This is a genomic window from Rhizobium sp. TRM96647, assembly GCF_025780115.1.
Lineage (GTDB): Bacteria > Pseudomonadota > Alphaproteobacteria > Rhizobiales > Rhizobiaceae > Mycoplana.
Genome location: NZ_JAOXHF010000002.1, coordinates 1 through 451,381, shown reverse-complemented (window position 1 = coordinate 451,381; position 451,381 = coordinate 1). Strand labels below are relative to the sequence as shown.

Here is a 451,381-nt window from a genome sequence, read left to right as displayed (position 1 = left end):
CTCGGGCGCCGACAGCCTCGAATTCTTCGGCGGGATCGCGGCGGCCGGGTTGAACGGCGATTATATTCCGCTGGGCCAGGATTTCGCCATCACCAAGCGTGTGCCGCTCGGTGTCTGCGTCGGCATCGGCGCCTGGAACTATCCGCAGCAGATCGCCTGCTGGAAGGCGGCTCCGGCGCTCGTCTGCGGCAACGCCATGGTGTTCAAGCCGTCGGAGAATACGCCGCTCGGCGCACTGGCCATCGCCGAGATCCTGATCGAGGCCGGCCTGCCGAAGGGGCTGTTCAACGTCATCCAGGGGGACCGGACGACGGGGCCCCTGCTGGTCGAGCACCCTGACGTCGCCAAGGTGTCGCTGACGGGATCGGTACCGACCGGCAAGAAGGTGGCGGGGGCGGCAGCGTCGTCGCTGAAGCACGTGACGATGGAGCTCGGCGGCAAGTCGCCGCTGATCGTCTTCGACGACGCCGATCTCGAAAGCGCCATCGGGGGCGCGATGCTCGGCAATTTCTATTCGACCGGGCAGGTCTGCTCGAACGGCACCCGCGTTTTCGTGCAGAAGGGCATCAAGGAGAAATTCCTGGCGCGGCTGAAGGAGCGGACGGAGAAGATCGTCATCGGCGAGCCGCTGGACGAGGCGACGCAACTCGGCCCGATGGTGTCGAAGGCGCAGCGCGACAAGGTGCTGGACTATATCGAAAAGGGCAAGGCCGAGGGCGCGACGCTCCTCACCGGCGGCGGCATTCCGAACCACGTTTCCGGCGAGGGCACCTACATCCAGCCGACCGTCTTTTCCGACGTCACCGACGAGATGACGATCGCGCGCGAAGAGATCTTCGGGCCGGTCATGTGCGTGCTCGACTTCGACCACGAGGACGAGGTGATCGCCCGCGGCAACGCCACCGAATTCGGCCTCTCCGGCGGCGTCTTCACATCCGACATCACCCGCGCCCACCGCGTGGTCGACAGGCTGGAGGCGGGGACGCTGTGGATCAACACCTACAACCTCTGCCCGGTCGAGATCCCCTTCGGCGGCTCGAAGCAGTCGGGCTTCGGCCGCGAGAATTCGCTGGCGGCGTTGCAGCACTATTCGGAGCTGAAGACGGTGTACGTGGCGATGGGGCCTGTCGAGGCGCCGTATTGAGATGATGTGCGCCTGCGGGCGACGCCCCTCACCCTAACCCTCTCCCCGCAAGCGGGGAGAGGGGACGTAGCCCCAGGCGGCGTTCGCGAGGGACGGATACGGCGCGGCGTCTCCCTTCTCCCCGTTTACGGGGTGAAGGTGGCGGCAGCCGGATGAGGGGCAATTGAACTTTTAGGATCAGACCATGCAGCAGGCAGACTTCATCATCATCGGCTCCGGTTCGGCCGGTTCCGCCCTCGCCTACCGCCTCTCCGAGGACGGCAAGCATAGCGTCATGGTGCTGGAATATGGCGGTTCCGACATCGGGCCGTTCATCCAGATGCCGGCAGCGCTTGCCTGGCCGATGAGCATGAAGCGCTACAACTGGGGCTATCTGTCCGAACCGGAGCCGAACCTGAACAATCGCAGGATCACCGCACCGCGCGGCAAGGTGATCGGCGGGTCGTCGTCGATCAACGGACTGGTCTATGTGCGCGGCCATGCGGAGGACTTCAACCGCTGGGAAGCGCTCGGCGCGCGCGGCTGGGCCTATGCCGACGTGCTGCCCTACTACAAGCGGATGGAACACAGCCATGGCGGCGAAGAGGGCTGGCGCGGCACCGACGGGCCGCTGCATGTCCGGCGCGGGCCGGTGAGGAACCCGCTGTTCCGCGCCTTCGTCGAGGCCGGCAAGGAGGCCGGCTTCGAGCTCACCGACGACTATAACGGCTCCAAGCAGGAAGGCTTCGGGCTGATGGAGCAGACCGTCTGGCAGGGACGGCGCTGGTCGGCGGCGAATGCCTATCTCAGGCCGGCGATGAAGCGACCGAACGTCGAACTGGTGCGCTGCTTTGCCCGGAAGATCGTGATCGAGAACGGCCGGGCCGTCGGCGTGGAGATCGAGCGCGGCGGCAGGATCGAGGTGGTGCGGGCAAACCGCGAGGTGATCGTCTCTGCCTCCTCGTTCAACTCGCCGAAGCTGCTGATGCTGTCGGGCATCGGCCCGGCGCAGCACCTGAAGGACATGGGCATCGAGGTGAAGGTCGACCGGCCGGGCGTCGGCGCCAACCTGCAGGACCACATGGAGTTCTATTTCCAGCAGGTCTCGACCAAGCCGGTGTCGCTTTATTCCTGGCTGCCCTGGTTCTGGCAGGGGGTGGCGGGCGCGCAATGGCTTCTGTCCAAGGGCGGGCTCGGCGCCTCCAACCAGTTCGAGGCCTGCGCCTTCCTGCGCTCGGCCCCGGGCGTCAGGCAGCCGGATATCCAGTACCACTTCCTGCCCGTCGCCATCTCCTATGACGGCAAGGCGGCGGCGAAGAGCCACGGCTTCCAGGTGCATGTCGGCTACAACCTGTCGAAGTCGCGCGGCAACGTGACCTTGCGGTCGGCTGATCCGATGGCCGATCCCGTCATCCGCTTCAACTACATGAGCCATCCGGAGGACTGGGAGAAGTTCCGCCACTGCGTGCGGCTGACGCGCGAAATCTTCGGCCAGAAGGCCTTCGATCCCTATCGCGGCCCGGAGATCCAGCCGGGCGAGAGCGTCCAGAGCGACGAAGAGATCGATACCTTCCTGCGCGAGCACCTGGAGAGCGCCTATCACCCCTGCGGCACCTGCCGGATGGGCGACAGGAACGACCCGCTCGCCGTGGTCGACCCGGAGACGAAGGTGATCGGTGTCGAGGCCCTGCGGGTGGCGGACTCGTCGATCTTCCCGCATGTGACCTACGGCAACCTCAACGGCCCCTCGATCATGACCGGCGAGAAGGCTGCCGATCACATCCTCGGCAAGCAGCCCCTGCCCCGCTCCAACCAGGAGCCGTGGATCAATCCGCGCTGGGAGACGAGCGACAGGTAAGGCAAGGGATGGCGAGGGCGATCAGTGGTAGTCGTCCTCGCGCTGGTGGCGGACGGCGGCGATCGTCACCGTCCTGGCGTCTTCGATCCTGAAGAGGACGACGTAACCCGAAGACCCGAAGGGTACCAGGAGCTCGCGCAGCAGCGGATCGCCTTGCGCCTTGCGGCAACTGAACGGGAATTCGGTAAGCATTGCGAGGGCGGACTGGATTGCCGAGGAAGCCCTCTCGGCGAGAGCGACGTCATAGGCGATCAGGAAGTCATACAGTCTGTCGAAATCCTCCAAGGCTTCTTCGGTATAGCGAAGCCGGTACTTCATTTCCGCTTCGCGGCCTTCGCCGCTTCAAGCTTCCTCCTCATCATCGAAAGGACATCGTCGGTCGTGTAATACACGCCTGTCCGCTCGGCCTCGGCCAGCGAGGCCAGCCCGCGGGCGATGAACTCCGCCTGCGTCTTGCGGTACTCGACCTGCCGCCGCAGCGAGCTCTCCACGAAGGAGGACAGCGTCTCGCCCTCCTTCAGCACGCTCTCGGCGGCCGCGCGCAGCTCGGGTTCGACGCGCAGCGATGGAATGGTGGCGGTCTTCGCGGACCCGGTCGGCATGGCGGCACCTCTTGCGTTGCAATTGCGATGCAGTATGGCCGAGGGCGGGGTTGCGATCAAGCCGGTCAGAGAAAGCCGATCCAGCGGCCGGCGACGACGGCGGCAATCCAGACAAGGAGCGAGGCGGTGGCGCCGAGGCGGAGCATGGGGCCCGGCGCGCCGCCTTCCAGCACGGTCTTCCAGCCAGAGCCGAGATGGACGGCTGCGACGTTGACGAGACCGAGCGCGATCAGGCCGAGCTTGGCGAGGAAGGCGGGGTTGGCCGCGTATTCGGCCGGCCGGACCGAGAACAGGCAGAGGCCGGTCGCGATGGCGAGCGCGAGGCCGGTGGCGGCGATCCGCGACAGGTAGGGCGCCACGGCCGCAAGCGGGACCGGCCGCGCCAGCCCGAGCAGCCGCAGGTCCAGCGCCAGGATCGCCCCGAACAGCATGCCGATCGACAGGATGTGCGCCGCGTTGACGAAGAGGTACAGCGTCGCCGATCCCTTCAGGGCCGTCGCGAGTGCGGATCCCGCGATCCAGCCCGGGAGCCAGTCCAGCGCCTGCATGCGCGCCGCCTAGTTCGTCCGGATCCGGTCGGGATAGATGTCGAAGACCTTGCCGTTGACGGTGATACGAACGGCCTTCATCCGCTTCTCGCCCTGGTCGAGCGAACGGTTGCCGAGCACGACGACCTCGTCGCCCGGCTTGGCCGAGCCCTCGACGAAGCCCGCCCGCTGCGTCTGGCGCGGATTGCCAAGCTCGATCTTCCACAGACCGTCGCTCGTCGTCTCCACCTCCAGCGAAGGATGCGGCGGGGCGATGGTGACCGTGCGGATCGTGCCGGTCAGTTCGGTCTGCTCTTCCTCGGCCCAGCCCCACCCGTGATGGGCGAGCGCTGCGGTGGCGGCGAAGACGACGGCGGCGGCGCCCGCCGTGAACACGGCGTTCCTCAGGTGCATGGCGCGTTCCTTTCCTTCCGATGGCTGGGACCATAGGTAGCGTACCTCCACTGGAAGGCGAACGGGATCACCATTGCTTGATCGGTTGCCCCCGGGCACGTGAACGGTGCCGGCCGGGGACTGACGGCGGAGGCGGAAGTCCTTGCGGGCCGCCGCCTCCGGCGGCCGGCAAGGCCGTCAGTAGAACAGCTTCCAGCGGGTCGGGCGGAAGGACAGGATCGAACCGTTCGAGGCGGCCGCTTCCAGCGGCACCTCGATCTCGACGTGACAGGGCTCCTGGGAAGAGCCGAGTTCGATCTCGGCGATGCGGGTGCCGGCGAGGCGGCGGCTGGAGGTGACAGGTCCGGTCATGCCCGGCCCCTCCTCGATCAGCGCGACGTCCTGCGGGCGGAAGAACAGGCGCGCCTCGCCGTCGCGCTGCGCCGTCAGCCCGGTCGGGGCGCCATGGAAATGCACCACGCCGCCCTCGACCCTGACCGGCAGGTTGGCGCTTTCGCCGATGAAGGAAAAGACGAAGGGCGAATTCGGGCGGTCGTAGACGTCGTCCGACGAGCCGACCTGCTCGATCTTGCCCTGGCTCATGACGACGACGCGGTCGGCGAGTTCCAGCGCTTCTTCCTGGTCGTGGGTGACGAAGACGGTGGTGTGACCAGTGCGGTCGTGGAACTCGCGCAGCCAGCGGCGCAGTTCCTTGCGCACCTTGGCATCGAGCGCGCCGAACGGCTCGTCGAGGAGGAGCACCTTCGGCTCGATCGCCATGGCGCGGGCGAGCGCCACGCGCTGGCGCTGGCCGCCGGAGAGCTGGTTGGGGAAGCGCTTCTCCAGGCCGGTCAGCTGCACCATATCGAGCAGCTCCAGCGCGCGGCGGCGGATCTCGGCCTTGGGCGGGCGCTGCCCCTTGGGGCGGACCTTGAGGCCGAAGGCAACGTTGTCGAGCACGCTCATGTGGCGGAACAGGGCATAGTGCTGGAACACGAAGCCGACGTTCCGTTCCTGCACCGACCGGTAGGAGGCGTCCTCGTTGCCGAAGAAGATGCGGCCCTGGGTCGGCTGTTCGAGGCCGGCGATCAGGCGCAAAAGCGTCGTCTTGCCCGACCCGGAGGGGCCGAGCAAGGCGATCAGTTCGCCCGATTCGATCTTCAGCGAGACGTCGTGCAGAGCGGGGTAGAGGTCGAATTCCTTGCGGATCTTTTCAACGCGAATTTCCATGTGCGATCTGTTCTTCTCAGTGTTTCTGGCCGGCCGACAGTTCGGAACCGTAGCGGGTTTCAAGGACTGTGCGAAGCACGAGCGTCAGCAGCGCCAGGAGCGCCAGAAGCGATGCGACGGCGAAGGCGCCGACCACGTTGTAGTCGTTGTAGAGGATCTCGACATGCAGCGGCATGGTGTTTGTCAGGCCGCGGATATGGCCAGAAACGACCGAGACGGCCCCGAATTCGCCCATGGCGCGGGCGTTGCAGAGCAGCACGCCGTAGAGAAGCGCCCATTTGACGTTCGGCAGGGTGACGTACCAGAAGGTCTGCCAGCCGTTGGCGCCGAGCGAGATCGCCGCCTCCTCGTCGCCGGTGCCCTGGTCCTGCATCAGCGGGATCAGTTCGCGGGCGACGAAGGGAAAGGTGACGAAGATCGTCGCCAGCACGATGCCGGGCACGGCGAAGACGATCTGCATGCCATACGACTTCAGGATCGGCCCCAGGAAGGAATTGGCGCCGAACAGCAGCACGTAGACCAGGCCGGAGATGACCGGGGAAACCGAGAACGGCAGGTCGATCAGCGTGATCAGGAACGACTTTCCGCGAAACTCGAACTTGGCGATCGCCCAGGAAGCGGCGAGGCCGAAGAGAAGGTTTGCGGGAACGGCGATGGCGGCGACCAGCAGCGTCAGCCTGATCGCCTTCACGGCGTCTGGCTCCTGCAGGGCCAGAATATATTCCTCCCAGCCCTTGCTGAAGGCCTCGGTGAAGACGATCACCAGCGGCGTGAGGACGAAGAGAGAGAGGAAGGCGAGAACGGCTGCGATCAGCATCCAGCGGACGGGCGCGCTTTCGGTGATCGGGTTCTTGAAGCGCTCATTGCTCATAGCCGAACCTCCGCCTGCTCCAGGCCTGGATGAAATTGATGAGGAACAGCATCAGAAACGAGATGATCAGCATGACGGTCGCGATCACCGTCGCCGCGCCATAGTCGAACTCCTCCAGCCGGATGACGATCAGAAGCGGCGCGATCTCCGAGACGAAGGGAATGTTGCCGGCGATGAAGATGACGGAGCCGTATTCGCCGATGCCGCGGGCGAGTGCCAGCGCGAAGCCGGTGAGGATCGCCGGTGTCAGGCCGGGCAGGATGACGCGGAAGATCGTCTGGAAGCGGCTGGCGCCGAGCGAGGCCGCGGCTTCCTCCACCTCCTGGCTGATCTCCTGCATGACTGGCTGCACCGTGCGCACGACGAAGGGCAGGCCGATCGCGATCAGCGCCACGACGATGCCGAGCGGCGAATAGGCCACCTTGATGCCGAGCGGTGCGAGCAGGCTGCCGATCAGGCCGTTCGGCGCATAGATCGCCGTCAGCGCGATGCCGGCGACGGCGGTCGGGATCGCGAACGGCAGGTCGACGACCGCGTCGACGATGCGGCGGCCGGGGAAATTGTAGCGCACCAGTACCCAGGCGGCGACGACGCCGAAGACGACGTTGACGACGGCGGCGATCAGCGCGGTCGAAAACGAGATCCTGAGTGCCGCCAGCGTGCGGGGATCGAGGACGAGGCGGAGAAAATCGGTCCACCCGAGAGAAGCCGAACGCCAGGCGAGAGCGGCCAGCGGAATGAGGATGATGAGCGTCAGGTAGGCCAGAGTAAACCCGAGCGTCAGTCCGAATCCCGGAATGACGCTCGGGTTTTTCCAGTGCCACCGCGCAGCGCTGCGGGCGGATGTCATGTGTTAATCGGTTCCCCTCGGTCTCAGTTGCCGGGCTTGTAGACCTGGTCGAAGATGCCGCCGTCACCGAAGAATTCGGGCTGCGCCTTCTTCCATCCGCCGAAGGCCTCGATCGTCACGAGTTCCAGCTTCGGAAACTTCTCCAGCAGCGCCGGATCGACGATGGACGGATCCGACGGGCGGTAGAAGTTCTTGGCCGCGAGATTCTGGCCGTCCTTGCTATAAAGATACTCGAGATAGGCGTTGGCAAGCTTTTCCGTGCCCTTGGCCTCGGCATTGCCCTTGACCACGGCCACCGGCGGCTCGGCGTAGACGGAGATCGACGGGGCGACAATCTCGAATTCCTCAGGGCCGAGTTCCTCGAGCGCCAGCCAGGCCTCGTTCTCCCAGGCCAGCAGCACGTCGCCGATGCCGCGCTCGACGAAGGTGGTGGTGGAGCCGCGCGCGCCGGTGTCGAGAACCGGAACGTGCTTGAACAGCGTGGTGACGTATTCGGTCACCTTGGCCTTGTCGCCGCCGAATTCCTTCTCGGCCCAGGCCCAGGCGGCAAGGAAGTTCCAGCGCGCGCCGCCGGACGTCTTCGGGTTCGGCGTGATCACCTGGATGTCGTCCTTGATCAGGTCGCCCCAGTCCTTGATGCCCTTCGGATTGCCCTTGCGGACGAGGAAGACGATCGTCGACGAATAGGGCGTCGACTTGTTCGGAAGCAGCGTGCGCCAGTTTTCCGGGATCTTCTTGGAGTGCTCGGCAATGGCGTCGATGTCGGCCTCGAGCGCCAGCGTCACGACGTCGGCCTCCAGACCGTCGATGACGGAGCGGGCCTGCTTGCCGGAACCGCCATGCGACTGCTGGATCGAGACGTCTTCGCCGGTCTCGGCCTTCCAGTGGGCGATGAAGGCGGTGTTGTACTGCTTGTAGAGTTCACGGGTCGGATCGTAGGACACATTCAGCAGTGTCGTTTGCGCCCAGGCGGCGGTGAGGCTGCCGGCAGCCAGGCCGAGGCCCAGGACGACTGCGCTCAAGCGTTTGGAAATTATGGACATTTTCCACTCCCTCTTCGGTTTGTGAACAAACTCTATCTAGTCAGTAGAGTAAGTCAACATTGAAGGCGGACTTCGCAAAAGTGGTTCCCTGCGGCGCTTCGGACTGCAAAATCGTTCCCGTGGCCGGGGGGCCCGGCGACATGCTTCTGCCGCAAAAACGCCGCGACGCGAAACGCGACCGGCACCGAATTGGCCGGGCAGAAGCGGGTTTTCCACCGCCTCCCGGCCCGCAGAACGCGCATTGCCGCGGCACGGACCCCGCCACCTTAGGCCAGAAACCACGCCTGCGGAAGCCGCCGCATCGGGCGGCCATGGTCCCGTGACGATCCGATCGCCGCCCGGAAGCTGGCCCGGCGGCACTCCTGCGAGGCCTTGGGGAAGCCCCTCCGCCGAAGGGACGGCCGCGACTGCGGGGCGGCAGGATTTCTGTCATCGGCGCGAGATAGAGAGATATTTGCTCTAAGCCAGAACGAATGGAAATCCGTTTTTCTGTCCGCCCCGGAGCCCGCCTGCGATAATCCGGCCAACTTTGGACAGGGTCTTTTCCATGACTGCAATGACGGAACACAGCGCCGCCAGGACGCTCAACGAACAACTGGCCGAACTCGACCTCGCCGGGCGGCTCGCGCTCGTCGCAGGCCTCGGCGGCCGCACCGTCTTCACCACCAGCCTCGGCATCGAGGACCAGGTGATCACCGCCGAGATCGGCCTGAACCGCCTGCCGATCGACGTCGCCACGCTCGAGACCGGCCGCCTCTTCAAGGAGACGTCGGATCTGATCGGCGAGACCGAGGAGCGCTTCGGCATCGAGATCACCCGCTTCCACCCGCAGAAGGACGACCTGGACGCCTACATCGCCCAGTACGGCCTGAACGGCTTCTATGAAAGCGTCGAAGCCAGGCACGCCTGTTGTGGCGCGCGCAAGCTGAAGCCGCTTGCGCGTGCGCTCGAAGGGGCATCCTTCTGGATCACCGGCCTGCGCCGCGGCCAGTCCGGCAACCGGGCGGAGACGCCCTTTGCCGAGTACGACGCCGAGCGCAACCTGATCAAGGTGAACCCCCTTGCCGACTGGGACCTCGACACGATCAAGGCCTACGTCGCCGACAACGCCGTGCCGGTGAACCCCCTGCATGCGCGCGGCTATCCCTCGATCGGCTGCGAGCCGTGCACCCGTGCCATCAAGCCGGGCGAGCCCGAGCGCGCCGGCCGCTGGTGGTGGGAAAACGACGAGAAGCGCGAATGCGGTCTCCACGTTCCCGAAGCCGCCATCCCTTCGCTCAATTCCAGTTCGCTCTAAGGCCCCTTCCCCGGCCGAACAGATTTCCGGAGACCGTCAGAGAATGTCCGATATCCGCAACGAGGCGGAAGCCAAGGGTGCCGCCGCATCCAAGCCGCCGCTCGATCCCCATCTCAAGGCGCTCGAAAACGAGGCCATCCACATCTTCCGCGAGGTTGCCGCCGAGTTCGAACGGCCGGTGATGCTCTATTCGATCGGCAAGGATTCGTCGGTCCTTCTGCATCTCGCCCGCAAGGCCTTCCATCCCGGCCGCGTCCCCTTCCCGCTGCTGCACGTCAACACGGGCTGGAAGTTCGCCGAGATGATCGCCTTCCGCGACGAGATCGTGAAGCGCTACGACCTCGACCTGATCGAGCACGTCAACCCGCGCGGCGCTGCCGAGAACGTCACGCCGTTCACCCACGGCTCGGCCCGTTACACCGACATCATGAAGACCGAGGCGCTGCGCCAGGCGCTCGACGCCGGCAAATACGACGCGGCCTTCGGCGGCGCGCGGCGCGACGAGGAGGCCTCGCGCGCCAAGGAGCGCATCTATTCGTTCCGCACCCCCGACCACCGCTGGGACCCGCGCAACCAGCGCCCGGAACTGTGGAACATCTATAACGGCATGATCAACCGCGGCGAGAGCGTGCGCGCCTTCCCGCTGTCGAACTGGACCGAGGTCGACATCTGGCGCTACATCCAGGCCGAGAACATCCCGATCGTGCCGCTCTACTTCGCCGAAAAGCGCCCCTTCGTGGAGCGCGACGGCATGATGATCCTCGCCGAGGACCCGCGGCTGGAGCTTCTGCCCGGCGAAACGAAGCAGGAGGGCGTCATCCGCTTCCGCACGCTCGGCTGCTTCCCGCTGACGGGCGCGATCCGCTCGACTGCGACGACGCTCGACGACATCATCACCGAGCTGGAAACCGCAACCGTCTCCGAACGCCAGGGCCGCGCGATCGACCGCGACCAGTCCGGCTCCATGGAAAAGAAGAAGCGCGAAGGGTATTTCTGAAATGACCGCATCGGCAACTGCAACCGTCAGCGCCTTCCCGGCCGTCGAGACCGAGCGCGTCACGCGCGATTCGCGCCCGCTGCGGCTCATCACCTGCGGCAGCGTGGATGACGGCAAGTCGACGCTGATCGGCCGCCTGCTCTGGGATACCAAGGCGGTCAAGGAAGACCAGGCCGCCACGCTCGCGCGCGATTCCTCCGGCAAGCAGAACGATCTCGGCCTGCCCGATTTCGCGCTTCTGCTCGACGGCCTGCAGGCCGAGCGCGAACAGGGCATCACCATTGACGTCGCCTACCGCTATTTCTCGACCGACCGGCGCTCCTTCATCGTCGCCGACACGCCCGGCCACGAGCAGTATACCCGCAACATGGCGACCGGAGCCTCGACCGCCGATCTCGCCGTGCTGCTCGTCGATGCCCGCACCGGCATCCTGGAGCAGACGCGCCGGCACGCTACGATCGCGACGCTGATGGGCATCCGCCAGTTCGTGCTCGCCGTCAACAAGATCGACCTGACCGGCTACGACCGCGCCCGCTTCGAGGAGATCAGCCACGAATTCAGGGAATTGGCGCTGTCGCTCGGCGTCAAGCAGATCACCGCGATCCCGGTCTCGGCGCTGAAGGGCGAGAACGTCGTCTATGACGGCCGCGCCTCCATGCCGTGGTACGAGGGTCCGACGCTGGTCGAGACGCTGGAGAAGGCAACCGCCCGCTCCAACCAGACGGTCGGCTTCCGCCTGCCCGTCCAGCGCGTCTCGCGCCCGGGCGAAAGCTTCCGCGGCTACCAGGGCACGGTTGCCGGCGGCGCGGTCAAGCCCGGCGACAGCGTCGTCGTCGTTCCCTCCGGCATGGTCGCCAACGTCAAGCAGATCGTCACCTTCGACCTCGTGCGCAATGCCGCGGTCGGCGGCGACGCCATCACCCTCGTCCTCGACCGGCAGGTCGACGTCTCGCGCGGCGACATGATCGTCTCGATCGACAGCCAGCCGATGACCGGCCGCAGCTTCGATGCCCAGATCGTCGCCCTGCAGCCGGAAGGCATCGAGCCGGGCAAGCGCTACTGGCTGAAGAGCGGCAGCCGCCGCCAGCGCGTCAGCGTCGCGCCGGCAAGCCAGCTCGACCTGAAGAACGGCCACTGGACCGCGACCGACAGGCTTGCGATGAACGCCATCGGCAAGGTGGCGCTGTCCTTCGACGAGCAGGCGATCTTCGACACCTACGAGCAGAACCGCACGACCGGCGCCTTCATCCTGATCGATCCCGACACGCACAACACCGTCGCCGGCGGGATGATCACCGGCCGGCATTCCGAGCTAGGCGGCATCCACAAGGACGACGAGCGGGTGATCCTGTCGCTGCCGGCCGATCTCGCCGACAGACTGATGGCGACCGAGATCTTCGCCAATCGCCGCCACGACGCGGACGTGCGCCACACCAGCGCCGGCCGCGCCGCCGAGATCCTCGCCGACCTCGACGAGTAGGCGGACGTTCCGGAACGCTTTGGCCGGGCCGCAGGTGCGGCCCCTCGCCTGAAGATCGACAAGAAACCGCCTGCAGCGCCGACGTTGCAGGCGGCATTTCTTTGGCCGGACCACCGGGCAGGCTTCATCCTGCGAACGCGCCTCGCGTGCAGCAAGTGCTTGTGCTCGCATCAAGCATCGTGGCATTAGGACGTCTTCCTTCCGGAGACCGAGACATGATGAAAACCCGCATGGCCGGACGAGCGTTAAAAGGGCTTGTATTGACCGCATCCCTCCTTGCGTGGATGCCGGCAAATGCGACGCCCGTGCTCGTCGTGGACGCCGACAGCCGCCAGGTGCTCCATCAGGAGGATGCCGACGTGCAGTGGTATCCGGCCTCGACGGCCAAGCTGATGACGGCTCTCGTGGTGTTCGAGGCCCTTCGATCCGGCGAGGTGAGCCTGACGACGCCGGTCACCATGTCGCGCAATGCGATGAAACAGGCGTTTCTGGAGTCGGGCCTGACCGTCGGTCGCGCGATGACGCTCGAAGATGCGCTCTACGCCCTGATCACCGCTTCGGCGAACGACGTCGCGGTCGCGCTTGCGGAGGCGGTGTCCACCGACGAGGCGTCCTTCGTCCGGCGCATGAACGACACGGCAGCGCGCCTCCGTCTTACCGGCACCCATTTCGCCAATCCGAACGGCCTGTTCGACCGGAACACCTATTCGACGGCACGCGATCTGGCGATCCTCGGACTGGAGGTGGACCGGACGTTTCCCGAATACCGGCGCTTCTTCCTGGCCTCGGCCGTCACGATCGACGGCAAGGAAATCAAGTCCAACAACCTGCTTCTGACCCGCTTCAGCGGCACCATCGGGATGAAGACCGGATTCCTGTGCGCCTCCGGACGAAACTTCGTCGGGCTTGCCACGCGCAACGGAAAGCGCGTCATGGTGGTCATCCTGGGCGCGACCACGGAACGCGAACGCAACGAACGCTCCGCGCAATATCTGACGCAGGCCTTCGAAGGCCGCCTGTCTTCCGCTGCCGGACCCGTGGACAAGCTGCGAAACCGCACCGACGTCGCCCCGCAGGACATGCGCATCCGCCTCTGCACCGACAAGAGCGCGGCCTACGAGGCGAGCCGGGACGCCCTCTACCCGATGGGCCTTCCGGGCCATGAAACCTATCTGCGCGATCAGATCCCCGCACAGGTGCACGCGATCAGGACCTGGGCCGACGACAAGGCCGCGGACGTTCCGCTCCCCAAGCCACGTCCGTCCTGACCGCTGCAGCCTCTTTTTCGTCCCCTCATACCACTTCACGTTGCGCGACCCTTGAACTCTACCTGCCAGATGTGGCAGAGGCGTAGTGTGGGAGCCTTCTGGTTTCCCTGCATATTGAAGTGGTGCCGCTGACCGAGGGAGGCACCTGACGGGGACCGGGACGCTAGGGAAGGTCGGGAATGGAACTTGTTCTTCACATCGGGGGAGCCAAGACCGGCACATCCTCGATCCAGAAAGCTCTGCATCTGAACCGCAAGCACCTGCTGGACAACGGCATCCTATACCCGCGCTGCCTTGGTTTCGACCGGCACTCCCTGCTGGCGATACCCTATTCGAACGGCCGCGTTCCCAGGGAGTTCTGGCAGAAGCTGGGCAGGGGGGACAAGGCGCTGGCAAAGGCGCGCAAGGCCTGGCGCGATTTCGGCCGACAGGTTGAAAAGCACAAGCCCCGCAAGATCATCCTTTCGGGAGAGCAATTGCTCAACACCCGCGACCACGAGGGATTTCGACAGGCGATCTTGGACGCGGCCGGGACGCCAAAGACCACCGTCGTATGCTATCTGAGGAATCCGTACGATCTCTACCCTTCCTTGCTGCAACAGGCGATCAAGGCTTCGCACCGGCTGCCCCAGACCGTCTATGTGCCGTATTCACCGAGGATCGAAGCCTTCGCGCCCTTCGGCGAAGTCGTGCTCCGCGAATTTGACCGCGACCTCCTGGCGGAAGGAGATGCGGTGACGGACTTCGTGCGTTCCTATGTCGGCGTGGAGCTCGACGACGTTCCCAGTTCCACCAATATCGGACTTTCGCCCGAGGGCACGGCGATCCTGCAGGCGTTCCGGAAGGACTTCTTTCCGGAGGTGAACAACGTCTCCAACCGGGAAACCAAAGACTTCATCAAGGCCATCAGGAAGGCGGAAGCGGACCTCGGCGGCAAGAACTACTTCGGCAAGCCGAAGCTGAAGCCGGGCGTTCGTGCGGCAATCGCCGCTGCGGCCGCGCCCGACATCGCCATGTTGAAGGATGCCTTCGGATTTCAGTTTTCCAGGAACGATCGTCTGCACGCCGGGGAGATCCGGCCCTTCAAGTACCATGGCGCCTTGCGGGTACAGGACGTCCTCGAAATCGACCAGGATCGCCTGCAGATGCTCTATCGCCGAATCCTGCTCGACATCATGCGTCCGCCGAGCGAGGCCGGACAGGCGGATACTTAGGCTCGCGAGACCTTCAGGCCGAAGGTCTCGCGAGGACAGGCCTCGGACAGAGCCTCAGACGAAGCTGAAGTCGTCGGCGGTCACGGTTGTGCGTGGGGTCAGCATCGTAAACGACACCGCATCCGCATCGCCGGTCCCGTCCGCGTCGAACATCAGCCGGCCGGAGGCCTTGTGGTAGATGATGCGGTCGTCGGCATCGAGCGCCGCCTTGCCCCTGACGAAAGCATCCGGATCGAGGGCGCCGGTGGCGGTGCCCGCAAAGACGGCGCCGTCCAGCCGGATCTCGTCGGTGCCGGAGGAGAAGTCGATGATCCAGTCGACATTACCGCGGCCGGGCTTCGTGTCGAAGACGAAGGCATCGCTGCCCTTGCCGCCGATCAGAACGTCGCGGCCGGTTCCGCCGTCAAGCACATCGTCCCCCTTGCCGCCGCTCATGACATCGTTGCCCTTGCCTCCGTCGAGGAAATCGTCGCCGGCGGCGCCGCGCAGGCGATCGTTGCCAGCTCCGCCTTCCAGCGTATCGCCGAAATCGCTGCCCGTGATGCGGTCGTTGCCGCCCAGCGCTGCGACCAGCACGGCATGGTCGTAGGCCTTATAGCTGACGACGTCCTTCGCTCCGCTCAGGGTGATCGTCTCTGCCGGCGGCGCGACCGTGATGGTGATGGTGGCGTAGCCGCTATTGGCCTGGCCGTCGGTGGCGTAGACGGTGAAGGTGTCGGTGCCGGTGAAGCCTGCTTCGGCAGCATAGTCGAAGAGATTGCCGTTCAGGAAGGGGTGATAGTGGAGGCTGTCGAAGTAGTGGCCCTGCGGAAAGGGATAGTGCCCCTCCTGAAACCGCGTCTCCTGCGACAGCGTCCCATGGTCCGGGCCGTCGACGACGACGAAGGACAAAAGGTCGTAGTCGGCATCCGACGCGGCAAAGGCGACGTCGTCGAGCGTCTGCCCCGACACAAGGGTGAAGCTCATGTCGGTGGTGACCGGCGCGTGGTTGACGAAGGGATCGGGCTTGAGAACGCCGTCCTCCAGGATGATCTCATGCCTGCCGTACTGGGTGTTCTGGCCGCCGAAATATTCGGTGGCGCCCTGCCAGGCCACGGTGATGTCGTCGGGGCTTTCGGCGGTCACTGACAGGATCTCGGTCGAGCGGTAGGCCGCCCGCGCGGACAGGGTGCGGATATAGTTGCCGTCGTTGTCGAAGACGATCGTGTCCACCGTCGTATATGTCTGGGTGCGGCCTTCATTGGTGAAGGTGGTGAGGGTGAAGAAGCCGTCGAAGACGTCGATGGAGGCGATGTCGATCGAGCCGAACGGGAAGTCGGCGACGGCGCCGACCGGCCCGTGGACCTCGCCGTCGCTCCCGGTGATGCGAAACAGGATCGCATCGGGGCTCTCGTTGTCGACGTCGTTCCAGACATCAAGCTCGCTGCCATTGCTCAAGGTGGGCATCGTGATTTCCTTCGCTCTTGGGAATCGGAGGGTGCGTGTCCTTGGACGGGCGCAGACTAACGGCGCGCGTCAGGCGATCAACCTGCCAGATCGGGCGGGGCGGCCGGTTACCGGGCTTGGGCAAAACTGTGCGGCGGCGGGACAGGGAGAGGAGCTGGGAGAGACGATGCGACGGGCGGGGACGCCGCCCGTCAGAGAAGTCCTGCTGCGCCAAGGCGCTCCGTCAGCCAGTCGCGGTAGCCCTCCGCGCGGGCCAGGAGGAGGCGCTGGAGGTATCGGCCATCGAGGGACGGCGTCGCCTGGCGGACATGGTCGACGTCCGCCCTCGCCCGCTCCGTCTCCCCCAGGGCGTCGTGCGCCGCCGCCCGCAGAAGGCGGGCCCAGTGATATTCCGGCAGGACCGCGAGGAAATGGTCGAGCCCGGCGACCGCCCGCTCGAACTCGCCGGACGACAGATGGGCGTCGGCACGGAAGAGAAACACCGGGTGATAGCCGGGGTTGATCTGGTCGGCCTGGTCGAAGGCCGCGTGCGCCTCCTCGATCCGGCCGGCGCAGGTCAGCCCCGTGCCGAGCCAGGTGTGGAATTCGGCGTCGTTGGGATTGAGGTCGGTGGCGCGGCGGAGCGCATCGAGACCGGCGCGGACGTCGCCCAGATAGGTCTGCGCGAGGCCGAGGGCGCTCAGCAGATAGGGCTCGCGATCGTTCAGCCGGAGGCCGGCGAGCACGCGGTCGCGCGCCTGCCGGAACGCCTCCTGCGGGTCTTCGGTCCAGCCGTTGAAGGCGCAGTGGAAATCGGCCCAGGCCAGGCTCTCGCGGACGAGCACATGGCGCGGATCGGCCTCGAGCAACCGGTCGCACAGCCGGCGCGCCAGCACCATCCCCGCCCTCGTCGGCCGCTGGATGTGATAAAACACCTGCAAATAGAGCTGCTCGGCGCCGGCATTCTCCTGCGGCTCGGCATCGGCGTCGCCGGCGGCGTGCCACATCAGGATCTGGTACAGGCTGCCGACAATGGCGCGGATCAGCCTGTCCTGCCCGTCGGCGGCATCGAGCGCTGTCGCCGGATATCGGCGGCTCCAGATCTGCGTGCCGCTGTGCACGGAGACCAGTTGCACCAGCACCGCCCCGCCCTCCTGCGCGGCTTCGCAGGACAGTTCCACCACATAGGCCGCATTCACGCGGCGACCGATCTCCTCCATCGTGAGATCCTTCGTCCTCAGCGCCAGCATCGTCGCCGCCGCGACCACCGAGACGGGCGAGAACCGCCCCAGTTCGGCGATCATCCGCCGCGTCAGCGTCTCCGTGACGCCGTCGAGGGCGTCGTTGCGGGAGAGATTGACCATCGGCAGGACGGCGACCCGCGGCCGGTTCTGCGCTGTGGGACTGTAGGCCGGCGGGCCGTCCGGGGCCGGGATGCCGCCGGCCTCGCCACGGATGTGGTCCACGAGCTTCCGCGTCTCGGGGTCCATCGGGACGCCGAGGCCGCTCTCCAGCAGCGCCTGCAGCGTGTCGCAATGGCGCAGGGCGCGGGCGCGCTCGCCGCGTTCGAGGTGGCCGCGCAGGATGACGCGGTGGGCGGGCTCGTGATAGGGATCGTGCAGCAGGGTGCAGCGCGCCGCAGCCAGCGCCTGCCCGGCATCGCCGGCCTTCTCCATCGCCACGGCAAAGGCCGTCAGGCAGTCGATCAGGCGGTCGCGGTGACGGTCGCGTTCGATGTGCAGCCACGTATCGAGCGTCTCATCCTGGAAGCTCAGCCCCTCCAGCAACTCGCCGTCATAGCTGTCGCCGGACAGGTCCAGCCATCCGGTCGCGGTCGCTTCCGCAAGGGCATCGACATCGCAGGCGAGCGCGCCCTTCTCGATCCAGCCGGCGGCATGGTCGATCACGACGGGCGACGGGCCGTGGCCCTCGACGGCGTGGCGGATGGCGAAGAGGGCCTGCCTGAGGCTGTTTCGCGCATGCTCCTCGTTCTGCTCGGGCCACAGGAGGCCCGCGAGCTTCGAGCGCGGGACGGGCTTGCCGCCGGCCAATGCCAGCATGGCGATCAGGACACGGTGCTTGCGTGACGGAATGGCGATGCTTTCGCCATTCGGGGCGAGCAATTGGAACCGGCCGTACAAGCGCAGCGAAAAGCGCATCGGATCCTCGCAGAAAGCCCGAATCCCATTCTTCATGTAACGCTAATTTAACGGCGCAAAAGCGGCAAGCTGGCATAGTCGGACCCATACCAGGCTGAACGCGGGGGCGGAGGTTCGGGTATGATCAGGACATTTCTGGGGATGATGGTCGTATTGGGGATGATGGTCGCATTGGGGGTGACGGCCGCACCGGCTGCCGGTGCGGCCCCTTGCGTCGATCTGGCGCTGGTGCTGGCCATCGACGGATCCGGCAGCATCACGGATGACGAATTCACCTTCCAGACGAGCGGGATCGCGACCGCGCTCCGCACCGGCGAGGTCCGCCATGCGCTGGAAACGGCGGGCACGGTGGCGCTTTCGGCGATCTTCTGGGGCGACGGAGAATTCGCGGTGCAGAAGGTGCGCTGGCACGTCGTTCAGGGGGGCATCGGGCTGGAGGCGTTCGCCAGCGAGATCGAGCGGGCACCGCGCACGGTCTACGGCAATACCGATATCGGCAGCGGGATCTGGAACGCGCTGGACATGCTGGCCGATCCGAAATTCTGCGCTGCCCGGACGCTGATCAACATCTCAGGCGACGGCCGGGAGACGATCGCGCCCAAACGGCGGCAGGTCGCGTCGCTGCCCTCGGCGCGCCAGCGGGCGCGGGAGATGGGCGTCACCATCAACGCCCTGACGGTATCGGAGGACGTGCCGGACCTCGCGGCCTATTTCGAAAAGTCCGTGATCGTCGGCGCCGGGGCTTTCGTGATGGATGTCAGGCGCGGCAGCGATTTCACCGCGGCATTCAGGAGGAAGCTGGTGCGGGAACTGTCGCCGCAGGCGGTAGCCGCCCTTGAGGGGCACGGCGCCGGACGCTCTGGCGATCCGGCGCCGTGGTCGGCTCAGAAATAGAAATACCAGATCAGAAGCACGACGAAGAGCGGAACGCCCATCAACCACAGAAGCAATGCCCGAAGCATGTTGTTCTCCCTTTGCAAAAACGCTGGGGAGAGAACGAGCGACCGGGCCCTTTGTTCCTTGGCGTCCCCACTGATCCCTGGGCTCCGCTTTCGCGCCGCCGGCATAAACGGAACGGCCCCGCGCCTTCTTGTGCGCGGGGCCGCTTGTCATGTCCTGAGCGGGGTCAGCGCCGTCAGCGCGTGGCCAGAGCCTCGTCGGCGGTCTCCTCGTTCGGCACGCGCGCGAAGTAGTTGGCGATCAGGGCGCCCGAGATGTTGTGCCAAACGCTGAAGATGGCGCTCGGGACGGCTGCGACCGGAGAGAAATGCGCGTTCGCCAGGGCCGCTCCCAGGCCGCTGTTCTGCATGCCGACCTCGATCGCGATCGCCTTGCGCTTGGCAATCGAAAGTCCGCTGACCTTCGCGGCGAGATACCCCAGGAGGTAGCCGATGCCGTTGTGCAGGACGACGACGAGGAAGATCAGGAAGCCGGTGCTGGCGATGGCGGCCTTGCTGGCGCCGACGACGGCGGCGACGATCAGGACGATGCCGACGACGCTGACGAGCGGCAGCGCCGGGACCGCGCGGGTGACGATGCCGGGCACCAGCTTCTGCAGGGCGAAACCCAGCGCCAGCGGCAGCAGCACGACCTTGATGATGCTGATCAGCATCGCCATGGCGTCCACCGGCAGATACTGGCTGGCAAACAGCCAGACGAGGAACGGCGTTACGACAGGGGCCGCCAGCGTGGTGACGCTGGTGCAGGCGACGCTGAGTGCTACGTCGCCCTTCGAAAGATAGGTCATGACGTTGCTGGACGTGCCGCCGGGGCAGCAGCCGACGAGGATGACGCCGGCAGCCACCTCGGGCGACATCGGGATCAGCATCGTCAGGATCACGGCGATGGCCGGCATGATGATGAACTGCGAGGCGACGCCGATGCCGACGTCCACGGGACGGCGCGCGACCTCGCGGAAATCGTCGAGCGACAGCGTCAGGCCCATGCCGAACATGATGATGCCGAGCAGCGTGACGATGTAGGGCGTCAGTTGCTTGAACGTGTCGGGGAGGACGAAACCGAGGACGGCGAAGAGGATGACCCAGAGGGCGAATGTCTTTCCGACAAAGGCGGAAAGGGATGCGATGGCTTTCACGACAGTCTCCAAAACGAAAAATCCGCCCCGCAGTACGCCCGCGGGACGGAGGTTTCAATCGCGAATCTCACAAACTTGCTTCCAGCCGCCTTCCGGCGACAGAAACTATCGCTCGCGGAAGGCCTTGGCGAAATAATCGGCAAGCGGCTTGACCAGATACTCCAGCGGCGAGCGCTCGGAGGTCTGGATGAAGGTCTCCACCGGCATGCCGGGCATGACGTGCTTGTCCTCGCCGAGCTTCAGCATCTCGCCGGCATCCGGCTTGATTTCCGCCTGGTAGTAGGTCGCGCCGGTGCGCTGGTCCTGCAGCACATCGGCGGCCACCTTGGTCACATGGCCGAAGATCTCCGGCGTCGAGCGGTGGTCGAAGGCGCCGAAGCGGATGTGGGCCACCTGTCCGACATGGACCTGGTCGATCTGGGTCGGCGAGATCTGCGTCTTGATGACGAGGTCGTTTTCCTGCGGGATGATGAACATCAGCGCATCGGCCGGCTTGATGACCGAGCGCAGCGCATGCACCTGCATGCCGAGCACCACGCCCGGGACCGGGGCGGTGATGTCCATGCGGCTCAGCGTCTCGTGCTTGGCGGTGCGGTTTTCCTTCAGTTCGGCGATCTTGGCCTCGATCTCGCGCAGCGACGTCGTCGCCTCCTCGCGCATGTCGGAATCGATGTTGAGGACCGCAAGCTCGATCTCGGCGACCTTGCCGGCGTTCTCGGCAATGCTCGACTTGGCCTGGCTGATCGTGCCGGAGATCTCGGCCTCCTCGCGCTGCAGTTGCAGAACGCGGCTGGCATTCGTCAGCGACTGCTTCAGGAGCTTGTTCTGCGCCTCCAGTTCCTGGCTGATCAGCCCGAGCTGTGTTTCGAGGGCTGCGATACGGCTGTCGAGACCCTCGTTCTGCTTGGCGATCTGGTTCTTGCGCTCGGTCAGCTGGCCGATCTGCTTGTCGCGGGTCTCGCGACGGGCCTTCATCAGCCGGGTCTGGCCGTCGATGATCTCGGCCACTTCCGGATCGGTCTTGGCACGCTCGACCATTTCCGGATCGAAGCGGATCTCGTCCTTCTCGTCCTGCTCGGCGATCAGGCGGGCGGCGGTGCCCATCAGGCTGTAGAGCTGGCTCTCGATGACCGCGAGTTCCGACTGGTCGAAGGTGTCGTCGAGGCGCATCAGCACGTCGCCGGCATTGACCCGGTCGCCTTCGTGCACGTTGATCTTGCCGACGACGCCACCGGTGAGGTGCTGCACGACCTGGCGGTTGCTCGCCACCTCGATGATGCCGCTGGCCACGACCGCGCCGTTGATCCGGGTGAAGGCCGCCCATGCCGCCATGCCGCCCAGCAGTACGAAGACGGTGGTGTAGCCGATGAGAGCGTAGTTGCGCCCGCTCCAGGTCTTGTTCATGGTACTCATATCCTGTTCCGTCTGGTGCCGTCAGGCGTCCTACTTGTTGCTGCCGCCGGTGCCGGTGCCCGGGACGACCTGGGCATGGTTGCGCAGGTGCGCGCGCAGCACTTCGTCGCGCGGGCCGAAGGCGAGGCGCTGGCCGTTCTCGAGGATGAGAATGAGATCGCATTCCTCGATCGCAGCCGGCCGGTGCGCCATGATGACGACGGACTTGCCCTCGGCCTTGAGATTGCGGATGGCGAGGTTCAGCGCCATCGAGCCCTCGGCGTCGAGGTTGGAGTTCGGTTCGTCGAGCACGACCAGCACGGGATCGCCGAAGAGCGCGCGGGCGAGGCCGACGCGCTGCTTCTGGCCGCCCGAGAGGCGTCCGCCATTGGGCGGCAGGCGGGTGTCGTAGCCGTCCGGCAGGCGCAGGATCATGTCATGGGCGCCGGCCTTCTTGGCCGCCGTCACGACCTTCTCGGCATCCGGATTGACCTGCATGCGGGCGATGTTCTCGGCGACCGTGCCTTCGAAGAGCACGACGTCCTGCGGCAGGTAGCCGACGTGGTCGGCCAGCCCGTCGAAGCCGTACTGCTCGAGCGAGGCGCCGTCGAGGCGGGCATTGCCGCCGGCCGGCGGCCAGATGCCGGTGAGGATGCGGGCCAGCGTCGACTTGCCCGAGGCGCTCTGGCCGATGACGCCGAGCGCCTGGCCGGGGGCGAGCTCGAAGCTCAGCATGCGCAGGGTGGCGACCTTCTCGCCCGGCGGGATGGCGGTGACCTGGTTGACCTCGAGGATCGCGCGCGGCTTGGGCAGGGCCGTGCGGCTCTCCTCTTCCGGCACCTTGGACAGGAGCTCCGACAGCTGCCGCCAGCCCTGGAAGGCGCGCTGGACCAGCGACCACTGGCCGATGGCGCCCTCGATCGGGGCGAGCGCGCGACCGATGATGATCGAGCTTGCGATCATGGCGCCGGCCGAGATCTCGTTCTGCAGCACGAGATAGGCGCCGAGCGCCAGGATCGCCGACTGCAGGAAGACGCGGAAGGTCTTGGACGAGATGGCGTAGAAGCCGTTGCTGTCGCTGTAGCGGATATTCGCCTCGAGCGCGCGGTCGCGCAGCACCTGCCAGCGGGCGGCGACCGAGCGGCGCATGCCGAGCGCGCGAACGGTGTCGCTCTCCTTCTGCAGCGTCTGGGTCATCTCGTCGCTCTGGCGGCCGGCCACCATGGCGCGTTCCTGGTCGCCCTTGGTGCCGTTCTGGTTCAGCCAGGTGAGCGCCACCAGGACCAGGCCGCCGGCAATGCCGAGGATGCCCATCCAGGGATGGAACATGAAGATGACGAAGAGGAAGAACGGCGTCCAGGGAATGTCGAATACGGTGAAGACCGCCGGCGACGACAGCACCTTCTGGATGGCGTCGAGGTCGCGCATGCCGGTCAGCGTGGAAATGCCGCGGGCGTTCAGCCCGGTGCGGTCGAGCACGGCGTTGAACACGCGCTTGTCGAACTTCGCCTGGAACTTCGCGCCGACGCGGGCTGCAAGGCGGGCGCGGATATGGTCGAGCACACCCATGATGGCAAAAAGGCCGACGATCAGGCCGGTCAGCGCCACCAGCGTCGCCTCGGACCGCGAGGCGAGCACGCGATCGTAGATCTGGAGCATGAACAGCGGCCCGGTCAGGACCAGAAGATTGACGAAGAAGCTGAACAGCCCCATCGCGAGAAACGCCTGGGCGCTCTCCTTCAGTGCGGCGCGAAGTTCGTCCGCACCGGCAGTGTCAGCATGAATTGCCACGTTTTGCCCTCTTTCCACCGATGGTCGGCATCGACATCAAAACACGAAAAACCTGCCACGCCGGTCCGTCAGGGCGGCCCGCGACAAAGGCAGGTGTGTCGTCTCAGAGTAAAGACGATATACGATCGGTATTATTCACAAATCAATAGTACAAAATGGCGGTAAAAGGGCATTTTAGAGACATCTAAAGCAAAATTCTACCATGTCGTTCAATTCGGCACGGCTAAACCCGTTTTGCCTCGTCCGCCCCGGAAATGGACTCCCCTGCCGCCGGTTGCGTGCCGGCTTCGTCCCCTGCCCCTTCCTGCGCCCCCGCGCTGTCCGTTACCAACCGCCCAAGTATATTGAGAACCACGAGACAGGCAAGGGTTGAGAAGGCGGCGATCGCCCAGTATCCGAGCCCGACCGACAGACCGACGCCGCCGGAAAGCCACATTCCGGCCCCGGTGGTCAGGTTCCTGACCTTGCCTTGCGAGAAGATGATCATGCCGGCGGCAAGAAAAGCGACCCCCGAGGTCACCGCCTCGACGACCCGCAAGGGGTCAATGCGCACCTGTTGGTCGTCGAGATGATGCAGGTGCACCATCTCGACGGAGATGACGGCGATGACCGCGGCGGCGAGGCTGACGAGGATGTGCGTGCGCAGGCCGGCGGGGTGGTTGCGCGTCTCGCGCTCGAAGCCGATCAGGGCGCCGAGCAGGACGGCGCCGGTCAGCCGGGCGAAGATCACCGCCAGCGGCAGCTCGGTCGTCGCGAAGATGTCATCGAGGATCGCCTGCATCCCCCACGAACGCACACGCCCGGCGGAAGTTCCGCCCCGCCCGCATCGCATCCGCACCCGGCAGCGCGGATTGCCTCCGGGCCAGCCCGGGCACCGGCCTGCCCGGCGGGCGGCATGCGTGAATTTTTTTTGATTTTTTCCGCTTGTCGAAACCGAAACCCTGTTCTATACGGACGCCGCTGGTCACGGAGTGTAGCGCAGCCTGGTAGCGCACCTCGTTCGGGACGAGGGGGTCGAGTGTTCGAATCACTCCACTCCGACCAGCTCGAAAAGCCCGCTTCCGCGGGCTTTTTTCGTTTTCGGCATGGCCAGACCGACGCGCTAGTCGCCGGCCCCGCGGATGCAGAAGGCGCCTGCGAGCAGGAGCAGGGCGGCGCATTGCATGAGAAACATCGGCAGTTCAGGTGACATGACGTGATCCTCTTTGTCCAGAAGAGGTGGGGCAGTCGCGCGGTCCGTCAATCGCCGGTCGCCGATCATTGGCCGAAATCCGGCACATAAAGACACTGCGTCCGGCCCTTGGGCCCGAAATTGCCGAGGCCGGCGCAGCGATGGAAGCGGCCGTCGGGAGAATGCTTGATCGGCCAGCTGTCATAGCCGATGACCTCGCCGGTGGTACGCACCAGCCAGCCCTCCTTGGTCGCCAGGATCTCCTCGTCGGGAACGGGCATGCAATCGCGGTTGGAACAGCATTCCAGATCGTAGAAGCTGTGCGCCCGGGCGAGCCGCGGGCCACCGGACGCCATGGTGCCGCCCACCACCACGACGAACACGAGAACAGGGCGTACCAGTCGCATGCGTCCCTCCTCCTCCGGCCCGGCCTGCGGTCGGTTGCGGCACGCCTGAGCGGCCAGCCCGCGCCGGTCGCTCCCTGGCAGCGGCCCCGAATCCGGATCCCGAATTCGGGCGACCTTCCGCAGAATGCGTGCGGATCTTGGCAAGATCGCGCCCGGTCGCGGCGGCGGACGCCTTTTTTCGCGGCAGGGTGAGCGGACGGGCGCGTGGCGCGGCGTGCTTCAGGCGGCGCTGGCGCCCGGGCGCATCGCGCTCTTCAGCCGGCTTGCGGCAAGCGCATAGCCGCCGGCCGCACCGTCGATGAAATGGACATGGTCGCGCGCGAGCGGGGTGGGCACGACGCAGGTCATCAGCGCGGACGCCTGCCGGTGCAGGCCGAAATGGCAAAGGCCGGCGAGACGTGCCTCCTCCAGCCGCGCCTCGATGGCCTCGATCCGCTGCGGCTCGAGATCGAGCGTCATCTTCAGACCGTCGTCGAACTTGCGGAAATCGGAATTGGCGACGATGTCGTCGCGGTAGCGGCGCGGGTCGAAGCGGCCGAGGGTGAGACCGAACAGGGTCAGCACCCGCATCAGCACATATTGCAGGGCGATGAAGAGCTTGCGCCGCCAGCGTCGTCCCGGCGGCACGGCCGCCCGCGCCTCCATGTCCAGCGAGGCGCGGCTGATGCCGAGCTCGAGGCCCTCGACGTCCAGCGGCCGGCCGCCGCGCGTCTGGCTGGCGGCGAGTGCGACGACGTCGGCGATCAGGGCCCGGAAGGCCTCCTCGGAGGCCCCTTCGGCGGGAACGGCGATGATCGAGACGATCTCGCCGTTGCGGGCGGAAATCGGGTTCCAGCGGCAGGAAAGGCCGACGAGTTCGGGGCGGGTTCCGGGCGGCGCCATCGGATTGGTTTCCAGCCCCGCCTTCATGCGCCGTTCCGCCCAGGCCGCGCCGCCGCCGGCGAACATGGCGTAGGAAACGAGGTCGCTCGCCGCGTAGCGCGCCACCAGCACGTCCTGTCCCGCATCCCGGATCGCGGCGACCGGCACGACCGCACCGCGCATGACGAAGCCGAGTTCTTCCAGCGACCAGCGCTGGACGGCCGACAGCCCGCTCCTTGCGGCGCCGGCCAGCGAAGGCGGAACCGCGACCATCGCCCCGTCGCCGCCGAAGGCATAGGGCAGGTCGTGGCGGCCGGTCGCGTTCAGGACGCCGGAAATGACGCTGGCGCCGGCCATGTTGACGGCCTTGTAGCGGCCGGCCTCGATCGCGCCGGTGGAATCGACGATGTCGGCCAGCACCAGCACCCAGCCATCCGGCAGCGGATGATAGTTGCGCGCGTTCGCCACGTCCTCGAAATCCGAGAAACTCGGGAGATTGCGGAAGAAGTCGTCGCTGCTGCCGTCGGCCATGGGATCAGCCTAACATGGAAGAGTGCGGGGTCGTTGCGCCGAAGTCGCCTATGGATGGGATATAGCAAGTCTCGACGATGCGTCCCATAGAACCGAAGGGTACCTGTCATCGCGATCCGGCATTACATCACCTGTCGTTTCGGATGATTGCTTCCGGCCGATCGCCTCACTGGCAGACGTCGACCCAGGTGCCGCCGACAAGCTGGACCATCTTCTCGGTGGGGATGCGGACGGCGGCATTGGTGGCGCCGGCGGCGGGCACGACCTCGTCGAACGGCTTCAGCGAGACGTCGCAATAGATCGGGATCTCGGAGGGAAGGCCGAAGGGGCAGACGCCGCCTACGGGATGGCTGGTGACGTCCACCACCTGCTCGGCATCGAGCATGCGCGCCTTGCCGCCGAAGCGATCCTTGAACTTGCGATTGTCGAGGCGGGCGGTACCGCTGGCAACGATCAGCATCGTCTCCTCGCCGACGCGCAGGCAGATGGTCTTGGCGATCTGCTCGGGCGCGACGCCATGCGCGGCGGCGGCGAGCGCCACGGTGGCCGAACTCTCCTCGGTCTGGAGGATTTCGATCTCGGGCGCATGCGCCTGAAAGAACTTGCGGACGGATTCGAGTGTCATGGCGTCATGGATACCGGGGCCGCGCCGCCGAGGCAAGCGCCGGCAACCTGCGCGGGCGGCCGCCTGCCGTCTTGCCCCCCCTCGCAACCCATCGCGAAAGTGTTGCAATTCGGCCGAACTTCAAGGCGCGGTGAGGTGGACAAGCGGCGGCGGCGCAAGAAGCGATTCCCCTGGAGCCGTCCCCTGCGCTAGAGCACGGATCGCGCTCCCAAGAGCTTCGCCCGCACAACGCCCGCACAACGCCAAAGGATTTGGCCATGACCTTCCGCTTCGCCCTCCTGGCAGGCCTCGCGCTTGCCGTCACCGGTTGCACCTCCGTTGCGCCGTCAGCGCCGACCACGCCGCTCGAGAGCCGCTGGGTCGGCCGCACCGCCGGCGAGTTCTTCGCCGCCTACGGCCCGCCGATCAACGACATCGCCGGCGCGAACGGCATGACCCTCTATGCCTGGCGCGGCGGCTACATCAACCGCAGGGCCTGCCAGGTTGAACTCGCCGTCAGCGAGGATTACCGGATCCGCAAGATCCGCACCGTGATCGACCGCAAGGACCCGAAGGGCGGCCCCTCGCACTGCGAACGGGTGCTGGACGCCGCCCCCAAGGCCTGAACGAAGGCCGGGCGCTGACGAGAGATCGGAGAAGAGGAGACATCGCATGCCCGCCTTCGATCGCCTCTTCGACGACGCCGACCTTGCCGGCTTCTACGACTTGGAGAACGGCTGGGGCTCAGATCTCGACACCTGCCGCGCCCTTGCGGCCGATGCCGGGTCGGTGCTGGACCTCGGCTGCGGCACCGGCGAACTGGCGGTCTCGCTTGCCGGCGGGCGCCGCGTGGCCGGCGTCGATCCGGCCGCGGCCATGCTCGACATCGCCCGCGCCAAGCCGGGCGCTGCGGCCGTGCGCTTCATCGAGGGCGACGCGCGCACGATCCGCCTCGGCGAGACCTTTGACCTGATCGTCATGACCGGCCATGCCTTCCAGGTTTTCCTGACGGAGGCGGAGCGCGCCGTGCTCGCCACCATCGCAGCCCACCTGTCGCCTTCCGGCCGCTTCGTCTTCGACAGCCGCAACCCCGCCGTCCGCGAATGGGAGGAATGGGTGCCGCAGGCTTCTGAGCGCGACCTCGTCCACGACCGGCTCGGACCGGTGACGGCGTGGAACGACGCGGCGCACGATCCCGCGACCGGCATCGTCACCTACGAGACGCACTATCTGGTCGCAGCCGACGGGCGGCAGCTTTCGGCGACATCGCAGATCCTGTTTTCAGACAGGGACCTAATCGAGGCCCTCCTTGCCGAAAGCGGGCTGACGGTCCAGCGCTGGGCGGGCGACTGGCAGGGCGGGGACTGGCATCCGGGCGCGCCCGAGATCATTCCGATCGGCGGCCTTGCCGCGGCTTGAGGACAAGGCTGCAAAAGGCCCGCAATCCCGGCCCGCGCTAACCGATCGTTAAAATTTTAGAATATCCTTTCATTCTGCAATAAGAGCGTTTCTTAAGCCGGCGGCAATAGGCGGGGGGCGATCATGGCGCCATGCTGGAGGGCGTATGATGCACCCGAAATTTGCCGAGCATAGGCAGGGCGACCAACGTCGCGGCCTGCCGCTTGTGTCAGCCATTCCGGGCCTGATCTGTGTCGGGCTCGTGTTCTTCATCTTCGACATGCTGAGCGGCGCCGGGCTGGTCGCCGCCTTCGGCGCGGCCGTGGCCGATTGCCAGATCAAGGGCAATATCGACCTGGTCGACGGCACCCGCGCCTACTACCTGCCCGGACAGGATCGCTACGGCGCGATCCGCATCCACCCGGCCGACGGCGAGCGCTGGTTCTGCAGCGAGGAGCAGGCGGTGGCAGCGGGCTGGCACCGGGCGCTGCGCTGAAGCAGGCCGGGGACCGCCGCCGGTTCCCCTGCCCCATCGACGCGCAAGACCGTATCATCCGGATCCACAGCGTCACCGTGCGTGGCTGGCTGCGGCCCTCCCCGCTGCGGCATCACGGGTCGAAGGGGTAGATCTTCTTCCAGTCGTCCTTCATGTCGACCACCTGCCAGCCGCGTTCGCCGGCCTCGTCCAGCGCCTTGTCCAGCCTGCCGAAATGCGATTTCCGGTCATAGGCATATTCGCGGACGGCGTCGGTGTGGTGGACGATGATGCCGAGCGAAGGGTGATTGCCACTCGTCACCCAGCGCAGCATCTCGTAGTCGCCGTCCGAATTGCCGGCGGCGAAGATCGGGCGCCGACCGATGAAGGTGTTGATGCCGACCGGCTTGCCCGGGCCGTCGTCTATGAAGTCGATCTTCGGCAGCCGCTCCAGCACCGGCTTGTCGTCGACGACCCTGTATTCGGTCACGATCGAACTGCCGACCACCTGTTCGGGCGGAACCCCGTAGGCGCCCTCCGTCATCGGCCGCATGAACTCGATGCCGCCGCCGGAGACGATATAGGTCTTGAAGCCGTTTGCGCGCAGGTATTCGAGCAGTTCGATCATCGGCACGAAGGTCATCTCGTCATAGAGCTTGCCGGTCTTCGGATGGCGGGCGGTGGCAAACCAGTTGGTGACGATCGTCTCGAAGGCCTCTGTCGTCATGCCGGCATGGGTCACCATCGCAAGCTCGACGAGGCCCTTCTGACCGCTGTCGGCGATGGCTGCGAGGTCGCCGGCGAGGATCGAGCGGAACGGCTCCTTCTCCTGCCATTCGGGATGCTCCGGCGCCAGCGCCTTGACGCGGTCGATGATGAAGCCGAGCTGGAAATAGAACGGCTGCTCCGACCACAACGTGCCGTCATTGTCGAACACCGCGATGCGCTCGGCCTGCGCCACGTAGTCGGGACCGCCCTCGGTGGTGACGCGTGTCACGAAATCGACGATCGCCTGCCGCCGGGCACCGTCGTTCCAGGACGGCAGGTCCTGCGCCAGCGCGGTTGCGGGAAGAACGAGGATGATGAAAAGCACGCGCAGGGCACGGGACACGACACAGGACATGGCTCTCCTCCAGCGGTCACGGGCAACACGGTGCAACGCCGGCCCCACGCCGAGACGGCCACTCTATCAGTCCAGCGACAGTAATGCATGCTGCACCGCAATCTGCGGTGCCGAGGCCGGGGCAGCTCGAAAGCCCGCCCCGCACCGGTCCTACCGGTCCGGAAAATGCTCGACATGGGTCTCGGCCGTCCGGCCGAAATAGACGACGCGGCGGCCGGAGAAGGAGACGATGTAGCCGGCGCAGCCGTGTGCCTTCGCGTTCTGGCAGAAGCCCCTGTAGGTGTAGTCGGGCCCGTTCGCCTGCGCCCGCCGCACCTCCGCCTCGATGCCGGCTGCGTTGAATCTGGCGGCGACCTTGCCGTCGGAGGGCTCGTTGTCGAGGACGACGCTGCCGCCATCGGGGAGATAGTAGGTGGTGGTGGCGCACCGGTAGTCGACGAGGTATCCCTCGAAGCCGGCGGCCATCAGCGTGTCGACGATCCCGGGAAAGGCCATCGTGCCGGCATAGGAGGCCGAGAGGCAATTTTGGGCAATCGTGTCCAGATGCGCGTCCATGGCGCACTCCTTTGTCGGTGTGTGTTGTTGTTACTTCGTGCGGCGGCGCGATCCAGGGTCAGGACCTAGTCGGTCGTAACTACCGCCAGCCCCCGCCCGGCGACGATCTTCCTCAGGAGCCTGTCGAGTTCGCCGCGCTCCTCCTCGTCGAGCACGCCGAAGAATTCCGTGTCGTTGCGGTCGGCGAGTGCTGCCAGCATCGGCACCCGCGCGCGGCCCGCAGGCTTCAGGGCGAGCGTCTGGGCGCGCTTGTCCGCAAGGCTCGCGCCGCGCTCGACCAGTTCCTTGGCGACGAGCCGGTCGGCAAGCTTCGAGATCGCCCCCCTCGTCATCCCCATCGCTTCGGCAAGCGCGGATGGCGAGACCGTCTCGAAGTCGAAGAGCATCCGCAAGAACACCCACTCCGCCACCGTCACCCCCTCGTCCTCGAGCTTGCGCGCAAAACCCTGCGAGACATTGTTCGACACCGCCCGGAGCCAATAGCCCAGGTGGGATTCGAGGGAGGATACGGATGCTGCTTCGTTCATAGTCGGACCAATTTGTTGACTAGGAAAGTATATGAGTTTTGTTTCCTAGTCAACTATAAAGACCGACGGGAGCCGGGAACGGGATATGTGGCGGATCGGAGGCAGGGCATTAATGATGGCTGGGGCGCCAGGATTCGAACCTGGGAATGCCGGTACCAAAAACCGGTGCCTTACCGCTTGGCGACGCCCCAGCATGCGGGCCGAAGGCCCTGCAGGCCGGAGCCTGATAGCAAAGGCAAAAGCGGCGGACAATCCATAATGTCGGTCGGGCGCAAGTTTCTTTGGCGGCTGCCGGAGCGGGATGCCGGCAGGGAGCGACCGGCCGGGGGCAATCGGTCCCGGCCGGTCCCCGGGGCCGGTTTTTTGGGACCGCGGCTCGGCGGCGGCGCTGGATGCTCGTCGGCGGCGGAGTAGCTGAGCAGTCGCCGGCGGCGGTGCGGGCGGGTGTTTGTCCGCTGCGGGGAGCGGCCGGCCGCGGGGCGGTGCCTTCCGCCGGCGGCGGCCGAAAGCCACGAATTTCGATTCTTCAATGTGCCGGGCTTATCGGCTAGTGTCGGGCATGCGGCCAGACCGTTGTCCTTCCCCTGGCCGGCCATGGCGCCGGCGTCCTTTTCGGAGATCCGCATGAGCCCGTTCCGCGCCCGGCCGCCGGCCACCTCGACGCTTCTTCTCGATGACGCGATGGTCCGGGTGACGCGCTGGGACTTCGAGCCCGGTGCGGATACCGGCCATCACGTGCACGGGCTCGGCTATGTGGTCGTGCCGATGACGGACTGCGACTTCCTGATCGAGGAGGACGGCGGCGCGCGGCGGGTGCGGCAGGCGGCAGGCGCCGTCTACCGGCGCGAGGCGGGCGTGGCGCACAACGTCGTCAACGGCGGCGACCAGCCGATGAGTTTCATCGAGATCGAATACAAGTGACGTGGCAATGCAGTTGGCCAGTGCCGTTCTGGCCAGAGCGGTTTTGGCCAGTGCGGTCGGCCGGCGAGACGGGCCAGCGAGGTGGCCCAATGATGCGGGCCGGCAAACGGACCAGAGATCAAACGGCCAGCGATTCGGACCGGCGAAACAGGCCGATGGCGCGTGCCGACGGATCGAGCAGGAACCGGCCGAAAAACGGACCCATTGGTGTGGGTTGAGAAACCGGGCCGGTGCGGGCTGACGGACGGCCCGGCGAACCGGCCAGCGAGGATGAGACAGACGTGACAGACGCAGACAAGGACGCAGGCAAGGAAACGGCCCCCGCCTTCGACCTGGCCTTCCGGCCGGCGCATGGCGAGGCGGTGCCGGTGGCGGACAAGGTCCAGCGCATCACCGTCAACAATCCCGGCCCCTTCACCTTCCACGGCACCAACAGCTATATCGTCGGCGACCGGTCCGTGGCGGTGATCGATCCCGGCCCGGAGGACGAGGCGCATTTTGCAGCGCTGATGGCGGCGCTGAAGGGGCGCGAGGTGACGCATATCGCCGTCAGCCACACCCACCGCGACCACTCGCCGCTCTCCCGGCGGCTGAAGGCGGAGACGGGCGCAGTCGTCGTCGCCGAGGGGCCGCACCGCTCGGCGAGGCCCCTGCACGCGGGCGAAGCCAACCCCTTTGCCGAGAGCTCGGACACCGACTTCGTGCCGGACATCGCGCTCGGCCACGGCGAGCGCGTCGAGGGGGACGGCTGGTCGCTGACGGCGCTCCTGACGCCCGGCCATACCGCAAACCATGCGGCCTTCGCCCTGGACGGCACCGGCATCCTCTTTTCGGCCGACCACGTGATGGCCTGGGCGACGACGATCGTGGCGCCGCCGGACGGCTCCATGGCCGACTACATGGCCTCGCTCGACACGCTGATGCAGCGCGACGACCGGCTCTACCTGCCCGGCCACGGCGGGCCGGTGACCGATCCGGCCTCATTCCTGCGGGGGCTCAGGATCCATCGCAAGATGCGCGAATATGCGGTGAAGGAACGCATCCGCAAGGGCGACCGGCTGATCGCCGACATGGTCCGGGTGATCTACAAGGATACCGACCCGCGCCTGCATGGCGCCGCAGCCCTGTCGGTGCTGGCGCATCTGGAGGACCTGGTCGAGCGCGGCGAGATCGTCACCGACGGTCCACCGCTCCTGAAGGGGATCTACCTGCCGGCGTAAGGGTTGCACGGCCCTGCCCCAGCGCCTGTCATGGCGCCCTAACCGGCAGCGTCAGTTGCCCGCGATCCCCAGCAGTTCGGCGTCCAGCGCCTTCAGGTAGCGGTCGGCGAAGGCGGCGCCGAGGCCGAGGTCGTGCGGGCCGTAGCGCGAGGCGACGCGCATGTCGACCAGGGCCGTCTCCTCCTCCTCGCGCAGGCGGATGGAGACGTCGAAGCGGAAGCCGAAGACCAGCGAGCGCCATTCGCCCTGCAGCAGCACGTCGTTCGGTCCGCCGATCCGCGGCAGGAAGCCTTCCTCCAGCGGCCGGGCGGAGGGAACCGGGACGACGGTGATCGCGCTCTCGCCGCCAGTATCCCCGTCCGGCTTGACGGCGAGGTCCTCGAGGTCGGAGATGACGTTTTCCAGCCCTGCCTCCCCGGTAAAGACGATGCCCTGCTCGTCGGCGACCTTGCGCACGCCCTCGAGCACGCGGTCGAGCGCGCCCTCGTAGCGCCGGCCGGTCAGCTCAGGATAGGCGGCCGCCTGGATCTCGCGGTCCTGCAGCGTCACCGGCGGGCGGGCCAGAAAATCCTGACGGGCGACGGGCACCTTCAGCCATGGCGGCGAGGCGAAGGGATCCGTCGTCACGTCGTAGATCATCGGCCGGGTGACATAGGCATAGGCCGCATAGCCAGCGATCGCAAGCGGCGGGGCGGCGAGAAGAAGGGCCAGGAAGGCCGCCTTGCCGCCGCGCGCGCCGACCCGCCAGAGGCGGATGAAGCCGACGCCGGCAAGGACGACCGCCAGCGCCGAAAGGGTAGCGCCGCCTCCCGCCAGCACCAGGAAATGCGGTGTCGTCAGCGGCCCGAAGCGGTGGGACAGAGCAGCGGCGAGGCAGACGACCAGCCCGATCCAGGCGAGGCGCCGCGCCCAATGGGCGGAATGGGAATAGGGCCGTTCATATCGAATGACCATTGCCATCGGGCCGATCCTCGCTGCCAGTCTCGCGCCAGTCCGGGGAAGCCGGAGCGCACCTTCGATTGCTTCTCAAGGATACGCGTTCGGCACGCATCCTCAAATCCCGAATATCTGCAAGGAACCTTCCGGCTCCGCCGGCGTTCTCTTGTCGGTCGCCGGGTCGAACCGGCGCCCGGCGCAGTATTGCCGCGCATACTGATGGCAGGGATGGTCGCGTTTCGTCAATGCGGCCGCTACACTTATAAGTGGAACATGACGCAAGGGCCCCGTTTGTGCTTGTGTGCCGCAAAATTGCCACGCTCCTTAACGATTTTTTCCTGGGGACAGGTCAGACGGGCAAGCAACAGGGAGAGGTTTACCGATGCTGCAGACACCGACGAGCGTTCAGGCACAGCCCCTGGCGCTGCCGCCGCCATCCGAAAATCCGGCCAGTGATCCGGCCGACGACGCGGTCCCGGCCCTCGAACTGGTGGAACTGGAACTGTCGCTCGACGGTCTCACGGTGGACGAAGAGGGCGGCTTCTCCGAAGCGGTCCGTCGCGCCGCCGGCACGCTCGGCGGCGAATTCCTGTTCGACCTGCCGGCTTCCGGCCTTGCCGAGGACTGCCAGCGCATCGCCGCCCTTCGCATTCCCGAGGCGAACGGCAAGGGGATGAAGATCGTCTTCGCCCTGCTCGACGGCAGCGCGATCCGGGTCGAGGATCCGGGCGAGGAAACGAGCGACCTGAAGAACTTCGCCCATTCCTTCGTCGGCGTTCTGGAGCGCATGCGGCGATCGCTGCAGTAATACCAACCTGCAGCCGCCTTGCAGCGGCCAGTGCGGCCCCTATATTTCCTTCATGACGAGGGCGGTTTCCGCCGCCATGGAGGTCCGAATGCGCGCGCCCATCCTGTTCTCGGTGGCTGCGGCAGCCGCATTGCTCGCGGGCTGCCAGACGATCACGCCCGAGCAGCGTCGCGCCGCCGACGAGAGGCAATGCCTCGACTACGGCTTCAAGCGCGGCACCAGCGCCTTTGCCACCTGCCTCCAGCGCATCGACCTCAATCGCGACGCCGACCGTCGCGCCTTCCTCTATGGCGATGCCGGCTGGTACGGCCCCCGCCCCTACCGCCGCTGGTACGGGCCCGGCTGGTAGAGGCCGGCTTCCCGACAATCCCCGATCGCTGCGGTCAGCGGCCGTTGCGGCGCCCGGCAAAGGCCGCCTGGGCGGCGGCGAGGCGGGCGATCGGCACGCGGAAGGGCGAGCAGGAGACGTAGTCGAGCCCGGCGTCCTCGCAGAAGTGGATCGAGGCCGGATCACCGCCGTGCTCGCCGCAGATGCCGAGCTTGAGGTCGTTGCGGGTGCGGCGGCCGCGCTCGGCGGCGAGCTGGATCAGTTCGCCCACGCCGTCGAAATCGAGCTGGACGAAGGGATCGCGCTCGACGATGCCCTTCTGCAGGTAGGTATTGAGAAATTGCGAGGCGTCATCGCGCGAAATGCCGAAGGTGGTCTGCGTCAGGTCGTTGGTGCCGAAGGAGAAGAACTCGGCCGATTCGGCGATCACATGGGCGCGAAGGGCCGCGCGCGGCAGCTCGATCATGGTGCCGACCAGATATTCGATGTCGACGCCGGCCTCGGCGATGACCTCCTTCGCCACCGCCTCGATGCGGGCCTTGACGTAGTCGAGCTCGCTCTTCAGGCCGACGAGCGGCACCATGATCTCGGGCACGACGGCGGCACCGGTGTCCCTTGCCGCCTGGCAGGCGGCCTCGAAGATGGCGCGGGCCTGCATTTCGGCGATCTCCGGATGGGAGATGGCGAGGCGGCAGCCGCGGTGGCCGAGCATGGGATTGAACTCGTGCAGCGCATCGACGCGCTGGCGCAACTCGGCCGGATCGAAGGAGAGGCTGGCTGCGACCTCGGCGATCTCCTCGTCGGTCTTGGGCAAAAATTCGTGCAGCGGCGGATCGAGCAGGCGGATCGTCACCGGAAGCCCGTGCATGATCTCGAACAGCTCGACGAAGTCCGAGCGCTGCATCGGCAGGAGTTTCGCAAGGGCCGCGCGCCGGCCGGTCTCGTCCTCGGCGAGGATCATCTCGCGCATGACGTTGATGCGCCCGTCCTCGAAGAACATATGCTCGGTGCGGCAGAGCCCGATGCCTTCGGCGCCGAAGGAGCGCGCGGCGCGGGCGTCGGCGGGCGTCTCGGCATTGGTGCGCACCTTCATCCGGCGGGTCGCATCGGCCCATTCCATGATGCGGCCGAAATCGCCGGACAGTTCCGGCTGCAGCATGGGGATCGCACCTTTCAGCACCTGCCCCGAGCCGCCGTCGATGGTGATGACGTCACCCTTCCTGAGGGTCACGCCCTGCGCGATCAGGAGCTCGTTGCGCAGGTCGACGCGAAGCGTTCCGGCACCCGAGACGCAAGGGGTGCCCATGCCGCGGGCAACGACGGCGGCGTGACTGGTCATGCCGCCGCGGGTGGTGAGGATGCCTTCGGCGGCATGCATGCCGTGGATGTCCTCCGGGCTGGTCTCGACCCGCACCAGGATCACCTTGCGGCCTTCCTCCTGCGCGTGGACGGCTTCTTCGGAGGTGAAGACGATCTCGCCGGTGGCGGCCCCCGGCGATGCCGGCAGGCCGGCGCCGATCACCTCGCGGCGCGCGCGCGGATCGATCGTCGGGTGCAGGAGCTGATCGAGCGATGCCGGATCGATGCGGGCGACGGCCTGCTCCTTGCTGATCAGCCCCTCCTCGGCCATGTCGACGGCCATCTTCAGGGCCGCCTTGGCCGTGCGCTTGCCGGAGCGTGTCTGAAGCATCCACAGCTTGCCGCGCTCGATGGTGAACTCGAGGTCCTGCATATCGCGATAGTGGCGCTCGAGCCTCGTGCAGATGTCGGTGAACTCGGCGAAGGCTTCGGGCATCAGCTTTTCCAGCGAGGGCCGGTCGGATCCGGACGCGATGCGGGCGCCTTCGGTGATGTTCTGCGGCGTGCGGATGCCGGCGACGACGTCCTCGCCCTGCGCGTTGACCAGGAACTCGCCATAAAGCGCATTCTCGCCGGTGGACGGATTGCGGGTGAAGGCGACGCCGGTGGCCGACGAATTGCCGAGGTTTCCGAACACCATGGCCTGCACGTTGACGGCGGTGCCCCATTCGGCGGGGATGTTGTGCAGGGTGCGATAGGTGACGGCGCGCGCGTTCATCCAGCTGGAGAAAACCGCGCCGACCGCGCCCCACAGCTGGATCTCGGGGTCCTGCGGGAAGCTTTCGCCTAGTTCTTCCTCGATCGTCTCCTTGTAGCGGGCGATGACATGCTGCCATTCCACGGCGGAAAGCTCGGTATCCTGCTCGTGGCCGAAGCGGGCCTTCTCGTCCTCCAGGATCTCCTCGAAGACCTCGTGGTCCAGCCCCATGACGACATCGCCATACATCTGGATGAAGCGGCGGTAGCTGTCCCAGGCGAAACGGGCATCGCCGGCGTCGTGACCGAGCGCCTGGACGGTCTCGTCGTTGAGGCCGAGATTGAGGACGGTGTCCATCATGCCCGGCATCGAGGCGCGGGCGCCGGAACGGACCGAGAGAAGCAGCGGCCGCTCGTTGTGGCCGAAGGTGCGCCCGGTGATCTCCTCCATCCGGCGAAGGCCGTCGCGAACCTCGTTCTTCAGGCTGTCGGGAACGGTCCGGCCGTTTGCGTAGTAGTGGGCGCAGGCATCGGTGACGATGGTGAGGCCGGGCGGCACCGGCAGGCCGAGATTGCACATCTCGGCAAGATTGGCGCCCTTCCCTCCCAGGAGATCGCGATCGGCCGCAGCCCCCTCGGCGCTTCCCCCGCCGAAGGTATAGACCCACTTCTGCATTGCTGTTCTCCACCCGAAACAGTCTATTGTGACAGATTTACAGCATATGGCACGGATTGGGAACGGATCGGAAGGCAGAAAATGCTGCGCCGCAACATTAGCCGACGAAGGTCGAGGCCAAGGGCCGCTCAGACAGGCGGAAAGGCACCGGGCCGGCCATCGCAGGGCCGGCTACGGCGCCCGGATCTCCGTCAGTTCTCCTGGACCGACAGGCCGTCTTTGCCGATCTGGATCTCGACCCCGTCGGGCTTCTTCTCTTCCTGGTAGGCATAGTAGGAAAAGCCGGCGACGACGACGATGAGCGCGCCGATGATCATGTAGAGTGCGTTTCTTGACATCAATGTCCCCTTCCTGCCCGGCCCTGACGGCCGGCGCGAGAGAGAATGCGGGAGCCGGGGATTGGTTCCGCTCAGGTGTCGAAAAAGGCCGGGAGGGTGTTCTGGCGGGCGTGAAGAACGCGGATCACGAGGATGGCGTCGCGGAACACCGTGTAGAAGACGATATGCTCGCGATAAGGAAAGGAGCGCAGACTGCCTGGCAGTTCCTGCCGCAGCCGACCGCTTTCCGGCCTGGCACTCAAGCGTCCGAGAAGATCGAACAGGCCGCCGACATAGGCTTCCGCCTGAGCATCACCCCAGGTTTCCAGCGTATAGGCGAGAATGGCATTGACATCCGCCTCCGCGCTGGCGGTAAACTGGTAGGCCGGAGCGCTCAGGAGAGAGCAGACCGCGCGCGAGAGAGAAACTCCGCCGCCGTGACGGCCCTGTGCCGACCGCTTTCGATGTCGTCCAGGCCTTCGCCCACCTTCTCCCGGAGCCGACCGATATAGGCCTCATGCAGGCGAAGCGCATCGTTGACGACGGCGCTGGCGTCATCGAAACGGCCGCTTTCGACCTCCTCGTCGATATACTTCTGTAGTTCCTTGCTGATCGAAACGTTCATCTGGCGCCTCCGGGACGACCGCAACTATAGCATGAAGGCCGCCTGGTCGAAAGCAGCTCCCCCCTACACCGCCTCGCGCAGTTGCTCTGCGGTCTGCAGGTCGACGGAGACGAGCTGGGAGACGCCCTGCTCGGCCATGGTGACGCCGAACAGGCGGTTCATGCGGGCCATGGTGATCGGGTTGTGGGTGATGATGACGAAGCGGGTCTCGGTCGAGGCCGCCATCTCGTCCATCAGGTTGCAGTAGCGCTCGACATTGTGGTCGTCGAGGGGCGCGTCGACCTCGTCGAGCACGCAGATCGGTGCGGGATTGGTGAGGAAGACGGCGAAGATCAGCGCCATCGCCGTCAGCGCCTGCTCGCCGCCCGAAAGCAGCGTCATCGTCTGCGGCTTCTTGCCCGGCGGGCGGGCGAGGATCTCGAGGCCGGCATCGAGCGGGTCCTCGCTCTCGATCAGTTGCAGTTCCGCAGTCCCCCCGCCGAAGAGATGGGTGAACAGCCGCTGGAACTGGGCGTTGACCACGTCGAAGGCGGCGAGCAGCCGCTCGCGGCCCTCGCGGTTCAGGCTCTGGATCGCCGAGCGCAGCTTGCGGATCGCCTCGATGATATCCTCGCGCTCGGTGACGATTGTCTGCAGCCTCTCCGACAGTTCCTTCTGCTCTTCTTCGGCGCGCAGGTTGACCGCGCCCAGCCGCTCGCGCTCGACCTTCAGCCGGTCGAGCTCCAGCTCGGTGTCGCGCGGGTCGGGCAGCGGCCGGTCGGGGGCATGCTCGGCGAGCTTCAACGCCTCGTGCGGGGCGCAATGAAGGGCCGCGCGGATGCGGGCCTCGCCGTCGAGGCGGCGCTCTCGGGCCGACACCAGCCGCTCCTCCGTGCGGCCGCGCTGCTCGCGGCATTCGGCCAGCTGCGACAGCGCCGTCGCCGCCGTGCGGTCGGCCTCGCGCTGGACGTTCTCGGCATCCTGCAGATGGTCGGCGGCGGCGCGCCGGGCCTCCTCGGCGCGGGCGAGCTCGCTCATCAGCGCGCGGCGGCGGTCCTCGATCTCTTCCGGCGCCTCGGCGATACGCTCCGCCTCGTCCTGCGCTTCGGCCTCGCGCTCGCGCAGCGAGGCGATGTGGCGCTCGGCATTGGCGGCGCGGTTGCGCCAGGTCTCGCGCTCGCTTGCGATCGCCGCCAGCCGGCGCTGCCGCTCGGCCATCTCGCGGGCGAGCCCGTCATGGAAGGCGCGCGCCTCGGCAAGGCCGGCGCGATCGGTGGCGACGGTCGCGGACTGGCCGGAAAGCCTGAGGTCGAGCCCGGCGATGTCGGGCGCATCCTCCAGCGCCGCGCGCGCCTCCTCCAACTGGTCGCCCGCCTCCTCGATCTGGGCCTGAAGCTGGGCGCCGGTCTCGTCGAGCACGGCGCGGCGGCGGATCAGTTCGCCGGACGCCCGCTCGGCGGCGTCGAGGGCGTCGCGCGCCTCGGCCAGCGCGCGGACCGCAAGCCGCTGCGCCTCGCGGCCGTCCTGCTGGACCTGGGCGGCGACGCGGATCGCAGCACTGGCGTCGGCGAGGCGGGCCTCGGCAGCTGAAAGGGCGGCGCGCGCCTCGTCCAGTTCGCCCTCCAGTTCGCGCAAGCGGTTCTTCTGCGCCAGCCGCAGGGCGGCGGCACTCGGCGCATCGGCGCCGGCGACGTGCCCGTCCCAGCGGAACACGGCGCCTTCGCGGGTAACCAGCCGCTGGCCGGGCCTAAGGCCTGCGAGAAGGGAAAGCGCCGTCGCCTCGTCCGCGACGACGCCGATCTGGCGCAGGCGGCGGGTCAGCACGTCCGGCGCGCGGACATGGGCCAGAAGCGGCACCGTGCCATCGGGCAGCGGCGCATCGGCCGCGCCGTCGCCGACAAGGCGCCAATGGGCGGCGGCGGCGGTATCGGCGGGCGAATCCAGGTCGTCGCCCAGCGCCGCGCCGAGCGCCGTCTCGAAGCCCTTGTCGACCTGCACGTCTTCCACGACCGGCGAAAACGAGCCGCCGGCGGCGCCCGCCTCCAGCATGCGGCGGATCGTGCGCGTCTCGGTCTCGATCGCATTGACCCCGCCGCGGGCGGTCTCGACCGGACCGCGGGCCTCGACCTCGGCGGCGCGCGCCTCCTCCAGCGCCTCCTCGGCCTCGGCCAGCCGCTCGCCGGCCTCTTCCAGCGCCGCCTCGGCCGACTGCACGTCCTGGCGCTTCTGCTCGGGATCCGGCAGGGCGGCGATGCGCTCGGCAATGGCGGAAATCTCGGCCTCGAGGTTCGAAAACTGCTGGGCGAGCCGCGCCTGCCGGTCGGAAAGGTCGCGAATGGTCTTTTCCAGCTGGTTGCGGACGGCCTGCGCCTCGGCGCGCTCGGCGGTGATCTCGCCCAGCACCTGCTCGCTCGCAGACAGGCGATGGGCCGCCTCGTCCATCGCCTCGCGGGCGGCGGCGGCGCGGTCGTCGGCCTCGCCCAAAATGTCGCCGATCTCCTGCTCCTCTTCGGCGAGCCGCTCCAGTGCCTGCGCGTTGTCTGCGACCATCGCCTCCTCGCGGGCGATGTCCTCGGAAAGCTGCGCGAGCCTGCGGGCCAGTTCGTCGCGGCGGCGCAGAAGGCGTCCGGCGTCCTCTTCCAGTTGCGCGCGGGCGATCTGCAGGCGTTGCAGCGCGGCTGCGAGCTTCGCCTCGTTCTCGCGCAGCTCCGGCAGCTTAAGGCTGGCGACCGCCTGGGCCTTGGCCGCCTCCATCTGCGCCTGCGCCCGCTCGGCCACGAGCGAGGTCGCCTGGTTCAACTGGCTCTCGGCCTCGCCCTCGGCCTCCTTCGCCTGCGCCCAGCGGATGTGCAGCAGCATCGCCTCATGGCGGCGGATATCGGCGGACAGCATCTTGAAGCGGTTCGCCTGGCGCGACTGGCGCTTGAGGCTGTCGATCTGGCTTTCGAGCTGCGAGGTGACGTCGTCGAGGCGCTCGAGATTGGTTTCGGCGGCGCGCAGGCGAAGCTCGGCCTCGTGGCGGCGCGAATGCAGGCCCGAGATGCCGGCCGCCTCTTCCAGCAGTTGTCGGCGCGCCTGGGGTTTGGCCTGGATCAGTTCGCCTATCCGCCCCTGCCCGACCATGGAGGGCGAGCGCGCGCCGGTGGAGGCATCGGCGAAGAGAAGCTGCACGTCCTTGGCGCGCGCCTCCTTGCCGTTGATGCGGTAGACCGAGCCCTGCTCGCGCTCGATGCGGCGGGAGACCTGGATCTCGTCAGCATCGTTGAAGGCGGCGGGCGCGGTGCGGTCGAAATTCTCAAGATAGAGGCCGACCTCGGCAGTATTGCGGGCCGGGCGGTTGCCGGAGCCGGAGAAGATCACGTCGTCCATGCCGGACGCGCGCATGTTCTTGTAGGAATTCTCCCCCATCACCCAGCGCAGCGCCTCGACGAGGTTCGACTTGCCGCAGCCGTTGGGCCCGACAACGCCGGTGAGCCCCCGCTCGATGACGAATTCGGTCGGCTCGACGAAGGACTTGAAACCCTGCAGGCGGAGCTTGGTGAATTTCATGGGGCCACCCTCCCCTTGAGGGGGAGGGTCGGAGCGAAGCGCCGGGGTGGGGTGATCGCCGCGGATGTCACCCCCACCCGCGTTATCGCGCGACCTCCCCCCTCAAGGGGGAGGTAGGATCGGCACACACCCAAGCCCCCGGCGCCCGCAAGGATTGCGGGACCAGTCTCAGAGCTTGCTGTCGATGAGGGCCGACATGACGTCAACCGACATATCTCCGGAATAGCGCTGTCCGTTGACGAGGAAGGTCGGCGTCGCCGCGACACCGAATTCCTTGGCACCGCGCTCGCGTACCGCGTTCACATCATCGAGAAGTTTCTGGTTCGTCAAGCAGGCTTCGAAGCTCTGCTGTGTAAAACCGGCCAGCTTCGACATCTGCAGCAGCGCATCGCGGCCGTTTTCGGCCGCAGCCCACTGTTCCTGCTGCTTGAACAGCATGGAGACCATCGGGAAATACTGCTCCGGCGGGGCGCAGCGGGCGAGCATGAAGGCGGCTGCGGCGCGCGGGTCGAAGGGGAACTCGCGCAGGATGAAGCGCACCTTGCCGCTGTCGACATACTTGGCCTTGATCGCGTCGAAGGTCTCGTTGTGGAACTTGGCGCAGTGCGGGCAGGTCATCGACATGTATTCGACGATCGTCACCGGTGCGTTGGCCTCGCCGATCGCCATTTCCGGAAGCGGGCCGGGCTCCAGCACCTTGGCCATGTCGACGTCGCCGTCGGAGGCCGGAAGCTCGACGCTTGCCGCCGGCGCAGCCTGCGTGGTCGCTGTCTGGGCGGTTTCGGTCTGGGCGGCCTCTGTCTGGGTTGCCTCTGTGGTCGCGGCCGGGGCTGCGGCAGGGGCCGAAGCGGTATCGGCGCCTGCGGCCGGAGCGGGCTGCGTCGCAGCGCTCTCGGTGGTCGCCTGGCTCTCCGGAGCCGCCGAGGTCTCCTTCTTCTCCTCGCTGCAGGCGGCGAGCGTAACCGCCAGCGCAGCCACGGCGACGCCACCCATAAGACGCTTGAACGGGCTCATTGCGGAAAGGGACATGGTCTCTCCTGTAGGGACAAGTAAAAATGCTTCGATCGCCGGGATATACCGGCTTCATGTTGCGAACAAGCTGTGCCCACACCATGACCTTCAAAGAATTGTGACCTTGTGATGTTGTGCCGCAGCCCTCACCGCCGCGGTTCGCCCTTGCGGCCGAGGACTGCGGTGCCGAGCCGCTTCAGCGCCGCCTTCAGCGCGTCGCCCTCGATCCCCTCGACCAGTTCGTCCAGGTGACGCGCCGCCGCGCCGGTGAGCGGCCGCGGGGGGCGGCGGCGCCTTGCCGGCGGCGTCACCGGCTTCTGCACGATGCGGATCTGCCGGATCGCCGGATAGCCGAAGAAGCCGTTGATGCGCTGGATAAGCTCGCCCTGCTGATGCGACAGAAACAGCGCGCGCGAGCCCTCGCAGGCGATCGTCAGCGTGCCGGGCTGGTGGCCACCGTCCTCGCCGGCCATCTCCGACACCCGGCGCGGCCAGGCGATCTTCTCCGGCCGGCTGCATTCCGCGAACGCACTGCCGGCGATCTCGTCCCAGGACCCGAGCAGCATCGTGCTAATGCCGGCGCGCCTGGCGAGCACGGGATCGATCAGGCCGTTGGCGACCTCGCTGATCTGCTGGGCACCCTTGCGGGCGGGTCGGGAATTCACGTCAGGCACTCCACAGGCATTCCAGCGGAAAATATTCCTCGACAGGCGAGATTTGCCTTGAAGAAACGGCGCTGCTTCGCCAGTTATACGCTTCCTTATCGCGTCCAGGCAAACTGATGACGAATTCACCCGCCGCAGACCAGACCGGAAAGATCGTCGCCTGGTACGACCGGCACCACCGCGACCTGCCCTGGCGCATCTCGCCGCCGATGGCGGCCCGCGGCATCCGGCCGGATCCCTACAGGGTCTGGCTTTCGGAGGTGATGCTGCAGCAGACCACCGTGCAGGCGGTGAAATCCTACTTCGCGCTGTTCACAGCCAAATGGCCGACCGTCACCGACCTCGCCGAGGCAGAGACAGAGGAGGTGATGAAGGCCTGGGCCGGGCTCGGCTATTATGCGCGGGCCCGCAACCTGAAGAAATGCGCCGAAGCCGTGGCGTTTTCGCATGACGGGCGCTTCCCCGATACCGAGGAGGGCCTGAAGGCCTTGCCCGGCATCGGCGACTATACCGCAGCCGCCATCGCCGCGATCGCCTTCGACAGGCCGGCGGCCGTGCTCGACGGCAATGTCGAACGCGTCATCTCGCGGCTGCACGCCGTCGACGCCCCCCTGCCCGGCTCCAAGCCGCTGATGCGCGCCCTTGTGGCGAAGATGACGCCCGGCGAGCGGCCGGGGGACTTCGCCCAGGCGATGATGGACCTCGGCGCCACGATCTGCACGCCGCGACGGCCGGCCTGCGCACTCTGTCCGGTGAACGGCTCCTGCACGGCCCTTGCGAGCGACGACCCGGAGCGCTTTCCGGTGAAGGCGGGGAAAAAGGAAAAGCCGGTGCGTCTCGGCGCCGCTTTCGTCGCCGTCGACGAGACGGGGGCAGTATTTTTGCGCAAGCGGCCCGGCCACGGGCTGCTCGGCGGCATGACCGAGGTGCCGAACACCGACTGGACGGCAAGGCAGGACGGCGCAACCGGCGCAGACGCCGCTCCCTTCGATGCGGCGTGGCACGATTGCGGGACTGTCGTCCACGTGTTCACGCATTTCGAGTTGCGCCTGACGGTGTTCCGCTCCAGGGTCGGCCGCGCGACCGCCGCAGAGCAGGTCGCGGGACCGGGATGGTGGGAGCCGGAGGAGAACCTTGCAGGAGAGGCGCTGCCGAGCGTCATGAAGAAAGCAATCGCAAAGGCTATTCCGGACGCGTTCCAGCCGCGGCCCCGCGCAATAGAGCCGATGCAATCGAGAGGGTAAGCATCCCATGACCATCGAAATCCATCACATCGTCTTCGACATCGGCCGGGTGCTGATCCATTACGACCCTCACATCCCGTTCAGCCGGCTGATCCCCGACGATGCGGAGCGCAACTGGTTCTTCGCCAATGTCTGCACGCACGACTGGAACCTGGAGCAGGACCGCGGCCGGGCCTGGGAGGACGCCGAAGCACTGCTGATCAGGGACTATCCCGACCACGAGGAAAACATCCGCGCGTTCCGCAGGCACTGGCAGGAGATGGTCTCGCACGCCTATGTCGAGAGCGTCGCGATCATGGAGACGCTGGTGGCCGACGGTCGCGACGTCACCATGCTGACCAATTTCGCCGCCGACACCTTCCGGGAGGCGCGCAAGCTCTACCCCTTCCTCGACCTGCCGCGCGGGGTGACGGTTTCGGGTGAGATCGGCCTGATCAAGCCGGACGCCGCCATCTACGAGCGGCATGCGCGCGACTTCGACCTCGTACCGGCGCACACGCTCTTCATCGACGATGCGGAGAAGAACGTCGAAGGTGCACGCGCCGCCGGCTGGAACGCCGTGCACTTCACGGATGCCGAGAAGTTGAAGAGCGATCTCGCCGCGCACGGCATCACGCTCTGACCGCTTCGCCTGACAAGCCGGGCCAGTTGACGAACCATGACGAAAAACGCCCGGGGCCGTTGCCGGTCCCGGGCGTTTTCGTCTCTCCGGGACTGAAGGTACGAAACCGGAAAGACGGAAGCTCTGTCTGTCTGCCGCCGACCTTAGGCCCGGATGGTTAACCGCCGCTGAACGCCGGCCGCCAAAGCGGGTATTCTCCGAACATTCGCAATGACTTGCATTCCCACACCCAAGGAAAGGGCGTTGAGCTACGTACCGCAGCAGAGACAGGATGTGATGTCTGGAGAGAAGACGCGCGAGCGGCGCCTCGAGGAAGGCTTTCCGGCCGGATTTCAGCAGCGGGAGCGATTGTTGGGACGAACGATGTTCATCTGCAGTTCGTGGGCGGAAGCATAGCGGCCGAGTATCTTGATCAGCCTTTGCTCTTCCCTCCGGCTGACGCCGGCCTTTCGGCAGTATTCGGAAACCTCCCAGACACGCTTTGCCTGTTCCGGATCGAGGTTGCCGATTTCGATATGCCTCATGATCGCCTCCCGCTTGACACGTTAAGAATGCAATCCGACGCCCCAGGTTCCACCGGTTTTCTGATTGTTGTCGGTGGCCGTCATTTCCTCCCGCTATGGACCAGGGCATTGTGCCCACACAGTCGCGGCTTTGTCCATGTCTACCTGCGGGCGAATTGCCGCGAGCCTCGTGCGCGCAGCCGAAACTGCCGCGACCTCCGGCGCAGGGAACGCCGAAGGCCGCGACAGGAGGTATGCTTGGCAGTCCGTTTCGCGGCCGGCTCAGCCTTCGAGCTTCGCCATGTCGCTGCGGATGACGGAACGGAGTGCGTCGATCGGCTTCAGCTCGCTGCCCTCGGCATAGTGCCAGAAGGTCCAGCCGTTGCAGGCATCCAGCCCCTGCACCTTCGCGCCGACGCGGTGGATCGAGCCGGCATCGGCACCCGAGGCAATGGTGCCGTCGGCGCGCACGATGGCGCTGTGGCGGCGGCGCGCGTCCGTCAGCACCGTGCCGGGGGCGATCAGGCCGCTTTCGACCAGCGTGTTGAAGGCGACGCGCGGCTCGGCCTTTTTGCCGGTCATGACCGTCAGCGTCTGGTTGCCGAGCGGCTGGACCGCGTTGATGCGGGCAAGGGCCGCATCGATATAGTCCTGCTCGCGCTCGATGCCGACGAAGTGGCGGCCGAGACGCTTGGCGACCGCGCCTGTCGTGCCGGAGCCGAAGAAGGGATCGAGCACGACGTCGCCGGGCTTCGAAGACGCCATGATGACGCGGGCAAGCAGCGCCTCCGGCTTCTGCGTCGGATGGACCTTCTTGCCGTTCTCGTCCTTCAGCCGCTCGCCTCCCGAGCAGATCGGAAACAGCCAGTCGGAGCGCATCTGCACGTCGTCGTTGGCCGCCTTCATGGCGTCGTAGTTGAAGGTGTAGCCCTTGGCCTTGGGATCGCGGCTCGCCCAGATCATCGTCTCGTGCGCGTTCTGGAAGCGGCGGCCCTTGAAGTTGGGCATCGGATTGGTCTTGCGCCAGACGACGTCGTTGAGGATCCAGAAGCTGAGGTCCTGCAGCGTGGCGCCGACGCGGAAGATGTTGTGGTAGGAGCCGATCACCCAGATGGTGCCGTTCGGCTTGAGCACGCGGCGGCAGGCAAGCAGCCAGGCACGGGTGAAGGCGTCGTAGGCCTCGAAGGAGGCGAACTGGTCCCATTCGTCGTCGACGGCATCGACGAGGCTCTGGTCGGGCCGGTGCAGAGCTCCGCCGAGCTGGAGATTGTAGGGCGGATCGGCGAAGATGACGTCCACCGACTGGTCCGGCAGGGCGTCGAGCGCTGCGACGCAGTCGCCGCGGATGATCGTGTCCAGCCAGCCATTGGGGCGGACCGAACGGGCTTCTGCAAGCGAAAGAACATGGGACATCGGATACTCGCTGATACGCTTACTCGGATACGGACTTCTTGGCCCTTATGGTTACCGAAGATGGTTACCGAAGGGTGAAGGCAGAGCGCGCCGCCAGCGAAATATTCGCCGCATGGAAAACAGGCCCCGATGCGGTAGAACTGCGGGCATGAGAAAGAGCGAGGCGATAGAACGGCTGTTGAAGAACGAGGACGCCATCCGCGCCCTTGGCGCCACCTCGCTCTATCTGTTCGGCTCGGTCGCCCGCGACGAGGCCGGACAGGAGAGCGACGTCGACCTTTTCATCGACTATGATCTCGAAAGCCGCTTCAACGCCTTCGACCTCATCGGGATCAAGCTGTTTCTCGAACAGGAGCTCGACACGACAGTGGACCTCACGACCAGGGACGGCCTTCACCCTCGGTTAAGATCGCGAATTCTGGACGCAGCGACGCAGGTCTTTTGATGGCCCGACAGATCCGCCACGTGCTCGAGGACATGCTTGAGGCGATCGAAGGAATCTCGACGGCCTCCCAAGGCAAATCGTTTTCCGACTACCAGAGCGACTGGCTGCTGCGCCATGGCCTCGAGCGGGGAACGAAATCATATCCGAAGCGAGCCGCTCGCTGCCTGAGACAATGAAAGCCCTGCATCCGCAAGTGCCGTGGCCGCAGGTCAAGACGATCGGCAATGTCCTGCGGCACGAATATCACGGACTGTCCGACAAGATCTTGCGGGGCGTCATCGTCGATGAGATGCCGAAGCTTCGTGCGGCGATCGACGATCTCCGCCGGCGCCTTCCTGAGGAGTAGCCCCGCCCCTCTCAGGCCGCATCGTGCGCCGTCCGGCTATCTTCCGGCGCTCCGTCGCGCTCGAACATGCCGTAGTCGCGCAGCACCTTGACCACCCGCAGGCGGTAATCGGCGAAGACGCCGTTGCGGCCGGCCTTCTGGGCCGTGCGGTGATCGGCGCGGTTGCGCCAGGCCGCAACCGCGGCCTCGTCGCGCCAGAAGGACAGGGACAGGATCTTGCCCGGCACCGACAGGCTCTCGAAGCGCTCGATTGCGACGAAGCCGTCGATCTCCTGCAATTGCGCCACGAGGCTTGCGGCGAGGTTCAGATAGACGTCGCGGCGACCGGGCGCGGGCGCGACCTCGAAGATGACGGCGATCATCGCTGCACCCGATCGGCATGCGGCATCGAGACGTTCTTCAGGAAGATGCGGTCCTCCTTGAGGATGAAGCGCTCGCGGCGGGCGAAGGCGTAGTTCTCCGCCCCCAGCGGATCGGCGGCGAGCCGGGCGCGATAGGCCTCGTAGGCGGCGAGGCTTTCGATGGTGTAGACGCCGTAGGCGGTCGTCGCCGAGCCCTCGTGCGGGGCGAAATAGCCGATCAGGCCGGCGCCGTTCCTCGGGATCGCCTCGCCCCAGTTCCTGGCATAGGCGGCAAACTCCTCCTTCTTGAACGGGTCGATCTCGTAGCGGATGAAGCAGGTGATCATCGTTGCGTCCTTCTCTGTTTCGATGACTGCAGGATGGCATGTTGCGCAGCGGCAATGCTTCGGTTACGATCGAAGTATGAAAGAAGGACCCGACATTGCCCAGATCGGCGCGCTGATCGGCGATCCCGCCCGCGCCAACATGCTGGCCGTGCTGATGGGCGGCCGGGCGCTGACGGCGACGGAGCTTGCAGGCGCAGCCGGCATCACCCTTTCGACGGCGAGCTCGCATCTAGCGAAGCTGGAAGCGGGCGGCCTCGTCAGCCAGCGCAAGCAGGGACGGCATCGCTATTTCGCGCTCGCCGACGACGAGGTGGGGCTGATGCTGGAGGGGCTGATGGGCTTTGCCGCCCATCGCGGCTTCCTGCGCGCCCGGCCCGGCCCGAAGGACCCGGCGCTGCGCAAGGCGCGCGTCTGCTACAACCACCTTGCCGGCGACTTCGGCGTGCGCATGCTCGACCGGCTGGTCGCCGACGGGCATGTCGCAATCGACGGCGACGACGCGGCGCTGACTGCCGAGGGCGAAGCGAAGATGGCCGGGATCGGCATCGACGTCACCGGGCTCAGGAGCCAGCGGCGGCCGGTCTGCCGCACCTGCCTCGACTGGAGCGAACGGCGCTCGCATCTTGCAGGCTCGCTCGGCGAGGCGCTGCTTTCGCGCTTCATCGAGATGGGCTGGGCACGGCGCAGCGACGACAGCCGCGCGATCGGCTTCACGCCGAAAGGCGAGCGGCAGTTCCTCGACCTGTTCCCGCAGCCGGAACGCCGCTGAGCAAAGGCGGCATTTGCGAAAGCCGAATCGAATTCGGGGCTTGGCGGGCGACCCTCACAGTTCGATTCGCCCTGTTGCGGCGGCGCGTGAAGCGGCTGCGGCGACACTTCAACTGCCTTCGCCGGTGGCCGGCGCCCTGCCCACGAGGACGCCGGGAAAGCCGTGGGCTGAGACACGCGAACAGAGATCGCCCCACTCGCAACCGCCGCAGGCTGTGCGCAGATCCCCGCCGGCGAAGGCGGAGCGCAGGCGCTCCAGCAGCGCCTCGTCCGGCAAAATGGTCGTGCCTGCGGCCACGGCCCTCCCGGTGAGGACGGATACGGCCTCCGCCGCCTGCCGGTCGCGCCCGGCAACGCTTTCGTCGCGGCAGTGGGTGTCGCCGTCCATGAGCGGCGCGCAGATGTCGTCCGGCCCCTCGACGACGAGGATGGTCTCGCCCGCCGAAAGCCGGCGGGCGATCGCCCTGTAGTTGTCGACGAAGGCGGGGCTGTAGCCCTTGCCGACGAAGGTCAACATGCAGAGCAGGTGATGGGCGCGGAGCCGGACGGTCACGGTGCTGCGGCGGTCAGGACAGGTCGTGCACGAGCCGGGGTGCCACGGCCTTCAGCACGGCGGCGGCGAGCGCGGACTTCAGCACGGCGCCGAGCACGAAGGGGACGACGCCCAGCATCAGCGCCTTCTCCAGGCCAATCAGCGTCGCGAGCCATGCGCCGCCGAGCGCCAGGCAGAAGATGTTGGCGGCAAAATGCGCCGCGAAGCTCGCAACGATCCGGCTGCCGGTCCAGCCGCGTTCGGCCAGCCAGCCGACCATGGCCGCCATCAGCGGGAAGGAGACGAGGTAGCCCGCGGTCGGCCCGACGAAATGGGCGATGCCGCCTGCCCCGCCGGCAAGCACCGGCAGGCCGGCCATGCCCTCGCCGAGCCAGGCCAGCACGGTCAGCGTGCCGAGCCGCCAGCCGTAGAGCGCGCCGATCATGGTGACGGCGAAGGTCTGCATCGTGATCGGCACCGGCACCATCGGCACGCTGATGCGCGAAGCGAGCGCCAGCGCCAGCGTGCCGGCCAGCACGAAGGCGATGCGCATCGGCACTGAGCGCGCATTGAGGCGCAAGGGATCGAAACCGGACGGGCCGGCGGCAGCAAGTTGGAACATCAATATCCTCCTGAAGGGACTTATAGATAACCGGAATAATTATCTATAATTTTGAAGCTAGATCGAAATTCGCCAAACCGTCAAGCAGGAGAACGGCGGCGTGGGCGCGACACCGGCAGGCAATATACGCGCCGACGTGCCGGAAATGCGGGCTTTCGGCACGAGAAAAAATTATAGATAATTCACAGATTGCGCGCCCGACGACCCGGACAGCCGCCCGTCAACCGACGATCGAGAAGATCTCGCGGGTCTCGCCGGTGGCGTTGCGCACGGGGGTGCGGCCGATCCACTGCACGTGGCGGCCGAGGATCGAGACGGCCTCCTCGCCGTTGCCGCCCCTGAGTGCTGCGAGGATGGCGCGATGATCGTGGTCAGTGCGCGGCTGCCAGCTCGACTGCCAGGCGGAAAAGAGGAAGCGGGCGCTGGCAGCATGCAGGTCGTCGATCGAGGCCATGAGGCGCGGCATGGCGCAGGGTTCCAGGATCAGGCGATGGAAGGCCCGGTTGGCCGCCTCCCAGGCGCGCACGTCGCGCGCGGCATCGGCCGCCGCGGTCGCCTCGGCCGCCCGATCGAGGATGGCCGACGTCAGGTTGGCAATGGCGTGGCGCAAGGCCAGCACCTCGAGCGCCGCGCGCATCTCGGCCACTTCACGCACCTCGGCCAGATCGAAGGCTGCGACGCGCACGCCGCGGCGCGGCTCGCTGACGGCCAGCCCCTGCGCCTCCAGCCGCCGGAACGCCTCGCGGACCGGGACATGACTGGCGCCGAATTCCTCGGCCAGATGGTCCTGCCGCAGGCGCGCGCCGGGCGGCAGCGCGCCGGAGATGATCCGCTCGGCGAGAACGCGGCTGATGCGGCTTGCGATCGTATCGTCTTGGCTGTTCGTCATACGCTACTGATAGAAGGCCCGGCCGGGCCTGTCGAGCGCGCCGAGGCCCGCAGCCGATGTTGAGCTTTGCGGCCGCATCGTATACATGCCTCCGCATATCCATCTTGCGCCGCACCGCGGTCGCGCCGGCGTCACGCCCCTCCCGATAGGACAGTTTCCATGGAAGGTTTCGACCTCATCATTTTCGATTGCGACGGCGTTCTCGTCGATTCCGAAATCATCGCGGCGGAGGTCGAATCCCGCCTCCTGACCGAGGCCGGCTATCCGATCGGCGTCGAGGAAATGGGCGAGCGCTTCGCCGGCATGACCTGGCACAACATCCTGCTCACCATCGAGCGCGAGGCCTCCATCCCGCTTTCGGCAACGCTGCTCGACAAGTCGGAGAAGCTGCTCGACGCGCGGCTGGCCAACGAGGTCAAGGTGATCGACGGCGTCAAGTTCGCCCTGTCGCGGCTGCGCCGTCCCTATTGCATCTGCTCCAACTCGGCATCGCACCGGCTGGACCTGATGCTGACGCGGGTCGGGCTGAAGGAGATCTTCGCGCCGCACATCTATTCGGCCAAGGACCTCGGCCCCGACCGGGTCAAGCCGAAGCCGGACATCTTCCTGCACGGTGCGGCCCAGTTCGGCGCCGATCCGGCCCGCACGCTGGTGGTCGAGGATTCCGTGCACGGCATCCACGGGGCACGGGCCGCCGGCATGCGCGTCGTCGGCTTCACCGGCGCCTCGCACACCTACCCCTCGCATGCCGACCGGCTGACCGACGCCGGCGCCGAGACGGTGATCTCGCGCATGAGCGACCTGCCGGGCGTGATCGCGGCACTGGCGGAGTGGCAGGAGGCGATGTGAGGGTGAGGCAATAGGCAGTAGGCGGTGGGCATGTATCCCCCGGGGCGACGGGACTACCCCGCTGCAAGAGGGGCCTCCATGAAAATGAGATGGTTGTGCAGTTCGGGAGGCGCGTCGTAGTAGGGCGCGATCTCTTCGAAACCGAGAGAGCGGTAGAGGCCAAGCGCCTCATCGTGGTTGCGCCCGGTATCCAGCCGCATGATGGCGTAGCCCCGCTCGGCCGCGACGCGCACGATGCTTTCGGCGAGGCGACGGCCGAGCCCCAAGCCCCGCCCCTCCGGGCTGATGAACATGCGCTTCATCTCGCAGGTGCGATCATCGATCCGCTGCATCATCACGCAGCCGACCACCTTTCCGTTCAGGCGGGCAACAAGGATATCTCCATCCGGAGCCGCATGAATCCTCGGCAGGCTGTCCAGAAGCGCGGCCCATTGTTCCGGCGTGTAGTAGCGGTCGACGAACCAGGCGTTCTCGCCATAGCGCCACCGGCACCAGTCGAGAAAGTCGTTGCACAAGGCTCGAATGGCAGGGAAGTCGTCAGGTACGGCTGGACCGATCTGTGAGTTCTGTTCCACCTCTGCACCTCGCTCACGAGTTCTGCATCGGCAAGCGAACACTCCTTCCCGCGTTGCATAGACGCCGAAAAGAAGGCCGCGGTCGTGCTGGGCCCGAGCAATCCTGCACCGGGAGCTTGGAAATTCTCCCGCCCGGCGCCAAGTGCCCAAGCCATCATCAACTCTAGTCGAAACGCGTCTTGCGGACAATCTGCAGCAGCCTCGCCCGGCAAGCGCCGGAAGGCGCCCCAGCTATTGGCTACTGCCTACTGCCTCGCTTCACTGCGTATTGTACGGCCCTTCGTCGAAGCCGACGTAGATCTTCGAGAAGCTGCCGGCGCCGCCGGGGAGGACGACCTGTGCGTCGGTGAAGACGTATTGCGCCGTGCCTTCCGGCGGGATCGTCACGCTGAACTTGCTGAGGTTGGAATAGAGCGTCTTGCTGCCGTCGGTGGCGGCGACGCGGATGGGCAGCGTGACGGCGCCGGAGGCGCCTGCGGGACCGGAAACGACGCGGCCCTGCGCCATGACGGTGACCGTCAGGTTGCTCTCGTTCTGCACGCACTGGCGCGTGGTGGCGGACAGCGTCGCCTGGTAGAGCAGCTTTTGCGGATCGTCCTTCGCGCCGCGGGCATAGGCCCGGTGCACGGCGGTGCCTTCGCGCAGGTAGACCTGCGGGCAGGCGCCCTGGATGACCGACGGCTGCGAGGCCTGCTGTCCGATGCCGCCGGCGACGCCCATTTCGCCCGGCTTGTCGGTCTGGCTGCACCCTGCGGCGATGGCGAGTAGAGAGATGCCGAGAAGGCGGCGTGTCTTACCAATCACGTGTGTCTCACCCCTGCATTCGGACTTCTGGCGCCCGCTACAACTTATAAAAAACGGGCCTTTCTCGACCCTCGCGGATGCTCTATAGCAGCGGTGCGGCAAAAAATCGATTGTCCAAAACCGGCCTTCCACTTTTTGCTGCATCGGTCCGCATGGCAGGATTCCCCTTGGAGAAACATGCGACGGAGAAGGCTTCGGGCGAGCTGCTTTGCCATCGTCCGCCGCAACGGGAACCGCGCATGCCGCCCGGTTCGGATATGTCCAGAGGGCGCGGCAGGGACCGCGGCCGAACAGAAGGATGTTTCGTGACCACCGTCCTGCACAGACCGGCTCCGCCGCCCGCCATGCCCGCCCGCCATGCCCGCCCTCCAGAAGCCTGCCCACCGCAGGCCTGTCGTTCACTTTCAGGGATGATCACGTGAAGTACATTTCGACGCGGGGCGAGGCCCCTACCCTCGGCTTCTGCGATGCGCTGCTGGCGGGGCTTGCCAGCGACGGCGGGCTCTACGTGCCGAAGGAATGGCCCTCGTTCTCGAAGAAGGAGATCAGGGCGATGCGCGGCATGAGCTACCAGGAGGTCGCCTTCGCCGTGCTTTCGCCCTTCGTCGGCGGCGAGATCGAAGACGAGACGCTCAAGGCGATGATCGCCGAGGCCTATGCCACCTTCCGCCATCCGGCCGTGGCGCCGCTGGTGCAGACCGGGTCGAACGACTTCATCCTCGAACTCTTCCACGGCACCACGCTCGCCTTCAAGGACGTGGCGATGCAGTTGCTGGCGCGGCTGATGGACCATGTGCTGGCCGAGCGCGGCGAGCGCGCCACGATCGTCGGCGCCACCTCGGGCGATACCGGCGGGGCCGCCATCGACGCCTTTGCCGGACGCGAGCGCACCGACATCTTCATCCTCTTCCCGCACGGAAAGGTCTCGCCGGTGCAGCAGCGGCAGATGACCACCTCGAGTGCCGGCAACGTGCATGCGATTGCGGTCAACGGCAACTTCGACGACTGCCAGGACCTCGTCAAGGCGATGTTCAACGACCGGGCTTTCCGCGAGAAGATGCAGCTTTCCGGCGTCAACTCGATCAACTGGGCGCGCATCATGGCCCAGATCGTCTACTATTTCACGAGTGCGGTGGCGCTCGGCGCGCCGGACCGAAAGATCTCCTTCACCGTTCCCACGGGCAATTTCGGCGACATCTTCGCCGGCTTCGTCGCCAAGCGCATGGGCCTTCCCGTCGACCGGCTGGTGATCGCCACCAACGACAACGACATCCTGGCGCGCACGCTCAAGACCGGGCGCTACGAGATGCGCGGCGTCGTCGCCACCACCTCGCCGTCGATGGACATCCAGATCTCGTCGAATTTCGAGCGGCTTTTGTTCGAGGCCCATGGCCGCGATCCGCAGGCGGTCCGCTCCGCGATGGACAGGCTCAAGCAATCGGGCGCCTTCGAGATCGGCGAGAAGGCGCTGAAGACGATCCGCAAGGAATTCCGCGCCGGCCGCGCGACGCAGAAGCAGGTCGCAGCGACGATCGCCGAAACGCTTGAAAAGACCGGCTACCTGCTCGATCCGCACACGGCGACCGGCGTCTTCGTGGCGGCGAAGAACGCCCGCGCGGCGAGCCCGATGGTCACGCTTTCGACCGCCCATCCGGCCAAATTCCCCGCCGCGGTAAAATCGGCCAGCGGTATTGACCCGGCGCTTCCGTCGTGGCTTGCTGGCATGATGCAAAGGGAGGAGCGGTTCGAAATCCTGGATCCGGAACTGGATACCGTTGAAGCCTTCATCGGCAGACACTCCCGAATTCGGGCTTAGCGATCGCGGAAAGTCGGAACATGAAAGTTGAGTGCACCAGGCTGCCGTCAGGTCTGACGGTCGTCACCGAGACCATGCCGCATCTGGAGAGCGTCGCCCTCGGCGTGTGGATCAAGTCCGGCTCCCGAAACGAGACCACCGACGAGCACGGCATCGCCCACCTGCTCGAGCACATGGCCTTCAAGGGCACGGCGCGCCGCACTGCCCGCGAGATCGCCGAGGAGATCGAGAACGTCGGCGGCGAGGTCAATGCCGCCACCTCCACCGAGACCACCTCCTACTACGCCCGCGTGCTCAAGGACCACGTGCCGCTCGCCACCGACATCCTCGCCGACATCCTGACGGAATCGGAATTCGACGAGGAGGAACTGTCGCGGGAAAAGCACGTCATCCTGCAGGAGATCGGGGCGGCCAACGACACGCCTGATGACGTGATCTTCGACAAGTTCTCCGAGGTCGCCTATCGCGACCAGACGATCGGCCGGGCGATCCTCGGCACGCCGGAGACGGTGCTCTCCTTCCAGCCGGCGCAGATCCGCAACTATCTCGGCCGCAACTACACGACCGACCGCATGTTCGTGGTCGCCGCCGGCGCGGTCGAGCACGACAGCTTCGTCAAGGACGTCGAGAAACGCTTCGCGGCGCTGCCGCAGACCCCGTCCGCGCCGCCGGTGCTCGAGGAAGCCCACTATACCGGTGGCGACGTGCGCGAGACGCGCGACCTGATGGACGCGCAGGTGCTGCTCGGCTTCGAGGGCAAGGCCTATCATGCGCGCGACTTCTACTGTTCGCAGATCCTCGCCAACATCCTCGGCGGCGGCATGTCATCGCGGCTGTTCCAGGAAGTGCGCGAGCATCGCGGGCTTTGCTATTCCGTCTATGCCTTCCACTGGGGCTTTTCCGACACCGGCATCTTCGGCATCCATGCGGCGACCGGCGGCGAGAACCTGCCGGAACTGGTGCCGGTGATCGTCGAGGAACTGCGCAAGTCGGCCGACCGGATCGACCAGCAGGAGATCGACCGGGCCCGCGCACAGATCCGCGCGCAGCTTTTGATGGGCCAGGAAAGCCCGGCGGCCCGCGCCGGCCAGATCGCGCGCCAGATGATGCTCTACGGCCGGCCGATCCCGAACGACGAGCTGATGGAGCGCCTCGAAGGCATCACCGTCGACCGGCTGACCGACCTCGCCGGCCGGCTGTTCTTCGACACCCGCCCCACCCTTTCCGCCATCGGCCCGCTGGAGCAGCTCGCTTCCGCGAGCGACATCATCGGCTCGCTGACCCGCAGCGCCCTGCCGCAGCGCGCTGCAGGCTGAGGTGCTGCCTCCGGGCCGGCCTCGCGGGCCGGCAGTCGTCACGACAGGACCTGAAAGGACCGTCGCGGATCGCCCCGCGACGGTCCTTTGACGTCATGCGCCGGCGACCGCCGACGGGAGGCCGTGCCAAAACGAACGACGGCGAGGGCGCAGGGCAACATCCGGTTTGACGGGATCGCCGGCATTGTCCTAGTGTTGGACACAAGGCGGCGCGGTCGGCGCAACGGAGAGAATGCATGGCACGATCGGTCTTTCGGTTCCTGTCGCGGCAGTCCGACACCGTGACGCTCGAAAGCGAAACGCATTTCCTGCGCCTTCCGCGATTTGCCGATTATCGCCAGTGGTATCCGCTTCGCTCCGAAAGCAGGCGCTTCCTCGAGCCCTGGGAGCCGACCTGGCGCAACGACGAGCTTTCCGAGAGTTCCTTCCGTGCCCGCGTCGTGCGCAACGAGCAGGAGTTCGCCAGCGGCCAGGCGCTGCCGCTGTTTCTCTTCCTCAAGGCCGAGGAGCAGCAACTGCTTCTGGGCGGCCTGACGATCGGCTACATCCGCCGCGGCGCCTCGCAATGCTGCATGGTGGGTTACTGGATGGGCGAGCGCCATGCCGGCTGCGGCCACATGCTTTCCGCCCTGAAACTGGCCATCCCCTATATCTTTGGGGAGCTTCAGTTGCACCGTATCGAGGCAGCCTGTATTCCTGACAACGAGCGGAGCATCCGCCTCCTTGAAAAGGCCGGCTTTCAGCGCGAAGGCTACCTGAGGGAATATTTGAAGATAAACGGGGAGTGGCGCGACCACGTGATGTATTCGCTGCTGGCAGGGGACAGGGCCCAGCCGCGAATTCTGGCCGCGCCGGAGAGAGGGCTGCTGGACCCGCAGACGACAGGAAATTAGCGTTCCAATGACAATCCGTTTCGTGCCGACACTGCTGTTCGTCAGCCGGGTGCTCGCCCTTACCCTTCTGGCGGCGCTCTCGCTGGTCGGCCTGCTTGCGTCGACCGCGCAGGCGGTCGAGCCGGTGCAGATCTCCCGCGACGACACGGCACTCGACCTGACGGCGACGACGGAGATCTATACCGGGCGCGGCGACGCCTTCCAGGTCTCCACGGCGCCCGGCACCGACGGCATCGTGCGCCGCATCGAGGTGCGGGCGAGCAACCCCTCGCACGAGGGCGACTGGGCGGTATTCGCGCTCGCCAACATCTCCGAGGAGCAGATCGACCGCGTGATCGTGGCGCCGCATTTCCGGCTGGTGCGCTCCAAGCTGTTCTGGCCCGACCTCGGCTCGCAGCGCATCCTGTCCATCACGCCTAGCGAAGGCTTCGCCCTCGACCGCCAGCAGAGCGAGGAGGCGGACGTGTTTCGCATCACGCTGAACCCGGGCACGGTCGTCACCTTCGTGGCGGAACTGGCAACGCCGGACCTGCCGCAGATCTACCTGTGGGAACCGGACGCCTACAAGGACACGGTCAACGCCTTCACGCTCTATCGCGGCATCGTGCTCGGGATCGCCGGCCTGCTCGCGGTGTTTCTCACCATCCTGTTCGTCGTCAAGGGCACCTCGATGCTGCCGGCGACGGCCGCCCTCGCCTGGGCCGTGCTCGGCTATATCTGCGTCGATTTCGGCTTCCTGTCGAAGCTCATCAGCATCACCGCCGGCGACGAGCGGATATGGCGGGCGGGGACGGAGGTTTCGCTCGCCGTCGGCCTCGTCGTGTTCCTGTTCACCTACCTGAACCTGAACCGTTGGCACGCCCACCTCTCCTACGCCACGCTCGCCTGGATCCTCGGCCTCGGGCTGCTGTTCGGCGTCGCCGTCTACGACCCGCCGATCGCCGCCGGCATCGCCCGGCTCTCGTTCGCGCTGACGGCCTCGGCCGGCATCATCCTGATCGCCTATCTCGGCTTCAACCGCTACGACCGGGCGATCCTGCTCGTGCCTGCCTGGGCGCTGATCCTCGTCTGGCTGTTCGGCGCCTGGATGACGGTGACCGGGCGGCTCGACAACGACATCATCCAGCCCGCGCTCGGCGGCGGCCTGGTGCTGATCGTGCTTCTGATGGGGTTCACGGTGATGCAGCACGCCTTTGCCGGCGGCGCCTACCAGCAGGGCCTGTTCTCCGACCTCGAGCGCCAGTCGCTGGCGCTGACCGGCTCCGGCGACACGGTGTGGGACTGGGACGTGGCGCGCGACCGCGTCGTCACCATTCCCGACATTTCCGCCCAGCTCGGCCTTTCGCCCGGCGTCATGCACGGGGCCGCCCGCAACTGGCTGCCGCGGCTGCATCCCGACGACCGCGACCGCTTCCGCGCCACGCTCGACGTGCTCCTGGAACATCGCCGCGGCCGCCTGAACCACCAGTTCCGCGTCCGCGCCGAGGACGGCCACTACCACTGGCTGGCGATCCGCGCCCGGCCGGTGCTGGGCGCCAATGGCGAGATCATCCGCTGCGTCGGCACCATCGTCGACATCACCGAGCAACGCAATTCCGTCGACCGGCTGCTGCAGGACGCGCTGCACGACAACCTGACCGGCCTGCCCAACCGCCAGGTCTTCCTCGACCGGCTGCAATCGGTTCTGTCGATCGCGGGCTCCGGCGAGGCGGTGCGCCCGACGGTGCTGGCGATCGACATCGACCGCTACAAGCAGGTGAACGACGCACTCGGGATCGCCGCCGGCGACAATATCCTGGTGGCGCTGTCGCGGCGCCTGCGCCGGCTGCTGAAGCCGCAGGACACGCTGTCGCGGCTTTCCGGCGACCAGTTCGGCCTGATCCTGCTTTCGGAGCGCGATCCGGCCAAGGTCGCCGATTTCGCCGATGCGGTGTCGAAGGCGATCACCGTGCCGATCAACTTCGCCAACCGCGAGATCATCCTGACCGCCTCGATCGGGCTCGTCTCCTGGCTCGATCAGCAGCAGGACGCGGCAAGCCTGCTCAACGATGCCGAGCTTGCCATGTACCGGGCGAAGAAGGCCGGCGGCAACCGTGTCGAGCCGTTCCGCCCGGCCTTCCGCACCATGGGCACGGACCGACTGCAGATGGAGACGGACCTGCGCCGGGCGATCGAGCGCAAGGAACTCTCCCTCGTCTACCAGCCGATCGTGCGGCTGTCGGATGCCGAGGTCGCCGGCTTCGAGGCGCTGATGCGCTGGGAGCACCCCAAGCGCGGCAGCATCTCGCCGGAGGAGTTCATCCCCGTCGCCGAGCAGTCCGACCTGATCAGCCAGCTCGGCGCATTCGCCTTCGACAAGGCGGCGAGCGACCTGATGGACTGGCAGTTGCAGACGGGCGACCTGCCGATCTTCGTCTCGGTCAATCTTTCGAGCGCGCAGCTCCTGAACAACGAGCTCTACAACGACGTCCGCGCCGTGCTGTCCAAGACGCGCTGCGAGCCGCACAAGCTGAAGTTCGAGCTGACGGAATCGGTCGTCATGGAGAACGCCGAGCAGGCGCGGCTCGTGCTCAACAAGCTGCGCGAGGCCGGGCTCGGGCTGGCGCTCGACGACTTCGGCACCGGCTATTCCTCGCTCGCCTATCTCACCCGCTTCCCCTTCGACACGATCAAGATCGACAAGGCGCTGGTGCGCGACAGCTCCGACAAGCGGACGGTCCTGCTGCGCTCGGTGATCTCGATGGCGCGGGAGATGGAGATGCAGGTCGTCGCCGAGGGGATCGAGACGGAGGAGGACGCGATCGAACTCGGGCGGATGGGCTGCGAATACGGCCAGAGCTACCTGTTCGGCCCGCCGATCAACTACGATTCGGTGCTGCGGCTTTTGAAGGAACGATTTCCCCTGATGAAGCGCGCCTGAGCACGCTCGCGCCCTGCCCCGGCGGGGCCGCGTCTTGCGCGGCAGCGCTGCCGTCAGCGGTGCGCCTTTGCGACGATGCCGCGGATGAATTCCAGCTTCTCGACCACCGGCTGGGAGAGAACGAAGGGATAGCTGTCCGGCTGTCCCATGGAGCGCTGGATCTCGTTGACGGCGACGCTGAGCGGGATCCAGGCATCGACCAGCCGGTCGGCGCTGACGACGCGATAGGGGTCGAAATCGACCGTCGCCTCCAGTTCGTCGTGCCCTCCCCGCGGATCCGTATTGAGCCCGAAGGCGCGGGCCGTCTCCAGCGTATCGACAATGTGCAGGTAGTGCGCCCAGCATTCGGCGAAGTCTTCCGCCGCATGTGCGCTGGCATAGGTGCTGATGAAGCGCTGCTGCCAGTCGGGCGGCGGGCCGCCCTGGTAATGACGCTCGAGTGCTGCGCCATAGTCCTCGCGCTCGTCGCCGAAGAGTTCGCGGGCGCGCTGCAGATCGGCCTCGTCGCCAAGAAGCTGGCCCCAGTAGAAATGGCCGATCTCGTGGCGCAGATGGCCGAGCAGCGAACGGTAGCGCTCGTCCATGGCGACGCGCACGGCTTCGCGCACGTCGTCGTCGGCCTCCGCCGCCCTGAGGCTGATCAGCCCGTCCTCGTGGCCGGTCATCGCCGGCACGACATTGCCGTTCGCATCGACCTCGTCGGCGAGGAAGTCGAAGACCAGCCCGCCGTCGGGCTGCTGCTCGCGGGTCGGATGCGGCAGGTTCCAGCGCAGCAACGAATAGAACAGGTGGTGCTGCGCGGCAGAGATCCGCCGCCAGCGCTCCAGCCCCACCGGATCGGTGGTCGGCACGACGCGGTTATGGATGCAGACGGCGCAGAAGGCATCCCCGCTCTCGACCGGCACCAGCCAGTTGCAGACGTCGATTGCGGCATTGTCGCAGAAGCGGAAGCCCTGGCCCGCGCGGCCCTCGATCTCCCATGTCCCCTCCTCCGCCATCGGCGCCAGCGCATGGAGACGCATGTCGCCGATATCGAAGCCGAGCCGGGAGCCGCAGCGCACGCAGGCGCGATTGCCGAAATGCAGGGTCTGCCCGCAGGATTCACATTGGAAGAGACGCATGGCGACCTCCGGGCACGATTGCTTTCGGAAAGGGTCCGCGCACAACGCCCATCGACCGAACAGGTTCCGCCGCGGCGAACCGGGACCGCCTTGGGTGCCCGGAGGCGCGCAAGACGCTCAGGCGTGCCCGGCTTCCATGGACAGCATGGCCGGGGTGACGCCCATCAGCGCGAGCGCACGGTCGTACTTCGCCTCGACCGGCGTGTCGAAGATCAGGTCTTCCGATGCCGGGCAGGTCAGCCAGCCGTTGGAGACGATCTCGTTCTCCAGTTGCCCGGCGCCCCAGCCGGCATAGCCGAGCATCAGCAGCCCGCGTTTCGGCCCTTCGCCGCGCGAAATGGCGCGGACGATGTCGAGGGTGGCCGTCAGGCTCATATCGTCGCTGACCGGGATGCTGGATTCGGACGAATAATCGTCTGAGTGGAGCACGAAGCCCCTGCCGCTCTCGACCGGGCCGCCGGAGCGGATCGGGAAATCGATGGTGCGCGACGGCAGGCGGATCACCTCGTCCTCCTCGACCAGTTGGAGGTGCAGCAGGACGTCGGTGAAGCTCATCTGCTGCGGGCGGTTGATGACGAAGCCCATGGCCCCGTCGTCGGAATGGGCGCAGATATAGACGACGGTGCGCTCGAAATTCTTGTCGAGCATACCCGGCATGGCGATCAGGAATTGACCGTCAAGAAAGCCCCGTTCTCGTCTGTTTTTCAGGACCGACATCGCCATAATGCAAACAGCCTATCAATTCGCACCGAAATGAAAAGCGCCTTCTGGTCGCTCCGACGCTTTTGTTCGACGCTGCGGGAGGAACATTGTAAAGAACTGGGACAGCGGCTTCACCATTCAAGTGAACATCTTCGAAAAGGCCGGCCGGAGCCACGCAATCGCCGCCGTGAACGCATAGATCGTGATCCCATGACAGGTTTTCAGACAGGCTTTCACTTCCCTCTCCTTGCCCTCGCGCTGCTGGCGATCTCGCCGGGGGCGGGCTCTGCGGCAACCTCGCCCTGGGCGGAGACGGAGGGCGGCCGCGTCCGCCTGATCGTGCTGCCGGAGGAGGTGGACGGGCGCATTCCCGCCCTCCTCGACATCGAGCTGCAGCCGGGCTGGAAGACCTACTGGCGCGATCCGGGCGAGAGCGGGATCTCGCCCACGGTCACGATGGCGCCGGAGAGCGGGCTGGTCGTGGAGGCGATCCGCTTTCCCCTGCCCAAGCGCTTTTCCGACGGCTTCACCGCCTATACCGGCTACGACCGCTCGCTCGCCCTGCCGCTGACGCTGAAGCGGCAGCAGGCGACGCAGGGCGATCGCATCACGGCCTCGGTCTTCCTCGGCGTCTGCGAGAACATCTGCATCCCGCTGCAGGCGGAGCTTTCGGTGGACATGGCCAAGGTGTCCGTCGCCAACCCGATCGAGGCCGCGATGGCGGCGGCGGCCGAGGCTGCCCTGCCGGCGGCGGCCTCGCCCGACTTCGCCGTCACAGAGGCCCGCTGGAACACCGAGGGCAGCGCCCTTTCCGTCATCTTCACCGCGCCGGAGCCTTCGGCGGGGAAGCCGTTGCAGGTGTTCGTTTCCGGGCCGGAGGGCTTCCAGTTCGATACCGGGGCGGCACCGGTGCGCAGCGGCGATTCCTACCGCGTCAACGTCCCGCTGCGGCACAAGCCGAAGGCGGCCAGCCTCGAAGACGCCGCCCTTCTCTTCACCGCCGAGAGCGGCGGCCGGGCGATGGAAATGCCGCTTGTCATCGACTGACCAGCGCCTATTATCCGCGGCCGACCGCCGGCGCAATTCGCGCGGCGAAGACAAGCCAAGGAGAACGATCGTGACGATTGCCGTAGGAGAGAAACTGCCCGACCTGAAGCTCAAGGAACCGACCGCGGACGGCCCGGCGGAGGTCTCGACCGGCGATCTGTTCAAGGGCAAGCGCGTCGTGCTCTTCGCCGTTCCCGGCGCGTTTACGCCGACCTGCTCGCTGAACCACCTGCCCGGCTATCTGGAGAACCGCGACGCGATCCTCGCCAAGGGCGTCGACGAGATCGCCGTCATCGCCGTCAACGACCCGTTCGTCATGACCGCATGGGCCAAGGAGACCGGCGGCCTCGGCAAGATCCGCTTCCTCGCCGACGGCAGCGCCCAGTTCGCCAAGGCTGTCGGCCTCGACATCGACCTCACCCCCAACGGCCTCGGCGTGCGCTCCAAGCGCTATTCGATGCTGGTCGAGGACGGCGTGGTCAAGACGCTCAACATCGAGGAAAGCCCCGGCCAGGCGACCGTCTCGGCGGCGGCGGCGATGATCGGGCAGCTCTGAAGGCCGAGCTCATCTGGCGATAAAATTCCTCCTGCCGCGAAAGGCGCAAGATGCGTCCCGCGGCGGGAGCGACCTGCCCCCCCATTCTCGTTTCGACCGTTAGGCAATATGCGAAAGCGCCGCCCGGTAGTCTTCTTCGCGATTGCACCAGATGACGGCGAAACAGGACGTCCAGCCCTTCAACTTCATCGCGGCATGGCGGTGGTTTCCGTCGCGGACAAGAAGACGCCCCCCTTGCCATTCGACGATCAGGGGCGGCAAGCTTTCCGCATCGACGAGGCCGTCGGAAATGACGTCGATCCGCTCGCTCCACACATCGCCGGGGACACGATAGGCCATTCCGGCCTCCGGTCCGCAACAGCGCTCCAGCCGCGAAAGCTCCAGGGAGACGGGACCGATCCAATGGCGCTCCTGAAGCAGGAGCCCGTCGCGAAGCCCATGATTCGCCCAGTAGCCGCTTGCAAGATAGTCCAGCACCCAACACTGCAGCCGGCCTGACCGGGCACTCTCCGCGCATGTTTCGAGGTCAAACATCGTGCGCTCTCACCGCTTCTTGAACGGCTCCATGCCCATGCGCGCGAGTTCGTCGGCCCGTTCGTTTTCCGGGTGGCCGGCGTGGCCCTTGACCCAGTGCAGCGTCACCTTGTGGCGGCGACGGGCTTCGTCGAGGGCCTGCCAGAGCTCGCCGTTCTTGACCGGCTTCTTGTCGGCGGTCTTCCAGCCGTTCTTCTTCCAGCCATGGATCCACTTCTCGATGCCGTCCATGACGTATTTGGAGTCGGTGTAGAGATCGACCTCGCAGGGCGCCTTGAGCGCGTCGAGCGCGGAGATCGCGGCCAGAAGCTCCATGCGGTTGTTGGTCGTCTGCGGTTCGCCGCCGGAGAGCTCCTTCTCGACCTCGCCATAGCGCAGCACCGCCCCCCAGCCGCCCGGGCCCGGATTGCCCGAGCAGGCTCCGTCGGTGAAAATATCGACATGCTTCATCTGTGCACCAGGCCGTATTCTTCCGCCGACTTCACCTGGCGATGGAAGCGCAGCTTCCTCAGGTATTCGAGCGGATCCTTCTTCACGACGAGCGCGCCCGGCGGCGTCGTCAGCCAGTCGTAGAGGCGCGTGAGGAAGAATCGCAGCGCCGAGCCGCGGGCGAGCAGCGGCAGCGAGCGCAGTTCCGCGCCGTTCAGCGGCCGCACCTGCTCGTAGCCGTCCAGCAGCGCCATGCCCTTGGTCAGGTTGAACGAGCCGTCCTTCTCGAAGCACCAGGCGTTGAGGCAGATGGAGACATCATAGGCAAAGGTGTCGTTGCAGGCGAAGTAGAAATCGATCAGGCCGGAGAGCTGGTCGCCGATGAAGAAGACGTTGTCGGGGAAGAGATCGGCATGGATGACGCCGTGCGGCAGCGTCTTCGGCCAGTGGCTTTCGAGGAAGGCCAGTTCCTCGGCGATTTCGCCCTGCAGGCCGGGCTCGACTTCGTCGGCGCGGGCGGCGGACTTGTCCCAGAGCGGCCGCCAGCCGTCGACGGAGAGCGCATTCCTGCGGGTGAGCTGGAAGCCCGCGCCTGCGACATGCATCTCCGCCAGCGCCCGGCCGACCTCGCGGCAGTGCTTCGCCGCCGGCTTGCGCAGCCACATGCCCTCGAGAAAGGTGATCATGGCGGCGGGCCGGCCGGAAAGCTCGCCCAGCAACGCGCCGTCCTTGCGCGACAGCGGCAGCGGGCAGCTCAGGCCGCGATCGGCCAGATGATGCATCAGGCCGAGGAAGAACGGCAGGTCCTTCGGCTCGACGCGCTTTTCGTAGAGCGTCAGGATGAAGGCGCCCTTGGTCGTGTGCAGCAGGAAATTGGAATTCTCGACGCCCTCGGCGATGCCCTTGTACGAGAGCAGCGTCCCCACCTCGTAGTCGGTCAGAAAGCGGGCGAGGTCGTCCTCGGTGATATCGGTGTAGACTGCCAAATCTCTAGCTCACGCTCCGGGCCCGGCGGCCCCCATCCTATTCGCCGTTGACGAAGGCCATGTCGGCCGGCGTCAGTTCGACGTTGCGCAGTTCGCGGTTCACGAGGAAATTCTCCGTCTCCTCCACCGTGTCGGCCAGTTCGACCGTGGTGTCGTAGCGGGCGCGGAAGGCCTCGATGATCTCGTCGACGATGACTTCGGGGGCCGAAGCACCCGCCGACAGGCCGACGGTACTGACATCGCCGAGGCCGTTCCAGTCGATTTCGGACGCGCGCTGGACAAGCAACGACTTTTTGGCCCCTGCCCTGAGTGCGACCTCGACGAGGCGCTTGGAATTAGACGAATTCGGTGCGCCGACGATGAGGAAGAGGTCGCAGCCGGGGGCTGCCTGCTTGACCGCCTCCTGCCGGTTGGTGGTGGCGTAGCAGATCGAATCGGCCGCCGGCGCCGTCAGGTTGGGAAAGCGCTCCTTCAGCCGCGCGATCACGCCGGCCGTGTCGTCCACCGACAGGGTGGTCTGGGTGACGAAGCCGAGATTGTCGGGATCGGCCGGCTGATAGACGTCGGCATCCTCGATCGTCTCGACGAGCGAGACGGTCCCCTCCGGCAGTTGCCCCATCGTGCCGATCACCTCGGGATGGCCGGCATGGCCGATCAGGATGACATGGCGGCCGAGACGCTGGTGGCGTATGGCCTGCTTGTGCACCTTCGAGACCAGCGGGCAGGTGGCGTCGAGGTAGAAAAGATTGCGGGAGACGGCATCCTCGGGCACCGACTTCGGCACGCCATGGGCGGAGAAGACGACCGGCTGGGCGCGGTGCTCCTCGGGGATCTCGTCCAGTTCCTCGACGAAGATCGCGCCCTTCGCTTCCAGTCCCTCGACGACGTAGCGGTTGTGCACGATCTCGTGGCGCACATAGACCGGCGCCCCATAGGCCTTCAGCGCCAGCACGACGATCTGGATCGCCCGGTCGACGCCGGCGCAGAAGCCGCGCGGGCCGCACAGGCGGATCGTCAGGGGAGAGAGGGCAGTCGAAGAAGCCATGTCAGGATGTCACCGGTGTCCGATTGATGTAGGTGCCCGCGGGCCTTGCCGCCAGCCGTCATTCGCATCTTTGCGAAGCCACTGGCATTTATCACAAATTGACGTCGATGAAAGCGCCAAGCCGCCACCCGGCCCCTCAGCGCCGCGACCGCCAGGCATAGAGCCCCGCGACCCCCACCAGCGCCAATGCCAGTCCGTACCACGTCAATGCGTATTGCAGATGATTGTTGGGCAGCTCGAACTGGGTCACCCCGCCCACGGGAAAGCCGCCCGGATTGGGCGTGGCGTCGGCATCGACGAAGAAGGGCACGAGGGTTCCGGGCGCGACACCCGCGCTCGCCGCCATGGCGTCGAGGTCCTTCCAGTAGAACACGTTCTTGGCAAGATCGTTGTCGGGGACGAGCGAGGACGGCTTGCCGGCCAGCCTGTCGCGGGCAAGCCCGGTGACGGTCCGCTCGCCCGCCGCCTGCCCGTCCGGCCGCGTCGCGGGCTCCTTCAGGTCATAGGGAACGAAGCCGCGGTTGACGAAGACGGCGCGGCCGTCGGCAAGGCGCAGCGGCGTATAGACGTGATAGCCGGACCGGCCCGCATAGGTCGCCAGGAAATGGCGTTCCCGGTCGTTCTCGAAGGTGCCGGTCACGGTCACGGGGCGGTATTCGATATCGGCGCCGCCTGCCTTCATCGCCTCGATGGCAGAGAGCGGAACGGCGGCCTCGGTGCGCCGCTCGGCGATGTCGGCGAGCAGTTTCTCCTTCCAGGCGAGCCGCTGCATCTGCCAGGTGCCGAGCGACAGGAGCACGGCGAGCGCGGCCAGAAGGACGAGGCCGGAAAGGACCGCCCGGAGCGGGCGGCGGCCGGGCTGCCGCACCGGTTCAGCCACGATCACCCTCGTGATCGGTCCGGCGGTCGATCTCGCCGGGGCGGGCGTTGTTCCTGTACTGCAGCGCGATCAGCACGCCCTTGAGCATGCGCGTCAGCGCCAGGCCGAAGGCGATGGCGAACGGGATCCACAGGATGAAATGCAGCCAGAGCGGCGGGCTGTAGCTGACCTCCATCCACAGTGCCGTGCCGACGACGACGAAGCCGACGATCAAAAGCACGAACACGACGGGCCCGTCGCCGGCATCGATGAAGGAATAGTCCAGCCCGCAGGCGGCGCACTCCGGCTTCAGCTTCAGGTAGCCGTCGAAGAGCTTGCCGTGCCCGCACCGGGGGCAATGGCCGCGCAGTCCGGTCGAAACCGGATCGACCGGCGGATAGAGGGCCTTGTCTTCATTCATGTCACGCTCCATTGCGGTCGTCTGTCAACGGTCCGCGAATACGAAAACGGCCGCATTGCTGCGGCCGCCACGTTCGATCGCATCACGCCCTCACATATGGGCGACCGGTGCGCCCCATCCGCCCCAGATGTAGATGGCGAAGAAGAGGAAGAGCCAGACCACGTCGACGAAATGCCAGTACCAGGCGGCGGCTTCGAGGCCAAAATGCTGCTTGGGCGTAAACGCACCGTTGATGGCGCGAAGCAGGCAGACCAGCAGGAAGACCGTGCCGACGAAGACGTGGAAGCCGTGGAAGCCGGTCGCCATGAAGAACGTCGCGCCGTAGATCGAATCCTTGAAGGCGAACGGCGCGTGCATGTATTCGTAGATCTGCACGAAGGAGAAGAGCACGCCGAGCAGCACGGTCAGCGTCAGGCCGTTGACCAGGCCCTTGCGGTCGTTGTGCAGGATCGCGTGGTGCGCCCAGGTCACGCAGGTGCCCGAGAGCAGCAGGATGACGGTGTTGTAGAGCGGCAGGTGCCAGGGGTCGAGGACCTCGATGCCCTGCGGCGGCCAGACGCCGCCGGTGTGCTCCACGCGGGTCGCCTGGATGGCTTCGCCGGGGAACAGGCTGGCGTCGAAGAAGGCCCAGAACCAGGCCACGAAGAACATCACCTCCGAGGCGATGAACATGATCATGCCATAGCGCAGGTGCAGGGAGACGACGCGGGTGTGGTGACCCTCGTTGCCTTCCTTGATCGTGTCCGCCCACCAGCCGAACATGGCATAGAGCGTGATCGCCAGCCCGATGATCATGATCCAGGGGTTGGCCATCTCGATGCCGAACAGCTTCAGCGAACCGCCGGCGTGATAGCGCATGTAGACGATGCCGCCGAGCGCAAGCACGAAGGCGCCGATCGACGACAGGAGCGGCCACGGGCTCGGATCTATGATGTGGTAGTCGTGATTCTTCTGATGCGCATCCGCCATGTCAGTCATCCCCGAATGTCTCCATTGTCGCTTCCGGCGTTGCCGTCGGAAACGCTTGTCTCCTAGAGCTTGTCCGTATCCTTGCCGCCCGCATCCGTCACCGAAGCCACGGGCTTCGTCCTCTCATGCGGGAAGAAGGTATAGGAAAGCGTTATCGTGTGGACGTTCTTCGTCTCCACCGGCTCGATGATCGCCGGATCGACGAAGAAGAGGACCGGCATTTCCATCTCCTCGCCGGGCTCCAGCGTCGTCTCGGTGAAGCAGAAGCACTGCACCTTGTTGAAATAGGCGCCGGTCGCCTCGGGCGTGACGTTGAAGGTCGCCTGCCCGGTCGTCGCGACCGTCGAATTGTTGCGGGCACGGTAGTTCACCATGACCGTCTCGCCGATCTTCAGCTCGATCTCGCGCTGCACCGGCTCGAAGGCCCAAGGCAGGCCCGGGCCGGTATTGGCGTCGAAGCGGACCTTGATCGTCTTGTTCAGGATGACGGAGGAGGCCTGCTCGACGCGCTGCGTCGTGCCGCCATAGCCCGTCACCTTGCAGAACATCTCGTAGAGCGGCACGGCGGCATAAGCCATGCCGAGCATGCCGACGACGAAGGTCAGGCACACCGCGACGACCGTCCCGTTGCCCGACTTCTTCGTCCCGCCCGTCTCGTTGCTTGCCATGTCTCAGCCCACCATTCCGCCGGCGATCTTGACCAGCGTGATGACGTAGAAGAGCGCAACCAGGGCCGCGAGCACGACGGCAAGCGCGATGTTGCGGCCGCGTCGCGACTTCTTCTGCTTGTCGCTCAGGGTGACCATTTCCATCAGAGGCTCCATCCTGCGGCCATCAGGGCGCGATCGATCATCAGGCCGGCGAAGATGGCGAAGAGGTAGAAGATCGAATAGGCGAAGAGCTTCTTCGCCGGGACCATGGCGCGGTCGCCCTCGGGCATGCGCAGCACGCCGACCGAGTACCAGACGAAGACGGCGCCCATGGCGGCGGCGAAGATCCCGTAGCCGAGGCTGGCAAAGCCAAGACAGCTCGGCACGACGGAGATGATCGCCGTGAGCACGGCATAGATCATGATCTGGTGCTTCGTCGTCTTCTCGCCGGCGACGTTGGGCAGCATCGGCACGCCGACGTCGGCATAGTCCTTCATCTTGAACAGCGCCAGCGCCCAGAAATGGGCCGGCGTCCAGAGGAAGGTGATCAGGAAGAGGACGATGCTCTCGACCGAGACGCCGCCGGTGACGCAGGCCCAGCCGATCATCGGCGGGAAGGCGCCGGCGGCTCCGCCGATGACGATGTTCTGCGGCGTCGAGCGCTTCAGCCACATCGTGTAGATAACGGCGTAGAAGAAGATGGTGAAGGCGAGAAGGCCGGCCGACAGCCAGTTCACCGCAAGCCCGAGGATCGCGACCGAGAAGGCCGACAGCGTCAGCCCGAAGGCGAGCGCCTCGCGCGGACGGATCCGGCCGGAGGGAATGGGGCGCTTGGCGGTGCGCGACATGACCGCGTCGATGTCGGCGTCGTACCACATGTTCAGCGCACCGGAAGCACCGGCGCCGACGGCGATGCAGAGCAGGGCAATCACCCCGATGACCGGGTTGATGTGGCCGGGCGCCAGCACCAGGCCGGCAAGGGCGGTGAAGACGACGAGCGACATGACGCGCGGCTTCAGAAGCTCGAAATAATCGCGCGCAGTCGCCTCGGAGAGGACAAGGTCCCCGCCGTCGACAGCCGCTTCGTGATGATCGATGATTGCCATTTGCCTGTCGCTTTTCCTGGCCGGGTCATCCGGCCCCCAAGGTGCGAGGCCGCCGCGGGACGGCGGCCTCCATGTTCGATCCGGATCCTACTTGATCTTCGGAAGCTGTTCCCACTGGTGGAACGGCGGCGGCGAGGACAGCTGCCATTCCAGCGTGTTCGCACCTTCGCCCCAGGGGTTGTCACCGGCGAGACGCTTCCTGGCGAAGGCGTCGAAGACGCCGTAGAGGAAGATCAGGACGCCGATGCCCGAGATGTAGGAGCCGTAGGACGATACCATGTTCCAGCCGGCGAAGGCATCCGGATAGTCGATGTAGCGGCGCGGCATGCCGGCGAGGCCGAGGAAATGCTGCGGGAAGAACACCAGGTTCACGCCGATGAACATGACCCAGAAGTGCAGCTTGCCGAGGAACTCGGAATACATGTAGCCGGTCATCTTCGGGAACCAGTAGTACCAGGCTGCGAAGATGGCGAAGACGGCGCCGAGCGACAGCACGTAGTGGAAGTGGGCGACCACGTAGTAGGTGTCGTGCAGCGAACGGTCGAGGCCGGCATTGGCGAGCTGGACGCCGGTGACGCCGCCGACGGTGAACAGGAAGATGAAGCCAATCGCCCAGACCATCGGCGTGGTGAAGCGGATCGAGCCGCCCCACATCGTCGCAATCCACGAGAAGATCTTGATGCCGGTCGGAATGGCGATGACCATCGTGGCGAAGACGAAGTAGCGCTGCGTGTCGAGCGACAGGCCGACCGTGTACATGTGGTGCGCCCACACGATGAAGCCGACGGCGCCGATCGCCACCATGGCGTAGGCCATGCCGAGATAGCCGAAGATCGGCTTGCGCGAGAAGGTCGAGACGATGTGGCTGACGATGCCGAAGCCCGGCAGGATCAGGATGTAGACTTCCGGGTGGCCGAAGAACCAGAACAGGTGCTGGAACAGGATCGGGTCGCCGCCGCCTTCAGGCGCGAAGAATGCCGTGCCGAAGTTGCGGTCGGTGAGCAGCATGGTGATGCCGCCTGCCAGGACCGGCAGCGAGAGCAGAAGCAGGAAGGCGGTGATCAGAACCGACCAGGCAAACAGCGGCATCTTGTGCAGCGTCATGCCGGGAGCGCGCATGTTCAGGATCGTGGTGATGAAGTTGATCGCGCCGAGGATCGACGAGGCGCCGGCGATGTGCAGGCCGAGGATGACGAAGTCCATCGCGGGACCGGGCATGCCTGATGTCGAGAACGGCGGATAGATCGTCCAGCCGCCACCCGCACCGTAGGCGCCCGCGGGGCCTTCGACGAACATCGACAGGAACACCAGCAGGAAGGCCGGCGGCAGCAGCCAGAAGGAGATGTTGTTCATGCGCGGGAAGGCCATGTCCGGCGCGCCGATCATGATCGGCACCATCCAGTTGGCAAAGCCGCCGATCAGCGCCGGCATGACCATGAAGAAGATCATGATGAGGGCGTGCGCGGTGGTGAACACGTTGAACATGTGCTTGCCGCCGTCGATGGCGGCATCGCCTTCGAAGCCGTAGACCATCTGGGCCAGACCGTGGAAGATCTGGATTCCCGGCTCCTGCAGCTCGGCGCGCATGGCGATCGAGAGCGCGCCGCCGATGATGCCGGCGATGATCGCGAAGATCAGATAGAGCGTCCCGATGTCCTTGTGGTTCGTGGAGAGGAACCAGCGGACGAAGAACGAGGGCTTGTGGTCGTGATGACCGTGGTGGTCATCGTGGGCAGCGGTTGTTCCGGCCATGGAAGGCTCTCCCTTGAATTACTGCGCGGCGTTCTGGGCGACGTCGACGGACTTCTTTTCTCCGTCGATGGACGCCATCAGAGCCTTGTTGGCCTCGCCGACATTGGTGGCCGCCGCAGCGAGCCAGGTGTCGAACTTCTCCTGCGAGACGACGCGGATCGCGATCGGCATGTAGGCATGGTCCTTGCCGCACAGCTCGGAACACTGGCCGTAGAACAGGCCTTCGCGGTCGGCCTTGAACCAGGTCTCGTTCATGCGGCCCGGGATGGCGTCGATCTTGACGCCGAAGGACGGCATGGCGAAGGCGTGGATCACGTCGGCGCCGGTGACGAGAAGACGAACGTGCTTGCCAACGGGAACGACGACTTCGTTGTCGACGGCGAGCAGCCGCGGATAGGTGGCGCGGTCTTCCTTGCCGAGCGCGGCGCGGTCGCCGTCCTGCAGCAGCAGGCTGTCGAACGAGACCGGAGCTTCGCCGACCTGGTACTCGTAACCCCAGTACCACTGGTAGCCGGTGGCCTTGACGGTCAGCTCCGGTTCACCGGTCGGGGCGAGCTGCCGGGTCAGGAGCTGGAACGAGGGAACGGCCAGAAGCAGCAGGATGATGACCGGGCCGATGGTCCAGATCACCTCGATTGTTGTGTTATGGCTGGTGCGCGAGGGAACCGGATTGGCGCGCTCGCGGAACTTGACCACGATAATGATAAGGAGAACCAGGACGAAGAGCGTGATCGGAACGATGAACCACAGGGTATACTGCTCGAACCAGCGAATTTCCTCCATGATGGAGGTGGCTGCGGGCTGCAGTCCCCTCTGCCAGTCGACCGGCTGGTCGGCGAGGGCGCCCGAGCCAAACAGCAGACAGCTCAAAGCCGCCAGCGCTGCAAAAACCTTGTTTATCACGTCATATCTCCCCAAAGCGTTTGATAGGGATCAAACGATTGCCGCAGAATCCCCGCTATGCTGACTGCTTAAAATCATAGTTTCCGGTTTGCCGCAACAGCGACAGGACTTTGTGCATGCGGCATTTTTGCGCAAAATCAAGTCTGCGGCGCAGCCATCCAGATTTTTGCCGGATTGTCTCTTAAAACGCGCGCGACCGATGCGGGAACACCCCTGCACAGGCGACCGCGCGGTGCGGACGGGCGGAACCGATGGCAAAGGCGCCGGAAAGCATGCGGGCGTCCAATTTCCGCCGTATAGACTGGAAAAGACGGCGGAGGGCTTTTCATTTTCGCCGGCGCTATTCAAGAATGGCGCGTGTGATTCGAGATTTCGAGGTATTCATGGGTTCCCGCTCCCCTTCGCGTCTGGCACGGGCGGTCCGCGCAATCGCCGCACTCGCCATCCTGGCGACCGGCACGCCGGCCCTGTCGCAGGCGCCCCAGCAGCCGGGCACGGTGAAGGCCAACCATGGCGCGTGGTCGATCGTCTGCGACCAGCCGGCCGGTGCTTCGGGCGAGCAGTGCGCGCTGATGCAGAACGTCATCGCCGAGGACCGTCCCGAGGTCGGGCTCTCCGTCGTCATCCTCAAGACGGCCGACCGCAAGGCGAAGATCCTGCGCGTGCTGGCCCCGCTCGGCGTGCTCTTGCCTAACGGGCTCGGCCTGAACGTCGACGGCAAGGACATCGGCCGCGCCTACTTTGTGCGCTGCTTCTCCGACGGCTGCTATGCCGAGGTGGTGCTCGAGGACGAACTCCTGAAGACCTTCCGCTCCGGCGCCACCGCCACCTTCATCGTCTTCCAGACGCCGGAGGAAGGCATCGGCATCCCCGTCGACCTCAAGGGCTTCGGCGAAGGCTACGACGCGCTGCCGTAGGATCATGGCTTCCTAGACAAGGGCCGTAGCCGGCCTCCGTCACGCCGGTGTCCGAGCCGGCCTGATGGCAGGTGGCGGTGTCGCGAGCCTGGCACGGTGAGCCCCCTCATCCGGCCCTTCGGGCCACCTTCTCCCCGAGGGGAGAAGAGGGAGATCGGGGCGGCGCCTCGTTCATCGGGGGCAGGTCCTCGCGATCCGTGTTTCGCCCCTGCCCTGCCTCGCTTCCTCTCCCCCACCTCACTCGCCTCCCTCTGCTTGCCCTGCCGGGGGTGAGCCTCTACATAAGCTGCCAATTGCCAATCCAGGAGCAGCCCATGAACACCGACCTGACCTCCCTGTTCGATGCCGACGAGGCGGCAGTGCGGGCGGTGCTCGCGCAAACGGTGAAGAATGCGGACGACGGCGAACTCTATCTGGAGCATGCGCAGGCGGAATCGCTGACTTTCGACAACGGGCGCCTGAAGGGCGGCAGCTTCAACACCGACCAGGGTTTCGGCCTGCGCGCCGTCGCCGGCGAGGCGGTCGGATACGCCCATTCCGGCGAGATGTCGCTTGCGGCGCTGAAGCGCGCCTCGGACGCTGCGGGCGCGGTCACCCGCGGCTATGCCGGCAGCTATGCGGCCGCGCCGCAGGGCACGAACCGCAGGCTCTACGGCCCGGAGAACCCGATCGGCAGCCCCGGCTTCGAGGAAAAGGTCGCGCTGCTGCAGGACATCGACGCCTATCTGCGCGGCAAGGACGCCAAGGTCCGGCAGGTGACGGCATCAATCTCCGCCAGCTGGCAGGTGGTCAACATCCTGCGCGCCGACGGTCACCGGGTTACCGACGTCCGGCCAATGACGCGCGTCAGCATCTCCGTCGTGGTCGGCGAAGGCGACCGGCAGGAAAGCGGTTCCTTCGGCATGGGCGGGCGGCGCGGCTTCGGCGAGTTCCTGACGACCGAGAGCTGGCAGCAGGGCGCCGACGAGGCGCTGCGCCAGGCGCTCGTCAACCTCGAGGCGATCGAGGCGCCGGCAGGCACCATGGACGTGGTGCTGTCCTCCGGCTGGCCGGGCGTGATGCTGCACGAGGCGGTCGGGCACGGGCTGGAGGGCGACTTCAACCGGAAGAAGACCTCGGCCTTTTCGGGCCTTCTCGGCGAGCAGGTGGCGGCCAGGGGCGTCACCGTGGTCGACGACGGCACGATCGAGAGCCGGCGCGGCTCGCTGACCGTCGACGACGAGGGCACGCCGTCCGGCTACAACGTGCTGATCGAGGACGGCAAGCTGGTCGGCTACATGCAGGACCGGCAGAACGCCCGGCTGATGGGCATGGAAGCGACCGGCAACGGCCGCCGCCAGTCCTATGCCCACACGCCGATGCCGCGCATGACCAACACCTACATGCTCTCCGGCGACAAGACGCCGGACGAGATCATCGCCTCGGTGAAGAACGGCATCTACGCCGTGTCCTTCGGCGGCGGCCAGGTGGACATCACCTCCGGCAAGTTCGTGTTCGGCTGCACCGAGGCCTACCTGATCGAGAACGGCAAGGTCGGCGCGCCGGTGAAGGGCGCGATGATCATCGGCAACGGGCCCGACGCGATGCGCCGGGTGACCATGGTCGGCAACGACACGAAGCTCGACACCGGCATCGGCATGTGCGGCAAGGCCGGCCAGAGCGTCCCCGTCGGCGTCGGCCAACCGCACCTGCGCATGGACCAGATCACGGTGGGCGGCACCAAGGCGTGAGCGGGGCCGCATGAGGCGCCGGAGGCCGCAACGAAGCGTTAACGGTCCGGATACCATGATGCTCCATAAAGGCGGCTGGGAGATCTGCCTACGGGAGCGCCGATGCCGACATTGAAAAATGTTATGCGCCGCAGCCTCAAGCATGCGGCCATAGCCGGTGGACTGGAACTGTCGAGCCTGGCGGGCCGGGCCGGGCTGATGTCGTCGGCGCGCGGGCGCGGCGCGATCTTCACGTTGCACCACGTCCGCCCGAAGACCGCGCACGCCTTCGATCCGAACGCCCACCTCGAAATCACCCCCGAATTCCTCGACGAGACGCTGACGCTGCTGGCCGCCGAAGGCTACCAGTTCGTGCCGCTGCACCACATGGAAGCGCGGATGGCGATCGCCCGGCCGGAGGAGCGCTTCGCCGCCTTCACGCTCGACGACGGCTACCGCAACAACGCCGTCCATGCCCAGCCGGTCTTCACCGAGCACCGCGTTCCCTTCACCGTCTTCGTCACCGGCGGCTTCTGCTGCCGCACGCACAGCATCTGGTGGGAGACGCTGACCGATCTGCTACGGGCGCTGCCGCATATCGAATTCGACTTCGGCTCCGGGCCGGTGACGCTGCCGCTGGCGACGACCTGGCAGAAGGACGCGGCCTTCAACCGCTTTGCCGCCTTCATCCAGTCCGGCGACGAGACGAGCCGCGTGGCGAGCCTCGACAGGGCGGCCAGGGCGCACGGGATCGATCCGCTGCTGATTACCGAACGGCTGATCATGCGCGAACCGGAACTGAAGAGCCTGGTGCTGAACCCGCTCGCCACGCTCGGCGCGCACACGATCAGTCACCGGGCGCTTGCAAGGCTGGAGGAGCACGAGGCGCTGGAGGAGATGCAGGCCTCGGCCGAGCGTATCGAGTGCATCACCGGCGTGCGTCCCCTCACCTTCGCCTTCCCCTATGGCTTCGGCGGCACGGTGACGCCGCGCGAATACAAGCTGGCGGCCGAGGCGGGCTTCAAACTGGCGGTGACCACCATGCCCGGAACGCTGGAGCATCGCAGCTTCGACACGCCGACGGCGCTGCCGCGCATCTCGGTGAACGGGCTCTACCAGAAGCGCAAGTATGTCGCAGCGCTGGCGTCGGGCATCCCCTTCCGGCTGATGGGCCGCTAATACCAACCTGCACTGATATTGACCGATTGCGCCGGAGCGATTTTGGTCTGCGGCCAGGAGAAAACCGCAGTCGGACCTGTCGGTCCGGCGAAGATTTTCGACGCCGTCCGCAGTCCAAAAGCGCCCGGCCCTCCGGGTGGGCCGCCTGTCGGCCACCGGCGGCGTCGCAATCCTCGACCGATGCTAAGGCATCGCTCTGCGGTATGCTCCTTGCCGGATGACCGCAGGCGGTCCCACGCAATCGGTCAATATCAGTGCAGGTTGGTATGAGGCGGGCGGGCGCCGGCCCGCGCGCCTGCATCCGCCCGGTCGTCGTCAGGCGACCTTGAGGGCACCGGATATCTCGGCCACGGTCGCCTTTTCGGCATCGCTCACCGGCGTGCCGCCGAAGCCCATGAACCCGCCTTCCTTGGCGGCTTCCGCCACGCTCTGGCTGATCTGCAGCAGCCAACTCTTGAAGCCTGCCGCATCGGCCGGCGCCTTGGCGTCGACGATCGCGGCCGCCTGCCGCACCGCCTCGATGCAGCGCGTCTTGATCTCGTCGGGCTTGGCGCCCTTCAAGGTCGCCGAAAGCCCGTCGCGGGCGGCATTGCGGTCCTCCGAGCGCTCGAAGGCTTCCACGATCGCCGTCGAAAGCGGCGTCGCGCCCGTCCCTTCCTTGGCGCCGAGCAGGGCGCGGCTGCTGGCCATTCCCTCCTTCAGCATGCCCCAGAGCCCGCTCGGATCGGCTGCGGTCACCGCGATCCCGGCCGCCATCACGCCCTGCATCAGCTGGTTCCATTCCTCGGCACTGAACGTCGACTTGTCAGCCATGGCTGAGCCTCCTTCTGTGGTGTCCTGGTCTCGGGAACGGCGCAGGGAAGGACCGCCGGCCGGGGGCCGGCGGTCATCCGTCATCGCCTCAGGGCGCCAAAGCTGCGAGCTTCGGCTTCAGCGCATCGATCGCGGGCTTGAGGATGTCCGAGACGCCGGGGATCGCCAGCACCTTCTCGAACAGCGCGTCGAGTTGCGTCATCGCCGGCTTGACGATGCCGGAGAGGGCCGTCTTCTGCTCGGCCGTCATCTGGCCCAGCATGCCGTTGATCCTGTCGAAGGTCGAGGACGCGGTCTGGATCTGCGTCGCCGCGGCCTGCGCAGTCGTCGCGTCGGTCACGCCGTTCAGGGTCGTCTGCAGGCCCGACAGCGTATCGGTGACCTCCTTGCCGACATCGACCCCGCCGATCATGAGGCCGCCGGCCGGCGCCGGCATGGCCGGGGCTTCGGTCTGGGTCGGAGCAGTCGGGGCGGGTTCGGCCGGCGCAGGCTCAGCCGCAGGCTCCGGCGCGGGCGCGGGTTCGGGCGCCGGCTGGGTCTCGGTCTGGGCCGGTGGGGTGGGTTCCGGCGCGGTCTCCGCCACCCGTTCCGCCGGACGGCCGAACAGATAGTAGAGGATCGCCAGCAGCGCGAGGGCCGCGATGAGCCAGTAGAGCCAGTTGCTGCCGCTGCGGGTGGCCGTGGCCGCCGCCGTCGAGGTCTGCCGGGCGGCCGCGGACGCGGCTGCCGCCGAACGGGCGGCGGCATCGCCTGTCGCAGCCGCTGCCGTGCGCGCCGATCCGCCGAGCGAATCGAGCAGGCCGGTGCCGCCCAGCAGGTCCTTCAGGCCGGAGGGCATCGCGGCGGCGATATTGTCCTTCTCGCCGGCAAGCAGGCCGGCAATCCCGTTGGCGCTGAGATCGCCGCCGACCTTCTTGGCGATGCCGCTCATGACGAGGGGGGCGACCATGCCGAGCAGCGAACCGCCGGCGTTCGGCCCGAGGCCGGAATAGTTGCCGACCGCGTTTGCCAGCGTGCCGCTGGTGCTTCCGCCGAACAGCGACGAAAGCAGCTGTACGCCGCTCTGCGTGAGCGAACCGGGGCTGCCGCCGCCCGAAAGGAGGCCGCCGAGATTGTCGAGCACACCGCTCTGCTGCCTGGCCGCATCGGCGAGCTTCTGCGCTCCGCCCGGCTGTGCCGCGACACCCGCGAGCCCCGCCAGCACCGCCGGCACGGCGGCCGCCACGCCCCGCTGCACCTTGTCCGTATCGAGGCCCAGCGCGGCCGCAATCCGGGCGATCGTGTCGGGGGTCAGAAACTGCATGAGATAGGAAACGAGATTGCTGGCCATTGAACTCTCCTCCGCGCCACGTCTTGGGCCCATGCCTTGGGTCCATGTCTTGGATTGAGTCTCGCCCTTCGATGCGTGCGCCCGCTTCACGACGGGAAACGCGCGCACGGTCCTCCCGACCGCGGGCCTGTATCGCCTTGCTGCTGCACGAAAATATAGCACACCAATGGGAGTTGTATACCTGCCGCCCGCAGGCGCGGCGCGGCCGGCTCGAGGCACGGGCGTCACGGGAGAAGGACGCCACCGGTCGACGGCCGCCCCCCGATCGTCAGGCGAGCGGGGAGGCTTTCGCCGCCGTCACGGGTACATCCGCACCTTTTCCCAGCCCTCGCCCTCGGCCGCGGTGCGGCGGAATTCCACCCGGTCGTGCAGGCGGAAGGGGCGGTCGTGCCAGAACTCGATCGACACCGGCCTTATGCGGAAACCGGACCAGTAGGCCGGGCGGGGAATGTCGCCGATGGCATAGCGGGCGGTATATTCCGCCACCGCCTTTTCCAGCGCGAAACGGCCCTCCAGCGGCCGCGACTGCTTCGACGCCCAGGCGCCGATGCGGCTGCCGCGCGGGCGGGAGGCGTAGTATTCGTCGGCCTCGGCGTCGGAGACGACCTCGACGGGGCCGCGCAGGCGCACCTGCCGGCGCAGCGACTTCCAGTGGAAACACATGGCCGCCTTGCCTGCACCCACGATTTCCTGGCCTTTCTGGCTTTCGAAATTCGTGTAAAAAACGAATCCGCGTTCATCGAATCCCTTCAGGAGAACCATGCGGACATTCGGCAAGCCTGAGGCGTCCACGGTCGCAAGCGCCACGGCGTTCGGATCGTTCGGCTCGCTTTTTCCGGCATCGGCAAGCCACTTCGCAAACAGGGAAAAGGGCTCGCTTTCCTCGGTGAAGTCACCGGTTGTTAACTCAATATCGCTCATATTTGAATCCAATGCCGACTTTCCGGTCCGTTGGGCTTGCGGGAGTTGAAGTCATAGCAAAGTCGCGACGGGAGACAATGACATTGTGGACGATGCGGTCACGGCTGCCGATACTGGCACTCTGTGCCCTGCCGCTTGCGGGCTGCATGGCGGGGGGACTAGACCTCGCTTCCGACATGAAAGTGGACAAGGCCGTCAAGACCAGCGCCGTTCCGGGGCAGAAGAGCGACAACACCTCCGATGCCGCGACGGTGCGCAACGCCGTCTCCTCTGCGGATCTCGCCCGCAATGACGGCGGCCCGATCCCCTGGGCGAACACGGTTTCCGGCAGCGCCGGCGTGGTGACCGGGCTCGCCGAACTCAACGACGATGCCGGCCGGACCTGCCGGGACTTCACGACGACGCTTCATTCCTATGCCGGGATCGCCAACTACGACGGCCGCGCCTGCGTCGGCGGCGACGGCATCTGGACGCTGACGCGCTTCGACCGGCAGGGATAGCGCCGCCCTGCCCATGCCCCTGACGCCGGCATGCATAGGCCGCCCCTGGCGCGCTAACGACTTGTACACCATATGCGATATGCGCCCCTGTCCCGTAACCAACGGTTAGGGCGTTGCCCGCATCATCGATCCCCGCGGGTGGAACGGGAGCCCGGACAACGGGCTGGAAGGCTCCGAAGGATTGAGGCAGGGACGGGTATATGTTGATGCGTGATCCGTATGCGGTGCTGGGCGTCAAGCGCGACGCGGGGCAGGAGGAGATCAGGGCCGCCTGGCGGGTCCTCGCCAAGTCCGTCCATCCCGACCAGAACCAGGACGACCCCTTCGCCACCGTCCGCTTCACCGAAGCCGGCAGGGCCTACGACCTGTTGCGCGACCCGGAAAGGCGCAGCCGCTACGACCGCGCCCATCGCGACGCGGAAGTCCGCCGCGAGATGGAACTGCGCCGGATGGAGCAGATGCGCCGCCAGCAGACCGCCCGCAAGGCGCAGCCGGAGCCGGCGGCAGCGGCCACCGAGAGCGCGGAGGACATGGTCTCGCGCATCTTCGGCGTCGACGCACGGCAGCAGCCATCCGGCAAGGCGGCCAATCCCTCCCCTTCCGCGCAGCCCGCAGCCGCAGCCCCCGCCCCGCGGCAAGCCGCCGCCAAGGCACAGCCGGAACCTGCGGCCGACGAGCCCGAGGCAAAGCCGGTCGCCCCGCGGCGCACCGTCGCCGCCGCCGACATCTTCACCGGCATCATCCGCCGCATCCGCGGTTCGCGGGCAGCGGTCGAGAAGGCGCCGGACCTCGCCTGCGACATCACCGTCACGGTTTCCGACCTCCTGAAGCAGGCGCGCATGCCGCTGGAGGTCAACGGCGAGACGCTGCGGGTCCATCTCGCCCCGGGCACCACCGAGGGTACCGCCGTCCGCCTGCGCGAGCAGGGCCACCGCATCAACGACCTCAAGCGCGGCGACGCCGTCGTCACCGTGCGCCTCGCCCCCGGCCCGTTCCGGGTCGACGGTTTCGACCTTCGCACGGCACTGCCGGTGACGATCGAGGACGCCGTGCTCGGCTGCGAGACCAGTATCGAGGGGCCGGACGGGGAGACGCTCGCGGTCACCGTTCCCGCCTGGACCAGTTCCGACCAGGTGATCCGCCTGGAGGGCCTCGGCCTGTTCGACGCGGAGGGGGGGCGCGGCCATATCCTGGTCGAAACGCGGCTCCAGCTCTGGGACAAGCCGGACGCTAAGATGATCGACCTGATGCGCAGCCTGCGCGAAGGCCTCTATCTGTGACGTTTCGATGAAATCGCACCCATTGTTACGGGCGCTAACAGTTCCTGAACCGGGCCAGCTTGAACCACAATGCGGCGTGTGCCATAGGCTCAAATCGAATTAAATGAGCAAGGGACATTCCATGGTTCAGGTATCCGGTCTGATGAGCGGGAAGCGCGGCGTCATCATGGGCGTGGCAAATAACCGCTCCATCGCGTGGGGTATCGCCAAGGCCGTTCGCGCGCAGGGTGCAGACGTTGCCCTCACCTATCAGGGCGACGCGCTGAAGAAGCGCGTCGAACCGCTCGCAGCGGAACTGGGCGGCGTGCTCGCCGGCCACTGCGACGTCAGCGACGAGGCATCGATCGACGCGGTCTTCGACAACCTTGAGAAGATGTGGGGCAAGATCGACTTCCTCGTGCACGCGATCGGCTTTTCCGACAAGGACGAACTGACCGGCCGCTACGTCGACACGACGCCCGAGAACTTCGCCAAGACGATGCAGATCTCCGTCTATTCCTTCACCGCGGTCGCGCGCCGCGCCGAGAAGCTGATGACGGACGGTGGCTCGATGCTGACGCTGACCTATTACGGCGCCGAGAAGGTCATGCCGAACTACAACGTCATGGGCGTCGCCAAGGCGGCCCTCGAGGCGAGCGTGAAGTATCTGGCCGTCGACCTCGGCCCGAAGAACATTCGCGTCAACGCGATCTCGGCCGGCCCGATCAAGACGCTGGCTGCCTCCGGCATCGGCGACTTCCGCTACATCCTGAAGTGGAACGAGTACAATGCGCCGCTGCGCCGGACCGTGACCATCGAGGAAGTGGGCGACGTCGGCCTCTACATGCTGTCGGACCTCGCGCGCTCCGTCACCGGCGAAGTGCACCATGCCGACAGCGGCTACCACGTCGTCGGCATGAAGGCGGTCGACGCGCCCGACATCTCGGTCATCAAGGACTGAGGCAGACCCTCGGAGCGCCATCGTGCTTGTCTACATGATCCGCCACGGCCAGACTGACTGGAACGCAGAGGGCCGTCTGCAGGGTCAGAAGGACATTCCGCTGAACGATACCGGGCGCCGCCAGGCGTCCGGCAACGGGCTTGCGCTGAAGGAAATCCTCGGCGACGCGGCCTCCGGCTTCGATTATGTCGCAAGCCCGCTCGGGCGCACGCGCGAAACGATGGAGCTGGTCCGGGCGGCGATGGGCCTCGACCCCCTCGCCTACCGCACCGACGATCGGCTGGTCGAGGTCTGCTTCGGCGACTGGGAAGGCTTCACCATCTCCGAGCTCAAGCAGACCGTGCGCGACAAGGTCAAGGCGCGGGCGCGCTCGAAATGGGACTTCATCCCGCCCGGCGAGAACGCCGAGAGCTACGAGATCCTGTCCTGGCGGGTGGGTTCGTGGTTCAACAACATCGAACGGCCGACGGTCTGCGTCAGCCACGGCGGCGTGTTCCGGGCCCTGTTCAAGTTCGCCGGCATGCCGCTCGTCGATGCCGCCAATGCGGCGATCCACCAGGACCGCATCCTCAGGGTCGACGACAGCGGCGCGGCCTGGCTCTAGACGGGCCTATCAGCGGAACCGAGACCCATACTTCCGGCGAAACGGCCTTCGGCGGCTACTGGATGATCTCCAGGTCGTCGATGACGCGCTTGCCTTCGACCTCGGTGTAGAACACCAGCACCTTCACGCCCGGCTGCAGACCTTCGAAATTGAACTCCTCCGGCGCCTGGTACTTCTTGCCGTCGTCGAGCGACAGGCTGAGCCCGTTGGTATCGACGCCGGTGATGACGGCCTCGACGTCTGCGCTTTCGGCATACACGGCCGTCAGCGGCGCAAGGATGCCGGCCGCTGCGAGCAGCACGGCCACTACATAACGCATCTTGTGACTCCTCTTTCCGGAATCGTTGTTCCTGTCAGGCACGCTTGATGCCCCTCGAATATGGCGAAATTCGCCCCCCGTGGCCCCCGATGCCTGATGGATGCCCGCAAACGGGCCGGACCACAACCCCTCGCGGCGACGATCCACGTCCGAATTTCAATGGCTTGCGATGCCAGAAGCCGGGTCGTGCATCAATGCAATCTTAATCGACGCTTGCCTACTGTGCTGCAACGCAAGGGGAACCGGGCTTGACGCAGCCGACAACCACAAGACGCAGACTGAAGACCGTCGCCGATTGGGCCAGACCGTCGCTGCTGCCGGCGGCGATCGCCGCGACCGTCATCTTCGTTGCCGGCCACGCCTACGAGAAACAGGACGAACGGCTCTACCGCAACGAACTGCACGCGCGCGTCGCCAACGAGCTGACGCTGATCAGCGCAAGGCTCGAAGGCGAGATCGACAAAAGCGTGTCGGCCCTTCGCGGGCTTGCCAACATGTTCGCCGTCTCGCCGCACCAGGCCGCGTCGCAGTTCGACGTGGTGGCGCGCAAGCTGATGGTGCAGAACGTGCAGCTCCGACGGGTTGCGGCGGCGCCGGACGGCGTGATCGCGCAGACCTTCCCGGAGGCTGGCAACGAGCGCTACCGGGGTACGGACCTCAACCGGTTCCGCTCCTTCCGCGTGGCGGCCGAGACCAACCGCGCCTTCGGCCGGCCGCTGATGCTGGGCCCGGTGCAATTGCCGGACGGCAGCCGGGCCTTCAACCTGTTCATTCCCGTCTTCGGCACCGACAGGGGCGCCTTCAACTTCTGGGGCTATATCGAGGGCGTCATCGACGAGCGCCGGATCTATACCGACGCCGGCCTCGTCACGCCCTCGGACGGGCGCAAGAGCGAGCAGTGGCGGGGCGGCGCCGCCATCAGCCTTTCCATCCGCGACGTCAGCGTCGCCGGCAACGTCCAGGACCCGTTCTTCGGCGATCCCGAGATCTTCAACGGCGAATCGGTGCGCCGCACCGTCGATTTTCCGGGCGGCAACTGGGAACTGGCCGCGGTTCCGGCCGCGGGCTGGGAGACGCCGCCGGGCAATACCAGCTACGTGCGCACGCTCACCGCCGGCGCCGCCCTCGTCATCATCCTGCCGATCTTCATCACCGGCGGCCTCGTCAGCGAGCGGCAGCGCCACCTTGCCGGCATGAGGGCGCGCGAGACGGAGATCCGCGCGCTGTCGCAGCGGCTCGACCTCGCGCTGGCGGCGTCGAAGACGGGCATCTGGGAAATCTCGCTGGACGAACAGCGCCGCACCTGGGACCGCCAGATGTTCTGTCTGCACGGGCTTGCCGAAGGGGAGCCGCCGAGCGACAAACTCTGGCGCTCGGTCGTCCATCCCGACGACCTTGCGGCAGCGGATGCGGCGGCCGTGTCAGCCATTCACGGCCAGTCGGGATACTTCTCGCAGTACCGGGTGTGGCTGCCGGACGGCGGTATCCGACATATCCGCAACGTCGGTTCGCTCCTGACGATCGACGGCCAGGCGAAGCTGCTCGGCATCAGCTGGGACGTGACCGAGGACGTGCTTCTCAACGACCGGCTGAAGGCGGCGAAGGAAGAGTCCGAGCGCGCCAAGGCGCTGGCCGATGCGAAGAACACCGAGCTGGAACTGGCCAAGAACCGCATCGAGCACAACGCCCTGCACGATCCCCTCACCGGCCTCGGCAACCGCCGCAAGCTCGACGAGCATCTCGGCGCGATCGCGATCCGCAGCGTCGCCGGGGACGTCGGCATCGGAATCCTGCACATCGACCTGGACCGGTTCAAGCAGATCAACGACACGCTCGGCCATGCCGCCGGCGACGCGCTGCTGGTGCATGTCGCCAGGATCCTGAGCGAGGCGGTGGCGCCGGGCGACCTGGTCGCCCGCATCGGCGGCGACGAGTTCGTGGTCGTCGTCGGCGACCGCAACAGCCGCACCGACCTCTCCACCCTGTCCATGCGCGTGATCGAGCTGATGCGCCAGCCGGTCGAATATAACGGCCACATGTGCCGCTTCGGCGTCAGCATCGGGATCGCGGTCGGCAGCGGCAGACGGATCGACACGCGCAAGCTGCTCGTCAACGCCGATATCGCCCTCTACCGGGCCAAGGCCCAGGGACGCAACCGCCACGAGTTCTTCGATGCCGTCATCGAGGCGGAGATCGTGCGCAACAAGCGCACCGCCGACGACATCCTCAGCGGGATCGAGAACAACGAGTTCATCCCCTACTACCAGCCGCAGATCTGCGCCCGCACGCTCGAGCTCGTCGGCGCCGAGGCGCTGATCCGCTGGCGTCATCCCGAGAGCGGCATCCTGGCGCCGGCCCGGTTCCTGGCGATCGCCGAGGACCTGAACGTCACGGCGACGCTCGACCGCATCATGCTGGAAAAGGCGCTGATCGACCGCAGCCGCTGGCTGGCGAAAGGCGTGCCGCTGCCGAAGATCTCCGTCAACGTCTCCGCCCGCCGGCTCCGCGACGAGACGCTGGCCGACAGCCTCTCGGGGCTCTCGATCCTTCCCGGCCAGATCTCCTTCGAACTCGTGGAGGCGATCTTCCTGGACGAGACCGACGACATCGTGCTGAAGAACCTCGAGCGCATCAAGGAACTCGGCATCGACATCGAGATCGACGACTTCGGCACCGGGCACACCTCCATCGTCAGCCTGCTGAAACTGAGGCCGAAGCGGCTGAAGATCGACCGGCAACTGGTCGCGCCGATCCTGAGCTCGCGCCACGAGCAGGCGCTGGTGCGCTCGATCATCGAGATCGGCCGCTCGCTCGGCATCGAGATCGTCGCCGAGGGCGTGGAGACGATGGCGCATGCCGAAATGCTGAGCGCGCTCGGCTGCGACCTCCTGCAGGGCTACGCCTTCGCCAGCCCGCTGTCGCGGGAGGAATTCCAGTCCTACGCGCTGGAGGAGCGCTGGAGAGCGGCCTCCTGAGCGGGTCCGCCCGGGTCTTTGCGGGGGATCGCCGCCTTGCCGTCAAGAAACGCTTCAACTTTGCCGCAATCGGCACTATGAGTGCCGCCGGAAGGTCGGCTGCCGGCGGCGGCCGCGCAAGACCGCTTGCATCGGGCAGGAATTCATGTCGCACAATACTTTCGGCCAATTTTTCCGCGTCACCACCTGGGGTGAAAGCCACGGACCGGCGCTCGGCTGCGTCGTCGACGGCTGCCCGCCCGGCCTGCGCTTCACGCTTGCGGAGATCCAGGCCTGGCTCGACAAGCGCAAGCCCGGCCAGTCGCGCTTCGTCACCCAGCGCCGCGAGGACGACCTGGTGCGGGTGCTCTCGGGCGTGATGGCGGACGAGGACGGCGAGACGCTCGTCACCACGGGCACGCCGATCTCGATGATGATCGAGAACACCGACCAGCGCTCCAAGGACTATTCGGAGATCGCCAAGCGCTATCGCCCCGGCCATGCCGACTATACCTACGACGTGAAGTACGGCATCCGCGACTACCGCGGCGGCGGGCGCTCGTCCGCGCGCGAGACCGCGGCACGGGTGGCGGCCGGCGGCATCGCCCGTAAGGTCGTGCCGGGCGTGACGGTGCGTGCCGCGCTGGTGCAGATCGGCAAGCACAGGATCAACCGCGACAACTGGGACTGGAGCGTGGTCGACACCAATCCGTTCTTCGCGCCGGACCCGGCGATCGTCCCGGTCTGGGAGGAATATCTCGACGGCATCCGCAAGGCCGGCTCCTCGGTCGGGGCCGTCGTCGAGGTGGTGGCGGACGGCGTTCCGGCCGGGATCGGCGCGCCGATCTACGCCAAGCTCGACCAGGACATCGCCGCCAACCTGATGTCGATCAACGCGGTCAAGGGCGTGGAGATCGGCAACGGCTTCGGCGCTGCCGAAATCACCGGCGAGGAAAACGCCGACGAGATGCGCATCGGCGCCGACGGCAAGCCGGTGTTCCTGTCCAACCATGCCGGCGGCATCCTCGGCGGCATCGCCACCGGCCAGCCGGTGGTGGCGCGGTTCGCGATCAAGCCGACCTCGTCGATCCTGACCGAGCGCCGCTCGATCGACAGTGACGGCAACGAGGTCGACGTGCGCACCAAGGGGCGGCACGACCCCTGCGTCGGCATCCGCGCGGTGCCGATCGGCGAGGCCATGGTTGCCTGCGCGATCGCCGACCACTATCTGCGCGACCGCGGCCAGACCGGCCGGCTGAAATAGACACGACACGATCAGGAGAGACCAGGATGTCCTTTGACCAGAAGCGCGTAGTCGATGCCATCCGGGCGTTCGAGGCGGGCGAGATCGTCGTCGTCACCGATGATGGCGGCCGGGAGAACGAGGGCGACCTGATCGTCGCCGCCGTCCACTGCACGCCCGAGAAGATGGCCTTCATCGTCCGGCACACCTCCGGCATCGTCTGCACGCCGATGCCGCGCGAGGAGGCCAAGCGGCTGAACCTTGCGGCCATGGTCGCCGACAACGATTCGGCACACACGACGGCGTTCACGGTCTCGGTCGACTTCAAGCACGGCACGACCACCGGCATTTCCGCCGACGACCGGACGCTGACGGTGCGCAACCTCGCCAACCCGAACGTCGGCGCGGCCGACTTCGTCCGCCCCGGCCACATCTTCCCGCTGGTCGCCCGCGAGGGCGGGGTGCTGATGCGGTCCGGGCATACCGAGGCCGCCGTCGACCTGTGCAAGCTCGCGAGCCTGCCGCCGATCGGCGTGATCTGCGAACTCATCAACGACGACGGCACCGTGATGCGCGGGCCGCAGGTCGAGGCGTTCGCCGACACGCACGGCCTGAAGCAGATCTCCGTCGCCGACCTGATCGCCTACCGCCAGCGCAAGGAGACGCTGATCGAGAAGGGCACCACCTTCGAGATCGACACCCCGTTCGGCAAGGCCAAGGCCACCACCTACTCGCTGCCCTGGGACCCGATGCAGCACATGGCCGTCGTCTTCGGCGACATCCGCGACGGGATCGACATCCCGGTGCGGCTGCATCTGGAGAATGTCGGCGAGGACGTCTTCGGTGCCGGCCGGGCCATCGAGGCCATCATGAAGCGGATCGCCGAGCACGGCCGCGGCGTGGTCGTCTATCTGCGCGAAGGCTCCGTCGGCGTCGGCGTGTCGCGGACGGCCCGCAAGGGCCATGCCGACCGCGAGGGGCATAGCGAGGCTGCGGCGCGCGAGCACGAATGGCTGGAGATCGGCCTCGGTGCGCAGATCCTGAAGGATCTCGGCATCGGCTCGATCCGGCTGATGGCGTCGCGCGAGCGTCACTATGTCGGGCTGGAAGGGTTCGGCATCCGGATCGCCGCCACGGACATCTGCTGACCGAATACCCCCTCGCTCGATCGCTCCAGAGTCTGCATGAAGCACGACCGCCCCCTTCGTCTGGTTATGCACATCGGTCCTCACAAGACCGCGACCACCTATATGCAGGCGAACTTCCACGACAATGCCGAGGCGCTCCTGAAGCGCGGCTGGCTCTATCCGGTGATCGGCGAGCGGGTGGGCATCGCCCATCACGACCTCTCCGACCACGAGACCCAGTTCGTGAAGCGGGAAGGCCCCGCCTATGCCGACTTCATGAAGGTGCTGCAGCGGGCGGACCGCGAGGGGCTCGACATCCTGCTCTCCTCCGAAGGGTTCCGGCGGTGGAAGAAGGAGCACTTCCAGGCGATCGGCGACATCATTGGCAGCCGCAGGCTCTCGGTCGTCTATACGCTGCGCGACCCGCTCGACACGATCTATTCGTTCTGGGCGCAGAAGGCGAGCATGGGCTCGGCGCCAAGCCTGCCGAAATGGATGGAGAAGCCGCTGCGCTCCCCCCTGCGCGCGACCTTCATGAACCCGCTCAGGGAGATCCACCCCGTCGCCTCGCTGCCCGGCGTGGACTACAAGGTCCTGCTCTACGAGGAGATCCGCCGGGACAAGCTGGACATCTATTCCTACTTCCTGCAGACGGCGCTCGATATCCACGACATGCAGCCGACCCGACCCTCGACGAACGAGCGGCTGCCGATCGAACTGACCGAGTTCATCCGGCTCCTGGCCAAGGAGAGCAACTTTCCCACCGGAAAGGCGAACAGCCGCAGGGCGGTCCATATCGGCGTGGTCATGCGCTTCCTGTTCACGCCGGAGGAAAAGGCGCGGATCATCGAGACCATGGCAAAAGCCGGGGCGCCGGCACGGCGCACGCTGTCCCTGCCGCGCAAGTCGCGCAGCTTCCGGACGGTCGAGCGGCGGCTGATGACGGTGCTGCGCGGGCGGATGCATCCGCGCCCCTCCGGCAAATCGCTGTTCGGCAGGGGAACGGCCACCTTCACCTATTATGACGACGAGGCGCTGCGCGCCATTCCGGACGTACAGGAACTCCTCCAGGCGGCGTTGAAGAAGACGAAGAAGAGCTATCCGCCGCTTGCCGCGCTCAATATGGGAAAGCGCCTGCTCGTGCGCTGGCGCAAGATCCGCAAACGGGTGCGGTTCTGAAGATGAGGCCCGGGGCCGGCGTTGAATCTATCGCCAGCCGTCTAGGTAGCGCACCCCTTCCACCCCGGTGAAACGGGCGAGGCGCGCGAGTTCCGCCTCCAGCCGCTCCAGCCGGCCTGCCGAGGCCCTGACACCGGGCTCCAGCCAGAGTTTCCGGACGGTCAGTTCACCCGCCTTGCGATCCGCCTTCATGTCGACGCGGCCGATCAGGCGATCGCCTTCCAGGAGCGGGAAGACGTAGTAGCCGTATTGACGCTTCGGCTCCGGGACGAAGACCTCGATGCGGTAGACGAAGCCGAACAGCCGTTCCGTGCGGTTGCGGTCCCGGATCAGCGGATCGAAGGGGGAGAGCACGCGCAGCCGGCCCGGCGGCTCCGGCGCGGTCTCCAGCAGCCCGGCGAAATCGGCAAAGGCGTGCGACAGGCGCGGCTTGCCGCCGTCGACAGGCTCGACCAGGATCGGCCGCAATTCGTCGGCATGGGCTGTGACCCAGTCCTTCGCCTCGTCCGGCGTGACAAGGTCCCAGAAGGCGGCGATCTCGCCATGGGTGGCAAAGCCGAGCCGCGTCAGCGCGCTGCGGCAGGCCCAGTCGACGAACGCCTCGTGATCCACCTCATGCTCATGATGGTGCTTCGGCAGCACGCGCTCGGCGAGATCGTAGACCTTCTGGAAATTCTCCCGCCTTGCGATCGCCACCCTGCCGGTGCGCCAGAGATATTCCAGCGCGGTCTTGCTCGGGTGCCAGTTCCACCAGCCGCCGGATTCGTGCTCGGCCGCCTTCAGTTCGCGCGAGAGCACCGCACCGCGCTCGGCAATGTGGCGATAGGTCTCCTCGAAACTGGAATCGAACCCCTCCCCCTGCCAGCGGCGCCAGCGCTCCAGGATGGCGTCGTTCTCGCGGCGGAACTTGTGCTTCCAGTAGGGATAGAAGGCGCTCGGGATGATCGAGGCGTCGTGCGTCCAGTTCTCGAAGAGTTCGCCGTCCTTCTCGAGCAGGTCGGCGAGATGTTCACGCCGGTAGGTCTGGTTGCGCGAAAACAGGATCTGGTGATGGGCGCGCTCGACGGTGGCGATGCTGTCGACCTGCACGAAGCCGATGTCGTGGATGAGCTGCAGCAGCCCGGGCTTGCTCAGCATGCGGCCCGGCGCCGCACAGAGCCCCTGCTTGGCCAGGAAGATCCGCCGCGCGTCGCTGTTCTTCACCAGAATCGTCATGCCCGCATGATAGGCTTATTTTCCCACGCCTTCCAACCCGGTTTCCTTCGCCCGGCGAAGTGGCTATAGCTCCGTCACCTCAGCGGCGCGGGAGTGGCTCTTGGACATCGTATTCAGCGAGGCTTCGGTCAGCTTTGCCGGGCGGCCGGCGCTGCATCCGCTCTCGCTCCGGCTCTGCGAACGGCGCATCGGCATCATCGGCCTGAACGGCTCCGGCAAGACCACGTTCGCCCGGCTGATCAACGGGCTCCTGCGCCCCACCGCCGGCCAGGTCACCGTCGGCGGGCTCGACACGGTGAAGGACGAGGCGGCGGTGCGCGGCCGGGCCGGCTTCATCTTCCAGAACCCGCAGCACCAGATGATCCTGCCGGTGCTGTCCGAGGACATCGCCTTCGGGCTGAAGAACCGCGGGCTGTCGAAGGCGGAGATCGCGGTGCGGACGGAGGCGGTGCTCGAGCGCTTCCGGATCACGCATCTGGCCGGGCGCCGCATCCATGAGCTTTCCGGCGGGGAGACGCAGCTTGCGGCCATCGCCAGCGTGCTCGTCACCGGCCCCGACGTGCTCATCCTCGACGAGCCGACCAACCAGCTCGACCTGAAGAACCGCCGCCTGATCGAGAAGACCATCGCGGACCTTCCCGAACAGGCGATCGTGATCACCCACGACCTGCCGCTTCTCGACGGCTTCGACCGCGTGCTCCTGTTCCACGAGGGTCGGCTCGAAGCGGACGCCTCGCCGCAGGAGGCGGTGCGCGCCTATCGCGGGATCGTCGGATGCTGACGGGCCTCGACATTGCCGGCGACACACCGCTTCACCGCGCCTCGGCCCGGCTGAAACTGATCCTGCTGTTCCTTACGGCGGTGGCGTTGTTCCTCGTCGATAGCCCCTGGGTGCTGGCCGCGGCCGCGATCATCGCCGGCGGTCTCTACGCCTCGACCGGCATCGCGCTTTTCGAAGCCTTCCGCCGCGTGCGGTTCGTGCTCTTCACCGTCCTTCTCGTCGCCGTCGCCAATTACGTCTTCCACAGCCTTGCCGAAGCGCTCGCCGTGCTGTTCCGGCTCGGGGCACTGGTGCTGCTGGCCGCGGCGGTGACCGCGACGACGACGATCTCCGCCTTCATGGACGAGATCACCCGCCTGCTGCGCCCGCTCGAGCGCTTCGGCTTCGTTCGCGCCGCCGACGTCAGCCTTGCGGTCGGACTGGTGCTGCGCTTCGTGCCGGAGATCCTGGCGCGCTACGGCGACATCCGCGAGGCCCATCGCGCCCGCGGCCTGCGCGTGCGCCCGCTCGGCGTCCTGGTGCCGCTGATCATCCTGACGCTGAAGGACGCCGACACGATCGCGATGGCGATTGACGCTCGCGGCTTTCGGCGGCAATAGACGCAGAGCAACAGCGAAGGGATTTTCACCATGAGCACCAGGGATCTCGTCCTCGTCGCGCTGTTCGCCGCGATCATCGTGGCGCTCGGCCTCGTGCCGCCCTTCACGCTCGGCTTCATCCCTGTGCCGATCACCGCGCAGTCGCTGGGCGTCATGCTGGCCGGGTGCATCCTCGGCGCCAGGCGCGGGGCGGCCGCGGTGCTGCTGGTGCTGCTGCTGGTCGCGATCGGCCTGCCGGTGCTTTCAGGCGGACGCGGCGGGCTTGCGGTCTTCGTCGGGCCGACCGCCGGCTATCTCGCCGGCTGGGTCGCCGGCGCCTTCGTCACCGGGCTGATCGCCGAGCGGCTCGTGCGCGAGGCGCAGCCGGAACTGACGCAACTGCTCTCCTTCCTCACCGCCGCCATCGTCGGCGGCATCGGCGTCGTCTATCTCCTCGGCATCGCCTGGTTGGCCCATTCGAGCGGCAAGGCCTTCATGGAGATCACCGCGGCCTCGCTCATCTTCATCCCCGGCGACCTGATCAAGGCCTTCGTGGCGATGCTGGCGGGACGCGCCGTCCTTGCCGGCTATCCGCTGCTGCCGGCGCGCACCTGAGTGCGGGCGCTGCGGGAGGAACAGGCACGGGCTATTGTTGAAAAGCACGTGCCGCTGCGCCATTTCCCGTGGACCGGTCCCGGGACAAAGGGTAGCGTCTGACGATGACGACGATCCTCTTCGAGAACCCGATCTTCCTCCAGCACGAGACGCCGGAAGGGCATCCGGAGCGGCCCGACCGCCTGCGGGCGCTCAACCTCGCGCTCGAGCACGACCGATTCCAGCCGCTGGTGCGGAGGAAGGCCGAGCAGGCGAACGAGGATTTCGTGCTGCTCGCCCATCCGGAAGTGCACCTGCGCTCCGTCATGGACGTGATCCCGGAGGAAGGCATCAACCATTTCGAGGCCGACACCTATGCGAGTCCGGCGAGCCTGCAGGCGGCACTGAGCGGCGTCGGCGGCGCGATCGCGGCGGTCGATGCGGTCTTTTCCGGCGAGGCCGACAACGTCTTCGTCGCCGCACGGCCGCCCGGCCACCACGCCGAGAAGAACAGGGCGATGGGCTTCTGCTTCTTCAACAACGCCGCCATCGCCGCCCGCCACGCCCAGAAGGCGCACGGCGCCGAGCGCGTCGCCATCGTCGACTGGGACGTGCACCACGGCAACGGCACGCAGGACATCTTCTTCGACGATCCCTCGGTGCTGTTCTGCTCCACCCACCAGATGCCGCTCTATCCCGGCACCGGCGCGAAGGACGAGACGGGAGCCGGCAACATCGTCAACGCGCCGCTTTCGCCCGAGACCGGCAGCGACCATTTTCGCGAGGCGTTCAGGAGCCGCGTGCTGCCGCGGGTCGCGGACTTCCGGCCGGACCTGATCGTGATCTCCGCCGGCTTCGACGCCCACCACCGCGACCCCCTCGCCCAGCTCCATCTCGTCGCCGACGACTTCGACTGGGCGACCGCGAAGCTGATGGAGATCGCGGAGCGTTCCGCGTCGAACCGGGTGGTCAGCGTGCTGGAGGGCGGCTACGACCTGCAGGGACTGGCCGAATCGGCGGCCACCCACATTTTCCGGTTGATGAGAGGCTGACCATGACATCGTCCATCCCCGCAGCGGAGGTTTCCGCACTGTCGTTCGAGCAGGCCGTGGAAGAGCTGGAGAAGATCGTGGCGGCGCTGGAGCGCGGCGACGTGCCGCTCGACAAGTCGATCGAGATCTACGAGCGCGGCGAAGCGCTCAAGAAGCACTGCGAGACGCTCCTGAACGCAGCCGAGAACCGGATCGAGAAGATCCGGATCGACCGCGCCGGAAACCCGCAAGGCGTCGAGCCCCTCGACAACGGCTGACGCGCTTCGGGCGCAGAACGCCCGAAGTCACAGAATCGTGACCCTGTGTCATTCGTACGCCGAAGTCTCCGTTTCGACGCCTGGGCACTCCTGATCGAAGGCCAGATTTTCGAGCGTTCCGCGCGATCCCGCGGCCGTGATCGCACCCCTGCCCGGCCGACTTCCGTCTACGCTAAATTTGCCTCTCGCCATTTCGGGGGCTTGCAAAACCTGTTCGGAAATCTCATGTAGTACCCACATATGGAGTCCCCTCATTAAATGGGTATGCTCTAATGGATTGCATCCGGGAAACCGGTGCACGCAATAAACGCAATGTTTCGGGGAACTAAACGACGGCTGGAAAGGATGGATGCATTCAGCAGAAAATCCGGCGACCTCCCGAGCTGGACCGACAGCAAGGCATACCGTTCCGATCCGACCGTCACGCCTATTTCAAACCGCCCAATTCGTCTCAAGCCATTCACAAGGCCACAGCATGCTTTCTCATCACCCCTCTTCCGAACGTCGCAATGTCGTCGCCGCCCGCAGCGGCAGCCGTGAAATTCTGGACCGCGTGGGCGACAAGTGGTCGCTCTCGGTCATCGAGACGCTCAGCGATGGCGCCCTCCGCTTCAACGAACTCAAGAAGCTGGTGAACGGCATTTCCCAGCGGATGCTGACGCTGACCCTGCGCCACCTGGAGCGCGACGGCCTGGTGACGCGGACGATGTTCGCGACCATTCCGCCGCGTGTCGACTATGCGCTGACCCCTCTCGGGTTCAAGCTCCTGAAGCCGGTCAGCGAACTCGTCGACTGGGTGCGCGAGAACAGCGACGAGATCGAGAAGGCACAGCAGAGCTTCGACCAGCAATCGGTGCCGCAGCCCTCTGCCTGACGTAAAGGCGAAGGGCAATCGCCGGCAAGTCCCTTGCAACGGTCGGCAGGGTCCTGTTGACTGCAGGCAGACCGTGGCAAGGGAGCAAACATCATGAGCTTTTTCCCGGGGCCGGACCCCGTCGCTGGCGACGCAGCCGCCTGCAACGCGCTGGAACACCTGATCATTCCGCGTACGAGCGATCTCGGCGGCTTCGAAGTGCGCCGGGCGCTGCCCACCGCCAAGCGGCGGCTCGTCGGCCCCTTCATCTTCTTCGACCGCATGGGGCCGGCGCTCTTCAAGGCAGGCGACGCGATCGACGTGCGTCCGCATCCCCATATCGGCCTTTCCACCGTCACCTATCTCTTCGACGGCGAAATCAAGCACCGGGACAGCCTGGGGACCGAGATGGTCATCCGGCCGGGCGACCTGAACCTGATGACCGCCGGCCGCGGCATCGTGCATTCCGAGCGTTCGCCCGAAAACGTGCGCGGCCATCCGCACGGGCTTTCCGGCCTGCAGACCTGGCTGGCGCTTCCCGACGGCCAGGAGGAAATCGATCCCGCCTTCGTCCACTCGACCCGCGACGAACTGCCGGTCTTCGACACCGACGGCATGCAGGGACGCGTCATCATCGGCCACTACGAGGGCTACCGCTCTCCGGTGAAGGTGCCCTCCGACACGCTCTATACCGACCTTATGCTGGCCCCCGGTGCGAGCGCGCCGCTTGCTGCCGACTGGGAGGAGCGCGCGGTCTACGTGCTGTCGGGCGAACTCGACGTCGCCGGCGACGTCTTCGGCGCCGACAGGCTCCTGGTCTTCAGGCCGGGCGATGCGATTACGCTGAAGGCGGGCCCGGCGGGCTGTCACCTGTCGCTGTTCGGCGGTGCCGCGCTCGGCTCCCGGCGCCACATCTGGTGGAACTTCGTGTCCTCTTCCAAGGAACGGATCGAACAGGCGAAGGAGGAGTGGCGGACGGGCCGCTTCGACATCGTGCCGGGCGACGACGAGGAATTCATCCCGCTGCCGCAGAGCTAGCATCTGCCTCAAGGAAGCGCCCGAGCGCCCTGCCCTTAAAATCCGGGGCTGGCGCTTTGCCCCGACAATGCCTACTTGTGGCTCCAGGAAGCATCCGCCGCCGCGACGCGCTGTCATGTTTCCTTGGCCGCCATAAGCATCTATTCTGGCTCCAAGGTTGCAAACCCCGCCGCATTCGGCAATGACAGACAAGAGAGAATTCCAGGTGGTGCGGCCCGTGCCGGGCGCAGGATACCGCCGCCCCGCAACAGCGCATCAAGAGTGAGACAATTGCCAGCCACCCCACTGCTCGATCAGGTACACATCCCGGCAGATCTGAAGAAGGTGGACGATCGCGACCTGCCCCAGCTCGCCGCCGAGCTGCGCAGCGAGATGATCGACGCCGTCTCGGTGACCGGCGGCCATCTCGGCGCGGGCCTCGGCGTCGTCGAACTGACGATCGCGATCCACAAGGTCTTCAACACACCGCATGACCGGCTGATCTTCGACGTCGGCCACCAGTGCTATCCGCACAAGATCCTCACCGGACGTCGCGACCGGATCCGCACGCTGCGCCAGGAAGACGGGCTTTCCGGCTTCACCCGCCGCGCCGAGAGCGAATACGACCCCTTCGGCGCCGCGCACTCATCGACCTCCATCTCCGCCGGTCTCGGCATGGCGGTGGCCTCCGACCTCTCCGGTGCCGACCGCAACGTGATTGCAGTGATCGGCGACGGGGCGCTGTCGGCCGGCATGGCCTACGAGGCGCTGAACAATGCCGGTGCGCTCGATGCCCGCCTGATCGTGATCCTGAACGACAACGACATGTCGATCGCCCCGCCGACCGGCGCCATGAGCGCCTATCTGGCAAGGCTGGCCTCGGGCCGCACCTACATGGGCTTCCGCGAACTCGGCAAGAAGATGACCGCCTATCTCGGCAAGTCGGTCGACCGGGCGATCACGCGCGCGGTCGAACACGCCCGCGGCTATGTCACCGGCGGCACGCTGTTCGAGGAGATGGGCTTCTACCATATCGGCCCGATCGACGGCCATTCCTTCGAGCACCTGCTGCCTGTCCTGCGCAATGTCCGCGAGAACGCCCGGGGGCCGGTGCTGATCCACGTGGTGACGCAGAAGGGCAAGGGCTATGCGCCCGCCGAGGCCGCCGCCGACAAGTATCACGGCGTCAACAAGTTCGACGTGATCACCGGCGCCCAGGCCAAGGTCAAGCCGAACGCCCCCTCCTACACCTCGGTCTTCGCCGAAGCGCTGATCGGGGAAGCGGCGCAGGACGACAGGATCGTCGCCATCACCGCGGCGATGCCGAACGGCACCGGGCTCGACAAGTTCGGGGACATCTATCCCTCCCGGCTGTTCGACGTAGGGATTGCCGAGCAGCACGCGGTGACCTTTGCGGCGGGGCTCGCGGCGGAAGGCTACAAGCCGTTCGCAGCGCTCTACTCGACCTTCCTGCAGCGCGCCTACGACCAGGTGGTGCACGACGTGGCGATCCAGGGCCTGCCTGTCCGCTTCCCGATCGACCGCGCCGGCTTCGTCGGGGCCGACGGGCCGACCCATGCGGGCTCGTTCGACACGACCTACCTCGCCTCGCTGCCCGGCTTCGTTGTGATGGCGGCCGCCGACGAGGCGGAACTGAAGCACATGGTGCGCACGGCTGCGGCCTATGACGAAGGCCCGATCTCCTTCCGCTATCCGCGCGGCGAGGGCGTCGGCGTCGACATGCCGGTGCGCGGCGAAATCCTTCAGATCGGCAAGGGCCGCGTCGTCAAGCAGGGCTCCAAGGTGGCGCTGCTGTCGTTCGGCACGCGCCTTGCGGATTGCCTCCTGGCGGCCGAGGACCTCGACGCCGCCGGGCTGCCGACGACCGTCGCCGACGCCCGCTTCGCCAAGCCGCTCGACCACGACCTCATCCGCCAGCTCGCCCGCCATCACGAGGTGCTGATCACCATCGAGGAAGGCTCCGTCGGCGGCTTCGGCAGCCACGTGCTGCAGTTCCTCGCCCCCGAGGGCCTGCTGGAGACCGGGCTGAAGGTGCGGCCGATGGTGCTGCCCGACCTCTGGATGGAGCAGGCCAAGCCGGAAGCGATGTATGCGAGGGCGGGCCTCGACCGCGCCGGCATCGTCTCGACGGTGTTCAGGGCGCTCGGCCAGAAGGGCATCGACGTCGGCGTCGCCGGCTGAACGGCGGCCTCACCGCATTCAACCGGGATCCCGTCATCCCCACGGAAATGAAAACGGAAAAGAAAAAAGGGGCGGTGCCATCGGCACCGCCCCTTTCCGTTGTTCGATCGGTGAAGCGACCTCAGAACTCGGTCCACTCCTCCTTGACTGCGACCGCCGCAGCGGATTGGCCGCCGCCGAAGGCGCGTCCTACCTTGCCTGCCAGCGCGCGCGCCGGCGAGGCGACGGGGCGCGACGCCGGGGTCGCCACCGCTGCCTTCTGCATCGGAGCTGCCTGGCCGCCGCCGAGCTTGAACTGCGTCAGGAGCTCGTTGAGGGCTGCGGCCTCCTGGGCGAGGCTGTGGCTGGCGGCCGTCTGCTCCTCGACCATGGCGGCATTCTGCTGGGTGCCCTGGTCCATCGTGTTGACGGCGGTGCTGATCTCCTGGAGGCCGGTCGCCTGCTCGCGCGTGGCGACCACGATCGAGGCGACGTGACGGTTGATCTCCTGGACCTCGCCGACGATCGTCTCCAGCGCCTTGCCGGTATCGCCGACCAGCGAGACGCCGGACTGGACCTGTTCGCCCGAGGTGGTGATCAGCGCCTTGATCTCCTTGGCGGCCTTGCCGGAGCGCTGCGCCAGTTCGCGGACTTCCTGGGCGACGACGGCGAAGCCCTTGCCGGCTTCACCGGCGCGCGCCGCCTCGACGCCGGCATTCAGCGCCAGCAGGTTGGTCTGGAAGGCAATGTCCTCGATGACGCCGATGATGTTGGAGATCTCGCCGGAAGACTTCTCGATCGCCTGCATGGCGGCAACCGCGTTGCGGACGATCTCGCCGGAATGCTCGGCGCCCTTGCGGGTCCGCTCGACGAGGCGACCGGCCTCCTCGGCGCCCTTGGCGCTGTCGCGGACGGTGGAGGTGACTTCCTCGAGCGCTGCGGCGGTCTCCTCGACGGAGGCGGCCTGCTGCTCGGTGCGGCGGGCCAGGTCGTCGGCGGCCGACAGGATCTCGGAGGCGCCGGCGTGGATGGCGGCGGCATTGCTGCCGACCGACTGCAGCGCGCCGCGCAGCTTGTCGAGCGAGGCGTTGAAGTCGAGCCGCAGGCGATCGAGATGCGGGGAGAACGGCGTCTCGATGCGGTAGGCGACGTCGCCATCGGCAAGGCCTGCGAGGCCGGCGGCGAGCGCTTCGACCGCCTGGTTGATCTCCTGCGCCTCCCGCTTCTTCTGCTCGTCGGTGTCGCGGCGCTGTCGCTCCGCATCGTCGCGCATCCGCTCGGTCTCGCCGGACAGGCGCAGCTTTTCGACCGCCGCCTCCTTGAAGACCAGGACGGCATTGGCCATGCGGCCGACCTCGTCGCTGCGGTCGAGCGCCGGAACGTCGATGTCGCTGTCGCCGCCGGCGAGCTTGTCCATGGCGGCGGTCATGCCGACGATCGGCCGGACGATCGCCTTCGACAGGGTCCAGGCGAGGAGCACGGCGATGGCGATGGCGGTGAGCGCGCCGACGACGAGGGCGAGCACGAGGCCGGAATTGGCAGCCTTCTGCGCGGCCACCTGCGCGGCCGCCCATTCGCCGGCCTGGGCCTTGATCGTGGCCGCCGAGACACGGAACACGTCGAGCTGCCCCTTGGACTGGTTGCGGCCGATCTCGATGACCTCGGAGATCGGCGCCTCGGTCGTCTTGCGCGCCTCGAGTTGCGGCACGGTCAACTGTTCGTGGAAGACGTTGGCGGCCGCCAGCATGGCGTCGATCGACGTCAGCATCTCCGGCTGGCCGGCCGCGAGCACCTTGGCTTCGTCGATGAAGGTCAGCATCTTGTCGCGGTTGGCGAAGACGTCGCCATAGGTGCTGTCGCTGCGAAACAGCAGGAAGCCGCGCTGGTTGACGGCCTGTTCGAGCATCGCATGCAGGGCGTTGTCGATGGTGTTGACCAGCCGCTCGGAGCGAAGCTGGACCTCAGAGGCCAGCATCGATTCACGCGCCTTGACATAGACGACGCCGGAGACGGCGAGAAAGACGAGGATCAGACCGGCGAACGTGATGCTGAGCTTCCCGCTCAGCGAGATATTCTTGAACTTCATGATGGAACTCCTACTGAGCGGCCGCATGCGGGCAGTCGCAGGGGACCGCAGCCGCGCGCTCCGTCATGGCGCTGGAAGACATGATTGGGGACACAACGATGGGCGCCGATCATGGCACGCGGGAGGAAGTCGTCAGCCTCGAAAATCAATATCGGCTATAACCATTCTCCATAAAAAATTGGTGAATCCGGTCCTTCACCAACGGGGGCTTCGGCAAGGAACTCGCGCGACGCTAGGCCCTGGCAGGAAAGGCATTTCGGGCGAAATCGATGAAGGCGCGCAGCCCGGCCGGGACGAGGCGATGGCCGGGATAGAAGATCGCAAGGCCGGGAAACGGCGCGGTCCAATCGTCGAGCACGCGCACGAGCGCGCCATCGGCGATGGCGGCTTCGGTGTCGCGTTCCGTCAGATAGGCCAGGCCGACGCCGGCCAGGGCCGCTTCCAGCCTCAGGTTCTGGTTGTCGAGCGTGAGCCTGCCGGACACGTCGAGCATCACCTGTTCCCCATGCTTCTCGAATTCCCAGCGGAAGACTGCACCGCTCGGCAGGCGGCTGCGGATGCAGTCGTGGCGCAACAGGTCGGCCGGAGTCTCCGGGCGGGGATGGCGGGCGAAATAGCCGGGCGCGCCGACCACGACGAAGCGCTGCATCGGACCGATCGGCACGGCGATCATGTCCTTCGGCACCGCCTCGATCAGCCGCACGCCGGCATCGAAGCCGTCGGCGACGATGTCGACCAGCCTGCCTTCGGCGACGAGGTCGATGCGCATGTCCGGATAGCGCTCGAGGAAGCCTATGATGACGGGTGTCAGGAACTGGCGCGCGGCCCCTTCGGAGGTGTTGATCCGCAGCAACCCGGCGGGCCGGTCGCGGAACGCGTTCACCGCCTCGACCGCCGCCCCGAGCTCCCGCAGCGCCGGGCGAACGCGCGCGACGAACGCCTCGCCTGCTTCCGACAACGAGACGCTGCGGGTGGTGCGGTTGAACAGGCGCACGCCGATCCGCCGCTCCAGCGTGGTGATCGCATGGCTCAGCGCCGAGGCGGACATGTCGAGCTCGCGGGCGGCACGGCGGAAGCTGCCATGGTCGGCGACCGCGACGACGGCATTGAATTCCGCAAGTCCGGCCCTGGTCATTGTTCGATCCACCTCATCAGTTCACGCCAGAATAGCCGGATTATCAGAACAGTCCAACCACCCTATCTCCCGGTCGCAGACAGACAAACGATCCGGAGACATCGACCATGACCTCGACCATTCTCATCACAGGCACTTCGTCCGGCATCGGCAGGGCGGCAGCGCGGCTCTTTGCCGAAAAGGGCTGGAACGTGATCGCAACGATGCGTGACCTGTCGAACGCCGACAGCCTGCCGAAAGGCGACAACGTGCTCGCCACGCGGCTGGACGTGCAGGATGCGGACAGCATCCGCGCGGCGATCGACGCGGGCATCGCCCGTTTCGGCCGCATCGACGCCCTCGTCAACAATGCCGGCTACGGTCAATGGGGACTTTTCGAGGCGCTGACGCCCACGCAGATCCAGGCGCAGTTCGACGTCAACCTGTTCGGGGTGATGAACGTCACCCGCGCGCTGCTGCCGCACTTCCGAGCGAACGGTGGCGGCGCGGTTCTCAACGTCAGTTCCGGCGCAGGCCTCTTCACCTTGCCGATGATCTCGCTCTACTGCGCCAGCAAATTCGCCCTCGAAGGCTTCACCGAGGCGCTCTCCTACGAACTCGCCTCGCAGCACATCAAGGTGAAGCTCGTGATCCCGCACGGTGGCGTCACCGCGACCCGCTTCGGGGAGAACCAGGCGGCGCGCGGCGCGGACGCCTCGTCGCTCTCCGACTACCAGCCCTTCGTCGAGCGCACGCTCGCAACCTTCGGCCGCATGGCTTCGGAAAGCAACATCGCGGCAGACGACGTCGCAGCGCTGATCCACGAAGCGCTGACCGACGGCACCGACCGGCTGCGCTACCTGATCGGCGACGACGCCCGCGGCTTCGTCAAGGCGCGACGCACCCTGCCCGACCAGGACTATGTCGACACCATGCGCGGGTTCTTTTCCGCCTGAACGGCAAAGGGCCGGAGGTCGGGACGGAAGCGTCACCCGCGGCATGATCCGGCACTTCGGTCTTCCGATACCGGTGAGCATCTGCCCCCGCCCGGATTGCCGTCGCGGCGGCGCAAACGGGCAATTGCTGCGGCGTGCCCTTGCCAGCGGCCGCGGCAGGCGTCATTGAGGGGCGATGTCCGACCACGCCCCTTCGACCCGCCTCGACCAGTTGCTCGTCTCGCGCGGGCTTTTCGACAGCCGTTCGCGCGCCCGCGACGCGATCGCGCGCGGCACCGTGACCGTGGACGGCAGGACGGTGACCAAGGCCGGCGCCGGCGTCGGGGAGAATGCCGAAATCGCGATCGACGATCCGGCGCAGGCCTATGTCTCCCGCGCGGCGTTGAAACTAGCGGCCGCACTCGACCGGTTCGGGCTCGATCCCGAAGGCCGGAACTGTCTCGACATCGGCGCCTCGACCGGCGGGTTCACCGAGGTGCTGCTCTCGCGCGGGGCGGCGCATGTCATAGCCGTCGACGTCGGCCACGGGCAGTTGCATCCCCGTATCGGCGGCGATCCGCGCGTCACCAGCCTCGAAGGCCTGAACGCCCGCGAACTCTCCGAGGGTCACCTCGCCGGACGGACGATCGGCTGCGTCGTCTCCGACGTCTCCTTCATCTCGCTGAAACTGGCGCTGCCGCCGGCCCTTTCGCTCGCCGCTGCCGGCGCGGTCTGCGTGCTTCTGGTGAAGCCGCAATTCGAGGCGGGGCGCACAGCGATCGGCAAGGGCGGGCTGCTGAAGGATCCTTCGGCAGGTCCGGAGATTGCCGCCGAACTTGAACGCTGGCTCACCGCGGAGATGGGCTGGGAAAGCCTCGGCGTCATCCCCGCCCCGATCGCCGGCGGCGACGGCAACCAGGAATATCTTCTTTCAGGACGCAAGCCATGAGCACGGAAACGGTGACGATCAGCAGGCTCGGCAGCGGCGGGGACGGGATTGCGAGCGGCCCGGAGGGGCCACTCTACGTTCCCTTCACGCTGCCGGGGGAAACGGTGGCGATCGCCAGGGTGAAGAACCACGGCACGGTGATCTCCACGTCTGCGGCCTCGCCCGACAGGATCGCGCCCGCCTGTCCGCATTTCGGTCCCGACGGAAGGAACGGCACCTGCGGCGGCTGTTCGCTGCAGCATGCCTCGGACGGGCTCTATCACGCCTTCAAGCGCGGGCTCGTGGCCGATGCGCTGAAGTCCAAGGGGATCGCCGCGGAGGTGGCGCCGCTCGTCATCGCCCGTCCCGGCGAGCGCCGGCGGGTGGTCTTCACCGCGCGCCGGACCGAGAAGGGCCTGCTGCTCGGCTTCAACCAGGCGGGCAGCCACCATATCGTCGACATCGACCAGTGTCCGATCAGCCGGCCGGGCATCGTCGGGAAGCTGGATGCGATCCGCGCGGTCGCCACGGCGCTTTCGACCGACAGCCAGGGTTTCCGGCTCACCGTGCTCGAGACGCTCTCCGGCCTCGACCTCGCCTTCGAGGGGGTGCGCAAGGTCGGCGACCGGCAACGGCGGGCGGTGACGGAATGCGTCCTAGGCCTCAGCGGCATCACCCGCGTGTCCCATGACGGCGAGATCCTGATCGAGCCGCAGAAGCCGCAGATCGATTTCGGCGGTGTTCTCGTCTCGCCGCCGCCGGGCGGCTTCACCCAGGCGACGAAGGAGGCAGAGGACGCGATGGCAGCCCTGGTGCTCGGCCACATCGGCAAGGCCAAGCGGGTGGCCGACCTCTTCGCCGGTTCCGGCACCTTCGCGCTCCGGATGGCCCGTTCCGCCCGCGTCCATGCGGTCGAGGGCGACGAGAAGGCGCTGAAGGCGCTCGACCATGCCGCCCGCCACGCCCAGGGGCTCAAAGGCGTCACCGTCGAGAAACGGGACCTGTTCCGCCGGCCGCTGATGGCTTCGGAACTGAAGGTGTTCGACGCCGTCGTGTTCGATCCGCCGCGGGCCGGCGCCGAGGACCAGTGTCGCGAACTGGCGCGCTCGGGCGTCAAGAAGATTGCCGCCGTCTCCTGCAACCCGGTCACGCTCGCCCGCGATCTCGCGATCCTGACCGCCGGCGGCTACCGTGTCACCGGCGTCACCCCGATCGACCAGTTCCTCTGGTCGTCGCATGTGGAGGCGGTGGCGACGCTGGAGAAGTGATCCGGCGGATGCGGGCGCGTTACCGGCCCGCATCGGACCGCAGCGCCTCCGGGGGGAGAAGAGCCGGCTACTTCCTCGCCATGAAGGCCTCGAAGGCGGCGCGGGCTTCGGCGCTGCGCAGCCTGACGGAGAACTGGTGCGCCTCCTCGTCGATGCGGCCGGCGACCTCTTCGCGGTCGCCGCGCATCAGGTCGCGCGCCGCCCGGAGCGCCTCCGGCGGCTTGGCGGCAAGGCGGGTCGCAATTTCAAGCGCTTCGGTCTCGACCGCATCCGTGACCTTCCAGATCAGGCCGGCCGCGCGCGCCTCCTCGGCGGTGAACCCTTCGCCGGCCACGAGCAGGGCGAAGGCGCGCTGGTGGCCCATCAGTCGCGGTGCGATCAGGCTGGAGGCGGCCTCGGGCACCAGCGCCAGATCGACGAAGGGCGTTTTGAACAGCGAGCGCGGCGAGGCGATCGTCATGTCGCAGTGCAGGTGGATGGTGGTGCCGATGCCGATCGCCAGGCCATCGACGCCGGAGACGATCGGCTTGTTGTGGGCTGCGAGCGCATGGAGGAAGTCCACCACCTCCCGGCCCATTATGCCGCCCATGGCAACGGCGAGGAAATCGGTCATGTCGTTGCCGGCGGAAAAGCAGCCCTCCGAGCCGAGCAGCAGGGTCGCGCGCACTGCCGGATCGACATCGGCGCTGCGCATCGCCGCCGTCAGCGTCTGGTACATGGCGCGGGTGATGGCGTTCTTCTTCTCCGGCCGGTTCAGCCGGATTACCTGTACGCCGGGGGCGGATTGCGGTCGTTCGATCAGGACGTGATCGCTCATGCGGTCTTTCTCCTTCCGGGCGCGGATGGCGCCTGATGTTCGTTCCGTGCTGCCGCGCCGAGGGCTCGTGGGACGCCCCACCTCCCCCTTGAGGGGGAAGGTCGCAGCGAAGCTGCGGGTGGGGGTGACCTGCGGCGGTCGCGACCGCCCCCACCATGCGGCTGTCGCCGCAGCATCACCCCACCCCGGCGCTTCGCGCCGACCCTCCCCCTCAAGGGGAGGGTTGATCCCCGTCGCCGGCTTCCCGCTCTCCCCTCCAGCCTCAAGAGGGCAAGGGAGGAAGCAATCCACAGCGAGTGCCTAGCCCAGCACCACCCGGGCCGCCTCCAGGCTGGCGGCGCCGTTGACGATGCGGTCCTTCAGGGTGGCGGTCTCGGCGATGATGTTCTCGGCGGCGAAGCGGCAGAGCGCGGTGCGCTCGGCCTTCCTGCCGTCGCCGGCGTCCGCCAGCGCGCCCCGGGCGAGCCAGGCGCCCGTCAGCACGAGCCCGAACAGCCGCTGGTAGGGCGTGGCGCCGGCGAGCGCATCCGGCTGCCGCCCGTCGACCAGGGCCGCGCCGAGCCATGCGGTGGCCGCCTCGAGATCGCCAAGGCTCGCCTCCAGCCGGGCGGCCGTGTCGCCGAAGGCCGGATCGTTGGAGGCGCGGACGGCGTCGGCGATGCCGCGCAGTTCGGCGATGAAGCCGCGCATCTGCGCACCATCCGAGAGCGGCAGCTTGCGGGTGACGAGATCGATCGCCTGAATGCCGTTGGTGCCCTCGTAGATGGGCGCGATGCGGGCATCGCGGTAGAGCCGGGCGGCCCCCGTCTCCTCGATGAAGCCCATGCCGCCATGCACCTGCACGCCGAGCGAGGCGACCTCGACGCCGGCATCGGTGGCGAAACTCTTGGCGACCGGCGTCAGCAGGCTGGCGCGCTCCGCCCAGTGGCGGGCCTCCTCGCCCTGCGTCGCATGCGCCATGTCGACCGCATGCGCGCAGGCATAGGTGATGGCGCGCGCACCCTGTGTCAGCGCCTTCATCGTCAGGAGCATGCGGGCGACGTCCGGATGCTCGATGATCGGGCTCATGCCGGATCCCTGCCAACCCGGCGCCCGGCCCTGCGTGCGCTCCTTGGCATAGGCGATCGCCTTCTGCGTGGCGGCCTCGGCGATCGCCACGCCCTGCATGCCGACGGCAAGGCGGGCGTTGTTCATCATGGTGAACATGCAGGCGAGCCCCCTGTTCTCCTCGCCGACCAGCCAGCCGATCGCGCCGGCCTCCCCGCCGAAGCGGCCGTCGCCGTAGATCATCGTGCAGGTGGGCGAGCCGTGGATGCCGAGCTTGTGCTCGACGGAGTGGCAGAACACGTCGTTTCTGGCCCCGAGCGAACCGTCCGCCTCGACCAGGAACTTCGGCACCAGAAACAGCGAGATGCCGCGCGTGCCTGCCGGCGCGTCCGGCAGGCGGGCCAGCACCAGATGGACGATGTTGTCGGTGAAATCATGCTCGCCATAGGTGATGAAGATCTTCTGGCCGAACAGGCGATAGGTGCCGTCGTCGCGCCGCTCCGCCCTGGTCTTCATCACGCCGAGGTCAGAGCCGGCATGCGGCTCGGTGAGGTTCATGGAGCCCATCCACTCGCCGGAGACCATCTTCGGCAGGTAGGTGCTTTTCAGCGCCTCCGATCCATGCGCCGTCAGGGCCTCGACGGCGCCGATCGTCAGCGTCGGGCCGATCGCAAAGGCCATGGAGCCGCCGTTCCACATCTCCATCGCCGCGACATGCAGCATGTGGGGGAGCCCCTGCCCGCCGAAGTCGGGCGATGCCGTCAGGGCGTTCCAGCCGCCTTCGGCCCATGCCCGGTAGAGCGCGGCCCAGCCGTCCGGGGTCTTCACCTGCGCATCCTCAAGGACGACGCCCTGCCGGTCGCCGGTTTCGGCCAAAGGCGCGATCTCCTCGGTCGCAAAACGCCCCGCCTCGGCAAGGATCGCCTCGACGAGATCGTCCGAGAGCTCGCCGAGGCGCCCGTCTGCGATTGCGGCCGAAAGCCCCGCGACGTGACGAAGGGTGAAGACGATCTCCTCCACCGGAGCCTTGTACATGCGCATCCTCCCATTCGCCGCCGGGGCCTGGCCATCGACAATGACGGCTGGCGGCATCCGGCGCAATGCGCGGCAGATTATTTATTTTTACGTAAACGTCAATTGCAATTGACCGACGGCGCCACTCTGCCGGAGACAATGGAAAAGGTGACCGGTGATGGGGCCAAAAGGCCTTCCAATCATCCGTCACGCGTGTAAATTAGCAGAAACTGAAAAGCGAGGGGAATCGCCGAACCAGCGAATCATGCACATGAAAATGCTCCGGAACCGAAGTCCCGGAGCATGAAGGTCATGGTCTTGTCCTGCGACCCTTCGGGCCGCTCGCTCCCGGTCAGCCGTAGGGCGAGTAGCACTGCTGGCGCGGGCCGTTATAGGGCTGGAACGTGTTGTCGTAGGCCCTGTAGGAGCGATAGCGGTTGTAGCACCACTGGGTGTGGGCACTGCCGCCACCGGAATAGGCCGGAGCACGGGGGGCGGTGATCGCTCCGCCGATGATGGCGCCGGTTGCGAAGGCTGCAAGCGGGAACCAGTAGCCGTCGTGGTAGCGATAGCCCGGACGGGCGTAGCGATAGCCGCGGTGGCCGTTGTAGTAGCCGTTGCGGTAGCCGCGGTTATAGTCGCGGCGGGCCTGGCGGCGGTCTCGTTGCCAGTCACGGCGGGCGTCGCGGTGGTCGCGCTTCCAGTCGCGGCGGTCGCGACAATGACGGCCTTCGCAGCGCACGAGATCGACGCCTGATTCGCCGGCCTGAACCGTCATTTTCGGCATGGCCTGGCTGGTGGCGGGAACGACGGGGCTGACAGCGAAAAGCACGGACAGCGCGACGGCGATGGATCTGGTACCGAACATTCTGGACATACTCCTGTTGATGCGGATTACGTTGCTACATCCTGCAAAAGAACGCCGGAGACCAGAAAAAGTTTCGTGATCAGGGGCAAAATGCCATCCCGATTAGAAAGGCATTAACGTTACGGTAACCCTGTCGAAACAAAATTCCTGATCCGGAGGTCGACGGCGGAGCGCGAAACATGAGGGCAAGGAACCGATTTCTCGCATGTCTGGCCGGCGCGCTGCTCCTCGTCGCGCCCGTCCCCGGCATCGCCGCGGACGTCGAGCCGTGGCGGAACAAGGACAACGCCATCGTCATCGATGCCTACGAGATGAACGAGATCGACTGGCCGCTGCTTCTGAGCGACAAGCGCATCGCCGGCTTCATCTCCAAGGCCTCCGACGGCCTGCCGGAAAGCTTCGACTGCAAGGGCGACCACGACGGCGACACCGTCGCGCACTGCAGGACCATGTGGCGCAAATACGCCGTCAGCCGTGAACTCTACGAGACGCGAAGGCTGCTGGCGCGGGCGCAGGGCCTGCTCTGGGGCGCCTACCACCTCGCCCGGCCCGGCAATCCGGTCGACCAGGCGAACCACTTCCTCGACTATGCGCGACCGCAGGCGGACGAGATGATGGTGCTCGACATCGAGGCGATCGATCCGAAGAAGTTCATGTCGCTGGAGGATGCGCAGATCTTCGCCGGCCATATCCGGACGCGCACGGGACGCTATCCGGTGCTCTACACCAACCATTCCACCGCGAAATACATCGCGGCCAACCGCCACAAATACCGTATCCTGTCGCGCCTGCCGCTCTGGTATGCCCGCTACAAGCCCGGCATCCGCAAGGTTTTCCCGCTCGGCAACTGGGACAACTACGCGCTCTGGCAGTTCTCCGCCGCCGCCAATTGCAACAAGCGCCGCTGTCCCTACCGCGTGAAGGGAACCTTCAACGACATCGACGTCAACGTGGTGCCGATGAACCGGGCGGACCTGACCAAGATTTGGGCCTTCGGCGACCTCTTGCCCGAAAGACCTTTCGAGACCGGCGAGCCGCCGGTGGACGAGATCGTCACCGCATCCGTCGCCAGGGGCGCGGCCGCCGACGAGCCGAAGTCGCTGCCGGTGAATGCCGACGCCGTCTCGCTCGCCGGCCTTCCGGCATCCGCTAACGCCGCCGTGACCTTCGTCGTGCGCAACGAGGCGCCGGACGCAGCACCCGCGCCGGAACAGATCGCCGACGGCAGCCAGAAGACCGCGCCGGCCATCGACCCTCCGCACGCGACGCCCTGACCGAGCCCTGATCGAGCAAGCCCTGCCGCCTGTCCCCAGGCCTGGCGATTGCCCTGCCCGCGCGGCCGGGGCATATAGCCGTCGCGCCAGTCACGAGAGGTCCGGGCGAGCCCCCGGATCTCCATCCTTCCTTCAGCAAATCGGTATAAGCAGGCGACATCGCCCCCTGCACATGACGAGCAGATGACAGACAAGATCGTGATCACCAGCAACCGCACGACCGCCGTGTCCGTGACCGGAAACGACACCGAGCTCGTCATCAACGCCGGCGTCCGCGTTTCGACTGCGTCGACCGGCCTGATCGCGACGGGAACGGCCACCGGCCGCAGCTTCTACATCAACGGCGAGATCGCCTCCGGCGCCGGCTATGCCGTGCGGTTCGGCGCAAGCGGCGCAGCCGACAGCGACAGCCTCTTCGTCGTCGGCAAGACCGGCAGGATCCAGGGCGCCTCGGGCGGCATGGAGATCCGCAGCGGCGGGCTCGAACTTGTCAACCACGGCACGATCGAGGCGGGGCGGACGACGCTCGACATCACGGGTGCTGCGACCAGGGTCACCAACAACGGCCTGCTCGCCTCCACCGCCGGCACGGCCATCAAGGCGGCTGGAAAGGGCGAGATCCTGATCAACAACGGGACGCTCTCGGCTGCGGCCGACGCGCTCGTGCTGTCGGGGGCATCGGCAAGCCTGACCAACAATGGCGAGGCCGTTTCGACGAAGGCCCATGCCGTCGTCTCATCCGGCAGTGCTGCGGTCCTGACCAATCACGGCACGCTCAAGGGCCAGTCGGACACGATCGTCTCATCCGGAAAATCAGCGACCGTCACCACGGACGGGCTGGTGTGGTCGACGATGGGATCGGCGATCCTCGCGACCGGCATGCGGGCGGTCGTGACCAATAACGACGGCACGGTGAAGGCTGCCGCCGATGCCATCGTGCTCGCCGGCGACAGCGGCAAGGTGACCAACAACGGCCTCATCCGTTCTTCCGCCTACGGCATCTCCGTCGATGCGGACAAGGCGATCATCACCAATAACAAGACGATCAGGGCCGCTGGCGGCGTCGAGATCGACGGCAGCGGCTCCACGCTCGGCAACTACGGCACGATCACGGCGACGAAGGCCAAGCTTGCGGCGATCGACTTCTCCGGCGCATCGGCCGCGAGCTTCCACAATTACGGTCTCCTGCAGAGCACGGGCACGGCCTTCCTCGGCGGCAGCGGCGTCCAGTCCGTGTTCAACAACGGCACGATCAAGGGCTCGGTCCATCTCGGCGCCGGCAACGACTACTTCGACGGCACCGGCGGCACGGTCACCGGCAGCGTCCACGGCGGCCGGGGCAACGACGTCTATGTCGTCAGCGACGCCTCGACGAAGATCGTCGAGCGGGCCAGGGAAGGCACGGACCTCGTCAAGTCGAGCGTCAGCCTTGCGCTCGGCGCCAATATCGAAAACCTGACGCTGACCGGACCTGCCAACGTCAACGCGACCGGAAACGGGCTTGCCAACCAGCTTCACGGAAACGCCGGCAGGAACGTCATCAAGGGCGGCGCCGGCGACGACACGCTCTGGGGCCACCGCGGCAACGATACCCTGACGGGCGGCAAGGGGGCGGATCACTTCGTCTTCGCCAAGGGCGACGGCCGCGACACGATCACCGATTTCACGGCAAACGGAGCCAGCCACGACGTCCTCGACCTGACCGCGCTCGGCAGCATCACGAGCTATTCCGACCTGACCAGGAACCATATGAAGCAGGTCGGCGACGACGTGCATATCGACGGCAGGAACGGCGATACGATCCTGCTGCAGGACGTCAGGATCGCCCATCTGGACAAGGGCGACTTCCTGTTCTGATCCACGGGCGCGGGCCTGTCGCAGACAGCGGCTCGAGCAAGCCCCTCCCCTTGCCGGTGGGTTGCCGGTGGGAGCCGCTACGCCTCGATCTGCACGTCGCCCAGCGGGCGCGAGCAGCAGGCGAGGATGTAGCCTTCGGCGATCTCGTCGTCGAGGATGCCGCCATTGTGGTTCATCTCGACCTCGCCCGACACCTTCATGACGCGACAGGTGCCGCAGAGCCCGCCTTCGCAGGCCGCCCCGATGCGCACGCCGGCTGCGCGCGCCGTCTGCAGGATGGTCTGGTCGGGCGGGCAGGCAGCCTCCTTGCCGGCCATGGTGAAGGTGACGGTCGAGACGGCAGACGCATCGACCTCGCCGGGACCGGCGCGAATGGCAAGCTCCTCGGCGGCGGGGGCCGCGGCCGGCTGGAAGCTCTCCTCGTGATAGCGCGCCATGTCGAAGCCGCAGACCTTGAGCATGTCGCGCACGCCACGCATGAACGGCTCCGGGCCGCAGCAGAAGACGGTGCGATCGCGGAAGTCCGGGGCCAGCAGCGACAGCCTGGAGCCATCGATGCGGCCGCGCAGCCCATGCCAGCCGTCGCGCGGGTTGCGGCCTTCGACGACGAAGCCGAGCGAGAGGTTCGGCATCTGCGCCGACAGGCATTCGAGCTCGGGGCGAAACAGCAGGTCCTGAGGGGTGCGCGCGCAGGAGACGAAGGCGACGTCCGTCTGCGGCGCGCAATCGGCCATCCAGCGCGTCATCGACATCATCGGCGTGACGCCTGAGCCGGCGGAGATGAACAGGTACTTCTCGCCCGGATGGCGGACGAAGGAGAAATCGCCGAGCGGACCGAAGGCCTTCAACTGCATGCCGGGCCTGAGATGATCGAACATCCAGCGGGTGCCGATACTGTCCTTCTGCGCCTTGACGGTGACGGCGACGGAGAAGGGCCGCGACGGGGTCGAGGACAGCGTGTAGGTGCGCATGACCGGATCATCAGGCGTCACCGGCAGTTCCAGCGTGACGAACTGGCCCGGCAGGTAGCGGAACCAGTTCTCGCGGTCGGAGCGGAAGGTGAACGTCATCACGTCGGCGGTCTCGGCCGTCACCGCGATGCATTCCAGCATGTGCTGGCGGTCGTTCCAGGGCTGGAGCTCGTCGAAATGGCGGAAGTGGCTCGCGATCGTCATGTCAGGCCACCCGCACCAGCGGCTGCTTCTCGCCCTGAAGGCGCTGCTCCATGAAGGTGCAGTACCATTCGACGAACTGCATCACGCCGCCCTCGTCCTCGGGCGAATAGGGGCCGGGCTCGTAGGCGGGGGAACGAATACCGAAGGCGTTCTCCTCGACGATCTGTCGGTCCTGGTCGTTGGTCTCGGTCCAGACGTGGGTCAGTTCGTCGAGATTGTAGTCGATGCCTTCCACCGCATCCTTGCTGACCAGCCACTTGGTCGTCACCTGCGTCAGCTCGGGGCCGAGCGGCAGGACGCGGAAGGTGATGGCGTGGTCGGCCAGAACGTGGTTCCAGGTGGTCGGGTAGTGGAACATCAGGAGCGTGCCGATATGGCTCTCCTGCACGTCGGACGACAGCGGACGGCGGACGGCGCGCGCGCCCGACATGGTGTAGCTCTCGGCGTCTGCGATCAGCGGCATGCGGGCGAGGCGGAACTGGCCGGAAGGCGACATGCGGAACTCGCTCGGCAGGCCGGCCGCCTCGCACTTTTCCCAGTGACCGGCGATGACCGGATCGTCCTTGGCGCCCTGGACGCCGGTGGCGCTCGGGGCCTCCGGATAGGTGCGGCAGAGTTCGGGATGGTTGGCGGCGCAATGGTAGCACTCGCGGTTGTTCTCCCAGACGAGCTTCCAGTTGCCCTTCTCCACGATCGTGCTCTCGAAGGCGACCTTGGTCTCGCCGAGGCGATGGCGGACGAGATAGGGTTCGGCCAATTCGCGATAGGGGGCGAAATCCGGCGCCTCGTCGGCCAGACAGATGAAGATGTAGCCGCCGACGGTCTCGCAATGGATCTTCTTCAGGCTGTGCTGGCTCTTGTCGAAATCCTCGGCCATGTGGCGGGCGAAGAGCAACGTGCCGTCGAGCTCGTAGGTCCACTGATGATAGGGGCAGACGAGCTTGGCGGACGCGCCCTTGTGCTGGGTGCAGACGCGCGAGCCGCGATGGCGGCAGGAATTGTGCAGCGCGCGGATCGTGCCCTGGCGGTCGCGGGTGACGACGACCGGATAGTCGCCCACCTGCAGGGTGAAGAAATTGCCGGCCCGCGGGATCTCGCAGTCGTGGCCGACGAACAGCCAGTCGCGATACCAGATCGTCTCCAGGTCGAGCTTGTAATAGTCCTGATCGATATAGAAGGCCTGGTCGAGGCTGTAGCCCTCGCGCCGGTTCCTGATCTTGCGAAGTACGTCGCTGCTGATATCCATTGCCGCTTCCTCAAAAGCATTGCTCGTCTGAAGCGGGCATGGATCGAGGCCGACCAGCATGAAGACATGGCTTCGCTGCGCCCCCGGCCGCCCACCGCAGCCAGTCACGTCATGTTTCTCCAAGGCTGGTTTCCGGGCTCGGGAGATGTCCTCTGCGGACCGCGCGGCGCCTTCCCGAATTGCTTCAGTGGCGTTTTGCCGCGATTTCTTCCCTTACCGTTGCGGGGGCAGCTCCGGATTTTCACCGGCTTCCCAATTATCCGCCCTCCCTAGAGAGGCAGCACCTTGAGCCTCTTCATCTAAGCGGAAAGGCCGGCGCTCCAGTCGCCCAAATGCGACGTCGCCTTCCGCTTTGGCGACAGCCGAAGACGAAGGCGCGAACTCGAAATAATTTATATATTTCATATACTTGAAAAACAGCCCAAGGTGTTTCGACCAACAAATAGGCGGCAAGATCGCAAAAGAGGCAGATAGTCTCTTTGCGCCACCATGGTCACAGTGCAGCCCGCGTTGTTTCATGATAGCCTTGCATAGCGCGAGCGTTCACGCGATCCGCCTTGACGTAGAGGAGAAGGCGACAGACGCGCTCGGACCGACAATCAGCACCGACAATCAGCATGTCATTCAGCAGAAACGTCGAGCTATCACGGGAGGGTGAGCGATGGGGACCGAAAACGGATGTGACGACGCGAACAGCACACTTGAAGACGGCGAGCCGGCCCTGAGCCGCCGGCACGTGCTCATGGCAGGAACAACGCTTGCCGCCGCCGCGGCGCTCGGCGGCACCGGATCGCCGGCACAAGCCCAGGAACAGCAACAGGCGCAAACGGCGACGCCTTCCACCAGCCGGCCGCCCAACATCCTTGTCATCTGGGGAGACGACATCGGCATCTGGAACATCTCGGCCAACAGCCGGGGAATGATGGGCTACCGGACGCCCAACATCGACCGGATCGCGGAGGAAGGCCTGTCGTTCACCGACTACTACGGCCAGCAGAGCTGCACCGCCGGCCGCGCCGCCTTTCTCGGCGGCAACGTGCCGGTGCGCACCGGCATGACCAAGGTCGGACTGCCCGGCGCGCCGCAGGGCTGGCAGAAGACCGACGTGACGGTAGCGACGGTGCTGAAGGCGCAGGGGTATGCGACCGGACAATTCGGCAAGAACCACCAGGGCGACCGCGACGAACACCTGCCGACCATGCACGGCTTCGACGAGTTCCTCGGCAATCTCTACCACCTCAACGCCGAGGAGGAGCCTGAGAACCGCGACTATCCGCGCGACCGGATCATGCCGAGCGGCAAGACCTTCCTGGAGCAGTTCGGCCCGCGCGGCGTGCTGCACAGCTGGGCCAATCCGGATGGCACGCAGAAGATCGAGAACACCGGGCCGCTGACGAAAAAGCGGATGGAGACGATCGACGAGGAGACGCTCTCCGCGGCCAAGGACTTCATCACCCGGCAGAACCAGGCGGGCAAGCCGTTCTTCTGCTGGTGGAACGGCACGCGCATGCACTTCCGCACCCACGTGAAGGAGCAGAACAAGGGGATCTCCGGCCCGAGCGGCGACGAATACCATGACGGCATGGTGGAACACGACATGCATGTCGGCGAGCTCCTGAAGCTTCTCGACGACCTCGGCATCGCGCAGGATACCGTGGTGCTCTATTCGACCGACAACGGCCCGCACTACAACACCTGGCCCGACGCCGGCACGACACCCTTCCGCAGCGAGAAGAACTCCAACTGGGAGGGCGCCTACCGTGTGCCGGCCTTCGCCCGCTGGCCAGGCCGCTTCCCGGCAGGCGAGACCCTGAACGGCATCGTTGCGCACGAGGACTGGCTGCCGACCTTCGCGGCGATCGCCGGCGAACCGGATATCAAGACGAAACTCGCCAACACCGTCGAACTCAATGGCCGCAGCTACCGCAACTATATCGACGGCTACAACCAGCTGGATTATCTCGGCGGCAAGGTCGACCAGTCGCCGCGGCACGAGTTCTGGTACGTCAACGACGACGGGCAGGTCGTGGCGGCGCGCTACGACGACTGGAAGGCGGTGTTCCTGGAAAACCGTGGCGAGGCCTTCGGCGTCTGGCGCGAACCGTTCACCGAGCTGCGGGTGCCGCTGCTCTTCAATCTCCGGCGCGACCCGTTCGAGAAGGCGCAGCACAACTCCAACACCTACAACGACTGGTTCCTCGACCGGGTCTTCATCATCGTCCCGATCCAGGGCCTGGCAGCGCAGTTCCTGCAGACGATGAAGGACTATCCGCCGAGCCAGTCGCCCGGCTCGTTCAATCTCAGCAAGATCGAGGCGCAGCTGCGCGGCGCCGGCGGCGACTGACGGCCATGCGACCGGATCCGGCCGCTTCCCCGGCGGCCGGGTCTTGAGGCGGGCAAATCCGAGACCGGCACTTCGGCATAAGGGCGGCGTTAACCATAAGCGGGCATGATCCGGGCAAGACTGCCATGCTTCCGGAGCCTTCCCGTGCTAGCCACGCCCGCAGCGAAATTCAGATACTACGACGCCGTTGCCTACAAACGGACCCAGCGCGGCCGTTCGGTCGCCTATACGGACTTCCTGCGGACCGGGAAGCTGGAGCGGCGGGAGTGGAACGAGACCGAGAAGCGCTATCTCTCCCATCGCGAGGTCGCCGAGGCGACCAGGCGCAAGCTCGAGCAGGCCGGCACGGTCACCCATGACCGCATCAACGGCTTCCACCGCTCGATCCGCTTTCCGAAGCTGATCTTCCACCGCACGCTGGCCTCGATGCCGCATCTCGGATACTGCCACGTGACGGTCTCGCGCACCCGGCTGCCGCAGCACGAGGACGTGCAATGGTCGTTCTACATGGCCAACTTCTATTCCGAGATCGGTGACGGCGAACGCTTCTTTGCGGGGATCAACCCGAAATTCAAGCGCATGTACTTTGGCGTCGCGATCAGCCCCTCGGAAGAAGAGGGACGGCTGGAGATCAACCGCAAGGTCGGCGACGACGGCATTCTCTTCCACACGCCCGACCCGAAGGAGGCGATGAAGAACGTGCTCCTGCTCGGCGCCCGCGACGAGGAACTGCGCAAGATCATCCGGGCGATCTGAGCCCTGCGCGGCCGGGATCGGCGCCGCGCGTCAGCGGATGACGGGACCGTCCGCCCTCTTCCAGGCGGCCATTCCGCCCTCGATGTGGCAGGCGCCGGCGAGACCCGCGGCCTGCGCTGCCTCCACCGCCATCGCCGAACGTTCGCCGAAGGCGCAATAGAAGACGATCCGCCTGCCGGTCGCCGCCGCCAGCTCGTGCAGGACACCGCCCTCGCCGATATTCTCCACAAGGTCGGCATAGGGCGCATGCAGCGCGCCGGGGATGCTGCCGTGCTTGTCGCGTTCGCCCTTCTCGCGCAGATCGACCAGCGCTATTCCGGGGCTGCCGTGCAGCGCCAGCGCCTCCCTGGCCGTCAACGCCCAGCCGCGCCTTGCGATCTCGTCCTGGTGCAGGCCGACGCGGATGTTGGCGGGCACGGCCACGTCCATCATCTTCGGGTTCGGCAGGTTGAGGTTGTTCATCAGGTCGACATATTCGTCGACCGAGCCGACGCGCAGGCGCGGGTTGAAGTGCTTCTCCTCGCCGATGGTCGAGACGGTATCGCCCTTGTAGTCGTGGGCGGGATAGACCAGCGTCTCCTCGGGAAGCCGCAGCAGCTTGTTGAAGATGGAATCATATTGCTGCCGGGGATCGCCGTTCTGGAAATCGGTGCGCCCGGTGCCGCGGATCAGGAGCGTGTCGCCGGTGAAGACCCGGCCACCCATCAGGCCGTTCATCAGGAAGGAATAGCTGTCGTCGGTGTGGCCCGGCGTATAGAGCACGTCGAGGCTCAGGCCCTCGATCGCGACGCGGTCGCCTTCGGCAACGCGCATCGAGACCACGTCGGCTGCGGTCTGCTCGCCCATGACGGTGACGCAGTGGGTGCGGTCGCGCAGGGCGCCGAGGCCGGTGACGTGGTCGGCATGCAGGTGGGTATCGACCGCCTTGACGAGCTTCAGGTCGAGCTCCTCGACCAGCTTCAGGTAGCGGTCCACCTTCTCCAGCACGGGGTCGATGATGAGGGCCTCACCGCCGGCCCGGCTGGCGATGAGGTAGGTGTAGGTGCCGGAAACGCTGTCGAAGAGTTGTCGGAAGATCATCTGTCCCTCCACTCGACAAGCATGCCTTGCGGGAAAGACGACGGCGTCAGCTTCCCGGCTGCGGCACGATCCGGATATAGGGTTTGGGCGCGCGCCAGCCGTCCGGATACTGCTTGCGGGCGTCGTCGTCGGAGACGGAACCGGCGATGATGACGTCTTCGCCGCTCTGCCAGTTGACCGGCGTCGCGACCTTGTGCCTCGCGGTCAGTTGGAGACTGTCGATGACGCGCAGCACCTCGTCGAAGTTGCGTCCCGTCGTCATCGGATAGATCAGGATCAGCTTGATCTTCTTGTCGGGTCCCACCACGAAGACGTTGCGCACGGTCTGGTTGTCGGCCGGCGTACGCACGGTCGGATCGCCGGACACCGAGGCCGGCAGCATGCCGTAGGCCTTGGAGACGGCGAAATCGACGTCGGCGATCATCGGGAAATTGGGCGCGTGGCCCTGCGTCTCCTCGATATCGTCGGCCCAGCCGGCGTGGCGGTCGAGCGGATCGACGGACAGGCCGATGATCTTGACGCCGCGGCGGTCGAATTCCGGCTTGATACGGGCCATGTAGCCCAGTTCGGTGGTGCAGACGGGCGTGAAGTCCTTCGGATGGGAGAAGAGCACGGCCCAGCTGTCACCGATCCAGTCGTGGAACTGGATCGGACCATCGGTCGTCTCGGCCCTGAAATCCGGTGCCACGTCGTTGAGCGCAAGTGTCACGGCAACCTCCTGTCGCAAGATGGCAGCCTCTCGTCGCGCATCGTGGACGCACATGGCTGCGGGACGTGCGTGTCGCCCCGGGGCAGGAAAGTGGCACCAAAACGAGGGATAGGCAACGGTAAATTCACGCCCGGCCGACAACCTTGGCGGGTTTTCGACCGGCCGTGACAGGGTGGTTCAACCGGCCCTGTAGAGCATCCAGTCCTTGCCCTCGCCGCCGGCCTCGCTGTCGCGGTGGAGGACGATCCGGTTGCCGCCGGCGGCCAGCGCCTGCTGCAGCGACTTCTCGGCCAGGTTGACGAAATCGAAGGCATTGCCGGCGGAGCCGACCATGCAGATGCCGGCCGAGAAGGTCAGGCTGCCGAGGCTGCGCATCGTCTCGGGATGCTTCAGCGTCGCGGCGGCAAAGGCGGTGCGCAGGAGCGTCATCAGCCTGCCGACCTCGGTCTCGTCGGTGGTGTAAAACAGGAAGCCGAAGCGGAAGCCGTCGAAGCGGCAGACGACGTCGTTGGACGGCGTCGTGCGCTTGATCAGGCTGCCGTAGTGGCGGACCAGATAGTCGTTGAGCGCGTCGACCTGGATCGGCGAGAAGCGCTTGCCGACATCGACCTCGACCACCGCCAGCGCGCAGGGGAGCGGCAGCTCCGGATTGGCGTAGACCTTGGCGACGGCCTTGTTGAAGGCACGGCGGTTGCCGAGACCGGTTGCGGCATCGGTAAACTTGGTGGCCTCGAAGGCGGCGAGGTCGCGCTGGATGGTGTCCATGGTCTCGGACTGGTTGGCGACCCTTGCTTCCATCGCCGCATTGCGGGTGGCCTGCCGTTCAGTCGCCTGCCGCAGCCGCTCGATCGAGTTGCCGAGCGCCTGGGCGGAGCCCTGGTCGCCGGAGAAGATCGCCTGCGAGGCCTCGCCGATCAGGCGGCCGTAGTCGCTGAGCGAGGTCTTCTCCTCCTGCAGCAGGGCCATGAAATTGGTCATCTCGTCGCGAACGGCGCCCGCCGAACGCTGCAGCACGGATTCTTCGTGATGATGCGGGAGATACTTGCGACCGAGCTCGTCCAGTGCGGCTTGCGTCTTGAACTTCCCGAGCGCGATGAAATCGCGAACCAGCTCCGGATTGACGCCAGCATAGGCCTCGTAGACGAGCTCGTAGTTTCGCGGCAGTCCGTCGATGCCCATCTGCTGCATGGCCGTCGCGACACGCAAGGCGACGTCGTTGGTGGAGGATTTCCTCTGGTTCATGTGCACAAGCCTCACCCATGTATTCCGCCCCGTTTTATCAGCGATCGGTTACGAAGCATCTAACGCGGGGGCAGATCGGGTGCAGCGGGCACGATCGCCGCACGCAGGGCGCGTGCGACGCTCATTCGCCCTTGGCAGGCACCGGCCAAAGACGCTAAAGCGGGCCGGAAACGGCGAAGATGGACGAGATGGCAGAGATAATCGACACGGCCGCGGAGACGGATCGCGCCCTGCAACGGGCGAGCGAAGTGCTCGGTCGCGGTCTTCCAGTGGCGATCCCCACCGAGACGGTCTACGGGCTTGCCGCCGATGCGACGAACCCGCAGGCGATCGCCCGCATCTACGAGACGAAGGGCCGGCCGCAGTTCAATCCGCTCATCTGCCATGTCGCCGATCTCGAAATGGCCGAGCGGCACGCCGTCTTCGATCCGCTTTCGCGAAAACTCGCCGAGACCTTCTGGCCGGGGCCGCTGACGCTGATCCTGCCCGTGCGACTGGACACGCCGATCCATCCGCTGGCACGCGCCGGGCTCGATACGGTCGGCCTGCGGGTGCCGGCAGGTTTTTCCGGGCAGCTTCTCGCGACGTTCGGCCGGCCACTGGCCGCGCCCAGCGCCAACACGTCCGGACGGATCAGCCCGACGCGTGCCGCCCATGTCGAGGCGGACCTCGGTGCTGCGATCGAACTGATCCTCGATGCCGGCCCGACGCCCGTCGGCGTCGAATCCACCATCGTCAAGGTCGAGGACGGCACGATCCGCCTGCTGCGGCCGGGCGGGCTCGACGCAGACGACATCGAGAGGCTGACCGGGCTTACGGTGATCCGGCCCTCGGCGCCGGGGGCTGCGATCGAGGCGCCCGGTATGCTCGCCTCGCACTATGCCCCCGATGCCGGCGTGCGCCTGAACGCGCGCGACGTCGCCCCCGGCGAGGCGCTGATCCGCTTCGGCGGAACGAAGCTTCCCGGCGAGGACCAGGCCGCGATCGTGCTCGACCTCAGCCCAAGCGGCGACCTGCGCGAGGCGGCCGCCAACCTCTTCGGCTACATGCAGACGGCCGACGCCACCGGCGCGCGCATGATCGCCTTCGCGCCGATCCCGGCCACGGGGCTTGGCGAAGCCATCAACGACAGGCTCGAACGGGCGGCCGCGCCGCGGAGCTGAAGCAGGAGATCACGCATGCCGACGACCCACGACACGATCATGGACGCCGATCTCCTCGCCCGCTTTTCGGCGATCACGGGTTCGGCCCATGCGCTGACCGACGGCGCCGCCGTCGCGCCCTATCTGGTGGAATCGCGCGGGCTCTACCACGGCACGACGCCGCTCGTGCTCAGGCCCGGCAGCGTCGCCGAAGTCTCGGCGATCCTGAAGCTCGCCAGCGAGACCGGTACGGCGATCGTGCCGCAGGGCGGCAATACCGGCCACGTCGCCGGGCAGATCCCGCGCGAGGGGCGGGCCGACGTGGTGCTGTCGCTGTCACGCCTCAACCGGATCCGCGACGTCGACCCGGTCGGCAACGTGATCGTCGCCGACGCCGGCTGCGTGCTCGCCGACATCCAGAAGGCGGCCGAGGACGTCGACCGGCTGTTTCCGCTGTCGCTCGGCTCGGAGGGCAGCTGCCAGATCGGCGGCAACCTCTCCAGCAATGCCGGCGGCACTGCTGTGCTCGCTTATGGCAACACGCGCCAGCTCTGCCTCGGGCTGGAGGTGGTGCTGCCGACCGGCGAGATCTGGGACGGGCTGCGGCGGCTGAAGAAGGACAATACCGGCTACGACCTGCGCGACCTCTTCATCGGCGCGGAAGGCACGCTCGGGGTGATCACGGGTGCGGTGCTGAAGCTCGTTCCGCGGCCGGCCGGCCACGAGGTTGCCTTTGCCGGCCTTCGCTCGGTGACGGCGGCGCTGGCGCTGTTCGACAAGGCCCAGCAGCGCTGCGGCGGCGCCCTCACCGGCTTCGAGCTGATGCCCCGGATCGGCATCGACTTCACCACCCGCCATATCCCCGGCGTCCGCGACCCGCTATCGAGCCGGCACGACTGGTATGCGCTGATCGACGTTTCCACCTCCGATTCCGCCGAGACGGCGCGGATGATGGTCGAGACGCTCCTGACCGAGGCGATGGAGGCGGATCTCGTGCAGGACGCGGTGATCGCCGCCAGCGAGGACCAGCGCCGCGCCATCTGGCACATGCGCGAGAGCATGTCGCCGGCGCAGAAGCCGGAGGGCGGATCCATCAAGCACGACGTGTCCGTTCCCGTCTCCAGCATTCCCGCCTTCATGGCCGAGGCGGACGAAGCGGTGATGGCGATGATCCCCGGCGCGCGGATCTGCTCCTTCGGCCACATGGGCGACGGCAACATCCACTACAACATCTCCCAGCCGGTCGGCGCCGACAAGCAGGCCTTCCTCGACCGCTGGCGGGAGGTGAACACGGTGGTGCACGGGATCGTGCTGAAATACGGCGGCTCGATCTCGGCCGAGCACGGCATCGGCCAGTTGAAGCGCGACGAGCTGGCCGCGGTGCGCGCGCCGATCGAGATCGAGCTGATGGCCCGCATCAAGCACGCCTTCGACCCTGCCGGCATCATGAACCCGGACAAGGTGCTGCGGGCGGAGCGGTAGCAGCCCGCAGCCTGCGCGTCAGGCCCCGCCCGCGCGCAGCTGCGCCATGCTCAGCAGCGTGTCGGCGCTGATGCTCTGCGTTCCGCCGGCCAGGATGGTGGCCGCCGACGAGGTCTGGGTGTTGTTTTCCAGATCGTAGAGGACGGCGAAGCGGACGATCATCTTCTTCACGTATTCGGGATCCTGCAGATCCTCCAGGTTGATCTGGCGCTTGATCATCTCGGCCTGGGCATCGATATCGGCATTGCCGACCTCGTCGGAGATGCCGAAGCTCGTCTTGAAGACCTCGTAGAGGGCGTCGTCGGCGAGGATGTCGTAGGCGCTCGAGAGCGTCGGCGCCTTGCGTTCGAAGTAGAGCGCCAGCCGGACGCCGGGGTTCTGCGCGCCCTGATCGGTCTCGACCGCCTGGCGGATATAGTTGTCGATCGTCTGGTAGATCCCGCGGCGGGACTGGATCGCCGTTTCCTCCGGCCGCTCGACGAGGCCGTCGGCGTTGAAGTTGAACGAGGCGACGATCGCCCGGTACCGGCGTTCGGCCTGCTGGTTGGCAAAGCTCTGCGGATCGTCGAGATTGGAGGCGAAGATCTGCTCCATGAAGCCTTCGGGCACCGTCTCCGGGTCGACGCCGTTGGCCTTCAGGATGACGTTGACGAGCCGCTCGTCGGCCAGAAGTTCCTCGACGGACGAGATCGACTGCATCTGGGCCGCGTAATAACTCGCTTCCTCTTCCGCCTTTTCCTTGTCCTCGGCCGTTCCGAAGCGGGACACGGCGGTGACATAGGCGCGGGTTACCACCTGGATCTCTGCCTCGCTCTGGGCCAGGGTGGGCGGCTCGATGTTGCCGTCGGCGTCAAAATTGAACGCCTTGGCCAGCTCGATATAGCGCTCGTCGCCCAGACGGTTGGCGTAGCTCTTCGGGTCGTTGAGATCGCTCAGCAGCACCTGCTTGATGCGGTAGGTCGATTCGGCATCGGGATCGAGGCCGAAGGCCTGGAGCGCCAGATCGTAGACATTCGTGGAGGAGAAGAAGTCGGCCACGGTCTCGATCGCGTCGGCTTCGATCTTGTAGCGGCTGATGAGCTTCTCGTCGGCTTCGTCGTCCTTGTCGTTGTAGCGGCTCATGTAGTTCGACCCCGTCGACGCGGTCTGCGCCGCCGTCTGCGCGCTGTCTCCGGCCGTGAGCGTGCCGTCGGCCTGGAAGTTGAAGGCCTTGTTCAGCGCGATATAGCGCGCATCGTTGCCGCCGAACGTCTGGATGTATCCCGCCGGATCGTCCGGGTCGTCGGTCAGGATGTTCTCCAGCGTCGCATTGACCACGGTGACGTCGTTCAGGTCGAAGGCGGTGCGGATGTATTCCTTGAGGCGGCTATCGGCAAGCAGCTCGTCCACGGTCGTGATCGAGGAAATCGCCTCCTCGAAATAGGCCTGGTTCAGAAGCGCCCCGGCCGATGTCAGGCGCGGTCCCGAGATGATGTAGGCCTCGTTGGTCGCGGTTTTTTGCTCGGCGGTCTGGGCCAGCGTGCCGGCCGGCAGCGTCCCGTCCTCGCTGAACTCGTAGGCGGCGGCAAGGGCCAGGTAGCTGCCGGCACTGACGATCTCGGAGTTCCAGCGGTTGATCTGCGTCTCGAGCGAAGCCTTTTCCGCCGCCGACAGGTTGCCGCTGTTGATCTGCGCGCGGGCGTCCTGGACGAAGCCGGACAGTTCGGTGATGCGGGCGCCGAAGGTGGTGTTGACGTAGCTGTTCGGGTCGTCGAGGTCGCTCGTCAGCGCGCCGCGGACCTTCTCGCGGGAATAGGTTTCGGGATCGATGTCGAAGGCGGAGAACATGTAGTCCCGCAGGCGGTCGTTGTTCAGGAGCTGGTCGACATTGGTGACGCTGTCGATGACGATGTTGTAGTAGCGCGTCTCCTCGGTCTGCACGGCGCCGGCATTGGCCATCGCCGCCGTGTAGAGGCCGATGATGTCGTCCATCTGCGCATCCGACTGGGCGACCGCCGTCTCTTCCGCAAACGAGAACGCCTGGGCGAACTCGCGGTAGCGCGTATCCGTCAGCCGGTTGACGAAGCTGTTCTCGTCGGAGAGGTCGCTTTCCAGCACCTGGCGCATGAAGGCGGTGGCGTAGGCCATGTCGTCGAGGCCGTAGGCCTTCATCGCATAGTTGAACAGGCGGTAGTCGCCAAGGAACTCGTCGACCGTCGAGACCTTGCCGATATTGTCGCGATAGTACTGCGCCTCGCGCGCGTTGATGGTTTCCTCGGACTTCCGGTTGAGCGTCGTCAGCAAGTCTCGGGTGACGAGATTGTAGCTCGTATAGGTCGAAAGCATCCCCAAAATATCCCTTTGCATCGGCGCGGCGACCGATCGAGCCGCACGCGCGCGCATGTAACCTCCGCGATCATGACCGGGTTCGCTTGCCCGGGGCTTTCGGGGGCGCCTCCGGGGGCGTTCACCAAACGGAAACCCTGCGCTTCCGGCATTTGCTAACCATCCGCCCGGGCAAAGCTTTCTTAACCGCGATTTTTAAGCCGCCCGGAACGCGCCGCCCCTAAGCTTCCCGACACAGAGGACGGAAAGTCCCGTGGAGAAGGGAAACCTGCTCTCAAGGAAGACAAGGGTGAAAGACAATGCTGAACACCGTTACCAAGCCGGCATGGGCCGGAAGCACGCTCAGGCTCGATCCCAGGCGATTTCCCCAGCAGATCAGCTATGCGATGCGCAACACCACCGGTGACGTGACCATCACGCTGGACGAACGGGGCGCGGTGATGCGCAAGATCCTCCCCTCCAGCGGCCTGCCGCTGTCGATCGCACTGCCGGCGCGCGCCTTCAAGGGCGTTGCCGCCCGCGCCATCGACCATGGCAACGGCGAGGTCACCGTGACGCTCGAACTGCACCATGACGATCCGGAACTGTGCATTCCGCTGCTCGTCGCCCATGACCTTTGCGACATCGCCGCCGACTGGCGCAGCTGGTCGGATGCCTACAAGATCCCGATGCTGATGGTGGAAGCCGACGGCGTCGCCCGCCCGCTGGAGATGCATCTCGGCGCGATCCCCGCCCGTCCGCCCCGGCAGCGGCGCCGCCATTCCTACTTCGCCGACCGGCGCCCGCGCTTCCTCGTGCGCCGCTCCAAAGGCGACCTCGGCCTGATGATGCGCATCAACGGCGACGAAATCATCGCGCGCAACTGAGACAAAAGCATAATGGGGGCATCTGGGCACCCGGAATGCGACGAGGCCGCCTCTTCGGGGCGGCCTTTTCGTTGCTGCCGGTATCAGGCGAAAGCGAGCGCCGCGACGAGGCCGAGGAAGACGATCAGGCCGACGACGCCGTTGAACTTGAACAGCGCGAGGCATTGCTCGCCGTCGTCGATGTCGATCGTCACGATCTGCCACACAAGCAAGGCGGCTGCCACGGCAAGGCCCGCATAGGCGAGGATACCGACGCCGGCGAGCGCGAAGGACAGGCCGACCAGGAGAATGGTGAGGCCGTAGAGGGCGACCAGCCACGGGCGGGTGCGATCGCCGAACAGGCGCGCGGTCGAGCGCACCCCGATCAGCACGTCGTCCTCCTTGTCCTGGTGGGCATAGATGGTGTCGTAGCCGATGGTCCAGACGACGGCGCCGGCATAGAGGGCGATCGCGGACAGCGACAGCGAGCCGAACTGCGCCGCCCAGCCCATCAGCGCGCCCCAGGAGAAGGCCAGCCCGAGAAAGAGCTGCGGCCAGTCGGTGAAGCGCTTGGCGAAGGGATAGACCGCCACCACCGCCAGCGAGGCGAGCGCCAGCACCACCGAGAAAGTGTTAAACTGCAGGAGTACGATCAGGCCGACAAGCGCCTGCAGCACGATGAAGAGCTTGGCCTGGCCGCGCGACACCCGGCCGGACGGCAGCGGGCGGGAACGGGTGCGGGCCACCGCCTTGTCGATCTCATGGTCGACGAGATCGTTATAGGTGCAGCCGGCGCCGCGCATGGCGATCGAGCCGATGACGAAGAGCAGCACATGCCAGACGAACAGCGAGAAGGAATAGGCCACTTGCGCGCGCGCGACGTTCGCCGCCAGCGCCGCCGACCAGAGGCAGGGCCACATCAAGAGCTGCCAGCCGATCGGCCGGTCCCAGCGGGCGAGCTGGGCGTAGGGCCAAAGCGACCGCGGCAGGACGCGATAGACCCAGTTGTCGGACGGCGCATCGGCCACGCGACCGGAATCGGAGGGGCCGGAATCGGAAGGATTGGTGCTCATGTCTCTGGTTCGCAGCCTGCCGGCTTCGCGTCAAGCGCCGATCCGGGGAGGATACAACCGGCAAACGCAGAAGCGCTCGGAACGAAATCGCCGGTATCGCGTTTCTGCCCCGGCTCAACCAGATTTTACGACAGGAGTGACGTTCATGAACGCGAGCATGATGGAACTGAAGCTGAACGCGATCCGCTACGACGTCGGCCTCAGCCGCGGCGAAAAGATCGCCAAGCTCGAGCATCTGCGCAACGCCGCATGTGCGCTTCGCAGGGCCGCCCGGAAAAACGCGCTGTCGCTCGAATACGGCTGGTACCAGGACCTGCACCTGATCGACGCGGAACTCGCCGGCCTGAACGGCGCCGGCCATGAGGGCGCGACCATCACCTTTCGCTGAGACCACCTTTCGCTGAGACGGGGGGACGTCTCCCCCCTTGCGGACAAGTCCGCTTTCCCACCGCCTTTGCCCCGTCGCCGGCATCGTCGCCCTTGACCTTTCGCCCCCGCCCGCTTAACCCGCGGGAACGCGGCCGGGGGTCGCCGGCACGATGGCGTTTGGGGATTTGGCAATGAAGGTTCTGTTGATCGGCTCGGGCGGACGCGAACATGCGCTGGCCTGGAAACTGGCCCAGTCGCCGCTGCTCGCCGAACTCTTCGCCGCCCCCGGCAATCCCGGCATGGCCGAATGCGCCACGCTCGTCCCGCTCGACGTCGAGGACCATGCGGCCGTCTCCGCCTTCTGCCGCGACAACGGCGTGACCTTCGTCGTCGTCGGCCCCGAGGCCCCGCTGGTGGCGGGGCTCGCCGACCGGCTCCGCGCCGACGGCATCGACGTGTTCGGCCCGTCCGCGGCCGCAGCGCAGCTCGAAGGCTCCAAGGGCTTCACCAAGGATCTCTGCGCCAAGTACGACATCCCCACCGGCGCCTATCGCCGCTTCACCGATGCCGCCGCCGCCCGCGCCTATGTCGGCGAGCAGGGCGCGCCGATCGTCATCAAGGCCGACGGCCTGGCGGCCGGCAAGGGCGTAACCGTGGCGATGACGGTGGACGAGGCGCTTTCGGCGATCGACGACTGCTTCGACGGCGCCTTCGGCGCGGCCGGAGCGGAGGTCGTGGTCGAAGCCTTCCTCGACGGCGAGGAGGCGAGCTTCTTCTGCCTCTGCGACGGACAAAACGCACTCGCGCTCGCCTCCGCACAGGACCACAAGCGCGTCGGCGACGGCGATACCGGCCCGAACACCGGCGGCATGGGCGCCTATTCCCCTGCCCCGGTGATGACGCCGGAGCTGGTCGAGCGGACCATGAAGGAAATCATCGAACCGACGATCCGCGGCATGGCCGCCGACGGCCACCCCTTTTCCGGCGTCCTCTTCGCCGGGTTGATGATCACCGACAAGGGGCCGGAACTGATCGAATACAACGTCCGCTTCGGCGATCCGGAATGCCAGGTGCTGATGATGCGGCTGAAGAGCGACCTGCTGCCACTTCTGCATGCGGCGGCGACCGGCCGGCTCGACACGGTCTCGGCCGAATGGAAGGACGAGACGGCGCTGACCGTCGTTCTCGCCTCGAAAGGCTATCCCGGTTCCTACGACAAGAATACGCCGATCCTCTCCATCCCCGCCGACGGCGAGGCCACCAAGGTGTTTCATGCCGGCACAGGCATCAAGGACGGCAGGCTCGTTGCGACCGGCGGGCGGGTGCTGAACGCCACCGCCGTCGCCGCCACCGTCGCCGCAGCCCAGGCCGGCGCCTATGCGCTGGCGGACCGGGTCGACTGGGCGAACGGCTTCTGCCGCCGCGACATCGGCTGGCGGGCGGTCGCGCGCGAAAAGGCCTGAACGACGCCCGATCGCGCCTGCGCGACAGCGCCAGGAAATCCGCGCCTCATTCAATTTTTACCAATTCTCCTGACCGGAAGGTAACGGAAAACGCATAGTCTTTGCATCGACCCTGGTGCATGGCGTCTATGCGGGACCGTTGCCGTCTCCCGCCGGTCCTGCGCCGGAACGAAGCGGTGCCGCTGCCGCCGACGCGGCGCAACACGGAGAACCACGCATGCGCAGCCTCATGCCGTCCATCAGGCCTTCCATCGCGCCGGCCCTTGCATTCGTCCTTCTTGCCGCACCCGCTTTTGCGTCCTCCATCGAGCCGGTCGCCTCCGGCAGCAAGGGCCGGGGCAGCGTCGCCACGATCTCCTGCGCGCACTGCCCGCCGCTGAAGGTGGCGGAAAAGGGCCACTCCTATGTGGTCCCCGAGCTCGAGCCCGGCACGCAGAAGGTCGAGATCCGCGAAATCGACGGCGAACGGCGGATGTTCCGCAGCGAGGCCTGGTTCGGCGGTTCGCCGGTGGTGTTCGTCACCAAGGCGCCCGAACAGGCCGAGGACGCGGTCGCCGAGGCCCCGGTCGAAACGCCCGACGAGCCGATGGCCGCCATCGATACGGCAGCGATGACGGGCGCGCTGGACAGCAGCGTGGCGGCGGTCGCGGTGACCGCGGCAGCGGCCGGCCAGCCGGCCGCCTCACGCGAGCTTGATCCGTCGACATTTGAACTTCGGCTGAACTGACCCTATATTTTTAAGGTTCCCTGCCCCATCGGTCCCTCCAGGACTGATCGGGCATCCGCCCTGCGCAATCGGGCGCGGATGTCTTGCGCCCCTGAAGAGAAGCAGGGGCGCAAGCCTTATTCGGAAGGGGCATCGTCCGCGGACAAGGCTTCTGCCAGGCGATCCACCTCGAGGTCCGAGAACACGGCGATGCCGTGGCGCCTGAGCAGGGCCGCCGTTACCCCTTCGCCCGCGTGGCGCCTTCCGGAAAAGCTGCCGTCATACAGAAAGCCCGAACCGCAGGATGGGCTGCCGTCGATCAGGAGCGCGTGGCGGCAGCCGTTCGCCTGCGCGATCTCCAGCGCCCGGCGCGCACCGTCGACGAAGCCGTCCGAGACGTCCCGGCCCGACCGCTCCACCACGCGCGCCACGCCGTCCAGCACGGCATTGCCGTCGCGTGCGCCGGCGATCTCGGCCGCCGGCCGCGGCACGGGGAAGCCGCCGGCAAGCTCCGGACAGAAGACGACGAGCCGGCCTTCCGTCTTCCAGCGCGCCACCGCCTCATGCAGGAGCGGCCGCGCCGAACCATTGTAGCGGACCGGCTGGCCCATGAGGCAGGCGCTGATCAGGATCTTGCCGGTCATGCGCGCGGTCTCCCGAGTTACGGTCTGTTTGCGGTCTGTTTGCTGGCCGTGCGGTGCCACGTTGCGGTCGGTCCTCAAGTATTTCACGCTGCGCAACCACCTCCCCCTTGAGGGGGGAGGTCGCCGCAAGGCGGCGGGTGGGGGGACTGCGACGGCGCGGCGATGGCCGCCTGCGCCTTGAGGCGTCGTTAGGTGAAGGGCGCCTCGCGACCGGTGAGCGCCGGCACCCGGCACCCGTATCCCCGGCGGATCACCCCACCCCGGAGCTTCGCTCCGACCCTCCCCCTCAGGGGAGGGTAGATCCGTCTCGCCGCCAGCGTCTTGATATGCGTTGGGCGTCTGCGTTCCCGTCGTCAGCCGGCGATCTTCGAGAAATCGGCGACCGTGCCGGTGGCGGCGCGGATGGCGGCGAGCAGGGCCAGCCGGTTTGCCCGGATAGCCGCGTCCTCGTCGTTGACGAGCACGTCGTCGAAGAACCGGTCGACCGGCGCGCGCAGCTTCGACAGCGCCTCCATGGCCGAGCGGAAGTCTTCGCCGGCAACGGCCGCGGCCGCCTCGCGCGAGGCGATGACGATCGCCTCGTTCAGGTCCTTCTCGGCCGGCAGGCGGAAGAGATCGACGGAAACGCCGTCGGCGACCACCGTGCCCTTCTTCTCTTCGGCGGCGAGCAGTTGCGTCGCCCGCTTGGTGCCCGCGAGCAGGTTCTTTCCGTCTTCGGTGTCGAGGAAAATCTTAAGAGCATCAGCGCGCCGGCTTATCGAAAGTATGCTCTTGACGTTTGCCATGCCGGGCTTCTGATCCATTCTCAACATACCCATGTCAAACACTGCGTCGACATAATCTGCACGAATTCCGTCATCACGAAGCTGAACTTTCAGGCGTTCGCTGAAGAATTGCGCCAATTCAAATGCTAAGTCGATCGGTGATGGATAGTTGCAACGAACAGCATGAGCGTAAGTAAGTGACACGATATCAAAATCAAGCTCATTCTCCAGTAAGATCCGCACGACACCCAGCGCCGCTCTTCGCAGCGCATACGGATCCTTCGATCCGGTCGGCTTCTCGTCGATGGCCCAGAAGCCCGTCAGCGTGTCCAGCTTGTCGGCCAGGGCCACGGTGATCGCGACCGGGTCGGTGGGCACGCGGTCGGAGGGGCCCTGCGGCTTGTAGTGATCCTCGATCGCTTCGGCGACCGCCGGGTCCTCGCCCTGCAGAAGAGCGTATTTGCGGCCCATGATGCCCTGGAGTTCGGGGAACTCGCCGACGGCCTCGGTGCGCAGGTCGGCCTTGGCGAGAACGACGGCGCGGTCGACGAGGGCCGGATCGGCGCCGGTGACCTTGGCGAGTTCGGCAGCGAGCGCGCGGATGCGCTGCACGCGCTCGCCCTGCGTGCCGAGTTTGGCGTGGAAGGTGACGTCCAGCGCGTCGAGCTTGGCCATGCGCTGGTCGAGCGGCTTCTTCAGGTCGAGGCCGAATTTATCGGCCGACGCCGCCAGCGTCTCCAGATCCGGCAGGTCGTGCTGGTCGCGGGTCCAGAAGTGGCGGGCGTCCGACAGGCGGGCGCGCACCACCTTGCCGTTGCCGTGGACGATCTCCTTGCCGCCGTCCTTCGCCTCGATATTGGAGACGAGGATGAAGTGGTTTGACAGGCCCACGCCGCCGGCCGGCCGGGTGACGAAGCACTTCTGGTTGGTCTTGATCGTCAGGCGGATGATCTCGGCCGGGATCGCCAGGAACGCCTCCTCGAAGGTGCCCATGAGCACCTGCGGCCATTCGACGAGGCCGGAGACCTCTTCCAGGAGCCCCTCGTCCTCGACCAGTTCCAGGCCGTTGGCAAAGGCGATGTTCCTGGCATCGGTGGCGATGATCTCCTTGCGGCGCTCGGCGTCGAGGATGACCTTGGCCTTCTCAAGTGCCGCGGCATAGTCTTCGAAACGGCGTACCGTGATCGGCTCCGGCGCGTGGAACCGATGGCCGTAGGTGACGTTGGAAGCGACGATGCCGTCGACCTCGAAGGGCACGACGCGCGTCTCTTCGGTCTCCGAGCCGAACAGGCAGACGATCGACTGCAGCGGGCGCACCCAGCGCAGCGCGCCGGGCCTTGCCGAGGCCGCGCCCGAGCGCATCGGCTTCGGCCAGGGGAAGTTGCGGATGATGCCCGGCATCACCTCGGCGATGATCTCTTCGGCCGGCCGGCCCGGCCTGACGATGTGGGCGACGAAGAAATCGCCCTTCTTCGGATCGCTGTGGACATGCGCCTCGCCGATGGAGGCCAGCCCCGCGCCGCGCAGAAAACCCTCGATCGCCTTCTCGTTCGCGTCCGTGCGCGGCCCCTTGCGCTCCTCGCGAACGTCGGCGGACCGGGCGTTCAGGCCGCGGATGTCGAGCGTCAGCCGGCGCGGCGTCCAGTATTCGCGCGCACCCTCGTAGGTGAGCCCCGCCTCGACGAGGGCGTCGGTGACGAGTTTGCGCAGGTCGCCGGCCGCCTTGCGCTGCAGGCGGGCGGGAATTTCCTCGGAACGGAGCTCAAGCAGGAGATCGGGCATGGGGTGCTTTTCTGGCAGATCGTTGGACTGCGGCGGACTTAGCAAGCCCCAAGCAAAAAGTCATCCGTGCCCCGGCGGAAAAGTCGCCGTTCAGGCGGCCCGGTGAACAGGAATGCGGTCGATCTCGTCCTGCATGCGCTCCGCCTCGACCTTCAGGTCATAGCCGGTCTGCAGGTTCATCCAGAATTCCGGCGTCGTATCGAAATATCTTGCCAACCGGAGTGCGGTGTCGGAGGTGATGCCGATCTTCTCCGTGACGATGCGCTCGATGCGCGTGCGCGGCACATTCAACTGCTTCGCCAGCGCACCGGCACTCATGTCCAGCGGCTCCAGATAGAGGTCCCTGAGGATCTCGCCGGGATGGATCGCAGGCATGTTGGTTACACTCATCGTCTCTTCCCCGGTTCGGCTCAATGGTAGACGTCTTTTGCCTTCCCGCAAAGGCGAGGCTGGAGACCTACCATCCCCCGCCGCCTCCGCCGCCTCCTCCGCCGCCCGAAAAGCCGCCGCCGCCGGAGCTGCCGGAGAAGCCGGAGGAGGAGCTCTTGGGCGGGGGCGGGAGGGAGGCGGTCAGGGTGTCGGCCATGGAGCCGGCGAAGCCGCCCATGCGGTCGGCGAAGGCGCCGGGGCCGATGCCGTGGCCGCCGTACCAAACGGGCTGGTAGCTCGCGGCGGCGGCCCCCGCGGCGGCGGTGGCGAGCCAGCGCTCGAAGGTCTGCGACCAGGGCTTTTCCACGCCGAGCGCCACCGCATAGGGCAGAAGCGTCTCATAGTGGCGCGGCGACATTTCCGGCGCGCCGGCCATGTTCATCCGCTCCTTCTCGGCGAGCGTCAGGTACTGCCGCAGCCCGTCGATGCCGTCCATCATCTTCCGCCCGATCGGCGTCGGCGCGCCCATCAGGAAGAAGAACAGCAGGTTGAGCAGCAGGATGCCGCCGACGCCCGAGAGCACCGGCAGCAGCCCGTCGCGGATGTCGCTTGCGACGACGCCGGCCAGCACCGCGCCGAACACGGTGAGGAAGACGAAGCCGAAGAAGGCGATTATCAGCACGGTCATGATGCGCTGGGACAGGCTGCGCGCACCGCGCAGCGATTTGCCGAAAGTGGTCGCGAAGACCGAGAGGAAGAAGGCGGCCGCGGCGGGGACGATCACCAGCGCGATCCCCTCCTCGTCCAGCCGGCCGAAGACCAGCAACGCTGCGAGGCAGGCGGCCGACAGCGCGACGCCGCCGGCGACATAGCCCCAGTTGGCGCGGTAGTACTTGCCGCGGTGTTCGACCTCCATGGCGCTGCGGAAGCGGCTGCCGAGCGACTGCACCGCCTTGCCGTTCGCCTTGTCGATGGCAAAGGGCTGCCCGGAGGCGCCGACCGCCTTCAACAGCGCGCTCTCGCCGGCCGGGAGCTTTCCGTCCAGCGGCTTGTCGGTGCGGGTGACGACGATTGCGTTCTTCAGGTCGTCGAGGGTGACGAAGCCCTTGACGGCAAGGCTCAGAAGAGCTGCGGACAGGGCCGTCCAGCCTGCGCCGCCGAAGCCGCGGTTGTCGATGTAGTTGAGCAGTGCCGGCGAGGCGCCGTCCGGCGCGTCCCAGCGGGGGACCATGACGCCGCGCGGCGGATCGCGCCCGACCCTGTTCCAGGCGCGCAGATAGTAGAGGCCGACCAGCACGAGGCCGCCAATGCCGATGAGGGCGCCGGCATTGTCCTTGAGAAACCACAGCCGCTCCTGCGTGGCGCCGGGCGGATCGATGCTGCCGGCCGGCATCATGACGCCGATCGTAAGCCCCTGATGCGGGGCGAGCCTCCGCGTGGTGACGAACTCGGCCCGGTTGCCGGAGGCGCTGGCGCGGGCATTCTTGCCGGTGTCGCCATAGGCGCCGGTGAAATAGGTCAGCTCCTGCGGCTCGACGCCGGCGGGCAGCGTCACCGCCGCAGACACGGCTGCGATCGGAAAGGCCCATTCAGTGCCGGTGACGTTCCAGAAGAGCTCGTCGTGCGTGTCGAAATAGCGGATCTGGCGGGAGGTGCGGTAGGTCAGTTCGTAGACATGCCGCCCCGGCCGCAGCGTCACGTCGGCGGAGCCGAGATAGATGCGGATACCGGGACCTGCGCTCTCGGTGCGATAGGGTTCCTCGGCACCGTCGCGGCGCACGTCCAGGATCTCGAAATCCACCTTGCGCGTGCGCCCTCCCGCATCGATGAAGGTGAGCGGGAAATCGCGGTAGATGCCGCGGCGGATGCGGTCGCCCTCCGCATTGACCGTGATCGTCTCGGTGACGGTGATCTCCCCGTTCCTGGCCACGTCGATATCGGCGTGGAAGGCGGAGATGACCTCCTCCGCCCGCCCCGCGCCGACCATGGCCAGGAGGAGGAGGAGGAGCGTGGCGGCGATGCGGGCGACCATCGGCCGGTCCCTTAGAACTTCACCGTCGGCACGGCGCGGTCGGCGGGATTCTCGATCTCGAAATAGGGCGCCTTGGCAAAGGAGAAAGCGCTGGCGAGCAGGCTGGAGGGGAAGCTCTCGACCTTGACGTTGAGATCGCGGGCAGCACCGTTGTAGTAGCGGCGCGCCATCTGGAGTTCGTCCTCGACCTCCTGGAGCGAGGCCTGCAATTCGCTGAAATTCTGGCTCGCCTTCAAGTCGGGATAGGCTTCGGCGAGCGCGACGAGCTTGCCGAGCGCCTGGCCGAGCAGGCCCTCGGCGACGGCGCGGCCCTGGACATCGCCGGCGGGCACGGCCTGCGCCCTGTTGCGCAGTTCCACCACTTGCTCGAAAGTCTCGCGCTCGTGCGTGGCATAGCCCTTCACGGTCTCGACCAGGTTCGGGATCAGGTCGGCGCGGCGCTTCAACTGTACGTCGATGCCGGACCAGGCCTCCTCCTTGACCTGCCGCGCCTTCACCAGGCCGTTATAGAGGATGATCGCGTAGAGCGCGACCACCGCTGCGATTGCCAGACCGATCATCCTGTCCTCCATAGGGGCGAGCCGATTGCGGCGACCTTAGCATCCGCGCGGGCGGAGGAAAGCCCCTTCGGCCCTTCGCGCACCGGTTGCCCGTGGAAAACGCCTTAGGGTCGCAAGGCCGGCGACGACGCCGACCCACGGGACGTTTCACGCTGTCCTTTCAACAGGATCGCGCCGGCGCTGCCTGTTCCCCCGGGAACCGCGCGATCGCCCGGCGGTGGCGATACTGGGCTTTCGATCAACCCCGAGGCCACATCCGAACCCGGCCAGACCGGCGTGCAAAGTCAGCGCCCCAAGCCAGCGTCCGTCACCATGAAGAAGCTCGCCCTCACCCTCGACGTCCTCGGCTTTGCCGCCCTCTTCCTCACCTATACGGCCGCAGCCGTGCCCGAGCGTCCGGTCGGCGTGCGCCGCGCGCTGCAGACCCATGCCGGCCAGATTCCGACGGGCGGGCATCCGGCACCGGACGGCCTCGAGCCTTCGGTCACAGGCTTCTTCATGGAGATATCGGCATGATGATCGCGACGACGCACCGCAGCCCGGCGGGCGAGGCACGGGCCACCATCTATTACGCCGCCGTCTCGACCCAGTTCACGCCGCCGGCCTCGGTGAGCAGGAAGGCTTCGCCGCAGGCTTTTGCGAGCGTGCGGACGCGCAGGATATAGCTCTGGCGCTCGGTGACGGAGATCACGCCGCGGGCGTCAAGCAGGTTGAAGACGTGGGACGCCTTGATGCACTGGTCGTAGGCCGGAAGGACGCATCTGTGCAGGCGCCTGTTGTCGGCATCGCCCGGGGCGCCGGCGGCAAGAAGCGCCAGGCATTCCTTCTCCGCATCGATGAAATGGCGATGCAGCATCGCAGTGTCGGCGAATTCGAAGTTGTGGCGGGAATATTCCTGCTCGGCCTGCAGGAAGACGTCGCCATAGGTGATCTTGTCCTCGCCCTCGCGGCCGTTGAAGTTCAGGTCGTAGACGTTGTCGACGCCCTGGACGTACATGGCCAGCCGCTCCAGCCCGTAGGTCAGTTCGCCCGAGACCGGCGCGCACTCGATGCCGCAGACCTGCTGGAAATAGGTGAACTGGGAGACTTCCATGCCGTCGCACCAGCATTCCCAGCCGAGCCCCCAGGCGCCGAGCGTCGGGCTTTCCCAGTCGTCCTCGACGAAGCGGACGTCGTGCAGAAGCGGATCGAGCCCGATCGCTTCGAGCGAGCCGAGATAGAGTTCCTGCAGGTTGGACGGGTTCGGCTTCAGGATGACCTGGTACTGGTAATAGTGCTGCAGACGGTTGGGGTTTTCGCCGTAGCGGCCGTCGGAGGGGCGGCGCGAGGGCTGGACATAGGCCGCCTTCCACGGCTTCGGCCCGAGCGCGCGCAGCGTCGTGGCCGGATGGAAGGTGCCGGCGCCGACCTCCATGTCGTAGGGCTGCAGCACCGCGCATCCCTTGTCCGCCCAGTAGTTGTGGAGCGTCAGGATCAGCCCCTGGAAGGAGCGGGTCGGGTGCATGTGGTCGGGCAGCGCGGCAGCAGGCGTTGGCAGGGTCATCGGTCCGGTCCGGATGGTCTTGAAGATCGGGCGGACAGGTGCCACGGCGGGGCGGCAGGGTCAAGGGTGCCGCCTGCCAATTGACCTTCCTTTGGCGCTTCAGTGCCGCTCGAGCGAGCGGAACAGGCCGGAGCCCGCGGGCTGGGTGGTGGCCGCCGCCCGACCGGGCGCAAGCCCCGGAACGGTGCGGAAGACGGTGCGCGAGGCCGGCGACAGGCGGGCGCGGTACCAGCCGGCGAGATGCTTCATCTCACCGGCGAGCGTCGCCTCGGGGCGCCAGCCGAGCGCCTCCAGGGCCGCCGTTGACACCGCGGGGCGGGTGACGTTGGCCGGACGACCGCCGGTGAAGACGACGCCTGCCACCGGGTCCGGCACGGCATCGAGGACCATGCGGGCGACGTCGAGGATGGAATGGCTGCCGGGGGCTGCGACATTGTAGACGCCGTTCTTCTCGCCGCGAGCGACGACGGTGCGAAGGGCGGCGCAGAAATCCGACACGGCGACGAAGGCGCGGCGCTGGTTGCCGTTGCCGTGCACCGACAGCGGCTTGCCGACGGCGGCGAGTTCGAGGAAGCGCGGCACCAGCTTCTCGGCGTTCTGGCGCGTGCCGATGACGTTGACGGGGCGCAGCACGCGAATGTCGAGATCGTGCAGCGGCCGCAGTCCGGCAAGCAGCATCTCGGCTGCGGCCTTGGAGGCGGCGAGCGGATTGTCCGGCCGCATCGCCGCGGTCTCGGACGGCATGGCGGTTGCGGCGCCATAGACCTCGGCGGTGCCGACATGGATCATCAGCGGCACGCGGCGCAACGCCATCGCCTCGACCAGCACCTGCGTGCCGATGGCGTTCGAAAGGCTCACGCGCTCGGGCGCGACCAGCGCGCGCTCGACATGGCTTTCGCCGGCAGCGTGGACGACGAGTTCGGCGCCGCGCAGGACGTCGGAGACGAGATCGAGATTGCCGACGTCGCCCTGGCGCAAAGTGACGCGGCCGATGCGCATGGCACCGTCGAGGTTGGCCATGTCAGCGGCGTAGGTGAAGGCGTCGAGCACGCGGATCTCGGCAGCCGGGCAGGCCCGCAGCAGGTCGTCCACCACATGCGAGCCGATGAAGCCGGCGCCGCCGGTGACGACGATGGTGCGCAGGCCGGCGAGGTCGAGCGAGGCCATTGGATCTTCCTTCCCGTGCATTCAATCAGGAATGGCAGATGTCGCGGTTCCGCCCCGCCGGCGCAATCTCTCAGCGGCGCCCACCCGGCATTTATACGCCGTTAACCTTACCGGCGCCGGCTTCTGCACCGTATCGGCACACTCCGGCACAGGGAGAAGGAGACAAATCCCGCGGGGGCGGACAGTCGGCGGCTATTCGTCGTCGCGGCGCAGGCGGTATTCGCCGGTCTTCGGGTCCTTGATCAGGGTGCCGATCGCGTCGTTCTGGCGCTCCCGTTCGGCGGCGCGGCGCTTGCGGGTCAGCCGCTCGGCATCGGTGACGAACTTGCGGTAGCCGTACCAGGCGACGGCGACGACCAGAAGCAGGAATATGATCTGTGCCATGCGGTCCCCTCCCCCGGTCCTATTGGCCGTAACGCGCCCAGAGCGCCTTTTCCTCGGCGATCTCCGCAAGCGCGCCGACGCCGGCGGCCCCGGCCCGCTCGCCGGCGAGCGACAGGAGCCCCGAGCCGACGCCCGGCACCTTGCGGCCGAACAGGCCGCGCGCCGGCGAGACCAGGCGCAGGGCGGCATTGGCGCCGTAGCGGCGGCGGATCTCGCCGCGCATGTCGGCCAGCCCGTCGATCAGGCCGAGCGCCAGCCCGCGCTGGCCGGTCCAGAACAGGCCGGAAAAGATGTCCGGATCGTCGGCGAGCCGGGTGCCGCGCCGCGCCTTGACCATGTCGATGAAGACGGCATGGATCTCGAGCTGCAGCGATTTCAGGTAGTCGATGTCGGATTCCCGCTCCGGCTTGAACGGATCGAGGATGACCTTGTTCTCGCCGGCGGTATAGACGCGCCGCTCGACGCCGATCTTCTTCAAGAGCTCCGGAAATCCGAAGCCGCCGGACACGACACCGATCGAGCCGACGATCGAGGTCGGGTCGGCGAAGATCTCGTCGCCGGCCAGCGCGATCATGTAGCCGCCGGAGGCAGCCACGTCCTCGACGAAGACAAGCACGCGCTTGTTCTTCTCCGCGGCGAGATCGCGGATGCGCTGGAAGATCAGCCGCGACTGCACCGGCGAGCCGCCGGGCGAATTGATGGAAATGGCGACGGCGGGGGCGGCCTTGTCGGAAAAGGCCTTCTCCAGCACCGGGGCGACGGCGGCGAGGTTGAGCGCGGGGCGGAACTGGCTGCCTCCGGCCATGATGGCGCCCTGCAACCGCACGACCGGAATTGTGACGCCCTCCTTGCGGAACCGCTTCGGCATCAACTTCCTCAAAAATCCGGCCATCGCGCTTGTCAGTCTCCCATTTTGCGTTATCGCCAGATGTATGCACGCGGCGGTAAAACGCAATGGCCGGGGCGCAAAATCGGTGCGGCTTGGTATCAGGAAGCCGCGGGCCCGGATGCGCCCTTCGCCCGCGTGCGCCCGAGCCGCGGATAGGCGGCGCGGCCGTTGTTGAGGTCGTCGACGAAGGCGGAGAAGCGGTGGCTGTCGTCCTCGTGCATGACCAGCGGCGGGCGCAGCACGAGCCGCGCCCGCGAGCCCTTGACGGCGGTGACGAGGATACGCACCGCGCTCTCGCCGGGGCGGGGATGAAGGGCCGTGATCTCGATGCCGCCGAAGCGCTTGCCGCAGGCGTCGATGATATCAGCGATGGATTCCGGCCGGGCGATCAGGGAGAGCTGGCCACCGGGCTTCATGATCGCGCCGGCGGTGCGGATCCACCGGTCGAATAGGCCGTCCTCCATCGCATGCGCCTCGGCCTTCAGCGCGTCCGGCGTGCGCCGGTCGGAGGCGTCGTTGAAGGGCGGGTTCATGACGACATGGTCGTGCACCTCGTCGGCGAGCCCGGCTGCGAGCCGCGCCCGGCCGGTCAGGGTGACGTCGGCCTCGAGGACAAAGACGCGGCCGGCGAGGCGGGCGTTCTCGGGCAGCGCCAGGCTTTTTCGCGCATAATCGGCCATGGCCGGGGAGCGCTCGACCAGCAGCACGCGGGCGCCCTCGATGCGGGATGCCACCGCCAGCCCCGCCGCCCCGGCGCCGGCGCCGAGGTCGGCAACGCTGATGTCCCCCTCGCCCGCGACCAGCGCGGCGAGCAGCATCGCATCCATGCCGGAGCGATGGCCGCCTCCCTTCGGCTGGACCAGATGGAACCGGCCGCGATGGAAGGCGTCGACGGTGTTAGCGGCAACCACGGAAGGCCTCGCCTTGTGCCGGGCGATACGCGTCGGCGCCAATACCCCCCTCTGCCCTACCGGGCATCTCCCCCTCAGGGGGGGAGATCGGAAGGACGAACCCTCCGCATTCCATCCGCAACGTATGCTGTCGGCGATACATTCCGCTCGCACACCTCGTTTCGGGCCATGTCGCTAAGCCGGTCTTGGGCCAGACGGTCCCACGGGCCGATCTCCCCCCCTGCGGGGGAGATGCCCGGCAGGGCAGAGGGGGGTGCATTCCGCGCACCGGTATCGGCCCCGTCGTCACGAGCGCAACTCCGCGCCGAGCCCGGCGTCGCTGAGGATCTTGCGGGCGTCGTCTTCGCGGTCGGCCTCGACCAGCAGGCGGCGCGGCAGCATGCCGAGCGAGCCCTCGAGGATGCTCATGCCCTGGTCTGCGATCAGGCAATGAATGCCGGCATCCTTCATCAGGCTCTCAGCAAAGGAGAGCAGCACCGCGTCGTTGGTCCGGATGAGTTCGATCATTCCCTTTTCCGTCTTATTTTCGCCGGCTTGTCAATTCGCCTCTTGCTCCCGCAGCCCCCCCTTTCTATTGTCCCGCGACAGAATTGAACAGGAGTCCCCGCACGTGGGCGTCGTGATACCGCTGGACGAAGGCAAAAACAAACTGGCATCGGTAAAGCCCCTGGTGGACCTGACGAAAGCCGACATGGAGCGCGTCAACCAGTTGATCCTCTCCAAGGCCGGCTCCGACGTCCAGATGATTCCGGAGGTGGCGAACCACCTGATCTCGTCCGGCGGCAAGCGCCTGCGGCCGATGCTGACGCTCGCCTCCGCCGCGATGTTTGGCTACGAGGGCGACCATCACGTCAAGCTCGCCACCAGCGTCGAGTTCATGCACACGGCGACGCTTCTGCACGACGACGTCGTCGACGAGAGCGACCTGCGCCGCGGCAAGTCCACCGCCCGGATGATCTGGGGCAACCAGGCGAGCGTGCTGGTCGGCGACTTCCTGCTCGGCCAGGCCTTCAAGATGATGGTCGAGGTCGGCTCGCTGGAGGCGCTCGACGTACTCTCCTCGGCCGCGACCGTGATCGCCGAGGGCGAGGTGCTGCAGCTTTCCGTCGCCAAGAACATGGAGACGACCGAGGACGACTATCTCGAAGTCATCCGCGCCAAGACGGCGGCGCTGTTCGCAGCCGCCGCCGAAGTCGGCCCGATCGTCGCCAATACCGGCCGGGCGGAGCGCAATGCGCTGAAATCCTACGGCATGAACCTGGGGCTCGCCTTCCAGCTCGTCGACGACGCGCTGGATTATGGCGGCAAGGCTGCCGATCTCGGCAAGAACGTCGGCGACGATTTCCGCGAGGGCAAGATCACCCTCCCCGTCATCCTCGCCTGGCGCCGCGGCACCGCCGAGGACCGCGCCTTCTGGCGCAAGGCGATCGAGGGCGGCGAGAGCGACGAACAGAACCTCGAACATGCGCTCGGCCTGATCACCCGCTACGGCGGCCTGTCCGACACGATCGCGCGCGCGCAGCACTATGGCATGATCGCCCGTGACGCGCTCGCCCCCCTGCCGGCAAGCCCGTGGAAGTCCGCGCTCCTGGAAGTGATCGACTTCTGTATTTCCCGCGTCAGCTGATTACGAAAGATTGCGCGCCGCGGGCGATGGATTTTCTTGCCGCACCGCGCCAAAAAAGCCATTCTCTGTGGTCATGAGTCCACGCTGATTTGGACAGGATCGTGACGATCCGACGGGCGCATGCCCGCCGTCCCCCAAGTGAAAGGCACCTGCATGCGGCATTCCCTTTTCATCCGGCTTCTTTCCAGCGCCGCGATCCTTGCCGGCGTCACGCTTGCCGGCCCGTTGGCCGCAAGGGCGGAAGAGCCGGCCGCTGCCGCAGAGACCGTGACCTTCGACCCGAAAGCCGTCGATACCTTCTCGGGCGCCTTCCTGGCCGCCCGGACGGCGGACGTCGACAAGGACTACAAGACCGCGATCGAACTCTACCGGATCGCGCTGCAATTCGACCCGACCAACACCGAGGTCAAGGAGCGGCTGATGATCACGCTGCTGCTCGACGGCGAGTTCAAGGACGGCGTCAAGCTCGCCGAGGCGCTGAAGGACGATCCGGCCGTCGAGCGCATCACCACTGTCGTGCGCGGCATGGACGCCATCCGCAAGCGCGAATACCGCACGGCAGAGAAGATCCTCGTCTATAGCGGCCCGAACGACCTCGACCGCATGATGAACGGGCTGCTTCTGTCCTGGGCGAAATTCGGCGACGGCAAGGCCAAGCAGGCGCTTGCCGGCATCAGCGACCTCGACGGGCCCGACTGGTTCTCGATCTTCAAGAACTACAATGCCGGCGCCATCGCGGCCGCAGCCGGCGACAAAGACACCGCCCGCAAGCGGCTGAACGACGCCATCCTCGACCGCAACGGCGGCAGTGCCGCGCCCGACACCTTCATGCGCGCGGTGATGGCGCTGGCCCGGCTGGAGGCCCGCGAGGGCAACAAGCAGAAGGCGCTCGACGCCATCTCGGTCGGCGAGAACCTCGTTTCCAGCTATGCGCCGCTGAAGGCGCTGCGCGCCAGCATCGAGAAGGGCGAGAAGCAGGAACAGCAGGTGCGCACCGCAGCGCAAGGCGCCGCGGGCGTGCTGTTTTCCATCGGCGGCGCTTTGAACCGCGAGGGCGCGGAGGATATCGTCTCGCTCTACCTGCAGATCTCGCGCGCGCTCGATCCCGACAGCGCCGATACGCTGGTGCTGCTCGGCGGGCTTGCGGAGAGCCAGGAGAAGCCGGAACAGGCGATCGAGTTCTACCGCCAGGTGCCGGAGAATTCACCGATGCGCCGCATCTCCGAGCTGCAGCTCGGCCTGCAGCTTGCCGATCTCGGCAAGGTCGACGAGGCCAAGACCCACCTCAAGGCGCTGATCGACGAAGATCCGAAGGATATGCGCAGCTACCTCGCTTATGGCAGCGTGCTGTCGGATGCGAAGGAATACAAGGAGATGGGCGAGGTCTACGACCGCGCGGTCGAGCAGATGGGCAACGTGCCCAACCGCTCGCAATGGACGATCTACTTCCAGCGCGGCATCGCCTACGAGCGGCAGAAGAAGTGGGAGCAGGCCGAGCCGAACTTCCGCAAGGCGCTGGAGCTCAACCCGGAGCAGCCGCAGGTGCTGAACTATCTCGGCTATTCCTGGGTAGACATGAACACCAATCTCGAGGAAGGCCTCGATATGATCCGCCGCGCGGTCAGCGCCAAGCCGGACGACGGCTATATCGTCGATTCGCTCGGCTGGGCCTATTTCCGCCTCGGCCAGTATGACGACGCGGTGACCGAACTCGAGCGCGCCGCCGAGCTTCGCGCCGGCGATCCGACGATCAACGACCACCTCGGCGACGCCTACTGGCGGGTGGGACGCAAGCTGGAGGCGACCTTCCAGTGGAACCGGGCGCTGGGCCTGAAGCCGGAAGAGGCCGAGATCCCGAAGATCAAGGCGAAGATCGAAAAGGGCCTGCCGGACGAGAGCAACACGCCGCCGGCCGCGGCGCAAGCGATCGAGCAGAAGGAACCGGTCAAGGAACCCGCGCCGGGCGAGCCCGACAAGAAGTCCTGACCGCTCCATGGCTTGCGACGATGGCGCATCCGGGTTCACGCTGACGGAGCCGGCGCCGGCGAAGATCAATCTCGCGCTGCATGTCGTCGGCCAGCGCGCCGACGGCTATCACCTGCTGGACATGCTCGTGACCTTTGCCGCCTTCGGCGACCGTGTCTCGATCGCGCCCGCCGGGGCCGACCGCCTCACCCTTTCCGGCCGCTTTGCGGGGCGACTGGACGACACGCCCGGGGCCGACAATCTCGTGCTCAGGGCGCGCGACCGGCTTCGCGCGGCCCTCACCGAACGCGGCATCGCCGCTCCGCCGGTCCACCTGCACCTGGAAAAGAACCTGCCGGTCGCCTCCGGCATCGGCGGCGGCTCGGCGGATGCGGCGGCGACCCTGCGCGGGCTGCTGCGCCACTGGAACGCCGGGATCGACCGGGACCTGCTCGACGCCATCGCGCTCGATCTCGGGGCGGACGTACCGATGTGCCTCGCCTCGCGGCCGCTCGTCGCCCGCGGGATCGGCGAGGACATCGAACTGCGCGCCGACCTGCCCGCTTTTGCCATGGTGCTCGTCAATCCGCTCGTCGGCGTCCCGACGCCGGAGATCTTCCGGCGCCTGCCGGGCAAGCACAATCCGCGGCTGAAGGTACCCAAGGCCGGCACCGCCGGACCCTGCTGGCTTGCAGCCCTGCAGGCGATGCGCAATGATCTGGAGGCGCCGGCGACCGCCCTCTGCCCCGAGATCGAGACGGTCCGGCAGGCGCTTGCGGCAACCGCGCCGGTGCTCGTGCGCATGTCCGGCTCGGGGGCGACCTGCTTCGGGCTCTATCACAGCCTGGAGGCGGCCAATGAGGCGGCGCAGGCTCTGGGCGCGGCACATCCCGGCTGGTTCGTCATCGCCAGCGCGGCTTTCGAGGGAGAGGACCGCCATGGCGCGCCTTGACGAGACGAGACCATTCATTCCGCTTTCGATCGCCGTGCTCACCGTCTCCGACACCCGCACGCCTTCGGACGACCGTTCCGGCGACACGCTGGTGGAGCGACTGGAGAAGGCGGGGCACCGGCTCGCCGCCCGCGCCATCGTGCCGGACGACAGGCGGGCGATCCGCAGGCAGGTCGAAGCCTGGACCAAAGACGCGGCGATCGACGTCGTCATCACCACCGGCGGGACCGGCTTTACCGGCCGCGACGTCACCCCGGAAGCGCTGGAGCCGCTGTTCGAGAAGCGGATGGACGGGTTTTCCGAGGTATTTCACCGGATCTCCTACGACAAGATCGGCACCTCGACGATCCAGTCGCGCGCCACCGGCGGCGTGGCGAACGCCACCTTCATATTCGTCCTGCCCGGCTCGCCCGGCGCCTGCCGCGATGCCTGGGACGGTATCCTCGAGGCCCAGCTCGACTACCGGCACATGCCGTGCAATTTCGTCGAGATCATGCCGCGGCTCGACGAGCACCTGAAGCGCAAATAGGCGAAAGCGCCCGCCGCCGGCGCGGTTTCCGCTTCAGAACCACAGGTCGCGGACGCAGCGGCCGTCCCGCGGCAGATCGTCGAAGCTGTCCAGCCCGTCGAAGTGATCGATCGGCAGGTGCGCGACCGCCTCGGGGGCCGCGAGACGGACATTGACCGCCATGCGCCGGCGCCCGTCCGGATCGAGGCTCAGCCCCCGCCAGCAGAGGACGCAGGCGCAGGTCGGGCAGAAGCGGATCTCCAGCGAGGGCCTGCTCCCCATGCGGGTGAAGGCGCTGGTGGTGCCGTGGAGGCGGATGCGCCCGTCCCCGCCGTCGTCCCCATCGAAGTCATAGGCCCAGAGCGCACCGTAGCGGCGACACAGGGTGCAATTGCACGCCGTGACCGGTCCCGGATCACCCGTCATCGTCCAGTGTGCTCCCTCGCAGTGACACGTGCCAATCAGCATCCGCACCTCCCGCGGTTCGAAGCGACGCCACAACCGGCCGACATTGTCCGCTCAATTTTAGCGTTATCAAGACCCGGCCTGCTCGGCCGGGGGCAGACTCTAGTCGCGCATCGCGCGGACCGCCCAGGCGGGAACGATCTCGGCGACGAGCTTGCGGGCGGCGAGGCCGGTGGCGAGTTCGTCCAGCTTCATGCCCTTGCGCACGATCGCGCAGGCCTGCCGCTTGGACACGAGCAGGCCGCATTCGAGCGGCGGCCGGCGCTCGACGAGGCGGCGCATGAACGGCCGGCGATGGTTGCGCGATCCGGCAAAGCGCGCCGGACCCTTGTTCAGCGCAACGTGTTCGGAGACCGCATCGACCCAGCCAAAGAGCGGCCGCGCGCCGGGCTCCAGCAAAAGCAGCCAGTCGCCGCGGGCGGAGCGTACGATCTCCTCCACGCTCCACTCGGTCATGAAGCGGCAGCCGGCCGCATCCGCGACCTGGGACGAACCGTCGTCCGAGCCGTGGTCGAGCACGATCACGTCGCGCACGATGCCCTCCACGGCGCCCGCCACCAGCGCGGACAGGGTCTGCGCCAGCTCGGGTTCGTTGTCTCGGCTTTCCATGATGACCGTCAGCATGGCTGACCCTTACCGCATCGCAACACCCAGCGCCACTGGCAACAAACGCATGGATTGCACTTAGTGGTAGTAGATTGGTCGCTTTCGCACCCGGATCGTGCCGCCCTCCATTTTGTTCTTGAATTGTTCTCTTTTCCCCGTTAGGAATAAAGTCATTGAAGGGGAGACGATTCCCCTGCGGAGAACCCCGATGGCAGACCTGTCCAGTCTCAGGCAGGGCGCGCTTGCGCCCGCCAATACGGTCGACATTGCCGATGCGCTGGTGGCGCAGAGCGGCCTGAGGATCGACATCGACCGCCGTCGCGGGCGCGGCGCCGGGATGAACTTTTCCGGCCGTTTCGAGCAGCAGGTGCGCGAGCGCTTCGACGACGGCTGGCAGACGCTCGAGGACCTGCCGCCCTTCAAGACCGAAGTGCAGGTCGAAAAGCCGCGCAGCATCATCACCCGCAACGAGTCCCCCGACATTCCCTTCGACCGCTCGGTCAATCCCTATCGCGGCTGCGAGCACGGCTGCATCTACTGCTTCGCCCGGCCGACGCATGCCTTCATGGGGCTTTCGGCGGGGCTCGACTTCGAAGCGAGGCTCTTTGCCAAGCCGGACGCGCCGAAACTTCTGGAACGCGAGCTCTCGAAGCCCGGCTACAAGCCGCGGGTGATCGCCATCGGCACCAATACCGATCCCTACCAGCCGATCGAAAAGGAATGGCAGATCATGCGCCAGATCCTGGAGGTGCTGGAGACGGCCAACCATCCGGTCTCGATCGTCACCAAGTCGGCGCTGATCATGCGCGACATCGACATTCTCGCGCGCATGGCCAGCAAGGGGCTCGCCTGGGTCGGGCTGTCGGTGACGACGCTCGACCGCAAGCTGGCCCGCAGCATGGAGCCGAGGGCCGCGACCCCGTCGCGGCGGCTGGAGGCGATGCGCGCGCTTTCGGAAGCCGGCGTCCCCGTCAGCATCATGGTGGCGCCGATCATTCCGGGGCTGAACGACCACGAGATCGAGAAGATCCTCGATTCCGGCAAGGCGGCCGGCGCGCAGGAGGCGAGCTATGTGCTCCTGCGCCTGCCGCTGGAGGTCAGTCCGCTGTTCCGCGACTGGCTGCTGCGCGAGTATCCGGACCGCTACCGCCACGTCATGTCGCTGGTGCGCTCGATGCGCGGCGGCAAGGACTACGACGCCGAGTTCGGCAAGCGGATGAAGGGCGCGGGTCCCTATGCCTGGCAGATCGCGCGCCGCTTCGAGCTGGCGTCGAAGCGACTGGGACTGGTGCGGACACGGCGGAACCTTTCGGCGGACCTGTTCGTGCCGCCATCGGGCAGCGGGGTGCAACTGTCGCTGTTGTAGCACCGTGCCGCGACGGGCGCGGCGCCTCCTGACGAGGTTCGGGGCACGTTGCCCTTTCCATTCGACATTGCCCTGTCCCCCTCGCAATGTCGACGTTCCCGGGTGCCGCCTCGCCCGGGGACTTGCGGGGAATCGGTCGGCCGTGCGAAGTTCGCCGCATGAAACGCCGCGCGACGACCGATTCCCCCCTTCTCTTCGACCTTCCCGCCGGACCCGATTTCTCGATGGAGCTTTCGGCGCGCCGGGCCGGCCAATGGCCGGTGGCCGGTGCCGACGAGGCCGGGCGCGGACCGCTGGCCGGCCCCGTGGTCGCCGCCGCCGTCGTGCTCGATCCGGACAGGATCCCGGACGGGCTGCGCGATTCCAAGCAGCTGTCGGCCGTGAAGCGCGAGGCGCTGTTCGTGCAGATCCTTGCGACCTCGGTCGTCTCCGTCGCCTCCAGCAGCGCGCGCCGGATCGACAAGACCGACATCCGCAAGGCCAGCCTCGATGCCATGCGCCGGGCCGTCTGCGGCCTGACGGTCCGCCCGGGGCTGGTGCTGACCGATGGGCTCGACGTTCCTCCGGGGCTCGCCTGCGCCGGGCGTGCGGTGGTGAAGGGCGATGCGCGGGTCCTGTCGATCGCCGCCGCCTCCATCGTCGCCAAGGTCGTGCGTGACCGGATGATGGCCTGCGCCGACAACAGCTATCCCGGCTACGGCTTCGGCACCCATGCCGGCTACGGCACCGAGCGCCACCGCGACGCGATCGGCACCCTCGGCCCCTGCAACCTGCACCGCATGAGCTTCCGCCCGTTCCGCCCGGACGCCTCGGAATAAGCAGGCGCGCTGCCTGGCCTGAGGCAGATCCCAATCCGCCACATTCGTCCTTCGACGGTTCCTGAACACAGTCTTCGAGCCGTTGAGCGCCAGCCCATGCCGCGGCACCGCCGGAGGCCTACGCGACACGTCTGCCGCATCAACCTCATCGGCGAAATCCGCCATGCCACATCGACGACCGGCCACCTGCACGGGAAGCCGCAGGATCGGCGCGTGAATGCCAGATGCCACGCGCCCGATGAAGGCTCTCGAAACACAAGCCCTTGCCAGCGTCCGCAACGAAAAAAGGCCGGATCGCTCCGGCCTCATTTCATTTGCAGGCTTCGGGCGAACCTCAGTTCAGCCGTGCCTTGACCTCCGAGACGGCCTTGTCGAACAGCGACTTGCCGATCTCCGCGTCCTTCTTGGCCGCCAGCACGGTCTCTGCCGCGCCGATGGCGAGATCGACGGCGGCGGAGCGGACGGCATTGATGGCGTCGGCTTCGGCCTGCTTGATCTTCTGTTCCGACAGCGCCGTGCGGCGTGCCACGTATTCTTCCGTCTTCTGCTTGGCCTCGGCAGCCAGTGCCTCGGCCTCGCGCTGGGCGACGGCGACGATCGAGGCGGCCTCGGCCTCGGCTTCCTTGCGCTTGCGCTGGTATTCGGCGAGCAGGCTCTGGGCCTCCTCGCGCAGGCGCTTGGCCTCGGCGAGATCGTTGGAGATCTTCTCGGCCCGCTGGTCCAGCGCGCTGCCCATCATGGCCGGAACCTTGAGATAGGCGATCAGGACCAGGAACAGGACGAGGCCGACGAAGGCGTAGAAAGTTGCATCAAATGCCATGGTCGTCCGCTCCTTACTTCGCCGCGGCCTTCACCGCAGCCGAGATCTCGGCCTTGGTGGTCTTGCCGCCGATCAGTTGCTCGACAACGGCGGCGGCGGTTTCCTCGGCGATCGCGCCGACGTCGGCAAGCGCCTTTTCCTTGATCCCGGCGATGCGGGTCTCGGCGGCGGCGATCTTGCCGTTGAGGCTTTCCTCGTTCTTCAGGCGCTCGGCGTCGGCCTTGGCCTTGGCGGCTTCGCGCGCCTCGGTGGCGATGACGTTGCCCTTGGCGCGGGCGTCCGCCAGTTCCTTTTCATAGGTCGAGATCGCGTTGTCGGCCTCGGCCTTCAGGCGCGAGGCCTCGTCGAGATCCTGGGCGATGCGGTCGTGGCGCGTCTCGAGGATCGAGCCGATGCGCGGCACGATGACCTTGGACATGACCAGGTAGAAGATACCGAAGGTGATCGCCAGCCACAGGAGCTGGGAGGGGAAGGTCGAGGCGTCGAAGGGCGGGAAGACGCCGCTTCCGTGCTCTTCGCCATGCGCGACCCCCGTTTCGGTGTGCAGTTCGCCAGCCGGGGCGGCGCCATGCGCATCACCTGCCGGAGCGGCGTCGTGCGTCTCCGTCGTGGTCTCGGCCTGAGCGATCTTGAATGGGATGGACTCGGCCTTGGCCGCGGTCGCAGACATGCTCACCTCCAGGTGCACTCAAATATCAAGCGGACCACGGCTCCTGAGAGAGAGCCGTGGTCCGGTCTTCGAGCCGTATCAGACGGCGAAGAGCAGCAGCAGAGCGATGAGCAGCGAGAAGATGCCCAGAGCTTCCGTAACGGCGAAGCCGAATACGAGGCGGCCGAACTGACCGTCAGCAGCAGACGGGTTGCGCAGGGCGCCGGCGAGGTAGTTGCCGAAGATGTTGCCGAGGCCGAGGGCCGTGCCGGCCATGCCAAAGCATGCGAGACCTGCGCCGATGTACTTTGCTGCTTCCGCTTCCATGATGAACTCCTTCGAATGGGTTGTTGCGGCTTGGACTGGTGCGGAACGCACCAACGACTTTATCCTTAGTGGCTGCCCGGGTGGATCGCGTCATTGAGGTACATGCACGTCAGTACCGCAAAGACGTAGGCCTGCAGGAATGCCACGAGGAACTCGAGACCGGTCAGGGCGACCGTCATGATGAGGGGCAGGATCGCGCCGCCGATACCCAGCGCGCCGAGGGTTCCGAGCGAGGCGACGAAGCCTGCGAACACCTTGAGCGTGATGTGTCCCGCCAGCATGTTGGCGAAGAGACGGACGGAGAGCGAGATCGGACGCGACAGGAACGAGATGATCTCGATCGCGACGACGAGCGGAAGAAGGGCGCCGGGGACGCCGTGCGGCACGAACAGCTTCAAAAAGCCGAAGCCGTGCTTGTAGAAACCGTAGAGGACGACGGTGCCGATGACGAACAGCGCCAGCGCGAAGGTGACGATGATCTGGCTGGTGACCGTGAAGAAATACGGCATCATGCCGAGCAGGTTCGCCGTCAGGATGAACATGAACAGCGAGAACACCATCGGGAAGAACTTCATGCCGCCGCTGCCGGCACCCTCGCGCAGCATCGAGGCGATGAATTCGTAGGACATCTCGGAGACCGACTGCAGGCGGCTCGGAATGATGCCGCGCTGCGAGGTGGTCATGTAGAGGAAGCCCGAGGCGACCGCCGCGGAAGCGACCATGAAGAGCGACGCGTTGGTGAACGAGAAATCGATTCCGCCAATCTCGATCGGAACAATCTTGTTGACCAGAAACTGATGGGTCGGATCGTTTGCCACCGCTTGTTCTCTCTCGTTTGCCGCCCACGGGGCGGATATTCCTCTTGGGCCGGACGACGCTTACGCACCGTCCCCGTTCGCATTCGTCTTGCCGGAGGTATCCCTGCCGGCCATCCGGTCGACGGGATGGGGAGATGCCACCAAACCAGCCGACCGCATCACATTCAGCACGCCCGCGCAGAAGCCGAGCAGCAACAGCACGATCATCCCCCAGGGAGCCGTACCGGCAAACCGGTCCACAAGATAGCCCAGAAGCGCGCCGACGATGACCGCGGCCACGAACTCGCTGGAGAGCTTCATGGCGACCGCATAGCCCTTCCGGCTTTCGGCTGCCTTCTCCTCGGCGGCATCGTCCGCATGGTCCTCGGTGCGCCTCTTTGCGAGTTCGGCGTCGAGACGCTGCAGACGTTCTTCCAGACTTTCCTTGCGGCTGCCCTTCATGGCGCTTCCCTCCCGCTCCGCCCGGGCGCATGCGCCCTATTGCGGTCATAATCACGGCTAGGTTTTAAGCCAGCTTCAGGCCCGATTGAAGTCGGGCGCAACATAGTTTTAGGGGCTTGCATAGTCAAGGCGGGGGAAAGCTTTGACCAGCGCGAAATTAACCGAACAATATCAAATATTTGACATCTTCTCCACGATTCCCGGCAGATGACGGCCGGGGAATCACGCGCGACGCTGCGACATGTCGCAGCCCGGCCGGCAGGGCCGCCCGTCTCAGATCCAGCCGCCGCCGTAGGTCCGGTAGAAGACGTGTTTGCCGATCTTGGCGACGCGCTTCATCGTCGGGCCCCATTTCGGCCGGACATAGGTGGCGTGGTAGTGGGTGGAGGAGCCGACTTCCGGCAGCCAGATCTTGCCCGCGGTCACCGCCATGGCGATTTCCTTGGCGGTCTTCCAGTGCCAGGGCGCCAGCACGAGATCGGGGATGCGGTCGCAGGTAAACGAGAACTGGCAGCCGGTGCGCAGCTTTTCGCCCTGGTAGACGACGCCGCAGATCGTGCCCGGATAGGCGGGGTTGCGCACGCGGTTCAGGATCACCTGGGCGACGGCGGCCTGGCCCTTGAGGCTTTCTCCCCTCGCCTCGAAATATATGCCGGTCGCCAGGCACTTCTGCTCGGCTGCGGAAAAGACCGTCGCCGGCAGCACCGTCGCCGCCCAGGCGTGGTCTTCCGGAGCGATCTCGGGGACAAAACGGCCGTTGCCCGCATCCTTGCCGGCGAGAATCGAATCGAAGGGCGAGACGCGCGCATAGTCCGGTTCCGGCGGCGCGTAAGCCGTGGCGAGCACGTCGGCGCGGTCGTTGGTGACGAGGCCGGCCAGGATCGACGGCACGCCCGGATCGGCGATCACGGCCTTCTTGCGGTAGAAGGCGGTAGCGATCTCGATCTCCTTGCCGCGGATCTTCGGCGAGACGAACCGCATGCGTTCCTTGGCGTCGAATTCGGGATCGATCATCAGCGATGCCTGCCGGTCCAGGACCGACCCCGCCGAGAAGGCCTTCGGCGGCGCGACCGGGGTGACGGCGACGATGCGGCCCTTCTTCCTGCCGCGGGTGACGCGGTCCTCGTCGGGCGTGCCGCCCTGCCCCTTGCGGGCGTTGAGCAGCGAGGCCTCGCCGCCGCCCGGCAATTCGAGCCCGGCGCCGCCGGCGAGCGCGCCGGTGGTGATCGGGTCGTTGAAGGCGATGTCGACCGCATGGATCGCGCCGGCCGGCGCGCGGGTCATGACCAGTTGCTGGTTGCCGCCCTTGCGGTTGACGCCCGAGACGAAGGTGGCGAGGTCGGCATGCCCGACATCGAAGGCGGAGGCGGAAAAGAGGGCGACGCCGAGGGCAAGGGGTGCGCGCCAGGTCTTCGCAGGCAAGGCCCGCGGCAAGAGGCGCGACAGGACCGGCGACAGGGTCTGCGGCAGGGTCTTTGGCAGGGCCTCTCTCATCATTCCAACGCAACTCTTACGCAACGTCACACTCCGACAACGCGGCCGAGCGGGATCGTCGCCCCGATCACCGGGACGGCGCTGTACCTGCTGGCGAATACTCTGCTGAAGCCCACCCCGGCGACGCGGGATGATTTCGGCCTGTTCGTTGACCGAGAATGAAGAATTAACCTTGATGGACGGTTAACGGTGCGCGTCCTGCCGGACAGGAAAATCTATGCCGCCGCCCGCCGCGATCACGTCTTCGCGAGCGGGCCTGCCCTCAGAGGATGACCACGCTCAGATGATGACCTGGGATCCGAGTTCCACGACGCGGTTGGTCGGCAGGCGGAAGTAGTCGGAGGGATCGACGGCGGCATTGGCCATGGCGATATAGAGGCGGTCCTGCCAGTGCGGCATGCCGGAGTGGCGGTCGGGAACGAGCTTGCGGCGGCCGAGGTAGAACGAGGTCGTCATGATGTCGAACTTCACGCCCGACTTGCGGAACAGCCCCAGCGCCTGGGACACGTTCTGCGTTTCCATGAAGCCGAAGCGGATCTGGATGCGGGCGAAGCGGTCGGAGAGCCGCTCCATGCTGCAGCGTTCGGCCGGGGCCACCTTGGGCGTGTTCATCGAGGTGATCGTCAGGATGAAGTTCTGCTCGTGCAGGACGCGGTTGTGCTTGATGTTGTGCAAGAGCGCCGCGGGCGCCGATTCCGGATCGCTGGTCAGGAAGATCGCCGTGCCGGAGACCGAGACGGGGGCGTGGGCGCTCTTCTTCTCGATCGATTTCACGAAGGATTCCAGCGGCACCTCGATGTGCCGCGTCTTCTCGCGCAGGAGTGCGGTGCCGCGCACCCAGGTCCACATCATGATCATGCAGGTCGCCGCGATCAGGATCGGAACATAGCCGCCGTCGTGGATCTTCAAGAGGTTGGCGCCCAGGAACGTCAGTTCGAGCAAAAGCAGCGGCAGCAGCACGAGCGCTGCCGTCGTCGCCTTCCAGCGCCAGCGCATGCGCAGGAACTCGAAGGCGAGCACGGTGGTCACCACCATGGCGCCGGTGACCGAGATGCCGTAGGCGGTGGCCAGCCCTTCCGACGAGGCGAAGACGAAGACGAGCAGCATGACGCCGAAGAGCAGGATGGCGTTGACCGCCGGCAGGTAGATCTGGCCGGTCTGCGTCTCGGAGGTGTGGAAGATTTCCATGCGCGGCAGGAAGCCGAGGTGGATCGCCTGCCGGGTGATCGAGAACGCGCCGGTGATGACCGCCTGGCTGGCGATGATCGTGGCCGCCGTCGCAAGGATCACGGCCGGCAGCAGCGCCCATTGCGGAAACAGCAGGAAGAACGGATTGGCGATCGCCTCGGGATGCTTCAGCACCAGCGCCCCCTGTCCCAGATAGTTCAGCGTCAGCGCCGGGAACACGAGACAGAACCAGGCCCACTGGATCGGCCTGCGACCGAAATGGCCGAGGTCTGCATAGAGCGCCTCGGCACCCGTCACCGTCAGGAACACCGCACCCAGGACGACGAAGCCGAGCCAGCCGTCCTTATAGATGAAATTGACCGCATAAAGAGGATTGAAGGCCAGAAGGATGCTGAGATCGTCGCCCAGGTGGACGGCGCCTGCCACCGCCATGACGAGGAACCAGAGAATGGTGACTGGGCCGAAGAACCGCGACACCGCCGCCGTTCCCCAGGACTGGACGGCGAACAGAACGACGAGGATGACGACGGAGATCGGGACGACGTATTCATCGAGCGTGGGTGTCACGAGCTTCAGGCCTTCCACGGCGGAAAGGACCGACAGCGCCGGCGTGATCATCGCGTCGCCGATGAAGAGGGCGGCGCCGGCGAGCCCCATGAAGAACAGGATGGCCTTGTGGCCGTTGGCGGTCTTCATCAACAGCGCCAGGAGCGACAGCGTGCCGCCCTCGCCCTGGTTGTCGGCCCTAAGCAGGAACAGCACGTATTTCAGGGTGACGATGATCGTCAGCGTCCAGATCACCAGCGAGATGAGGCCCACGACCTCCTCCCAGGTGACGCCATCGGCGGAAATCGGACGCAGGGCTTCGCGGAAGGCATAGAGCGGGCTCGTGCCGATATCGCCATAGACGACGCCTACCGACCCGATCGCGAGGATCAGGAGCGTACGCGCACGACTGTGCCCGGCTGCGGCATGGGTTTCGGTATGAGGCATTGCGGTCAACAGGCCCTAGAGCCAGCCTTTCCAGCGAAAGAAGAAGAACGGGATCACGGCCGAGGCGACCATCGCACCGAGCGACAGCGGATAGGCATAGGTGGCGTGAAGTTCGGGCATGAACTCGAAGTTCATGCCGTAGATCGAGGCGATCAGCGTCGGCGGCAGCAGCGCCACGGATGCGATCGAGAAGATCTTGATGATCTGGTTCTGCTCCAGGTTGATCAGCCCGAGCGAGGCATCCAGCAGGAACGAGATGTTGCTGGAAATGAAGCTTGCATGCTCCGACAGGGACTGGATGTCGCGCGAGACGGTGCGGCACAGTTCGCGGCTCTCGCGATCCGGCTGGAGCACCGGGGCGGCATAGAGAAACGTCATCAGCCGCGAAAGCGACATCAGGCTGTCGCGGGTCTTGGCCACCAGCCGGTGCAGCGCGGAGACGGCGACCAGCCTGTCCTCCAGGTAGCGCGGCTGGCGTTTCGTCAGGTGCCGGCGGTCGCCGAACACTTCCAGCGACAGTGTATCGGCCCGGGCCACCGACACCTCGAGGATCTCGGCCGTCCGGTCGACGACGGTTTCGAGCAGGCGCGCCAGCAGCATGGTGCCCGAGGGGCAGCCGCCGGTGATGCGCGGCATCGCCGCCTTGAACAGGTCGAAGGACCGGGGCTCGGCGTAGCGGATCGTCAGCAGGCACTTGCCCGTCAGGACGAAGGCGACGTCGGTCAGTTCCGGCTGATCGCTGTCGGCCTTGTAGACGAGCGAGGCGGTCATGTAGACCGTGCCGTCCTGCATGTAGAGCCGGCTGGAAGGCTCGATGTCCTTCAGTTCGTCCTTGGTCGGCACGTCGATGCCGAGGAACGTCTCGACGAAGGCGTCTTCCTCATGCGTCGGGCGCAGCAGGTCGATCCATACGACGCCGGCGGGGACGGAGGCCGAATCTGCCAACATTTCGGGGACAAGAAGCAACGCTTCCCCGTTGGATCGATAGACGGTCAACACTTGCGAGTGGCTCCGGAGAAGACCAACGCACACCTTTGTCTTGTCAGGTTCGACGCACCTGCGCCCGCCCAGGACAGCTGGGCGGAAGCGCATATTGCGCGGTGCGGCATCAAAATCAAGCCCGGTCACTTTTCCGTCATTACACGGCCGGGCTCAACCTCACTCGAAGACGATCGAAGGCGCCGTGCGGCCGCCGGCCGCCTGCCTCGCCTTCAGCTCGGCCCAGGTGCGCGTCGCGATCTCGCGGTAGATCCTCGCCGCCGCCCCGTCCGGGTCGGAGACCACGACCGGCGTTCCGGCATCCGAGGTTTCGCGGATGTCCATCGTCAGCGGCACCTCGCCGAGGAAGGGCACGCCGATCTTCTCCGCTTCCTTCCGCGCCCCGCCATGGCCGAAGATATCGTAGCGATTGCCGGTATCGGGCGCGATGAAATAGCTCATGTTCTCGACGATGCCGAGCACGGGCACCTCGACCTTGTTGAACATGTTCAACCCCTTGCGGGCATCGATCAGGGCCAGGTCCTGCGGCGTGGAGACGATGACGGCGCCGGCGAGCGGCACCTGCTGGGCCATCGTCAGCTGCGCATCGCCCGTTCCCGGCGGCATGTCGACGACGAGCACGTCGAGCTCGCCCCAGGCGACCTCGCGCAGCATCTGCATCAGCGCCGACTGGATCATCGGGCCGCGCCAGATCATCGCCACCTCCTCGTCGACGAGGAAGCCCATGGACATGACCTTGATGCCGTAGTTCTCCATCGGCTTGATGATGCGGTTCTCGATCTGCTGCGGGCGGCCGGCGATCTTCAGGAGCCGCGGCATGGAAGGGCCGTAGATGTCGGCATCGAGAATGCCGACCCGCAGGCCGTTCGCCTTCAGCGCCAGCGCCAGGTTGACCGAGGTGGTCGACTTGCCGACGCCGCCCTTGCCCGAGGCGACCGCGATGATCGCCTCGACGCCCGGAACGCCGATCTTGGCGCGCGGCGCCTGCTGGCCGGGGGCCGGATGGGCGTGGCCGGCGTGGGCCTGGCCCCGCCCGGGCGCCTGTGCCGATTGCTGCGGCGGCTGCGGCCGCGATACCGGCGCGCCGCCGGTGCCCGCCCGCTTGTCGGCCGTCAGCGCCACCATGGCCGCGGTGACGCCGGGGATATCCTTGACGACGCGCTCGGCCGCCGCGCGCATCGGATCAAGCTCCTTGGCGCGTTCGGCCGGGACGGTGATCGAGAAATAGACCTTGCTGTCGGAGATGAAGACGTCCGACACCAGCCCGAGGTCGACGATGTTGCCTTCCATGTCCGGGCCGCGAACCGTCCGCAGCTTGTCCAGTACCTGGTCCTTGGAAATGTCGCTCATGCCTGCCTCGCCAGAATGAATTGGCGCGTTGATAGCGCATTCGGCGTCGAAGCGGAACGGTTTTCAGGCCGGCAATCAGCTGATCAGGCCGCGACGAATCGCCTTGACCACCGCCTGCGTGCGATTGACGGCCTCGAGTTTGCGGGTGACCTGGTTGAGGTAGTGGTTGACGGTATGCTCCGACAGGCCGAGGATTTCGGCGATCTCCAGGCTCGTCTTGCCGGCGGCCGTCCAGCTCAGGCACTCGACCTCGCGGTCGGTCAGCATGATCTGCCCGGTCTTCCAGGCGGCGCCGATCTCGGCCAGCCGGTTGAACACCTGGATCGAGATCATCTGCAGCAGCAGCCGGCTGTCGAAGCCGAGGTCGCCGCCCTCGCCGCTCCAGACCACCACGCCGCGATTGCCGAGCGCATCGTGCACCGGGAAGAAATGCCCCGTCCGCAGCCCGTGCCGTTGCAGCATGTCGGAAAACTCGGCGAGCGGCTTCTCGGTCGGGGTGGCCTCGGCGATCCAGTCCATCAGGTCGTAGGAGAAGGATACCGTCGTCGTCCGCAGCCGGCGGATGCTGGGGCTGCGGCGGATCATGTTCAGCGCGTCGTACTTGGCCATCAGGTCGGAGGGCCAGTTGCTGACGATCGAATGCGGCGACAGCTTCTCGGCCTCGAAGCCGGGCAGCGAAAACGCGATGAAATGCTTCAGCGAAAAGGCTTCGCCCGTTCGCCGCAGGAAACGGACGATGTCGAACTGCGTCTGCAGGCCGGCGATCTCGGCACTGCAATCCTGACCCTCGCCCTGCCCCGGGTCCTGCACCGTCATATCGTCCCGCATCCATGCACTCCGGTGTCCGCAGGTTCCCCCCCGATCCTGCGGTATTGTCTGCAGCCGTCCCCGGCCTGGTTCATGTGAGAAGTCCGGCCCGGATCGCCTTGGCGACCGCCTGGACGCGGTTGACGGCGTCGAGCTTGCGCGTCGCCCGGTTGAGGTAGTGATTGACGGTATATTCCGAAAGACCGAGGATCCCGGAAATCTCGATGCTGGTCTTGCCGGCAGAGACCCAGGACAGGCATTCGATCTCGCGCCCGGAGAGCGGCACTTGTGCGTCCGCGTCGGCCCGGCATTCGAGGATCTTGGTGAAGACGAGATTGGCGACCGCGTTCAGTTCGGCCATTTCCATATGCGCCAGCGCCGGGCGGTCGCCGGCGAATGCGAGCGCGCCGCGCTGGCCGAGCGGATTGTGCGCGGGAAAATAGGCGCCGCGCGATAACCCGTATTGCGCGAAGAGGCCGACGGCGATCTCCGTCTTGCCGTCGAGGCGCGAACTGTTGGTGCTGACGGCGTCGAAGGTGAAGGGATTGGTGCTGCCCCGCAAATGGCGGATGACCGGGCTGCCGAGGACGAGGCCGGCCTCGTCGTAGCTCAGCAGCATCTCGACCGGCCAGTTGGTCGAGAGCACGTGCGGCAGGAGCTCGATGGAGGTGGTCGCCGGCAGAACGGTCAGCAGATAGCCGCGAAGCCCGTATTCACCGGTCATCTCCGCCAGAAGCCGCGTCACGTCCTGTTCCGACCCCGCCTCGGCGAACCGGCGCGCCCAGCGCAGCGATGTCCTCGGGGCGATCACGATGGGCTGTTCGGTCATCCGGCGTCTTTCCAGAGAGAAGTAGTTTGCGACCAGACGGCCCCTCGGCCAACCTGCGTTCACTCAGCACTCGAATTGCAACTCTATTCCGCGATCGCCGGGATACAACCCTGAATCGAAGCACCCAGAAATGTTCGTTGGAGCGGAGGCTAGTCGTGGCTTTTATGTCCGTCCAGCGTGTTCCGCTAATTTACCGTAAAATGACAGGGTACAACAGCCCTGGCGGGTGTATCGTTTTGCCGCGACAATCATCCCTTGGGACCGAGGCGGGCGGCGATCTCCTCCATGACGGCGCCTGCCGCCGCCCGGACCAGCGGCGCCCAGTCGCGCAACGCCTCCTCGCCGACCCTGTAGGCCGGGCCGGTGACCGAAACGCCGCCGACGAACGTGCGCTCCCGGTCGAAGATCGCGGCCGCCACGCAACGGATGCCGGCCTCGTGCTCCTCGCGGTCGAAGGCATGGCCGGCCTTGCGGATTTCGGCGATCTCCGCCTCGAGAGCGGAGCGATCGACGATCGTGTACGGGGTGAACGGCCTGAGCTCGGTCAGATCGAGCAGGGCTTCGAGGCGGGACCGGGGCAGCGCCGCCAGCGCCGCCTTGCCGACGCCGGTGCAATAGGCCGGCGAGGCGCGGCCGATCTGCGAGGCCATGCGCACGGCCTGGCGGCTTTCGACCTTGTCGAGATAGATGATCTCGGTATCCTTCAGCATGCCGAGATGGATCGTCTCGCCGGTGGCATCGTGCAGGGCCTGCAGGTGGGGGGCGGCGAGCCGCCTGAGATCGCTGCGCTCCCAGGCCCTGGAGGCGAGCTTGAGCAGGCGCAGGCCCGGCACGTAGCAATGCTCGGCATTGACCTCCAGCAGCCCCTCTTCCACCAGATGGCAGAGCTGCCGGTGCAGCGTGCCGCGGGGCTGGCCGGTCCGGCCGAGGATATCGGTGAAACGCAATGGCCGGTCGGCGAGCGCGACGAGCTCGACGAGCGCGATCGCCTTGCCGAGCGTGCCGGTGCCGGGCGATACTGTCTCCGATGTGGGTATTCCGGTCATTGCCCGGCCTTTGCTTGACAAGTTCCCTCTGCCGGTCATAATTCCATATATTCAAAACAAGTTCCAGATAGTGGAACGAATTTTCCCGATCGCCCCTCGAAACCAGGCAGGAGAGTGTCATGTCCGTGAGCGTCGCGTCCTATCCCGACCTTCGCGACCGCGGCGTCTTCATCACCGGCGGCGGCTCCGGCATCGGCGCGGCGCTGGTCGAGGCCTTCGTCCACCAGGGATCGCGCGTCGCCTTCGTCGATATCGCCGAGGACGACAGCCATGCGCTCGTCGCCCGCCTTTCGGAGGGCGTGACGCACCGGCCGGTGTTCCTGAAGGCGGATATCCGCGACATCGAGGACCTGCGTGCGGCGATCGCGCTCGCCACCGCGAGGATCGGCCCGGTGCGCGTGCTGGTGAACAACGCCGCCCGCGACGACCGGCACGCGCTCGAAGCACTTTCGCCGGAGGGCTGGGACGAGAGCCAGGCGGTCAACCTGCGCCATCAGTTCTTCGCCGCCCAGGCGGTGGCGCAGTCGATGCGGGAGGCCGGCGGCGGCTCGATCATCAATTTCTCCTCGATCGCCTTCATGCTCAACATGGGCGACGTGCCCGCCTATGCCACCGCCAAGGCCGGCGTCGTCGGCCTGACCAAGTCGCTCGCCGGCAGGCTGGGGCCGGACAATATCCGCGTCAACGCGATCCTGCCCGGCATGGTGGTGACCGAGCGCCAGTTGCGCCTGTGGCTCAACGAGGAAGCCGTCGCCGCCATGCAGGACAAGCAATGCCTGAAGCGGTCGCTGACGCCGGCGGATATGGTGGGGCCCTGCCTCTTCCTTGCCTCGGACGCGTCTCGCGGCATGACCGCACAATCCATGATCATCGACGGGGGAGTTTTCTGATGACCAAGCCGGCCTATGTCGCCGTCGACTGGGGGACCTCCAGCTTCCGGCTGTGGCTGATCGGCAGCGACGGCAGCACCCTTGCCGAGCGCCGCAGCGGCGAGGGCATGACCACGGCTGCAAAAACAGGCTTTGCCAACGTGCTCGAAGCCCACCGCCAGGCCGTCTCCGCCCCCGAGACCCTGCCCGTCATCGTCTGCGGCATGGCCGGCGCCCGGCAGGGCTGGGTCGAGGCCGGCTATCTCGACGTGCCCGCGGCCTTGTCGGCGATCCCGGCCGCGGCCGTGCGCGTTCCGGGCGTAGCGCCCGACATCCGCATCCTGCCGGGCCTCGCGCAGCGCGATCCCGCCCGCCCGGACGTCATCCGCGGCGAGGAGACGCAACTGCTCGGCGCGCTCGACGCGCTTCCGGAGGGCAACGGCCTCGTCTGCATGCCGGGCACGCACAGCAAGTGGGTGCATATCCGCGACAGCGCCGTCACCCGCTTTTCCACCTTCATGACCGGCGAACTGTTCGATGCGATCGGCAAGCACACGATCCTCAGCCATTCGATCCACGACGCCGGTCCGTTCGACGGCGGGAGCGCGGCGTTCAGGCAGGCGGTGACGGAGTGCATCCGCAACCCCGGTGCGGCCACCAACCTGCTCTTCACCACCCGCTCCGGCGCTCTCCTGCACGGGCTCTCGGCGGTCGACGCCAAGGCGCGCCTTTCCGGCCTCCTGATCGGGCTCGAGATCGCAGGTGCGCTCGACGGCGCCGAGCCGGGTGCCGCCGTCACGCTCGTCGCCTCCGGTGCGCTCGGCGCGCTCTACGAAAGCGCGCTCGAAGCGGCCGGCGTCGCCCCCACGATCGTCGACGCTGACGCAGCCGTGCGTTCCGGCCTCGCGGTCGCGGCGCGCGCGCTGTGGGACCTCTGATATCCGCTTTGCCCGAATGGAAGGCCATCCGATGAACCGCATTCCCTTTCCCACAATGAAATATCCGCTGATCGCCATCCTGCGGGGCCTGAAGCCCGCGGAGACGGAGGGCGTCGTCGGCGCCCTGATCGAGCACGGCTTCACCGCGATCGAGATCCCGCTGAACTCGCCCGATCCGTTCCGCTCGATCGAGATCGCCGTCAAGATGGCCCCGGAAGGCTGCCTCATCGGCGCCGGTACCGTCCTGACCACCGATCAGGTGGAGCAGCTCGACAGCGTCGGCGGCCGGCTGATGGTCAGCCCGAACGTCGAGCCCGAGGTGATTTCGCTCGCCGCCGCCAAGGGCATGGTGACGATGCCCGGCGTCTTCACGCCGACCGAAGCGCTGGCCGCCGCGCGCGCCGGCGCCACGGGGCTGAAGTTCTTCCCGGCCAGCGTCCTCGGCCCGTCCGGCATCCAGGCGATCCGGGCGATCCTGCCAAGCGAGCTCGAGATCGCCGCCGTCGGCGGCGTCTCGGAGGCGAATTTCGGCGACTATGCCAGGATCGGCGTGAAGAGCTTCGGCCTCGGCTCCAGCCTCTACAAGCCAGGCATGGGCGCAGCCGAGGTGGCGGAGCGGGCGCGCGCCACGGTCGAGGCCTATGACCGCGTCTACGGAGCGGGACGATGACTGGGGCGACAACCGGGCCCCTGCCTTTCGCCGGCAGCATCCTCTGCCACTTCAACAGCGAACTCGGCGAGGGCCCGAGCTACGATCCGGCGACCGATACCGCCTGGTGGTTCGACATCAAGGGCCGCAAGCTGCATGAACTGCACCTCGGATCGCTGACCAAACGGGTGCACGAACTGCCCTTCATGGGTAGCGTCCTGGCCGTCATCGACCCCGCCCGGCAGCTCATCGCCTCCGACGAAGGCCTGTTCGTCCGCCACATAGACGGCGGCGGGCTGGAGCGGCTGGCAACGATCGAGGACAAGCCGGAATGCCGCTCCAACGACGGCCGGGTCCACCAGAGCGGCACGCTCTGGATCGGCACCATGGGCCGGTCGGCGGAAAAAGGCGCAGGCTCTATCTACCATGTCGCCGGCACGACGGTGACGAAGCTCTATGCCAACGTCAGCATTCCGAACGGCATCTGCTTCTCGCCGGATGGGGCCACGGCCTATTTCACCGATTCCGCGGCCAACCATTTCATGCGCGTCGCCGTCGATCCCGCCACCGGCCTTCCCGTCGGCTCGCCGGAGATCCTCAGCGACGAGAGCGGTTCACCCGGCGATATCGACGGGGCGGTGTGCGACGCCGACGGGCTGATTTGGAACGCCCGCTGGGGTGCGGGGACGATCGACGTCTACCAGCCGGACGGCACCAAGCTCCGCCGCCATGCCGTTCCGGTCACCCAGCCGAGCTGCCCGGCCTTCATCGGCGCCAGGGCCGACCGGCTGCTCGTCACCTCCGCCTGGCAGGGCATGGACGAGGCCGGCCGGGCGTCGGATGTCCATGCCGGCCGCACGCTCGAGCTGGGCGTCGCGGTGCGCGGCCGCTTCGAGCCTGCCTTCCGGCTCTAGCGCCAATCCCTGCCGATTCTGATGACGGCTGCAGCTTCGGATTGTCGTCCGGAGCTGTTTTTCCTTGAGAAATTCCCCTGCCCTGCCGTCGAATTTTCTGCGGAACCATTCCAGCTTGCGTGAGTTTTCCAAGCATCAGCCCGGTGCGGACGGACAACCACGACGGTTCCGCCGCTCCAAGACCGAAAGCAAAGAAAGGCAGGTTCGACATGACCAACAAGCTTCTGACTTCCGTTGCCGCTGGTGCCATTTTCCTCGGTGCAGCCATCGCTCCCGCGGCTTTTGCGCAGGACACCACCCAGCCGCAGACCGCCCCGACCATGGAGGCTCCGGCAACCGCCCCTGACGCTGCCCCGGCCACCGGCGCCGATGCCGGCCAGGCCCAGCCGATGGACGACATGAATAACGCCCAGACGGAAGCCCCGGCGGCTGCCGACCCGGCAACCGATACGGCAGCGTCCACGACGGACACGTACCTGACCGAACAGGCCGAGACCCAGATCAGCGCCAACACCTATATCGGTCAGTCGGTCTATAACTCCGCCGACGAAAGCATCGGCTCGATCAGCGACCTGATCCTCGAGAAGGACGGCGGCATCACCGCTGCGGTGATCGGCGTCGGCGGCTTCCTCGGCATCGGCGAAAAGGCCGTGGCGGTACCGTTCAACAACATCACCGTCATCCAGGCCCCGGACGGCGGCGAGGTCAAGCTGACCACGACGGAGACGTCCGAGAGCCTGCAGGCAGCACCGGAATTCAAGACGCTGTCGCAGAAGGTCGCCGAACGCGAGCAGGTCGACACCTCGACCACCTCGTCCACCGATCCCGCTCCGGCAACGGCACCCGCTGAATAATCAGCGGATCGGAGCTTCGAGGCCCGGCGACGCGAAAGCGCCGCCGGGCTTTTTCTCATCCTGCCTCTGGGACGCAGCCCCATAATCGCGTAGCCACATGCGGATTGCGACAGGATGCATGAAAGAGGAGATTCCATGGACAGGCTTCGTTACCGCAGGGCAACCGCAGCGGACGTGGGGACGATCGTCGAAATGCTGGCCGATGACGTGCTCGGTTCGTCCCGGGAAAGTGTGTCGCCATCAGGGATCGAGCGCTACCACGAGGCCTTCGCCGAGATCGATGCAGACCGGAACCAGTTCCTTTGCGTGGTCGAGGACGGGCAGCAGATTGTCGGAACCCTGCAATTGACCTTCATCCCGGGGCTCGCTCGCAATGGCGCCAAACGCGGACAGATCGAGGCGGTGCGGATCGCGAGCGATCGTCGGGGCGAGAACATTGGTCAGGCGATGTTTGCCTGGGCGATCGATGAATGCCGGGCGCGGGGGTGCTCGCTGGTTCAGCTCACGACGGACAAGGCCCGGCCGGATGCCCATCGCTTCTATGAACGTCTGGGTTTCGAACCAACCCATATCGGGTACAAGTTGAAGGTCTGAAGAAGGGCAACAGAAGGGCAACGCCCGCACTTCAGGCCTTTGCGCGAGACGCGTCAGAACAGCACGCCGTAGCGCAGGGCGTCGTAGATGCCGGCATGGATGTTGCGGCTGTGAACGGCGTCGCCGATGCGGATCAGGTCGAAGGCGCCCTCGGGGTTGCGGGTCTCGATCGGGTTTTTCTGCCGGATCAGCGCCTTGTAGTCGACGGCGCCGAGATTGCGCGACTGCGGCTTCAGCTCGAAATAGAGGTCGGCCATCGCCATGGTGCCGTGCTCGACCACCACCTGCGCTACCCGCCGCTCTACACGTGCGGTCGCGGAAAAGTCCGAACCCAGCGTCGCCACCAGCCCGTTGCCGTCGCGGCGCACCGCCTTCAGCCGCGTGTTGATCGTCACACGCACGTTTTTCTCGGCGAAGGCCCTGGCATAGGGCACGTGGTTCATGCCGCCGATCTCGGGGGCGAAGAAGCGTTCCGGCGAGACCACCTCCAGCTCGACCCCGGCATTGGCGATCAGTTCGGCGGCCGTCATGCCGGAATGGGTGCCGGCGTCGTCGTAGAGCAGCACCGGGCCCTCCGGCCGGATCGCACCGGCGATGATGTCCCAGCTGGAAACGACGAGATCCTCGCCCGCCTCCAGTTCCGGGTTCTGCCCGATGCCGCCGGTGGCGATGACGACCAGATCGGGCGCGCGTTCCAGGACGTCGTCCTCGCCGGCGAAGACGTTGTAGTGGATCGGAACGCCGAGGCGTTCCAGCTCCGACAGCCGCCAGTCGACGATGCCGATCAGTTCCTTTCGGCGCGGATTGCGGGCGGCAAGCAGGATCTGGCCGCCGGCCGAGCCGGTCGCCTCCAGCACCTCCACCTGATGGCCGCGCTCGGCGAGCACCCGCGCGGCTTCCAGTCCCGCCGGACCGCCGCCGACGACGACGGCCTTGCGCAGCCGCCCCGTCGTCTTCGAAATCACATGCGGCACGATCGCCTCGCGGCCGGTCGCCGCATTGTGGATACAGAGCGCGCCGCCGCCCTCGTAGATGCGGTCGAGACAGTAGGTGGCGCCGACGCAGGGGCGGATCTGCGCCTCCCTGCCCTCCTCGATCTTCTTCACGATATGCGGATCGGCGATGTGGGCGCGGGTCATGCCCACCATGTCGAGCTTGCCCTCGGCGATCGCGTGGCGGGCGGTGGCGACGTCGGCGATGCGGGCGGCGTGGAAGACCGGGAACTTCGTCGCAGCCCGCACCTCGCCGGCGAAATCCAGATGCGGCGATGCCGCCATGCCCATGATCGGGATGACGTCGTTCAGGTGCGCGTCGTGGTCGAGATGGCCGCGGATGATGTTGAGGAAGTCGATCTTGCCGGAGGCCACGAGCCTCCTTGCGATCTCGATGCCGTCCTCCTTCGTAAGCCCGATGTCCCAGGCCTCGTCTGCGACCATGCGGGTGCCGACGATGAAATCGGGCCCGACCGCCTTGCGCACGGCATCGACGACCATGTTCGAAAAGCGCGTGCGGTTTTCCAGCGAGCCGCCGTACTCATCCTCGCGCCGGTTGGTGGCCGGCGACCAGAAACCGTCGATCAGGTGGCCGTAGGCCTCGATCTCGATGCCGTCGAGGCCGGCGGCCTGCATGCGCTGGGCGGCCGCGGCATAGTCGCCGACGACCCGCTCGATGTCCCAGTCCTCGATCTCCTTCGGGAAGGCGCGGTGCGCCGGCTCGCGGATCGGCGAGGCGGACAGCACCGGCAGCCAGTCGCCCTTGTTCCAGCTGGTGCGCCGGCCGAGATGGGTGAGCTGGATCATCACGGCGGCGCCGTGCTCGTGACAGTCGTCGGCGATCTTCTTCAGCCAGGGGACGATCTCGTCGGCATAGGCATAGAGATTGCCGAAGGCCGGCGGCGAATCCTCCGACACCAGCGCCGAGCCCGCCGTCATCGTCAGCGCGATCCCGCCCTTGGCCTTCTCCACGTGGTAGAGCCGGTAACGGTCCTTGGGCATTCCGTCTTCCGAATAGGCCGGCTCATGCGAGGTCGACATGATGCGGTTCTTCAGCGTCAGGTGTTTCAGCTGGTAGGGCTGGAGCAGCGGGTCTTTCGAATGCGTCATTTCCGGAATGTCCTTGGGCAGGCGTGTCAGTACCAGGCGTCGGCCATGGCCGCCTTCCTGCGGCTCACATAGTCGCAGAGTGCTTCGTCGACTGCGATGTCCAGCGGCGGCGCTTCGTATTCGGCCAGCGTCTTTTTCCATGCGGCGTTGGCGCGGGTGGCGATATCGGTGGACCCGCCCTCCTCGCTCCACTTCTCGAAGGGTTCATTGTCGGAGAGCGCCGAATCCCAGAAGGCCGTCTGGTAGTTGCGCATGGTGTGGTCGCAGCCGAGGAAATGGCTGCCGGGTCCGACCTGCAGGAAAGCGTCCATGGCGAGCGTGTTGTCGTCGATGGTGACGCCGGCCAGATAGGAATGCAATGCGCCGCAGAGGTCGGCATCCATCACGAACTTCTCGTAGGACATGGCGAGCAGGCCATCGAGGAAGCCCGCCGAATGCAGGATGAAGTTGGCACCGCAATGGACGGCCGACAGCATCGACATCAGCCCTTCCTGCATCGCCTGCCCGTCCGGCAGCTTGGAATTGGAGAAGTTGCCGGCGCAGCGCAGCGGCAGGTTCAGGCGGCGGGCGAGCTGGCCGACCACCATGGAGCCGATCGCCGGCTCCGGCGTGCCGAAGGTGGGCGAGCCGGACCGGAGCGACATGGAGGAGAGGAAGTTGCCGAAAATGACAGGCGCGCCCTTGCGCTCCAGCTGCGTCAGCGCGCAGCCGGCCAGCGTCTCGGCGAAGGATTGGGCGATCGCGCCGGCATTCGTCACCGGCCCCATGGCGCCGCCGAGGATGAAGGGGACGATGACGGCCGCCTGGTTGGCGCGGGCATAGGCGCGCAGCGACCTGGTCATGGTGCCGTCCCAGACGAGCGGCGAATTGACGTTGACGTTGCCGAGGATGACGCAGTTCCGGTCGACGAAATCCTCGCCGAACAGGATGCGCGCCATGTCGATGGAATCCTCCGCCCGGTCCTCGGCGGTGATCGAGCCCATGAAGGCGCGGTCGGAATATTTGATATGGCTGTAGACCATGTCGAGATGGCGCTTGTTGACAGGCACGTCGACCGGCTCGCAGATGGTGCCGCCGGAATGGTGCAGCCAGGGGCTCGACTGGGCGAGCTTGATGAAGTTGCGGAAATCCTCGATCGTGCCGTAGCGCCGGCCCTTGTCGAGGTCCATCACGAAGGGCGAGCCGTAGGCCGGCGAGAAGACGACGTTGCTGCCGCCGATCCGCACGCTTCTTTGCGGATTGCGCGCATGTTGGGTGAACTCCGCGGGCGCGGTGGAGACGATCTCCCGCAGCATCCCCGGCTCGAAGCGCACCAGTACGCCGTCCACCGTCGCGCCCGCCCGCTTCCAGTGCTCGACTGCGGCCGGATCGTCGCGGAACTCGATGCCGACCTCGGCCAGGATGCGGTCCGCCGTCCGCTCGATCTTCTCGAGGTTCTCTTCGGAGAGAATGTCGTAGGTGGGGATGTTGCGGACGATATAGGGCACGCCGACGGCCTTTGCCGCCCTCTCGCCGCGCTGCGGCCGCCCGCTCCTCGTCCGACGCGTCGCATTTTCCACCACAGCCGTCGCCACCATCTCGTCCTCCATAATCTCAGGCGAGGCTATTGCGGATGAATACGCCTGTAACGCTGGAAAAAACTTGGGACTGGTATAAACCACACTTATGGAAACACTGCGCCGCCTGCTGCCGTCCGCCGCAAGCCTGATCGTCTTCGAGGCGGCCGGGCGATACCTGAACTTCACCCATGCGGCGAAGGAACTCGGCATGACCCAGGCCGCGGTCTCCTATGCGATCCGGGGGCTCGAGGACCAGCTGGGCGTGCTCCTGTTCCACCGCGCCCATCGCGCCGTAGCGCTGACGGATGCGGGCGAGCGGTTCCATACCGAGGTTTCGGTGGGGCTGGCGCGCATCCAGAAGTCGGCCGAGGACATCCGGGCGAAGGGGCGCGAGGTGAACGTGACGCTCGCGGCCTCCACCGCCTTCGCCTCGATGTGGATGCTGCCCCGGCTTGCCAGGCTGCGGGAGGACCTGCCGGAGATCGACCTGCGCATCCAGACGAGCGTGCGCGACCTCGACCTGGAGGAGGAGCCGATCCCGCTCGGCATCCGCGGCGGCGATCCGGCGGCCTGGCCCCGCTATCACGCAGCCCTGCTCGCGCCCGAGGTCATCAATGCGGTCGCAAGCCCCGCCTTCATCGAGGCGCACGGCATGCCGCAGGCGCCCGAGGACCTGCTGCGGCTGCCGCTGATCCATCTGGAGGAGCCGGTCCGGCAGGCCTGCGACTGGCCGGAATGGTTTGCGAGCGCCGGATTGCGCTTTCCCGCGCGGTCGCGGCGGCTGACGATCAACGACTATGTGCTGGTGATCCAGGCCGTGCTGGCCGGCGAGGGCATCGCGCTCGGCTGGCAGCACCTGATCTCGCGGCAGGTGAAGTCGGGGGCGCTGGTGCCGATCGGCACGCATGTGCTGGAGACGGGGCTGGCCTTCTACGTGGTGTGGCCGCGCTCGCGCGAACTGAACAGCCAGGCGCAGCGCGTCCGCGACTGGCTACTGGACGAGGGGAAGAAGGACCTTCCCCTTGTCGGATCCTCGACCGCCGTCAGCGGCGGATGACCGGTTTGACTTCCTCGTGGAAGAAACGGAAGTAGGAGGAGATCTGCGCCAGGGCATTGGTGTTGAGCTTGTACTCGATCCCGACGCGGCCGTTGTTGTACCAGCGCACCGTGCCCGACAGGCGCCCCAGTTCCTCGCTCTCCATGCTGATGAGCTGTCCCGGCACGATCCGGATCGGCTTCTCGATATCCAGCGCCATGCCGGACGGCGACAGGTCCACGACACGTGCCAGGCTCTCCTGGTGCATGACCTTCACCTTGACGAAAATACGGACCTTCGAGCGATCGGAGGCCCTTACCGGCATATCCTTTATGTTCTGCAGCATCCCAAAATCCCTTTGTTTTTCTAGGACGGGGCTACTTTAGGGGGCACGCATTTATTCCGTGCTAATCCGGATGGTTAACGGGCGCTCTACGCGCCGGAAATCGCTCAGGCCAGCAACGCCTTCGGCTCCAGCCCGATGTACCGCTCGGCGAGGAAGCGCTGTGTCGTCACCGCGTCTGCGGGCTTGCCGTAGAAATAGCCCTGCCCCATGCCGCAGCCGAGCGCCTTGAGCTTCAGCGCCTCGGAAAAGTCCTCGATGCCCTCGGCGACCACCTCGAGATCGAGCCCTTCGCACATGGCGACGATGGCCTTGATGATGTGCTCGGAGACGCGGTCGTCGGAAATGCGCGAGACGAAAGCGCGGTCGATCTTGACCTTGTCGAAGGTGAAGTCGCGAAGGCGGCCGAGGCTCGACTGGCCGGTGCCGAAATCGTCGAGCGAGATCCGCACGCCGGCCGCGCGAAGCTCGGCGACGATCTTCTGGGCGGTGGCGGCATCCGTCATGACAGCCGTCTCGGTGATCTCCAGCTCCAGCCGGCGCGGGTCGAGGCCGGCGCGGTTGAGGATCGCAAGCGTCGTCAGGCTCGTCTTCGGATCCATCAGCTGGGCGGAGGAGAGGTTGAACGACAGGAACAGTTCCTTCGGCCAGGAGAGCGCGGCTTCGGCGGCCTTGCGCAGAAGCGTGTCCGAGAGCGCGTCGATGAAGCCGCGTTCCTCGGCGAGCGGCACGAAGACGGCCGGCGAGACATAACCGAGATCGGCGTCGCACCAGCGCGCGAGCGCCTCGAAGCCGACGACGAGATCGTCCTTCAGGCGGACGATCGGCTGGAAGTGCACGTCGACCTCGTTGGCCATGATCGCGTTGCGCAGCGCCTGCTCCAGGTGCGTCGCGCGCTTCATCTCCTGGGCGATCTCCTGCGAATAGACGGTGATCTGCCCGCGCCCGCGCCGCTTCGACCGATAGAGCGCGGTGTCGGCGCTCTTGATCAGCTCGGTGAACTCCTCGCCGGCGAAAGGATAGATCGAAAAGCCGAAGGAGGCCGACAGCCGCACGTTGCGGTCGCCGAGGTCGAAGGGCGCCGAAAGCACCTCGCGCAGCATCTGGCCGATCTTCTCCGCGCCCTTGCGCTCGAAGACCAGCGGAAAGAGGAAGGCGAATTCGTCGCCGCCGTGGCGCGTCACCGTCGCGCCGTCGGGGATGCAGGCCTTGAGGCGATAGGCGACCTGGCAGAGGATCTCGTCGCCGGCTTCCGGCCCGAAGAGATCGTTGATCGGCTTGAAGCCGTCGAGATTGGCGATGGCGACGGTGAAGGGCGCGGGGTCTTCGGCGCGCTCGGCGGCCAGCTGGCGGACCTTGTCGCGCAGGCGATAGGTATTGCCGAGCCCCGTCAGCGGATCCGTGTAGGCCATGGCGTGCAGGTCGCTCTGCGAAACGTCCGCCACCGAATACCGACCCGATTTCATTTACGCAATTCCCGATGCCATGTTCGGGGTGAAGGATGAAGCATGGGGATTAACAAAGGCATAGCATTCGTGCTCATGATCTGGGGACGGCGATCCCGAGATCTCGCGGTTGACGGCAAGAAGCGCGATCAGGCCGCGCTCCGCCCCGCGGCCTCTGCCACGAACTTGCTGTAGATGCGCTCGATCATGTCCGGGCTGACCGGCTTGGTGATGTAGTCGTCCATGCCGGCGTCGAGGCAATTCTGCATGTCGACGTTCAGCGCCTGGGCGGTGACCGCGACAATAGGCGTATGGACGCCCAGCACCTTCTCCGCCTCGCGGATCTCGATCGTCGCATCGATGCCGTTCTTCAGCGGCATGGCGATGTCCATCAGCACCAGCCGCGGCATATACTTGCGCCAGAGCGCGACCGCCTCCTCGCCATTCTCGGCGATCCTGTGCGAGATGCCGAGGCCTTCCAGGATCTGCGAGAAGACGAACTGGTTGACCTGGTTGTCCTCGGCGACGAGCACCTCGATGTCGCCGCGCATGGCCGGGGCGAGCGCATCGGCTTCTGTCGCGATGTGCCAGTCGTCGAAGAGCGACGCGGCCATGACCGGATCCGAAGGTGTCTCGTCCACCTCCACCATGACCGCGTGCGGCTCCACCAGCGCGCGAAAGACATCCGCACCGATGCCGTCGGGCATGATCGTGCGGACCGGCAGGCCCGCCTGCGAGACGGCCTCGTATCCGTCCATCGCCGCGTCGAGCAGCACCATGTCGATCGGAACGCCGCAGTCGCCGGCGACATCCACGAAGGCGCGGAACTCCGCTTCCGAGCGCACGGCGCAGCAATCGGCGCCGCGTGCCTGAAGCTCGCCGACGACCAGGCTCTCGATCCGGGCATTGTCCGTGACCACGAGGATCCGCCGGCCCGCGAGATCGGTTGCCTCGTCGGAGCGGCATTGCTCCAAAAGCAGCCGCTTCTCCACCGCCCGGACCGGATCGAAGCAGTTCTGCCCGCTCTCGAAGCGGATGCCCGCTCGCAGAGCGAGCCGGCCTGTAGCGGCATCCGGCTCGACGATGTCGGTGAGATCCTCCATGAGGGTGACGAGCACCGGCCGATCCGGCGGGCCGGCCCTGTGCTTGCGGGTGATGGCGTAGAGGCGGCTGCCGTCGGCCTTGACGATCTCTTCGGCCAGCCGGAACGGCACGCCGCTCGCAAGCACCTGCCGGTCGCTCTCCTCGATCCGCGCCGCCTGTTCGGGATCGACGAGATCCCAGCTCGTGCGCCCCAGCATCGCCCCGCCTTCCAGTCCGTGGACGGCGCGAAAGGCCCTGTTGAGGGCGACATGGGCGAGATTGCGGTCCTTGACGGCCAGGGGGTGTGGCAGCGTATCGAGGATCTGCTCGGTCAGCGCTGCCCGTTCCATGTCGGCCCGCCACTTGTCCTCCTGCTTCCGCTGCTCGGTGACGTCGGAAAGGGTGGAGATGTTGTAGCCGTTCGGCAGCCGGCGCTTGCGGAAGCGGATCCAGCGATCCTTGCCGATCCGTTCGACGCTATCGTGCTGCTCGCGCCAGTGGGCGGAGATGCGCGTGGAGATCCAGTCTTCGCGGCTCACCCTGTGCCGCTGGTCGGCATCGACGCCGTAGCGCAGCCCGGCATCGAAGATCGCGCCAAGGACGTCGCGCAGGCGCGTGCCGGCGACCAGGGCCTGCGGGTCGAGCGGCAGGAACTGCCGGGCCTGCCGGCTGACGAAGACGAGGCAATCGTTGCCGTCATAGACGAACACGCACGCGCCAAGGATATCGCAGGCCGCGTTGAAGATTTCAGACTGGATGCTTGCGTCGACGGACGCGCCATCGGTCATTTCGTGCTGGCCCCGCCGCCGCTCGCTATCTTTGAAGCATGCTGATCGGGCGGAAAAGCCCTTGGACACAGGTAGGCCAGCGGCCAGCGACGCTGAACAGGTCCGCCGGGTTTGCCGGCCAGCTTGTGCTCATACAAGCGAGAAGCAGACGTTGGCAGTATTTTATTAAAGCTGAATTAAGCCCGGCGGAAACGACGGGAGAACCGCTGCAACGGCGCTTTCTTGCTTCCCACGGGCGTCCGAATCCCCGAAAATGGCGACCATGACGATACAGCAGCTGTCCGAGACCCTGATCAACCAGATTGCCGCGGGCGAGGTCATCGAGCGGCCGGCGAGCGCCGCCAAGGAACTGATCGAGAATGCCATCGATGCCGGCGCCAGCCGCATCGAGATCGCCACCGCCGGCGGCGGCAAGACGCTGCTGCGGGTCACCGACAACGGCCTGGGCATGTCGGCCGGCGACCTCGCGATGGCGGTGCGGCGCCATTGCACGTCGAAGATCAGCGACAGCCTCAACGACGTGCGCACCCTCGGATTTCGCGGCGAGGCGCTGCCCTCGATCGGTTCGGTGGCGAGGCTCACGATCCAGAGCCGGACCGGCGACGCCCCGGAGGGGTCGCAGATCGTCGTGGCCGGCGGTCGGGTCGAGCCGGTGCGACCGACGCCGGCCAATCGCGGCACCGTGGTCGAGGTGCGCGACCTGTTCTTCGCCACGCCCGCGCGGCTGAAATTCATGAAGAGCGAGAAGGCGGAAGCGGCGGCGATCACCGAGGTCGTGCGCCGCATGGCGATCGCCTTCCCTGCCGTCCGCTTCGTGCTTTCGGGGCCGGACCGCTCGACGCTGGAACTGCCCGCCACCGGCGACGATCGGCTGGCGCGCATCGCCCAGGTGCTGGGCCGGGACTTCCGCGACAATGCGATCGAGATCGACGCCGGGCGCGAGGGCGTGCGGCTTTCCGGCTTTGCGGGCGTGCCCACCTTCAACCGCGGCAACAGCCTGCAGCAGTTCGCTTTCGTCAACGGCCGGCCGGTGCAGGACAAGCTGGTCTGGTCGGCGCTGCGGGCGGCCTATGCCGAGACCATTCCGAGCGGCCGCTATCCGATCGCGGTGCTGGAGATCGGGATCGATCCGGAGTTCGTCGACGTCAACGTCCATCCGGCCAAGTCCGATGTGCGTTTCCGCGATCCGGGCCTCGTGCGCGGGCTGATCATCGGCGCGATCCGGCAGGCGCTGTCACGCGAGGGCGACCGGGCGGCGACCACGGGGGCGGCCGGCATGCTGCGCGCCTTCCGCCCCGAACAGCCACGGCCCGCACAGCCCTGGACGCCAGCGGCGTCGCCCTATCGGCCGCTCGATCCCTTGCCGGCCGGAAACGGTTTCGCGGAGGCGCGGCAGGCGGGCTTCGACCAGGCCGGCTTCGACATGGAGATCCAGCCGTCGGCCCGGGCGGAGCCGGCGACGGCATCCGGCCAGGCGGAGACCGTGCAGGAGCCGGCGCGCCATCCGCTCGGCGCCGCACGCGCGCAATTGCACGAGAACTACATCGTGGCGCAGACGGAAGACGGCCTCGTCATCGTCGACCAGCATGCCGCGCACGAGCGTCTGGTGTTCGAGGCGATGCGCAACGCCCTGCATTCTCGGCCCGTCGCCGCCCAGACCCTGCTCATTCCCGAGATCGTCGACCTGCCGGAGGACGATTGCGACCGGCTCGTCGCCCATGCCGAGAACTTCTCGAGGCTCGGTCTCGGCATCGAGCGCTTCGGCCCCGGCGCAATCGCCGTGCGCGAGACGCCGGCAATGCTGGGCGAGATGGACGCAGCCGGACTGGTGCGCCAGCTCGCCGACGAACTCGCCGAATGGGACACCGCGAGCGGCCTTGCCAGCCGGCTGGAATATCTGGCGGCGACCATGGCCTGCCACGGTTCGGTGCGCTCCGGCCGGCGCATGCGGCCGGAGGAGATGAACGCGCTTCTGCGGCAGATGGAGGTCACGCCCGGTTCCGGCCAGTGCAACCACGGACGGCCGACCTATATCGAGCTCAAGCTCGCCGATATCGAGCGTCTTTTCGGGCGAAGCTGAAAGTGCTGGAAATCGCGCGAAGGGCGCGATATGGCACAGGGACTATCGCTGCCGCCGAAGCGGTGTGCCGGCGGCAGGGGCTTTCAATGCTCCGGCGCACGGTTCTCGGCCCGGACGGGATCGAGGGGCGTGCGATGGAGCGGTCCGGAATGTTGCGGCGGCCTTCGCGCTCGCTTCCGGGCGAGCGACGCCGGCGGCGAGACCAACAGGAGATGCGGATGATGAACCGACTGGAAGGAAACGGGAGCCGCGAGGCGAAGATCCGCTATCTCGACGCGGATTTCCAGATCCTGGTGCCGGGCTCCTACGTCGTCTGCGCGGTCACCGGCGAGCAGATCCCGCTCGACGAGCTGCGCTACTGGAACGTCGCCCGCCAGGAAGCCTATGCCGACGCCGCCGCCTCGCTGAAGGCGGAACTTCTCCACGGCGACCATCCGGCACGAGGCTGAGGCGGAGGGAGCCCTCCCCGCCCTGCCGTCAGGGTTGCCCTATCCCTGTCTCCCGCCCTCGAGCCTGCGCTTTCGCGCCGAAGCAAGCGCTGCTTCGATGATCTTGTCGGGTGCGCGCGGATCGTCGAAGCGGATCTCGACCTCGATCACCCTGCTTTTCTCCTTCAACCGTGCCGCCGGCCCGTGCTCTCCGGCAAGCCGCACGCTGTCCTTCGCCGTCGTCACGATCGCATAGTGGTGGGCGTCGGCGTGGTCGAGAATCTCGGCCGCCTCGTCGTCGGACAGGTGGTGATGATCGGGGAAGCTGCGCGTGGCATAGAGGCTGGCGCCGGTGCCTTCGACGGTGCGGAAGAACTTGTCGTTATCGGCAAGGCCCGACCAGGCGAGTACGGCGCGACCGGACAGGTCCTGCGAATCCACCGTCGCGAGGTTGGCCGTATGCACCGGCTTGCCGGCGCGGGCGGCCCGGCGGATCAGCGCGTCGGCCGCCTTGCCGTCGCCGACGACGAGAAGGGCCGAGGTCTGGCGCAACTGTTCTTCAAGCGGCGCGCGCACCGGCCCGCTCGGGACCAGGTAGCCGTTGCCCAGCCCCCGCCGTGAATCGATCACCAGCAGGGCATAGTCGAAGACGAGCCTGGCGCTCTGGAAGCCGTCGTCCATGATGATGAGATCGACGCCCTCCTCGACCAGCCGCCGCGCGCCGCCGACCCTGCGGCGGGAGATCACCGTGACCGCCTCGCGCGCCAGAAGCAGCGGTTCGTCGCCGACGTCGCGGGCCCTGTGGCGATCCGGATCGACGACGGTGATGACGTCGAGCGAACCGCCATAGCCGCGGCTGAGAAAGCCCGGGCGCAGGCCGCGGGCCTTTGCCGCACGCGCGAGCGCGATCGAGGTGGGCGTCTTGCCGGCGCCGCCGACGGTGAAATTGCCGACGCAGACGATCGGCACCGGGACCGAAGCCCGGCGCGCCCGGCGCATCCGCGTCCCTGCGACAAGGCCGTAGAGCCGCGAGACCGGCCACAGCGCATAGGCGCGCCAGTCCGGCTTCGTCCACCAGAAGGGCGGAGCCTCAGAAACCATACACTTCCCCCGATCCTGCCGCCCTGCGGCGGCATGCCCCGTTTCGCTGGAACCACGCACACCCCTCGAATACGCCGCAGGCGCCCTGTCGGAGCGTCCGCGCAGACAACAAAGCCCGAAAATCGAACGAATGCAACGGTTTCAGACGCGCGCCGCCCGTGCCGGGCCATTGGCCGGCAGGAGCGCGGGCAGTTCGGTGATGTCGTTGAGGCAGTAGTCGGAGGCCGAAGACAGCGTCTCCCGCGATCCGGTGCCGGTGAGGACGGCGACGGTCAGCCCGGCGCCGGCGCTTCGTCCCATGTGCAGGTCGTGGTTGTTGTCGCCGACCACGGCCACCTCGTGCGGATCGAGCCCGGTCGCCGCGCAGAAGCCGAGCACCATGCCGGGTTCCGGCTTGACGCCGTGGCCGCTGTCATAGCCTGCGACATAGTGGAGATACTGCTCGAAGCCGAAGCGGCGGGCGGTCTCGCGGATCGACCGCTCGTTGTCGCTCGAGGCGACGCCGAGCCGGTATCCCTTGGCATGCAAGGCCGAAAAGAAGCCGGCGAGATCGGTCACGGCGACCGCCATCGAGGCCGACTGCGCGAAGAGACCGTCGAACAGCGCGGCGAGTTCGGCGGCGCCCATCGGCGCGCCGGCGGCGACCATGCCTTCGGCGATCTCGACCGTGTTGCCAGCCGCAAGCAGCGTATCGGGCGCCACGTGGCCGGTATCGGGATCCATGCCGCAGGCCGACAGGAGGCGGCGCGCCAGATCCTCGTCGCCGCCGGCTGCGATCCGGGCGAGCTCGTAGTTCACGGGTACCCAGCTCTTCGCATAGTCGAGCAGCGTGCCGTCCTTGTCGAACAGGATGCCGGATATGGTCTGGGTCTTGGTCATGCCGGCTCGCTCGTCACATCTCGCGCGGATGCAGCCGCGCCTTCACGGTCAAGGGGTTGAGATAGGGCTCGAGCCCGCGGATGGTATCGGCCAGCGCGCCGCGCATCTCGTGGACCGTATCATGGCCCGCCTCGATCATCTTGTTGCGCATGTCGGCATGGCTCAAAAGATAGCCGACGCCCTTGGCCAGCATCTCGACATCGCGCACCATCTTGGCGCTGCCGCTCCTGGCGAGCCGCTGGTAGCTTTCGCGGAAATTCTGCACGTTGGGACCAGACAGCACGGCGCAGCCGAGCATGGCCGGCTCCAGCGGGTTCTGCCCGCCCTCGCCGAACAGCGAGCGGCCGACGAAGGCGATCTCCGTCATGCGCAGGTAGAGCCCCATCTCGCCGATCGTGTCCCCGAGAAAGATGTCGGTGTCCGCGGTGAGCGGATCATTGCGCGTCCGGCGCGCGACCTTCAGCCCCTTGGCGACAAGCGCTTCCTCGATCGCGTCGGAGCGCTCGGGATGGCGCGGGACGATGATCGTCAGCAGCCCGGTGCGCTCCCTCAGGGCCCGGTGGACGGAGCCTGCCGCCGCCTCCTCGCCCTCGAAGGTGGAGATCGCAGCCCAGGTCTTGCGCTCGCCGAGCTGGCCGAGATAGCCGGCAAGCACGGCGGGGTCGTAGGGCGGCGCGTCGGTCTCGACCTTGAGATTGCCGGTGACGATCACCGGCAGGGCGCCCAGCGCACGGAAGCGCTCCGCATCCACCTCCGACTGCGCCACGACCAGGGCGAACTTCTCGAACAGGGCATCGGCGATCGCCGGACGCTTCTTCCAGCGCTGGAAGGACCGGTCGGACATGCGCCCGTTGACCAGCACCTGGGCGATGTGGCGGGCGCCGAGTTCGAGGATCGTCATCGGCCAGATCTCGGATTCCGCCATGACGGCAAGATCGGGGTGCCAGTGGTCCAGGAAGCGGCTGACGGTCGGCTTCAGGTCGAGGGGGACGTACTGGTGGATGACCGTCTCGCCGAGCCGCTCGCGGGCGACGCGGGCGGAGGTGACGGTGCCGGTCGTCAGCAAGACGTTGATGCCGCGGCGGCGCACCTCGCGGATCAGCGGCAGCAGCGCATTGGTCTCGCCGACGCTTGCGGCGTGGAACCAAACGAGCGGGCCGGCCGGCCGCTCGATGCTGGCATGGCCGAAGCGCTCGCGCCGGCGTCCGCGCTCCTCCTTGCCCTTGGCCGCGCGGATGGCGAGATAGGGCCGCATGACCGGATAGAGGCAGAGGCCGACCCAGCGATAGGCGGACAATGCGAAGCGCGCCAGAGCACTGCTCATCGGCGCCCCCTGGCTGCAATGATCCGTCCGCTGGGCTTCATGGGAATTCCGGTCATCGATGGGCCTCCGGCGCTACGGGACGCCGGGAGGCGACGTGAAGGCATCAGCCGTTTTCGGGATCGAGCAGCTTGTGCATGTGGACGATGAAGTAGCGCATGTGCGCATTGTCCACCGTCTGCTGCGCCTTCGACTTCCAGGCCACGAGGGCAGAGGCGTAGTCGGGATAGATCCCGACGATGTCCAGCTTCTCGAGGTCGCGGAACTTTAGGTCCTTCAGCGTGGTGAGCTCGCCGCCGAAGACGAGGTGCAGGAGCTGCTTGCTGTCGCCAGTCTCTGTCATTTTCATCTCATCAATAGTGGTATTTTTCACACAGGGTTTGCGGCATCCGGGCGAAAAGGTCAATGGCCGTGAAGGCCGCCTGCCGCGCTTATCAACCTTCCAAGAACGGAGGATCCTGCGGCGCAGAGCACGTCGTGACGGACATCGGGGCGATTGTAGGTGAGCGGGTTGCCGTCGAGGTCGACGAGCCCGCCGCCGGCATTGGCGAGAATGAGGTCGGCTGCGGCGAGATCCCAGTCCTGCGCGTTCTTCTTCACCAGCGTCCCGTCGATGCGTCCGTCGGCCACCATCGCCAGCCGGTAGGCGAGCGAGGGCACGTGCGGGATGCGCTCCACGGGCCCGAGGGCGACCCGGTCGAGCCGGGCGACCATGTCCTCGGCGGCGGCCAGCCGCAGCGGATGCGCCCCGTCCGGTTCGGACGCGCGGACGGGTTGCCCGTTCTTCAGCGCCGGCCCGCCTTCCACCGAGGCGAACACTTCCCCGAGAGCGGGGGCAAACAGCACGCCGGCGACCGGTCGCCCGCGGTGCACCACCGCAGCACTCACGCACCAGAGATCCTTGCCGGCGATGAAGGCGCGGGTGCCGTCGATCGGGTCGATCACGAACAGCGTCTCGCAGGACAGCCGCGCCGGATCGTCGTCGGTCTCCTCCGACAGCCAGCCATAGTTGGGCCGGGCGGTGAGCAGCATCGATTTCAGGAGATCGTTTGCGGCGATGTCCGCGGCGCTGACGGGGGAGCGTCCCTCGTTCTTCCACCAGACGTCCGGCCCGTTGCGGAAGAACGCCATCGCCCGCTCGCCCGCAGCGCTTGCGGCGCGCTGCAGGAGATCGAGATCGTCTGCCCAACGATGTCGGGCATTGCCGGCCGGCGTATCCATTGTCCGTTTCCGCTTCCGGGCGCGCCTTGCACCCAACACTTCCGATGGCGCTCGATCGCGTCCAATGAAGGCCTATTCAAGACCGGCCGCGGAGCCTGGCGGGGCGCCTGTCGAAAAAGCCCGCGCGGCCTGGCGATCCTAGAGACCCGCCAGCGTCATGCCCTCGATCGCCAGCGTCGGCGCGGCGACGCCGAACTTGCGGTCGATGTCGCTTGCCGGTGTGATCCGCATGAACATGTCGGTCAGGTTGGAGGCGATCGTCACCTCGGAGACCGGATAGGCGAGTTCGCCGTTCTCGATCCAGAAACCGGAGGCGCCGCGGCTGTATTCCCCGGTCACCATGTTGGCGCCGTGGCCGATCAGCTCGGTGACGTAGAAACCGGTGCCGACCTGGCGGATCAGGTCCTCAGGCAGGATGTCGCCGGGCTCGAGCGCGAGGTTGGTGCTGGCGGGGCCGACCGAGGTGCCGCCGCGCACGCCGCGACCGTTGGTCTTGAGGCCAAGCTCGTTTGCCGTGGAGGTGGAGAGGAACCAGTGGTTCAGCACGCCGTCCTCGATCATCACCAGACGCTCGCCCTTCACACCTTCGCCGTCGAACGGCCGCGAGGACGAGCCGCGGACGACCAGCGGGTCGTCGGTCACCGAAAGCCCCGCCTTCAGCACCTGCTTGCCCATCCTGTCGCGCAGGAAACTCGTCTTGCGGGCCACAGAAGCGCCGTTGATCGCGCCGGCGATATGCCCTGCGATCCCCCGGGCCATCCGCGGATCGAAGACCACGGTGACGTTCTTCGCCGTCGGCGCCTGCCGCGGATTGACGCGCCTGGCGGCCCGCTCGCCGGCCATCCGGCCGATCTCGACCGCATCGCGCAGCTCGGCGAAATAGAGGCGGCTGTCGAAGTCGTAGTCGCGCTCCATCTTCGTTCCCTCGCCGGCGATCGCGCTGACGGAACGGCCGAAGCGGCTGGCGCTGTAGGCGCCGGAAAACCCGTGCGAGGTGGCGAGGACGAGCCCGCACCTGCCGGCGGACGCGCCGGCGCCGCTCGAATTGGTGACGCCGGCGACATCGAGGGCGGCCGCCTCCATGGCGAGTGCTGTCTCGGTCAGCGTGTCGGAGGACACCTCGGTCGGGTCGAAGAGATCGAGATCCGGCCACTCGCGGGCGAGATCGGACGGGGCGGCCAGCGAGGCGAAGGGGTCCTCCGGCGAGGCCTTGGCCATGGCGACCGCGCGCTCCGCCAGTTGCTGCAGGTCGAAGCCGGGATTGGCCGAGACGCTCGCGACGCGCTTGCCGACGAACACCCGAAGCGAGAAATCGTCGCTCTCGGAGGCCTCCGTTCCCTCGACCTTGCCGAGGCGCACGGAGACGGAACGGGAAGCGCCGCGCACCACGACCGCATCGGCGGCGTCGGCGCCCGCCTTGACGGCGCGGTCGATCAGCTCTCCGGCACGGGCGAGAAGGCTTCCGGAATCGATGGTCTCTGACATGATTTGGCCTTTCATTCCTGTCCCATTTATTGTGCAGTGGCGGGGGCATCAAGGGCTGGCTCGTGATTCTTGCCTCCCGCCAATCCACATACCGAAGGAAACCCGTCCGCATGGCTGATACGCATGCGCTGTTCGCCGAAGTATTGATTCTCCTCGGGGGCGCCGTTCTGGCCGCGCCGATCTTCAAGCGCCTGGGGCTCGGGACGATCCTGGGCTACCTGGCGGCGGGCGTCGTCATCGGCCCGATCCTGCACTACATCCACGACGGCGAGGAGATCCTGGGGGTGGCCGAACTCGGCATCGTCTTCCTGCTGTTCCTGATCGGGCTGGAACTGCAGCCCTCGCGCCTCTGGCAGCTTCGGCGGGAGATCTTCGGGCTCGGGACGGTGCAGGTGGTGACGACCGGGCTGGCGCTGACGGCGCTGGCGCTCTTGCTCGGCGTGGAGGGCTGGCAGGCGGCGCTGATCATCGGCTTCGGCCTCGCCCTTTCCTCCACCGCCTTCGCCCTGCAGATCCTCGACGAGAAGGGCGACACCAATACGCGCTACGGCCAGCGCGCCTTCTCGCTGCTCCTGTTCCAGGATCTCGCCATCGTGCCGCTCCTGGCGCTGATCCCGCTGCTAGCCAAGCAGGCGCCGGAGGATACGACGACCGCGTTCCAGGATTTCATGATCGCCGTCGCGGCGATCCTGTCGATGCTGGCGATCGGGCGCTACGTCCTCAATCCGCTGTTCCAGGTCATCGCCAGGACCGGCGCGCGCGAAGCGATGATCGCCGCCGCCCTCTTCGTCGTGCTCGGATCGGCGACGCTCCTGCAGTTCGCCGGCCTCTCCATGGCCATGGGCGCCTTCCTCGCTGGCGTGCTGCTTTCGGAATCCTCCTACCGGCACGAGCTGGAGGCCGACATCGAGCCGTTCCGCGGGATCCTGCTCGCGCTCTTCTTCATGGCCGTCGGCCTGTCGCTCGACATCGACGTGGTGTTCCGCAACTACCAGATCATCCTCATCGCCGTGCCGGCGCTGATGGTGGTGAAGGCGATCGTGATCTACCTGATCTGCCGCATGGGGCGCTCGCCGCACAACGACGCCGTCCGGGTGGCGCTGCTTCTGCTGCAGGGCGGCGAATTCGGCTTCGTGCTGTTCTCGGCCGCGGCCACCTCCGGCGTGTTCTCCTCCGCCGTCGCCTCCCTGCTCGTCGTCATCGTCACCGTCTCGATGGCGCTGACCCCGATTGCGGCGCTTCTCTCCGGCGTGCTGATCAAGGACGACGCGCGCGAGGAAATCGAGGAGGACTTCGAGGGCGCCGGTTCGGACGTGCTGATGGTCGGGTTCTCGCGCTTCGGCCAGATCGCCTCGCAGATCCTGCTCGCCAGCGGCCGCGACGTGACCATCATCGATTTCTCCGCCGACCGCATCCGCCAGGCGGCGAGCTTCGGCTTCCGCATCTATTTCGGCGACGGCACGCGCAAGGAGGTGCTGCGCGCCGCCGGCATCGAGCGGGCCAAGATCGTCGCCGTCTGCACCCACAAGGCTGATATCACCGACAGGATCGTCGACCTGGTGCAGTCGGAATACCCCAATGCACGGGTCTTCGTGCGCTCCTACGACCGCATCCACACGCTGTCGCTGCGTTCCCGCCGCGTCGATATGGAAGTCCGCGAGACCTTCGAATCCGGCCTGGTGTTCGGGAGAAAGACGCTCGAGGCGCTGGGGGTGGCGGACGAGGAGGCGCGGGCGATCACCAACGACATCCGCCGCCGCGACGAGGCCCGCCTCAACCTGCAGGCCGCCGAGGGGCTGGCGGCCGGGCGCGACATGCTGCATTCGCGCCCCGTCCGGCCGGAGCCGCTGATCAAGCCGAAACATACCGAACAGATGGCCGACGATGACGAGGACGACCTGATCACGCCGGAAACGCAGCCGGCAGTCGACTGAGACCGGCTATCGCTGCGACCGTTCGCGCGGCCGGTTTCAGCCGCGCTTGCGCGCATGCCTCTCGAACTGGACGTCGAGCGCCCGCTTGAATTCCTCGCGGATGCCGGCCGTGTGTTCGAGGATTTCCCTTGCGCGCAGGAAATCGAGGACACGGAAGCGGCCGACTTCGGGGCGGAGGAAGATGTCGGGCGCGCCCTGCTTCAGCTTCAGCTCGATCATCGCCCGCATCGTCAGCTGGCTGGCGCCGTAGAGGCTGTCGATGCCGTTCGGAAGCTGGCCCTCGTCGCCGGACGGGTGGCCGACGACGTCGACGCCGACGGTGATGTCGGCGGTGCCGGCCAGATGATCGAAGGGCACCGGGTTCCAGAGGCCGCCGTCGACGAGCACCCGACCGTCGATCCTGACCGGCATGAACAGGGCCGGCAGGGAAGCGGAGGCGGCGATCGCCGGAAAGAGCGCGCCGGTCTCGCAGATGTGCTCGCGCTGGGCATAGAAATCGGCGGTGACCACCTTCAGCGGAATCTTCAGCTCTTCGAAGCGATCGGGAATGTCGGGATGGAGAAAGGCACGCAGGACGCGTTCGAGGTTGAACTGGCCGAAACGCAGGCCATTGGACCAGAAGTCCGACAGCGTCGCCGGCCGCAGGCCCCAGATGCGGCCGAGGGCATCGCCAGGCCTGCCCACGGCGTCGAGCGTGTGTTCGCGCACCTCGCGCCCGCTCAGGCCCGCCGCCATCGCCGCCCCCATGATCGCGCCGATGGAGGAGCCGGCGATCAGCTGCGGACGGATGCCGAGTTCGTCCAGGACCTCGATCACGTGGATATGCGCCAGTCCGCGCGCGCCGCCGCCGCCGAGCGCAATCGACACCGTGGCGTCTGCCGTCCGGTGTGCGGACGTCTGCGGGGCAAGGGCATCGCTCGACATGAAACCTCCATCGCGCTCGGAATACGCCCCGGGTTCAGCCGGGATCGCGCGTGTCCGTGTCCCCGGCGGCGTCCGGCGGTCGATCAGCCGGGCGTGTACCGGTAGAAATGCATCCGCGTGTCGCCGAAGGTGCGAACCTCGAGGGGATCGAAGCCATCGAGAGCGGCCGGGGCAATATCGGCACGCTCCTCCAGAATTGCAAGCGCTCCCGGCACCAGCCAGCCGCCGCTCGCCGCCGCCGCCAGCGCCTTTTCCCCGAGGCCGCGGCCATAGGGCGGATCGGCGAAGACGAGGTCGAACGGCTCCATCGTCCCGACCCCGCCGAGTGCCGTCGCGTCGCGCCGAAAGATCTTGGCCCGGCCTTGCAGGCCGAAGGCCTCGATATTGGTGTGGATCAGGCCGCGGCCCTCGACGCCCTGCTCGACGAACAGCGCCGCCCGGGCGCCGCGGGATATCGCCTCCAGGCCGACGGCGCCGGTGCCCGCGAACAGGTCAAGGACGCGCGCGCCCTCGACATGTTCGGGGTATCCATGGCCCAGGATATTGAACAGGCTCTCGCGCGTGCGGTCCGTCGTCGGACGGATATCGTCGCCCTTCGGCGTCGCCAGCGTGCGGCCGCGGAATGTGCCCCCGACGATGCGCACGGCGCGTCAGTTCCCCCGTCCGCGCGGCTTGCCGCCGGCCGGCCGCCCACCCGGCTTGCCCCCTGCCCTGCCGCCACCGGGCTTGCCACCTGCGGGCTTGCCGCCAAAGGACTTGCCGCCGGCAGGCTTGCCGAAGGAGGGCTTGCCGCCGAAGGATTTTCCGCCTGGCTTGCCGCCGAAGCCGCGTTCGCCTGCAGGACGGTCGCCGAAGGACCGCTCGCCGGCAAACGACTTGCCGCGGGGCTTCCTGTCTTCGTTGAACGGCCGGTCCTCGCGCGGACCGCGATCGCTGCGGGGCGGGCGGTCGCCGAAATCGCGACGCGGACGCTCTTCGAAGCCGCCGCGGCCGGAACCGCGGGCGCCCTCGTCGCGCGGGCGCCGTTCGGGCTCGCTGGCGCGGATCCAGTCGCCGCCCTCTTCGGCATTGAGCACGCGGGCCTTGCGTTCGCCGCGATCTGGACCGGGACGCGCGGCGGGCGCACGGCCGGGGCCGCTCTTGCGGTCGGGATCGAACTTGTGGGTGGTGCGGGTCGCCTCGCCGTCGCGGGTGCGGCCGTAGCGCTTCGTCTTCGGTGCGCCCTCGGGACGGGCGCGCGGCTCGCGCTTCACGGCGTCTTCGCCCTCGGCCGCCTTCGTCTTCTTCTCGGCCAGCGGACGGGCGCCGGGCGCCATCCAGACGTTGGACTTGCGGGCGCGGCCGCCGGGCTCGTGCTTCGGCCGATCGGAGAAACGATCGTCGTCGCGGCCGCGCTTGTCTGCACCGCCGTGCTTGCCCGCGCCACCACGCTTGTCACCGCGCTCGCCGAAACGGCCCTCGCGGCCGCCGTCGTCACGCCGCGTGTCGAGGCGCGCGCGCGCCTTTTCCCGGCGGTCGCCGTCGTTCTCGCGGCCGCCGCGTTCCTCGCGTTCCCAGCCGCTTTTTGCCGGGCGTGCGGGCGCCTCTTCCTTTTCGCCGGGCCCCTGGTCGAACAGCGGCGCCTCGAAATTCGCCTTCGCCTCATCGATGAGACGCGGGCCGAGCTGGTCGCGCAGCGTGCGGCCGCGGATTTCCTGCGCGTGGCCCTCGGGCAGTTCGCCGAGCTGGAACGGGCCGTAGGAGATACGGATCAGGCGGTTGACCTCGAGGCCGAGCGCGCCGAGCACGTTCTTGACCTCGCGGTTCTTGCCCTCACGCAGGCCCATGGTGATCCAGACGTTGGAGCCCTGCACCTTGTCGAGCGTCGCCTCGATGCCGCCGTAGAGCACGCCTTCGACGGCGATGCCTTCCTTCAGCCGGTCGAGCGCTTCCTGCTCGATCTTGCCGTGGGCGCGGACGCGGTAGCGGCGCAGCCAGCCGGTCGCCGGCAGTTCCAGCACGCGGGCGAGACCGCCGTCGTTCGTCAGGAGCAGCAGGCCCTCGGTGTTGATGTCGAGGCGGCCGACCGACATGACGCGCGGCAGGTCTTCCGGCAGGTGCTCGAACACCGTCGGGCGGCCTTCCGGATCGGCATTGGTGGTCACGAGGCCTGCGGGCTTGTGGTAGAGCCACAGGCGCGTGCGCTCGATGCCACGGATCGGCTGGCCGTCGACCTCGATGTGGTCGGCGAAGGTGGCGTTGAGAACGGGCGTGTCGAGCACGACGCCGTTCACGCTGACCCGGCTATCCATGATCATGCGCTCGATATCGCGGCGGGAGGCGACGCCTGCCCGGGCGAGCAGCTTGGAGATGCGCTCGGGGGCCTGTGCTGCTGCGTGGTCGGCAGCGCCGGCCGAAACGGACGGCCGCGCCTTTTCCGGCTTGCCGGAGGCGGCTGCGCGCGCGCCTTCCTTCCTGATGCCGGCCTTGTCGGCCGTCACCTTTGCAGGGCTTCGCTCGCTCTTTGCCGCGCTGCCGGATTTCGCAGCGGCGCCGAAGGGCTTCTTGCCGCCCGTCTTCTTGGCGCCGTCATGCGGCTTGCGATCGCGGTCGAAGGGCCGGGCGCCCGGCCGTCTTGGCTTGTCTTTGGATGTCATTTGAAGTTTGCCTAGCGTTTTGGCGTGTCGTATCAGGTCAGGCGGTCCGGGTTAAGAGGAATTCTGAGCGGAAATGTCGAATAGCTTCATGGACGAGGCGCTGGCGGAGGCCCGCAGCGCAGGCGCGCGCGGCGAAGTGCCGATCGGCGCGGTGCTGGTGGTCGACGGCGCGATCGTCGGCCGCGGCGGCAACCGGACCCGCGAGCGGAACGACGTGACCGCGCATGCCGAGATCGAGGCGATCCGCGCGGCCTCCGCCCTTCTCGGGCGGGAGCGGCTGACTGGCGCCGACCTCTACGTGACGCTGGAGCCCTGCGCCATGTGCGCCGCCGCGATCTCGTTCGCCCGCATCCGCCGGCTCTACTACGGCGCCGAGGACCCGAAGGGCGGCGGCGTCGACCATGGCGGACGCTTCTATGCGCAGCCGACCTGCCACCATGCGCCGGAGGTCTATTCCGGCATCGGCGAGGGCGAGGCGGCGGAGATCCTGCGCCAGTTCTTCCGAGAGCGGCGGGACGAGGACTGAGGGACGGTCGTCAGGGCGCGGGATCAGGCAGCGACCGGGTCCACCTCGCGCCCGTCGATGACGATGCGGTTACGGCCGCCGGACTTGGCGCGATAGAGATCGTCGTCGGCACGGCGAAACAGCTCCATCGGCGCGCAGGGCGCATGCGCGCAGGCGACGCCGATGCTGACGCTCAAGGGAACCGGCCGCCCGTCGGCCAGCAGTTTCGTCTCCGCCACGGCGAGCCGCAGGCGCTCGGCCGCCCCGATCGCCGCGCTGCGCCCGGTATCGGCCAGAAGGGCGGCAAATTCCTCGCCGCCGATCCGGCCCCAGACGCCGCTATCCCCGATCGCATCCGCCATCACCCTGCCGATCCGGCACAGCGCCTCGTCGCCGACGAGGTGGCCGAAGCCGTCGTTGATCTGCTTGAAGTGATCGGCATCGGCAACGATGAGCGCCATCGGTCCGTTGGCGTGTGCGGCCGCCTCCTCCAGCGCCTCGAAGAAGGCGCCGCGGTTGAGGCCGCCGGTCAGGGCATCGGTGCGGGCCTTCTCGCCGAGGTCGGCATGCAGGCGCTTGAGCTCGGCATGAGCGTCCTCCAGCTTCACATGCATGCGGGCGATCGCGTCGCGCTGGCGGGCGATGGTTTCCGTCTGGTGGAACTGCCAGGTGCTGGCGGGGCCGGCGATCAGCAGCGGGCACAGCACGCTCATCCAGAAGCCCGGACCATCCGGCTGCCCGCCGAGCATCGGCACCAGCAACAGCACGACGCCGACCGAGACCGCGACGGACGCCGCCGTCGCAGCCGCCGCCTTCATGGCCGTGCGCCTGCTGATCCCCAACATGCGGCGGACGCTAGCGCGCAGGTGTTAACGGCCCGTAAGGCTGAAAACGAAATCTGTAACGAAGACCGGCCCGGCCGTTCTCAATCCCCGGCGGCAAAGGCCTTCAGGCGCTCGCCGGACAGGCGGTAGCGCGTCCATTCGTTTTGCGCTTCGGCGCCGATCGCCTCGTAGACGCGGATCGCCGGCTCGTTCCAGTCCAGCACGCTCCATTCGAAGCGGCCGCAGCCTTCGGCGACGGCGACCTTGGCGAGGTGGCGCAGAAGCATGCGCCCGGCGCCGGCGCCGCGGTGTTCGGGGGTGACGTAGAGATCCTCGAGATAGAGGCCGTTGCGGGCCTGCCAGGTCGAATAGTTCAGAAACCAGATCGCAAAACCCGCCGGCTCGCCGGCATCGGTCTCGCAGATCACCGCGCGGGTGACCGAACCTTCGCCGAAGATCGAGCGGGACAGCGTCTCCACCGTCGCCTCGACCTCGTGCCCGGCCTTTTCGTAGACAGCGAGTTCGGTGATGAAACGCAAAATGACCGCGGCGTCGGCCGCGGTCGCGTTACGGATGCGATAGGTCATCGGCGCTGGCCCGGAAATTAGAAGGGCCACCACTTCTTGGCGCCGGAATTGGCCACTTCGGCTTCCTTCTTGCGACGGCGTTCCTTCTTCCGCTCGGGCTCGCCGAGATCCTCCGTCGCTTCCGCGGGCAGCTTGCGGTAGTCGAGCGGCGGGTCGCTGAGGTAGCGGCGCTTGTCGGAATAGAGACCCTGCTCCAGCTTGCGCGCCTCGCGATACTGCTCGAGTTGTTCCTTGGTGGACAGCTTGCGCATGGTGTTGTTCTGGGTCTGCAGCGGCGAATTGTAGCCGATGCTGCGCTCGTTCTCGGTCGCTTCCTCCTTCAGGCGGTCGCGCATGTCCTCCGGGCTTTCAACCCATTGCGGGTTGTCCTCGGTGGAGGCGAGCGTCTTCTGCGGCTCAACGAGTGCCGGCGCCTCGCCCTGCTTGGGCACGACGAGACCGCCGCGCGGCTGGTAGGCGATCTTCTTGTCATTACCGTTGCCCGGCTTCAGCATCACGGCGTTGCCGAGGTCGTCCATCAGCTGTTCGCCGCTGGACTTGTCGGTTCCGTAGGTCGGACCGCCGATGCAACCCGAGAGGACGGCGCAGGCGCCAAGCAGCGCTGCCGCGCCGGCCAGTCGAATTTCTCGCGTCATTCCCATGCAACCTCTTCCCGGCCCGGCCGGTGGATAGCCTCGATAATATTCGTCGGATGCCGTGCGTTGACGGCAAAATCCGACGAATTTCGGGCAGGAATACCGGATGAAGCGCGAAAGCGCAATTCATCCGGTCACTTACATGCCTTGTTCACAACCTTTCGTGATCGCGCGGCCTCAGGCGGCCGCGCGAAAACCGATCTCCCGCAGCGCCGCCGCATCGCGCGCGGAGACGTCCGGATAGTCCGGATCCGAACCGACATCGGTGGTGATGCGCCAGGAGCGGGCGCACTTCGTACCCTCCGCCAGCTTCGGCTCGACGGCGACGCCTGCAACCTCGGCAAGGCGAAACGCCCCGGCCGGGCCCTCGCCGGCAACCAGCGTGATCGCGGACGTGATGCAGATCTCGGCGAAATCCTCGCCCTCGAGCGCGACCAAAAGGGCCGGATCGTTGACATGGACGACCGGGGCCGCCTCAAGCGACGAGCCGATCCGCTTCTCGCGGCGTTCGATCTCGAGCGCGCCGGTGACGACGGTACGCACCGTGCGGATCTTCTCCCACTTCTCTTCCAGCGCGTCGTTGCGCCATTCGGCCGGGATCTGCGGGAACTGCTCGAGGTGCACCGAAACCGCATCGGGCTTCAGCGACAGCCAGGCCTCCTCGGTCGTGAACGGCAGCATCGGCGCCAGCCACAGGACGAGGCAGTCGAACAGCTTGCGGATGACGGCGAGCGCTGCACGGCGGCGCAGGCTGGAGGGCGCGTCGCAGTAGAGCGCATCCTTGCGGACGTCGAAGTAGAAGGCCGAGAGCTCGACATTGGCGAAGTCGATCAGCGCGCGGGCGATCTTCTTGAAGTCGAAGGCGTCGTAGCCCTCGCGCACGAGCTGATCGAGCTCGGACAGCCGATGCAGCATCAGCTTTTCCAGCTCGGGCATGTCGGCATAGGCGATCTCCTCGCCCTTGTCGTGGGCGAGCGTGCCGAGCATCCAGCGCACCGTGTTGCGCAGCTTGCGGTAGGCGTCGATGTTGGTCTGGATGATGGTCTTGCCGAGGCGCTGGTCTTCCCAGTAGTCCGTCGTCATCACCCAGAGGCGCAGGATATCGGCGCCGGCGTCCTTCATGACGTCCTGCGGGGAGACGACGTTGCCCTTGGACTTCGACATCTTCTCGCCCTTCTCGTCCATCGTGAACCCGTGGGTGACGACGGCGTTGTAGGGCGCGCGGCCGCGCGTCGCGCAGCTTTCGAGCAGCGAGGAATGGAACCAGCCGCGGTGCTGGTCGGAGCCTTCGAGATAGACGTCGGCCGGCCATTTCAGGTCGGGGCGATCTTCGAGGGTGAAGGTGTGGGTGGAGCCCGAGTCGAACCAGACGTCGAGGATGTCCATCACCTGCTGCCAGCGGGCATGGTCGTGATCGTTGCCGAGGAAGCGGTCCTTGGCGCCCTCGGCGAACCAGGCGTCGGCACCCTCCTCTTCGAAGGCTTCGAGGATGCGTTCGTTGACGGCGTCATCGACCAGAACGTTGCCGTCCTCGTCGGCGAAGATCGCGATCGGCACGCCCCAGGCGCGCTGACGGGAGAGCACCCAGTCCGGGCGGGCCTCGATCATGGCGCGCAGGCGGTTCTGGCCGGTGGCAGGAACGAAGCGGGTGTCGTCGATCGCCGACAGCGAGCGCGAACGCAGCGTGGTGCCGTCACCGAGTTCCTTGTCCATGTAGACGAACCACTGCGGCGTGTTACGGAAGATGACCGGCTTCTTGGAGCGCCAGGAATGCGGATAGGAATGCTTCAGCCGGCCGCGGGCGAAGAGCGCGTGGCGGGCGATCAGCGCCTTGATGACGCGGTCGTTGGCGTCGCCCTTCTTGCCCTTGTCATCGATGACGCGGGCGGGGCCGCCCTCGGCGTCGGGGCCGAAGCCCGGTGCATCGAGGGTGTAGAATCCGGCATCGTCGACCGGGAACGGGATCGCAGACGAGATGCCGCGTGCTTCCAGTTCGCGCGCCTTGTCCATCCAGGCGTCGAAGTCCTCGCGGCCGTGGCTGGGCGCGGTGTGGACGAAGCCGGTGCCGGCATCGTCGGTGACGTGGTCACCGTCGAGAAGCGGCACCTTGAAGTCGTAGCCGCCGCCGAGGCCATGCAGCGGGTGGGCGCAGGTGATGGCGCCCAACTCATCGCCCTCGATGTCGCGGACGAAGGTGAAGGTCAGCTTGGCCTTGGCGGCGGACTCGTCGGCAAGGCGCTTAGCGAAGATCAGCTTCTCGCCCGGCTGCGGGCCGAAGTCGTTCTCGGCGGTCGCGACCTCATAGAGGCCGTAGGCATAGCGCGAGGAATAGGCGATCGCGCGGTTGCCAGGGATTGTCCAGGGGGTCGTGGTCCAGATGACGACAGCGGCACTCAGAAGCTCGCTCCTGCGCTGTTCTCGTTCCGCAGCCGTGTGTTCAGGTTCATGGTGAACGACAGTATGGTTCGCATCAACCGGGAACTTCACCCAGATCATGTCGCTCTCGACGTCAGCATATTCGACCTCGGCCTCGGCGAGTGCCGTGCGCTCGACCACCGACCACATGATCGGCTTGGAGCCACGGTAGAGCTGGCCGCTTTTCGCGATCTTCATCAGTTCGCCGGCGATGCGGGCCTCGGCGTGGAAGTTCATCGTCGTGTAGGGGTTGTCGAAGTCGCCCTCGATGCCGAGGCGCTTGAACTCGTCCGACTGGACCTTGATCCAGCCGGTGGCGAAGTCGCGGCATTCCTGGCGGAACTCGTTGACCGGCACCTCGTCCTTGTTCTGGCCCTTCTCGCGGTATTTCTCCTCGATCTTCCATTCGATCGGAAGGCCGTGGCAGTCCCAGCCGGGAACATAGTTGGCGTCATAGCCGCGCATCTGGAACGAGCGGTTGATGACGTCCTTCAGTATCTTGTTCAGCGCGTGGCCGATATGGATGTTGCCGTTGGCATAGGGCGGGCCGTCGTGGAGGACGAACTTCTCGCGGCCGGCGGCGGAGGCGCGCAGTTGCTTGTAAAGGCCCATCTTCTGCCAGCGGGCCACGGTCTCGGGCTCCTTCTGCGGCAGGCCGGCGCGCATCGGGAAATCCGTCTGCGGCAGGTAGAGGGTGGAGGAATAGTCGATCTTCTCGGACGTGTCGGTCATGGCTCAAGCAATCGTTTCATCGCGCGATCTTTCGCGCAGGCAGGGAAAATTGTCGGTAACGGCGCGGGCGCGTCAGAACGCCCAGGAACCCGGACCTCCCGGCCTCGCTCAGAGCGCGCGGAAGGCCGGGCCACTAATTCGGGATATGACACAAAAGCTGTGTGGCGCCATGGTGGCGTTGTTTATGTGTTTTTGCCCGAAAAGGAAAGAGGGGCGCAGCCCGAATAGCCGATATCGGAAACAACGAACACGGAAGCGACCGATGCTGCGCGGGCCGGCTCAGAATGCGATCCGGGCGTCGATCTCGCCGATCGGGCGCACGCCGGAGAGCAGCGCCCGCGCCTCCTCCTCGTCGCGCCTGATCTGGACGACCAGCGCGTCCAGCCCGTCGAACTTCAGCTCGTCGCGCAGATGCTCGAAGAAGGAGACGGTACAGATCTCGCCGTAGAGGTCGCCTTCGAAGTCGAAGACGAAGGTTTCCAGAAGCGGCGCACCGTCGCTGTCCACCGTCGGGCGGCGACCGAAGCTGGCGACGCCGTCGTGGATCGTTCCGCCGGGACGGCGGAAGCGGACAGCATAGATTCCGTTGCGCAGCGCGGCTTCAGGCGGCAATTGCATGTTGGCGGTCGGAAAGCCGAGCGCGCGGCCGAGCTGCTTGCCGCCGATGACCTCGGCCTCGACGGTGTAGCGGTAGCCGAGCAGGCCGGCGGCCTCCGTCACCGCACCCTCGCAGAGCAGCGCCCGGATGCGGCTGGAGGAGATGACGTCGGCGTTCTCGTCGCGGAAGGCATCGACCAGGGTCACGCCGAAACCGTTCTGCTCGCCGGCGGCGATCATGAAGGCGGGGCCGCCTTCCCTGCCCTTGCCGAAATGGAAGTCGAAGCCGGTGACGACATGGCCGGCATGCAGCCAATCCCGCAGCACGCCTGCGACGAACTCGCCGGCCGACATCAGCGCGAACTGGCGGTTGAAGGGGTATTCGATCACCGCGGCGAAACCCATGCCCTCCAGGATGCGCGCCTTCAGCGGCGCCGGCGTCAGCCTGAAGACCGGCTGGTCGGGGCGGAAGACACTGCGCGGATGCGGCTCGAAGGTCAGGAGAAGCGCCGGCACGCCGCGTTCGCGGGCGATCTCCAGCGCCCGGTTCAGCACCGACTGGTGGCCGCGGTGGACGCCGTCGAAATTGCCGATCGCCACGACCCCGCCGCGAAGATGATCCGGCAGCGGCTGCTTCGTCTCGTTGCGGTGGAAAACGGTCATGGCGCTTTCGTCCGTCCTGTCACTGCAGCCTGGGCATCCACCATTTCGCAGACGCCTTCTCCCGCTCCAGAAAGGCCTGGAGCGCTGCCTCGTCGGTCTGCCCGTCGACGACATATTCCTGCGCATGGATGCCGCCGGAGACGTAGAGCACGTCCAGTCCGTAGGCCTGTGCGCCGCGGACGTCGGTCGGCATGCCGTCGCCGATCGCGATCACGCGGGAAAGATCGAACGGGCCGCGGACGTCGCGGGCTTCCTCCAGCGACTTCTCGTAGATCGGCCGGTGCGGCTTTCCGGCAATCAGGGTGCTGCCGCCGAGATCGTCATAGAGCTTGGCGAGCGCGCCGGCGCAGGGGATCAGGCGGTGGCCGCGCTCGACGACGAGGTCCGGATTGGCGCAGATGAACGGCAGGTGGCGACGGCTCAGCACTTCCAGTTCGCCACGGTAATCCTCCGCCATCTCGCTCTCGTCGTTTCGCAAGCCGGCGCAGACGACGATGCCGGCCTCGTTTGCGGAAACGGCCTCGACGCCCAGCCCGTCGAGCAGGGCCAGGTCTTTTTCCGCGCCGATGAAGTAGATCCTGTCCGGGCCGGAGGCGATCAGCGCCCGCGTCACGTCGCCGGAGGTGACGATGCGGTCATAGGCCTCGTCGAGCACGCCGAGGTCGCGGATCTGCACCTTCACGCCCGGAAAGGGGCGCGGCGAATTGGTGATCAGCACCACCGTAAGTCCAGCCTGGCGCGCGCTCGCCAGCGCCCGCGAGGCTTCCCGGAACGCTTCCACGCCGTTGTGCAGGACGCCCCAGACGTCGCAAAGCACCACGTCGTAGTGTTCGGTGATCTCGCTGAAGGACTGAATGCGCTTGGCCATGCTGTTTATCCGATGCTGAGGGCCCCGGTGACATCGCAAAGCCCGGCCAAGAAAACAAGGCCCAAATGGCAAAATAGCAGGCAGGCGGACGCGATCCGCGCGCCTTGCAGGGAGCGCCCGCGGCAGGCTTGCGAGCAATCCATGCACGCCGCATCGGGCAAAACGGAACGAAACCGCCGCGCGCCGACCGTGGCCGGCAAATATTTTCTGGAAGCCCGTCCTTGACTCCGTCCGGGGCCAAGCCTATCTCGGCTTCGCTAGCACTCGACAGGAGTGAGTGCTAACACCAATCCGCCGGATCGTTTCCGATCCGAGAATGTCATTTGATCGAGGGATTAGACAATGGCAACCACCAATTTCCGTCCGCTTCACGACCGCGTCGTCGTCCGTCGCGTTGAATCCGAAGAAAAGACCAAGGGCGGCATCATCATTCCCGATACCGCAAAGGAAAAGCCGCAGGAAGGCGAAATCGTCGCCGTCGGCTCCGGCGCCCGTGACGAATCCGGCAAGGTCGTCGCACTCGACGTCAAGGCCGGCGACCGCGTCCTGTTCGGCAAGTGGTCCGGCACCGAAGTCAAGATCAACGGCGAAGACCTTCTGATCATGAAGGAAGCCGACATCATGGGCATCATCGGCTGATTTCCAGCCGCTTGCCTTCACTGAAATATCGCTGACACCTCTTTTCAGGAGTTCTCAAAATGGCAGCTAAAGAAATCAAGTTCGGCCGCACCGCGCGCGAAAAGATGCTGCGCGGCGTCGATGTTCTCGCTGACGCCGTCAAGGTCACGCTCGGCCCGAAGGGTCGCAACGTCATCATCGACAAGTCCTTCGGCGCTCCGCGCATCACCAAGGACGGCGTTTCCGTCGCCAAGGAAATCGAACTGGAAGACAAGTTCGAGAACATGGGCGCCCAGATGGTCCGCGAAGTCGCTTCGAAGACCAACGACATCGCCGGCGACGGCACCACGACTGCAACCGTTCTCGCCCAGGCCATCGTTCGCGAAGGCGGCAAGGCCGTTGCAGCCGGCATGAACCCGATGGACCTGAAGCGCGGCATCGATCTCGCCGTTGCCGAAGTCGTCAAGGATCTCCAGGCCAAGGCCAAGAAGATCAACACCTCGGAAGAAGTCGCACAGGTCGGCACGATCTCCGCCAACGGCGAAAAGCAGATCGGCCTCGACATTGCCGAAGCCATGCAGAAGGTCGGCAACGAAGGCGTCATCACGGTTGAAGAAGCCAAGACCGCCGAGACCGAACTCGAAGTCGTCGAAGGCATGCAGTTCGACCGCGGCTACCTGTCGCCCTACTTCGTGACCAACCCGGAAAAGATGATCGCCGACCTCGAAGACGCCTTCATTCTCCTCCACGAGAAGAAGCTCTCGAACCTGCAGGCCATGCTCCCGGTTCTCGAAGCCGTCGTCCAGACCGGCAAGCCGCTCGTCATCATCGCTGAAGACGTCGAAGGCGAAGCTCTCGCAACGCTCGTCGTCAACAAGCTGCGTGGCGGCCTCAAGATCGCTGCCGTCAAGGCTCCGGGCTTCGGCGACCGCCGCAAGGCCATGCTGGAAGACATCGCCATCCTCACGGGCGGCACGGTCATCTCCGAAGACCTCGGCATCAAGCTCGAAAACGTAACGCTCGACATGCTCGGCCGTTCGAAGAAGGTTTCGATCTCCAAGGAAAACACGACGATCGTCGACGGTGCCGGCCAGAAGGCTGAAATCGAAGGCCGCGTCGCGCAGATCAAGGCCCAGATCGAAGAGACCACCTCCGACTACGACCGCGAGAAGCTGCAGGAACGCCTTGCCAAGCTCGCTGGCGGCGTTGCCGTCATCCGCGTCGGCGGCTCGACGGAAGTCGAAGTGAAGGAAAAGAAGGACCGCATCGACGACGCTCTCAACGCGACGCGCGCTGCCGTTCAGGAAGGCATCGTACCGGGCGGCGGCGTTGCCCTGCTCCGTTCGTCGACGAAGATCACCGCAAAGGGTGAGAACGACGACCAGGAAGCCGGCATCAACATCGTCCGCAAGGCTCTGCAGGCCCTGGTTCGCCAGATCGCCGACAACGCCGGTGACGAAGCTTCGATCGTCGTGGGCAAGATCCTCGACAAGAACGAAGACAACTACGGCTACAACGCCCAGACCGGCGAATACGGCGACCTGATCCAGCTCGGCATCGTCGATCCGGTCAAGGTCGTCCGCACCGCTCTGCAGAACGCCGCTTCGGTTGCCTCGCTGCTGATCACGACGGAAGCCATGATCGCCGAGTTGCCGAAGAAGGACGCTCCGGCCGGCATGCCTGGCGGCATGGGCGGCATGGGCATGGACGGCATGATGTAATCGGATCGCATCCGGCTACAACCATTGGGGCGGCCTTCGGGTCGCCCCTTTTTTCATCTACTTACTTAGCAACTTCGAATTTACTTGATATATTCCGTTTTTTGGATGCAACCCATTGCCGGTTGCAGTCGAGGCAGTGTAGATACCCCAAAAACTTAACGGACTCTAAACGGGAGCAGGGTTCAGGAAGCACGGCACAAAATGTGCATTTCGCGCTATCCGTGTGTCCGCGGGCCCTTTGAAGTCAGCATAACGATCAATATCAGGTTGTCGGCGCGATGAGGGATCGAGTTGGCTGCTGGCCAGTCATATTCCCCGAAGCTGCCGACATCACTGCAATATGCGTACCGGCAAAGCCCGCATCTTTGCCGGTCTGCTCATCGGGGGACGGTGCGCTTCCCAAGGGGTGCGCGGGCAGGTCGGACCTGCCGGCTGGGGTTCATTTTGTTCAAGATTGCAAGATCCACTTTCACAATGCCTTTTCTTCCGAGTTCGATCGGCTTCGACCAGGTCGACAACGAGTACCTGGCGCAATATTGCCTGACCGAACGCTGGACCGGAGACCTGTCCAACGGCCTCTTCCAACTCGGGGAAAGGGCCGCCCGCCTGCACGGGCTGGAGCAGCGCAATTGCGGCCTGCTCAATCTCGTCCGCTGCTACACGGCGCAGGACCGCAGTCACGTGCTCGAACTGTTCGAGCAGGCGGCCACGATCTCGTCCTCCTTCTGCTTTTCGACCACGATCGAGGCCGGCGGCACGCCGCGGCAGCCGGTCATGTGCGTCGGCGAGTCCATGGGGCTGGAGCAGCGCTATGCGGGCGCGATCATCGGCGTCTTCATCTTCCCGCGCTTCCAGCTCGACACCCCCGGCACGGTCGTCCCCCAGCAGTAGACCGGAGGCGGCCGCGCGGTCCCGCCGTCGGCACGGATCACGAGGCCGCGCTCAGGCCACCTTTGCGCGGCCGGCAGACGCCATCGGCGCGGGGCGGCCGAGGTAGTAGCCCTGTGCCTGGTCGCAGCCCTCGTGCAGCAGGATGCCGAGCTGCTCCCGGGTTTCGACGCCTTCGGCCAGCACCGGTATCTCCAGCGTCTGCCCCAGCGCGACGATCGCGCGCAGGATCGCCTTTGCCTGCGGATTGTCCTCCACCTCGACCATGAAGCTGCGGTCGAGCTTGATCTTGTCGAAGGGGAACGAGCGCAGCGTTTCGAGCGACGAATAGCCGGCGCCGAAGTCGTCGATCGCGATGGTCACGCCGAGCGCGCGGATCAGGCCGAGCGTCTGCAGCGCGCGGTCCTTGTCGCGGATGATCGTCGTTTCGGTGATTTCCAGCTCCAGCCGGTGCGGGGCAAGGCCGGTTTCCAGCAGGACCCGCAGGACGAGATCGGCGACGTCGGCATTGGCCAGCTGGACCGGCGAGAGATTGACCGCGATCTTGTGTGGCTCCGCCCAGCTCGCCGCCTCCCGGCAGGCCTCCCGCAGCACCCATTCGCCGATCGGCAGGATCGCCCCGCATTCCTCGGCGACGGGGATGAACTCCATCGGGGAGACCATGCCGCGCTCGGGGTGAAGCCAACGCAAGAGCACCTCGTATCCGGTCACCGCACCGGTCTCCACCGCCTTCTGGACCTGATAGTGCAGGCGGAACTCGTCGCGTTCGGCGGCAAGCCACAGATCCTTGGCGAGAACGCGCCGGCTGCGGGCCGCCTCGTCCATCGAGACCTCGTAGAAGCAGACCGTCTGGACCAGTTCGTCCTTGGCGCGATACATGGCGAGGTCGGCATTGTTGAGCAGAGCTTCGAGATTGTCGGCGTCCTGCGGATAGATGGCCACGCCGAGGCTGGCGCCCGGCTTGATCTCGAGGCCGTCGATCTCGATTGGCTCGTGGAAGCAACGCTCCAGCCTCTCGATGAACGCCTCGAGCTCGGCCATATCGTCGTATTGCTTGCTGGCGGCGAACTCGTCGCCGCCGAAACGCGCGACCGTCTCGCCCGGCTCGAGGCAGGCCTGCATGCGCTGCGCCAGCGTCGTCAGGACGAGATCGCCGGCGGCATGGCCGCGCGTGTCGTTGACCTCCTTGAACTTGTCGAGGTCGATGCCGATCGCCGCGACCTTTCCGGACGAATGCTGCGCATCCTCGATCGCGACAGCGAGCGTATCGGTGAAATCCGCACGGTTCGGCAGGCCCGTCAGGCTGTCATGCCGCGCCATGTAGGCGATCTGTTCCTCGTTTCTGAGCCGCTCGGAGATGTCCTCGTAGGTGGCCACCCAGCCGCCGTCCGGCAGGGTGCGGTAGCGGACCTGCACCGAGGCGCCGGTCGAGAGCTTTTCCACCATCGATCCGCCACCACTCGTGATGAGCTGACGATGGCGCCCATAGAATTCGGCGGCCATCGGCTGCCAGATTTCGGGCAGCCAGTGGCTGTCTGCCATCGCCCGCTCGATCAGTTCCTTGAAGGTCGTGCCGACGTCCGGCCGGCCGACCGGGAAGCCGAGGATCTCGGCGCTGCGCCGGTTGGAAAGCACCAGCCGCTCGTCGCGGTCGAACAGGAACAGGCCCTGCGACATGTTCTCGAGCGCGAGATCGAGGTTCCGGCTGACCTCGGCGATGCGGTCGGCGTCTGCCTTTTCCTTGGTCACGTCCTTGGTGATGGTGGCATAGCCGATCAGCGCCCCGTCGGCATCGCAGATCGGATCGATGATGACGTGGGCCCAGAAGCGCGTTCCGTCCTTGCGATGGCGCCAGCCTTCGGCCTCGTGCTTGCCCTGCTCGAAGGCGATCTGCAGCGATTGCTGCGGCACGCCCGCGCCCTGATCTTCCTCGCTGTAGAAGCGCGAGAAATGCCGGCCGACGATCTCGTCCGCCCCGTAGCCCATGTTGCGCTCGGCGCCGACGTTCCAGTTGGCGACGATACCGTCCGGATCCAGCATGTAGATCGCGTAGTCGGACACGCCCTGCACGAGAACGGCGAAAAGGCGCGTGCTCTCGTTCATCGCCGTCTCCGCCTGACGGGCCAGGAAGGCCGCCGTGAGGCCGCAAAAAAGCAGCGAGAAGGCGACGGTGGCGATCAGCGGCGCCATCAGTTCGGGCGAAAGCGTCATGGTGTCGTCGGCCAGAACCGGTTCCGGGACGACCGTCACCGCAGCCATGCTGACGAAATGGAGGCTCACCACGCCGAGCGTCATCAGCACGCCGGCGGCGATGCGCGCCCCTGCCCCGCGATGCCTGTGCAGCACGATGAACGCGGTGCTGCAGAAGCCGGCGCCGCCAGCCAGCGAAAATGCGACGAGCGCCCGGTCCCACTCGATCCGGCCGGGCAGTTCGAGCGCCGCCATGCCGAGATAGTGCATGGTGGCGATGCCGGCAGCCACGACAAGCCCGCCGCCGGCAATTGCGGCCATGCCCGGCAGGCAGGTCGCGATCGCAGCGCCCGCCGCCGTCACGGCGATCGCGACGGCGAGCGAGACCAGCGTCAGTTGCGTACCATAGCCCATCACGACGCCGGGATCGTAGGCGAGCATGGCGATGAAATGCGTCGCCCAGATGCCGAAGCCGCTGGCGACGCCGGCAGCTCCGAGCCAGAGCGCCCGTGCCCGTCCGGTGGCGGAGCGCGCCCGCTGCAGCAGCGAGACCGCGGCATAACAGGAGAGCAGGCAGATTATGGCTGCGAGGAGAACCAACCGCAGATCATGTTCCACGGTGATACAGGTGAGAATGCGCAACATCGAAATTCCGGTCGTCCAACTTTCGCGTGCACTCCGCCGGACAAAGCTGAAAAATGGATGAATCAGCGCCCGAACGCGCCGTTCAAGCACTTGCATTCATGAGAAAATACTTAACGAAAGGCGAATCGCCGGCGGGCTGGGGTCGAACCGGTCGCGCCGGCCGGCCACGGCGATCCGGCCGCCGAAAGCCTCAGAGCGTGAGCGCCTTGAGGTCCGTCGCCGGGTCCTCCAGCGCGGCCCGGTCCGGCGTGCGGCCTTGCTCCAGCAGCTTCTTGCCGACGACATAGGCCTTGGCGTCATTGACCGCGTCGACGGCGATCAGGCGGCCGGCGCGGAAATACCAGACCGAGACGCTGCCCTCGCGCTGGCCGGGGCGGACGAGCGTGTCGTCATAGCCGGCGCAGAAGCCGGCGATCTGCAGCTTGACGTCGTACTGGTCCGACCAGAACCAGGGCCTGGGCCGGTACGGATCGGTTCCGCCGGCGATGACGGCGGCGGCGGCCTCGGCCTGGTCCACGGCGTTCTGCACCGATTCCAGCCGCACCCGGCTTTCCTCGAAAGGCAGCACCGCGCAGTCCCCCATGGCGAAGATCGCCGGATCGGAGGTGCGGGCGTGTTCGTCGACGACGATGCCGTTTTCGACCTCCAGACCCGCCTCGCGGGCGAGCCGGTCGTTGGCGGAAACGCCGATGCCGACGATGACGATATCGGCAGGGAGCACGAAGCCGTCGGAGAGCTCGGCGCCGGTGACCCGGCCGTCCTCGCCGATCAGCCGGACGAGGCCGGTCTTTTCGCGGACGTCGACGCCGCGGGCGATGTGGATGGCCTTGAGGATGGTCGCGGTCGCGGGCGAGGCCACGCGCTGGAGGATACGGTCGGCCATCTCGATGACGGTGACGTCAAGCCCCCGGCCGCGGGCGACGGCCGCAGCTTCCAGCCCGATATAGCCGCCGCCGACGATCAGCGCGCGCCGACCCTCGCTCATCTCGAGCCCGATCCGGTCGGCGTCGAGATAGTCGCGGACGGTGTAGACGCCCTTCAGCGCACCGCCGATCTCCGCCGGCAGGCGCCGGGGCGTCGCACCCGTGGCGAGCGCGAGATAGGCATAGGCGAGTTCGGCGCCGTCACCGAGCGTGACGGTCTTCCTTTCCCGGTCGATCGCGGTGACCTCGGTCGACAGCCTGAGATCGACGTCGTTTTCCGGGTACCAGGTTTCGGGACGGAAATGCAGCCGGCCGAGGTCGGCCTCGCCGAGCAAGTACTTCTTCGACAGCGGCGGACGCTGGTAGGGCGGGCTGGCCTCGGCGCTGACGATGGTGATCGGCCGCATGTCCTTCAGCGCCCGGAGCCTGGCGACCAGTGCAAACGCAGCCTGGCCGCCGCCGACGACTACCAATCTTCCCGTCACGACGATGTTCCTACCCTCATTCTTTTGCGCCAAGAGGTAGCGCGCCGGAGCGGGCGGCGTCAACGTGTCAACGCGCCGCCCGCTCGCGCCTTTGCGTCACGCCTCGGCCGTCGCCTTGACGGGTATGTCGATCCCCCTCTGCGAGGCCGGCCGGGCCATACAGCGATCGAGCCACTCCATCACGGCGGGGAAATCGCCATAGCCGATGACGTCGCGGCCGCCATAGAAGACGTCGGCGCCGCGCACCCAGGGAAACAGCGCGATGTCGGCTACCGTATAGGTGTCGCCGACGATCCACTGCCGGTCCTTCAGCTGCGCTTCCATGACGCCGAGCAGGCGCCTGGCCTCGTCGCGGTAGCGCTCCATCGGATAGGAATTGTTGGCGACCTTCTCGGCGGCGAACTTGTAGAAATGGCCGAACTGGCCGAGCATCGGCCCGACCCCGCCCATCTGGAACATCACCCAGCAGAGCGTCTCGTACTTCTTCGCCGGATCGGCGGGGATCAGCTTTCCGGTCTTCTCGGCGAGATACCAGAGGATCGCGCCGGATTCGAACAGGCCGATCGGCTTGCCGTCCGGGCCGTTGGGATCGATGATCGCCGGGATGCGGCCATTCGGGTTCAGCGAGACGAATTCCGGCGTCTTTTGGTCGTTGGGTCCGAACTCGATCCGGTGCGGCTCGTAGGCAAGACCCAGCTCCTCGAGCGCGATCGACACCTTCACGCCGTTCGGTGTCGGCAGGGAATAGAGCTGGATGATATCGGGGTTTCTGGCGGGCCACTTCTTGGTGATCGGAAAGGCGGAAAGATCGGTCACGGACTGCTCCTCGTGCTTTGCGGTGCAGCATAGATAGGGTGAAGGATTGTGCGGGGAAAGGGGGGGGAAGGACGGCGTTGCCAGGTCTCCACCATCGAGCCGTTCGTCACCTTTCAGTCGATCGGATCGGTCAGCGCCCATCTCCGCCATCACACCTGCCTCCGAGCCGGTGTCCAGCAGCGCCGCGTCGGCGGCGCGGGGAAAGCACTTTTCCGCGCAAGGACTTGCGCGGGCTGGACGCCGGATCTAGTCCGGCGTGACGGGTGTTTGGGCTGACGGCCGTCTTCCGGCTACCCCCACACCTCAGAGCGCGCCGCGGACCGCTGCGATGATCTCGCCGACCACCGGGTCGGCGTCGTGGCCGGCCTTGCGGGCGCGGACGAGGCAGGCCTCGGACTTCAGGATCACCCCGTCGGAGAGGATCTTGAGGTGGTTGGCGTGCAGCGTCGAGCCGGTGGAGGTGATGTCGACGATGATGTCGGCGGAGCCGGAGGCGGGTGCGCCCTCGGTGGCGCCGAGGCTCTCGACGATGCGGTAAAGCTGGATGCCGTGATTGCCGGAGAAGAACTGCTGCGTCAGCCGCCAGTACTTGGTGGCGATCGTCAGCCGGCGGCCGTGGCGGGCGCGGAAATCGGCGGCGACGTCGCCGAGGTCGGCCATGGTCTCGACGTCCAGCCAGATCTCCGGCACGGCGACGACGACGTCGGCGTGACCGAAACCGAGGCGGGCGCAGAACTCGACGCGCTCGTCGGCCTGGGCCAGCCCCTCGCGCACCAGGTCCTCACCGGTGACGCCGAAGTCGACGGTGCCGTTGCCGATCTCGCGCGAGATCTCGGAGGCCGAGAGAAAGGCGATCTCGATATCGTCGCGGCCCTCGACGCGGCCGCGATAGGAGCGGTCGTTGCCAACGGAGGCGATGGTATAGCCGGCGCGCCGGAAGATCTCCGAGGCGTCCTCCTTCATGCGGCCCTTGGAGGGAAGCGCGATGGTGACCGTCATGCGCGCGCTCCCTGTGTGGTCGCCGGAACTGTCGGCCGTGCGATCGCCTGCTCGATGCGGTCGAGCCAGAGCGAGAAGCCGACGGCGGGGATGCGCGTCTTCGCGCCGAGCAGCGTCATCAGCCGGTCGAACCGCCCGCCGCCGGCGAGTACCGCCGGATCGTCGCCGGCGGCGATCTCGAAGACGAGACCGGTGTAGTAGTCGAGCGGGCGGCCGAAGGCGCTGCGATAGGTGATTGCCGCCGTGTCGACGCCGGCTGCGGCGAGCGCGCGGGTGCGGGCATCGAAGCGCGACAGCGCGTCGTCGATGGCGAGTCCGTGGCTGCGGGCGAAATCGTGGAGGGCGGCCGGTGCATCGGCGAGCGCAAGCTCGACCGACAGGAAGGCGCGCAGCGTCGCAAGCGTGCGCGCATCGAGGCGGGTGCTTGCGAGCTCCATCTTCTCGCGCAGCCGGCGGGCGATCTCGGCCGGACTGCGGCTGGCATTGGTGGAATAGCCGGTCGCCTGCATCGTCCCGTCGATGTGGCTTTCGAGCCGCGCCTCGTCGTCGAGGATGCCGAGGATCGCCAGCCGCTCGACCTCCGCGCCGAACACGCCCTTGGCGGCCGGTTCGGAGAGTTCGGCCAGCAGGCCGCGCAGGCGATCCTGGTTACCGAAGGCGTGGATCAGACGCTTCTGCCAGCCGGCGGGCAGGCCGCAGGCGGCGACCACCGCCTCGAACACCGACTGGTCGCCGAGCACCACCTTCAGCGTGCGGCCGGGCAGCCGGTTTGCGAGCACCTTCAGCGCGTCATGGACCGCGCGGGCATCGGCGCCGGCGACGTCGCCCTCGCCGAGATCCTCGATGCCGGCCTGGTAGAACTCGCTGCCGCCCTCGCGCCGCTGGCGGAACACCTCGCCGAGATAGGCATAGCGGCGCGGCGTGCCCGTCGCGCTCTCGATATGGCGCAGGCAGACGGGAATGGTGAATTCCGGGCGCAGGCACAGGCTCTCGCCGGTTTCGCTCTCGGTCATGAAGATGCGCCGCCGCAGGTCCTCGCCGGCCATGTCGAGGAAGGGCTCCGCCGGCTGGATCACCGGCGTATCGACACGATCGGTGCCGAGGCTTGCGAAGTCTGCGAGAAGCTCGGGGGCGAAGGCCGGCAGGTTGATCAGCGGCATCGGACTTTACCCCCCTCTGTCCTGTCGGACATCTCCCCCTCAAGGGGGGAGATTGGCCGGGGCACCGTTTCGCCCATCGCAGGCCGTTGAATTGGCATCGTGGTCCCGCGCCTTGCCGATCTCCCCCCTTGAGGGGGAGATGTCCGGCAGGACAGAGGGGGGTGCTGCAGCGGAGAAACAGCCATTTTTATCAGCCTGCCCGCCTCCGGTCGTCGGCCTGGTGGGCGAGGATCTCGCGGACGCGCTGGACCATGTCCTCTTCCGAGACGACGACCTGCGCCACGCGGGCCTCGCGCCAGGTGACGTTGTCCTCGATCTCGCCGGCAAGGCGCTTGCCCTCGACCAGGTCCTTGATCTGCACGACGCCGAGCGCGCGCTCGTCACCGCCCTGGATGATGGCGATCGGGCAGTTGCGGCGGTCGGCATATTTCAGCTGGTTGCCGAACTTCTTCCAGTTGCCCTGGTACATCTCGGCGCGGATGCCGGCGGCCCTGAGGGCCTGGGTGAAGCGCTGGTAGCGGCCCATGCTGTCGGCGTCGCCGTCCATGACGGTGACGAGCACGGGAGCCACGACCTCGTCCTGGCCGAGCTTGCCGAGGTTCTTCAAGGCCGTCATCAGGCGTGAGACGCCGATGGAGAAGCCGGTGGCCGGCACCGGCTGGCCCATGAAGCGCGAGACGAGCCCGTCATAGCGGCCGCCGCCGCCGACCGAGCCGAACACGACCTTCTCACCCTTCTCGTTGATGACGGCGAACTGCAACTCGGCCTCGAAGACGGGGCCGGTGTAGTATTCGAGGCCGCGGACGACGGAGGGGTCGATCTTGATGCGGTCGCTCTCGTAGCCGGCTGCCTCGAAGAGCTTATGCATCGTATCAAGCTCATCATAGCCCGCCTTGGCGGTATCGTTATCAAGAAACGTAGCACCAACGGACAAGAGATCAGTGTGTTCGGTACTCTTGACCCAGTTCAAAACGATGTCGATGTTCTCAGGAGGCAGCCCCGCCCCCTTGGTGAAGTCGCCGCTCTCGTCCTTGCGGCCTTCGCCGAGCAGGAGGCGAACCCCTTCGGGGCCGAACTTGTCGAGCTTGTCGATGGCGCGCAGCACGCTCAACCGCCGGCCGGCGTTCTCCTCGCCGCCGAGGCCGATCGCCTCCATGACGCCGTCGAGGACCTTGCGGTTGTTCACCCGGATCACGTAGTCGCCGCGCTTGATGCCGAGCGCTTCCATCGTGTCGGCCATCATCATGCACATCTCGGCATCCGCCTGCACGCCGGCGGCGCCCACCGTGTCGGCGTCGAACTGCATGAACTGGCGGAAGCGGCCGGGGCCGGGCTTCTCGTTGCGGAAGACATAGCCGGCGCGGTAGGTGCGGTAGGGAAGCTGGATCTCGTTGAAATTTTCCGCCACGTGGCGGGCGAGCGGCGCGGTCAGGTCGTAGCGCAGGCTCATCCACTGGTCGTCGTCATCCGTCAGCGAGAAGACGCCCTCGTTCGGGCGGTCGCTGTCTGGCAGGAACTTGCCGAGCGCGTCGGTATATTCGAACAGCGGGGTTTCGACCGGGTCGAAACCGTAGCGCTCGTAGACCTCGCGGATCTTGCCCGTCATCTCGTCGACGGCACGGATGTCGGCGGCGGAGCGGTCGACGAAGCCGCGCGGCAGGCGCGCCTTCAGTTTCTGCGGTTTCTTCTGCTTTTCGCTCATCGGGACGCCCGGATTTTCTGACATGGCCATAGGGCCGCTTCCCTAGCGGATCAGGCCGGTTACGGCAAGGGCGGCGGTGGCAGCGGGCGCAATCGGCAAGGCGGCCTGAGAGGTTTCCGCCCGCAAGCGGCGGGCGTGCCCTTTTCAACGGCGCGCCGACATCCTAGGTTCAGGCCATGAAACGCCTGTTCCTCATCCTTGCCATGCTTGCCGCGATGGTGTCCGGCTGGACGCCGGCGCTGGCGGCGACGCAGCAGGCCGGGATGGCCGCAGCACACGGCGCCCATGACACCCAAGGCTCCCAAGTCCCCGGCATCGCACAGCATATTGGCAGCGTCCACGGGGATGGCGACCATGGGGACGACCTGCGCGCCGACGCGGGCCAGGCCTCCCACCCCGCTCACGGGGAGCACCGCGACGGGCAGAAGCACGGCGCCCTGCATCCGCTCCTGTGTTCGGCCTGCTTCGCCGTCGTCGCCGGGGGCGTGGCCCTGCCGGTGACCGGCGCCGAGGCGGGCGCCACGGCGCTGCCGGTCGCCATCTTCCACGGCGGCGAGGTCCTGCCGCCGGTGCCGCCGCCCCGTCCCGTCCGCCGCTGAATTTTCGTCACGACGCGGAGCCACCGCTCCGCGAACCGAAAGTCCATTCGGAAGGACAAGACATGTTGAGAAAAACCATCGCGCCGGGCATTGCGCTTGCGCTTCTTTTCGCGCCGGCAGCACTGTCGCAGGATCACTCCGGCCATGGCGACATGGGGACCATGGACCATGCGTCAGGCCAGATGGACCCGGCTTCGCCGAAGGGCGACCAGGGGCCGGCCAGCAAGGCCTTCGCCGAGGCCAATGCCCGCATGCATGCGGGCATGGACATCGCCTATAGCGGCAATGCCGACGTCGATTTCGTCCGGGGCATGATCGCCCACCACCAGGGCGCGATCGACATGGCCCGGGTCGAGCTGGAACACGGTCGGGATCCGGAACTGCGCAAGCTCGCCGAAGAGATCATCCGCGCCCAGGAGGGCGAGATCGCGATGATGAAGGCGTGGCTGGACAAGAACGCGAAGTAGCCGGAACGGCTTGACGCGGAAGGGCCCGGCCCGTCAGGTGCCGGGCCTGTTCGCCAGCGGCCAGACGTTGTCTGCCTGCGACCTGGCGGGCTGCGCGCCTTGCTATTTTGCCGGCTGCGCGCCGGTGGCGACGGAGGCTTCCAGCAGAGAGGCCGCGATGACCTTGGCGAGCATCATGCTGTGCTCGCGAATTTCGGTATTGTTGCCGGTGCGCGCGGAGCGGATGAGGTTGAACCCTTCGCGAAGGACTATTTCCTGAGCCTTGCTGCAGGCCCATGTCTCCATCTTCTGGCCGTCTTGCGTCATCTCTTCCCCGTCGGCTAAATCATTTAGCACCGTTCGGCACGCATCCCGGGTCGAAAACGCAATGTGAACCCGGATGAACTCCGTCTTTCCGAACGCCCCACAACCCAGACGATACATGATTCTCTAAAAAACACAGCCCGAAAGTATCGCCCGCCGGCCGTGCCGCAACCCTCGCACAAGCTGTCGTTACGTGAGCTTCCGGGACGGTGACGTTTCAGAGGGAGGCGTTTCAGGGGGCGGCGGTTGCGGCGAAGCGGCGGTCCAGCCTGTCGCGCATCGCCTCCACTTCCGGTTGGCAGAAGCAGCCGTCGAGATGGTCGTTGACCAGCCCCATCGCCTGCATGAAGGCATAGACCGTCGTGGGACCGACGAAGGTCCAGCCGCGCTTCTTCAGATCCCTGGAGATTCGTTTCGATGCCGGCGTCATCGGGTTGGCGACCAGCGTCTCGTAGTCCATCACCGCGGGCCGCTCGTCCACGGGCGGTTCCTGGCTCCAGAAATAGCGGGCGAGCGAGCCGAATTCGGCGCGCATCTCCTGCGCGCGGCGGGCGTTGTTGATCGTGGAGACGATCTTGCCGCGGTGGCGGACGATGCCGGCATCGGCCAGGCAGCGGGCGATGTCGTCGTCGCCGAAGGCCGCCACCCGGTCGTAGTCGAAGCCGGCGAAGGCTGCGCGGAAGTTCTCGCGCTTGCGCAGGATCGTCAGCCAGGACAGGCCGGACTGGAAGCCCTCCAGGCAGATCTTCTCGAACAGGCGGACATCCTCGGTGACCGGACGGCCCCATTCGGCGTCGTGATAGCGGCGATAGTCCTCCAGGTTGCCGTGCCAGGCGCAGCGCTGCCGTCCGTCGTCGCCGACGATGATCCCGCGTGCCGTCATGTTGCGCTCCTTCCGTTTCCGCTTTGTTCGCATTTACCACTCATCAACCAGATTCGGAAAGTCGGCAATAACCCTACCCGAAGGTTTCCGTCGTCCGTCGCCCTTTAATGAACGGGAATTTACCTTTCGCTTTCCACAGGGTGCGAGCATCCGGACCGATATCGTTCGAGGTCCGCCGCCCGCAGGCGCGCCGTCCCGTCAGGTGATAAGGTTGAGAGTACGCCCGATGCTGAAGAAATCGCTGTTGCTTGCCGCAAGCCTTGTGCTTGCCGTCCCCGCCGCCGAGGCCAACGACCGCTACGCCACCCGCCCGCCGGTGGTCGTCAGCCCCGACCTGACCGCACCCTGGGTAATGCAACTGACCGGCCAGGGCGTGCGCCCGGCCGTGTCGCAGCGGCGGATCGTCACCCGCCAGCAGGCCCAGCAGCGCCGCAGCCAGCGCCAGCGCAACCCGGAAAGCGTGCAGCTTGCGGCGGTGACCGGTGCCGCACGGCCGGTGCAGACGCAGATGGACCCGATGTTCCTGCCGCAGATCGTCGCCTACGAGACGACGCACAAGGCCGGCACGATCGTGATCGACACCAACAACCGCTTCCTCTACCTCGTGCTGTCCGACGGCAAGGCGCGGCGCTACGGCGTCGGCGTCGGCAAGCCGGGCTTCGAATGGGCCGGCACGCACAAGGTGACGTCGAAGCGGGAATGGCCGAGCTGGACGCCGCCGAAGGAGATGATCGCCCGCGAGGCCGCCAAGGGTCACTACCTGCCGGCCTTCATGGAGGGCGGGCCGGAAAACCCGCTCGGCTCGCGCGCACTCTATCTCGGCTCGACGCTCTACCGCATCCACGGCACCAATGCGCCCTGGACGATCGGCTACGCCGTCTCCTCGGGCTGCATCCGCATGCGCAACGAGGACGTGATCGACCTCTACGAACGCGTCGCGGTGGGCACGAAGGTGATCGTCATCTGAGACGGCCCGCCCGAAATCGCAGCGCCCGCGTCGCCGGCGCGGGCTGCGGGACTGTGCGCGTTGCGCAACACTTGCGCCAATATTAGCGCCTCATTGCCTTCACAATCTGCCTTTACGGCGCGCGCCGCTTGAAACGCAGGGAGAGTCCGCTAGCGTTTCGGGCCTATGCGACCAAAAGGAAAACAGGACATGAGGAAACTCGTTCACGCGCTGCTGGCGGGAGGCATCACGCTTGCGACCGTTCTGCCGGCAGCCACGGCGAACGCCTTCGTGCCGGCACCGGGCAGCGCGCCCGCCGCCGCATCGACCGACGTGATCACCGTCGCCCAGCCGAAGCCGGTGCCGCAGAAATACCAGCGCCGCGTGGTGCGCCTGTCGACGGACGAACGTCCGGGCACGATCATCGTCGATACCAACAACAAGTTCCTCTACCTCGTGGAAGGCAAGAACCGCGCGGTCCGCTACGGCATCGGCGTCGGGCGCGAGGGCTTCGGCTGGTCGGGCGTCGTCAGGGTCGGCCGCAAGGCCGAGTGGCCGGGCTGGACGCCGCCGCCGGAAATGGTCATTCGCGAACGCAAGAAGGGCCGGATCCTGCCCGCCTACATGGAAGGCGGCATCAACAATCCGCTCGGTGCGCGCGCGCTCTATCTCTACAACAAGGCCGGCCACGACACCGCCTTCCGCATCCACGGCACCAACGAGCCGTGGTCGATCGGGCTGAACATGTCCTCCGGCTGCATCCGGATGATGAACAAGGACGTCGAGCACCTCTATACCCGCGCCAATGTCGGCGCCAAGGTGATCGTCGTCGGCCCCGGCGGACGCGAGGGCAAGGTCAGCTACGACGACCGCGGCGTCGACGTGCTGCGCACGCTGTTCGGCAGCTTCGGCGGCTGACACCGGGAACCGACCGTCAAGAATTGCGGACCACGCAGGCCGGTGCCCGCGTGGTCCGCTGCTTTTTTGCGGACGGGCACGCCGGCCATGCCCTTCCCGCTTCTCAAGCCGCCTTGCTGAAGGCGCGACCGCCCGCGGCGAGGTAGGCGTCGAAGGCGGAGGCGGCGATGCGCACGACGAAGCGGTGGCGCTCGTCGACGCGCAGGGTGGCGCCGTCGATCTCGATCAGGCCGTCGCGGTGCAACGCCTCGAGCGTCGCGTTGTCCGACAGCAGCGGGCCGGCGGCAAAGCCGTGCCGCTTCGCCACAGCCTCGACGTCGACGGAAAAGTCGCACATCACCCGTTCGATGAGTTCGGCCCGCAGCCTGTCCTCTGCGGTCAGGCCGTAGCCCTTTGCCGCGGCGAACCGCCCCCGCCCGATGCGGTCGGCATAGAGGCCGAGCGGCACGGCGTTCTGGACATAGCCTTGCGCAAACTTGCCGATCGCCGAGGCGCCAAGCCCGATCAGGGTGCGACATTCGTCGGTGGTGTAGCCCTGGAAATTGCGATGGAGGCGGCCGGTATGCGCGGCGATGCAGAGATCGTCCTCCGGCAGGGCGAAATGGTCGAGGCCGATCCGCTCGTAGCCGGCGGCCACCAGGGCCTGAGCAATCGCCTCGGCCTGCTCGTTGCGCCCCTGCGCATCGGGAAGGGCGTTCTCGTCGATCATGCGCTGGTGCTTCTTGAAGTCGGGAACATGGGCATAGCCGAACACGGCCAGCCGATCCGGCCGCAGCGCCACGGCGGCCTCAACCGTCTCGACGCAGGACTTCACCGTCTGGTGCGGCAGACCGTAGATGAGGTCGAAGCTCAGGGCGGAAATGCCGGCCTGCCGCAGACGCTCGACGGCAAGGGCGGTGCTTTCGACGCTCTGGATGCGGTTGATCGCCTTCTGCACGACCGGATCGAAGCTCTGGACGCCGAGGCTCGCCCGGGTGACGCCGGCAGCGCCGAGGGCGGCGGCCATTTCCGCGGTCAGTGTACGCGGGTCGATCTCGATTGCGACGTTGACCCTCTCGGCAAAGCCGAGCCGGTCCCGCAGCGCCTCCATCAGCCCGGTCAGCGCGGCCGGCTGCATGATCGTCGGCGTGCCGCCGCCGAAGTGGATCTCGCCGACATTGAGGGAGCCCTTGCGCGCCTCGGCGACCAGTTCGGCCTCGCGTCGCAGCAGGTCGACATAGTCGGCGATCGGCTGGTCGTGGCGGGTGATCGTGGTGTGACAGCCGCAATACCAACACATGGCCCGACAGAAGGGTACGTGCAGATAGAGGGAGGTGCGTTCGCCCTGCCCGATCTCGCCGATCCAATCGCGATAGGACGCGACATCTTCGAGCGGTCCGAAATGGGGGGCGGTCGGGTAGCTGGTGTAGCGGGGCAGACGGGCCTCGCCGTATTTCGCCATGATGGCCTGGGACATGGGTCTTGCTTCCGTTCGTTCTGATCCGGAAGCGACCCTAGGAGGCCCCGCCCGCACCGTCTTTGACGAATCTCAAACGGCCGGGGGTGTTTGGACCCGCAGGCCCGTCTCGCGCACTCTTGTCGCAGAGGCCGCCGGATCGGATCCGGCGGCCTCTCTTGTCACAGGTCCGACTGCGGACGCGGTCAGATCAGGATGAAGTCGCTGGTGGAGAGCGAGGTCACCTTGTCGAGGGTTGCGACCAGCACGCCATCGGCCTCGTTGCCGGTGCCGTCGGCGTCATACCAGAGCCGGCCGTTGTCCTTCTCGAAGAAGAACTGCGCCGCCGAGCCGGTCGCCTTCAGATCATTGCCCGAGTAGAGCGCCAGCTTGGAGAAGCCGAAGACGGCCTTGTCGATGACGAGCTTGTCCTCGCCGCGCTTGAAGTCGGTGATCTGGTCGCCCGAACCGATCGCCTCCGAGGTGGCGTAGATGAACTGGTCGCGACCAGCGCCGCCGGTGAGCAGGTCGCCGTCGCCGCCGCCCTCGAGCTTGTCGTTGCCGGCGCGGCCGTCCAGCTTGTCGTCGCCGAAGCCGCCCTTCAGATAGTTGGCGGCGCTGCTGCCGAGGATGGTGTCGTCGTTGTCGCTACCGATGACGTTCTCGATGCTGGACAGCGACAGGCCCGAGGCGATGCCGCCGTTCCTGGCGTTGTTCTGCAGGTCGATGATGACGGAGCGGTCGGAGACGACGTTGAACTCCAGCGTATCGACGCCGGCGCCCCCGGAGAAGTAGTCGGTGCCGCTCTCGTCGGTGTAGCGGGTGAACCAGTCGTTGCCGCTATCGCCATAGAGCTTGTCGTTGCCGGTGCCGTCGACGAGGCGGTCGTTGCCGCTGCCGCCCTTGAGCGTGTCGTTGCCCGCACCGCCGGTCAGATAGTCGACGCCCTTGCTGCCGGTGACGGTGTCACGACCGCTGCCGCCGATGTAGTCGAGCGCTTCCATGCCGGTAAAGGAGGTGGTGGAATTCACCTTGACCGTTCCGTTGCTGAAGGCGAAGGAGACGTCGGAGCTCTCGTCCTTGAAGTCGACGACGACGCGGTCGGCGCCGGCGCCGCCCGAGGCGTAGTCGCGGACGTTCATGTGGATGACGTCGTTGCCGCTGCCGCCGTAGAGCATGTCGCGGTCGTTGTCCTTGATGCCGCCGCTGCCGTAGATCGTGTCGTTGCCGTTACCGCCGTAGATCCTGTCGGCGCCATTGCCGCCGGTCAGCTCGTCGTCGCCGCCGAGACCGTAGAGCTTGTCCTTGCCGGCCATGCCGTTCAGGAAGTCGGCGAGCTTGCCGCCGGTCAGCTTGTCGTCACCCTGGCCGGACGAGATGTGCACGCTTTCGAAGTTCTTCGCCGTGACCCCGCCATTGACGAGGGTCGCCTTGGCAGACAGCGTGAACGTCAGGTTGGCCTTGCTGTCATAGCGGTTGATCCAGAGGATATCCGTGCCGGCGCCGCCATCGGCGGTGAAGCGGCCCGCGGTCGAGCCGCCGGCATTGTTGATCGTGACGGTGTCGTTGCCGGCACCGCCCAGCATGGTCGTCAGCGCTTTGCCGGTCCGGGCTTCGGCGGACAGGTAGTCGTTGCCGTTGCCGCCGTCGAGCAGGTTGGTGCCGCCGCCGGAATCGATCAGCCGATCGTCGCCGTCGCCGCCCTTGACCGTGTCGTTTCCGGAGGTGGAATAGAACTGGTCGTTGCCCTTGCCGCCGGTCATGCGGTTGTTGCCGCTGCCGGCATCGAAATCGACTTGCGCGGCCGTTCCGGCCTTAAGCACGTCGTTACCCTTGCCGGTGACGATGGTGAAGCTCTCAGCGTCGGTCACCACGCTGCCATCCGACAGCTTGGCGGTCTTGCCCGATACGCTGAAGGTGAGGTTGTTCTTGATGTCGGAGCGGTCGATCCAGACGCTGTCGAAGCCCTTGCCGGCCTTGATCGTATCCTTGCCGCCGCTGCCGACGATCAGCAGATCGTTGCCGTTGCCGCCGTCGAGATAGTCGATGCCGAGGCCGCCATCCAGATGGTCGTTGCCGCCGAGCCCGACCAGCCTGTCGTTGCCCGACATGCCGGAGAGCGTGTCGTTGCCGCTGCCGCCGGTGAACTTCTCGGCCTTCTCCGTGCCGCTCAGCGTGTAGTTCTCGAAGTTGACGAAGGTGGTGCCGTTGGAAAGCGTCTGCTTGACCGTGGATGCCTTGGCAGTGAACGTGCCGGCCAGTCCGTTCAGCACGAGGGTGTCGGTGCCGGTGCCGCCGTCGAGGATGTCCTTGCCGTCACCGGCCCAACTTTCCATGCTGTGGCTGATCGTATCGTTGCCGGAGCCGCCGCGCACCGTGTCGTTGTCCGAATCGCCGGCAAGGAAGTCGTTGCCGGAGCCGCCGTCGATCACGTCGCTGCCGCGGCCGCCCTGGATCGTGTCGTTGCCGCTGTCGCCATACATCTTGTCGTTGCCGTCGTGGCCGTAGATGTAGTCGTCGTTGGCGCCGCCGTAGAGCGTGTCGTTGCCGTCCTCGCCGGAGAGCCAGTCGCGCCCGTAGCCGCCGGAGATGTAGTCGTCACCAGCCTCGCCCATGAGCGAATCGTTGCCATTGCCGCCATAGATCTTGTCGTTGCCGTCGCCGCCCTGCAGCCAGTCGTCGCCGATCTCGCCCTTCAGCGTGTCGTTGCCGCCACCGCCGACGAACCAGTCCTTCCAGCGACCGCCGACGAAGGTGTCGGCATGGTCGCTGCCGGTCAGGTTGAAGCGTTCGACGTTGACGATGGTCGCGCCGAGAACCGATTTCGCCGTGGCCGGATCGAATGCCGAAAACGAGACGCCAGTGCTCGAGGCGGCGAAGTTGACGCCCAGTTCGTCGAAGCCGAGACCGCCGTCGATCCTGTCGCCTGCAAGGTCCGCGACTGCGTAGTTGGAGATGGTGTCGTCGCCGGTGCCTGCATTGATCGTATCGGCGCCAAGGCCGCCGCTGATCGTGTCCCGTCCGGAGCCGGTGCTCAGCGTATTCGCGTCGGCATCGCCGGTGACGTACTGCGAGCCGACGCCGGGGATGGTGTAGCTTGCGGCGAGCGGATCGAGTGCGAGCGCCGACTGCAGCGGCGCAATGACTTTCAATTTATTGCTCATGGGCTTCCTCAAAAGTTAAGGTTGCAGCGCCGACTTGGCGCACGCCTACTGCTAGACAAAGCCGCAGCCGCCGGTTGTTCCTGCGGGAACAGGCGTGTGGCCGCCTTCCCTTTTTGCGTTGCGCAGCGACTTGGCGAATCTTATCAATAGGATCACGCTGGGGATTCCGCGCCGGACGCCTTGTCCGCCGCCGGGCGGCACGGGCAGGAAAACAGCGGAGCGGGGAGCAGAAGGGGCCTTGGGATGAGCGCGAGGAACGCGGCGACGGTGCCGGCGAAAGGGGTGTGGCGCGGCTCGCTGCGCACGCTTCTGGGCGTCGTCATGGTCGCCCTGCTGCTCGCCGTCTCGGGCGTCCTGATCGCGATCGACTTCAATCGCGCCCGCAACGCCGCTCTCGCGACCGCCGAGGGCCGCATGCGCGGCTTCGAGGAACGGCTGATCACCCGCATGCAGAGCCTGTCGGGCGACACGTCCGGACTGGTCAACCTGATCGTCTCGATCGCCAATTCCTTCCTGGCCGAGCCGGACGAGCGCATCGCCGACAAGGTGACGATCCTCAGGGCCGCACTCGCCCGGTCGCCGCAGATCGACGGCGTCTATGCCGGCTATCCCGACGGCGGCTTCTTCCACGCCGTCAACCTGTCATCGACCGACTGGCGGACGGCCCTGAAAGCGCCGCCCAATGCCACGATGGCGGTGCGCATCCTCAGTCCGAACGACGGCGCGCCGATCGCCCACATCCTGTTCTACGATGGCGCCGGCAAGCAGCTGTTGCGGCGCACGGAGACCGGATGGGACTTCGACCCGCGCCAGCGCGCCTGGTATCGGGCTGCGGCCGGGGGAAGCGGGCCGGTCGCCACCGGTCCCTACAGCATGGCGACGACGAGGACGCTCGGGATGACCATCTCCCAGGCGCACAAGGGAAATCCCCAGATCGTCGTCGGCGCCGACGTGGTGCTCGATCACGTGACCCGGTTCATCGCCAGCGAACGGTTGACGCCGAGCTCCGTCGCCTTCGTCATCGATGCGAACAAGAAACCGCTCATCCATTCCGACCGCCGGCTGATGAACGCGATCGCCGCCTCGAAGAGCGAGCGGGACTTCGACCCCTCCTCGATGCGCGATCCGCTTTTGGAAGCGATCAGAGACAAGCCGCCGTCCCTGGACACGATGGGAATGGTCGAGGCGGCCGGACGGCGCTGGGTGGTGCTGGGCTCGCAGGTCGACAGCGCCATCCTCTTTCCAGGCCACGTCGCGGTGATCGCGGCGCCGGTCGACGAACTGATGGCGCCCGCGATCCGCGGGCTGTACCAGGGGCTCGCCATCTCCGGCGCGGTCGTCGTGCTGGCGATCCTCGGCGCGCTTCTGCTAGCACATCTCATCACCAAGTCGCTGCACCAGCTGACCACCAGCGCCAACCGCCTGCAAGACCTCGACTTCCGCACGCCGATCGACGTGCCGACGCGTGTGCGCGAGATCGCCACCCTCGGCGGCGCGATGAACAGGGCACGCGACGCGATCTTCACCTTCGGGCTCTACGTGCCGAAGGAGCTGGTGCGCAAGGGGCTGGAGGCCGGCCATTTCGGCCGGACGGCGCGGCGCCAGGACGTGACCGCCATCTTCACCGACATCTACGACTTCACCACCATCAGCGAGCGCCATTCGCCGGAAGAGGTCGTCAGCATGCTGTCGGAGTATTTCGACATTCTCAACGACACGGTGAGCGCGCATGGCGGCACGATCATCCAGTTCCTGGGCGATTCGATCTTCGCCATGTGGAACGCGCCGGCGGCCGATCCCGACCACGCCGAGAACGCCTGCCGCGGGGCGCTGTCGATGCGCGCGCGCATCGATGCGTTCAACGAGAAGCAGCGCCAGCTCGGCCTTCCGCAGTTCCGCACCCGCTTCGGCATCCACACCGGCACCGCCGTCGTCGGCAGCGTCGGCGCCAGCGACCGCCTGCAGTACACGGCAATGGGCGACAGCATCAACGTCGCCTCGCGGCTGGAAGGGATGAACAAGACCTACGGCACCACGATTCTCGCCAGCGGCGCCGTGTTCGAGCAGTGCCACGACAGCATCCGATTCCGCCCGCTCGGAAAGGGCCAGGCGAAAGGGCGGACGACCGAACTCGACCTCTACGAAGTCATCGGCGTGGTCGGCCGGATGGACGAGCGGGAGCCGCAGGCGCCGGCGGCCCGGCCCCTTTCCTCCGGGCGTTGAATCGGCTCAAAAGGTCGGCGGCGTGCAGGCGCTGATGACCTCGCAGGGCACCGGCCCGACGCAGCGGAAGCGATGCGGCCTGCGGCTTTCGAAATAATAGGCGTCGCCGGGGCCGAGGATGCGGCGCTCGTCGTCGACCGTCACCTCGAGCCGCCCCGACAGGACGATGCCGCCCTCCTCGCCCTCATGCACCAGCGGCACCTTGCCGGTATCGGCGCCGGGCTGGTAGCACTCCTTGAGGATCTGCAGCGCCCGGCCGAACAGGTTTTCGCCGACCTGGCGGTAGGAGATCGGCCCCTTGCCGATCTCGACCAGTTCGTCGGCCCGGTAGAAGGCCTGCTTCGGGCGCTCCGGCTCGAAGGCGAAGAATTCGGCAAGGCCGATCGGGATGCCGTCGAGGATGCGCTTCAGCGCGCCGACCGAGGGGTTCGACGCGTTAGATTCGATCAGCGAGATGGTGGAGTTGGTCACCCCGGCCCGCTTTGCCAGTTCGCGCTGGGACAGGCCGTGCCCGATCCGCAGGCTGCGCAGCCTGTTTCCGATGTCGACCGACATGACACCTCCCGCGACCGTGAAACTGCGGCCTGTTTGCCTTGTTCGAAATATCGAAAACATGGCGAGACCGGTCCATATTTTTCAATGACTTCATAGCAGGCAGAAAAGGACTTGTTCAAGATCGCAAAGCATGGCCTCAATCCCGCCAGCCAGAGGAGATCGCCATGAACGTTCACAACAAGCCCAATGCGCCCGTGCTCGACAGCTACTGGATGCCGTTCACCGCCAACCGCCAGTTCAAGGCGGCACCCCGTCTGCTCGCCGGCGCCGAGGGCATGCACTACACCACGAATGACGGCCGCACGGTGCTCGACGGCACTGCGGGCCTGTGGTGCGTCAATGCCGGCCACGGCCGCCGGCAGATCGCGGCCGCCGTCGAGCGGCAGTTGTCGACGCTGGACTACGCGCCCTCCTTCCAGATGGGCCATCCGATCGCCTTCGACTTCGCCGAACGGCTCGCAGAGATCGCGCCGGGGCCGGAAGGCGCCAAGCTCGACCGCATCTTCTATACCGGCTCCGGCTCGGAATCGGTCGATACCGCGCTGAAGATCGCGATCGCCTACCAGCGCGCCATCGGCCAGGGCACGCGCACGCGCCTGATCGGCCGCGAGCGCGGCTATCACGGCGTCGGCTTCGGCGGCATCTCCGTCGGCGGCCTCGTCAACAATCGCCGCGTCTTCCCGCAGCTTCCCGGCTCCGACCACCTGCGCCACACCCACGACCTCGCGAGGAACGCCTATGTGAAGGGCCAGCCCGAGCACGGCGCAGAACTGGCCGACGACCTCGAGCGACTGGTGGCGCTACATGGCGCCGAGACGATCGCCGCCTGCATCATCGAGCCGGTCGCAGGCTCCACCGGCGTGCTGGTGCCGCCGAAGGGCTATCTGGAGCGGCTGCGGGTGATCTGCGACAAGCACGGCATCATCCTGATCTTCGACGAGGTCATCACCGGCTTCGGCCGCCTCGGCGCGCCCTTTGCTACCGACTTCTTCAGCGTCACGCCCGATATCGTCACCACCGCCAAGGGGCTGACCAACGGCGCGATCCCGATGGGCGCGGTGTTCACCAGCCGCAAGGTGCACGACGCGCTGATGCAGGGGCCGGAGGGCGCGATTGAACTGTTCCACGGCTACACCTATTCCGGCCATCCGGCCGCCTGCGCCGCGGGCATCGCGACGCTCGACATCTACCGCGACGAGGGCCTGCTCACGCGCGCGGCCGAACTGCAGGACGACTGGCACGCGGCGATGCATTCGCTGAAGGGCCTGCCGCATGTCATCGACATCCGCACGATCGGCCTCATCGCCGGCATCGAGCTTTCCTCCCGCGACGGTGCGATCGGCGCGCGCGCCTACGACGTCTTCGTCGACTGCTTCGAAAAGGGCCTCCTGATCCGCGTCACCGGCGACATCATCGCGTTCTCGCCGCCGCTGATCGCCGAGACGAAGCACTTCGACGAGATCGTCTCGGTGCTGGGCGAGGCGCTGAAGCGGGCGAAATGACCGACGCGCGATGAAATAGAAAGGCCGGTCTGCGAGGACCGGCCTTTGCTTTTGTCATCAGACCGATGCGGCCTAGAACTTCATGGCGAGGCCGATGATCGGCCCTTGCTCGACAATATCGAAGACGAAGCCGTCATTGCTGTAGTCGACGCCGAGTGCGCGGTAGCCGATGACCGACGAGAACGTCTCGTTGAACTTGTAGCCGACCGTCGCAGCGACGTCCCAGTCGATATCGGCACCGCCGCCGCCGACCAGACCCCAGCCGGTCAGGAAGAGATTCGGCGTGAGGAAATAGGTGCCCTTCACGCCGCCGACGGCATCGACCCAGGTGTCGCCGTCGCTCGTCGAGCGGCCGTCCAGCAGGCCTCCGCTGAGAGAAATCGTCGTATCGACCGACCAGACCCGCACACCGCCGACGATATCGAGATGTCCGGTATTGTCCTGCAGGACCGAGTAGCCGACGCCGAGAAGACCTGCGAACGTCTCGCTGTCCACTGTCGCCTCGTCGGCCACAATGCCTCTGGGCGTGCCGGCGCTGCCGGACAACTTCACATACATGAGATCCGCGAAGATACTGTAGCGATCATAGCGGGCTTCCCCGATCGCCATTGCCGCAAAATCGAGATGGTCCCAGATGTCGCCGAAGGACGAGTCCACATCGACAGTGGGTTGAAAGCGCCCGATGTTCATTCCGACGTCCCCGGACATTCCCGCCGCCCAGAAATAGGGTGCGAAGGTGAAGGTCCAGCCGCTCTCGGTCTCGATCTGCTGCGCCTCCGGCGCCATGACAGGGGTGATATCCGCGGCAGCGGCGTCCTGTCCCAACATGCAGAGCCCTACGCAGAAAATGGTGGCTGCGATGCGATGCGTCATATGTCCCTCCAGAGGTCGCAAGGGCGACCGTTTACATCTGACAGCAGTCTCCCGGCAGGCACAGTCCCCACTGCCGCGCCGGGCATCGTCGCCTCCGTCGAATCGACGGACAACGACGACACAGGAATGACACCAATTTGCACGACGCTTGACAAGCAAATCCGGCGACCGGACGGCTCCCCTGGAGAAATCGGCTGCCGGATGCGACGGAAATCACGCACTATCCGCCATGGGACGCCCGATCCCGCCGCAACGGGCGGGCGGCCACCAGCAAATTTGTCGGTCGCCCTTGTCGGGATTACCCGCCCGCAACCGTCTTTCATGGGACCGGAAGCTCGAACTCAACAGGAGAACGCATATGCGCAAGATCGTAGTCGGAGCCTTCACCAGCCTGGATGGCGTGATGCAAGCCCCCGGCGGGCCGGACGAGGACCCCATTGGCGGCTTCCGGCACGGCGGCTGGGCCGTCCCCTACTTCGACGAGGCGATGGGCGAAGCGGTGGATGCAATGTTCGCCGCACCATTCGACCTCCTGCTCGGGCGCAAGACCTACGACATCTTCGCCGCCCATTGGCCCTATGCGGGAGCGGACGATCCGATCGGAACCCTGTTCGACCGCATCACCAAATATGTCGCCACCCGCAATGCGGCCTTCGACCCCACCTGGAAGAACAGCCGCACGCTCGGCCCCGACGTGGTTGCGCGGTTGCGGAAACTGAAACTCGAGGACGGGCCGAACCTGCTGACGCAAGGCTCCACCGAGCTCCTACAGACGCTGTTCCGCCACGACCTCGTGGACGAGCTCCATGTCTTCGTCTTTCCGGTCGTGCTCGGCGGCGGCAAGAGACTGTTTGCGGATGGTGCTGCACCAGTCGCCCTAAGGCTGGAGAGCTCGAAGACGTCGCCCTCCGGCATCACCGCCAACAAGTACACGCGCGCCGGCGCGGTCGAGACCGGCTCGTTCGAATTCGAGCAGCCGACCGAGGCGGAACTGGAACGGCGGCGGAAGCTGACCTGAGGCAGGATGCTTTTTCCCGTCCTGGATGGGTGCGGCAGTTCCGGTTGCATAATGCAATTGGTTTTGTTAGGCTGCCGCGTCATCCGGAGGCGGGGAGGAAACCGTGAGCCTTATCCTTTATGCACATCCGTTCTCGTCCTACTGCCAGAAGGCGCTGATCGCGTTCTACGAGAACGAGACGCCCTTCGAATTCCGCATGCTCAGCCCGGAACAGCCGGAGATCCTGCACGAATTCGAGGCGCTGTGGCCGGTGAAGCGCTTTCCCATCCTCGTCGACGGTGACCGGACGTTGCTGGAGGCGAGCGTCATCGTCGAATATGTGGCGCAGGCCCGTCCCGGCCCGTTCAAGCCGATACCGGAGGATCCCGCAGAGGCGATCGAGGTTCGCATGCTGGACCGGATCTTCGACAACTATGTCAGCACGCCGCAGCAGAAGATCGTGTTCAACGCGCTCCGGCCCGAGGCGGACCGCGATCCGCATGGCGTCACCGAAGCCCGCACGATGCTGGAGCGCGCCTACCAATGGCTGGACCGGCACATGCAGGGCCGCGAATGGGCGGCGGGCGATCGTTTCAGCCTTGCGGACTGCGCTGCCGCACCGTCGCTGTTCTATGCCGACTGGACCCACCCGATCGATCCGGCCCTGACCAACCTTTCGGCCTATCGCGCCCGCCTGCTCGCCCGCCCCTCCTTCGCCCGCGCCGTGGACGAGGCGCGGCCCTACAGAACGTACTTCCCGCTCGGCGCACCCGACCGGGATTGAGGCGCCCCCTCCGGACAGATGCAATCGATCCGTCTGAAATTTCGCCGCGGGCGGCCGGACGGGCGCGCCTGCCGCGCCGGCCGGGTTGACGGGGCACGGCCTTGCCCACACACTTCGGCGGGCGGATGACGGCGGGCGAAAGCGCGTCGAAACGGGAGGTTTCATCCGCGGGAGGAACACATGACGGAATCCATCAGGCTCTTTCGGGGCCCGTTCGGCCATGTCTCGCTGCTCAATGTCGGCGGCAATCTCGTCACCCATGCCCATCCGGAAGCGCACATCGTCATCTGGCTCGCCGGCGCGCCCGGCCGCATGACGGTGGGCAACAGGACGATCAGGCCGGAGCGCGGCGTGGCGGTCGGCATCAACTCGTTCGAGCCGCACAATCATGTCTTCGCCGAGGGCGAGGTGCCGGGGCAGTTCCTGGCGTTCTACATCGACATGGACTGGCTCACGACGCGGCGCGGCCTGGCCGCCGGCACTAAGGCCTTCCACGGCCCGCTCATTGCGCTCGAAGGCTGGATCGCCCGCAACATCGAGACCCTGACCACGCGGCTGATGGCGATCGACGAGGATTACGACCTCCTCGCCTACGAACTCGAGCGCTTCATCGACCACGTGCTCGACCGGGCGGAAGCGGCGCGGCCGAAGAACCGGGCGCTTTCCGGCAGCCGGGGCGGACGCGACTACCGTATCCGCAAGGCGCTTGCGCTGATGGAGGCGAATGTCGGAGAGCGCATCTGTTTCGACCAGGTGGCCCGCAGCGTCGGCCTGTCGCGGCCGCATTTCTTCGCCCTGTTCAAGGAACAGATGAGCGTCACCCCCAATGTCTACTGGAATACGCTCAGGATCGCCGAGGCGCTGCGCTGCCTGCAATCGACCGACGAGACGCTGATCTCGGTCGCCTGCAACCTCGGCTTCTCCACCCAGGGAAACTTCTCCCGCTTCTTCCGCGAGCACACCGGCGTGCCGCCGACGGTCTACCGCTCGGCCGCCACCGAAGGCCCCCGCGGCACGGTTGCCGGGCGCCGGCTGCCTGCCGGTCACTGTCGATGACGGCGCTTTTTCAGACGCTGCGATAGGCGGCCAAGACTTTCCGATAAGCGGACCCGGATGGCGGGCGTAGGCTGCCGTCACCAGAGACCGACAGGAAAAGATCCATGGCACACGTCTTCATCTCCTCCGTCATTCCCGCGCCGATCGACAAGGTCTGGGCAAAGATCCGCGATTTCAACGGTTTGCCGAGCTGGCATCCGCGCATGGTCAGAAGCGAGATCGAGGACGGCCTGCCGGCCGACCGGATCGGTTGCGTGCGCCGGTTCGAACTCGTCAGCGGCGCCACGCTGCGCGAGCAACTCCTGACCTTCTCCGACATCGACCGCTCCGTCAGCTACACGATCCTGGAGACACCGCAGCCGATCACCAATCACAAGGCAACGCTGACGCTGCGCCCGATCACCGACGGCGACCAGACCTATGCGGAATGGAGCGCCACCTTCGACGCGCCGGCGGAGGAAGCCGACAAGGTTGCGGCCGGCATGGGCACCAACGTGTTCCAGGGCGGCTTCAACGCGCTGAAGGAACACTTCGCGGCCAAGGCCTGAGGACGCGACGATGGGGCTCGGCCTTGAGACCTTTCCTACGCTCGCGGCCGCCGGCAAGGCGTTGGCCGCAAATGCCGCGGCCCGCTATCTCGGCGGCGGCACGCTCGTCGTGCGCAGCGCCAACGAGGGCGATGTCGGCTTCGAGACCTATGTGACCGCGAGCGAGCGGGCCCTGACGGACGTTGTCGTCGCGGACGGGCGCGCGACGATCGGCGCCGGCGTGACCATGGCGCGGATCGCCCGCGAACCGGCGCTCGGCTTTCTGGCGCCTGCGGCCAGGGCCGTGGGCGGACCGGCGATCCGCAACATGGCGACGGCCGGCGGCAATCTGTTCGCCCCTGTTCCCTATGGCGACTTCGTCGTGGCCTTGCTGGCGCTCGATGCCAGCCTCGACATCGACGGAGAGCCGGTTGCGGTGCCCGCCTTCCTCGCCGGACGGGACACGACGCATGCCGGTGCGCTGGTGCGCTCGGTCTCCTTCACGCTGCCCGCCGAGGGCAGCTTCCTTTTCGCCAAGGCCTCGCGGGTCCGACCCAAGGGTGCGTCGGTGGTGACGATCGCCGCCGTCGTCGAGGAGCGGGCGGGAACGATCTCCAGCGCGCGGATCGCCTATGGATGCATGGCGGACCGGCCGATCCGCGCGCCGGCGGTGGAACGGGCGCTCGCCGGCAAGGCCCGGACGGCGGAGGGGATCGCGGCGGCACTCGCCGTCGCGACAGAGGGCACCGCGCCGCCGACCGACGCGATCGCGAGCGCCTGGTACCGCGGCGAGGTGCTGCCGGTGCACCTGAAGAGACTGCTGCTTCCGGCGTGAAGGCGGCGCGTGCGCCGGCGGGAGGTCGACGCCGCAAGACGTGCAGGCAGGGACAGGCAGCATAGGCAAACACGGTTCGGGAGGACCGCATGAAGAAGGTTCCGGTGCAGTTCACCCTCAACGGCGAGGAAAAGGCCGAGTTCGTCGAAAGCGGCGTGACGCTCCTGAAGGCGTTGCGCGAGAAGATCGGCGACACCTCGGTCAAGGCCGGCTGTCAGCAGGGCACCTGCGGAAGCTGCGCGGTGATCGTCGACGGAGAGCTTCGGCTCTCCTGCCTCACGCTCGCCGAACGCTGCGGCGGTGCGGCGATCGAGACGACCGGGGGGCTCGCGCATGGCGAGGTGCTGCATCCGCTGCAGCGTGCCTTCAACGAGGGCTTCGCCACCCAGTGCGGCTTCTGCACGCCCGGGATGATCATGGCGGCCAAGGCGCTGCTCGACCACAACCCGCAGCCGAGCCGCGAGGACGTGGTGGAGGCGATATCAGGCAATATCTGTCGCTGCACCGGCTACGAGCCAATCATCCAGGCGATCCTGGCCGCCGCCCGGGCCAATTCGTTGAGCGCGGCCTGAGGGGAGAAAAGCATGGAACTGCGCAAGGAATACTTCGCCGACGAGCGAAAGGACGACCTGAAGGAGATCGGCCAGCCGCGGCTGCGCGCCGACGCGCTCGGGCACGTCACCGGCACGACGACCTTCTTCGCCGACCGCAACCTGCCGGGGCTCCTGCACCTGAAGATGGTGCGCAGCCCGCACCATCACGCCCGCATCCGCTCGATCGACCTCACCGAGGCCGGACGGCATCCGGGCGTGGTCCGCATCCTGACGGCGGACGACGTGCCACACAACGTCTACACCATCCTGACGCTGATCCAGGTCGGCCCCGAGGACGAGACGGTGCTGGCGACCGACAAGGTGCGCTGGAAGGGCGAGGCGATCGTGGCGATCCTCGCCGACAGCGAGCGGGCCGCGCACGAGGCGGCGCAGAAGGTGAAGGTCGACTACGAGGTTCTGCCGGCAGTGCTTTCGATCGACGAGGCGCTGGCGCCGGGCGCGCCTGTTGTCAACGAATATCACGGCCAGAACTTCTATCGCTACGACAGCGGCGAATGCCGCAAGGTGCGGTTCGGCGACGTCGAGGCCGGCTTTGCCGGGGCTGACCATATCCTCGAGCAGACCTACGGCTCCGGCCCGATCGAGCACGCGCCGACGGAGACGACCGGCTGCATCGTCATGCCGGAAGGCAGCGGCCGCTTCACCTGCTACACCAACACGCAGGCGATGTTCTTCACCCTCGACAACACCTCGATCATCCTGCAGATGGACGGCGCCAAGCTGCACATGGTCGGCGGCACCGTCGGCGGCGGCTTCGGCGGCAAGGTGGACGTCACCGTCGAGCCGATCGCCATCCTCGGCGCCAAGCTGACCGGCCGCCCGGTCTCCTTCATCTATTCGCGCGAGGAGGAGATGCAGATCTCGTCCCCCCGCGCGGCGGAAAAGCTGGTCATCAAGGACGGGGTGATGAAGGACGGGCGCATCGTCGCCCGCTACGTCAAGGCCTATATCGACGCCGGCGCCTATTCGCGGCATTCGCCCTATGGCGCGCAGAAGTCGGCCGCGCATTTCCCGGGCCCCTATACGGTCGAAAACGTCTGGGTGGACAGCTACTGCATCTACACCAACCGCACGCCGTCCAGCGCCATGCGCGGCTTCGGGGTGACGATCGGCGACTTTGCACTGGAGGTGCAGATGGACAAGCTGGCGCGGCTCGTCGGCATGGACCCGCTGGAGTTCCGCTTCGTCAATGCCTATCGCGACGGCGACATGAAGGCGCATCGCCAGCCGACCGAAGGGGCGGCGCTGATCGAATGCATGCAGGAGGCCTCGCGCGCGGCGCAATGGCCGGTGGCGGAGAAGTACCTGCAAATGTCGTCCGCGCGGCGGGAGGGTTGAGCGATGGCGATGCGACAGGGCCGCGGGGTGGCGGCGGTGAACTACCCGACCGGCATGAACCTCGGCGGCGACCCGACCCAGGCGCTGGTGCACTCCACGCCGACCGGGAACTTCATGGTGTCGCTGTCGAGCGTCGACCTCGGCCAGGGGATGAAGCAGATCATGGCGCAGATCTGCGCCGAGACGATCGGCGTGCCGACCGACCGCGTCATCATCGATACGGCCGATACCGATACCGGCCCGCATTGCATGGGCACCTTTGCCTCGCGCGGCACCCACCGCGCCGGCAACGCCGTCATCGCGGCGGCGAAGGAAGCGCGGCAGGTGATGCTGGAGGTGGCGGCGGAAGAGCTTGAAGTCAACGCCTCCGACCTCGACACCGACGGCACCGGCAACATCCACGTCAAGGGCGCGCCACAGCGCTCGATCTCGATCTTCGACACCGCACTTGCCGCCCATTTCAAGCGGGGGCGTTCGATTTCGGGGCGCGGCATGTTCCTGATCCCCCGTTCCTATCCGGATGCGGAGACCGGCGCGATGAAGCCGTCGACCTGCTATGCCCATGCCTGCACGGTCGCCGAGGTCGAGGTCGACGACGAGACCGGCGAGGTCAACGTGCTGACGGTGAAGAACATCTTCGAGATCGGTCGGGCGCTGAACCCGAAGATGGTCGAGCAGCAGCTCGTCGGCGGCTCGTGGATGGGGATCAGCCACGCGCTCTACGAGACGACCGAGCCCTACTATCCGAGTCGCGAGCATGGCGGGCGCGATTTCAACGAATATCTGATGCCCGGTCCCGGCGATCTTGCGGAGACCGAGGTGATCGTGCTGGAGCGCCCGGCGGCGGACGGTCCCTATGGCGCCAAGGGCCCGGGCGAGATGTGCGCCAATCCGCAGATTCCGGCGATCGCGAACGCGATCTTCGATGCTGTCGGCGTGCGCATCGACACGCTGCCGATCACGCCGGAGCGGATCCTGCGCGCGCTGAAGGCAAACGGTGCGAAAGACGCGGGCACGGTGGCACATTGAGGACGACGCGGCGCGCCCGGACGACGCCTGACACGCACTGCCCGCAGGAGGAGCGATAGATGCGGGAGGATACCGCAAGCAAGATGCTGGAGACGCCGGAAACGGTGGCGGAACTGTTCGAGGACGTCGCCTACATCGCCGACAACGGGCTTGCGACGGCCGTGTTCCTCGCCGTCCAGCTCGGCAAGCCGCTGCTTCTCGAAGGCGCGCCCGGCGTCGGCAAGACGGAGGCGGCGAAGGCGGTGGCCGACATTCTCGGGCGGCAACTGATCCGGCTGCAATGCTACGAGGGGATCGACGCGCAGCATGCGCTCTACGAGTGGAACTACCAGCGCCAGTTGCTGGCGATCCGGCAATCCGGCGAGGGCGAAGTAGATATCTACGACGACCGCTTCCTGATCGCCCGGCCGCTGCTGCGCTCCCTGCAGGCGCCGGAAGAAACGGTGCTGCTGATCGACGAGATCGACCGCTCCGACCACGAGTTCGAGGCGCTGCTGCTGGAATACCTCTCCGACTTCCAGATCTCGATCCCCGAGCGCGGCACCGTCACGGCGGCGGCACGTCCGATCGTGATCCTGACCTCCAACCGCACGCGCGAGCTCGCCGAGGCGCTGCGCCGCCGCTGCGTCTACCACTGGATCGCCTATCCGGACCCGCTCCTCGAGGCGGCGATCATCATGCTGAGGGCGGGCGACGTGGCCGAGCGGACTGCCCGCGCGGTGGCGAACGCCGTCGGCGCCATCCGCGCCCGGCCGCTCGCCAAGCCGCCCGGCATCTCCGAGGCGGTGGAATGGGCGAACGCGGCGACCGTGCTGGAAAAGGGCGGCAGCCCCTGGCCGGAAGCCTTCCGCCGGGCGATCGGCGTACTGATCAAGGACGAGGAGGACCTCGCCTTCATGGCGCCGGAGCTGGACGCCATCGTGGAGGAGGCCATGGCATGACGGGCCTGGACGGCCAGCACGGCGGGGACAGGCCATGATGCACGCCGAACCCGCCCGCCGGCGACGGACCGGCCCGCTTCCCCGCGCCTGCGGCCCCTTCATGGCGTTCGTGCAGGCCCTGCGCACGAACGCCTTTGTGGTCGCGCCCGAGCAGGCGACGAGCTTCCTTGCGGCGGTCGCCCTCGTCGGCCCGAGGAGCATGGAGCATATCCACCAGGCGGCGATCGCGACGCTTGCGCCGCCGCCCGAGCGCCGCGGCGCGTTCGACGCGCTGTTTCGCGCCGTCTTCTTCGCCGATGCCCCGCTTGCAGCCGCGGGCGACGACGAGGACGAGGAGACCCGCATCCGCGATGCCGGCGGCAGGGACGAGCGCCGCGAGATCCCGCTGAAGCGGGAAAAGGGCGGGGCGATCTCCTCGACAACGGAGCAGCTCTCCGTCCGCAACTTCGCCACCGGCGAGGATGCGGCGCTTTCCGCCTTCCGGCGGTCGCTCGCGCGCGCCCTGCCCGTCCGCCGCACGTTCCGGCAGTTAAAGGCCCTGTCGGGCGGCAGCATCGATCTCAGGCGGTCGATGCGGGAGATCGTCCGCGGCGACGGCGACGTGCCCTCGCCGGACTATCGCCGGCGCCAGCCCGTGCCGCGCCGGCTGGTGCTGCTGATCGACATTTCCGGATCGATGCGCGAGCACACCGAAGCTCATCTGCGGCTGGCGCATGCGACGGTGCAGGCCACCGCTACGGCCGAGGTCTTCACCATCGGCACGCGGCTGACGCGGATCACCCGCGCGCTGCGCATCCGCGACCGCGAGCGGGCGCTGGCGCTCGCCGCCGACACGGTGGCCGACTGGGACGGCGGCACACGGATCGGCCCGGCGCTGCTGGCTTTTCTCGCCGTGCCACGCTTTGCGGCCCTTTCGCGCGGCGCGAGCGTCGTCGTTCTGTCAGACGGCCTGGAACGCGGCGACCATACAGCGCTGGAGACGGCGATGCGCCGGCTGTCGGCACGCGCCTTCCGGCTGTCGCTCGCAAGCCCGCTCGCCGGCGATCCGCGCTTCCGGCCCGAGACGGCGGCGCTGGCCGCGATCCTCCCCTTTCTCGACGATCTCGTCGACGGCGCCTCTGTTCCGGCATTGACGGATTTCTTGCTTTCGCTCGGCCGACCCGCACCGCGCGCCGAGACGATCTGGGGGAGGAGAAAACATGAACGGCATCGTTGACTCGCATTTCCATATCTGGCGGCAGAAGGACCTGCCCTGGCTGAACGGGCCGATGGTGCCGCGCATCTTCGGCCCCTACGAGCCGATCCGGCGCGACTATCCGATCACCGAATATCTTGGCGACCTGCAGGGATCGGGCGTGGAGAAGGCGGTCTACGTCCAGACCAACTGGGCCAGGGAGGACTACGAGAACGAGGTCGACTGGGTGAGCGCCACCGCCAAGGAATTCGGCTGGCCGCATGCGATCGTCGCCTATGCCGACATGAGCGTGCCGGACGTGCGGCCGCAACTCGACCGCCTCAAGGCCTATCCGCTGGTGCGCGGCGTGCGCATGCAACTGCACTGGCACCCGATCGAGGAATACCGTTTCGCCCCCGATGCGAAGCAGGTGGTCGACCCGGCCGTGCGCGCCAACATAGCCCGACTGAAGGACTACGGCTTCTCCTTCGACCTGCAACTGTTTCCGGCGCAGATGAAGGACGGCGCGCGGGTCGTTGCGGAAAACCCGGAGACGGACTTCATCCTCACCCATTGCGGCATGCTGGTCGACCGCGAGCCGCAGACGGTCTCGGCCTGGCAGGAGGGGCTGCGGCAGTTTGCCGGCATGAAGAACTTCCATGCCAAGCTCTCCGGGCTCGGCACCTTCGTCCACCGCAACGATGCCGACCTCATCGGCTTCGTCGTCGACCAGGCCGTCGAGATCCTCGGCAGCGACCACCTGATGTTCGGCTCGAACTTCCCGATCGAGAAGCTGTGGACCGACTATCCGACGCTCATAGAGACCTATCGCGAGGCCACCGGCCGGCATGATCCGGCAGCCCGGCAGAACATGCTGCGCGACGCCGCCATGCGGGTCTACCGGCCGATGTGAACGGCTGCGGACGCCGGTTCACGGGAGATCCCGTTCCGGTTCCTGGCGCATCCCGGCTGCAGGCGGATGCTGTTTCCGCCCGCAGCCGCAAAGCAGTCGGTGCATTTTACGCTGGATCGGGTTGGACTCAATGTCTCCGGTCTGCCACAAGCCCTTGAGGACGCGACTGCCGTTATCTCTAGAACGGGGTCGGGCAACCGATTGACGTCACGTTGCTGCCGCGAGATCACGCCGGCCGTCCTGCCAAGCTCGTCCGCTCGGCCCAGACGCCGCATCGCGACCCTTTTTGAGAACAGCTTTCGCTCAGAGCAGGCCGCGGCCTGCCAGGTTGCGCATCAGTTCGGCGATGCCGAAGGTCCAGGGCGGGCATTCGGTCGACAGGCGCACCGTGTTCGTCAGGGCGCCGAGTTCGGCATTGGAGATCGTCACCCGGTCGCCGATCTTGTGAGTGAAGCCCTCGCCCTTGACGTCGCGGTCCTCGACCGGGGCGAACAGCGTGCCCATGAACAGCATGAAGCCATCGGGATACTGGTGGTGGCGGCCGATCGTCTGGGCGACGAGGTCGAGCGGGTCGCGGCTGATCTCGCGCATCGTGCTCGACCCCTTGAGGACGAAGCCGTCCTCGCCCTCGATCGTGAGATCGAGATCGGCCCTGCGGACGTCGTCGATCGAATAGGTCTCATCGAACAGCCGGATGAAGGGGCCGATGGCGGCAGAGGCGTTGTTGTCCTTCGCCTTGCCGAGCAGCAGCGCCGAGCGGCCCTCGACGTCGCGCAGGTTGACGTCGTTTCCGAGCGTGGCCCCCTTCACCGTGCCGCGACCGTCCACGGCCAGCACGATCTCCGGCTCGGGGTTGTTCCATCTGGAGACCGGATGCAGGCCGACAGAGGCGCCCCAGCCGACGGCGGAGAGCACCGGCGCCTTGGTGAAGACTTCGGCGTCCGGGCCTATGCCGACCTCCAGATATTGCGACCAGACGCCCTCCTCGATCAGCGCCGCCTTGACCTTGACGGCCGCATCCGAGCCGGCCTTGAGATCGCGCAGGCTGTCGCCGATGATGGCGGTGACACGCTCGCGGATCTTCTGCGCCAGCGCCGGATTGCCGGCCGCCTTCTCCTCGATGACGCGCTCGATCATCGAGCGGGCAAAGGTGACGCCGCAGGCCTTGACCGCCTGCAGGTCGCACGGGGCGAGCAGATGGACGCGCGACAGATCGCCGGTACCTTCGACGGAATTGTCGAGCACGGCCGGAAGCGGCGCCACGACCTCGCCGGCCGCGACGCGGACATGAGCGACCGGATCGTCCATCTCCAGAAGATCGCGCATCGTCGGCGCCGCCTTGCTGGTGATGTCGACCAGCATGCCGTCACGGACGACGACGAGCGAGGGCCCTCTCCGCTCGGCGCGCCAGATGCGCCCGACAAAGGTGCCGCGACCGAATTCTCCTGCCTGCAATGCCATGCCGATCTCCTCCCGAACTGCGGCGCTATTCATGCCCGATGAAGACGGGGCGGGGCAAGGGGGTGCGTGGTCATTGGCGGTGCAACAGCCTGCCCTCTTCTCCCCTCGGGGAGAAGGTGGCCTGAAGGGCCGGATGAGGGGGCGGCAGGGCAAGGCCCCCTCATCGCCTCACTGCGTTCGGCACTTCTCCCCGGTGGGGAGAAGAGGGAATGTACCGTGCGATGGCGCGTTACGCTTTCCCCTCAATGGGGATGCTCACCCCAGCCGATCCCCCTTCTCGTCGAAGACGTGCAGGTACTTCTGTGGGAAATCGACGCGCACCGTTGGTCCCGCCGAAAGCGCCTCGCGGTCGAGGGTGAAGATCTTGAAGGGCAGGCCGTGCAGGGAGAGGTGGAGGATGATGCCGAAGCCGGTGGGCTCGACCAGGTCGACGCTCGCCTCCAGCATGCCGGTGTCGCTGATGACGACGTGTTCGGGGCGGATGCCGAGGGTGACGGTCGCGTCCGGACCGATGCCGGCACGGCTCGCGACCGGGACGACGGTGCCGTCGGAGAGGCGGATGCCGGCCCCATCGCCCGTCGTCACATAGCGCCCCTCGAGGAAATTCATGCCCGGCGAACCGATGAAGCCGGCGACGAACAGGTTGGCGGGAGTGTCGTAAAGCTCCAGCGGCGAGCCGACCTGCTGGACGACGCCGCCATGCATGGCGACGATGCGGTCGGCGAGCGTCATCGCCTCGATCTGGTCGTGGGTGACGTAGATCGAGGTGGCCTTGAGATCGGCGTGCAGCTTCTTGATCTCGGCGCGCATCTGCTCGCGCAGGCGGGCGTCGAGGTTGGAAAGCGGCTCGTCGAACAGGAACGCCTTCGGCTTGCGGACGATGGCGCGGCCCATGGCGACGCGCTGGCGCTGGCCGCCGGACAGCGCCTTCGGCCGGCGCTCCAGCAGCGGCTCCAGCCCGAGCTTGGCGGCGGCACCGCCGACGGCGCTTGCGATCTTCTCTTTCGCCGTCTTTCTGAGCCGCAGGCTGTAGCTCATGTTGTCCGCCACGCTCATGTGCGGGTAGAGCGCGTATGACTGGAACACCATGGCGATGTCGCGGTCCTTGGGCGCGAGATCGTTGACGCGGTTGCCGGAGATGCGGATGTCGCCGGAGGTCACCTCCTCGAGCCCCGCGATCATGCGCAAAAGCGTCGATTTTCCGCAGCCGGAGGGGCCGACGAGGACGATGAACTCGCCGTCCCTGATGGTGAGATCGACGCCGTGCAGGACGGGAAACGGTCCGTAGCTCTTGCGCACACTTTCGATATCGATGGAAGCCATAGCAATTGTCCCTTGGGCAATTATCCCTTGACCGCGCCGGCCGTCAGGCCCTGCACGAGGTAGCGCTGGATGAGGAGGAAGAACAGGCAGGCCGGGATCAGCGCGAGCACGCCGGCGGCCATCATCTGCCCGAAATCGACCGAGAACTTGGAGACGAAGGTCAGGAGTCCGACCGGGAAAGTCGCCGCATCGTTGCCAGAAATCAGCATCAGCGCGAACAACAGTTCGCTCCAGGCAGCGGTGAAGACGAAGCCGAGGGTGGCGGCGATGCCCGGCAGCGTCAGCGGCAGGATGATCTGGCGGAAGGCCACGAACTGGGTGGCGCCGTCGATCATCGCCGCCTCCTCCAGGTCCTTCGGGATGCCGTCGAAGAAGGACTGCATCAGGAAGGTGGCGAAGGGGACGTTGAAGGCGGAATAGACGATGACGAGACCGGTGAGGCTGTTGGTCAGGCCTAACGGCGACAGCATCTTGAAGATCGGCGCCACCAGCATGACCAGCGGAAACATCTGGGTGATCAGCATCAGCGCCACGATCCAGTACTTCGCCCGGAAGGAGAAGCGCGAGAGCGCGTAGCCGGACAGCGAGGCGAGGATGGTGACGACGACGGCGGTGGCGCCCGACACGATCAGGCTGTTCTTGAAGAAGGTCGGAAAGGCGCTGTGGGCGATGACGAAATCGAAGTGCTCGAAGGTCGTGCGCGACGGCCACATGCGCACGCCCTCGCTGTAGAGCAGGTCGTTCGGCGTCACCGAAACCTTCAACAGCCAGAACAGCGGAAACAGCGCGAAGACCACATAGACGAGGATCGCCCCGCGATGGGCGCCGATGAGGAGAAGCTTGCCGGGTCTCATGGGTTCAGCCCTTGTTCAGCATGGTCTGGCGGAGCAGCACGATCAGCATCGAATAGACCAGCAGCAACGCCAGCAGCACGAGCGCGATCGCCGAGGCATAGCCGAAATCGAGCCGCTTGAAGGCCTGGGTGAAGATGTAGCTGGCGACGATCTGGGTGCGGTCGGCCGGGCCGCCATTGGTCATGACGACGATCAGGTCGGCGAAATTGGAGATCCAGACGGTGCGCAGCAACACGGTGATCGCAATCGTCGGCGCAAGAAACGGCAGGGTGATCGACAGGAAGCGTTGCACCGGGCCGGCGCCGTCGATGCTGGCGGCCTCGTAGAGGTCGCGCGGGATCGCCTGCAGGGCGGCGAGCAGGGTGATGGCAAAGAAGGGGATGCCCCACCAGACGTTCGCCACGATCGGCCCCCACATGGCGAGATGCGGATCGGAGAGGATATTGTGCGGCTCGTCCATCAGGCCGAGCGCCACGAACCAGTGCGGCAGCGGGCCGATGACAGGGTTGAACAGCCAGGCCCAGTTGAGACCGGCGAGGAAGCTCGGCACCGCCCAGGGCAGAAAGACCAGCGCCTGGACGAGGCCGCGGCCATAGAACGGCTTGTCGAGCAGGAGCGCCAGGATCAGGCCGAAGGTAAACTGGAAGAACACCGAGGCGCCCGTCCACCACAGCGTATTGCGCAGCGCGCCGAAGAAGGCCTGGTCCTGCCCGAGCGCACGGAAATGGTCGAGCCCGACGAAGCCGCCGGAGAACGGGTTCAGCAGCTGGATGTCCCGGAAGGCATAGGAAATGCCGACGACGAGCGGCACCAGCATGACCGCGGCGATCAGGATCAGCGCCGGCGCGCTATAGAGATAGGGCTCCGACGCATCGGCAAGCCGCTTCCTGAGCGGCGGGCGATGCTTCTGGATCGGCTGGTGCATCATCGACAATCGTTCCGTTGACGTTTCTGGCCGAGGCGCCGTCCAGAAAGACGGCGCCTCGGAAGTTTCGAAGTGGAGCGCTCGGGGACAGGCCGTGGCTGTGCCCCTCATCCGCCTGCCGGCACCTTCTCCCCGCAGGCGGGGAGAAGGAACAAGCCGCAACGCTTCCGTTCCCCCTCGCCCCGTTCACGGGGAGAGGGGGCGCCGAGCGGAGCGGAGGCGGGGTGAGGGGCCGTCTGCGCCAGCGCTTGAAAGGATCAAGCCAGCTGTGAGACGCCCCACGCCCGCAGCATTCGCCGCCCGACCTACTTCTTCGCCAGGTACTTCTGCTGCGCCTTGGTCAGATACTCAGCCCACTGGTCGGCCAGTTCCTGCGGCGTGATCTCGCCGAGCAGCGCCTTCTGCGAGGTCTGGATGACAAGCGAATCCTTGAAGAAGGCGAATTCCTCGAGGTAGGTCGGCATGACCGTCGGAACGGCGTCCTTGTCCTCCAGTTCGGCGAACCAGCCCTTGAACTGCTCGCTGGCATAGAAGGGGTCCTTTTCGGCGGAGGTGTGGACCGGCAGCGCGCCGGTGCGCTTGTTCCACTCGATGTTGCCTTCCGGGCCCTCCAGCGTCTCGATCAGCTTCCAGGAAAGGTCCTTGTTCTCGCTGTTGGCCATCATCGACCATCCTGCGTAGCCGATGGTCGGGAAGGTCTTGCCATCAGGGCCCTTCGGCATGGTCATGATGCCGTAGTCCTCGGCCTTCATCCGCTCGGCGATCGCAATCAGTGCGTCCGGGTCCTGGTCGAGGAAGGCGCAAGTGCCGCTGTAGAAGCCGGCGACGATCTCGTTGAAGCCCCAGTTGACGCTGTCCTTGGGCGCATAGCCGTTCTTGTAGAGGTCGATCAGCCAGGTCAGGCCCTTGACCCAGCCCTCGCTGTTCATGGTCGAGGTACCGTCCTCGTTGAAGAACTTGTTGTCGCCGGCCATGGTGGCGCCGAACATCATCCAGCCGTTGAGCCCGCCCGGGCCGCCGCGCAGGCAGTAGCCGGACTTGCCGGGCAATGCCGAGACCTTCTTGGCGGCTTCCGCGAACTCGTCCATCGTCTTCGGCGGCTCGCCGACGCCCGCCTCTTCGAGCAGCTTCTTGTTGTAGAACATCGCCCGCAGGTAGAAGCCGTAGGGCAGCATGTAGGCGGTGTCGTTGACGTCACGGCCGAGTTCGAGCGCGCGGGACGTCAGGCCCGAGGTGTGCTCCCACTTGGAAAGGTAGGGCTCCAGGCTCTCCAGCATGCCGTTGTTGGCATAGAGCGACAGCCAGGTGTCGGGCATCTCCATGACGTCGGGGATCTCGCCGGCGGAGACCATGGTGGCGAACTTCTGGAAGGCCTCGCCCCAGGGCAGCGAGATGATCTCGACCTTTGTGCCCGGATTGGCCGCCTCGAACTTGCCGACGATCGATTTCAGCGTCTCGGTGCGCTCGGGGCTGGTAATCACCTCGACGAGCTTCAGCGTCGTGTCGGCGAGTGCCGTCCCCGACATCATCGCGGCGAACAATGTGGCAGTCAGTAGCTTCTTCATGGTCGCTCCCCTTTTGGGCTTTGGTTTAATGCTCTTTAGTCTTGGGAAGCGGCTGCGATCGCCGCCTCCAGATCACTCCACAGGGCCTCGGTTCCCTCGAGGCCGACATGGAGGCGCACGGACCGCGGATGGATGCCGAAGGGCTGCGCGGAATTGGGCTCGGCCTTCTGCTGCAGCACCACCTGCCCCGGCACGATCAGGCTCTCGTGGCCGCCCCAGCTGACGCCGAGCTTGAACAGGTTCAGCCTGTCGGCGAAGGCGCGGATGTCTATGCCCTCGCGGAAGACGAAGGAGAACAGGCCGGAGGTGCCGGTCAGGCCCGGCGGCAGGCGGTTGGCGAGTGCGGGATGCTGCACGCTTTCCACGATGTCCAGCGCCTGCAGGCGGCGGGCGATTTCGAGGCCCGAGGCCTCGTGCGCCTTCATGCGGATCGGCAGGGTGCGCAGGCCGCGCACCAGCAGCCAGGCGTCGAAGGGCGAGAGCTTGCCGCCGAGATAGGGATAAGCCTCGGCGCGGATGCGGCCGATCATCTCCTTGGAACCGGTGACGACGCCGGCGACGACGTCGCTGTGGCCGCCGAGATACTTCGAGGCCGAATGCAGAACGAGATCGACACCGAGCGACAGCGGCCGCTGGAAGACCGGGCTCGCCCAGCTGTTGTCGATGACCGAGACGATCCCGTGCCGTCTTGCGAGCGCTGCCAGCGCGCCGACGTCGTGGGCGTCCATGACCCAGCTCGTCGGGCTTTCCATGTAGAACAGCTTCGCGCCGGGCAGCGCACGCGCGACCGCCTCCTCGTCGCGACCGTCGACATAGGTCACCTCGATCTTCATCCGCTTCAGGATGGTACCGAACAGGCGGAAGGCGTCGGGGTAGACGTGCCTGACAGCGACGATGCGGTCGCCCGGCTCGACGAAGGACAGCACGGTGGAGGAAATCGCAGCCATGCCGCTGGCAAAGCCCATGGCGTCCTCGCCGCCCTCGAGCTTCGCCAGCATCTCCTCGAAGGCGCGCACAGTCGGGTTCAGCCCGCGGGTATAGATCGGCCGGACGATTTCGCCGCGATAGGCCTGCACCATTTCGTCATAGGAGGAGAAGGTGAAGAGCGAGGTCTGCACGATCGGCGGCACCACGGCCTCGAAGGCGTTGCTCTCGTCATGGGCGACGATGAGGGAGGCGAGCTCGAACGGGTCGGAGCCGTTGATCATTTTGACATTTCCTTGATGTCTTCCTCGACGACGTCGAGAATCTTGAGCGTTTCGCGCCGGGCAGCCTCGGTGTCCTGGGCTGCGATCGCGTTGAAGAGGGTGCGGTGGAACGGAAAGGAACGGCGGGCGAAATCCGGCCGATCGAAGGGTTCGTCCCAGAAGCGCTCGAACATCTCGCGCATCTGCTCCAACAACTGGCGAAACAGCGGATTGTGGGTGGCGTCGTAGATCGCGAGATGGAAGGCCAGGTCCTCCGGACCCGAGGTGCCCTTGGCGAGGTGCACCCGCTCCATCGCGTCGAGCTTCTCCTCGATCACGACGAGATCGCCGGCGGTGCGGCGGCGGGCGGCGACCATGTTGGCCTCGCACTCGATGCCGCGGCGAACCTCCAGCGTCTGTAGCAGCGCGTCGCGCAGGTGCGCCGCGTCAAAGGAGAGCGGCATGTGGATCGTTGCGGTCGTGACGGGTTTCAGCAGGTAGGTGCCGCTGCCCTTGCGGGTCTCCATGACGCCGAGCGCCTGGAAATGGCGGATGACCTCGCGGATGGTGGAACGGCCCACGGCGAGGGCCGCCATCAGTTCGCGCTCGGCCGGCAGCCGGTCGCCGGCCTTCAGGTTCGCCTGGCCGATATAGGTGGCCAGCGCCTCGGTCACCTGGCGCGCCCGATCCATCGGCGGCAACGGCATGATCGCCGGCTTGGCATCCATTCTCGCCGTCATGCGGCCTGTTCCCCGTTTCGTGTCAGCTTCTCAAATTGGTCTGACATCTGATCATTATGGAGGTGGAATATCCGGAGTCAAGGGTGCCACGAAAAATCCTGACGGCTGTGAAATCATTTCAATTTCAGATACTTGCAGTTGGAACGACCTCTGCGACCGCTCGGACCGCACCGTTGCATTCGGCACGACCGCCGGATAATCAGGTCCATCGACCGCGCGCACCGCACAGGAAGGCCGACCATGAGCATCATTGACGAACTGACGACCGCGCTGGGCCCGGATCTGGTGCTGGCTGGCACCGCGATCGGCGAGCGCTACCGGAGCGACGAGAGCCTGACGGGGCGGGTCCTGCCGCTCGCCGTCATCCGCCCGAGGACGGTCGAGGATGTCTCGGCGGCGCTGCGCATCTGCCACGCGCACGGACAGCCGGTCATCCCGCAGGGCGGATTGACCGGGCTCGCCGGCGGCGCCAATGCCGCAGGCGGCGAAATCGCCATCTCGCTGGAAAACCTTGCCGGGATCGAGGAGATCGACACGGCGGCGGGGACGATGACGGTCAGGGCCGGCACCGTGTTGGAGACCGCGCAGAACGCGGCGGCGGAGGCCGGCATGCTGCTGCCGATCGACCTCGGCGCGCGGGGGAGCTGCCAGATCGGCGGCGCCATCTCCACCAATGCCGGCGGCATCCGGGTGATCCGGCACGGCGTGACGCGCGACAACGTGCTGGGGCTGGAGGTGGTGCTTGCCGACGGCACCGTGCTGCCGATGCTGAACAAGATGACGAAGAACAACACCGGCTACGACCTGCGCCAGTTCTTCATCGGCGCGGAGGGAACACTCGGCATCGTCACCCGCGCCGTGCTGAAGCTGAAGCCGTCGACGCCCGGCCGGCAGACGGCGCTGGCGGCGCTCGAGAGCTACGAGGCGGTCGTTGCGTTCCTCAACAAGGCGCAGCGCGGACTTTCCGCCCTCTCCGCCTTCGAGGCCATGTGGAAGAGCTATGTCGATTTCAATGCGCGCGCGGCCGGGGTGAAGCTGTTTAACGCCGAGCATCCCTTCCTCGTCATCGTCGAGCAGGACGACGACGGTTCGGATGCGGCGCGCGAACGCTTCGAGGCCTTCCTCAGCGAGGCGCTCGAGGAGGAACTGATCGTCGATGCGCTGGTCGCCCAGTCGGAGAAGGACGTGCTGCGCTTCTGGTCGGTTCGCGAAGGCCACATGATGGGGCAGTTGCTGCCGTCGCTGGTCAATCTCGACGTCAGCCTGCCGATCGGCGAGATCGGGCGCTTCGCCGAAGCGTGCGAGACAGCGCTGCTGCAGCGCTTCCCCGGCGCCCATGTCTCCTTCTTCGGCCATGTCGGCGACAGCAACCTGCACATTGCCGTTTCGGTCGGCGATTCGTCGGAAGACGACCTGCATGCGGTCGACGCGATCGCCTACGATCTCGTGCAGCGCTTCAACGGCTCGATTTCCGCCGAGCACGGCATCGGCACGCTGAAGCGGCCCTATCTCGACCGTTCGCGCAGCCCGGAGGAGATCGCAACCATGCGACTGGTCAAGCAGGCGCTCGATCCGAAGGGGATCCTCAATCCCGGCAAGGTGCTCTGAGGAAAACGGGTGGCGGAGCGCCGCCGCCCGCAGGTAGGGTGCCTTTCCGTGGAACCTAAGGCCACCTGCTCCGTTTTCCAGCCCTACGGAAGGAAGGGCTCATGCCGGCACGGATATTGCTGATCGTTCTCATGGTCATGGTCGTCTCGATCCTGAGCATCGTCGTCTTGCAGCAGACGTCGGGTTCCGGCAGCAATACACAGCCGCCCGAGGGCGAACTGCTTTCGACGCCTTCGAAGATGGCGCACGAGCTCTAGCCGTTTCCACAAGACGCGGGATGGCCCCGGCGAGACGGCGCCTCCCGGTCCAACGCACAACTTTCCGCGTTCCCATCTTCGGGCGATCTCTCTAGGAATGCAGCATGCGGACGGCGCGGCGGCGCTGACCAAAGACAGACCGGCCAACATGCGAGGGTTCAGATGACCGACGGCAAGCGACGCATACTCGTGACGGGCGCGACCCGCGGGCTGGGGCTGGAGATCGCCCGTGCCTTTGCGCGGGAGGGGGCCACGGTCGCCCTCAACGGCCGCGACCGGGACCTGCTCGAGAGCCATGCGGCGCAATTGCGCGACGAGGGTCTTGCGGCCTCGGCGCTCCCCGGCGACCTCTCCGCCGATGCGGAAGGGATCGTGCGGCAGGCGGCCGAGACGCTGGGCGTCCTGGACGCGGTCGTGCATGCAGCGAGCCTGCGCGACCGCCGCTCGACCGAGGTGCTGGACGGGGCGGCCTTCGCAGCGCTTCTCGACGTGAACCTGACGGCGGCCTACCGGCTGGCGCGGGCGGCCCTGCCACTCCTGCGGCAATCGGCGGCGGGGCGGCTGATCTTCGTGACCTCGATCGCAGCGCGGATCGCGCGTGCACCGGATGCGGCCTACACCGCCTCGAAGGGCGGGCTGGAAGCCCTGACCCGCTCGCTCGCCGTCGAGTTCGGCTCGGACAACCTGACGGTCAACGCGATCGCGCCCGGCTGGTTCGTCACCGATCCGAACCGGGCCATGGCGGAAGACCCGCGCGTACAGGCCTTTGTCGACGTCCGCATACCGCTCAGGCGCTGGGGCCGGCCGGAGGAACTGGCGCCGGCCGCCCTCTTCCTCGCCTCCCCGGCCGCGAGTTTCGTCAACGGCATCACGCTAACGGTCGACGGCGGCATGTCGGCGCAGATGTGAGGCGCGGCAGGGCGGACGTCCGCCTGCCGGCTGCCCTCACGCCTTCTGGCAATAGTTTGCGGCCTTTTGCTCACCGGTCTCGAAATCACCCGGCTGGGGCGGTGCGATCGGCTTGAACAGCGAGCGGTCCGGCTTGAGGTCGAGCAGCGGCGTGCCGTCGAGGCAGTCGAGGCCGCGCACCAGCAGGGTATTGCCCTCGATCCCGTCGAGAACCACGATCGACGTGCCGATCGGATTGGGGCGGACCGGCGTGCGCAGCGAGAAGGTCCCGTGCACCTTGCCGTTGCTGGCCGGGCTCTGCAGCACGAGGTCGCGCCGCGACCGGTCCAGCCAGTAGAGCACCTCCAGCCGCTCGAACGCCTCGACGCCGGCAAGTGCGGGCACCCACGGCTCGAAGATCTCGATCCGGCACTGCGGCCCGTCGTGACGGCCCTGGCGCGGGCACAGCAGCCGCGAATCCCACGGCGTGCGGATGCGGCCGATGAAGGTCAGCCCCGCATCCACGGGTTCGGGCGGAGTGACCGCGACCTCGTTTTCCCGGATTTCGTTTTCCCGCACCATGTCGCACTCCTGTCGCCCAGGGGCGCAGGCCCGCCCCTCGTATTCCTGCGTATTCCTGTTCGCGCACTGTCGCGGGCGGGCGGGCTTTGCGCAAGCGATATATTTCTACGAACATAACACTAGCCAACAGCCTGACAGCGTTATATTCCTTGGAATATCTCGCACAACAGGAGCACGGACATGGAGTTCAAACGTCGTCATCTGGCGAAGGCCGCCCTCGCCTCCTTCGCCCTCGCCTGGCTGGGCGTCGCCGCCCTGGGCACGCAGGCGTCGGCCGCAGACAAGGTCACCGTCTTCGCGGCCGCCAGCCTGAAGAATGCCCTCAACGCCGCCAATGCGGCCTGGGCGAAGGAAAAGGCGACGGAGACGACGGTTTCCTATGCGGCAAGCTCGGCGCTCGCCAAGCAGATCGAGGCCGGCGCACCGGCCGACGTCTTCATCTCCGCCGACCTCGCCTGGATGGACTACGTGGCGGAGAAGAAGCTGATCAAGGACGACACGCGCTCGAACCTGCTCGGCAACCGCATCGTGCTCGTCGCCCCGAAGGATGCAGCCCAGCCGGTCGAGATCAAGGAAGGCTTCGACCTTTCCGCCCTCGTCGGCGACGGCAAGCTCGCCATGGGTGCGGTCGATAGCGTGCCGGCCGGCAAGTACGGCAAGGCAGCCCTGGAGAAGCTCGGCGCCTGGTCATCCGTCGAGAGCAAGGTCGCCGGCGCCGAAAGCGTGCGCGCGGCGCTGGCGCTGGTCTCCCGCGGCGAGGCGCCCTATGGCATCGTCTACCAGACGGACGCCGCAGCCGACCCGGGTGTCGCGGTCGTCGGCACCTTCCCCGAAGACAGCCATCCGCCGATCATCTACCCGGTCGCGATCCTGACGGAATCGAAGAGCGCCGACGCTGCCGCCTATCTCGACTTCCTGAAGTCGGACGCGGCGGCCCCCTTCTTCACCGAACAGGGCTTCACCATCCTGAAGTGATCCCGCATCCTTGCCGCGCCGCGCGCCCTTCCCGGCGCGCGGCGTTTTCTTTAGGGATATGGCGCTATCCTGCCCGTCATTCCGAATTCCGGCCGAACGCCTAGGCCACCCCGCAAGATCGTGAGTTGACCCGAATTGGACTGGCTGACCCTGAGTGAAGAGGAACTGACGGCGATCCGGCTGAGCCTGCTGGTGTCCACCGTCGCGGTCGCCGCCAGCCTGCCCTTCGGCATCCTCGTGGCACTCGCGCTATCGCGCGGCCGCTTCGTCGGCAAGTCCGTCCTCAACGGCATCGTCCACCTGCCGCTGATCCTGCCGCCCGTCGTCACCGGCTTCCTGCTCCTGATCCTGTTCGGCCGCAAGGGGCCGATCGGCGCCTTCCTCGACCAGTATCTCGGCATCGTCTTCTCGTTCCGCTGGACGGGGGCAGCACTCGCCTGCGCGGTGATGGGCTTTCCCCTGCTGGTCCGCTCGATCCGGCTCTCGCTCGATGCCGTCGACCGCAAGCTGGAGGACGCCGCCGGCACGCTCGGGGCCAGCCCTATCTGGGTGTTCCTCACCGTCACCCTGCCGCTGATCCTGCCCGGAGTGATCGCCGGGATGATCCTGTCCTTCGCCAAGTCGATGGGAGAATTCGGCGCGACGATCACCTTCGTCTCCAACATCCCCGGCGAGACGCAGACGCTGTCGGCGGCGATCTACACCTTCACCCAGGTGCCAGGCGGCGACCTCGGCGCGATGCGGCTGACGATCGTCGCGATCGTGATCTCGATGGCGGCCCTGCTCGCCTCCGAGTTCATGGCGCACATGATCGGCAAGCGGGTGAACTTCGAATGACGCTCTCCGTCCATGTCCGCCACCGGTTCGGCGATTTTCATCTCGATGCCGGCTTCGAGGCGGAGGGGGGCGTGACCGCGCTGTTCGGCCGCTCCGGCTCAGGCAAGACCTCGCTCGTGCGCGCGATCGCCGGCCTGATCCGCCCGGACGAAGGCCGCATCGCGCTGGACGGTGACGTTCTGGTCGACAGGAAGCGGGGCCTCTTCGTGCCGAAGCACCGGCGCCGCTTCGGCTACGTCTTCCAGGAGGCGCGGCTGTTCCCGCACCTGACCGTCAAGGGCAACCTGACCTACGGCCGCTGGTTCGCGCCGCGCGACGCCGTGCCCGAGCGCTTCGACCGGGTTGTCGACCTTCTCGGCATCGGCCATCTTATGGAACGGCGGCCAGCCAACCTTTCAGGCGGCGAGCGCCAGCGCGTCGCGATCGGCCGGGCGCTGCTCTCCGCGCCGCGACTGCTTCTGATGGACGAGCCGCTCGCAGCCCTCGACGAGGAGCGCAAGGCCGAGATCCTGCCCTATCTGGAACGGCTGCGTGACGAGACGAACGTACCGATCGTCTATGTCAGCCATGCCGTCCACGAGGTGGCGCAGCTTGCCGACCGGGTGGTGGTGCTGCGCGACGGCAGGGTCGAGGCGATCGGTCCGGTCTCCGAGGTGCTGAGCCGCCCCGGCCTGCCGACTGCCGCCAATCGCCGCGAGGCCGGCAGCGTGGTCGCGGGCGTGGTCGAGGCCTTCGATCCGCCGCACCGGCTGGCGACGGTGCGGCTCAAGGGCAACACGATCCATGTGCCGAACGCCACCGTCGAGGCCGGCAAGACGGTGCGGCTGCATATCCCCGCCCGCGACGTGATGCTCGCCACCAGCCGGCCGGAAGGCATCAGCGCACTGAACATCCTGGAAGGCACGATCGAGGCGATCGCTGCCGACGACGAGGGCATGATCACCGTCCGGATCAATTGCGGCGGCGACATCGTCCACGCCCGGGTGACGGCGCTCTCCGGCGAGCGGCTCGCCCTTCACCCCGGCAAGACCGTCTTCGCCGTCGTCAAGACGGTCGCGCTCGACCCTCGCTAGCCTCGGCCTGCCGTTTATGGAGGTCAGACGAGAGGTTGGCGCGCAGCCAGTCGAGATCGTCGCCGATCGCGGCCCTCGCCTTGGCCTCCATCGCCCGGAACCGGGCCAGCAGTTCCTCGCCGAAGGCCGTGACGACCGCGCCGCCGCCCTGCCGGCCGCCACGCTGGGATTCCACGACCGGGCTGGCAAACATGCGGTTCATCATGTCGACGAGGAGCCAGGCGCGACGGTAGGACATATCCATCGACCGGCCGGCGGCCGAGATCGAACCCGTCTCCCGGATCCGGGCCAGAAGCATCATCTTGCCGCGCCCGAGCCGGTCCTCGCGCGAGAAATCGATCCGCAGATTGACGGCTATGTCGTCCGGCGCGCCCATCGTCATCGCTTCCCTTCCCTTCGCCCTTCCATCCCCGCCAAGGCGCGTCGCGCGCTCCGGCCCTTGAAACTGCGCGTGTCGCGGCCGCAGAACCGCAGCATAGTTTTGCGCACGGCGCCGACAATCCGATTCGACCGCGGATCAGACTTGCGCCATCGCCGCCCGCAAGCCAAGAGTGCGCCTTGCGGAAACGGAGGCGGCTTGCGGAATGGCACAGGACGAGATCGCGGTGATCGGCGGCGGGCCAGCGGGCCTTGCGGCCGCCGAGGTGCTGTCGGCAGCGGGGCGGCCGGTCGCCGTCTACGAGGCGATGCCGACGGTCGCGCGCAAGTTCCTGCTCGCCGGAAAATCCGGCCTCAACATCACCCATTCCGAGCCTTTCCCCCGCTTCGCCGCACGTTTCGGCACCGCGTCCGGACGGCTCGGGCCGGCGCTTGAAGCGTTCACGCCGGCGGACGTGCGCGACTGGGCGGCCGGGCTCGGCGTCGAGACCTTCGTCGGCACCTCCGGCCGGGTCTTTCCGACGGCGATGAAGGCCTCGCCACTGCTGCGCTCGTGGCTGCGCCGGCTGGAGCAGCAGGGCGTGACGATCCATACGCGCCATCGCTGGATCGGCTTCGACGGCGAGGCGGTCGTCTTCGAGACGCAGGAGGGGCGCAGGACTGTCTCCTGCCGTGCTGTGCTGCTTGCGCTTGGCGGCGCGAGCTGGCCGCGGCTCGGCTCGGACGCTTCGTGGGTGGAAACGCTGCGCGGGCGGGGCGTGCCCGTCACCGCCTTCCGCCCCGCCAATTGCGGCTTCGACGTCGCCTGGAGCGAGGGCTTCGTCGAGCGTTACGCCGGCGAACCGCTCAAGGGAACGACCGCGACGTCCGATGCCGGCACCTTTCCCGGCGAATTCGTCGTCTCCCGGCACGGGATCGAGGGCAGCCTCGTCTATGCGCATGCCGCAGCGCTCCGCGACCGGATCGAGGCGGATGGGGCGGCAAGCCTCGTCCTCGACCTCGCGCCGGGACGGGAGGCGGCCCGCATCGCGCGCGACCTCGCACGGCAGGGCACCAAGGCCAGCCTCGCCAACCGGCTGCGCAAGGGCGCAAGCCTTGCCGGCGTCAAGGCCGGCCTCCTGCGCGAACTCGTGCCCGATGCCGGGCGATACGCGCCCGACGAGCTGGCGCGGCTCATCAAGGCGCTGCCGGTGCCGCTGCTGCGCCTGCGGCCCATCGCCGAGGCGATCTCGTCTGCCGGGGGGATCAGTTGGAGCGGGATCGACGGAAACTTCATGCTGGACGCCATGCCGGGCGTCTTTGCGGCCGGCGAAATGCTCGACTGGGAGGCGCCGACGGGCGGCTATCTGCTGACCGCCTGCCTCGCCACCGGCCGCGCCGCGGCGCGCGGCCTCTCGCACTGGCTCGAAAACACAGCCTAGGGTAGATCCACGCCGGCGCGGAGACTTCGGTGGTGCGCGCCGGCAAGAATATCCGCCCCGCGCCGAAATCCATCGGCATCATTTTCCTTGGCTTGCCGCAGTCGAACGTCCCGTCTCTTTCTCATCGCGGGACAGCCAAATTGTATTGTTATGACACATAGCGTACTTAACAAGAAATTAATTCGGATTTAAACCTGCGGTAATTAGTGTTACAAATAGAACCAGCACATGCTGGGGCCATCCGTGACTGAAGAAGACAACACGACCACCTTTGCGGGCAATCGCGTCCTTGCCTCATTGCGGCCGGACGTTCGCGATTTCCTGCTTGAACGGGGCGACATACGCCCGATACTTGCGGGCGATACCGTTTTCGACGACGGCGCGCCGCTGACCCATATCGTCTTCCCGCTGGAGGGGGTGATATCCTACGTCACCGACATCGCCAGCGGCAGGCATGTGGAGAAGGCCTCGCTCGGGTGCGAGGGCGCGCTCGGGCTGGCCGTGGTGCTCGGCGGCGGCAAGGCGCTCGGCCGCTCCGTCGTGCAGGTGCCCGGCCGGGCGCTGTGGATCGCGGTGGCCGAATTCGAGCAGGCGCTCCACCGGTTCGAGGGGATGCGGGCGGCGATGTACGGCTATGTCCGCGCCTTCATCGAGCAACTGATGGAACAGGCCGCCTGCAACAGCCGGCACACGGCCGAGCAGCGCGTCTCGCGGTGGCTGCTGCAGGCGCACGACCGGATGGCGGGCGACGAGTTCCACATCACCCAGGAGGCTGTGTCGCAACTGCTGGCGCTGCGGCGGGCGACGGTCAACGCCGTCTGCACCGACCTGATGAATGCCGGCGCCATCGCCTACAACCGCGGCCGCCTGACCGTGCGCAACCGCCATCTCCTGCACGGGCGCAGCTGCTGCTGCTACGACCGGATGCGGCGCGCCATCGAGGCGTGACGACGGCCCAGGCCTGCGGGTACTGTGCGATCAGAAGCCGCTGACCAGTTCTATCTTCGAGCCGTCGGTGAAGCGCGACAGGCGGAAATCCCTCGGGTCCACGATCGGGGTGTCGCCGGTGACGAGGTCGGCCATCAGCTGCCCCGCGCCCGGGCCGATGCCGAAGCCGTGGCCGGAAAAGCCGGTGGCGATGTGGAAGCCGGGGATACTGTCGACGGCGGAGATCACCGGCACCGCATCGGGGGTGACGTCGATCATACCGCCCCAGCGCTGCGCGACCTGCGCCTTTTCGAACACCGGGAAGGCGCGCCGCAGGTTGGCGAGCGCGTTGTCCGCCATCTTCCGCGACGGCACCGGATCGAGGACGCGGCAATATTCGAACGGGCTCGGCTCGTCCAGCGCCCAGCCGTTTGCAATCCGCGCCTCGTCGAAGAAGCGCCAGCCGGCGCGGAACTTCAGGGAGCGCCATTCCTTCTTCAGGGCAGGGATGAAATCGCGGGCGAAACGGAAGGACTTCGGCACGATGTCGACGATGTTCTCGTGGCCGGAGGCGACCGTGTAGCCGCCGTCCTGGCGCTTGCGGAAGGCGAAGCCGGTGGCCCACATCGTCTGTTCGGGCGCGCCTTCCAGCGGCCTGGTCCGAATGACGGAGTTCAACACTTTCAGCTGCGGCAGGTGGATGCCGAGCGTGCCGGCGAACAGGCTGGACCAGGCGCCGCCGGCGAGCACGACCGCCCTGCAGGCGATGGCGCCGCGCTCGGTGACGACGCCGCAGACCGCGCCCGCAGCCGTCTCGATGCCGCGCACCGCGCATTCGGTGAGGATGGCAGCCCCGCTCGCCCTCGCCGCCTCGGCGATGGCGGGGGCCGCCTTCTGCGGCTCGGCGCGGGCATCGGTCGGCGTATAGAGCGCGCCCTTCAGCTTCATCGTCGTGCCCGGATACATCGCGCTGAACTCGGCGCCGCCCAGCATGCGCGCCTCGATGTCATAGCCATCGAGGTTGTTGATCCAGCGGCTGTGGTCGGCAAATTCCTGCTCGGTCGAGGAGGTGAAGATGATGCCGGCGCGCTTGAAGCCGGTGTCGCGACCGGTGCGCCGGTCGAGCGTGTCCCAGATCTGCAGCGATTGCGCCATCAGCGGCACCTCGCGCGGGTCGCGGCAGGCGATCCGGACCCAGCCCCAGTTACGGCTCGACTGTTCCTGCGCGATCCCGCCCTTCTCGCACAGGGCGACGCGCAGGCCCCGCTCGGAAAGCTCCAGCGCCGTCGAGGCGCCGATGATGCCGCCGCCGATCACGACGACATCGACCTCCTTCGGCAGTTCGGGATCACCGTGGACGGGCACGACATAGGGACCGGGCATGTTGGGGAGGTTCTCCGGGCAGGCTTGCGGATGGGAAGGCGATGGTCGCTCGTCCCGCAGTCAGGGCGCGATGTCAAGCTGCGATGGCGGAGTGACGGAGCGGCAGTGGCGCATGAACGCTCGCGGCCGCGCGCCGGAGTGGGAAAACCCGGCAAGAAACGTGCAGGACCGCAAGCCCTGCATGGCGAGATGGCCGGGCCCGGCCCGGCCATGCTTCTGTCATTGCAATACGGCCCGGGTTCCGCCCCTGAGCCTTGAAGTCAGGCCTTGAACGACGGCGCTCCGGGGGCGGAAAGGCCGTCGTTGCGGCGCAGCTTGCGCAACTGTTCCACGAGCGTGCGGACGCCCGCGGCCCGGGCGGCCGAGCGTTCTGAGCTGCCGGCGATCGTCGCGAGCACGCTCTCCGCCTCGTCGGCGGACACGACGCCGCGCATGGCAAGGTCGCCGATGAGATTGACCAGGGCGCTCTCCACCGCCAGCGACCGCCGCTCCACCTCGTTCTGGTTCGATTTTTCATGCATCTGCCTTGTCTCCTTGCATCGCTAGGTCAACGGCATGTTGCAGCAATGGTTCCGCCCGTTTTTTTTTCAATGCCGGGCGGCGGCGGACATGCAGATGGAGGCGGCGCGGAGAGAGTGGCTGTCAGGGGGGACTTCAGGGGGCCGGCGCGCGCGCTGGAGGGGCCGTTCCCGAACGATGCACGGGGCCGGGGTGCGCATAAATGTCGCAGGCCGAATCAATCTTTCCGACGCTGTTGGCAAGGTCGGAAAAGACGTGTTGAATGCTCTTCATGGCCGTTCGCACTGAGTCTCTGCTCAAGAACCCTGGCTGCCAGAAAAGCTTCGCCTCCGACGAGACGGACGCCTTGGTCCCTGCGACCTCCGATCACACAATTCACCCGGAATGCCAATTATGTGAAAGGAACATTCATCCATGAAATCCGTTTTCCTGTATAATGATTCCACAGGCATTGATTCCATCCGACTTCAGCCGGTTGTCTCGGGAGACAAACATGCAAAGGGGTGAATCCGACGTCTTCAATCTGTTCTCGGAGATCTACTCCAGCACTGCGCGCGAGGAGATGTCTCTTCAGGAATATCTCCTAGCGTGCAGAGATGACAAAAGCATGTACGCCACCGCCCAGGAGCGGATGGTGGAAGCGATCGGCGAGCCCACCCTGATCGATACCAGCGCCGACGAACGGCTCGGGCGCATCTACTCCAACCGCACCATCAAGATCTATCCGGCGTTCTCCGAGTTCTACGGCATGGAGGACACGATCGAGCGGATCGTCGGCTACTTCCGCTATGCGGCGCAGGGGCTGGAGGAACGCAAGCAGATCCTCTACCTGCTCGGCCCGGTCGGCGGCGGCAAGTCTTCGCTCGCCGAACGGCTGAAGAAGCTGATGGAAGTGAAGCCGATCTACACGCTGATGGTGGACGGCAAGGTCAGCCCCATCTTCGAAAGCCCACTCGGCCTGTTCCATCCCGAGCGCATGGCCGACCTTCTGGAAGACAAGTACGGCATCGGCCGGCGACGCCTCACCGGGCTGATCTCGCCCTGGGCCGCCAAGCGGCTCGATGAGGTCGGCGGCGACATCTCTAAGTTCAGCGTCGTCAAGATGCTGCCGTCGCGGCTGCGCCAGATCGCGATCGCCAAGACGGAACCGGGCGACGAGAACAACCAGGACGTCTCCTCGCTGGTCGGCAAGGTGGACATCCGCCAGCTGGAAAACTACAGCCAGGCCGATCCGGACGCCTATTCCTACTCCGGCGGCCTGAACCGGACGACGCAGGGCCTGCTCGAGTTCGTCGAGATGTTCAAGGCGCCGATCAAGGTGCTGCATCCGCTGCTGACGGCGACCCAGGAAGGCAACTACAACGGCACGGAGAATTTCGGCGCCTTCCCCTACCAGGGCATCGTGCTGGCGCATTCCAACGAATCCGAGTGGCTGCAGTTCAAGAACAACAAGAACAACGAGGCCTTCCTCGACCGCATCCTCGTGGTCAAGGTGCCCTACTGCCTGCGCGTCACCGAGGAACGGCAGATCTACGAGAAGCTGCTGCGCGAAAGCGAGCTCGCCAAGAACCCGTGCGCGCCGGAGGTGCTGGAAACGCTCAGCCGCTTCACCGTCTCGACAAGGCTTGCCGTGCACGAGAATTCCTCGCTCTACACCAAGATGCGGGTCTATGACGGCGAGAACCTGAAGGACGTCGATCCCAAGGCGAAGTCCGTGCAGGAGTACCGCGACGCCGCCGGCGTCGACGAGGGCATGACCGGGGTCAGCACCCGCTTCGCCTTCAAGGTGCTGTCGGAAACCTTCAACTACGACACGAAGGAAGTGGCCGCCGATCCGGTGCACCTGATGTACATCCTCGAACAGGCGATCCGGCGCGAGCAATATCCCAAGGAGACCGAGGCCGCCTATCTCGACTTCATCCGCTCCGAGCTTGCCAGCCGCTATGCCGAGTTCATCGGCCACGAGATCCAGAAGGCCTATCTGGAATCCTACAGCGAGTACGGCCAGAACCTGTTCGACCGCTACATCGCCTATGCCGATGCTTGGCTGGAGGATCAGGACTTCAAGGATCCCGACACCGGCCAGATCCTCAACCGGCAGATCCTCGACAGCGAGCTGTCGCAGATCGAGAAGCCCGCCGGCATCGCCAACCCGAAGGACTTCCGCAACGAGGTGGTGAAGTTCACGCTCAGGGCGCGGGCGAAGAACAGCGGCCGCAACCCATCCTGGACCAGCTACGAGAAGCTGCGCGAGGTGATCGAGAAGCGGATGTTCGGCCAGGTGGAGGATCTCCTGCCGGTGATCAGCTTCGGCTCGAAGAAGGACAGCGCCACCGAAAAGCAGCACGCCGAATTCATCAGCCGCATGATCGAGCGCGGCTATACCAAGCGGCAGGTCCGCCGGCTGGTCGACTGGTACATGCGCGTCAACAAGGCCGGCTGACGCTTCAGCGAGCGGTCCGGGGGTGCATGCCATCCCCTGCCCGCGACCGGTATGCACTCCACCCGGAGGGACCTCGGAGATGGCGGCAATCCTCGCCGGCGCAGATGGCCGTCGCAGCATGGTGGCCGGGCAGGCACCTCCCTCCCAACCCGCCATAAATTGCCTCAAATGGCGGTCCACTGTGCGATGGCAGCAGCATGAATGACAACCATCATCCGGGGCGCTGAGGCATGCCGAATTTCATCGACCGGCGTCTGAATCCGAAAGACAAGAGCATCGGCAACCGGCAGCGCTTCCTGAAACGGGCGCGCGAGGAACTGAAACGTGCCGTCAAGGAACAGGTGAAGTCGATCGGGATCGCCGATGTCGGCGGCGGGCAGAACGTCTCGATGCCGACGCGCGGAGTGGGCGAGCCGACCTTCCAGCCGGCCGGCGACACCGGCGACCGGGAACGGGTGCTTCCCGGCAACCGCGAGTTCTCGCCGGGCGACCGGCTGCGCAAGCCGCAGGGCGGCGCCGGCGGCAAGGGCGGCGCCGGCACGGGCGAGGACGAGGACGACTTCCAGTTCTCGCTGTCGCAGGACGAGGTGCTGGACCTGTTCTTCGAGGACCTCGAACTGCCCGACATGGTCAAGCTCTCGCTCAAGGAGACACTGACCTTCAAGCCGCGGCGCGCGGGCTATGCGGTGACGGGATCGCCGACCAACATCAACGTCGGCAAGACCATGCGCAACAGCCATGGCCGGCGCATCGCGCTGAGAAGACCGAAGCAGGCCGAGGTCGACGCGCTCGCAGCCGAGATCGCAGAGCTGGAGAAGAAGGCCAGGCCGGGGCCGAAGGACAAGGAGCGGCTCGCCATGCTGCAGGCGGAGCTGGACTGGCTGGAGCGGCGCCGCCGCCGCGTCCCCTTCATCGATACGGTCGACATCCGCTTCAACCGCTTCGAGCAGCAGCCGCTTCCCAATGCCAGCGCGGTGATGTTCTGCCTGATGGACGTCTCCGCCTCGATGGGCGAACGCGAGAAGGACCTCGCCAAGCGCTTCTTCGTGCTGCTGCATATGTTCCTCAGGCGCCGCTACGAGCGCATCGAGATCGTCTTCATCCGCCACACCGACGAGGCGCGGGAGGTCGACGAGGAGACCTTCTTCTACTCGACCCAGAGCGGTGGCACGATGGTGTCGACCGCGCTGGAGGAGATGCTGCGGGTGATCGAGGCGCGCTATCCGGCGAGCGAGTGGAACATCTATGCCGCCCAGGCTTCCGACGGCGACAACATCTCCGGCGATTCCGACCGCTGCGTGGCGCTCTTGTCGACGGTGATGAAGTACTGCCAGTACTACGCCTATGTGGAGATCATCGACGAGCGCGAGAGCGAAATCTTCGCACGCACCGACAACGGTACTTCGCTCTGGCGCGCCTACCGGACGGTCGACGGCGACTGGCCGAATTTCCAGATGACCCGCATCGCCAAGCCCGGCGACATCTACCCGGTCTTCCGCAAGCTCTTCGCCAAGCAGCCGACGCTGCGCCAGCCGCGCAAGTAGAAGGAACCGTCATGAAGAGCTCCGGCAAGCTGCTGTTCGACGGGTCCGACTGGAATTTCGACACGCTGTCGAGGACCTATGACGCGATCGAGGAGATCGCGCTCGGCGAACTGAAGCTCGACATCTACCCGAACCAGATGGAGATCATCTCGTCGGAGCAGATGCTGGACGCCTATTCGTCCGTCGGCATGCCGCTGATGTACCAGCACTGGTCGTTCGGCAAGCGCTTCGTGTTCGAGGACCACCTCTACCGCAAGGGCCGCCGCGGGCTTGCCTACGAACTGGTCATCAACTCCAATCCCTGCATCGTCTACCTGATGGAGGAGAACACGATGGCGATGCAGGCGCTGGTGACCGCGCATGCCGCCTTCGGCCACAATCATTTTTTCAAGAACAACTACCTGTTCCGGCAATGGACCGACGCCAGCGCGATCCTGAGCTACATGGAGTTCGCCAAGAAATACATCACCCGGTGCGAGGAGCGGCACGGGACGACCGCCGTCGAGGCGATCCTGGATTCGGCCCATGCGATCATGGACCAGGGCGTGTTCCGCTATCGCCGGCCGCCGCGGCTGTCCTCGGAGAAGGAACGCGAGCGGGCGCGCGAGCGGCTGGAATACGAGGAGCAGACCTTCAACGACCTGTGGCGCACGCTGCCGACGTCGGGATCACCGAAAGAGAGGGCAGAGGCCGAGCGCGACGCCTCGGAGCGCAAGAAGGCGCTGAACCTGCCAGAAGAGAACCTGCTCTATTTCCTGGAGAAGACGAGCCTGATCCTGGAGCCGTGGCAGCGGGAACTCCTGCGCATCGTGCGCGTGATCGCGCAGTATTTCTATCCGCAGCGGCAGACCAAGGTCATGAACGAGGGCTGCGCCACCTTCACGCACCATACGATCATGAACCGGATGTTCGAGAAGGACCTTGTCAGCGAAGGCACGATGCTGGAGGTGCTGCACAGCCATGCCAACGTGGTGTTCCAGCCCGGCTTCGACGATCCCCGCTACCACGGCATGAACCCCTATGCGCTGGGGTTCGCAATGATGCAGGACATCCAGCGGATCTGCACGGAGCCGACCGCGGAAGACAGGGACTGGTTCCCCGAGATCGCCGGCAATGGCGACTGGCGCGCCACGCTTCTCGACGCCTGGGCGAACCACCGCGACGAATCCTTCATTCTGCAGTATCTGAGCCCGGCGCTGATCCGAAAGTTCCGGCTGTTTTTGCTGACCGACAGCTCGGGCGACAACTATCTCGAGGTCGCCTCGATCCACAACGAACGCGGCTACCAGAGCGTTCGCGCAGCGCTCGCCCGCGGCTACGACATCGGCGCCAACCAGCAGGACATCCAGGTGGTCGACGTGGACCTCCTCGGCGACCGGCAGCTCCGGCTGCAGCACAACGTCAAGAACGGTGTGCTGCTGGAGGAAGCCAGCCGCGACGCAACGCTGCGCCACGTCCGCCACCTCTGGGGCTACGACGTCAGCCTCGTGGGCGTGGACGCCGAGAGCGGCGAAGAGCTCTACGAATGCTCCACGGACGGCGACATGATCTAAAACGTATCGCGATCCTTGGGATTCGCTCTGCACGCTTCAGGCCTTTGTTTTCACGCATGTCGTCGTCGCAAGACCGCTGCACATGTTTGCGCGACATGCTCTGGCTGGAGCAGCCGCCCGTTCCGGCTATTCGGCGGCGTTGCGCGTCTCGATCTCGACCTCGACGTCGTAGGAATAGCCGTCCAGCATGCCGTAGGCCTGCTCGATATCCTTGATCTGCGCCTCGGCCTTCTCGATCGCATCGGCGATCGCCTCGCTGCGGGCGCGCAGCATGCTGCCGAACACGTCCGTGGACGGGCGCTTGCCGACGCGGTCCATGTGGTTGCGGATGCGGGCGCGGTGTCGTTCCATCTCCATGATGTGGAAGCGCGCATTGACGATCTCGTTCGTCAGCTTGCGCCGGATGGTGGCGATCGGGTCGAAGCTGCCGGGCTCGCGCTCGTCGAGGATCACCTCGTTGATCAGCTTCTCCAGCACCATCAGGCCCTTGAGGTCCTTGGTATCGGCGAGTTCGGGATCGTAGCCGGTATCGTCATAGACCTTGCGGCGGACGGGATCGAGCAGGAGTTCGTAGGCCGCCTTCAGCCGCGCGAAGGTATCGACGTCGCCGCCGGAATCGGGATGGGCGGTCTTGGCGCGGCGGCGATAGGCGGCCTTGATGGAGGCCGTGTTGGCGTCGCGCGCGACACCGATGATGTCATAGGGATCGATCACAGTTTCACCCGTCTTCGGCAAGTTCGATGAAGAACCGGCCCTCTCCTAAAGGCTGGCGGCGCCCGCCTCAACCCCGCAGAAGGCGTCATGCCCACTTCCTTGCGCCGTCATGTATCGGCGGCGAGAATCATAGCCGAAATCCGACATTCCTATGTTCTCACGGCGGGGGGAGCGCGACAATCGCACGCTCATCCACGGAATTCGGTGGCGTGACACCGAACGTCCGGGATCCCGCGACGTCGGCGTTGTCTCAGTGGGGGCGCATGCCCTGATCGCGCATGTCGCCGAGCGCGCGAACGGCATCGCGCTGGCCGGTCGCGGCAAGGGCCTCGAAGATCCGCCTCGCATCGCCCGTGCGGTTCAGGCCCTTGTAGGCATAGCCGCGCAGGACCATGAGATCGGCGCGCTCGGTGCGCAACTGCGCCAACTGGTCGAGGAAGAGGATGGTCTCGCGGAAGCGGCCGGCGTCGAAGGCGGCGACGGCGCGGTTCGACAGGATGGCCGCCTGCAGCTCCACCGCGCGTTCGCGCGGCTGCTTCGCCCTGGTCGCGGCGACGGCGGCCTCCCTGAAGAGATCGGCGCGGATATAGGCGAGGCTCTGGCCATAGGCCGCGTCGCGCCGCACGTCCGGCACCGTCGTACGCAGGGCCGCGTCGAAGGCGGCGGCGGCTTCGAGCGGGCGGTTCAGGTCCATCAGGCACCAGCCGCGCGCAAGGGCCGCGGCGGGCGGCAGCGTCTGCGGATCGAGGGTCGTCCTGCAGCCGGCGACGGTGCGGACACGCGCGGATTGGCGGTCGCGGCGAACCGCGCGCTCCTCGCCGGCGGGGCGAACATAGGTCACCGGCGCATCATGGGCCGCGCCGCGCGGCTCGCCGGTCGCCGCCGCCTGCGGCCGGGCCGCGATCCCTGCGGCGCGACCGTCCCGTGTCCGCGGTTCCTGCTCGCCCACGCGCGCGATGCGCTCCGAGCGGCCCTGCCACAGCGCCTGCACGGCGCGCATCCCCGTCAGGTCCCGCAGCCTCAGCCGGGCGACGGCAAGGCCGTAGGCGGAGGGCTCGTCGTCCTCCTTCCAGTTCAGCGCCGACAGGAACCATTGCTCCGCCGTCTTCGGCTGGTCGAAGGCGAGCGCATACCAGCCGAACTGCTGGGCGCTGGCCGGGTCCTTCTCCTTCAGGGTCGCAGCCGCCATCCGCTGGAGCACGTCGGCCGCGATGGCGACCGGCGGGTCGAGGGCAAGCGTGTTGGCGACGGCGGCGAGATAGGTGGCCTTCGTCTCGTCGGAGGTGTCGTACCAGCGATGCATGACCTCTTCGGCTTCCAGCGGCATCTTCCGGTCGATCAGCGCCAGCGCCAGGCCCTGCGAGGCGGAGGCCGTGTCCTCGATACCGCGCGCCTTGCGGAACCAGCGCTCGGCCGTCGGCATGTCGTCTCGCCGCAGCGCATACCAGCCGAGCAGCAGCGCATCCGAGGAAAGGCCCTCGCGCTCCACCAGCCGTTCGACGCGCTGGATGTAGGGCACGGCGACGGCGAGCTTTCCGTCCTCGTCGCCGGCCGCGACGAACCGGCGGGCGAGATCGTCGCGGATGCTCTCGAATTCGCGCGTGCCGTCGGGAAGGGTTTTCTCGAAACCGAGCAGTTCCTGCATGTCGGCATAGCCAAGCAGGGCAGCGGCCTTCTGGATGGTCGCGATGCGCTCGGGCTGGTTGGCGCAATTGCGCAGCACGTAGGCATAGGCATCGCGGGCGCGCATTGTGCGGTCGGTGCCCGCAAACGCCTCGGCCACGCGCCAGAGGATATCGACGTCGCTGCAGGTCAAAAGGCTCGGCGTGTCCGCGGCGAGGCCGACCGCCTCGGCAAACCGCTTGGCATCCGATGCCGCGATCAGCCGGCTGCGCCGCTCGGCGATGGCGAGCCGGTCCAAAAGGTCGGCCGGCGGCGTCCAGCCGGGTTCGCGCGCCTGCCGGTCAGCGATGGCGGCGCGGACGTCGGCATAGCGCGCCTCGGAATAGAGCTGCCACATACGCTCCAGTTGCTCGTCGGCGTTCTGCGGCACGGCCAGCGGATCGCGCGGCGGCGTCCAGTTCGGATAGAGCGCGCGGAGCCGGGCGATCTCGGCCTGGAGGCGGGCGGTATCGCCCTTGCTGGCGAAATAACGAAGGGCGCTCTCGTCGACGACGGGCGCGGACGGGCCGGTCGCGGGTACCGGTTGCTGCGGGGTCTGTGCCTGGTTCTGTGCCTGATCCTGGACCTGCGCCTGCGCATGCACGACCGGCTGTGCCGCCGTCGCCTGCGGCCGGGACCGCTCCTGCGGCTGATGCCGGGCCACCTGTGTTTCGCCGACCCTGCCGGTGCGCGACGATCCGGCCGCTGCGGCACCGTCCGGGACCACCGAGGCGGTCTGGTTCATCCTATCGATGGCCTGGTCGAACAGATGGATCTCCGGCCTCAGCACGCCGACGACGCTGCTTGCCGCCGCTCCCACACATGCGATCGCCAGAACTACGGATCTCATCGTGATACCGGTCTCCACCTGGGGCGTCCGCGACGGGGCATCGCCCCCGCGACGTTTCGCGTGCCGGCGGCGCGCGATTCCACCGGCGGGCGAGATATCGACAAAGCCAGACTATGGTTAACGATCGGTAAAGACGGCCCCTTCGCCACGCCTATCTGCCCTTTCCGAAACGGCCGAGCAGCGAGAAGGTGACGAGCCCCAGCAGGACGGACAGGCAGGCCAGCAGCACCGCATAGGAGAGAATGTTGGTCGACAGCCAGTTCGCGGCGATCAGCCGGTAGTTCCAGAAGGAGAACGGCTGCGTCGGCAGAAAATCGACGCGGGTCACCGGCCGCGATTCCATGGGGGTATCGCCGATGCCGAAGAGCGTCAGCGAGCCGGAGAGACGCTCCCAGTTCGCATTGCGGGTCAGCGTGGCGGCCCCGCTCTGCAGCTTTTCGGGCGTCGGCGCGGTGAGCACGAGCCAGGCGCCGCCGCCGGACGGACCGATGCCCTGCGCCATCACCACGTTGGCGGTATCGGGCGGCACGAACATCGCCTCTTCGCCCGGTCGGAACCGCAGCGAGCCCAGCGAGATGTCGAAGGTCCGGTCGAGCCATTCGCTGACGGCCGCAAACGGCTTCTGCCAGGAACTGCTGCTGGTCTTCTGGCGCCACTCGTCGAGCATGTCGGTATTGGCGTCGGCGGACGCGCTCTGCGCCGAGGTGCCCCAGATCTTGGCGGCCTCTTCGGAGAGGTGGGTCTGCGCCAGGGCCACCGGCGGGATCTGCGATATCTGGCCGACAAAGATGGCGTTGCCGCCCGTGGCGGCGGCGGACGCCTTGGGGACGGTGCGGATCGGCCGCCCGGCCATCACGGACAGCTGGCTGAGCAGCGTGGCCGTCGCCGACAGCGTCTGGTTGTCGGTCCGCTCGACGATCAGGTCGACGGTCTCGCCGCCGCGACCGTAGGGAAATCCCGTGCCGGCCACGGCGGCGAGATTGGGAAGCTGGGCGATGCGGGCGAAGTCGCCGACACGGAACTCCGAGGTGTCGAACAGGGCAAAGCGCGGCTCGTTGCTGGCGGTCGTGCCGGGCGAGCAGACCTGGTCGGCCCGGGTCTGCAGCACGGCCTCGATCTCGATCAGATTGGCGCCGGGGCGGAAATGACGCATCGTGAAGCGGATCGGATGATGGCGCAGGACATCGCCGCCCGCCCGGGTGATCGGCACCGTCGAGGCGATGCTACCGTTCACGTAGACGTCGATGTGGCTGCCGGGCAGCACGTCGCGCGAATAGGCCGCATCGAGCAGGATGCGGGCCTCGCCATAGGCATCGCCGTAGAAGTCGGAGGGAATGCCGACATGGAAGCCGGTGCGGAACCGGCGGCCGCTGAACTCGGCCGACTTCAGGCCCAGCGCAGAGAACGGCAGGCGCGCGCGTCCGGTCAGAAGCGGCGTGTTCATGCCGGTCCAGCGCTGGGTCGCCAGCACCGCCCGGGTCACCTCCGGCGGCCGGTCCACCGGCGCCAGGATATTGTCCACCAGGCTTTCGACGGACTGCCAGCTCGGACCGGTCAGGACCAGGATCTGCGCGCCTGTGGCGGGGTTCTCCATGAAGGCTGCGATGCCGCCCGAACGCGCGCCGTCGGGCAACCTCGGCAGGATGACCTCGAGTTCGGCCGCAGTCCCGACGACGACGGTCAGTTCGCCGGCCTCGGCCTTCGCGGGAAGGACGGTCGAGAACTCGAACACCTGGTTCGGCATCGCCGCCAGCATGCCGAGCGCCTGCGACAGCCGCAAAAGCGGGGTCATCGTCGCGGACTGCTCCAGTTTCGGTACGACGATGTTGAAGCGGGTCTGGCCGAGCGCGTTGACGCCGACGGCGCGGATATCGTCGAGGGTCGGCTGCGCGGTCATCCTGGCCGCGTCGAATTCGAGGAATGTCCGCTCGGGGACGACGTCCGACCAGAGCTCGTAGGTCGATTGCACGGTGCAGTCGGTCCGGTGTCGCTGCGCGGCGCGGAAGCCGATCTTGTTCGTCCCCGGCCGCATCAGTCCGTAGGGGATCTCGAAGCTCTTGTCGGACACGTCGCCGGGCGACTGGATCGGCCCCTCGCCGATCAGGGTGTCGTTGACGAAGACCGACAGCGTCGAGGACTCGGGCGCCACATAGATGCTGTTGCGGTAGCCGAAGTTCAGCTTCGAGGCCGCCTCGGCCTGTTCGGGGGTGAGATAGACGGTCCATTCGCGATTGGCGGTTTCGCCGGCAAGGCTGAGGCGGTCGGACGGGATGACGAACATCCGCTGCCCCGTGGTCGCGTCAGCGGGCTGCGGCAGGGGGCCGCCGGGGCTCGCCTCCGGGGCTGCCGGCGGTGCCGTGGGGCTTTCCGCCGGCGCGAGCGGCGGCTGAGGGGCGCCGGTCGCGTCCTGCGAGCGCTCGCCGCTCATGTCAAACGGCTGCTGCGCGTATAGCGGCGCCGAAAGGGTGCTGGAGGCGATCAGCGCCGCGGCAAGGACGGCCCTCATCGCGTGGCCTCGCTGGCGACGCCCGACCTGGCCTCTTCCGCCTTGACCACCCTTGCCCCAGGCTTGGCGCTGCGGAGCAGATAAACGAGGCCGCGGCTCGTCTGGTAGAGCGCCACGCGCAGGAACCACAGCGTTCCGAACAGGATGCCCGGATTGCCGCGCCGGGCGAGCTGGAAATCGCTCCACTGGTTGGAATTCGCGAAGATGAGATCGGCGACGAGGCTGTGATGGCGCGCCACGCAGGGCGTGAAGCGGCAGCCGATCGCCGTCAGGTCGCCATGGCCCTCGACGTTGCGCACCTGCACCGGCAGTTCCTCCGGCTCGTCGCCGCCATAGGGCACGAAACGGATCACCGCATCCATGTCGAAGCCGACGTTCTGGCGGTCGATGCCGTAGACCTGGACCCGTGCGCCGTTCGCCGAGACATTCTCGATCGTCGCGGGAAAGCTGCGGCCGTCCGTCACGAAGTCGCAGCGGCGGCTGACCCGGACGCGCCGGCTCGCGGACTTCTCGCCACGCTCGGAGACGACGCCGAGCGCACAGCCGGCAATGATCAGGTTGAGCAGGTTCCAGCCGCCCACCACCAGCGTCACGTCGGCCTTGTAGGGCTCGGCATAGAAGCGATAGACGCTGACCAGGAGGGCGACGAACAGGACCGCGAAGATGACGAAGAACGGCCGGCTGATCTCCGACAGGCGGCTGACGAGGACCGATTCGTCCTTGGCGGTCACCTTGAAGGTCGGCTTGCGCGGGTTGAGGATCACCGAGACCACCGCCGGCAACAGATGCACGCTCTGCACATATTCGTAGAGCTCGGAAATCCAGGGCCAGCGGAAGGTGCCGTAGAGATAGTTCTGCATCATCATGTTCACCAGCATGTAGGCCAGCGTGTAGCCGAGGAACTCGCCACCCGATGCGGTGAAGATCTGCAGGTCGAAGAAGAGGTAGAACAGCGGCGCGATCAGAAACATCGTCCGCGGGAACGGGAAGAACCAGAACAGCGTCGACGACATGTAGCAGAGGCGCTGGGGGATCGACAGGCCGCGCTTGAACAGCGGAAAGCGGAACCGCAGGATCTGGATCATGCCCTGGGCCCAGCGGCTGCGCTGGCCGATGAAGCTCGCAAACGTGGCCGGCTGGAGGCCGGCAATCAGCGGCTTGTCGACATAGACGCTGTTCCAGCCGCGCGCATGCAGCGCGATCGCGGTCTCGCAGTCCTCGGTGATCGAGACGCCGCTGAAGCCGTCCGTCTCCTTCAGCGCCCGGCGGCTGAGGACCGCGGCCGAGCCGCAGAAGAAGGCGGCGTTCCACTTGTCGAGCCCGCGCTGGATGATGCCGTAGAACATCTCGTTCTCGCTCGGCATCTTCTCGAAGGTCCTGAGGTTGCGCTCCAGCGGGTCCGGGTTGAGGAAGAAATGCGGCGTCTGGACGAGGAAGAGCTTCGGGTCGTCGTCGAAATAGCCGACGGTCTCGCGCAGGAAATCGCGCGCCGGCGCATGGTCGGCGTCGAACACGGCGACGAGTTCGCCGTCCGAATGGGCGAGGCCGTTGTTGAGATTGCCGGCCTTGGCATGCTCGTTGCGGGCGCGGGTGAGATAGCGCACGCCGAGTTCCTCGCAGAGCCGGCGCAGCGTGTCGTGGCGGGCAAGGGCGGCCTGCGCCTCCAGCACCTTGTGCGAGTTCCGCTTCTGCTCGGTGCTGCCGTCGTCGAGAAGCCAGACCTGCAGCCTGTCGGCCGGATAGTCCATCGCCTTGGCCGCGGCGAGCGTGTTGGCCAGCAACGCCTCGTCCTCGTTGTAGCTCGGCACGAAGACGTCGACCCTGGGAAGGGACTTCATCTCGCCGGCGCGGCCGGTGCGCGGCGGAAGCGGCATGGAGACGACGAAGAGGCTGAGCGCGAGCATGCCGACGCTGTACATCTCCGCCAGATAGAGCAGGAAACCGGGGATGAAGTTCTCGAGCTGGCTTATCGGCGGCAGCGTGCTGGTGGAGCGCCAGTAGACATAGCGCAGGATGATCGCGGTGCCGAGAGCCAGTGCGACGAGGCGCCAGATGCCCTCGCCCTTCAGGATCTTGATGAGCGCCATGAGCGCCACGATCGTGATGCTGGCGATCAGTTGCGTCTGCATGTTGATCGGCAGGGTGATCAGGGTGAGGACGCACAGCGTGACCACTGCCCAGACTGCGACGGTGCCGATCCTGTTCATTCCCATTCCTTCGTGCGCGGGCAATAACCTAGAATTAGCCGCTTCCCGTTAACGAAAAATTAGCCGGCGGGAATTTCGCGGGCTCAATTGCAGGCGGCGTCGACGCAACCCGGCGACGGCACGACGACCGTTGCGCCGGGTGCCGCGGTTCGCGCGCCCGTCGCAGAGGAAGGAACGGCCGCCGGAGAAGGAACGACCACCGCCGGGCGCGGCGATTGTCCGCCGTCGCCGCCTGCGGCGTCCGTTTCAGCACGCTCGACGGCAACACGCCGCACCCTCGGGGGGCTTGCGACCGGAAGCGCAGCGCGCGTCGAAAGCTCGGACGCGCCGGGCACGATCGGACTGGAATCCTCGCCGATCGCCGGATCCACCGGACGCGGCGGGCCATAGGGGTTCCAGCCCTGCGGCTCGAACGTCCCGTTGATGGTATAGCCATACATGATTGCCAGCAGTTCGCGTTCGTCGGCGTCGCTGGCGCACAGGCGCGCGCGGATCTGGATGTTGCCGCGGTTCTGGAAGAGGGTGCGCTCGTTGTCGCGGGCGCGCAGCTGCTGCCAGCCGTAGAGGCAGGAATCGCCGGTCGCGCTGCGCCCATAGGCATAGCCGAACGGGCCGTAGTGGTTCTGCAGGTAGAGCTGCGAAGTCTTCATCGCAACGCCCGGGATCTGCTGGCGCATCTCTGCGGACAGCTTGCCGACGTGCACCGGGCGGAAGCCCAGCCTGTTCTCGCCGTCCAGCGCTGCCTCCATCGGTCCGAACATCTGGATGCTGAGGTAGTTCTGGCCGGGAATGGAAGACGAAGTGAAGAGGGAGACCTTCTGCTCCACGGCGTTGGCGTAGTTGCGCTGGACCACGTCGACGACGGCCGGGCCGCCGGCCGCAGGCACGATCAGCGCTTCGCTCTCGGCCACGATACGGTTGGCGGCGGGAAGGCGCACGCCGTCGCGCGCCGCGCACCCGGCAACGAGGGCTGCGGCTGCCAGCGCGGCGATGCCGGTCTTCGGCCAGAATTGTCTTACGCCGCAAGCCGTTGGCAAGAGCAACGCTCCCGAATCAGTTCCGCGTTTCCATGCTCCCGTGTATAGATCACAAGGAAAGGCTGATAAACCTGCGGGGCGGCCGGCAAAGACAGAAAGCCGGCCCTTGCCGAGCGATGCGTCAATCCATGGAACGGACGGCGGGACGCCTGCCGGGAGCGGCGCGGGCACGAGCCTGCGGGGCCAGCACGGCCGTCAGAATCTCGGCTGTTGCAAGGGCCGCGATCACCGCCGGACGCTTGTCGTCGAGGCCACTGCCGCCGATCGGACAGACGAGACGCCCGGCGAGCTCCGGATGGCCGACCTCGCGGGTGAGCCAGCTTCTGAAGGTCGCGCGCTTCGTCTTCGAGCCGATCATGCCGACATAGGCCGCATCGTCCCGCCGCAGCGCCTCGGCGGCGATGAGGAAGTCGAGCGCATGGTCGTGCGTCAGGACGACGAAGGCGCTGCCGGCGGGGGCCTCGCGAACGACCGCCTCGGGCATGGCCGTCAGGCGGGTCTCGACGCCGGGGACCCGGGCGGCCGCCAGTTCTTCGGCGCGGCCGTCGAGAAGGATGGTGCGGACGGGGGCGAGCGAGAGCGCAAGCGCCAGCGCATTGCCCACATGCCCGGCGCCGAAGAGATGGACGCAGGGCCGTGCCGCGATCTCGCGCTCGCAACGCTCGATCAGGCGCGCAGCCAGCGCCGGCGTGAGCGTTTCGAAGACGAGGCCGACGCGGCCGCCGCAGCACTGGCCAATCTCGGGTCCGAGCGGAATGGACAGCGGCTCCGCCGCCTGCCCTCCCCGTCCCAGTCCTTGCCGCAACGCACGGCGGGCGTGGTCGATCGCCATGAATTCCAGCTGGCCGCCGCCGATGGTGGAGAAACTGCCGCGCTGCGACACCAGCATCCAGGCGCCGGCCTCGCGCGGCGTCGAGCCGTCCACTGTCGCGATTTCGACCAGCATGCAGCCGGGCTCGGCTTGCAGGAAGGCGCGGAGATCGTCGCGGGCGACAGGCATTGAAAAGATCCTCGTCCCGCCGGCCGGGCGCTTTGGGCTCATGAGCCGGCGATAGTGCACGACGATGATAATGCGCAAGTGCGATCGGGGACAACAAGGCGCTGCAATTTCATCCCGCATGCGCTATCGATCGATAGACCACCATGTGCAGACCGCATCCGCAGGGAGACGAACATGACCGATAGAACCTATGTCGCGCCGAAGGGCGGCGCCCCCCTGCAGACGCAGTTGCTGACCGGCCGCGCGGTCTTCACCGAGGCCTATGCCTTCATCCCCAAAGGCGTGATGATGGACATCGTCACGAGCTACCTGCCGTTCTGGAACGACACCCGGCTTTGGGTACTGGCACGCCCGCTTTCCGGCTTTGCCGAGACGTTCTCGCAATACATCATGGAAGTCGCCCCCGGCGGCGGCAGCGAGCGGCCGGAGACGGACCCTACGGCCGAGGGTGTCGTGTTCGTGATGGAGGGCGAGGCGACGGTCGAACTCGACGGAAAGAGCCACGTGCTCTCTCCCGGCGGCTATGCCTACCTGCCGCCGTCCAGCGGCTGGCGCCTTTTCAACAGGGGATCGGAACCGGCCCGTTTCCACTGGATCCGCAAGGCCTATGAAAAGGTCGACGAGCTGGACGTGCCCGAAGCGCTGTTTCTGAACGAAAAGGACATCGCGCCGGCGCCGATGGCGCATACGGACGGCAAGTGGGCGACGACGCGCTTCGTCGATCCGTCCGACCTGCGCCACGACATGCACGTCACGATCGTGACGCTGGAGCCCGGCGCGGTTATCCCCTTCGCCGAGACGCACGTGATGGAGCACGGGCTCTACGTGCTGGAAGGCAAGGCGGTCTACCGGCTGAACCAGGACTGGGTCGAGGTCGAGGCCGGCGACTTCATGTGGCTGCGCGCATTCTGCCCGCAGGCCTGCTATGCGGGTGGTCCGGGCAGCTTCCGCTACCTGCTCTACAAGGACGTGAACCGGCACATGAAGCTCTCCCGGTAGGGCGGCGGCGCCCGGGGCGGCACCCGTCGCGATCGGGCAGGATGTGGCCGCTTTCGCGCAGGACCGGAAAAAACGGGCAGCAGAGACCGATTTGCCGCGTGCGCCGATTGCAACGAGCGCCTTGATCGGTAAATATAATTTTACAGCGCATCGCGGGCATTGGAACGCGGTCTGCGCTACACGCTATCCCATTCTCACGAAGAGGTTCCGATTCGATTCGATATGTTTGCTGATGCCTGAAAAATTTCTGCTTCTTCTCTTATTTCTTCCCTTTGTCGGCAGCATCGTGACTGCCCTGCTTTGGCGTACCGCCGCCCGGACGCTTCCCGCCTGGCTCGCAGGCGGCGTCGCGCTTGCCGCTACGATCCTCACGGCGTTCTATTATCCTGCGGTGACGAACGGAAAGATCGTCCGGTTCGAGATAGCGTGGCTGCCCGAACTCGGGCTGAATTTCACGCTGCGGATGGACGGCTTCGCCTGGCTCTTCACCATGCTGGTGACGGGAATCGGTTTTCTGGTGACCGTCTATGCCCGCTACTACATGTCGGCCGAGGACCCGATCCCGCGCTTCTTCTCCTTCCTGCTCGCCTTCATGGGGGCGATGCTCGGCATCGTGCTGTCCGGCAACGTCATCCTGCTGGCGATCTTCTGGGAACTGACCAGCATCTTCTCCTTCCTGCTGATCGGCTACTGGTACCACAACGCCAATGCCCGCGACGGCGCGCGCATGGCGCTGACGATCACCGGCATCGGCGGCTTCTGCCTGCTGGTCGGTTTCCTTCTGCTCGGCCATATCGTCGGCAGCTATGATCTCGACGAGATCCTGGCGGCGGGCGAGGTGATCCAGCAGCACTCGCTCTACCTGCCGGCGCTGATCCTCATCCTCATGGCCGCACTGACGAAGAGTGCGCAGTTCCCCTTCCATTTCTGGCTGCCGAACGCGATGGCGGCGCCCACCCCCGTTTCGGCCTACCTGCATTCGGCGACGCTGGTGAAGGCCGGCGTGTTCCTGCTCGTCAGGCTCTGGCCGGCGCTTTCGGGCACGTTCGAGTGGTTCTGGCTGGTCGGCATCGCCGGGATATCCACCCTGGTGCTCGGCGCCTACTTCGCCATATTCCAGCGCGACCTGAAGGGGCTGCTCGCCTATTCGACGATCAGCCATCTCGGGCTGATCACCACCATGCTCAGCCTCGGCAGCCCGCTGGCGGCGGTCGCTGCCATCTTCCACATGGTCAACCACGCCACCTTCAAGGCGTCGCTCTTCATGGCGGCCGGCATCATCGACCACGAGACCGGCACCCGCGACATGCAGAAGCTGTCCGGGCTGTTCCGCTTCATGCCCTACACCGCCACGCTTGCCATGGTGGCCTGCGCGGCGATGGCGGGTGTGCCGCTCCTGAACGGGTTTCTGTCGAAGGAGATGTTCTTCGCCGAGGCGGTGGAGACGCATGCGGATTCGATCCTGGACCGGGCGCTGCCCTATCTCGCCACGCTCGCCGGCGCCTTCAGCGTCGCCTATTCGATCCGCTTCATCCATACGGTCTTCTTCGGGCCGCCGCCGACCGACATTCCCAATCCGCACCCGCACGAGCCGCCGCGCTGGATGCGCTTCCCGGTCGAGTTCCTGGTCTTCGCCTGCCTGATCGTCGGCATCGTGCCGAGCCTGTCGATCGGCCCCTTCCTCGGTACGGCAGTGATCTCGGTGCTCGGATCCGATACGCCGCAGTACAGCCTGCACGTCTGGCACGGCGTCAACCTGCCGCTCGTCATGAGCGTGATCGCGATGATCGGCGGCACCATCCTCTATTTCGCGCTGCACCGCTATCTCGCCCATGCCGAGGACGGCCCGCCGATCTTCCGGCACCTGCGCGGACAGCGCATCTTCGAGCGCATCCTCGTGACCGTCTCGTGGAAATGGGCGCGCTGGCTGGAGGCGAACCTCGGCACGCGACGGCTGCAGCCGCAGTTGCGGCTGGTGGCCGGGATCAGCTTCCTCGCCGCCTTCGTGCCGCTCTATTTCTCCGGTTTCGAGGCGAAGCTGCCGCCCCTGACCGGGGTCGACCCGGCCTTCGCCATGCTCTGGGCGATCGGCATGCTTTCGGCGCTGAGTGCCGCCGTCGTCGCCAAATACCACCGGCTCGCCGCGCTCTTGATGATCGGCGGCGCCGGCATCGTTACCTGCGTGACCTTCGCCTGGCTTTCGGCACCCGATCTCGCGATCACCCAGTTGCTGGTGGAGATCGTCACCACCGTGCTCCTGCTCCTCGGGCTGCGCTGGCTGCCCAAGCGGCTGGGGAAGGTCGACGACAGCACCAGCTTCACCGCGCGGATCAGGCGCCTGCGCGACTTCGCCATCGCCGCCACCTGCGGCGTCGGCATGTCGATCCTCGCCTATGCGGTGATGACGCTGCCGGTGCCCGATACCATCGCCAACTACTTCCTGGAGCACGCCTATACGGAAGGCGGCGGCCGCAACGTCGTCAACGTCATCCTGGTCGATTTCCGCGGCTTCGACACCATGGGCGAGATCGCCGTTCTCGGCATCGTGGCACTCACGGTCTTCGCGCTGCTCCGCCGCTTCCGACCGGCGGTGGAGAGCATCGAGGTGCCCGAACAGCAGCGGATCCAGAACGCCTACGACCATGACCAGCCGGAGCGGCAGGAGGGCGACACGGTGCGCGACTACCTGCTCGTGCCGTCCGTGGTCATGCAATGGCTGTTCCCGGTCATCATCACCTTCGCCATCTTCCTGTTCATGCGCGGCCATGACCTGCCCGGCGGCGGCTTTGCCGCGGGCATCACCATGGCGATCGCCTTCCTGCTACAATATCTCGGCGGCGGCACGCGCTGGGCGGAAGACCGGCTGAGGATCCTGCCGCTGCGCTGGATCAGCCTCGGATTGCTGGTGGCGGTGGCAACGGGCGCCGGCTCCTGGTTCCTCGGCTACCCGTTCCTTACCTCGCATTCGCAATACCTGACGCTGCCCCTGATCGGTAAGGTCCCGGCCGCCACGGCGCTGCTGTTCGACCTCGGCGTGTTCGTCCTGGTCGTGGGCGCGACCGTGCTGATCCTGATTGCGATCGCCCACCAGTCGATCCGTACCTATCGGGTCAAGACCCCGCCGAAACCGGAGGACGCATGATGGAACTCATTCTCTCGCTCGGCATCGGCATCATGACGGGTTCGGGCGTGTGGCTGATCCTGCGCCCGCGCACCTACCAGGTCATCATCGGCCTGTCGCTCCTGTCCTATGCCGTCAACCTCTTCATCTTCGGCGTGGGCGGACTGAAGGTGAACGCGCCCGCCATCCTCACCGACGGCGTGCCGGTCTCCGCCTATACGGATCCCGTGCCGCAGGCGCTGGTGCTGACGGCGATCGTGATCGGTTTCGCCACTACCGCGCTCTTCCTCGTGGTGCTGCTCGCCTCGCGCGGGCTGACCGGCACCGACCACGTCGACGGTCGAGAGCAGTCGCAATGAACCTGGCCCATCATCTCATCATAGCGCCGATCCTGATCCCGCTCGTCACGGGCGCAGCACTGCTCCTGTTCGACGAACGCCAGCGCACCCTGAAGGCGATGATCGGCCTCGCCTCGTCGCTGCTGATCTTCGCCGTGGCGGTCGCGCTGTTCCGCTTCGCCGACCGCATCGACGGACCCGAGGCCGCCCGGCAGGGCGTCTACCTGCTCGGCAACTGGGCCGCCCCCTTCGGCATCGTGCTCGTGGTCGACCGCCTCTCGGCGCTGATGCTGGTGCTGACGGCGACGCTGGCGGTTCCGGCGCTGATCTTCGCGATGGCGCGCTGGCACACGGCCGGCGCCCATTTCCACAGCCTGTTCCAGTTCCTGCTGATGGGACTGAACGGCGCCTTTCTGACCGGCGACCTGTTCAACCTGTTCGTCTTCTTCGAGGTGATGCTCGCCGCATCCTATGGCCTGCTTCTGCACGGCTCCGGACTGCAGCGCGTCAAGGCCGGGCTTCACTACATCGCCGTCAACCTGGCCGCAGCACTCCTCTTCCTGATCGGGGTCAGCCTCATCTACGGGGTGACGGGCACGCTGAACATGGCCGACCTCGCCGAGCGCGTGGCCACCGTGGGGGCGGAACAGCGGATGCTGCTCGAGGCCGGCGCCGGGATTCTCGGGGTCGCCTTCCTGATCAAGGCCGGCATGTGGCCGCTGAATTTCTGGCTACCCCCTGCCTATACCGCCGCCTCGGCGCCGGTCGCCGGCATCTTCGCCATCATGAGCAAGGTCGGCGTCTACGTCATCCTGCGGCTCACCCTTCTGGTCTTCGGCGAGGGAACGCCGTCGTCCGGCTTCGGCCTGCACATCCTCCTGATCGGGGGGCTCGCCACCATCACCTTTGGCGCGATCGGCGTGCTCGCCTCGCAGGCGCTGGGGCGGCTTGCCGGCTTCTCCGTGCTCGTCTCCTCCGGCACGATGCTGACCGCCATCGGCATGAGCAGCGGCGGGATCACCACCGGCGCGCTGTTCTATCTCGTCAGTTCGACGCTCACGATCAGCGCCTTCTTCATGCTGATCGAACTCGTCGAGCGCGGCCAGGACGCCGGCGCCAGCGTTCTCGCCGTGACCATGGAGGCCTATGGCGACGCCGACGCGGATGACGAGGAAGAAGAGGGCGGCGGCGGCTTCGCCATGCCCGGGACCATGGCCATGCTCGGCATCTGCTTTGCGGCCTGCGGCATCCTGCTCGCGGGCCTGCCGCCGCTGTCCGGCTTCGTCGCGAAATTCGCAATGCTGTCGGCGATGCTGAACCCCGCCGGCGGCGACAGCGCCGCCCCGGTGCCGACCTACATCTGGTTCGTCGTATTCCTGATCATCCTGTCGGGGCTGTCCGCGCTGATCGCCATGACGCGTACCGGCATCCGCACCTTCTGGGCATCGATGGAGGGCACGGCGCCGCGCGTGCTGGTGATCGAGATGGCGCCGGTGCTGCTCCTGCTGTTCGCCACCATGGTCCTCACCGTCCAGGCCGGCCCGGTGATGCGCTACATGGACGCCACGACCGAGGCGCTCGGCGCCACGCACCACTATGTCGATGCCGTGACCGGCGCCCGGCGCGTCGGCGCTCCCAGCCAGGAGGTGCAGCCATGAGCGTGCTTCCCTACCCGCTCCTGTCGCTGTCGCTGGTGCTGATGTGGATGGCGCTGAACAGCTTCACCATCGGCCATCTTCTCCTTGGCAGCGTCATCGCCACCTTCGCCTCCTGGGGAATGGCGGCGCTCCGCCCGCACAAGCCCCATATCCGCCGCTGGCACCTCCTGCCCTATCTCATCGGCATCGTGCTCATCGACATCGTGCGATCGAACATCGCCGTTGTCTCGATCATCGTGGCCGGGCGGCGGCAACGGCAACGCTCCGGCTTCCTGACGATCCATCTGGACCTGAAGGACCAGACGGCGCTGGCCATTCTCGCCGTGATCGTGACCAGCACGCCCGGCACGGCCTGGCTGGAGTACAACTCCTCCAACGGCACGCTGCTGATCCATGTGCTCGATCTCGTCGACGAGCAGGAATGGACCGACCTCGTCAAGAACCGCTATGAAAGACTGCTGATGGAGATCTTCGAATGAGCGCCATCATCCTCTACTACGCGCTGACGGCCGCCCATGTGATGCTGTCGCTCGCCATGGCGCTGGCGCTGCTGCGCATGATCCGCGGGCCCCGCGCCCAGGACCGTGTGCTGGGGCTGGATACGCTCTACGTCAACTCCATGTTGCTGCTTCTGACCTTCGGCATCGGCAGCGGCAGGACGATCTATTTCGAGGCGGCGCTGATCATCGGGCTGCTCGGCTTCGTCGCCACCGTGGCGCTGGCGAAATTCCTGATGCGCGGGGAGGTCATCGAATGAGCCAGGCCGCCGACCTGCCGCTGTGGGCGGCCATCGCTGTCTCCGCCTTCCTCCTGCTCGGTTCGGCGCTGGCGCTGATCGGCACGATCGGACTGACGCGCCTGCAGAGCTTCTACGAACGCCTGCATGCGCCGACGCTGGGCACGAGCTGGGGAACCGGCGGCGTGGTGATGGCCTCGATGATCTTCTTCACCGTGACCGAGGCGCGCCCGGTCTTCCAGGAGATCCTGATCGGCATCTTCGTCACCGTGACCACGCCGGTCACGCTGATGCTGCTCGCGCAGGCGGCCCTCCACCGTGACCGCGCGGAAGCCAATCCGGAGGTCCCGTCCTGGGCGACCGCGGGAACGGATCTGGAAAAGGATGCGCCCGGGGCCGTCGACTGACGGACAGCCCCGCGTTCCGGCTGACGCGGTTTCTGCCGTCGCGCTATCGCGCCGGACTGCGCGAGGCTATCCTCGCCCCGTCTGCAACAACCCTGCCGCATCGCTCACGCCATGACAAAGCTCGAACTCGAGACCTTCCTGCCCTACCGGCTGAACCGCATCAGCGCTGCGGTGTCGCGGGAATTCCGCACCGTCTACGGTCCGGACTTCGACCTCAGCGTGCCCGAATGGCGCGTTCTGGCCACGCTCGGCCAGTTCGAGGTGGCGACGGCCAAGGCGATCGGGACGCATTCGGCGATGCACAAGACCAAGGTGAGCCGGGCGGTGAAGGCGCTGGAGGATCGGCGCTGGCTGCGGCGGCGGCCAAGCGAGGCGGACCGCCGCGAGGAACTGCTGCAGCTGACCGATCTCGGCCGCGGTATCTATCTCAGGATCGTGCCGCGGGCCAAGGCCTTCGAGACGCGCCTTCTCGCTTCGCTCGGCGACCATGCCGAAGCCTTCCTGCGGGGGTTGGAGATGATCGAGGCACAACACCTCGACGGCATCCCGCAGGACGGTCCCGACGAGGCCGGCTGAACGGGCGCGCACTGCCGCGCCGGATCAGTCGTCCGGCGTCAGGCGGAGCAGGCGGCCGGGGCTGTTGTCCTCGATGAGCCAGAGCGCGCCGTCCGGACCGACAGCGACGTCGCGGATGCGGTCCTCCATCTCCCAGCGGTCGGCCTCGTCGGCTCCGCCATTGCCGTCGAAGGCGACGCGGATCAGCGCGGTGGCGGCAAGCCCGCCGATGAAGGCCGATCCCTGCCAGGCGGGGAACATCGCGCCGTCGTAGATCACCATGCCGGCAGGCGCGATGACGGGGTTCCAGTAGAGCGCGGGGGCTGCGAATTCCGGGCGCGTCGCATGGCGGGGAATGCGCGTGCCGCTATAGTTGTCGCCATTGGAGACAACCGGCCAGCCGTAGTTCTTCCCCGGCTCGATCAGGTTCAGTTCGTCGCCGCCACGCGGGCCCATCTCGTGCAGCCACAGCTTGCCGTCGGGCGCAAAGGCGAGACCGTAGGGGTTGCGGTGGCCCGTGGTCCAGGTCTGCGCGCGCACGCCCCCCTCCGCACTTTGCGGATTGTCGTCGGGCGTCGAGCCGTCGAGATTGAGGCGCAGCACCTTGCCGCGGGTGTCGTCCGGGTCCTGCGCCGTCTTCGGCAGCATGCGGTCGCCGGAGGTCAGAAACAGGTGCCGACCGTCCGGGGCGAAGGCGATGATGCCGCCCGGCTGGCCGCGGCCGCCCTGCGGCTCCTGCCGCCAGATCACCGACAGGTCTTCCAGCGCAGCCGCTCCATCGCTCTCGCCCAGAACGGCGCGGGCAAGCACGAGGCTGCTGCCGCCGGAGCCCGGCTCGACATAGGTGATGTAGACGGTACGGGTAGAGGCGAAATCCGGGGAGGCTGCGACATCGAGCAGGCCGTTCTGCCCGGACGCCGTCACCTCGGGAACGTTTGCGACCGGCGTCTTCGCCCCTTCCTGCGTCACCAGGAAGATGGCCCCGGGCTTTTCCGTCACCAGCATGCGACCATCGGGAAGGAAGGCGATCGCCCAGGGGGTGTCGAATTCCGCCACGGCGCGGGCTTCGAAGGGCCTGTCAGGAGAGGCGGCGCGATCGCCGGCATTGATGCCCTGCGCCTGTGCGCCCGAACCCGAGCCCGAGCCCGAGCCCAGCGCGAACACGGCGATGCCGAGTGCCAAGAGACTGTGCCTGCCTGCAATCATGGTCGCTCCCTGCTGCGCTCTTCCTGTGCGATCGGTCATCCTTAACACGCCGCCGCCGGCACGGTTCCTTCACGTCTGCGTGTGCCGCGCGTGACGCCAACGTGACGCCATGGCGCCGCAGCGCGGGTCGTCGTGCAGCACGATGATAATGTCGTAGACAGGCTCTACACACGGTGACACAAGCCCTAATATCCGCCTCCGGTATCAAATCAGGGTCGCACGCAATGGCTGAATTTCCCACAAACGCAAAGGTCGTCATCATCGGGCTCGGAGGCATCGTCGGCGCCTCGATCGCCCACCACCTGATCGAACGCGGCTGGGACGACATCGTCGGCATCGACAAGTCCGGCATTCCGACCGACATCGGTTCCACGGCCCACGCCTCGGACTTCTGCTACACCACCAGCCACGACTATCTCTCGGTCTGGACGACCCAGTACTCGATCGATTTCTACGAGAAGATGGGCCACTACGCCCGCATCGGCGGCCTCGAAGTCGCCCGCACCGGCGACGACGCCTGGATGGAAGAGATCAAGCGCAAGCTTTCCTCCGCCAAGGCCTTCGGCACCCGCGCCCACTATGTCAGCCCTACCGAGATCAAGGCGAAGTTTCCGCTGATCGAGGAAGACCAGGTGCAGGGTGGCCTGTTCGACCCGGATGCCGGCCTCGTCATCCCGCGCTCGCAGACCGTCGCCGGCAAGCTGGTCGATGCCGCCGAAAAGAGCGGCAAGCTTGCGATGTTCGGCAACACGCCGGCCAAGTCTCTGATCGTCGAGAACGGCCGCATCAAGGGCGTCGTTACCCATCGCGGCACGATCATGGCCGACCATGTCATCGTCTGCGCCGGCATCTGGGGCCGCCTGATCGCCGAGATGGTCGGCGAGGACCTGCCGGTCATGCCGGTCGACCATCCGCTGACCTTCTTCGGCCCGTACAACGAATTCGAAGGCACCGGTAAGGAGATCGGCTTCCCGCTCTTACGCGACCAGGGCAACTCCGCCTATATGCGCGACACCGGCGACCCGAAGACGACCGAGGGCGGCCAGATCGAGTGGGGCTACTACGAGACCGACAATCCCCGTCTCTGCCATCCGCGCGACATCCTGGAAAAGGATCAGGCGCGGCTTTCGCCCTCGCAGCGCGACCTCGACATGGAGCAGATCATCGAGCCGCTCGAAAAGGCGATGGAGCTGACGCCGATCCTCGGCGAGCTCGGCTACAACGAGGGCCATTCCTTCAACGGGCTGCTGCAGGTGTCTGCCGCCGGCGGGCCCTCCTGCGGCGAGAGCCAGAAGGTGCGGGGCCTGTGGTACTGCGTCGCCATCTGGGTGAAGGACGGCCCCGGCTACGGCAAGCTGATCGCGGATTGGATGACGGACGGCCGCACCGAGATCGACCACAACTCGATCGACTATTCCCGCTTCTATCCGCACCAGCTCGAAGAGAAGTTCATCGAGGGCCGCACCTATGAAGCGGCGCAGAAGATCTACTTCCCCGCCGTCCACACCCGCGAGCCCTACGCCACCGGCCGCAACGTCAAGCGCTCGCCCTTCTACGAGCGCGAAGTCGAGCTCGGCGGCTATTTCATGGAGCTCGGCGGCTGGGAGCGCGCGCATGGCTATGCCGCCAACGAGCATCTGCTGGAGAAGTATGGCGATCGCGTTCCGGTGCGCGAGAACGAGTGGGACAGCCGCCACTTCTGGCGCGTCTCGAATGCCGAGCATCTGGCGATGAGCGAGGATTGCGGCATCGTCAACCTCAGCCATTTCCACATGGTCGACATCGAAGGGCCCGACCATGTCGAGCTTCTGGAATGGCTGTGCGCTGCCAGAATCGGTGGCGACGGCAATGTCGGCAAGGGCATCTACACCCACTTCCTCGACGACGAGGGCATGGTGCGCGCCGACTTCACCGTCTTCCGCATGGCCGACCGCTGCCGCCTCGTCAACGGCGCCGACGCCGGCCCGCGCGACTTCCACTACATGAAGCGCATCGCCGAGGACCGCGGCCTCGACGTCACCATCACCGACGTCTCGGAAAAGTTCATCACCATCGGCATCTGGGGCCCGAATGCGCGCGAGACGCTGAAGAAGGTGGTGGCCGATCCTGCCGGTCTCGACATCGAGAACTTCGCCTTCGCCGCGATCAAGCCGATCGAGATTGCCGGCAAGACCGTCACCGCCTTCCGCATCTCCTATGTCGGCGAGCAGGGCTGGGAACTGCACATGAAGTACGAGGACGGCCTCGCCGTCTGGGATGCGCTGCGCGCCACCGGTGTCATGGCCTTCGGCGTCGAGACCTATGCGAACTCGCGCCGCATGGAAAAGAGCCTGCGCCTGCAGAATGCCGATCTTCTGACGCAGTACAACCTGATCGAGGCCGACCTCGCCCGCCCAAAGGTCAAGGAGGCGGACTTCCGCGGCAAGACGAAGCATCTGGAGTACAAGGCGCGCGAGCACCAGCCGGCCATGCTCTGCACGCTGGTGATGACCGAGAACACCGACCGGAACGGCGTCAAGCGCTATCCGGTCGGCAGCCTGCCGGTCATGGATCCGCAGACCGGGGAGACGCTCGTCGACGAATTGGGCCGCCGCTCCTACGTCACCTCGATCGCCTACGGCCCGACGATCGGCAAGAACATCGCGCTCGCCTACCTGCCCTGGTCCTATTGCCAGGTCGGCCGCAAGCTGAACGTGGAGTATTTCGCCGAGACCTATCCGGTCGAGGTGGTCGGCATCGGCTACAAGCCGCTCTACGACCCCGAAAACCTCAAGCCGCGCACCTGATCTGCCCGGCGACCGTCCATGCGTCTCTTGGAAAGCCCGCCACAGGCGGGCTTTTTGCTGCGCGGACGCCGATCCCTGTGAACCCGCAGCGGGGACGGGTCAGGTGGACAGGCTCGCGATCTCCGCCATGGCCGTGTCCTGGACGAAATGGCCGGGAGAGACTTCGAGGTAGATCCGTTTCGGCGGCACGTAGTCGTGAGGGCGAACCGGGCTCTTGATCTCCTCGCTCAGCGTCGGCCGCGCCAGCCCGCGTCGCGAGGGGTCGGGCAGCGGCACGGCGGAGATCAGGCGGCGGGTATAGGGATGCCGGGGATTGCCGAAGATGGCGGCGCGCGGGCCGATCTCGACGATCTCGCCGAGATACATCACGGCGACGCGGTGGCTGACGCGTTCGACGACCGCCATGTCATGGGAAATGAACAGATAGGCGAGCTGGCGCTTTTCCTGGAGATCGAGCAGGAGATTGGAGACCTGCGCCTTGACCGAGACGTCGAGCGCGGAGACCGCCTCGTCGGCGACGATCAGCTTCGGCTCCAGCGCCAGGGCGCGGGCGATGGAGACGCGCTGCCGCTGGCCGCCGGAAAACTCGTGCGGGTAGCGATCGGCCATGGCCGGCGACAGGCCGACCTGTTCCAGCAGTTCGGCGACGCGCTCCCTGGATTCGCGCTTGCCCATCAGCCCGTGCGCCAGCATCGGCTCGGCGATCGCAGAGCCGATCGAGATGCGCGGGTTCAACGAGGCAAAAGGATCCTGGAAGATCATCTGCGACGTGCGGCGCATGGCGCGAAGCGCCTTCGTGCCGGCCCTGGTGACATCCTGGCCATCGACGACGATGGACCCTGCGGTCGGTTCGATCAGGCGGATGATGGCGCGGCCGGTGGTGGACTTGCCGCAGCCGGATTCGCCGACGAGCGCCAGCGTCTCGCCCGGGCGCAGGTCGAAGGAGACGCCTTCCACCGCATGGACGCGCCCGTTCGGCAGGTCGAAGCGGACGGTGAGATTATCGACCTTCAGGATCGGGGCCGCGTCTGCCGCGACCGCCTTCGTCTCACGGCCGCCGGTCGCCTCTCCAGTCTTGGGGTCGACCTCGGGGAAGCGTCGCGGAGACCGGGTCTCGCCCATGGTTCCGAGCCGGGGGATCGAGGCGAGCAGCGACTTCGTGTAGATCGCCCCGGGTTCGGCGAAGATCCTTTCGGTGGCCCCGGCCTCGACCATGTCGCCGCGGAACATCACCACGGTGCGGTCGGCCACCTCGGCCACCACGCCCATGTCGTGGGTGATGAACAGGACGCCCATGTTCTCTTCGCGCTGCAACTCGCGGATCAGGTGGAGGATCTCCGCCTGGATGGTGACGTCGAGCGCGGTCGTCGGCTCGTCGGCGATCAGGAGCTTCGGCCGGCAGGCGAGCGCCATGGCGATCATCACGCGCTGGCGCATGCCGCCGGAGAACTTGTGCGGATATTCGTGCAGCCGGGTTTTCGCGGCCGGGATGCGGACGCGTTCCATCAGGCGCAATGCCTCCGCCTCGGCGTCCTTCCACGACAGCGCCTGATGCAGGACCAGCGCCTCGGCGATCTGGTTGCCGATGGTGAAGACCGGATTGAGCGACGTCATCGGCTCCTGGAAGATCATGCCAATGGAGCCGCCGCGCACCGCGCGCATCTCGGCCTCGGACGCCTTCAGCAGGTCCCGGCCCTCGAGCAGGATGCGCCCTTCGCAGCGCGCCCTGCCCGGCGGCAGGAGGCGCATGGTGGACAGCGCGGTCACGCTCTTGCCCGAGCCGGATTCGCCGACGATCGCCACCGTCTCGCCAGCATGCACCTCAAGGCCGATATCGCGGATGACGGCGCGCCAGCCATCCGGCGTCCGGAAGGAGGTCGTGAGGTTTTCGATGGACAGCACCGGCTGGCCCGCAGAGGCGGCTTCACGCATGGTCAGCTTTCCTTGGCAAGGCGCGGATCGACGAGATCGCGCAGGCCGTCGCCGAGCAGTTGCAGCGACAGCACCGAGAAGACGATGGCGAGGCCGGGGAAGACCATCAGCCACGGCGCGTTGTTCATGTATTCGCGTCCCGAGGCCAGCATGGTGCCCCAGGTCGGCATGTCGGTGGAGACGCCGACGCCCAGAAACGACAGGCTCGCCTCCGCCAGCATCGCCGAGGCGAACACGAAGGTCGCCTGCACCAGGATGGGAGAGGCGAGGTTGAGCAGCACGTGGCGCAACAGGATCTGCCATGTCGGCAGGCCCATGGCGACCGCCGCCTCGATATAGGGCAGTTCGCGCAACACGAGCGTCGAGCCGCGCACGATGCGGGCCAGGCGCGGCGCATAGGTGATGCCGAGCGCCAGGATGACGGTCGCGAGCGACGGGCCGAGCGCTGCGACCAGCGCGATCGCCAGCAGGATGTCGGGGAAGGACATCATGGCATCGAGGAGGCGCGAGATCGGCGCGTCGAGCCTGCGGAAGAAACCCGCGGCGACGCCGAGAAGGACGCCGAGCACGGTGGAGATGCACACGACCCCGAGGCTGACGAGAAGCGATATGCGGCCGGCGAAGATCGCCCGGGAGAAGATGTCGCGGCCGAACTCGTCGGTGCCGAAGAGATGGGCCGGCGACGGCCCTTTCAGCTTGTTGACGATCGAGAGCTTGTTGGGCGCATAGGGCGCGATCCACGGCGCAAGCAGCGCCGCCAGCACCACGACCAGCAGGATGACGGCCCCGAACAGGATGGCGCGATTGCCGAACAGGCGGCGCAGGCTGGCGGCGAACGGACGGGCGGCGGATGCGGTCGTCAGGGTCGTCATAGGCGTACCCTCGGATCGACGAGAATGTAGAGCATGTCCACGGCGAAATTGATCAGCACGTAGATCGCGGCCACGACCAGCAGCGCGCCCTGGATGACGGGATAGTCGCGGCGCAGGACGGCCGAGACGACGAGATTGCCGATGCCGGGCAGGCCGAACACGGTTTCCGTGACGACGGCGCCGGCGACCAGCATGGCGATGGAGAGGCCGATGACGGTGATGATCGGGATCATCGCGTTCTTCAGCGCGTGCTTGAGGATGACGCGGCCCTCGCCGGCCCCCTTGGCCCGGGCGGTGCGGACATAGTCGTCGCCGAGGACGTCCAGCATGGCGGCGCGGGTGAAGCGGGTGATCAGCGCCGAATTGACGATGCCGAGCGCGATCGCCGGCAGCACCAGGTGATGCAGCCGCACGAGGAAGGTTGTGTCCGGGCCGCCATAGCCGGACGCCGGGAACCAGCCCTGGCCGACGGCGAGCACCTGGATCAGCAGCAGGCCGAGCCAGAAGCTGGGAACGCTGGCCGCGACCATGGTCAGCGTCACGACGATCTGGTCGAACAGCGTTCCGCGCCTGACGGCGGAGAGGATGCCGACCGGCAGCGCGATCGAAACCGCGATCAGGATGGAGAACAGCGTCAGGAAGAAGGTCGGCTCGGCGCGGGCGGCAAGCGCCTGCGTGACCGGCTGGTTGAGGAAGATCGACTGGCCGAGATCGCCGCGCAGCAGGCCCAGCACGAACTGGACATACTGGACGATCAGCGGCGCATCGAGCCCCATCTTCGTGCGCAGGTCGGCGATGTCCTGGGGCGTGGCGTCCGCCCCGAGCATCACCGCGGCCGGATCGCCCGGCGTCACCCGGACGATGACGAAAACAACCGTCACGACGATGGCGAGCACGACCAGCATGCCCCCAAGCCTGTTCAAGAGTGTCCGGGCGATCCGTGCCATGGTGCAGTGCCTCAGTTCTTCGGCGTGACGTTCCAGAAGTGCGGCCAGTAGGTCGGCGTGTAGCCGTCGACCGTTGCGCCGACGCCTGCAACCGCGTTGAAGTTGCCGACCTTGAACAAGGGCGCGTCGTCGTAGATGACCGTCTGGATCGCTTCCCAGGCCTTGAGCTTGTCGTCGTCGCTCGTGGCTTCCATGTAGCCCGCGACGGCCTTGGCCTTCTGGTCGGACACGTACCAGCCCGGATAGCTGTCGGTGATCGTGTTGATCGTGGTCGGGTCGCCCGGGAAGTTGGAATGGGTGATGAAGATGTCCCATTCCTTCGGGTCGGCGCGGCGGGTGGTCAGCGTCGCCCAGTCGACGACCTGCAGGTCGACCTTGAAGCCGGCGGCCTCGAGATAGGCCTTGGCCACTTCGCCGATCTTGTAGTGGAACTCGTACTGGCGGCTGGTCATCAGGCGGATCGGGGCGCCGTCATAGCCGGCCTCCTCGATGAGCTTTGCGGCGGCCTCCGGATCGCCTTCGCCGTAGCGGGTCACGCCGGCTTCCGTGTGCCAGAAGGAGCCGGTCGGGAAGAGCGAGGCATCGACGCTGAAGAAGCGGTCGTCGGAGAAGGCCGCCAGCATCATGTCGGAGGGATTGAGGGCGACCTGGACCGCCTGCCGGAGCGCCTTGTTCGTCAGCAGGCCTTCCTTCATGTTCAGGTTGAGCGAGGCCCAGCCGGCATTCTCGAAGATCACCGGCTTGGCATTGCCGCTCGCCTCGACGCGCTCATAGGCGCTGACGGGCAGCGAATCCGCATAGTCGAACTGGCCGGAGATCAGCCCTTCGACGCGGGTGTTCGCGTCCGGCACCGGCACGAAGCGGACTTCCTTCGCGATCGCCTCGCGCTTGCCGGCATAGTTGCTCGGCTCGCCCTCGGGCGACTTGTAGTCCTCGAAGCGGACAAGCTGGGTGTACTGGTCGGGCTTGCGCTCCTTCAGGGCATAGGGACCGGTGCCGACGAATTCGGTCAGCGTGTCGGCCACCTTTTCCGACGGGATGATGATGGACGCCTGCGACAGCGTCGCCAGCAGCGGGGCGTAGCGGGACTTGAGCTTGACGACGACGGCATGGGCGCCGTCCTCGGTGAGGCTTTCGACGATCTCGGCGACCTGCTTGCCCTTGGAGTTGACCGCCATCCAGCGCGTCAGCGAAGCCACCACGTCCTTAGCGTCGAACGCGCTGCCGTCGTGGAACGTCACGCCCTCGCGCAGCGGAATGCGGTAGGTCAGGCCGTCTTCGGAGACCTCCGGCATCGCGGCTGCCAAAAGCGGCACCGACTTCCACTGGGCGTCATAGGTATAGAGCGTCTCGAAGATATGCTGGTCGATCATCAGCACGATGTCGGTGGGCGTCTGCATGGCGTCCAGCGTCGGCGGCTCGCCGATGGTGGCGACCGTCAGGATGCCGTCGGACGCCTGCGCCGCGGCAAGGCCGGTGGAGGCGGCCAGAGCCGACGCCAAGGTCGCAATGAGAAATGTCTTCTTCATGAGGTTCCCCTTTCTTTCTGATGGCGGGCGTCTCGCGCACACCGGCTTGTCGCAGCAGTCTCAGGTTCGAGGCGGCACGGATGCCGCGCCCGTGTCAGCTTTCCAGGCCCAGCGGATCGGCAACGCGCGGCCACAGTTCGAGGCTCGCCTTCCTGTAGGGCGTCGTTGCCGGATCGGTGGGATAGGAGGTCGGCGCGGCGATGTAGACGATCTCGGAAGCGACCGGCTGGAACCCCGCGTGAAAGTGGTTGGTCGATTTCACCAGCAGCATGGCCTTTGCGGAAAAATCGATGCCGAGGTTGGAGAAGATGTCCGGCTCGTAGGTCTGCGTGCGGCTGGTGATCAGGACGATGTCGATTGCCGTGCCGACCGGGCGCACGACGGCCGCGCTGCCGAGGGTGACGCGGCTGTTGCGGAAGCTCTGCCAGCCGGCATCCACGACGCGCTCGACGCGGACCCGCAGGTCGAGCGGTTCTCCGCCTTGCGGGCCGGACTTGCCGCCGATGCGCAGGTCGAGCTCCGCCCCCTCGCCTGCCGCATGGCAGAAGGAGACGGCGACGGGATCCCAGATGGTGGCGACGGCGATGTCGTCGAGGCCGCGCTCGATCATCCGGCGCAGGATATGGGTCGCGTCACCCGCCACGCCGCCGCCCGGATTGTCCCAGACATCGGCGATCACGACCGGCTTGTCCGGCCGGGCGGCCCTGAGTTCCAGCGCCCGGTCGAGCCCGGCCTCGGTGTCGAGCATCGGCATGGCCGTCTGCCTGCGCATCCGGTAGAGCTCGTGCCCGAGTGCGCTTGCGAGCGCATCGCCCTTCTCCCTGGCGTCGTCGGTGACGACGACGATGCGCGTTCCCATGTCCGGCACGTCGCCGGCCATGAAGCCGTGGATGACCGAGATCGAGGCGATGCCGTCCTTGCCTTCCAGGGCCTTCAGGCGATCGACGAAGGAGCGCATCGGCTCGCGGCTGGTCGGATAGATGGTGATCATCCGGCAGTCGAAGGTGGAGAGCACCGGCTTGAACCCCTCGCGCAGCGCCCGAAGGGCGAGGTCGACGACGTGTTCGCCGCGTTGCTCGAAATCGGTGTGCGGGAACTCGAGGAAGGTCGCCATGAGGTCGAGACTGGCAAGGCGGAGTGCCGTCAGATGGCTGTGCGGATCGAATTCGGCGGCAATGAGGACGTCCGGCCCGACGATCGCGCGGACCTTCGAGAGGAAATCGCCTTCCGGGTCGTCATAGCCCTGCGCCACCATGGCGCCATGCAGGCCGAGGACGACGCCGTCGACCGGCAAGGCGGCCTTCAGTTCGTCGAGGATCCGGTCGCGCAGCGCCTCATAGGTCCGGCGCTGGATGAGGCCGGCCGGCTCGGCCCAGCAGGAGGTACCCTCGATGACGGTGAAGCCTTCGGCGCGGCCGCGGCGGCGCAGGATCGGCACGACGGACGAGCAGAGCGTCGGCGTATCGGGATGTTCGCCCGGCCCCGCATAGAACGCCGCCCTGAAGGCGTGCATGTCGGTCGGGACGGGAGAGAAGGTGTTGGTCTCGGTCGCCAGCGAGGCGGTAAATATGCGCATCAGATGTCCCAAAGCTGTCCCGGCCGATAGCCGTCGCCTGTCGGCGCCCCTGTCGTTCGACATGGCGCGCCGCCGTTCCTTTCATCACCGGCCACCCCGACGCGCTTCGCCGCGCACGTGCCGCCACCGGAGGCGGCCGGACATGCCGGTCGGCGAGATGCGGTTCGTTCCGGAGGCATGCCTGCCTGCTGATCCTGCTCACCCGTTCACTGTTGGCCAGTGTAATTTATTTTCTTCATTTTGCGTCATTGAGCCCGAATGTCAACGGACTTTGGATTGATGACAGGAAAATATGTAATTCATTTACATTTCTCTCGTAACGCCGTGAAAATTTTCATCGCATATGGCTGCGCTCTGCCTGCCGCCGCGCACCCCGCATTGCGTTTTCTTTTGCAGATCAGATGCTTCCGAGGCACCGACGCCCGGCAGCGCTTCGAGGCGCATCGGCACGCCATGAAAAACGTGCCGGCAAATTGCCGGGAATTTTCGCCGCGCGGCGCGCCCGAACCGGGCCCGAAGGGAAAATCCGGGGCCCGGCGCGAAGAAAGTCCTACATCGGCGTGCTTTTCACCACACCGTGCCGCGCGCGTCGACGGCTTCGACGCGGGTGACGACGCCGTCGCGATGGAACACCATGCGGTCGAAGAGATTGCTGACCACGCAGGTGTGGTTGGGCACCACCCTGACCATGACGCCGACCTCGGGGAAGACGCGCGCGCAGCCCCTCAGGTCGACCACCGCATGCTCCTCCGACAGGGAGACGATGCGCGCGCCCTCGAAGCCCTCGATCATGCCGTAGTCGCTGAAGCCGAGCAGATCGGAGGTCAGCGCCTTCGACCCGCAATCGAGGACGGCGCGATCGGGTGCAGGCCGCGAGACCACCGTCGCAAGGACATGCATGGCGAGATCGTCCGCCGTGCAATGGCCCGCCCGGACCATGCTGCGGTCGTTGTAGACATAGGTTCCGGCGCGGTGCTCGGTGGCGGAGGGGACGAGGTGAGCGGAGAATAGGTCCGGCGAGCCGCCATTGGAGCGTACCGGGCATTCGATGCCCTTCGCCGCCAGGAGTTCCATGGTGCGGACGATGAAGGCCTCGACGTTCTCGGCGCCGCCGGTGGCCGGATAGGTCAGGATGCCCATGAAGCGAAGCCCGGGCGCGGCGGCGATCCTTTCTCCCAGGGCCGCGGCATCTTCCGGCGTCTGCACGCCGCAGCGCCGGCCGCCGGTATCGCATTCGACCAGTACGGCAAGAGGCCGGCCGGCCTCGAAGGTCGCCGCCAGCCCATCGACGACGGCAGCGCTGTCGGCCACCACCGAAAGGCGCGCCACCCGCTCGTGCAGGGCGCGCAGGCGCGCGAGCTTGGGCGCGCCGAGGATGTTGTAAGTGATCAGGATATCCTCGAAGCCGGCATCGGCGAAGACCTCCGCCTCGCTGATCTTCTGGCAGTTGATGCCGACGGCCCCGGCCTCGACCTGCTGGCGCGCGACGGCGGCGATCTTGTGCGTCTTGATATGCGGACGAAACGCCTTGCCGTGGCTTTCGAGATAGCGCTGGGCCCTTGAGACGTTGGCCGCCAGGCGATCCTCGTCGATGACCGGCATCGGGGTTGCGACCTGATCGAGCGACGTGCCGACCTCGGGCCAGGGATTGAACATGGTTGCACCTCATTTTTGGGAAGGAAACGCGCCGTTCGCTGTGGCGCTGTCATTTATTTTCGTTCGAACACCCGCTTCCGTTGAAGCTCCGGCGCACTATGCTATGAAAAGACGTTCGAAAGAAATTCATTTTCACATTGGAATGGCATCGCCAAGGCGACGCCATCGCCCCGGGAGTTCCTATGGATCTTTTTCACGGCCTCTCCGACGAGGACGGCAGGCTTTCGGGACTGGAGAAGAAACTCGCCCGGCTCGTGCTCGACGACGTGGAATTCGTGGTCAACTCGTCGATCATCGAGCTTGCCGAGCGGGCGGGCGTGTCGCCCCCGACGGTGACGCGCTTCTGCCGGCGGCTGGGATGCCAGGGCTACTCGGACTTCAAGGTGCAACTGGCGCGGATGACCTATGTCGGCCTGCGCTACCTCAAGCCCGAGGCACCGACGGCGACGCCGGAGGAGGTGGCCGAGGATATCGTCACCAAGGCCCAGAATGCGCTCTTCGAGCTTCATCGCCAGCTCGACATCGCCGTGCTCGACAAGGCCGCCCATCTTCTGCGCGGCGCCGAATTCATTCAGGCCTTCGGCGCGAGCGGCAACTCCGCCATGATCGTCAACGAACTGCATAACCGCCTCTTCCGGCTCGGATGCCGCATCAACGCCTCGAACGACCACAACATGAACATCATGATGTCGGCCGCCGTGCAGCCCGGCACGGTCGTATTCGGCTCCTCGTTCACCGGCCGCGACCTCGGCCTCGTCCACTGCCTGGACCTGCTCCGGCAGGCGGCCATTCCGACGATCGTCATCACCCAGCCCGGTTCGCCCGTCGCTGCCGCGGCCGACGTAGTGATCGCGATCGAACTGCCGGAGGGTAAGAACATCTTCCGTCCCACCTCGACGCGCTTCGCCTATCTCGCGGCGATCGACATCCTCGCCAACCTCGTCGCCTATGCCGATCGCGCGACGGCGATCAAGGCGCTCCGCTCCATCAAGGAGGAACTGGTGCGCCACCGCGACGGCGACGATCGCCAGTTGCTGGGCGACTGAGGTGCCGCCGCAGGCCTGGCACGCGCCGCGTCAGGATCAGTCGAGCGGATTGTAGGCGATGACGTCCATCTCGACCTTCGCGTCGACCATCAGCGGCGACTGGACGGTGGAGCGCGCCGGAGGATGATCGATGAAGTGCTTCTGGAAGACGGCGTTGAAGCTGGAGAAATCGCGGGCGTCGGCGAGCCAGACGTTGACCTTCACCACGTCCGCCAGCGTGCAGTCGGCGAGGGCAAGGACGTCCTTGATGTTGGCGACGACCTGCTCGGTCTGGGCGACGATGTTGCCGACGACCACTTCGCCGTCAACGGTCGGGACCTGGCCGGAGACATAGACGAAGTCGCCGGCCCTGACAGCCTTGGCGAAGGGTCGGCGCTGGCCGCCGGCCTGGCTGTCGGCCGTTTCCAGACGCACCAGTTTCTTACGGGACATGATGGATCCTGCAATTCATTTTCACGTGTTGGACATATTTCATGACGTTATCCATCCATGTGCGCGAAGTCCATCAATTGATGAAAATAATTTCCACGTCGAGAGCGCCACGCACGCCAGTTTGCCGCATTGTACCCCGGACGGTGCGTGGGCTATGGTGCTGCATGTGCCGCAACGGTACCGGGGAAATCATGGTCGGGCGTCTGGGCTTCGTCGAACACTGCATGGTGCGTGTGCTCTGCACGCTCGCCCTGTTCTTCGTCGGCTTCGGGCATGATCCGGCAGGCGCGCGTGAGCGGGCGATCCCCGCAAGCGAGCTTGCACAATACGTGCTGCCGGACGGCACTCTGCCGGACCTCTGCCAGTCCTCGGGGCACGACGAGGATAGCCATGGCGGCAGCGACCGGGGTTCCGGCTGCGAAGCCTGCAGGCTCTCCGCCTCCATCCTGCTGCCCGCGCCGCAGCAGGGGGCAGGCGAACCGATCGCTGCCGGGCCCGACCCGCATGTCGCCTTCCGCACCGAGGCCCACTACCGGCAGCTCTTTCCTCCGAACACCGCCCCGCGCGGCCCGCCTTCCGGCCTTCACGCCTGAACGGTTGCCGCCGATCGCGGCAGCGCCTCCCGTCGCGCCGGCTCCGCCGGACGGTGCCTTATGCCCGACAGGACACATCCGAACGTCGCGCGCCCGCCTTGTGCCGGGAAACCAGTCCTTCCACCGACAAACCAGACAAAATTGACAATGGAGACCATCATGAAACGACAACTCACGACACTTCTCGCCCTGGCACCGCTGCTGTTTGCGCCGGGCCTTGCGCTGGCGCATGATTTCACGGTTGGGCAGATCGAGATCGACCATCCCCATGCGCGGGCCATGGTGCCCGGGGCGAAGGTCGGCGGCGGCTATCTCACGATCACCAACAACGGCGGCGACGACCGTCTCGTCGCCGTCGCGACCGCCCGCGCCGGCGAGGCACAGTTGCACGAGATGAAGATGGACGGCGAGGTCATGGTCATGCGCGAACTGAAGGACGGCGTGGCGCTTCCGGCCGGGACCACCGTCGAGCTCAAGCCCGGCGGCTACCACGTGATGTTCATGAACGTCGGACAGCCCTTCAAGGAAGGCGAGGCGATCAAGGCGACGCTGACCTTCGAGAAGGCCGGTTCCGTCGACGTGGAATTCGCCGTCGGCCCGGCTGCGGGCGGCGCGCCGATGAAGCACGATGCCGCCGCACAGCCTGCGGAAGCAGGGCACGGCCAGTGACGTCACGCGCCGTCGGGCCAATCGCAGGGCCGTCGCTTTGAAGCCGTAAGCCGCCGCGGCTGCCGCAGGCGCGCGCAAGGAACGAACGGGTCGCGGACGGGTTCGCGGCCCGCGCCGTCTGCGGGGCGCGAGCCGGTGTATGCCCGGCCGAGCCGCGGCGGATACCCCGTCGTGGCGCCGGCAACCGTGCCCGTCGTGGCACCGGCGGCGAGAACGCGCCCGAGGATGGCGGCGATGTGCCGCGCCCGTTCCCCTGTTGCAGCGAGATCGTAGAGCGCATTGCGATGCGCGAACTGCCGCGCGATGACGGCGCCGGGCGGTGGCCCCGATCGGCACGGCCTCCGGCGCTTCGGGCTTGGCGATCGTTCTTTCAGAGAGATTTGTCGGCCTCTGGACCCGGTCAAAATGCCTCAATTCAGGCCGAAATTGGCAAAACCAATCTATACAATCTCTATAGAATATGGTCTTTCTACCCGTCTGAAACCTGTGCGCCCTGAAACCGCATGATGCAAGGAGCAGTCGACATGGGTACGTTCTCGCCCGCGATTGGCCATCCTGTCCGCACCGCCGCCCTCATCGGCGCGGAAGACGAAGCGATCAGCGTCGCCGCCGCCATTGCCGCCTCCTTCGAGCCCGCCGGACCGGACGGCACCGTCGACAGCCAGGAGGCCCAGCTGGAGATGGTCGGCCGCTCCGGCCTGTTCGGCGTGTCGGTGCCGACCGAACATGGCGGCATCGACGTCTCCAACACGGTTCTTGCGGAAATCTGCGCCCTCGCCTGCGAACGCTCGGCGGCGCTCGGCGAGGTCCTGGCGGCGCATTTCGTGGCGCTCGAGCACCTGCGCAGCCACGGCACCGAGGGACAGCAGACGGCCCTTTTCCCGGCGGCGCTGGCCGGCGCGCGGCTTTCGATGGCGACGCCGGTGCAGCGCGACGGCGGGATGGCGACGGCGCTGCCGCTGACGCCGGCCGGTGTGGGCTGGCGGATGGGCGGCGAGCTTCTCTGTACCCCCTGCGCGCGACACGCCGACTGGGTGCTGGTGCCGACGAGGAGCGAGACGGGCAAGACGGCGCTGGCGCTGCTGCCGACGCGCATCGACGGCCTGCATTATGTCGCCAACACGTGCGAGCCGACGGCCCAGGGCACCGCACGGCCGGAGCACGTTCTCGTCAAGGACGTGCCCGTCGATGCCGGCGCGCTGCTGCACGCGGTCGCCGACGTCCCGCGCAGCGACGTGCCGCATGCGCTGGATCTGCTGCTGCAGGCCGCAAGGCATCTCGGCGCCGGGCGCCAGTCGCTACAGGCCGCCCTCTCCGACGACGATGCGGATCCGCTCGCGATCGGGCTCGCTTCCGCCCGGATCGCCGCCGCGGGTGCTGCGGTCGAACAAGCCGGCCGTGCGATCGACGCGGCCCAGATCGGCCTTGCGGAACTGCACCGGACGAACGCGTTCCTGGCCGCGGCGGACGCCTTCGTCACCGCCGCCGATGCCGCAGGCGGGGCTGCTGCGCCCGCCCGGCCGGACGCTCCTCCGGCGAAGGCGCCCGACGATCTCGCCGCGACCATCGCCGACATCCTTCGCGAAACCGGCGCCCTGCGGCTCATGGCCCATCGCCTTCCCCCCGAGGAAGACTAAAGAGGTCATCTGGCCTGGCGCTGCGGGGCGACCGTGTTCGCTTCGCCAAGCGTGCGGATGTCCGCGGCCACACGGTCGGCCACGAAGTAAGCGTGCTCGGTGACCTGCGGCAATCCCATCAGTTCGCCGAACGTGCCGCGCGCAAGCGGGCCTGCCACATAGAGCGAGTGCTGCGGCTGTCCGCCGGCATCGACGGCGCGGCTTTCCCCGTCGACATCGATGCCGAGGCCGACCGGGTCGGCGCGCAGGCGCCCGTCGGCAGCAAGCCCGGCGAGGTACGGCTGGCTTGCGAGGATGCCGGCGTGCCCCGGGCCGGTGGTCACGACGACGGCGTCGTAGCGTTCCTCGCGCACGCCCTTTTGCTGGCGCGAGCGGAGCCGGACGGCAATCTCGCCGTCGTCCAGGGCTTCCACCCCCGCAATCGACGCCGAGCGGAAGGTCAGGCGTCCATCGGCAAGCCGCCTTTCGAGCACCGCCTCGACCTGCGGGGCGATGCGGAAGCGATGCACATCCCAGTAGGGACGCAGGAAGCGCACGAGACGGCAGCGTTCGGCCACCGGCAGCACCTTCCAGATCTCGCCGCCCTCGGCGCGCAGCCGGTCGAAGACCGCATGCCAGGAGAGGCCCTGCGCCGCCGCTTCGCCAATGGCGCGGCGCGTGGCCCGCAACAGTTCCAGCGCGGTCCGGCTCGACTGCGTCAAGAAATCGCCGAACGGCTCCTGCGGCAGGGCGGCGTGCCCGCGCGAGCGCAGTCCCCTTCGCGAGATCGCCGCAATCGCGCCGCGATGGCCCGCGGCATCGAGGGCTGCAATCACGTCGGCGGCCGTCAGCCCCGCCCCGACCACCAGCACCCTGTCGTCCGGCCGGATGACAGCGAGCGCGCCCGGCACAGTCGTGTCCGCCACGTAGCGCGGGTGGCCCGCAAGGGCGCGCGCCAGCACGGACGGCGCCTGCGGGCTCGGATGGGTGGTGGCGACGACGACGATATCGGCGACCGTTTCGGAGCCGTCATCGGCCTCCAGCCGCCAGCGTCCCTGATTTACGCCCTGCCCTATGGCCGTGACCGAGCGCACGCGCGTCTTGCGGTGCTCGATACTGCCATCGGCCACCAGCGGGGCGAGATGGGCGTGGACATAGCGGCCGAAGGCGCCCCGGCGGGGAAACATGCGGCCATCCGCCGTCACGGCCTCCGGATCGTCGCGAAGCGCGCCCGTCTCCTCCAGCCAGCGCGGGAAATGCTCCTCGTCGCCCGGAAAGAGGGACATGCGGGTCGCCGGAACGTTGATGCGGTGGACGGCCTCGTCGGTGTCGTAGGCGAGGCCGCCGCCGACGACCTGCCGCGGCTCGAAGAGGATAATGCGCGCCGAGCCTGCGCAGATTCCGTGGACGAGGCGATAGGCCAGCGCCGCGCCGGTGAAGCCGCCGCCGATGATGGCCACGACCGGCCTTGCGGCGGCGCGTTTCACGACCGACAATCCTTCGCCGCCGGACAACGGGTGCCGGCGACCGGCTCACCGGAAACCCCGGCGCCGATGGTCGCCCGGCGCGCCGGAATGCCATGGTCGAGCGGACGTTGCGACATGAGCCGTTCCTCGAAGCGATCAGCCTCTTCCGGATGAAGGTAGCGGGAGAAGACGGGGCTGTCGATGCCGATCCGCCAGTCCTCCCCGAGGCGCCGGAAGGCATTCTGCGCCGTCTCGACGCTGATCTTTCCGGGCGCGGCAGTCATGTCATAATGCTCCTGATTTCGCATGTCGGGCGTCTTCACCGGCGAGGCCAAGCTCGTTTGGATGCAGAACATAAAATACATAAAATTAGTTGACAATAGAATTCCACGTCCGCATTCTCGCCGCGAAAATCGGGCCCGGCAGTTGGGGCATGGACAGGAGACCAGGGATGAACATGGCCAGGCTGACGCGGGACGAGCGCGACGAGGTCCGTGCGCAAGGCTCCGCCCTCATCGATCCGGGCCTGCTGAAATCGGCCATGCGCAGCGTATCCGGGGCCGTGTCGGTGATCAGTGCCGGCGTCGGACCGGACCGCACGGGTGCCACGGTGACCTCGGCGACAGCGCTGTCAGTCGAGCCGCCGACGATGATCGTCAACATCAACCGTTCTTCGTCCACCTTCCCGGTCATCCGACGTTACGGCCACTTCTGCGTCAACATCCTCGCCAGCGATCACGAGGACGTGGCCAACCGGTTTGCCGGGATCGGCGGGACGAAGGGCGAGGCGCGCTACGAGGGGGCAAGCTGGACGACGCGGATCAGCGGCGCTCCGGTCCTGGTCGGCGCGCTCGCCTCGATCGATTGCGAGGTCGAGGAGATCATCGAACGCCACAGCCACGGCATCATCCTCGGCCGCGTGGTCGAGGTCATTTCCGGCAGCGGCCAGTCGCTCGTATACCATAACGGCCGCTACGGCAGCTTCGCGCCGGCGATCGGGTAGCCTTCCGGACCGAACCTGTTACCGGCGCCAAAGGCCGCGCAAAACGGCTCAGCCCGTCCGCTTCCGCGGTTCGTCATCATCGATGATGGAGGCGGCATCCGGCGCGGAGACGAACTGGGCGAGCGTCATGGTGTCGAGGATCGAGGCGATCGCGTCGCGGACGTCCGTCATCGCGCGGCGCACCTGACAGGTTTCCGGATCGGCACAGTCCTCGCAGGCCTCGAAGGCGGTGCGGCTGGCACAGCGGATCGGCGCCAGCGGGCCGTCGAGGACACGGATGGCGTGGCCGATGCGGATCTCCGAGGCCGGATGGGACAGCGAGTAGCCGCCGCCGGGACCCTTCTTGGAGCGCAGCATGCCGGCATTGCGAAGCTCCAGCAGGATCGTGTCGAGGAACTTCTTCGGAATGTTGTTGCGCAGCGCGATCTCGCTGACGAAAGCCGTTTCGCCCGGCTCCAGCCGCGCCAGGTCAACAAGCGCCTTCAGGCCGTATTTTCCTTTTTTCGTCAGCATCGCATTCCGCTTTCATCGGCATCTGTGCCGTATCCGGATCCGCCCGGAAGCGCCGACGCGCGCGCCGCGTCATGCGGTGTTAATGGCACCCAAGTGCGAAAATCATATAAAACCGGTATAATTAATTCTTAAGCCTCGCCGCAACGAATTAGACGTCTCTTGCCGGCGATCTATTCACTTTTGCGCATGCGGCGTCACCGATCGGCATCATCCGGCCATGACGGGCGTCATTGCGGCCGGGATCGAGGCGAAATCCGGGTTCGAGCCGGCACGTGTGCTCCCGCCTGAACGGCCCGCCCCTTGCCGAAAGCCCACCCGGCGGGGCTGCACCATCACCGCATACATTCCCGCCCAAGGGCCGCGTCCGGACGTCGATCGTGCCGTTTGTGACAGAATTGGAAGGGAATTGGAAAAGGCCGTTACAGCGCTGACACGTGAGCCGGCTAGGGCCTGCCTACGGCGCGTCCGACAGTCTGAGACGCTCCGGTCCGGAGAAGCGGCCCCATGAAAATCATCCAGATCACCGACACCCATTTCAGCCCCGGGAAGACCCATTTCAACGGCAACTGGGCGCCGCTCCTGACCTTCATCGAGGATAGCGGCGCCGATCTCGTCGTCCACACCGGCGACCTGACGCTGGACGGGGCCGACGAGGAAGCCGACATCAGCTTCTCGATGGAACTGATGCGGCAGGTGAAGGTGCCGATGCTGATCGTGCCCGGCAATCACGACGTCGGCCACTTCGCCCACATGGACCAGCCGGTCAACCCGGAGCGCCTCGGGCGCTGGCGGCGCATCGTCGGCGGCGACCGCTTCCTCGAGGACGCGAACGGCTGGCGTCTCGTCGGGCTCAACGCGCTTCTTCTCGGTCACGAGGACGAAGAGGAAGAAGCGCAGTTCGATTGGCTGCGGACCGCCTTCGAAGAGCGCGACGGACGCCGGCTGGCGCTGTTTTCCCACAAGCCCCTGTTCGTCGATGCCCCGGACGAGGGCGACACCGGCTACTGGAGCGTGCGGCCCTCGCAGCGCAAGCGTCTCACCGACCTGATCGCCGCCCATGACGTGGCGCTGTTCGCCAGCGGCCACCTGCACTGGGCCTGGCAGGGCCGGTTCGGCAACACCGCGCTCACCTGGGCGCCGTCCGCCGCCTTCGTCATCGACAAGCTGGAACGCGAAATGCCGGGCGAACGCCTGGTCGGCGCGGTCGTCCACACCTTCGAAGACGACGTCCGAAGCGAGATCGTCACCGTACCGGGCATGACCGCGCACGTGATCGATGAGGTGATCCACGAGGTCTATCCGCGATCGGCCGGCAAGGCGGCCAGGGCGGCTGCCGAATGAGCGCGCTCTCGCTTCGCAACATCGAGAAGTCCTTCGGCGGCAACCCCATCCTCAAGGGCGTGACGCTGGATGCGGCGCCCGGCGAATTCATCGCGCTCGTCGGCCCTTCGGGTTGCGGCAAGAGCACGCTTCTGCGCATCCTCGCCGGGCTCGAGACGCCCGACAGCGGCGAAATCGTCATTGCCGGCCGCGACATGACCGCGGCCCATGCCGCCGACCGCAACATTGCGATGGTCTTCCAGTCCTACGCGCTCTATCCGCACCTGACGGCGGCGCAGAACATCGCCGTGCCGCTGGTGATGCGGCGCCTGACGCGTGCGCGGCGCCTGCCCGTTCTCGGCCGCATGATGCCCGGCCAGCGCAAGACGGTGGCGGGCATCCACCGCGACGTGCGCGAGATGGCGGCATCGCTCAAGATCGATCACCTGCTCGACCGCAAGCCGGGGCAGATGTCCGGCGGCCAGCGCCAGCGCGTGGCGCTGGCCCGCGCCATGGTGCGCCGTCCGGCGGTCTTCCTGATGGACGAGCCGCTGTCCAACCTCGATGCGAACCTGCGCGTGCATGCCCGCGGCGAGATCGTGGACCTGCACCGGCGCGCCGGCGTGCCGACCCTCTACGTCACCCACGACCAGGCCGAAGCGCTGTCGATGGCCGACCGCGTGGCCGTGATGATCGGCGGATCGCTGCTGCAGCTCGCCTCCCCGCAGGTGATCTATGAGGACCCGCAGCATGTCGAGGTGGCGAAATTCATCGGCCAGCCGCGCATCAACCTGATCGCCTCGAAGGTCGAGGACGGTGCGACCGTGGCGCTCGGCGGCACGCGCTGCCGCCTTGCCGACCGGACGGTTGCGGCCGGATCGGCGGTGACGCTCGGCGTCCGGCCGGAATTCGTCACCGTTTCGCGCCAGGGCAACGAGGGCCTGCCCGCCCGTGTGGAACGGCTGGAATTCCTCGGCTCGGAAATCATCGTCACCTGCCGGCTCGACGCGATCGGCGAAACCATGGTCGCCAAGGTCACCCCGGCCGATGGGGCGGACCTTTCCGCCGGCGCGCCGGTGCGGCTCGAAGCGGATCCGCGGCACATCTTCGTCTTCTCCAAGGACGGCGGACGCCTCGCGGCCGCGCCCGTCTCCGACGCCGTCGTGCGGGAGGCGCTGCATGGCTGATCTCGCAACCTCTGCCACCGGCTTCGCGGGCACCGTCTCGCGCGCCGTCACGCCGGAGCAGCGCGAGGCCCGCGTCGCCTGGCTGCTCGTCGCGCCCGCGCTTCTGCTGGTGGTCGTCTTCATCATCCTGCCGGTGGTCGCGGTGATCGGCCTGGGCTTCACCGATTTCGAACTCGGCTATGCCGACTTCCGCTTCGTGGGCCTGGAGAACTATGCCGAACTTCTCGGCGACCGCACCTTCCAGCGCTCGCTGTGGAACACCGCCGTCTATGCCGGCATCGTCACGCCGGTTTCCATCTTCATGGCGCTCGGGCTCGCCATGCTGATCGAGGCGGAGGGCATCGGTCGGTCCTTCTTCCGCACCGCCTATTTCCTCCCGGTCGCCTCGCTGCTGGTGGCGATGGCGACGGTCTGGCAATATCTCTTCCACCCGACGATCGGCCCGATCAACGCCATGCTGGCGACGTTCGGCGTTCCCGGTCCGAACTGGCTCGGCGCCTCATCGACCGTGCTCTACAGCCTGTCGATCATCGGCGTCTGGCAGTCGGTCGGCTTCAACCTCGTGCTCTTCCTCGCCGGTCTCACCGCCATTCCGCGCGAACTCTATGCTGCGGCCGAGGTCGACGGGGCGAAATCGGCCTGGGACCGCTTCCGCCTGGTCACCTGGCCGATGCTGGGGCCGACGACGCTGTTCGTCACCACCATCAGCATCATCAACGCGGTGAAGGTGTTCGAGACGGTCAAGACGCTCACCGAGGGCGGGCCGAACAAGGCCTCCGAAGTGCTGCTCTTCACCATCTACCAGGAAGGCTTCGTCTATCTGCGCGTCGGCTACGCCTCGGCGATGACGGTCGTCTTCCTCGCCATCCTCGTCGTGCTGATGTTCCTGCAATACCGCGTCCAGGACCGGCAGGTGCACTACTCATGACCTCGGCAAGCCTCACCCCCGGCCGCGTCGCCCGGCTCTCCATCCTCGGTTTCGGCGCCCTCGTCTTCCTGGCACCCTACATCTTCATGATCTCGACCGCCGGCAAGGCGCAGAGCGACATCTTTACCTCGTCGCTGTCGCTCATCCCGCAGCAATGGTTCTACGTGCAGAACTTCGCCAAGGCGCTGTCGCGGGTGTCGATGGGGACGCTGTTGATGAACGGCGTCATCGTCTGCGCGCTGATCCTCGTCATCCAGGTGGTGATCGCCATTCCCTGCGCCTATGCCATGGCGAAGCTGAAGTTCCGCGCCGCGCGCGTCATGATCGTGCTGGTCATGCTCGGCCTGCTGGTGCCGATCCACGCCACCGCACTGCCGCTCTATGTCGTCTTCGACCGGGTCGGGGCGCTGAACAGCTACGTGGCGCTGGTCGCGCCCTTCACCATCTCGGTGTTCGGCATCTTCCTGTTCCTGCAGTTCTTCCGCGCCATGCCGGACGATCTCATCCATGCGGCGCGCCTCGACGGCATGAGCGAGCCCGGCATCATCGCCCGGGTGATCGTGCCCAATGCCTGGCCGGCCATCACCGCGTTCTCGATCTTCTCGGTGGTCGCCCACTGGAACGACCTCTACTGGCCGCTGATCGTGGTCACCAACCAGGCCTATGCGACGCCGCCGCTCGGCCTGCTCTACTTCCGTGCCGCCGAGGCCGGCGACGACTACGGCGCGCTGATGGCCGCCACGCTGATCATCACCTTCCCCCTCGTCGCCGCGTTCCTGTTCGCCCAGAAACGCTTCGTCGAGGGCATCACTATGACCGGTCTCAAGGGTTGACCGGCCTTTCAAACAGGAGCCATTCGATGAAGCACTTCAAGCCATTCCTTGCCGCCGCCGCGATCACCCTGTCGGTGACGCTTCCGGCCCATGCCGAGACGACGCTGACCGTCCACTACCCGATGCCGGGCTTCTTCAAGGACGTGATGGACACGATCTCGAAGAAGTTCATGGAAGAGAACCCGGACATCAAGATCCAGTTCGCCAATCCTTCGGCGACCTACGAGGAAGGCATCCAGACGATCATGCGCCAGGCCGGCACCGACGAGATGCCGGACATCACCTTCATCGGCCTCAACCGCCTGCGCATGGCCGACGAGCGTAACATTCCCGTCGACATGGGTCCGCTGATGGAAGGCGACAAGGCCTCGATGGCCGAGCAGGGCTTCTCCGACACGATCCTGAAGCTCGCCCAGGTCAACGGCAAGCAGGTCGGCCTCGCCTTCGCCACCTCCAACCCGATCATGTACTACAACGCCGATCTCGTTAAGGCTGCCGGCGGCAACCCGGACCAGCCGCCGAAGACCTGGGACGAGGTCATCGAACTCGGTGCGAAGATCAAGGCTCTGGGCAACGGCGTCGATTCGGTCGACTTCCGCTGGCAGGGCGACGACTGGATGTTCTCCGCGCTTTTGTTCGGCGCCGGCGGCACGATGCTCTCCGAGGACGAGAGCGAAGTCACCTTCAACGGTCCGGAAGGCCAGAAGGCGTTCCAGGTGATCGACCGCCTGGTCAAGGAAGCCGGCATGCCGGTCTTCACCAAGCAGGCCGGCGAGCAGGCCTTCGTCGCCGGCAAGGTCGGCTTTGCCTTCCAGACCACCGGTGCGCTGCGCAACACGATCAAGAACGTCGGCGACAAGTTCGACCTGCGCACCGCCGAGATCCCGCTGCTCGACCCGGAGAACGGCAAGCTGCCGACCGGCGGCAACGCCGTCGTCATCCTGACACATGACGAGGCGAAGCAGGATGCCGCCTGGAAGTTCGCCAAGTTCGCAGCCGGCCCCTACGGCGCCTCGGTCGTCGTTCCCGGCACCGGCTACGTGCCGAACAACGAACTCGCCGCCACGTCCGCTGAATATCTCGGCGATTTCTACAAGGAGAACCCGCTGTTCCAGGCCGGCCTGAAGCAGATGCCGCGCATGATCCCCTGGTATGCCTTCCCGGGCTCCAACGGCGTCCGCGTCACCCAGACGATCGTCGACAACACCTCGCGCGTCGTCGACCAGTCGGCAACGCCGGACGAAGCGCTGAACGACGCCGCCGACGAGGTCAAGCGCCTGCTGCCGCGCAGCTGAGCATTCCCGTGACCTGACAGGCGAAGGCCGTCGCAATTCCCCTGCGGCGGCCTTCTGCTTGCTAGAGGGCGCGCACCGTGCCGCCGCGGCGCAGCAGGTAGTCGAAGTTGAAATGCCGGGTCGGCGCTCCATTGCCGGCAATGTCGAGCAGCAGCGACGCCGCCGTCGTGCCCATGCTGGCGTCGGGCATCTCGATCGTCGTCAACGGAGGATCCAGCATCTGCCCCATCTCGATGCCGTCGAAGCCTGCGACGGAGACGTCGCGCGGCACGCACAGCCCCTCGCGCCGCAGCGCGCCGATGACGCCGAAAGCCAGGAGATCGTTGGAGGCGATGATCGCTGTGGGCGAGGACCGGGCGAGCACGGTGTCGAGCTCGAGCTGGCTGTAGCCGCCGACGAAGGCGATCTGCATCGCCTCCAGCGGCTCGACGCCGGCATCCGCCATGGCCTGCAGGTAGCCCTCGTGCCGCGACCGGGCGCGATCGGAGGCGGTGAAGTTTCCGGAGACGAACAGGATCCGTCGATGGCCGAGGTCCAGCAGGAACCGGGTCAGTTCGTGGCCGGCCCCGACATTGTCGACGCAGACCGCTGCCGGAAAGGCGGCGGCCGGGCGGTTGCCGAGCAGCACGGTCGGTGGCAGGTCGGCGGGCAGGTGGGCGGTGTTTCCCGGATCGCACAAGGTGAGGATCAGGCCGGTGGGCCGATCGTTCAGGAGCGCCGTGACGGCATCGGCCTCTCTCGCCGGATCATAATGGGACTGTGCGATCACGACGCCATGGCCGGCGATCAGCATCCTGTTTTCGATGCTGGAGAGGGAGGAGGAGAAGACCGGATTGGTGACGCTCGGCACGAGAACGCCTATGACCCGCCGCCCCGCCCTGCCGCCGGCAGGCGACTGGCGGTAGCCGAGTTCCGCCGCCGCGCGCCGCACCTTGCGGCTCATCGCGTCGCTGACGCAGCCGTTCCGGGTGAGCGCACGGCTCGCGGTCGCGACCGAACACCCTGCTCTCAACGCCACGTCCTGCAGCGTGCTCATCGACAATCCCTTCCGGTCAACACCGCCATTGGCCGACCCGGCGTGGTTTTCCCGGTTTCTCATGAAGGAATTGTGTCAGGCGGCCATGCCGGCGCCGAGCGACAGGAATTGTCTTGCCGATGGCCTGCATCGGCGCTATAGCCTGACTTCAATACTTCAAGGAACGTTGAATTATGGATGACCGTCAAGCTCTGGCGTCGTTTGCCGCCCTGTCGCAGGAAACGAGGCTCAAGATCGTGCGCATGCTGGTGGTGGCCGGCCCGGGCGGCATGTCGGCCGGCGCTCTCGCCGAGGAGATCGGCGTTTCGCCGTCCAACATCTCGTTCCATCTCAAGGAGCTCGACCATGCCGGCCTGATCGGCCAGCAGCGCGAATCCCGCTCGATCATCTATACCGCGCGCTTCGACGCGCTCGGCGGCCTGGTGCGGTTTCTCATGGAGGACTGCTGCGGGGGGCATCCCGACATCTGTGCCCCGATCGTCCAGGCTCCCGCCTGCTGTGCCGCCGAATGAAGGCGTCGCTGCCGCGCAGGCTCGCTGCCGAACTCCTCGGCACCGGCATCCTTGTCGCGACCGTCGTCGGCTCGGGCATCATGGCCGACATGCGGACCGCCGACGACGCGCTGGCGCTCCTCGCCAACACGCTGCCGACGGGCGCGATCCCGGTCGTGCTGGTCACGATCCTCGGACCGGTCTCGGGTGCGCATTTCAACCCCGCCGTGAGCGTGGTCTTCGCCGCGCGCGGTGAGCTGGCCACAAGGGAGCTGGGCGCCTATGTCGTTGCCCAGATCCTCGGCGGGATCGCCGGCGCCTGGCTTGCCCATCTGATGTTCGAACTCCCGCTGCTGCAGGTGTCGGGAACGGAACGAACCGGACAGGGCCAATGGATCGCGGAGTTCGTCGCGAGTTTCGGGCTGCTCCTGACGATCCTCGGCGGCCTGCGCCACAGGGCGGAGGCGGTTCCGATGCTGGTCGGCCTCTACATCACGGCCGCCTACTGGTTCACGGCCTCGACCGCCTTCGCCAATCCCGCCGTCGCGGTCGCCCGAAGCCTGAGCGACACCTTCGCCGGCATCCGTCCCGCCGACCTTCCGGCATTCGTCATCGCCGAGGTCGCCGGCGCTCTGGCGGCAGCCGTGCTGGCGGGCTGGCTGTTCGAAGAACGGCACCGCGAGAAGAACTCCGTAGTCCCAACCGGAAGGCCATGACCATGAACGTCGTCATCTATCACAACCCCGCCTGCGGCACCTCGCGCAACACGCTGGAACTGATCCGCAACGCCGGGATCGAGCCGACCGTGATCGAATACCTGAAGACGCCGCCGTCGCGCGACGAACTGGCCGGGATGATCGCCGACGCCGGCCTGACGGTCCAGGAGGCGATCCGCGAGAAGGGAACGCCTTATGCCGAGCTCGGTCTCGACGACCCGGCGCTGACGGACGAGCAATTGCTCGACGCCATGCTGAAGGATCCGATCCTGATCAACCGCCCCTTCGTGGTGACACCGATGGGCACCCGCCTCAGCCGGCCGTCGGAAGTCGTTCTCGACATCCTGCCGGACACGCACAAGGGGCCGTTTGCCAAGGAGGACGGCGAGCAGGTGATCGATGCGGAGGGCAAGCGCCTTGTCTGACCTGCCTGCCGCCGCCGGCGAACATCTCCAAGCGCCTGACCCGGACGCGCTCCGCCCGCCCTTCTCGACGCACAAGCCGCGCATCCTGATCCTCTACGGTTCCCTGCGCGAAGTATCCTACAGCCGCATGCTCGCCCACGAGGCGCGCAGGCTTCTCGAGCATTTCGGATGCGAGGTCCGGATCTTCGATCCGAAGGGGCTGCCATTGCCCGACGAGGTTCCGGCCAGCCATCCCAAGGTGCAGGAACTGCGCGAAATGTCCGAGTGGTCCGAGGGCCAGGTCTGGGTCAGCCCCGAGCGCCACGGCGCGATGACCGGCATCATGAAGGCCCAGATCGACTGGATTCCGCTTGCGATCGGCGCGGTCCGGCCGACGCAGGGCAAGACGCTGGCGGTGATGGAGGTGTCGGGCGGAAGCCAATCCTTCAACGCGGTCAACCAGATGCGCGTCCTCGGCCGCTGGATGAGGATGCTGACGATCCCGAACCAGTCGTCGGTGGCCAAGGCCTACCAGGAGTTCGACGCCGACGGGCGCATGAAGGCGTCGCCCTTCTACGACCGCGTCGTCGACGTCTGCGAGGAACTGGTGAAGTTCACGCTGCTGACCCGCGACGTTTCCGCCTACCTCACCGACCGCTACAGCGAGCGCAAGGAGAAGGCCGCCGACCTGGAAAAGCGGACGTCGCTGAAATCCATATGACGCCCGCGGAAGCCCCAGCGGCCGCCGGTCTACCAGCGGCGGCCCTTCACGAGCATCGGCGCGTATTCGACGACGAAGAGGCTGAAGGAGGCCAGCCACAGGATGCCGGATATGGCGTAGATCGTTGCGGCATGATCGGGCAGGAGGCCGGCGGCGGGACGTGCGACGGCGCAAAGGACGATCGCCGCATAGGAGATCGTGGTCAGCGTCGACGCCGTCAGCTCGCGCCCGGTATGGCCGCGGGTCGCCCGGGTCATCACCGCGACCATCATAGCCGCCACCGTGCCGATCGTCATGACGTGCAGCGTCGCGGTCGGATCGACGAGACCGATGGACGAGAGCGCGATCGCCAGGAACCCCAGCGGGACGAAGGCATAGGCGACGTGCAGGATCGCGACGAGCATTTCCGAAAACGTCGTCCAGCCGCGCCAGCGAAAGAGCCGTAGCGCATGCAGGACTGCGGCGACGGCCGCGCCGATCGCCGTGATCCGGCTGTCCGGCAGCACGATCCAGAGGCCGAGCGCGACGATGCCGATGGCGATGGCGGCGGCGTCGAAGCGGTTGTAGGGAACGGGAAAGTCCGTCCGGCCCTGCTTGTTGATCCAGTTGCGGGTGAAACTCGGAATGATCCGGCCGCCGATGACCATCACCAGGCCGACATAGGCGGCGATCGCAAGCCGATAGGCCCGGTCGGGATGCTCGCCCATGATGACTTCGTAGTGGAAGCAGGCATTGGCGAGCGACAGGGCCAGAAGACCGGCCGTCACCTTCAGGTCGTTCCACTTCTTCCCGGCGACGACTTCACGCACGCAAATATAGAGGAGTGCCGGCAGGAAGATCATGTCGGCTGCGACGGCGAGTTCGATCCCGATCGTATCCGAGGCGAGGAAGGCCACCCTGCCCCCGGCCCAGAGCAGGAAGAGGAAGAAGAGCGGCCGGCCGGACACTGGCAGGCGCCCGGTCCAGTTGGGCACGGCCGTCAGGAGAAAGCCGGCCAGGACGGCCGAGGCATAGCCGAAGAGCATCTCGTGGGCATGCCAGTGATGGGCGCCGTATTCCGAGGCGAAATCCAGTCGGCCCGAGAGCGCTGCGATCCACAGCGCCATGGCGGCGATCGCCCAGAGCGCGCCCCCGAGGAAGAACGGGCGGAAGCCATAGGAAAACAGGACCGGCCCGGTACGCGCCAGCCCGCGCGGAATGCCTCCAGTCCTGATATTCGATGTCGAAGTGCTCATCTTGCGGTCGCTCCTGTATTCAGGACGATCAGTAAACAAAATGTCGCACCCTTCTTTGATATCTCGCAAGCAATGGCGCAGTAAAGTTTGTCGCCGATCAAAGACCACCTTAGCGAGTGGCGTAGATTTTTCTCCAACGGAACGGGATAGCCCGCTCCTGTTCAAGGAGAAGACCGATGACTGAACACTTCCAGATGACCAGACGCTCGATGTTGGCTGGCGCTGCGTTCGCCGGAGCCATGGCTCCGGTCATTACGGCGACATTCGCCCAGGCCGCCGAAGAGGCTCCTCCGGCAGAGATGAAGCCGGCCGACCTGTCGACGCTGCCGCACGTAAAGGTAGAGCTCGTCAAGCCGCCCTTCGTCCACGAGCACACCCAGAAGGCCGAAGGCGGCCCCAAGGTCGTCGAGTTCACGCTGACGATCGAGGAAAAGAAGATGATCCTCGACGACGCTGGCACCGAAGTGCACGCGATGACCTTCAACGGATCGGTCCCCGGCCCGCTGATGGTGGTTCACCAGGACGACTATGTCGAGGTGACGCTCGTCAATCCCGAAACCAACACGCTGCAGCACAACATCGACTTCCACTCGGCGACGGGTGCGCTCGGCGGCGGCGCGCTGACGATCGTCAACCCGGGTGAAAGTGCTGTCCTCCGCTTCAAGGCCACCAAGGCCGGGGTCTTCGTCTACCATTGCGCACCTCCGGGAATGGTGCCCTGGCACGTCACCTCGGGCATGAACGGCGCGATCATGGTGCTGCCGCGCGAAGGCCTGACGGACGGCCACGGCAAGGAGCTCGTCTACGATCGCGTCTACTATGTCGGCGAGCAGGACTTCTACGTGCCGAAGGACGAGAACGGAGCCTACAAGAAGTACGACAGCGTCGGCGACGCCTATGCCGATACGCTCGCAGTCATGCGGACGCTGACGCCGAGCCACGTCGTCTTCAACGGCGCCGTCGGTGCGCTCACCGGCGAGAACGCGCTGAAGGCCACCGTCGGCGAGCGGGTGCTGGTCGTCCATTCGCAGGCCAACCGCGACACCCGCCCGCACCTGATCGGCGGACACGGTGACTACGTCTGGCAGACCGGCAAGTTCAACAACGTGCCGGACCGCGACCAGGAAACCTGGTTCATCCCGGGCGGCACGGCCGGCGCTGCGTACTACACGTTCCAGCAACCCGGCATCTACGCCTACGTGAACCACAACCTGATCGAGGCGTTCGAACTCGGTGCGGCCGGACACTTCACCGTGACCGGCGACTGGAACGACGATCTCATGACGGCCGTCAGGGCTCCTTCGGGGAGCTAGCCCATGAGACCCATGCGGGCCGGCATGCCCGGCCCGCAGACCTGGCTGCCGCATCTCCACGTGCGGCAGCCCCCTTGATCACCGTCTGGCCATGCGGGCCGCTTCGCCTTTGGGGGCGACCATGACAACCTTCCGCGCCAAGCTTTCAACCCCGATCCTCCAGACACTCCTTCCCGTTGCGATCCTCGCCATTCTTGCCGGCGGCATAGCCCACCAGGCAGGCTTCCTCGCCGAGGCGCCGGCAACCGCGCAGCTTTTCCGGCCGCAGACCGTCACCATTGCGCCGCGGACGTTCTCCTACCGCGAGGACGGGGAATTCCTGCGGGCCAACTACGTGATCGACGCGCCGATGCGCACGGTCACCGAAACCCGGCCGATGACGATCATGAAGCACCAGGTCTCGTTGTCGGAGTATACGGCCTGTGTTTCCGAAGGCGCCTGCAGCGCGCCCGTCGGCGCCTCGTACGATCTGGGGAACGTGCCGGTGACGGGCGTCAACTATGACGACGCCCGGGCCTATGCCCGCTGGCTGTCGGACAAGACCGGCGAACTCTGGACCCTGCCGACCGACCGGCAACTGGCCTTCGCCGCCGGCAAGAGCTTTCCCGACGACGCCTTCGGCCTCGATGACGACGGCAGCAATCCGGCCATCCGCTGGCTCGCGGACTATCGCCGCGAGGCCGCCGAACGCTCGAAGCGAGATCCCGTGCCGCGCGTTCTCGGCAGTTTCGGAGAGAACGAATACGGCTTGTCGGATTTCGGCGGCAATGTCTGGGAATGGACCGGCACCTGCCATCGCCGGGTCATGCTCGACAAGGACAACACCGTCCTTCGCAACGAGAACGCCTGCGGCGTCTATGTCACCGTCGGCAACCACCGCTCGCCGATGACGTCCTTCTTCCGGGATCCGAAAGGCGGCGGCTGCGCCGTCGGCACGCCGCCCGACAATCTCGGCTTCCGGCTGGTCAAGTCGACGGCGTGGTATGCGCCGCTTGTGAAGGCGCTGCGGGACCGGGGGATCGACCTGTAGGGTCGTATGCGGGATTCCTCTGCGACCTTCTGATCCATGTCAATGCACATTTCCGATAGAGCTGCTGCCTTGCGCCGGCGCCGTCACTGGTCGTAAAACCGTGTCGTTGCAGCGAGGGGAGTGGCAGCCGTGAAGATCGACAAGAGCCTGGTCAGGTCCATCCCGCTATTCGACCGCATGAGCGATGCGGATCTCGACAAGTTCCTCGGCCACGCCGTCTCCCGCCGCGTCCCCGCCGGAGAGGCGGTTTTCGAACAGGGCGCGGCTGCGACGCATTTCTTCCTGTTGCTGCATGGCCGGCTGAAGGTCACGCAGGTCACCGAGGACGGCCAGCAGATCATCGTCCGCGTCGTCCATCCCGGCGATCTCTTCGGTTTTGCCAAGGCGCTGCAGCGCTCGGACTATCCGGGCACGGCCCTCGCGGTTTCCGAGAGCATCGCGCTGTGCTGGCCGACCGAGTTGTGGCCGCAGTTCGTCGATCGCAATCCGCGGCTCGCCGTCACGGCCATGCAGACGATCGGCCAGCGCCTCGAGGAAGCCCATACCCGCATCCGCGAGATGTCGACCCAGGAGGTCGAGCGACGCGTCGCGCATGCCGTTCTTCGCCTGGCCAACCAGGCAGGCCGGAAGGAAGGGTCGGGCGTGCGGATCGACTTTCCCATTTCACGCCAGGACATTGCCGAGATGACGGGAACGACGCTGCACACCGTCTCCCGGATCCTGAGCGCCTGGGAGGGCAAGGGACTGGTCGAGGGCGGACGCCAGAAGCTGATCGTCCTCGACATCAACGGGCTCGCCGCACTGGCCGATCACGTCAAGGAATAACATGCGGATCATCGCGTTCATGCCGATGTTTGCGCTATGTCAAAGATGACTTCCACGGTCCGGATAATCTGCTCCTGACGAAGCCGAGAGGGCTTCCGAGCCAGGAGTAAAGAAAATGAAGACGTTCCTTCGTACTTTGGCGGGCGCTGCTTTTTTGACCGCCGCACTCGGCGGCTATGCGGTCGCCGCCGATCACGAAATCCACATGCTGAACAAGGGCAAGGACGGCGCGATGGTGTTCGAGCCCGCCTCGCTGAAGATCGCAGCGGGTGACACCGTTTCCTTCCTGCCGACCGACAAGTCCCACAATGCCGAGAGCATCAAGGACCTGATCCCGGACGGCGCGCAGCCCTTCAAGGGCAAGATGAACGAAGCCATCAAGGTCACCTTCGACGTGCCCGGCGCCTATGCCATCAAGTGCGCTCCGCATGTGGGCATGGGCATGGTCGCCCTCGTCGTGGTCGGCGATGCGCCGGCGAACGCCGATGCCATCAAGTCCGCGAAGCTGCCGAAGAAGGCGCGCGACCGGCTCGACACTGAAATCGCAGCAACCGGCCTCTAGTCTGGCCCTTCCACCACACGCACCACCGGATGGCTCCTAGCGGAGCCCTCCGGTTTCGACAGACGGTGCCGCTGATGCGGCCTCTGTAATCCCGGGGAGCGGTCATGGATATCGTCGACGATCTGCGCGTTCATCTCGACCATCTGAGCCGGACCGTGCTGTTGCAGGTGCGGGAGAGATACATCCGACCGGACGCGACCGAGGCGCGGGCGGACCGTCCGGCCCGCGAAGCCGATGCATCAACCGGTGGTCCCCGCCGGCGGTTTCCGTTCGTTCGCCGGTAACCGGAAGGAGGCCGCCGTGAAGGACAACGGTTTCTCGCTCATTTCCGGAGACGACAGGCGCACCGGGCCGCGCGACGACGTCCTGCACGCCATCCGCCGGGTCCGCACCGTCGTCCTGGCCAGCGCCGAGGATTGCCGGTGCCGCGACCGCGTCGCCGACGCCATCCAGAGTTTCGAGCACCTCGAGCATCGCCGGGAGAAGAAGCGCCTGGCGGACGCGACGCGCACGCAACGGCGCAAGCTCAAGGCGCTTCTCGAACTGCTGGAGGATCTCGATCCCGCCACCGCCGACGACGGGGAGCTTTCCGAGGCGAGCCTGCTTCTGAACGACATCGCGGCCGAAGCGGCGCTCGCATCAAGCCACCTGCGGGAACTGCTGCGCCTTCGCGCCGCCATCGACAGCAACTGAAGACCGGAAGGCCCCGGAAAGGAGAAGGCGATGAAGCCTGTTCCAAGATGCACCGACAGGGACGGCCTGCTGGAGATTCTGATGACGGGCGCGACCGCACCCGGAGAGACGAGCCTCTTCCTCGACATGCTCGACCGCGAGATCGGCAAGCGTCCCAGCGCCACCGATATCGTGAGGCGGCCAAGCCTGACGGCGAGAGAGCCGCGACGCTAGGCCGGGCCGACACGACCGATCGCGATAGACAAGTCCCTCCCCGTCCGCCGTCAGCCCTGACCGAGCGCGGCGTTTCGCCCCCTGGCGATCCAGGCAGCGCCTTCCTGCTGGTGGTAGAAACCGTTCGAGAAGACCGCACCCGGATAGACGTCCGAAAGTTTCGCGATGGCCTCGCCGTCATCCATGGCGCCGTCGAGCACGGCGCGATAGATCGCGGCCACCGCGACCATGTCGCAGTCCTGCGGCGAAAGGCGCACGCGCGCGATCCCCGCGGCCGCGAGGGCCTGCAGTTCGCCGACCAGCACGACACAACTGTTCGACATGGTCTGAACGCCGTTCAGGACGAGGAACGACTGGCGATCGAGGGTGCGAAGCGGCAGGCCGTCCGGCTCTTCGCCGCAGATGAACTGGCAATTGTCCTTGGTCAGCCCCTTGGACCGCGCATGCGCGCAACGGGCGGAAATCGCAAGCGGCATGCGCCCGAAGGCGAAGACCTCGAACGACAGATCCGGCAGGCTTGCCACGATCTTCTCGATCGAGCTCATCGGCAGTTCCGGCGGAAGGCAGATGTTGTTCGCGCCGCGTGCGGCAAGCACCCTGGCGGTCGCCGTGTTATAGACGTTGACGAGCGGCCCGATGGAATGCGCCCTGCCCGCAATCAGGCCCAGCGCCGAAAGATCGTTGGCTTCGACAGGATGCACACTGTCACGGATCAGATCGCGAACATGCCGGCTCTCGCGTTCGAGGGTAACCATGGCGAGCGTCGACAGCGTCACCTTCTTGCCGGCGGCCTCGAGCCGCTCGACCACCTCGGCGATATGCGGCTCGGTGAAGTGCTGGCGCTTCGAGCAGACCGTTTCGCCGAGGGTGACGTGCTCCACCGGGGCCTCGTCGGCGATCCTGAAATAGAAGTCCCGCCATTTGGGCCCGTCCCAGAGATAGTAGACCGGCCCCAGGCTGAGGGCCGGCGTGCGCGCGTTCGTCATGATCTCTCCTATCGCCAGCGCTTGTCGTAGGCGCCCGAGGTGGTGCGCTGGCCCTCGCTCATCGCGCGAAGCCGGGCGACGAGTGCCGAGCGCTCGGCAGGCTCGGCCGACAGGGCCTTCTTCAGGGACGAGACCACCTCGGCGACATAGGCCTTCCCCCGCTGGCGCCCCTCGATCTTGAGCGCCGAGACGCCCGCATCCCTCAGCGCCTCGATGTGATCGACGACGTCGAGCGATACCGGATCCTCGAAGGCGTAGCCGTGCGTCTCGCCGATCTCGAAGCGGCCCTTGCAGAGCGTCGGATATCCGGAAGCCTCGTCGGGGCCGAAGCGGTTGATGGTGTAGGCGCCGAGTTCGGAGACCATGGTGTCGCCGTCCCGGCGGTACTTCACATGACTGGCCGGCGAGCAGACGCCGTTCATGTTCGGCGATTTTCCCGTGGCGTAGGACGAGAGCGAACAGCGGCCTTCCGCCATGACGCAGAGCCCGCCGAAGGCGAAGACCTCGACCTCGCAGGCGATCTGCCGCGTCAGCCTGGCAATGTCCTGCACCGTCAGGATGCGGGGCAGCACGACCCGCTTCGCCCCGAAGGCCCCAACCAGGAACTGGATGGCATCCCTGTTCGAGGCCGAGGCCTGGACCGAGACATGCAGCCGCTGGTCGGGATATCTCTCGGCCACATAGGCCATCAGGCCGAAATCGGCGAGGATCAGCGCATCGGCGCCCAGCGCCACGGCGTCGTCCGCAGCCTCGTACCAGAGCTGCTCATGGCTCGCACGCATGAAGGTGTTGAGGGCGACGAAGGTCTGGACGCCGCGCTTGCGGGCATAGCCGATCGAGTCCTTCAATTCCGGGCGGCTGAAGTTCAGGCCCGGAAAATTGCGGGCATTGGTCTCGTCGCGGAACCCGCAATAGACGGCGTCCGCACCGGCATCGACCGCCTCGCGAAAGGCCGAGGGCGTGCCTGCGGGGCAGATCAGTTCCATGTCGCGTCCCTTCCTTCGAGCGCCCGCTTGCGGACATAGCGCGCCGCGCCGGCGACGAGCGGCGCCAGCGGCCCGGCGAGGCTGCCGATCTCGTCCGGAAGGTCGATCGCGCTGTCGTCGAGCGCATTGCGCAGCGCCAGCATCGCCTCCATGTCTCCGGTCACCGAGAGCTCGCGCGAAAAGAACAGCGCGTCGGCGTCGCACCGCCCCTCCATGAGCCCGAGCAGCAGCACCAGCGGCCCCTCGATGCAGGCGTCCGACACGGGCCGCTGTGCCTTCCGGGAAACGTGCACCGTCTTCGCCGCCGGCACGACGAGGAAGTTCAGCGGCAGGTCGGACGGGCAGAAGAGATATCGGGTCTGCCGGTATTCGCCGAGGCGCTCGAAGAGATCGGGGTGCGCGCGAAGGACACCGGAAAAGATCGTCCTGGCTGCGCGCTCGATCAGCCAGAGAGGCGCAATGTCGACAGGCGCGACCAAAGCGGGCGGAAGGGTCATGCGTAGGGCTTTCGGCAATGTACGTTACAGGCCGAGACTAGGGACCGGCGTCCGGTTTCAGTTTGAGCCAGGACAAAGACGCTCCAATTTTTCGGCGGCAATCCTTGTCGAATGAAAGCCGATGTCACCAATCCACGCCGATATGACAGCCTGCAGGACTTCGTCGCCCTGCTCGAAAGCCGGGCCAGGCTGAAGCGCATCGCGCGCCCGGTGTCGCTGGTTCACGAGATCACCGAGATCCATCGTCGCGTTCTCCGCGACGAGGGGCCGGCGCTGCTTTTCGAGAAGCCGGTCGATGCCGCCGGCAATATCCAGCCCATTCCGCTGCTGGCCAATCTCTTCGGCACGACGGAACGGATCGAGTGGGGACTGGGCCTGGAGTGCGGCGGGCTGCCGCGTCTGGCCGAAATGTTTGCCGACCTGCGCGACCCGAGGCCGCCGCGGTCCATGCGCGACGCCTGGCAGAAGCTGCCGCACCTGAAGGCGGCGCTCGCCATGCACCCGCGCCCAGTCGGGCGCGCGCCGTGCCAGCAGGTGATCTGGCGCGGGGACGACCTCGACCTGGACCGCCTGCCGATCCAGACCTGCTGGCCGGGCGAGCCCGGCCCGCTCGTCAGCTGGCCGCTCGTCATCACCCAGGCGCCCGACGACCCCAGCGACGTCAATGTCGGCGTCTACCGGATGCAGAAGCTCGGGCGGGACCGGCTGATCATGCGCTGGCTCGCCCACCGCGGCGGCGCGCGCCATCACCGGCTGTGGCAGGCGACCGGACGCGACATGCCCGTCGCCGTCGTCGTCGGCGCCGACCCCGCCACCATTCTGTCCGCCGTCATGCCGCTGCCCGACGGCATGAGCGAACTGAATTTCGCCGGATTGCTGAAGGGCAAGCGGCAGGAGATCGCAACCGGGGTGAGCGTGCCCCTGCCCGTCCCCGCCACCGCGGAGATCGTGCTGGAAGGGACGGTTTCCGCGAGCGAGACCGCGGACGAAGGTCCCTTCGGCGACCATACCGGTTACTACAACAGCGTCGAAGCCTTTCCGGTGATGACGCTGTCGGCGATCACCATGCGGAAGAACCCGCTCTACCTCTCCACCTATACCGGGCGCCCGCCGGACGAGCCCTCCCGTCTGGGAGAGGCGATGACGGAACTGTTCGTGCCGCTGGTCAAGCGCCAGTTTCCCGAGATCCGGGACCTGTGGCTGCCACCGGAGGGGTGCTCATACCGGGTCATGGTGGTTTCCATCGACAAGCGCTATCCCGGCCAGGCGCGGCGCATCATGATGGGTCTCTGGTCGATCCTGCCGCAGTTCAACTACACCAAGATGATCATCGCCGTTGACGGCGACATCGACGTCCGGTGCTGGGAAGACGTGATCTGGGCGCTGTCGACGCGCTTCGACGCCAGCCGCGATCTCGTCGTAGTGGAAAACACCCCGATCGACTATCTCGACTTCGCCTCGCCGAAATCCGGCCTCGGCGGCAAGCTGGGCCTCGACGCCACGACCAAGATCGGCGCGGAGACGGACCGCGAATGGGGACGGGTGCTTGCCATGTCGCCCGAGGTGAAGGCCAGGATCGACGGCATCTGGGCCTCGCTCGGGCTCGGCGAGGCCGGGCCATGACGGTCGAGCGCGTCATCGTCGGGATCTCGGGCGCCTCGGGTGCCGCGATCGCCGTGCGGATCGTCGAACGGCTGGCGTCGCTGCCGGATGTCGAGACGCATCTCGTCGTCTCCGACGCCGCGCGGCGCACGCTCGACCTCGAGCATGGCGCCGGGGCGATCGATTACCTGCGGCCGCACGTCCACGAGCATCATCCCAGCGCCGATGTCGGTGCGTCGATCGCGAGCGGATCGTTTCCGGTCCGGGGCATGATCGTGGCACCCTGTTCCATGCAGACGCTGTCTTCGATCGCCACCGGTCGCGCGGACACGCTGCTGACGCGCGCAGCCGACGTGCAGTTGAAGGAGCGGCGCCGGCTCGTTCTGCTTGCCCGGGAGACCCCGCTTCACCTCGGCCATCTGCGCAGCATGTGCGCCGTGACGGAAATGGGGGCGATCGTCATGCCGCCCGTGCCGGCCTTCTACCACCGGCCGCGCACGGTCGACGAGATCGTCGATCACCTGGCCGCCCGGGCGATCGACCTTCTGGCGCTCCCTTGCGGCCCGATCGCCCTGCCCTGGCTGGGCCAATAGCAACAGGAGATCCGCAATGCCGACAGACACAGCGGTCAGGATCGCGATCGTCACGGTCTCCGACCGGGCGAGCCGGGGCGAATATGCCGATCTGGGCGGGCCCGAGGTCGAGGCCTGGCTGCGCTACGCCATCGCAAGCCCCTTCGAGACGGTCCGCCGGCTGATCCCGGACGGGCGGGACTCCGTCCGCACCACGCTGATTTCGCTCTGCGACGAGGAAAAGGCCGATCTCGTGCTGACCACCGGCGGGACCGGTCCCGCGCCGCGCGACGAGACGCCGGACGGCACAAGGGCCGTGCTGGACAGGGAGCTGCCGGGCTTCGGCGAGTTGCTGCGCCAGGCCGGGCTTGCCCAGACGCCGACCGCGATCCTGTCGCGCCAGACCGCAGGCGTGCGCGGCAGCACCCTGATCGTCAACCTGCCGGGACGACCCGCCTCGATCCGGCTGAGCCTCAACGCCGTCTTTCCTTCCATTCCCTATTGCCTGGACCTGATCGGCGCCGGCCGCATCGAGACCGATCCGTCACGCATCGTCAGCTTCAGGCCAAGCCGCTAGCCCGCGGCCCCGACACCCCACAAGGAGACCCCCATGATCGAAATCACCCAGGACAAGACCGTCAGCGCCATCTCGGCGACGCTGCCGGGCGCTGCAGAACTCTTCCGCCGCGCCGGCATCAATTTCTGCTGCGGCGGCAACGTGACTCTGGCCGATGCCGCAACCGAGGCCGGGCTCGATCCCGAAGCGCTGGTCGCCGATCTCCAGGCCCTGCTTGCAGCCGCCGGGCGGGATGCGCCGGAGGAGACGGGGCTTCTGATCGACCACCTGATCAACCGCTACCATCTCGTCCACCGGACCGAACTCGAATGGCTCATCCCGCTCGCCCAGAAGGTCGAGCGCGTCCACGGCGACCGACCGAACGCCCCGAACGGTCTCGCCGACGCCCTGATCGAGCTGCGCGAGGAACTCGAGGGCCATATGCGGCGCGAGGAGCAGATCCTGTTTCCGATGATGAAGCGCGGCGGCAGCGCCACGATCGACCACCCGCTGGCGCAGATGCGCCATGAGCATGGCGACACGGCAAGGCTTCTCGGCCGGATCGAGCACACCACCAACGGCCTGAACCTGCCGCAGGGCGCCTGCGGCTCCTGGACGGCGCTCTATACCGGCCTGCGCAAGTTCTGCGACGACCTGGTGACCCATATGCTGCTGGAAGACTCCGTCCTGTTCCCGCGCTTCGAGCAGAAGGGCGCTTCCGCCTGACGCCGTGCGCCAAGGCCATGGCCAAGGTCGGGGCCGGATAGGTCACCCGTTCTGGCAGGCGCCGCACCGGCCGCTGTTCGCCTTCGCCGGGCTCTGGGCGCTGGTCGCACCGCTGGTCTGGCTTCTCCCGGACGGGATCTCGACCGATCCCGTCGGCTGGCATCTGCACGAGCTGATGTTCGGAATGGGCGGCGCCGCCGTTGGCGGCTATCTGCTGACGGCCCTGCCGGCCTGGACCGGGCGAGGTCCGGTGCCGGCGCGGTTCACGCTGGCGCTGACCGGGTTGTGGATCGCAGGGCGCCTCGCCTTCCGGCTCTCGGACATGCTGCCGCCGACCGCGGTCGCGGCCGCGACATCGGCCTACCTCGCGGTGCTCGGGGCGTACATCCTTCGGGCGCTTCTGCAGTGCCGGCTCTGGTCCAGGCTCTGGGTCGTCGCGGCGATATGCGGATTGCTGCTGGCGGATCTTCTGATCGTCTCCGGCGCGGCCGCCGTTCAGGGACGGACCGGCCTTTGCGGCGTGCTGCTCTTTACCTTGCTGATCAGCGCGATCGGCGGGCGGGCGGTGCCGGCGTTCACGCGCCACTGGCTCGAACGGCGGACGGTGCCGACCGGTCTTTGCGATGGTCGTTGGCTCGGCCGCCTCAGCATCGGAGCGCTTGCCGCCGGCGCTGCGGCGACATTCCTCGATGCGAACGCAGCGGCCGGTGGCCTCCTCGTTCTTTCCGGGACATTGCAGTTCATGCGAACGGCCGGATGGAGGAGCCTTCGTACGCTCCGCTACCCTGCGCTTCTGCTGCTCCATCTGGCCTGGCTCTGGCTCCCGGCCGGCCTGCTGCTCGTCGGCCTGGCGCTGATTCTTCCGCAGGCATTGATGCCGTCTGCTGCGCTGCACGCGCTGACCATGGGCGCCATGGGCACGATGATGCTGGCGATCATGAGCCGCGCCGCCATGGTCCGGCAGGGCGACCGGCTCGTCCTGTCGCCCCCGCTGGCGGCTGCATTCGCGCTGGTCTGGCTCTCGGCCCCGATCAGGATCGCCGCCGGAAGCGTAGCCATGGAACCGCTCATGCCGATGCGGCTTGCATCGCTGTTCTGGATCGTCGGCTGGGTGCTCTTCCTCTGCTCCCATCTCCGGTCGTTGCGGCGACCGGTGCCCCGGCCGGTGCTCAGCGCGCATCGGCGGGCAGCACAATAGGCACGGTCGGTCACCAGACCCAGAAGAACAGGATCCACGACCCGGCCGCAACGGTCCAGGCAAACGCCAGGCAGGCCATCGAACCCACGCGGCGGCCGGGGCTTTCTGTGTAGAGCCCGCCGACGCGCCAGCCGAGACAGGCGCTCCAGGTCGCGGCCAGGAGAAGAAGGCCGGCGCGAGCCTCCGCGACGAAGGGAATGACGATGCCGTCCGACCGCAACTGGGTGACCGTCATGGCGGAGAGCCCGAGAAACAGCCCTGCGCCGGCGAGCGGGATCAGCGTCTGCGTCAGGTGGTGAAAGCGCCGGCCGTCCCACCGGCCGAGGCAGCGGACGGACAGCGCCACCGACAGCGACAGCATGGCCCCCAGGGTTGCCGCGGACGCCAGCATATAGGCGAGCAGAAGCGCGCCATCGACGACCGTCAGGACGTCGTTGCGCTCCGGATAGTTGGTCAGGAGCCACCAGGGCAAGGCCTGTTCGAGCGGAGCCAGCCAGCCGATGTCGATCAGGAACCCGCCCAGCGCCTGTTTGGCAGAAATGAACCACGGGCTCGCGCTCCAGTGGAAGGCGCCGACCGCCAGCCCCAGCAGGCCCGCCAGTATCAGCACCGTCTCGGCCGGCTTCGGCACTGGGCCCGCCACGTGGATGATCTCGTGGTTCGGCGACCGGCGCGCCAGGAAGATGGCGCCGCGAAAGCCGCTGCAGCGGCCGCACATATGACAGTCGCCGGCGCCGCGCATCGTCCTGAGCGGCACGAGCGGCGCACACTCGACCACGCCCGGCTTTTCGCCACGCTGCTGCGACAGCCGCCAGAGAAAGGGATCGGAGCGGAAATGCAGCGGGGCCAGCTTGGCCATCAGCGCGAAGACGCCGCCGACGGGGCAGAGGTAGCGGCACCAAACGCGCTTGTTGCGGCCATAGGCATAGCCCACCACTATCGCCGCGACGGTCGATCCTCCGAGGATGAGCGCTGCCGGCTTCGGATACTGGTAGACGCTCGTCATCTGGCCATAGACGGTAGTGAGAGCGAAGGCCGCCGTCGGCCAGCCGGACCATTGGAGCCATTTCGGGATCGCGCCGCCCCGGCCGTGCCGGCTTGCGAATTCCGAGAGCGAGCCTTCGGGGCAGAGCAGGCCGCACCACATGCGGCCGACCAGGGCGGTGCCGAGGATGACGAAGGGCCACCAGATGCCCCAGAACATCAGTTGCGCGAAACGGGTGAGATTGTTCCAGACAGTGGCGGTTCTGTCCGGCAGCGGCAGGAGCAACGGCACCACGAGCAGGGCCAGATAGAGACCGACCACCACCCATTGGACCATTTGAATGTGACGGCGGTGGCGGAACAGCCAGTCGCCGACACGTCTCCACGGATCTGCCCTCGGCGGCGCCGCCTGGTGCATGTTCATGATGCGACCGCTGTCTTTCGTGGCATCCAGGACCCGAGCAGGCTGACGACGAACCAGTAGCCGCCAAAGACGAGAACGGGCAGCAATTCCGGCCGGGCGCGATAGCCGGCGAGCGTCGCGAGCAGGCCGCCGACACCGCGGGCGTCGTCCAGGAGCCATGACGTATCCCACAGGGGCTGCGACAGCGGCGGCAGGAGATCCAGCGAAATCAGTCGGTCGAGGCCGTTCATCAGCAGCGAACCGGCAAGGATCAGCAACATCGCCTCGCTGAACCGGAAGAACGCCTTCCAGCTCAGGGCGCGGGCACCAAGCTGAAGGGCAACATAGAGGCCGATCGCCGCGGCGAACCCGAGCCCGGCCGCCGCCACCGCCGGCAGATCGATGCCGCGTCCGGACGAGACGAGGATTCCGTAGAGAAAGATCGTGGTCTCGCTGCCCTCGCGCGCGATCGCGATCGCCGGGATCAGCAGCAGTCCCCATCCGTTTGCGGCAGACAGGGCCAGACTGGCGCGACCTTCCAGCGCCCGTCGTGCGCCCGAGCTCTGTCGACGCATCCAGTGGACCATTTGCAGGATCAGGGCCGCGGCAACGAGCACCATCGTCGCCTGGAAATAGTCCTGGCGGTCACCGTCGAGCCATTCGCCGACGAACAGGATGACGCAGGCGATCAGAAGAGCCGCCAGCAATCCGGCGACGATGCCCGCGCACAGCCAGCCCTGCCCCCGCCGCCGCGCCGCCGCCGGCTGTCGCTGCAGCCACGCATGGAGAACGCCGATGACGAGCAGTGCCTCAATGCTCTCGCGCCATACGACGAGGGCAACCTGGATCATGGTGCCTGACATGGATCGGTTCCTTGGTTGGCTATCAGTCCGGCCGGGCAATCAGCCTGGCCGGCGGCATGTCGAGATGGAAATCGTCGAAGAACTCGTACTCGCCCGGATCCAGCCGGCGGATGACGATGAAGCTGGATGCGCCGGGGCCCAGCACCTTCTCCTTGCGGAGCACGATGCTCTCGAACTCCACGGGGCTGTCGCCGATGTTGTGAAGCTCGAGCTTGAAGCGCGTATCGGCGGGCACCACGAGCTCGGACGGCGCGATCGCGCCGTCCTTGAACTCGATGACGAAGACGGGATCGTCTTCGGCGCGGGCAATGCCGACTGCCGCCGCCAAGGGAAGCACGGTCGCGAGAAGAACCGCAACCGACCAGCGCATCTCAGTACGCGCCCTTCTTGCCGGTGCCGGTGAAGGCGAACTCGTAGGAGAGGGTCACCGGTTCGGGCCAGGGGGCGACACCCGTCTCCTTGTCGACATGGCGGCCGAAATGGCCATGGCCTTCGCCGCCGCTGTTGACGACCAGTTCGAGGCGGTACTTGCCGGGCCCCTTGAGCTTGACGTTGTCGCCATAGTGCGGGCCGTCGCTCGCCACCATGGTCATGAGCGTGCCGCTGACCACCTGGCCATCGTCGACCTTGGTGAGCCGGTAATCGATGGACAGGTTCGGCAGCCAGTCGCCTTCGGCAAAGCCGTTCGCATTGTCGGCCGTCGCGTGGATATCGGCCTCGAGATGGATGTCCGTCTCGCTGGCCGGCGCCATCATGCCTTCCGGCTCCATTTCGATCGGCTGGAGATAGACGGCTGCGATCTCCATGCCGCTGACGAGTTGCGGTTCACCGATCGGATATTCCGCGGCGATGGCGGACTGGAGCGACAGGCCGAGGAGGCCGATGCCGGCGAGGGAAAGGGATCGAGATAGGCGCATGAGATGTCCCCGTTAATATGAGATAACGAGTCATGTTTATGCGCAATCATGACGTGCGCTGTTTGCGCTGGAGCAAACAACTTCGATTTTGAGCGTGGACCTGTCGCGGACGTCTCTATTGCTGCACGAACAGCACTGCTGCGATCGCGACGGAAAACACGACGGCGGAGACGGCGCTGTAGCGCTGGAGCACGCCCATCCGATAGAGCGCGATCGCAAAGACGATGATGATCGGCGTGGCCACGAGCAGGCCGGCTTGTGCGTCAGACATTCTGGTAAACCCTGTCAATCGCCCCGATCCTAGCCTTCCCGCCAGCTCCGTCTTTGCGAAAGCGCAAAGAACGGCCGTGGTGGAGATGCCAAGCATTCTGCCGGACAGAGATGGAGATGCAGAATGACCATGGCGCCGCTATCACAGGACGAGGCGTCCGACGAGGGAGGCGACCTGCTTCTGTGGGTTCTCGTCTTCAGCGAACTGGCCGCCTTCGGCATTCTCCTCGGCGGCTTCCTCGTCATGTCCGTGCTTAATCCGGAGAGCTTCGGCGCGGCAAAACTTCATCTGTCGGCGCGCATCGCCGGCTTCAACACGGTCGTGCTGCTGGCCAGCGGCTGGCAGGCGGCGCTGGCGGCCCGCGTCGGCGCCAGCATCATGCAGCAGCGCATCGCGCTGCTTCTCGCCGCAGCACTGGGCTTCGTCTTCGTCGGGCTGAAGCTCTTCGAATACAGCACCGAACTGAGCTACGCGGGCGACGCGACGTTTGCGGCCTTCTTCGAGCTCTATTTCATGATCACCGGCTTTCACCTGGCGCATGTCGCCTTTGTCGCCGGCCTGTTCGTCATCGTCGCCAGACGGCCGTCGCGATCCAACATCGTCATGCTGACGAACGTCTGGCACGTGATCGACATCGTCTGGCTCGTCATGTTCCCACTGATCTATTTCGGGTGAGGCCAATGGACCCCAAGACCTCCGGCTCGCTGTTTGCGAGCACCAACTGGATTTTGATGATGGGCGTCGTGTCGGGCGTCATCTCGGCGCAATGGAAGCACGAGGCGCTGCCGGTCGCAGCCCTGGTCTCGATCCTGGCCCTGACGGTCTTCAAGGCCCGTCTCATCATCCTCGATTTCATGCATCTGCGCGAGCGTCCGGCGCTGGCGGCGGCGCTGCTCGCCTGGCCGATCCTGTTCTGCATCGCCATCCTGGCAAGGATCGCAGCGCCCGGCCTGTTCTAAAGCATTGCCGGCGATTATTGAATCGCCGACTATGCTCTATCTTCTTGGTTTTACGCAATTCTAGACGCAAAACCGGTTCCCACTTTTGCTGGAATTGCTCTAGCCCGGGCGAGGGCCGGCCGCCTTGCAGGCGTGTCAGTCCGCCGCACCCGGGGGCTTTCGCCCTCCACCGCGTTCTTGTTTGCAAAATCACAAAGAAGGGCGGCCGGAAAGACCTCAATAAACTGAAGGTCGTATGCGCCACATCGCGCCCGGTTGCCGCGAACATCCTCGCGGCAAAGCCGAGGACCGGTGCGGCCTCCAATGCAAGGGGACCTCGGAATGGCTGAACGCCTGACAAAGACAGGAGCCCGAAACGTCTTTTACGGCGGTTCGGCGTTCTTCTTCGCAATCTTCATCGGGCTCACCGCCCATAGCCACTACTACATACGCACGACATCCACGGACGAGACGACGCTGACGAGTTCCGTCGCCCGCGGCAAGCACGTGTGGGAAAAGAACTCCTGTATCAATTGCCACACGCTGCTCGGCGAGGGGGCCTACTTCGCGCCCGAACTCGGCAACGTGTGGAAGCGCTGGGGCGGAGACACCGACCCGGAGGGCGCCCGCGATACACTCAAGGGCTGGATGGCCGCACAGCCGTCCGGCATCGAGGGCCGGCGCCAGATGCCCCAGTTCAACCTCACCGAGCAGGAACTGAACGATCTGGCGGACTTCCTCGAATGGACGAGCCGCATCAAGACGCAGAACTGGCCGCCGAACGACGCCGGTTGAGCAGGGGAAAGGAACGCTGACATGAAATATCAAACCCAGAAGGTCGCGATGCTGTACTTCTACGGCGCGCTCGGCCTGTTTCTCGCCCAGGTCCTGTTCGGTGTGCTCGCGGGGACGATCTACGTCCTGCCGAACACTGTGTCCGAACTCCTGCCCTTCAACATCGTCCGCATGATCCATACCAATGCCCTGATCGTCTGGCTGCTGATGGGCTTCATGGGGGCGACCTACTATCTGCTTCCCGAGGAAGCGGAGACCGAACTCTACAGCACCAGGATCGCCGTGGTGCAGTTCTGGCTCTTCCTCGTCGCCGCCGCGATCGCCGTCGTCGGCTACATGTTCCACATCCACGAGGGCCGCGAATTCCTGGAACAGCCCTTCGCTATCAAGGTCGGCATCGTCATCGTCGCGCTGATGTTCCTCTACAACGTGACGCTGACGATCCTCAAAGGCCGCAAGACCGTCGTGACCAACATCCTGGTCTTCGGGCTCTGGGGTGTGGCGATCTTCTTCCTGTTCGCCTTCTACAACCCGACGAACCTCACGCTCGACAAGATGTACTGGTGGTACGTCGTCCATCTGTGGGTCGAAGGCGTGTGGGAACTGATCATGGCCTCGATCCTCGCCTTCCTGATGATCAAGCTGAACGGCATCGACCGCGAGGTCGTCGAGAAGTGGCTCTACGTGATCGTCGGCCTGGCGCTGTTCTCGGGCATCCTCGGCACCGGCCACCACTATTACTGGATCGGCGCCCCGGGCTACTGGCAGTGGATCGGCTCGCTCTTCTCCACGCTCGAGGTCGCCCCCTTCTTCACCATGGTCGTCTTCACCTTCGTGATGACCTGGAAGGCGGGCCGCAAGCATCCGAACCGCGCAGCGCTGCTGTGGTCGATCGGCTGCTCGGTCATGGCGTTCTTCGGCGCCGGCGTCTGGGGCTTCCTGCACACCCTGTCGTCGGTGAACTACTACACCCACGGCACCCAGGTCACCGCAGCCCATGGCCACCTCGCCTTCTTCGGCGCCTATGTGATGCTGAACCTCGCCATCATGGCCTATGCGGTCCCGGAGATCCGCGGCCGCGCGCCCTATAACCAGTGGCTCTCGATCGCGAGCTTCTGGATCATGTGCACGGCCATGTCGGTGATGACCTTCGCGCTGACCTTTGCCGGCGTGCTGCAGGTCCATCTCCAGCGCGTGCTCGGTGAAGGCTACATGGACGTTCAGGACCAGCTGGCGATGTTCTACTGGATCCGGCTCGGCTCCGGCGTGTTCGTCCTGATCTCGGCACTGATGTTCCTCTGGGCGCTGTTCGTGCCGGGCAAGGAGCGCAAGCCCAGCCTCTCCGCAACGGTCCAGCCGGCCGAATGAAGGACGCGGCTCCGGCGCCTGCCGGAGCCGCGTTCCCCCTCTCCATCGAAGGAATCCCGTCATGACTGTACTGACTTCGACCCCGTTTCAGGCCCGGCCGGACATTCCGCCCTACGTTCCCCAGGGCAACGAATGCCAGTTGTTCGAGACCGCGCTCGTCAGGCAACTGCCGCTCCTGCTCAAGGGACCGACCGGCTGCGGCAAGACCCGTTTCGTCAGCCATATGGCGGCCCGGCTCGGCCTGTCGCTGACGACCGTTTCCTGCCATGACGACCTCGCCGCTGCAGACCTGACTGGCCGCTATCTTCTCAAAGGCGGCGATACGGTTTGGGTCGACGGCCCGCTGACCCGGGCGGTGCGCTCGGGCGGGGTATGCTACCTCGACGAGATCGTCGAAGCCCGCAAGGACGTGGCCGTCGTCCTGCACCCACTGACCGACGACCGCCGCATCCTGCCGCTGGAGCGGACCGGCGAGATCCTGGATGCGCCGCCGGGCTTCATGCTCGTCGTCTCCTACAATCCGGGCTACCAGAACATCCTCAAGGCCCTGAAACCCTCGACCAAGCAGCGCTTCGTCGCGATCGAGTTCGACTTCCTGCCGAAGGAACAGGAGATCGCCGTCGTCTCGACCGAAAGCGGGCTCGAGGCGGCAAAGGTCGCCCCGCTCGTCGAGCTGGCCCACCGCCTGCGCGCGATGAAGGGGCACGATCTCGAGGAAGGTGTCTCCACGCGCCTGCTCGTCTATTGCGCCTGCCTGATCGACAGCGGAATGCCGGCCAGGGAGGCCGTGCTTGCCGCCCTGATCGAGCCCCTGACCGACGAGCCGGACGTCCGCGCCGCGTTGCGGGAAGTCGCCCAGGCCGTGATCGCCTAGGAGGCCATCATGCTCGATTTTCTCGAACTGGAAGAGACGGTCGGCAAGTTCTGGCATCGGCTGGTGGGATCGACCGCCAGCATGCCGCGCTATCCCGACCATGCCGTATCTTTCGAGGAACTGAAGCCGATCCTCGGTTCCTGCTTCAGGGGGTTCGGCGGCGCGCCCGCGGTCCAGCTGACCCCGGCGCATGCGAAGACGTCGCGGCACCGGCTGCGCCTGCGGCAACTGGTCGGGCTCGGGGAGGAGAAGGTGGCGGGCGCCACCCGCGACCTCGCCACCGCGATGCTCCCGCCGGTGATCGACCACTTCCCGGACCGGCAGCTCAACCGCGACCTCTACATCTGGCTCGCCGCGGCCATGGCGCTGATGGAGCTGGAGGCGCCGGACGGAACGGACCCGCTCAGGCGGGACCTTCGCCGGATCGAGACCGCGCAGGCAACCGTCCTGCGCGTGATCGCCGCATTCCCGGGTCTCGGCGCGACCTACCGCCGCCTTTGCGCCGCGACGCTCGCGGAGCGAGCCCGCGGCATCCTGCCGGCGGTCGAGCAACTCGTTGAAAACCGCATCCTTGGGCTTCTGAAGACGGGAGCGGGCCTCAAGGACGACACGCCGCCGGCGATCTTCCCGCACCATGCGCCCGCCGGTTACCAGCCGATGATGGGCGTGCCGCTCTGGCCCGAATTCCATGTCCGCTCCGAAACCGATACGACGATCGAGAATGCGGCGCGGGACGGCACGCAGGACCAGGGGCTCGCCGGCAATGCGCGCTACCTGGCGACGCGGCAGGCCAGAGACGAGCGCAAGGGCGAGCGCAGCCCCTTCATCCTCAACCGTTTCGAGAAGATCCTGGCGATGGCCGAGATGGTCAATGTCGACCGGCCGACGGACGACAACGAGGACAGCGACAGCAAGGCGGCCGACGACCTGGACGAGATGAAGCTCGGCCAGCGGCGGGAACGGCCGTCTTCGAAATTCCGGTTCGATCTCGATCTGCCGCCGGAGATGATCGACCTGTCGGAGATCGCAGCCGAGATCAGCTATCCGGAATGGGACTACCGCAAGGGGCGCTATCTGGAGAACTACACCAGCGTTCTTGCGACGCCGGCCGAAGCTCTCGGCGAAAGAGGCGTTCTCGACAACGAGACTCGCTCGCTCGTGCGCAAGGTGCGTCGCCAGTTCGAGGTCCTGCGGCCGCGCCATGAACTGCTGAAGGCCCAGCTGGACGGGTCGGAGCTCGACCTCGACGCCGTCATCCGCTCGCGGGCGGACCTTGCCGCAGGCGGCCAGGGCAGCGACCGGATCCACCTGATGAGCCGGCCGCTCGCCCCCGATCTCGCGACCACGATCCTGGTCGACGTCTCGCTCTCGACCGACGCCTGGGTGGACAATCGCCGCGTGCTGGACGTCGAGAAGGAGGCCCTGCTGGTGCTGGCGCACGGCCTTGCCGCCTGCGGCAGCATGCATTCGATCCTCACGTTCACGTCGCGCCGCCGGTCGTGGGTGCGGATCGAGACGGTGAAGGGCTTCGACGAGACGATGAGCCGTGCGACGGAGGATCGCATCGCCGGCTTGAAGCCCGGCTACTATACCCGGATGGGCGCCGCCATCCGCCACGCCGCCGCCGGCCTGCAGAAGCAGCCGAGCCGGAAGAAGCTGCTGCTGGTCCTCACCGACGGCAAGCCGAACGACATCGACCATTACGAGGGGCGGTTCGCGCTGGAAGACACGCGCAAGGCCGTGCAGGAGGCCAGGCGGGCGGGAACAAACGTCTTTGCCGTCACGGTGGACCGGGACGCCAACAACTACCTTCCGACGCTCTTCGGCAGGAACGGCTACGCGCTTGTCGGCGACATCTCCAAGCTGCCGGTGGCGCTGCCCACGATCTATCGCGGATTGACAGCTTAGGGGGCGAAAATCCGCGATGATGAGCGACGAGGTCGGTCGCTCGGGGGCCCGGCATCAGGCGGAGTGCCGGGCCCTCTCCATTTCCGACAGGGTTCAACGACCCTCGTTCAGTCTCCATTTCGTCATCTTGTTTGCCCGGCGACAAAAAGGTGCGGGCGGTGGGCCGGTAGTCTCGAAGGATCGGGGGCGCACCGGCCCGGCCTCCGAGTTCCGGATCGGGGCCGATGGAAAACAACATGTCGAATTCCGAGAACATACCGCTGATCGATGTCAGGACGATTGCTCCGCCGGAGCGCCATCCGAGGATCTTCGGGATACTGACCGCGCTTGCGCCCGGCGGCATGATGCACGTCGCCAGCGATCACGACCCGCGGCCGCTGCACTACCAGATAGAGACCCGCTATCCCGAGCAGTTCGAGTGGACCTATCTCGAGCAGGGCCCGGCCGTCTGGCGGGTTTCGATCAGGAGGCACGACAGTTCGGGTTGCGACTGCTGCTGCGGTCACTGAACGAAAGAGACCCTGCCCTGCCGAGGTGATGACGATGCCTGGTGCCACGCTTTCCAGATGGACGATGTCCTACTTCGCCGCAGCGCTGGTGTTCCTGCTTTGCGGTGAGGTCCTGCTGGCGGCGGGCTTCGGCTATCCGGTGCTGGCGGTCGAGGCGCCCGAGACGCTGGTGATCGTCCACACGCTCGCAATCGGATGGCTCGGGCTCCTCTTTTCCGGCGCGCTTCTGCAGTTTGTCCCCGTCCTGGTGGCCAAGCCGTTGAAGGCGCCGTACCTGGCGCTGCCGGCGCTGATCCTGATCGTCTGCGGGCTGCTGGTCCTGCTTTCGGGGTTCCTCGGCCTCAGCGGCCGCCTGCCCGTCCCGCCCCTCGCCCTGCCCGTCGGCGGTGTCCTGCTTGCCCTCGGCTTTGCCGCGCTGGCTGCGAGCCTCGCCGCCACGATATGGTCGGCGCGGCCGCTGGCGCTTCCCGGCCGCTTCGTCCTGACCGGGCTCGTCGCCATGGGGCTGACCGTGGCACTGGGGCTGTGCTTCACCCTGGGCCTGTCGGGGTTCGTGGAGGAGATCCACGCGCTCAACCTCCTGGCCGGCGGCGTCGGGCTGCATGCGACGATGGGACTGTTCGGCTGGATGACGATCACCGCGATCGGCGTATCCTACCGGCTGCTGTCGATGTTCCTGCTGTCGCCGGAGCACGACCGCGGCACGTCGCGGATCGTGCTCGTCGCCGGCATCGCGGCGATCCTGCTGCTTGCCGTGCAGATCGCGATGACGGCCATCGGGATCGACGGCGTCTGGCCCGTCGCCGGGGCGAGCGTCATCGGCTTCGTCGGCCTCGGCCTCTACGCATTCGACGTCGTGGCCATCTTTCGCCAGCGCCGGCGCAAGACGGCCGAGCTGAACACGCTCCTGAGCATCGCAGCCGTGGTCTTCCTGATGGTCTCGGTCGTTCTGTTCACGGCATCCTTGCTCACAGGAACGCTCGCAGACAACGCCGCAATCCTGGTCTGGCTCACGGGCATGGGGTGGCTGACCTGCCTGGGCCTCGGACAGCTCTACAAGATCATCCCCTTCCTGACCTGGCTCGAATGCTACGGGCCGGTGCTCGGCAAGACCGCCGTTCCCCGCGTGCAGGACCTCGTCGACGAGCGCCGGGCGATCTGGTGGTTCGGTCTCTACATCGTGACGGTCGGCGTTTGCGCGCTGGCGCTGTTCCTCCACGATCGTCAGGTGTTTACGGCGGCCGGCGTTCTGCAGATACTGGCGACGCTCGGGCTGATCGCGGAGTTCGTCAGGGCCCGCCGGCTCTCCTGCGCGCCGCCTGACATACGGCTGCCTTCGGGCGTATTGCCCCCTCATCTCTTCCTCACGCACCGGAGATAAAAATGAACGAAGATTTTGCGGAACTGGACGTCCGTCCGATGCTGGAAAACGGCGGCGAGCCCTTCCAGGCCATCATGAGCGCCGTGGATGCCTTGCGCCCCGGACAGGGTCTCAAGCTTCTCGCCCCCTTCCGTCCCCAGCCGCTCTACGGCGTGATGTCCAACAGGGGGTTCGACCACGAGGTGATCGAGACGGAGGGCGGGGATTTCGAGATCCGCTTCACGCCCAAGGCCCTGCCCGAAGTCCAGCTCTCCACGGATGCCGGCGAGCCCGAGCTCTGGGCGGATCCCGTCGTGGAGCTCGACCTCACCGATCTTCTGCCGCCCGAACCGATGGTGCGGATCCTCTCGGAAGCCGAGAAGCTGGACGAGGGCGAGGTCATCTTCGCCCTGCTCTCGCGCGAGCCGCTGCTGCTCTTTCCGGAGCTTGCCAAGCGCGGCCATCAATGGGTCGGCAACTTCGACGAGGCGCGGACGACCTATCGGATCATGATCCGCGTCGGGAAGGCAAAGTAGATGTCGAACGACGCCCTCGCCCGGCGCATCCGCGAAGCGCTGACAATCGTCATCGATCCCGAATTGGGAAAGAACGTCGTGGATATGGGCCTGATCTATTCGATCGACTGCGACGACGACGGAACGGTCGCCATCGCGATGACGACCACGACGCGCGGCTGCCCGGCGGCCGCATTCCTGACCGACGCGGTGCGGGATTGCGCCGCAGGGGTCGAAGGCGCCCGCGACGTCGACGTCACCCTGACCTACGACCCGCCCTGGACACCCGACAGGATGGCAAGCTGAGGCCGGCCATCGGGCCTGCAATCGAGGAAGGGCGGGACCGTTGGCGCGGTCTCGCCCTTTCTTCTGGTCTGTTCGGCCCCGCAAGCACGGGAGGCGCCTTCGTCAGAAGGCCTCTGCGTGCAGTTCGTTGATGGCGCGGCTGAGGTCGTCGATCGGAGTCATGTTCGACGCCCGGTTGCCTTCCAGTTCCGCGGGCATCTTCCAGCCGGGATCGACACCCTGCATGTTGGGCAGTTCATGCGCGATGCCCTTGTGGCAATCGATGCAGGTCGCCTTGCCGGGAAGCAGGTAGCGCGTGTGGATCTCGGCCGCCCGCTGCGTCTGCTTCTGCAGGTCCATGGCCACCGACGAATGGCAATTGCGGCATTCGAGGCTGTCGTTGGCCTTCAGGCGCGCCCATTCGTGCTGCGCCAACTCCAGCCGGTGTGCCAGAAATTTCGGCCGTGTGTTGATGGTGCCGAAGATCTTGCCCCACACCTCCTTCGACGCCTGCATCTTGCGGGCGATCTTGTCGGTCCACTGGTGGGGAACGTGGCAATCCGGGCAGGAGGCGCGCACGCCGGAGCGGTTGGAGAAATGGATCGTTCGCGTCAACTCCTGATAGACGTTGTCGCGCATCTCGTGGCAGGAGGTGCAGAACTGCTCGGTGTTGGTCAGTTCCAGCGCCGTGTTGAACGCGCCCCAGAACATCACGCCGCCGACGAAGCCGCCAAGGGTGAGGAAGCCGAGCCCCAGCGTGCCGGCCGGGGTGGCGATGATCTTCCAGGCCCAGAGGATGACGCCCTTTATCCATTTGATCATGGCGTCACTCGCTTCCGGCGGGCTTAACGCCCATCTCGCTCATGTCCCTGAAGCCGTTGGGCACCAGGGGGCGCGTATCCGCCTGCGGCACGTGGCAGGCGGTGCAGAAGTAGCGCCGCGGCGAAACGTCGGCGAGCATCTGGCCTTCACGGGTCATGTAGTGGGTGACGCTGATCATCGGCGCGCCGGAATCCTGGGTGAACTCCCGCTTGTGGCAGGACAGGCAGCGGTTGGCGTTGACCGAAAGCTCGTAGCCCTCGATCGAATGCGGAATGATCGGCGGCTGGTCGGGATAGGCGCGCATCTTGCGCTGATCGTCGACCACCCATTTCGGCAGGGGCGGTGCCGCTTCGGTCGCCATCGAGGGCGTCGGCCCCTCCAGCTGCGGCGGGGTCTTCGTCACCACCTGGGCAATCGCGGCCGTCGCGACGAAAAGCAGGAGCCCCGCTGCGATTGCCGTCCATTCGGGCCGCCTCAGACGGCGACGGGAAGAATCTTGACCGCGCATTTTTTGAAATCCGTCTGTTTGGAAATGGGATCGGTGGCGTCGAGGGTGACCTTGTTGATCAACTGGCTCGCGTCGAACCAGGGGACGAAGACGACGCCCGGCGGCATGCGGTTGCGGCCGCGTGTCTCGACGCGGGAGCGGATCTCGCCGCGGCGCGACACGATGCGCACTTCCGAGCCCTGGTTGATGCCGCGCTTGCGGGCATCGTCGGCATTCATGAAGACGCGGGCGCCGGGGAACGCCTTGTACAGTTCCGGCACGCGCATCGTCATCGAGCCGGAATGCCAGTGCTCCAGCACCCGCCCGGTCACGAGCCAGACATCGAACTCCTCATCCGGCGCCTCTGCCGGCGGCTCGTAGGGCACGGCGAGGATGACCGCCTTGCCGTCCTTCTGGCCGTAGAACTTCACGCCCTCGCCCGGCTTGACGTAGGGATCGTAGCCCTCGCGGTAGCGCCACAGGGTCTCCTTGCCGTCGACCACGGGCCAGCGCAGTCCGCGCACCTCGTGATACAGGTCGTAGGGCCCGAGGTCGTGGCCATGGCCGCGCCCGAAGGCGGCGTATTCCTCGAACAGGCCCTTCTGGATGTAGAAGCCGAAGGCCTCGGCCTCGTTGTTGTCGTACTCCGCATTCACCTCGCTGAGCGGGAAGCGATCCACCTCGCCGTTCTTGAACAGCACCTCATAGAGCGTCTTGCCGCGGTATTGCGGGTTTGCCTCCAGGGTTTCGGCGGGCCAGACCTCGTCGGTCGTGAACCGCTTGGAGAACTCCACCATCTGCCACAGGTCGGACCGCGCCTCGCCCTTGGCCTGGACGAGTTGGTGCCAGACATGGGTGCGGCGCTCGGCATTGCCATAGGCGCCCTCCTTCTCCACCCACATGGCGGCCGGCAGGATCAGGTCGGCGCTCATCGCGGTGATCGTCGGATAGGCATCGGAGACGACGATGAAGTTGTCCGGATTGCGGTAGCCCTGCCAGGTCTCGTTGGCGGTATTGGGGCCCGCCTGGACGTTGTTGTTCACCTGCACCCAGTAGAAATTGAGCTTGCCGTCCTTCAGCATCCGGTCCTGCTGGACCGCATGATAGCCCGGCTTCTCCGGGATGATGCCGTGCGGGATGCGCCAGATCTCCTCGGCGTGCTTGCGGTGCTCGGGATTGGTCACCGTCATGTCCGCCGGCAGGCGGTGGGCGAAGGTGCCGACCTCGCGCGCCGTGCCGCAGGCCGACGGCTGCCCGGTCAGCGAGAACGGGCTGTTGCCGGGCTCGGAGATCTTTCCGGTCAGGAGATGGAGGTTATAGACCATCTGGTTGGCCCAGACGCCGCGGACATGCTGGTTGAACCCCATGGTCCAGAGCGACATGACCTTGCGATCCGGATCGGCATAGAGTTCGGCCAGTTGTTCGAGGAAACCGGGATCGACGCCGGTCATTTCCGCCGTCTTTTTCAGCGTGTACTCGGAGACGAATTCCTTGAAAGCCTCGAAGTCGATCGGTTCGGTCTTTGTCGGATCGGCAGAATTGGCAGCCTTCGTCTCCAACGGATCGTCCGGCCGCAGGCCGTAGCCGATGTCGGTGGCGCCGCGGGCAAACTTTGCGTGCTGGCGGACGAAATCCTCGTTCACCCGCCCCGTCTGGATGATGTGGTTGGCGATGTAGTTGAGGATGACCAGGTCGGTTCCCGGCTTGAACACCATCGGGATGTCGGCCAGGTCCATGCTGCGGTGGGTGAAGGTCGACAGCACCGCGACCCGCACATGCGGATGGCCGAGGCGGCGGTCGGCAACGCGGGTCCACAGGATCGGATGCATCTCCGCCATGTTCGAGCCCCAGAGCACGAAGGCGTCCGCATGTTCGAAATCGTCGTAACAGCCCATCGGCTCGTCCATGCCGAAGGTGCGCATGAAGGCGTAGGCCGCGGACGCCATGCAATGGCGCGCGTTCGGATCGAGGTTGTTGGAGCGGAAGCCCGCCCGCATCAGCTTGGTCGCCGCATAGCCCTCGAAGATGGTCCACTGGCCGGATCCGAACATGCCGACGGCGGTCGGCCCCTTCTCCTTCAGCACCTTCTTGCACTGCTCGGCCATGACGTCGAAGGCCTCGTCCCAGCTGACCGGCTCGAACTCGCCGTCCTTGGCGTAGGCGCCGTTGCGCTTGCGCAGAAGCGGCGTCTGCAGCCGATCCTCGCCATACATGATCTTGGAGAGGAAATAGCCCTTGATGCAGTTCAGCCCGCGGTTGACCTCGGCCTGCATGTCGCCATGGGTCGCGACCACCTGGCCTTCCTTGACGCCGACCATGACGCCGCAACCGGTGCCGCAGAACCGGCACGGTGCCTTCGACCATTTTATCTCCAGCGCCTCCACCCCGCCCGGCACCGGCTGGGCGGCTGCGGGAAGCGCGACGCCGGCCGTGGCCGCGGCAATGCCGGCGGCATGGGCCTTCAGGATGTCACGCCGCGTCAGTGTTCCGGTCATCGCTTCCAGTCTCCTCTGTCTCGACGTGCTCGAAAACCATGTTTGCAGAGATCACTCCGTCCAGGAGCGACATGCGCGTCAAACATTCCCCGAGCATGCCGGTGGACGCACCCTCGATCACGACGACGATCTTACCGCCGCCTTCGCCGTGGACTTCCACATTCTCCATCTTCGCGATCTCGGCGAGGACCGCCGCGGTGCGGGCGGGCATCGTCGCGATCACGGCGCTCGAAATATGATGGCGTTGCGGCCGCTCAGGCATCGGCAGCCTCCCTCTCGCCAAGATCGGCCTCGCGCGACGCAAGGCCGATCGCATCGACCGGGCACACGGAGAGGCAGGCGCCGCAACCGCTGCACTGATCGGCGCTCAGCTCCGGTTCGAACGGTCCGCCGATGCGCGGGCGAAAGCGGATCGCCTGCTCGGGACAGCTCTCGCCGCAGGAGAGACAGGAGACGCCGCGCCGGGCAAGGCACGCGTCGCCGATGGCGGCGACGTGCGGAAAGCGCGTCGTCTGTTCGGCCGCAAAGACCGGCTCGGGACAGGCGGCACTGCATTGCCCGCAGAAAGTGCATTCGCCAAGGGCGAAATCGATCGACGGAACGCCGTCGACAAGCGCGATGATGCCGGTGGGACATCGCTCCGCGCAAAGCCCGCAGCCGGTGCAGGCGGCCTCGAGGCTTGCGATCGTGGCGCCGGGCGGACAGAGGATGGCGGCCCGTGCCGTCGGCCGGCCAAGCAGGAGTTCACGCCGTGAGAGCGAAGCCGTCTGCATGTCGACGCCTCAATGACCGAGCGGCCCGGGCGGGCCGTAGATGATCTGGAACATCCAGACGAGGAAGCCGTATCCGCCGACGATGGCGACGGCGACCAGCGGCCAGATGCCGAAAGCCAGCACGAAGAACGCGATCAGCTCGGCACGACGCCGCGAGCGCTTCTCGGGGACAGGGTGCTCGGTAGACAGATCAGACACGTCCTCACCTCTCCTGACTGCAACCAACCCGGCTACGGACCACATTGCGTGACCGCGGCCGGGGGTCGGGGGCGCCTGACACGCCATTTTCGTTGCCTTCGGCGCGACGCCGATCGCAACACCTCCCAGAATGACTAATGGTATCCTCGATTTGCAGGATTGCCAGTCCGATGGTCCAAAGAGGATACGCCTGATTCGGTTCACTTTTTATTTCAGCTTCGAAAGAATGTGGCCGTTGCCGTCCTCGCCTGCGAACGATCCCCGGGCGCGAGCTGTCACGCCGCGGCATCGTCGTCCTTAAGGCCCTTCCTGAAATCGCGGATGCCCTTGGCGACATCGCCCATGAGTTCCGGGATCTTGCCGCGCCCGAACAGGAGCAGCACGACGGCGAGAACGATCAGCCAGTGCCAGATACTGAAAGAACCCATGGACTTCGCCTCTCTCACTCAAGATGAGGCGAAGATAGGGGCAAGCGCCCGGGATGTCCTTGTTCTAGATCAAGAGGGATGGCGCGCACGGGGCGCGAAGCTGTGGCGGGCGCACGTGCGGCGCCTGACCGGATACGGGCGGTCGAGACGGCTGCCGCCGCCCGGCCTGTCCGAATGGTGGTGGCGCTCGCCGGGAGCGCCACGCGTGCGCTCTACTGCCGGACCAGCTCCTCGAGCTCCCGGCGCGACAGGCACCGCTCCTGCCCGGCGTCGGCTGTTGCCTGGCAGAACCTGAACGCGGTCAGATGGGGCAGGTCCAGCGCCTGCCGGACGGTGAGCAGGCCCAGCGGAACGCAGCTGCCGGCGACCACCGCGGACACTTCTATCATCTGTGGCATTGTTTTTCCTCCCTGATTGCGGGGGTCTATGCCTGACGTTGAGGGCAACTTGATGGCGTTGACCCGAGGGAATGGCCCGCTATTGCCCCATCGCCGCCAGGACGATCGCCGTCGGGATCCCGACCGTTACCAGGGTGCCGGCCACCATCGAGGCCAGCTTCCATATGCGTTCACGCGTCGCCTGCTTGTGGTCCCACTCATACGCCATTGGCTTCCTCCTCGCCTGACGGCAAAGAAGCAGCTGGCCGCAGCCGAGTCGAGTCGGGCGTGAATGAGGACGGGGGCCAATCCGACAACGGATCAGATTGTCACCCACTCCTGCGTGCATAAAGAATGCCGCACAGGACGATGGCGCCACCGATCGCCTGCGTGACGCCGACGGCTTCGCCGAGCACGACCACGCCGAGAAGGGCGGCGACGACCGGCTGGAGCAGCAGGGTGAGCGAGGAAAACGCCGTCGGCAGGAAAGCGAGCGCATAGGTGATCGCCACCTGCCCGCCGGCATGGCTGATCAGCGCCAGCCCCAGCAGCATCGCCCAGCCGAAGATCGTGACGGGAGCGAACTGGCTCTCGGTCAGAAGCACCATCGGCAGCAGGCAGACCGCCGCCGAAGCCGTACTCCAGAGCATGACGCGGGCGGTGTCGAAGCGGCCGCGCAACCGGGCGACGCCCAGCATGTAGCCGGCATAGAAAAGGGCTGCGAGAACCGCCAGCGCATCGCCTGACGGATTGCCGGCCGAAAGCCCGCTCAGCCCGCCTTTCAGGATGACGATCCCGCTGATCGCAACGGCGAGGCCGATGAGGAAGGCACGGCTGATCGATGCGCCGAGAAACAGCCAGCCGACCGCGGTCACGAAAACAGGGGCCAGATTGGCGAGCAGCGTCGCATTGGCAACCGTCGTCACATGGATCGCGGCATGCCAGGCAACGAGATCGGCCGCGAGGAAGACACCCGGCAGCGCGAGCGCGATCATGTCGCGCAGCCCCGCAGGCCTTGCGGCCCGACGTTTCTCCGACAGGCGGAAGAACAGAAAGAGCGGCACCAGCGCGAGGGCCACGCGCCAGAAGGCTGTCGCCATCGGGCCGATCTCGGACAGCCGGACGAAGATCGGCGAGCCGCCGATCGCGACCGCGCCGGCCAGCAGCGCCATCAGCGCCAGCCGGTTCCGGGCTGCGGGTGCCGTGGCGGCGAATTCGGTCTGCGTCACGGCGATGTCCAGTCTGCGTGTGGCGTGAATGCCGTGAACTAAAGCGCGTCGCGATCCTTCGTGCGCGCTTTAATTCCAGTTCTTTTGCATGTCGTTATCGCAAAACCGCTGCGCACTTTTGCGCGACATGCTTTAGACCGTGACCGCCAGAACTGCAACACAGTCGCCGGCCTTGACGAGGCCGGGGAAATGCCGGGCGCAAAGGATGCCGTCCATCTTCGCGCGGATCTCGGAGAGCGGTGAACCCGTGCGGCCCGTCGGATAGATGCGGGCCACCACCTGCCCCCGGGCCACGGTGTCGCCCATGTCCACCAGCGGCTCGATCAGCCCGCCTTCCTCGGCGAAGGCGAAGCAGTCGCCATCCGGCATGTCGAGCCACTGCGTCGGGGCGACCTCCGCCTTGCCGTTCACGATGCCGGCCTGCCGCAGAACATTGATAACGCCGCGCTTGGCGATCCCCGCACTTCTTGCCGTCGCCGTGCCGCCGCCGCCGAGTTCGGTGGTAATGAACACCTTGCCCATCTCCTCGGCCGCCGTGTCGTACATGCCGACCGCATCGATCTCGAGCATCTTCATGGAATAGGGCGCGGAGAATGCCTGCACCAGTTCGAAGGACCGCTGCTCCTGCGTCTTGTCCGGCAGGATGTGCGCGGCGCAGAAGGGCAGGAAGTCGAGCGTCTTGCCGCCCGAGTGGAAGTCCAGGACGATATCGGCCAGCGGCAGCAGTTCGCGCTGGAAATAGTCGGCGATCTTCTGCGTCACCGTACCGTCCGGCCGGCCCGGAAAGCTGCGGTTGAGGTTGCCCTTGTCGATCGGGGACGTGCGGGTGCCGGCGAGGAAGGCCGGGTAGTTCATCGCGGGGACGATGATGACCCGCCCGGACACGTCTTCCGCCTTTAGGCTGCGCGCGAGGTCGAACAGCGCGATCGGCCCCTCGTATTCATCGCCGTGATTGCCGCCGGTGAGAAGGGCCGTCGGCCCCTCCCCGTTCTTGACGACCGTGATCGGGATCATCACCGAGCCCCAGGCGGAATCGTCGCGGCTGTAGGGCAGCCGGAGGAAGCCGTGCTGGATACCCTCGGCCGAGAAATCGACCGTGGGTGTGATCGGCGAGGCGCGCAGTTCGGTTTCGCTCATGGCAGGCTCAATCCTTGACGAACAGCTTGCGCGGCACGTTGGCGAGGCATTCGACGCCGGTGTCGGTGATCAGGATGCTCTCGGTGATCTCCAGACCCATGGTTTCCAGCCAGAGACCCGTCATGAAGTGGAAGGTCATGCCCGGTTTCAGCTCGGTGCGGTCGCCGGGGCGCAGGCTCATGGTGCGCTCGCCCCAGTCCGGCGGATAGGAGAGACCGATGCCGTAGCCGGTGCGGTTGTCCTTGACGATGCCGTACTTCTTGAGGACCGCGAAGAAACCGTTGGCGATGTCCTCGCAGGTGTTGCCCGGCTTGGCGGCGGCAAGCCCGGCCTCCATGCCTTCCAGCGTCGCCTTCTCGGCATCGAGGAATTCCTGCGTCGGCTTGCCGAGGAAGACGGTGCGCGACAGCGGGCAATGGTAGCGGTTATAGGCGCCGGCGATCTCGAAGAAGGTGCCCTCGCCGCGCTTCATCGGCCGGTCGTCCCAGGTCAGGTGCGGCGCTGACGCGTCGACACCCGACGGCAGCAGCGGCACGATCGCCGGATAGTCGCCGCCGATCCCGTCGACGCCGCGCGTACCGGCGTCGTAGATCTCGGCCACCAGGTCGCATTTGCGCATGCCGACCTCGATCTTGTCGAAGATGCGCTGGTGCATGCCTTCCACGATACGGGCGGCATTGCGCATATACTTGATCTCGGTCTCGCTCTTCACCGCCCGCTGCCAGTTGACCAGCGCCGTCACATCGACGAAGCGGGCGTTCGGCAGGTGCTTGACCAGGCTCGCGAAGGCGGCGGCGGAGAACCAGTAGTTGTCCATCTCGACGCCGATCGTCAGCTTGTCCAGACCGCGCTCGACCAGCCTGGCTGAGAGATAGTCCATCGGATGGCGCTCGGTCGACTGCACGTAGTGGTCCGGGTAGCCGATGATGTTCTCATGCTTGAGATAGGCCGTCAGCTTGGCGCCGTTGGCATCCTGGCCGCGACCGTACCAGATCGGCTCGCCGGTCGGCGGCACGACGACGGCCTGGTGCACGTAGAACGACCAGCCGTCGTAGCCCGTCAGCCACGCCATGTTCGACGGGTCGCTGACGATCAGAAGATCGACGCCTTTCGCCTCCATGGCCTTGCGCGTCTTTGCCAGGCGCGTCTCATATTCCCCAAGGGAAAATTTGAGGTTCGGTTGGGTCATGCTTCTCCCTCATTCTCCGGCATCTGCCGGTCTCAACTTTCAAATGGCGTGCCGGCACCGGCCGAGGTCGCGCGCGAAAAGGCGAGCGTGGCGATGGCCGTGTCCTGAATGCCCGTCCCGGTCAGGTCGGCAATGGTGATCTGGTCCGCGTCACGGCGCCCCTGTTCCAGCCCGGCCGCGATCCGGCCGAGTTCGGCGAAGGCGGCATCCGGGACCACGAGGCCCGCCGCGATGGCGTGATGCAGTTCGCCGAGGCGGCGGGTCTGGCCGAGGCTGTCTGCGACATAGAGGCCAGCGTTGACGATCGCCGCCGGCTCGATCTCGTTCTTGTGCTCGGCGTCCGAGCCCATGGCGGTGACGTGCTGGCCGGGCTGCAGCCAAGCCGCCTTCAGGATCGGCGCCTCAGACGGCGTCGTGGTCACGACGATGTCCGCGCCGGCGACGGCTGCTTGCGGATCGGCCACGGCGACGACAGAGATGCCAAGCGTCCGTGTGAGTTCGGCCGCGACCTTTTCCGCCTTGGCCGCGTCGCGCGCCCAGATCCGCGCCTCGCGGATCGGCCGCACCAGCGTCAGCGCCTGCAGTTGCAGCCTGGCCTGCATGCCCGCGCCGAAGATCGCGGCTATGCCGGAATCCGGCCGGGACAGGTATCGTGCGGCGACGGCGCCGGCTGCGGCCGTTCGCACGTCCGTCAGGTAGCCGTTGTCGAGCAGCAGCGCCTGGACGAGGCCCGTCTTGGCCGACAGGAGCACCATCATACCGTTGGTGCTCGGCAGGCCGATCTCCGGATTGCCGAAGAAACCGGGGCTGATCTTGATGGCGAAACCGTCGAGGCCCGGGACATAGGCCGTCTTCACGTCGACCTCGCCGCGGTGTTCGGGAATGTCGAGCCGCAGGATCGGCGGCATGGCGACGGACTTGGTGGCGAGCGCCCGGAAGGCATCCTCCACGCAGGCGACAGCCCCGGCGTCCAGTGTCACGACCTTCCTCAGGTCGGCCTCGGTCAGGATGATCATCCGGCTCATGCCGCCACCTCTTCTTCGACAGACGTCGCGCCGTTGACGATCCTGCGGTGCAGGGTCATGTCGACATTGCGGCCGGACAGGATGGCGACGATGGGCCCGGCAGACCGGATCCGCCCGGCAAGCAGCGCCGCGATGCCGACCGCGCCAGCCCCTTCGACGATCTCACGCTCCACGGCATAGGCATGCCGCATGCCAGCGGCGATCTCCGCTTCCGGAAGCAGCAGCACGTCGTCGAGCAGGTCGCGGCACATGGCGAAGGTCAGGGCATTGTCGAGCCCGATGCCGCCGCCGAGCGAATCCGCAAGGCTCGGCAGTTCCTCCACCTGCACCGGATGCCCGGCATCGAGGCTCGCCTTCATCGCCGCCCCCCGTTCCATGGTGAGCCCGATGACTTTTGCCTTGGGGTTCGCGCCCTTGACGGCCGCGGCCACGCCGGCCGCGAGCCCGCCGCCCGAAAGCGGCACGAGCACGGTGGCCACCTGCGGCAGTTGCTCGATGAGCTCGAGCCCGAGCGTGCCCTGCCCGGCGATGACGGCGGCATCGTCGAAGGGCGGCACCATGACCATGCCCTTTTCCGCCACCAGCCGGTCGACTTCCTCCTGCGCCTCGTCCTGCGAGCTGCCGACGATGCGGACTTCGGCGCCGAGCCTGCGGATCTCCGCGACCTTGTTTTCCGGCACCAGCCTCGACATGCAGATGGTGGCGACCGCGCCTTCCGCCCTTGCCGCATGCGCCAGCGCCCGGCCGTGATTGCCGGTGGAGGCGGCGACGACGCCGCGGGCACGTTGCGCCGGCGTCAGCGACAGGACCGCGTTGGTCGCGCCACGCAGCTTGAAGCTGCCGGTCGTCTGATGGTGTTCGAGCTTGAGGTGGACGGGAGCGCCGGCCCCCTCCTGAAGGATGGCGGATGGCGCCATCGGCGTGCGCAGGACCCGCCCGGCGATGCGGGCGGATGCGGCACGGATGTCGTCGATCGAGACGGAGGCCGGTTGCGCGCACATGGGGTCAACCTTCGAGATAGGGCTTGGTCATGAGAGTGCCGAGCTCCGGCCGCGCTGTCGCATCGCCGCAGAGGCGCAGGCATGCCCAGGCCGTCGCGAGGTTGCTGCTGACCACGGGCTTTCCAATCGTCTTCTCGATGCGCGGGGCGACCTCGGCGGCGCGAACGGCCGTGCAGGATATGAACAGCGCATCCGACTGCGGCGCCGTCGCCTCTTCGGCGAAGGCTGCGATCTCGTCGTGCGAGATCCGCGCCATCTCCCGGTCGTCGGTCAACCCGAGGCAGGTGAAGCGGTCGATCCGGAAGCCGAGGTCGGCGAAGTAGCGCGCCATCGGCCGGCTGGTCTCGACGGTATAGGGCGTCAGAATCGAAATCCGCTTCGCGCCCACGGCCTTCAGGCCCTTCACGGACGCCGCCGTCGGCGTCACGACGGGAACGCCGGGCTTTGCCGCCTGCACGGCCGCCTCGATTTGCCTGTCTCCTATGACCACGGAGGCCGAGGTGCAGGAGTACATGACCGCGTCCAGCGGTTCGTCCGGCAGGATCAGCGCCGCACCCGCCGTCAGTTGCGGCTGCATCTTCATCAGGTTCTCGGGCGTCACCGGATTCGCATAGGGAATGCGCGTGACGTAGACGCCGACCCGCTCGCTCGCCACCATGCGCCGGAAATCGACCTCGGTCGTATGGTCCGTCGCCAGGATGATCAGGCCGACCCGCTTTTCCAGCGGGCGGTCGTCGAGGCGCGGGGCGCGGCTTGCCGTGCCGATCGAGATATCGTCCGGGATCATCGCTCGTCCACCCTGGCATAGCGTTCTTCCAGGAAGCGCAGCGCAACGACGGAGATCAGGCTGATGACCAGGAAGAACACGCCGACCAGCGTCATCGGCTCGATATAGCGGTAGCTGCTGTTGGCGACACTCTTGGCCTGGTTCATCAGTTCGAGAACGGTGATGGCCGACAGCAGCGGCGTCTCCTTGAACATGGCGATGAAATAGTTGGCAAGCGCCGGGATCATCGGCGGGATCGCCTGCGGCAGCACCACATGAATCCACGCCTGCCGGATGCTGAGATTGGTGGCCCGGGCCGCTTCCCACTGGCCGCGCGGCACGTTGTCGATGCCGGCGCGATAGACCTCGGCGGCATAGGTGCCGTAGTGGATGCCGAGCCCGATCACGCCGGCGACCAGCGGCGACAGCCGGATACCGATATCGGGCAGCACGTAGAAGATGAAATAGAGCTGCACGAGCAGCGGCGTGCCGCGGATGAAATCGGCGAAGAATCCGACCGGGCGCGCGATCAGCGGGTTCGGCGAGCGCCGGGCGATGGCCAGCACCAGGCCGAAGACGGCAGCGACGATCGCGCCGAGCACGGTGGCGAGAATGGTGATCTTCAGCCCTTCGAGAAGGGTCGGCATGATCTGCCAGACGAATGCCCAGTCCCATTCCATGGTCAGACCCTCACGCCGTCGAGGCCGCGCGCCGCCCGGCGTTCCAGCCAGCGCACCCCGGCCGAAATGGCCATGGCCATGGCGAAGTAGAGAACGAGGACGGTCGCGAACGGGATCAGCGTGTTGCCCGTCTGCGCCCTGACCACCTGCGCCTGGAAGGTCATGTCGGTCAGCGAGATCAGCGAGACCACGGCCGTTCCCTTCAGAAGCTCGATGGCGTTGTTGCCGAAGGTCGGCAGCATCAGCGGCAGCGCCTGCGGCAGGATCACGTGGCGCAAGCGCTGGTAGCGGCCGAGATTGAGGGCGACGCAGGCCTCGTGCTGCTCGCGGCCGATCGCCCGCACCGCGCCGCGCACCACTTCCGCGCCATAGGCGCCGACGTTCAGCCCCAGCGCCAGCACGCCTGCCTGCAGCGGCGTCAGCGTGATGCCGGCGAAGGGCAGGACGAAATAGGCCCAGAAGAGCTGCACGAAGATCGAGGTGCCGCGGAAGAATTCGATATAGGTGGTGGCCAGCGCCCGGACCGCGGCAAAGCGCGACAGACGGCCGAGGCCGGCGGCGAAGGCCATGACGAGCGCCAGCGCCGAACCCATGAGCGTGAGCTCGATCGTCACCAGCGCGCCTTGCAGGATCAGTCCGATATAGCCTGTCCAGTCGATCATGATGTGCTCCACCGGGAAGCAAAGGCAGTCGGCGACGCACCCCCCTCCGCCCTGCCGGGCATCTCCCCCTCAAGGGGGGAGACTGGCCGGGGCCTGGCCCTGCACAGAGAGGGGTGCGATCGCGTCATCTGCGGTTACCCGTTTCACTACGTCCGAGGATCACTGCGCAGCGCAGAGCTTCTCGCGGGTGGTGGACATCGCGGCGGCCGCCGAGAAGCCGTAGGGCTCGATGATCTTGGCGAACTCGCCCGATTCCTTCAGCTTGGCGAGTTCCACGTCGAAGGCATCGCGCAGCGCCTCGTCGCCTTTCTTGAAGGCGGCGCCGTCGCAATAGACCGGCGCACCCTGAACGGGAGCTATGACCTCGAGGTTCGGGTCGTTGGCCTTCATCACGAGATCGTTGATCGACAGGACCGGCAGCGAATAGGCGTCGATGCGGCCGTCCTGCAGCATCTTCAGGCCGCTCTGGCCATCCGGCACCACGATGACGCGCTCGCGCGGCACGCCGGCTTCCAGCGCCAGCTTCTCTTCCGTGCCGCCGCCGGGCGCGCCGATGGTGGCCGACTGGTCCTTGGCGACATCGGCATAGCTCTTGAAGCCCTTCGGGTTGCCCTTCTTGACGAGCATGGCCTCGGCATCGCAGAGGACGGGCTCGGAGTAGGCGACGGCCGCGCAGCGCTCCGGCTTCATGAACAGGCCGGCGGTGACGGCATCGTGGCGCCCGGCCTGCAGGCCGGGGATCATGGCGCCGTATTCGGAGATCGAGGCGACGACGTCGGCAACGCCGAGACGCTTGAAGACCTCGCGGGCGACGTCGGGAGCCGCACCCGAGACCTTGCCGTCGGCGCCGACGGCGGTGAACGGCGGCTCGTTGGCGATCGCGATGCGGGCGAAGCCCTGCGCCTTCAGCTCTTCCAGCTTGGCGTCGTCGGCGTTTGCGGGGGCTGCGGCAAACGCTGCCATCAAAGCCGTGGCGCCGGCTGCCATCGTCATGAAATGTTTCAATGTCATCGTTTTATCTCCTCTGGATTTTCCGTTTTTTATCGGAGGCATTGCCGGGTCGCCCCGGCGGTCAGACGCGGTGCCCCGCCGCGATTATCTTGCGCAGGAAGGTCTGTGTCCGCTCCTGCCTGGGATTTCGGAATATGTCGTCCGGCTTGCCCTCCTCGACGATCCGGCCCTTGTCGAAGAACAGGACGCGATCGGCGAAGTCGTGGGCGAAGCCCATCTCGTGGGTGACGAGCAGCATCGTCATGTCGGTCTCGGCGGCGAGCTTGCGCATGACGTTCAGGACCTCCTCGACCAGTTCCGGGTCGAGCGCCGAGGTGACTTCGTCGAACAGCATGATCTTCGGCGACAGCGCGAGCGCGCGGGCGATGGCGACGCGCTGCTTCTGTCCGCCGGACAGCTGCGCCGGCATGCTCTTCGCCTTGTCGGCCATGCCCACCATGTCGAGAAGCTTCATCGCCCGGTCTTCGGCCGCCGCCTTCGCCACGCCCTTGGTCAGCATCGGCGCCAGCGTGATGTTGTCGAGCACGCATTTGTGCGGAAACAGGTTGAAGTGCTGGAAGACCATGCCAATCTTCTCGCGCATCTTTTGCAGATGCCGTTCGTCGGCCGGGACCAGACTGCCGCCCCTCGGCATGTGGTAGAGCTGATCGCCGTCCACCTCGATGTGGCCGCCGTCGATCTTCTCGAGCGTCATCAGGATGCGCAGGATGGTGGTCTTTCCCGATCCCGACGGCCCGATCAGCGCCAGCTTCTCGCCCGGCATGACATTCATCGACAGACCGTCGAGCACCGTCAGCGGCCCGTAGGTCTTCGTGATGTTGTCGATGCGAATGATGGGCGAGGCCATGCATGTCTCTCCCTGTTGAGACGAGCGATGTCCAACGATGAACAGCTTATGAAATCATGTCAATTGTCAAAATAATATCATGACAATTATTCCTTTCCTGCCCAAATGGCAGGCGGAACCGTCAAATAGCAAGCAGGAGCGCTTCCGGATTTCCCTGCGCCAGCGAGGCGACGATGCCGAGCCCCGTGCGCAGTTCCGCCTCGGACGTGGAGCCGAGCGAGATGCGAACGGCCGGAGCGTGACCCTGGTCTGCGGTGTGGAAGGAGGCACCGGGGGCGATCGCCACGCCGCGCAGCCGCGCCTGCGCCACGAAGCCCTCCTCCGTATGCTGGCAGGTGAGCGGCAGCCAGACGTGCAGGCTCTGCGGGTGGGCATGATAGGCGAGCCCGGAAAGCATCTCGGCGGCGATCTCGTGACGGCGCGCCAGCGCCCGCCTCTGCCAGTTCACCAGCTCCATCGCCGTGCCGTTGCCGACCCAGCGCGTGGCGACCTCGACGATCGCCGGCGTGGCCATCCAGTTGGACACCAGGTGCCGGTTGGCGACGGCTGCGACATAGCGGTCGGGCGCGACGAGATAGCCGATGCGCAGGCCGGGAACGGTGATCTTGGTGAAACTGGTGACATAGAGCGTGCGGTCCGGCGCAAAGGCCTGCAGCGGCGGCGGCCGGTCTTCGACCAGCGGCCCGAGAATGTCGTTCTCGATGATCGCGATATCGTGCCTGGCGGCGACGGCGGCCAGTTCCTCGCGGCGCCTGGCGCTCATCAGCGTCGCCCTGGGATTGATGACCGAAGGCTGGAGGAACACCGCCCGGATCGGCCCCTTGCGGCAGGCAGCGTCCAGGGCGGCCGGGATCATCCCGTCCGCATCGATCGCCAGGCCCTCGAGGTGGATGCCGAGATAGGTGGAGAGCGGCACCAGCGTATGATGGCTGATGGCCTCGGTCGCGACCGTGGATCCGGGCGGCGCGACGCTCATCAGGGCGACCGTCATGGCCGACGTGGCGCCATTCGTGAGGTTGACATTGAGCGGGGAAACCTCCAGCCCGCAAAGCTGCAGCCATTCCGCCGCAACGGCCCGGTGACGCGGGAACACCATGTTGGGGCGGAACGAGAGCGCCGAACTGGACGGCAGGTTTTCCGCCAGCCAGCCGAAGGCCTCGCGCATGCGCTCGAGATGGAGCTGCTCGCAGACGGGCTTGAGGATCGACAGGTCGATTACCTCGCCCAGCCGCTCCGGCAGATAGGGCGGCTCGGGCTCCTTCGACCGGGTCTGCACGAAGGAGCCGCGGCCGATCTCGCCGGCGACCATGCCGCGCCGGGTCAATTCGTCATAGGCGCGGCTCACCGTCTGGATCGAAAGGCCGAGATCTTCCGCGAGCTTGCGATGGGTGGGCAGGCGGTCGCCGTCGGCAAGCTTGCCGTCGTGGATGGCATTGGCGATCTGCTCGGCCAGCGAGAGGTAAGCCGGACGGCGGAGCTGCAGCGGATCGGGGCGCCAATTTGTCATGATTTGACAGTGATAAAATTCAGGTCATTTGACAATGCAAAATTGCATTCGTCTCGGCTTTTTCATAGTCTTTGCCATGATTTCGATTTGAGGCCGTCCTCCGCATGAAACTTGACGCGATCGACCTGCGCATCCTCGACGCTGTCCAGCGGGACGGCCGCATCACCAAGGTGGCGCTCGCCGAAGAGGTCGGCCTGTCGCCCACGCCGTGCTGGATGCGCCTGCGCAAGCTCGAAAAGGCCGGCATCATTTCGGGCTATCATGCCCGCGTCGCAGTCCGCCGCGTCGCACCGGTGGCAAGCGTGATGATGGAAGTCACCCTCGAAAACCATCGCCAGGCCGATTTCGAGCGCTTCGAACGCGCCGTCGCGGCGATCCCCGAAATCGTCGCCTGCTGGTCGGTCGGCGGCGGGGTCGATTATATCGTCAAGATCATGGCCGCCGATATCGACGCCTACCAGCGTCTGGTCGACGGCCTGCTGGACCGGCAGATCGGCATCGCCCGCTACTTCACCTACATCGTCACCAAGACGGTGAAGGAGGAAACCGCCCTGCCCCTGACGGCGCTGCTGCCGGCTCCGGAACCGGCGAACGGCCGATAGAGGATTCCTCTGCGGCGCCTTGCTCCCTTGGACCAATCCTCTGCCGCCACAGCCGACAACAGACCATCTTTCGCGCCGAACCTGCCAGACTCTCCGCCAACGACAGCCCGAGGAGCCGGAGATGAACGCCATATTCGCACGACCTGCCTGCCATGACGCGCTCGAGCGCCTGAAGGACAGGCATCTGCTGAAATCGCTGGCCTATGTCGGCGGCCGTTGGGTCGCCAACAGCGCAAACCGCACCTTCGAGGTGCGCGATCCCGCATCCTCCGTTCCGCTCGCCTGGGTTTCCGCGCTGGATGCCGGCGAAACCGGAGACGCCATCGATGCGGCATCGGCCGCCCTCGCCGAATGGCGTGCCATGCTTCCGCAGGATCGAGCGGCAATCCTGCGGCGCTGGTACGATCTGATGCTGTCGACTCGGGACGATCTTGCGCTGATCATGACGCTGGAGCAGGGAAAGCCGCTGTCGGAATCGCAAGGCGAGATCGCCTATGCAGCCTCGTTCGTCGAATGGTATGCCGAGGAGGGCAAGCGGCTGAATGCCGAAAGCGTGACGAGCCACCTGCCCGGCGCCGAGATGATCGTGCGCCGCGAGGCGCTCGGCGTCGTCGGCATCGTGACACCCTGGAACTTCCCCTCCGCCATGGTCACCCGCAAGGCGGCCGCAGCGCTCGCCGCCGGTTGCACGGTGGTCGCCCATCCCTCGTCCGAGACGCCCCTGTCCGCACTGGCGCTGGCGGAACTCGGCGAGCGGGCCGGTCTTCCGGCCGGCGTCTTCAACGTCGTCACCGGCGACGCCGCGACGATCGTCGGGCGGATGTGCAAGGATCCGCGCATCCGCGCCGTCAGCTTCACTGGTTCCACCGAGGTGGGCAAGATCATCGCCGGCCAGTGCGCGTCGACCATGAAGCGGCTGGTGATGGAACTCGGCGGCCACGCTCCGCTGATCGTCTTCGACGATGCGGATATCGACCGGGCCGTGGACATCGCCGTCAATGCCAAGTTCGCGACCTCCGGCCAGGACTGCCTCGCCGCCAACCGCATCTATGTCCAGCGCCCGGTGCTCGGGGCCTTCAACGCCGCCTTCAAGGCGCGGATCGAGGCCCTGACGGTCGGCGCCGGCCTTGAGCCCGGCGTCGAGATCGGGCCGCTGATGCATGCGCGCGCCGTCGCAAAGGTGGACGAGCAGGTCCAGGACGCCATCGGCCGCGGCGCCCGCTGCCTCACCGGCGGCGCGGTTCACGCGGCCGGTCCGCTGTTCTACGCGCCGACGCTGCTGACCGAGGTGCCCGACGATGCCCTGATCATGCGCGAGGAAACCTTCGGGCCGGTCGCGGCCGTCACCGCCTTCGACACCGAGGCCGAGGTCATCGCCCGGGCCAACGACAGCGAATACGGTCTCGTCGCCTATGTCGTCACGGAGAACGGCGCCCGCCAGATGCGGCTCGGCCGCGTGCTGGAATACGGCATGGTGGCGATCAACCGGGTCAAGATCACCGGCGGGCCGATCCCCTTCGGCGGCTGGAAGCAGTCCGGCATCGGCCGCGAAGGCTCCCGCCACGGGCTCGAGGCCTTCACCGAACTCAAGTATCTCTGCATCGACACCGCCGCCTGACACCTCTCGGGCCGGTACCAAACTTTAAAAAGGAAAGCAGCATGTCCGAACACAGCAATGAAATGACCGCCTGGGACCGCGACCACTTCTTCCATCCGTCCACCCACATGGGCATGCACGCCCGCGGCGAGACGCCGACACGCGTCATCGCCGGCGGCGAAGGCGTGCACATCACCGATGCCAGCGGCCGTACCAGCCTCGACGCCTTTGCCGGGCTCTACTGCGTCAATGTCGGCTACGGCCGCCGGAAGATCTCCGATGCGATTGCCGAGCAGGCGAAGAACCTCGCCTACTACCACGCCTATGTCGGCCACGGCACCGAGGCCTCGATCACCCTGTCGAAGATGATCATCGACCGCGCGCCGGAAGGCATGAGCCGGGTCTATTTCGGCCTCTCCGGCTCCGACGCCAACGAGACCAACATCAAGCTGATCTGGTACTACAACAACATCCTCGGCCGCCCGGAGAAGAAGAAGATCATCTCGCGCTGGCGCGGCTATCACGGTTCCGGCGTCATGACCGGTTCGCTGACCGGGCTCGAACTGTTCCACAACCTGTTCGACCTGCCGCGCGCGCCGATCCTGCACACCGAAGCGCCCTATTATTTCCGCCGGCCTGACCGCTCGATGAGCGAGGAGCAGTTCTCGCAATATTGCGCCGACAAGCTGGAGGAAATGATCCTGGCCGAAGGCCCCGAAACGATCGCCGCCTTCATCGGCGAGCCGATCCTCGGGACCGGCGGCATCGTCCCGCCGCCCAAGGGCTACTGGCAGAAGATCCAGGCGGTGCTGGAGAATTACGATATCCTGCTCGTCGCCGACGAGGTCGTCACCGGCTTCGGCCGCCTCGGCTCGATGTTCGGCTCCGATCACTACGGCATCAAGCCCGACCTGATCACCATTGCCAAGGGCCTGACCTCGGCCTATGCGCCGCTCTCCGGCTCGATCGTCTCCGACAAGGTCTGGCAGGTTCTCGTGCAGGGCTCGGACGCGGCAGGCGCGATCGGCCATGGCTGGACCTATTCCGCCCACCCGATCTGCGCGGCGGCCGGCGTCGCCAACCTCGAACTCGTCGACGAACTCGGCCTCGTCGAGAACGCCGGCGCCACCGGCGCCTATTTCCGCGCCGAACTGGCAAAGGCCGTGGGTGGCCACAAGCATGTCGGCGACGTCCGCGGCGACGGATTGATGGCCGCGGTCGAATTCGTCGAGGACAAGGACGACCGCGTCTTCTTCGACCCCGCCCGCAAGATCGGCCCGCAGGTCTCCGCCGCCCTTCTGGAACGCGGCGTCATCGGCCGCGCCATGCCCCAAGGCGACATCCTCGGCTTCGCACCGCCTCTCTGCCTCACCCGCGACGAGGCCGACACCGTCGTCAAGGCCGCGGCCCAGGCGATCGAAGCGGTCCTCGGCCGCTGAGGAGGCCCCACCCGCGGGAACGGAAAGCGTCGGCCACGGTGCGGGCCGGCGCCCGCCGGACTACCGCCCGCCCGCTATTCGGCGGCGAGTTGCGGTTGGAAGGGGGCGAGCTTGCGGTCCGCTTCGGTTGCCGCGCCGCCGGCCTGCTCCGGCGCCTGTGTCCCTGCTTTCGGCTCCCGGCCGAAGAACAGGGCGTAGGCGGCTGGCAGGACGAGGATGGTGAGCACGGTCGCGACCAGGATGCCGCCCATCATTGCATAAGCGAGCGGCCCCCAGAAGACCCCGCGCGAGATCGGGATCAGCGCGAGGACGGCGGTCAGCGCGGTCAGCATGATCGGCCGGAAGCGCCGGACGGTCGCCCCGACGATCGCCTCGGAACGAGGCATGCCGGCTGCGATATCCTGGTCGATCTGGTCGACGAGGATGATCGAGTTGCGGATGATGATGCCGAGCAGCGCGATGACGCCGAGGATCGCGACGAAACCGAAGGGCGCGCCGCTGATAAGGAGTGCTGCCGCCGCGCCGATGATGCCGAGCGGGCCGGTGGCGAGCACGAGCATCGCCTTGCCGAAGTGCTGGAGTTGGATCATCAATAGTACGAGGATGACGAGCAGCATGATCGGCGCCTTGGCCGCGATCGAAGCCTGGCTCTCGGCTGCGTCCTCCGCCCCGCCCTGGATCTCGACGCGGTAGCCGGGTGCAAGACCGTCGCGAAGGGGCTGCAACTCGCCATAGAGCTTCAGCGCCACGTCGTTCGGTTGAACGCCGTCCGGCAGCGTCGCGCGCACGGTGATCGTCGGCAGGCGGTCCCGGCGCCACTCGATGCCCTGTTCCATCACCGGAACGACCCTGGCGACCTGGGACAGTGGCACGAAGCCGCCGAAGTCCGTCGGAATGTAGACCGACCCGACAGCCGTCAGCAGCCGGCGGCTGTCTTCCGGCTCGCGGGCGACGATCGACACGGTTTCCTCGCCGTCGCGGAAGTCGCCGAGCGGCGCGCCGCTCATCGTCGCCTGCAGCATCTGGCGGATGCGCTGCGAGGTGATGCCGAGCGCGCGGGCACGGTCCTGGTCGATGACGAGCTTCATGCCCGGCACCGGTTCGAGCCAGTCGTCGTGGATGGCCGCCAGTTGCGGATTCTCCTGGAACTTCGCCTTGACCTGGTCGGCGATGCGGCGAACCTCGTCCCGGTCGGGCCCGGTCACGCGCATCTGCACCGGCCAGCCGGTCGGCGGCCCGAGGAAGAGACGATCGACCTTGGAGCGGATCGAGGGGAAATCGGCGGCCAGGATGGAGCGCAGCTTGACGATCAGCCGTTCGCGCGCGGGTTCGTCCTTCGCCATGATGAGTAACTGGGCGAAGTTCGGGTTGCGAAGCTGCTGGTCGAGCGGCAGGAAGAAACGGGGGGCGCCCTCGCCGATATAGGTGGCGATGAACCGCTTGTCCTCGTCGTCCATCATGCGCGCCTCGAGCGCTTTGGCCTGTGTCTCGACCTCCTCGACGCTGGTGCCTTCCGGCAGCCAGAGGTCGACGAGGATCTCCGGCCGCGAGGACTGCGGGAAGAAGTTCTGCGGGATGAACTGGAAGGCCCACAGGCTGCCGGCGAAGGTGCCGATGGTTAAGGCCAGCACGATCAGCCGATGGCGAACGGCCCAGCCGACGGTCGCGCGCAGCCGCCGGTAGAAGCGGGTGTCGAAGACGTCGTGGTGGCCGCCGGCATGGTGGCGCTGCTTGAGGATCATGTGGCCGAGCCAGGGCGTGAAATAGACCGCCACGAACCAGGACACGACGAGCGAGATGCCGACCACGTAGAACAGCGAGCGGACATATTCGCCGGCCGTCGATTCGGCAAAGCCGACCGGTATGAAGCCGGCGATGGTGATGAGCGTTCCCGTCAGCATCGGGAAGGCGGTGGACGAATAGGCGAAGCTCGCCGCGTCGATCTTGACGAGCCCCTCCTCAAGCTTGCGCTCCATCATCTCGACGACGATCATCGCGTCGTCCACCAGAAGGCCGAGCGCGATGATGAGCGCGCCGAGCGAGATGCGCTGCAGGTCGATGCCGAGCTCGTACATGATGGCGAAGGTTGCAGCCAGCACGAGCGGAATGGCGATCGCGATGACCAGGCCGGAACGCCAGCCGATCGACAGGAAGGAGACGACGAGCACGATCGCCAGCGCCTCGCCGAGCGCCTTCATGAACTCGCCGATCGCCTCGCGCACCACTTCCGGCTGGTCGGAGATCTGGTCCACCGCGACACCGTAGGGCAGCGCGCTTTCGAAGCGGGCGAAGGTCTCGGCAACCGCCGTACCGACGCTCGTCACGTTGAACCCCTTGGCCATCACCACGCCGACCTGGACGCTGTCGCGACCGTTGAAGCGGTACTTGCGTTGGTAGGGGTCCTCCAGACCCGCCGTCACGGTGGCGATATCGCCGAGACGCGTCACCTGGTCGCCGGCGCGCAGCCGGAGTTCGCGGATGTCGTCCACCCGGTCCACGGCGCCCTCGACGGAAATGCGGACGGACTGCCGGCCGGTGTCGACCGAGCCGGCCGGATCGACGCTGTTCTGGCCGGCAATGGCGGCCTGCAGATCGGAAAGCGTCAGACCGCGCTCGGCGAGCGCCTTCGAGGACACGTCGATGAAGATCTTTTCGGGCTGGTCGCCGATGATGACCGCTTTTTCAACGCCCGGCGTCGTCAGCAGCATGTCGCGCGCCTGGATCGCGAACGTCTTGAGTTCGGGATAGCTGTAGCCGTCGCCGGAGAGCGAGTAGAGCGTGATGAAGGTGTCGCCGAATTCGTCGTTGAAGTAGGGGCCGAGCAGGCCGTCGGGCAGTTCGCTCGCGATATCGCCGACCTTCTTGCGGGCCTGGTAGAAGGCATCGGCGACGTCCTGGGCATCCGTGTCGCCCTCGACCTGCAGCGTGATGATGGCGCTGCCGGCCCGGGTATAGGACTTGACCCAGTCCAGATGCGGCGTCTCCTGCAGCTTGCGCTCGATCTTGTTGACGACCTGATCCTGCATGTCCTCGATGGAGGCGCCCGGCCAGACCGCCTGCACCACCATGATGCGGAAGGTGAAATCGGGGTCTTCCTTCTGCCCCATGCGCATCAGGCCGAATACGCCGGCAACGATGATGAGCCCGAAGAGGAAACGGGCGATGCTCGGATGGCCGATGGCCCACCGGGAAAGATTGAACGAACGCTTTTCGTCGGTGGACGTGTTCATGGCTCCGCTCCCCTTCCCGGCTCAGCGCATCGTGAGGTGTTCGGCGGATGCGGAGAGGGCCGACTGCGCCACCTCCGACGGCAACTTGACCTTGAGGTCCTCGGCCATGAACTGCGTGCCGGCCGCGACGACGAGATCGCCGGCTGAGAGCCCGCTGGCGATGCGAACGCCGTCAGCGTCGAAGGAGACGACCTCGACGTCGCGTGCATGCACCGTCGCGCGTGCAGGATCGACCGTCCAGACGATCGGCTTGTCGTCCTTTTCCGCCAATGCGGCAAGGGGGACGCTGACCAGCGTCTCGTCGGTATCGGCGGCAGCCCGTACCGCCGCGGTCATGCCGAGCAGCACGCGATCGTCCGCCGGGATGCCGATACGCACTGCGAAGGTGCGGGAGCGCAGATCGGCGCTGCCGGCCACTTCGCGCACTTTTCCCTTCAGCGTGAGGCCCGGATAGGACCAGAACCCGACGTCGACCGCCTTGCCCGGCTGGAAGGCGAGGATGTCCGTTTCGGGCACTGCGACCAGCACCTCCTTCTCGCCGTCGACGGCGACCGTCACGACAGGCGTTCCCGACGAGACGACCTGGCCGACCTCGCCGCTCGCCGCCGTCACGATGCCGTTTTCAGCGGCCGCCAGATCGGTGTAGCGCACCTGGTTGCGGCTCTGGTCCAGCGTGCTTGCCGCGTCGTCGCGCGCAGCCACGGCCTGATTATAGGAAAGTTCGGCCTGTTCGAGGCTGGACTTCGATGCCACGTTCTTGGCGAAGAGATCGCGCGCCCGCTTCAAGGAAAGCTCGGTGGTTTCGACCTGGCGCTCTGCCGCAGCCACGTTCGCCTCGGCGCTGCGCACCTGCAATTCGTAGTCGGACGTGTCGAGACGCGCCAGAACGTCGCCTGTTGCGACACGGTCGCCGACATCCACCAGGCGCTCGGTGATTTTGCCAGACACGCGGAAGCCGAGCGCCATTTCGCGGCGCGCCCGCACCTGGCCGGAATAGTCGAGGCTGCGGGTGGTGCCCGGCGCCTTCACCTCGACGACCTTGACGGGGCGCAGCACCTCGACGGTGTTTTCGGATGTCTCCGCCTCGGTGCATCCCGCCAGGGCGAGAACCGACAAAAGCAGAAGCGGGGCGAAACGGAACTTTTGAAACGACTTGGGAAACACCGGCGAAAACATCTTCGCTCTCCAACTGAAAATCCGGCCTTCGTGAAGCGAGCTGCGCGCGCTTCCGGTTATCGCAGCGCCTGTATGGCGAATTCGATCAGGTCTTCGGGCCGTGCCTGGTTCTCCTTCATCAGACACTGCGCGACCATCTGCGGATGGCACAGGGTGACGAGGCTTGCGCCGAAGCATTTCGACGCAATGACGGGATCCTGTTGACGGAACTCGCCGGCAGCGATGCCCTCGGCGATGATCTCCGCGACGATGGCGTGCAGCCTGATGATGTGCTTTTCGATGACATGCCAGTCGCGTTCGATCGCGACGACGACCATCTCGTGCACCTTCTCCTGATCGAGCATGGTGTCGACGGTCATCTTGTGCTGCGTCGAGGCGTAGCGACGGAGCCGCTCGACCGCACTTGCGGGTTCTTCGGCAACCGCGCGGGCGAGATCGTAGGCGGCCTGCAGCATGCGGCTGCAGAGCGCTTGGTGAATGTCCTGCTTGGAGGCGAAGAACCGGTAGATGTTCGCCGTCGACATGCCGAGGTCGCGCGCGATGTCTGCGACCGTCGTCTTGCTGTAGCCATAGTGCCGGAAGAGGCGCTCGGCCGCATCGAGGATGCGGCTGATGTTTTCCTGGCGCACCGAATCCTGTCCGTCATCAAGAAGAAGAGTGTCGGTCATGAGCGCATTCCTGACGAGTGACGATTTTTAAATTTCGTCAGTCATAACTCGAAACTCGCCATGCGTCAATTCAGATTGGTTGCCGGAAATTCACGCGGAGATACGACCCGCCCGGCCGCGCCGGGCCATGCAGGGTGCTTCAGGCTGCCAGAAATGGGCCGCGCCCGGATCGCTCCGGGCACAGCATCTGCCTTCAGATGAGATGTCGTGCGGCGAGGTTGCGCATCAGGTGCGAGACGCCGAATGTCCAGGGCGGGCACTCGGTCGAAAGCCGCACGCGGTTCGTCAGCGCCCCGAGCCGGTCATTGGCGATCGTGACGATGTCGCCGACCTTGTGGGTGAACCCCTGCCCCGGCACGTCGCGGTCCTCCGTCGGCGCGAAGAGCGTTCCCATGAAGAGCATGAAGCCGTCCGGATACTGATGATGGCGGCCGATCGTCTGGGCCACGAGGTCGAGCGGATCGCGGCTGATCTCCTTCATCGAGCTGCGGCCGTTCAGGACGAAGCCGTCCTCGCCCTCGACGCGCAGGGTCAGTTCGGCATTGCGCACGTCGTCGATGGTATAGCCTGCGTCGAACAGGCGAATGAAGGGGCCGATCGAGCAGGAGGCGTTGTTGTCCTTGGCCTTGCCGAGAAGGAGGGCCGAGCGACCCTCCACATCGCGCAGGTTGACGTCGTTGCCGAGCGTGGCTCCCTGCACGACGCCCCGCGAATTGACCGCGAGCACGATCTCCGGCTCGGGATTGTTCCACTTCGAGATCGGATGCAACCCGACATCGGCGGCGTGACCGACGGAAGACAGGACCTGCGCCTTCGAGAAGACCTCGGCATCGGGCCCGATGCCGACCTCCAGGTACTGCGACCAGACGCCTTCCTCGATGAGCGCCTGCTTGACCTTCTCCGCAGCCGGCGAACCGGCCTTGAGGTCACGCAAACTGTCTCCGATGATGGCGGTCACCTTCTCGCGGACCTTCTCGGCGAGGTCCGGATTGCCCGCCGCGCGCTCCTCGATCACGCGTTCGATCATCGAGCGGGCGAACGTCACGCCGCAGGCCTTCACCGCCTGGAGGTCGTTCGGCGCGAGGAGGTGCGGCCTGTCCCTGTCGGGCGAACCGACGTCGGCGGAGAGCAGCGCCTGCAGGGGCGCAAGCACGGGGCCTTCGGCCTCGGTCGCATAGGCTGCCGCATCGTCGCGCTCGAGCAGGTCGCGCATGGTCGGGACGGCTCTGGAGGTGATGTCGACGATCTGGCCATCCCGGACCGCGACCAGGCTCGGCCCTGCCGCCTCGGGGTTCCAGACGCGCCCGACGAATGTGCCGGCGCCGATGGGATGCTGCTGCGTGCTCACGTCTCAATGCTCCTTGAATGCCATGGTCAGTATCGTGTCTTCCGTCATCGCCGCCCGGTCGAGGATCCCGGCGAGCCGTCCCTTGGAGAGGATCGCGACCCGGTCGCAGAGCGCCAGGATCTCCGGCACTTCCGATGAGGCGATGATGACCGTCAGCCCCTTCTCGGCCTCGCGCGTGACGATGTCGTAAAGATCGGCCTTGGCGCCGACGTCGACGCCGTGCGTCGGTTCGTCGAGCAGCAGCAGGCGCGGTTCGGCCATCAGCGCGCGGGCGAAGATCACCTTCTGCTGGTTCCCGCCCGACAGCGTCGAGATCGCCTGCGTATCCGTCGCCATGCGGATGCCGAGGCTCTGGCGATAGGAAGCCATGCGGCGCGGATCTCCACCGCGGTCCGAGAACAGGCCGCGGGAAAAGCGCCGCAGGCTGCTGATCGCCGCATTATCGCGGACGGAATGCTGCGGCAGGATGCCGGCGGTCTTGCGCCCCTCCGGCACAAGCGCGATTCCGGCCCGCACCGCCTCGCTCGGGTCGTGCAGGCAAAGCCTCTCGCCGAAAAGCGAGATCGTGCCTGCTGTCGGACGATGGACGCCGTGGATGAGATCCAGCAATTCCGTGCGTCCGGCGCCGACGAGGCCGAAGAGGCCGAAGATTTCCCCCTTGCGCACGTCGAGGTCGATGCCGGCAAGCAGGCGGCCGTCGGACACGCCCTTCATCGAAAGCGCGATCGTGTCGCCGTCGATGGTTCGTGGCCGGTGCTCGTAGATCGCGGGCTTTCCCGTCATGTCGGTGATCAGTTGCTGGCGGCTCGTTTCGGCGGGGCGCCGCTCGCTGACGATCGCGCCGTTGCGCAGCACGACGACCCGGTCGCAGAGCGCCATCGCCTCTTCCAGCCGGTGCGTGATGAAGATAATGGCCACACCCGCCGCCCGCGCCTCGCGAACGTAGGAAAAGAAGCCGCCGACCTCATGCGGCGTCAGCGAGGAGGTCGGTTCGTCGAGGATCAGCAGCCGTGGCTTGCGTGCGGCCGCCTTGGCGATCTCGACCAGTTGCTGCTCGCCGGCGCGCAAGGTCGCCGCCTCGCGGCGCGGCTCGATGTGGCCGGCGCCCACCCGCTCGAGAAGCGCACGCGACGCTTCCTCCATCAGCCCGAAATCGACGAGACCCGCCCGGCTCCGGCTCATCCGGCCGAGGTGCAGGTTCTCGGCAACGCTGAGCGCGCCGACCACCGACAGTTCCTGGTGCACGAAGCTGACGCCCGCCTCGATGCCGTCGGCGACGGAACCGAAGCGCACCGGCGCCCCCTCCATCTCGAGCGTGCCGGCGTCGGGCTGCAGGCCGCCCGACAGGATGTGCATGAGCGTCGACTTGCCGGCGCCGTTCTCCCCCAGAAGCCCGACCACCTCGCCGGCACGGAGATCGAGATCGACCGAATGGAGCACCGCATTGCCGGAGAAGCTCTTGGCGATGCCCCGTGCGCGGACGAGCGGCGGCGGCGAGGAGGAGGCGACCGCGCCGGGTGCCGCCGCCTCCTTCAGGCTGTCACTTCGCATCGTCGGGCGTCAGCAGCTTGCCGGTCACCGGGATGACCTTGGCGGGCGGTTCCTGGCCGGCGACGATGTAGTTGTAGAGCATCACGCTGGAATCGAGCGCCTGCTGGTAGGGCGCCTGGTCGAGCAGGCCGACCATCTCGCCGGTCTTGAGATACTGCATGTTATCAGGCGTGTGGTCGAAGCCGACGACGCCGACCTTGCCGGTGAGGTTCAGGTCCTTCACCGCCTTCGCCGCGCCGAACGGCCCGCCGGCGGTCACATAGACCATCGAGAGATCCGGATTGGCCGTCATCATGTCCTGCACCAGCGAATAGGCCGATTCCGCCTTGTCCTTGTTCTCGAACGGGCCGACGATCTGGATATCGGGGAAATTCGCCTTGAGGTAATCGACTGCGCCGTTCATGCGCTGGGTATGCTGGGTGGCGCCGAAATAGCCGGTGATCACGCCGAGCTTGCCCTTGCCGTCCATCTCCTTGGCGATGTACTCGCCGATCTGCTTGCCGGCCGAGGTCGCATCCTGGCCGATGAAGGCGAGGCGCTTCGATTCCGTGGCCCCCTCGGCGACGATGTTGAAGACCGGCACGCCCTCGTCAGTCGCCTCGTTGATGATGCGCGCCGTGCCGTCGAAGATCGGCACCACGACGATGCCGTCATATTTCTTGGCGAGCGCGCCCTCGATGCCGGCGACGACGGCCTCGGCGGAAAGTTCGTCGCCGAGATCGACGAAGTCGACCGTAGCGTCGAACTTGGTCAGATAGTCGTTCGCCGCTTTCGCCCCTTCGGTCACCGGCGTCCAGAACGGATTGTTCTGGAACGACAGGAAGGCGATGCGCACCGGTCCCTTGGTGTTTTCCACCGCGGCCACGCTGCCGCCTTCCGGGGCCTCGGCGGCGATTGCGGGAAATGCGACCGCCGTCGCGGCAATTGCCGCCATCGCGGTCATCCTGATCTTCTTCAGCAACATGATGGTCTCCTCCACTTGTCCGTTGTCAGTCGTCGTCGCTGCGGCGCTGGAGCCCGTCCAGCCCGACGGCAAAGATGATCACCAGCCCCTTCGTCACCACCTGCCAGTAGGCGGAGATGCCGAGGAGCACGAAGGCGTTGTTGAGCAACGCCATCAGCAGCGCGCCGATGACGACGCCGAGGATCGAGCCGCGGCCGCCGCTGAGCGCGGTACCGCCGAGAATGACGGCTGCGATGACGTCGAGTTCGTATCCCATGCCGAGATTGGGATCGGCGCTGGCGAGATTGCCGGCGAGGATCAGCCCGCCGAGGCCCGCAAGAAGGCCGCAAAGCCCAAAGACGACCAGGCGGATCGCCCTGAGGTTCACGCCCGCAAGGCGCGAGGCCTTCGGGTTGTCGCCGATCGCATAGATCTCCCGGCCCATCACGGTGCGGCTCGCGAAGACATGCACGACGATGGCGAGCACGATCATCAACAGGAAGGACACGGGAATGTCGAAGATGCGGCCGGCGCCTACGAATTCGGCAAGGCCGCCGAACGGCACGGGTATGCCGCCGGTCATCAGGAGCGCGATGCCGCGCGCGATCGACAGGGTGCCGAGCGTGGCGATGAAGGGATTGATGCGGAAGCGGGTATAGAGGACGCCGTTGACGAGGCCGCAGACAAGCCCGGTCAGGAGGCCCGCCATGAGCCCGATCGTCTCGCTTCCCGTATCGCGCATCAGGACCGCTGCGACCACTGCCGACAGGCCGATCACCGAGCCGACCGACAGGTCGATGCCGCGGGCGATGATGACCAGCGCCTGGCCGAGCGCGACGATGGCGACGACCGAGGCCTGGCGCCCGACGTTGAGAAGGTTGCGCGGCTCGAGGAAGTAGTCGCTCGCAAAGGAGAGATAGATCGCGACGGCGGCGAGCATCGCAAGCACGGAGGCTTCGCGATAGCGGCTGAGGCTGCGGATATAGGCGACACCGGTCTGCATGGCGATCACCGACGCCTGAAGGCTGGCGCGCGCTTCTCCTTGAAGGCGGCGCGGCCTTCGGCGGCATCGGCCGTCGCAAAGCAGATCGTCTGTAGGTCACGCTCGTACTCGATGGCCTTGTCGAGCGGCATCGAGACGGCGGCCTTCAGGTTGGCCTTCGCCGTTTCCGCGGCGATCGGCGCCCGCGAGGCGATAACCTCGGCGATCGCGCGGGCGCGCGACAGAAGCTCCGCCGGCGCCACCACTTCGCTGACGAGACCCCAGGCCAGGGCTTTTTCCGCCGGGATGGCGTCGCCCGTCATCAGCATCAGCGCCGCATTGGAGGCGCCGATCGAATGCATCAGATGCGCCGCCATGCCGCCGCCGCCGATCCAGCCGAGCTTGATCTCGGGGGCGGCAAACTGGGCATTGTCGGAGGCGATGCGGATATCGCAGGACATCGCCGTTTCCAGCCCGCCGCCGAGCGCATAGCCGTTCACCGCGCAGATCGTCGGCTTCAGCAGTGCCCGGAAGGCGTCGCAATAGTCCGGCCGGTTGCGGAATTGCCAGGGCGTCTCGTAGGTGTCGAGTTCGCGGATGTCGGAGCCGGCGCAGAAGGCCCGTTCGCCCGCGCCGGTCAGGATGACGCAGCGGATCGTGTCGCTGTCGTTGCATTCCTCCACGGCGGTCACGATCGCATCCGCCATTTCCGGCGTCACCGCATTGAGCTTCTGCGGACGGTTCAGCGTGATGGTGGCGATCGCGCCGTCGATGGCAAAGAGAACGTCGTCTGTCATGTCATTCCTACCTTTCGCCGCCGGCTGCGCGGTGGCTTGCATAAAGGGCCTGCAGATCGTCGAGCACGCGTTCGGCCTCCGCTCGTTCTTCAAAGGCCTGCCTCAGCAGCGCCGATGCCTTTCCCTGGAAGGCGATGTAGCCGTCATGGCGCGGGCGGACATAGGCCTGCTCGAGCGTGTCGGCGGTGTTTTCGTAGAAGCTGCCCCAGCGGGCGTTGACCCCGGCATCGTGCCAGGCCTCGCGGCGCGACGGCTGGCCGTCGTGGCCGGGAATGAAGCCGATCTGTGCCTCCCGCCCCATCAGCCAGAGGAGGTGCTGCTTCAAGGCGGGTGTGACCTCACATCGCCTGGATATCCCGATGCCCGTGCCGCCCAGCGTCGAACCCGGCCGGCCTCCGGCGGTCCGGCGCGGCGCATTGTGGAATGCGATCGCATTGCCCTCCAAAGGCGCCGCGTAGTTCACGTAGCCGTAGACCAGGGGGCAAAGCACGACGTCGTCATGGCGCGCCATGTGTCCGAGGATGCCGATCGGATTCTTCTCGCGCACCGATCGCGGACTGCGCGCGGCAAGCTCGTCCATCAGCTCATAGACCTGCCGGCCCGTATCCTTCGAGACCAGCAGGTCAGGATCTTTCTCCGCCGGCGGTTCACCGAAGGCGGCTGCGATCGAGAGGAAGGAGAGCGCGGCATGCGGCCCCGCCAGCGACAGCGCCACCCTGCCGGTCGATCGTGAAATCTCCGCCACCTCGTCCCAGAGAAGCGGCATCGGTCGCCCCAGGAGGTCGCCCCGCACCGCCATCACCTGCGTCGCCGCATCCAGCGGCAGCGCCCAGTGGGCACCGGCAAACCGGTAGCTCCGCAGGGACGGGCCGATGCTCTCGGCCTGAAGCGCCTGCACCGCCGCATCGCCGAACACGCTCTCCAGCGATTGCAGGCAATCCCCGGCAACCGCCTCGCCGACATGCGGATGGTCGAGCACGACGAGATCATAGCGGGCGCAGAGATCGGCGATCGGATGGGATTCGAAGCCTTCGAGCGGCTGCTTGTCCCAATCGATCGAAAGCCCGCTTTCCGCAAGCTCCGGCCGTCTCGCCGCTGCCGCAAGCGCGTTGTAGCCGCGCGGGTGATCCCACGTCAGCGCCTTCAGCCGCTGCATGTCAAAGCTCCCCAGCGGCTACGGCACCGGCCTGCTCCAGCCCGGCGATACGGGCATCGTCGTAGCCGGCCTCCTTGAGGATCTCGCGCGTATGCTGGCCGACGATCGGCGCACCGCGGTCGATCGTCGACGGCGTTTTGGAGAACTTGATCGGAAAGCCCGGGGTCTTCACCTTGCCTTCGGTCGGGTGCTCGTATTCGACGAAGGTGCCGTTGTGCCTGATCTGGGCATCCTCGACGACATCGGCATAGCCATAGACCGGGCCACACCAGATATCGGCGGCGCGCATGCGCTCCAGCCATTCGGCGGACGTCCGCGTCTTCAGCCGCTCGCGGGTCTTGGCGAAGATCTCGTCGCGCCGCGCCCAGCTGTCGACCTCGTCCTCCATGGTCAGGAAGCTCTCCTCGCCGATCACCTCGCCGAGCGTCTTCAGCTTGGGGAAGGCGACGATGATGAAGCCGTCGCTGGTGGCGAAGGCGCCGTAGGGCGCGCGGATATAGACATGCGCATGCGGCTCGGCCGAGCGCGTCTGCGGCTTGTTGCCGATGGTGAAGACGGAGAGTTCCTGCATCTGGATCGTGGTGATCGCGTCCAGCATGTTGACCTGCACCAGCTGCCCCTCGCCCGTCCGCTCGCGATGAAAGAGCGCCGCGAGCGCGCCTTCGAAGGCGTTATAGGCGGTGATCGCATCGACGAGGTACTGCCCGGCGGCCGTCGGCGGCTCGTCGGCGCGACCGGCCGAAAGCATGGCGCCGGACATGCCCTGCAGCACGAGGTCCTGTCCCGGGCGGTCGATATAGGGACCGTCCTCGCCATAGCCGGACATCGACACGTAGACGAGGCGCGGGTTGATCTTCGACAGCGTCTCGTAGTCTACGCCGAGCCGCTTGGCGACGCCCGGCCGATAGTTCTGCAGGAAGACGTCCGCCGTACTGACCAGATCGAGCAGCACCTGCTTGCCGTCAGGCGACTTCAGGTCGACGGCCAGCGAGCGCTTGTTGCGGTTGAGCGACAGGAACGAGACGTTGATCTTGTTGCCGCCCGCACCGCCGGCTGCGACGTGCCGCTGCCATTCGCCGGTCACCGGCTCGACCTTGATCACGTCCGCGCCGAGATCGCCGAGCCTTTGCGCGGCAAACGGCCCGGCCATGGCGATCGAGCAGTCGAGGACGCGAATTCCGCTGAGAATTCCCATTTTCTTTCAATTCCTTATCAATAAAAGGCGATCAGTGCATGACCCAGCCGCCATCGACGTTCAGCGTCTGACCGGTGATGAAGCCCGCGGCATCGGAGATCAGGAACGACAGGGCGGCGGCGATGTCGGCCGGGCTGCCACGCCGCTTGACGGCCTGATGGTCCAGCACGAAGCGCGTATAGCCTTCCGGGTCGGGGTGGATCTTCTCGGCATCCGTCGGGAAGGCGCCGGGGGCGACCGCGTTGACGGTGACGCCATAGGCGCCGAATTCGCGCGCCCAGGCCCGCGTCAGCCCGACGAGTGCGCCCTTGGACTGGACGTAGGGCGAGAGGTTCGCCCAGCCGCCATAGAAGGTGACGCTGGCGATGTTGACGATCCGGCCCCAGCCCTTCTTGCGCATGTGCGGCAGGGCCGCCTGGACGCAGACGATGCCGGCATCGACGTTCACCCGCTGCACCATCTGGAAGTCTTCGATGCTGTACTCCTCGAACGGCTTCGACGGATAGATGGCCGCATTGTTGATGACGACGTCGAAGCCGCCGACCTCGGCGGCCACGCAGTCGAGTTCGGCGCGCAGGCCGGAAAGGTCCGACAGGTCGATGGCGCGCACCGTCAGGCCCGCCAGTCCCTCCCCCGCCACGGCATCGCGCAGCGCCTGCGTCTTGCGCTCATCATTGTCGATGGCGACCACCTTCGCCCCCGATCGCAAGAAGCTCAGCGTCGTCTCGGTGCCGAGCCCGCCGGCGGCACCGGTGTAGAGGATGACCTTGCCCGCGATCGACGCCCCGGCGCCGGCGTCTTTCTTCGGAGAGAGCTGCATGTTCATCAACGCCCCCCGATCGCCACGTGATTGCCGGTCGGTTCCGGAAACGCTTCGGCCGGCTGCCCCGAAAGACCCCGGATTCGCCGCTCGCTCGCGGCGATGGCGGCCGCGTCCGGCAGGATGCGGAAGGTCGTGTCGTAGCGGCGCTCCTCGGCGTGTTCGAGCCAGATCAGCTCACCCCGCTCGCGGGCGGCGGTATGGCCGAGCACATGGTTGGTGGACGGTTCGATGCCGAGCGCATACTGACCGGACTGCAGGTTCTGCCACTCGAACATGCAGGGGAACTGGTCCTTGCGGGTGACGACCTCGAAGCCGATGCCGAGCGCATCGTTGACGAGCGCGACGGGCACCTCGCCATTGCCGTCGGCGACCATCTCGTGCTGCCAGACCTGCTCGTGGAAGTTCATCTGCGGTGCCGGCATGGTGCGGTAGCCGACCTCCTGCTTGCGGTAGTCGGCGCCCGCATGGGCCGCCCAGACCACCTCCCTGATCGGCGCGAGATAGCGCGATCCCTCCGCCAGCACCGGATGGCCGACGTTGATGTGATAGCAGTACATGTGCGGCGTCCGGTAAAAGCCGCGATTGACGACCCGGTCGGTCAGCCTGATGTCGTTGGTGCCGGCTTTGATCTCGATGCGGCGGACGAGTTCCAGGTGCTCGCCGAATACCGTTCCCTGTGTCACCACGCCTTCGCACCAGAGCGTGCAGTCGTCGCCGTTCCATTCCTCGCCATATCCCGTCAGCTTGCCCGGAATGGTACCGATGCGGCCGTGCAGGGAATGGCTGATGGTCTTGCGCGGACCGTAGACATAGCTGTCGCCGGGCTCGTCGTTCATGAACAGGATGTGGTCGAGGCCGCAGGTGACCATCAGGCCGGAGAAGGAACGCAGCCAGGCAAGCCCGCCCTCGCCCTCATATTCGGCAAGGCCCGGATGCTTGAAGCCGGCCGGCGAGTTCCAGCCGATCGCCAGCCCACGATATTCGCAGTCGGCGATGTCGAAGGCACGGTCGACGAGGACGGTGAAGCGCAGCCCGGTGCCGCTGCGAAACTCCAGCATTCGGATGCCCCGCTCGACGCCGTCTTCGAGCGTCATCAGGCGCACGCCGGCAAATTGCGAGAAGGATCCGGCACTGGCGGCGATGTCGCGGCGCGACATGGCCCTCCCGTAGAGTTCGACCATGAGAGTATTCCTGTTGTGAGCCCGACCGCTGCGGACTGTCCTGTCTTCGGTTGCGGCGGCCGGACGATGCCGGCCGCCGGGTTGGCTTCAGAGGCCGTTGGCGCGAAGCTTCCCGTCGAGGAACTTCTTGGCCCGCGGCACGTCGCTTTCATCGAGGTGCTCGATGATGATCGGGATGTTCGGGTGCTTCTTCGAAAGCCGCTGCAGGTAGAGATCGTAGTTCAGCGAACCGAGCCCAGGTGCGGGCAGCTCGATCTCGCCGACGCCGCGGAAGGTGTGGCTTTCCAGAGCGTCCGCATCGCCGATGTCGGCATGCTTCTCCGTCTTGTCGTCGCCCGAACGCTTCACGTCCTTGGCATGGGCGATCCTGATCTTGTCGGAGAGCGTGTCGAAGACCTGGTCGAGGATCGCGTCCATGCGGTCGATGTTGTGGCTTTCGAAGTAGTTGGTCGGGTCCATCAGGAGCCCGAGGCCCGGATGATCGACCTGAGCGAACATCTTCACCGTCTCCTCGACCGAACCGACGACGTTGTTGACGTAGGTCTCGAGAAGGAACACGGCGCCGTGGTCATAGGCATGCTGCGACAGGTCGGCGATGACCTTGCGGCATTCCTCGAAGCCTTCCTCGGTCTTGTTCTTCGGATGGTGGACCCAGTCGGATTCGGTGTTGAACGTACCGGTTTCCGAGATGACGTAGGGCGTGCCGAGATGCTGGGCGTAGCGGATGATCTCCTTCAGGTAGCCGACGCGCCGCTCGCGCTCCGCCTTGTCCGGGTGGATGATGTTGGTGTAGCCGGAGATGCACGAGATCGGCAGGTTATGATCACGGAACGTCTCGCGGATGCGGACGCACTTGTCCTTGGTGATCTGGCCCGCCGACAGGTCGACGTCCTTGAAGTGCATGTCGAGCTGGACGGTGTTGAAGCCGAGCCCCCTGATCTTCTGGGCCGTCTCCTCGAGGCCGTAGGGGAAATATCCGGAGAAAATGCCGGTTTGCATCATGATGAAAATCCTCCCTTGGAATTCAGTCGATTGCGATTTCGGAAAGCCTGACCGTGCGCCGCTCCTCGATGGAGCGGTATCCCGCCTCCACGAGTGCCACGGTCCTGACGTTGTCGGCGACGGAGAGGGCCGGCGGCTCGCCGGACTTCACCGCATATTGCAGCTGTTCCATCACGCCGACGAAGGCGTGCGGGAACCACATGGTGTCCCATTTGGGCGAAACCCACTTGCCACCAGTGGTCTTCTTCGAGGCATAGGAGAGCGTCGACGGCGAACCGTCCGGCCAGCCGATCGTGCCCTGCGCGACACCGTCCGTGCCCTCGACGCGCCACTTGATGTAGATGTCGCTGTCGAAGCCTTCCTCGCGCGGGCCCGACCAGACATCCTCCATGGATACGGCAAGGACGCCGCTCGGGAACGTCAGTGTGGACACCGTGATGCCGTCCTTGTGGGCGAATGTCGTGCGCGGGTCCGTGCGCGTCACCGTGGTGATCGCGTCGGGATCGCCGAACAGGAAACGCAGCACGTCGAGATGGTGCACGCTCATGTTGGACAGCGTCAGCCGGTCGTAGTCTTCCAGGAACGTCTGCCAGTGCGGGATGGCGCGCATCTCGATCGTCGCCATGACGACGGTGCCGAGTTCGTCCCTGTCGAGGATCTGCTTCAGCACGCGCATAGACTGGTCGTAGCGCATGTTCTGGTTGACCGAGAGGATCTTGCCGGCCTTCGCCGCCTCGTCGCGGAGCGACCGGGCTTCGTCGAGCGTCAGCGCCAGCGGCTTCTGCGCCAGGATCCCCTTGATATGCGGCGCCTTCAGCGCCTGCCGGATCAGCGCCGGCTGCTGGTCCGGCGGATAGGCGATATCGAGGATTTCGACCTGGGGATCGGCGATCAGCGCCGAGGGCGTGTCATGCACCGTCGAAATACCCCAGCGCTCCGCGACGGCCTGCGCCTTGTCCTTCGTCCGCGACGCGATGGCTGCGACCGGGAAGCCCGCCTCCCTGTAGGCGGCGAGATGGCACTCGGCCATGATCATGCCGGCGCCGATGCAGCCGATCCGGTAGTCCCTCGCCCGCACCGGCGGATCCGGCACGAAGCTCCCGTTTTCTCCCATGGTCTCCTCCCATTTCGTATGTTTGTTCATGGACGCAGCGCCTCTCCCGCGGCCCCGAAGAAATGTATCCTCTCCGGATTGCAGCTCAGCGCCACATCGCTATCGATGAGAATGTCCGGCTGCCCGCGCAGAAGGGCGCGCAGCTTCTGGTGCCCGGTATCGAGCGTGACCACGGTGTAGCCGCCAAGCGGTTCCACCTCGTAGACCCTGGCCGGCCGCCCGGGCCGTCCCGCCTGCCAGGGCTCCACCTTGAGATCCTCGGGGCGAATGCCCATCCCTGCGACGTCCGCCGGGACAGCGCCGGACGGCAGGACGATCGTCCCGTCCGCTACGGCCAGCGGATCCCGATCTCCCGCAGCCATGATGTTCATCATCGGCGCGCCGAGAAGCTGGGCGACATAGCGGTTCGCCGGCCGGTCGTAGATGTCGACCGGGGTGCCGACCTGGCGGATCGCGCCATGCTCCATGATCGCCATCCGGTCGGCGACCGACATGGCTTCCTCCTGATCGTGTGTGACGTAGACCAGCGTCTGGCCGAGATCGCGCTGGATGCGCTTCAGCTCCACGCGCGTCTCCTCGCGCAGGCGCGCGTCCAGCGCCGAGATCGGATCGTCCATGAGATAGGCGACCGGATCGCGCACCAGCGCGCGCGCGATCGCCACGCGCTGGCGCTCGCCGCCGGAAAGCTGCGCCGGCGGCTTGTGCAGCAGGTGCCCGACATGCAGCTTGGCCGCGACCGCATCCACGCGCGCCCGGATATCCTGCTCCGGCACCCGGCGCTCGACCAGCGGGAAGCGCACGTTCTGCATCGCCGTCATGTGCGGGAACAGCGCCAGGTTCTGGAACACCATCGCGATGTTGCGGCCCGCCGGCGAAACACTGGTCACCGGCCGGCCATCGATCAGCACCTCGCCCTCGTCCGGCGTCTCCAACCCGAGGATGAGCTTCAGGATCGTCGACTTTCCCGAAAGCGGCGGGCCGAAGAAGCAGAAGAACTCGCCGGACTGGATGTCGAAAGTCGCGTCGGCCACAGCGACGGTCTTGCCGTAGCGCTTGGTGACGTTGCGGAAGGAAATCGAGCCCATCGTCACGCCTCCCTGATGCATTGGCCGGTGGCCGCATCGAAGAGCCGCACCGAACCGGGCTCGACGGCCACGGCAACGGAGACGCCCGCCTCGACCGCCACGTCGTTATCGAACACCGCCTTGATCCGCTGCCCGTCCGGGCCGAGATGGACGATGGTGCGGGCACCGATCCGCTCGACGAACACGACCGGCATCGTCATGCCCTCGCCCGAAGCCGTCAGCGACACGCGTTCCGGCCGGAAACCGTAGACGACGTCGCGAGAACCGTTCGAACGGGCCGCCGCGGCCAGGGCGGGATCGAGGGGCGCGGACCTTCCGAGCGCGCCGAGGTCGACGACGAGGCCGCGGTCACTGTCGGCGAGTTCGCCCTTCAGCAGGTTCATCCCCGGTGCCCCGATGAAGCCGGCGACGAACAGATTGTCGGGGTTGTTGTAGACCTCCAGCGGCGTGCCCACCTGCTGCAGCACACCATGGTCCATGACGGCGATGCGGTCGGCCATGGTCATGGCCTCGAGCTGGTCATGCGTCACATAGACCATCGTCTGCCTGAACTGGCGCTGCAGGTGCTTCAGTTCCGTGCGCATGACCGCGCGGAAGGCGGCGTCCACGTTCGAAAGCGGCTCGTCGAGGAGAAAGATCGCCGGCTCGACGATCGCCGAGCGGCCGATCGCCAGCCGTTGCAGGATGTTGACCGAGAGCTTCGCCGACGGCTGTTTCAGGAGCGGGCCCAGTTGAAGGAAATCGGCGATCTTCCGGACCCGGCCATCGACCTCGCCTTCCGGCAGCCGGCGCATGCGCAAGCCATAGGCGAGATTGTCGTAGACGTTCATGTGGGTGAAGATCGCGTAGTTCTGGAAGACGAAGCCGACGCCGCGCCGGCCCATCGCCACGCCGTTCATGTCCTTGCCGTCGAACAGGATCCGCCCCTCGGAGGGGTTCTCCATGCCGGCGATCATGTTCATCGTCGTCGACTTGCCGCAGCCGGACGGCCCGAGCAGCGCCATGAACTCGCCGTCGCGGATTTCCAGATCCATCGTCTTCAGCGCCGTGAAGGCCCCGAAGCGCTTGACCAGGTTTTCGAGGTGGATCGCGGTCACGCCCGAACCTCCTTGTTTCTGTTCATCCGGCTGATCGCCAGCGAGACGAGAATGGAGAGAGCGACGAGGATGACGAGCGCGATGGCCGCGACATAGCCCCAGATCAGGTCCTGCTGCGTCACCTTGTAGATGTAGACGGAGATCGTCTCGGTCGCGACGCCGGGGCCGCCGCCGGTCATGATGTAGAGCGTATCGAAGATCTTGAAGTTCTCGATGACGCGGATCGCGAGCGCGATGACGATAATCGTCTTCATCTTCGGCAGCACGATCGTGCGGAAGCGCTGCCACCAGGACGCGCCGAGCAGCGTCGCCGCGCGGACCTGGTCCTCGGGCACGCCGACGAGGCCGGCAAGCAGGATCAGGAACATCAGCGGCGTCCATTGCCAGACATCGGCGATCATCACGGCGATCAGCGCGGTGGTCGGGTTCGAAAGCCAGGCGATCGAAACGTCCATCCCCGTCAGGCTCGACAGGATATCGTTCACCGGCCCGCCGGACTGGAACAGCATGAAGAACATGTAGCCGGCGACGGCGGGCACCACCATCATCGGGATCAGCATGATCGAATAGAACACGCGCTTGCCGACGAAATCGTCCATGAACAGGATCGCAAGCCCGAGCCCGAGCAGGAACTCGGCCGGGACGCAGATCGCCATGACGAGTGCGGTGCGGCCGAGCGCGCTCCAGAAGCGGCCATCCGCCATCAGGTCGGTATAGTTGGCGAAGCCGTTCCACAGCTCATAGGCCTGCCACCAGCCGATACCGTCGAGCGGCGACCAGTCGGTCAGGCTGATGTAGAGCTGCATGAGCAGCGGAAAGACGGCGATGAACAGGACCAGCACCTGCGCCGGCAGCGTCAGCAGGAAGCCGAGGCGACGGCCGCCATCCTCCGCCTGCGGGCTGCCGCCCTGCGCCAGGTCTGCCATGGACATCTTCTCCGGGGTTGCGAGGCTGGTCATTGCTTCAGCGCTCCGAAGGTCAGGCCGCGCACGAGATGGCGCTGGATGGCGATGCCCATGATGACGGGCGGGACGGCCGCGATCAGGCCGAGCGCCGCCTTGGCGCCATAGAGCTGGCCGGTCATGGAGGACGACAGCGACGCCATGTAGACGGGGATCGTCACCCATTCGCGCGTCGTCAGCAGCAGCGCGATCAGATAGTCGGACCAGTTGAGGATGAAGACGAACAGAGCCGAGCTTGCGAGCGCCGGCCGCATCATCGGCAGCGTGATCTTCATGAAGACGCGGCTGCGCGAGCAGCCCTCCACCAGTGCCGCATCCTCGATCTCGCGCGGCATGTCGTCGAAGAACGTCTTCATCAGCCAGAAGGCGAAGGGCAGCGTGACGATGCCGTAGATCAGCGCCAGCCCCCACCAGCTGTCGACCAGGCCGAGAAAGGCCCACATGATCATGACCGGGATCATGACCGCCATCGGCGGGAAGAGCCGAAGCTGGATCAGGGCCAGCGGCAGGTTCTTCCCCGAGCCGAAGCGCGACAGGCCATAGGCGGCCGCCGTGCCGCAGCCCATGGCGATCAGCGTGCCGAAGACGGCCGAAAGCAGCGACGACAGGATCGGCTTTCCGGCCGTACGGTCGAGCGCCACGATCAGGTCGCTGGTCGAGGTGCCGAAGATGAAGCGGAAATTGTCGAGCGTCGGGTTCTTCGGCCACCAGGTGAGATCCGCCCCCGCGGCAGACCATTCGGCGATCGGCTTGAAGGCCATAGAAGCCATCCACAGCGTCGGAACCAGCGTGACCGCGAGCGCCAGCGAGATGGCGGCATAGCGAAAGACTTCGAAAGGCAAGGAGCGGTTCATGGCATCAACTGCAGCGTTTGCGTGTCTTCGGAAAGGGCGGGGTCTTGCCCGCCCCTTCCGCCGATGAGACGGCCGGTCAGCCGGTCACCGGATCGAGCACGGTGGGCCACGCCTCCTTGTTGGACTTGATGGCGGCCACGAGCTTGTCCTCGCCGATGCGCCGCGCGATCCGGTTCCACTGCCGTTCCGTGTCGGCCATCGCGTCTTCCGGGCTCTTCGTCTTCGTCAGTGCGGCGACGAGGTTCTCGTCGAGCGCATTGTGGAAGGCGGTGGCGCCCGGATAGTTGATCGTTGGCACGGTGCGGGCCACCGTCTCGCGGACAACATCCATGTGGTAGTCGTGATAGGTCTGGCGCACGAGCGGATCGGCGAAGTTCGACAGCTGGAACGGATCGAAATAGCCGCCCGGATTGGCCGTCATCCACGAATAGATGCGGCTGGAACCGAGCCACTGCAGCAGCAGGTAGCAGGCCTCCGGATGCTGGCTCTGCGAGGAGACCGACGCCGAGAGGTTGAGCCAGAGGACGGAGCGCCGGACGAGCTGGCCGTCGATCTCGCGACCGGGCGGCAGCATCGAGCCGACCTTGCCGGTTACCGTCGATCCCTGGTTTGCGGCATTGTCGAGGAACTTCGGCAGGTTCGAGAAGGCGCAGGTCATCGCCGCACCGCCGCCGGCGAAATTGCCGTATTGCTCCGGCCAGCCCCAGGAAATCGCATCGGGCGAGTGATAGGACAGGCTGTCGATATATTCCCGGGTCGCCTGGAAGCCCGCCTCGCCGTTGATCAGCGGCTTGCCGTCGTCGTCGAACAGGAACTGGTTCGGCGACGCCATCGAGACGAAGCGCTGGTACCAGTTGGTGTAGCCCCAGCCCTGGTTGCGCAGATCGGTGCAGCCGAACAGGCCCTTGTCCGGCCGGTGGAAGAAGGCGGCGATCGCGTCGAGCTCCTTCCAGGTCCTCGGTGGCGCCAGTTCGTAGCCGTGCTTGTCGGCGAAGGCCTTCTTTTCCGCCTCGTCGCCGAAGAGGTCGGTGCGGAAGTTCCATGTCTGGAAGTCGCCGTCGAGCGAGACGCCGTAGGTCGAGCCGCGATACTGGTTCAAGAGCGAGACGCCCTTCTGGCCGTTGACATAGCCCCGTTCGGCATCGTCCCACTCGGGCCTGTGCTGGGCGACGTAGTCGTCGAGCGCGACGATGCCGCCGGCCTCCGCAAGGTCGCCGAGCCGGTTCCATTCAACGGCATAGATGTCGAAGGCGCCCCCCTTGGTGGAGATGTCCTGCATCGTCTTGGTGAATTCCTGGCCGTTCGGCACGCCGACGATGTCGAGCGTGATGCCGGTTTCCTTCTCCCAGAGCGCCTTGATCGACGGCGCGCCTTGCGGGAAGGGCTGCGTCAACTGGCCGATCGAGCCGTCCGACAGGCCGAGCACGATGCGGGTCGGCGCCTTGCCGGCGCCCTTGAGCGCCTTGACGGCCTCGATGGCGCGCCCCTCCGGCGTATCCGGGCCATACTGGTAGCGTTCGGCCCCGTCGAAACCCGTCGGCCCGCCGATCATTCCGGGCGCCAGCGCATCCGAGGCGAAGGCGCGCCCCGGGCGAATGAATTGCGGCGCAATGCCTGCGGCCGCGGTCAGCGCGATGGCCTGCCCGCTGCCCGCGAGAAATCGGCGCCGCGACGTACGATATATCTCTGCCATGATGTTCCCTCCCCCCTCGGCAGACTCCTCCTGTGCTGCCGAATTGACGGGATACTGCGGCGGCACACCATCAAAGTCAACATCAGAAAAGATCATTTTACATCAAAAATTTCTTCATCAACAATCACAGAGCACATCTCGACCTCGCAGAAACATGATCGACCATGATGATTACGCCCATATCTCTATGGTTTCAGGCCGGATTCGCACATTCTGCTGCGGAAAACCGCCGACAGGGGCTTGCATCTTACCGCCGACGATTTACATCAAATTACATCATTTCAAGAAAGGATTCGTCTTGCGATCGACCTTGATTGACATCGCCCGGGCCGCCGGAGTTTCCAGCGCCACGGTCGATCGTGTCATCAACAACCGCAGCGGCGTGAAGGAGCGCACGCGCGAGATCGTGATGGAGGCTGCGCAGCGGCTCGGCTATCTGAGCACCGGCGGCGTGATGTCGGAAACCGTCCGGAGAATTCGGCTCGACTTCGTCCTGCCCGCCGGCACGAACACGTTCATCGCCGACCTGCTTTCGCAACTGGAGAGCCAGGCGTCGGCACGTTCCGACCTCGATGTCCGTATCCATTCGATCGAGGGCTTCAATCCGGACACGCTGGCGCGGACGCTGCAGGACCTGCACGGGCAGACGATGGGGGTCGGGGTGATCGCGCTGGACCACCCGACCGTGCGCGAGGCCATGCGCTCCCTTTGTGCGTCCGGCGTCCCGGTCGTCACGCTGGTCTCCGACATCCTGCACGTGCCGCGGATCGGCTATATCGGCATCGACAATCGCGCGGCCGGGAGGCTCGGCGGCTATCTGCTCGGGCGCTTCCTCGGGCGCGGGGTCAGGCGCAAGATCGCCCTTTTTGCCGGATCGCTGTCCTATCGCGGCCATGAGGAGCGCGAGATGGGCTTTCGCCACATCATCGCCGACGAATTCCCCGATCTCGAAGTGGTCGAACTGCGCGAAGTTCGCGACGACCGCGACCGTGCCTACGAGGAAGCCACGGCTCTCTTCCGGCGCCACCCCGACCTTGCCGGCATCTACAACATCGGCGCCGGAAACTCGGGCATCGGCCGGGCGCTGGTCGAGGCCCGGATGGCCGGAAACCTCATCTTCGTCGGCCACGAACTGACCGAATACACCAGAAAGCTCCTGCTCAGCGGCGTGATGGACGCCGTCATCGACCAGAATCCGAGGGTCGAGGCCCGGGAAGCCCTGTCCATGCTGACCAGGACCGCCCAGGGCCTTCCGATCGACTACCACCCGCCCCGGCTGCAGGTGATCTTTCGCGAGAACATACCTGAAACCTAGGCTTATACTCTTGACACATCGTACTCGCGAGACTTGAGACCGGGGCAGCGAGCATTGTCCCCGAGACACCCATTCACGGCGCTGTGCCGGTGTTGTCCTGCTATGGGTCCACTTCCATGATCCGCTGCCAACCTCAGCCGAGGAGAAGGGCGAAGAACTCGTCCTGGGTGCGAGCGGCCCGGAGCACGCCCACCAGATCGTCGTCGCGAAAGCGGCGTGCAATGCAGGAAAGCACGTTGAGGGCGTCGCTCTGCGCCCCTGCCGGGGTCAAAAGGAGGACGACGATGTCGACCGGGATGTCGTCCACGGCCTGGAAGTCGATCGGTTTCGACAGCCGTGCGATAATGCAGATCGACGTCTCGAGGTCCTTCACGACGGCATGCGGTATCGCGATGCCGCTGCCGATACCGGTGGACCCCAGTGCCTCGCGCTCGAACAGCGCCTTCGACAGCAAAGAGGCCGGAGCCGATGTCTTCTCGCCCGCCTTTTCCGCCAGCAGCCGGATCAACTGGCTTTTCGATGACGCAGCCAGCCCCGCGAAGACGTTCTCCTCGCGGAGAAAATCCTTCAGATGCATGCAATTCTCCATATCATGCGGCGATCAGACCGCTTCCGAGAGCCGATAGCCCACGCCGGTCTCGGTGAGGATGTAGCGCGGCTGATCGGGGCTCTCCTCGATCTTCTGGCGCAGCTGCCTGACGTAGACCCGAAGGTACTGCACGTCGGTGAATTCGCCCCAGACCTTGTCCAGGATGAAGCGATGGGTGAGGACCCGCCCGTGGTGCTGGACCAGAAGCTGGAGGATGTCGTATTCCTTCGGCGTGAGCTTTACCTCTTCGTCCCTGACCTTGACGATCCGCTTCACGAGATCGACGGACAATTCACCCAGTTGAAGCACCGGCGGCTTCCCGTTTGCCTGCAGGCGATGCCGCAGCGCCACGCGGATGCGGGCAACGAGTTCGTTCATCCGGAACGGCTTGGTGACGTAATCATCCGCGCCGAGTTCGAGCGCTTTCACGATCCCCTCTTCGTCGGTGCGGCTGGAAAGGATGATGATTGGGAAAGAGACGCCCTCGGCGCACCATTTGGCGAGAAGTTCATGACCTCCCATGTCGGGCAGCCCGAGATCCAACAGCACCAGGTCCGGTGTCTCGGATGCCGCCATGGTGATCGCCGCCTTGGCGTTCTGCGCGCCATGGACGAGAAAATCCTGGGAGGACAGGCCGACGTCCAGCAGCTTGCGGATAGCGGGTTCGTCGTCCACGACGAGGATCTTCACCGTGGGATGGTTCATTTTTGCTCTCCTTGGAGCGTGGCCGGGGCTGGCATCGATACAGTGAAAACCGCCCCCTGACGATCCGGGCGGTTCTCCGCGCCTATGCTGCCGCCCATCGCTTCTACGAAGCCCCGGCATATGGAAAGCCCGAGCCCGGTCCCGGCCTTGACCTGATCGATCTTGCGCACCCGGTAGAAGCTGTCGAAGATCCGCTCGAAGTCGCCCTCGGGAATGCCCGGCCCCTCGTCGACGACCTGAATGCGGACCTGCCTCTCCTCGGCCCATGCCCTGACGATGATGGTAGAGCCGTCAGGAGAATATTTCGCGGCATTGTCGATCAGATTGAAAAGAACCTGCGCGAAGAGGACGGCATCGATCCGGATCATCGGCAGGCTATCGGGAATGCGAACCTCGACCTTGCGCCTCCCGGTGATCTTGCGGGCACGGTTGAGCGCGGAACCGACGACGTCGCCGACGAAGTGTAGCGCGAAATTCGGCTGCATCGCGCCAGACTCGATCCGGGTCATGTCGAGCAGATTGACGATGAAGCGATTGAGGCGCTCGGATTCCTCGATGATTGTCGCCAGCAACTCGTCCCGCGCATTTTCCGACAGGCCCCGACCGAAATCCTTGACCGTCCCGGCCGCACCGAGAATGGCCGCCAAGGGTGTCTTGAGATCGTGGGATATCGAGGTCAGGAGTGCAGTCCGCAGCCGGTCGGTCTCCGCCGCGAGGCGCGCCTGATCCACATCGGCCACGAGCTGGATCCGTTCGATTGCGAGTGCCGCCTGGTCGGCCAGCGCGTCGAACAGACGCTGCTGTTCGGGTGTCAGGAGCGGCCCCTGCCGATCGTTGTCGAGCCCGACGACGCCGATCGCCCCGCGCCCGGTCCTGAGCGGAAGGTAGAGGCGTCTGGCCCCCGGCAACGTATCGGCCGCGCGACCCGCCGGCCTGTTGTGTTCCCAAGCCCATTTGGCGGCAGCGATATCGGCATCCACGAGACTGTCGTCAGGGGGATAGCCGGCCTTGACGGCAATCGTGCCGTCCTCGGGCAAAAGGATAACCACCCGGACCTTCAGCATGGAGGCGATCTGATACGCCGTTGCCCAGAGTACGTCATCGAGCGTGCCGGTTCCGGCAAGCTTCTTGGAGAAGAGATAAAGGTCTTCCGTCGTCCGCGCCCGTTGACGTGCAGCGGCTGCCTGTCGCTGGACGGTGGCCGTCAGGTTGCTGGCGACGAAGGCCATGCCGAGGAAGAACAGGAATGCGACCACGCTCTCCGGGGCGCGGATCGTCAGCGTGTAGCGCGGTTCGAGGAAGAAGAAGTTGAAGGCCAGCGCGCCGAGCACGGATGCGAACAGCCCGGCACCGATGCCGCCCCGGACGGTGGCGGCAAGAACGCCCATCAGGAACACCAGCGCGAGGTTCTGGACGTTCAGCGTCTGGTCGAGCAGCGTGCCGATCACGACGGCGACAGACATGAACGCGATACTGCCCAGGTAGTTCTTGAGCTTGAACCGCCTGGCAGGCGCGGCGGTGCGCACACCCGGGGATGCAATGGTCTCGTCCCCGCCGGACATGACATGAACGCTGATCGCGCCGGAGTGGCGGATGAGGTCGTGGGTGATAGAGCCGTCCCAGATCTCTCGCCATCGCGGCCTGTTCGACTTGCCGACGATCAGGTGGTTGAAGTTGTTTGCGTTCGCATAGGCGATGATTTCCCGCGAGACATCGGCTGCGGGAAGCGTGACCGTCTCGGCGCCGAGCTGTTCTGCGAGCCGCATGCAACTCGCAAGGCGGTCCTTGTCGGCCTCGGGCATGGCGGCCGATTTCGGCGTCTCCAGGTGCAGTGCCGTCCATGGTGCCTTCAGTCGATCCGCCTGGCGCCTGCCGTACCGCACCAGTGCCGCGCCGTTGCGGCCGTGGTCGAGACAAACGAGGATCCGCTCGCCTGCCGCCCAGGGACCCGAGATCGCATGAGCCTGCATGTGGTTCAGGAGCTGCTCATCCACCCGCTGGGCGGTGCGGCGCAGGGCGAGCTCGCGCAAGGCCGTCAGATTGCCCGGAGAAAAGTAGTTCTCGATCGCCCGGCGCGCCGTTTTTGGCACGTAGACCTTGCCGTCTTGCAACCGCTTGATCAGGTCCTGCGGCGTAATGTCGATGATCTCGATATCGTCGGCCCTGTCGATGACCGAATCGGGGACGGTCTCCCGGACCCTGATGCGGGTGATCTGGGCGACCACATCGTTGAGGCTTTCGACATGCTGAATGTTCAAAGTGGAATAGACGTCGATGCCACGAGCGAGAAGTTCGAGGACATCGAGGTAGCGTTTTGGGTGACGGCTTCCCGGCGCATTCGTGTGGGCGAGTTCGTCAACCAGAACGAGCGTCGGCCAGCGCTCCAGGATGGCGTCGATGTCCATCTCGTCCAGCTGCTGCCCTTTGTATTCGACGGTCTTGCGCGGGACGAGCTCCATGCCGTGGACGAGGGCTTCCGTCTCCTGGCGACCGTGCGTCTCGACGACGCCGATCACGACGTCGACACCATCGGCATTGCGCGCCCGTGCCGACATCAGCATCTCGTAGGTCTTGCCGACTCCAGGAGCCGCGCCGAGGAAGATCTTGAGCTTCCCGCGAGCCTCCTGGTCTGCCCGCTCGAGAAGGGCCTGCGGAGAGGGACGCCTGTCCTGGCCGTCCTGCATTTCAATCGACATTCGTCCATTCCTCCGATGTCGTCGGCACCGCTGCGGCGCCGACGACGGGCACGTCCAGCCGTTAACCGGCCTTACTCTCATCCAGAGCGAGATTCATCTCCAGCACATTCACAAGCCGATCCGACGTGAGCATGCCGCCCGGGGAGAACGCGTTTTGGTCGATGACCCGTTCGACCTGGTCGGCCGGCAGGTTACGGGCCTGCGCGATCCGCTGGACCTGGTAGCGTGCCGCACGTTCGGTGATGTGCGGGTCGAGGCCCGCACCGGAAGCCGCCGCCAGTTCCGCGGGAAGCGGATTGGCGGTCGTCGCGCCATAGGCGGCAACGGTTTCCGTCGCCCGGTCCGTCAGGTCCGTGCTGGTCGGCGACTTGTTGGAGCCGCCAGCACCCGCGCCGTTGTAGTCGACGGCCGAGGGACGCGGCCAAAAGTACTGCGGCTGGGTGAAGGCCTGGGCCACCTGGCGGCTCCCGACGACCGTGCCATCGGCGCGGGTGATCAGTGAACCTTCGGCGGTGTCCGGGGTGACCGCCTGGCCGATGGCCCAGACGGCGGCGGAGTAGCCGCCAACGCAGATCGCCATGGTGGCGACGGCGATGCGAAGGCTTGAAAGCAGGGTTTCCATGATCTGTGTCTCTCACTTCATGAACATGACGTGTTCGGCGATCGGGCCGAGCGTGGCGGCGGGGAAGAAGGTCAGCGCGCCGACGATGAGTACCGTGGCGGTCAGCATGCCTGCGAACGTCCCGTCCTCGACCGAGAGCGTGCCGCTCGATTCCGTCGCGCGACGTTTTGACGACAGCGAGCCGACGATTGCCAGCGGCAGGATGATCGGGATGAAGCGGGCAAGCAGCATCACGATACCGGTCGCGATGTTCCAAGGCGTTGTAGCGTCACCAAGACCTTCGAAGCCCGAACCATTGTTGGCGGCAGCCGACGAGAATTCATAGAGAATTTCGCTGAAGCCGTGCGGCCCGACATTGTTGAGCGTATCGGCGCCCCAGGGGGTTGCCGCGAAGATTGCCGTGCCGACCAGGATAAAGAGACCATGCGACAACAGGGCCATCATCGCGAACTTCACTTCCTTGGATTCGACGCGCCAGCCGAGATATTCCGGCGTGCGGCCGATCATCATGCCGGCAATGAAGACGCCAACGACGATATAGAGGAACATGTTGACCATGCCGACGCCGACGCCGCCAAAGTCTTCGTTCAGCCACATGCCGATCATCGGCATCATGCCCGTCAGCGGATTGAGGCTATCATGCATGGCGTTGACCGAACCGTTGCTGGTCGAGGTCGTCAGCACGGCCCAGAGCGGACCGGCCGAGGTGCCGAAGCGAAGCTCCTTGCCTTCGAGGTTGCCGACGTCCTGCGTGATCGGCAGCGAGGTGAAGGCTTGCGTCGGCACGGATTCGAAGCCCACTGAGGCAGTGATACGGGCGCCCATCAGGATCAGCATGACGGTGAACAGTGCCGCAGCATGCTTCAGGCGGCCGATGATGTGACCGAACATCCACACACAGGCCATCGGAATGATGATGATCGAGACGGTCTGGACGACATTCGACCAGAAGGTCGGATTCTCCAACGGATGCGCGCTGTTCGGGCCGAAGAAGCCACCGCCGTTGGTGCCGAGCTGTTTGATCGCCACGAAGGCTGCAACCGGACCGCGGGCAATCGTCTGCTGCACGCCTTCCAGCGTGGTGGCCACGACGGAACCGTTGAAAGTCATCGGTACACCGGTCAGCACGAGCAGAACGGCGACGATGAAGGCAATCGGCAGCAGGACCAGGAAGGTCGCGCGCTGCACGTCGACAAAGAAGTTGCCGAGCTTGCGGCCGGAAAGGCCACGAGCGAGAGCGGTCAGGGCGGAGAGGCCGACTGCGGCCGAGACGAACTGCAACCACATCAGACCGGCGAGCTGGGTCAGGTAGCTGAATGAAACTTCACCGGAATAGTGCTGCAAGTTGGTGTTCGTGGTGAACGACGCAGCCGTGTTGAAGATCAGGCTCGGGTCGAGCGCTTCCTTCGCGTCCGGGTTCAGCGGCAGATACTGCTGCAGAGCCAGAACCGAGAAAACGACGATGAACATGACGACGTTGAAGCCGAGAAGGGAAACGGCATAACGCTTCCAGTCCTGCTCCTGACGGGCCAGCGAGCCACCGACGCCCTGGAAGAGCGCGGTAAAGCCGTTCGGTCTGCCCTGCCCTTTGGCCGGATCCATGGCCCATGTCATGTAGCGGCCGAGCGGCCACGACAGAAGTGCGGTGCCGGCCAATATGAAGAGTACGAAAAGTATAGCTTGTGTCATTGTGATGTCTCCAACATCAGGCCAGCATCAAGCGCGGAGGCCAGGGCGAAGAGCAGTCCGAAGACGACCAGCCCGAGGATGAGATAAAGAATGGTCATGATCTTCTCCGATCAGGCGAGATTGAGGGCTGCGACGACCATGTCGATCAGCTTGATGCCGACAAACGGCACCACCAGACCACCGAGGCCGTAAATCAGCAGGTTGCGGCGAAGCAGCGGTCCGGCGCCGATCGCCTTGTAGGCGACGCCCCGGAGAGCCAGCGGGATCAGCGCGATGATGATCAGCGCGTTGAAGATGATGGCCGACAGGATGGCGCTTTCCGGCGAGGACAGGCGCATGATGTTGAGCGCATCCAGCCCCGGATAGAGGGTCACGAACATCGCCGGGATGATGGCGAAGTACTTGGCCACGTCGTTGGCGATCGAGAACGTGGTCAGCGAGCCGCGGGTCATCAGGAGCTGCTTGCCGATCTCGACGATCTCGATGAGCTTCGTCGGGTCACTGTCGAGGTCGACCATGTTGCCGGCCTCGCGGGCGGCAACGGTGCCGGTGTTCATGGCAACGCCGACGTCGGCCTGCGCCAGCGCCGGCGCGTCGTTGGTGCCGTCGCCGCACATGGCGACCAGCTTGCCCTTGGCCTGCTCCTCGCGGATCAGCGACAGCTTGTTCTCGGGCGTCGCCTGGGCGAGGAAGTCGTCGACGCCGGCTTCGGCGGCGATCGCGGCAGCCGTCATCGGGTTGTCGCCGGTGATCATGACGGTGCGGATGCCCATCTTGCGCAGTTCGGCGAAACGCTCGCGGATGCCACCCTTGACGATGTCCTTGAGGTGGACGATGCCGAGCAGTTTGCCGTCTCGGGCGACCGCCAGCGGCGTGCCGCCGGCCTTGGCGATGTCGTCGGCGATCGCCTGCCCTTCCTTGATCGACGCCTCGGAGACGGCCGTTCCGCCGGATACGAACTGGAGTTGCAGGTGCTTCAGGACGGCGTCGACCGCGCCCTTGCGGATCGAGTGGCCGTCGAAGTCAACGCCGCTCATCCGGCTCTGCGCCGTGAACGGAACGAAGGTGGTCCTGAGCTCCTTCATGTCGCGGGCGCGGATACCGTATTTTTCCTTGGCCAGAACGACGATCGAACGGCCTTCCGGCGTTTCGTCGGCGAGCGAGGATAGCTGTGCTGCATCCGCCAGCTGTTCTTCGGTCACGCCGCGAACGGGGCGGAACTCTGTCGCCTGACGGTTGCCGAGCGTGATCGTGCCGGTCTTGTCGAGCAGCAGCGTATCGACGTCGCCGGCAGCCTCGACGGCGCGGCCGGACATGGCGAGCACGTTGAAGCGGACGAGGCGGTCCATGCCGGCAATACCGATCGCCGACAGCAGCGCGCCGATCGTGGTCGGGATCAGCGTGACGAACAGCGCAACGAGAACGACGACCGGGATCGCACCGCCCGCGTAGCCTGCGAAGGCCGGGATGGTCGCGGTCGCCATGACGAAGATCAGGGTCATCGCGGCGAGCAGGATGTTCAACGCGATCTCGTTCGGCGTCTTCTGGCGCTCCGCCCCCTCGACGAGCTTGATCATGCGGTCGATGAAGGTCGAGCCGGCCGCGGCCGTGATGCGGACCTTGATCCAGTCGGACAGGACCTGGGTTCCGCCGGTCACCGCCGAGCGGTCGCCGCCGGATTCGCGGATGACGGGTGCCGATTCGCCCGTAATCGCCGCCTCGTTAACCGACGCGATACCCTCGACGATCTCGCCGTCGGAGGGGATGATGTCGCCGGCCTCGACGAGGACGATGTCGTTGACCTTCAGCGAAGTGCCGGCAACTTCCTTCCATTCGCGCCCATCGGCGGAAGTGAGAAGCTTGGCCTGCGTTTCGGTACGGGTCTTGCGCAGGCTATCGGCCTGCGCCTTGCCGCGGCCTTCGGCCACGGCCTCTGCAAAGTTCGCAAACAGCACCGTGAACCACAGCCAGAGAATGATCTGGAAGGAAAAGCCGAGGCCATCCGCCCCCGTTGCCAGATCTCTGACGAACAGCACCGTCGTCAGAAGCGAGACGACGGCTACGACGAACATAACCGGGTTCTTGGCCAGGGTTCGCGGGTTGAGTTTGGTGAAGGCACCGCCTATCGCGGGCACAAGTATGCGAGCATCGAACATGCTCGACGTCTTGGGCTGGCTCATATGAGACCCCGAAGTTCATTGAATTTTGACTGAATCAGATTGCGGCGACGAGCCGGGAGATCAGCATCGCCGCTGTGGCGGCCACCCCGACCACGAGGACCAAGCCGAATATGACGTTGGATCCGCAGCAGGCCTCCTTCGAGGCGATGCGGGGATAGACCGATTGGCGGCAAAAACGCCGGATCATCTTTCGCACTCCTTAAAACCGTTCCGGCCGCCAGAGCGCGTAGGCGAGATATGCGGTTACGAAGACCGTCACCGCGCCGCTGAGAATATAGTCGAATATCATGTGGCACCTGTCGTTCGTGTCGAAACTGCGGCCTTCTTCAGGCCGGAGCTGACCGCTTATGCGCGCGAAGACCATAGGAATTCGAGACGGAGTGACGGGAGAAGAAATAAGGATTTTATAAAGATGGAATCTGTGGCTCTTTAGATAATCATTACGATTCAACGCGTTGATCGCAGTGATCCAAACTCGGCGGCCAACGAGGGCCGGCACACCCCTATACCGGCTATGCCGCGGCGTGAGCGAGGACGCCTTTCATCGTTGGACGATCCGCACTTCGATCGCATTCTGACGGGCTGACGAATCCATGGTCGCCGCCCTGCCGCAGACGGGCATGTCGTCGGCTTGCCGACATCAAAGTGAAAACGACCGAGGTCAGCGCGAACTGGCTGGCCGGCGTCATGCTGGCCCTGGCGATCCCTCTGAAGCTCACCCGCGGTACGCCGGAGGCACCCCCGGCGGAATCGCCGCTCCACCGACTCGAGCACGCACTCCAAAGCCGGCGGCCTTTTTGATCGTCCCCGTCTTCGGCTTTGCCAATGCAGGCGTTTCCTTTGCCGGCGTTTCGGCTTCGCTGTTCTCGGAACCGCTGACGATGGGCGTTGCCGCCGGCCTCCTGCTCGGCAAGCTCATCGGTGCTCCGGGTGTCGTGGCGCTGCTTGTCAGGCTTGGCGTCGCCAACCTGTCCACCATGGCCACCTGGAGACAGATGACAGCTCAATCGCTTCCGGCCTGAACCGGGTTTGGTTTTCTCTTTTCGATGGCATGCTTCAGAAGCGCCGCGGTGCGGAATATGCCGTGGGCGAATTTGCCGTAAGGAAGAGTGAGGAAAAGCCCCATTACGAACCCCAGGTGGATCGCCAACAGGAACGGCATCCATGCTGTATCGCGCCATGCGAGCAGTGCCAGTCCGGTGAGGCTGATAAAGAAGAGGAGCGCGATGAAGCCGCGGTCCATGGTCTTCTGCCTTTCGTCGATCTGCATGTCGTTGCGGCGCATGCTCAGCCACAAGAGGCCCGCCGGACCGATGATGAGGCCTATGCCTCCCGCGGTGCCGAGCAGCACCGGCAGGCTGAAGACCGGATACGGAGCTTCCATGCCCCACAGATAGTGATAGAGCGTCGCCACCGATGTGGACGCGAAGCAGAGCATGAACCCGTAGAACGTAAAGTGGTGGAAACGCCGGCGCCAGAGCGTGAATGCGTCGTCCTCATTGTTGCAGCCGTCACCGTGGCCGCCACCGAGATACTTCAGCGTCAGCGCGGACTTTGCGGCCTCTCCGATGGCGTCGGGCACAAGCACGGAATTTCCCGGTTCCGAAACCTGCCGCCAGAAGCGACTGACGCCGACTGCGAGCGCGATGATCGACCAGCCGAAGGCTGCGCCAAACGTGACGGCGAGAACGTTGTGGGGGAAGATCGCATAGAAGTCGCCCTCCAGCCCGTCGATGAAGAGGCTGCCTTGGCTCAAAATCGTGGCGATGAGGAACAACGCCACGCCGAAACTGACTGCCATTGCGACGGCAAGGCCGTTCCGGCGGTACAATTCTCCGAAGGTCCTGGGAAAGGCGTATTCCACATAGGTGTCGCGACGCACGCGCGCCAGCGTCTTGGGCAGGTTCACCCCGAACTCGTGCGGAGGCGCATACTGACACGCGTAAAGGCATGCAGAGCAATTATGACACAGGTTGGCCATGTAGTGGGCGTCGGCCGCATTGAAGTCGAGCCTTCGCGTCATGGCGGAAAAGACGGCGCAGAAGCTTTCGCAGTATCGGCAGGCGTTGCAGATGTGCAGGATGCGATCGACCTCGGCGACGTTGGCCTCAAGCTCCCGTTCTGCCTTCCCGGCAAGGTCCATCAGATTGTCGACGACGGCCATTTCTACTGTCTCCTGATCTGTTGTTCACCGCGGGCCGCTGCAGCCGCCTGCGTTCCGGCGATCCGACCGAAGGCCGTGCCGATGCTCATGCCGACGCCGGCGGTATAGCCCTTGCCGAGCACGTTGCCCGCCATCATTTCGCCGGCGACGAAGAGGTTGGGGCTGGGACTATCGGCGAACCGCACCGCCGCCGTTTCGTCGACCTTCAGGGACAGGTAAGTGAACGTGATCCCTGGACGAAGCGCATAAGCGTAGAAGGGCGGTCTATCGATCCGCTGCGCCCAGTGGGTCTTGGGAGGAGACACACCGTCGGTTCTGCAATCGTCGAGGATCGTATGGTCGAACGTTCCGGGCTGGCATGCCGCGTTGTAATCGTTGATCGTCTGAATGAACGTGCCGACAGGCAAGCCGAGCTTTTCCGCCAGTTGGGGAAGGCTGTCCGCCGTGATGCCTGGAAAGACCGGCGGCATGAAGCGACCGATCACCTTCCTGTCGATGATCGAATAGCCTATCTGCCCGGGCTGCTGTGCAACAAGGCGCCCCCAGATGGCGTAGCGCTTTGGCCAGAAGTCCTCGCCTTCATCGTAGAACCGCTCGCCTTCCCGATTGACGACGATGCCGAGAGAGACGCAATCGATGCGCGTGCAGATACCTCCGTCATAGAGCGGGGCGCGCGCGTCGATCGCTACGCAATGTCCCTGCGAGGGGTCACCGATGATGTCGGCCCCCGCTTTCATCATGTGCTTCAGAAGCACCCCTTGGTTGAATCGGGTGCCGCGGATAAGGAAGTTGTCGGCCGGCCATTCGCCTCGGTCGTTGCGCCCCCAGGCTTCGCGCAGCCATTCCCGATTGGATTCGAACCCTCCCGCAGCGAGAACCGCTGCCTTAGCGGTGATCTTTTCGCCGGATTCCGTGATTGCCCCTACAAACCTTTCGCCATCGAGGATGAGCCCTGCGACCGGTGTGTCATACCGCACCTTGACGCCGAGAGCTTCCGCGCTGCGGTAGTATGCGTTCACCAGCGCCTTGCCTCCCCCCATGAAGAACGCGTTGGTGCGCGCGACGTGGAGCGCTCCCGAGAGCGGCGGCTGGAATCTCACGCCATGCTTGCGCATCCAGTCGCGACAGGTCGATGAGGCGCGGATCACCAGACGGGCCAGATGCTCGTTCGTCTCGCCGCCCGTAACCTTGAGCAGGTCCTGCCAGAATTCTTCCTCGGGATAGGCATCGACAAGAACATCCTGCGGTGCATCATGCATGCATCTCAGGTTCCTGGTGTGCTGAGAGTTGCCCCCTCTCCACTCCTTCGGCGATGCCTCCAGCATCAGGACGGAAGCACCCGCCTCTCTTGCCACAAGGGCCGCACACAAGGCCGCGTTTCCGCCGCCAATGACCAGCACGTCGATCAAGATCGCAACTCCTCCAGAGGTAACCTGTCACACCTCTAGAAAAGTCCCGCTTCCGCGACCATCAACGTCAGCTGAAGGAGGCTTCACGACTCATGAAGGGTTGCGCCGAACCACTTGCCCTCGCGAACGAGGCGGCCCACGACCTTGCGCAGTTGGGCACGCAGGGCAAGCGCTGCAGGTGAGAGCTCGTGGTCTGGAAGGCTCGCCAGGAGATTGGTGCGGAAGGCACTGGAATCCGCAATGGGATGAACCGCCAGTCCCTGCATGGTGGTGCGTGTCAGTGCTGCGCCGGGTTGGATCGTATAGCCCAACCCGGCGGAGACTGCCTCCATGATAACGGCAAGGGAATCGATCTCCATCACAATGTTCGGACTTGTCTTCTCCGCTCCGAATGATCGGTCCAGGCTGGACCGCAGGCCATGACCCCGGCTCGGGAGGATGAGGGGCAATGATGCGATCTCCGCCAGACGCACCGCGCTTCCTTCCTGAGGAACAGTCTCGGCCTCCAACGTTTCCGGAGGGCAGCCGATCAGGAACAGGCTTTCCTCCAACAAGGGGATTGCTTCACTTCCTGCAAAGCTGACTGATTCGGTGTTGAACAGGATCGCCAAGTCGATCTGGCGTGCCTTCAACATATTCTCCAGATGGCCGGACATCCCTTCCACCAGTTGCAGACGGATACCAGGATAGCGGCGGGCCATGGCCTCGATGAGGGGCAGCGCAAGAACCGAAGAGGTGGTTGGGGCAAGGCCCAGTGAAACAACACCGGACAGGCGTGCCCCCTGCGCAGACTCGACCGCCGCGCCCAGGTGCCTGAGGGCGAGCGTCGCGTGCCCGCAGAATACGGCGCCAGCCTCGGTCGGCGTTACGCCTGATGCTCCGCGCACCAGAAGGCGCGTCGACAACTCGCTTTCAAGACGGCTGATCTGTTGACTGAGTGCCGACGTCGCCATTCCGAGTTGAGCCGCGGCCTTACCCAGGCTTCCACATTCTACCGCCGTCAGCAGATACTTAAGCTGCCGCAACTCCATGCCCGCTCCATTGAACTTCGATCGCAGGACCGGCCACCATTCAGCCCTTGTCTATGCAATCACCAGATCGCCTTTTCGATTAGCCCCGTCGCAACAACTGTAAGAACCACAAGAAAGATTCGATCGAATATTTTCTTTGGCAGTCTGGGGCTCAGCCAACCGCCAAGCGGCATGAAAATCGCCACAGGGATCAGGGCAAGGGCACCCTCCAGGAGGAAGCTGGCCTCGATGAGGCCCGCAACAAGAAAGGTCACAAACTGGACGACCGAAAAGATCAGGAACACAGTCGAAATCGTGAAAACGACAGCCGTACGGCTCATGCGGGTCGACTGCAGGAAGGGCACGATGACGGCGGCACAAAGCCCGGTTGAGCCTTGTGCAAAACCGCCGAGGAAACCGGCAAGGGGCGCGAGCCGGCATGCCGTTTTGTTCGCGAGGGCAAATTGCGGGCTGAACAACCGCAGGCCAATGTACAGAAACAGCATCAGGCCGAGGCCAAGATTGAGCCTGTTCGGATCCATGACGTTGAGGATCCACGTACCGGCACTCAAGCCGACCGCGCCCGTGAGAAGGCCCGGCCAGAGAAAAACGGCCTCACGCCAGGCGTCACGCGTCTGGAGCGACTGATGCAGGTTCGTGATCAGGATCGGGAGCATCAGCACGCTGATTGCATGTGGGAGCCCCAGGAAGTAGCTGAGCACCGGGAGAGCCACGACAGGTAGCCCCAGCCCGGTGATCCCCTTCAGAAAGGCCCCGATTGCGATGGCTACGAAGACCATCGCCGTCGATACGGGTTCCATGATTTTTACTGCTGCCTACAAAATCGCGCTTAGTGCTTCCCTCGAACGGCCCACCTGGTCATCCTCCTCTCGATCAGCGCGAAGATGGCATAGGTAATGATCCCGAGCGCCGCGATCACTGCAACGCCGGCAAACATAAGCGGAACACGAAACTGGGAAGACGCCTGCATCATCAGGTAGCCGATGCCGTCGTTCGAAGCGATGGTTTCGGCGATGACGGTGCCAACAAACGCCAGGGTGATTGAAATCTTGAGAGACGCGAAGAAGTAAGGCATCGCGCGGGGGAGGCCGATCTTCTTGATGAGATCAAGCTTGCTGGCCCCAAGAGATCGCAGCACGTCCTCCACCTCGGGCTCGACCGTCGAAAGACCGGTCGCCACATTCACCGCGATGGGGAAGAAGCACAGGACAAATGCCGTCGCGATGGCCGTGGGCTGGCCGATACCGAGCCACAAGACGATGATCGGCACCAGCGCGACCTTCGGGACGGAATTGAAGCCAATCAAGACCGGATAGAGCCCGGAATAGGCCAACGGCACCGTACCGATGAGAACGCCCAGCAGCAAACCGACGATCACACCCAGCCCGAAGCCGATCATGGTGTTCGTCATGGTCAGGGTGGCGTGATGCAGGATGATGGATTGATATTCCGCGAAGGCATGTACGATCGCCATCGGAGACGGCATGATGAACGACGGCACGTTGAAGAGGAAAACGACCCCTTCCCACACGAGAAGGAGGAAAACGATCACCAGCCAGGGCATGGCGAGATGGAGGGCATAATTCTTAGACGTCGTCATATCAGGCGGCCTTGATCTCATCGCGGATCTGCGCGATCTGATTGCGTATGGCGTGAACGATTTCGAGGAACGCGGGCTCGAACGTCGTTTCAATCGTCCTCGGCCTCGGAAGGTCAACGCGATGCGTAGCGATCACCCGTCCGGGCCGAGCACTCATCACGTAAATCACGTCAGCCAGATAGGCGGCTTCGCGCAGGTCGTGAGTCACCAGGATCGTGGTGAACTTCTTCTCCATCCATATGTCTTGAAGCACACCCCACAGTTCTTCACGGGTGAACGCATCCAAAGCGCCAAACGGCTCGTCTAGCATCAGCAGATCCGGCTCGTGGATAAGCGCGCGACACAGGTTCGCCCTCTGCTGCATCCCTCCTGACAACTCCCACGGATGCTGCTCCTCAAATCCGTTCAGGCCTACCATCTTCAGCAGGCCCTTGGCCTTCTCGATGTATTCCTGACGCTGAAGCGGAAGACGGCGGCGATGCGGTTGCACGATCTCAAGTGGAAGCATCACGTTCGCGAGAAGCTTTCGCCACGGCAGCAACGTCGGATTCTGAAATGCCATGCCGACGCATTTGAGCGGCCCGGTGACTTCCTCACCCGCGACCGTGATCTTACCTGCCGTGGGAGGCGTGAGCCCGGTCACCAACTTCATCAAAGACGACTTGCCACAACCGGACGGGCCGACGACCGCAGCGAATTCACCACGTTTGATCTCGATATCCGTCCCATTGAGCGCAAGAACGCCTCTGCTGCCGCCGTACCGGAGGTCAACGCCCTCCAGTTTCACAAAATTGCTCATTCTTCGGCTCCATGTACCATGCGACACCGGCGGCCTAATCTCCCGCGACTGGTGGACAAGGTGTCGTGACCATGCCCGCCTCTGCGCAGATTCGCGACCAACCACATGCATCGGTCAAAAAAACAGTGAGCGCCGCCCCGTCCGGGCGGGGCTGACGCAATCATGAAAGAGAGCGGTTAGCTGAGGATTTTCAGTTCTTCCGGACTTGGCAGGAACGACGCGTCATAGAAGTCCGCAAGTTCGGGTGCCTTCTCCCATCCGAAGCCCTCGGCCATCAGCCCGAGTCCCTTCGAAACACGCGCGGGATCCAGATAACCAATACCGTTCTGCTTGACCGATTCAGTCTGGACATGCGTTTCCAGAATGAACTTCATGCGCTGCAACTCGACATCCGGTTTGAGCAGAGGTTCGCGGGCAACGGTAGCATCGATCGCCGCTTCCGTGTCCTTGTAGGTCGCCCCCCATGCCCGCGCCGTACCAAGAGTGACGGCACGGCACAATTCTGGCTCTTCGGCGATCATCTTTTGGCTCGCAATCAACGCATTGCCCGGGAAGTCGAAGCCGAACTGATCGAAATAGAGGATATTGATATCCTCACGCTTCACGCCATTCTCGATGAAGTTGAAGACCGAGGTGTAGTCGTAGCCGACGACGCCATCGACCTCCCCCTGCAACAGCATGGTGTCGCGGATGCGGACATCGACGGCCGTGAATTCGATCTCGTCTTGCGCGATGTCGTTGAGCGTCAGCACGACCGGCATGATCTTCGTCGCCGCCGAATTTGCGGCGACGCCGATCTTCTTTCCCTTGAGATCTGCGAGCGACTTTATCGACCCCCCGCCGATCGTCATGATGCTTGCGGGTGAATGATCCAGAATCGGCAGGATAAGCTTGGGCGTCGCCTCCGGATTGGCGACGGCGAACTCGATCAGCGTCTGGATGTCAGCGTAGCCGAACTGGTGCGTTCCGGTTGCAACCCGGCGGATGGACTCTGCCGATCCGGAGGCACCCTCCAGATTGGCCGAGAAACCGAGCTTCTGGTAAATTCCCGCGGCATTCCCGAGAAAGAACGGACTGTTTCCGCCATAGATTCGGAAATCGAGCGAGAATGGGACAGTTTTCTCCTGAGCCGCGGCCACGGAGGGAAGCCCGACCGCGGCCAGAGCCGACAATTGGGCGGTTTTCACAAGAAATGATCTGCGATTTAGCATCGTATGCTCCCAATTTTTTGTTCGTTCCCTAGTTTCGTGTTTTCTTATTTTAACGCTTCGCCTGGATATCCAGATCTTCGGCTCTGTTCAGACTGCCGCCGTGAGCTGTATTTCCACCCTGCAAGCCGGATTGTTCATGTCTACACGTCCACAAATTCGGGTCGGCGTGTGGTCGGGGACAACCCAGTTGTCCCAGATCACGTTGAAGGCCGCCAGATCGTCGCGACTGCTCAGCCAGACCTGAGCGGTGAGCGCCCGCGACTTGTCGGTTCCAGCTTCCGCAAGAAGCGCGTCGATTTTGTCGAGAACTTGCCGTGCCTGTCCTTCGATATCCAGCGAAAGATCGTCGGGCACCTGTCCAGCGGTGTAGACGAGGCCGTTGTGAATGATCGCGCGGCTGCGTCGCTGGTTCTGGTCAATGTGGGAAATGTCAGCGTTCTTCGTCATGTTTCGTTCCATCTTTACGCAGCGCCGTAGCCGCCGCCACCAGCCGTCTGCATCAGTACGCGATCCCCTGCCCTGAGGACACGAGGTAAGGTCGGATCGACGCGTTCGTCGTTCACAAGCAATTGACCGGGCTCGCCTTTTCCGCCTCCATTCAAACCGTTGGTGGGTGACTTGCACTGTGTCATCAGGAAGGATGTCATCACGTCGGACGCATCTTGAAGAACTTCGAACTCGAAGCTGAGGCCGTTGCCCCCGTTATTCCTTCCTGCACCGCCGCTGCCTGTTCTCAATTCACGGCGCAGGACACGGATGGGTGCCAGGCTTTCCATCATTTCCACCGGCGTGTTCCCGAGGTTGGCCGGAAAGCTCGTTGCCGAGAAGCCAGCCCGCTTGGCATTGGCGCCCTGTCCCGCATTGAGGAAGTTCACGACGGCAAAGCGCTTGGAGCGATATTCACCCGACATCGTCAGGGACGAATTCGGCGAGCCTGCAGCCCAGATGCGTTCGGGCATGACATCCGCCCACGCCTGGAATACGGCGTGCGGCAGCAGGTGGCCGATCGCGCTGCGGCCACCGGAAGCGGCAGGATAGGACGGATTGAGCAGTGATCCTTGCGGGGCGCTTGTCGAGATGGGAACAAAACTGCCTTCGTTGTTCGGGATGTCGGGGCAAAGGACGGCCTTAATACCGTAGACCGTATAGGCGAACGTGTAGATTGGCACGACATTCAGCGCATAAGGAAGCTGCGGGCTCGTCCCGGCGTAATCGATCGTGATCTCGTCGTCTTTGACGGTCAGCGCGCATTTGATGATAACGGGTTCCTCGAAGCCGTCATGCTGGACCTGCGAGTGGTAGACACCATCCGGAATCTTGCGAATGGCCTCCCGCATGGCCATTTCCGACCGGCGGCGAACCTCGGCCCCGAGCTCATCGAGATCGACAACGTCGAGCAGACCCTTCAGGCGCTCGCCCATGGTGCGGCAGCCGGCAACCTGCGCCCAGATATCACCCATTCCCTGCTCCGGAACGCGGATGTTCTCGGTGATCATTTCGATCAGGACGTCGTTGGGCTTGCCCTCGTCCAGCAGTTTCATCATCGGGATCTGGAGGCCTTCCTCGTAAATCTCGCGGCTGCTGTTGCTGCGCAGTTTTCCGCCAATGTCGGGCAGGTGGGAGACGACCGCAGCGAACCCCACGAGCCTGTCCTTGTAGAACAGGGGCGTCACGGTCGTTACATCGTGTACGTGACCCGAGCCTTTCCACGGGTCGTTCGTGATGAAGACGTCGCCCGGGCGAATGGTATCGGCCGGATATTTGTCGAGGAAATGCCGGACGGTGTTCGGCAGGCAGCCAATGAAGCCCGGAAGGCTCATCGTCGACTGCGCCAGCGACCGGCCCTTGGTGTCGGTAAGGACGATCGCGAAATCGTTGCCGTCGCGGACCAGGGTCGAGAAACAGGTCCGCACGAATGCGGCGGATGCTTCGTCGACGATGCTGATCAGGCGTTTCCAGAGGATTTCCAGTTCGATCGGGTCGAATTTCGATGCGGTTGTCGGCTTCTGTTCAGGCGTTGCCGTCCTGATACGTTCGATCGTGTTCATATCAATCGAATTCCTTGATTGTTACAGAGACGGTCAGGTCCGGTAGGATGGCCACGTCGGCTGCGACGGCGACGACGATGGTCGATTCCCGCTCTTCGAGAATCAGCGGCCCCTGCAGGATCGTGCCTGGCGTGGTCGAGTAGCGGTTGTAGACCGGTACTTCGGCAAACTGCTTGAGCAGGGGAAGGAAAATCTCGCGTCGGCCGGACGGGACGGCCTTGATCCGGTCGTCACCCCATTCGAAGACATGCGCCTTGTTTGGTGCGCGCCCCACCAGCCGCCAGGTGATGACCTGGGCAGCCGCATTCGGGACCAATCGACCGTACAACTTCTCATACTGGGCCTCAAAGGCGTTCAGCAACGTCCGAGCGGGTTCGCCGGCCAGGTCCTCGTAGGGCACCGTCACGGATATTTCCGCGCCCTGCCCTTCGTAGCGCATCTCGGCGCCGACGATCCATTCAACGGTGGTCGCACCCGCGGCCTCCAACTCGCCCAATGCGTCCGTGCGCAGCGCTTCGAGATTGTCGGCGACGTCGGACCAATCGATGTCCGTCAGCAGCTGCGGCCGCGACCAGGCGCGGTCGATGCGCGGCGGGGCGGCAAGCATGCCGAGGCAGGATCCGGCACCGGCCGCGATCGGCACGATTACGCGGGGAATGCGCAGCTTGCGCGCCACATCGACGGCGTGGACGGGACCGGCACCGCCGGTCGCGATCATGGTGAAATCCCGTGGATCGTGGCCGTTTTCGGCAATATGGATCCGTGCGGCGCTCGCCATGTTTTCGTTCACCATGTTGCAGATGCCCCATGTGGCGTCGAGTGGCGACACACCCAGTTGATCGGCCAGACGCGTCACCGCCGCCTGCGCGGCCGCCTTGTTCAGCGTCATCGAGCCGCCGAGGAAGTTTTCGCCGTTCAGGTAGCCGAGCAGGAGGTCGGCATCGGTAACGGTGACATCGGTTCCTCCCCGCCCGTAGCAGGCGGGTCCGGGCACGGATCCCGACGATTCCGGTCCGACATTGAGCAAGCCGAGGCGGTTGCAATGCGCGATCGAGCCGCCGCCGGCACCAATCTCGATAAGTTCGATGCTTGGAATGAGGATCGGCAGACCGGACCCGCGCTTGAAGCGCTCGACGCGAGCGCATTCGAAGCTATGAGTCACCGGCGCATCTCCATCGACCGCGACACAAGCCTTTGCGGTGGTGCCGCCCATGTCGAAGGCGAGCACCTTGTCGACGCCGACCTGTTGGGCGGTGTTCAATGCCGACAGCACGCCGGCAGCAGGGCCGGATTCCAGAAGCAGAATGGGCGAATCCGCACCCGTCTTTGCCGAACAGAACCCGCCACTGGAGACCATGACACGAAGCGGCGTGCCCGGCTTGACGCTGGCGATGCGCGTATCGAGTTCCTCGAGGTAATCCTCGACGATCGGCTTCACATAGGCGTTTGCCGCGACAGTGGACGTCCGTTCGAATTCCTTGATCTCGCGCGCCAGATCGGAAGAAAGAGATATCGACTTGCCCGGCAACGCGGCCCGCAGCTTTTCGCCGATACGCTTTTCATGGTCGGTGTTGGTGTAGGAGTGCAGCAGCGAGACCGCGATCGAGTCCGTGTCGATTTGCGAGAGTTCGCGAACGAGCACGTCCAGGTCCTCGTCCGTGAGGGCGTCGAGTTCCTCGCCGCGCGCGTCCATGCGGGCATCCACTTCGACGCGGCGCTCGTCGTCGATCAGCGGCTTGGGCAGTTCGATGTCGAGGTCATAGATGTCGTAGCGCCACTCGCGGCCGATGTTGAGGACGTCCTTCATCCCCTTCGTGGTCACCAGGGCCGTTTTCACGCCCTTTCGTTCGATAAGAGTATTGGTGATCAGTGTTGTGCCGTGCACGACTTCCCGCAGTTTGGCCGCCCTCTCGCCCAGCGTCGTATCCACCTGGCGCAGCAAGTCCTCCAGCACCGTCGAAACGGCCTGTCCCGGATCGGCCGGCGTGGTGGGCGATTTGGCGACCCATATGCGCCCGGCAGGTTCCATCGTGGCGACACCGTCAGTAAAAGTGCCGCCGATGTCGACTGCTACCCGCAGCCGGCTTTCTTGATTGGGTGTTTCACGCATTTGTCGGCAACCTGTGCTGGGCTTTAATAGGAAATCGTTATCAATCGTTCTTCGGTCATTTCCCGAATGGCGTATGCCGGGCCTTCACGGCCAAACCCGCTGTCCTTGACGCCGCCGAATGGCATCACGTCCACCCGCGCACTCGAGGCTTCGTTGACATGCACGCCTCCGAAACGGAGAGACTGTGCCATTCGAAGGGCTCGGTGCAGGTTGGACGTGAACAATCCGGCCGCGAGCCCGTAGGGGCTTGCATTGGCGCGCTCGACAGCCTCCTCGACCGTGTCGAAAGGAATGATGCTCAGGACCGGGGCGAAGATCTCCTCGCAAACGACCTTCATCTGCTCGTTGACATTGGAAAGAACGGTCGGCGCCATGACAGCACCCTCACGCGTTCCGCCGACAAGCAACTTGGCGCCCGCGGCTACAGCTTCGGACACCCAATTCTCGGCGCGCTCTGCATGAGCCAGGCTGATCATTGGCCCAACCAGCACATTCGGGTCGGCCGGATCACCAACCTTGACCATGCGAACCGCTTCCACCAGTCGCGTGACGAACAGATCGTGGATGCGACGGTCGACCAACAGCCGCTGGACCGAGGTGCAGACCTGACCCGCCTTCCTGAAACCGGCGTTCAGTATCTTCGGAATCGCCAGATCGATATCGGCATCGTCACAGACAATCGTGCTCGCGATACTGCCGAGTTCGAGCTGCGTACCGCGCAGGCCCGCGGCCTGCTGGATTTCCCGGCCCACCTGCGTGCTTCCGGTAAAAGCGTAGTAGGCGATACGCTGGTCCGAAAGCAGTTGGCGCCCGATGCGGCCGCCCGGTCCGTGAAGAAGCGAGAGCAGCCGCGGCGGCAGGCCGGCGTCCAGCAAGACCTCGCAGAGCGCTATGGCCGACAGAGGGGTGTAGCTGGACGGCTTTATGACAACCGAGTTTCCTGCCGCGATCGCCGGGCCGACCTTGTGGGCAAGCGTGTTCAAAGGCGAATTGAAAGGGGTGATCGCGCAAATCACACCGCGTGGCGCGCGGATGGTGAACCCCAATCGATCCCGTGCGCCCGAAGCAGCGAGCATCGGCACGAGTTCGCCATTCAAACGTTTGGCCTCCTCGGCCGACAACTCAAGCGTTTGAGTGCAGCGATTGACCTCGTTCTCGCCATCAGCCCGGGTAAAGCCGGCCTCATGTCTCATCGTGGCGACCAACTGTTCCCGCCTGGAGCCAATCAGCCGCGCGGCTTCCATGAGAATGCAGTAGCGATCATATGGGCCAAGAGTGGTTTCAGCGACCGCCTCGACCGCCCCGGCAATGGCTTCATCCACCTGTTCGGCCGACGCGACGTGCATCTCTCCGAAGGCTTGGCCGGAAAAGCGGTCACGGAGGGTATCGATGCTCTCACCGTCGCACCACCTCCCGGCAATCAGAAGCTTAGACATGACGCATCCCTCCAGTGTCCAACAACCGTGCGATCATTCGGCAAGGCCGCGCATGAAGTTGATACGGATCCTGGCCGGGTCGCGGTCGGTGGTACCGGCAGGTTTTTCACCATCGATGCGAACGCTGATCAGTCTGGGACCATCGTGATTGAGCGCAGCATCGACGAGTGTGTCGAAATGCTCTTCGTCCTGGGCCCATTCGGACTGCGCAAGGCCGGCGCCCCGGGCAATGGCGACCAGATCCGCTCCGCCCGATGTCAGCGTCTTCTGGGAACCGGTGATCTGGTACAGGCCGTTGTCCCACAGGATGATGCAGAGGTTGGCGGGATTGACCGAGGCTACGGTTCCGAGAGAACCGAGCTGCATCAGGATCGATCCATCACCGTCGAGCGCGAACACCTTGCGTTTGGGCTGCGCAATAGCAACGCCCAGCGCGATTGAGCTTGCCAGCCCCATGCTGCCGAGCATGTAGAAATTCTGGGGGCGCTGTCCGCTTGCCCACAGGTCGAAGTTGCTGTTGCCGATGCCGCCGATGATGGCTTCTGCGTTGTTCAGCTTCGCCACGAGGCGCCGCGTCAGCACGCTCCGGTTCATGATCTTGGCCGTTTGGCGGGATTTGGTGCTTTCGATAACAGACATCTTTGCCCGTCTCCTCAATGCGGCCGCTTGGTTAGCAGGGGCGACAGGATGATCGCGGCGGGGGTCTTGGTGGAGAACGCCTGGCGGATCATGTTGCCGGCGATGAACTCGACCTGCGACTTGTCCTGAATGGCGAAGTTTTCGATGCCGAGGCTCTGAAGGACCGGGCGCATCGTCCGGCAGACCATGGACTGGCCAAGCTGGAACTCTCCAAGCGTGCCCCGCTCCGAAATCACCATCACCACCGGCAGTTGGAAAGGACAGGCCAACGACGCCAGTACGTTGGGAATGGTGGCAAACCCGCTCGTCTGCATCAGGGTAATGCCGCGGCGTCCGCCCATGTAGGCACCCGCTACAATGGCGACGGCCTCTTCCTCACGGGTCGGTGTCACCACCGTAAAGTATGGATCTGCCTCGATAGCATCGATAAGCGGGCGCAGGACGTTATCTGGAATGTAGGTAACGAGATCTACGTTATTATCCTTAAGGACACGAACAAACGTGCTTGCCCATTCCTCAGAAAAACTGTCCGATGCCACTGAATTCACCTCGGATTTATTGCTATTCGGCGGATGTTCAGAAACCTCATCTTGGTTACTGCCAGCCTTGATATGAAAACGCTAATTGCGGACAGTCAGAAGGGCAAATGATTATTTTTCTGGTATTGTTCATTTTTATAAATAAATGAACCCGGAGAACACACCAGGGTTCCTGATCGCGTCGGTGGTTTCTAGAGAACGCCCCGCTCGGGCGCGAAGGAACGGCCCGCTTCTCGGCGATTATTAATTAAAACTGATTAATACCGATTTTCTAATCATTTGTGGCGCCAGCACGGCACTCCTATTGTCCCCTCGACCAACAACGGAGTGTTTCAATCATGGCGAACAGTACAACCATGAGAGCAATGGCCATTCGCGCTCATGGCGGCGTCGACCAGCTCAATCTGGAAGAGTGGCCTGTCCCCCAGGCGGGCAACGGCCAGGCCCTCGTGGAGATCAAGGCCTGCGGCCTCAACTATATGGACGTCTTCGTAATCCACGGCATGCCTGACATGCCGACAACCATGCCACGCATTCCGGGCGGCGATATTGCCGGCATCGTTCGCGCCGTCGGCGCCGACGTTTCGGCGCATTGGGTCGGCAAGCGCGTCGTCCTTTTCCCGCGCTTCCCCACAGGAGGAGTGCTCGGCGAGAACGGCAACGGCGGCCTGTGCGAATACATCGCCGTCGACGGGAGACAGTTGATCGAGATCCCAGACAATGTGAGTTTCGAGGACGCGGCAGCGCTTCCGATCGCCTATGGCACATCCCACCGCATGCTGTTCACGAAAGGCCATATAAAGGCCGGTGAAAAGGTCCTGATCCTTGGCGCCAGCGGCGGCGTCGGCGTTTCGTGCGTGCAATTCGCAAAAATGATCGGCTGCGAGGTCTACGCCTGCACATCGAGCGAAGAGAAGGGCGAGAAGCTCAAGGCGCTGGGTGCAGACCACATCATCAACTATATCGAGACGCCGGAATTCTCGCGCGCGGTCTGGACCGCTACCGGAAAGACCGGCGTCGACGTCGCCGTCAACTTTACCGGCGGAGATACGTGGATCCAGACCCAGCGAAGCATGGCGACTGGTGGACGCATCCTCACCTGTGGCTCCACGGCCGGCCACCTCTGCGATATCGATGTGCGCTTCCTTTGGCACCGCGAGACCGAAATCATCGGAAGCCGAGCCTATGTTCCCGAGGACATCGTCGCCTGCCTTGACTATGTCGCGTCCGGCAAACTGAAGCCTGTCGTGGAAGTTCGCCTGCCGCTCGAGCACGCGGCTGAAGGGGTGCGCCTGTTGGATGACCGTCGCATTTTCGGAAAGGTGATTGTCACGCCATGACCGAAACCATCCCCAATCTCGGCTGTATCGGCCGCAACTTTCAAACAAGCGGCCAAGTCGCCGTCATCGACCTGTGGGACCCGGAAAACCCGCGTGTCATCGACTATCCGACCTACAATGCATCCTGCGATTCCGTGGCGTGCGGCCTGCTCGAAAGGGGCCTGCGCCCGGGCGACCGGATCGGCGTTTACTGCTCCAACCGGCTCGAATTCCTCGAAGTCTTCTATGGCGCGATGCGGGCCGGCATCGTGCCGGTAATGATGGGTATCCTCCAACCCAGAGACACGATCGCCTGGATCGTCGAACAGACCGACCTTCGACTGGTGTTCTGTGAGCGCGCATTGGCGGTGAACCTGCCAAGCGGCACGCCCGAGGTCATTGTCGATAGCGACGATGCCGACGGCCTCACCGCTTTCAAACGCCCGGGGCCGTTCGAACCCTTCGTGCCGGAATACGATTCGACGGCGTTCATCGCCTACACCTCCGGCTCGACCGGTCGCCCGAAAGGTGCATTGCTGTCGCACCGAGCCCATAGCTGGGTCGCCCGAACCATCTCGCAAGACCGGGACTTTTCACCGGCCGACACGATGATCGTCGCCGCGCCGCTCTATCACAAACATGCGATGAACTCGATCAAGTGCGTCTTGTACGGCGGTTCGACGGTCGTGCTTCTGCGCAAGTTCGAAGCGAAGACCTACGTATCGGCAGTCAACCGCTACAGGCCGACCATCGTCTCCGGTGTGCCAACCATCTTTGCAATGATCCTCCAGCAGCGCGAACTGCTTGAGGGCAACGACTATTCCTTCGTCCGCCTCGCGACAATGGGCGGCGCCCCGGCTTCGGACCAGTTGATCGATTCCGTGGCCGAACTGTTTCCGAACGCCAAGATCAATCTCATCTTCGGCATCACGGAAACCAGTGCCGCGTTGTTCGGCAATCATCGGGGAGGACTGGCGCGTCCGCGCCATTCGATCGGCTATCCCATCGCCGGGAACGAATTCCGCCTCGTCGGCGGCGAGGACGAAAGCTTCGGAACCCTGCTCGTCAGAAGCCCCGGCCTGATGAGCGGATACCTCAACAATCCCGAGGAAACGGCAAAGCGCATAGACGCGGATGGATGGTTCAATACCGGTGACATCCTTCGGCGCGACGAAGCGGGCTGGTACTACTTCATCGGCCGGTCGGACGATATGTTCACATCCAGCGGGCACAATATCTACCCGGCGGAGATCGAGCTCGTGGTGGAGCGTCACGCTGACATCGAACAGGCCGTGGTCGTTCCTGCGCCGCACGAACTCAAGCATACGGTTCCCTACGCATTCGTGGTGAAGCGGACCGGGGCCTTGGTCAGCGAGCGCGACATACAGGATCACGTCCTGCGCCATGCGCCGCCCTACCAATATCCGCGAAGGGTGATCTTCCTCGAAAAGCTCCCCATGACCAATGTCGGCAAGATCGACCGGCGCGGCCTCGAAACCGAAGCGAGGCGGCTCACGGAAGACGAAAAGCATGGAGAAAACGCATGACCCTGCAAATCCTCAACAAGACCGCCGACGATGTCCAGGCGATCATCGACCGGAGTGCCTTTCTTTCGTGGCTCGGCCTGAAGGTCCTGTCACTCGGCGAGGATACGATCGAGGTCGAGGCAACCTGGCGGCCTGAATGGGTCGCGAACCCGGTCGTCGGGCAGACGCAAGGTGGCATTCATGCGGCTTTGATCGATTTCGCGGCAAATCTGGCGATGATCAACAAGATCGGCGGCCCGGTACTCACGATCGATCTGAGGGTCGACTATCACCGGGTCGTCAAGAAGGGCAACCTGATCGCGCGCGGTAAGGTCATCAAATTCGGCCGGACCATCGGGACCAGCGAAGCCCAGATTTTCGACGGAGAGGGGCGTCTCATAGCGAGTGGTCGAGGCAGTTTCCAGACAACGCAGACCTCGGAGGCCGGCGCCAGATCCAACGAGACCTGATGAGCGACCGGGCCGGCCCTCCGCTGGCCAATCCGTTCCACCTTCCATAGCTAAAAGGACACTTCCATGGCCATCGACATGTCCGGCGAAGAACGTATATCCGCGCCGATCAACCGAGTATGGCAGGCCTTGAACGATCCCGCCGTGCTGGAACAATGCATTCCCGGCTGCGAAAGGCTGGTGGCCGAAAGGGAAAATGCGTTCAGCGCCATCGTCACGATCAAGATCGGCCCCATCAAGGCCCGCTTCGCCGGCGAGGTTGAACTTTCCAATATCGACCCGCCACGGTCCTGCACCATCTCCGGCGAGGGCAAAGGCGGCGTGGCCGGGTTTGCGAAGGGCGGGGCGGACGTGACCCTGCATGAAGAAGCCCCGGGAACGACGTTGCTGATCTATGCCGCGAAAGTCGACATCGGTGGTAAACTGGCCCAGCTCGGCAGCCGCCTGATTCAATCGACGTCCAAGAAGCTTGCCGGCGAATTCTTCGGGAAATTCAACGAAACGGTAAGCTCCAGCTGACTGCCGGGACCGGATGAACCGGACGCTTACGTTGTCCTGAAAACATATCCGCTCTGTCCGGAGATTTGCCTCAGTTGAAAGCGGTGTCGAGTATTCGCACGCCGTGGACTGGCTTTATCTCTCGAATTGTCTTCAGGAGAATCTCGAGAACCCTGCGCGTCGTCGGCGACGACGAGCGCATGTGACGTGTTATGATGCACACTTCACGCTCGATCTTGGGTTGATGTAACTCGCGGAACTCAAACTCCATCATCTGTCCGGTATGGGCAGCGAGTGATGGCAGGACGGTGATCCGATCTCCGAGCTTCAGCAGAGCATAGAGCGAGGTCGTACTTGAGGCATAGTCGACTTCGGTTCCACGATGTTTGGGTTCGAGATCAGGGAAATGCCGGATGAGCGCACCGATGCCCGTGTCCTTCGTAAGCGCCACGTAGTTATGTTCGCGCAGGTCTGCCCAGGTCAGTTCACCCTTGTGGCTCGCCAATGGATGGTCCTTCGGAAACACCGCGCCGAATGGGTCGGCCAGAACCGGTCGATAGTCGAGATCCGGGAAATGATTTAGCGGTGACGAAAGCCCGAAGTCGGTAGTTCCCTCGAGAACGGCACGTTCGGTCTTCTCCGACCCCTCGTCTCGAACCGAGATCTTGACGTCCGGATAAGACTTGCGGAACGCCTCCAATGCCGGTGCCAGAATGTGAGGCATCATCGACGGCACGATGGATATCTTTATGTTGCCGTGCTCGCTGCGCGCAGTAGCCCGAAGATCTGAAACTGCGTTGTCGAAGTCCCGAATGATGCGCTCGGCAACCTCCTGGAACCATATCGCATCTTTCGTCAATTCCACACGCCTCGTCGTACGGTCGAAGAGCTGGACACCGGCAATATCCTCCAGCTGCTTGATCGTCGCCGTCAACGAGGATTGCGTCTTGAACAGTTGCTGCGCAGCCACGGTGAAGGAACCCGTTCGTGCAACGGCCGCAAAGCAGCGCAAGTGCCGAAGTGAAATCTGCGTTCCCATACCCTGCTCTCTCCCGTGTGACGTGGACGGAACCTGGCCGTGCAGAATTTCCGCTTGCCAGCGCCGATCGCAACATATCAATAAAAACGATTAATACGAGCATTTTTATAATTTGCTTCGCAGGTCTTGAGCGATAGTCTCCACCTTACCGGCTATGTAGCGCACCGCCTTGCAATGCATCGCGAGGCGGTCGATTTCAGAGAATGGGGAAGTATGGCTGACGCTAGCGAGCCTGAAAGCACGGGAGCATGGGTCGGAAGGTCCCTGCTCCGCAAGGAAGACCGGCGGCATCTTGCCGGCGCGAGTACCTTCGTGGCGGACCTCCGCCTGCCCCGTATGCGCGATGTCGCCTTTGTTCGCAGCCCCGCGGCGCACGGCCGCGTCGTTTCGATCGAAAAGCCAACGGGCCGCGAGAACTCGGTCTTCACCCTCGAAGACCTGCAACCGCTCAACCCAATTTCGGGCGGCCCGGAGATCGCGACTTTTCGGAACGCCACCTATCCTCCGCTCGCGGATGCAAAAGTACTCTTCGTCGGCCAGACGGTTGCCATGTGCATCGGATCGAACCGCGCCGGCGCCGAGGACCTTGCCACGGAAGTGAACGTCGAGATCGACGAACTCGAGGCTGTTGTCGACGCAATCGATGCACTGTCGGATAAAGCCCCCCTGCTGCATGACGGTTGGCCCGACAACTCCTTCATCGATGCGACAATTTCGGAAGGCGAAATCGCCGCTGTCCGCGACGCACCCGTCAAGATACGCCGTCAGTTGAAGATGAACCGTCAGGCGACGAATCCGCTGGAAACACGGGGCGTCGTCGCTTATCGCGACCACCGGCTCGATGAACTCGTCGTCTATTCCTCGACGCAAGGCCCACATGTAATGCGTCACGGGCTTTCATTGGCGCTTGGCATCCCGGAGCACAAGATCAGGGTAGTGGCACCCGATGTCGGCGGCGGCTTCGGGGGAAAGAACCGGTTGATGCCGGAAGAAATCGCGATCGCTGCGCTGGCAATGAAAGTGGATCACCCGGTTCGCTGGATCGAGGACCGCAACGAGCATCTGGTCGCCTCTATTCAGGCGCGCGAGCATCATTATGACCTGACGCTGTACTCCACGACCGAGGGCCGGGTGCTCGGCATCGAAGGTAGCGTGCACGTCGATGCGGGCGCCTTCGCGCTATGGCCATCCGGCCCATTCATGGAAACCGGAATGGCGGCCCGCAACCTGCCGGGCTCCTACACAGTCGAGCATCTCCACATCAGCACGCATACCGTCGCAACCAACAAGGCACCCATCGGACCCTACCGTGGGGTTGCCCGGCCGGGCGCCTGTTTTGCGATCGAACGCATGATCGACGAACTCGCGGACGAAATTGGATGCTGTCCCGTCGAAATCCGCCGGAGAAACCTCGTCCAACCGACGATGATGCCGTATCGTACGGCCGGCGGACTGAGGCTGGACAACGGCGACTATCCGAAGGCCCTCGCGCATGCGCTGGAAATGATCGACCTTCCCCGACTTCGTGAACGGCAGCGCAAGGGCGAGCCCGATGGACGAAAGCTCGGCGTCGGCTTTGCCGTCTATACGGAGCAGAGCGGCCATGGAACGCAGGAATGGGTGAAGCGGAAATCGCGCGTGGTTCCCGGCTTCGAATCCGCGACCATTCGGATGCTGCCTGACGGCACGGTGCATCTGCTGGTCGGGATCCAGAGTCACGGTCAAGGCCTGGAAACCTCGCTATCCCAGATCGCGGCGCAGGAACTTGGCATTGATCCATACGCCATCCTTGTCCGCCATGGCGACACCGGTCTGTCACCGCAAGGCTTCGGCACTTTTGCGTCGCGCAGCATCGTATTTTCCGGTGGCGCGGTTGCAAAGGCGAGCCGCGCACTCGCAAGCAAGATCAAGGCAATCGGTGCCCAGCTTCTTCAAGTGCAGGCACTGGACGTGACGCTGCGGGACGGGGCAGCCCATAGCAGTTCGGGACAGATCCCCATCGCCGACATCGCACGCGCAGCCAACATCCGGCCGGAACTCCTGCCCGCCGGCACCGCGCCCGGTCTTGAGGCCACTGAAACCTATGAACCGCCGGAATCAGGCGGCGTCTTCTCCTACGGCGTGCACGCGGTCACCCTGTTATCCCACCCGATCACCGGTGTAACCGAGATCATCGACTACGTAATCGTGGAAGACTGCGGGAACCTGGTCAATCCCATGATCGTGGACGGGCAGATCATCGGTGGCGTGGCGCAGGGCATCGGAACGGCACTTTATGAGGAACTGCATTTCGACGAGAACGGACAGCCGACCGCCACCACCTACGGGGAGTACATGATCCCGTGCGCCCCGGAGATACCGAACTTTCGCATCAAGCATATGGTCACACCGGCCGAAAGCACGGAATTCGGCGTCAAAGGCATGGGCGAAGGCGGGGCAATCGCGCCGCCGGCAGCCATCGCCAACGCGTTGAACGACGCCCATCGGAACTGCAAGGCCAAGTTCCTCGTGACACCCATGACGCCGCGACGTGTCTCCGACACCGTCGCCGATGCTCTTACACGCGAGAATGCGGGATGAAGCCTGCCCTGTTCGACTACATCAGACCAAAAAGTCTCGAAGAAGCACTGATTGCGCTTTCCGAAGGCGAGGAAGCCACTGTCATCGCCGGCGGGCAATCGCTACTCCCAATGCTCAATCTCAGGGTCGCCTTGGCCGAAAGACTTGTCGACATCAGCCGCCTTCACGAATTGAGAACCGTAAGCGAGGGAGAGCAAACCTTTTCTTGCGGAGCCCTCGTGACCCATGCGGCAATAGAGGATGGACTTGGGCGCGATGCGTTCAACGGCCTGCTCCAAAAGATTGCATCGAAGATTGCGTACAGAGCCGTCCGCAACATGGGTACGATCGGCGGAAGCCTCTCCCTCTGCGACCCATCCGCCGACTGGCCCGTATGTCTGCTGGCCCTCGGTGCGAATGTCGTTCTCGCCTCGCGAGAGGGCGAGCGGTGTCTCCCCATTGAAGACTTCCTCGTCGACGCCTATACGACCGCATTGGAACCGGGCGAACTCCTTGTCCGAATTGCTATCCCGAAACAAGGCAACTGCGCCTGGGGAGTCAGCAAGGTGAACCGCAAAAGCGGGGCCTTCGCGGATTCACTTGCGATTGCCATTCTCGGAAACGAAGACCAGCCCGCTCGCGTCGCGCTCGGCGGTACGGCAAGTTGCGCGCGCTTGCTCGCCGATACCTCTGCATTGCTCAATCAGCAACCCGACATTGGCACAGACGCGCTTTCGAGCGCGATCGCGAACGACGTCGCCGCAGTGCACCAAGAGGCGACACCCTATCAGTTGCGGTGCCACATCCATACCGCCACATGCGCCATTGCGGAGGCTAGATCATGGTCGAGGTAAAACTGAACGTCAATGATCAGGAGGAATCCGTTTCCGTCGATGCGCGGGACAGCCTTTCCGATCTGTTGCGCGAGAAGCTTCACCTGACCGGCACGCATGTCGGCTGCGACCACGGGGCCTGCGGCGCCTGCACCGTCCACCTCGATGGATTGCCGGTTCGTTCCTGTATCGTACTTGCAGCAAGATGCGACGGCAGCAAGGTCCGGACGATCGAAGGCACCCGTAGCGACGCCATGATGGACGTTGTGCGCCGACATTTCCACGAAAAGCACGCGCTGCAATGCGGCTTCTGTACACCCGGAATGCTGATGATGTCGATTGACATCATCAGCCGCTATGGCCTCCCCAACGAGAACCAGGTCCGCTCTGAACTGAGCGGCCAGGTCTGCCGGTGTACCGGCTATATGGGCATCGTATCGGCGATTCAGGCCGCTGCGCGCGAAATCAATGGAAATCAGGGGAACTAGAGCGCGCTTTCCTGAAGACACGAAACCGCAACTTGCGAAGACCGTTTGGTTTCGGCTGCTGCTCGACCAGCCGGGTGCTCGGCCATGAATGGCAACCCGAAGTGCATGGCCGGATCGCCTCGATCCTGGCGGCGATGGAAGCGGCGACGATCGTGGAGAAGCGGTTCGTGGCACTGATGTGTCACGAATACCTGGAGAGGCGTCGCGCCGGCGAACTTGAGACGGAGGCCAAACGCACAAAAACCCCGCTGCATTTCTGCAGGCGGGGCTTTTGTATCGAGCGTTTGGTTGCGGGGGCCTTATGGCACGGAGACTTGCCTGAAGACCAGCATCGAAGACCCGAGTCCCGCAACTCTCCGATCTCCGCGCCGGCGCTACAATAAGCTGGACAACCGTCCTGTCTGATGCTAGCGATATTCAAAATCAATTTAATAAGATTAAAAACCATGAAGCCAGCATCGTTCGAATATCTGTGTCCCGGCTCCCTCCCCGACGCCCTCCAAATGCTGTCAACTCACAAGGGCGATTGCAAGATTCTCGCGGGCGGTCAAAGCCTTGTTCCCGCGATGAATTTCCGGTTGGCGCGTCCGGCAATCCTGATCGACATCAACAATCTTCGCGAGCTCAGCTACGTGCGGACCGATGGCAACGAGCTGGCGATCGGCGCCTTGACGCGCCATGCCTTCTTCCACGAACCGCCGGTCGACGGCCCGACAGGCCATCTCCTCACCAAGGTCGTCCAGAATATCGCGCACTACCCGATCCGCCAGCGCGGCAGTTTCGGCGGAAGCTTGTCCCATGCCGACCCGGCGTCGGAATGGTGTCTGGTGACGCAGACCTTGCGGGCTTCTCTGGTGCTGAAAAGCGTTCGCGGCGAGCGCATGGTGCCCGCCAGCCAGTTCTTCAGGGGGACCTTCACGACGGCCCTCGAAGAGGATGAAATCCTCGCGGAGATCCGTCTGCCGCTCTTACAGGCCGGGTGGACCAGCGGCTTTTATGAGTTCTCCCGGCGGAAGGGCGATTTCGCGCTTGCGATGTGCCTGGCAGCCCTCCGCATCGAAAACGGTGTGGTAAAGGATGCGCGCATTGGTGCTGGAGGGGTCGCCGACCAGCCGCTGCGCCTCGGGCCGCTCGAAGAAGCGATCATCGGCAAGCCGGCATCCGACGACACGGTCAACCGGATCGCGGCCATGTCTCGCGACATCGTCGACCCGCCGGCTGACATTCATGGGTCCTCCGAATATCGGCGCGACCTGCTGGTAACGGTCGTCAAGCGCGCCCTGACGGAGGCCATCCGATGAGCTGGATCGGCCGCAAGCTCCCACGCCTCGAAGACCCGACGCTCCTGAAGGGCCACGCCCACTATACGGCGGACGGCGCCGCCGACGCTCTTGCAGTCAAGTTTGTCCGCAGTCCCGTCTCCAAGGGAAAGATCCTGGATATCGAGCTTCCTGACGATTGCACGGTCTTCACCGGACGCGATCTGGATGGCGTGAAGGATATCAGGCCGATCCTGCACCGGCCGGACTACATTGCGATCGGACAACCCGTTCTGCCGGTCGATCGGGTTACGTTTACCGGCCAGGCTATCGCGGCAGTGGTCGCAAGAGATCAGGCAGCGGCGGAGGACGTGGCAGAACAGGTCTTCGTCGATATCGACGCCGAGGATCCGGTCGTCAACGTCGATCTGGCGCTCGAGCCCGATTCTCCGAAAGTTCATCCCGAGGCGGTCGAGAATGTCCTCGTCGAGGGGCGTCTTCGCACCCCGGGGGTCGACGACGCGTTCCGGGAGGCGGCTGCCATTGTCGAACTCGACCTTCGCTCCGGCCGGCAATCGGCAATGCCCATGGAAGGGCGCGGCGGGGTCGCGCAATTTGACCGGGCAACCGGACGCGTGACGCTGACCGCCTCGGTGCAGATGCCCCATATGCTGCGGACGGGCATTGCCGACGTGCTCGGCATGCCGGAGGCGGATCTCAGGGTCGTCGCTCCGGATGTCGGCGGCGGCTTCGGCCAGAAGATGTCGCTCTTTCCGGAGTATGTCGTGCTTGTGTGGCTCGCCAGGAAGCTGCGCAAGAATGTGGCCTGGATCGAAGATCGCCGCGAGAATTTTCTCGCTTCGGCCCATAGCCGCGATCAGGCCTTCAGCGTGAAGGGCGCATTTTCCCAGGACGGAAAGTTGCTGGCCATCGACGCAAACCTGCGCTCCAACGTCGGCGCCTATTCCTGCTATCCGGTGACATGCGGCGTCGAGCCGTTGATGGCCTTCGCGGAGCTTCCTGGCCCCTACAACTTTCAGGAATATGGTGTTCGATCCAGGGGGGTTACCACGAATACCTGCATGATGGCGCCCTATCGCGGCGTTGCGCGTCCCATGCTGACCTTGACGATGGAGCGCATGATGGACGAGGCTGCCACGCGGCTCGGCCTCGATCCGATCGAAATCCGCCGTCGCAATCTCATTCGTCAGTTCCCGCATCGCTCGCCGACCGGCCTGGTCTATGACGAAGGCTCCTATGTCCAGGCAATGGAAGTGGCGGTCCAGACAATCGACATTGCCGGCTTCCGTCGCAGGCAGGAGGAGTTGCGCGCACAGGGCCGCTACATCGGGCTCGGCTTTTCGGTTTTCAGCGAGCGCACGGGCTACGGCACGCCGGCCTACGCGGCTCGCGGGATGGAGATCGTCCCGGGCTACGAGATTGTCGACTGTTCGATGGATCCATCCGGATATGTCGTCTTGCGGATTGGGTCATCGCCGCATGGGCAAGGTCTCAAGACTGCCCTCGCCCAACTGGTCGCCGATGAACTCGGCATCGAGCCAACGCGAATAAGGGTCATTTCCGGTGACACGGACACGACCCCCTATGGCTGGGGAACGTTTGCGAGCCGGTCGATGGTCATCGCCGGCGGTGCTTCCAAACTGGCGGCCGAGAAAGTGGCCATCAAGCTGAAGAAAATCGCCGCCCATATCATGGAGGTCGAAAGCGAAACCGTCGAACTTCGCGATGGGATGGCGATCGCCCGCAACACCAACAAGACTGTCGATATCCCGACACTTGCCCGCGCCGCGCATCATCAAAGCCACAAGTATCGCCATGTGACCGCAGGCCTCCATGAAAATGCATTCTACGATCCCGGCGGAACATTCTCGAATGCCTGTCATGCAACGATCCTCGAGGTCGACATCGAAACGGGCGGAGTGAAGATCGAACGCTTCCTGGTGGTCGAGGATGCCGGCGTTCTCATCAATCCGATGATCGTCGACGGACAGATCGCGGGCGGCGTTGCTCAAGGCATCGCCAACGCGCTCTATGAAGAGCTCGTCTATGACGAAATGGGCAACCTGCTGACGGCATCGCTGGCCGACTACCTGCCCCCGACCTCACACGAGATCCCCGACATCGAAATCGTCCACATGGAGACCGTCTCCCCCGAATCCGTCACCAAGGCGAAGGGCGTCGGAGAGGGAGGCGCAATCGGGGCTCCGGCAGCGATCCTGAACGCGATTGCCGATGCGCTGTCGCCATTCGGGGTGACGATCAATGAGATCCCTGCGACGCCGCAGCGGATTTGTGAAGAGATACGCAAAGCGAGAGCTGCCGCCCATGTCTGACAAGATGAGTATCACGCTGAACGTCAACGGAGACGAGTACGACGTCGAGGTCGAGCCGCGGCGGACGCTTGCCGATACGCTCCGCGATGACTGCTTCCTGACCGGAACCCACATCGGATGCGAGCACGGCGTTTGCGGCGCATGCACGGTGCTGGTGGACGACAAGCCGGTCCGCTCCTGCCTGATGTTTGGCGTCCAGGCCCAGAACAAGAAGATCACGACGGTCGAAGGGTTGGCCGATGGCGAGACGCTGCATCCGCTGCAGCAGGCCTTCTGGGAAAATCACGGCCTCCAATGCGGATTCTGCACCCCCGGCTTTCTGATGTTGGCGGCCGGCGCGCTCAAGGAGAATCCGAACATGACGGACGAGGAAATCCGTGATGTCCTGTCGTCCAATCTTTGCCGCTGCACGGGCTATCAGAACATCATCAAGGCGGTTCGCGTTGCTGCCGACGTCATGCGCGAGGATGCCGCTGCATGAGTGACGGCATCGGGCGCTCGGTCAAGAGACTGGAGGATCTCCCCCTGATTCAGGGGAAGGGCTGCTTCGCTGCCGACTTCAATTGGCATGACCAGATCTTCATGCGTGTCGTCCGGTCACCGGTGGCGTTCGGCCGCATCGTTTCCGTCGACCTCGATTCCGCGCGAGAAATGGAAGGCGTCATAGCGGTCTGGACCAGCGCGGACATCGCCGATATTCCCCAGATCGATTTTCGCATGACGAAGATCCAGGGGCTGGCCCCTTACCGGCAGTGGATCCTGGCCCGAGACTATGTGCGCTATGTCGGCGAGCCGGTTGCCGTCGTTTTTGCTGTCAGCCCCTATATCGCCGAAGACGCCGCCGAACAGGTTTTTTGCGAGATCGACGAAGGCATCGTACATCTCGATGCGACCGCCGAGCCGGTTCCGTTCATGCCCGATACGCTGCCGGACCTGCTTTCGGAGCCCGCCGTCATTCGCAAGGCCTATGGCGACCTGGACGCTGCGTTTGCCAAGGCACATCGGGTCGTGAGACTTCGCGCGCGTGTCGGTCGCCATAGCGGCGTGCCGATGGAAACACGCGGCGCGCTGGGTGTCTTTGACGAAGACAGTGGCGTCTTGACGATGTATGGCGCGGCCAAGGTGCCGCACTACAATCGCAACGCGATCGCCACGATGTTGGCCCTTCCTCCCGAGAAAGTACAACTGAGCGAAGGGCACGTCGGAGGCGGCTTCGGCATTCGGGGCGAGCTTTATCCGGAAGACGTTCTCGTCTGTGCCGCCGCCCTTCGTCTTCGGCGTCCCGTCAAGTGGGTCGAGGATCGCAAGGAACATCTGCTCGCGGCGAACCACTCGCGCGACCAAACCTACGACATGGAAGCCGCCGTTGATGCCCAAGGGTTTATCCTGGGGTTGCGCGTCGTCTTCTACACCGATCAGGGCGCCTATGTCCGGACGCATGGCGGAACGGTCTCCGACCTGTCCGCCGGCCTCTTCCCCGGCCCCTATATCGTTCCGGCCTACCAGATCGAGGGCCACATACGGCTGACGAACAAGACGCCGGCGGGCACCTATCGCGCCCCGGGGCGATATGAATCGACCTTTGCCCGGGAGCGCCTCCTGGATCGCATTGCATCCGAGCTCGGTCTTTCGCCGATCGAAGTTCGACGCCGGAACCTGATCCCGGAAGAATCGATGCCGTTCGACCGGAAGATCGACGCATTGGGTACCCATGTCGTCTACGATTCGGGAAAGTATCACGACCTGCTCGACAGGCTGCTCGACAGGATCAGCTATGACGACCTTCTTCGCGAAATGTCGGAGCGGCGTGCACGGGGAGAGCGGGTCGGCATCGGCATCGCCTACTTTGTCGAAAAAAGCGGTCTCGGCCCCAAGGATCTCGTGCGCATTTCGGTCGATCGGCACGGAGAGATCGAAGTCGTAACCGGCGTGGCGTCGATCGGCCAGGGCGTCGAGACAGCCATGGCGCAGATCTGCGCAGAGACCCTCCAGGTGCCCATTGAACGCATGACCGTCGTTCATGGCCAGACCGACCGAATTGAGTTCGGCATGGGAGCATTTGCGTCGCGCGTCACCGTAATGACCGGCTCCGCGGTCAAAATCGCCGCTGAGGCGCTGATCAGTCAATCGCGACCGGTCGCCGCCGAGCTTCTGCAGGCTGACCCCGAAACGATCGGCTATGCCAACGGCGTATTCTTCAGTTCCAGCACCGATGCAACGGTTGGCCTGGCGGCGATTGCCGAACACCTTGCCGACCGCGGAGGCTTGCGCGCCGAAGGCTTGTTCGAAGCGAACCACATGGCCTATCCGTACGGAATCCATTTTGCGCAGGTTCGCGTCGATGCCGAGACTGCGGGTGTAGCGATTGAACGCTACCTCGTCGCCTATGATGTCGGCAGAGCGATCAATCCCATGCTGGTCGAAGGACAGATCGTCGGCGCCGCCGCCCAGGGAATAGGCGGGGCGCTGCTGGAAGAGTTCGTCTACGACGAGTACGGCCAGCCACTCGCCGCAAGTTTCGCAGACTATCTGATGCCAACCTCGCACGAGATGCCGCAGGTGGAGACATTGGTGCGTGAAGACGCACCAAGCCCGATCAATCCGCTGGGCGTGAAGGGCGCGGGCGAAGGAGGGATTACCGCCGTCGGCGCAGCGATTGCGGCTGCCGTCGACGATGCCATCCAGCGTGCGGGTGCCGTTACTGAACTGCCGCTCTCTCCCGAACGGCTCTATCGCATCCTGAACGTGCACGAATAGGTCTGTCCTGCGGCGAACCTGTGCCCGCCATTGGAACCCGCTGCATACCTTCCGGAGACATGCCGTAGGAATTGAACGATCAGTCGCGCGCCAAATTGATCCAGAGCGTGCGGGTCTTTTGCTCGCTGTTGTTCCAAAGCTTGTGCATGCGCGTCGACTTGTAGCTGATGAGGTCGCCCGACTGCAGCGTGTGTTCCTGGCCATCGACTTCAACGGTCAGTTCGCCGTCCAATATGAAGCCGTATTCAAAGCCCTCGTGGGAAATCGGCTTCTCGCTGTTGCCGGTGTGCGGCGCGTACTCGTTCACCGCAATCGAAAGCCCGTGGGCACGGTCATCCTTCAGGAGCCTTCGCACGACGTGTTGGGCCGTTTCGACGACCTTTGCCTCGTCTGAGCGAACCACCAGCTTCTCTTCGGTCTCGCTGTCATTGACCACAAGGTCCGACATCGAAACGCCCAGCGCGTTCGCAACGACGATCAGCGATCCGATCGACGGTGATGCGCGGCCGCGTTCGACAAGGCTCAGCATCGACGGGCTGAGGCCGGTAGCGTCACCCAGGGCCTGCAACGTCATTCCCCGCGTCTGGCGAGACTCGCGGATTTTCACCCCGATCGAGATCAGCGTCTGTTGTGCGCTTTCAGCGAGTTCATTGTCCTGCGCAGAAAATTCCACCGTATCCATACCCGCTACGACGCCCCCCTAGGATGTTCAGACGAACAAAATTTCCACCTGCGTTTAGTCGTTGACGCAAAGGATGTTTTTTGATTAGATTGAAATCAGTTTTTATACTTTTAAAAAAGGCCCTTCGAATGGATCAAACCGTGCGCGTCATCGACAGTGCTGCCGATTGCCCTGAGATACCCCTTGTCGACGGCAAGGGCAATGCAAAGGTCATTTTGTGGCCGGGCAACGGGGCGGAATTCCGCAGTATGCAGCTTTTCACGCTCGAGAAGGGCGATCGGTCGGTGCCGCTGAAGCACACGAACGATTGCGTCTATTACGTGATCGAAGGGGCCGGAACTGTCGAGAGCGTTCCGGAGAAGGTTTCGCAGCCCCTCGTCGAGGGCTCGATCATCCATATCGACTCCAACGATGAGTACCGGATTCTCGCCGGGGCCGACGGAATCCGCTTCCTCGGGGGGCCATGCCCTCCGGACGAGGCACTTTATGCAAACCTTTCGGCAGCCGGGAGATCCGCTGAATGACCATCCGTGTTTTCCACCGTGATCATCCGACATTGCGGCTTCCGCTTATTTCCAAGGACGCGCGGTTCATCGTGTGGCCGGGCGTGGGCGCCTGGAATGCGAATATGAACTATGTGCGCCTCGAGCCCGGAGAAGCGAACGTACCGCATATCCATACGCTGTCCGAAGACACGATCTTCATTCTCGAGGGTGAAGGGACGATCTGCGACTTTACAAACGACATCAAGCTGCCGTTCCATGCCGGCTGCGTCGTGCATGTGCCGGTCGGCGTCAAGCATGCCGTCTTCGCTGACCGCGACACACACATCGTCAGCGTCGGCGGGCCCGCCCCGGCAGACGTGCCACTCCTCAAGGCCGTCGGCGCGCTGTCGCAGGATGCGGTGCATTCCACTGCAGTTGGAGAATAGGCGATGACCCGTGTCGCGGCGATCCAGTTGACCGGCGGTCTTTACACACCGCAGGAAAACCGCGCTGCGGCGCGTTCGGCCATACTCGAAGCGGTCGATACCGGCGCGCGGCTCATCGTTTTGCCGGAACTCGCCATCTCGGGCTACGGTGCAGATCCGCAAGGTCTGCGGCAGGCAAGCGAGGCCGTCGACGGCGATACGCTTGCCGACTGGACCCGGATTGCGGCCCGACACAAGGTCTGGATTGCCGGTGGCTTTTGCGAGCGAGAGGAAGACAGGCTCTACAATTCGGCGATGCTGGTCGGACCGGAAGGGCTGGCCGGCCACTACAGGAAGCTGCATCTGTTCGACGCCGAGAAGGACGTCTTCACCCCGGGCGACAAGGGGCTGAGCGTCGTCGATACGGACGTGGGACGCATCGGAATGTGCGTCTGTTATGATCTCCGGTTCGTCGAGGTCGTTCGCGCGCTCGCCCTGCAAGGGGCGGATATCGTGGCGGTTCCGACAGCCTGGCTCGGCGGCTTTGATCCCAACCCGCGCGACGCGATGGGCTTTATCGGGCAAGCGCGCGGCGCGATGGTTCAGGCCAATCTCAATCAGGTCTACATGGTCTGTGCGTCACAGGGAGGGCGCGTGGCGAACCTGCGGTTCCTCGGATCGTCCATGATCGTTGATCCGTTCGGCGAGGTTCTCGCCGGTCCGTTGCCGGAAGAGGATACCCGCATCGTGACGGCCGAAATCAACGTCGATCGGCTGGCGGCAGCGCGTGTACGTTCGCCGCGAATTCGGCCGCGCGAGGACCGGAGAACCGACGTTTACGAGATCCGGATTGGAGGAAACAGCTACTAAGTCGACCAGAACAGCGCGTGCGGATGTCCTGCGCCTGAAGCTATAACGAGGTTGGAACAATGAAAATACATCAGGAATTCACCGTTGCACGCCCAATCGAGACCGTCTGGGCGTATTTCCAGGACGTTCCGAGCGTTGCCGCGTCGCTGCCGGGGGCCGAATACCTGGGTGAAAAAGACGGAAAACACCTTGGGAAAGTGACGTCGAAGGTCGGCCCCTTCCAGGCGAGCTTCGAAGGCGAGGCCACTATCGTATACAACGAAGCCAAGAAGTCGGTGCAGATGGAAGGCAAGGGCGTCGACAAGAAGGGCGCAAGCCGCGGCAAGATGGTGATGGCCTGCACGCTCGATAGCATCGGCGCCGGCACCAAGGTCGTGGTGGACTCGGATGTCCAGTTGTCGGGGACGATTGCACAATTCGGTCGAACCGGCCTGCTGACCGAGATTGCGAACGTGCTTGTCGCCGATTTCGTGCGTAACGCCGAGGCGGACATGGCTGCTCTTGCTGCGCCTGCGACAGCCGTTGATGGCGAAGTACCTCGCGCCGCATCCGCGCAACCTGCAGCACAGCATGCACGGCCGGCGTCGAAACCGATCAGCGGAACCACCCTGCTTCTGATGTCGCTCAAGGCATGGGTCCGGGGGTGGCTCAGAAAGAGCGCCTGATCCGGCCGCGCCGGGCTCCGCGGCAGGCGACAGAGGCCCCTTCCGAATGCGGGGCGCGCCGGCCGTCCGTCGGTAAGCCCGATCGAACCAGTCAAATTTGGCAGTGAGTCTGCATAGCGCGTCTCGCTCGAACCGGAAGGTTTGGGCGTAGCGCAACGGTGACGCACGTCGCGTCGCAAGAGAGATCCGGTCGCCAGGCCGATATCGAAGCAATCATCAGCCGGGGCCTCTGGTTTCGTCTCCGGCCAACACCAGCGAACGAGAGGTTCCAAATGAAGATCGTAGATATGACGCACCTGATGAACGTGCATACGCCGGGATGGGTCGGCTATGCCGGCAACAAGATGTACTACGCGCAGAACCTGCAGACCAAACAGATCGTCGCGCAGCGCATCGATACTGCCCTGCACGTCGGCACCCACATCGACGGCGCGATGCACGGTACCGACGGCATGGGCGACATGGCATCCTATGCCCTCGACTTCCTCGTCGGTCCGGGTGCCGTCGTCGACATCTCCCAGCACATGGACGACTGGGCAGTCATCACGCCCGAGATGATCGAGTCCGCTCCCGTCGAGGTCAAGGAAGGCGACATCCTGATCATCCACACGGGCTGGCAGCGCTATTGGGAAGGCAAGCCGGAGCAGGACCTGGTGCGCTACTTCTGCATGCATCCCGGCGGCAAGATCGAACTCCTGCAATGGATGCTCGACAAGAAGATCAAATGGTTCGGCATCGACTGCGGGTCGGGCGACCACGCCATGAACACCTCGATCCGCCATATGCGTCCGGATCTCGCCAAGCGCTTCGAGAAGAAGGTGGGCATGACCTGCGACGAATTTTTTGGCGAATACAGCTATGCCCACAAGAAGTCCGGCCGCGAGGTGACCGAGGACATCTTCCCCTTCCACGCCTATGCCTTCCAGGAAGGCCTGATCCACGCGGAAAACGTCGGCGGCGATATCGAGCTGATGCTGAACAAGCGCGCGATCATCGGCGCTTTCCCCTGGCGCTATGAGGGCCTCGAAGCGTCGCCCTGCCGTATCCTCGCCTTCGAAGGCATGGACGAGGCCGTCGAAGCCGTCGGCGACGCCGCGAAGGCCATCTTCAAGCGCTCCTGACCCCCTGCCCCGGAGGCTGCCTCGGCGCAGCCTCCGCTTTGAAAGAAGGCCATCATGCTCATCGGTGCAAAAGATATCGGGGAATTCACTCCGATCCAAAAACAGGCCTACGACCTGATCGCCTCGGGTCCACGCAAGGACGTCCCCTACCCCTTCCTGGCCATGCTAGATGTGCCCGGTCTGGCAAATGCGATCCAGGCAGTGGGAGCGGAAATCCGCTTTGCCGGCACGCTCAGCGATCAACTTCGCGAGGTTGCCATTCTCGCCACCGCCGGAGCGTTCGGATCCGGTTACGAGTGGGACTATCATGCGGCGATCGCGCGCCGTCTTTCGATGTCCGAGACGCTTATCAGTGCGACGCGGACGGGAGACACATCCCACCTGGGCGCCGACACCACCTCCCGCCTGATCATCGCGCTTTGCCGTTCGGCTGTCCTGGAGAGGCAGGTACCGAGCGAAACGTTGGCCAGCCTGGTGGACAGCCTGGGGCGAACCGGCGCAAGCGAGGTCGTCGCAATCGCCGGCTACTACCCCTTGCTGGCGCTCTTCCTTTCTGCCGGTGAGCTCGATCATCGGCTGCCGGAATAGGTCCGCCGCCTGGCGGTTCGACATGGCGCGTTCCGCCCGGGTGTCTGCTCGATTGCGCGCTGAACCTGCCGTCGTCTCTCTACATCCAAAGGCAAACACACGGGCGTGGCGGCAAGCCGGCCCGGTGGAGCCGTCCGGCAAATCCCCACAGAACCACAGACAGTCGAAACTCGATTGAGGAGGAGGAACCCAAGTGAACAAGGTGTATGTCGATGCGCAGCACGCGCTCGATGGGCTGCTGACGGATGGGATCACGCTGATGGCCGGGGGCTTCGGTCTCTGCGGCATCCCCGAGGATCTCATCGGCGCCATCCGCAAGGTCGGTGTTCGTCAATTGACGGTCATTTCCAACAATTGCGGCATAGACGGCGTCGGGCTCGGTGTCCTGCTGCAAAATGGTCAGATCAGGAAGATGATCTCGTCCTACGTCGGTGAAAACAAGACGTTCGAGCGCTTGTATCTGTCGGGCGAACTCGAGCTCGAGTTCAATCCGCAGGGCACGCTGGCCGAGCGCATCCGCGCCGGCGGAGCCGGCATCCCCGCGTTCTTCACGCGCACCGGCGCCGGGACGCTCATTGCCGAAGGCAAGGAGGAGCGTGAATTCGACGGCCAACGCTACGTCATGGAGACGGGCCTGAGAGCCGACGTTTCCATCATCAAGGCCTGGAAGGCCGACGAAGAGGGCAACCTCGTCTATCGCAAGACTGCCCGCAATTTCAATCCGATGATGGCGACGGCCGGGCGGGTCACGGTTGTTGAGGCCGAGCAGATCGTACCGGCCGGCAGCCTCGACCCCGACCAGATTCACACACCGGGCGTGTTTGTCCAGCGGATCGTCCGTTCCAGTGGCTACGAGAAGCGGATCGAACAACGCACGGTTCGCGGCACCCGACTGGCAGAGGAGATCGCTTGATATGGCCTGGACAAGGGAACAGATGGCAGAACGGGCAGCCCGCGAGCTGCGCGACGGCTTCTACGTCAACCTCGGGATCGGCATCCCGACGATGGTCGCCAACTACATTCCGCCGGGCGTCCGCGTCACGCTGCAGAGCGAAAACGGCATGCTCGGAATGGGCCCCTTTCCGTATACCGGCGAAGAGGACCCCGATCTGATCAATGCAGGCAAGCAGACGATCACCGAACTGCCGGGTAGCAGCTTCTTTTCGTCGGCTGACAGCTTCGCGATGATCCGTGGCGGGCACATCGATCTTTCCGTGCTCGGTGCCATGCAGGTCTCCGACAAAGGCGATCTGGCGAACTGGATGATCCCCGGCAAGATGGTCAAGGGAATGGGCGGCGCGATGGATCTTGTTGCCGGCGTGCGCAAGGTCGTCGTGGTGATGGAGCACAACGCCAGGGACGGAGCCGCCAAGTTCCTGCCGGCCTGCGACCTGCCCCTGACCGGCGTCGGCGTCGTCGACCTGCTCATTACCGATCTTGCGGTATTCGAGATCGATCGCGGCGAGAACGGCGCGAAACTGATCGAGCTTGCGGCCGGAGTGTCGCTGGACGAAGTCCGCGACAGGACAAGCGCACGCTTCGCCGCGTAGTCCGGGAATGTCGCCGCAGGCTTGCCTGCGGCGACATGATTTCAAAGGTCGAGGGTCAGGGAGGGGCTATTGGCGCGCGAGCAGCAAACCAGGATGTGCGTCTCGCGTTCTTCCGGGTTCAGGACCACGTCCCGGTGGTCTGCTTCACCTGCAAGAAGCCGCGTGATGCAGGTACCGCAGGTCCCTTCCTCGCAACTGAAGTCGACCTGGCATCCAGCCTCGAGCAGGACATCGAGAATGGTACGGTCGGCTGGCACGACGAGACGTTTCCCGGTTTTGCCGAGAACGACCTCGAAGGTGGGGTCGTCCTCCTTGTGAAGCTCGGCATTCGCGCTGAAGTGCTCAAATCGGACGTCAGCGGGCGGCAGATGGGCGGCTGACGCGGCAACGGCGGCCATCAATCCGGCCGGCCCGCAACAATAGACCTCCGATCCGGCTGCATCCGCCAACAGACCGCGGAGATCGAAAAGCTGGCCGCCGGCCGTACTGTCATGATGGACGATTACATCAACGCCAGTGTCCTTGAACAGGGCCAACTCGTCGAGGAAGGCGGCATCCTCCGGCGAGCGCGTCAAATACGCGATCGAAAAGGCCTGGCCGCTCCGCGTCAGCGCGCGGGCCATCGACAGGATTGGGGTGATGCCAATGCCGCCGGCAATCAGGATCCTGGAAACGTCGCGATCGGACAAGGCGAAGTGATTGACGGGATCCCTGATCTCAACGACGTCGCCCACATGAAGCGAGCGGTGCACTTCGGCCGATCCGCCGCGGCCGGCATCCTCCCGCTGAACGGCGATCACATAGCGATGACGCTCCGACGGATCGTTGCACAAGGAATATTGCCGTTCCCCCACCGACAATTTGACCGCGACATGCGCACCGGCGGTGAATGGTGGAAGGGAGGTGCCGCCGTCAAGCGGCACCAGTTCGTATAGCCGGATTCGGTTTGCGACCTCGCTAACCGTGCGAACCTTGACGGAAACCATGGTTCGCGTCCATCAATCCGGGATGTAGGCGTCGACGCCAGCCAGGGTCCGCAGCTTCCGCCGGTAGACAATGGCTGCCGCATCGGGGAACCGAAGATGCAACTCCTCCTTGACATCAAGCGGAATTTGCTCCGGACGTTGCTCTTCGACGATGACCTGATCCTGACCCATGACGGTGTCGAAGCCGCCGGTGAATTCCGCGTCGTCACGGTGCAACGAGTGGTTTCGGCTCACATACACGTAGATCCGCGTATGACGGTCGTCGATCGGACTGCAGATGAACGAAAGAATGGTAACGTCACCTTCCTTCGAGTCCGGTGAATCGGACCAGGTAGAACCGCCCTCGGCGGATACGACCGTCTTGCGATCGTGGACGATAAACGGGAAATCCACCGCATAGTTGCGAAGAAGATGACCGTCGTCATAAGCATACTGGAAGCCAGTTTCGGTGCCGTTGACTTCGTACGGCTTGATGATGGGACCGTCTGCAAGCTCGGTATAGCCGACATGGACGAAATTGAAGTGCGAGAAATCCATCGCGTTCTCGACGACACGACCGGCGGAGGCTTTCCAATCGTAGGCCTTGACGTAGCAGACCTTGTAGTCGTCCCGCTCGAACGCGTCGTCGGGCCAGGTGGGGAACGGAGCCTCTTCGGCAGCCATGCAAGCCCAGATCATGCCGTAGGCCTCGCGTGCATGAACGGCGATGGCGCGGGCCTTTGCCGGGATCGGCGCATCGGGAGCGAGCGACGGAATATGGACGCATGCGCCACTGCGGTTATAGGCCCAGCCGTGATACGGACAGACGATATTTCCACTCTCGTCGACGGTCCCGCCTGAAAGCGCAGCACCGCGATGAATGCAGAGATCCTTGAAGACTGCGACGCCTTCCTTCGACCGGAAGGCAACGAGTTTTTCGCCCAGGAGCATGAAGCGCGCCGGCTTGTTCGATACCTCTTCCGACCGGGCGATCGGGTGCCAATAACTTCCCAGTGTCTTTTCCATGCCATTCCCTCTACTGGTCTCTGATTTCAATATAATTCAAATTTATCGGCAGCGGCACGGGTGTCAATCAACGAATGTGGCGCAGGGAATATGAAACGGCACTCACCCACTAACCGATTTATAAATATAGCTTTTTATGTCGCGCCTGCCGATGATGGACCAAATGCAGGCCGGTGCGGTTTTGGCTTTTGTAAACATGGCCATCTTGATTTATAACTATTCAAGTTCAGCAATGCGGGGGACGGCAGGCATGGTCAATGTGGTTGAAGCCGGCGCCGTAGATGCAATTTTTCCGGAACAGCAACTGCGCTTGATGGGCGCGCGGATCAAACAGCAGCGACAGGCGCTCGACCTGTCGTTGACGACGTTGGCCGAGATGACCGGTCTGGGGCTTTCGACCTTGAGCCGGATCGAACATGGCACGCTTGCCCCGGGGTTCGTTACGCTCTTGGGACTCTGTCGGCATTTGAGGCTTCCGGTCGCTGAGGTGTTTAAGCCGGAACCGCAAGAAAGGCAGATCCTTGTTGCGACCAATCCCCTGCTCCCCAAGAATCTGCTGGCCCGCAAGGAGATCAGGTGCCTCTTGGATAAAAACGCCGAGGAAGGGGTTGCGATACTGAGCTATCTCTATCGTCCCGGCGCCGCAAGCAGCCCCCACCCCCTCACGCATCCGGGGTATGAATACGGCTACGTGGTCGAGGGTGAACTGACGGTCGAGATCGATGGAAGAAGCCACGTGTTGGAACCGGGCGATCTGATCGGATACGAATCCCGCCGACCGCATCGGACCATCAATCGCGGGCGCCGGATGTGCAGCGCAATCTGGCTGACCGCCTTCAATCGGAAACCTTCGCCACAGCGTTGACGGTGATGACCGGCGCGACGCGTATGTTTACATAACTCACAATTGGTATTGATATTTTAATAGTATTCAATATCTAAGAGGGCAGCCTGCCTTGTTTGTGAGCCGGGCTCTCGATTAGCTAGGAGTATTGCCATGCGTGCAGCCGTTCTTTCACAACCCGGCGGCCCCGATTTCGGTGACTTTGAAGATCCCAATCCGGCATCCGGGCAGGTGCTCGTCGACGTGAGCGCGGCTGCGATCAATCCGATCGACCTTATCCTGGCGCGCGGTCACGTCTCCGCTCCTGGTTTCACGCCGATCGTTCCCGGTCGTGAGGGCATCGGCCATGTCGGTGATCGCCGCGTCTATTTCTCCAGCATCGGCAATCCCTTCGGATCGATGGCAGCAAAAAGTCTCGCGACCGATGACCGGCTGATCGATGTTCCAGAGGGAATAAGCGATGGTGACGCGCTTTCGATGGGAATTGCCGGCCTCACGGCCTGGCTGTCGCTTTCCCATAGTGCCCGGCTCGAAAAGGGAGAACACGTCGTCATTCTTGGTGCAAGCGGAGCTGTCGGCCTGCTCGCGGTGCAAGCGGCGCGGCTCCTCGGGGCGGGGCGGATCGTCGCCGCCGCCCGGTCGCCGGAAGGCCTTCAGCGCGCAAAGGAAGCCGGCGCGGACGATGTTGTCCTGCTTCAGGATGGCGAGGATGCCGGTCACGATTTCCGACGCGCCGCAGCCGGCCGCATCGATGTCATCGTCGACCCGATCTGGGGGCCCTTTGCCGTTGCGGCCCTGCAGGTCGCATCGGCGGGCGCACGAATGATCCAGATCGGCAACAGTGCCGCGCAGCAGGTCGCCTTCAATCCGGCCTTCATGCGCATGGGCGAAAGGAAACTGCTCGGCTTCTCGAGCAGCGCGGTGTCGTCGGCCGAGCGTGCGGACCTGTTCAAGCGGCTCTGCGCTCACAAGCTAGCCGGCGAAATGGGTATCGACGTTGAAGAAATGCCACTTGCCGAGGTCGCTGCCGCCTGGGCAAAGCAGGCATCGTTCCCTTATAGAAAGCTCATTCTCAAAGTCTGAACCTTCAAAGCGAAACGGACGGGAAGCTGCACCGCCCTTTGGGGCGTGTGGCGCCCGAGCGTCGGACAACGGAAGGCCGCGGCCTCCATGGTGTGACGCGTCGCACTTCTATCCTTGTAAAATTGATTTTAATGTAATCAAAAACATGCTAATGCTCCGCACGAGCGGACTGTCCATGAGACAATTAACACGAGGCTTCATGCAAAATCTGGATGCTATCGGCCCCTCTCCAGCCAATGACGATCTGGCCGAAAGCGCCGCGCAGACTCTCCTTGCGATCGGGCTAAAGATCAGGGAGATCCGGCAAATGCGCGGGCTCACCCTTCAGGCACTCGCCGAGTCCACGAAACTCAGCCCCTCCATGCTCAGCCTGGTGGAACGCGGTCGCGCGTCCCCGTCCATCGGCACCCTGATCGTGGTCGCCAATGCCCTTGCCATCACGATGTCGGATCTTCTTCAGAGCGAGCCGGAAGCTGATGAAAGCCTGGTCGTCCGCGCAGATGAGGCAAAGATCGTCGAGACGGCCGAGCACGTGGTGCGCCGCCAGCTGAGAAGCGATCGCGATCACGGCATTACCATTGCCGTCAACGAATACGCCCCGCATACGGGGAGCAACGAGAAGCCGATCTCACACGAGGGCTTTGAATACGGCTACATCCTGGCGGGGCAGTTGACCGTCGAGGTGGACAGCCAGGAACATCACCTCTCGAAAGGTGACCTGATAAGCTACAAGTCGACCCGTCCGCACCGGATCTGGAACAACGGGGAAACCGTGACCAAGACGCTCTGGTTCAATCTCAACCGCGACTAGATCCCGAACCTGGGCCCGCAACGTCTTGTTCCGCTCTCGCATCCCGGAAAAATACTTTCCGACAGTAGCAGTCGGCGCAACGAGGTCGAGCCTGATGCCTTCATCCGGGCGATGCGCATCGCCCGGCAAGTTGTCGAGGCGGGACGTCCTCACCCCGTCACAGGTGGTAGGGGATATCCGGACGGGAAATGTCTCGGACGGCGCTCTCGATCTGCTTCCACCTGCGCACGTCAGGACCGGTGGCCTGTCGGGTCGATACCTTGCTGATACGAAGGGCCTCTTCGTTGCCGAACTGCAATACGAGACGGCGTGCGACGGAGTAACAACCTTCGTCCAGGACAAAGCTGGCCCGGATTCGCCGGCACCACTCGAGAAGATGATTCATTCGCGTTCCCCTTATTCGTTATTGTCAAATTTGAGCTGTATTCAATTCCATGTCAACAGAAATGAAATTACATCGCAGGGCAGACCAACTGCCGCAGCATTGGGCAGCGCCGCTTGGAACCGGTTGAGATGGAAGATAGGGCTCGCTCTGCCGGCGAAGAACCCGAGGCACGCGCGACAGACAGACGGCACAAGTAGCGGCCACCCGACCGGAAGTCACCAATCTCTTGCTTCCTCACCGCCGTTCCGGTCGGTCTTCGATGAAGAGCGGGCAAACGCCAGAGCCATATCGGCGGGCGATCCGCAATATCGTCAGGCTTGCTCGATGTGGCCAGCAATTGCAGCCTGCGAGCGCGGCTCCCAGGAGCCGCGCTCGATCTGAAAATGGCAAACTGTCAGGCCAGCTGCTTCAGTTCGACGAACGAACTCTGTCCCCCACGCGCCCAGCCGCGCAGCAGATCCGAGCTGTCGATGACCAGACCGGTGTTCAACGACATGATCTTGAGGGCCGCACTCTCGAGGTCGTCATTGGTTCCGGCGACGAGATCTCGCACGGTGACGACCCTGTAGTTCCGGTTCGATGCATCGAAGGCCGTGCTGAGGATGCAGCAGTCCGTCATGATGCCGACCAGGACAACGACCTTGACATCCATCTGCTTGAGCAGAAAATCGAGATCGGTGGGGTAGAATGCGGAAAGCCTCTTCTTCGAACTGACGATCTCGTCCTCGGCCGCAACATGCGTTCGCAGTTCCGTCCAGACGGTTCCCTCGATCGCGTGTTCCTTGACGTTCCGGATCTCGCCCACATATTGCGGAAAGCCCAACCGCCAGGCGCTTGGGATGCCCTTTACGTCATCGGCGCCAGACTTTCGCAATGTCGATTTGACATGGATGACCTTGACGCCCTGCGACCTTGCCACTTCATTGAACCTGTTGATCGGTTCGACGAGCGGCCGGCCTCTCGGAGCCGGACAAGGACAATCCGGGGATTCGGAAAGATGCCCTTCATGCATGTCGACGCAGACGATCGCGGAGTGGGCCGCATCGAAATAGGGTTCATATCCAACGCCTTCTGCCATCGGCTGTCGCGTCTCGTAGATGTAGTGATAAAGGGTCATACCTGCACTCCTCCTAGGTAACGAGCGACCGCGGCGCGTTGGAACCCAGCCTGGCGCTAAAGATCAACATTGCAATGACGACTATCCATGGCAAGGCCCCAAGGAGCTGGATAGGAACGTCCGCCAATTGGGGCAGGTTGAGTTTCATAGCTTCAAGCAATCCCATGAGGATGGCGCCGACGACCGCACCGGTGACCGTCCAACGTCCCAGGATCACGATCGCGATAACGATGAAACCTCTTCCGCCGATGATGTTGGGCGTGAAGGAGCCAACCGACCCCAGCGATAGTGCCGCACCGCCGAGGCCCGCCAGGGCACCGCAGGCAAGCAAGGCAAGGGTCTGCACCTTCACCGGCGATATTCCCTTGGTTCGAGCTCTCGCCGGATCATGGCCGACGGAGCTTATGACCAGCCCCAACTGCGTGCGGGAAAACATCACCCACACCAACACCGTCAGCACGACTGCGAGGTAGTAGAAAATGTTCTGCGAGAACAACGCGCCGCCGATGATAGGAATGGCCGATAGATAGGGAACGGTAATCTCGTGCACGGCCGGGGTAGACGCGCTGGCACTGCCCTGCACGAGGATGAAGTTCGCAAGTCCCGGGAGCAGAATGAACAGCGAGAAGCCGACGAGGATATGGTTTCCCTTCAGCCAGACGGCGCCGACCGCCATCAGGCCACCGGCGAGTGCTCCGCACAAAATGGCGATCAGAATGGCGGCAGGCAGGCTGAAGCCCAGGACCACCGCGAAGAAACCCGCGAAAGCCCCCGCCGCCATCATTCCTTCGAGGCCGACGTTCAGCACGCCGGAGCGCTGGGAGATAAGCTCACCCAGCGTGGCGAGCAGGAGCGGCACCATCAACCGGATGCTGCTATCAAGGACAATAGTCAAGAATTCCATCGCAGCCTCTCTTGCCTAGATCTTCGCGCTCGACCGCGCGGCGTAGGTGAACAGCACGAGCCCCAGGAAGACCTGAATGATTTCCGGTGACACTCCGGCCCCGACCTGGAGGGCCGCACCGCCATAAAGGAGGGCTCCCAGAAGGTAAGCTGCGACGACACAACCGATCGGATGAAGCATTCCCAACAGCGCTACGAACAGCCCGGCATAGCCGATCGGGCTTGCGACGGTAGGATAAAGACGATGGTCGATCGCAACGACCTGCATCCACCCGGCAAGGCCCGCACCTGCGCCACCGAAAGCCATCAACCAGATCACATAGGATTTCGCGTTCACGCCGGCGCGCAGGGCCAGCACCTGGTTCCGGCTGAACAGCCTCAACCGATAGCCAACGATCGATCGGTCGAGAATGAGCAAGGCAGGCACAAAGGCGAGGGCCAGAAGCAGGCCCGTATGGGCTCGCGTTCCCGGGAAAAGGCGCGGCAGTTCCGCGCTATCCGGCAAGGAAGCGGATTGCGGCAGGTTCGCGAAGTCGCTTTGCAGAGGGCCGTTCAGCAGATAGGTCAGCACCGACAGGACGATGAAGTTCATCGCAAGCGTCGTCACGATCTCATTGGTCTGCCATCTCGCCTTGAGGTACCCGGGGATGGCCGCTGTCAACGCCCCGGCGACCATCGCAGCCAGGCCGCAAGCGGGGATGACGATCCAGCTGGAGGTTACCGGCAGATAGAGGGCGACGACCGTCGCCGCGAGGGCACCAGCCGCCAACTGGCCCGGCGCCCCGATATTGTAGAGCCCGGCCCGTAGCGACGGCAGCAACGTAATCGAGATGATCAGGAGCGCGGTCGCTCTGATCAATCCCTCGCCGAAGGTCCTGAGCGAGCCGAAGGTCGACTGCCAAAGCACTCCGGCGGCGGACACCGGATCAATCCCGACCATGGCGAACAGGCCCGCGACGAGAACACAGGCCAGAAGGATGGATGTGATCGCGGCGATCACAGGCTGGTTTTTAATGGACGAGATCACGGGAAACGCCCCCCATCAGCTTACCAATGACGTCAGTTCCCTCCGCAGCAAGATCGACGTCGCCGACGATGCGGCCGTCGAACATCACGACGATGCGGTGCGCCAGTTGAAACAATTCATCGAGGTCGGAGCTGATCATCACGACGCCGCAGCCGGCACGACAGGCCCCGTTGATGGCATCTCGCACGTCTTGGATGGCCCGAACGTCGAGGCCGCGGAACGGATTGTGCGCAATCAGCAGCGCCGGGTTCTGCTCCAGTTCGCGTCCCAGCACCAGTTTCTGCTGGTTGCCGCCGGACAAGCCGGACACAGCACCGTGCTTTGTCGCCCCGTAGACGCGGGATTCCTCCAGCGTTGCCTCGATATGGGCGTCGAGGTCGACAGCCCTCATCCATATGCCGCTGGCGAAGTCCTTGCGCCTGTGCATGTGCACGATGAGGTTGTCGCGGATGGAGAGCGGAAGGGCGAGCGCATCGCGATGACGGTTTTCCGGAACATAGCCGACGGGCCCTTCGATCCGGTTCAATTGCCCGGATTCCGGCGGCACTACGCCTGCGAGGACCTCGGCGAGCGTGGTCTGGCCACTGCCGACGACACCAGCGATGCCGACGACCTCCCCTGCCCGCACGGTCAGGCTCACCTGCTTCAGGTCTGCTTCGGACTTGTATGATGATGGCGTCGACACATCCTTGAGGATGCAGACCTCGCGCGCAGGTCCGGTGTAGTGCGCCTGGCCGCGTACGCCGAGGGCAACATCCAGGAGATCATGGGTATCATCACCCTGCGATTGTCCCTCCTGCGAGGAACGCCCGCCGTTGAGTTTGCCGACCATTTCACTGGCGAGTTGCGCAACGGTCGTCTGCCTTGCCAGGTGCCTGCCAACGACCACGCCGCGTCGCATCACCGTGATGCGATCTGCAATTTCGGTCACTTCGTTCAGTTTGTGGCTGATGTAGAACACCGCGCCACCCGAACGGACAAACTTTCGGATGATATCGCCGAGCACCCTCGCGTCGTCGAGCGACAGGGCCGCAGTGGGCTCGTCGAGGATGAGGATCTTTGCGCCGCGCGCCAGCGTGATGAGAATTTCGAGCCGCTGCCGTTGTCCCATGGGAAGTGTGCTGATGGGGACATCCGGATCGATCGACGCTCCGAACCTTTCCGCCAGTTCCTTCAGACGCACACGCGCCTGTCCGCGATTGCACCAGAACGACGTCCCCTCGGCGAGGATGAGGTTCTCCGCTCCGGTCAATTCCGATATGAGGCCACCTTCCTGCTCGACGAATCCGACGGTACTGCGTTGTCCGGAGGCACTTCTGGAGATATCGACGTTGTGGCCATGCAGGCTCATGGAGCCGGTATCGGCGGACATATGGCCCGCCAGGATGCGCATCAAGGTCGACTTTCCGGCTCCATTTTCGCCCACCACGGCGTGAACTTCGCCGGAGCAAAGGCTGATGTCGCTATCGGACAGGGCCACCAGATCGCCGAAGCGCTTGGTGATCCGGTTCATTTCCAGAATCTGTTTTCCGTCAGGCATGACACCTCGCAATCGTGAAGAAACCCCGGCCGGTCGGGCCGGCCGAGGTAGCGAGTTCAACGCAGGCCAGGATGAGCTTTGCTCTCTGGCAGCTTGATTTTCTCGGAAGCGAGGTCGGCGATCATTGCGGCGAACTCCTTTTGAAGTTCGGGCGTAACAACGCTGGTGTCGTCGAAATCGGGGACTTTCAGGCCACCATTGCCGTAAGTGAGGTTGTAGACTTTCACCTCTGGCTTGCCAGCACGTGCCTGGGCGATCTGGTCACTGAGAATGACGCTCCAATCCAGCACGACCGTGGTGACAGTCGATTCCGGCGCCCACTTTCGTGCATCTCCGCCCCAGGTGACGCAGTTCGCCTTGCTCGTCTCGCAAAGCCGCAGGCCGCCAAGTGCGTCCTCCGTGCCGGAGAGCAGGTTTATCTCGGTGATGCCCTTGTCGAGCAGACCCTTCACCTGTTCCCGATTGGCCTGCGTGTCCGTGAAGCTGTTGGTGTTCACGAGCACAATCTCGGAGGCCGGGTTTGCGGCCGCGGCGCCAAGCTTGCAGCCTTCCATTTGCTCCGTTTCGAACGGCGCCTGCTGGGCACCGACGACGCCGATCCGGCCATCCTTGGAGAGCTTGGTCAGAAGCCAGCAGTTCGAATACCCCATCTCCAGATAGCTGGCGGTGAACGATGAAAGGTTGGGGTCGAGGCTGACACCGAAAGATGCCACCGCCATCGGGACTTCAGGATAGTCCGCGGCCACAGTTTTCGCGACGTCGGACAGGACGAAGGTCGTCAAGGCAAGGATGTTTGCGCCGCTGTCAAGCATCTGCCGGGCAACCGGCTCGGCCCTCGCGGGATCGTAGGCATCATAGGATTCGAGAACCTTGATCGTCGGGTCCTGCGACTTCAGCTTCTCGGCGGCGTCGTGCCAGGCTGCGCTCCACGGCTCGACATCGGGTCGCGCTTCAAGGATGATGCCGATCGTGAACGGGGCGCCCGCGTCCTGTGCATGAGCAAGCGGCGACATCAGAAGGAGTGTTGACACAGCCGAGGTGACGGCAAATCGCAGACCAGTTCGAGATTTCATCGTTCTATTCCCCTCGTTAGCTTTACGACCCGGGATTTGGGACATGTTCAGTTTGCACGGCGCAGCGATGCCATCACGCGGAAAGACGCGCAGAAGCAATAGCTTAGCAATGACGGGAAAGTTGGGCTCTAGTCGCCCGAAGTCAGCTCAAAGCGTTCGTAGGTCATGCGATCAGTTCCCTTTTATGCGGCGACGACCCGTTGGTAGCCGACCATCCATTTTGACCGATGCTATGACGCACTTTTAATTATGTCAAATTTTTTTTGACTATATTAAGGAACTATTGGACGCTGCGGAGCAGGCGCCGAGCAGGCGCTCCAACCCTCGACACGCACCAATTGCAGGTCGCAGAGGATGACATCCCAAGGGGTGGTTTCGGCGAACGCCGTGCTTTCCGGAGGAAGCCGGGAATAGTTCAGCTTGCCACAGCGGACAGTCTGATGAGGAGATCATCGCTTATTGCAGCGATGGTCTCAAGGGTTAGGAATCCGGAGAGCTGCCCGTCCGCCGTTCTGCTGGCTGGCCAGAGCAGCAGTAGCCAGCGATCGCCGGGCAGCCTAGATGCCGAGCAACATCTCCTTGAAATTGTCGGCCTTGATCACGTCGTCCGCCGGCAGGTGCAGCCGCACGGTCCCCGTACCCATGATGCAGACGCTGTCGGAGAGGCCGATGACCTGGTGCGGGTTCTCCTCCACCACCCAGATCACCGTGACGCCGCCGTCGTTGATGCGGCTGATGCCGCGCGCGACCTCGTCGGTCATGTGCGGCGAAAGCCCCGACACGGGTTCGTCGAGAATGAGAAGCCTGGGCTTGGCCAGCAGCGCCGAACCGATCGCCAGCATCTGCCGCTCACCGCCCGACAAGGAGCGGCCTTGTTGCCGGCGGCGCTCCTTCAGCCGCGGAAAGCGCTCGTAGATGGCATCCACCGCCGTGGCGTGTTCGTCGCGCGGCAGGAGATTGCAGCTCATCGTCAGGTTTTCGTGCACGGTCAACGAACCGAAGACGTTCTGCGTCTGGGGCACATAGCCGATGCCGAGGCCGGCGATGCGCTGCGTTTCCAGCGCGGCAATGTCTTTGCCCTCAAAGAGGATCTCGCCTTTCATCGTGTTGACGAGGTTCATGATCGTCTTCATCAGCGTCGATTTGCCGGCACCGTTGGGGCCAATCACGGCCAGCATTTCGCCCTCGCGCAGCGACAGCGACACGTCGTGCAGGACGGCAAGCTTGCCGTAGCCAGAGACGAGATTGTTGATGGCGAGAATGGGCGGCACGATCGTCGCAGTCATTGTTTGTCCTCTGGCCCCTAGGGCACGCAGTCGCATGTCGACATGTCCACGCCGGGAGCGGCCGCCGCCGGCGTGGACACACTGTCTTCGTCAGTTGGCCGGGAAGGCGCTGGAATCGACGGTCTTGATCGCCACCCACTCGCCCGCATCGTTGACCTGCAGCACCCGGGTTGCGGGCACGGTGACGTTGCCGTTCTCGTTGAAGTCCAGCGAGCCGGAAGCCCCTTCGAGGTCGATGTCCTTGCCTTCGCGGATCGCCTTCACGCCGTCGGCGAAGGAAACGACCTTTTCGCCGCCGGGACCGGCCACGTCGGTCAACTTGCTGTCGACGGCTTCGCCCGTCGTGGCACCGGCCGCTTCCATCGCGAGCGCGGTGGCGATGAAGGCGTCGTAGGTCTCGGCCTGGTAGAAGCCCGGCTCCGGCTTCTCGCCGAAGCGCTGCTCATAGGCATCCGAAAAGCGCTTCCAGCTTTCGGCACCCTCGGTCTGGCTGCTGACCGGGTTCATGAAGCCCTTGACCACCTCGACGCCGGCCGCCTTGACGAAGTCGGGGCTCTGCAGTTCGGCAGTCACCCACCATTTCCAGTCGTAGCCACGCTGGTAGGCCTGCTTGACGAAATTGACGCCCGCGGTCTGGCCGACGGCGAGAAAGATCTGCTTGGGATCGACGCTGGCGAGATCGCGGATTTCATTGAGATAGCTGCTCTGACCGGAGGTGAGAACGATCTTCTTGACGACCTTGCCGCCAAACTTCTCGTAGTTGCGGATGAAGGTATCCGCACCGCTGACGGTCCCTTCAAGATTCTCGACGACGACGGCAACCTCATTCGCCTTGATCTCGTCGAGAAGCATTTTGGCGTGGACGACACCAAGGAAGCTGTCGGAGGCATTGGTGCGGTAGATGTAGTTGCCCTTGCCGCCGACCTTGTCGAGCGCCTCGGTGCCGGCCGAAGTCGAGATGATCGGAAGCTTGTTGTCCTTGGCGAACTGCATCAGCGCCACGATCGGATCGGACTCCGGCCCGATGATCGCGCTGACCTTGTCGACGCTGGCAAGCTTCTGCGCGCCACGAACGGCGCCGTTCACGCTGCTGGCATTGTCTTCGGAGATCAGCACGACCTTGTTGCCGAGAATTCCGCCTGCGTCGTTGATCTCCTCGACGGCCAGGACCGCCGCGTTGTTCAGCGCCGGCGCCCACGGCCCCATGTCGCCCGTGAAGCCGACAAGCAGACCGAGCTTGACGTCCTCGGCGAGGGCTTGTCCTGCAGCGGCTGGCCCCAGCACGGAGACAGCCATGAGCGTGGCAGCCGCAAGCCTCTTGTAATGATTTTTCAGATATTTCATCGTCGCAGTTCCCCTTTTGGTTATCACAACTTCACGATGCATTCGGCTTTACGAGGCTGCCTGCGAGCCGATGTAGAGCTCGATGACGGCCTTGTTGGCGGTGACTTCCTGCGGCGTTCCGTGGGCGATGACCTTGCCGTCAGCCATCGCGTAGATTTCCTCGCAGACGTCGCAGATGAACTTCAGATTGTGGTCAACGACCAGGAATGTGATCCCCTCATCGCGCATGTCGCGGATGCGGGCCGCCAGGCTGTCGAGCATGGCCGGATTGACGCCGGCGGCGGGCTCGTCGAGCATCAGCAGGCGCGGCTTCGCCATCATCGCGCGGGCGAATTCCAGCATCTTCAACTCGGGTGCGCTGAGGTCCTGCGCCCAGTGGTTGGCACGGGCCGAAAGACCGAAGGCGTCCAGCCGGATGAGCGCCTCGTCGATGACTGCCTTATCGGCGACGGCGGGACCGAATATCCGCTGGCGCAGCGTCTTCTCCGGCCTGGAGAACACCATCATGTTCTCCAGCACCGTCATCCTCGGAAACCCGACCGGCGTCTGGAAGGTCCGCATGAGCCCGGACAGGGCGATTTCGGACGGGTCCGTCCGGGAGATGTCCTTGCCTTCGAAGGCAATGCGGCCGCTGTCCGAACGCACGAAGCCACTGATGACGTTGAAGAGCGAGGTCTTGCCGGCGCCGTTGGTGCCGATCAGGCCGACGATCTTGCCGGCCTCGACCCTGAGCGAGACGTCGTTGACCGCGCGCACGCCGCCATAGGAGAGGTTTGCGCCCTGAACTTCAAGCATCGCGGCCACCCCGATTGCTGCGGTTGTCGAGAATGACCGGCCTCTCGGGCAGGATGCCATCGGGTCGGAAGCGGAGGATGGCGACCAGAACGACGCCGATCAGCGCGGTTCGCAACGAGGTCAGCGCGACCGCCATCTCGCCAGAGACCTGGATGAAGCGCAGAACGTCGTGCAGCACGATGAAGACAAAGCCGCCGATCAGCGCGCCGCGCAGGCTGCCAAGACCGCCGATGATGACGGCCGTCCAGATGAAGAAGGTCAGGTCCGAGGTGAACTGGCCGGGAATGATCAGCGTGTTGTACCAGACGTAGAACACGCCGGCGAAGGCCGTCAGCGTGCCAGCGACAATGAAGACCTTCATGTTGTAGCGGCGGGCCGAGATGCCGGCGGTCGTCGCCAGCGCCTCGTTCTCGCGAATAGCCTTCAGTGTCCGGCCGAATGGCGACAGCACGATCCGGCGCACGGCGAGGTAGGTCGCCGCCAGGCTGACGAGAAGGACGGCGATCAGCACATAGTTGTAGGCCGCCGGCGAGACCAGCCCCTTGAACGGCTGGGCTAGACCGTAGATGCCGGCCACTCCATTGGTCAGCCACTCCTCGTTGACATAGATCTGGCGGATCACTTCGGAGAATGCCAGCGTGGTGATCAGGAAATACTCGCGCTTCAGCTTCAGCGAGGGCATGCCGATCAGCCAGGCGCTCAGGCCACCGGCGACGCCGGCCGCGATGAAGCCACCCCACATCGGCAGTCCGTAGCCCGCGACATAGTGCTGGTGCGCCTGCGCGGCAGGGGCGGTCAGAAGCGTGTAGGTGTATGCGCCGACCCCGAAGAAGGAGACGATGCCGAGGTCCCAGAGCCCGCCGACGCCGGATTCCAGGTTGAGCGCCAGACAGATGATGGCATAGATGGCCCCAAGCGTGATGATGCTGACTGCGAAGAGGAACAAGCCTTCCATTCTCTTCGACCTCCCCTCAGTGCGTCCGCGCCTTGCCGCCACCCCAGAGGGCCTGAAGCCCCTCCGGCTTGATCAGCAACACGACGATGATGATGAGAAACGCCAGGCCCGTACGGTAGTTGGCGCTGGAGAAGAGCAGGCCGAACTCGATTCCGAAGGCCAGCACGACCGACGCCAGCATGACGCCATAGATGCTGCCGAGCCCGCCGAGCACGGTGGTGGCGAGGATGACGATGATCTGCTGCCAGCCCATCTGCAGGTGAAGGGATCCGATCACACCCAGGAACACCCCGGCCAGTCCGCCGAGCGCCGAGGCGATGAACCAAACGAGATCGGAGGTGTTGGTCGGGTTGAAGCCGCGCGCCCGCGCCAACGCCTCATTGTCGGAGACAGCTCGGATGCTCTTGCCCGACCACGTATGCGTCAGGAACAGATGCATCAGCAGGGCAGACAGGACCGCGACGATAAAGATCGCCAGTTCGTAGACGGTCATGAACGGCTCGCCGAAGAGCTGCATGGCGCGCACCGGCGGCAGGTCGTAGGCCAGCATGCGCTTGCCGGCGACGACGCCGACGAGGCCATGGACGACATAGGCGATGCCAACCGAAGTGAAGAGAAGGACGAGCGCACCGCGGGCCTTCACCGGCCGGAAGAAGGCGCGGTAGAACAGCACGCCCAGGATGCCGCAGATCATAGCCGCCAGGACGGCAGACAGACCGATGCTCAAGCCGAGATTGCTGAACAGCAGGCCGATATAGCCGCCAAGCAGAAGCATCTGCCCGTGCGCAATATTCAGGAAGCCCTCGACCTTGAGGATCATCGCGAAGCCAAGCGCAGACAACAGGACGACGCTCGCGGAAATTAATCCGTACGTTAAGATATCCATATTCCCTCTGGTATTTTTGCAGCCCCGTCCTTTGAAATGGCGGGGCCTTGTATGATTATTCATAATGCTAGGACCGATTTTTAATTGTGTCAAACATTTTTGACACAATTAAATAAACAGGGCACTCTTCTTGAACCAGCCGCGAATCCAGTGAGGCAGCACCGTTGTTGCTTGGCTCTGGGCGTCGCGACAAATCGCGACAAATTGTGTTTCACGCAGAAGCCGCCCTGCCCGCTGTTTTTGAACGTCCCCTTGAGACCTGCTCTTGAGGCTCGTTGGATGCTGCTGATCGCCCTGTGCGATCGATATCTTACAGGCCCTATCGGGGTATGTTCGACAGGCCGCAATTTCCGCATCCCGGAAACGCAAAACCCCGTCGCGTATGCGACGGGGTTTGTTGACACCTCTGGTTGCAGGGCCTGATGGCATGGAGACTTGCAGAATTGGCGGATCTTGAGATCCCATCAGGGGTGAGTAGCGGCCTGCACCGTGGCAGAGTGAGGTCGCTAGAAAACTCTCTGGAGGCCAACCATGCCGATAACAGCAGGTCAATCTCAAGCGCAAACCGCTACTCTCGTCGATCTTGGCGCAATTTTCGTCTCGTTGGAATTGAGCAAATCGACCTGGCTGGTGACAGCTCTGTCACCTTGCAGCGAAAAGATGTCCCGACACACCATCAGCGGAGGCGACATCGCTGGCCTGTTCTCGTGTTTTGCCGCGCTCCGCGAGAAGGCCAAACGGCGAAGGAACATACTCTACCCAATTGTGGTGATTCAGGAGGCCGGACTGGATGGCTTCTGGCTCGGACGAATGCTGAGCAAGGAAGCCTGGATAGAGAGCCACATTGTTGAAGCCGCATCAATTGCCATGCCGCGCCGGCATCGCCGGGCTAAGACCGACCGCATCGATGGTGAAACGCTAATCCGCGCTTTGATTGCATGGAAACGCGGCGAACCGCGTGCATGCTCAATGGTCAAGCTTCTTACACCTGAGGAGGATGACAACCGGCGGATTGGGCGGGAGAGGAAAACTCTGATTGCCGAACGTGTCTTCCACGTCAACCGCATAAAAGGACTGCTCTTCACGCAAGGAATTCGGAAGTATGAACCTGTCAATCGGGATCGCCGCCAGCGTCTGGACGAGCTTCGAACTGGCGACGGGCGTCCGCTAGCAAAACATCTGAAAGCCGAAGTCTGCAGAGAGCTCGATCGTCTCGAGTTGTTGCTCACACAAATCAAGGCTGTCGAAGCAGAACGAGATGCCTTGATCGCTCGCGAGACGTCGGAGACACCGAGGGAAGCGACCGCTCTTTTGGGCATCAAAGGAATAGGGCCGGAATTCGCTACGATACTTTACACAGAAGGGCTGTTCCGACACTTCGACAACCGACGCCAAATCGCGTCGTACGCAGGCCTCGCCCCCTCCCCTTGGCAAAGCGGTAACGTCAACCGCGAACAAGGCGTGTCCAAGGCCGGAAATCCGCGTTTGCGAGCCACCATGGTCGAGCTCGCTTGGCTATGGTTGCGGCATCAACCGAAATCGACATTAACATTATGGTTCAAAGAGCGCATTGCTCGGAACGCCGGTCGCTTAAAGACGCCAATGATCGTCGCGCTCGCGCGTAAGCTGCTCGTAGCTCTCTGGAAGTATGTGAAGTCTGGCGTCGTGATCGAAGGTGCGATCATGAAGACTGCCTGAAGCCGAAAGAGCCTACAAAACGCAAAAACAAATCCTCAGAGCCTGATCAGCTCTGACGGATCCAGGTGGAACGAACCGGGTATCCTTTTGGCTTTTACACGCCGATCTTGAGTTTGGTCCGTTCTCCTGAGCCCGCGCCCGTCGAATGCGGGATAATGGTGCAGCCGCCGAGAGCGGCGACCGGATGTGAGGTTGTACAGGCCCGAGAACCGGGCCGGTAATCGTATGGGCTCAGACCGCGGATCCGCTTAGTAAGAAGAAATTCGATGCCACTCGGATGAACAATTGACAAAAAACCTGATGTGAGAGGATACGAACCAAGCACACGAGGCTATCGAGTTATCTGCGCGAATGAAGACCGCAAATCGCTTCAGCGCTTCTTCACATATCGAAACACCAAAGCCGATCCCGCCACGACCAGCAGGACGCGGACGATGTGGTGAAGGACGACGAAGGGCACTTCTATCCCGAGTGACAGCGCAATGATGCTCATCTCTGCCACACCGCCTGGCGAGTAGGCCAGCACGAGCGCGATGAAGCGATCACCCGTGAAATAGGCGAGAACGCCGGCAAACCCCAGCGATATGCACAGCAGAAGGAAAGTGGATCCGATCGAGAGACCGATAACCTTCAGGATCTCCCCCGGCGGCGCCATGGCGAAGCGGCATCCGACCGTGGCGCCGATCACCACCTGGGCCGCCGCCAGTGCGACGCTCGGCATTTCGAAGTCGGTGACGCCGGTGAAATGCAGGATGGCACTGACGGCCATTGGCCCCATCAGATATCGGGCCGGGAGACGAAGGAGGATTCCCGCCCCGACACCCAGGATGACGGCCGCAGTAAACCACGCAAGATCTGCCAGCTCGACACTCGAAAGAGGAACATAGCTGGTTCCGGTCCTGCTGATAGGCGCTCCCGTGAACAGTTGGATCAGGAACGGCAAGCTGAGGACGACGAGGAAGATCCTTGACGCATGGATGAGTGCGATCGTCTTCTCGTCGCCACCCCGCTCGGTGCCAAGGGTCACCATCTCGACCAGTCCGCCGGGCATCGCCGAAAAGAAGGCGGTTGGGTGGTCAAGGCCTGCGACCAGGCGGAAGTAGGCGTAGACTGCTGCCCCGGCAGTCGCGATGAAGACTGCGAGACCGGAAAGAGACAGAAGCCACAAGCCTACGTGTTCGAACACTGCGGGCGAGAAGGATGTTCCGAGCATCGCTCCGATCAGGGCCGTCATCGGCGGCCTGGCGAAGCGAGGCATCGCCAGCGGCAGGCGCACAAGCGCACCAAGGCCCGTTGCAATCATCGCACCGAGGAGCCAGGCGAGTGGCATATGAAAATGCCACATCAGCCAGCCGCCGGCCGCGGCAATCACCAATGTCAGGGCAAATGAAATGGCGACCGTACGTTTGCTACGCATGTTCAATCATAGAATGCGACGCTTTCCGAGTGGGTAACGACCGGTATACCGTCAAAGAAAGGACCAACGAGCTTTCGCCATTCCTGGAAATCGTCGGAATTGCGGAAGTCGACCATGTGATTGTCCAAGGTCTCCCACTTCATCACGAGGCGATAGAGTGATGTCGTCTCGACGACCCGATGCAGGGAAACGCCGTGGCAACCTTGGCCCCTGAGAAACAGGGGAGCAGCCTCCCTGCTCGTGCCTGTTCACCACGAAGCTTCACGGTGATCTCGACAACTTCAAGGATCATCTGCCTGCCCCGGACTGGTGGCCGTGCTCGGCATCGATGGCACGTTCCTCACCCGTCGCGATCATGGTCCGCGTGGCGTCGATCGATGCGTAGACCCAGAAGATTCGCATCGGCTTGTCCGTGGCGTTGATGAAGCGATGCGGGACGTTTGCGGGAATCCAGGTCGTGTCGTTGGTATCGAGATGATGCTGGACGCCGTCGATCTCCGCGATCGCCTGCCCCTCGATGACCATGACGCTCTCTTCGCAATTGTGTTTGTGCAGGCCGATGGCGGCACCCGGATCAAAGGCGGTAATGCCGTTGATCATGCTGGTCGAGCCGCACCTGCGGGTGACAAGCGGCGTGGTGCGCGCGCCACCGCCGCGGTCATTCGTCTTCAGTTCGCGGGGACGCAGGATTGCCGGCTGGGCAGACGATGTCATGAATTTCATTCCTTACTATGCAGAGGTAACTGGACCGGTCCAGATGGTCTTGATGTTCACGAACTCCCGGATGCCATAGACGCCGAGTTCGCGGCCATAACCGGAACGCTTGATGCCCCCGAAGGGGTAGCGGGGATCGGAAGCGACCATGCCGTTGATGAAGACGGCACCCGCATCCAGGTCGCGAGCAAGCTCTCGGGCCCGCCTGACGTCCTTGCTCCAGATCGCAGATCCAAGGCCGAATTCCGTCTGGTTGGCAAGGCGGATCGCCTCCTCTGCATCCTTTACCCGGATGATGGCGGCCACCGGTCCAAAGGTCTCCTCCCGGAATGCGGTCATCTCGGGTGTTACGTGATCGAGAACGGTCGGTGGATAATAGAAGCCGTCGCCTTCGAGCGGCTTTCCGCCCGTCATCAGCGTCGCGCCGGCAGCGACGGTCTTTTCGACCTGGGCATGGAGACCCGTCATGAGATTGGCGCGCGCCATCGGACCGATGTTCGTGTCGCGTTCCATCGGATCGCCGATCTTCAACCTGGCGACACCGGCGCAGAACAGTTCGACGAAACGATCGGCAATGCTCTCCTCGACAATGAAGCGCTTGGCGTTGACGCAGGACTGGCCGACATTGATGTAGCGTGCCTTGACCGCAACCGTTGCTGCTTCTTCCAGGTCGGCATCGGCAAGGACGATGAACGGATCCGAGCCGCCGAGTTCAAGCACCTGCTTTTTCAGCGCTTTGCCTGCCTGTGCGGCAACGATCGCACCCACTTCCGTCGAACCGGTCAGGGTCACGGCGGCAATGCGGTCGTCCGCGATCAGGCTTGCAACCTTTTGCGGCTCGATCAGAAGCGTGCGGAACAGGCCCTTGGGGCAGCCGGCCTCCGCCATCACCTCCTCGATCGCCAGCGCGCATTGCGGCACGTTGTTGGCATGCTTCAGGATTGCCCCGTTGCCGGCGGCGAACGCCGGAGCCGCAAAGCGGAAGAACTGCCAGAACGGATAGTTCCACGGCATGATGGCAAGCACGACACCGAGGGGATCGAAAGCGACGACACTTTCGGACGCATTGGATCTGACCGGTTCGTCGGCCAGATATTGCGGAGCGTGTTCCGCATAGAAATCGCAGTTGTAGGCGCACTTCTCGATTTCGGCCTCCGACTCGACAATCGGCTTGCCCATTTCTCGGGTGATCATCTCCGCATAGCGCGCCTTGTTGGCGCGAAGCACCTTCGCCATTCCATGCAAGAGACGGACCCGTTCGGTGACGGGAACCTTCCGCCAGGACGTCTGTGCCTCGGCTGCAGCAGACAGGGCGGCGTCGACATAGGCGTCGTCATGTAGTTCGTAGCGCGCCAGTTCGCTTCCGTTCGTCGGATTGATCGCCGTGATCATGCAGGCCTCCTGTCTTGTCGTTCGTGCTTGGCATTTGCTGCCATGAACTGCTTCCAGCGCGGCAGGAAGGCAGCGCTGTCGGTCGTGGTTTTCGATGGGAAGTATTCGAAGCCGGTTCTGCCCGCATCTGTGCTGCGGGGATCGCAAACGGCTGCGGATGCTCGATCGCCGTGAACCCGGCTTCTGCCGCAGCAGCAATCCGTTCGAAGAGCGGCAACTTGGTGAACAGATAGCCGATATGCGCTGACCATCGGTTCTCCGGCATAGGATCTCTCTTCGTAACTCAGCAATATTTCTCTGCGCTCACCAGCACGCCGTCCGGATCCGCATAGGCAAAGTGACCAGGGGTAAAGGCAACACCTCCGAAGCTGACACCGACGTCGCGCCTGCCTACGCCATCCTTGCTCGACTTCTTCGGGGTGATCGACAGGCAGAACACGCCGACGTCCATCGTATCGATCTCGGCACTGTCGCGAACCGACCCGTTGATAATGATGCCAGCCCAATTGTTGTCGCGCAGGATCATCGCGATCTGGTCACCCAGCAGGGCAAACCGCGTCGACGCACCACCGTCGACGACCATCACGCGCCCATTGCCAGGCTTCTGCAGTTCGGCCTTGAGCAGTGCGTTGTCTTCGAAGCACGTCACCGTCGCAATTGGCCCGCTGAACGACTTCCGCTGCCCGAGCTTGATGAAGGGCAGATTGCAGAAGTGAACGTCGTCGCCATGGGCGTCCACGAGATCAGCAGTTTTCATGGTCTCTCCGTCAGCAGGCCGCAAAAGCGGTCTTGAGTTCTTCAACGTTCGAGGCAGTCGGCAGCGCTTGGGAGCATCACGCAGGAGCACAAGCAACTTGGTGGTTTCCTCGCGGTCCTCCCCTGCATAAACTGCAGATGCGAGATCCCGTCCGGTCGATGACACCTAGGAGCATTTCACATAGCACCTTGAATTGACTGGTCATCCGCGACGAGCAGGCGACGAAGTTTCGCGATCGCCGCGTCCGGACTTGTGAGAACGGGGATGCTCGTGACGGCCTGGACGGCATTCAACGCCCGTGCAGTCGAGAAATGGGCCAAGGTGATCGCATCGAATCCGTCCAGCCTTGCTGCGGCTTCCGCGACGAGCCTGTTATGCGTTTCCGCATCGCCGGCCCGAACGGCCTCGATTGCCCCCTTAACCAGAAAACTCTCGATCTCGGCGGATGGATTGAGCCGCTCCGCTTCCGCGCGGAACTCGACTTCCATTCCTTCGCGGGCGGGTGGGAAAGTGTAGAGCATCGCGGTGCGACCGCCCTTGTGAATCGCAGCCTCGAACATGGCCTCATTTGGCTTCAGGACTGGTATGTCGACCGTCGTCGCAGCCCGCTCGATCGCCCGTCCGAACGCCGAACACGTGAAGAGGACGGCGTCGCTTCCGATCATGCGGGCGTATTCCGTCAGCGCAACGATCCTGTGCGTCAGGCCGTCTGTGATGTCGGCCTGCTTGGCTCGATCCGGCGAGAGGCTGTCCTCGAGAATGTTCACCGTATTGGCTTCGGGCCACGCGCGCTCAAAGGCCTGCTTTATCGGATCCATGGCGATTGTCGTCGCATGAACAAGCGCGATTCTCGGTTGAGTGTTCACTGCATTCATCCTCGGGAAGAAAAATGGCGGCCACTCAGGAGGATCGTGGCCGCCGATGGAGGCACTCCGCCTATTGCGTGCCTGCCGAAAAGACCCATACGCTTTCGGGCGGGATACGCGCCCAAACCTTGCCGGAGGCAAGCTGCTTGGCACCGTGCGCCTTGGCGACGAAATCGCCTCGCCGCAACCGGTACTCCCAACGGTCTCCGAGATAGATGCTATCGTCGAGGTTCATCTCGAGACCGTCTGCAGCCGGGCTGTCCGTCACGCTGATCTGTTCGACGCGGATCACGGCGCGCGCATCCTGGGATGCGTTCAGGCCGGTCGTTTCGCGGATCGTTCCGTTGAGGCTCCAGTTGTCGCCGCCGATGACGGCAACCTTGCCGTCCACCGTTTTCACCTTCGCCTTGACGATGTTGTTCGCGCCCAGGAAGTCTGCGGAGTAGAAGCTGTTGGGGTTCGAATAGATCTCCTGCGGTCCTCCTTGCTGGACGATGCGTCCGTCCTGCAGCAGGAGAATGTTATCGGCAGCCGCCAGGGCTTCACTTTGATCGTGCGTCACCAGGATCGCACAGATCTCGAGATCGAGGATCAGCTTGCGGATCCAGTAACGAGCCTCTTCGCGGAGCTTCGCATCAAGGTTCGACAGCGGCTCGTCGAGGAGTAGAACACGGGGCTCATAGACGAGCGCCCGGCAGATCGCGACGCGCTGCTGCTGTCCACCGGAAAGCTGGGACGGGAACCGGTCGGCCAGATGTCCGAGACCCATCCGCTCCAGTATCCCTTGCACGCGCTTTTCGATGTCCGCCTGGGCGACGTTGCGCAGCTTCAGCCCATAGCCGACGTTTTCCTTGACCGTGCGATGCGGCCAGAGAGCATAGGATTGGAAGACGAGGCCAATGTTTCTCTGTTCGGGAGGAAGCGCCAGCTTCTTTTCCCCGTCGAGCACGGTCTTTCCACCGATGACGATCTGCCCCACTTCCGGCTGCTCCAGGCCTGCAACGCAGCGGAGCAGCGTTGTCTTGCCGCTACCGGAGGCCCCGAGCAGAGCTACGATCGAACCACGCTCGGCCGTGAATGACGCACCCTTCAGGATCTGCAGCCCGCCGAGCCACTTCTGGACATTGCTTACAACGAGTTCAGTCATGGATTTTTGCTCCCAAACGAAGGGCGAGTGCGAGGCCCGCGCCAGTCAATACGATGCTGATGAGGGAAAGGGCGGCGATCGTGTTCATGGCGCCCGTCTGAAGGAGCGAGACCATAAGCGAACCGATGACTTCCGTGCCCGCGCCCATCAGGTAGACGCCCGTCGCATATTCGCGAAGGAAGATGATCATGATGAGAGCCCACGCACCGGCCAGGCCCGGACGCACGATCGGAATGACCACGTCCTTCCACGTCCGTCCAATCGTTGCACCCGTCGTGCGAGCGGATTCTTCGAGTTCCGGGGCGACCTGGATCAGCGTTCCCTGGAGAAGACGCAGACCATAGGAAAGACCGACGACAACGTAGGCGACAAACAGGCTGACCAGGGTCGGACGAAATGGCGTCAGGAACGGCACGAACAGGAACACCCAGAAGAAGGCCAGACCGATGACCAGACCGGGCAGCGCCCGCGGCAGAAGGACGATGTAGTCGAGCACGGTATTGGACATGCCCCAGTTGCGATGGCCCGCGAGACCGACCAGCAGATAGATGCCGACTGCAAGTGCCCCACCGAAGACCGACAGCACGACCGTGTTGATGATGCCGCGAACAAGGCTCGGGACTTCGAGCATGCGATCGAAGTTCGCAAGCGTGAGTTGATCCCAGAGGTTGACCCCCTCGCCCCAGGCATCGACGAAGGCGCGCACTGCAATTCCGCCGATCGGAAGGACGACCGAGACGAAGAGCCAGAAGCCGATGATCGAAAGGGCGATCAACTGGCCGCTTGTGCCCAGCTTTAGGGTTGAGACGCGTGCGCCCTTTCCGCCCATGGCCGCATATTTGCGGGCATTGCGGAGCAGCTTTCTCTGCATCCAGACGAGCGGCAGGGTAATGAGGATCAGGACGACGGCAACGACGGCCATGAGCTGGTAGGTCGGCGTGCCGAACAGCGTCGTGAGCTTGTAGATGTAGGTGGTCAGCACCATGATGCCGTTGGGATCGCCAAGCACCAAGGGTATGCCGAAGGTCTCGAACCCGAGCAGGATATTGAGGGCGGCCGCGAAGATCAGTGCCGGCAGCACCATCGGCAGCGTCACGTCGCGAGAGACCTGCCAGATGGACGCACCGGTCGTACGGGCAGCCTCCTCGAGGTCCGAAGGCAAATTGCGCATTGCCGACGACACGTAGAGATAGACGTGCGGCACATGGCTGAGGCCGGCGATCAGGATCATGCCCGGCAGGCTGTAGATGTTCCATGGAACGATGCCGATCAGGTCGCGAACGAACAGCGAGACGAAGCCCGTCGGTCCGACGGAGACCGTGTAGCCGAACGCCAGGACAATCGACGAAATGAACATCGGTACCAGCACGAGGATCTCGAGCAGCCGCTTGGCCTTGATGTCCGTGCGGGTGACGAGAAAAGCCAGAAGGCCACCCAGCGGCACCGCGATGGCCACCATCCCGAAGGAGAAAATCGCCGTCGTGCCGAGTGCCCGATAGAAGTTCTTGTCGGTAAAGACGTAGCGATAGGCATCAAAGCCAAACTTGGCGCGCGGACTGAAGAAAGCAGCCGTCAGGAAGCTCTGGTAGATGATCAGGCCGACAGGTGCCAGAACCGCGATCGCAAGCAAGCCGATGACAATTCGTCGGTAAGCGTTCGCGTTGCCGTTTCGCGGCATTCTCGCGGGGTACTTCTTCTCGGCTGCCGCTTTCGTCATCGGAAGCGCAGCCGGCGCTGGTGCATGGGACATCGTTGCCTCTCGCAATGGAATTGGAAGCTGCGGCGCTTTTGCTGCGCCGCAGCCGGAGCGGCGTTAGCGACCGAGGGCGGCCTTCCAATCGTTCAGGAACTGGACGCGCTTCATCTGGTCCATGTATTCGAGAACGCCTTCATCGACGGCGATCGGCTTCAGACCGCCACCGACACGCTCGTTGAGCGTCTTGACATTCAGGCCGGCGGTGACGTCTTCACGCACCGCGGGAAGACCACCTTCTGCGAGCGCCGACTGACCTTCCTGCGAGAGCATGAAGTCGATGAACAGCTTGGCCGCATTCGGATGCGGTGCGTCCTTGGTCGCGAGGATCAAACGCGAGAACGCCGGCGTGTAGTCGGTGGCAAAGTGGACGCCGAGGTTCGGGCTCTCCTTGACCCAGTCGAGGGCATAGGAACCGATGATGTTGATCGCGATGACGTTCTCGCCGGAAACGACCGTTTCCTTCATGCCACCGGAGCTGGAATAGATCTTGGCCCCGTCGTCGCCCATGGCCTTGGCAAGATCCCAGAAGTCAGAACGGTTGCGGGCATCGTTCGAATGATGAAGGAAGCCTGAGCCGCTCTTCTCGGGATCGAAGGTCGCGACCTTGCCCTGCAGCTCGGTCTTGTTGTCCTTCAGGAAGGTGATCATGTCGGCATAGGTCTTCGGCAAGCGATCTTCCGAAAGCGCCTTGGTGTTGTAGATGACACCGACCGGCTCGACGGTCGAACCGAAGAGCATGTTCTTGTAGTTCGCCCAGCTCGGCAGACTGGCCGCCTCCGGCGAGGCATATTCCGACGCATAACCGTCCTGAACCAGCGTCATTTGCAGGTCCATGGCGGAACTCCAGACAACGTCAGCGGTCGTCTGACCCGCTGCCGCCTCGGAGATCACCTGGTTGTAGGCCCCGTTGGTCCCAAGGTCGTTGTAGGCGATCTTGATGCCGTACTTCTTCGTGAAGGCGTCCTGCAGCTTCTGCGACTGGGCAGCGTCGGTCGATGTGTAGACCGATACGGTTCCCTCTTTCTTGGCTGCCTCGATGATCGAGGCATAGTCCGCGGGATATCCGGCGGGGACTTCCTGAGCGAATGCTGCTGTACCGAAAGTGGCCATCAATGCCGTAGCGGCAATCAAGCGTGCGGAATGGCTCGATACTCTCATGTTCATTTTCTCTCTCCCAAAAAACGTGCCCGCGCTCCAAGCTCCTCCGGGCGGTGACACGAGGGCTTGCACGCCCCCGTATTTTTCATCGCATTGCAAATTGGCTTTTGCAATACAAAAATGCAAACACTAGGCGCTGACGGCCTTCCTGGATGGCGAGGCGCTGCGCACGGCTTTCGCCACCAACGCGCCGAAGGCGTCCGTATTGATGCTGCCGCCGAGATCGCGGGTACGCGATTCAGGATTGGCAAGAACCTCGTCGACGGCGCGCTCGATCTCTGCTCCCGCAGCCTCAAACTGCGGCAGGCCGCGCTGCTCACCCAGCCAGCTCAGCATCATTGCCGCGGAGAGAATGAGCGAAGTCGGGTTGGCGATATTCTGGTTCTCGATGTCGGGTGCCGAACCATGCTGGGCCTGCGCGCAGACCAGGCCGGTTTCGGCGTTCGCATTGATCGAGCCGGCAAGGCCGAGGCTGCCAGAGAGCTCGCTTGCCAGGTCAGAAAGAATGTCAGAGTAGAAGTTGGTCGCGACAATCACGTCGAAGCGTGAGGGATCGCGCACGAGATGGGCGGCCATTGCATCGATGATGAATTCGTTGAGCGTGACTTCCGGGAATTCGGCGGCGACCTTCCGCACCTGCTGCAGGAACAGGCCATCCGTCAGGATGAAGTTGTTTGCCTTGTGAACCGCAGTGACCTTCTTGTTGCGCTTCATGGCGAGCAGGAAGGCTTGGCGTGCGATGCGCTCGCAGGCCGAAGCCGTAATCTTGCGGACAGAAAGCGCAACGTCCGGCGTCGGCATGAACTCGCCTGTGCCCGCATACATATTGCGGTCCGGGTAGAACCCTTCCGTGGCCTCGCGCATGATGACGAGATCCATCTTCTTCGCATTGTTGAGGAAGCTGCGGGAACGGGCAGGACGCACGTTGGCATAGAGGTCGAGCTTCACCCGGAAGCCTGCAGAAACGTTCACGCCGCCCTTGTCGCGCGGCGGATAGTCCATATGGGACTGCGGTCCGAGGATGATGCCGTCGAAGGTGCGGGCAATCTCGATTGTCTCGTCGCGAAGGGTCGAACCGTACTTCGCCAGGCTCGTGAAGCCGGTGTCCTCGAAGTGGTATTCAAGGCCCAAACCAAAAGCCGAATCCGTGGCCTTCAGGACCTCCATTGTTGCCGCAGTGATCTCCGGACCGATCCCGTCACACGGCGTCACGAATATTTTCATCAGACAATCTCCCATGAGGCGACGAGCTAGTTCGCCGCACAACGTCACGAGAGACTATTGGCTTTTTTGATCCAAAAATGCAATCGAAAAATTCAGGCTTCGATTTTTTCCTGCGCCTGGTTCAACCATTCCCATGCGATCGGCGACTTCTTCGACAACGCCCCGCCAAGGTGTCGGCGCATGGCGTAGGAGGCTTCAACGATCTCGCCGCGCTCAAGCAAATCAAGGATATCGAGATGTTCCTGGCACTGCCGGACAGTTCGGATGCGATCGACGCGCGAGCGGTACTCCAGCAAGCGACGCATGCGATTCACGCGGACGAGTGAGAGATGGAAGAATGGGTTGTTGGACATCTTGATGAGCTCTTCATGAAAAAGAGCTCCGTTGTGCAGCAGGCGCTCTGCAGGAAGCCGCTCGATATCGGTTTCCAGCATGCGAGATTGTATTCGACGCTGTTCATCAATGATTTTGCGATCGAGCCGAAACTCGGGCTCAAGCATGGCCGCAGGTTCGATTAGCATACGAAAGCGATAGATCTGCTCAAAGGCTTCAGGCGTCTTGGCGACAGGCAGGAAACGCCAACCATAACCCTGCTTGCGCTCCGCCCAGCCTTCGCGAACTGCACGCATGAGAATGTCGTTCAGTTGCGCCTTCGTCAGGTCATAGCGCTCGCGCAACATCTGCTCGGTGACCTCGGCCGATATCCTGTCGGTCAGCCAGTCCTCCGCAAGCCGCTGATAGTCGTTCACGACCTCGAAGGGTTGCGCCTCGTCACTCACCGGCTCAGCAATCCCGCCGGCAGTACTTTTGACGAAGTACCCTCTGTTCTCCTTCTGCTCCAGGACATCCTGGTCGGCAAGGATTTGCAGCGCCTCGCGAACAGGTGACCGGGACACTCCGAAACGATCGGCAAGGTGCTGGGTCCTCAAGTGTTCCCCCACGACGAGTTCGCCTGACGTCACCAGCAAGGTGATTTCGTTCGCAATGTTCTGTGCCAGTTGGCTCGAGCGCATATTTGTCAGCCTTCGTTCGATGCAACGCCGCATCGTGTCTGCTGCAAACTTAAGCGAGCAGCGACCAAATTGGAACACCGGCAAATCCAATCTTTTGGATCAAATCAAACAATAAAGCCAATTTCGTCACAAAATTAGTTTGACACGCCTCATATTTTGGCTTTTTAAAACAATAAATGCAATATTGGAGCATGCCTTATGCCGGAACTGAGTGTCGCTACCAGCACAGGCCAATTGAAGGCGATCGACCTGCACGCATCCTTCGGTCCGGATCTCGCACGGCTTCCGTGGCTGATGCGGATCTTTCTTGAGAATGCACTTCGTACCGGCTCGATGGAGACGGCAGCGGTAACGCACGCCTTTATGGGATGGCTCGCACAGGGGCGAAGCGACGTTGAAATTCCCTTCCATCCGACCCGTGTGCTCATGCATGACACGACATGTGTGCCGGCACTCGTCGACATCGCCGCCATGCGCGATGCAATCGCCGAAGCGGGTGGCGACCCATCCACTCTGAAACCTGTTCTCCCCGTCGATGTTTCCGTCGACCACAGCGTCGCTGTCGACTGGTACGGTCGCCCCGGCGCGCGCGAATTCAACATGCAACGCGAAATGGAGCGAAACGAAGAACGTTACCGCCTGATGAAATGGGCGACGAATGCCCTCCCCGGAGTGCGGGTCCACCCTCCCGGAACCGGCATCATGCACACCATGAACCTCGAACAGCTCGCAACAGTGATTTCGGTTCAAGAGAACCACGGCGAGCATTGGGCAGTGCCTGACACCTTGATTGGAACCGACAGCCACACCCCCATGATCAACGGGATTGGCGTACTCGCATGGGGCGTCGGCGGTCTGGAGGCGGAAAGCGTGTTCTTTGGCATGCCGGTGATGCTACGTCTGCCCGATGTCATCGGAGTACACCTCAAGGGGACACTCCGCCCCGGCGTGTTGTCCACCGATCTGGCGCTGGAGGTTACCCATCTTCTGCGCAAACACCAGGTTTCGGGGGAATTCGTCGAGTTCTTTGGCGAAGGCGTCAGCGGTCTTTCATGTGGTGACCGCGCCGTGATTGCCAACATGGCACCTGAATATGGTGCCTCGAGCGGATACTTCCCGATCGATCACCAGACCATCCGCTATTTGCAAGAAACCGGTCGTTCGGAACGGCAATGCGATATCGTCGAGAGCGTCGCCAGGGCTCAAGGCCTTTGGTTCAATCCCGACGTCCAGCCGCGCTATACACGGGTTCTGGAACTCGATCTGTCGACACTGTCGCCAATCGTAGCCGGCCCACAACGTCCTCAGGATCACCTTCCGCTTCACAAGGCACGTCAGGCTCTGGCCGATGCATCCGGTCGCGTTCTTCAACAGTCCGAGGGTCAGATCCCCGATGGAGCCGTCGCAATCGCGGCGATCACGAGCTGCACCAATACTTCGGACCCTAAACTGCTGATCGCCGCTGGCCTGATCGCCCGAAAGGCCCGACAATTTGGCTTAGTGCCGCCACATTGGGTGAAGACATCCCTGGCACCCGGCTCTCCGGCTGCAGAGCGCCTCCTGAGGCGAGCAGGTCTGCTCGACGACCTGGAGGCAGTTGGGTTCGGCATTGTCGGGTTCGGATGCACGACCTGCATCGGCAACTCAGGCCCATTGCATCCAGACATGGACCTCGCCGTATCCAATGGTGCGATCTCCGCGGCAGTCCTTTCCGGCAATCGCAATTTTCCCGGTCGTATCCATCCGAAACTTCAATATGGCTTCCTGGCATCGCCACCCCTCGTCATCGCATTCGCACTTGCGGGCAGCGTCGTCGAGGACATTGCTCACCACGCATTTGGCAACGCGCCCGATGGAACGCCCATCTTCCTGAAGGATCTTTGGCCTTCCGAGGAAGAGATCGCTGCAGTGCTCCGGGCCGGTTCATGTCCCACCGATTTCGCCGATGCCTTTGCCGATGCCGAACGAAGCGATGCGTGGAATGCGTTGGCGGCACCTGTGTCGGTCCTCTTCCCCTGGGACGAACACTCCACTTACATAAGACGTCCACCCTTCGCCTCGCAGCAAATGCAAAGCCGCCTCGGAAAATACAGCGCCTCCCCGCTCATCGTGCTGGGCGACGACATGACGACAGACCATATTTCTCCGGCTGGGCAAATCGATCCGGCAGGCTATGCCGGACGTCACCTGATCGAAATGGGCGACCCCGTAAATGATCTCAACGTTTACGCCGCAAGGCGTGGCAACTGGCGGGCAATGGTTCGGGGGCTGTTCGACAACCGCACCGCCCTGAACCTTCTCCTGGATCAGACGCCTGCCTCCATCACAGTCCATTGGCCAAGCGGCGGAACCGGCCCAATCTGGGAAATTGCCCAAAGATATCAGAGCGAAAGGAGGTCGGTTGTCATTGTCGCGGGCGAGCGCTACGGCGCTGGATCCTCGCGCGACTGGGCTGCCAAAGGCGTAGCGCTTCTGGGCGCAAGGGCCGTGCTTGCGAGCAGTTTCGAAAGGATCCACCGGTCCAACCTGATCAACATGGGCATCCTGCCCATCCTGCTTCCCGACGGAGCGCAACCCCGCTCATTGGGAATAGCGTCGAACACCGAAATTAGTATCGATGCCTCCAGTTTGAGCCCACGATCCACGGTGGCCGTGACCATAGACGGTCCATCAGTGTCCCGACACCTGGCTTGCAAGGCAGCCATCGAAACAGATCTCGAACTGCAGGTCCTAAAGGCCGGTGGAATGATCCCGCACATTCTAACGAGATTGGCGCCAGCGGAACCAATGACGAAAGACTGAGATTTCGTTTTTCGCAGCACTGCGTGACGGGCTCTACCAAAATTTGGAGGGAGATCAGGGTCTCAGGTCAAACGGAGTGATGCCGACGGGCTTGCCGAGCACCACGACGCACGGCTGCAAAGAGGTTGTTTTCCGCGCCCCGGAAACGCAAAAACCCCGCTGCATTTCTGCATGCGGGGCTTTTATATCGATCGTTTGGTTGCGGGGGCAGGATTTGAACCTGCGGCCTTCAGGTTATGAGCCTGACGAGCTACCGGGCTGCTCCACCCCGCG

At 65.5% G+C, this 451,381-nt stretch carries 430 protein-coding genes, 3 tRNA genes, 3 pseudogenes and 1 riboswitch (1 of these 437 cut by a window edge); of the genes and pseudogenes, 185 read left to right on the top strand and 251 right to left on the bottom strand.

Annotated features, from left to right (window positions below):
* Both betB and betA read left to right on the top strand, forming a co-directional pair.
* On the top strand, positions 1-1,144 hold the 3' portion of the coding sequence (gene betB / locus OCK02_RS05110; RefSeq protein ID WP_263811860.1) for a betaine-aldehyde dehydrogenase. It extends 320 nt beyond the left edge of the window; only the last 1,144 of its 1,464 coding nucleotides appear in the window; its start codon lies beyond the left edge, outside the window; its stop codon occupies positions 1,142-1,144.
* A gap of 184 nt (positions 1,145-1,328) precedes the next feature.
* The gene (betA, locus tag OCK02_RS05105; protein ID WP_263811859.1) at positions 1,329-2,981 is read left to right on the top strand and encodes a choline dehydrogenase; all 1,653 of its coding nucleotides are present in this window, start codon (positions 1,329-1,331) and stop codon (positions 2,979-2,981) included.
* Between the two features lie 21 nt (positions 2,982-3,002).
* Here the strand turns inward: betA and OCK02_RS05100 are convergent, their stop codons facing one another.
* The 8 genes from OCK02_RS05100 to OCK02_RS05065 form a co-directional block, all read right to left on the bottom strand.
* Positions 3,003-3,299: a type II toxin-antitoxin system RelE/ParE family toxin gene (locus OCK02_RS05100; protein WP_263811858.1), complete on the bottom strand. Its 297-nt coding sequence runs from the start codon at positions 3,297-3,299 to the stop codon at positions 3,003-3,005.
* A complete protein-coding gene (locus OCK02_RS05095; RefSeq protein ID WP_263811857.1) occupies positions 3,296-3,583 on the bottom strand; it encodes a YlcI/YnfO family protein in 288 nt (95 codons plus the stop codon). The genes OCK02_RS05100 and OCK02_RS05095 overlap by 4 nt, the downstream gene beginning before the upstream one ends.
* Positions 3,584-3,648: 65 nt before the next feature.
* Complete coding sequence (locus OCK02_RS05090; protein WP_263811856.1) at positions 3,649-4,131, bottom strand: DUF6644 family protein; 483 nt, start codon at positions 4,129-4,131, stop codon at positions 3,649-3,651.
* Between the two features lie 9 nt (positions 4,132-4,140).
* Positions 4,141-4,524 (bottom strand): DUF6152 family protein, encoded by a 384-nt coding sequence (locus OCK02_RS05085; RefSeq protein WP_263811855.1) that lies wholly within the window; start codon positions 4,522-4,524, stop codon positions 4,141-4,143.
* Positions 4,525-4,701: 177 nt separating this feature from the next.
* Positions 4,702-5,733 carry a sulfate/molybdate ABC transporter ATP-binding protein gene (locus OCK02_RS05080; protein ID WP_230803018.1) on the bottom strand — a complete coding sequence of 344 codons (1,032 nt, stop codon included), beginning with the start codon at positions 5,731-5,733 and terminating at the stop codon, positions 4,702-4,704.
* Between the two features lie 16 nt (positions 5,734-5,749).
* A complete protein-coding gene (gene cysW / locus OCK02_RS05075; RefSeq protein ID WP_263811854.1) occupies positions 5,750-6,604 on the bottom strand; it encodes a sulfate ABC transporter permease subunit CysW in 855 nt (284 codons plus the stop codon).
* Entirely contained in the window at positions 6,594-7,454 is an 861-nt protein-coding gene (gene cysT, locus OCK02_RS05070) for a sulfate ABC transporter permease subunit CysT (protein WP_230803016.1), read from the bottom strand. The genes cysW and cysT overlap by 11 nt, the downstream gene beginning before the upstream one ends.
* A gap of 23 nt (positions 7,455-7,477) precedes the next feature.
* Complete coding sequence (locus tag OCK02_RS05065) at positions 7,478-8,497, bottom strand: sulfate ABC transporter substrate-binding protein (protein WP_263811853.1); 1,020 nt, start codon at positions 8,495-8,497, stop codon at positions 7,478-7,480.
* A gap of 547 nt (positions 8,498-9,044) precedes the next feature.
* Between OCK02_RS05065 and OCK02_RS05060 the strand changes: the two genes are divergently transcribed.
* The 5 genes from OCK02_RS05060 to OCK02_RS05040 all read left to right on the top strand — a co-directional run bounded on the left by OCK02_RS05060 (position 9,045) and on the right by OCK02_RS05040 (position 14,753).
* Positions 9,045-9,794 (top strand): phosphoadenylyl-sulfate reductase, encoded by a 750-nt coding sequence (locus OCK02_RS05060; RefSeq protein WP_230803014.1) that lies wholly within the window; start codon positions 9,045-9,047, stop codon positions 9,792-9,794.
* 43 nt (positions 9,795-9,837) lie between these two features.
* A complete protein-coding gene (gene cysD, locus OCK02_RS05055) occupies positions 9,838-10,791 on the top strand; it encodes a sulfate adenylyltransferase subunit CysD (protein WP_230803013.1) in 954 nt (317 codons plus the stop codon).
* A 1-nt stretch (position 10,792) separates the two neighbouring features.
* Positions 10,793-12,271, top strand: a complete 1,479-nt coding sequence (cysN, locus tag OCK02_RS05050; protein ID WP_263811852.1) for a sulfate adenylyltransferase subunit CysN — start codon at positions 10,793-10,795, stop codon at positions 12,269-12,271.
* A gap of 260 nt (positions 12,272-12,531) precedes the next feature.
* Entirely contained in the window at positions 12,532-13,539 is a 1,008-nt protein-coding gene (locus OCK02_RS05045; protein WP_263811851.1) for a D-alanyl-D-alanine carboxypeptidase family protein, read from the top strand.
* Positions 13,540-13,718: 179 nt separating this feature from the next.
* Entirely contained in the window at positions 13,719-14,753 is a 1,035-nt protein-coding gene (locus OCK02_RS05040) for a hypothetical protein (RefSeq protein WP_263811850.1), read from the top strand.
* A 54-nt stretch (positions 14,754-14,807) separates the two neighbouring features.
* Here the strand turns inward: OCK02_RS05040 and OCK02_RS05035 are convergent, their stop codons facing one another.
* Positions 14,808-16,199, bottom strand: a complete 1,392-nt coding sequence (locus OCK02_RS05035) for a calcium-binding protein (protein ID WP_263811849.1) — start codon at positions 16,197-16,199, stop codon at positions 14,808-14,810.
* A 191-nt stretch (positions 16,200-16,390) separates the two neighbouring features.
* Positions 16,391-18,337: a BTAD domain-containing putative transcriptional regulator gene (locus tag OCK02_RS05030; protein WP_263811848.1), complete on the bottom strand. Its 1,947-nt coding sequence runs from the start codon at positions 18,335-18,337 to the stop codon at positions 16,391-16,393.
* 120 nt (positions 18,338-18,457) lie between these two features.
* On the opposite strand from OCK02_RS05030, the gene OCK02_RS05025 reads away from it, so the two are divergent.
* Positions 18,458-19,231, top strand: a complete 774-nt coding sequence (locus OCK02_RS05025) for a DUF1194 domain-containing protein (RefSeq protein ID WP_263811847.1) — start codon at positions 18,458-18,460, stop codon at positions 19,229-19,231.
* Positions 19,232-19,472: 241 nt separating this feature from the next.
* On the opposite strand, the gene OCK02_RS05020 is transcribed toward OCK02_RS05025, so the two are convergent.
* The 4 genes from OCK02_RS05020 to OCK02_RS05005 all read right to left on the bottom strand — a co-directional run bounded on the left by OCK02_RS05020 (position 19,473) and on the right by OCK02_RS05005 (position 24,396).
* Positions 19,473-20,432, bottom strand: a complete 960-nt coding sequence (locus OCK02_RS05020; RefSeq protein ID WP_263811846.1) for a bile acid:sodium symporter family protein — start codon at positions 20,430-20,432, stop codon at positions 19,473-19,475.
* Positions 20,433-20,537: 105 nt separating this feature from the next.
* Positions 20,538-21,836 (bottom strand): HlyD family type I secretion periplasmic adaptor subunit, encoded by a 1,299-nt coding sequence (locus OCK02_RS05015; protein ID WP_263811845.1) that lies wholly within the window; start codon positions 21,834-21,836, stop codon positions 20,538-20,540.
* A 39-nt stretch (positions 21,837-21,875) separates the two neighbouring features.
* Positions 21,876-23,615 carry a type I secretion system permease/ATPase gene (locus OCK02_RS05010; protein WP_230803005.1) on the bottom strand — a complete coding sequence of 580 codons (1,740 nt, stop codon included), beginning with the start codon at positions 23,613-23,615 and terminating at the stop codon, positions 21,876-21,878.
* 223 nt (positions 23,616-23,838) lie between these two features.
* A complete protein-coding gene (locus OCK02_RS05005) occupies positions 23,839-24,396 on the bottom strand; it encodes an MgtC/SapB family protein (protein WP_263812203.1) in 558 nt (185 codons plus the stop codon).
* 186 nt (positions 24,397-24,582) lie between these two features.
* Between OCK02_RS05005 and OCK02_RS05000 the strand changes: the two genes are divergently transcribed.
* Positions 24,583-24,659 (top strand) — tRNA-Pro (locus tag OCK02_RS05000).
* Between the two features lie 213 nt (positions 24,660-24,872).
* Here the strand turns inward: OCK02_RS05000 and OCK02_RS04995 are convergent.
* From OCK02_RS04995 to OCK02_RS04985, 3 genes are all read right to left on the bottom strand, one after another.
* On the bottom strand, positions 24,873-25,193 hold the full coding sequence (locus OCK02_RS04995; RefSeq protein ID WP_230803003.1) for a hypothetical protein: 321 nt from the start codon (positions 25,191-25,193) through the stop codon (positions 24,873-24,875).
* Positions 25,194-25,412: 219 nt separating this feature from the next.
* Positions 25,413-26,585, bottom strand: a complete 1,173-nt coding sequence (locus OCK02_RS04990) for a DUF3095 domain-containing protein (protein WP_263811844.1) — start codon at positions 26,583-26,585, stop codon at positions 25,413-25,415.
* Between the two features lie 166 nt (positions 26,586-26,751).
* Positions 26,752-27,210, bottom strand: coding sequence for a YbaK/EbsC family protein (locus tag OCK02_RS04985; RefSeq protein ID WP_263811843.1), 459 nt, complete (start codon positions 27,208-27,210; stop codon positions 26,752-26,754).
* Positions 27,211-27,467: 257 nt separating this feature from the next.
* On the opposite strand from OCK02_RS04985, the gene OCK02_RS04980 reads away from it, so the two are divergent.
* The 3 genes from OCK02_RS04980 to OCK02_RS04970 all read left to right on the top strand — a co-directional run bounded on the left by OCK02_RS04980 (position 27,468) and on the right by OCK02_RS04970 (position 29,083).
* Positions 27,468-27,815, top strand: coding sequence for a hypothetical protein (locus OCK02_RS04980; RefSeq protein ID WP_263811842.1), 348 nt, complete (start codon positions 27,468-27,470; stop codon positions 27,813-27,815).
* Between the two features lie 46 nt (positions 27,816-27,861).
* Positions 27,862-28,608 (top strand): class I SAM-dependent methyltransferase, encoded by a 747-nt coding sequence (locus tag OCK02_RS04975; protein WP_263811841.1) that lies wholly within the window; start codon positions 27,862-27,864, stop codon positions 28,606-28,608.
* Between the two features lie 145 nt (positions 28,609-28,753).
* Positions 28,754-29,083: a hypothetical protein gene (locus OCK02_RS04970; protein WP_263811840.1), complete on the top strand. Its 330-nt coding sequence runs from the start codon at positions 28,754-28,756 to the stop codon at positions 29,081-29,083.
* A 112-nt stretch (positions 29,084-29,195) separates the two neighbouring features.
* Here OCK02_RS04970 and OCK02_RS04965 read toward each other — a convergent pair whose 3' ends face one another.
* The 4 genes from OCK02_RS04965 to OCK02_RS04950 all read right to left on the bottom strand — a co-directional run bounded on the left by OCK02_RS04965 (position 29,196) and on the right by OCK02_RS04950 (position 31,458).
* Positions 29,196-30,185 carry an HAD family hydrolase gene (locus OCK02_RS04965; RefSeq protein WP_263811839.1) on the bottom strand — a complete coding sequence of 330 codons (990 nt, stop codon included), beginning with the start codon at positions 30,183-30,185 and terminating at the stop codon, positions 29,196-29,198.
* Positions 30,186-30,335: 150 nt separating this feature from the next.
* Entirely contained in the window at positions 30,336-30,740 is a 405-nt protein-coding gene (locus tag OCK02_RS04960) for a DUF1398 domain-containing protein (protein WP_263811838.1), read from the bottom strand.
* A gap of 65 nt (positions 30,741-30,805) precedes the next feature.
* On the bottom strand, positions 30,806-31,267 hold the full coding sequence (locus tag OCK02_RS04955; protein WP_263811837.1) for a MarR family winged helix-turn-helix transcriptional regulator: 462 nt from the start codon (positions 31,265-31,267) through the stop codon (positions 30,806-30,808).
* A gap of 116 nt (positions 31,268-31,383) precedes the next feature.
* A tRNA-Gln gene (locus tag OCK02_RS04950) sits at positions 31,384-31,458 on the bottom strand.
* 433 nt (positions 31,459-31,891) lie between these two features.
* Here OCK02_RS04950 and OCK02_RS04945 point away from each other — a divergent pair.
* Together OCK02_RS04945 and OCK02_RS04940 are read left to right on the top strand one after the other, a co-directional pair.
* Complete coding sequence (locus OCK02_RS04945) at positions 31,892-32,188, top strand: cupin domain-containing protein (protein WP_230802994.1); 297 nt, start codon at positions 31,892-31,894, stop codon at positions 32,186-32,188.
* Between the two features lie 281 nt (positions 32,189-32,469).
* Positions 32,470-33,408 carry an MBL fold metallo-hydrolase gene (locus tag OCK02_RS04940; RefSeq protein ID WP_263811836.1) on the top strand — a complete coding sequence of 313 codons (939 nt, stop codon included), beginning with the start codon at positions 32,470-32,472 and terminating at the stop codon, positions 33,406-33,408.
* Positions 33,409-33,459: 51 nt separating this feature from the next.
* On the opposite strand, the gene OCK02_RS04935 is transcribed toward OCK02_RS04940, so the two are convergent.
* Complete coding sequence (locus tag OCK02_RS04935; RefSeq protein ID WP_263812202.1) at positions 33,460-34,362, bottom strand: DUF1499 domain-containing protein; 903 nt, start codon at positions 34,360-34,362, stop codon at positions 33,460-33,462.
* 364 nt (positions 34,363-34,726) lie between these two features.
* Here OCK02_RS04935 and OCK02_RS04930 point away from each other — a divergent pair, with 364 nt between their 5' ends.
* Both OCK02_RS04930 and OCK02_RS04925 read left to right on the top strand, forming a co-directional pair.
* Positions 34,727-35,152: a hypothetical protein gene (locus OCK02_RS04930; RefSeq protein ID WP_263811835.1), complete on the top strand. Its 426-nt coding sequence runs from the start codon at positions 34,727-34,729 to the stop codon at positions 35,150-35,152.
* A gap of 88 nt (positions 35,153-35,240) precedes the next feature.
* Positions 35,241-35,501, top strand: coding sequence for a hypothetical protein (locus OCK02_RS04925; protein ID WP_263811834.1), 261 nt, complete (start codon positions 35,241-35,243; stop codon positions 35,499-35,501).
* Positions 35,502-35,535: 34 nt separating this feature from the next.
* Here the strand turns inward: OCK02_RS04925 and ppdK are convergent, their stop codons facing one another.
* From ppdK to OCK02_RS04895, 7 genes are all read right to left on the bottom strand, one after another.
* Complete coding sequence (gene ppdK, locus OCK02_RS04920) at positions 35,536-38,211, bottom strand: pyruvate, phosphate dikinase (protein WP_263811833.1); 2,676 nt, start codon at positions 38,209-38,211, stop codon at positions 35,536-35,538.
* Positions 38,212-38,402: 191 nt separating this feature from the next.
* Complete coding sequence (locus OCK02_RS04915; protein WP_230802989.1) at positions 38,403-38,549, bottom strand: hypothetical protein; 147 nt, start codon at positions 38,547-38,549, stop codon at positions 38,403-38,405.
* 71 nt (positions 38,550-38,620) lie between these two features.
* The gene (locus OCK02_RS26200) at positions 38,621-38,926 is read right to left on the bottom strand and encodes a type II toxin-antitoxin system RelE/ParE family toxin (protein ID WP_412178768.1); all 306 of its coding nucleotides are present in this window, start codon (positions 38,924-38,926) and stop codon (positions 38,621-38,623) included.
* Entirely contained in the window at positions 38,923-39,153 is a 231-nt protein-coding gene (locus OCK02_RS04910) for a type II toxin-antitoxin system ParD family antitoxin (protein WP_263811832.1), read from the bottom strand. The genes OCK02_RS26200 and OCK02_RS04910 overlap by 4 nt, the downstream gene beginning before the upstream one ends.
* Before the next feature lie 63 nt (positions 39,154-39,216).
* Complete coding sequence (locus OCK02_RS04905) at positions 39,217-42,681, bottom strand: chromosome segregation SMC family protein (RefSeq protein ID WP_263811831.1); 3,465 nt, start codon at positions 42,679-42,681, stop codon at positions 39,217-39,219.
* Between the two features lie 168 nt (positions 42,682-42,849).
* Positions 42,850-43,710 carry a DsbA family protein gene (locus OCK02_RS04900; protein WP_263811830.1) on the bottom strand — a complete coding sequence of 287 codons (861 nt, stop codon included), beginning with the start codon at positions 43,708-43,710 and terminating at the stop codon, positions 42,850-42,852.
* Positions 43,711-43,838: 128 nt separating this feature from the next.
* On the bottom strand, positions 43,839-44,357 hold the full coding sequence (locus OCK02_RS04895) for a DUF721 domain-containing protein (protein ID WP_230802985.1): 519 nt from the start codon (positions 44,355-44,357) through the stop codon (positions 43,839-43,841).
* Positions 44,358-44,473: 116 nt separating this feature from the next.
* On the opposite strand from OCK02_RS04895, the gene mutY reads away from it, so the two are divergent.
* Entirely contained in the window at positions 44,474-45,601 is a 1,128-nt protein-coding gene (gene mutY / locus OCK02_RS04890; protein ID WP_263811829.1) for an A/G-specific adenine glycosylase, read from the top strand.
* A gap of 7 nt (positions 45,602-45,608) precedes the next feature.
* Entirely contained in the window at positions 45,609-46,223 is a 615-nt protein-coding gene (locus OCK02_RS04885; protein WP_263811828.1) for an HAD family hydrolase, read from the top strand.
* 332 nt (positions 46,224-46,555) lie between these two features.
* On the opposite strand, the gene OCK02_RS04880 is transcribed toward OCK02_RS04885, so the two are convergent.
* Together OCK02_RS04880 and OCK02_RS04875 are read right to left on the bottom strand one after the other, a co-directional pair.
* Positions 46,556-46,747, bottom strand: coding sequence for a hypothetical protein (locus tag OCK02_RS04880; RefSeq protein WP_112593443.1), 192 nt, complete (start codon positions 46,745-46,747; stop codon positions 46,556-46,558).
* 261 nt (positions 46,748-47,008) lie between these two features.
* Positions 47,009-48,139, bottom strand: coding sequence for a site-specific DNA-methyltransferase (locus OCK02_RS04875; protein WP_263811827.1), 1,131 nt, complete (start codon positions 48,137-48,139; stop codon positions 47,009-47,011).
* Between the two features lie 148 nt (positions 48,140-48,287).
* Between OCK02_RS04875 and OCK02_RS04870 the strand changes: the two genes are divergently transcribed.
* The 3 genes from OCK02_RS04870 to OCK02_RS04860 are packed head-to-tail and all read left to right on the top strand — an operon-like array spanning position 48,288 to position 48,930.
* Complete coding sequence (locus tag OCK02_RS04870; protein WP_263811826.1) at positions 48,288-48,584, top strand: nucleotidyltransferase family protein; 297 nt, start codon at positions 48,288-48,290, stop codon at positions 48,582-48,584.
* Entirely contained in the window at positions 48,584-48,760 is a 177-nt protein-coding gene (locus OCK02_RS04865; protein WP_263811825.1) for a hypothetical protein, read from the top strand. The genes OCK02_RS04870 and OCK02_RS04865 overlap by 1 nt, the downstream gene beginning before the upstream one ends.
* Entirely contained in the window at positions 48,757-48,930 is a 174-nt protein-coding gene (locus OCK02_RS04860) for a DUF86 domain-containing protein (protein WP_263811824.1), read from the top strand. The genes OCK02_RS04865 and OCK02_RS04860 overlap by 4 nt, the downstream gene beginning before the upstream one ends.
* Before the next feature lie 11 nt (positions 48,931-48,941).
* On the opposite strand, the gene OCK02_RS04855 is transcribed toward OCK02_RS04860, so the two are convergent.
* A complete protein-coding gene (locus tag OCK02_RS04855) occupies positions 48,942-49,292 on the bottom strand; it encodes an antibiotic biosynthesis monooxygenase family protein (protein WP_263811823.1) in 351 nt (116 codons plus the stop codon).
* Positions 49,289-49,618: an NIPSNAP family protein gene (locus tag OCK02_RS04850; RefSeq protein ID WP_230802978.1), complete on the bottom strand. Its 330-nt coding sequence runs from the start codon at positions 49,616-49,618 to the stop codon at positions 49,289-49,291. Before OCK02_RS04850 ends, OCK02_RS04855 begins: the two co-directional genes overlap by 4 nt.
* A gap of 76 nt (positions 49,619-49,694) precedes the next feature.
* Between OCK02_RS04850 and OCK02_RS04845 the strand changes: the two genes are divergently transcribed.
* Positions 49,695-50,387 carry an ArsR/SmtB family transcription factor gene (locus tag OCK02_RS04845; RefSeq protein WP_263811822.1) on the top strand — a complete coding sequence of 231 codons (693 nt, stop codon included), beginning with the start codon at positions 49,695-49,697 and terminating at the stop codon, positions 50,385-50,387.
* A 108-nt stretch (positions 50,388-50,495) separates the two neighbouring features.
* Here the strand turns inward: OCK02_RS04845 and OCK02_RS04840 are convergent, their stop codons facing one another.
* The 3 genes from OCK02_RS04840 to OCK02_RS04830 form a co-directional block, all read right to left on the bottom strand.
* Positions 50,496-50,939, bottom strand: coding sequence for a DUF1284 domain-containing protein (locus tag OCK02_RS04840; RefSeq protein ID WP_263811821.1), 444 nt, complete (start codon positions 50,937-50,939; stop codon positions 50,496-50,498).
* Between the two features lie 13 nt (positions 50,940-50,952).
* Positions 50,953-51,540 (bottom strand): biotin transporter BioY, encoded by a 588-nt coding sequence (locus OCK02_RS04835; RefSeq protein WP_263811820.1) that lies wholly within the window; start codon positions 51,538-51,540, stop codon positions 50,953-50,955.
* 220 nt (positions 51,541-51,760) lie between these two features.
* Positions 51,761-52,429, bottom strand: a complete 669-nt coding sequence (locus tag OCK02_RS04830; protein ID WP_263811819.1) for a GntR family transcriptional regulator — start codon at positions 52,427-52,429, stop codon at positions 51,761-51,763.
* 159 nt (positions 52,430-52,588) lie between these two features.
* Between OCK02_RS04830 and OCK02_RS04825 the strand changes: the two genes are divergently transcribed.
* On the top strand, positions 52,589-53,278 hold the full coding sequence (locus OCK02_RS04825; protein ID WP_230802973.1) for an HAD family hydrolase: 690 nt from the start codon (positions 52,589-52,591) through the stop codon (positions 53,276-53,278).
* Between the two features lie 53 nt (positions 53,279-53,331).
* Here OCK02_RS04825 and OCK02_RS04820 read toward each other — a convergent pair whose 3' ends face one another.
* Together OCK02_RS04820 and OCK02_RS04815 are read right to left on the bottom strand one after the other, a co-directional pair.
* A complete protein-coding gene (locus OCK02_RS04820; RefSeq protein ID WP_263811818.1) occupies positions 53,332-53,853 on the bottom strand; it encodes a GNAT family N-acetyltransferase in 522 nt (173 codons plus the stop codon).
* A 258-nt stretch (positions 53,854-54,111) separates the two neighbouring features.
* Entirely contained in the window at positions 54,112-54,657 is a 546-nt protein-coding gene (locus tag OCK02_RS04815; RefSeq protein ID WP_230802971.1) for a hypothetical protein, read from the bottom strand.
* A gap of 418 nt (positions 54,658-55,075) precedes the next feature.
* On the opposite strand from OCK02_RS04815, the gene thrC reads away from it, so the two are divergent.
* The 4 genes and pseudogenes from thrC to OCK02_RS04795 form a co-directional block, all read left to right on the top strand.
* A complete protein-coding gene (gene thrC, locus OCK02_RS04810; protein WP_263811817.1) occupies positions 55,076-56,473 on the top strand; it encodes a threonine synthase in 1,398 nt (465 codons plus the stop codon).
* A 20-nt stretch (positions 56,474-56,493) separates the two neighbouring features.
* Positions 56,494-57,789: a M16 family metallopeptidase gene (locus OCK02_RS04805; RefSeq protein ID WP_263811816.1), complete on the top strand. Its 1,296-nt coding sequence runs from the start codon at positions 56,494-56,496 to the stop codon at positions 57,787-57,789.
* 236 nt (positions 57,790-58,025) lie between these two features.
* Positions 58,026-58,682: a GNAT family N-acetyltransferase gene (locus tag OCK02_RS04800; RefSeq protein WP_230802968.1), complete on the top strand. Its 657-nt coding sequence runs from the start codon at positions 58,026-58,028 to the stop codon at positions 58,680-58,682.
* Positions 58,683-58,779: 97 nt separating this feature from the next.
* A pseudogene (locus tag OCK02_RS04795) lies at positions 58,780-61,602 on the top strand (EAL domain-containing protein); the annotation flags it as partial.
* Between the two features lie 53 nt (positions 61,603-61,655).
* Here OCK02_RS04795 and OCK02_RS04790 read toward each other — a convergent pair.
* Both OCK02_RS04790 and OCK02_RS04785 read right to left on the bottom strand, forming a co-directional pair.
* Entirely contained in the window at positions 61,656-62,723 is a 1,068-nt protein-coding gene (locus tag OCK02_RS04790) for a putative zinc-binding metallopeptidase (RefSeq protein WP_263811814.1), read from the bottom strand.
* Between the two features lie 117 nt (positions 62,724-62,840).
* Positions 62,841-63,446: a YqgE/AlgH family protein gene (locus tag OCK02_RS04785; RefSeq protein WP_230802966.1), complete on the bottom strand. Its 606-nt coding sequence runs from the start codon at positions 63,444-63,446 to the stop codon at positions 62,841-62,843.
* Between the two features lie 189 nt (positions 63,447-63,635).
* Here OCK02_RS04785 and OCK02_RS04780 point away from each other — a divergent pair, with 189 nt between their 5' ends.
* The gene (locus OCK02_RS04780) at positions 63,636-64,472 is read left to right on the top strand and encodes a protein-disulfide reductase DsbD domain-containing protein (RefSeq protein WP_263811813.1); all 837 of its coding nucleotides are present in this window, start codon (positions 63,636-63,638) and stop codon (positions 64,470-64,472) included.
* A gap of 70 nt (positions 64,473-64,542) precedes the next feature.
* A complete protein-coding gene (locus tag OCK02_RS04775) occupies positions 64,543-65,028 on the top strand; it encodes a peroxiredoxin (RefSeq protein WP_230802964.1) in 486 nt (161 codons plus the stop codon).
* Positions 65,029-65,127: 99 nt separating this feature from the next.
* Here the strand turns inward: OCK02_RS04775 and OCK02_RS04770 are convergent, their stop codons facing one another.
* The 12 genes from OCK02_RS04770 to coxB form a co-directional block, all read right to left on the bottom strand.
* Positions 65,128-65,562, bottom strand: coding sequence for a hypothetical protein (locus OCK02_RS04770; protein WP_263811812.1), 435 nt, complete (start codon positions 65,560-65,562; stop codon positions 65,128-65,130).
* 9 nt (positions 65,563-65,571) lie between these two features.
* Positions 65,572-66,012, bottom strand: coding sequence for a ribonuclease HI (rnhA, locus tag OCK02_RS04765; protein ID WP_112615298.1), 441 nt, complete (start codon positions 66,010-66,012; stop codon positions 65,572-65,574).
* The gene (locus tag OCK02_RS04760; RefSeq protein ID WP_263811811.1) at positions 66,009-66,977 is read right to left on the bottom strand and encodes a homoserine kinase; all 969 of its coding nucleotides are present in this window, start codon (positions 66,975-66,977) and stop codon (positions 66,009-66,011) included. Before OCK02_RS04760 ends, rnhA begins: the two co-directional genes overlap by 4 nt.
* Positions 66,978-67,014: 37 nt before the next feature.
* Complete coding sequence (gene ispH, locus OCK02_RS04755; protein WP_263811810.1) at positions 67,015-68,022, bottom strand: 4-hydroxy-3-methylbut-2-enyl diphosphate reductase; 1,008 nt, start codon at positions 68,020-68,022, stop codon at positions 67,015-67,017.
* A 136-nt stretch (positions 68,023-68,158) separates the two neighbouring features.
* On the bottom strand, positions 68,159-68,905 hold the full coding sequence (locus OCK02_RS04750) for an SURF1 family protein (protein ID WP_412178767.1): 747 nt from the start codon (positions 68,903-68,905) through the stop codon (positions 68,159-68,161).
* Positions 68,895-69,302: a DUF983 domain-containing protein gene (locus tag OCK02_RS04745; RefSeq protein ID WP_263811808.1), complete on the bottom strand. Its 408-nt coding sequence runs from the start codon at positions 69,300-69,302 to the stop codon at positions 68,895-68,897. The genes OCK02_RS04750 and OCK02_RS04745 overlap by 11 nt, the downstream gene beginning before the upstream one ends.
* Positions 69,303-69,392: 90 nt before the next feature.
* Entirely contained in the window at positions 69,393-70,271 is an 879-nt protein-coding gene (locus OCK02_RS04740; RefSeq protein ID WP_263812201.1) for a cytochrome c oxidase subunit 3, read from the bottom strand.
* 62 nt (positions 70,272-70,333) lie between these two features.
* Entirely contained in the window at positions 70,334-70,939 is a 606-nt protein-coding gene (locus tag OCK02_RS04735; protein WP_263811807.1) for a cytochrome c oxidase assembly protein, read from the bottom strand.
* Positions 70,940-70,942: 3 nt separating this feature from the next.
* The gene (locus OCK02_RS04730; RefSeq protein ID WP_230802956.1) at positions 70,943-71,083 is read right to left on the bottom strand and encodes a hypothetical protein; all 141 of its coding nucleotides are present in this window, start codon (positions 71,081-71,083) and stop codon (positions 70,943-70,945) included.
* On the bottom strand, positions 71,083-72,027 hold the full coding sequence (locus tag OCK02_RS04725; protein WP_263811806.1) for a heme o synthase: 945 nt from the start codon (positions 72,025-72,027) through the stop codon (positions 71,083-71,085). Before OCK02_RS04725 ends, OCK02_RS04730 begins: the two co-directional genes overlap by 1 nt.
* Positions 72,028-72,114: 87 nt before the next feature.
* Positions 72,115-73,779 (bottom strand): cytochrome c oxidase subunit I, encoded by a 1,665-nt coding sequence (ctaD, locus tag OCK02_RS04720; protein ID WP_263811805.1) that lies wholly within the window; start codon positions 73,777-73,779, stop codon positions 72,115-72,117.
* A gap of 18 nt (positions 73,780-73,797) precedes the next feature.
* On the bottom strand, positions 73,798-74,682 hold the full coding sequence (gene coxB / locus OCK02_RS04715) for a cytochrome c oxidase subunit II (protein ID WP_230802953.1): 885 nt from the start codon (positions 74,680-74,682) through the stop codon (positions 73,798-73,800).
* 383 nt (positions 74,683-75,065) lie between these two features.
* Between coxB and OCK02_RS04710 the strand changes: the two genes are divergently transcribed.
* The 3 genes from OCK02_RS04710 (at position 75,066) to OCK02_RS04700 (ending at position 78,487) form a co-directional block, all read left to right on the top strand.
* The gene (locus OCK02_RS04710; RefSeq protein WP_230802952.1) at positions 75,066-75,599 is read left to right on the top strand and encodes an invasion associated locus B family protein; all 534 of its coding nucleotides are present in this window, start codon (positions 75,066-75,068) and stop codon (positions 75,597-75,599) included.
* Between the two features lie 314 nt (positions 75,600-75,913).
* On the top strand, positions 75,914-77,329 hold the full coding sequence (tldD, locus tag OCK02_RS04705; RefSeq protein WP_263811804.1) for a metalloprotease TldD: 1,416 nt from the start codon (positions 75,914-75,916) through the stop codon (positions 77,327-77,329).
* 123 nt (positions 77,330-77,452) lie between these two features.
* A complete protein-coding gene (locus OCK02_RS04700) occupies positions 77,453-78,487 on the top strand; it encodes a polysaccharide deacetylase family protein (RefSeq protein WP_263811803.1) in 1,035 nt (344 codons plus the stop codon).
* A 315-nt stretch (positions 78,488-78,802) separates the two neighbouring features.
* Here the strand turns inward: OCK02_RS04700 and OCK02_RS04695 are convergent, their stop codons facing one another.
* From OCK02_RS04695 to pdxH, 3 genes are all read right to left on the bottom strand, one after another.
* Positions 78,803-79,300, bottom strand: a complete 498-nt coding sequence (locus OCK02_RS04695; protein WP_230802948.1) for a hypothetical protein — start codon at positions 79,298-79,300, stop codon at positions 78,803-78,805.
* Positions 79,301-79,388: 88 nt separating this feature from the next.
* Positions 79,389-80,630 carry a DUF937 domain-containing protein gene (locus tag OCK02_RS04690; protein ID WP_230802947.1) on the bottom strand — a complete coding sequence of 414 codons (1,242 nt, stop codon included), beginning with the start codon at positions 80,628-80,630 and terminating at the stop codon, positions 79,389-79,391.
* A 297-nt stretch (positions 80,631-80,927) separates the two neighbouring features.
* Complete coding sequence (pdxH, locus tag OCK02_RS04685) at positions 80,928-81,551, bottom strand: pyridoxamine 5'-phosphate oxidase (protein ID WP_263811802.1); 624 nt, start codon at positions 81,549-81,551, stop codon at positions 80,928-80,930.
* Positions 81,552-81,628: 77 nt separating this feature from the next.
* On the opposite strand from pdxH, the gene OCK02_RS04680 reads away from it, so the two are divergent.
* The 4 genes from OCK02_RS04680 (at position 81,629) to OCK02_RS04665 (ending at position 84,875) form a co-directional block, all read left to right on the top strand.
* The gene (locus tag OCK02_RS04680; protein WP_263811801.1) at positions 81,629-82,051 is read left to right on the top strand and encodes an RT0821/Lpp0805 family surface protein; all 423 of its coding nucleotides are present in this window, start codon (positions 81,629-81,631) and stop codon (positions 82,049-82,051) included.
* A 206-nt stretch (positions 82,052-82,257) separates the two neighbouring features.
* Positions 82,258-83,331 (top strand): DnaJ C-terminal domain-containing protein, encoded by a 1,074-nt coding sequence (locus tag OCK02_RS04675; RefSeq protein ID WP_412178750.1) that lies wholly within the window; start codon positions 82,258-82,260, stop codon positions 83,329-83,331.
* A 121-nt stretch (positions 83,332-83,452) separates the two neighbouring features.
* Positions 83,453-84,271, top strand: coding sequence for an enoyl-ACP reductase FabI (fabI, locus tag OCK02_RS04670; protein ID WP_263811799.1), 819 nt, complete (start codon positions 83,453-83,455; stop codon positions 84,269-84,271).
* A gap of 22 nt (positions 84,272-84,293) precedes the next feature.
* Positions 84,294-84,875, top strand: coding sequence for a histidine phosphatase family protein (locus OCK02_RS04665; RefSeq protein ID WP_230802942.1), 582 nt, complete (start codon positions 84,294-84,296; stop codon positions 84,873-84,875).
* Between the two features lie 55 nt (positions 84,876-84,930).
* Here the strand turns inward: OCK02_RS04665 and OCK02_RS04660 are convergent, their stop codons facing one another.
* Complete coding sequence (locus OCK02_RS04660) at positions 84,931-85,194, bottom strand: DUF1344 domain-containing protein (protein ID WP_230802941.1); 264 nt, start codon at positions 85,192-85,194, stop codon at positions 84,931-84,933.
* 248 nt (positions 85,195-85,442) lie between these two features.
* Here OCK02_RS04660 and OCK02_RS04655 point away from each other — a divergent pair, with 248 nt between their 5' ends.
* The 4 genes from OCK02_RS04655 to OCK02_RS04640 all read left to right on the top strand — a co-directional run bounded on the left by OCK02_RS04655 (position 85,443) and on the right by OCK02_RS04640 (position 91,697).
* Entirely contained in the window at positions 85,443-88,169 is a 2,727-nt protein-coding gene (locus OCK02_RS04655) for an EAL domain-containing protein (protein ID WP_263811798.1), read from the top strand.
* A 145-nt stretch (positions 88,170-88,314) separates the two neighbouring features.
* Complete coding sequence (gene aroC / locus OCK02_RS04650; protein ID WP_263811797.1) at positions 88,315-89,412, top strand: chorismate synthase; 1,098 nt, start codon at positions 88,315-88,317, stop codon at positions 89,410-89,412.
* Between the two features lie 26 nt (positions 89,413-89,438).
* On the top strand, positions 89,439-90,539 hold the full coding sequence (gene ribB / locus OCK02_RS04645) for a 3,4-dihydroxy-2-butanone-4-phosphate synthase (RefSeq protein ID WP_230802938.1): 1,101 nt from the start codon (positions 89,439-89,441) through the stop codon (positions 90,537-90,539).
* Between the two features lie 36 nt (positions 90,540-90,575).
* The gene (locus OCK02_RS04640) at positions 90,576-91,697 is read left to right on the top strand and encodes a hypothetical protein (protein WP_263811796.1); all 1,122 of its coding nucleotides are present in this window, start codon (positions 90,576-90,578) and stop codon (positions 91,695-91,697) included.
* A gap of 27 nt (positions 91,698-91,724) precedes the next feature.
* Here OCK02_RS04640 and OCK02_RS04635 read toward each other — a convergent pair whose 3' ends face one another.
* Positions 91,725-92,912, bottom strand: a complete 1,188-nt coding sequence (locus OCK02_RS04635) for a winged helix-turn-helix domain-containing protein (RefSeq protein ID WP_263811795.1) — start codon at positions 92,910-92,912, stop codon at positions 91,725-91,727.
* Positions 92,913-93,012: 100 nt separating this feature from the next.
* Here OCK02_RS04635 and OCK02_RS04630 point away from each other — a divergent pair, with 100 nt between their 5' ends.
* The 8 genes from OCK02_RS04630 (at position 93,013) to dxs (ending at position 100,246) form a co-directional block, all read left to right on the top strand.
* Complete coding sequence (locus OCK02_RS04630) at positions 93,013-93,693, top strand: energy-coupling factor ABC transporter ATP-binding protein (RefSeq protein WP_263811794.1); 681 nt, start codon at positions 93,013-93,015, stop codon at positions 93,691-93,693.
* On the top strand, positions 93,687-94,292 hold the full coding sequence (locus OCK02_RS04625) for an energy-coupling factor transporter transmembrane component T family protein (RefSeq protein WP_263811793.1): 606 nt from the start codon (positions 93,687-93,689) through the stop codon (positions 94,290-94,292). The genes OCK02_RS04630 and OCK02_RS04625 overlap by 7 nt, the downstream gene beginning before the upstream one ends.
* 30 nt (positions 94,293-94,322) lie before the next feature.
* The gene (locus OCK02_RS04620) at positions 94,323-94,886 is read left to right on the top strand and encodes a biotin transporter BioY (RefSeq protein WP_263811792.1); all 564 of its coding nucleotides are present in this window, start codon (positions 94,323-94,325) and stop codon (positions 94,884-94,886) included.
* A 104-nt stretch (positions 94,887-94,990) separates the two neighbouring features.
* On the top strand, positions 94,991-95,917 hold the full coding sequence (locus OCK02_RS04615; RefSeq protein ID WP_263811791.1) for a histone deacetylase family protein: 927 nt from the start codon (positions 94,991-94,993) through the stop codon (positions 95,915-95,917).
* Positions 95,918-95,919: 2 nt separating this feature from the next.
* On the top strand, positions 95,920-96,174 hold the full coding sequence (locus OCK02_RS04610; protein ID WP_230802931.1) for an exodeoxyribonuclease VII small subunit: 255 nt from the start codon (positions 95,920-95,922) through the stop codon (positions 96,172-96,174).
* A gap of 475 nt (positions 96,175-96,649) precedes the next feature.
* Complete coding sequence (locus OCK02_RS04605) at positions 96,650-97,048, top strand: winged helix-turn-helix transcriptional regulator (RefSeq protein ID WP_230802930.1); 399 nt, start codon at positions 96,650-96,652, stop codon at positions 97,046-97,048.
* 93 nt (positions 97,049-97,141) lie between these two features.
* Positions 97,142-98,065: a pirin family protein gene (locus OCK02_RS04600; protein WP_230802929.1), complete on the top strand. Its 924-nt coding sequence runs from the start codon at positions 97,142-97,144 to the stop codon at positions 98,063-98,065.
* 261 nt (positions 98,066-98,326) lie between these two features.
* The gene (dxs, locus tag OCK02_RS04595; RefSeq protein WP_263811790.1) at positions 98,327-100,246 is read left to right on the top strand and encodes a 1-deoxy-D-xylulose-5-phosphate synthase; all 1,920 of its coding nucleotides are present in this window, start codon (positions 98,327-98,329) and stop codon (positions 100,244-100,246) included.
* Between the two features lie 121 nt (positions 100,247-100,367).
* On the opposite strand, the gene OCK02_RS04590 is transcribed toward dxs, so the two are convergent.
* Positions 100,368-102,311: a methyl-accepting chemotaxis protein gene (locus OCK02_RS04590; RefSeq protein WP_263811789.1), complete on the bottom strand. Its 1,944-nt coding sequence runs from the start codon at positions 102,309-102,311 to the stop codon at positions 100,368-100,370.
* Between the two features lie 232 nt (positions 102,312-102,543).
* Positions 102,544-103,446 (bottom strand): LysR family transcriptional regulator, encoded by a 903-nt coding sequence (locus OCK02_RS04585; protein WP_263811788.1) that lies wholly within the window; start codon positions 103,444-103,446, stop codon positions 102,544-102,546.
* Positions 103,447-103,553: 107 nt separating this feature from the next.
* On the opposite strand from OCK02_RS04585, the gene OCK02_RS04580 reads away from it, so the two are divergent.
* From OCK02_RS04580 to OCK02_RS04570, 3 genes are all read left to right on the top strand, one after another.
* Positions 103,554-104,381, top strand: a complete 828-nt coding sequence (locus OCK02_RS04580; RefSeq protein WP_263811787.1) for an SDR family oxidoreductase — start codon at positions 103,554-103,556, stop codon at positions 104,379-104,381.
* A 175-nt stretch (positions 104,382-104,556) separates the two neighbouring features.
* Complete coding sequence (locus OCK02_RS04575; RefSeq protein ID WP_263811786.1) at positions 104,557-105,309, top strand: TlyA family RNA methyltransferase; 753 nt, start codon at positions 104,557-104,559, stop codon at positions 105,307-105,309.
* Positions 105,306-106,556 (top strand): class I SAM-dependent RNA methyltransferase, encoded by a 1,251-nt coding sequence (locus OCK02_RS04570; RefSeq protein WP_263811785.1) that lies wholly within the window; start codon positions 105,306-105,308, stop codon positions 106,554-106,556. The genes OCK02_RS04575 and OCK02_RS04570 overlap by 4 nt, the downstream gene beginning before the upstream one ends.
* A 67-nt stretch (positions 106,557-106,623) precedes the next feature.
* Here OCK02_RS04570 and OCK02_RS04565 read toward each other — a convergent pair whose 3' ends face one another.
* From OCK02_RS04565 to OCK02_RS04555, 3 genes are all read right to left on the bottom strand, one after another.
* Positions 106,624-107,373, bottom strand: coding sequence for a crotonase/enoyl-CoA hydratase family protein (locus OCK02_RS04565; protein WP_263811784.1), 750 nt, complete (start codon positions 107,371-107,373; stop codon positions 106,624-106,626).
* A gap of 300 nt (positions 107,374-107,673) precedes the next feature.
* Positions 107,674-109,455, bottom strand: coding sequence for an acyl-CoA dehydrogenase (locus OCK02_RS04560; protein ID WP_263811783.1), 1,782 nt, complete (start codon positions 109,453-109,455; stop codon positions 107,674-107,676).
* Positions 109,456-109,786: 331 nt separating this feature from the next.
* Positions 109,787-110,302: a BA14K family protein gene (locus OCK02_RS04555; RefSeq protein WP_263811782.1), complete on the bottom strand. Its 516-nt coding sequence runs from the start codon at positions 110,300-110,302 to the stop codon at positions 109,787-109,789.
* A 179-nt stretch (positions 110,303-110,481) separates the two neighbouring features.
* Here OCK02_RS04555 and OCK02_RS04550 point away from each other — a divergent pair, with 179 nt between their 5' ends.
* On the top strand, positions 110,482-111,576 hold the full coding sequence (locus OCK02_RS04550) for a glycoside hydrolase family 25 protein (protein ID WP_263811781.1): 1,095 nt from the start codon (positions 110,482-110,484) through the stop codon (positions 111,574-111,576).
* Positions 111,577-111,759: 183 nt separating this feature from the next.
* The gene (locus OCK02_RS04545; RefSeq protein WP_263811780.1) at positions 111,760-113,433 is read left to right on the top strand and encodes a calcium-binding protein; all 1,674 of its coding nucleotides are present in this window, start codon (positions 111,760-111,762) and stop codon (positions 113,431-113,433) included.
* A gap of 77 nt (positions 113,434-113,510) precedes the next feature.
* Here the strand turns inward: OCK02_RS04545 and OCK02_RS04540 are convergent, their stop codons facing one another.
* Together OCK02_RS04540 and OCK02_RS04535 are read right to left on the bottom strand one after the other, a co-directional pair.
* Positions 113,511-114,608 (bottom strand): hybrid-cluster NAD(P)-dependent oxidoreductase, encoded by a 1,098-nt coding sequence (locus OCK02_RS04540; RefSeq protein ID WP_263811779.1) that lies wholly within the window; start codon positions 114,606-114,608, stop codon positions 113,511-113,513.
* 1 nt (position 114,609) lies between these two features.
* Positions 114,610-115,854, bottom strand: a complete 1,245-nt coding sequence (locus OCK02_RS04535) for an aromatic ring-hydroxylating oxygenase subunit alpha (protein ID WP_263811778.1) — start codon at positions 115,852-115,854, stop codon at positions 114,610-114,612.
* Between the two features lie 105 nt (positions 115,855-115,959).
* Positions 115,960-116,157, bottom strand: a riboswitch (cobalamin riboswitch).
* Positions 116,158-116,596: 439 nt separating this feature from the next.
* On the opposite strand from OCK02_RS04535, the gene OCK02_RS04530 reads away from it, so the two are divergent.
* Positions 116,597-118,198, top strand: a complete 1,602-nt coding sequence (locus tag OCK02_RS04530; RefSeq protein ID WP_263811777.1) for an arylsulfatase — start codon at positions 116,597-116,599, stop codon at positions 118,196-118,198.
* A gap of 144 nt (positions 118,199-118,342) precedes the next feature.
* On the top strand, positions 118,343-118,954 hold the full coding sequence (locus tag OCK02_RS04525) for a DUF6656 family protein (RefSeq protein ID WP_263811776.1): 612 nt from the start codon (positions 118,343-118,345) through the stop codon (positions 118,952-118,954).
* Between the two features lie 30 nt (positions 118,955-118,984).
* Here OCK02_RS04525 and OCK02_RS04520 read toward each other — a convergent pair whose 3' ends face one another.
* From OCK02_RS04520 to OCK02_RS04510, 3 genes are all read right to left on the bottom strand, one after another.
* Complete coding sequence (locus OCK02_RS04520) at positions 118,985-120,034, bottom strand: MBL fold metallo-hydrolase (RefSeq protein ID WP_263811775.1); 1,050 nt, start codon at positions 120,032-120,034, stop codon at positions 118,985-118,987.
* A 46-nt stretch (positions 120,035-120,080) separates the two neighbouring features.
* Positions 120,081-120,743, bottom strand: coding sequence for a peroxiredoxin (locus OCK02_RS04515; RefSeq protein WP_263811774.1), 663 nt, complete (start codon positions 120,741-120,743; stop codon positions 120,081-120,083).
* A gap of 177 nt (positions 120,744-120,920) precedes the next feature.
* Positions 120,921-121,985 (bottom strand): sensor domain-containing diguanylate cyclase, encoded by a 1,065-nt coding sequence (locus OCK02_RS04510; RefSeq protein WP_263811773.1) that lies wholly within the window; start codon positions 121,983-121,985, stop codon positions 120,921-120,923.
* A 188-nt stretch (positions 121,986-122,173) separates the two neighbouring features.
* Between OCK02_RS04510 and OCK02_RS04505 the strand changes: the two genes are divergently transcribed.
* Together OCK02_RS04505 and OCK02_RS04500 are read left to right on the top strand one after the other, a co-directional pair.
* On the top strand, positions 122,174-123,148 hold the full coding sequence (locus OCK02_RS04505) for an L-threonylcarbamoyladenylate synthase (protein ID WP_263812226.1): 975 nt from the start codon (positions 122,174-122,176) through the stop codon (positions 123,146-123,148).
* Positions 123,149-123,163: 15 nt separating this feature from the next.
* Complete coding sequence (locus tag OCK02_RS04500) at positions 123,164-124,609, top strand: FAD-binding oxidoreductase (protein WP_263811772.1); 1,446 nt, start codon at positions 123,164-123,166, stop codon at positions 124,607-124,609.
* 18 nt (positions 124,610-124,627) lie between these two features.
* On the opposite strand, the gene OCK02_RS04495 is transcribed toward OCK02_RS04500, so the two are convergent.
* Positions 124,628-126,934, bottom strand: coding sequence for a DUF1217 domain-containing protein (locus OCK02_RS04495; RefSeq protein ID WP_263811771.1), 2,307 nt, complete (start codon positions 126,932-126,934; stop codon positions 124,628-124,630).
* Between the two features lie 299 nt (positions 126,935-127,233).
* Between OCK02_RS04495 and OCK02_RS04490 the strand changes: the two genes are divergently transcribed.
* Complete coding sequence (locus OCK02_RS04490) at positions 127,234-127,800, top strand: DUF6101 family protein (protein WP_230802906.1); 567 nt, start codon at positions 127,234-127,236, stop codon at positions 127,798-127,800.
* Positions 127,801-127,883: 83 nt separating this feature from the next.
* On the opposite strand, the gene ubiA is transcribed toward OCK02_RS04490, so the two are convergent.
* Positions 127,884-128,852 carry a 4-hydroxybenzoate octaprenyltransferase gene (gene ubiA / locus OCK02_RS04485; protein ID WP_263811770.1) on the bottom strand — a complete coding sequence of 323 codons (969 nt, stop codon included), beginning with the start codon at positions 128,850-128,852 and terminating at the stop codon, positions 127,884-127,886.
* Positions 128,853-128,997: 145 nt separating this feature from the next.
* Here ubiA and OCK02_RS04480 point away from each other — a divergent pair, with 145 nt between their 5' ends.
* The 3 genes from OCK02_RS04480 to OCK02_RS04470 all read left to right on the top strand — a co-directional run bounded on the left by OCK02_RS04480 (position 128,998) and on the right by OCK02_RS04470 (position 131,411).
* The gene (locus OCK02_RS04480; protein ID WP_230802904.1) at positions 128,998-129,240 is read left to right on the top strand and encodes a hypothetical protein; all 243 of its coding nucleotides are present in this window, start codon (positions 128,998-129,000) and stop codon (positions 129,238-129,240) included.
* A gap of 172 nt (positions 129,241-129,412) precedes the next feature.
* A complete protein-coding gene (gene purD, locus OCK02_RS04475; RefSeq protein WP_263811769.1) occupies positions 129,413-130,684 on the top strand; it encodes a phosphoribosylamine--glycine ligase in 1,272 nt (423 codons plus the stop codon).
* Between the two features lie 217 nt (positions 130,685-130,901).
* Positions 130,902-131,411: a plant virulence effector HPE1-like domain-containing protein gene (locus tag OCK02_RS04470; RefSeq protein ID WP_263811768.1), complete on the top strand. Its 510-nt coding sequence runs from the start codon at positions 130,902-130,904 to the stop codon at positions 131,409-131,411.
* A 116-nt stretch (positions 131,412-131,527) separates the two neighbouring features.
* Here the strand turns inward: OCK02_RS04470 and OCK02_RS04465 are convergent, their stop codons facing one another.
* The 5 genes from OCK02_RS04465 to OCK02_RS04445 all read right to left on the bottom strand — a co-directional run bounded on the left by OCK02_RS04465 (position 131,528) and on the right by OCK02_RS04445 (position 137,541).
* Entirely contained in the window at positions 131,528-132,034 is a 507-nt protein-coding gene (locus OCK02_RS04465) for a DUF523 domain-containing protein (RefSeq protein ID WP_263811767.1), read from the bottom strand.
* Between the two features lie 353 nt (positions 132,035-132,387).
* Positions 132,388-134,580, bottom strand: a complete 2,193-nt coding sequence (gene glyS, locus OCK02_RS04460; protein ID WP_263811766.1) for a glycine--tRNA ligase subunit beta — start codon at positions 134,578-134,580, stop codon at positions 132,388-132,390.
* Positions 134,581-134,670: 90 nt separating this feature from the next.
* On the bottom strand, positions 134,671-134,970 hold the full coding sequence (locus tag OCK02_RS04455) for a HigA family addiction module antitoxin (protein ID WP_263811765.1): 300 nt from the start codon (positions 134,968-134,970) through the stop codon (positions 134,671-134,673).
* A 67-nt stretch (positions 134,971-135,037) separates the two neighbouring features.
* Complete coding sequence (locus OCK02_RS04450) at positions 135,038-136,981, bottom strand: DUF2207 domain-containing protein (RefSeq protein ID WP_263811764.1); 1,944 nt, start codon at positions 136,979-136,981, stop codon at positions 135,038-135,040.
* A gap of 11 nt (positions 136,982-136,992) precedes the next feature.
* Positions 136,993-137,541: a LemA family protein gene (locus OCK02_RS04445; protein WP_230802897.1), complete on the bottom strand. Its 549-nt coding sequence runs from the start codon at positions 137,539-137,541 to the stop codon at positions 136,993-136,995.
* A gap of 312 nt (positions 137,542-137,853) precedes the next feature.
* On the opposite strand from OCK02_RS04445, the gene OCK02_RS04440 reads away from it, so the two are divergent.
* Complete coding sequence (locus OCK02_RS04440) at positions 137,854-138,057, top strand: hypothetical protein (protein WP_263811763.1); 204 nt, start codon at positions 137,854-137,856, stop codon at positions 138,055-138,057.
* Positions 138,058-138,109: 52 nt separating this feature from the next.
* On the opposite strand, the gene OCK02_RS04435 is transcribed toward OCK02_RS04440, so the two are convergent.
* The 6 genes from OCK02_RS04435 to OCK02_RS04410 form a co-directional block, all read right to left on the bottom strand.
* Positions 138,110-139,084, bottom strand: a complete 975-nt coding sequence (locus OCK02_RS04435) for a glycine--tRNA ligase subunit alpha (RefSeq protein ID WP_263811762.1) — start codon at positions 139,082-139,084, stop codon at positions 138,110-138,112.
* A gap of 99 nt (positions 139,085-139,183) precedes the next feature.
* Entirely contained in the window at positions 139,184-140,251 is a 1,068-nt protein-coding gene (locus OCK02_RS04430) for a dTDP-glucose 4,6-dehydratase (protein ID WP_263811761.1), read from the bottom strand.
* A gap of 192 nt (positions 140,252-140,443) precedes the next feature.
* The gene (locus OCK02_RS04425; RefSeq protein ID WP_230802893.1) at positions 140,444-140,635 is read right to left on the bottom strand and encodes a hypothetical protein; all 192 of its coding nucleotides are present in this window, start codon (positions 140,633-140,635) and stop codon (positions 140,444-140,446) included.
* Positions 140,636-140,654: 19 nt separating this feature from the next.
* Positions 140,655-141,527, bottom strand: coding sequence for a S49 family peptidase (locus OCK02_RS04420; RefSeq protein ID WP_263811760.1), 873 nt, complete (start codon positions 141,525-141,527; stop codon positions 140,655-140,657).
* A gap of 95 nt (positions 141,528-141,622) precedes the next feature.
* On the bottom strand, positions 141,623-142,435 hold the full coding sequence (locus tag OCK02_RS04415; protein WP_263811759.1) for a tRNA1(Val) (adenine(37)-N6)-methyltransferase: 813 nt from the start codon (positions 142,433-142,435) through the stop codon (positions 141,623-141,625).
* Between the two features lie 285 nt (positions 142,436-142,720).
* Positions 142,721-142,942, bottom strand: coding sequence for a DUF2007 domain-containing protein (locus tag OCK02_RS04410; protein ID WP_263811758.1), 222 nt, complete (start codon positions 142,940-142,942; stop codon positions 142,721-142,723).
* A 103-nt stretch (positions 142,943-143,045) separates the two neighbouring features.
* On the opposite strand from OCK02_RS04410, the gene OCK02_RS04405 reads away from it, so the two are divergent.
* From OCK02_RS04405 to moaB, 4 genes are all read left to right on the top strand, one after another.
* Positions 143,046-144,062: a polyprenyl synthetase family protein gene (locus OCK02_RS04405; protein WP_263811757.1), complete on the top strand. Its 1,017-nt coding sequence runs from the start codon at positions 143,046-143,048 to the stop codon at positions 144,060-144,062.
* Positions 144,063-144,215: 153 nt separating this feature from the next.
* On the top strand, positions 144,216-146,048 hold the full coding sequence (locus tag OCK02_RS04400) for a tetratricopeptide repeat protein (RefSeq protein ID WP_263811756.1): 1,833 nt from the start codon (positions 144,216-144,218) through the stop codon (positions 146,046-146,048).
* Positions 146,049-146,055: 7 nt separating this feature from the next.
* The gene (locus OCK02_RS04395; protein ID WP_263811755.1) at positions 146,056-146,979 is read left to right on the top strand and encodes a 4-(cytidine 5'-diphospho)-2-C-methyl-D-erythritol kinase; all 924 of its coding nucleotides are present in this window, start codon (positions 146,056-146,058) and stop codon (positions 146,977-146,979) included.
* A complete protein-coding gene (moaB, locus tag OCK02_RS04390; protein ID WP_263811754.1) occupies positions 146,966-147,508 on the top strand; it encodes a molybdenum cofactor biosynthesis protein B in 543 nt (180 codons plus the stop codon). Before OCK02_RS04395 ends, moaB begins: the two co-directional genes overlap by 14 nt.
* Positions 147,509-147,541: 33 nt before the next feature.
* Here the strand turns inward: moaB and OCK02_RS04385 are convergent, their stop codons facing one another.
* A complete protein-coding gene (locus tag OCK02_RS04385) occupies positions 147,542-147,955 on the bottom strand; it encodes a GFA family protein (protein WP_263811753.1) in 414 nt (137 codons plus the stop codon).
* Positions 147,956-148,054: 99 nt separating this feature from the next.
* Positions 148,055-148,576: a glycosyl transferase gene (locus OCK02_RS04380; protein ID WP_263811752.1), complete on the bottom strand. Its 522-nt coding sequence runs from the start codon at positions 148,574-148,576 to the stop codon at positions 148,055-148,057.
* Positions 148,577-148,766: 190 nt separating this feature from the next.
* Between OCK02_RS04380 and OCK02_RS04375 the strand changes: the two genes are divergently transcribed.
* The gene (locus tag OCK02_RS04375; protein ID WP_263812200.1) at positions 148,767-149,924 is read left to right on the top strand and encodes a PA0069 family radical SAM protein; all 1,158 of its coding nucleotides are present in this window, start codon (positions 148,767-148,769) and stop codon (positions 149,922-149,924) included.
* Between the two features lie 158 nt (positions 149,925-150,082).
* Positions 150,083-150,742, top strand: a complete 660-nt coding sequence (locus OCK02_RS04370) for a ribonuclease HII (protein ID WP_263812199.1) — start codon at positions 150,083-150,085, stop codon at positions 150,740-150,742.
* A gap of 334 nt (positions 150,743-151,076) precedes the next feature.
* Here the strand turns inward: OCK02_RS04370 and OCK02_RS04365 are convergent, their stop codons facing one another.
* From OCK02_RS04365 to OCK02_RS04310, 12 genes are all read right to left on the bottom strand, one after another.
* A complete protein-coding gene (locus OCK02_RS04365) occupies positions 151,077-151,562 on the bottom strand; it encodes a F0F1 ATP synthase subunit B (protein WP_263812198.1) in 486 nt (161 codons plus the stop codon).
* Positions 151,563-151,575: 13 nt separating this feature from the next.
* The gene (locus OCK02_RS04360) at positions 151,576-152,232 is read right to left on the bottom strand and encodes a F0F1 ATP synthase subunit B (RefSeq protein WP_230802881.1); all 657 of its coding nucleotides are present in this window, start codon (positions 152,230-152,232) and stop codon (positions 151,576-151,578) included.
* A 78-nt stretch (positions 152,233-152,310) separates the two neighbouring features.
* Positions 152,311-152,538, bottom strand: coding sequence for a F0F1 ATP synthase subunit C (locus OCK02_RS04355; RefSeq protein ID WP_097135489.1), 228 nt, complete (start codon positions 152,536-152,538; stop codon positions 152,311-152,313).
* A 65-nt stretch (positions 152,539-152,603) separates the two neighbouring features.
* Positions 152,604-153,356 carry a F0F1 ATP synthase subunit A gene (locus OCK02_RS04350; protein WP_230802880.1) on the bottom strand — a complete coding sequence of 251 codons (753 nt, stop codon included), beginning with the start codon at positions 153,354-153,356 and terminating at the stop codon, positions 152,604-152,606.
* A 60-nt stretch (positions 153,357-153,416) separates the two neighbouring features.
* Positions 153,417-153,797 (bottom strand): AtpZ/AtpI family protein, encoded by a 381-nt coding sequence (locus OCK02_RS04345; RefSeq protein ID WP_263812197.1) that lies wholly within the window; start codon positions 153,795-153,797, stop codon positions 153,417-153,419.
* Positions 153,798-154,070: 273 nt separating this feature from the next.
* Positions 154,071-155,294, bottom strand: a complete 1,224-nt coding sequence (locus OCK02_RS04340) for a cell wall hydrolase (protein ID WP_263812196.1) — start codon at positions 155,292-155,294, stop codon at positions 154,071-154,073.
* Between the two features lie 276 nt (positions 155,295-155,570).
* Positions 155,571-157,472 (bottom strand): potassium transporter Kup, encoded by a 1,902-nt coding sequence (locus tag OCK02_RS04335; protein WP_263812195.1) that lies wholly within the window; start codon positions 157,470-157,472, stop codon positions 155,571-155,573.
* Positions 157,473-157,487: 15 nt separating this feature from the next.
* Entirely contained in the window at positions 157,488-158,471 is a 984-nt protein-coding gene (locus OCK02_RS04330) for a magnesium transporter CorA family protein (RefSeq protein WP_318530109.1), read from the bottom strand.
* Between the two features lie 159 nt (positions 158,472-158,630).
* A complete protein-coding gene (apbC, locus tag OCK02_RS04325; protein ID WP_263812193.1) occupies positions 158,631-159,821 on the bottom strand; it encodes an iron-sulfur cluster carrier protein ApbC in 1,191 nt (396 codons plus the stop codon).
* Between the two features lie 75 nt (positions 159,822-159,896).
* Positions 159,897-160,649, bottom strand: a complete 753-nt coding sequence (locus tag OCK02_RS04320; protein WP_263812192.1) for a helix-turn-helix transcriptional regulator — start codon at positions 160,647-160,649, stop codon at positions 159,897-159,899.
* A gap of 70 nt (positions 160,650-160,719) precedes the next feature.
* Complete coding sequence (locus OCK02_RS04315; protein ID WP_230802873.1) at positions 160,720-161,457, bottom strand: helix-turn-helix transcriptional regulator; 738 nt, start codon at positions 161,455-161,457, stop codon at positions 160,720-160,722.
* A 248-nt stretch (positions 161,458-161,705) separates the two neighbouring features.
* On the bottom strand, positions 161,706-162,503 hold the full coding sequence (locus tag OCK02_RS04310) for an IclR family transcriptional regulator (protein ID WP_263812191.1): 798 nt from the start codon (positions 162,501-162,503) through the stop codon (positions 161,706-161,708).
* Positions 162,504-162,622: 119 nt separating this feature from the next.
* Between OCK02_RS04310 and OCK02_RS04305 the strand changes: the two genes are divergently transcribed.
* From OCK02_RS04305 to OCK02_RS04280, 6 genes are all read left to right on the top strand, one after another.
* Positions 162,623-163,393, top strand: coding sequence for an SDR family NAD(P)-dependent oxidoreductase (locus OCK02_RS04305; protein WP_263812190.1), 771 nt, complete (start codon positions 162,623-162,625; stop codon positions 163,391-163,393).
* Entirely contained in the window at positions 163,393-164,310 is a 918-nt protein-coding gene (locus OCK02_RS04300) for a 2-dehydro-3-deoxygalactonokinase (protein ID WP_263812189.1), read from the top strand. The genes OCK02_RS04305 and OCK02_RS04300 overlap by 1 nt, the downstream gene beginning before the upstream one ends.
* A gap of 31 nt (positions 164,311-164,341) precedes the next feature.
* On the top strand, positions 164,342-164,980 hold the full coding sequence (locus tag OCK02_RS04295) for a 2-dehydro-3-deoxy-6-phosphogalactonate aldolase (protein WP_263812188.1): 639 nt from the start codon (positions 164,342-164,344) through the stop codon (positions 164,978-164,980).
* Complete coding sequence (locus OCK02_RS04290; RefSeq protein WP_263812187.1) at positions 164,977-165,873, top strand: SMP-30/gluconolactonase/LRE family protein; 897 nt, start codon at positions 164,977-164,979, stop codon at positions 165,871-165,873. Before OCK02_RS04295 ends, OCK02_RS04290 begins: the two co-directional genes overlap by 4 nt.
* A gap of 209 nt (positions 165,874-166,082) precedes the next feature.
* Positions 166,083-166,727 carry a PRC-barrel domain-containing protein gene (locus OCK02_RS04285; protein ID WP_263812186.1) on the top strand — a complete coding sequence of 215 codons (645 nt, stop codon included), beginning with the start codon at positions 166,083-166,085 and terminating at the stop codon, positions 166,725-166,727.
* Between the two features lie 135 nt (positions 166,728-166,862).
* Complete coding sequence (locus OCK02_RS04280; RefSeq protein ID WP_263812185.1) at positions 166,863-167,321, top strand: GNAT family N-acetyltransferase; 459 nt, start codon at positions 166,863-166,865, stop codon at positions 167,319-167,321.
* A gap of 53 nt (positions 167,322-167,374) precedes the next feature.
* Here OCK02_RS04280 and OCK02_RS04275 read toward each other — a convergent pair whose 3' ends face one another.
* Both OCK02_RS04275 and OCK02_RS04270 read right to left on the bottom strand, forming a co-directional pair.
* Entirely contained in the window at positions 167,375-169,423 is a 2,049-nt protein-coding gene (locus OCK02_RS04275; RefSeq protein ID WP_263812184.1) for an NADH:flavin oxidoreductase, read from the bottom strand.
* A 26-nt stretch (positions 169,424-169,449) separates the two neighbouring features.
* Positions 169,450-171,000, bottom strand: a complete 1,551-nt coding sequence (locus OCK02_RS04270) for a trimethylamine methyltransferase family protein (protein ID WP_263812183.1) — start codon at positions 170,998-171,000, stop codon at positions 169,450-169,452.
* Positions 171,001-171,088: 88 nt separating this feature from the next.
* Between OCK02_RS04270 and OCK02_RS04265 the strand changes: the two genes are divergently transcribed.
* Complete coding sequence (locus OCK02_RS04265) at positions 171,089-172,039, top strand: LysR substrate-binding domain-containing protein (RefSeq protein WP_263812182.1); 951 nt, start codon at positions 171,089-171,091, stop codon at positions 172,037-172,039.
* On the opposite strand, the gene OCK02_RS04260 is transcribed toward OCK02_RS04265, so the two are convergent.
* The 3 genes from OCK02_RS04260 to OCK02_RS04250 all read right to left on the bottom strand — a co-directional run bounded on the left by OCK02_RS04260 (position 172,026) and on the right by OCK02_RS04250 (position 175,677).
* Complete coding sequence (locus OCK02_RS04260) at positions 172,026-172,364, bottom strand: PilZ domain-containing protein (RefSeq protein WP_230802861.1); 339 nt, start codon at positions 172,362-172,364, stop codon at positions 172,026-172,028. The two genes, OCK02_RS04265 and OCK02_RS04260, sit on opposite strands and share 14 nt — an antisense overlap.
* Positions 172,365-172,468: 104 nt before the next feature.
* Positions 172,469-173,827, bottom strand: a complete 1,359-nt coding sequence (locus OCK02_RS04255; RefSeq protein ID WP_230802860.1) for a putative bifunctional diguanylate cyclase/phosphodiesterase — start codon at positions 173,825-173,827, stop codon at positions 172,469-172,471.
* A 128-nt stretch (positions 173,828-173,955) separates the two neighbouring features.
* The gene (locus OCK02_RS04250; RefSeq protein ID WP_263812181.1) at positions 173,956-175,677 is read right to left on the bottom strand and encodes a response regulator; all 1,722 of its coding nucleotides are present in this window, start codon (positions 175,675-175,677) and stop codon (positions 173,956-173,958) included.
* A gap of 262 nt (positions 175,678-175,939) precedes the next feature.
* On the opposite strand from OCK02_RS04250, the gene mutL reads away from it, so the two are divergent.
* Positions 175,940-177,757, top strand: a complete 1,818-nt coding sequence (gene mutL / locus OCK02_RS04245) for a DNA mismatch repair endonuclease MutL (protein ID WP_263812180.1) — start codon at positions 175,940-175,942, stop codon at positions 177,755-177,757.
* A 218-nt stretch (positions 177,758-177,975) separates the two neighbouring features.
* Entirely contained in the window at positions 177,976-178,206 is a 231-nt protein-coding gene (locus tag OCK02_RS04240) for a DUF2093 domain-containing protein (protein WP_230802857.1), read from the top strand.
* Between the two features lie 39 nt (positions 178,207-178,245).
* Here the strand turns inward: OCK02_RS04240 and lpxK are convergent, their stop codons facing one another.
* The 6 genes from lpxK to OCK02_RS04210 form a co-directional block, all read right to left on the bottom strand.
* Complete coding sequence (gene lpxK / locus OCK02_RS04235; protein WP_263812179.1) at positions 178,246-179,286, bottom strand: tetraacyldisaccharide 4'-kinase; 1,041 nt, start codon at positions 179,284-179,286, stop codon at positions 178,246-178,248.
* 141 nt (positions 179,287-179,427) lie between these two features.
* On the bottom strand, positions 179,428-180,165 hold the full coding sequence (locus tag OCK02_RS04230) for an HAD family hydrolase (protein ID WP_263812178.1): 738 nt from the start codon (positions 180,163-180,165) through the stop codon (positions 179,428-179,430).
* A 13-nt stretch (positions 180,166-180,178) separates the two neighbouring features.
* Positions 180,179-181,489: a lipid IV(A) 3-deoxy-D-manno-octulosonic acid transferase gene (gene waaA, locus OCK02_RS04225; protein ID WP_263812177.1), complete on the bottom strand. Its 1,311-nt coding sequence runs from the start codon at positions 181,487-181,489 to the stop codon at positions 180,179-180,181.
* 103 nt (positions 181,490-181,592) lie between these two features.
* The gene (locus tag OCK02_RS04220) at positions 181,593-181,829 is read right to left on the bottom strand and encodes a DUF4170 domain-containing protein (RefSeq protein ID WP_230802853.1); all 237 of its coding nucleotides are present in this window, start codon (positions 181,827-181,829) and stop codon (positions 181,593-181,595) included.
* 59 nt (positions 181,830-181,888) lie between these two features.
* On the bottom strand, positions 181,889-182,707 hold the full coding sequence (locus tag OCK02_RS04215; RefSeq protein ID WP_263812176.1) for a 3'(2'),5'-bisphosphate nucleotidase CysQ: 819 nt from the start codon (positions 182,705-182,707) through the stop codon (positions 181,889-181,891).
* A gap of 138 nt (positions 182,708-182,845) precedes the next feature.
* Entirely contained in the window at positions 182,846-184,192 is a 1,347-nt protein-coding gene (locus OCK02_RS04210) for a TldD/PmbA family protein (protein ID WP_263812175.1), read from the bottom strand.
* A gap of 110 nt (positions 184,193-184,302) precedes the next feature.
* On the opposite strand from OCK02_RS04210, the gene OCK02_RS04205 reads away from it, so the two are divergent.
* Positions 184,303-186,126 (top strand): monovalent cation:proton antiporter-2 (CPA2) family protein, encoded by a 1,824-nt coding sequence (locus tag OCK02_RS04205; protein WP_263812174.1) that lies wholly within the window; start codon positions 184,303-184,305, stop codon positions 186,124-186,126.
* A gap of 36 nt (positions 186,127-186,162) precedes the next feature.
* On the opposite strand, the gene OCK02_RS04200 is transcribed toward OCK02_RS04205, so the two are convergent.
* From OCK02_RS04200 to OCK02_RS04190, 3 genes are all read right to left on the bottom strand, one after another.
* The gene (locus OCK02_RS04200; RefSeq protein WP_230802849.1) at positions 186,163-187,050 is read right to left on the bottom strand and encodes a patatin-like phospholipase family protein; all 888 of its coding nucleotides are present in this window, start codon (positions 187,048-187,050) and stop codon (positions 186,163-186,165) included.
* Positions 187,051-187,133: 83 nt separating this feature from the next.
* The gene (gene rsmD, locus OCK02_RS04195) at positions 187,134-187,694 is read right to left on the bottom strand and encodes a 16S rRNA (guanine(966)-N(2))-methyltransferase RsmD (protein ID WP_263812173.1); all 561 of its coding nucleotides are present in this window, start codon (positions 187,692-187,694) and stop codon (positions 187,134-187,136) included.
* 6 nt (positions 187,695-187,700) lie between these two features.
* Positions 187,701-189,686: a pseudouridine synthase gene (locus OCK02_RS04190; protein ID WP_263812172.1), complete on the bottom strand. Its 1,986-nt coding sequence runs from the start codon at positions 189,684-189,686 to the stop codon at positions 187,701-187,703.
* A 73-nt stretch (positions 189,687-189,759) separates the two neighbouring features.
* On the opposite strand from OCK02_RS04190, the gene OCK02_RS04185 reads away from it, so the two are divergent.
* Complete coding sequence (locus OCK02_RS04185) at positions 189,760-190,212, top strand: nucleoside deaminase (protein WP_263812171.1); 453 nt, start codon at positions 189,760-189,762, stop codon at positions 190,210-190,212.
* Positions 190,213-190,235: 23 nt separating this feature from the next.
* Here the strand turns inward: OCK02_RS04185 and OCK02_RS04180 are convergent, their stop codons facing one another.
* The 6 genes from OCK02_RS04180 to OCK02_RS04155 all read right to left on the bottom strand — a co-directional run bounded on the left by OCK02_RS04180 (position 190,236) and on the right by OCK02_RS04155 (position 197,512).
* The gene (locus OCK02_RS04180; protein ID WP_263812170.1) at positions 190,236-191,009 is read right to left on the bottom strand and encodes a GGDEF domain-containing protein; all 774 of its coding nucleotides are present in this window, start codon (positions 191,007-191,009) and stop codon (positions 190,236-190,238) included.
* Between the two features lie 107 nt (positions 191,010-191,116).
* Positions 191,117-191,602, bottom strand: coding sequence for a GNAT family N-acetyltransferase (locus tag OCK02_RS04175; protein ID WP_263812169.1), 486 nt, complete (start codon positions 191,600-191,602; stop codon positions 191,117-191,119).
* A gap of 17 nt (positions 191,603-191,619) precedes the next feature.
* Entirely contained in the window at positions 191,620-192,243 is a 624-nt protein-coding gene (locus OCK02_RS04170) for a hypothetical protein (protein WP_263812168.1), read from the bottom strand.
* Between the two features lie 171 nt (positions 192,244-192,414).
* Positions 192,415-195,384 carry an isoleucine--tRNA ligase gene (ileS, locus tag OCK02_RS04165; protein ID WP_263812167.1) on the bottom strand — a complete coding sequence of 990 codons (2,970 nt, stop codon included), beginning with the start codon at positions 195,382-195,384 and terminating at the stop codon, positions 192,415-192,417.
* Between the two features lie 279 nt (positions 195,385-195,663).
* Positions 195,664-196,644: a bifunctional riboflavin kinase/FAD synthetase gene (locus OCK02_RS04160; protein ID WP_230802841.1), complete on the bottom strand. Its 981-nt coding sequence runs from the start codon at positions 196,642-196,644 to the stop codon at positions 195,664-195,666.
* Between the two features lie 19 nt (positions 196,645-196,663).
* Positions 196,664-197,512 (bottom strand): TIGR01459 family HAD-type hydrolase, encoded by an 849-nt coding sequence (locus tag OCK02_RS04155; protein WP_263812166.1) that lies wholly within the window; start codon positions 197,510-197,512, stop codon positions 196,664-196,666.
* Between the two features lie 342 nt (positions 197,513-197,854).
* Here OCK02_RS04155 and groES point away from each other — a divergent pair, with 342 nt between their 5' ends.
* The 3 genes from groES to OCK02_RS04140 all read left to right on the top strand — a co-directional run bounded on the left by groES (position 197,855) and on the right by OCK02_RS04140 (position 200,742).
* Positions 197,855-198,151: a co-chaperone GroES gene (groES, locus tag OCK02_RS04150; protein WP_007530391.1), complete on the top strand. Its 297-nt coding sequence runs from the start codon at positions 197,855-197,857 to the stop codon at positions 198,149-198,151.
* A gap of 59 nt (positions 198,152-198,210) precedes the next feature.
* Positions 198,211-199,851 carry a chaperonin GroEL gene (gene groL / locus OCK02_RS04145; RefSeq protein ID WP_230802839.1) on the top strand — a complete coding sequence of 547 codons (1,641 nt, stop codon included), beginning with the start codon at positions 198,211-198,213 and terminating at the stop codon, positions 199,849-199,851.
* 444 nt (positions 199,852-200,295) lie between these two features.
* Positions 200,296-200,742: a hypothetical protein gene (locus tag OCK02_RS04140; protein ID WP_412178766.1), complete on the top strand. Its 447-nt coding sequence runs from the start codon at positions 200,296-200,298 to the stop codon at positions 200,740-200,742.
* Between the two features lie 51 nt (positions 200,743-200,793).
* On the opposite strand, the gene OCK02_RS04135 is transcribed toward OCK02_RS04140, so the two are convergent.
* From OCK02_RS04135 to hisS, 6 genes are all read right to left on the bottom strand, one after another.
* The gene (locus OCK02_RS04135) at positions 200,794-203,574 is read right to left on the bottom strand and encodes an EAL domain-containing protein (RefSeq protein ID WP_263812164.1); all 2,781 of its coding nucleotides are present in this window, start codon (positions 203,572-203,574) and stop codon (positions 200,794-200,796) included.
* Positions 203,575-203,764: 190 nt separating this feature from the next.
* Positions 203,765-204,982: an NAD(P)/FAD-dependent oxidoreductase gene (locus tag OCK02_RS04130; RefSeq protein WP_263812163.1), complete on the bottom strand. Its 1,218-nt coding sequence runs from the start codon at positions 204,980-204,982 to the stop codon at positions 203,765-203,767.
* A 96-nt stretch (positions 204,983-205,078) separates the two neighbouring features.
* The gene (locus OCK02_RS04125) at positions 205,079-205,798 is read right to left on the bottom strand and encodes a glutathione S-transferase C-terminal domain-containing protein (RefSeq protein WP_263812162.1); all 720 of its coding nucleotides are present in this window, start codon (positions 205,796-205,798) and stop codon (positions 205,079-205,081) included.
* Between the two features lie 303 nt (positions 205,799-206,101).
* Positions 206,102-206,797, bottom strand: coding sequence for an ATP phosphoribosyltransferase (gene hisG, locus OCK02_RS04120; protein ID WP_263812161.1), 696 nt, complete (start codon positions 206,795-206,797; stop codon positions 206,102-206,104).
* Complete coding sequence (locus tag OCK02_RS04115) at positions 206,794-207,957, bottom strand: ATP phosphoribosyltransferase regulatory subunit (RefSeq protein ID WP_263812160.1); 1,164 nt, start codon at positions 207,955-207,957, stop codon at positions 206,794-206,796. The genes hisG and OCK02_RS04115 overlap by 4 nt, the downstream gene beginning before the upstream one ends.
* Positions 207,958-208,147: 190 nt before the next feature.
* Positions 208,148-209,659: a histidine--tRNA ligase gene (gene hisS, locus OCK02_RS04110; RefSeq protein ID WP_263812225.1), complete on the bottom strand. Its 1,512-nt coding sequence runs from the start codon at positions 209,657-209,659 to the stop codon at positions 208,148-208,150.
* Between the two features lie 176 nt (positions 209,660-209,835).
* Here hisS and OCK02_RS04105 point away from each other — a divergent pair, with 176 nt between their 5' ends.
* Together OCK02_RS04105 and OCK02_RS04100 are read left to right on the top strand one after the other, a co-directional pair.
* Positions 209,836-210,258 carry a hypothetical protein gene (locus tag OCK02_RS04105; protein ID WP_263812159.1) on the top strand — a complete coding sequence of 141 codons (423 nt, stop codon included), beginning with the start codon at positions 209,836-209,838 and terminating at the stop codon, positions 210,256-210,258.
* A 62-nt stretch (positions 210,259-210,320) separates the two neighbouring features.
* On the top strand, positions 210,321-210,725 hold the full coding sequence (locus OCK02_RS04100; RefSeq protein WP_263812158.1) for a DUF305 domain-containing protein: 405 nt from the start codon (positions 210,321-210,323) through the stop codon (positions 210,723-210,725).
* A 102-nt stretch (positions 210,726-210,827) separates the two neighbouring features.
* On the opposite strand, the gene OCK02_RS04095 is transcribed toward OCK02_RS04100, so the two are convergent.
* Positions 210,828-211,148: a hypothetical protein gene (locus OCK02_RS04095; RefSeq protein WP_230802830.1), complete on the bottom strand. Its 321-nt coding sequence runs from the start codon at positions 211,146-211,148 to the stop codon at positions 210,828-210,830.
* 112 nt (positions 211,149-211,260) lie between these two features.
* Positions 211,261-211,911 carry a DNA-3-methyladenine glycosylase I gene (locus OCK02_RS04090; protein ID WP_263812157.1) on the bottom strand — a complete coding sequence of 217 codons (651 nt, stop codon included), beginning with the start codon at positions 211,909-211,911 and terminating at the stop codon, positions 211,261-211,263.
* Positions 211,912-212,137: 226 nt separating this feature from the next.
* On the opposite strand from OCK02_RS04090, the gene OCK02_RS04085 reads away from it, so the two are divergent.
* Positions 212,138-212,878 carry a L,D-transpeptidase gene (locus tag OCK02_RS04085; protein WP_230802828.1) on the top strand — a complete coding sequence of 247 codons (741 nt, stop codon included), beginning with the start codon at positions 212,138-212,140 and terminating at the stop codon, positions 212,876-212,878.
* A 189-nt stretch (positions 212,879-213,067) separates the two neighbouring features.
* A complete protein-coding gene (locus tag OCK02_RS04080; RefSeq protein ID WP_263812156.1) occupies positions 213,068-213,775 on the top strand; it encodes a L,D-transpeptidase in 708 nt (235 codons plus the stop codon).
* Positions 213,776-213,878: 103 nt separating this feature from the next.
* On the opposite strand, the gene hemN is transcribed toward OCK02_RS04080, so the two are convergent.
* Positions 213,879-215,231 (bottom strand): oxygen-independent coproporphyrinogen III oxidase, encoded by a 1,353-nt coding sequence (gene hemN, locus OCK02_RS04075; RefSeq protein WP_263812155.1) that lies wholly within the window; start codon positions 215,229-215,231, stop codon positions 213,879-213,881.
* A gap of 185 nt (positions 215,232-215,416) precedes the next feature.
* Positions 215,417-218,374: a calcium-binding protein gene (locus tag OCK02_RS04070; RefSeq protein ID WP_263812154.1), complete on the bottom strand. Its 2,958-nt coding sequence runs from the start codon at positions 218,372-218,374 to the stop codon at positions 215,417-215,419.
* 243 nt (positions 218,375-218,617) lie between these two features.
* Between OCK02_RS04070 and OCK02_RS04065 the strand changes: the two genes are divergently transcribed.
* On the top strand, positions 218,618-220,597 hold the full coding sequence (locus OCK02_RS04065; RefSeq protein ID WP_263812153.1) for an adenylate/guanylate cyclase domain-containing protein: 1,980 nt from the start codon (positions 218,618-218,620) through the stop codon (positions 220,595-220,597).
* 6 nt (positions 220,598-220,603) lie between these two features.
* On the opposite strand, the gene OCK02_RS04060 is transcribed toward OCK02_RS04065, so the two are convergent.
* Positions 220,604-221,152, bottom strand: a complete 549-nt coding sequence (locus OCK02_RS04060) for a cupin domain-containing protein (RefSeq protein WP_230802823.1) — start codon at positions 221,150-221,152, stop codon at positions 220,604-220,606.
* A 164-nt stretch (positions 221,153-221,316) separates the two neighbouring features.
* On the opposite strand from OCK02_RS04060, the gene OCK02_RS04055 reads away from it, so the two are divergent.
* Positions 221,317-222,654, top strand: a complete 1,338-nt coding sequence (locus OCK02_RS04055; RefSeq protein WP_263812152.1) for an aspartate aminotransferase family protein — start codon at positions 221,317-221,319, stop codon at positions 222,652-222,654.
* 72 nt (positions 222,655-222,726) lie between these two features.
* Here OCK02_RS04055 and OCK02_RS04050 read toward each other — a convergent pair whose 3' ends face one another.
* Entirely contained in the window at positions 222,727-223,527 is an 801-nt protein-coding gene (locus OCK02_RS04050; protein WP_263812151.1) for a hypothetical protein, read from the bottom strand.
* A gap of 358 nt (positions 223,528-223,885) precedes the next feature.
* On the opposite strand from OCK02_RS04050, the gene OCK02_RS04045 reads away from it, so the two are divergent.
* The 11 genes from OCK02_RS04045 (at position 223,886) to OCK02_RS03995 (ending at position 233,735) form a co-directional block, all read left to right on the top strand.
* Complete coding sequence (locus tag OCK02_RS04045) at positions 223,886-224,545, top strand: dihydrofolate reductase family protein (protein ID WP_263812150.1); 660 nt, start codon at positions 223,886-223,888, stop codon at positions 224,543-224,545.
* 103 nt (positions 224,546-224,648) lie between these two features.
* The gene (locus OCK02_RS04040) at positions 224,649-225,308 is read left to right on the top strand and encodes a glutathione S-transferase family protein (RefSeq protein WP_263812149.1); all 660 of its coding nucleotides are present in this window, start codon (positions 224,649-224,651) and stop codon (positions 225,306-225,308) included.
* 180 nt (positions 225,309-225,488) lie between these two features.
* The gene (locus tag OCK02_RS04035; protein ID WP_263812148.1) at positions 225,489-226,364 is read left to right on the top strand and encodes an AraC family transcriptional regulator; all 876 of its coding nucleotides are present in this window, start codon (positions 225,489-225,491) and stop codon (positions 226,362-226,364) included.
* 104 nt (positions 226,365-226,468) lie between these two features.
* Positions 226,469-226,912, top strand: a complete 444-nt coding sequence (locus OCK02_RS04030; protein ID WP_263812147.1) for an SRPBCC family protein — start codon at positions 226,469-226,471, stop codon at positions 226,910-226,912.
* Positions 226,913-226,922: 10 nt separating this feature from the next.
* Positions 226,923-227,726 (top strand): FAD binding domain-containing protein, encoded by an 804-nt coding sequence (locus tag OCK02_RS04025; protein ID WP_263812146.1) that lies wholly within the window; start codon positions 226,923-226,925, stop codon positions 227,724-227,726.
* A gap of 89 nt (positions 227,727-227,815) precedes the next feature.
* Positions 227,816-228,298, top strand: coding sequence for a (2Fe-2S)-binding protein (locus tag OCK02_RS04020; protein ID WP_230802815.1), 483 nt, complete (start codon positions 227,816-227,818; stop codon positions 228,296-228,298).
* A gap of 12 nt (positions 228,299-228,310) precedes the next feature.
* The gene (locus tag OCK02_RS26125; protein ID WP_318530110.1) at positions 228,311-229,678 is read left to right on the top strand and encodes a xanthine dehydrogenase family protein molybdopterin-binding subunit; all 1,368 of its coding nucleotides are present in this window, start codon (positions 228,311-228,313) and stop codon (positions 229,676-229,678) included.
* 3 nt (positions 229,679-229,681) lie between these two features.
* Positions 229,682-230,707: a xanthine dehydrogenase family protein molybdopterin-binding subunit gene (locus tag OCK02_RS26120; protein WP_318530111.1), complete on the top strand. Its 1,026-nt coding sequence runs from the start codon at positions 229,682-229,684 to the stop codon at positions 230,705-230,707.
* Positions 230,708-230,790: 83 nt separating this feature from the next.
* The gene (locus OCK02_RS04005) at positions 230,791-231,648 is read left to right on the top strand and encodes an AAA family ATPase (RefSeq protein WP_263812224.1); all 858 of its coding nucleotides are present in this window, start codon (positions 230,791-230,793) and stop codon (positions 231,646-231,648) included.
* Between the two features lie 37 nt (positions 231,649-231,685).
* Entirely contained in the window at positions 231,686-232,864 is a 1,179-nt protein-coding gene (locus OCK02_RS04000; protein WP_412178769.1) for a vWA domain-containing protein, read from the top strand.
* Entirely contained in the window at positions 232,848-233,735 is an 888-nt protein-coding gene (locus tag OCK02_RS03995) for an amidohydrolase family protein (RefSeq protein ID WP_263812144.1), read from the top strand. Before OCK02_RS04000 ends, OCK02_RS03995 begins: the two co-directional genes overlap by 17 nt.
* A gap of 303 nt (positions 233,736-234,038) precedes the next feature.
* Here the strand turns inward: OCK02_RS03995 and OCK02_RS03990 are convergent, their stop codons facing one another.
* The 7 genes from OCK02_RS03990 to OCK02_RS03960 form a co-directional block, all read right to left on the bottom strand.
* Positions 234,039-235,196, bottom strand: coding sequence for a fumarylacetoacetate hydrolase family protein (locus OCK02_RS03990; RefSeq protein ID WP_263812143.1), 1,158 nt, complete (start codon positions 235,194-235,196; stop codon positions 234,039-234,041).
* 255 nt (positions 235,197-235,451) lie between these two features.
* A complete protein-coding gene (locus OCK02_RS03985) occupies positions 235,452-236,519 on the bottom strand; it encodes an ABC transporter ATP-binding protein (protein WP_263812142.1) in 1,068 nt (355 codons plus the stop codon).
* 20 nt (positions 236,520-236,539) lie between these two features.
* Complete coding sequence (locus OCK02_RS03980) at positions 236,540-237,373, bottom strand: carbohydrate ABC transporter permease (protein ID WP_263812141.1); 834 nt, start codon at positions 237,371-237,373, stop codon at positions 236,540-236,542.
* A gap of 4 nt (positions 237,374-237,377) precedes the next feature.
* Complete coding sequence (locus OCK02_RS03975) at positions 237,378-238,301, bottom strand: carbohydrate ABC transporter permease (protein WP_263812140.1); 924 nt, start codon at positions 238,299-238,301, stop codon at positions 237,378-237,380.
* 302 nt (positions 238,302-238,603) lie between these two features.
* The gene (locus OCK02_RS03970; protein ID WP_230802808.1) at positions 238,604-239,863 is read right to left on the bottom strand and encodes an ABC transporter substrate-binding protein; all 1,260 of its coding nucleotides are present in this window, start codon (positions 239,861-239,863) and stop codon (positions 238,604-238,606) included.
* Positions 239,864-239,898: 35 nt separating this feature from the next.
* Positions 239,899-241,071 carry a PLP-dependent transferase gene (locus OCK02_RS03965; RefSeq protein WP_263812139.1) on the bottom strand — a complete coding sequence of 391 codons (1,173 nt, stop codon included), beginning with the start codon at positions 241,069-241,071 and terminating at the stop codon, positions 239,899-239,901.
* Positions 241,068-241,790 (bottom strand): FadR/GntR family transcriptional regulator, encoded by a 723-nt coding sequence (locus OCK02_RS03960; protein ID WP_263812138.1) that lies wholly within the window; start codon positions 241,788-241,790, stop codon positions 241,068-241,070. Before OCK02_RS03960 ends, OCK02_RS03965 begins: the two co-directional genes overlap by 4 nt.
* 240 nt (positions 241,791-242,030) lie before the next feature.
* Here OCK02_RS03960 and OCK02_RS03955 point away from each other — a divergent pair, with 240 nt between their 5' ends.
* From OCK02_RS03955 to OCK02_RS03945, 3 genes are all read left to right on the top strand, one after another.
* The gene (locus OCK02_RS03955) at positions 242,031-243,398 is read left to right on the top strand and encodes an FAD-binding oxidoreductase (protein ID WP_263812137.1); all 1,368 of its coding nucleotides are present in this window, start codon (positions 242,031-242,033) and stop codon (positions 243,396-243,398) included.
* A gap of 101 nt (positions 243,399-243,499) precedes the next feature.
* Entirely contained in the window at positions 243,500-243,655 is a 156-nt protein-coding gene (locus OCK02_RS03950) for a hypothetical protein (RefSeq protein ID WP_263812136.1), read from the top strand.
* Positions 243,656-243,817: 162 nt separating this feature from the next.
* Positions 243,818-244,564, top strand: coding sequence for an SDR family oxidoreductase (locus OCK02_RS03945; RefSeq protein WP_263812135.1), 747 nt, complete (start codon positions 243,818-243,820; stop codon positions 244,562-244,564).
* 36 nt (positions 244,565-244,600) lie between these two features.
* Here OCK02_RS03945 and tsaA read toward each other — a convergent pair whose 3' ends face one another.
* The gene (gene tsaA, locus OCK02_RS03940) at positions 244,601-245,125 is read right to left on the bottom strand and encodes a tRNA (N6-threonylcarbamoyladenosine(37)-N6)-methyltransferase TrmO (RefSeq protein ID WP_263812134.1); all 525 of its coding nucleotides are present in this window, start codon (positions 245,123-245,125) and stop codon (positions 244,601-244,603) included.
* A gap of 180 nt (positions 245,126-245,305) precedes the next feature.
* On the opposite strand from tsaA, the gene modA reads away from it, so the two are divergent.
* The 3 genes from modA to modC all read left to right on the top strand — a co-directional run bounded on the left by modA (position 245,306) and on the right by modC (position 248,010).
* The gene (modA, locus tag OCK02_RS03935) at positions 245,306-246,100 is read left to right on the top strand and encodes a molybdate ABC transporter substrate-binding protein (RefSeq protein WP_263812133.1); all 795 of its coding nucleotides are present in this window, start codon (positions 245,306-245,308) and stop codon (positions 246,098-246,100) included.
* 135 nt (positions 246,101-246,235) lie between these two features.
* Positions 246,236-246,937 (top strand): molybdate ABC transporter permease subunit, encoded by a 702-nt coding sequence (modB, locus tag OCK02_RS03930; protein ID WP_230802800.1) that lies wholly within the window; start codon positions 246,236-246,238, stop codon positions 246,935-246,937.
* Entirely contained in the window at positions 246,934-248,010 is a 1,077-nt protein-coding gene (gene modC, locus OCK02_RS03925) for a molybdenum ABC transporter ATP-binding protein (protein ID WP_263812132.1), read from the top strand. The genes modB and modC overlap by 4 nt, the downstream gene beginning before the upstream one ends.
* Here the strand turns inward: modC and OCK02_RS03920 are convergent.
* Complete coding sequence (locus tag OCK02_RS03920; protein ID WP_412178765.1) at positions 247,982-248,392, bottom strand: winged helix-turn-helix domain-containing protein; 411 nt, start codon at positions 248,390-248,392, stop codon at positions 247,982-247,984. The two genes, modC and OCK02_RS03920, sit on opposite strands and share 29 nt — an antisense overlap.
* Positions 248,393-248,594: 202 nt before the next feature.
* Between OCK02_RS03920 and OCK02_RS03915 the strand changes: the two genes are divergently transcribed.
* Together OCK02_RS03915 and OCK02_RS03910 are read left to right on the top strand one after the other, a co-directional pair.
* Entirely contained in the window at positions 248,595-249,809 is a 1,215-nt protein-coding gene (locus OCK02_RS03915; RefSeq protein ID WP_263812131.1) for a TIGR03862 family flavoprotein, read from the top strand.
* Between the two features lie 243 nt (positions 249,810-250,052).
* A complete protein-coding gene (locus tag OCK02_RS03910; RefSeq protein ID WP_230802796.1) occupies positions 250,053-250,757 on the top strand; it encodes a Crp/Fnr family transcriptional regulator in 705 nt (234 codons plus the stop codon).
* Positions 250,758-250,787: 30 nt separating this feature from the next.
* Here OCK02_RS03910 and OCK02_RS03905 read toward each other — a convergent pair whose 3' ends face one another.
* Together OCK02_RS03905 and OCK02_RS03900 are read right to left on the bottom strand one after the other, a co-directional pair.
* The gene (locus OCK02_RS03905) at positions 250,788-252,119 is read right to left on the bottom strand and encodes an NAD(P)/FAD-dependent oxidoreductase (protein WP_263812130.1); all 1,332 of its coding nucleotides are present in this window, start codon (positions 252,117-252,119) and stop codon (positions 250,788-250,790) included.
* Positions 252,120-252,379: 260 nt separating this feature from the next.
* The gene (locus OCK02_RS03900) at positions 252,380-252,640 is read right to left on the bottom strand and encodes a hypothetical protein (RefSeq protein ID WP_230802794.1); all 261 of its coding nucleotides are present in this window, start codon (positions 252,638-252,640) and stop codon (positions 252,380-252,382) included.
* 491 nt (positions 252,641-253,131) lie between these two features.
* On the opposite strand from OCK02_RS03900, the gene OCK02_RS03895 reads away from it, so the two are divergent.
* The 3 genes from OCK02_RS03895 (at position 253,132) to OCK02_RS03885 (ending at position 258,178) form a co-directional block, all read left to right on the top strand.
* On the top strand, positions 253,132-255,081 hold the full coding sequence (locus tag OCK02_RS03895) for a PrkA family serine protein kinase (RefSeq protein WP_230802793.1): 1,950 nt from the start codon (positions 253,132-253,134) through the stop codon (positions 255,079-255,081).
* 230 nt (positions 255,082-255,311) lie between these two features.
* Positions 255,312-256,625 carry a YeaH/YhbH family protein gene (locus OCK02_RS03890; protein WP_230802792.1) on the top strand — a complete coding sequence of 438 codons (1,314 nt, stop codon included), beginning with the start codon at positions 255,312-255,314 and terminating at the stop codon, positions 256,623-256,625.
* An 11-nt stretch (positions 256,626-256,636) separates the two neighbouring features.
* Positions 256,637-258,178, top strand: a complete 1,542-nt coding sequence (locus OCK02_RS03885) for a SpoVR family protein (RefSeq protein WP_263812129.1) — start codon at positions 256,637-256,639, stop codon at positions 258,176-258,178.
* Between the two features lie 126 nt (positions 258,179-258,304).
* Here the strand turns inward: OCK02_RS03885 and OCK02_RS03880 are convergent, their stop codons facing one another.
* From OCK02_RS03880 to xdhC, 6 genes are all read right to left on the bottom strand, one after another.
* Positions 258,305-258,892: a J domain-containing protein gene (locus OCK02_RS03880; protein WP_230802790.1), complete on the bottom strand. Its 588-nt coding sequence runs from the start codon at positions 258,890-258,892 to the stop codon at positions 258,305-258,307.
* 250 nt (positions 258,893-259,142) lie between these two features.
* Positions 259,143-261,404 carry a cellulose synthase gene (locus OCK02_RS03875; RefSeq protein ID WP_263812128.1) on the bottom strand — a complete coding sequence of 754 codons (2,262 nt, stop codon included), beginning with the start codon at positions 261,402-261,404 and terminating at the stop codon, positions 259,143-259,145.
* Between the two features lie 151 nt (positions 261,405-261,555).
* Positions 261,556-263,910: a cellulose biosynthesis cyclic di-GMP-binding regulatory protein BcsB gene (locus OCK02_RS03870; RefSeq protein ID WP_263812127.1), complete on the bottom strand. Its 2,355-nt coding sequence runs from the start codon at positions 263,908-263,910 to the stop codon at positions 261,556-261,558.
* The gene (gene bcsA, locus OCK02_RS03865; protein ID WP_263812126.1) at positions 263,907-266,117 is read right to left on the bottom strand and encodes a UDP-forming cellulose synthase catalytic subunit; all 2,211 of its coding nucleotides are present in this window, start codon (positions 266,115-266,117) and stop codon (positions 263,907-263,909) included. The genes OCK02_RS03870 and bcsA overlap by 4 nt, the downstream gene beginning before the upstream one ends.
* Before the next feature lie 83 nt (positions 266,118-266,200).
* Entirely contained in the window at positions 266,201-267,154 is a 954-nt protein-coding gene (bcsN, locus tag OCK02_RS03860; RefSeq protein WP_263812125.1) for a cellulose biosynthesis protein BcsN, read from the bottom strand.
* Between the two features lie 121 nt (positions 267,155-267,275).
* Positions 267,276-268,154 carry a xanthine dehydrogenase accessory protein XdhC gene (xdhC, locus tag OCK02_RS03855; RefSeq protein WP_263812124.1) on the bottom strand — a complete coding sequence of 293 codons (879 nt, stop codon included), beginning with the start codon at positions 268,152-268,154 and terminating at the stop codon, positions 267,276-267,278.
* Positions 268,155-268,328: 174 nt separating this feature from the next.
* On the opposite strand from xdhC, the gene OCK02_RS03850 reads away from it, so the two are divergent.
* From OCK02_RS03850 to OCK02_RS03815, 8 genes are all read left to right on the top strand, one after another.
* Complete coding sequence (locus OCK02_RS03850) at positions 268,329-269,153, top strand: bifunctional allantoicase/(S)-ureidoglycine aminohydrolase (protein WP_263812123.1); 825 nt, start codon at positions 268,329-268,331, stop codon at positions 269,151-269,153.
* Positions 269,154-269,379: 226 nt separating this feature from the next.
* The gene (locus OCK02_RS03845; RefSeq protein ID WP_318530112.1) at positions 269,380-272,295 is read left to right on the top strand and encodes a monovalent cation/H+ antiporter subunit A; all 2,916 of its coding nucleotides are present in this window, start codon (positions 269,380-269,382) and stop codon (positions 272,293-272,295) included.
* On the top strand, positions 272,295-272,633 hold the full coding sequence (locus OCK02_RS03840) for a Na+/H+ antiporter subunit C (protein ID WP_230804367.1): 339 nt from the start codon (positions 272,295-272,297) through the stop codon (positions 272,631-272,633). The genes OCK02_RS03845 and OCK02_RS03840 overlap by 1 nt, the downstream gene beginning before the upstream one ends.
* A complete protein-coding gene (locus tag OCK02_RS03835) occupies positions 272,630-274,270 on the top strand; it encodes a monovalent cation/H+ antiporter subunit D (RefSeq protein ID WP_263812121.1) in 1,641 nt (546 codons plus the stop codon). The genes OCK02_RS03840 and OCK02_RS03835 overlap by 4 nt, the downstream gene beginning before the upstream one ends.
* Entirely contained in the window at positions 274,267-274,749 is a 483-nt protein-coding gene (locus OCK02_RS03830; protein WP_230802781.1) for a Na+/H+ antiporter subunit E, read from the top strand. The genes OCK02_RS03835 and OCK02_RS03830 overlap by 4 nt, the downstream gene beginning before the upstream one ends.
* On the top strand, positions 274,746-275,027 hold the full coding sequence (locus OCK02_RS03825; protein WP_230802780.1) for a K+/H+ antiporter subunit F: 282 nt from the start codon (positions 274,746-274,748) through the stop codon (positions 275,025-275,027). Before OCK02_RS03830 ends, OCK02_RS03825 begins: the two co-directional genes overlap by 4 nt.
* Positions 275,024-275,413 (top strand): monovalent cation/H(+) antiporter subunit G, encoded by a 390-nt coding sequence (mnhG, locus tag OCK02_RS03820; RefSeq protein ID WP_263812120.1) that lies wholly within the window; start codon positions 275,024-275,026, stop codon positions 275,411-275,413. The genes OCK02_RS03825 and mnhG overlap by 4 nt, the downstream gene beginning before the upstream one ends.
* Before the next feature lie 111 nt (positions 275,414-275,524).
* The gene (locus OCK02_RS03815) at positions 275,525-275,989 is read left to right on the top strand and encodes a MarR family winged helix-turn-helix transcriptional regulator (protein WP_263812119.1); all 465 of its coding nucleotides are present in this window, start codon (positions 275,525-275,527) and stop codon (positions 275,987-275,989) included.
* Between the two features lie 24 nt (positions 275,990-276,013).
* On the opposite strand, the gene OCK02_RS03810 is transcribed toward OCK02_RS03815, so the two are convergent.
* The gene (locus OCK02_RS03810) at positions 276,014-277,174 is read right to left on the bottom strand and encodes a PQQ-dependent sugar dehydrogenase (protein WP_263812118.1); all 1,161 of its coding nucleotides are present in this window, start codon (positions 277,172-277,174) and stop codon (positions 276,014-276,016) included.
* A gap of 224 nt (positions 277,175-277,398) precedes the next feature.
* Between OCK02_RS03810 and OCK02_RS03805 the strand changes: the two genes are divergently transcribed.
* Positions 277,399-279,960 (top strand): GcvT family protein, encoded by a 2,562-nt coding sequence (locus tag OCK02_RS03805; protein WP_263812117.1) that lies wholly within the window; start codon positions 277,399-277,401, stop codon positions 279,958-279,960.
* A 99-nt stretch (positions 279,961-280,059) separates the two neighbouring features.
* On the opposite strand, the gene OCK02_RS03800 is transcribed toward OCK02_RS03805, so the two are convergent.
* The 6 genes from OCK02_RS03800 to OCK02_RS03775 all read right to left on the bottom strand — a co-directional run bounded on the left by OCK02_RS03800 (position 280,060) and on the right by OCK02_RS03775 (position 288,472).
* Entirely contained in the window at positions 280,060-281,892 is a 1,833-nt protein-coding gene (locus OCK02_RS03800; RefSeq protein ID WP_263812116.1) for an ABC transporter ATP-binding protein, read from the bottom strand.
* Between the two features lie 2 nt (positions 281,893-281,894).
* Positions 281,895-282,764: an ABC transporter permease gene (locus OCK02_RS03795; protein ID WP_263812115.1), complete on the bottom strand. Its 870-nt coding sequence runs from the start codon at positions 282,762-282,764 to the stop codon at positions 281,895-281,897.
* Positions 282,761-283,711: an ABC transporter permease gene (locus OCK02_RS03790; RefSeq protein WP_269064536.1), complete on the bottom strand. Its 951-nt coding sequence runs from the start codon at positions 283,709-283,711 to the stop codon at positions 282,761-282,763. The genes OCK02_RS03795 and OCK02_RS03790 overlap by 4 nt, the downstream gene beginning before the upstream one ends.
* Positions 283,712-283,722: 11 nt before the next feature.
* Positions 283,723-285,240: an ABC transporter substrate-binding protein gene (locus tag OCK02_RS03785; protein WP_263812114.1), complete on the bottom strand. Its 1,518-nt coding sequence runs from the start codon at positions 285,238-285,240 to the stop codon at positions 283,723-283,725.
* Positions 285,241-285,334: 94 nt separating this feature from the next.
* Positions 285,335-286,816, bottom strand: coding sequence for a M81 family metallopeptidase (locus OCK02_RS03780; RefSeq protein WP_263812113.1), 1,482 nt, complete (start codon positions 286,814-286,816; stop codon positions 285,335-285,337).
* A 567-nt stretch (positions 286,817-287,383) separates the two neighbouring features.
* Positions 287,384-288,472: a D-TA family PLP-dependent enzyme gene (locus tag OCK02_RS03775; RefSeq protein ID WP_263812112.1), complete on the bottom strand. Its 1,089-nt coding sequence runs from the start codon at positions 288,470-288,472 to the stop codon at positions 287,384-287,386.
* Between the two features lie 182 nt (positions 288,473-288,654).
* Here OCK02_RS03775 and OCK02_RS03770 point away from each other — a divergent pair, with 182 nt between their 5' ends.
* Positions 288,655-289,518, top strand: coding sequence for a MurR/RpiR family transcriptional regulator (locus OCK02_RS03770; RefSeq protein WP_230802770.1), 864 nt, complete (start codon positions 288,655-288,657; stop codon positions 289,516-289,518).
* 36 nt (positions 289,519-289,554) lie between these two features.
* Here the strand turns inward: OCK02_RS03770 and OCK02_RS03765 are convergent, their stop codons facing one another.
* Positions 289,555-289,950: a RidA family protein gene (locus tag OCK02_RS03765; RefSeq protein ID WP_263812111.1), complete on the bottom strand. Its 396-nt coding sequence runs from the start codon at positions 289,948-289,950 to the stop codon at positions 289,555-289,557.
* A gap of 191 nt (positions 289,951-290,141) precedes the next feature.
* Here OCK02_RS03765 and OCK02_RS03760 point away from each other — a divergent pair, with 191 nt between their 5' ends.
* The 3 genes from OCK02_RS03760 (at position 290,142) to OCK02_RS03750 (ending at position 292,849) form a co-directional block, all read left to right on the top strand.
* Positions 290,142-290,543, top strand: a complete 402-nt coding sequence (locus tag OCK02_RS03760) for a hypothetical protein (RefSeq protein ID WP_263812110.1) — start codon at positions 290,142-290,144, stop codon at positions 290,541-290,543.
* A gap of 159 nt (positions 290,544-290,702) precedes the next feature.
* On the top strand, positions 290,703-291,212 hold the full coding sequence (locus tag OCK02_RS03755; RefSeq protein WP_263812109.1) for a copper chaperone PCu(A)C: 510 nt from the start codon (positions 290,703-290,705) through the stop codon (positions 291,210-291,212).
* Positions 291,213-291,736: 524 nt separating this feature from the next.
* Positions 291,737-292,849: an acyl-CoA dehydrogenase family protein gene (locus tag OCK02_RS03750; protein ID WP_263812108.1), complete on the top strand. Its 1,113-nt coding sequence runs from the start codon at positions 291,737-291,739 to the stop codon at positions 292,847-292,849.
* Positions 292,850-292,854: 5 nt separating this feature from the next.
* Here the strand turns inward: OCK02_RS03750 and OCK02_RS03745 are convergent, their stop codons facing one another.
* Both OCK02_RS03745 and OCK02_RS03740 read right to left on the bottom strand, forming a co-directional pair.
* Positions 292,855-294,315: an FAD/NAD(P)-binding protein gene (locus OCK02_RS03745; protein WP_263812107.1), complete on the bottom strand. Its 1,461-nt coding sequence runs from the start codon at positions 294,313-294,315 to the stop codon at positions 292,855-292,857.
* Complete coding sequence (locus OCK02_RS03740) at positions 294,312-294,578, bottom strand: hypothetical protein (RefSeq protein WP_263812106.1); 267 nt, start codon at positions 294,576-294,578, stop codon at positions 294,312-294,314. Before OCK02_RS03740 ends, OCK02_RS03745 begins: the two co-directional genes overlap by 4 nt.
* 173 nt (positions 294,579-294,751) lie before the next feature.
* On the opposite strand from OCK02_RS03740, the gene OCK02_RS03735 reads away from it, so the two are divergent.
* The gene (locus tag OCK02_RS03735; RefSeq protein ID WP_263812222.1) at positions 294,752-295,297 is read left to right on the top strand and encodes a flavin reductase family protein; all 546 of its coding nucleotides are present in this window, start codon (positions 294,752-294,754) and stop codon (positions 295,295-295,297) included.
* Positions 295,298-295,345: 48 nt separating this feature from the next.
* Here the strand turns inward: OCK02_RS03735 and OCK02_RS03730 are convergent, their stop codons facing one another.
* Positions 295,346-295,810: an RrF2 family transcriptional regulator gene (locus OCK02_RS03730; protein WP_263812105.1), complete on the bottom strand. Its 465-nt coding sequence runs from the start codon at positions 295,808-295,810 to the stop codon at positions 295,346-295,348.
* Positions 295,811-296,314: 504 nt separating this feature from the next.
* Here OCK02_RS03730 and OCK02_RS03725 point away from each other — a divergent pair.
* The 5 genes from OCK02_RS03725 to OCK02_RS03705 are packed head-to-tail and all read left to right on the top strand — an operon-like array spanning position 296,315 to position 301,373.
* Positions 296,315-297,151 carry a metallophosphoesterase family protein gene (locus tag OCK02_RS03725; RefSeq protein ID WP_263812104.1) on the top strand — a complete coding sequence of 279 codons (837 nt, stop codon included), beginning with the start codon at positions 296,315-296,317 and terminating at the stop codon, positions 297,149-297,151.
* Positions 297,148-298,317, top strand: coding sequence for an ABC transporter ATP-binding protein (locus OCK02_RS03720; RefSeq protein ID WP_263812103.1), 1,170 nt, complete (start codon positions 297,148-297,150; stop codon positions 298,315-298,317). Before OCK02_RS03725 ends, OCK02_RS03720 begins: the two co-directional genes overlap by 4 nt.
* Positions 298,310-299,245: a carbohydrate ABC transporter permease gene (locus OCK02_RS03715; protein ID WP_263812102.1), complete on the top strand. Its 936-nt coding sequence runs from the start codon at positions 298,310-298,312 to the stop codon at positions 299,243-299,245. Before OCK02_RS03720 ends, OCK02_RS03715 begins: the two co-directional genes overlap by 8 nt.
* Complete coding sequence (locus OCK02_RS03710; protein WP_263812101.1) at positions 299,242-300,078, top strand: carbohydrate ABC transporter permease; 837 nt, start codon at positions 299,242-299,244, stop codon at positions 300,076-300,078. The genes OCK02_RS03715 and OCK02_RS03710 overlap by 4 nt, the downstream gene beginning before the upstream one ends.
* Positions 300,079-300,104: 26 nt before the next feature.
* Entirely contained in the window at positions 300,105-301,373 is a 1,269-nt protein-coding gene (locus OCK02_RS03705; protein ID WP_230802758.1) for an ABC transporter substrate-binding protein, read from the top strand.
* Positions 301,374-301,434: 61 nt separating this feature from the next.
* Here the strand turns inward: OCK02_RS03705 and OCK02_RS03700 are convergent, their stop codons facing one another.
* Entirely contained in the window at positions 301,435-302,409 is a 975-nt protein-coding gene (locus OCK02_RS03700; RefSeq protein ID WP_263812100.1) for a substrate-binding domain-containing protein, read from the bottom strand.
* Positions 302,410-302,582: 173 nt separating this feature from the next.
* Here OCK02_RS03700 and OCK02_RS03695 point away from each other — a divergent pair, with 173 nt between their 5' ends.
* Genes OCK02_RS03695 through arsH form a run of 4 tightly spaced genes read left to right on the top strand, consistent with a single transcriptional unit; the run spans position 302,583 to position 304,741 of the window.
* On the top strand, positions 302,583-302,921 hold the full coding sequence (locus OCK02_RS03695) for an ArsR/SmtB family transcription factor (protein ID WP_263812099.1): 339 nt from the start codon (positions 302,583-302,585) through the stop codon (positions 302,919-302,921).
* On the top strand, positions 302,918-303,616 hold the full coding sequence (locus OCK02_RS03690; RefSeq protein ID WP_263812098.1) for an aquaporin: 699 nt from the start codon (positions 302,918-302,920) through the stop codon (positions 303,614-303,616). Before OCK02_RS03695 ends, OCK02_RS03690 begins: the two co-directional genes overlap by 4 nt.
* Before the next feature lie 2 nt (positions 303,617-303,618).
* Positions 303,619-304,041, top strand: coding sequence for an arsenate reductase (glutaredoxin) (arsC, locus tag OCK02_RS03685; RefSeq protein ID WP_263812221.1), 423 nt, complete (start codon positions 303,619-303,621; stop codon positions 304,039-304,041).
* Positions 304,016-304,741 carry an arsenical resistance protein ArsH gene (gene arsH / locus OCK02_RS03680; RefSeq protein ID WP_263812097.1) on the top strand — a complete coding sequence of 242 codons (726 nt, stop codon included), beginning with the start codon at positions 304,016-304,018 and terminating at the stop codon, positions 304,739-304,741. The genes arsC and arsH overlap by 26 nt, the downstream gene beginning before the upstream one ends.
* A gap of 29 nt (positions 304,742-304,770) precedes the next feature.
* Here arsH and OCK02_RS03675 read toward each other — a convergent pair whose 3' ends face one another.
* Positions 304,771-305,976 carry an NnrS family protein gene (locus OCK02_RS03675; protein WP_263812096.1) on the bottom strand — a complete coding sequence of 402 codons (1,206 nt, stop codon included), beginning with the start codon at positions 305,974-305,976 and terminating at the stop codon, positions 304,771-304,773.
* Positions 305,977-306,152: 176 nt separating this feature from the next.
* Here OCK02_RS03675 and nirK point away from each other — a divergent pair, with 176 nt between their 5' ends.
* The 7 genes from nirK (at position 306,153) to OCK02_RS03640 (ending at position 310,612) form a co-directional block, all read left to right on the top strand.
* A complete protein-coding gene (nirK, locus tag OCK02_RS03670) occupies positions 306,153-307,289 on the top strand; it encodes a copper-containing nitrite reductase (protein WP_230802752.1) in 1,137 nt (378 codons plus the stop codon).
* Between the two features lie 121 nt (positions 307,290-307,410).
* Positions 307,411-308,319, top strand: a complete 909-nt coding sequence (locus tag OCK02_RS03665; RefSeq protein WP_263812095.1) for a formylglycine-generating enzyme family protein — start codon at positions 307,411-307,413, stop codon at positions 308,317-308,319.
* 129 nt (positions 308,320-308,448) lie between these two features.
* The gene (locus OCK02_RS03660; RefSeq protein WP_263812094.1) at positions 308,449-309,144 is read left to right on the top strand and encodes a Crp/Fnr family transcriptional regulator; all 696 of its coding nucleotides are present in this window, start codon (positions 308,449-308,451) and stop codon (positions 309,142-309,144) included.
* A 115-nt stretch (positions 309,145-309,259) separates the two neighbouring features.
* Positions 309,260-309,706 carry a pseudoazurin gene (locus OCK02_RS03655; RefSeq protein ID WP_263812093.1) on the top strand — a complete coding sequence of 149 codons (447 nt, stop codon included), beginning with the start codon at positions 309,260-309,262 and terminating at the stop codon, positions 309,704-309,706.
* A 104-nt stretch (positions 309,707-309,810) separates the two neighbouring features.
* Positions 309,811-309,990, top strand: coding sequence for a hypothetical protein (locus OCK02_RS03650; protein ID WP_263812092.1), 180 nt, complete (start codon positions 309,811-309,813; stop codon positions 309,988-309,990).
* Between the two features lie 16 nt (positions 309,991-310,006).
* Positions 310,007-310,399 carry a hypothetical protein gene (locus tag OCK02_RS03645; protein ID WP_263812091.1) on the top strand — a complete coding sequence of 131 codons (393 nt, stop codon included), beginning with the start codon at positions 310,007-310,009 and terminating at the stop codon, positions 310,397-310,399.
* 30 nt (positions 310,400-310,429) lie between these two features.
* Entirely contained in the window at positions 310,430-310,612 is a 183-nt protein-coding gene (locus OCK02_RS03640) for a hypothetical protein (protein ID WP_263812090.1), read from the top strand.
* Positions 310,613-310,662: 50 nt separating this feature from the next.
* Here the strand turns inward: OCK02_RS03640 and ubiV are convergent, their stop codons facing one another.
* From ubiV to ubiT, 3 genes are read right to left on the bottom strand one after another with little or no spacing between them, the layout of a single operon-like run.
* Positions 310,663-311,598, bottom strand: a complete 936-nt coding sequence (gene ubiV, locus OCK02_RS03635; RefSeq protein WP_263812089.1) for a ubiquinone anaerobic biosynthesis protein UbiV — start codon at positions 311,596-311,598, stop codon at positions 310,663-310,665.
* An 8-nt stretch (positions 311,599-311,606) separates the two neighbouring features.
* Positions 311,607-312,584, bottom strand: a complete 978-nt coding sequence (ubiU, locus tag OCK02_RS03630) for a ubiquinone anaerobic biosynthesis protein UbiU (protein ID WP_263812088.1) — start codon at positions 312,582-312,584, stop codon at positions 311,607-311,609.
* Complete coding sequence (gene ubiT, locus OCK02_RS03625) at positions 312,575-313,081, bottom strand: ubiquinone anaerobic biosynthesis accessory factor UbiT (protein WP_263812087.1); 507 nt, start codon at positions 313,079-313,081, stop codon at positions 312,575-312,577. Before ubiT ends, ubiU begins: the two co-directional genes overlap by 10 nt.
* 111 nt (positions 313,082-313,192) lie before the next feature.
* Between ubiT and OCK02_RS03620 the strand changes: the two genes are divergently transcribed.
* Genes OCK02_RS03620 through OCK02_RS03600 form a run of 5 tightly spaced genes read left to right on the top strand, consistent with a single transcriptional unit; the run spans position 313,193 to position 317,735 of the window.
* Positions 313,193-314,704 carry a UbiD family decarboxylase gene (locus OCK02_RS03620; protein ID WP_263812086.1) on the top strand — a complete coding sequence of 504 codons (1,512 nt, stop codon included), beginning with the start codon at positions 313,193-313,195 and terminating at the stop codon, positions 314,702-314,704.
* Positions 314,701-315,276, top strand: coding sequence for a UbiX family flavin prenyltransferase (locus tag OCK02_RS03615; RefSeq protein ID WP_263812085.1), 576 nt, complete (start codon positions 314,701-314,703; stop codon positions 315,274-315,276). The genes OCK02_RS03620 and OCK02_RS03615 overlap by 4 nt, the downstream gene beginning before the upstream one ends.
* A 16-nt stretch (positions 315,277-315,292) precedes the next feature.
* The gene (gene mog, locus OCK02_RS03610; RefSeq protein ID WP_263812084.1) at positions 315,293-315,832 is read left to right on the top strand and encodes a molybdopterin adenylyltransferase; all 540 of its coding nucleotides are present in this window, start codon (positions 315,293-315,295) and stop codon (positions 315,830-315,832) included.
* 33 nt (positions 315,833-315,865) lie between these two features.
* Positions 315,866-316,537 carry a DUF542 domain-containing protein gene (locus tag OCK02_RS03605; protein WP_230802739.1) on the top strand — a complete coding sequence of 224 codons (672 nt, stop codon included), beginning with the start codon at positions 315,866-315,868 and terminating at the stop codon, positions 316,535-316,537.
* Between the two features lie 4 nt (positions 316,538-316,541).
* Positions 316,542-317,735 carry an NnrS family protein gene (locus OCK02_RS03600; RefSeq protein WP_263812083.1) on the top strand — a complete coding sequence of 398 codons (1,194 nt, stop codon included), beginning with the start codon at positions 316,542-316,544 and terminating at the stop codon, positions 317,733-317,735.
* 10 nt (positions 317,736-317,745) lie between these two features.
* Here the strand turns inward: OCK02_RS03600 and OCK02_RS03595 are convergent, their stop codons facing one another.
* The 5 genes from OCK02_RS03595 to OCK02_RS03575 form a co-directional block, all read right to left on the bottom strand.
* Complete coding sequence (locus OCK02_RS03595; RefSeq protein WP_263812082.1) at positions 317,746-319,143, bottom strand: 4Fe-4S binding protein; 1,398 nt, start codon at positions 319,141-319,143, stop codon at positions 317,746-317,748.
* Positions 319,140-319,973, bottom strand: coding sequence for an FTR1 family iron permease (locus OCK02_RS03590; RefSeq protein WP_263812220.1), 834 nt, complete (start codon positions 319,971-319,973; stop codon positions 319,140-319,142). Before OCK02_RS03590 ends, OCK02_RS03595 begins: the two co-directional genes overlap by 4 nt.
* A 34-nt stretch (positions 319,974-320,007) precedes the next feature.
* Positions 320,008-320,355, bottom strand: a complete 348-nt coding sequence (locus OCK02_RS03585) for a cupredoxin domain-containing protein (RefSeq protein WP_263812081.1) — start codon at positions 320,353-320,355, stop codon at positions 320,008-320,010.
* Between the two features lies 1 nt (position 320,356).
* Positions 320,357-320,902: an iron transporter gene (locus tag OCK02_RS03580; RefSeq protein WP_263812080.1), complete on the bottom strand. Its 546-nt coding sequence runs from the start codon at positions 320,900-320,902 to the stop codon at positions 320,357-320,359.
* Positions 320,903-321,017: 115 nt separating this feature from the next.
* The gene (locus OCK02_RS03575) at positions 321,018-321,173 is read right to left on the bottom strand and encodes a hypothetical protein (RefSeq protein WP_230802733.1); all 156 of its coding nucleotides are present in this window, start codon (positions 321,171-321,173) and stop codon (positions 321,018-321,020) included.
* A gap of 123 nt (positions 321,174-321,296) precedes the next feature.
* Here OCK02_RS03575 and OCK02_RS03570 point away from each other — a divergent pair, with 123 nt between their 5' ends.
* From OCK02_RS03570 to OCK02_RS03525, 10 genes are all read left to right on the top strand, one after another.
* A complete protein-coding gene (locus OCK02_RS03570; protein WP_263812079.1) occupies positions 321,297-321,848 on the top strand; it encodes a cytochrome c oxidase subunit 3 in 552 nt (183 codons plus the stop codon).
* Positions 321,849-321,853: 5 nt separating this feature from the next.
* Positions 321,854-322,132: a cytochrome C oxidase subunit IV family protein gene (locus tag OCK02_RS03565; protein WP_230802731.1), complete on the top strand. Its 279-nt coding sequence runs from the start codon at positions 321,854-321,856 to the stop codon at positions 322,130-322,132.
* A gap of 321 nt (positions 322,133-322,453) precedes the next feature.
* The gene (locus OCK02_RS03560; protein ID WP_263812078.1) at positions 322,454-322,906 is read left to right on the top strand and encodes a c-type cytochrome; all 453 of its coding nucleotides are present in this window, start codon (positions 322,454-322,456) and stop codon (positions 322,904-322,906) included.
* 21 nt (positions 322,907-322,927) lie between these two features.
* Positions 322,928-324,274 carry a nitric-oxide reductase large subunit gene (locus OCK02_RS03555; protein WP_263812077.1) on the top strand — a complete coding sequence of 449 codons (1,347 nt, stop codon included), beginning with the start codon at positions 322,928-322,930 and terminating at the stop codon, positions 324,272-324,274.
* Between the two features lie 61 nt (positions 324,275-324,335).
* Entirely contained in the window at positions 324,336-325,148 is an 813-nt protein-coding gene (locus tag OCK02_RS03550; protein ID WP_263812076.1) for a CbbQ/NirQ/NorQ/GpvN family protein, read from the top strand.
* 9 nt (positions 325,149-325,157) lie between these two features.
* Positions 325,158-327,056 carry a nitric oxide reductase activation protein NorD gene (locus OCK02_RS03545; RefSeq protein WP_263812075.1) on the top strand — a complete coding sequence of 633 codons (1,899 nt, stop codon included), beginning with the start codon at positions 325,158-325,160 and terminating at the stop codon, positions 327,054-327,056.
* A gap of 236 nt (positions 327,057-327,292) precedes the next feature.
* Positions 327,293-327,565: a DUF2249 domain-containing protein gene (locus OCK02_RS03540; RefSeq protein WP_263812074.1), complete on the top strand. Its 273-nt coding sequence runs from the start codon at positions 327,293-327,295 to the stop codon at positions 327,563-327,565.
* A gap of 34 nt (positions 327,566-327,599) precedes the next feature.
* Entirely contained in the window at positions 327,600-328,946 is a 1,347-nt protein-coding gene (locus OCK02_RS03535; protein WP_263812073.1) for a hypothetical protein, read from the top strand.
* A 2-nt stretch (positions 328,947-328,948) separates the two neighbouring features.
* On the top strand, positions 328,949-329,461 hold the full coding sequence (locus tag OCK02_RS03530; protein ID WP_263812072.1) for a DUF2249 domain-containing protein: 513 nt from the start codon (positions 328,949-328,951) through the stop codon (positions 329,459-329,461).
* The gene (locus OCK02_RS03525) at positions 329,462-329,746 is read left to right on the top strand and encodes a metal-sulfur cluster assembly factor (RefSeq protein WP_263812071.1); all 285 of its coding nucleotides are present in this window, start codon (positions 329,462-329,464) and stop codon (positions 329,744-329,746) included. It abuts the gene before it with no gap.
* Between the two features lie 102 nt (positions 329,747-329,848).
* Here the strand turns inward: OCK02_RS03525 and OCK02_RS03520 are convergent, their stop codons facing one another.
* From OCK02_RS03520 to OCK02_RS03425, 20 genes are all read right to left on the bottom strand, one after another.
* Positions 329,849-330,544, bottom strand: coding sequence for a NapC/NirT family cytochrome c (locus OCK02_RS03520; protein WP_318530115.1), 696 nt, complete (start codon positions 330,542-330,544; stop codon positions 329,849-329,851).
* A gap of 7 nt (positions 330,545-330,551) precedes the next feature.
* Entirely contained in the window at positions 330,552-331,055 is a 504-nt protein-coding gene (locus tag OCK02_RS03515) for a nitrate reductase cytochrome c-type subunit (RefSeq protein WP_263812069.1), read from the bottom strand.
* Entirely contained in the window at positions 331,022-333,529 is a 2,508-nt protein-coding gene (gene napA / locus OCK02_RS03510) for a periplasmic nitrate reductase subunit alpha (protein WP_230802720.1), read from the bottom strand. Before napA ends, OCK02_RS03515 begins: the two co-directional genes overlap by 34 nt.
* Positions 333,504-333,791 carry a chaperone NapD gene (locus OCK02_RS03505; protein WP_263812068.1) on the bottom strand — a complete coding sequence of 96 codons (288 nt, stop codon included), beginning with the start codon at positions 333,789-333,791 and terminating at the stop codon, positions 333,504-333,506. Before OCK02_RS03505 ends, napA begins: the two co-directional genes overlap by 26 nt.
* Positions 333,784-334,302 carry a ferredoxin-type protein NapF gene (locus OCK02_RS03500; RefSeq protein ID WP_263812067.1) on the bottom strand — a complete coding sequence of 173 codons (519 nt, stop codon included), beginning with the start codon at positions 334,300-334,302 and terminating at the stop codon, positions 333,784-333,786. The genes OCK02_RS03505 and OCK02_RS03500 overlap by 8 nt, the downstream gene beginning before the upstream one ends.
* A 9-nt stretch (positions 334,303-334,311) precedes the next feature.
* Positions 334,312-334,491, bottom strand: coding sequence for a periplasmic nitrate reductase, NapE protein (gene napE, locus OCK02_RS03495; RefSeq protein ID WP_263812219.1), 180 nt, complete (start codon positions 334,489-334,491; stop codon positions 334,312-334,314).
* A 284-nt stretch (positions 334,492-334,775) separates the two neighbouring features.
* A complete protein-coding gene (locus OCK02_RS03490; protein ID WP_183799448.1) occupies positions 334,776-334,928 on the bottom strand; it encodes a twin-arginine translocase TatA/TatE family subunit in 153 nt (50 codons plus the stop codon).
* Between the two features lie 212 nt (positions 334,929-335,140).
* Positions 335,141-335,326 carry a hypothetical protein gene (locus tag OCK02_RS03485; protein ID WP_263812066.1) on the bottom strand — a complete coding sequence of 62 codons (186 nt, stop codon included), beginning with the start codon at positions 335,324-335,326 and terminating at the stop codon, positions 335,141-335,143.
* Between the two features lie 79 nt (positions 335,327-335,405).
* Positions 335,406-335,534: a hypothetical protein gene (locus OCK02_RS03480; protein WP_263812065.1), complete on the bottom strand. Its 129-nt coding sequence runs from the start codon at positions 335,532-335,534 to the stop codon at positions 335,406-335,408.
* A gap of 100 nt (positions 335,535-335,634) precedes the next feature.
* The gene (locus OCK02_RS03475; RefSeq protein WP_412178763.1) at positions 335,635-336,534 is read right to left on the bottom strand and encodes a DMT family transporter; all 900 of its coding nucleotides are present in this window, start codon (positions 336,532-336,534) and stop codon (positions 335,635-335,637) included.
* A gap of 132 nt (positions 336,535-336,666) precedes the next feature.
* Positions 336,667-337,671, bottom strand: coding sequence for a N(2)-acetyl-L-2,4-diaminobutanoate deacetylase DoeB (gene doeB, locus OCK02_RS03470; protein ID WP_263812064.1), 1,005 nt, complete (start codon positions 337,669-337,671; stop codon positions 336,667-336,669).
* A 7-nt stretch (positions 337,672-337,678) separates the two neighbouring features.
* Complete coding sequence (gene doeA / locus OCK02_RS03465) at positions 337,679-338,860, bottom strand: ectoine hydrolase DoeA (protein ID WP_263812063.1); 1,182 nt, start codon at positions 338,858-338,860, stop codon at positions 337,679-337,681.
* A 32-nt stretch (positions 338,861-338,892) separates the two neighbouring features.
* On the bottom strand, positions 338,893-339,885 hold the full coding sequence (gene eutC / locus OCK02_RS03460) for an ectoine utilization protein EutC (protein ID WP_263812062.1): 993 nt from the start codon (positions 339,883-339,885) through the stop codon (positions 338,893-338,895).
* Positions 339,882-340,886 (bottom strand): hydroxyectoine utilization dehydratase EutB, encoded by a 1,005-nt coding sequence (gene eutB / locus OCK02_RS03455; protein ID WP_263812061.1) that lies wholly within the window; start codon positions 340,884-340,886, stop codon positions 339,882-339,884. The genes eutC and eutB overlap by 4 nt, the downstream gene beginning before the upstream one ends.
* Positions 340,887-340,890: 4 nt before the next feature.
* On the bottom strand, positions 340,891-341,673 hold the full coding sequence (eutA, locus tag OCK02_RS03450) for an ectoine utilization protein EutA (RefSeq protein ID WP_263812060.1): 783 nt from the start codon (positions 341,671-341,673) through the stop codon (positions 340,891-340,893).
* On the bottom strand, positions 341,670-342,332 hold the full coding sequence (ehuD, locus tag OCK02_RS03445) for an ectoine/hydroxyectoine ABC transporter permease subunit EhuD (protein WP_230802711.1): 663 nt from the start codon (positions 342,330-342,332) through the stop codon (positions 341,670-341,672). The genes eutA and ehuD overlap by 4 nt, the downstream gene beginning before the upstream one ends.
* A gap of 2 nt (positions 342,333-342,334) precedes the next feature.
* Complete coding sequence (ehuC, locus tag OCK02_RS03440; protein WP_230802710.1) at positions 342,335-342,994, bottom strand: ectoine/hydroxyectoine ABC transporter permease subunit EhuC; 660 nt, start codon at positions 342,992-342,994, stop codon at positions 342,335-342,337.
* 159 nt (positions 342,995-343,153) lie between these two features.
* The gene (gene ehuB, locus OCK02_RS03435; protein ID WP_263812059.1) at positions 343,154-344,005 is read right to left on the bottom strand and encodes an ectoine/hydroxyectoine ABC transporter substrate-binding protein EhuB; all 852 of its coding nucleotides are present in this window, start codon (positions 344,003-344,005) and stop codon (positions 343,154-343,156) included.
* A 61-nt stretch (positions 344,006-344,066) separates the two neighbouring features.
* Positions 344,067-344,852 carry an ectoine/hydroxyectoine ABC transporter ATP-binding protein EhuA gene (ehuA, locus tag OCK02_RS03430; RefSeq protein WP_230802708.1) on the bottom strand — a complete coding sequence of 262 codons (786 nt, stop codon included), beginning with the start codon at positions 344,850-344,852 and terminating at the stop codon, positions 344,067-344,069.
* 121 nt (positions 344,853-344,973) lie between these two features.
* Complete coding sequence (locus OCK02_RS03425; protein ID WP_263812058.1) at positions 344,974-346,359, bottom strand: PLP-dependent aminotransferase family protein; 1,386 nt, start codon at positions 346,357-346,359, stop codon at positions 344,974-344,976.
* Between the two features lie 104 nt (positions 346,360-346,463).
* Between OCK02_RS03425 and OCK02_RS03420 the strand changes: the two genes are divergently transcribed.
* The 3 genes from OCK02_RS03420 to OCK02_RS03410 all read left to right on the top strand — a co-directional run bounded on the left by OCK02_RS03420 (position 346,464) and on the right by OCK02_RS03410 (position 349,997).
* Positions 346,464-346,961 carry an Lrp/AsnC family transcriptional regulator gene (locus OCK02_RS03420; protein WP_263812057.1) on the top strand — a complete coding sequence of 166 codons (498 nt, stop codon included), beginning with the start codon at positions 346,464-346,466 and terminating at the stop codon, positions 346,959-346,961.
* A 121-nt stretch (positions 346,962-347,082) separates the two neighbouring features.
* Positions 347,083-348,579 carry an NAD-dependent succinate-semialdehyde dehydrogenase gene (locus OCK02_RS03415; protein ID WP_263812056.1) on the top strand — a complete coding sequence of 499 codons (1,497 nt, stop codon included), beginning with the start codon at positions 347,083-347,085 and terminating at the stop codon, positions 348,577-348,579.
* 41 nt (positions 348,580-348,620) lie between these two features.
* Positions 348,621-349,997 carry an aspartate aminotransferase family protein gene (locus tag OCK02_RS03410; RefSeq protein ID WP_263812055.1) on the top strand — a complete coding sequence of 459 codons (1,377 nt, stop codon included), beginning with the start codon at positions 348,621-348,623 and terminating at the stop codon, positions 349,995-349,997.
* 74 nt (positions 349,998-350,071) lie between these two features.
* Here the strand turns inward: OCK02_RS03410 and OCK02_RS03405 are convergent, their stop codons facing one another.
* The 19 genes from OCK02_RS03405 to OCK02_RS03315 form a co-directional block, all read right to left on the bottom strand.
* Positions 350,072-353,227, bottom strand: coding sequence for an efflux RND transporter permease subunit (locus OCK02_RS03405; protein WP_263812054.1), 3,156 nt, complete (start codon positions 353,225-353,227; stop codon positions 350,072-350,074).
* Between the two features lie 21 nt (positions 353,228-353,248).
* A complete protein-coding gene (locus OCK02_RS03400; protein ID WP_263812053.1) occupies positions 353,249-354,403 on the bottom strand; it encodes an efflux RND transporter periplasmic adaptor subunit in 1,155 nt (384 codons plus the stop codon).
* A 56-nt stretch (positions 354,404-354,459) separates the two neighbouring features.
* Positions 354,460-355,071 carry a TetR family transcriptional regulator gene (locus OCK02_RS03395; RefSeq protein WP_263812052.1) on the bottom strand — a complete coding sequence of 204 codons (612 nt, stop codon included), beginning with the start codon at positions 355,069-355,071 and terminating at the stop codon, positions 354,460-354,462.
* A gap of 193 nt (positions 355,072-355,264) precedes the next feature.
* Complete coding sequence (locus OCK02_RS03390) at positions 355,265-356,419, bottom strand: fumarylacetoacetate hydrolase family protein (RefSeq protein ID WP_263812051.1); 1,155 nt, start codon at positions 356,417-356,419, stop codon at positions 355,265-355,267.
* Between the two features lie 3 nt (positions 356,420-356,422).
* On the bottom strand, positions 356,423-357,970 hold the full coding sequence (locus OCK02_RS03385; protein ID WP_263812050.1) for a sugar ABC transporter ATP-binding protein: 1,548 nt from the start codon (positions 357,968-357,970) through the stop codon (positions 356,423-356,425).
* A complete protein-coding gene (locus tag OCK02_RS03380) occupies positions 357,960-358,934 on the bottom strand; it encodes a sugar ABC transporter substrate-binding protein (protein WP_230802698.1) in 975 nt (324 codons plus the stop codon). Before OCK02_RS03380 ends, OCK02_RS03385 begins: the two co-directional genes overlap by 11 nt.
* A 25-nt stretch (positions 358,935-358,959) precedes the next feature.
* Positions 358,960-359,916 carry an ABC transporter permease gene (locus tag OCK02_RS03375; RefSeq protein ID WP_263812049.1) on the bottom strand — a complete coding sequence of 319 codons (957 nt, stop codon included), beginning with the start codon at positions 359,914-359,916 and terminating at the stop codon, positions 358,960-358,962.
* A gap of 5 nt (positions 359,917-359,921) precedes the next feature.
* Positions 359,922-360,692, bottom strand: coding sequence for an enoyl-CoA hydratase/isomerase family protein (locus OCK02_RS03370; RefSeq protein ID WP_263812048.1), 771 nt, complete (start codon positions 360,690-360,692; stop codon positions 359,922-359,924).
* A gap of 7 nt (positions 360,693-360,699) precedes the next feature.
* Complete coding sequence (locus OCK02_RS03365) at positions 360,700-361,848, bottom strand: carbohydrate ABC transporter substrate-binding protein (protein ID WP_263812047.1); 1,149 nt, start codon at positions 361,846-361,848, stop codon at positions 360,700-360,702.
* Between the two features lies 1 nt (position 361,849).
* A complete protein-coding gene (locus OCK02_RS03360; RefSeq protein ID WP_263812046.1) occupies positions 361,850-363,043 on the bottom strand; it encodes a CaiB/BaiF CoA transferase family protein in 1,194 nt (397 codons plus the stop codon).
* A gap of 31 nt (positions 363,044-363,074) precedes the next feature.
* Positions 363,075-363,869 (bottom strand): SDR family NAD(P)-dependent oxidoreductase, encoded by a 795-nt coding sequence (locus OCK02_RS03355; protein ID WP_263812045.1) that lies wholly within the window; start codon positions 363,867-363,869, stop codon positions 363,075-363,077.
* Positions 363,869-365,047 (bottom strand): aldose 1-epimerase family protein, encoded by a 1,179-nt coding sequence (locus tag OCK02_RS03350; protein WP_263812044.1) that lies wholly within the window; start codon positions 365,045-365,047, stop codon positions 363,869-363,871. Before OCK02_RS03350 ends, OCK02_RS03355 begins: the two co-directional genes overlap by 1 nt.
* A gap of 87 nt (positions 365,048-365,134) precedes the next feature.
* Positions 365,135-366,049 carry a sugar phosphate isomerase/epimerase family protein gene (locus tag OCK02_RS03345; protein WP_263812043.1) on the bottom strand — a complete coding sequence of 305 codons (915 nt, stop codon included), beginning with the start codon at positions 366,047-366,049 and terminating at the stop codon, positions 365,135-365,137.
* 22 nt (positions 366,050-366,071) lie between these two features.
* Entirely contained in the window at positions 366,072-367,193 is a 1,122-nt protein-coding gene (locus OCK02_RS03340; protein ID WP_412178760.1) for a Gfo/Idh/MocA family protein, read from the bottom strand.
* A complete protein-coding gene (locus tag OCK02_RS03335; RefSeq protein ID WP_263812042.1) occupies positions 367,190-368,248 on the bottom strand; it encodes an ABC transporter ATP-binding protein in 1,059 nt (352 codons plus the stop codon). The genes OCK02_RS03340 and OCK02_RS03335 overlap by 4 nt, the downstream gene beginning before the upstream one ends.
* Positions 368,249-368,250: 2 nt before the next feature.
* The gene (locus tag OCK02_RS03330) at positions 368,251-369,345 is read right to left on the bottom strand and encodes an ABC transporter ATP-binding protein (protein ID WP_263812041.1); all 1,095 of its coding nucleotides are present in this window, start codon (positions 369,343-369,345) and stop codon (positions 368,251-368,253) included.
* Positions 369,342-370,277: a carbohydrate ABC transporter permease gene (locus OCK02_RS03325; protein WP_263812216.1), complete on the bottom strand. Its 936-nt coding sequence runs from the start codon at positions 370,275-370,277 to the stop codon at positions 369,342-369,344. The genes OCK02_RS03330 and OCK02_RS03325 overlap by 4 nt, the downstream gene beginning before the upstream one ends.
* A gap of 23 nt (positions 370,278-370,300) precedes the next feature.
* Positions 370,301-371,161: a carbohydrate ABC transporter permease gene (locus tag OCK02_RS03320; protein WP_230802688.1), complete on the bottom strand. Its 861-nt coding sequence runs from the start codon at positions 371,159-371,161 to the stop codon at positions 370,301-370,303.
* A 76-nt stretch (positions 371,162-371,237) separates the two neighbouring features.
* Positions 371,238-372,854, bottom strand: a complete 1,617-nt coding sequence (locus OCK02_RS03315) for an extracellular solute-binding protein (RefSeq protein WP_263812040.1) — start codon at positions 372,852-372,854, stop codon at positions 371,238-371,240.
* 298 nt (positions 372,855-373,152) lie between these two features.
* Between OCK02_RS03315 and OCK02_RS03310 the strand changes: the two genes are divergently transcribed.
* Entirely contained in the window at positions 373,153-374,169 is a 1,017-nt protein-coding gene (locus OCK02_RS03310; RefSeq protein ID WP_263812039.1) for a LacI family DNA-binding transcriptional regulator, read from the top strand.
* Between the two features lie 133 nt (positions 374,170-374,302).
* Here the strand turns inward: OCK02_RS03310 and OCK02_RS03305 are convergent, their stop codons facing one another.
* The 8 genes from OCK02_RS03305 to OCK02_RS03270 form a co-directional block, all read right to left on the bottom strand.
* On the bottom strand, positions 374,303-374,746 hold the full coding sequence (locus OCK02_RS03305; protein ID WP_263812038.1) for a PTS sugar transporter subunit IIA: 444 nt from the start codon (positions 374,744-374,746) through the stop codon (positions 374,303-374,305).
* 24 nt (positions 374,747-374,770) lie between these two features.
* Positions 374,771-375,463 carry a response regulator transcription factor gene (locus OCK02_RS03300; protein ID WP_263812037.1) on the bottom strand — a complete coding sequence of 231 codons (693 nt, stop codon included), beginning with the start codon at positions 375,461-375,463 and terminating at the stop codon, positions 374,771-374,773.
* Positions 375,460-378,159 (bottom strand): sensor histidine kinase, encoded by a 2,700-nt coding sequence (locus OCK02_RS03295; RefSeq protein ID WP_263812036.1) that lies wholly within the window; start codon positions 378,157-378,159, stop codon positions 375,460-375,462. Before OCK02_RS03295 ends, OCK02_RS03300 begins: the two co-directional genes overlap by 4 nt.
* 61 nt (positions 378,160-378,220) lie before the next feature.
* The gene (locus OCK02_RS03290) at positions 378,221-378,781 is read right to left on the bottom strand and encodes a potassium-transporting ATPase subunit C (RefSeq protein ID WP_263812035.1); all 561 of its coding nucleotides are present in this window, start codon (positions 378,779-378,781) and stop codon (positions 378,221-378,223) included.
* A 12-nt stretch (positions 378,782-378,793) separates the two neighbouring features.
* Positions 378,794-380,470, bottom strand: coding sequence for a potassium-transporting ATPase subunit KdpA (gene kdpA, locus OCK02_RS03285; RefSeq protein WP_263812034.1), 1,677 nt, complete (start codon positions 380,468-380,470; stop codon positions 378,794-378,796).
* 110 nt (positions 380,471-380,580) lie between these two features.
* Entirely contained in the window at positions 380,581-382,650 is a 2,070-nt protein-coding gene (gene kdpB, locus OCK02_RS03280) for a potassium-transporting ATPase subunit KdpB (protein WP_263812033.1), read from the bottom strand.
* Between the two features lie 34 nt (positions 382,651-382,684).
* Entirely contained in the window at positions 382,685-382,837 is a 153-nt protein-coding gene (locus tag OCK02_RS03275) for a hypothetical protein (RefSeq protein WP_263812032.1), read from the bottom strand.
* A 12-nt stretch (positions 382,838-382,849) separates the two neighbouring features.
* The gene (locus OCK02_RS03270; protein ID WP_263812031.1) at positions 382,850-382,939 is read right to left on the bottom strand and encodes a potassium-transporting ATPase subunit F; all 90 of its coding nucleotides are present in this window, start codon (positions 382,937-382,939) and stop codon (positions 382,850-382,852) included.
* 386 nt (positions 382,940-383,325) lie between these two features.
* Between OCK02_RS03270 and OCK02_RS03265 the strand changes: the two are divergent.
* A pseudogene (locus tag OCK02_RS03265) lies at positions 383,326-383,663 on the top strand (Na+/H+ antiporter NhaA); the annotation flags it as partial.
* Here OCK02_RS03265 and tcuB read toward each other — a convergent pair.
* From tcuB to OCK02_RS03200, 13 genes are all read right to left on the bottom strand, one after another.
* Complete coding sequence (gene tcuB, locus OCK02_RS03260) at positions 383,654-384,814, bottom strand: tricarballylate utilization 4Fe-4S protein TcuB (RefSeq protein WP_318530114.1); 1,161 nt, start codon at positions 384,812-384,814, stop codon at positions 383,654-383,656. The pseudogene OCK02_RS03265 and the gene tcuB sit on opposite strands and share 10 nt — an antisense overlap.
* Positions 384,815-384,816: 2 nt before the next feature.
* A complete protein-coding gene (gene tcuA / locus OCK02_RS03255) occupies positions 384,817-386,223 on the bottom strand; it encodes an FAD-dependent tricarballylate dehydrogenase TcuA (protein WP_263812030.1) in 1,407 nt (468 codons plus the stop codon).
* 83 nt (positions 386,224-386,306) lie between these two features.
* Positions 386,307-387,254, bottom strand: a complete 948-nt coding sequence (locus OCK02_RS03250) for a LysR substrate-binding domain-containing protein (protein ID WP_263812029.1) — start codon at positions 387,252-387,254, stop codon at positions 386,307-386,309.
* Positions 387,255-387,313: 59 nt separating this feature from the next.
* Positions 387,314-388,054, bottom strand: coding sequence for a sulfite exporter TauE/SafE family protein (locus OCK02_RS03245; protein ID WP_263812028.1), 741 nt, complete (start codon positions 388,052-388,054; stop codon positions 387,314-387,316).
* Between the two features lie 29 nt (positions 388,055-388,083).
* Complete coding sequence (locus OCK02_RS03240) at positions 388,084-388,854, bottom strand: ABC transporter permease (RefSeq protein WP_263812027.1); 771 nt, start codon at positions 388,852-388,854, stop codon at positions 388,084-388,086.
* 1 nt (position 388,855) lies between these two features.
* Positions 388,856-389,653 (bottom strand): ABC transporter ATP-binding protein, encoded by a 798-nt coding sequence (locus tag OCK02_RS03235; RefSeq protein WP_263812026.1) that lies wholly within the window; start codon positions 389,651-389,653, stop codon positions 388,856-388,858.
* Positions 389,654-389,829: 176 nt separating this feature from the next.
* Positions 389,830-390,864, bottom strand: coding sequence for an ABC transporter substrate-binding protein (locus tag OCK02_RS03230; protein ID WP_263812025.1), 1,035 nt, complete (start codon positions 390,862-390,864; stop codon positions 389,830-389,832).
* Between the two features lie 87 nt (positions 390,865-390,951).
* Entirely contained in the window at positions 390,952-391,311 is a 360-nt protein-coding gene (locus OCK02_RS03225) for a RidA family protein (RefSeq protein ID WP_263812024.1), read from the bottom strand.
* A gap of 14 nt (positions 391,312-391,325) precedes the next feature.
* A complete protein-coding gene (locus OCK02_RS03220; RefSeq protein WP_263812023.1) occupies positions 391,326-392,912 on the bottom strand; it encodes a hydantoinase B/oxoprolinase family protein in 1,587 nt (528 codons plus the stop codon).
* A gap of 1 nt (position 392,913) precedes the next feature.
* Positions 392,914-395,022: a hydantoinase/oxoprolinase family protein gene (locus tag OCK02_RS03215; RefSeq protein ID WP_263812022.1), complete on the bottom strand. Its 2,109-nt coding sequence runs from the start codon at positions 395,020-395,022 to the stop codon at positions 392,914-392,916.
* 23 nt (positions 395,023-395,045) lie between these two features.
* The gene (locus tag OCK02_RS03210) at positions 395,046-396,458 is read right to left on the bottom strand and encodes an aldehyde dehydrogenase family protein (RefSeq protein ID WP_263812021.1); all 1,413 of its coding nucleotides are present in this window, start codon (positions 396,456-396,458) and stop codon (positions 395,046-395,048) included.
* Between the two features lie 33 nt (positions 396,459-396,491).
* A complete protein-coding gene (locus OCK02_RS03205) occupies positions 396,492-397,097 on the bottom strand; it encodes a thiamine pyrophosphate-dependent enzyme (protein ID WP_263812020.1) in 606 nt (201 codons plus the stop codon).
* A gap of 14 nt (positions 397,098-397,111) precedes the next feature.
* A complete protein-coding gene (locus OCK02_RS03200) occupies positions 397,112-397,636 on the bottom strand; it encodes a thiamine pyrophosphate-binding protein (protein ID WP_263812019.1) in 525 nt (174 codons plus the stop codon).
* A gap of 338 nt (positions 397,637-397,974) precedes the next feature.
* On the opposite strand from OCK02_RS03200, the gene OCK02_RS03195 reads away from it, so the two are divergent.
* The 4 genes from OCK02_RS03195 (at position 397,975) to OCK02_RS03180 (ending at position 401,470) form a co-directional block, all read left to right on the top strand.
* Positions 397,975-398,976, top strand: coding sequence for a quinone oxidoreductase family protein (locus tag OCK02_RS03195; protein WP_263812018.1), 1,002 nt, complete (start codon positions 397,975-397,977; stop codon positions 398,974-398,976).
* Complete coding sequence (locus OCK02_RS03190; protein WP_263812017.1) at positions 398,973-400,502, top strand: class I adenylate-forming enzyme family protein; 1,530 nt, start codon at positions 398,973-398,975, stop codon at positions 400,500-400,502. The genes OCK02_RS03195 and OCK02_RS03190 overlap by 4 nt, the downstream gene beginning before the upstream one ends.
* Entirely contained in the window at positions 400,499-400,951 is a 453-nt protein-coding gene (locus OCK02_RS03185) for a PaaI family thioesterase (RefSeq protein ID WP_263812016.1), read from the top strand. Before OCK02_RS03190 ends, OCK02_RS03185 begins: the two co-directional genes overlap by 4 nt.
* 66 nt (positions 400,952-401,017) lie before the next feature.
* Positions 401,018-401,470, top strand: coding sequence for an SRPBCC family protein (locus OCK02_RS03180; protein ID WP_263812015.1), 453 nt, complete (start codon positions 401,018-401,020; stop codon positions 401,468-401,470).
* A 70-nt stretch (positions 401,471-401,540) separates the two neighbouring features.
* On the opposite strand, the gene OCK02_RS03175 is transcribed toward OCK02_RS03180, so the two are convergent.
* The gene (locus tag OCK02_RS03175; RefSeq protein WP_263812014.1) at positions 401,541-402,488 is read right to left on the bottom strand and encodes a LysR family transcriptional regulator; all 948 of its coding nucleotides are present in this window, start codon (positions 402,486-402,488) and stop codon (positions 401,541-401,543) included.
* 213 nt (positions 402,489-402,701) lie between these two features.
* On the opposite strand from OCK02_RS03175, the gene OCK02_RS03170 reads away from it, so the two are divergent.
* From OCK02_RS03170 to OCK02_RS03135, 8 genes are all read left to right on the top strand, one after another.
* The gene (locus OCK02_RS03170) at positions 402,702-405,068 is read left to right on the top strand and encodes a xanthine dehydrogenase family protein molybdopterin-binding subunit (protein WP_263812013.1); all 2,367 of its coding nucleotides are present in this window, start codon (positions 402,702-402,704) and stop codon (positions 405,066-405,068) included.
* Positions 405,065-405,901, top strand: coding sequence for an FAD binding domain-containing protein (locus tag OCK02_RS03165; RefSeq protein WP_263812012.1), 837 nt, complete (start codon positions 405,065-405,067; stop codon positions 405,899-405,901). The genes OCK02_RS03170 and OCK02_RS03165 overlap by 4 nt, the downstream gene beginning before the upstream one ends.
* On the top strand, positions 405,889-406,368 hold the full coding sequence (locus tag OCK02_RS03160; protein ID WP_263812011.1) for a (2Fe-2S)-binding protein: 480 nt from the start codon (positions 405,889-405,891) through the stop codon (positions 406,366-406,368). The genes OCK02_RS03165 and OCK02_RS03160 overlap by 13 nt, the downstream gene beginning before the upstream one ends.
* Before the next feature lie 32 nt (positions 406,369-406,400).
* Positions 406,401-406,751, top strand: coding sequence for a hypothetical protein (locus tag OCK02_RS03155; protein ID WP_263812010.1), 351 nt, complete (start codon positions 406,401-406,403; stop codon positions 406,749-406,751).
* Between the two features lie 63 nt (positions 406,752-406,814).
* Positions 406,815-407,669, top strand: coding sequence for an FAD binding domain-containing protein (locus tag OCK02_RS03150; RefSeq protein ID WP_263812009.1), 855 nt, complete (start codon positions 406,815-406,817; stop codon positions 407,667-407,669).
* Positions 407,666-409,981, top strand: a complete 2,316-nt coding sequence (locus tag OCK02_RS03145; protein ID WP_263812008.1) for a xanthine dehydrogenase family protein molybdopterin-binding subunit — start codon at positions 407,666-407,668, stop codon at positions 409,979-409,981. The genes OCK02_RS03150 and OCK02_RS03145 overlap by 4 nt, the downstream gene beginning before the upstream one ends.
* A complete protein-coding gene (locus OCK02_RS03140; RefSeq protein ID WP_263812007.1) occupies positions 409,974-410,462 on the top strand; it encodes a (2Fe-2S)-binding protein in 489 nt (162 codons plus the stop codon). The genes OCK02_RS03145 and OCK02_RS03140 overlap by 8 nt, the downstream gene beginning before the upstream one ends.
* Positions 410,459-412,738: a xanthine dehydrogenase family protein molybdopterin-binding subunit gene (locus tag OCK02_RS03135; RefSeq protein ID WP_263812006.1), complete on the top strand. Its 2,280-nt coding sequence runs from the start codon at positions 410,459-410,461 to the stop codon at positions 412,736-412,738. The genes OCK02_RS03140 and OCK02_RS03135 overlap by 4 nt, the downstream gene beginning before the upstream one ends.
* 79 nt (positions 412,739-412,817) lie before the next feature.
* Here OCK02_RS03135 and OCK02_RS03130 read toward each other — a convergent pair whose 3' ends face one another.
* Positions 412,818-413,420: a cupin domain-containing protein gene (locus OCK02_RS03130; RefSeq protein ID WP_263812005.1), complete on the bottom strand. Its 603-nt coding sequence runs from the start codon at positions 413,418-413,420 to the stop codon at positions 412,818-412,820.
* A 140-nt stretch (positions 413,421-413,560) separates the two neighbouring features.
* Between OCK02_RS03130 and OCK02_RS03125 the strand changes: the two genes are divergently transcribed.
* The 8 genes from OCK02_RS03125 to OCK02_RS03090 all read left to right on the top strand — a co-directional run bounded on the left by OCK02_RS03125 (position 413,561) and on the right by OCK02_RS03090 (position 419,124).
* The gene (locus tag OCK02_RS03125) at positions 413,561-413,944 is read left to right on the top strand and encodes a cupin domain-containing protein (protein ID WP_263812004.1); all 384 of its coding nucleotides are present in this window, start codon (positions 413,561-413,563) and stop codon (positions 413,942-413,944) included.
* Positions 413,941-414,351 carry a cupin domain-containing protein gene (locus OCK02_RS03120; RefSeq protein ID WP_263812003.1) on the top strand — a complete coding sequence of 137 codons (411 nt, stop codon included), beginning with the start codon at positions 413,941-413,943 and terminating at the stop codon, positions 414,349-414,351. The genes OCK02_RS03125 and OCK02_RS03120 overlap by 4 nt, the downstream gene beginning before the upstream one ends.
* Before the next feature lie 3 nt (positions 414,352-414,354).
* Positions 414,355-415,200: a carbon-nitrogen hydrolase family protein gene (locus tag OCK02_RS03115; RefSeq protein ID WP_263812002.1), complete on the top strand. Its 846-nt coding sequence runs from the start codon at positions 414,355-414,357 to the stop codon at positions 415,198-415,200.
* A gap of 59 nt (positions 415,201-415,259) precedes the next feature.
* Positions 415,260-415,865, top strand: a complete 606-nt coding sequence (locus OCK02_RS03110; protein WP_263812001.1) for a CoxG family protein — start codon at positions 415,260-415,262, stop codon at positions 415,863-415,865.
* A gap of 272 nt (positions 415,866-416,137) precedes the next feature.
* Positions 416,138-416,986: a cyclase family protein gene (locus OCK02_RS03105; RefSeq protein WP_263812000.1), complete on the top strand. Its 849-nt coding sequence runs from the start codon at positions 416,138-416,140 to the stop codon at positions 416,984-416,986.
* A 54-nt stretch (positions 416,987-417,040) separates the two neighbouring features.
* Positions 417,041-417,574 carry a carboxymuconolactone decarboxylase family protein gene (locus OCK02_RS03100; protein WP_263811999.1) on the top strand — a complete coding sequence of 178 codons (534 nt, stop codon included), beginning with the start codon at positions 417,041-417,043 and terminating at the stop codon, positions 417,572-417,574.
* Positions 417,575-417,767: 193 nt separating this feature from the next.
* Complete coding sequence (locus OCK02_RS03095) at positions 417,768-418,487, top strand: CoA transferase subunit A (protein ID WP_263811998.1); 720 nt, start codon at positions 417,768-417,770, stop codon at positions 418,485-418,487.
* A 1-nt stretch (position 418,488) separates the two neighbouring features.
* Positions 418,489-419,124 carry a 3-oxoacid CoA-transferase subunit B gene (locus OCK02_RS03090; RefSeq protein ID WP_263811997.1) on the top strand — a complete coding sequence of 212 codons (636 nt, stop codon included), beginning with the start codon at positions 418,489-418,491 and terminating at the stop codon, positions 419,122-419,124.
* A gap of 41 nt (positions 419,125-419,165) precedes the next feature.
* Here OCK02_RS03090 and OCK02_RS03085 read toward each other — a convergent pair whose 3' ends face one another.
* Together OCK02_RS03085 and OCK02_RS03080 are read right to left on the bottom strand one after the other, a co-directional pair.
* Positions 419,166-420,110: a PDR/VanB family oxidoreductase gene (locus OCK02_RS03085; RefSeq protein WP_263811996.1), complete on the bottom strand. Its 945-nt coding sequence runs from the start codon at positions 420,108-420,110 to the stop codon at positions 419,166-419,168.
* Between the two features lie 12 nt (positions 420,111-420,122).
* On the bottom strand, positions 420,123-421,115 hold the full coding sequence (locus OCK02_RS03080; protein ID WP_263811995.1) for an aromatic ring-hydroxylating oxygenase subunit alpha: 993 nt from the start codon (positions 421,113-421,115) through the stop codon (positions 420,123-420,125).
* Between the two features lie 163 nt (positions 421,116-421,278).
* Between OCK02_RS03080 and OCK02_RS03075 the strand changes: the two genes are divergently transcribed.
* From OCK02_RS03075 to OCK02_RS03060, 3 genes are all read left to right on the top strand, one after another.
* A complete protein-coding gene (locus OCK02_RS03075) occupies positions 421,279-421,980 on the top strand; it encodes a cupin domain-containing protein (protein WP_263811994.1) in 702 nt (233 codons plus the stop codon).
* Positions 421,981-422,112: 132 nt separating this feature from the next.
* Entirely contained in the window at positions 422,113-423,042 is a 930-nt protein-coding gene (locus tag OCK02_RS26195) for a quinone oxidoreductase family protein (protein ID WP_263817248.1), read from the top strand.
* A 199-nt stretch (positions 423,043-423,241) separates the two neighbouring features.
* On the top strand, positions 423,242-423,853 hold the full coding sequence (locus OCK02_RS03060; RefSeq protein ID WP_263811993.1) for a cupin domain-containing protein: 612 nt from the start codon (positions 423,242-423,244) through the stop codon (positions 423,851-423,853).
* 157 nt (positions 423,854-424,010) lie between these two features.
* On the opposite strand, the gene OCK02_RS03055 is transcribed toward OCK02_RS03060, so the two are convergent.
* From OCK02_RS03055 to OCK02_RS03005, 11 genes are all read right to left on the bottom strand, one after another.
* Positions 424,011-424,238, bottom strand: a complete 228-nt coding sequence (locus tag OCK02_RS03055; RefSeq protein WP_263811992.1) for a hypothetical protein — start codon at positions 424,236-424,238, stop codon at positions 424,011-424,013.
* A gap of 394 nt (positions 424,239-424,632) precedes the next feature.
* Positions 424,633-425,355 (bottom strand): cysteine hydrolase family protein, encoded by a 723-nt coding sequence (locus OCK02_RS03050; RefSeq protein WP_263811991.1) that lies wholly within the window; start codon positions 425,353-425,355, stop codon positions 424,633-424,635.
* Positions 425,356-425,368: 13 nt separating this feature from the next.
* Positions 425,369-426,259, bottom strand: a complete 891-nt coding sequence (locus OCK02_RS03045; RefSeq protein ID WP_263811990.1) for an ABC transporter permease — start codon at positions 426,257-426,259, stop codon at positions 425,369-425,371.
* A gap of 15 nt (positions 426,260-426,274) precedes the next feature.
* A complete protein-coding gene (locus OCK02_RS03040) occupies positions 426,275-427,285 on the bottom strand; it encodes an ABC transporter permease (RefSeq protein WP_263811989.1) in 1,011 nt (336 codons plus the stop codon).
* Positions 427,269-428,825 carry an ABC transporter ATP-binding protein gene (locus OCK02_RS03035; protein WP_263811988.1) on the bottom strand — a complete coding sequence of 519 codons (1,557 nt, stop codon included), beginning with the start codon at positions 428,823-428,825 and terminating at the stop codon, positions 427,269-427,271. Before OCK02_RS03035 ends, OCK02_RS03040 begins: the two co-directional genes overlap by 17 nt.
* A gap of 56 nt (positions 428,826-428,881) precedes the next feature.
* On the bottom strand, positions 428,882-429,898 hold the full coding sequence (locus tag OCK02_RS03030; protein WP_263811987.1) for a BMP family lipoprotein: 1,017 nt from the start codon (positions 429,896-429,898) through the stop codon (positions 428,882-428,884).
* A gap of 557 nt (positions 429,899-430,455) precedes the next feature.
* On the bottom strand, positions 430,456-431,184 hold the full coding sequence (locus tag OCK02_RS03025; RefSeq protein ID WP_263811986.1) for an ABC transporter ATP-binding protein: 729 nt from the start codon (positions 431,182-431,184) through the stop codon (positions 430,456-430,458).
* A 90-nt stretch (positions 431,185-431,274) separates the two neighbouring features.
* Complete coding sequence (locus OCK02_RS03020) at positions 431,275-432,528, bottom strand: ABC transporter substrate-binding protein (protein WP_263811985.1); 1,254 nt, start codon at positions 432,526-432,528, stop codon at positions 431,275-431,277.
* A gap of 48 nt (positions 432,529-432,576) precedes the next feature.
* On the bottom strand, positions 432,577-433,323 hold the full coding sequence (locus OCK02_RS03015) for an ABC transporter ATP-binding protein (RefSeq protein WP_263811984.1): 747 nt from the start codon (positions 433,321-433,323) through the stop codon (positions 432,577-432,579).
* A complete protein-coding gene (locus OCK02_RS03010; RefSeq protein ID WP_263811983.1) occupies positions 433,316-434,278 on the bottom strand; it encodes a branched-chain amino acid ABC transporter permease in 963 nt (320 codons plus the stop codon). The genes OCK02_RS03015 and OCK02_RS03010 overlap by 8 nt, the downstream gene beginning before the upstream one ends.
* 16 nt (positions 434,279-434,294) lie before the next feature.
* The gene (locus OCK02_RS03005) at positions 434,295-435,164 is read right to left on the bottom strand and encodes a branched-chain amino acid ABC transporter permease (RefSeq protein ID WP_263811982.1); all 870 of its coding nucleotides are present in this window, start codon (positions 435,162-435,164) and stop codon (positions 434,295-434,297) included.
* Between the two features lie 531 nt (positions 435,165-435,695).
* Here OCK02_RS03005 and OCK02_RS03000 point away from each other — a divergent pair.
* The gene (locus OCK02_RS03000) at positions 435,696-436,862 is read left to right on the top strand and encodes an IS110 family transposase (protein WP_263811981.1); all 1,167 of its coding nucleotides are present in this window, start codon (positions 435,696-435,698) and stop codon (positions 436,860-436,862) included.
* Positions 436,863-437,232: 370 nt separating this feature from the next.
* On the opposite strand, the gene OCK02_RS02995 is transcribed toward OCK02_RS03000, so the two are convergent.
* The 11 genes and pseudogenes from OCK02_RS02995 to OCK02_RS02945 all read right to left on the bottom strand — a co-directional run bounded on the left by OCK02_RS02995 (position 437,233) and on the right by OCK02_RS02945 (position 448,306).
* Positions 437,233-438,279 carry an AbrB family transcriptional regulator gene (locus tag OCK02_RS02995; RefSeq protein ID WP_263812213.1) on the bottom strand — a complete coding sequence of 349 codons (1,047 nt, stop codon included), beginning with the start codon at positions 438,277-438,279 and terminating at the stop codon, positions 437,233-437,235.
* 2 nt (positions 438,280-438,281) lie between these two features.
* Positions 438,282-438,571: pseudogene (locus OCK02_RS02990) on the bottom strand (antibiotic biosynthesis monooxygenase family protein).
* Entirely contained in the window at positions 438,568-438,993 is a 426-nt protein-coding gene (locus OCK02_RS02985) for a cupin domain-containing protein (RefSeq protein ID WP_263811980.1), read from the bottom strand. The pseudogene OCK02_RS02990 and the gene OCK02_RS02985 overlap by 4 nt, the downstream one beginning before the upstream one ends.
* Before the next feature lie 15 nt (positions 438,994-439,008).
* Positions 439,009-440,385: an NAD-dependent succinate-semialdehyde dehydrogenase gene (locus OCK02_RS02980; protein ID WP_263811979.1), complete on the bottom strand. Its 1,377-nt coding sequence runs from the start codon at positions 440,383-440,385 to the stop codon at positions 439,009-439,011.
* 283 nt (positions 440,386-440,668) lie between these two features.
* The gene (gene rraA / locus OCK02_RS02975; RefSeq protein ID WP_263811978.1) at positions 440,669-441,142 is read right to left on the bottom strand and encodes a ribonuclease E activity regulator RraA; all 474 of its coding nucleotides are present in this window, start codon (positions 441,140-441,142) and stop codon (positions 440,669-440,671) included.
* A gap of 176 nt (positions 441,143-441,318) precedes the next feature.
* On the bottom strand, positions 441,319-442,008 hold the full coding sequence (locus OCK02_RS02970; RefSeq protein ID WP_263812212.1) for an aspartate/glutamate racemase family protein: 690 nt from the start codon (positions 442,006-442,008) through the stop codon (positions 441,319-441,321).
* A 70-nt stretch (positions 442,009-442,078) separates the two neighbouring features.
* Positions 442,079-443,155 (bottom strand): ABC transporter ATP-binding protein, encoded by a 1,077-nt coding sequence (locus OCK02_RS02965; protein WP_263811977.1) that lies wholly within the window; start codon positions 443,153-443,155, stop codon positions 442,079-442,081.
* The gene (locus OCK02_RS02960; protein ID WP_412178759.1) at positions 443,148-444,905 is read right to left on the bottom strand and encodes an ABC transporter permease; all 1,758 of its coding nucleotides are present in this window, start codon (positions 444,903-444,905) and stop codon (positions 443,148-443,150) included. The genes OCK02_RS02965 and OCK02_RS02960 overlap by 8 nt, the downstream gene beginning before the upstream one ends.
* Before the next feature lie 63 nt (positions 444,906-444,968).
* On the bottom strand, positions 444,969-446,075 hold the full coding sequence (locus OCK02_RS02955; RefSeq protein WP_263811976.1) for an ABC transporter substrate-binding protein: 1,107 nt from the start codon (positions 446,073-446,075) through the stop codon (positions 444,969-444,971).
* 123 nt (positions 446,076-446,198) lie between these two features.
* On the bottom strand, positions 446,199-447,293 hold the full coding sequence (locus tag OCK02_RS02950) for an isocitrate/isopropylmalate dehydrogenase family protein (RefSeq protein WP_263812210.1): 1,095 nt from the start codon (positions 447,291-447,293) through the stop codon (positions 446,199-446,201).
* A gap of 92 nt (positions 447,294-447,385) precedes the next feature.
* Entirely contained in the window at positions 447,386-448,306 is a 921-nt protein-coding gene (locus tag OCK02_RS02945; protein ID WP_263811975.1) for a GntR family transcriptional regulator, read from the bottom strand.
* A 198-nt stretch (positions 448,307-448,504) separates the two neighbouring features.
* Here OCK02_RS02945 and acnA point away from each other — a divergent pair, with 198 nt between their 5' ends.
* A complete protein-coding gene (gene acnA / locus OCK02_RS02940) occupies positions 448,505-451,108 on the top strand; it encodes an aconitate hydratase AcnA (protein WP_263811974.1) in 2,604 nt (867 codons plus the stop codon).
* 196 nt (positions 451,109-451,304) lie between these two features.
* On the opposite strand, the gene OCK02_RS02935 is transcribed toward acnA, so the two are convergent.
* Positions 451,305-451,381 (bottom strand) — tRNA-Met (locus tag OCK02_RS02935).

Excerpts from the sequence above, each read along its gene's own strand:
- OCK02_RS03915 (WP_263812131.1), top strand. The coding sequence starts at position 248,595 with ATGGCACAGGACGAGATCGCGGTGATCGGCGGCGGGCCAGCGGGCCTT.
- OCK02_RS05035 (WP_263811849.1), bottom strand. The coding sequence starts at position 16,199 with ATGCCCACCTTGAGCAATGGCAGCGAGCTTGATGTCTGGAACGACGTC.
- OCK02_RS03085 (WP_263811996.1), bottom strand. The coding sequence starts at position 420,110 with ATGGTTTCCGTCAAGGTTCGCACGGTTAGCGAGGTCGCAAACCGAATC.
- OCK02_RS03965 (WP_263812139.1), bottom strand. The coding sequence starts at position 241,071 with ATGATCAACGGCTCCGACCCGTTCGAGCTCGCCTCCCTCATCGTCGCC.
- OCK02_RS04385 (WP_263811753.1), bottom strand. The coding sequence starts at position 147,955 with ATGCTGATTGGCACGTGTCACTGCGAGGGAGCACACTGGACGATGACG.
- modA (WP_263812133.1), top strand. The coding sequence starts at position 245,306 with ATGGAGTTCAAACGTCGTCATCTGGCGAAGGCCGCCCTCGCCTCCTTC.
- OCK02_RS04135 (WP_263812164.1), bottom strand. The coding sequence starts at position 203,574 with ATGTTGCGCATTCTCACCTGTATCACCGTGGAACATGATCTGCGGTTG.
- groES (WP_007530391.1), top strand. The coding sequence starts at position 197,855 with ATGGCAACCACCAATTTCCGTCCGCTTCACGACCGCGTCGTCGTCCGT.
- OCK02_RS03850 (WP_263812123.1), top strand. The coding sequence starts at position 268,329 with ATGACCGATAGAACCTATGTCGCGCCGAAGGGCGGCGCCCCCCTGCAG.
- OCK02_RS03210 (WP_263812021.1), bottom strand. The coding sequence starts at position 396,458 with ATGTCTAAGCTTCTGATTGCCGGGAGGTGGTGCGACGGTGAGAGCATC.
- OCK02_RS04360 (WP_230802881.1), bottom strand. The coding sequence starts at position 152,232 with ATGTCTGCGACCGCGGCCAAGGCCGAGTCCATCCCATTCAAGATCGCT.
- OCK02_RS03485 (WP_263812066.1), bottom strand. The coding sequence starts at position 335,326 with ATGCCACAGATGATAGAAGTGTCCGCGGTGGTCGCCGGCAGCTGCGTT.
- OCK02_RS03890 (WP_230802792.1), top strand. The coding sequence starts at position 255,312 with ATGCCGAATTTCATCGACCGGCGTCTGAATCCGAAAGACAAGAGCATC.
- bcsA (WP_263812126.1), bottom strand. The coding sequence starts at position 266,117 with ATGAACAGGATCGGCACCGTCGCAGTCTGGGCAGTGGTCACGCTGTGC.
- OCK02_RS03615 (WP_263812085.1), top strand. The coding sequence starts at position 314,701 with ATGACGGTCGAGCGCGTCATCGTCGGGATCTCGGGCGCCTCGGGTGCC.
- OCK02_RS03705 (WP_230802758.1), top strand. The coding sequence starts at position 300,105 with ATGAAGCACTTCAAGCCATTCCTTGCCGCCGCCGCGATCACCCTGTCG.
- OCK02_RS04785 (WP_230802966.1), bottom strand. The coding sequence starts at position 63,446 with ATGGCGATGTCGGTCCTGAAAAACAGACGAGAACGGGGCTTTCTTGAC.
- OCK02_RS04115 (WP_263812160.1), bottom strand. The coding sequence starts at position 207,957 with ATGCCGCTGATCAACCTGCCGGCCTTCGCCCCCGAGCTTCTCGCAGAC.
- OCK02_RS03410 (WP_263812055.1), top strand. The coding sequence starts at position 348,621 with ATGTCCGAACACAGCAATGAAATGACCGCCTGGGACCGCGACCACTTC.
- OCK02_RS03220 (WP_263812023.1), bottom strand. The coding sequence starts at position 392,912 with ATGAACACGATCGAACGTATCAGGACGGCAACGCCTGAACAGAAGCCG.
- OCK02_RS04265 (WP_263812182.1), top strand. The coding sequence starts at position 171,089 with ATGGAAACACTGCGCCGCCTGCTGCCGTCCGCCGCAAGCCTGATCGTC.
- napA (WP_230802720.1), bottom strand. The coding sequence starts at position 333,529 with ATGACCGGAACACTGACGCGGCGTGACATCCTGAAGGCCCATGCCGCC.
- ubiT (WP_263812087.1), bottom strand. The coding sequence starts at position 313,081 with ATGACCCTTCCGCCCGCTTTGGTCGCGCCTGTCGACATTGCGCCTCTC.
- OCK02_RS04085 (WP_230802828.1), top strand. The coding sequence starts at position 212,138 with ATGCTGAAGAAATCGCTGTTGCTTGCCGCAAGCCTTGTGCTTGCCGTC.
- OCK02_RS04450 (WP_263811764.1), bottom strand. The coding sequence starts at position 136,981 with ATGGTCGCCCGCATCGCCGCCACGCTCCTCCTCCTCCTCCTGGCCATG.
- OCK02_RS04865 (WP_263811825.1), top strand. The coding sequence starts at position 48,584 with ATGGCCCGACAGATCCGCCACGTGCTCGAGGACATGCTTGAGGCGATC.
- OCK02_RS04270 (WP_263812183.1), bottom strand. The coding sequence starts at position 171,000 with ATGGTGGCGACGGCTGTGGTGGAAAATGCGACGCGTCGGACGAGGAGC.
- OCK02_RS04365 (WP_263812198.1), bottom strand. The coding sequence starts at position 151,562 with ATGGCATTTGATGCAACTTTCTACGCCTTCGTCGGCCTCGTCCTGTTC.
- OCK02_RS04505 (WP_263812226.1), top strand. The coding sequence starts at position 122,174 with ATGGCAGAGATAATCGACACGGCCGCGGAGACGGATCGCGCCCTGCAA.
- OCK02_RS03655 (WP_263812093.1), top strand. The coding sequence starts at position 309,260 with ATGAAGACGTTCCTTCGTACTTTGGCGGGCGCTGCTTTTTTGACCGCC.
- OCK02_RS04660 (WP_230802941.1), bottom strand. The coding sequence starts at position 85,194 with ATGCGTTATGTAGTGGCCGTGCTGCTCGCAGCGGCCGGCATCCTTGCG.
- OCK02_RS04520 (WP_263811775.1), bottom strand. The coding sequence starts at position 120,034 with ATGATCTTCCGACAACTCTTCGACAGCGTTTCCGGCACCTACACCTAC.
- OCK02_RS03340 (WP_412178760.1), bottom strand. The coding sequence starts at position 367,193 with ATGAACAAACATACGAAATGGGAGGAGACCATGGGAGAAAACGGGAGC.
- OCK02_RS04725 (WP_263811806.1), bottom strand. The coding sequence starts at position 72,027 with ATGGCAATCATCGATCATCACGAAGCGGCTGTCGACGGCGGGGACCTT.
- OCK02_RS04455 (WP_263811765.1), bottom strand. The coding sequence starts at position 134,970 with ATGAGTGTAACCAACATGCCTGCGATCCATCCCGGCGAGATCCTCAGG.
- OCK02_RS02980 (WP_263811979.1), bottom strand. The coding sequence starts at position 440,385 with ATGATCACGGCGATCAATCCGACGAACGGAAGCGAACTGGCGCGCTAC.
- OCK02_RS04730 (WP_230802956.1), bottom strand. The coding sequence starts at position 71,083 with ATGGAAATGGTCACCCTGAGCGACAAGCAGAAGAAGTCGCGACGCGGC.
- OCK02_RS02945 (WP_263811975.1), bottom strand. The coding sequence starts at position 448,306 with ATGCGCTCGAGCCAACTGGCACAGAACATTGCGAACGAAATCACCTTG.
- OCK02_RS03535 (WP_263812073.1), top strand. The coding sequence starts at position 327,600 with ATGCCTGGTGCCACGCTTTCCAGATGGACGATGTCCTACTTCGCCGCA.
- OCK02_RS04400 (WP_263811756.1), top strand. The coding sequence starts at position 144,216 with ATGCGGCATTCCCTTTTCATCCGGCTTCTTTCCAGCGCCGCGATCCTT.
- OCK02_RS02950 (WP_263812210.1), bottom strand. The coding sequence starts at position 447,293 with ATGAAAATATTCGTGACGCCGTGTGACGGGATCGGTCCGGAGATCACT.
- OCK02_RS03585 (WP_263812081.1), bottom strand. The coding sequence starts at position 320,355 with ATGCGCTGGTCGGTTGCGGTTCTTCTCGCGACCGTGCTTCCCTTGGCG.
- OCK02_RS04640 (WP_263811796.1), top strand. The coding sequence starts at position 90,576 with ATGAAGCACGACCGCCCCCTTCGTCTGGTTATGCACATCGGTCCTCAC.
- OCK02_RS04700 (WP_263811803.1), top strand. The coding sequence starts at position 77,453 with ATGCGCCGCAGCCTCAAGCATGCGGCCATAGCCGGTGGACTGGAACTG.
- ehuD (WP_230802711.1), bottom strand. The coding sequence starts at position 342,332 with ATGGAATGGGACTGGGCATTCGTCTGGCAGATCATGCCGACCCTTCTC.
- OCK02_RS03620 (WP_263812086.1), top strand. The coding sequence starts at position 313,193 with ATGAAAGCCGATGTCACCAATCCACGCCGATATGACAGCCTGCAGGAC.
- OCK02_RS03530 (WP_263812072.1), top strand. The coding sequence starts at position 328,949 with ATGAACGAAGATTTTGCGGAACTGGACGTCCGTCCGATGCTGGAAAAC.
- fabI (WP_263811799.1), top strand. The coding sequence starts at position 83,453 with ATGGTTCAGGTATCCGGTCTGATGAGCGGGAAGCGCGGCGTCATCATG.
- mog (WP_263812084.1), top strand. The coding sequence starts at position 315,293 with ATGCCGACAGACACAGCGGTCAGGATCGCGATCGTCACGGTCTCCGAC.
- OCK02_RS26195 (WP_263817248.1), top strand. The coding sequence starts at position 422,113 with ATGCGTGCAGCCGTTCTTTCACAACCCGGCGGCCCCGATTTCGGTGAC.
- OCK02_RS04970 (WP_263811840.1), top strand. The coding sequence starts at position 28,754 with ATGATGCACCCGAAATTTGCCGAGCATAGGCAGGGCGACCAACGTCGC.
- moaB (WP_263811754.1), top strand. The coding sequence starts at position 146,966 with ATGGCGCGCCTTGACGAGACGAGACCATTCATTCCGCTTTCGATCGCC.
- OCK02_RS03365 (WP_263812047.1), bottom strand. The coding sequence starts at position 361,848 with ATGCAGCGGCTGAAGGCGCTGACGTGGGATCACCCGCGCGGCTACAAC.
- OCK02_RS04510 (WP_263811773.1), bottom strand. The coding sequence starts at position 121,985 with ATGAACCAGAGGAAATCCTCCACCAACGACGTCGCCTTGCGTGTCGCG.
- OCK02_RS03355 (WP_263812045.1), bottom strand. The coding sequence starts at position 363,869 with ATGAACATGCAGCTCTCTCCGAAGAAAGACGCCGGCGCCGGGGCGTCG.
- OCK02_RS03100 (WP_263811999.1), top strand. The coding sequence starts at position 417,041 with ATGCTCATCGGTGCAAAAGATATCGGGGAATTCACTCCGATCCAAAAA.
- OCK02_RS03500 (WP_263812067.1), bottom strand. The coding sequence starts at position 334,302 with ATGCAGACGGCTTCGCTCTCACGGCGTGAACTCCTGCTTGGCCGGCCG.
- OCK02_RS03565 (WP_230802731.1), top strand. The coding sequence starts at position 321,854 with ATGGACCCCAAGACCTCCGGCTCGCTGTTTGCGAGCACCAACTGGATT.
- OCK02_RS04575 (WP_263811786.1), top strand. The coding sequence starts at position 104,557 with ATGTCCGACCACGCCCCTTCGACCCGCCTCGACCAGTTGCTCGTCTCG.
- OCK02_RS03835 (WP_263812121.1), top strand. The coding sequence starts at position 272,630 with ATGAACCTGGCCCATCATCTCATCATAGCGCCGATCCTGATCCCGCTC.
- OCK02_RS03920 (WP_412178765.1), bottom strand. The coding sequence starts at position 248,392 with ATGACGATGGGCGCGCCGGACGACATAGCCGTCAATCTGCGGATCGAT.
- OCK02_RS03305 (WP_263812038.1), bottom strand. The coding sequence starts at position 374,746 with ATGCATCTGAAGGATTTTCTCCGCGAGGAGAACGTCTTCGCGGGGCTG.
- OCK02_RS03515 (WP_263812069.1), bottom strand. The coding sequence starts at position 331,055 with ATGCGCGGTCAAGATTCTTCCCGTCGCCGTCTGAGGCGGCCCGAATGG.
- OCK02_RS03980 (WP_263812141.1), bottom strand. The coding sequence starts at position 237,373 with ATGAGACCCGGCAAGCTTCTCCTCATCGGCGCCCATCGCGGGGCGATC.
- OCK02_RS03415 (WP_263812056.1), top strand. The coding sequence starts at position 347,083 with ATGAACGCCATATTCGCACGACCTGCCTGCCATGACGCGCTCGAGCGC.
- OCK02_RS04850 (WP_230802978.1), bottom strand. The coding sequence starts at position 49,618 with ATGATCACCTGCTTCATCCGCTACGAGATCGACCCGTTCAAGAAGGAG.
- OCK02_RS03755 (WP_263812109.1), top strand. The coding sequence starts at position 290,703 with ATGAAACGACAACTCACGACACTTCTCGCCCTGGCACCGCTGCTGTTT.
- eutC (WP_263812062.1), bottom strand. The coding sequence starts at position 339,885 with ATGAGCCGGATGATCATCCTGACCGAGGCCGACCTGAGGAAGGTCGTG.
- OCK02_RS05060 (WP_230803014.1), top strand. The coding sequence starts at position 9,045 with ATGACTGCAATGACGGAACACAGCGCCGCCAGGACGCTCAACGAACAA.
- OCK02_RS04215 (WP_263812176.1), bottom strand. The coding sequence starts at position 182,707 with ATGGATACGCCGGCCGGCAATGCCCGACATCGTTGGGCAGACGATCTC.
- OCK02_RS03955 (WP_263812137.1), top strand. The coding sequence starts at position 242,031 with ATGAGCATCATTGACGAACTGACGACCGCGCTGGGCCCGGATCTGGTG.
- OCK02_RS03190 (WP_263812017.1), top strand. The coding sequence starts at position 398,973 with ATGACCGAAACCATCCCCAATCTCGGCTGTATCGGCCGCAACTTTCAA.
- OCK02_RS04490 (WP_230802906.1), top strand. The coding sequence starts at position 127,234 with ATGCTGAACACCGTTACCAAGCCGGCATGGGCCGGAAGCACGCTCAGG.
- OCK02_RS04220 (WP_230802853.1), bottom strand. The coding sequence starts at position 181,829 with ATGACAGAGACTGGCGACAGCAAGCAGCTCCTGCACCTCGTCTTCGGC.
- ehuC (WP_230802710.1), bottom strand. The coding sequence starts at position 342,994 with ATGATCGACTGGACAGGCTATATCGGACTGATCCTGCAAGGCGCGCTG.
- OCK02_RS03225 (WP_263812024.1), bottom strand. The coding sequence starts at position 391,311 with ATGACGAAGAACGCTGACATTTCCCACATTGACCAGAACCAGCGACGC.
- OCK02_RS03985 (WP_263812142.1), bottom strand. The coding sequence starts at position 236,519 with ATGGCTTCCATCGATATCGAAAGTGTGCGCAAGAGCTACGGACCGTTT.
- OCK02_RS04945 (WP_230802994.1), top strand. The coding sequence starts at position 31,892 with ATGAGCCCGTTCCGCGCCCGGCCGCCGGCCACCTCGACGCTTCTTCTC.
- OCK02_RS04975 (WP_263811841.1), top strand. The coding sequence starts at position 27,862 with ATGCCCGCCTTCGATCGCCTCTTCGACGACGCCGACCTTGCCGGCTTC.
- OCK02_RS03015 (WP_263811984.1), bottom strand. The coding sequence starts at position 433,323 with ATGCTTGAAGTTCAGGGCGCAAACCTCTCCTATGGCGGCGTGCGCGCG.
- OCK02_RS04035 (WP_263812148.1), top strand. The coding sequence starts at position 225,489 with ATGACGGAATCCATCAGGCTCTTTCGGGGCCCGTTCGGCCATGTCTCG.
- OCK02_RS03700 (WP_263812100.1), bottom strand. The coding sequence starts at position 302,409 with ATGAGCACGCTGCAGGACGTGGCGTTGAGAGCAGGGTGTTCGGTCGCG.
- OCK02_RS04240 (WP_230802857.1), top strand. The coding sequence starts at position 177,976 with ATGATGAACCGACTGGAAGGAAACGGGAGCCGCGAGGCGAAGATCCGC.
- doeA (WP_263812063.1), bottom strand. The coding sequence starts at position 338,860 with ATGACCCAACCGAACCTCAAATTTTCCCTTGGGGAATATGAGACGCGC.
- OCK02_RS04590 (WP_263811789.1), bottom strand. The coding sequence starts at position 102,311 with ATGAAGTTCAAGAATATCTCGCTGAGCGGGAAGCTCAGCATCACGTTC.
- OCK02_RS04925 (WP_263811834.1), top strand. The coding sequence starts at position 35,241 with ATGCGCGCGCCCATCCTGTTCTCGGTGGCTGCGGCAGCCGCATTGCTC.
- OCK02_RS03335 (WP_263812042.1), bottom strand. The coding sequence starts at position 368,248 with ATGGGCTCGATTTCCTTCCGCAACGTCACCAAGCGCTACGGCAAGACC.
- OCK02_RS03990 (WP_263812143.1), bottom strand. The coding sequence starts at position 235,196 with ATGGCATTGCAGGCAGGAGAATTCGGTCGCGGCACCTTTGTCGGGCGC.
- OCK02_RS04070 (WP_263812154.1), bottom strand. The coding sequence starts at position 218,374 with ATGAGCAATAAATTGAAAGTCATTGCGCCGCTGCAGTCGGCGCTCGCA.
- OCK02_RS04280 (WP_263812185.1), top strand. The coding sequence starts at position 166,863 with ATGGACAGGCTTCGTTACCGCAGGGCAACCGCAGCGGACGTGGGGACG.
- OCK02_RS04770 (WP_263811812.1), bottom strand. The coding sequence starts at position 65,562 with ATGTTTGACCTCGAAACATGCGCGGAGAGTGCCCGGTCAGGCCGGCTG.
- OCK02_RS03790 (WP_269064536.1), bottom strand. The coding sequence starts at position 283,711 with ATGGCACGGATCGCCCGGACACTCTTGAACAGGCTTGGGGGCATGCTG.
- OCK02_RS05080 (WP_230803018.1), bottom strand. The coding sequence starts at position 5,733 with ATGGAAATTCGCGTTGAAAAGATCCGCAAGGAATTCGACCTCTACCCC.
- kdpA (WP_263812034.1), bottom strand. The coding sequence starts at position 380,470 with ATGACACAAGCTATACTTTTCGTACTCTTCATATTGGCCGGCACCGCA.
- OCK02_RS04875 (WP_263811827.1), bottom strand. The coding sequence starts at position 48,139 with ATGTCCCATGTTCTTTCGCTTGCAGAAGCCCGTTCGGTCCGCCCCAAT.
- OCK02_RS03320 (WP_230802688.1), bottom strand. The coding sequence starts at position 371,161 with ATGAACCGCTCCTTGCCTTTCGAAGTCTTTCGCTATGCCGCCATCTCG.
- OCK02_RS04745 (WP_263811808.1), bottom strand. The coding sequence starts at position 69,302 with ATGAATGAAGACAAGGCCCTCTATCCGCCGGTCGATCCGGTTTCGACC.
- OCK02_RS03160 (WP_263812011.1), top strand. The coding sequence starts at position 405,889 with ATGGTCGAGGTAAAACTGAACGTCAATGATCAGGAGGAATCCGTTTCC.
- OCK02_RS04675 (WP_412178750.1), top strand. The coding sequence starts at position 82,258 with ATGCGTGATCCGTATGCGGTGCTGGGCGTCAAGCGCGACGCGGGGCAG.
- OCK02_RS04740 (WP_263812201.1), bottom strand. The coding sequence starts at position 70,271 with ATGGCGGATGCGCATCAGAAGAATCACGACTACCACATCATAGATCCG.
- OCK02_RS04465 (WP_263811767.1), bottom strand. The coding sequence starts at position 132,034 with ATGACCGGCAAGATCCTGATCAGCGCCTGCCTCATGGGCCAGCCGGTC.
- rraA (WP_263811978.1), bottom strand. The coding sequence starts at position 441,142 with ATGAAAACTGCTGATCTCGTGGACGCCCATGGCGACGACGTTCACTTC.
- OCK02_RS03735 (WP_263812222.1), top strand. The coding sequence starts at position 294,752 with ATGGCCAGGCTGACGCGGGACGAGCGCGACGAGGTCCGTGCGCAAGGC.
- OCK02_RS03775 (WP_263812112.1), bottom strand. The coding sequence starts at position 288,472 with ATGTTCAATCCCTGGCCCGAGGTCGGCACGTCGCTCGATCAGGTCGCA.
- OCK02_RS03360 (WP_263812046.1), bottom strand. The coding sequence starts at position 363,043 with ATGGGAATTCTCAGCGGAATTCGCGTCCTCGACTGCTCGATCGCCATG.
- ubiA (WP_263811770.1), bottom strand. The coding sequence starts at position 128,852 with ATGAGCACCAATCCTTCCGATTCCGGCCCCTCCGATTCCGGTCGCGTG.
- OCK02_RS03945 (WP_263812135.1), top strand. The coding sequence starts at position 243,818 with ATGACCGACGGCAAGCGACGCATACTCGTGACGGGCGCGACCCGCGGG.
- OCK02_RS04345 (WP_263812197.1), bottom strand. The coding sequence starts at position 153,797 with ATGAAGGGCAGCCGCAAGGAAAGTCTGGAAGAACGTCTGCAGCGTCTC.
- OCK02_RS04030 (WP_263812147.1), top strand. The coding sequence starts at position 226,469 with ATGGCACACGTCTTCATCTCCTCCGTCATTCCCGCGCCGATCGACAAG.
- OCK02_RS04080 (WP_263812156.1), top strand. The coding sequence starts at position 213,068 with ATGAGGAAACTCGTTCACGCGCTGCTGGCGGGAGGCATCACGCTTGCG.
- ubiU (WP_263812088.1), bottom strand. The coding sequence starts at position 312,584 with ATGGAACTGATCTGCCCCGCAGGCACGCCCTCGGCCTTTCGCGAGGCG.
- OCK02_RS03045 (WP_263811990.1), bottom strand. The coding sequence starts at position 426,259 with ATGGAATTCTTGACTATTGTCCTTGATAGCAGCATCCGGTTGATGGTG.
- OCK02_RS03215 (WP_263812022.1), bottom strand. The coding sequence starts at position 395,022 with ATGCGTGAAACACCCAATCAAGAAAGCCGGCTGCGGGTAGCAGTCGAC.
- OCK02_RS04800 (WP_230802968.1), top strand. The coding sequence starts at position 58,026 with ATGGCACGATCGGTCTTTCGGTTCCTGTCGCGGCAGTCCGACACCGTG.
- OCK02_RS04585 (WP_263811788.1), bottom strand. The coding sequence starts at position 103,446 with ATGACCAGGGCCGGACTTGCGGAATTCAATGCCGTCGTCGCGGTCGCC.
- waaA (WP_263812177.1), bottom strand. The coding sequence starts at position 181,489 with ATGAGCAGTGCTCTGGCGCGCTTCGCATTGTCCGCCTATCGCTGGGTC.
- OCK02_RS03020 (WP_263811985.1), bottom strand. The coding sequence starts at position 432,528 with ATGAAATATCTGAAAAATCATTACAAGAGGCTTGCGGCTGCCACGCTC.
- OCK02_RS04580 (WP_263811787.1), top strand. The coding sequence starts at position 103,554 with ATGACCTCGACCATTCTCATCACAGGCACTTCGTCCGGCATCGGCAGG.
- OCK02_RS05030 (WP_263811848.1), bottom strand. The coding sequence starts at position 18,337 with ATGCGCTTTTCGCTGCGCTTGTACGGCCGGTTCCAATTGCTCGCCCCG.
- OCK02_RS03760 (WP_263812110.1), top strand. The coding sequence starts at position 290,142 with ATGGTCGGGCGTCTGGGCTTCGTCGAACACTGCATGGTGCGTGTGCTC.
- OCK02_RS03130 (WP_263812005.1), bottom strand. The coding sequence starts at position 413,420 with ATGGATACGGTGGAATTTTCTGCGCAGGACAATGAACTCGCTGAAAGC.
- acnA (WP_263811974.1), top strand. The coding sequence starts at position 448,505 with ATGCCGGAACTGAGTGTCGCTACCAGCACAGGCCAATTGAAGGCGATC.
- OCK02_RS04930 (WP_263811835.1), top strand. The coding sequence starts at position 34,727 with ATGCTGCAGACACCGACGAGCGTTCAGGCACAGCCCCTGGCGCTGCCG.
- doeB (WP_263812064.1), bottom strand. The coding sequence starts at position 337,671 with ATGAGCGAAACCGAACTGCGCGCCTCGCCGATCACACCCACGGTCGAT.
- OCK02_RS03035 (WP_263811988.1), bottom strand. The coding sequence starts at position 428,825 with ATGCCTGACGGAAAACAGATTCTGGAAATGAACCGGATCACCAAGCGC.
- OCK02_RS03405 (WP_263812054.1), bottom strand. The coding sequence starts at position 353,227 with ATGAACACGTCCACCGACGAAAAGCGTTCGTTCAATCTTTCCCGGTGG.
- OCK02_RS03375 (WP_263812049.1), bottom strand. The coding sequence starts at position 359,916 with ATGCAGACCGGTGTCGCCTATATCCGCAGCCTCAGCCGCTATCGCGAA.
- OCK02_RS04900 (WP_263811830.1), bottom strand. The coding sequence starts at position 43,710 with ATGTCCCTTTCCGCAATGAGCCCGTTCAAGCGTCTTATGGGTGGCGTC.
- OCK02_RS04250 (WP_263812181.1), bottom strand. The coding sequence starts at position 175,677 with ATGACCGATGGCGCGTCCGTCGACGCAAGCATCCAGTCTGAAATCTTC.
- OCK02_RS02960 (WP_412178759.1), bottom strand. The coding sequence starts at position 444,905 with ATGTCCCATGCACCAGCGCCGGCTGCGCTTCCGATGACGAAAGCGGCA.
- OCK02_RS03885 (WP_263812129.1), top strand. The coding sequence starts at position 256,637 with ATGAAGAGCTCCGGCAAGCTGCTGTTCGACGGGTCCGACTGGAATTTC.
- OCK02_RS04560 (WP_263811783.1), bottom strand. The coding sequence starts at position 109,455 with ATGTACAAGGCTCCGGTGGAGGAGATCGTCTTCACCCTTCGTCACGTC.
- OCK02_RS04805 (WP_263811816.1), top strand. The coding sequence starts at position 56,494 with ATGAAAGTTGAGTGCACCAGGCTGCCGTCAGGTCTGACGGTCGTCACC.
- ubiV (WP_263812089.1), bottom strand. The coding sequence starts at position 311,598 with ATGACGAACGCGCGCACGCCGGCCCTCAGCCTGGGGCCGGTCTACTAT.
- OCK02_RS03795 (WP_263812115.1), bottom strand. The coding sequence starts at position 282,764 with ATGACGACCCTGACGACCGCATCCGCCGCCCGTCCGTTCGCCGCCAGC.
- OCK02_RS04990 (WP_263811844.1), bottom strand. The coding sequence starts at position 26,585 with ATGGCCGACGGCAGCAGCGACGACTTCTTCCGCAATCTCCCGAGTTTC.
- OCK02_RS04000 (WP_412178769.1), top strand. The coding sequence starts at position 231,686 with ATGCACGCCGAACCCGCCCGCCGGCGACGGACCGGCCCGCTTCCCCGC.
- nirK (WP_230802752.1), top strand. The coding sequence starts at position 306,153 with ATGACTGAACACTTCCAGATGACCAGACGCTCGATGTTGGCTGGCGCT.
- ehuA (WP_230802708.1), bottom strand. The coding sequence starts at position 344,852 with ATGGCCTCGCCCATCATTCGCATCGACAACATCACGAAGACCTACGGG.
- OCK02_RS04825 (WP_230802973.1), top strand. The coding sequence starts at position 52,589 with ATGGAAGGTTTCGACCTCATCATTTTCGATTGCGACGGCGTTCTCGTC.
- OCK02_RS03025 (WP_263811986.1), bottom strand. The coding sequence starts at position 431,184 with ATGACTGCGACGATCGTGCCGCCCATTCTCGCCATCAACAATCTCGTC.
- OCK02_RS04635 (WP_263811795.1), bottom strand. The coding sequence starts at position 92,912 with ATGACGATTCTGGTGAAGAACAGCGACGCGCGGCGGATCTTCCTGGCC.
- OCK02_RS03800 (WP_263812116.1), bottom strand. The coding sequence starts at position 281,892 with ATGCGTGAAGCCGCCTCTGCGGGCCAGCCGGTGCTGTCCATCGAAAAC.
- OCK02_RS04090 (WP_263812157.1), bottom strand. The coding sequence starts at position 211,911 with ATGACGGCACGCGGGATCATCGTCGGCGACGACGGACGGCAGCGCTGC.
- ispH (WP_263811810.1), bottom strand. The coding sequence starts at position 68,022 with ATGGCTTCTTCGACTGCCCTCTCTCCCCTGACGATCCGCCTGTGCGGC.
- OCK02_RS03240 (WP_263812027.1), bottom strand. The coding sequence starts at position 388,854 with ATGACGACGTCTAAGAATTATGCCCTCCATCTCGCCATGCCCTGGCTG.
- OCK02_RS04790 (WP_263811814.1), bottom strand. The coding sequence starts at position 62,723 with ATGCGTCTCTTCCAATGTGAATCCTGCGGGCAGACCCTGCATTTCGGC.
- OCK02_RS05005 (WP_263812203.1), bottom strand. The coding sequence starts at position 24,396 with ATGCAGGCGATCCTCGATGACATCTTCGCGACGACCGAGCTGCCGCTG.
- OCK02_RS04180 (WP_263812170.1), bottom strand. The coding sequence starts at position 191,009 with ATGAAGGCGGCGGCTGCGACGGCGGCGTCCGTCGCGGTCTCGGTCGGC.
- OCK02_RS03650 (WP_263812092.1), top strand. The coding sequence starts at position 309,811 with ATGGATATCGTCGACGATCTGCGCGTTCATCTCGACCATCTGAGCCGG.
- OCK02_RS03505 (WP_263812068.1), bottom strand. The coding sequence starts at position 333,791 with ATGCCTGAGCGGCCGCAACGCCATCATATTTCGAGCGCCGTGATCGCG.
- OCK02_RS03075 (WP_263811994.1), top strand. The coding sequence starts at position 421,279 with ATGCAGGCCGGTGCGGTTTTGGCTTTTGTAAACATGGCCATCTTGATT.
- OCK02_RS03300 (WP_263812037.1), bottom strand. The coding sequence starts at position 375,463 with ATGAACCATCCCACGGTGAAGATCCTCGTCGTGGACGACGAACCCGCT.
- OCK02_RS02955 (WP_263811976.1), bottom strand. The coding sequence starts at position 446,075 with ATGAACATGAGAGTATCGAGCCATTCCGCACGCTTGATTGCCGCTACG.
- ribB (WP_230802938.1), top strand. The coding sequence starts at position 89,439 with ATGTCCTTTGACCAGAAGCGCGTAGTCGATGCCATCCGGGCGTTCGAG.
- OCK02_RS03150 (WP_263812009.1), top strand. The coding sequence starts at position 406,815 with ATGAAGCCAGCATCGTTCGAATATCTGTGTCCCGGCTCCCTCCCCGAC.
- OCK02_RS03230 (WP_263812025.1), bottom strand. The coding sequence starts at position 390,864 with ATGCTAAATCGCAGATCATTTCTTGTGAAAACCGCCCAATTGTCGGCT.
- OCK02_RS04205 (WP_263812174.1), top strand. The coding sequence starts at position 184,303 with ATGGCTGATACGCATGCGCTGTTCGCCGAAGTATTGATTCTCCTCGGG.
- OCK02_RS04555 (WP_263811782.1), bottom strand. The coding sequence starts at position 110,302 with ATGTTCGGTACCAGATCCATCGCCGTCGCGCTGTCCGTGCTTTTCGCT.
- OCK02_RS03120 (WP_263812003.1), top strand. The coding sequence starts at position 413,941 with ATGACCATCCGTGTTTTCCACCGTGATCATCCGACATTGCGGCTTCCG.
- OCK02_RS03875 (WP_263812128.1), bottom strand. The coding sequence starts at position 261,404 with ATGAGATCCGTAGTTCTGGCGATCGCATGTGTGGGAGCGGCGGCAAGC.
- OCK02_RS03385 (WP_263812050.1), bottom strand. The coding sequence starts at position 357,970 with ATGCGAAGTGACAGCCTGAAGGAGGCGGCGGCACCCGGCGCGGTCGCC.
- OCK02_RS04470 (WP_263811768.1), top strand. The coding sequence starts at position 130,902 with ATGCGCAGCCTCATGCCGTCCATCAGGCCTTCCATCGCGCCGGCCCTT.
- OCK02_RS03350 (WP_263812044.1), bottom strand. The coding sequence starts at position 365,047 with ATGGTCGAACTCTACGGGAGGGCCATGTCGCGCCGCGACATCGCCGCC.
- OCK02_RS03060 (WP_263811993.1), top strand. The coding sequence starts at position 423,242 with ATGCAAAATCTGGATGCTATCGGCCCCTCTCCAGCCAATGACGATCTG.
- OCK02_RS03540 (WP_263812074.1), top strand. The coding sequence starts at position 327,293 with ATGTCGAATTCCGAGAACATACCGCTGATCGATGTCAGGACGATTGCT.
- OCK02_RS03235 (WP_263812026.1), bottom strand. The coding sequence starts at position 389,653 with ATGAGCAATTTTGTGAAACTGGAGGGCGTTGACCTCCGGTACGGCGGC.
- OCK02_RS04185 (WP_263812171.1), top strand. The coding sequence starts at position 189,760 with ATGTCGAATAGCTTCATGGACGAGGCGCTGGCGGAGGCCCGCAGCGCA.
- OCK02_RS03770 (WP_230802770.1), top strand. The coding sequence starts at position 288,655 with ATGGATCTTTTTCACGGCCTCTCCGACGAGGACGGCAGGCTTTCGGGA.
- OCK02_RS03420 (WP_263812057.1), top strand. The coding sequence starts at position 346,464 with ATGAAACTTGACGCGATCGACCTGCGCATCCTCGACGCTGTCCAGCGG.
- OCK02_RS03750 (WP_263812108.1), top strand. The coding sequence starts at position 291,737 with ATGGGTACGTTCTCGCCCGCGATTGGCCATCCTGTCCGCACCGCCGCC.
- cysD (WP_230803013.1), top strand. The coding sequence starts at position 9,838 with ATGTCCGATATCCGCAACGAGGCGGAAGCCAAGGGTGCCGCCGCATCC.
- OCK02_RS03030 (WP_263811987.1), bottom strand. The coding sequence starts at position 429,898 with ATGAAATCTCGAACTGGTCTGCGATTTGCCGTCACCTCGGCTGTGTCA.
- OCK02_RS04255 (WP_230802860.1), bottom strand. The coding sequence starts at position 173,827 with ATGAAATCGGGTCGGTATTCGGTGGCGGACGTTTCGCAGAGCGACCTG.
- OCK02_RS04545 (WP_263811780.1), top strand. The coding sequence starts at position 111,760 with ATGACAGACAAGATCGTGATCACCAGCAACCGCACGACCGCCGTGTCC.
- OCK02_RS04550 (WP_263811781.1), top strand. The coding sequence starts at position 110,482 with ATGAGGGCAAGGAACCGATTTCTCGCATGTCTGGCCGGCGCGCTGCTC.
- OCK02_RS03715 (WP_263812102.1), top strand. The coding sequence starts at position 298,310 with ATGGCTGATCTCGCAACCTCTGCCACCGGCTTCGCGGGCACCGTCTCG.
- hisS (WP_263812225.1), bottom strand. The coding sequence starts at position 209,659 with ATGAGCGAAAAGCAGAAGAAACCGCAGAAACTGAAGGCGCGCCTGCCG.
- OCK02_RS26125 (WP_318530110.1), top strand. The coding sequence starts at position 228,311 with ATGGAACTGCGCAAGGAATACTTCGCCGACGAGCGAAAGGACGACCTG.
- OCK02_RS03135 (WP_263812006.1), top strand. The coding sequence starts at position 410,459 with ATGAGTGACGGCATCGGGCGCTCGGTCAAGAGACTGGAGGATCTCCCC.
- OCK02_RS03295 (WP_263812036.1), bottom strand. The coding sequence starts at position 378,159 with ATGTCGATTGAAATGCAGGACGGCCAGGACAGGCGTCCCTCTCCGCAG.
- OCK02_RS04440 (WP_263811763.1), top strand. The coding sequence starts at position 137,854 with ATGAAGAAGCTCGCCCTCACCCTCGACGTCCTCGGCTTTGCCGCCCTC.
- OCK02_RS04335 (WP_263812195.1), bottom strand. The coding sequence starts at position 157,472 with ATGCCTCATACCGAAACCCATGCCGCAGCCGGGCACAGTCGTGCGCGT.
- hemN (WP_263812155.1), bottom strand. The coding sequence starts at position 215,231 with ATGTCCCAGGCCATCATGGCGAAATACGGCGAGGCCCGTCTGCCCCGC.
- OCK02_RS04375 (WP_263812200.1), top strand. The coding sequence starts at position 148,767 with ATGGCAGACCTGTCCAGTCTCAGGCAGGGCGCGCTTGCGCCCGCCAAT.
- OCK02_RS04395 (WP_263811755.1), top strand. The coding sequence starts at position 146,056 with ATGGCTTGCGACGATGGCGCATCCGGGTTCACGCTGACGGAGCCGGCG.
- eutB (WP_263812061.1), bottom strand. The coding sequence starts at position 340,886 with ATGTGCGCGCAACCGGCCTCCGTCTCGATCGACGACATCCGTGCCGCA.
- OCK02_RS03050 (WP_263811991.1), bottom strand. The coding sequence starts at position 425,355 with ATGACCCTTTATCACTACATCTACGAGACGCGACAGCCGATGGCAGAA.
- ctaD (WP_263811805.1), bottom strand. The coding sequence starts at position 73,779 with ATGGCCGGAACAACCGCTGCCCACGATGACCACCACGGTCATCACGAC.
- OCK02_RS05085 (WP_263811855.1), bottom strand. The coding sequence starts at position 4,524 with ATGCACCTGAGGAACGCCGTGTTCACGGCGGGCGCCGCCGCCGTCGTC.
- OCK02_RS04410 (WP_263811758.1), bottom strand. The coding sequence starts at position 142,942 with ATGATCGAACTCATCCGGACCAACGACGCGGTGCTGCTCTCCTTTGCT.
- OCK02_RS04005 (WP_263812224.1), top strand. The coding sequence starts at position 230,791 with ATGCTGGAGACGCCGGAAACGGTGGCGGAACTGTTCGAGGACGTCGCC.
- mutL (WP_263812180.1), top strand. The coding sequence starts at position 175,940 with ATGACGATACAGCAGCTGTCCGAGACCCTGATCAACCAGATTGCCGCG.
- lpxK (WP_263812179.1), bottom strand. The coding sequence starts at position 179,286 with ATGGTTTCTGAGGCTCCGCCCTTCTGGTGGACGAAGCCGGACTGGCGC.
- OCK02_RS05040 (WP_263811850.1), top strand. The coding sequence starts at position 13,719 with ATGGAACTTGTTCTTCACATCGGGGGAGCCAAGACCGGCACATCCTCG.
- OCK02_RS03110 (WP_263812001.1), top strand. The coding sequence starts at position 415,260 with ATGAAAATACATCAGGAATTCACCGTTGCACGCCCAATCGAGACCGTC.
- OCK02_RS04710 (WP_230802952.1), top strand. The coding sequence starts at position 75,066 with ATGGGTTCCCGCTCCCCTTCGCGTCTGGCACGGGCGGTCCGCGCAATC.
- OCK02_RS04155 (WP_263812166.1), bottom strand. The coding sequence starts at position 197,512 with ATGGCCAAGCGCATTCAGTCCTTCAGCGAGATCACCGAACACTACGAC.
- OCK02_RS03055 (WP_263811992.1), bottom strand. The coding sequence starts at position 424,238 with ATGAATCATCTTCTCGAGTGGTGCCGGCGAATCCGGGCCAGCTTTGTC.
- OCK02_RS03815 (WP_263812119.1), top strand. The coding sequence starts at position 275,525 with ATGACAAAGCTCGAACTCGAGACCTTCCTGCCCTACCGGCTGAACCGC.
- OCK02_RS03345 (WP_263812043.1), bottom strand. The coding sequence starts at position 366,049 with ATGATGCAAACCGGCATTTTCTCCGGATATTTCCCCTACGGCCTCGAG.
- OCK02_RS03005 (WP_263811982.1), bottom strand. The coding sequence starts at position 435,164 with ATGGATATCTTAACGTACGGATTAATTTCCGCGAGCGTCGTCCTGTTG.
- OCK02_RS03580 (WP_263812080.1), bottom strand. The coding sequence starts at position 320,902 with ATGCGCCTATCTCGATCCCTTTCCCTCGCCGGCATCGGCCTCCTCGGC.
- OCK02_RS04570 (WP_263811785.1), top strand. The coding sequence starts at position 105,306 with ATGAGCACGGAAACGGTGACGATCAGCAGGCTCGGCAGCGGCGGGGAC.
- OCK02_RS03570 (WP_263812079.1), top strand. The coding sequence starts at position 321,297 with ATGACCATGGCGCCGCTATCACAGGACGAGGCGTCCGACGAGGGAGGC.
- OCK02_RS04420 (WP_263811760.1), bottom strand. The coding sequence starts at position 141,527 with ATGGCCGGATTTTTGAGGAAGTTGATGCCGAAGCGGTTCCGCAAGGAG.
- OCK02_RS04260 (WP_230802861.1), bottom strand. The coding sequence starts at position 172,364 with ATGCTGCAGAACATAAAGGATATGCCGGTAAGGGCCTCCGATCGCTCG.
- OCK02_RS03695 (WP_263812099.1), top strand. The coding sequence starts at position 302,583 with ATGGATGACCGTCAAGCTCTGGCGTCGTTTGCCGCCCTGTCGCAGGAA.
- OCK02_RS03590 (WP_263812220.1), bottom strand. The coding sequence starts at position 319,973 with ATGATCCAGGTTGCCCTCGTCGTATGGCGCGAGAGCATTGAGGCACTG.
- OCK02_RS03575 (WP_230802733.1), bottom strand. The coding sequence starts at position 321,173 with ATGTCTGACGCACAAGCCGGCCTGCTCGTGGCCACGCCGATCATCATC.
- OCK02_RS03165 (WP_263812012.1), top strand. The coding sequence starts at position 405,065 with ATGAAGCCTGCCCTGTTCGACTACATCAGACCAAAAAGTCTCGAAGAA.
- OCK02_RS04910 (WP_263811832.1), bottom strand. The coding sequence starts at position 39,153 with ATGAACGTTTCGATCAGCAAGGAACTACAGAAGTATATCGACGAGGAG.
- OCK02_RS03780 (WP_263812113.1), bottom strand. The coding sequence starts at position 286,816 with ATGCGCATATTTACCGCCTCGCTGGCGACCGAGACCAACACCTTCTCT.
- OCK02_RS04535 (WP_263811778.1), bottom strand. The coding sequence starts at position 115,854 with ATGGATATCAGCAGCGACGTACTTCGCAAGATCAGGAACCGGCGCGAG.
- OCK02_RS04995 (WP_230803003.1), bottom strand. The coding sequence starts at position 25,193 with ATGCGACTGGTACGCCCTGTTCTCGTGTTCGTCGTGGTGGTGGGCGGC.
- tcuB (WP_318530114.1), bottom strand. The coding sequence starts at position 384,814 with ATGGCCGTCGTCGACAATCTGATGGACCTTGCCGGGAAGGCAGAACGG.
- OCK02_RS03595 (WP_263812082.1), bottom strand. The coding sequence starts at position 319,143 with ATGAACATGCACCAGGCGGCGCCGCCGAGGGCAGATCCGTGGAGACGT.
- ileS (WP_263812167.1), bottom strand. The coding sequence starts at position 195,384 with ATGACCGACACGTCCGAGAAGATCGACTATTCCTCCACCCTCTACCTG.
- OCK02_RS03270 (WP_263812031.1), bottom strand. The coding sequence starts at position 382,939 with ATGATATTCGACTATATTCTCAGCGGCGCGGTGACGGTCTTCGTAACC.
- OCK02_RS04620 (WP_263811792.1), top strand. The coding sequence starts at position 94,323 with ATGAGCACCAGGGATCTCGTCCTCGTCGCGCTGTTCGCCGCGATCATC.
- arsH (WP_263812097.1), top strand. The coding sequence starts at position 304,016 with ATGCGGAGGGCAAGCGCCTTGTCTGACCTGCCTGCCGCCGCCGGCGAA.
- OCK02_RS03545 (WP_263812075.1), top strand. The coding sequence starts at position 325,158 with ATGCTCGATTTTCTCGAACTGGAAGAGACGGTCGGCAAGTTCTGGCAT.
- OCK02_RS03105 (WP_263812000.1), top strand. The coding sequence starts at position 416,138 with ATGAAGATCGTAGATATGACGCACCTGATGAACGTGCATACGCCGGGA.
- OCK02_RS03080 (WP_263811995.1), bottom strand. The coding sequence starts at position 421,115 with ATGGAAAAGACACTGGGAAGTTATTGGCACCCGATCGCCCGGTCGGAA.
- OCK02_RS04210 (WP_263812175.1), bottom strand. The coding sequence starts at position 184,192 with ATGTCAGAGACCATCGATTCCGGAAGCCTTCTCGCCCGTGCCGGAGAG.
- eutA (WP_263812060.1), bottom strand. The coding sequence starts at position 341,673 with ATGATCCCGGACGATATCTCGATCGGCACGGCAAGCCGCGCCCCGCGC.
- OCK02_RS04980 (WP_263811842.1), top strand. The coding sequence starts at position 27,468 with ATGACCTTCCGCTTCGCCCTCCTGGCAGGCCTCGCGCTTGCCGTCACC.
- OCK02_RS03090 (WP_263811997.1), top strand. The coding sequence starts at position 418,489 with ATGGCCTGGACAAGGGAACAGATGGCAGAACGGGCAGCCCGCGAGCTG.
- OCK02_RS03380 (WP_230802698.1), bottom strand. The coding sequence starts at position 358,934 with ATGTTGCTGAAGAAGATCAGGATGACCGCGATGGCGGCAATTGCCGCG.
- OCK02_RS04500 (WP_263811772.1), top strand. The coding sequence starts at position 123,164 with ATGCCGACGACCCACGACACGATCATGGACGCCGATCTCCTCGCCCGC.
- OCK02_RS03325 (WP_263812216.1), bottom strand. The coding sequence starts at position 370,277 with ATGTCCATGGCAGACCTGGCGCAGGGCGGCAGCCCGCAGGCGGAGGAT.
- OCK02_RS04320 (WP_263812192.1), bottom strand. The coding sequence starts at position 160,649 with ATGCGGGACGATATGACGGTGCAGGACCCGGGGCAGGGCGAGGGTCAG.
- OCK02_RS03290 (WP_263812035.1), bottom strand. The coding sequence starts at position 378,781 with ATGGAAACCCTGCTTTCAAGCCTTCGCATCGCCGTCGCCACCATGGCG.
- OCK02_RS04160 (WP_230802841.1), bottom strand. The coding sequence starts at position 196,644 with ATGACCGTTTTCCACCGCAACGAGACGAAGCAGCCGCTGCCGGATCAT.
- OCK02_RS04615 (WP_263811791.1), top strand. The coding sequence starts at position 94,991 with ATGACGACGATCCTCTTCGAGAACCCGATCTTCCTCCAGCACGAGACG.
- arsC (WP_263812221.1), top strand. The coding sequence starts at position 303,619 with ATGAACGTCGTCATCTATCACAACCCCGCCTGCGGCACCTCGCGCAAC.
- OCK02_RS04340 (WP_263812196.1), bottom strand. The coding sequence starts at position 155,294 with ATGATGAGAGAGGCCCTGCCAAAGACCCTGCCGCAGACCCTGTCGCCG.
- OCK02_RS03870 (WP_263812127.1), bottom strand. The coding sequence starts at position 263,910 with ATGAGGGCCGTCCTTGCCGCGGCGCTGATCGCCTCCAGCACCCTTTCG.
- OCK02_RS04905 (WP_263811831.1), bottom strand. The coding sequence starts at position 42,681 with ATGAAATTCACCAAGCTCCGCCTGCAGGGTTTCAAGTCCTTCGTCGAG.
- OCK02_RS04855 (WP_263811823.1), bottom strand. The coding sequence starts at position 49,292 with ATGATCGCCGTCATCTTCGAGGTCGCGCCCGCGCCCGGTCGCCGCGAC.
- OCK02_RS03720 (WP_263812103.1), top strand. The coding sequence starts at position 297,148 with ATGAGCGCGCTCTCGCTTCGCAACATCGAGAAGTCCTTCGGCGGCAAC.
- OCK02_RS03525 (WP_263812071.1), top strand. The coding sequence starts at position 329,462 with ATGTCGAACGACGCCCTCGCCCGGCGCATCCGCGAAGCGCTGACAATC.
- xdhC (WP_263812124.1), bottom strand. The coding sequence starts at position 268,154 with ATGCCTGTCGCCCGCGACGATCTCCGCGCCTTCCTGCAAGCCGAGCCC.
- OCK02_RS03275 (WP_263812032.1), bottom strand. The coding sequence starts at position 382,837 with ATGATCCGGCGTTTTTGCCGCCAATCGGTCTATCCCCGCATCGCCTCG.
- OCK02_RS04565 (WP_263811784.1), bottom strand. The coding sequence starts at position 107,373 with ATGAGCGATCACGTCCTGATCGAACGACCGCAATCCGCCCCCGGCGTA.
- OCK02_RS04960 (WP_263811838.1), bottom strand. The coding sequence starts at position 30,740 with ATGGACGCGCATCTGGACACGATTGCCCAAAATTGCCTCTCGGCCTCC.
- OCK02_RS04600 (WP_230802929.1), top strand. The coding sequence starts at position 97,142 with ATGAGCTTTTTCCCGGGGCCGGACCCCGTCGCTGGCGACGCAGCCGCC.
- OCK02_RS05065 (WP_263811853.1), bottom strand. The coding sequence starts at position 8,497 with ATGTCCATAATTTCCAAACGCTTGAGCGCAGTCGTCCTGGGCCTCGGC.
- OCK02_RS03905 (WP_263812130.1), bottom strand. The coding sequence starts at position 252,119 with ATGCCCGGTCCCTATGTCGTGCCCGTCCACGGTGATCCCGAACTGCCG.
- OCK02_RS03550 (WP_263812076.1), top strand. The coding sequence starts at position 324,336 with ATGACTGTACTGACTTCGACCCCGTTTCAGGCCCGGCCGGACATTCCG.
- OCK02_RS04315 (WP_230802873.1), bottom strand. The coding sequence starts at position 161,457 with ATGACCGAACAGCCCATCGTGATCGCCCCGAGGACATCGCTGCGCTGG.
- cysN (WP_263811852.1), top strand. The coding sequence starts at position 10,793 with ATGACCGCATCGGCAACTGCAACCGTCAGCGCCTTCCCGGCCGTCGAG.
- OCK02_RS03640 (WP_263812090.1), top strand. The coding sequence starts at position 310,430 with ATGAAGCCTGTTCCAAGATGCACCGACAGGGACGGCCTGCTGGAGATT.
- OCK02_RS03480 (WP_263812065.1), bottom strand. The coding sequence starts at position 335,534 with ATGGCGTATGAGTGGGACCACAAGCAGGCGACGCGTGAACGCATATGG.
- OCK02_RS03175 (WP_263812014.1), bottom strand. The coding sequence starts at position 402,488 with ATGGGAACGCAGATTTCACTTCGGCACTTGCGCTGCTTTGCGGCCGTT.
- OCK02_RS04680 (WP_263811801.1), top strand. The coding sequence starts at position 81,629 with ATGACATTGTGGACGATGCGGTCACGGCTGCCGATACTGGCACTCTGT.
- OCK02_RS03895 (WP_230802793.1), top strand. The coding sequence starts at position 253,132 with ATGCAAAGGGGTGAATCCGACGTCTTCAATCTGTTCTCGGAGATCTAC.
- OCK02_RS04870 (WP_263811826.1), top strand. The coding sequence starts at position 48,288 with ATGAGAAAGAGCGAGGCGATAGAACGGCTGTTGAAGAACGAGGACGCC.
- OCK02_RS03805 (WP_263812117.1), top strand. The coding sequence starts at position 277,399 with ATGGCTGAATTTCCCACAAACGCAAAGGTCGTCATCATCGGGCTCGGA.
- cysW (WP_263811854.1), bottom strand. The coding sequence starts at position 6,604 with ATGAGCAATGAGCGCTTCAAGAACCCGATCACCGAAAGCGCGCCCGTC.
- OCK02_RS04020 (WP_230802815.1), top strand. The coding sequence starts at position 227,816 with ATGAAGAAGGTTCCGGTGCAGTTCACCCTCAACGGCGAGGAAAAGGCC.
- pdxH (WP_263811802.1), bottom strand. The coding sequence starts at position 81,551 with ATGAGCGATATTGAGTTAACAACCGGTGACTTCACCGAGGAAAGCGAG.
- OCK02_RS04305 (WP_263812190.1), top strand. The coding sequence starts at position 162,623 with ATGTCCGTGAGCGTCGCGTCCTATCCCGACCTTCGCGACCGCGGCGTC.
- OCK02_RS04105 (WP_263812159.1), top strand. The coding sequence starts at position 209,836 with ATGAAACGCCTGTTCCTCATCCTTGCCATGCTTGCCGCGATGGTGTCC.
- OCK02_RS04355 (WP_097135489.1), bottom strand. The coding sequence starts at position 152,538 with ATGGAAGCGGAAGCAGCAAAGTACATCGGCGCAGGTCTCGCATGCTTT.
- OCK02_RS03180 (WP_263812015.1), top strand. The coding sequence starts at position 401,018 with ATGGCCATCGACATGTCCGGCGAAGAACGTATATCCGCGCCGATCAAC.
- OCK02_RS04965 (WP_263811839.1), bottom strand. The coding sequence starts at position 30,185 with ATGTCCTGTGTCGTGTCCCGTGCCCTGCGCGTGCTTTTCATCATCCTC.
- OCK02_RS04435 (WP_263811762.1), bottom strand. The coding sequence starts at position 139,084 with ATGACCCTGCCAACGCCTGCTGCCGCGCTGCCCGACCACATGCACCCG.
- OCK02_RS04625 (WP_263811793.1), top strand. The coding sequence starts at position 93,687 with ATGCTGACGGGCCTCGACATTGCCGGCGACACACCGCTTCACCGCGCC.
- OCK02_RS03245 (WP_263812028.1), bottom strand. The coding sequence starts at position 388,054 with ATGGAACCCGTATCGACGGCGATGGTCTTCGTAGCCATCGCAATCGGG.
- OCK02_RS03950 (WP_263812136.1), top strand. The coding sequence starts at position 243,500 with ATGCCGGCACGGATATTGCTGATCGTTCTCATGGTCATGGTCGTCTCG.
- OCK02_RS03140 (WP_263812007.1), top strand. The coding sequence starts at position 409,974 with ATGTCTGACAAGATGAGTATCACGCTGAACGTCAACGGAGACGAGTAC.
- OCK02_RS03425 (WP_263812058.1), bottom strand. The coding sequence starts at position 346,359 with ATGACAAATTGGCGCCCCGATCCGCTGCAGCTCCGCCGTCCGGCTTAC.
- OCK02_RS05100 (WP_263811858.1), bottom strand. The coding sequence starts at position 3,299 with ATGAAGTACCGGCTTCGCTATACCGAAGAAGCCTTGGAGGATTTCGAC.
- OCK02_RS04780 (WP_263811813.1), top strand. The coding sequence starts at position 63,636 with ATGACAGGTTTTCAGACAGGCTTTCACTTCCCTCTCCTTGCCCTCGCG.
- OCK02_RS04170 (WP_263812168.1), bottom strand. The coding sequence starts at position 192,243 with ATGGGAATGACGCGAGAAATTCGACTGGCCGGCGCGGCAGCGCTGCTT.
- ehuB (WP_263812059.1), bottom strand. The coding sequence starts at position 344,005 with ATGACATTGAAACATTTCATGACGATGGCAGCCGGCGCCACGGCTTTG.
- OCK02_RS03975 (WP_263812140.1), bottom strand. The coding sequence starts at position 238,301 with ATGATGCACCAGCCGATCCAGAAGCATCGCCCGCCGCTCAGGAAGCGG.
- OCK02_RS04605 (WP_230802930.1), top strand. The coding sequence starts at position 96,650 with ATGCTTTCTCATCACCCCTCTTCCGAACGTCGCAATGTCGTCGCCGCC.
- OCK02_RS05095 (WP_263811857.1), bottom strand. The coding sequence starts at position 3,583 with ATGCCGACCGGGTCCGCGAAGACCGCCACCATTCCATCGCTGCGCGTC.
- groL (WP_230802839.1), top strand. The coding sequence starts at position 198,211 with ATGGCAGCTAAAGAAATCAAGTTCGGCCGCACCGCGCGCGAAAAGATG.
- OCK02_RS04430 (WP_263811761.1), bottom strand. The coding sequence starts at position 140,251 with ATGGCCTCGCTCGACCTCGCCGGCCTGCGCACCATCGTCGTCACCGGC.
- OCK02_RS04610 (WP_230802931.1), top strand. The coding sequence starts at position 95,920 with ATGACATCGTCCATCCCCGCAGCGGAGGTTTCCGCACTGTCGTTCGAG.
- OCK02_RS03185 (WP_263812016.1), top strand. The coding sequence starts at position 400,499 with ATGACCCTGCAAATCCTCAACAAGACCGCCGACGATGTCCAGGCGATC.
- OCK02_RS03195 (WP_263812018.1), top strand. The coding sequence starts at position 397,975 with ATGGCGAACAGTACAACCATGAGAGCAATGGCCATTCGCGCTCATGGC.
- OCK02_RS04190 (WP_263812172.1), bottom strand. The coding sequence starts at position 189,686 with ATGACATCCAAAGACAAGCCAAGACGGCCGGGCGCCCGGCCCTTCGAC.
- OCK02_RS04425 (WP_230802893.1), bottom strand. The coding sequence starts at position 140,635 with ATGGCACAGATCATATTCCTGCTTCTGGTCGTCGCCGTCGCCTGGTAC.
- kdpB (WP_263812033.1), bottom strand. The coding sequence starts at position 382,650 with ATGAGCCAGCCCAAGACGTCGAGCATGTTCGATGCTCGCATACTTGTG.
- purD (WP_263811769.1), top strand. The coding sequence starts at position 129,413 with ATGAAGGTTCTGTTGATCGGCTCGGGCGGACGCGAACATGCGCTGGCC.
- OCK02_RS03490 (WP_183799448.1), bottom strand. The coding sequence starts at position 334,928 with ATGGGTTCTTTCAGTATCTGGCACTGGCTGATCGTTCTCGCCGTCGTG.
- OCK02_RS04370 (WP_263812199.1), top strand. The coding sequence starts at position 150,083 with ATGAAACGCCGCGCGACGACCGATTCCCCCCTTCTCTTCGACCTTCCC.
- OCK02_RS04295 (WP_263812188.1), top strand. The coding sequence starts at position 164,342 with ATGAACCGCATTCCCTTTCCCACAATGAAATATCCGCTGATCGCCATC.
- OCK02_RS04050 (WP_263812151.1), bottom strand. The coding sequence starts at position 223,527 with ATGACGCATCGCATCGCAGCCACCATTTTCTGCGTAGGGCTCTGCATG.
- OCK02_RS04055 (WP_263812152.1), top strand. The coding sequence starts at position 221,317 with ATGAACGTTCACAACAAGCCCAATGCGCCCGTGCTCGACAGCTACTGG.
- OCK02_RS04530 (WP_263811777.1), top strand. The coding sequence starts at position 116,597 with ATGGCAGGAACAACGCTTGCCGCCGCCGCGGCGCTCGGCGGCACCGGA.
- mnhG (WP_263812120.1), top strand. The coding sequence starts at position 275,024 with ATGAGCCAGGCCGCCGACCTGCCGCTGTGGGCGGCCATCGCTGTCTCC.
- OCK02_RS04495 (WP_263811771.1), bottom strand. The coding sequence starts at position 126,934 with ATGCTTTCGACCTATACGAGCTACAATCTCGTCACCCGAGACTTGCTG.
- OCK02_RS04025 (WP_263812146.1), top strand. The coding sequence starts at position 226,923 with ATGGGGCTCGGCCTTGAGACCTTTCCTACGCTCGCGGCCGCCGGCAAG.
- OCK02_RS03145 (WP_263812008.1), top strand. The coding sequence starts at position 407,666 with ATGAGCTGGATCGGCCGCAAGCTCCCACGCCTCGAAGACCCGACGCTC.
- OCK02_RS03810 (WP_263812118.1), bottom strand. The coding sequence starts at position 277,174 with ATGATTGCAGGCAGGCACAGTCTCTTGGCACTCGGCATCGCCGTGTTC.
- OCK02_RS03205 (WP_263812020.1), bottom strand. The coding sequence starts at position 397,097 with ATGTCTGTTATCGAAAGCACCAAATCCCGCCAAACGGCCAAGATCATG.
- OCK02_RS04060 (WP_230802823.1), bottom strand. The coding sequence starts at position 221,152 with ATGTCGGTCGACATCGGAAACAGGCTGCGCAGCCTGCGGATCGGGCAC.
- hisG (WP_263812161.1), bottom strand. The coding sequence starts at position 206,797 with ATGACGGTCACCATCGCGCTTCCCTCCAAGGGCCGCATGAAGGAGGAC.
- tldD (WP_263811804.1), top strand. The coding sequence starts at position 75,914 with ATGAACACCGACCTGACCTCCCTGTTCGATGCCGACGAGGCGGCAGTG.
- OCK02_RS03395 (WP_263812052.1), bottom strand. The coding sequence starts at position 355,071 with ATGACCGACACTCTTCTTCTTGATGACGGACAGGATTCGGTGCGCCAG.
- tsaA (WP_263812134.1), bottom strand. The coding sequence starts at position 245,125 with ATGGTGCGGGAAAACGAAATCCGGGAAAACGAGGTCGCGGTCACTCCG.
- ppdK (WP_263811833.1), bottom strand. The coding sequence starts at position 38,211 with ATGCAGAAGTGGGTCTATACCTTCGGCGGGGGAAGCGCCGAGGGGGCT.
- OCK02_RS03555 (WP_263812077.1), top strand. The coding sequence starts at position 322,928 with ATGAAATATCAAACCCAGAAGGTCGCGATGCTGTACTTCTACGGCGCG.
- OCK02_RS04985 (WP_263811843.1), bottom strand. The coding sequence starts at position 27,210 with ATGACACTCGAATCCGTCCGCAAGTTCTTTCAGGCGCATGCGCCCGAG.
- OCK02_RS03665 (WP_263812095.1), top strand. The coding sequence starts at position 307,411 with ATGACAACCTTCCGCGCCAAGCTTTCAACCCCGATCCTCCAGACACTC.
- OCK02_RS02965 (WP_263811977.1), bottom strand. The coding sequence starts at position 443,155 with ATGACTGAACTCGTTGTAAGCAATGTCCAGAAGTGGCTCGGCGGGCTG.
- OCK02_RS04310 (WP_263812191.1), bottom strand. The coding sequence starts at position 162,503 with ATGACCGGAATACCCACATCGGAGACAGTATCGCCCGGCACCGGCACG.
- OCK02_RS03960 (WP_263812138.1), bottom strand. The coding sequence starts at position 241,790 with ATGACGGCGAGAATGGATGCCAAGCCGGCGATCATGCCGTTGCCGCCG.
- OCK02_RS03830 (WP_230802781.1), top strand. The coding sequence starts at position 274,267 with ATGAGCGTGCTTCCCTACCCGCTCCTGTCGCTGTCGCTGGTGCTGATG.
- OCK02_RS03825 (WP_230802780.1), top strand. The coding sequence starts at position 274,746 with ATGAGCGCCATCATCCTCTACTACGCGCTGACGGCCGCCCATGTGATG.
- OCK02_RS04835 (WP_263811820.1), bottom strand. The coding sequence starts at position 51,540 with ATGTTCCAACTTGCTGCCGCCGGCCCGTCCGGTTTCGATCCCTTGCGC.
- OCK02_RS03970 (WP_230802808.1), bottom strand. The coding sequence starts at position 239,863 with ATGAAGAAGCTACTGACTGCCACATTGTTCGCCGCGATGATGTCGGGG.
- OCK02_RS02985 (WP_263811980.1), bottom strand. The coding sequence starts at position 438,993 with ATGACATCGTCTGCCCAGCCGGCAATCCTGCGTCCCCGCGAACTGAAG.
- OCK02_RS04540 (WP_263811779.1), bottom strand. The coding sequence starts at position 114,608 with ATGACGATCGCGAGCCACTTCCGCCATTTCGACGAGCTCCAGCCCTGG.
- mutY (WP_263811829.1), top strand. The coding sequence starts at position 44,474 with ATGACGAATTCACCCGCCGCAGACCAGACCGGAAAGATCGTCGCCTGG.
- OCK02_RS26120 (WP_318530111.1), top strand. The coding sequence starts at position 229,682 with ATGGCGATGCGACAGGGCCGCGGGGTGGCGGCGGTGAACTACCCGACC.
- OCK02_RS04175 (WP_263812169.1), bottom strand. The coding sequence starts at position 191,602 with ATGACCTATCGCATCCGTAACGCGACCGCGGCCGACGCCGCGGTCATT.
- OCK02_RS03115 (WP_263812002.1), top strand. The coding sequence starts at position 414,355 with ATGACCCGTGTCGCGGCGATCCAGTTGACCGGCGGTCTTTACACACCG.
- OCK02_RS03765 (WP_263812111.1), bottom strand. The coding sequence starts at position 289,950 with ATGTCCCGTAAGAAACTGGTGCGTCTGGAAACGGCCGACAGCCAGGCC.
- OCK02_RS03560 (WP_263812078.1), top strand. The coding sequence starts at position 322,454 with ATGGCTGAACGCCTGACAAAGACAGGAGCCCGAAACGTCTTTTACGGC.
- OCK02_RS03675 (WP_263812096.1), bottom strand. The coding sequence starts at position 305,976 with ATGAGCACTTCGACATCGAATATCAGGACTGGAGGCATTCCGCGCGGG.
- OCK02_RS03315 (WP_263812040.1), bottom strand. The coding sequence starts at position 372,854 with ATGGCAGAGATATATCGTACGTCGCGGCGCCGATTTCTCGCGGGCAGC.
- OCK02_RS03690 (WP_263812098.1), top strand. The coding sequence starts at position 302,918 with ATGAAGGCGTCGCTGCCGCGCAGGCTCGCTGCCGAACTCCTCGGCACC.
- OCK02_RS04285 (WP_263812186.1), top strand. The coding sequence starts at position 166,083 with ATGACCAACAAGCTTCTGACTTCCGTTGCCGCTGGTGCCATTTTCCTC.
- OCK02_RS04095 (WP_230802830.1), bottom strand. The coding sequence starts at position 211,148 with ATGTATCGTCTGGGTTGTGGGGCGTTCGGAAAGACGGAGTTCATCCGG.
- rnhA (WP_112615298.1), bottom strand. The coding sequence starts at position 66,012 with ATGAAGCATGTCGATATTTTCACCGACGGAGCCTGCTCGGGCAATCCG.
- OCK02_RS03840 (WP_230804367.1), top strand. The coding sequence starts at position 272,295 with ATGGAACTCATTCTCTCGCTCGGCATCGGCATCATGACGGGTTCGGGC.
- OCK02_RS03740 (WP_263812106.1), bottom strand. The coding sequence starts at position 294,578 with ATGACTGCCGCGCCCGGAAAGATCAGCGTCGAGACGGCGCAGAATGCC.
- OCK02_RS03900 (WP_230802794.1), bottom strand. The coding sequence starts at position 252,640 with ATGCATGAAAAATCGAACCAGAACGAGGTGGAGCGGCGGTCGCTGGCG.
- OCK02_RS04045 (WP_263812150.1), top strand. The coding sequence starts at position 223,886 with ATGCGCAAGATCGTAGTCGGAGCCTTCACCAGCCTGGATGGCGTGATG.
- OCK02_RS04830 (WP_263811819.1), bottom strand. The coding sequence starts at position 52,429 with ATGACGAACAGCCAAGACGATACGATCGCAAGCCGCATCAGCCGCGTT.
- OCK02_RS04480 (WP_230802904.1), top strand. The coding sequence starts at position 128,998 with ATGAACGCGAGCATGATGGAACTGAAGCTGAACGCGATCCGCTACGAC.
- OCK02_RS04735 (WP_263811807.1), bottom strand. The coding sequence starts at position 70,939 with ATGGCAAGCAACGAGACGGGCGGGACGAAGAAGTCGGGCAACGGGACG.
- OCK02_RS04065 (WP_263812153.1), top strand. The coding sequence starts at position 218,618 with ATGAGCGCGAGGAACGCGGCGACGGTGCCGGCGAAAGGGGTGTGGCGC.
- OCK02_RS03170 (WP_263812013.1), top strand. The coding sequence starts at position 402,702 with ATGGCTGACGCTAGCGAGCCTGAAAGCACGGGAGCATGGGTCGGAAGG.
- OCK02_RS03370 (WP_263812048.1), bottom strand. The coding sequence starts at position 360,692 with ATGACAGACGACGTTCTCTTTGCCATCGACGGCGCGATCGCCACCATC.
- OCK02_RS04445 (WP_230802897.1), bottom strand. The coding sequence starts at position 137,541 with ATGATCGGTCTGGCAATCGCAGCGGTGGTCGCGCTCTACGCGATCATC.
- OCK02_RS04290 (WP_263812187.1), top strand. The coding sequence starts at position 164,977 with ATGACTGGGGCGACAACCGGGCCCCTGCCTTTCGCCGGCAGCATCCTC.
- OCK02_RS03785 (WP_263812114.1), bottom strand. The coding sequence starts at position 285,240 with ATGAAGAAGACATTTCTCATTGCGACCTTGGCGTCGGCTCTGGCCGCC.
- OCK02_RS03250 (WP_263812029.1), bottom strand. The coding sequence starts at position 387,254 with ATGGAGTTGCGGCAGCTTAAGTATCTGCTGACGGCGGTAGAATGTGGA.
- aroC (WP_263811797.1), top strand. The coding sequence starts at position 88,315 with ATGTCGCACAATACTTTCGGCCAATTTTTCCGCGTCACCACCTGGGGT.
- OCK02_RS03725 (WP_263812104.1), top strand. The coding sequence starts at position 296,315 with ATGAAAATCATCCAGATCACCGACACCCATTTCAGCCCCGGGAAGACC.
- OCK02_RS05015 (WP_263811845.1), bottom strand. The coding sequence starts at position 21,836 with ATGAACAAGACCTGGAGCGGGCGCAACTACGCTCTCATCGGCTACACC.
- OCK02_RS04695 (WP_230802948.1), bottom strand. The coding sequence starts at position 79,300 with ATGGCTGACAAGTCGACGTTCAGTGCCGAGGAATGGAACCAGCTGATG.
- OCK02_RS04935 (WP_263812202.1), bottom strand. The coding sequence starts at position 34,362 with ATGGTCATTCGATATGAACGGCCCTATTCCCATTCCGCCCATTGGGCG.
- OCK02_RS03710 (WP_263812101.1), top strand. The coding sequence starts at position 299,242 with ATGACCTCGGCAAGCCTCACCCCCGGCCGCGTCGCCCGGCTCTCCATC.
- apbC (WP_263812193.1), bottom strand. The coding sequence starts at position 159,821 with ATGAGCGACATTTCCAAGGACCAGGTACTGGACAAGCTGCGGACGGTT.
- OCK02_RS04200 (WP_230802849.1), bottom strand. The coding sequence starts at position 187,050 with ATGTCGAGCGATGCCCTTGCCCCGCAGACGTCCGCACACCGGACGGCA.
- OCK02_RS05090 (WP_263811856.1), bottom strand. The coding sequence starts at position 4,131 with ATGCAGGCGCTGGACTGGCTCCCGGGCTGGATCGCGGGATCCGCACTC.
- cysT (WP_230803016.1), bottom strand. The coding sequence starts at position 7,454 with ATGACATCCGCCCGCAGCGCTGCGCGGTGGCACTGGAAAAACCCGAGC.
- OCK02_RS03605 (WP_230802739.1), top strand. The coding sequence starts at position 315,866 with ATGATCGAAATCACCCAGGACAAGACCGTCAGCGCCATCTCGGCGACG.
- OCK02_RS04915 (WP_230802989.1), bottom strand. The coding sequence starts at position 38,549 with ATGTCAAGAAACGCACTCTACATGATCATCGGCGCGCTCATCGTCGTC.
- modC (WP_263812132.1), top strand. The coding sequence starts at position 246,934 with ATGACGCTCTCCGTCCATGTCCGCCACCGGTTCGGCGATTTTCATCTC.
- glyS (WP_263811766.1), bottom strand. The coding sequence starts at position 134,580 with ATGCCCGATCTCCTGCTTGAGCTCCGTTCCGAGGAAATTCCCGCCCGC.
- OCK02_RS03995 (WP_263812144.1), top strand. The coding sequence starts at position 232,848 with ATGAACGGCATCGTTGACTCGCATTTCCATATCTGGCGGCAGAAGGAC.
- OCK02_RS03400 (WP_263812053.1), bottom strand. The coding sequence starts at position 354,403 with ATGTTTTCGCCGGTGTTTCCCAAGTCGTTTCAAAAGTTCCGTTTCGCC.
- OCK02_RS04885 (WP_263811828.1), top strand. The coding sequence starts at position 45,609 with ATGACCATCGAAATCCATCACATCGTCTTCGACATCGGCCGGGTGCTG.
- OCK02_RS04275 (WP_263812184.1), bottom strand. The coding sequence starts at position 169,423 with ATGACGCATTCGAAAGACCCGCTGCTCCAGCCCTACCAGCTGAAACAC.
- OCK02_RS03010 (WP_263811983.1), bottom strand. The coding sequence starts at position 434,278 with ATGGAAGGCTTGTTCCTCTTCGCAGTCAGCATCATCACGCTTGGGGCC.
- OCK02_RS04955 (WP_263811837.1), bottom strand. The coding sequence starts at position 31,267 with ATGAACGAAGCAGCATCCGTATCCTCCCTCGAATCCCACCTGGGCTAT.
- OCK02_RS04880 (WP_112593443.1), bottom strand. The coding sequence starts at position 46,747 with ATGAGGCATATCGAAATCGGCAACCTCGATCCGGAACAGGCAAAGCGT.
- OCK02_RS04845 (WP_263811822.1), top strand. The coding sequence starts at position 49,695 with ATGAAAGAAGGACCCGACATTGCCCAGATCGGCGCGCTGATCGGCGAT.
- OCK02_RS04690 (WP_230802947.1), bottom strand. The coding sequence starts at position 80,630 with ATGGCCAGCAATCTCGTTTCCTATCTCATGCAGTTTCTGACCCCCGAC.
- OCK02_RS04380 (WP_263811752.1), bottom strand. The coding sequence starts at position 148,576 with ATGCTGACGGTCATCATGGAAAGCCGAGACAACGAACCCGAGCTGGCG.
- OCK02_RS04230 (WP_263812178.1), bottom strand. The coding sequence starts at position 180,165 with ATGACCAAGACCCAGACCATATCCGGCATCCTGTTCGACAAGGACGGC.
- OCK02_RS03730 (WP_263812105.1), bottom strand. The coding sequence starts at position 295,810 with ATGCTGACGAAAAAAGGAAAATACGGCCTGAAGGCGCTTGTTGACCTG.
- betA (WP_263811859.1), top strand. The coding sequence starts at position 1,329 with ATGCAGCAGGCAGACTTCATCATCATCGGCTCCGGTTCGGCCGGTTCC.
- OCK02_RS02995 (WP_263812213.1), bottom strand. The coding sequence starts at position 438,279 with ATGCGTAGCAAACGTACGGTCGCCATTTCATTTGCCCTGACATTGGTG.
- OCK02_RS04860 (WP_263811824.1), top strand. The coding sequence starts at position 48,757 with ATGAAAGCCCTGCATCCGCAAGTGCCGTGGCCGCAGGTCAAGACGATC.
- OCK02_RS03000 (WP_263811981.1), top strand. The coding sequence starts at position 435,696 with ATGCCGATAACAGCAGGTCAATCTCAAGCGCAAACCGCTACTCTCGTC.
- OCK02_RS04300 (WP_263812189.1), top strand. The coding sequence starts at position 163,393 with ATGACCAAGCCGGCCTATGTCGCCGTCGACTGGGGGACCTCCAGCTTC.
- OCK02_RS04100 (WP_263812158.1), top strand. The coding sequence starts at position 210,321 with ATGTTGAGAAAAACCATCGCGCCGGGCATTGCGCTTGCGCTTCTTTTC.
- OCK02_RS05025 (WP_263811847.1), top strand. The coding sequence starts at position 18,458 with ATGATCAGGACATTTCTGGGGATGATGGTCGTATTGGGGATGATGGTC.